The following is a 457,433-nucleotide window of genomic DNA, read 5'->3' as shown; positions in this document are numbered from 1 at the left end:
GCCGGCGGTTAACTCCTTGCAGTCGAGGTTGCCACCCCAGGCCCGGGGCGGGACCGTCGAGTGCAGCCCCGGCTCCGCCGGCGGCATGCCGAGCACGCCCATGAACGGGCGCAGGTCGACGATGTTGCCGTGCTGGTTGCGGCCCGTCATCGCCGCCGGGTCCAGCTCCCAGGCGTGCACCACACCCTTCTCGTCGACGCCGTACCGCTGGTTGAAGCCGCTCGGCCAGCCGCCGGCCACCGTGGTGCCCCAGGTGGCGGGGACGACGGCGTCGATGCGTACCTCGAGGGTCTGTCCGGGGCGGGCGCCGCGGACCGCGACCGGCCCGATCAGCGCGTGGCCGTGGTCGGGCCGGTGTTGCGGGACCCGGGGCCGTTCCCGGTTCGGCCCGCCGGTGTACGGGCCGGCCGACCACCAGCAGTCCAGGGTGCGGTACGTGACGGTGTCGCCGGGCTCGATGGTGAGCACCGGGTGGAAGTCGGGGGAGAAGTGGCCGTGCAGGGTGTCGTCGCCGGGAACGAGGGTGTGTCGCATCTGGGCAGGCTAGTTGCTGCCTCGGGATGCGGGTAGGGGTGCACGCCGACCGCGCGGCCCACCCCGCCGCCGGAGCCGGGGCGGCCCGACAGGTGTCGTAACCAACCAGAACCTCTTCGCTACGGATGGTCATTGACCCGCTCGATCGGCATCGATGAGGCTGTATCGACCATGTGTCTTCGGAGCTGACGGAGGTAGGGACATGGGGTTTGCACGGCGATTGGTAGCCGTCGGAACAGTCCTGGGGGTGACGGTCCTGGGCCCGCCCGTGGCGGCGAGCGCCGCGGCCGATCCGCCCCGGATCGTGATCGGAAACGGTGTCACGCAGCCGGTCTTCTCGTACGCGGACGCGATCCAGGAGGTCGTCTACGTCGAGGCGCCGATGGACAGCGACGCCGACGGCCGGCGGGACCGGATAGCGGTCGACGTCGTCCGGCCGGCGGAGACCGAGGCGGGCATGCGGGTGCCCACCATCATGGAGGCCAGCCCGTACTTCGGTCGGGACGCCGGTGATCCGCTGCCGGACCGGACCCGTGGCTTCCCGGGGTGGTGGGACGAGTACTTCGTCCCGCGGGGCTACGCGGTCGTCCAGGTGGAGATGCAGGGCACCGGCCGGTCGTTCGGATGCCCCACCACGGGCGGCGTCGAGGACACGACCAGCATCCGGGCGGTCGTCGACTGGCTCAACGGGCGGGCGCCCGGCTTCCACGCCGACGGCAGCACGGCGGTCGCCGACTGGAGCAGCGGCAACGTGGGGATGCAGGGCGTCTCGTACGTCGGCACCCTGCCCAACGCGGTCGCCACCGAGGGGGTCCCCGGCCTCCGGACGGTGGTGCCCATCTCCGCGATATCCAGCTGGTACCGGTACGTCAACGACCAGGGAATCCCGTGGTCGACGTGGAGCGAGAACGTCGACTTCCGGTACACCGAGTACCTGGCGGACTACGTCTCCGTCGGTCGGGTGCCGCCGGGATCGGTGTCCGCGCCCGCCTGCGAGTCGGTCATCACCGGGCTCGGCGACGCGGAGGAGGCCAGCGCCTCCGACTTCACGCCGTTCTGGCAGGAGCGGAACTACCTGCCGGACGCCAACAAGATCAAGACGGTGGGCACGTCCGTGTTCATGGTGCACGGTCTGACCGACTACAACGTGAAGACCATGCACGCCGCCGACCTGTGGCGTGAGATCGAGAAGCGCCAGATGCCGCGCAAGATCTGGCTCCACCGCGGCGCGCACGTCAACCCGACCAGCTTCCGGCCCGCCGAGTGGCAGGCCGTCATGCACCGGTGGATGGACTACTGGCTGTACGACATCCCGAACGGGATCATGGACGAGCCGATGGCCGACATCCAGCGGCCCGACGGCAGCTGGGAGACCCACGCGACCTGGCCGGACGCGGACGCCAAGAAGGTCGACCTGCGCCTCGGCCCGGCGACGGCCGGCGCGGCGGGCACCCTGTCGCTCGACGCGCCGACGGGCGACCCCACCCAGAGCTTCGTCGACCAGATCGAGTCGCAGGCCGTGAAGATCGGCAACGCGGAGCAGGCCAGCCCGGGCCGGCTCGCCTACGTGACCCCTCCGCTCACGGCGGACCTGCGCCTCTCCGGCACGCCCGAGGTGGCCGTCCGCATGGACACGACGGCCGGGACGGCGTTGCTGTCGGCGCTCCTCGTCGACTACGGGACGGGCCCGACCGTCAGCGTGGCCGGCAAGGAGCCGCTGGAGGTGGTCCAGGAGTCCTGCGAGCCCGAGGACCTGGCCAACCGGACCGGGTGCGCGGAGCCGATGGAGGCGGACGTCGCGATCACGCCCGAGCGGGTGCTGGCCTGGGGTCACGTCGACGTCAAGAACTCTCCCGACCTCCGGCGGAGCCGGCCGCTGACGCCCGGCGCCGAGTACAACGTGCGGTGGACGACCCTTCCGTCCGAGCACGTGGTTCCGGCGGGGCACCGGATCGGCCTGGTCATCACCGGCAACTACAACGCGAACCCGACGTCGAACCGGCCGGCGCGCGACGCCGAGGCTGTCGGTAGCCGGATCACCGTGCACCTGAACGGGAGCAGGCTCGAGCTTCCGGTCGCCGGGGGCAAGGAGGCCCTGCGCTTCTGACCCTGGGCGCGCGTTCGGGGAAGCGCTGAGCACGGACGAGCGCCAGCCGCCCCACCCGGTCCGGGTGGGGCGGCCGCGCGTCGTCTCTCGCGCGTTCCGCTCGGCCAACACCCTCACCGGGTGTCACCGCGCCCGGCGCGGCCAGCACCCTGCTCACGTCCTTTGCTCTGCACCCTCATATGCACCGGGCACGGTGGGTGACGGTCGCCGTCGCGTCGGCTCGCGCACCTCCCGCATTCCCGCAGCTCATCGCAGTGGTGCATCGGTGGGTGCAGAGCCAAGCGTCCGCAGGGGAGGTGACGAGGTCGGGCGGACGGTGACACGCCGTCACCTCACACGTGGTGACAGTCGGTGACGCCGACGAGACGGCGGGGAGAGGGCCGGAGCCGGAAACGACGTCAGCGCCGGTCGAGTTCCGTCTCCATGCGCTGTACGAGCGTCTTGCGGCCCTTGCCGTCACGCTCGCGTCGCAACGCCGCCTTCAGCTGACCCGTGTCCATGTGCGGAAGCTGTTTAACCGCGTCCGGGACCCGCATGTCCAGCAGCCGCTCGACGGCCGTGGTGTCGCTGCGTGCCCGTTTGGCCGGCCCGGTGTTCGCCACGAACTGCCGCCCGGTGCGCGACTCCCGCTTCTTCTTGGCGTCGGTCGCGCGGCGTTGCTCCTCGGAGAGCTGTTCCCAGGCCCGTTTGGGCAGGTACCGACTGGTCTCGTCGCCCCGGCGTGCCCGCGTGTCGCCCTCCCGGGTCTGCCACTTCTCGGCGCCCCAGCGTTGCAGGGACCGCTGGCGCTCGTCCTTGGGGCCCACGAAGCCCCCGCCGCGCCGTTCGTACTCCTTCGTGAGCAACTGCGCCTTGCGTGCCGACCACTGCCCCGGTCTGCCGCCCCGGTCGGAGGACTGGATCTCGTCCTTGATCTTCTGCCTCAGCTCCGGGTCCGTGTAGCGCGCCATGGGCACCGGCTACCCGGGGCGGCGGAGCGTATGCGTCAGGCGGATCCCACGAACTGGCTCACGTGGTAGGCGGTGCTGCGACCGTCCGGGGTCCTCGTCCACTTCGAGACCATCAGATGGAGGTCGTTGGCGGCACGGGTGGACCACGGGTGGATGAAGCCGCCGTACAGCCCCGGCTCCTGCCACGAGGTGACCTGGACCTTCTCCGCGGTCCAGACCTGGTCGGGCCCGGCCGCCGTACGGGTGACGACGCATCCCGTGGCGGCGTTGAGGTACGACATCACCCAGGTGCCGTCGCCGAGCCGGCGTACCGACGGTTCGCCGAAACGGCCCGTGAGGATCGGGGTGCAGGGCCGTCCCCACCCCCAGTTGCTGCCGTTCCAGCCCCAACCCTCGTACGACTCGGGGTAGAACAGCCGGTCCCACCGGACCCGGCGGAGCATCATGGGCCCGTCCTGCCGCCCGGCGCGCACGGAGAACACGTACACCCAGTCACCGTCGCGCTGCATCGTCCACATCTGGAACGGGTCGGTGTTGGTGCCGTTGTTCCACCACTTCAGCGGCGTCCGGACGAAGTCGTTGCCGTTGTCGCTGTACGCGAGCCCGGCGTAGCGGGACCTCCAGTGCGGCCCCGCGGGGCCGGCGGAGTTCCAGTTCTCGATGCTCATGTAGGACACGACCTGCCGGCCGGTCTCCGGGAAGCTGACGCCGTCGTTGGGGATGACGGTCACCTCCCAGAGACCGTCGATGCCGATCCCGTTGTGGCCGTTGTGCATGAGTTCGGGCGCGCGGCCGTTGCCGGCGACGCGGGCCGCGCTGTCGAAGACCACCCCACCGGGGGCGCCCGGGTGGACGTTCGAACGCAGCATCACCGGTGAGCGCCAGTCGTTGGGCAGCGGCGGGCCCTCCGGCCACGGCGTGTCGAAGGTGTCGCCGAACAGGTAGCCGATCGAGCCGTTCTCCAGCACGTAGGGGATGCCGAGGTCGGTGCCGGCGACCCGCCAGTGCTGGTTGGTGTCCAGGTCGGCGCCCGTGAGGCGCTTGCGCCACGTGGCGGCCCGGGCGGGCGCGGCAGCCACGTGCGGGGCGAGCGCCGTGGCGACACCGGCCGCGGCGACCGTACCGAGGAACATCCGGCGGTTGAGGGTCATGTCTGGTCCTTGTCGGGCGAGCGGCCCCGTGTCAACGAAGCCCGTCTATGGCTGTGCCGCAACGTACGGCCGCCCGCCCCACGCGGTCAAGGCTTCCGGTCGCCCGTCAGCGGACGTCCTTACGGTGGAAGTTCCGCTTGCACGGGGTCAGGTCGACCTCGACGCGGTCACCCAGGTCCACGTTGACCGGGGTGGTCTGCAACACCGTGCCGTCGCGGCGCTCGCAGGTGAGGATCCACGGCTCGGTGTAGAAGCCGTGGTGGTCACCGTGCACGCCGTCGGCCTGGTAGGCCGGCACCGGGCGGTACGACGGGTTGACCGCCCAGCGGAACTTTCCGTTCGGTCGCACGACGTCCAGGTCCGAGGTCAGCGTGGTGGTGAACGACGAGGGCCGGACGCCACCGTCGGGCTGGGCGTACGGGTTCGTGTACAGGGGGAACGACTTGGTGACGCGCAGCACCGCGCCCTTCGGCGCCTTGCCCTCGATGATCGCGTGCTCCGCCGGGTCGGCGGCGGTCCCGAGCGCCTCCAGCATGGCCGCGCGGTGCGCGGCGTACGTGTCGAGGACCTGCGTCTGGTACGTCCGGGCCATACCCGGGTTCGGGCAGGTCTCGCTGGTCACCGACAGGCCCCGGGTGGCGTAGTACGCCCAGTCGATGGCCTCGCCGGTCGTCTCGTAGTCCTCGGCCGACGGCAACGCCCGGTACGTGGGCCCGTAGTGCCCCGCGATGGCGGACGCGAGCCGGTGCAGACGCGACGCGTCCTGCGCCGGCCCGGCCGCGAGCTGCAGCGGCGGATAGAGCACCACCTGGATGCAGGTGTGCTGGGTGTTGAACACGGTCGCCTGCCGGGTGGACAGCAACCACGCGATGTTCCGGCTCTCCGGCTCCGACCAGGCGGCGGAACCGGCGGACGGCAGGGGCAGCCAGCCCAGCCCGTAGTTACGGTTCATGTCCGTGTCGGTGTCGGTCTGCCGGCGGTTGCGGACGAAGCCGTCCACGTTCACGACCGGTACGACCACGACCCGGGCCCGGTCGAGCAGTTCGGCGACGTGCCCCCTGCGGGCGTTCTTCACGAGGTCGATGGCGAACTCCATGGTCAGCTCGCCGCTGGGCCACTCGTTGCCGTGGTGCATGCCCACGGTCACGAAGACCGGCTTGCCGTCGTCCACCCCCACGTTGTCGCTGATCTCGATGCCGCGCACGACGCGTCCCGAGGTCGTGCGGTAGGGCAGCGTGATCGGCTTGACCAGCGTGGGGTGCGTGGCGGCCAGCGTGGCCATGTCGCGCTCGTAGTCGGCGAGGGTCCGGTACGCGGTGTTGCCGCTCGGCAGGGTGGACTCCGCGGCGGTGGCGCCGGTCGAGGGCGCGACCGCCGCCGTGAGGCCGAGCGCGAACGCCGTACCGATCGCTGCCAGTCGGCGTCTCCACGGAAAGTGCCGGTTGTCGGTCACGGATGGGCTCCCTTCGTCGTGGCTGGTCGAGTCACACGGCCGGACCGGGCGGCGGTCAGGACACCTGACCGCCTTGACGCGGACGCGATGCTGTCACTTCCGATTCCGTCCGCGCCCGTCCGCCGTTCATCGACGGTCCCGAAAGTATCCGCCATGACAAGGCTGAGCCGTCGCATATTCGTCCTGGGTGGACTGTCCGCCGCCGGCGCCGCGCTGGTTCCCTGGCAGAGTGCCCGGGCCGCGGTGCCGTACCCCTTCAAGCTCGGTGTGGCGTCCGGTGATCCGGCGCCCGACAGCGTCGTCCTCTGGACGCGGCTGGCCCCCTCACCCCTCAACGCCGACGGGCAGGGCGGCATGGCCAACGCGGACGTGACCGTCGAGTGGCAGGTGTCGACCAGCGCGACCTTCTCCTCGCTGGTCGCCTCCGGCTCGGTGGTGGCGCGCTACGCCGACGCGCACTCGGTGCACGTCGTGGCCGGCGGGCTGGCCGCCGACGCCGACTACTACTACCGGTTCCGGGCGCAGGGCCACATCTCGCCGGTCGGGCGCACGCGCACCGCCCCCGCGCCCGGCACCTTCGGCCGCGACCTGGTGATGGCCTTCGCCTCCTGCGCCCACTACGAGACGGGCTACTACACCGCCTACCGCCGCATGGCCGAGGACAACCCCGGCCTCATCCTGCACCTCGGCGACTACATCTACGAGGGCGGCGTCAACACCTCCGCGGTGCGGCAGCACGTCGGCAGCGAGATCGTGTCGCTGGCCGACTACCGCCGGCGGTACGCGCTCTACAAGTCCGACCCCGACCTGCAGGCGGCGCACGCGGCGGCGCCCTGGCTCGTGGTGCCCGACGACCACGAGGTGGAGAACAACTACGCGAACATGGTCCGCGCCGACAGCAGCCCGGCGCTGACCGCCGCCCAGTGGACCGCCCGGCGCACGGCTGCGTACAAGGCGTACTACGAGAACATGCCGCTACGGCCCACGTCCGCGCCCAACGGCAACAGCATCGCCCTGTACCGCCGTATCCGGTGGGGGCAGCTCGCCACGTTCCACATGCTCGACACCCGGCAGTTCCGCGACGACCAGGCGTGCGGCGACGGCTGGAAGGTCTGCGCGGACGCCGACCTGGCCTCGCGGTCGCTCACCGGCGCCGCGCAGGAGGCCTGGCTGCTCGACGGGCTGGCGCAGCACTACGGCACCTGGGACATCATCGGCCAGCAGGTCTTCTTCGCCCGGCAGTTCGACGCCAGCGGCGCTGCCAGCATGGACGCCTGGGACGGCTACCGCGCCTCCCGCAGCCGCATCCAGACGGGCTGGCAGCAGCGTGCCGTGCGTAACCCGCTGGTGCTCACCGGCGACGTGCACAAGTCGTGGGCCAACGAGCTCAAGGCCGACTACGCCAACCCGGCCTCCGCCACGATCGGCACCGAGCTGGTCTGCACCTCGATCACCTCCGGCGGCAACGGCAGCGGCAGCACCACCATCCCGAACGTGGCCACCAACCCGCACCTGAAGTTCCACTCGGACCGGCGCGGCTACGTCCGTACCACGATCGGCCGCAGCCAGGTCCGCGCGGACTTCCGCGCGGTCAGCACGGTGACCGAGCACGGCGCTGCGGCGTCGACGGTGCGTTCGTTCGTGATTCTCGACGGCCAGCCCGGCCTCCAGGCCGCGTAGGAGGACAGCGACCCATGACACCCATCACGTCACTGCTCGCCGCGTCCCTGCTGGTGCCGAGCGTCGTCCCGGCGGCCGCGCCGATCGCCGTGACCGCCGCGGCGGTCACCTGGACCACGGCGAACAGCAACTCCAGCGGAGACCAGGACCGGCCGGCCATCGCCATGAACCGTAACGGCCACGTGGCCGTGGTGTGGGAGGACGACCGGGACGGCACCGCGCCCGAGGACGACACCCACAGCGAGATCTTCCTACGCCTGTTCCGCGACGGCACGCCCGCCTACGAGCTGAAGCTGTCCGGCGGCGGCACCAGTGGCGTCGCGTGGCGGCACATCAGCCCGGACGTCGGGCTCGACGACCGGGGCAACGCCGTGGTGGTCTGGGCCGCCGACGGCGACGGCAACGGCGTCTACAACATCGAGTACCGGGTGGTGTCACCGGCCGGGGCGGTGGTCGGCTCGGGCCAGGCCAACGCCAGCGCCGCCGGGCAGCAGATCGCGCCCGCGGTGGCCGTGGACCCCGACGGCGCGCCCACCACGGCGGCGGTCGGCTTCACCGTCGCCTGGGAGGACGTGCAGGGCACCGCGCCGGCCACCGTGAAGGCCGCCGGCTTCACGGCTCCCGCCACGAAGGCGTACGAGGTGACGGCCTCGCAGACGACGGGAGCGCACCACCGGCCCGACGTGGCGGTGTCCGCGTCCGGGGAGGCGCTGGTCGTCTGGGACGAGGACGCCGACGCGAACGGCGCGTACAACGTCGGGCTGACCCGCCTGGCGCGGGCCAACGGCGCGGTGGTGCTGTCGCGGCGTACCGCCAACGTCCAGAGCGGCGGGCAGCAGCAGAACGCCTCGGTCGCCGCGAACGCCGGCGGGGACTTCACCGTCGCGTGGGAGTCCGACCACACCGGCGCCCGGGGCGTCTGGGCGCGTTCGTTCACGGCCGCCGGCACCCCACGCCACGACGAGGTCGAGGTCTCCACGGGCGCGGGAGCGACGGTCCCCGACGCTGGCATCGACGACCAGGGCAACGTGGTGGTCGGGTGGACGGTGGGTGGCGCCAACCCCGACGTGTGGGCCCGGGGCCTCAACCCCGACGGCACGACCGCCGGCCGGCTGGCGGCGCAGGCGCTGAGCCAGACCACCACGGGCCGGCAGGACGAGATGGCGGTGGCCGCGTCCCCGTGGGGCGAGGTGAGCGTCTGCTACACCGACGACAACGACGGCAACGCGTTCGACCAGGTGCTCCTCGGCCTGGGCGCGTCGAACTCCACCTGGCTGATGACCGCGGAGGAGCTGCGCCGGCTCAAGGCGCGGGCCGCCGCGGCGGGCTGAGCCGGCGGCAGGGAAGAGGTGACGGCCCCGCCGACCCGGCGGGGCCGTCACGGGTCGGCGGCGGGTCGACCCGGCGGGGCCGTCACGCGTCGGTGGCGGGTCGACCCGGCGGGGCCGTCGCGCGTCGGCGGCGGGCCGGCTCGGCGTTCCGGACGGCTGCGCGACCACCGGGCGACCCGACCGCGCCGCGACAGGCGTAGGACCCATCCATCGACAAATTTCGCCACTCGTCGGATGCCCGGCGGCGGGTCCCCCCGTAGCGTCGATGCACTTCACCTCGTGCCGGGGCGACCACGCGCTGTGATCGTTCCGGGTGGGCGCCGCGGCATCCGCGCGGCGGGCCGCTGCGGCGGCCGTGAGATCTGCCGCGCTCGGAGCTGACTTTCCCCATTCCCGAAGGGAGCAGCGGTGCCCCTACACTTCCGCCCGCCCCGTGGTCGACGCAACGCCGCGGTGTTGCTGGCCACGATGCTCGTCGCATCCCTCACCACGGTGAGCGCGGGCCCTGCCTGGGCCGAGACGGCCCCGCCGGGCTCGCCGAAGCCGACGTTCCTCAGTGGTCCCCGCGCCGGCGCGCCGAACGAGATCGCCGTCGACTACCTGCGGGCGCATCCCGCCGAGTACGGTGTCGCGGCTGCGGACCTCGCCGACCTCACGGTGGCCTCCAGTTACACGAGCCGCCACAACGGGGTCACCCACGTCAACCTCGCGCAACGCCACAAGGGCCTCGAGGTCTTCGGCGCCATCGCGACGGTCACCGTGGCCCGTGACGGCAGCGTCGTCTTCGTGGGGGACTCCCTGGTCCCCGGGGTGTCCGACGCCTCCGGCGCCACCTCCCTCGACGCCGTGGAGGCCGTCGGCGCCGCGGCCGACGCGCTCGACCTCGCCGAGCCGGCGAACGCCCGGGTCATGAGCCGCGCCGGCGGGACGGCCCAGCGCACGGTGGTCTCCGGCAGCGGCATCTCCGACCAGCCCATCCCCGCCCGCCTCGGCTGGCAGCCGACCGCTGACGGGCTGCGCCTGGCCTGGCAGCTCGTCATCGACGACACCTCCGACGTCCACCTGTGGAACGCCACCGTCGACGCCGAGACCGGCGACCTGCTGGGCGCCGACGACTGGACCCACCAGGACAGCCCGGAGGACCTGGCCAGCACGCTGGGCCGCCGGGAGGCCCCGGCCACGACCATCGCCACCGAGAGCGTCCCCGCCACGCGGGTGCGCCCGCCGAACCCGGTCGACGACGGGTCGAGCTACACCGTCTTCGAGTTCCCGAAGGGGGACCCGAACGACGGCCCGCGCAGCGTCGTCACCAACCCGGCCGACGGGACCGCCTCGCCGTACGGCTGGCAGGACACCGACGGCGCTCCGGGCGCCGAGCACACCACCACGAGGGGCAACAACGCCCACGCGTACACCGACCGGGACGCCAACAACCAGATCGACCCGGGCAGCCCGGCCGACGGGGGAGCCAGGCTCGACTTCAACTTCCCGGCGGACCTGAACGAGCACCCGCAGACGTACGCGCAGGCCGCCGTGGTGAACCAGTTCTACTGGTGCAACATGGTCCACGACATCACCTACCGGTACGGCTTCGACGAGGCGTCCGGCAACTTCCAGGTCAACAACTACGGGCGCGGTGGCGCGGGCGGCGACGACGTGCAGTGCGAGGCGCACGACGGCTCCGGCCAGAACAACGCCAACTTCTCCACGCCGGCCATGGACGGCGGTCGCCCCCGCATGCAGATGTTCCTCTGGCCGGGCAACCAGTTCGGCCTGCCGAACGCCGTGACGGTCGGCGCGGGCCCGGCCGCCCGCACCTACGAGGCGGAGTACGCCCGGTTCACCCCGGCCCCGACCAGCGCCGGGTTCGCCGGCCAGCTGGTGGTGGTCGACGACGGCGTGGACGCGGGCGGCGACGGCTGCACCGCCTACAGCCTGCCCGACGGCGCGATCGCGGTGGTCGACCGGACCAGCGGCTGCAACTACCACACCCAGGTGGTCAACGCCGAGGCGGCGGGCGCGACCGCGGTGGTGGTCGTCAACAACGCCGAGGGCGCACCGGTGGTCATGAACGGCTCGATGAGCCCGAAGGTCGGCATCCCGGCGGTCATGGTGAGCCAGGCCGACGGGACCGCCATCAAGGCGGGTTCGCCGGCGCCCGGTCGCGTCCACCGTAACCTCGCCCGGCCGCCCATGCGGGACGCCTCGTTCCGGTCCGAGACGATCTTCCACGAGTACGGCCACGGGGTCTCCAACCGGCTGACCGGCGGCGCGACCGTCAACTGCCTCACCGGCGAGGAGCAGATGGGTGAGGGCTGGAGCGACTTCCTCGCGATCGTCTCGCTGCTCAACCCCGCCATCGACGATCCGGAGCAGGCCCGCGGCTACGGCCAGTACGCCCTGTTCCAGGACAGCCGGGTGGGTCCGGGGATCCGGCCGCGGCCGTACTCGCGCAACATGGAGATCCAGCCGTTCACGTACGACAGCATCAAGACCGGTGGCTGGCTGGACGGCACCTCCCTGGCCGCACCGCACGGGATCGGCCACGGCTGGGCCTCCGTCCTGTGGGACATGACCTGGGACCTCGTCGACCGGCACGGGTTCAACCCCAACGTCTACGAGTCGTGGAACACCGGCGGCAACAACCTCGCCCTCCAGCTCGTCATCGACGGCCTCAAGATGCAGGGCTGCGGCCCCGGTTTCGTCACCGGTCGCAACGCCATCATCGCCGCCGACGCCGCGCTCACCGGCGGTGAGAACGCCTGCACCCTGTGGGCCTCCTTCGCCCGCCGCGGCCTCGGCTACAGCGCCGTCCAGGGCACCACCGGGCGCAACGACAACAGCGAGGCGTTCGACACCCACCCGTCCTGCCGCGCCGACTTCGTCGGCCGGGCCGCGCAACCCGCCCTCAACACCGTCTCGGCCGGTGCCGCCGTGCCGATGAAGTTCCAGCTCGCCGGTAACCGTGGCCTGGACATCCTCGCGAGCGGCTCGCCCTACTCCCGGCTGGTCGACTGCGAGACACTCCGGACCGTCGGTCCGGACGGCGCCACGACGCCGCGACCCCTTCCGGTCGCCGCCCGCAACCCGGGCGGGTCGAAGCTGTCGGCGAACGCCAAGGGCCAGTACAACTACCCGTGGAAGACCGACCCCGCCTGGGCCGGCACCTGCCGCGAGTTCGTCCTCACCCTGGACGACGGTTTCCAGTACCGCGCCTACTTCCGGTTCACGGACTGACCGCAGGCGCGCGGAGTCCGGAGGGAGCGTCCGTCCTGGACGCTCCCTCCGGCGCGTACGCCCCGCGCAGGTCAGGCGGCGGCGGTGAGGAAGGCGGCGAAGGGATCCACCAGTCGGGCCGGCGCCCGGTTGATGCCGTCGTGCCCGCAGCGCGGGATGGGCAGGACGCGCATGCGGGGTAGGACGGGTGCCAGCGCGGCAGCGATGTCGGGGTAGAACGGCGGTCCGTCCTGCCCGTAGGAGAACAGGACCTCCGCGGCGATCGGCGCGTACTGCTCGGGCGCGCCGGCGTGCGCCGCGATCTCGTCGTCCTCGTCGAGCGTGACGTCGAGCAGCTCGCCCATCTGGCGCCCGACGCCGGTGCGCAGGAACAGCCGGCAGATCGCCGTCTGCACGCCGAGAGGCAGCCGGGACCCCGGGAGTTGCGGGTTGATGGCGGCCCCGACGATCGCCATGGCGCGGGCGGTCTGACCGGCACGCAGGGCCGCCCGCGCCGGCGGGAGGAAATCCAGGCTGAACGCGCCGCCGACGGCCACGGCCGGGTCGTAGAGCGCGAGGCGCGCGATGGGCAGCACGAGCGCCGCGCGCAGCGCGATGAACCCGCCGGAGCTGTGGCCGACCACGGCCCGCGCTCCGGTGTGCTCCAGCACGGCGCCGAGGTCCTCGATGTCCTGCTCCACCGTGTACGGCTCGCGTCGGGCCGGGGCGTCCGCCCGACCCCGGCGGTTGTAGAGGTGCACGGTGCAACGGTCGCCGAGGGCGGCGGCCAGCCTCCGGTACGGCTCGATGGTGACCCCGCCGCCGTGGACCACGACCACGTCGGGGCCGGCGCCGGTCGAGTGCAGGGTGATCTTCTCGCCGTCGGGTGCGGTGATGAGGGCCATGGCGCGCGACCTCCCGGTTGTCCTAGAAACTGCGAACGGTGTTTGCAGTTTACAGTGAATCAGTGAGCGACGCAGCATCCGAAACCGGTCATTCGCAGCGGGACTCGATCTGGCGGCGACCGGAGCGCGGGACGCGGGGGCCGACCCCCGCCCACAGCCGGGACGACATCGTGGCGGCGGCCGTCGCCATCGCCGACGCCGAGGGCCTGGCCGCGGTGTCGATGCGGGCGGTGGCCGCGCGGCTGGAGACCGGCGCCGCCTCGCTCTACCGGTACCTCTCCTCCCGCGAGGACCTGCTCGACCTGATGGCCGACCGGGTGGCGGCCGAGCTGCGTCCGTACCCCGAACCGCACGGCGACTGGATGGACGCGCTGCTGCGGATGGCCCGCGCGCAGCGCGAGGTGCACGAGCGCCACCCCTGGCTGTGGGAGCTGAGTCAACGCGCGTCGGCCATCGGCCCCGAGGCGCTGGCGTTCTTCGACGCCGCCCTCGGGATCATGGCGGCGGTCCCGGCGACGCTCACCGCGAAGTTCGAGGCGATCGCCATGATTAACGGCATCGCCATCCTGTTCGCCCGCCGCACGACGGCCGGTGCCGGGTTCACGTTCGCCGGGATCGACCTCACCCCGTACCCGCACCTCGTGGCGGCGTTCCGCCAGCCGCCCGCCGCGCCTCCCGCCACGGACCTGTTCGACCGCGCCCTGCGCGGCCTGCTGCGGGCTCTCCTCACCCCCGACCCGTCCTGAGCCCCGACCACCGACCCCCGGCCCGCCGGCCGATCGCCGACCCCGGTCCGCCGGCCGACCCCCGGCCCGAGGCGCCCGGCGCGGCGGCGGTTGTGGCCCGGCCCACGACCGTGGGCAGGTGGTGGGCGGCCGACCTATGATCCGACGGTGTTCGACTCGCGCCACATCCGGACCTTCCACGAGGTGGTCCGGACGCGCTCGTACTCCGCGGCGGCGCAGGCCCTGGGATACACCCAGCCGGCGATCACGCAGCAGATGAAGGCGCTGGAGCGTGAGGTCGGCACCCCGCTGTTCACCCGGGTGGGACGGCGGCTGCGCCTGACCGAGGCGGGGGAGACGCTGGCCCGCCACACGGAGACCATCCTCGGCAGCATGTCGGTCGCGCGGCAGCAGATGGCCGCCATCGCACGGCTGCGAACCGGCCGGGTACGCGTGTGCGCGTTCCCGAGCGCCAACGCCACGCTCGTGCCGGAGGCCATGGCGCTGCTCTCGACGGAGCATCCGGGGATCCGCGTGGAGCTGCTCGAGGACGAGCCCCCCGACTCGCTGCGGCGGGTCGTGGACGGCGAGAGCGACGTGACGCTGGCCTTCACCTACCCGGGTCTGCGGGAGGAGGTGCCGGACGAGCTGGTGGAGATCCCGCTGCTGGAGGACCAGCTCACCGTGCTGCTGCCCGTCGGGCACCCGCTGGCCCGGCGCCGGGCCGTCCAGCTCACCGATCTCGCCGAGGAGCGCTGGATCGCCGGGTGCCTGCGGTGCCGTACGAACTTCCTGCACGAGTGCGCGCAGCTCGGGTTCGCGCCCGACATCGTGTTCACCACCGACGACAACCTCGCGGTGCAGGCGCTCGTCGCGCAGGGCCTCGGCGTGGCCATGATGCCCGGGCTCACGCTCTCCTTCCTGCGCCGCGACAAGGTCCGGGGCCGGCCCCTGTCGCCCGCCTCGCGGCGTCAGGTGTCCGCGTACGTCCTGCGGGAGCACCTGCGCATCCCGGCGACCGCCCGGGTGCTGGAGGCGCTCGCGTCGGTGGCCGGACGGCGGGCCGATCAGTCGGAGTGAGGGGCCTTCGATAAGCGCTCCTTATGCTCGGCCAAGAAACTGTTGTTGGACGTGATGGGAGTCAGCGGTCAGGCTGGGGTCATGAGCACTTCGGCCGCCGTTCCCCTGGTCACCGCCCCCACTGCGCGCCTCGCCCGGCTCGTCGAGGAGGTCCGGGACGTGGTGGACCGGGGCCTTCCCCCGGACCTCACCGCGTACCTGGTGGGGGAGCGGCTCGCCCCGCACCTGGGCGCGTCCGACCTGCTCACGCCGGAGCAGTACGAGGGTGACCCCGAGCGCTACCGCCAGCACCTCCTGCACGCGGAGCGCGACGGCGGTTTCTCGATCGTGGCCCTGGTCTGGCTGCCCGGTCAGCGGACGGCCATCCACGACCACGTCGCCTGGTGCGTCACGGGGGTGCACCAGGGCGAGGAGCACGAGCGGCGCTACCGCCTCGTGTCCGACGGCGCCACGGCGCGGCTCGTCGCCACGCAGGACGTCGTGAACCGGCAGGGCGAGGTGTGCGGCTTCGCGCCGCCCGGCGACATCCACCGGGTGTGGAACGGCGGGACCGGCAAGGCCGTCTCGCTGCACATCTACGGAGCGGACATCTCCCGCCTCGGGTCGAGCGTCCGCCGGGTGTACGAGCACCCGGCCGACGACGCGTGACCGGGACACGGGTGCCGGCATGACACTGACCGGGACGGCCGGACACACACCGGGCCCGGCGGCGTCTCCGCGTGCCGGTGGCCGGCGCGGCCACGACGATTCCGACGCCGCCGGACGGCCGGCGGGCGCGCGCGGCGGCGGCATCGTCCCCGGGCTGGTCGCCGCGGCCGTCGGGGCGGCCGTGGCCTGGGCGGTGCACTGGGCGGTGCCCGCCGTGCCGACGCTGACGGCGGCCGTCGTGCTGGGCATCGCGGCCGCTCACCTTCCCGCCGTGCGCGATCGGGTGCGCGGCGTCGCCCGGCCGGGTCTGAGCGTCGCCGGCAAGCGCCTCATGCGCATCGGCATCGTGCTGCTCGGGCTGAAGCTCAGCGTGCAGGACGTCCGCGCGCTCGGCTGGCCGACCATCGTGATGGTGGTCGCCGTGGTGGCGGCCACGTTCGCCGGCACGTGGTGGTTGGGCCGGCGCATCGGCCTGCCCGGCGACCAGCCGCTGCTCATCGCCTCGGGCTACGCCATCTGTGGCGCCTCGGCGATCGGCGCGGTCAGCGCGGCGAGCGGCAGCGACGAGGAGGACGCCGCCGCGTCGGTCGCCCTCGTGACGCTGTGCGGCACGCTGGCCATCGCCGTGCTCCCGCTGCTGCAACATCCGCTGGGGCTCGACGCCGCCCAGTTCGGGCGCTGGGTCGGGGCCAGCGTGCACGACGTGGGGCAGGTGGTCGCCACCGCCCAGACGGCCGACCCGGCGGCCCTCACCGACGCCGTCCTCGTGAAGCTGATGCGGGTGGCCATGCTCGCGCCGCTGGTCGCCGTGGTGGCGCTCGGACTGCGGCGACGCCGGGCGCACCGCGACGGCGCGGACGGCTCCGCGCCGGCCGCGAAGCCGTCGATCGTGCCCCTGTTCGTGGTCGGCTTCCTCGCCATGATCGGGCTGCGCAGCACGGGCTGGCTGCCGGCGGGCGGGCTCGACGGCGCCGCCGTGGCGCAGGAGATCCTGCTCTCCGCCGCGCTGTTCGGGCTCGGCAGCGCCGTGCACCTGCCGACGCTCGCCCGCACCGGCGCGCGGGCCGCCGCGCTGGGGTTGAGCGCGTGGGTGGTGGTCGCCGGCGTGTCGTACGCGGGCGTCCTGCTCACGGCCTGAACCGCGCGGGACGGTCCCGACGCCGGATCAGACGTCGGCGCCCGGGTCGCGGCCCTGGTAGACGTCCGGTACGCCGTCGGCATCGCTGTCGCGCTCCTCGACCCAGCGGAGCCGCCGGTAGTGGCGGTTGCGGGCACGCAGGACGACGGTCGCCAGCAGGGCCGACAGCAGCGACCCGAGCAGCACGCCGATCTTGGTGTGGTCGTCGCGTTCGCTGCCCGCCCCGAAGGCCAGCTCGCCGATGAGCAGCGACACGGTGAAACCGACGCCGGCCAGCAGCGCCAGCCCGAAGACGTCCCACCAGCCGAGCCCCTCGGCCAACCGGGCCCGGCTGAACCGCTGCACCAGCCAGGTCGCGCCGAAGACGCCGGTCGCCTTGCCGACGACCAGCCCGACGACCACGCCCAGGGCGACCGTGTCACCCAGGGTGGCGGCGAGGCCTCCCGCACCCGCGAGCGACACCCCGGCCGCGAAGAACGCGAACACCGGCACGGCCACCCCCGCCGACAGGGGACGCAACCGGTGCTCGAAGTGCTCCGCGAGCCCCGGGCCGGGCCCCGGCGTGCGCCGCAGCACCGGAACGGTGAAGGCGAGGGCCACCCCGGCGACCGTGGCGTGCACACCGGAGGCGTGCACGAGGGCCCACGTCACCGCGGCGAGCGGCAGCAGCAGCCACCAGGACCGCACGCGGCGTTGCACGAGCACGCCGAACAGCGCGAGCGGCGCCAGCGCCAGCAGCAGCGGCCCGAAGTGCAGCGAGCCCGTGTAGAACACCGCGATGATCACGATCGCCAGCAGGTCGTCGACCACCGCGAGGGTCAGCAGGAACGTCCGCAGCGCGGCGGGCAGATGGGTGTTGATGACCCCGAGGACCGCGAGGGCGAACGCGATGTCGGTGGCCGTCGGGATGGCCCAGCCCGCCAACGCCCCGTCACCGGCGCGGGCGTTGAAGGCCGCGTAGATCAACGCCGGGACTGTCATGCCGCCGAGCGCGGCGGCCACCGGCAGCAGGGCGCGGCGCGGTTCGCGCAGGTCGCCCGCCACGAACTCGCGTTTCAGCTCGAGACCCGCCACGAAGAAGAAGATCGCCAGCAGGCCGTCGGCGGCCCACTGCGCCGAGGTGAGGTCCAGGTGCAGCGCCGCGGGGCCGAACGTCTGCTGGCCGATCCGCCGGTACGCCTCCGACCAGGGCGAATTGGCCCAGACGAGGGCGAACACCGCGGCGGCGAGCAGGAGCATCCCGCCCACGGTCTCGGTGCGCAGGATGTCGCCGATGCGTCGCACCTCCGGCCAGCTGCCGCGGCCGAGCAGCGTCGTGCGGTCGGGGGGCGGCATGGCCATCGGAAGCTCCTCCGGGGGTCGGTGAACGTCACCGCCGACCAGACTTCCCGGCACACCACCCGTCATCCTACCCGGCCGATGATCACCAACCCCGTCGGCGCGCGCCCGTTCCGCCGGGCGGCGCCCCGTGACCACGCCGCCCGACTACGCGATCTCGACGAAGTCGATCTCGGCCCAGCGGTCACGGTGAGTCAGCCGGATGGTGTTGAAGCCGGCGTTCAACGTGACATCGGCCCGTACCTGCCGCCAGGTCTCCCAGCCGGAGTTGGGGTAGGTCACCACCTGGGGTGAGCCGCCGTTGACCGTCAGGGTGTGCTGCGCGTCGCCGTAGCCGGCGGCGTACGCGATGTGCGCGCTGTAGCCGCCCGCGCGGGGGGCGAAGACGGTGACGTCGACCCAGCTGTCGGCGTAGTCGAGGTAGGCCACCACCTGTCCCTGCGAGGCGGTCGGCGTGCTGCGCGCGGCACAGCGGTTGAGGACGCCGCGCTCCGCCTCGTACCGGACGCGGCTGCCCCGCACCACCGGGTACTCGCCGGCCCAGCCGAGCGCCGCCACGTACATCCCGCGCGCGCCGTAGTTGTTGATCCAGCCGTGGAACACGATGTGGTCACCGCCGGCCTCCCGGACGACGTCGGCGCCGCCGGGGCCCCGAACGGCGCCGTCGGTCGAGGCGGTCGTCAGCAGGGAGCGGTACGCCTTCGTGTAGGGGCCGGTCAGCGACGTGGCGGTGGCGTAGCTGGTCTGGTAGCCGTCGCCCCCGTATCCGCCCAGGGAGTAGAACAGCACGTAGCGGGCGCCGACCCTGGTGAGCACCGGTGCCTCGATGATGCCCGCCTCCTCCGGCCGGTCGTTGCGCAGGAGTTCGACTCGGCCGCCCTGGAGCGTCACGCCGTCGGCGGCCACACCCTGCAACCACAGGCTCGTGGGTTGACCGATGGCGTTGCCGTCGTCCTTGTAGAGCAGGTAGCGCCGACCGTCGCCGTCGACGAAGCTCGACGCGTCGATGTCGCCGCCCTCGGCGCCGTTACAGACGAGCGGGCCCGTTCCCACCGGCGTGAAGGGGCCCAGCGGCGAGGTGGCCACCGCGGCGCCCAGGCACTGCCGGCCGACGGCCCGGCTGCGCGCGGTGTAGTACAGCAGGTACCGCCCGTCGGCCCGGGCGGACACGTCCGGCGCCCAGGTGAGGCCGCCGTTGGCCCACGCGCCCAGGGTGGGCAGGGCGTCCGGCCGCCGCGTCCACGGCCCGGTCAACGACGTCGCCGTCGCCACGGGCACGTTTCCGTGGCCGTTGTTGGTCGAGTAGGCGTAGTACGTGCCACCGACCTTGATGACGTCGGGGTCGGGGAAGTCGTCGGCGATGACGAGCGCCGCGGGCGTGGTCGCCGCCGTGGCGGCGACGGGGGTGAGGACGAGGGAACCGGCCACCAGCGCGGCGGACAGGCAGGCGAGGGCTCGACGCATGACCGAGTCTAACCACAGATATCGATGGCTGTGCGCGTGCCGGGGCGCCCGATGTGACGAGATATTGCATCAACGCCTCGATGAGTGAAGGATATTGACGAATCGTTGCCGATCCTCCCGGAGGTCGACGTGCGTACCATCGTCCGCGCCGCCCTGCTCGCCGCGGCCGCCGGCGTGCTCGCCGTCGGCCCGGCGGTCCCGGCTCCCGCCGCCGGCCACGCCGACGGCTCCACCGGTCCCGAGCTGGCCGTCGGCGACACGGCCTACGTCGACGTCGCGGTCGCCACGGCCTGGGTACGCCCGGGGGAGGACCGGCCGGTGGACGCGCCCGCCGTCGGCGACCCCGTCGACATCCGCGCCTGGACCGCGGCGATGACGCTGCCCGAGCGGGCCTGGCTGATCGGGCGGCTGGAGACGCAGGCGACCTACGGCACGCCGGTCACCGTCCTGGCCCGGTCCGGCGACTGGTTGCAGGTCGCCATCCACGGGCAGCCCACCCCGCGCAACGAGGCCGGCTACCCCGGCTGGGTCCCGGCGGCCCAGGTGCGTGCCGCGGCGCGGTTCGGAACGCTCGTACGCTCCCGGCCGGTCGTGCAGGTGACCGCCCGTACGGCGTGGTTGTCGGCCGACCCCCTCGGCAGGCGGCACCTCGCGGAGCTGTCGCTGAACACCCGCCTGCCGTTGCTGGCCCGCGCTGGCGCGGCCGTGCGGGTCGCCACGCCCGCGGGCGCCGGCTGGCTGCCGGCCGACGCCGTGGCGACGTACCCCACGGCGGGCGACATCCCGGCTCCCACCGGCGCCGACCTGGTGGCCACCGCCCGCCAGTTCGTCGGCCTGCCCTACCTGTGGGCCGGCACCTCGGCATTCGGGTTCGACTGCTCCGGCTTCACCCACACCGTCTACGGCCTGCACGGCGTGACGATCCCGCGCGACGCGGCGCCCCAGTACGCGGCGGGCACGCCCGTGCCGGACGACCAGCTCCAGCCCGGCGACCTGGTGTTCTACGGGCGTCCCGGTCGCATCCACCACGTCGGGATGTACGCCGGCGACGGCTATGTGATCGACGCGCCGGCGAACTCGTCCACCACGGAGAGCCTGCTGGAGTACGTGCCGATGGCCGAGCACCGGTACGCGTTCGAGTACGCCGGAGCCCGCCGGTTCCTCCCGTGACGGACCGGGGATCGTCCCGGTCGCGGCGACGGCCGGACGGCTGTCGCCACGTACGCCGATTTCGGTTACGGTGATCGAACCGTGTTCTCCTCTCGTCGCCGCATCCTGATCGCCGTCGTGGCCGCCGTCGCCGCCCTCGGCGCGTCCGCGTTCGCCGTCGTCCAGCTCACCGGGGACGACGGGCCCGACGGGCCGGCCGCGGCTCCCCACGTCGTCCAGCCCGGCGCCCCCGGTCAGGCCGGCCGGGCGCTGTCCCCGTCCGAGCAGTCGCAGCTCCCGCCACCACCGGCACACAACGCGGCCGACACGCAGTTCATGCAGCGGATGATCGGGCACCACGCCCAGGCGCTGGAGATGACGGCGCTCGTGGCCGACCGCGCGGAGAGCCGCGACGTGTCGCTGCTGGCCAAGCGGATCGAGACGTCGCAGCGCGACGAGATCGCGCAGATGCAGCGGTGGCTCACCGAGCGCGGCGAGCAGCTCCCCGGCCCGCACGAGCACCACGCCGCACACGACGCCGTGATGCCGGGCATGCTCACCCCGGAGCAGATGAGCCAGCTCGCGGCCGCCCGGGGCGCGCAGTTCGACAGGCTCTTCGTCGACTTCATGATCCGTCACCACGAGGGCGCGCTGACCATGGTGCAGCAGCTCTACGGTGCCGGCGGCGGCCTCGAGCCGGCGAGCGACCGGTTCGCCCGTGAGGTCAACGCCGACCAGGGCATCGAGATCCGCAGCCTGCGAGAGCTTCAGGGCCGCCTCGCAAGCTGACGCCCACGCCCCCGCCCCCGCGCGGTCCGCCCACCCACCGCGCACCACATCACATCACACCGTGCCGCGCCGCCGCAGCCGCAGGGTCGATCATGCAGTTGTGGTGCCTGCCAAAAGGGGCGTATCAGGGTTCGTCGGGCACCACAAGTGCATGATCGACAGCGGAGGTGGGCCCCGCACGGGCGAGGGCCGCGCCCTGCCGGAGCAGGACGCGGCCCTCGGGATGGACCGTCGGTGACGTCAGTCCAAATTGGCGCACTGGCCGGTGGCCGGGCCGGAAACCCGGTTGGCCGCGCCGAGGTTGATCGGCGCCGGCGCGTTGCCGCTGCACGACAGCGGGCCCCGCACCGTGCTGTCCGCCACGATCGGCTCGACCGAGCCGGTGCCGCTGCCGGTCAACACGACCGGGCCGCTGACCTCGCTCTTCACGATGGCCGCGCTGCCCCGCGTGCCGGTGATGCTCACCGGGCCGCGGACGGTGCTCCCGTACAGGTGCACCGCCGCCGCGTTCGCCGCCGACACCGGGCCGGAGATCGACGAGTCGATGGCGAGCAGCGACCCGCCCGGACGCACGGTGACCGGGCCGGAGACGGTGGCCCCGTCGAGGCAGGTGACACCGCTGACCGTCAGGGGGCCGTTGTGCCGGTTCGTGATGCTCGTCGTGCACGTCCGCGCGAGCTGGTCGAAGCGGGCCCGGGCCACCGCGAAGCTCGGCGCCCAGTCGATCTTCGTCTGGCTCTGGGCGTTGAGCTGCGGCACCTGCACCTCACGGGCCGCCTGGATCTCGGCGGCGGTCAGGTGCTCGCTCGGCTTGAGCCCGAGGACGTCGAAGCCGCGGGCGATCTCGCTGCCGTAGACCTGGCCGTTGTACCAGTACGCCGACCAGAAGCCACCCAGGACGCTCGCGGCCGGGTTGATCGGGCCACGGTCGAAGTAGCCGATCTCCCGCGGGTGGGCCGAGTCGGTGAAGTCCATGAGCGAGATGCCGCCCTGGTACCACGCCTGGACGAGGATGTCCCGGCCCGGTACGGGGATCAGCGAGCCGTTGTGCGCGACGCAGTTCTCCTGGAGCGTCTGCGGGACCGGCAGCTTGTAGTAGCTGGCGAAGTGCATCTTCCGGTCCACGATGTCGAAGATCGCGTTGGCGCCCCACTGCGGCTGGTCCGTCTCCCGGCAGCGGGGGCCGGTGCCGCCGCCCCACTCGTCGGTGAAGACGACCTTCTTGCCGTCGTTGCTGATCGTGGCCGAGTGCCAGTACGCGAAGTTCGGGTCGGACACCTCGTCGATCCGCACCGGGTTCGCCGGGTCGGAGATGTCGATCAGGATGCCGTTGCCCTCGCAGGCACCCGCCGCCAACCCCAGCTCCGGGTAGGCGGTGATGTCGTGGCAGGCGTCCGTGACCGGGGACGGGCTCCACGAACCGCCCGACGGGTGGGTCGGCGCGGGCGGGGTGTTCTGCAGGCCGTCGACAGCGCCGGTCTGCGGGTCCGCGAACAGCCGCGGGTTGTTGACGACCGCGGCCTGCTGCGGGGCCGCGAGCGGAACCTTGATGACGTCGATGCGCCACCGCGCCGGGTTGTCACCGGCGGCCGGGGTGTTGTTGCAGCCGGCCATCGTGGTGGCCGGACGCACGCCCGCGGTACCGGAGACGTACACGTAGACGTTCGCCTTGTCGTCCGGGTCCGTCACCAGCGTGTGGGTGTGCGAGCCGCGGCAGGTCTGGACGGCGGCCACCTGCACCGGCTTCGTCACGTCGCTGATGTCGAAGACGCGTACGCCCTGGAAGCGCGTGCCGGTGGTCACGTCCGTCCCGCAGTCGAGCCGGCCGCGGGTCTCCTCGACCGACATGAAGAGCAGGTTGCCGAAGACCGAGACGTCACCCTGCCCACCCGGGCACACCACGCTGGTGACCAGGGTCGGGTTCGCCGGCTGCGAGATGTCGTAGATGTTGAAGCCGTTGTAGTTGCCCACGAAGGCGTGGTTGCCGCCGAAGGCCAGGTCGGACGAGACGAAGCCGAAGTCACCCGGGTTCGCCGGGTTCACCATGCCGGCCGGCTTGTCCCGGTGGGCCAGCAGGTCGAGGTTGCCGCTCGCGCTCTGCGCGTCGAGCCAGCCTCCGCCGAGACCGATCCGGGGGTCCGGGTCGGACGTCTGGCCCGACGCCGTGCCCGGTAACAGGGCGATGAGGAGCGCCGCGGTGGCCGCGGCGCCGAGGAGGCGGCGTTTGCCGCCCGAGGTGCGATGTGATCGTTGCATGCGTGTTCCTCCGCGCACGGTGCCCCGAGGTGGTGGCGGCGCGCATCGGGGCGCGTGCGCGCCGCGGTAGTAAGGACCGTACCGCCTACCCGCCGGTTAGGGATCATGGATGTATTCGCGAAGGACGAAAAAACCGGTGTGAATGCCGGGCGCGTCAGAGTCCTTCCCAGACCGCCTTGGCGCCGGAGTCACCCGTGCGGACGACGTAGTAGACGCTCACACCCGCGGCGACCACGGTGAGGATCCGCACCGGCCACGTCAGCGCACGGTTGGCCGGCCCGGGGCCGCTCGACGCGGGGACCACCAGATAGACCAGCGCCAGCGTCACGACCGCCAGCCCGATCGTCGTGTAGAGCGTCAGGTTGCCGAGCTGCTGGTGCGCCTCCAGCTTCGGCACGTACTCGGGGCTGACCCGGTTGGCCGTCCGCAGCCGGTGGAAGAACGCGTCACCGGTGAGTTTCGCGACCAGCGCGGCGAGCGGCGCGCCGACGGCCAGCAGCCCCAGCACCCAGCGGGTGTGGGAGCGGATCGGTGGGACGAGGGCGTAGCCGATGGCGAGCAGGGCGAGCAGCGGCACGAACACGACGGCGGCGTGGAGCACGAGAGGATGGGCGGGGATGCCCATGAACTCCTCGAACAACGGCCTCTCCTGTACGTGAGGGGGAGGGATCAGCCAGATCAGGCAGCGAACGCTATCCGCAGACGCCCGGCCTGTCATCCCCGGGCACACGACGGGCCAGGTAGACGACGTCCGGCTCGCCCCGCGGCACCTCGACGCGCCGGGTGGTGACCGGGCCGACGGTCGCCGCGAGGCGGGCCGCGTACGCCGGCGACGCCGACGCGCTCCACGCGGCGAGCACACCCCCGCGGGCGAGCCGGTCGCGGAGCAGGGCCGTGCCGTCGTCGTCGTACAGGGCGGCGTTCTGCGGGAACACCGTCCAGTCGGGACCGTTGTCCGTGTCGAGGCAGATCGCGTCGAAGACCTCGTCGGTGGCGCGCAGCCAGGCGACGAGGTCGGCCGTGACGACCCGGACCCGAGGGTCGGCGAGGGCGTGCGCGCTGTACGGGGCCAGCCGCGACCGGTGCCAGGCGACGAGCGCCTCCTCGATCTCGACGACCACGATCTCGGCCGGTACCGGGGACGCCGCGGCCTCGGCCAGGGAGAAGCCCACCCCCAGGCCGCCGATCAGGATCCGGGCCCCCGGCCGTACGAGGGTCAGCGCCTCCCGTACGAGCAGCCGCTCCGAGGCGCCGGCCCGGGTGTCCATGAGGAACACCCCGTTGCTGATGATCTCGTAGTGCCCGGCCCGGTGGCGGAGCACCAGCTCACCGCGCTCGGTCACCACCCGGTCGATCACCGTCGCCGCCTCGCCCACCGGGCCAATCTAGGCCAGCGGCCGGGCCGTGCCAGCCGATTTCCCGGCGGCTCAGAGGCCGAGCGGACCCGGGTCGGTGGCCAGGTCGCGGAACCTCTCGCGCGGGTTGGGGACCAGCCGGCGGGCGGACAGGTCGAGCAGACCGCCCACACCGGTCAGCGTGGCCACGGGGCTGCCGTCGGGGCGCGTGTAGTCCTGGTCGATGTGGAACGTCTTGCGGTCGCCCCAGCGGAACGCGCAGGACACGTCCACCTGGTCGCCGCCGCGCAGCTCGCTGAGGAAGCGCAGGGTGAGTTCCAGCGCGACGGGCCCCACGCCGGTGGCGAGGAGCCGGTCCTGCCGGATGCCGGCGGCACGCAGGCACTCCCACCGGGCGTGCTCCCCGTACTGCAGGTAGACGGCCTGGTTGAGGTGGCCCTGGGTGTCGAGCTCGTAGCCGCGCACGGTGACGCGGACCCGGAACGGATCTCCCACGAGTCCGAGCCTACCGAGGGGTACGACAGTCCCGGCCGGGCGCCGCCGTCACGGCAGCGCCCGGCCGGGAGGCTCACAGGGAGCCGCCCCAGTTGTCGAGGCCGAGTTGGCCGTTGGCGTCGTTGTGGAAGCGGTGTTCGAGGGTGCCGTTGGTGGTGCGGTAGAAGATGTGGTGTTGGCCGGGGGTGGACAGGCCGATGGGGTCGCCGGCCACGACGCCGAGCGCGTTCCAGGTGTCGTTGGCGGGGTTCGTTCCCGGCCACCAGTACCAGTGGGCGAGGTCGCCGTTGGCGCGGCGGCCCACGATGTGCTGCTGGTCGCCGTGGACGAAGGCGTGGGGGTTGCCGACGAAGGTGCCGCCGGCCCAGACGCCGCCGTTGAGGGTTCCGGAGGGGTCGTCGAAGAACCGGTGGGCGAGGTTGCCGTCGGTGTTGCGCCAGAAGACGTGGTGCTGGTTCCCGGCGTACGAGAAGCCGGTGGGGTCAGAGGCGACGCCGGAGGTGATGCCCCAGTTGTCGACGGACGGGTTGATGCCGGGCCACCAGAACCAGTGGATGAGCGCTCCCGCCGCGGTACGGCCGAAGATGTGTTGCTGGTCGCGGTGGACGAAGGCGTGGGGGTTGCCGACGAACGCGCCGCCGGGCCAGACGCCGCCGGAGACCTGGCCGTTGACCGTGTCGTAGAAGCGGTGTTCGAGGTTGCCCTCGGGGTTGCGGAAGAAGACGTGCTGCTGGTTGCCGTACGCGAAGCCGGTCGGGTTCGAGACCACCCGGCCCGTGGTGTTCCAGCTGTCCAGGCCCGGTGGGTTGGTGCCGGACTGGTACCAGTGCCGCAACGTGTTGTCGGTGCCGCGGGCGAAGACGTGCTGCAGGCCGTCGTGCACGTACCCGACGGTCTTGCCCGTCAACGGTCCGCCGCCCCAGTCGGGGCGGACGATCCCCGTCGACGGTGACCACGACAGGTTGATCAGGGTGCCGCCGGTGTTGACGACGGCGACATGTTGCTGGTCGCCGTAGGCGTACGCCTGTCCGGCCACACCGGCGCCGAGCCCGCCGCCCGCGAGGGCCCGGGCGACGTCGGCGCGCATCGCGTCGAGGTCGATGAAGGACGGGTCGATCTTGCCGGTGGTGCTGGTCTCGCGGTGCCCGCGGGCGTAGCTCGCGTCGCGGCCCAGGCGGCGCAGCACCGCGGCGGTCGCCCGCACCGAGTTGGTGTACTGCGCGGCGGTCATCCGTTGGTCGGTGGCCTGGTCCCCGCCGTAGTCGATCTCCCACCCGACCAGCAGGGTGTTGCCGTCGCCGGCGGGGATCGGCCCGCTGCCGCGGCTGGCGCCCGCGTGGTTGCAGCGGCCCGCGGAGATGAGGTGGAACACGCCGTTGTAGTCGACCAGCGCCTGGCACAGCGGGCCCTGGAGGTCGGGCCGGCCGTAGATGCAGGTGTTCAGCGCGGGGTGCGGGTTGCTCGGGCTGGAGAAGGCGGCGGTGTGGTGCCACAGCACGCCGATCGGGTTGAACGACCCCGACACCATCCGGTTGCGCCAGTCGCCCTCCTCCACGACCGGGATGCCCTCCGCGCGCAGGACGTCGGCGAGCCACGGGATGGTGGCCATCAGGATTGCCCCATCAGGTCGGCGACGCACTCGGCGGGCCGGGGCGCCGCCTGCGCCGGGCGGGCCACCAGGGCGACGGCGGCGGCCACGACGGCCGGTAGGCCGAGCAGCGTCCGGCGGCGGAGCCGGGAACGGGTGCGGGTCATGACGCTCCTTCGGGGTACGAGGTCGAGGCGGGTCAGCCGGCGAGCGCGCCGCCCCAGTTGTCGAGGCCGAGTTGGCCGGTGGCGTCGTTGTGGAAGCGGTGTTCGAGGGTGCCGTTGGTGGTGCGGTAGAAGATGTGGTGTTGGCCGGGGGTGGACAGGCCGATGGGGTCGCCGGCGACGACGCCGAGCGCGTTCCAGGTGTCGTTGGCGGGGTTCGTTCCCGGCCACCAGTACCAGTGGATGAGGTCGCCGTTGGCGCGGCGGCCGACGATGTGCTGCTGGTCGCCGTGGACGAAGGCGTGGGGGTTGCCGACGAAGGTGCCGCCGGCCCAGACGCCGCCGTTGAGGGTTCCGGAGGGGTCGTCGAAGAACCGGTGGGCGAGGTTGCCGTCGGTGTTGCGCCAGAAGACGTGGTGCTGGTTCCCGGCGTACGAGAAGCCGGTGGGGTCAGAGGCGACGCCGGAGGTGATGCCCCAGTTGTCGACGGACGGGTTGATGCCGGGCCACCAGAACCAGTGGATGAGCGCTCCCGCCGCGGTACGGCCGAAGATGTGTTGCTGGTCGCGGTGGACGAAGGCGTGGGGGTTGCCGACGAAGGTGCCGCCGGGCCAGACGCCGCCGGAGACCTGGCCGTTGACCGTGTCGTAGAAGCGGTGTTCGAGGTTGCCCTCGGGGTTGCGGAAGAAGACGTGCTGCTGGTTGCCGTAGGCGAAGCCGGTGGGGTCGGACATGACGCGGCCGGTGGTGTTCCAGCTGTCCAGGCCGGGTGGGTTGGTGCCGGACTGGTACCAGTGGCGCAGGGTGTTGTCGGTGCCGCGGGCGAAGACGTGTTGCAGGCCGTCGTGCACGTACCCGACCGTCTTGCCCGTCAACGGTCCGCCGCCCCAGTCGGGGCGGACGATCCCCGTCGACGGTGACCACGAGAAGTTCGTGAGCGTCCCACCGGTGTTCACCATCGTCACATGCTGCTGATCCCCGAACGAGAACGCCCGCCCGGCGACCGCACCGCCGGCGCTCGCCCGCGCCTCGGCCAGCAGGGCGCGGGCCTTCGGCTCGCTCTGGTCGTACCGGTCGGGGAACGCCGACCGCTGCACCCGCTGGGCGATCTGACCGGCCGTGCAGGCCGGGCAGCGCCCGTCCTCCACCTGGGCGCGGCTGAAGAACTGGGTCGAGGCGTAGGTGACGTCGAGGATCTGCTCCGGGGTGCCCCAGCCCTGGCTCGGCCGCTGCTGGAACACACCGAGTGAGTCCTTGTCGCCGCACGGCAGGTTGTTCATGTGCGACTCGACCCACCCGGCCTCGAAACCGGCCAGCAGCACGCGGTCGGAGACCGCACGGGCCACCCCGACCTGGTGGACGATCCGGATGACGTTCGGGTCGTGGTTCGGCGGGATGTAGTCGCAGGCCGCGGCCGCCGGGGCGGTGGTCGCGACGACCGCCGCGGTCGCCGTGAGCACCGCGGCCGCGAGCACCGCGCCCAGCTGGCGGAGGCTTCTTCGGGTACGCACGGAACGCTCCTCCATCCGACGGGGCGATCGACATGGACGGGAATCGATTGCTCAGAGTGTGGGGACGGGTGCGATGGATGTCAATGCCCGGCCGGGTGGCCGGCCGGGCTCGGGTGCAGGGGCGCGATCCGTAAATAACCTTCACGGTGGCGATCCGGGCGGGCAGGCATTGACATCCGTCGAGGTTGGGGGTGTACTCGTCGGCAATCGATTTCCGTCACGGCGCCCGCCGGAGGGACGACCATGAGGCTCCGCATCCGCCGCTGGCTCGGTGCCGCCACCGGAGCACTGCTCATCCTGACCGCACCCACCGCGGCGACGGCCGCCGCACCGGACCGGGACACCGCGGAGGCTCCCGGGCTTCCCGGCGCCCTCGCCGTCGCCGACGACAAGGGGCCGACCGGCTGGGACGCGTACCGCCGTCTCGACCGGCTCCCCGAACTCGCGGCCGGCGCCCGGACGCAGCAGTTCTCCAGCTTCGGCCGCGACGGCTCGAACGACGACGGCTTCGTCGGCACCTACTCGTGCCTGCGCCAGTCCGGCGGCTGCGTCATCGCCGAGGATCGCGGCGCCGGCGAGATCCAGTCGATCTGGTTCACCCGCGACGGCGGCAACGTGAGCGCCACCGGCTGGATCCGCATCGAGCTGGACGGCGTGACCGTCGTCGACACGGGCCTTCCGAACCTGGTCGACGGCGGTCTCGGCAGCCCCTTCGTCGCCCCGCTGGTCAGCAACGCGGACCAGACCTCCGGCGGGGTCACCGTCAAGGTCCCGATGCCGTACCGCACGTCCATGCGGATCACCACGCAGAACAACCCGCTCTTCCACCACGTCACGTACCGCCGGTTCGCCGACGCGACCGGCGTCTCCCGGTTCGACCCCACCGACCGGGCCACCGACGTCGTCGACACGCTGCGCGCCGCCGGCACCCGCGACCCCAAGCCCGCGCAGCCGGGTGCCACCACCGCCGCCGCCACGGTCACCGTCGCCGCTGGCGGTCAGGCCACCGTCGCCACCCTGACCGGTCCCCGGGCGGTCACCGCCCTGCGGCTGCGGATCCCCGACGCCGTGGCCACCGAGCCCACGCTCTCCGGGCTCCGGTTGCGGATGACCTTCGACGGCCGGACCACCGTGGACAGTCCGGTGGGGGAGTTCTTCGGCAGCGGTCTGGGCGAGCGCACGGTCCGCTCGCTGATGTTCGCCATGGACGCGGCACCCGGCGGCTGGTACAGCGCGTGGTGGCCGATGCCGTTCCGGTCCAGCGCCACCCTTGCGCTCGTGAACACCACCGGCGCGGCTGTCGGCGGTGTCCAGGCGGAGGTCACCTCCGCGCCGGGCACCCAGTGGACGAGCGCGCTCGCCGCCGACGGCGTGGCCGGCTACTTCACCACGCAGTCCCGCCGCGCCGATGCGGTCGGCGGCAGCGACTGGACGGTGGCCGACCAGACCGGCCGCGGCCGGTTCGTGGGCGTATCGCACACGATGCGGGGCCACATCGGGGCGGGCAACACCCGCAACTACCTCGAAGGCGACGAGCGGGTGCACGTCGACGGCTCACCCACCCCGCAGATCCACGGCACCGGCACCGAGGACTTCTACGAGTCGGGCTGGTACTTCAATCGGGGCGAGTTCAGCGGCGCCTTCACCGGCAACACGGCGCACCTGCTCCGCAACGGCGGATGCGCCGACGAGTGCGACGCCGCGTACCGCCTCATGATCGGCGACGCCGTGCCGTACGCCAGCGCCCTGCGGTTCGGCATCGAGCACGGGCCCGCCAACGACATGCCGGCCACGTACGCCTCCACCGCCTTCCTCTACACGCAGCCCACGGTCGCGCTGAGGCGCACCGACACCGTCGTCGTGGGCGATGCCGCAAGCCGCACGGCACACGCCTACGCCGACGGGGCGGCGAGCCAGTACGCGCTCACGGCGCCGTTCGAGGGCGACGACGACAACCGACCCCTCACCGACCAGGTGCGCGCCACCACGGCGGCGATCACCTTCCGCGTCGCCGTCGACCCGGGCAACCAGGGCGTACGCCTGCGCCGCCAGGGCGACCAGGCCAACAGCCACCAGCAGGTCGCGGTGACGGTGGACGGCGTACCCGCCGGCGTGTGGCTCCAGCCCCTCGGCAACGCCCGGCAGCGCCGTCTCGCCGACGAGTTCGTGCTGCCGGCGTCGCTCACGGGCGGCCGGTCCGCGATCACCGTCACGCTCACCCCGGCCGGCGGGGCGCCGGCGTGGACCGCCGCGCGCTACACCGCCGACAGCATGGTCACACCGTTCACCGACACCGCCGCACCGGCCGCCCCGGCCGGCGTCACCCTGGCCGGCGGGCGGGTGCACGCGCTCGGCCTGTCGTGGGCCGAGCCGTCCGACAACGTCGGTGTCGCCGCCTACCGGCTCTACTCCTCGACCGCGCCGGGCGTCGCCGTCACACCCGCCAACCTGGTCGGCACCACCCGCGCCACCGAGTTCCGGCACGGCCCGCTGCCGGCCAACCAGACCCGCTACTACCGCGTCGTCGCGGTCGACGGCGCCGGCAACGCGGGCCCGCCGTCGGGCGAGGTGTCGGCGACCACCCGCGCCCGCAACGTCAGCGACGCCGACGGGGACCGCCGCGACGACGCCGTCGTCTTCACGCGGGGCACCGCCGCGGACGTCTTCACCTCGCTCTCCGACGGCGGCCGGTTCGTGCAGGACGGCTGGCTGTGGAACGACTTCTTCGCCCTCGACGGCGAGATTCCACTGACCGGGGACGTGAACGGGGACGGCCGCTCGGACGTCATCACCTTCACCCGCGGCGACCTGGCCGACGTCTACGTCGGCCTGTCCACCGGCTCCGGTTTCACCGGCGGCGCCAAGTGGCACGACTTCTTCGCCGCCGGCACGGAGATCCCGGCGGTCGGCGACGTCAACGGCGACGGTCGCTCGGACATCATCACGTTCACCCGTGGGGACAGCGCCGACGTCTACGTGGCCCTGTCGACCGGCTCCGGCTTCGGGCCCGGCGTCAAGTGGCACGACCACTTCGCCCTGGGCACCGAGCTGCCCGCCGTCGGCGACTTCGACGGCGACGGCCGCGACGACATCGTGACGTTCACCCGCGGCACCCACGAGCAGGCCGACGTGTACGTCTCCCGCTCCGACGGCACCCGCTTCGCCGAGGACGGCTGGAAGTGGCACGACCACTTCGCCGTCGGCACCGAGCTGCCGGCCGTCGGTGACGTCGACGGCGACGGCCGCGACGACATCCTGTCGTTCACGCGCGGCACGGCGGCGGACGTGTTCGTGTCGCTGTCCGACGGCGGCCGGTTCGTGCAGGACAACTGGAAGTGGCACGACCTGTTCGCGGTCGGCGCCGAGGCGCCGGGTGTCGGCGACTTCGACGGCGACGGCCGCGCCGACATCGTGACCTTCACCCGCGGCACCGCGGCGGACGCCTTCGTGTCGCTCTCCGACGGCGGCCGGTTCGTCCAGACCACCTGGAAGTGGCACGACCACCTGGCCGTCGGTGGTGAGCTGCCCCGGCCGAGCGTCCTGTGACGGGCCGGGGGAGGCGCGCACGACGTTCAGAGCCGCCGCTTGTGCCCGTCCCGCGCGACGATGCCGTCGAGGCGTACGCCGGGAGGGACGGCCTTCGGGTCGAACCAGAAGATCACCACCTGCGGGTCCCCGCTCCACCGGGCCAGCCGGGCGACGACCTGCCGGCCCCGGACGGTCCCGACGATCGTCGCGGCCGGCCCCACGAAGTATCCGAAGACGGGCGCGGCGGGTCGGCCCGCGCCCGGCTCGTCGTAGCCGATCTCGTGGAACCCGGGCCGGCGGTCGCTGCCCGTGACGTCGTTGAGCAGATAGTCCGGGACGAGCTGACCGGTGGCGGTACGGCGGCCGGCGACGAGCCCGATCCGCACCCTGGGGGCGCCCGGCACGTCGACGGGGACCATGTAGAAGACGCGCTCCTCGGCGTCGTACCGGATCCCGCTGCGTACCACCGTGCCGACCGGCCGCGTGCCGGGCTGCCCGGGAGTCGTCGTGACGGCCGGGGTGGGCGCCGGCGCGGCACGGTCGGCGGACGCCGCGGGAACCGGAGCCGGCGCCGCCGGGCGCGACGGGGCCGGGCCGGCGGAGCGCAGTCCCACCGGGACGCCCACCGCCACCGCCAGCGCGAGCACGGCGGCACCCGCGCCGGCCAGCCGACGCCGCCGGCGGATCCGGCGACCGGTACGCATGACGGCGTCGAGGTCGACGGCGGTCTCGCCCGTCCACTCGGTCGCCCGCATGGCCTCGCGAAGCTGCTCCACCTCGTTCATCGGCACGTCCCGTGGACCTCCGGCGCCCGCAGACCGCTGCTGCGGAGCTTGCCCAGGGCGCGGGAGCCGGTGCTCTTGACGGTCCCCACCGAGATGCCCAGCTCGCGGGCCACCTGTGTCTCGGGCAGGTCGAAGTAGTAGCGCAGGACGACGATGGCGCGCTCGCGGGGGCTCAGCTCGCCGAGGATGGCCAGCAGCCAGCGGCGGGTGGCGACACCGTCGGCGATGTCGTCGGCGCGCTGCTCGGGCAGGTCCTCGGTGGCGTACTCGCGGATCGGCCGCCGCCAGCGGTCGACGAGGTGGTTGACCAGCACCGACCGGGCGTACGCGTAGGCGTCGTTGTCGCGGATCCGGGACCAGGAGGCGTAGGTGCGGGCCAGGGCCGTCTGCGCCGCGTCCTCGGCCTGGTGGTGGTCACCGGTCATCAGGAAGGCGGCGTGCACCAGACGGCCGGAGGCGGCCCGGGCGAACTCGACGAACTCCGCGTCACCGCGCGCCATGCCCGCCCTCCCCACACGTCACGCCGATCAAGACGGCCGAGACGGGCGAAAGGTTGCGTCCCCGCCTGATCAACTTTTCGGGCCGGCCGACCGTCCTCCTTCCTGCGCACCGGCCGTCCGTCGTGCGCGCCGAGGGGAGACGCATGACACCGCAGAGTTCGAGCCGCGCCCGCGCGGCCGCCGGTCGGGCGCTGCCGCTGGCCGCCCTGCTGCTGACCGTGCTGGCCGCCTGCGCGGCACCGGCGGCGGGCCGGCCACCGGCCGGCCCACCCGTCGGGTTCGTCGCCCCGTCGACACCCGTGGCCGCGCCGCCCCGGCCCACGCGGTCGGCGCCCGAGCCCGTCACCTATCCCGCCGACGGCGGAAACCGGTGGCAGGTCGCGGCCGCCGAGCCGCCCGGCAGCCCGCACGGGACCGGTCAACTCCTGCGCTACCGGGTGGCCGTGGAGCGCGACATCCGCGGGCTGTCGGTGCCCGGGTTCGCCTCCGACATCACCCGGATCCTCGACGGGCCGGGCGGATGGACCGCGGGCGGGACGCTGAGCCTGCGTCGGGTGGGGCCCGGTCAGTCCGCCGACTTCACCATCTACCTGGCGACCCCCGGCACGCGGGACCTGCTGTGTCAGGACGTGCCGGACGGCTACACCTCCTGTCGCAACGGCGATCGGGTCGTGCTCAACGTCGCCCGCTGGGTGAAGGGTGTGCCCCGGTACGGCGCGAGCCTCGCCACCTACCGCACGTACATGGTCAACCACGAGGTCGGGCACCGGCTCGGCCACGGGCACGAGCGCTGCCCGGGCCGGGGTCGACCGGCGCCCGTGATGCAGCAGCAGACGCTGGGCCTGCACGGGTGCACGGCGAACGCCCTGCCCTACCTTCATGGCGAGCGGTACACCGGGTCGTCCGGCGCGTACGACGACCCGATCCCGGCCCGCGAGGGCGGCCGGGCCCACTGAGGTGACCTGCGGCGGACCCGTCGCGTGCGCGGGGTCGACCGGCCCGGCCAGCTCGCGGGCTCGCGGGGGAGCGGCGGAGACGCCTCAGCGCAGCGGACCGTCACCCGCGCCGAACGGGTCGTCGACCAGGTGGACGGCCGCCTCCTCGGCGCTGGCACCACCGGCGTCGATCCCGACGTCCCAGGCCACGGAGTCGGCCTGCTCGTCCTCGCCGAGGCCCTCGTCGTCGGCGACGAGCCGACCGGCCCGCGCCTCCCGCTCGTAGCCGCGCCGGGTCAGCTCGTCCTCGTCGTCGGCCGCGTCGGCGTACGGGTCGATGTCCGGCTCCTCCTCGGCCAGCAGCTGCTCGAGGGACTCACCGGCCCGCTCCTCGGCGGGGGTGGTGCCGAACCGGTTCGCGCCGACCCAGTGGTCGCCGGCGGCGATGCCGGTGTCGAGGGGGTCGGCGACCCGGTCGTCGTCGAGGGTGTCGGAGGCGTCGAGGACGCCGTCGTCCTCGGCGACGTTCCACTCCTCGACGCGGTCGGTGTTGTCGGTCTGGCTCATGGCGGTCTCCCCTCGTCACGCGCTCGCGGGACGGGTGCCAGCCTAGGTCGCGATCCGAGCCCTGTTCAGGCGGGGGATCGGTGGGGTGAGCTGTCTTGCGCCGCCGCGGGCGCGACCGGCTCGCCGCGCCGCCGCAGCCGTGCCGCGCCCATCCCGTTCAGCCCCACCCCCCAGATCAGGAGGACCACCACCCACTGCGCCCAGCGGACGGCGTCCATCTCGCCGGAGAGCAGGTTCTGGACGGTGGCGTACGGGGTGAGCCAGCCCTGGGCCGGCCGCAGGGCGTCGAGGCCGAGCAGCGCGTACAGGCCCAGCGGCAGGACGATGCTGGCCAGGGCCGCCACGACGAACGGGCGCAGCAGCAGGCCGAGCCCGACACCGACCAGCCCCGCCACCACCTGGACCAGGACGCCGCCCACCGCGATCGTCCCCGCGTGCCGCCCCGCGTCGACCGCGGCGCCGCCCGGCGCGACCCCGAGCGCGGCGGCGCAGACCAGGGTGCCGAAGACCCCGACCGCGGCGGCCAGCAGCGCGGCGGCCAGCAGGGTGGGCGCGAGCCGGGCGGCGCCGGGCGCGCGGCGGAGGTCGTGGGCCAGCAGGATGCCGACGAACGGCACGGTGACCGACAGGAAACTCTGCACCGGGTGCGCGAGGCCCGCGAACGTCGGCTCGTCGGGTGGCGTCGCCGCGGTGACCCCGGCCGCGGCCAGGACCCCGAGCAGCAGGGTGATCGCGAGGAGCCACCGTCGCGGACGCGTGGCGACGCTTCGCCGGAGCGCGACGCGGGTCGCGCGGCCGAGGCCGGCGGCAGCAGGATCGTCGTGCAGAGCGTGTGGTCGCACCGCGGGCCCCCGTCCGTCGTCTCCGGACATCGTCCCGTACGCGTGTGCGGCACGTCACCATCGGATTGACGTCACAGTTCAGGACCGTTCGCGTCTGAGAAACGGGACGAACGTCGGCGTACGCGGACGGATGGCCGTTCCGAAGGGCCGGGTCGGTGCCCGTAATCCGGGGCGGTCTGTCGGTGCCGGCCGCTACTCTCCGGTCGAGCGTTCGCCCACCGCACCGCGTCGCGTCGCACCGCACCGGGTCCGTCGCGCGCGGCACCACCCCCGCCGCTCACCTTTCCGCCGACCAATCCGACTTCAGGAGAATTGCGTGACCCAGCAGGCTGTCGCGGCACCCGACAAACTCGATGCCGCGGTTCTCAAGGTGGCGGGGGTCGTCGTTCTCGGCGCGATCATGTCGATCCTCGACGTGACGGTGGTGAGCGTCGCGATCCCGACGTTCCAGCGCGAGTTCGACGCGTCCTACGCCCGTGTGGCGTGGACGATGACGGGCTACACGCTCGCCCTGGCCACGGTGATCCCGCTCGCGGGATGGGCCGCCGACCGGTTCGGCACCAAGCGGCTCTACATGGTGGCGTTGGCTCTGTTCACCATCGGCTCGGGGCTGTGCGCCACGGCCGACTCGATCGGGCAGCTGATCGCCTACCGCGTCCTTCAGGGACTGGGCGGCGGCATGCTCATGCCACTCGGCATGACGATCATGACGCGGGCCGCCGGCCCGAACCGGATCGGTCGGCTCATGGCCGTCCTCGGCATCCCGATGCTGCTCGGCCCCATCGGCGGCCCGATCCTCGGTGGCTGGCTCATCGACACGGCGAGCTGGCACTGGATCTTCCTGATCAACCTGCCGATCGGTGTGATCGCTCTCGTCTACGCCCAGATGGCGCTGCCGAAGGACGCTCCCGAGCCCTCCGAGTCGTTCGACTTCCTCGGCATGCTGATGCTCTCGCCGGGGCTCGCCCTGTTCCTCTACGGCATCTCCTCGCTGCCCGAGGCCGGCACGTTCGCCGACGCCGAGGTGTGGGCGCCCATGCTGGTCGGCGCCGCTCTCGTGGTGGCGTTCGTCCGGCACTCGTTCAAGCCCCGGCACCCGCTGCTCGACCTGCGGCTGTTCGCCAACCGCAACCTGACGGTCGCGTCGGTGACCCTGTTCGTGTTCATCATCGCGTTCATGGGCGCCGGGCTGCTCTTCCCGAGCTACTTCCTCCAGGTGCGCGGCGAGTCGACGCTGACGGCCGGCCTGCTCATGGCACCGCAGGGCATCGGCGCGATGCTCACCATGCCCATCGCCGGCATGCTGGCCGACCGGGTGCCCGTGGGCCGCACCGTGCCGTTCTCGCTGGTGCTGATCGTGGCCGGCTTCTTCGCGTTCACCCAGGTCGACCCCGGCACGTCGTACGTGCTGCTCTGCGGGTCGCTGTTCGTCATGGGCCTTGGCATGGGCGGCACCATGATGCCGATCATGACGTCCGCGCTGAAGACGCTGCACGCCCAGGAGGTGGCCCGCGGCTCGACCCTGGTCAACATCCTCCAGCAGATCGGCGGCTCCGTCGGCGCCGCGGTGATGTCGGTGATCCTCACCAACGAGCTCAACGGCTCCCGGCCCATCCCCGGCGTGACGGACCCGAGCGGCAAGCCGGTCACCGAGGCGGGGCTGGCCATCGCCACACAGCAGCAGCCGGAGCTGCTGGCGCAGTTCCCGGTCGACCCGGGGCTCATCGAGCGCGGCCTCGACTTCGCGGCCCGCTCGTTCTCGGGCACGTTCTGGGTGGCGTTCGCGCTGGTGCTGGTCACGTTCGTCCCGGCCGCGTTCCTGCCGCGCCGGCGCGAGCCCGCGCACCTGCTCGACGGCCAGCAGGGCGACGAGCAGGTCAAGACGCCCGTCGTCATCCACTGACGCGCCGCCACGGGGTCGCCGGGAACACTCCGGCGGCCCCGTTCGCGTGTGCGCGGCAGCGCGCCACCCGCCCGGGCCCGCCCAGTCGCGTCGCCGGCCCGGGCCCGCCCAGGCGCGCCACCGGCCCGGGGCTCGCCGAGGCGCGCCACCGGCCGGCCCGCTCAGGGGCGCAGGGCGGCCACGACGATCCGCGTGGCCCGGGCGATGAGCGCGTCGTCGTACGGGGCGTCCGCCGCGTCGCGACGGGACATCACGGCGAGCACGATGGGTGCGCCCTCGGGCGGCCAGAGCACGGCGATGTCGTTGCGCGCGCCGTAGCCGCCGGAGCCCGTCTTGTCACCCACCACCCAACCCTCGGGTGTTCCGGCCCGGACGAGACCGCCGCCGGTCGTGTTGCGCCGCAGCCACGCGGTGAGCAGGTCGCGGTCCTCCCCGTTCAAGGCGTCGCCCACGGCGTACGCCCGCAGGTCGTTGGCGAAGGCACGGGGCGTGGTGGTGTCCCGCCGGTCGCCCGGCCGGCCCTCGTTGAGGGCCGTCTCGTAGCGGTCGGCCTCGGTGGTCGTGTCCCCGAGGCGGCGCAGCGACTCCTCGAAGCCGGCCGGCCCACCGAGGCGGCGCAGGATCAGGTTGCCGGCCGTGTTGTCGCTGTACCGGATCGCGGCGTCGACCACGTCGCGCAGGGGCATCCCGGTCGCCACGTTCCGCTCGGTGACGGGGGAGTGGGCCACGAGGTCGGCCCGCGTGTAGCGGACCACCCGGTCGAGGTCGGCGGCCGACGTCCGGTCCAGCAGCGCGGCGGCGGCGAGCGCCTTGAACGTCGAGGCGTACGCGAACCGTTCGTCGGCCCGGTACCCGAGGGTGCGGCCGGTGCCCGTGTCGATGGCGTGGACGCCGAGCCGCGCGCCGAACGCCGTCTCGAGCTGGCGGAACTCCTCGGCGACCGCCGGGGTGGGCGAGGTGGTGGCACCGCGAGCGGACGTCGAGCTCACGACGGGCGTGGACGGGAGCCCGGCGGTGGGGTGGTCGTCGGGCCCGCAGGCGGCGAGGCCGGCCAGTGCGGTGAGGGCGGTCACCGCGCCGACGCCGCGCCGTACCACGAAGCCCACCGTTCCTCCTCGGCCGTCCGGTCGCGACGCCGGGTCGTCGTCGCCGTGCCGCCATCATCCCCGCTGCCGCCCCGACGCGGCCGGCGGACGGCCGGCCGCGTGGTGCCGGGTCAGGCTGGGCAGGCGTTGTTCAGCGGGTCCGCGAGCAGGTGCGCGAACGCGAGTTCTGCGGCGCCCACGAGCGCGGCGGTACGTCCCAGCGCCGCCGGCCGCAGCTGCACGTGCTCCCGGGAGGCGGGCAGCGCCAGCTCGGCCAGGCGCCGGTGGACGGTTTCCGCCCCGGCCAGGTAGACCTCGCGCAGCGAGCCGCCGAACACGACGGTGTCGGGGTTGACCACGTTGACGAGGTTGGCCACGCCGAAGCCGAGCCAGTCGGCGACCTGGTCGACGGCGGCCCGCGCCTGCGGCTCGCCGTCGGCCGCGGCGCGCAGCACCTCGTAGACCGCGTCGGGAGACTCCTGGTCGCGGCCGGCGTGCCGCAGCAGCGCGGCCTCGCCGATCTCGGTCTCCCAGCAGCCGTGCGAGCCGCAGCGGCAGGGCAGTCCGTGGGGGTTGACGACCATGTGGCCGACCTTCCCGCTGTGCCCGCCGTGACCGCGGACGAGCCGGCCACCGATGATGATCCCGGCGCTCACGCCGGGCCCGCCGTGCAGGTAGACGAGGTCGTTCACGCCGGCGGCCACGCCCCGGACCTGTTCGGCCAGGGCGGCGATGTCGGCCATGTCGCCCGCCACGACGGCGGGGCCGCCGGGGAACTCCGCGTCGAACGCGGCGCGGAGCGCCTCGTCCGGCCCGCCGATGCGGATCCGGCCGTCACGGCCCTGGGTCGTGTCGGTCACCGCGACCGCGGCGCCCACGCAGACCGCGTCCGGCCCCGCGGAGCGGTCCATGTCGCGCACGAGCCAGGCCAGCGGCCGTACGGCGTCGCAGGGGGACGTTCCGCGGGGGTACTCGATCTCGCGCAGGTCCAGGATGCGGCCGCCGAGGCCGACCCGGGCGGCGCGCAGCCGGTCCGGCTCGATGGTCATGGCGCGGGCGTACACGCGGGTCGACCGGGGGCTCACGACGAGTGAGGGTCGGCCGGCGCGACGGGCGGTGGTGGGAGCGCCCTCGGTCACGAGACCAGCGGCCGCGAGGTCGGCCGCGAGGGCCCGGATGGTGCTGCGGTTGAGGCCGAGCCGCGTGGTCAGCTCGGCGCGGGAGGTGGGGCCGTGCACGTGGACGTGGCGCAGCACGGCACCGAGGTTCTGCCGGCGGATCTCCTCCTGGCTCGCGCCGGGCGCCGGGGATCCGGGGACGTCAGGGGTGCGGTCGGTTGGGGGAAGACCGGACAGTACGGGGTGCACGATTGGGCCTCCTCTCCGTTGACGAGTCCGTCGTGCCCCGGGACGACGAAGGGTCCCGGAAAATGCTCCGGGACCCGACGTCGTCACACGGTGTTACTTGGTCAGCGGCGCGAGCTTCGGGTCGTTCGCGTACGCCTCGGCCGCGTTCGCCTTGGTCACGGCGACCGGCGGCAGCAGGTAGGTGTCGACGACCTTGGAGCCGTTGTTGTACGACTTGGTGTCGTTCACCTGCGGGTCGTTACCGGCCTGCAGGGCCTTGACCATCTCGATGGTCTGCTTGACCAGGTTGCGGGTGTCCTTGTTGATCGTCATGTACTGCTCGCCAGCCATGATCGACTTGACCGACTCGACCTCGGAGTCCTGACCGGAGACCACCGGGACCGGCTTGCCGGCGCCCTTCACCGAGGTGATGATCGCGCGGGCCAGGGTGTCGTTCGGGGAGAGGACGCCGTCCAGCTCCTTGTTGCCGTAGGTCGAGGTCAGCAGCTGGTCCATGCGGGCCTGCGCACCCTCGGCCTTCCAGCCCTGGATGGCGGTCTGCTTGATGTCCTTCTGGCCCGAGGCGACGACGACGTTGCCCTTGTCGATCTCCGGCTTGAGGACGCTCATGGCGCCGTCGAAGAACACCTTCGAGTTGTTGTCGTCCGGCGAGCCGGAGAACAGCTCGATGTTGTACGGGCCGTTCGGCTTCTTGGCCTTCATGCCGTCCAGCAGGGCCTGGCCCTGGAGCTGGCCGACCTTGAAGTTGTCGAACGCGACGTAGTAGTCGAGGTCCGGGGTGTTCACGATCAGCCGGTCGTACGCGATGACCTTGGCGCCGGCCTGGTGGGCGGCGGCGACCTGGGTCGACAGCTGGGCGGCGTCGGTCGCGCCGATGACGATGACCTTGGCGCCCTTGGTGACCATGGCGGTGATCTGGGCCTGCTGGTCGGCGACCGTGGTCGACGCGCCCGCGTACTGCACGTCGCTCTGGAAGCCGGCCTCCTTCAGGCCGTTGGTGAACAGGTCACCGGCGAGGACCCAGTTCTCCGAGGTCTTGGCCGGCAGGGCGACGCCGATCAGCGAGTTGGCCGGAAAGCCCTTGCTGTCGCTGCCCGAGCCGCCCGAGGAGCCCTCGTCGCGGCCGGAGCCGCAGGCGGTGAGGGCCAGCATGGCGATGGCACCGACGGCCACCGTCTTGCCGAGTAGCTTGCGCATGATGAGCCTTTCTTGATCGTTGGGGTGAGGTGCGGTCGGCGTCAGCCGGCCACCGTCGTCCGGGCGGGCTCACGGGTCGCCTCGGACGTCGACGTTGGTGCGGCCGGCTCGTCGCGTCGGAACGATCGGGTGATGCTCCCGATGACCGAGAAGCGCCCCTGCCGCTTGTTGTAGACGTCGAGCGCGACGGCCAGCAGCAGGACCAGGCCCTTGATGATCTGCACGCGGTCGGTGCCGACGCCCATCAGCTGCAGGCCGTTGTTGAGCACGGCCATGACCAGACCGCCGACGATCGAGCCGCTGATGGTGCCGATACCGCCGGAGACGGCCGCGCCACCGATGAAGACCGCGGCGATGGCGTCCAGCTCCCAGCCGTTGCCGTCCTGCGGCCCGGAGGCCGCCGAGCGGGCCACGAAGATCATGCCCGCGAGCGCGGCCAGGACCGACATGTTCAACATGACGTAGAAGTTGACGCGCTTGAGCTTCACACCGGACAGCTCCGCGGCGCGGGAGTTGCCGCCGACCGCGTAGATGTGCCGGCCACCCGCGGTGTTGCGGGTGTAGAAGGAGTACGCGAGCACCAGCGCCACGAGGATGATGCCGGAGATCGGGAAGCTCGTGCCCACGCGGCCGCTGGCGAAGCGCAGCGTCACGAAGACGAGCACACCGACCATGACGACCATGCGCAGGATCGAGATCCACATGGGGATCGGTTCCGCGTTCATCTCCCGGCGGGTCCGCCGGTTCTTGAGCTCCCGCCACACGACCGCGATGCAGCCGGCGAGGCCGAGCAGCAGCGTCAGGTTGTTGTAGCCCGTGTTGGGCCCGGTCTCGGGCAGGAAGCCGGCGCCGATCTCCCGGAAGCCCTCGGGCACCGGGATCGTGTTGGCGTTGCCGATGAACTGGTTGCCACCGCGGAAGAGCAGCATGCCCGCCAGGGTGACGATGAACGCCGGAACGCCGATGTAGGCCACCCAGAAGCCCTGCCAGGCGCCGATCACGGCGCCGATGACGAGGCCGAAGAGGATGGCCGCGGGCCAGGGCAGGTTCCACTCCGCCATCGACTTGGCCACCAGGATGCCGGTGAAGGCCGCGATCGAGCCCACCGACAGGTCGATGTGCCCGGCGACGATCACCATCAGCATGCCGATGGCCAGGATGAGGATGTACGAGTTCTGCTGGAACAGCGCGATCAGGTTGTCCGATCGCAGGGTCAGGCCGTCGGTCAGGATCTGGAACAGGACGACGATCGCCACCAGCGTGAAGATCATCCCGAACTGACGGGCGTTTGAGGTGGTACCTCCGAAGAGGTTCTTCTGAAGGTCCTTCAATCGGCTCATCGTGTCTGCATCTTCTTCGTGGAGGTCATCAGCTTCATGAGGTTCTCCGGGTCCGCGTCCTGCCGGGCGACTTCGCCGGTGATGGTGCCTTCCGACACCGTGTAGATGCGGTCGCAGAGCCCGATCAGCTCAGGCAGTTCCGAGGAGATGACGATGACGCCCTTCCCCTGGTCGGCGAGCCGCTGGATGATGCCGTAGATCTCGTACTTCGCGCCCACGTCGATGCCGCGGGTCGGCTCGTCGAGAATCAGCAGGTCCGGGTCGGTGAACATCCACTTCGCCAGGACGACCTTCTGCTGGTTGCCGCCCGAGAGCTTGGTGACGCCCTCGTCGACCGTCGGAGTCTTGATCCGCAGGTCGCGGCGGTAGGCCTCGGCGGCCTTGTACTCCTCGACCTGGTCGAGGACGCCGTGGTGCCTGATCTTGGACAGCTTGGCGGCCACCGTCGACGTCTTGATGTCGTCGAGCAGGTTGAGACCGATCGCCTTGCGGTCCTCGCTGACGTACGCGAGCCCGTTGGCGATCGCGTCCGCCACCGACTTCAGCACGATCTCCTTGCCGTCCTTGATGATCGTGCCCGACTCGTACACGCCGTAGGAGCGGCCGAAGACGCTCATCGCCAGCTCGGTGCGGCCGGCGCCCATGAGGCCGGCGAAGCCGACGATCTCGCCGCGGCGTACGACGAAGCTCTCGTCCTTGCAGACCTGCCGCTCGGCGGAGATCGGGTGCCGCACGTTCCAGTTCCGGACCTCGAAGAAGACGTCGCCGATCTTCGGCGTGTGGTCCGGGAACCGGCTGTGCAGCTCCCGGCCGACCATGCCCCGCACGATCCGGTCCTCGTCGACGCCGTCGCCCTTGACGTCCAGCGTCTCGATGGTCCGGCCGTCACGGATGATCGTGATCCGGTCGGCGATCGCCTCGATCTCGTTCAGCTTGTGCGAGATGATGATCGAGGTGATGCCGCGCTCGCGGAAGCCCCGCAGCAGGTCGAGCAGGTGCTGCGAGTCGTCCTCGTTCAGTGCCGCGGTCGGCTCGTCGAGGATCAGCAGCTTGACGTCCTTGGCGAACGCCTTGGCGATCTCCACGAGCTGCTGCTTGCCGACGCCGATGTCCTTGATCAGGGTGTCCGGGTCCTCCCGCAGACCGACCCGGGCCATCAGCTCCAGCGCCTGCCGGTTCGCCGCCTTCCAGTCGATCGCGCCCCCCTTGCGGGGTTCGTTCCCGAGGAAGATGTTCTCGGTGATCGACATGTGCGGGATGAGGGCGAGCTCCTGGTGGATGATCACGATGCCGGCCCGCTCGCTGGCTCGGATGTCCGAGAAGCGGGAGACCGCACCCTGGTACAGGATGTCGCCGTCGTAGCTGCCGTACGGGTAGACGCCGCTGAGAACCTTCATGAGCGTGGACTTGCCCGCGCCGTTCTCACCGACGATCGCGTGGATCTCACCGGCGTGGACCGTCAGGTTCACGTCGGACAGGGCCTTGACCCCGGGAAACTCCTTGGTGATGGAGCGCATCTCCAGGAGGATGGGCACGTCGCTCATCGTTCGTACCACCTCGCCAACGTCATGGATGCCTCCGGAATGTTCATGGCCCGGATCTGTGGTTTGTTGCCGACGGCAACGTATTCGGACCAGAGGACCATTCGCAAGTTGGGGGCCCCATCAATTCCGTAACAACCCGGTAATAATGACCCCTCGTTGGCGCTGCCCACCAATGGCGTCTGTGCGATCCGTGCCACACTCGTGACAGAGTGTGACCGCTGCGGCACGTTACTGTGATCCGCGCCGCGGACCGGTCAGCCGCACCCCTCGGCACCGCCTCGCGGCCCCGGGTCGGCGATCGTGATCTTGGGCACGGCGACGGCGGACCTGCCCTGACGGCGCGCCCGGCATCGGGAGCACCCGGTAGGTCCGCTGACCGGGCAACATTACGCGGCGCCCCTCGGCGGGCGGCCGGAGGTATCCGGTCTCGATCCGGCTGCGCGGCCACGGGTCGAGCCGGAAGGCGCGTGATCCACTCCGTTTCGCCGATGTGGCGGTGTCCCGAGCCGCCGGACACCGCCACATCGGCGGAATGGTGTCGACCAAGGGCGCGGGGTGTCACCGCCCCCGGAGTGGGCGAGCGTCAGGCGGGGACGACGTAGGGGAAGGTGCCGGCGCGGGCGGCCCTGCTCACCTCGGGGGTGAGGCCGGAGGTGATGCCGGTGTTCAGCACCAGCGAGAACATCACCTCGGGCGCGTTGTCGGCCATCGTCCGGCCGTTGCGCACGGCGAAGCCGTAGCTGGCCGCCGTGCCGATCTCGTACGACAGGACGTCGGGGTAGACCTGCCGGGCGACGCTCCAGCCGTACGCCAGAGGGTCCGGCGCGGTGCCGTTGGCCGCCACGACGCGGGCGACCGCCGTGGCGATCTCCTCGCCGCCGGCCCGCAGATCGTCGCAGGGGTGGCGGACGTTGGCGGGGTGGGAGAAGTCGGTGTCGGTGGGCCAGAAGATTGGCCACATCATGGGGTGGCCCGCGCGGTTGATCTGCCGCCAGCCGCCGGCGTCCGTGGCGAGCTTGGTGGCGGCCCAGACGCCGATCTTCATGCCGTCGGGCAGCATCGGCTCGTCGCGGGAGACCTCCAGGACGATCGAGTCGACGGTGGTGCCCGCGAACGTGTTCTTCGCCTGCTCCGGCCGCCAGGCCGACCGGTCCAGCGCGGCGCCGTTGGCGAACGCGGCGTTGACGGTGGCCAGTTGGTCCAGGTCGATGTAGAACGGGTCGGTGATCCGGCCCGCCCAGATCCGCAGGTTGGTGGCCTCGACCACCTCGCCGGTGCGGCCCTGGGCGAGCACCGCGCCGGTGGCCGCGTCGTCCCGCGCCTGGCCGTCGGTGAGCGCGGTCAGGGTCAGCTCCTGCCGGCCCTGGCCGTCCAGCTCGCCGAAGGCCACCCGGTAGGTCAGGTCCTCCGTCTCGGCGCCGTTGAAGTGGAGCTTGAACTCGTACCGCGCCTCGGCGTGGAACCCGCGCTTGATGTCGGCCTTCGTCACCGAGCTGTTGACGTCCATCACGAACACGGTGCCGCGCTCGCCGTCGAAGACGAACAGGTCGTCGAGGTAGAGCTGACCGCTCTGCGCGGCGAGCGGGGTGTCGAGGTGGTGCGACATGGACACACTCCGGACGGCGAGGCTGTTCGGGCGACTCCGACCATACCCGCGCAAACTTCTCGTACTTCCCGATCGCGCGAATCTCACGGGCCTGCGGCTTGCGGGTCAGGCCTCGGTGCCGAGTGCGCCGCGAAGGATCCCGACCGCCTGGGTGATGGCAGCCTGCGCCGCGTTCGTCCCGCGGAGGGCGTTGAGCATCACGAAGTCGTGCGTGATGCCCAGGTAGCGCACGGCGGTCACCGGTACGCCGGCCGCGCGGAGCTTGCCCGCGTACGCCTCACCCTCGTCACGCAGCACGTCGGCCTCGGCGGTGATCACCAGCGCGGGCGGAAGGCCCCGGAGCTGCTCGACCGTCGCGCGCAGCGGCGAGGCTGTGATCTCGGCGCGCCGGGCCGGGTCGGGCGCGTACTGGTCCCAGAACCACCGCATCGTGTCCCGGCGGAGGAAGTAGCCGGTGGCGAACCTCTGGTACGAATTCGTGTCGAAGGACGCGTCCGTTGCGGGATAGAACAGCACCTGCTGGGCCAGGCGCGGCCCGCCCCGCTGCTTGACCATCAGGGTGAGCGCGGCCGCCATGGTGCCGCCGGAACTCTCCCCGGCGACCGCGACCCGGGCGGCGTCCAGGCCGTGCTCGGCGCCCCGCGACGCGATCCAGGTGGCCACCGCGTAGCTCTCCTCGATGGCGACGGGATAGCGCGCCTCCGGTGCGAGGCGGTAGTCCGGAAACACCAGGGCGGCCCCGGTGCCGGCCGTGAGCTCGCGGACGAGCCGGTCATGGGTGTGCGGGTTGCCGAACACCCAGCCGGCGCCGTGCAGGTAGATGATCACCGGCAGTGGGCCCGCGGCGCCGGGCGGGCGCATGATCCGGACCCGCACCGGGCCCTCCGGCCCGCCCGGGACCATCCTGTCCTCGACGTCGACGTCCGGCTTGTGGATCGCCCCGGACTGCGCCTCGTCGAGCCGCCGGCGCCCCCGCACCGGCCCCAGGTCGAAGGGGTACGGGGGGTTCGCCGTCGCCTCGACGAACGCCTGCGCCGCCGGCTCGAGCACCACTGGCTGGTCCATCCCGTTCCCACCGCCGTCCGTCCCCGCGTCTGGTCACCGCCGAAACCGCCGCTTTCCCCGCGATCCCGGCCGTAGGCCCGTGCCCCGCCGTCAGGGTGCGGCCGCGACCTCGCGGCCGAGCGGCCAGAAGGCCGCCGGCACGAGCTTGACGTGCGCGACGCCGAACGGGATCCCGATGATCGTGAGGCAGAGCGCCACGCCGGCGACGAGGTGCGAGAGCGCCAGCCACCAGCCGGCCAGCACCACCCACAGGACATTGGCCAGCCCGGACGCGAGGCCGGCGCCCGGCTTCGGCACGACGGTGCGCCCGAAGGGCCACAGCGAGTAGGCAGCGAGGCGCAGTGCGGCGACGCCGAACGGGATCGTGACGACGAGGGCGAAGCAGATGAGCGCGGCGGCGCCGTAGCCGACCGCGAGCACGATGCCGCCGCCGAAGATCAGCCACAGCACGTTCAACACGAAACGAATCACGTCCCCAGCATGAGCGGCGCTCGCCACCGGGCCCGGTTCGCGTCAGACGAGGCGGGCGTCGTGGGCCAGCAGCGCGATCTGCGTACGGTTCGTGAGGTCCAGCTTCGTGAGGATGTGCGAGACGTGGGCCTTCACCGTGGTCACGCTCATGAGCAGGTCGGTGGCGATCTCGGCGTTGGAGCGCCCCTGGGCGACGGCCAGGACCACGTCGCGCTCCCGGGCGGTCAGCGTGGCGAGCCGGCCCCGCGCCCGCTCGTAGGACTCGCCCCCCGAGGCCACCTGCTGCATGAGACGTCGCGTGACGCTCGGCGACAGGATCGGCCGGCCCGCGGCCACGTCGCGGACCGCCTGGCTGATCTGCTCCGGCGGGGTGTCCTTCAGCAGGAAGCCGCTGGCGCCTGCCCGGAGGGCCCGAAGGACGTGCTCGTCGGTGTCGAACGTGGTCAGCACGATGACCTCGGGCGCGCGGGGCCGGCGGCGCAGCCGTTCGGTGGCCGCGATGCCGCTGACGTTCGGCATCCGGATGTCCATGAGCACCACGTCGGGCGCGTGCCGCTCCACGGCGGTCACCGCCTGACCGCCGTCCGCGGCCTCGCCGACCACCGTGATCCCGTCGGCGCCATCGAGCATCAGCGTCAGCATTCCCCGTACGAGCGGGTCGTCGTCGACGACGACCACGCGGATCGGGGCGGTCACGCCGGCCACGGCAGCCACCCGTCCAGGTGGAAGACGCTGTCGTCGTCGACGTGGTGCGTCACGCGCCCGCCGGCGAGCGCCGCCCGCTCGGCGAGCCCGATGAGGCCGCTCCCGGCGTCCCCGCCGTCCACGGCGTCGGAACGCGCCGGATTGCGGACGGCGATGGTCAGGCCCGAGCCGGGCGCGCCCGAGAGGGCCAGCGTCACGGGCTGCCCGTCGGCGTGCTTACGGGCGTTGGTGAGCGCCTCCTGCACAATCCGGTACGCGGTCCGGCCCGTCATCGGCGGGATCTCCAGCGGCGGCGCGAGCGAGTCGTCGACCTCGACGCTCTGGCCGGCCGCCCGTGCCTCGCCGACGAGGCGGGACACGTCGGCGAGCCCCTGGCCGGGTGGCTCGTCCGCCCGCGCGTCGGGATCGTCGCTGCGCAGGACGGCGACCACCTCGCGGAGCTCGCTGAGCGCCTGGCGGGCGCTGGCGCGGATGACACCGGCGGCGGCGCTGAGCCGCTCGGGCGGGGCGTCCGGCCGGTACTCCATCGCGCCGGCGGCCGCGGCCAGCAGTGACAGCCGGTGGGCCAGCACGTCGTGCATCTCCCGTGCGATGCGGTTCCGCTCGGCGGCCCGCGCCTCGGTGACCCGGCGTTCCTGCTCCTGCTCGGCCCGCCGGGCGCGGTCGTGGAGCGCCTCGAACAGGGCGTGGCGGGCCCGGGCCCAGGTGCCCCAGCCCAGCACCGCCCCGAGAGCGGCCGCCATGAGCAGGAGCCACCACCCGTACGGCAGGCCGCGTACCGGCCGCCACATCCCCTGGACGGCCGCACTCGCGATGCTGACCAGGGCCACGGCGGCGGCCCGCCGGAAGGGCCGGTGCTGGGCGGTGAAGAGAACGGCGAAGCCCGCCGCCGGGGTGGCGACCGGGGACAGGGCCATGAGCAGGCTCGCGAGGACGCCGCCGGTGACCGGCCGGAACATGATCAGCGGTACGACGGCCACGGATGCCACCGCGAGAGCCACGTCGACGCGGACGAACGCCGGGCTCGCCGAGCGGGTCGCGGCCCACAGGCTCGACGCGATGATGAGGCCGATCCCCGCGGTCGAGACGGCCGTCGCGACCGTGGCCCGCACCCGCGGCGGGCGGAACCCCCACGTGGCGGAATTCATGGGCGCAGGCTACTGGGCCGTCCGCCGGCCCGACCACCTTCTTTGGTAGGAGCCGCGCTGGCGGCAGGTGTACCCGGCGGAGCGCCGGGATCGATGTGTCCGCCCACCGTGGGCGCCCAGACTCGGCTCATGACGAACCTTCTCGTACGCCGGTCCGCCGTGGCGGCCGGTGCGATCGTGGTGGCGGCGGCCGAGTTCGCGATCCTGCGCTCGGCCGCCGGCGTCGACGTGGCCGCGGGCAGCGGCACGTCGAGCCGGGACGTGACGATGGTGGCGGTCGTGGCGGCCGCCGCGGTGGCGGCGCTGGCCGGTTGGGCTCTCCTCGCGCTGCTGGAGCGCACCACCGCGCGGGCCCGCGTCGTGTGGACCGCGATCGCCGTGGCGGTCCTGCTGGTGTCCCTCACCGGACCGCTCGGCGGGATCGGCGCGGGGGCCAAGGCGACGCTCGTGCTGCTGCACCTGAGCGTCGGCGCCGTGCTCATCGCCGGGCTGCCCCGACGCCCGGCGGGAGCCGACCGGTGACCACCCTGACCGTACGCAAGCGGGGCGGGACCTTCGTCCTCGACGGCGCCGGTGGCGCTTCGGCCCGGCTGCGCACCGGCTGGACCTGGCGGCGCGGCGAGATCGACACGGGCGGCGGGGTGTGGCACGTCGAACCCACGGACCCCCGCATCGGGGTCGCGGCGCGCGCGTCGCACGGCGCCGCCGTGCTGCTCGACCCGCGCCGGTCGGAGCTGCCGGGCCCCGGCGGCGAGGTGCGCTGGCGCCCCGGCCGGCACCACGGCGAGCTGGTCCGCGACGGGAAGCGCCTCACGGTGCGCCTGTCCGCCCGCCCGCGCGGCCCGATCCGCGTCGACGTCACCGGATCCTGGGCCGACCTGGAACTGGTGGCGCTCACCGCGTGCTTCGCGCTGATGACCCGGCGTCGGCGCCGCACCATCATGGCCATGACGGTCGCCGGGGCCATCGGCAACGGCTCGTCCGGCTGACCGCGCCCCCCCCGAGGGCCATGGCGGCCGGTAACCTGCCGTCATGACCCTCGGCGCGGGCGCCGCCCGTCGATCACTGTGGCGGGACCGCACCTTCGGCACCTACTGGATCGCGCAGTCGCTCTCGGCCGCCGGGGACGCGTTCGCCTACCTCGCGGTCCCGCTGTTGATCCTCCACGCCACCGGGTCCGTCGCGCAGATGGGCCTGCTCACCGCCGTGGCCGGTGCCGCGTCCGTGGGCGCGGGGATCTTCGGTGGCGTCCTCGTCGACCGGTACGACCGCCGCACCCTGATGATCGCCGCGGACCTGGCCCGGCTCGTCCTCTACGCCCTCATCCCGCTGGCCTGGCTCGCCGGCCCGCAGGTCTGGCTGCTGTTCGTCGTCCTCCCGGTCTGCGAGGCGGCCGGAATGGTCTTCCAGATCGCCGCGGTTGCCGCCGTCCGCAACCTGGTCGACCGGGACCGGATCACGGAGGCCAACGGACGGTTGCAGGCCACGTACGCGGCGACCGCCGTGGCCGGCCCGCTGCTCGCCGGGGTTGTCTCCGCCCGGTTCGGGCCCTCGGCCGCAGTCGCGATCAACGCGGCCAGCTTCGCGGCGTCGGCCGGCGGGCTGATGCTGATCCGGTTCCGGTCGCGGGTGGACGGTGACGGGGCGGCCGTCCGGCGCGAGGGGCCCGTGGCGGAGTTCCTCGCCGGGGCGCGGTTCCTCTGGCGCGAGCCCGTGCTGCGATCGCTCACCGTCCTGCTGTCGGTCTTCATCTTCCTGACCTACGGCTTCACCGACGTGCTCGTCTACCACGTGAAGCACGACCTCGGCGGCTCCGACGGCACGGTGGGCGGCGTGCTCGGCCTCGCGGCGCTCGGCACCGTCGCCGGCGCGCTGCTGGTGGCGCCGCTGCGACGTCGGCGCGGCTTCGGAGTCGCGTGGATCGGCGCCCTGCTGGTGTCCGGCCTCGCCATCGTGGGCGTCGGGCTCGCCGGCACCGTGCCCGTCGTCACCGCCCTCACGGCGGTGTACCTCTGCGGCGTCAGCGTCGGGGGCATCTCCTCGATGTCGCTGCGCCAGGAGATCACCCCCGACCACCTGCTCGGCCGCGTCACGTCCGCCTTCTGGAGCACGCACTACTCACTGGGGCCGGCCGGGGCCGCGCTGCTGACCTGGGCGGCGGGCCGGTTCGGGGTCATCGCGGTGACCCTCGTGGCGGGGACCGGGTGCGTCCTCGTCGGCATCGCCGGGCTGTTCACGCCGATCCGTCGCGCCGGGACGCCGCCGGCCGTCCACCGCGCCGAGGCCGCGCCGGTCACGGCCTAACCGGTCACGCTCGGTGGCGGCCCGTCCGACCGGACGCCGTGCGGCCGACCCGTCCCCACCATCGGGGCCGGTCAGACCGTAGAGTCTCGCCGTGATTGAGATCGGCGCACAGGTCGACCTGTTCCACCCTGCCGACAGGGTGTGGCACGCACTGACGGACCGGGAACTGCTCGGCCGGTGGTTCACCGACGCGGAGGCCGTCGGGGACACGCCCGGCCGTCTGCGGTTCGCCACGGCGGAACTGCCGGGCTTCGACGCCCCCGTCGAGACGGAGGTGGTCGAGCAGCGGGCACCGGAACTCATCACGTTGCGCTGCCAGGAGGCCGACCGGCGCAGCCGACTGACCTGCACCGTCAAGCCCACCAGCGAGGGCTGCCGGCTGTCTCTCCGCGAGACGCTGGAGCACGGCGAGTGGGCGCCACCGCAGCGCGACGCCCGCGAGCAGTCCTACCAGCAGGCGCTGAACAACCGCCTGCCCGCACTCCTCGACTGGTTCGCCTTCCAACAGGTCGACCTGAGCCGCGGCGACACCGGGACGATTCAGCTGCCGGCGGTCGAACTGCCGGCGGGGGAGGGGCCGGCGGGGGAGCGGGCCGGCGGCCCGTCGGGGCGGCGCAGCCACTGGGTGCTGCTCGGCGCGGCGGGGGTCGGCATGCTCCTGGCCGGCGGGGTCGCCGTGTGGGCACTGCGGCCCGATTCGGCTCCGCCGGCCGCCGCCGAGGCCCCGCCGACGCAGGCGTCGCCGAGCGCGTCCGATGCCGCGAGCCCGTCGACCCGCCCCGCCGTGGCCGCCTCCGCGGCCCACGCCAGCCGTACGCCCAGCGCCACCACCAGCCCCAGCCGGAGACCCCCGGCGGCCCCCTCCCGTACGCCCTCCTCGGCCCCGCAGACGTCGGCCTCGGCGACGGTGCCGGCCATGGCGGCCCGGTACGAGACGGTCTCCAGCCGACTGCTGGGCTACAGCGGCGAGGTGGTGGTCAGCAACCCGGGCGGCGCCCCGGGTGCACAGTGGACGCTCGTGGTGACGTTCGCCGACGACAGCGAGGTGACCGAGGTCAGCGGCGCGGAGTGGCGGCAGGACGGCCGGACCGTCACGTTCACCGGCTCGCCCCTGCCGGCGGGACAGTCGCAGAAGATCCGGTTCGACGTCCGGGACAGCGCTCCCTTCGCGAAGGGCCCCGAGAGCTGCGCCATCGGGGATAACCCCTGCGAGGGTGTGTGATCCGGGCCGTGCTTGCGGCTCGGCGGGGTGAGGGCGGGTCGGATGGTCGCGGACCGGACTTTGTCGACCGGCGTCCGCCTCGTCCGGCGTCGGCGTCGGCCTCGGCCTCGGTCCGGGCGTGATCGACTCCGTTTCGCCGATGTGGCGGGGTCGCGGCGGGTTGGTCACCGCCGTTTCGCCGATCCGGTGTGGATCAGGCGCGGTCGGTGGCGATGATCGACTCGGCTTCCTGGAAGTCGCGGTGTCGACGCCGCGGGAACAGCGCGATTTCCAGGAGCCGGAGTGGATCACGGTCCCGCGGCGTTCCGGGGGTTGATCGACTCTGTTTCGCCGATGTGGCGGGGTCGCGGCGGGTTGGTCACCGCCGTTTCGGCGATCCGGTGTGGATCACGCGCGAGGTGGATCACGCGCGAGGTGGATCACGCGCGGGGTGGATCACGCGCGGGGTGGATCACGCGCGGGGTGGATCAGGCGCGGGGTGGATCATGCGTGTGGGTCGCGCGTGGTGTGGACGCGACGACGGGCTCAGCGGCCGAGGATCAGGTCGGCGGCCCGCCAGGCCAGCGCCATCACGGGAGCGTTGAGGTAGCCCGACACCAGCACGGGCAGCACCGAGGCGTCCACCACGCGCAGGTTCGCCACACCGCGGACCCGCAGGCGCGCGTCCACCACGGCGTCGTCGTCGGGGCCCATGGCGCAGGTGCCCACCGCGTGGTAGCCGCAGTAGCCGTTGGCGAGGGCCGCCTCGATGATCTCGTCGTCGTCCTGCACGGCCGGGCCGGGCATCGTCTCGGCCGAGATCCGCTTCGCGATGGGACCGGTGGCGAAGAGTTCCCGCATCCGGCGGAACGCGCCCACGGCCACCTGACGGTCGTACGCGGCCTGGAAGTAGTTGGCGACGATCCGCGGCGGCGCGCCGGGGTCGGCGGAGGTGATGGCGAGGCTGCCCTCGCTCTCCGGGCGGGTCACCGTCATGAGGCCCATGAGACCCGGCTCGTGCTCCAACTCCAGCGCGTGCCCGGGGCGGCGCGGCGCCGCGGAGAACGGCGCGATCAGCAGCTGCGCGTCGGGACGGTCGACCTCGGGCGCGGAGCGGATGTACGCCCCCACGTCGGACACCGGCAGGGCGAGCGGCCCACGGTGGGTGGCGAGGTAGCGCACGGTGGCCCGCGCCTGGCCGAGCGCCGTGCTGAGCGTCGGGTTGTAGCCGCCCCGGGCGGCCAGCCGGTACTGCACGGGCACCGAGCGGTGCTCGCGCAGCCCGGCGCCCACCCGGGGGCGGTCGACGAGGACGGGCACGCCCGCGCGGCGCAGCGTGTCGGCCGGGCCGATGCCGGAGACCTGCAACAGTTGCGGGCTGGCGAGCGCCCCGGCGGCGAGGATGACCTCCCCACGGGCGCGGTAGTCGACGGTCCGCCCCTCCTGCCGGGTGCGTACGCCCAGGGCACGACCGTTGTTGAGCAGCAGCCGGAGCACGACGGCCCGGACGACGACGGTCAGGTTGGGCCGGTCGCGGACGGGGTGCAGGAAGGCGTCGGCGGCGCTCGTGCGGCGACCGTCGCGGATGGTCGCCATGAGGTAGCCGATGCGTTCGCCGTCGTCGGCGTTGAGGTCGTCGACCCGCCGCCAGCCCAGTTCCTGCCCGGCGGCGATGACCTCCTCGCAGAGCTCGTCGGTGCCGGTGGCGGTGGACAGGCGCAGCGGGCCGCCGGCGCCGCGCAGCTCCGACGCGCCGAGCGGATTGTCCTCCAGCCGCCGGTAGATCGGCAGCATGGTGTCCCAGCCCCAGCCGGGGTTGCCGAGGCGCTCCAGGGCGTCGTAGTCGAGCCGGTCGCCCCGGCCGTAGACCATCCCGTTGATGGAGCTGGACCCGCCGACGAGTCGTCCGCGCTGCCAGATCTCCTGCCGCCCGGGCGTCACCTCGGCGGTGTAGTGCCACGCGGTGCGCCGGTCGTCCATGAGGCGGCTGAAGCCCTTGGGGATGCGTACGAAGGGGCTGCGGTCCCAGCCGCCGGCCTCCACGAGCAGCACCCGGGTGCCCGGGTCCTTGGTGAGCCGGTTGGCCAGCACGCATCCCGCCGCGCCCGCACCGACCACGATGTAGTCGAACTCCTCCACGAGGCACCCCCGTCCCGCCAGCACCGGCCACACATACGGTAGGGCCTTGATCACCCAACGGGAAGGCCCGCCCGGTCAGAGGACGCGGCGGAGCCACTCCTCCACGCCGGCCACGTGCACGGTCGCCCAGGAGCGGGCCAGGTCCGCCTGCCGGGCGGCGACCGCGTCGAGGATGGCGGTGTGCTGCTCCCGGGTCCGGGCCACCGCGCCCTCCTGCGTGAGGCCACGCCACACGCGGGCGCGGGTGGTGGGCCCGGAGAGGCTGTCGAGCAGCGACGACAGCACGTTGTTGCCCGCGCAGGCGGCGATGAGCCGGTGGAACTCCAGGTCGTTGGCGACCAGCTCGTCGATCGTCGGGTCGTCGCCGAGGTCCTCCAGGACGGCACGCAGCGCCGCGACGTCCTCCTCGGTCGCCCGCAGCGCGGCGAGCGCGGTCGCCCCCGGCTCGAGGATCCGCCGGACCTCGAGGAACTCCAGCACGGTGTCGTCGCGGTGGAAGTCGACCACGAAGCTCAGGGCGTCGAGCAGCAGCGCCGGGTCGAGGCTCGTGACGTACGTGCCGTCGCCCTGGCGTACGTCGAGCACCCGGATCAGGGACAGCGCCCGGACCGCCTCGCGCAGCGAGTTGCGGGACAGGCCGAGCCGTTCGGCCAGGTCGGGCTCCCGGGGCAGGCGGTCGCCCGGGCGCAACTCGCCGGCGAGGATCATCTGCTTGATCTTGTCGATCGCCTCGTCCGTGACAGCCACGTTCTCCTCCGCCCTCTTCGGTACGGCAGCGTAGGCGGACCGCTCACCGGGCGAGCCGGTAGGTCCGCACGGCCGTGTCGCCGAGCACCGCGGCCCGCTCCGGCGCGGACAGCGGCGGCAGGGCCTCGGTCAGCGCGGACAGCACCCGCCCGTAGCTCGCGGCCAGCCGGCACACGGGCCAGTCGGAGCCGAACATCAGCCGCTGCGGGCCGAACCGCTCGACGGCCTCGGTCACGAACGGCCGCAGGTCCGCCACGGTCCACCGGTCCCAGGCCGCCTCGGTGACCAGCCCGGAGAGCTTCGCCGTGACGTTCGGCTCGGCCGCGACGGCCGCGAGCGGGCCGGTCCACGCGGCGAGGCCGGCGGCCCCGTCGCGGATCCGCGGCTTGCCCAGGTGGTCGAGGACGAACCGCAGCTCCGGCACGGCGCGGGCGGCCCCGGCGACCGCGGCGAGCTGGTCGACGCGGACCACCACGTCGAGCGCCAGGCCGGAATCGGCGATCGTACGCAGGCCGCGCCGGACCTGCGGGCGCTCCAGGTACCCGGGGTCCGACTCGGCCTGGAGCTGCGGCCGGACACCGACGAGCAGGTCGCCGCCGGGCGCCTGTCGGTAGGCGGCGATGGTGTCGGCGAGCGCCGGGTCGGCGGGATCGGCCCAGGCCACCACCCCGCCGATCACCGTCGAGGCGCGGGCGTACGCGAGCAGGAGGGCCGCCTCCTCGGTGTCGCAGCGGCCCCCCTCCACGAGGACCGTCCGGTCGACGCCGGCGGCGACCAGCTCCGGCTGGAGGTCGCCGGGACCGAAGGAGCGCCGGATCGGGGCGAGGTCGGGGGCGTCCAGCCACGCGTAGCCGTCCTCGATCCGCCACAGGTGGTGGTGGGCGTCGACGATCACGTCTAGTCCTGGGCCTTGCCGGAGGTGAGCCGCGCCAGGACGAGCGCGACCAGGATGATGCCGCCGTAGATGGCCTGGATCCACTGGGCGGAGACCCCGGCGAGGGTCAGGATGTTGTTGATGAGGCCGAGGACGACGACGCCGCAGAGCGCGCCGAAGAGGGTCCCCTTGCCGCCGTCGAGGCTGATGCCGCCGATCACCGCCGCCGCGAACACGGTGAAGATCATGCCGTCGCCCTGGGCCGCCGCCACCGACCCGAGCCGGCCGGTCATGAGGAGCCCGGCGAGCGCCGCGAGCACACCACCGATCATCAGGACCACCCACACCACCCGGTCGGTGCGGATGCCGGCCGCCCGGGCGGCGTCGGTGTTCCCGCCGATCGCGTAGACGGAGCGGCCGTGCCGGAAGAAGCCGAGCGCCACGATGCCCACCGCGAAGAGCGTGCCGCTGATCCAGATCGAGGCCGGTACGCCGAGCCAGAGGGCGCTGCCCAGGTAGAGCACGGACGGCGGGATGTCGAAGAGGTTCTGCCCGCCGGTGATGCCGATCTGGAGGCCGCGCAGCACGATGAGCATGCCGAGGGTCACGATGAACGCGGAGAGCTTGAACCGCAGGATCAGCAGGCCGTTGAACGCCCCGATCAGCAGGCCGGTGAGCAGGCAGAGCGCGATGGCGAGGCTGGCCGGCAGCTCGGTGCCGAGGCCGTTGCTGGCCGCGGGGATGACCAGGGCCACGGCCAGCGCCGGCGCCAGCCCGATCGTCGACTCCAGCGACAGGTCGAACTTCCCGGCGATCAGGATGATCGCCTCGGCGAGCACCAGCAGCGCCAGCTCGGTCTGCTGTTGCAGCACGTTGGTGATGTTGGCGGTGCTCAGGAACACCGGGTCGATGAGCGCGCCCACCACGACGAGGAGGAGGATCGCGGGGACCAGCGCGAAGTCCCGTAGCCGGGCCAGCGGGACCCGGCCGGCGCCCGGCCGGGGGCGGCTGGTCGTCGGCGGCTTGTCGATCGTCCGGGTGCCGGTCACGGCTGCTCCACTCCCTCCACCGCGGACACCAGCTCGGCGTCCGTCCAACCCCGGGGTACGTCCCGGATGACCTGTCCGTGGAACATCACCAGCACCCGGTCGCACGCGCGCAGGTCGTCCAGTTCGTCGGAGACGACCAGCACCCCGGTGCCCCCGGCGGCGGCGTCGGCGACGGCGCCCAGCAGGGACGCCTTCGACCGGACGTCCACCCCGGCCGTGGGGCTCACCATGACGAGGGCCTTCGGCTCGTTGGCGAGCGCGCGCGCCAGGACCACCTTCTGGGCGTTGCCGCCGGAGAGGTCGCCGACCGGCTGGTGCGGCCCGTCGGTCTTGATGTCGTACGCCCGGATCATGCGCTCGGCGGCGGCCCGCCGCCGGGCGGGGGCGATGACCCCGGCGCGCCCGAGGCGGTCGGCGATCGGCAGCGTGGCGTTCTCCGCCACCGACAGCAGCGGCACGAGTCCCTCCCGGTGCCGGTCCTGCGGCAGGTAGCCGAGGCCGGCCGCGAGCGCGGCGGGCACGCTTCCCGGCTTGGGCGTGGCGCCGGCGATCGTCACGGTGCCGGCGTCCGCGCGGCGCAGTCCGGCGATCGTCTCGGCGAGGGCGACCTTGCCGCTGCTGCCCGAGCCGATGAGCCCGACCATCTCCCCGGCCCGGACGGTGAGGTCGACGCCCTCGTAGGAACCGGACAGCCGCAGGCCGCGCACGTCGAGCACCGGGGGAGCGCCCGCGGGCGCCGGCGGCCGGTCGGTGGCGGCGAGCGCGGGGCCCGTGTCGCCGGTCATGGCGGCGACCAGGTCGTCGCGGGTGAGCGACCCGACCGGCTCGGTGAGGATGTGCCGGGCGTCGCGCAGCACGGTCACCGTCTGGCACACCTCGTACACCTCCTGGAGGTGGTGCGAGATGAACAGGAAGGTGACCCCGCCCGCCTGGAGTTCGCGCATCCGGTGGAAGAGACGGTCGATGGCCGCCGCGTCGAGCTGCGCGGTCGGCTCGTCCAGGATGATGAACCGGGCGCCGAACGACAGTGCCCGGGCGATCTCCACGAGCTGCCGCTGCTCGACGGTGAGCGAGCCGGCGAGCGCCGCCGGGTCGACGTCGACGCCGTACCCGCCCAGCAGGTCGGCGGCGCGGCGCCGCAGCCCGCGCCAGTCGATCGGCCCGCGACCGGCCTGGCGGTTGAGGAAGAGGTTCTCCGCGACGGTCAGGGTGGGGATGATCGTGGACTTCTGGTACACGCAGGCGACCCGCTGCCGCCAGGCGTCCCGGTCGGCGAGCGCCGGGGCGGCCGCGCCGTCGAAGCGGACCTCCCCGCTGTCCGGCCGCTGCAACCCGGTGAGGATCGACACCAGTGTGGACTTGCCGGCGCCGTTGCGCCCGACCAGCGCGTGCGTCTCCCCGGCCGCCACGACGACGCCCGCGGAGTCCAGCGCCACGGTCGGCCCGTACCGCTTCGATACGCCGCGCGCCTCCGCGGCCGGGGGCGGCGCCCCGACCGCGGTGTCCGCGGCCTGCTCGTGACTGGTCATCACTTGCCGATCTGGTTTCCCCAGAGCGCCGGGTCGTCGACGTTCTCCTTGGTGACCAGCGGCGCCGCGAGCTGGTCCTCGAGCCCGTTGTCGATGGAGACGATGGTGCTGTCGTGGTCGGTGGGGCCGGCCTGGAAGGTCTTGCCCTCGGCGGCCGCCTTGGCGTAGTAGAGCGCCCACTTGGCGTAGAGGTCGGCGGGCTGGGACACGGTCGCGTCGATCTCGCCCTTGCGGATGGCCTCGAACTCCTGCGGGATGCCGTCGTTGGAGACCACGACGACGTGCTTCGGGTCGGTCGGCGGGACCAGCAGGTTCTTCGACTTGAGCACCTGCAGAGTCGGGGCCAGGAAGACGCCGCCGGCCTGCATGTAGATGCCGTTGATGTCGGGGTGTTGGGCCAGGCGGGTCTGGAGCGCGGCCGCCGCCTTGGCGCCCTCCCAGTCGGTCGGCTCCTCGAAGATCGTGATGCCGGGGAACTTCGTCCGCATGCACTCGGCGAAGGCCTCCGAACGGTCCCGGCCGTTGATCGAGGACAGGGATCCCTGGAACTCGATCACCTTGCCCTTGCCGCCCAGCTTCTCGCCCAGGAACTCGCACGCCTTCTGCCCGTACGCCCGGTTGTCGGCCCGGACGACCATGAAGACCTTGCCCTTGTCGGGTCGGGTGTCGACGGAGACGACCGGGATCTTGCGGGACTCGAGGGTGTTCAGGGTGGAGGCGATGGCGCCGGTGTCCTGCGGCGCCATGACGACGGCCTTCGCGCCCTGGCTGACCATCGCCTGCACGTTGGCCACGAGCTTCGCGACGTCGTTCTGCGAGTTCGTCGGGGACATGAGGTTGACGTCGTACTCGTCGGCGAACCGGGGGACGTACTTGGCGTAGGAGTTCCAGAAGTCGGAGTCGGCGCGGGGCAGGTCGATGCCGATCTGTGGGCTCGCCCCGGCCGGGCCGCCCGCTCCACCCGACGAGGAGTCACCACAGGCGACGGTGCCGAGGGCGAGGACCGCGGCCAGCGCGATCCCGAGGGGGGTCTTGGCGGTATGTCTCACGGTGGTCCTCCAGCGGTGCGGGTGAGGTGGGCGTTCTCGGAGGCGCGGGTGACACGGGTTTGATACATCGGGTGTCTATCAATGAATCCGGGTGGCTACAAGACCTTTGTGGAGCACTGGGCGCCTGGTCGTCGGATGACCTGGCCGGCGTGACGGATCAGCCTCCCGCCGACCAGACGGGGCCGTCCGGGTACGCGTACTCGGCGCGGGTCCGGGGTTCGATCGTGGCGCTGAAGCCCGGCGCCGTCGGCGCGACGTACCGGCCCTGGCGGATCACCACCGGGTCGACGAAGTGCTCGTGCAGGTGGTCGACGTACTCGATGACGCGGTCGGTCATGTCGCCGGCGACCGCCACGTAGTCGAACATCGACAGGTGCTGCACCAGCTCGCAGAGCCCCACCCCGCCCGCGTGCGGGCAGACCGGCACGCCGAACTTCGCGGCCAGCAGCAGGATCGCGATGTTCTCGTTGACCCCGGCGACGCGTGTCGCGTCGATCTGCACGTACGAGACCGCGCCGAGCTGGAGCAGCTGCTTGAACACCACGCGGTTGGCGACGTGCTCACCGGTCGCGACCCGCATCGGCGCGAGTTCCCGGGCGATCGTCGCGTGCCCGACCACGTCGTCGGGGCTCGTCGGCTCCTCGATCCAGTACGGGTCGAAACGCGCCAGCTCCCGCATCCAGGCGATGGCCGTCGGCACGTCCCAGCGCTGGTTGGCGTCCACGGCGATGGGGAAGTCCGGCCCGCAGGTCTGCCGGGCGATGCCCAACCGGCGCACGTCGTCTGCGAGGTCGGCCCCGACCTTCAGCTTGATCTGGCCGAACCCGTCGGCCAGCGCCTCCTTGCAGAGCCGGCGCAGCTTGTCGTCGTCGTAACCCAGCCAACCGGGCGAGGTCGTGTACGCGGGGAAGCCGTCGCGCAGCAGGTGCGCCTCGCGTTCGGCGCGACCCGGCCGCGCCTTCCGCAGGATCCCGAGCGCCTCGTCCCGGGTCAACGCGTCGCCCAGGTAGCGGAAGTCCACGAGGTCGACCAGGTCCTCCGGGCTCAGCCGGCTCAGCAGCTGCCACAGCGGCAGCCCCTCGCGCTTCGCCCGCAGGTCCCACAGCGCGTTGACGACGGCCGCGACCGCCATGTGCATGACGCCCTTCTCGGGGCCGAGCCAGCGCAGCTGGGAGTCGTGCACGAGGTCGCGCCAGAATCCCCCGAGGTCGGCCAGGACCGGCGCCACGGGCCGGCCCACCACGTACGGGCGCAGCGACGCGATGGCCGCCGCCTGGACGTCGTTGCCGCGGCCGATGGTGAAGGCGAAGCCGTGCCCCTCGTGGCCGTCCCCGGCGTCGGTGCGGAGCACCACGTACGCGGCGGAGTAGTCCGGATCGGGGTTCATGGCGTCGGATCCGTCCAGCTCCCGCGAGGTGGGGAAGCGGATGTCGGAGATCTCCAGGTCCGTGAAGATCATGCTCCCGCCACCTCCGGGCGCGGCCGGCCGCCCTCGTTCCGCGGCCCCGTGGTCTCCCGACCCGGCGCGCCCGCCCCCAACATCCTCACCCGTCGCCCCCAGATCGATGTCGCAACCGGCAATACATCCGATGTCTATCAGTGCGCAGGGCGCTCCACAAGGCCGTGACGTCGAGAGCCTTCGAAGCGTGCCCCGCCGGACGTCGCGTCGAACAGCGAGTTCCACCAGTTCACCGCGGAAATTCGGACCCGACGACGGAAAACCCGCCTTGTCGTCGGGCCGTGTCCTTTGTAGCCTCATCGTCAAACATCCGAGGCGTGCCGCACGTGCTCGGCTCCGCCGAGCGCATGCCTGCCTCCCCCCGGCCCTCGGACGATCCGGAGACCCCCATGGATGACTCCCGCCGCTGGCGGAGCCCGCGACGGTGGACGGCGGCCGTGGTCGTGGCGACGCTGGCCGCAGCGCTTCCCGTCTGGTCCGCGCCCACCCCGGCCGCCGCCACCACGAGCGCCGCCCCTGCCGCCCGGGACCCCCTCACCCTCTGGTACGACGAACCGGCCACCGACTGGGAAACCCAGGCGCTGCCCATCGGCAACGGCGCCCTCGGCGGCATGGTCTTCGGCCGGGTGGCGACCGAGACGGTGCAGTTCAACGAAAAGACACTGTGGACCGGCGGTCCCGGCTCGGCCGCCGGCTACGACTTCGGCAACTGGACCTCGCCCCGGCCGGGCGCCATCGAGGAGGTGCAACGCCTCATCGCCGAGCGCGGCCGGCTGGCCCCGGAGGAGGTGGCGAGGCGGCTCGGTCAGCCGAAGAGCGGGTTCGGCTCGTACAACACGTTCGGCGACCTGACGCTGCGGCTCACGCAGGACCCGGGCGCCGTGCAGGAGTACCGGCGCGGGCTCGACATCGGCCGGGCCGTTGCCACGGTCTCCTACGTCGACGACGGGGTGCGCTACACCCGCGAGTACTTCGCGAGCTACCCGGACCACGTCCTCGTGGTGCGGCTCAGCGCCGACCAGCCGGGCCGGATCGGGTTCACGGCCGGCGTCACCGCGCCGGGCAACCGGTCGAGGACGGCCACCGCGCGCGACGGGCGCATCACCGTGGCCGGCGCGCTCACCGACAACAAGCTGCGGTACGAGTCCCAGATCCAGGTGAACGCGGACGGCGGGGCCGTGACCTCCGGCGCCGACGGCACGGTGACCGTGGCCGACGCCGACGCCGCCACGCTGGTCCTCGCCGCCGGCACCGACTACGCGCCCCGTTACCCCACCTACCGGGGCGCCGACCCGCACGCCGCCGTGACGGCGGCGGTGGACGCCGCGGCCGGCAAGACGTACGCCGACCTCCTGGCCGCGCACACCGCCGACCACCAGGCCCTCTTCGACCGCGTCCGGCTCGACATCGGCCAGGAGATGCCCGACATCCCCACCGACGACCTGCTCCGCCGCTACACCGGCGGCGCCTCGCCCGCCGACCGGGCGCTGGAGGCGCTCTTCTTCCAGTACGGGCGCTACCTGTTGATCGCGTCGTCGCGGGCCGGCTCGCTGCCGGCGAACCTCCAGGGCGTCTGGAACAACTCGACGAGCCCGCCCTGGGACGCCGACTACCACGTCAACATCAACCTGCAGATGAACTACTGGCCCGCCGAGATCACGAACCTCTCCGAGACGACCGCCCCGCTGTTCGACTACGTCGACGCGATGGTCCCGCCCGGCCAGGTGACCGCGCGGGAGATCTACGGCAACCGGGGCTGGGTGGTGAACAACGAGACCAACCCGTACGGCTTCACCGGCCTGCACAACTGGGCCACCTCGTTCTGGTTCCCCGAGGCGGGCGCCTGGCTCGCCCAGCACTACTACCAGCACTACCAGTTCACCCGTGACCAGCGCTTCCTGCGGGAGCGGGCCTACCCGGTCATGAAGCAGCTCGCCCAGTTCTGGCTCGACGAGCTGGTCGTCGACCCGCGCGACGGCACGCTCGTCGTCTCCCCGAGCTACTCGCCCGAGCAGGGCGACTTCACGGCCGGCGCCTCGATGTCGCAGCAGATCGTCTGGGAGCTGTTCACCAACACCATCGAGGCGGCCGGCATCCTCGGCGGCGACAACGCGTTCCGCAAGGAGGTGCGGGCGGCGCTCGACCGGCTCGACCCCGGTGTCCGGGTCGGTTCGTGGGGCCAGTTGCAGGAGTGGAAGGAGGACCTGGACGACCCGGACAACGAGCACCGCCACGTGTCGCACCTGTTCGCCGTCCACCCCGGCGCCCAGATCTCCGCGCTGAAGGACCCCGAGCTGGCCGCCGCGGCGAAGGTCTCCCTCACCGCACGCGGCGACGGCGGCACCGGCTGGAGCAAGGCCTGGAAAATCAACTTCTGGGCCCGCCTCCTCGACGGCGACCACGCGCACAAGATGCTCACCGAGCAGTTGCGGCAGAGCACCCTCGCCAACCTGTGGGACACCCACCCGCCGTTCCAGATCGACGGCAACTTCGGCGCCACCTCCGGGGTCGCCGAGATGCTGCTCCAGAGCCAGAGCGGGGACGTCCACGTGCTCCCCGCCCTACCCGGCGCCTGGCGCGACGGCTCGGTCAGCGGGCTGCGCGCCCGCGGCGACCTCACCGTGGACACCACCTGGTCGGCCGGCGCCGCCACCGAGATCGCCGTGACCGCGGGGCGCACCGGCGACGTGTCGCTGCGCAGCCCGCTCTTCGCCGGGCCGTTCCGGCTCGTGGACACCACGACCGGCAAGCGGGTCGCCGCCGAGCCGCAGGGCGAGCGTCTCCGCTTCCGAGCGCAGGCCGGCCACCGCTACGTCGCCACCGCCGGGGTCCGCTTCAGCATCGACGCGCCGGAGTCGTTGGAGGCCGGTCGGTCGGGGACCGTCGCGGTGACCGTCGACGCCACCGACGCGGTGCCACCGTCGCGGCTCACGCTGGCACTGCCGGCGGGGTGGAGCGCGCGGCCCGCCCGGTTCGAGGTGCCGCGCCTGCACGCCGGCGACTCCCAGACGTACCGGTTCACCGTCACACCGAGCCGGGAGGCCGCGCCGGGCCCGAACCGGATCGAAACCCGGCTGGTCAACGACCGGTGGCGGGCGTCCGCGTGGACGGCCATCGCGCTGCCCATACCGCCACCCTGCGACCGGCCCGACCCCGATCACCCCCTCGTCGCCTGGGACCCGACCGGCGGGGACACCGTTGCCGACCGCTCGCCCCACGGACGCACCGCGACCGTGCAGACCGGGGCGGCGTACGTCGCGGACGGGCCCACGGGCAGCGCCCTGGCGCTCGACGGCAACCGGTACCTGCGCACCGCTCCCACCAGCCTGGGCTTCGTGGAGACCGCCACGTTCGCCGCCGAGGTCAAGGTGACCACGAGCGGCAGCTACCGCCGGCTCTTCGACTTCCAGCCCGGCGGCGACCCGGGCACCGACGGGGTGCTCGTCGACCTCACGCCGAGCAACCAGGTGCGGTTCATCGGCGCCGGCACCGGGGTCACCACCAGCGCCACGCTGCCCGTCGGCCGGTACGTCGACCTGGTCGTCACCATAAACGACGGCGGCAACATCGTCGTGTACGTCGACGGTCAGCAGGCCGGCACGGCCAAGGTTCCCGACGGCGGCATCGTCGGATGCGCCACCCGGGAACTGCGGTTCGCCGCCGACCAGGACGGCGGGCAGCGGCTCACCGGCGAGGTGGACCGCATCGCGATCCTCCCCGAGGCGCTCCCGGCCGACCAGGTGCGCACCTGGCAGTCCCGTGCCTTCGGCTGAGCGCCGCCCGGTGCCGTACGGCGGCCCTCCGCGCCGTTGCGGGCCCCGGGGCGATCTGGTCGAATGGCCGCCGAGTACGGAGATGGGCAGGTGACATGCGGGTCGCGCTCTTCGTGACGTGCCTGGCCGACACGCTGTTCCCGGCGGCGGCCACGGCCACCGTACGGCTGCTGGAGCGGCTCGGGCACGAGGTGGTCTTCCCCGAGGCGCAGACCTGCTGCGGGCAGATGCACGTCAACACCGGCTACCTCGGCGACGCGTTGCCGCTGGTGCGCCGTCACGTCCGCGCCTTCGAGCCGTACGACGTCGTGGTCGCTCCCTCCGGCTCCTGCGTGGGTTCGGTGCGCCACCAGCACGCCATGGTGGCCCGGCGGGCAGGTGACGAGCGGCTGGCCGCGCGGGCGGAGGAGGTCGCGGGGCGCACGTACGAGCTGTCGGAGTTCCTCGTCGACGTGCTCGGTGTGACCGACGTGGGCGCGTACTACCCGCACCGGGTGACGTACCACCCGACGTGCCACTCGCTGCGGGTGCTGCGGGTGGGTGACCGGCCGCTGCGGCTGCTGCGGGAGGTCCGCGGTCTGGACCTGGTGGAGTTGCCGCAGGCGGAGCAGTGCTGCGGCTTCGGCGGCACGTTCGCGGTGAAGAACGCCGACACCTCGACCGCCATGCTCGCCGACAAGCTGCGCCACGTCCTGTCGACCGGCGCCGACGTGTGCACGGCGGGGGACTCCTCGTGCCTCATGCACATCGGGGGAGGGCTGTCCCGGTTGCGCACCGGGGTCCGCACCGTGCACCTCGCGGAGATTCTCGCCGCGACCGAGCAGACCGGCGCGGCCGGTCACGCCACCCGGACCGGCGCCGCCGGACGGGCGAACCGGAGGGGGACGTGGCCGTGACCCGGACCTTCCTCGGCATGCCCGCGACCGCGCCGCGCGGTGTCGGTCACCTGCGTGGTGACGAGCCCTTCCCGGCCGCCGCCCGGAGGGCGCTGGCCGATCCGCAGCTTCGCCGCAACCTCGGGCACGCCACCACGACGATCCGCGCGAAGTCCGGCGCCGTCATCGGTGAGCTGCCGGACTGGGAGGAGCTGCGCGCGGCCGGGTCGGCGATCAAGGCGGACGTGCTGGCCCGCCTGCCGGAGCTCCTCGAGCAACTGGAGGCGGCGGTCACCGCCGCGGGTGGGACCGTGCACTGGGCCGCCGACGCGGTGGAGGCCAACCGCATCGTGACCGGCCTGGTGGCGGCGACCGGCAGCGACCGGGTCATCAAGGTCAAGTCGATGGCGACGCAGGAGATCGGCCTCAACGAGGCGTTGGAGGCTGCCGGGATCACCGCCGTGGAGACCGACCTCGCCGAGCTGATCGTGCAGCTCGGCGAGGACCGGCCCAGCCACATCCTGGTGCCGGCCATCCATCGCAACCGGGCCGAGATCCGGGAGATCTTCCTGCGCGCGATGCCCGGCGCGGATCCGGCGCTCACCGACGATCCGGCGGCGCTCGCGGCCGCCGCGCGCCGCTACCTGCGCCAGACGTTCCTGACCACCCGGGTGGCGGTCTCCGGCGCGAACTTCGCCGTCGCCGAGACCGGCACCCTCGCCGTCGTGGAGTCCGAGGGCAACGGGCGGATGTGTCTCACCCTGCCGGAGACGCTGATCACCGTGATGGGCGTGGAGAAGGTGGTGCCCACCTGGCGGGACCTGGAGGTGTTCCTGCAACTGCTGCCCCGGGCGTCCACGGGGGAGCGGATGAACCCGTACACCTCGATGTGGACCGGCATCGTCCCGGGCGACGGGCCGCAGGCGTTCCACCTGGTGCTGCTCGACAACGGGCGCAGCGCCGTCCTCGCCGACGAGGTGGGCCGGCAGGCGTTGCACTGCATCCGCTGCTCCGCCTGCCTCAACGTCTGCCCCGTCTACGAGCGCACCGGCGGGCACGCGTACGGGTCGGTGTATCCCGGGCCGATCGGCGCGGTGCTCTCCCCGCAGCTCACCGGCGTCGCCGACAACGCCTCCCTGCCGTACGCCTCGACGCTCTGCGGCGCCTGCTACGACGCCTGCCCGGTGAAGATCAACATCCCGGAGGTGCTGGTGCACCTTCGCGACCGGGCGCCCCACCCACGGGCCGAGGCCGCCGCGATGGCGGCGGCCGCGTACACCATGGACCACCCCGCCCTGTACGCGGCCGCGCAGCGCGCCGCCCGGCTCGGCCGCCTCGCCGGCCGCCGCGGTCGCGGCCTCCCGCCACCGCTGTCCGGCTGGACCATCAGCCGCGACCTGCCGCAGCCGCCCCGGCGGACGTTCCGTGACTGGTGGGCGCAGCGGTGAGCGGGCGGGAGGAGGTCCTCGCCCGGCTGCGGGCCGCACGCGGCGTCGCGCCGGCCGCGCCCGCCGAGGCGCCGCGCCACTACCGGCCGGCCGGCGCCACCGCCGACCTCGACCTGCTGGTGCACCGGCTCACCGACTACCGGGCCACCGTGCACCGGTGCGCCGAGCACGAGGTCGCGGCGGTCGTGGACGGCGTCCTCGGCGGCCAGCGGATCGTCGTGCCGCCCGGACTGCCCCGCCGCTGGCTGCCCGCCACCGTCGCGACGGTGACCGACTACGGCCTCACCGCGGAACAGCTCGCGGCCCTGGACGGGGTCGTCACCGCGGCGGCCGTGGCCGTCGCCGAGACCGGCACGATCGTCCTCGACGGCGCTCCCGACCAGGGCCGGCGGGTCATCACGCTGCTGCCCGACGTCCACGTCTGCGTGCTGCGCGCCGACCAGGTCGTCGCCGGGGTGCCGGACGCGGTGGCGCGGCTCGACCCGCGGCGCCCGCTGACCTGGATCAGCGGGCCGTCGGCCACCAGCGACATCGAGCTGAACCGGGTCGAGGGCGTGCACGGCCCCCGGAACCTGCACGTCGTCGTCCTGTCCTGACCACGGGCGCGGCGCCCTTCCCGGTCAGCGGGCGGCCGCGTCGCCCGTGACGAGGTCGAACGCCGCGATCAGCTCCGGGTCGGCCACCGCCTCGATGCCGACGATCCGGTCGGTGACCACGAAGGTGAGCACGATCCGGACCTGCCCGCCGAGCACCACGACGGCGCCGGGAGCGGCGTCCACGTACGCGGGCACGGCGGCCTGCGCCCGGCCGTTGAAGAAGCCGGCGACGGCGGCCGACCCGCGGGTCTCCGGCGTCGATCCCAGGCCGACCGCCACCGGATCGGCGCGCAGCACGACGTGCGGATCCAGGAGGGTGACGAGGTCGTCGAACCGGCCCTCGCGGGAGGCCGCGAGGAACGCCTCGACGATCCGCCGCTGGCGCGCCGGGTCCGCCTCCGGAACGGTGCCGCCCAACTGGACCCGGCGGCGGGCCCGGCTGGCGATCTGCCGCACGGCCGCAGGGCTGCGGTCGACGACGGCCGCGATCTCGTCGAACGAGACCGCGAACATGTCGTGCAGCACGAACACGAAGCGTTCGGTGGGCGCGAGGGTGTCGAGGACGACCAGGAGCGCCCGGCCGACCGATTCGGTGAGCACCGCCTCGCGCTCGGGGTCGGCGGGCTCGGCGTCGGCCGGAGCGGGCGCACGCTCGCCCGCCTCCCACGGCTGCTCGGGCCGGGCGGTCCGGGCGCGCAGCCGGTCGAGGCAGACCCGGCCGACCGTCGTCGTCAGCCAGCCGGCGAGGTTGTCGACACCGGCCGCGTCGGCCCGGCTCAGCCGCAGCCAGGTGTCCTGCACGGCGTCCTCGGCCTCGGCGCCGGAGCCCAGCATCCGGTGGGCGACCGCACGCAGGCGTGGCCGGTGCTCCTCGAAGCGTGTGGCCAGCAGATCCGCGTCGTGCATGGTCTTCCCACCCCGTCCGTCGTGCGAGTGCCGATGTGACCGTGGCCACGTCTGTCACGCCGCGGGGCCGGCCCTCGACATACGGGTGAAGCACCGGGAGGTCGCCGCGACGGACCCGGCAAGCCTAGAGGACAGGACGGACAGCTCATGACCATCGAACCCCGCATCGCCAACCCCGCCGGGCTGCTGCCGGACGCCGTGAAGGCCGTCAACCTGCTGTACAAGGCGGCCCACTCGGCCGGCGTCCCCCAGAGCACCCTGGAACTGGTGCACCTGCGAGCCAGCCAGATCAACGGGTGCAGCGCCTGCGTCGACTCGGGCGCCCGGGCCATGCGCAAGGCGGGCGAGACCGACGACCGGTTGTTCGCGGTGGCCGTCTGGCGGGAGACGCCGTACTTCACCGACGCCGAGCGGGCCGCGCTCGCGCTCGCGGAGGCCGCCACCCGGCTCGCCGACAGGGCCGACGCCGTGCCGGACGACATCTGGGCGGAGGCCGCCCGCCACTTCGGCGAGAAGGAGCTGGCGGCCATCGTGCTCTGGATCGCCACCACCAACTTCTTCAACCGGATCAACGCCACCACCCGTCAGCCGGCCCCGCAGAACTGGGGCTGACCGTCCCGAGGGACCGGGACGCGGGCGGTGGCTCCGGCCGCCGCCCGCCCGGCCCGTCCGGAACCGGCCGTCCGCAGGGGCCCTGCGCCGCGCCGGAGAAACCTATGCTGGCATCGTGCGGGATCGGCGGACGGCACTGCTGTGGGCGGGGTTCGGCGTGGTCGCGCTGGTGTCCACCGTGCTCGTTCTGCGGCGCGAGGACCGGCTCTCCGACCTGCACATCTACTACGGAGCGTTGACCGACCTGCGGGCGGGGCGCCCGCTGTACGCGTACGTCGCCGAGAACGGCGGCCCGTTCACCTATCCGCCGTTCGCGGCGCTCGTGCTCTGGCCGATCACGCTCGTGCCCGAGCCGGTGGCGCAGGTCGCGTGGCTGCTCGCGACCTGCGCGGCCGTCGTCGCCGTCGCCGTGCCGGTGGGCGCCACACTGGCCCGCGCACGGTGCCGACGTTCGACGGCGGTCGCCGGCGTGGCCCTGGTGCTCATGCTCTCCGCACCGGTGCAGAGCAACCTGCGCTTCGGCCAGGTCAGCATCTTCGTCGTGCTCCTGGCGCTGCTCGACGGCATGGCCGTGGTGCCGCCGCGCTGGCGGGGCGTGCTCGTCGGCGTGGCGGCGGCCGTCAAGCTCACCCCGCTGCTGTTCGTCGTCTACTTCGTCGTGGCGGGCCGCTACCGGGACGCCGCCCGCGCCACCGCGTCGTTCGTGGCCTGCGCCGGGCTGGCCGCCGTGGTCCTGCCGAAGGAGAGCTGGACGTACTGGGCCGGGACGATGGTGGAGACCGACCGGATTGGCAACCTCGCCTCGCTGGGCAACCAGTCCCTGCACGGAATGCTGCTGCGGGTGGGCGTCGAGGAGGCGTCCCTGCCGCTGCTCTGGGCCGGCCTCGTGGCGGTGATCTGCGCGGTGGCGCTGTTGCGCGCGCGGCGGTTGGCGGCGCAGGGTCATCCCGGGCACGCCGCCGTGCTCGTGGGCTGCGCCACCGTGGTCGCGTCACCGGTCTCCTGGACCCACCACCAGGTCTGGCCGGTGCTGGCCGCCATGCTGCTGATCGGCACGGTGGGGGTGGCCCGACGGGTGGCCGGGGCGGCGCTGCTGACCGCCATGGTCGTGTCGCTGGGCGCCGCCCTGAGCGCCGTGTCCCTGCGACCCGGCGTGCAGTTCCTGTTGGAGAACGCCCGTGCGCTCGGTGTCGGCGCGCTCTGCCTGACCGGCTTCGGCGGGGTGGCGGTGGCCGCGGCCCGGACCCGGCGCTCCCGACCGGCCGGTCGCGGTTGGCTGCGGGTGGGGGTCGCGGCCACGGCGGCCGTCGCGTTCTTCGCGGTGCAGCCGCTGCCCGCGGGGGCCGATCCCACGTTCAAGGCGTACGCGCTCGACGACGTGCCCAATCCGCGCTACTTCTTCGTGTGCCGCGGCGCGACCGAGTGCGCGGCCTACGGCACGAGCTCGCCCGTCACCTTCGGCACCCGGACCGAGAAGACCAAGGTGCGGGTGAACGGCGTCGTGTCGGCGCGGGTGGCGCGGTTGGAGTACTACTCCGCCCCCGGCGGCGCGCCGCGCGTCATCCCGCTCCTGTCACCGGACGCGGGCCCCCGGGTCTTCTCGTTCCGGTCCGCCACGATGGCGCACGGCCGGCTCGTGGCGTACGACGCCGGCGGCCATCCGATCGCCGTGGTCGACGACGAACTCGCCGCGGCGTTCCGCTAGCCGGCCGTGCCGCGCCGGCTCAACCCCCGGCGGCGGTGAGGGCCTGCAGGGCGGCGGCCAGGTCCGCCCCGGACGGGGCGTGGTCCGGGTCGAGCAGCCACTGGATGGTGAGACCGCTGATCAGCATGAGGACCAGGGAACCGACGGCCCGTGCGGTGTCGGGGGACGGACCGTCCGGTGCGACGCCCAGCATGGCGGCGAATCCCGGCCGGCCCGCCTCGAACGCGTCGGCGATCCGCGCGCGCAGCTCCGGTTGGTGGTCGGTCTGCGTGAACACGTCGACGCTGGCCGCCCAGAGCGCGCGGTGCTCGCGGATCGAGGCGACGACCCCGTCGCAGACGCTTTGCAGGCGTTCCAGCGGCGGAAGGCTCTCGTCGACGTCGAGGGTCCGCTGCAGCGTCTCGCCCCACTCGTTCATGGCCTCGATCATGGCGGCCGTGAGCAGCGCGTCCTTCGATCCGAAGTGGTAGCCGATGGAGGCCAGGTTGGTGCCGGAGGCGGCCACGATGTCGCGGGCGGTCGTCCGGGCGTAGCCGCGCTCGTACAGGCAGCGCTTCGCGCCGGCGAGGAGCTGTTCTCGATGTCCCACGCGGTCAGCCTAGCTCCCGGCTGGTCGTTTGTATAAGACGCCCGTCTTATACATCTGTCATAGACAAACGTATAGAAGCGTCCTACAGTGACGGACATGACGAGCCCGACGCACCCCTTTCCGACGGGAACCGCCGAGTCCCCCGCCCCCGCAACCGGTCCCGCGGCCCCCTCCCGGCTGCGTGACGTCGACGCTCTGCGCGGCTTCGCGCTCTTCGGCATCCTCGTGGTGAACATCGCCTTCTTCGCCACGGCGTTCCCCTGGCACGGCATCGACGACCCGGCGTACGCGTCGGCAGCGGACGACGCGGTGCGTCAGACGGTGGCGCTGCTCTTCGAGCTGAAGTTCTACCTGCTCTTCTCGTTCCTCTTCGGATACAGCTTCACGCTCCAGCTGGAGTCCGCGCGGCGTCGCGGCGCCGCATTCGTCCCGCGCTTCCTGCGCCGGCTGGCCGGGCTGTTCCTGCTCGGCGCGGCGCACGCCGTGCTGTTCTTCCACGGCGACATCCTCACCACGTACGCGCTGCTCGGCCTGGTGCTGCTCGCGGCCCGCCGGATGCGGCCGCGCACCGCGATGATCTGGGCCGGCGTCCTTCTCGGACTGGTGGCCCTCCAGATGGTGGGCGCGGCCGTCACCGGGGCGTCCCTCGCGACCGACCCGGCCGTGGCCCTCGCCGAGGGTCGGGCCTCCACCGAGGCGCTGGCCGGCAGCCCGGCCACCGTGATCGCCGAGCACCTCCGGGCCATGCCGCAGATGCTGCTGGGCCTCGCCTCCCTGCAGGCGCCGGCCGCGCTGGCCGCCTTCTTCGTGGGGCTCGCGGCCGGCAAGCGGGGCGTCCTCGCCCACCCGGAGCGGCATACCCGGCTGTGGCGGACGCTGTGCTGGGCCGGCTACCCGCTCGGCCTCGCCGGGGCGGTCCTGTTCGCCACCACCGGGGGGACCACCGGGCTCGACCCGGTGGCGCTCGCCCTCACCGTCGTGACGGCGCCGCTGTTGGCCGCCGCGTACGTCGCCACGCTGTTCCAGATCTTCCCGACCCGGATCGGCGACGTCCTTTCGCGCACGCTGGCGCCCGCCGGGCGGATGGCCCTGTCGAACTACCTCGGCCAGTCCGTGATCTGCGCGGTCGTCTTCACCGGCTGGGGCTTCGGGCTCGTCGGCCAGGTGTCCCCGCTGGCCGCCGTCCTCGTGGCCGTGGCGGTCTTCGCCGCCCAGGTGGCCGCGAGCGCCTGGTGGATGCGCGGGCACCACTACGGGCCGGTCGAGTGGCTGCTGCGGGCGCTCACCAACGCGACCGTGCCGCCGTGGCGGCGCGCGGCGGCGTAGGTCGCGTGGCCGAGTGCGGGAGCGCCGCCCGGGCCGACCGGCCCGGGCGGCGCCTCACGCCGTCGGCATTCCCGCGTGGTGGAGGTCGAGCACGACGCGGAAGGCATGGCCGTCGTCGTGGAGCAGGAAGGACGACGCGAGTCGCAGCGGCTCGTCGCCTCCGGCGCGCGGGGCGTCCCAGTCGCCGCGGGCCGGCGCGCTCGTCCATGCCTGTCCGTTCGGGGCGATCCCACCTGCTGTGGCGGGCTCGCGGACCAGTGCCGACGGTGGTTTGCCGGCCGGCCTGCCCGGGGCCCGTCACTCGCTGTCGAGCTGCCCCAGAAATGGGGCGCCCGCCGTCGCTCTACCTCTACCTCCCGCCGCGCCCCGGAAGGCCGCCGGGCTCGTCAACCTCGACCTCCCGCCGCGCCCCGGAATGCCGCCGGTCCCGTCAACCTCGACCCCTGCCGGCTGAACTGGCACGTCCCGCCGCCCTTCCACCTCGACCTCCCCCGGCGCCCCAGATATGGGGCAGCTCGACAGGACCCGCGGCGGGCATGCCGCCCGCAGCCGGCACGGCCGCGGCAGCCGGGACCCGAGCCCGCCCGGGGAACATGCCGCCCGGAGGACATGCCGTCCGAGACGAACATGCCGCCCGTGGCGGGCACGGGCCGTGGTCCTCACGCTGCCGGGTGTACCGGTGACGGCGCGGGGTAAATGGGCGCAGGACTGCCGACAGGAGGCTTGCGATGGAGAGTCGAGCCAGGGCGATGGGCCACGGGATCCATCCCATGCTGATCGTGTTTCCGCTGGGCCTGCTCGCCACGTCGGTCATCTTCGACATCCTCTACCTGATCACGGACCGGACCGGTTTCCAGATCTCGGCCGCGTACACGATCGCGGCGGGCGTCATCGGCGGTCTCGTGGCCGCCGTGTTCGGGCTCGTCGACTGGCGGGCCATCCCGTCGGGCACCCGGGCCAAGCGGGTCGGCGCCCTGCACGGCGTCGGCAACGTCGTCGTCGTGGCGCTGTTCGCCGCGAGCTGGCTGATCCGCCTCTCGGCCGACAACTGGGAGCCGAACGCGGGCGCACTGGCGTGCAGCTTCCTCGGGATCGTGCTGTCCGGGGCGACGGCCTGGCTCGGGGGCGAGCTGGTCGAGCGGCTGGGGATGAGCGTGAGCGACAACGCGAACGTGAACGCGCCCAGCTCCCTGCGCCGCGCGCCCGCCCGCGAAGCCTGAACGGGCGTCGCGGCGACCCGACCTCACGCCGACCGAAACTCCCGTCCCACAGCCGGTGGGACGGGAGTTTCGGCGTTCCGGCCGCCACGGTGGGCGTACGCCGGCATCATCTCCTGTCATGAGACGAACGCCCGCCGTGGCGGCGCTGCTCACCGCCGTCCTGGCGGCGGGCTGCGACGCCCCAGAGCCGCCGCCGGTTCCCGGGCGGACGGCGCCGACCACCGCCGTGACCACCCCCGCCGCGCCGCCCGACACGATCACCGTGGTGGCGGCCGGCGACCTGCTCGTGCACCCGGCGCTCAGCGAGCAGGCGGCCGCCGACGCCCGCCAGGCGGGCCGACCCGGCCACGACTTCACCCGGGTGCTGGCCGCCGTCCGCGCCCGGGCGAGCGCCGCCGACCTGGCCATCTGTCACATGGAGACGCCACTGGCGGAGCCGGGCGGGCCGTTCACCGGCTGGCCGACCTTCAGCGTCCCGCCGCAACTGGCCGACGCCGCCGCGTGGGCCGGCTTCGACACCTGCTCCACCGCGTCCAACCACTCCCTGGACACCGGCGTCGAGGGGATCGCCCGTACGCTCGACAACCTGGACCGGGTGGGCCTGCGGCACGCCGGGACGGCCCGCACCCCGGCGGAGGCACGTCGCCCCACCGTGCTCGACGTCAAGGGCGTCAAGGTGGGGCACCTGTCGTACGCGTTGAGCTTCAACGACATCCCGCTGCCCGAAGGGCGGCCGTGGGCGGCCAACCTCATCGACGCCGACGCCATCCGCGCCGAAGCCCGCCGGGCCCGGGCGGCCGGCGCGGAGATCGTCGTCCTGTCGATGCACTGGGGCACCGAGTACCAGCACGAGCCGAACGCCGACCAGCTGGACCTGGCCCGGGAGCTGCTCGCGTCGCCGGACATCGACCTGATCGTCGGCCACCACGTGCACGTGGTGCAGCCGTTCGAGAAGGTGGGCGACAAGTGGGTCGCCTACGGCATGGGCAACCTGACGGCGCGGTTCGCCGACGGGTCGCCGGAGGAGACCCAGGACGCGGTCGTCCCCGAGTTCACCTTCACGCGTAGGCCCGCGGGCGGGTGGGCGGTCACCTCGGTGACGGTGATGCCGACCTGGATGGAGTACCGGCCACTGGCCCGCGTGGTCGACGTGACCGCCGCCGCGGCCAACCCGGCGCTGCCCACCTGGCAGCGCGCGCGGTACGCCGCGATCGTCCGCCGCATCGGGGGTTACGTCGACCTGCGGGGCGCCGTCGCGGCGGGCCTGCGGACCCCGCACTGAGCAGACGAAGGCGCCGGGTTCACCGCGGCCCGCCGCCGGCGTCGACGAGGCTCAGGTGCAGCTCGACGGCGGCGGTCGTCCGGTCGACGTCGCCGGTGGCGAGCAGGTCCAGCAGGGCGCCGCGGAGAACCGCCAGGGCGAGGGTCCGCCCGACGAGGTCGCTGTCGGCGTGCGGACGGGCCGGCGGGCCGGCGAGGACGGCGAGCCAGTCGTCGACCGTCTGGCGGGCGAAGTCGGCCCACGGGCCGGCCGGGTCGACGAGGGACCGCGCGTACGCCTCCAGCCAGAGTGTCAACAGGGGACGGTGCGCCGGGGCGACCAGCCAGTGCCAGGTGGCCCGCACGACGGTGGCCGGGTCGCTTCCCGCGACATCGGATCGCACCCGGTCGAGCAGTGCCAGCTCCTCCCGGCGCGCTCGCGCGAGCAGTTCCCGGATGAGGCCGTCCTTCGACCCGAACAGGAACAGCAGCACGCGTGGGCTGGATCCGACGGCGGTGGCCAGGGGGCGTAGCGACAGGTCGGCCAGGCCGGACCGCAGGGCGTACCGGTAGGCGCTCTCTAGCAGCTCCTCGCGGCGCGCGGAGGGGGCTCGTGTCGGGTCGCTCATGGCGCTACTCTGCCACTGAAACAGTCGTTTCAGTGCGGTGGGAGTGGTGATGGACGAGCGAATCGAGATCCGTCCGCTGGGTCGTCCCGGCGACCTCGGCTGGGTGGTCATGGCGCACGGTGAGCTGTACGCGGCGGAGTTCGGCTGGGACGCGACCTTCGAGGCGCTGGTGGCCCGGATCGTGGCCGACTACGCCGGCGATCACGACCCGCGCCGGGAGGCCGCCTGGATCGCCGAGCGGGACGGGCGGCGGGTCGGCTGCGTCTTCTGCGTCGCGGCCGACGGGTCCGTCGCGCAACTGCGGATCCTCCTCGTGGATCCGTCCGCCCGCGGTCACGGCCTCGGTGGCCGCCTGGTGGACGAGTGCCTGGCCTTCGCCCGGCGCGCCGGCTACACGCGCATGCGACTGTGGACCAACGACCCGCTGGTCGCCGCGCGCCGCGTGTACCTGTCGCGGGGTTTCACCCTGACCGGGCAGGAGCCGCACCACAGCTTCGGCGTGGATCTCGTGGGTCAGGTGTACGAGGTGGACCTGCGACCCGCGACCGGGGCGGCGCGACCGCTGGCGCCCGCGCGGTCCTAGGCCGGCTCCGGCGCCCGGACGGTCCTAGGCCGGCTCGGGTGCCCCCGACTGCTCCCACAGCGACTTCATCTCGTCGAACGCCTGCTCCATGAGCTGCACCATGGCGCGGCGGGCGCGCTCGCCGTCGTGCCGCTGGATCGCCTGGGCCACCTCGGCGTGCAGGTGGAGCGCCTGCTCGTGCGGGTGGTGCGGCATGAGGTGGTGCTTGTGCCGGCCGGTGAGCACCTCCGCCACCAGATCCTGGAGGCGGAGGAACATCTCGTTGCCGGAGGCGAGCAGCACCCGGCGGTGGAACTCGATGTCGAGGCGCAGGAAGCGGTCCTCGTCGCCGGCCTTGCCGGCGGCCCACATCTTGGCGGCGAGACCCACAAGGTCGCTCGCCTCGTCGTGACTCGCCCGGGTCGCGGCCAGCAGGGCGGCGTGCGGCTCGACGGCGGTGCGCAGCTCGGTGATCGACCGGAGTTGGGCGACGCGCCCGGCCGAGGCGAGACGCCAGCGGATGACCTGCGGGTCGAAGACGTTCCAGGCGGTCGCCGGGCGGATGAGCACGCCGACGCGGCGGCGGGTCTCGATGAACCCGATCGACGCGAGGACCCGCAGCACCTCGCGGACGACCGAGCGGGACACGGCGTACCGGTCCACCAGGTCGTCGATGTTGAGAACCGCGCCGGGCGCCAGCTCCCCGCCGCAGATCGCGGTGCCGAGGTGCTCGAGGACGCGCGCGTGCAGCCCGGACTCGACAGGGGCGGTCTCGGCGGCTGCAACCCCTGAGGAGGTCCGTTCCACGCCAAGGATCATATCAGTTAGATCAACCCCTTGAATAAGTCAGCTTTTTCGGCCTAGCATCCCGTCGTTAAGCAGATGTAAACAGCGAGGTAGCGCCTCCGCCGAGGCAGCGACCACGACAGAAGGAGAGACAAGCGTGCGACGTCGATCGATACTCGGCACTTCTCTTGCCGTGGTCGTCGCCATGGGCCTGTCCGCCTGCGGCGGTGGGGACGGCGGCGACGGCGGGTCCAGCACCCTCCGGGTGACCCTCGTCAACCACGTGTGGACGGAGAACCTCAAGAAGGCCCTGCCGGAGTTCGAGAAGCAGTCGGGTCTCAAGGTCGAGGTCACCCAGCTCGGCGAGGACCAGCTCTCCGACCAGTACAACGTCAAGCTGAACGCCGGGTCCAGCGACATCGACGTGATGATGTACCGGCCGCTGCAGGAGGGGAAGCTGTTCGCGAAGAACCGGTACCTCGCCGACCTCACCGACAAGGCCAAGTCGGACGGCGCCTTCGAGTTCGCGGACTTCCAGCCCGGGCCGGTGCAGGCCACGACCTACGAGGACAAGGTGGTCGGCGTGCCGATCATCACCGAGCAGGAGGTCCTGTACTACCGCAAGGACCTGCTGCAGAAGTCGGGCTTCACGGCGCCGCCCAAGACCCTCGACGAGCTGAAGACGCAGGCGGCCAAGGTCGAGGCCGACAACCCGGGCGTGGCCGGCTTCGTGGCCCGCACCGGCAAGGCGGCCGCCGTCACCCAGTTCTCCAGCTTCCTCTACAGCTTCGGCGGCGACTTCGTCGACGGCAGCGGGAAGGCCAGCGTCAACACCGCGCAGGCCAAGCAGGCGTACGCCTTCTACGGCGGGCTCCTGCGTGACCACGGCCCGGACAACATCAGCACCGACATGAGCTGGTCCGAGGCGATGGCCATCTTCACCCAGGGCAAGGCGGCCTTCTACACCGAGGCGAACTCGCTCTACAAGAACGCCACCGACCCGGCCAAGTCGAAGGTGTCCGACACCGTCGGCTTCACCGCCTTCCCGGCCGGCCCGGCCGGCTCGAAGCCGTACAACATCCCCTCCTGGGCGCTCGGCGTCAACGACACGTCGAAGAACAAGGACAACGCCTGGAAGTTCATCCAGTGGGCCGCCGGCAAGGAGCAGGCCCTGGCGCAGCAGAAGGCCGGCGTCCCCGGCGCCCGCGCCTCCGTCTGGGCGAACCCCGAGGCCGCCTCGACCTACCCGAAGGACCTCGCCGAGGCCACCACGGTGAGCACCGCCAACGGCATCGGCCACGACCGGCCGCTGGTCGAGAAGGTCGCCGAGGCGCGGGAGATCGTCGGCCAGCCGATCGTCGACGCGATCACGGGCAAGGACCCGGCCGCCTCGGCGGACGCGGCCAACGAGGCGTTCCAGAAGTTCCTCGACGACGAGTCGAAGTAGACCGACCGCGGGCGGTGGCGGGCCGACGGCCCCGTCACCGCCCGCGACCCTCGCCCTGCGAACCCGGAGTCCCCATGTCCACCGTCACCACCCCCGCCACCAGATCACCCGAAGCCCGGCCGGCGCTCACCGACGGGTCGGCCTGGTCGCGCTGGGCCAACGCGCACCGCAAGTGGCTCTTCGCGGCGCCCGCCATGGTGTTCGTCGCCGTGCTGATCATCTTTCCGGTGGCCTGGACCGGCTACCTCAGCCTCACCGACGCCGAGGGGTCGGTGCGCGCCGAGAGCGAGTTCATCGGCTTCCAGAACTACCTCGACGTGCTCGCCGACACCGACCGGTTCTGGCCGGCCGTCCTGCGTACGGTGGCGTTCACCGGCGTCGTGCTGCTCTTCGAGGTCGTCCTCGGCATGGCGGTCGCCCTGCTCCTGTGGCGGCCGTTCCGCGGCGAGCGCTGGGTCCGCGTCGCGATCCTCCTGCCGCTCGTGGCCACCCCGGTCGCCGTCGGCATGATGTGGCGCCTGATCTTCGACCCGAACATCGGGATGGCGAACCAGGTGCTGGGCTGGGTCGGCATCGGCCCCCAACCCTGGCTGTCCGGCCAGCACTCGGCGCTGCCCACCACGATGTTCATCGACATCTGGCAGTGGACGCCGATGGTCGTCCTCATCCTGCTCGCCGGGCTCACGTCGCTGTCCGACGAGCCGCAGGAGGCGGCCCTCATCGACGGCGCCAGCACCTGGCAGCGGTTCCGCCACGTCACCCTGCCGCTGCTCATGCCCACCGTGATCGTCGCGATCCTGCTGCGCGGCATCGACGCGCTGAAGACCTTCGACATCCTCTACGCCACCAAGGGCCGCGGCGGCGGGTCGTTCCACGAGGTGGAGACGCTCAACGTGTACGCGTACGGGCTCAGCTTCGACTACAACGACTACGGCGTCTCGTCGACGGTCCTCATCATCTTCTTCCTGATCATCATCGGGGTGATGTGGGCCCTGACCTACCGCAAGAAGGGGCTGGAGCGATGAGACCGAGCCGGCCGTACCAGATCTTCCGGGCGCTGGCCCTCGCCGTCGTCGTGCTCGCGCTGCTCGCGCCGCTGCTCTGGATGATCGCGGCGTCGTTCAAGACGAACGTCGACATCTACGACAGCGGCAAGGCGTTCGCCTTCTCGCCTACCCTGGACAACTACGCCAACGTCCTCCAGCGGGCGAACTACGTCGAGTTCATCGGCAACAGTCTCTGGGTGGCGTTCGCGGCCACCGTGCTGTCGCTGATCCTGGGCGTGCCCGCCGCGTACTCGATGAGCCGCTTCACCATGCGGCGGTCGGCGGTCGTGGTGCTCATGGCCCGGGTGATCCCCGGCGTCTCGCTGCTGGTGCCGTGGTACTACGTCTTCTCGAACCTGCAGATGGTCGGCGGGTACACGGTGCTCATCCTGAGCCACATGTTCGTGTCGCTGCCGCTGATCGTCTACATCATGATGGGCTACTTCGACGGCCTGCCCACCGAACTCGAGGAGGCGGCGCTCGTCGACGGGCTGACCCACATCGGCGCGTTCCGGCGCATCTCGCTGCCGCTGTCGCTGCCCGGCATCGCCACCGCCGGGATCCTCTCCTTCATCTTCTCGTGGAACAACTTCATGTTCGCCCTGGTGCTCTCCGACGCCGACACCAAGACGCTCCCCGTGGCGATCTTCGACTTCGTCGGGTACGCGAGCATCGACTGGGGTGGCCTCATGGCCGCGGCCACCGTGGTCACCCTGCCGATCATGGTGATCGCCCTGTTCGTGCAGAAGTACGTCGTCTCCGGCCTCACCGCCGGCGCCACGAAGGGTTGAGGACGCCATGACCACGATCGCACGGGTGGAGACCTTCCTCGTGGCGCCCCGATGGCTGTTCGTCCGCGTCGAGACCACCTCCGGCCTGGTCGGCTGGGGCGAGGCGACCTGCGAGGGCCGGTCGGAGACCGTGCGCACCGCCGTCGAGCAGCTCGGCGAGCTGCTCGTCGGTCGGGACGCACTGCGCATCGAGGACCACTGGCAGGTGCTGACCAAGGGCGCGTTCTACCGGGGTGGCCCGATCCTGGCCAGCGCGGTGGCCGGCCTCGACCAGGCCCTGTGGGACATCGCGGGCAAGCACTTCGGCGCACCCGTACACCAGCTGCTGGGCGGCCCGGTCCGGGACCGGATCCGGGTCTACGGCTGGGTGGGCGGCGACGAGCCCGCCGAGGTCCGCGACCACATCGCCGCCGCCGTCGAGACGGGCCTCACCGCGGTGAAGATGAACGCGTCCGGGCGGATGAGCGCGGTGGCCTCGGTCGCCGAACTCGACGCGGTGGTGCGGCGGGTGGCCGCCGCGCGTGAGGTGCTCGGCGACGAGCGGGACGTGGCAGTCGACTTCCACGGGCGGTTCACCCTCGCCAACGCCCGCCGCGTCGCCCCGCTGCTCGAACCCTTCCGGCCGTTCTTCCTCGAGGAGCCGGTGGTCCCCGAGAACTCCCACCTCATCGGGGAGTTCGTCCGCTCGACCACCACACCGGTGTCCACGGGGGAGCGGCTCTACAACCGGCAGGAGTTCCTGCCGGTGCTGCAGGCCGGCATCGCGATCGCCCAGCCGGACCTCTCCCACGCCGGCGGCATCACCGAGGTGCGCAAGATCGCCGCCCTTGCGGAGGTGTACGACGCGCAGCTCGCCCCGCACTGCCCGCTCGGACCGATCGCCCTGGCGGCCTGCCTCCAGGTCGGCTTCGCCACCCCCAACTACCTGATCCAGGAACAGAGCATCGGCATCCACTACAACCTCGGCGCTGAGGTGCTCGACTACTGCCTCGACAAGACGCCGCTCACCTTCGTGGACGGCTACGTGGAACGGCTCACGGCGCCGGGCCTCGGCATCGAGATCGACGAACACGCCGTACGCACGGCGGACAAGCGCGGGCACGCCTGGCGCAGCCCGACCTGGCGACACCTCGACGGCTCCTACGCGGAATGGTGAAACACATGACCCTCGACCTCGTATCCGAACTCACCGACGCCCGCATCCTCGCGGTCATTCGCGGCACCTCCACCGCCGGCGCGATCGCCGCCGGCGCGGCCCTGCTGGAGGAGGGCGTCCGCGTCGTCGAGGTGGCCCTCACCACGCCCGACGCCCCGAAGGCGATCGCCGCGCTGCGCGAGGTGGCGCCCGCCGGCTCCCTGGTCGGCGCCGGCACCGTGCTCACCGCCGCCGACGTCGCGGACGTGGCCGCCGCGGGAGCGCAGTTCGTGGTGACGCCCGCCGTCGTCGAGTCGATCGCCGAGGCCGCCCGCGTCGGCCTGCCCGTCGCCGCCGGAGCGTTCACTCCGACCGAGGCGTACACCGCGATGCGGATGGGCGCCTCCGTGGTCAAGCTGTTCCCGGCGTCGGTGGGCGGCCCCGGCTACCTCAAGGCGGTGCGCGACCCGTTCCCGAACATCCCGTTCGTGGCCGTCGGCGGCGTCGGCCTGGACGACGTGCCCGGCTACCTGGCCGCGGGCGCGATCGCCGTGGGCGTCGGCGGACCGCTGGTGGGCGACGCCGCGTCCGGCGGAGACGTGGACGCCCTGCGGCAGCGGGCGCGCACCTACCTGACGGCCGTGTCGGGGCGGCTCGCGTGAGCGCACCGGACCTGCTCACCTTCGGCGAGGCGATGGTGTCGCTGCGCTCCGCCGGTCCGCTCGCCGGCGGCGGGACGCTGAGCATGCACCTGGCCGGCGCCGAGTCCAACGTGGCCGTGGGGGTGGCCCGGCTGGGCCACCGGGCCGCCTGGGTCAGCCGGGTGAGCACCGACGAGTTCGGCGAGTACGTGCTGCGCCAACTGCGCGCCGAGGGCGTCGGCGTCGACGGGGTGACCCGGGACGCCGACCGGCAGACCGGCCTCATGTTCCTCGAGCAGCGCAGCGCCGACCTCACGCGGGTGCAGTACTACCGGGCCGGGTCGGCCGGGTCGGCGCTGCGCGTCGACGACCTCAAGGAGCCGCTGGCCGCCGGCGCGCGGATGCTGCACCTGACCGGCATCACCCCGGCCCTGTCGGACACGGCGCGGGAGGCCACCCGGTGGGCGGCCGAGACGGCCGCCGCGGCCGGGATCCCCGTCTGCCTCGACGTCAACTACCGCGCCCGGCTCTGGAGCCGGGACGCCGCCCGCGCGGCGCTCACCCCGCTTGCGGCGTACGCCTCGACCGTCATCGCGTCCGCCGACGAGCTGGACCTCGTGGGCGACCCGGGCGCCGACGAGGCCACCGTGGCGGCCGACCTGCTCGGGCGCGGTGTGGAGACCGTGCTCGTGAAGCTCGGCGCGGACGGCGCCCGGGCGCACACCGCCGACGGGGTCGCGCACGCCGGCGCGGTGACGGTGACCGCCGTCGACACCGTCGGGGCCGGCGACGCGTTCACCGCGGGCTACCTGTCGGCCTGGTTCGACGGGCTGGACCTCGCGGCGCGCCTGCGCCGCGCCGCCACCCTCGGTGCCTTCGCCGTCTCCACCCGCGGCGACTGCGAAGGGCTGCCGCGCCGCGCCGAACTCTCCCTTCTCGACGGTCACGAGGCGGGCAGCGTCCTGCGCTAGCCGCCGCACCGGATTGTTAGAAAGGCACACACCTCTCGTGAAGATCGCCGCCGCCGACGTCATCGTCACCAGCCCGGACCGGAACTTCGTCACCCTGAAGATCACCACCGACGACGGGCTCACCGGCCTGGGAGACGGCACCCTGAACGGTCGGGAACTGGCCGTCGCGTCGTACCTGCGCGACCACATCGTCCCGCTGCTCATCGGCCGGGACCCGCACCGGATCGAGGACACCTGGCAGTTCCTCTACCGCTCGGCGTACTGGCGGCGGGGGCCCGTCACCATGGCGGCCATCGCCGCCGTGGACGTGGCGCTGTGGGACATCAAGGCCAAGGCCGCCGGGATGCCGCTCTACCAACTGCTGGGCGGCGCGTCGCGCACCGGCATCATGGCGTACGGCCACGCGTCCGGCCGCGACCTGCCGGAGCTGTTCGACTCGATCCGCCGGCACCTCGACGAGGGCTTCCGGTCGATCCGCGTGCAGACCTCCGTGCCCGGCATCAACGCCGTCTACGGCGTCGCCACCCAGCCCAGCGTCGACGGCAGGCGGTACGACTACGAGCCGGCGCAGCGCACCCCGCTGCCCGCCGAGGAGGACTGGGACACCCGGGCCTACCTGCGCCACCTGCCCGCCGTCTTCGAGGCGGTGCGCAGCGAGTTCGGGCCCGAACTGCCGCTGCTGCACGACGGGCACCACCGGATGACACCCATCCAGGCCGCGAAGCTCGGCAAGGCGCTCGAACCGTACGACCTGTTCTGGCTGGAGGACTGCACCCCGGCGGAGAACCAGGAGGCGCTGCGCCTGGTCCGCCAGCACACCACCACCCCGCTGGCCATCGGCGAGGTCTTCAACACGGTCTGGGACTACCAGACCCTGATCCGCGAGCAGCTCATCGACTACGTCCGGTCCGCGGTGACCCACACGGGCGGCATCACGGCCATGCGCAAGCTGCTCGACTTCGCCGCCCAGTACCAGATCAAGTCCGGCATCCACGGGCCCACCGACATCTCGCCGGTCGGCATGGCCGCCGCGCTGCACCTGGACCTCGCGATCCACAACTTCGGCATCCAGGAGTACATGAAGCACGGTCCGCTCACCGACGAGGTGTTCCGGCAGTCGTTCACGTTCGCCGACGGCTACCTGCACCCCGGCGAGCAGCCGGGCCTCGGCGTCGAACTCGACGAGGCCGCCGCCGCGTCGTTCCCGTACGTGCCGGCCTACCTGCCGTTCAACCGCCTCGCGGACGGGACGGTCCATGACTGGTGAGCTCCGCTCCACCCGGCACGTCGTCGTGATGGGGGTCTCCGGCGCGGGCAAGAGCACGGTGGCGCGGGGGATCAGCGAGGCCACCGGGCTGCTCCTCGCCGAGGCGGACGAGTTCCACACGCCGGAGAACGTGGCGCGCATGCGCGCCGGCGTACCGCTCGACGACGCGGCCCGGTGGCCCTGGCTGCGGGAGTTGGCCGGGTGGATGGCCGCGCGCGGTGCCGAGGGCCGGTCGACGGTGCTGGCCTGCTCGGCGCTGCGGCGCTCGTACCGGGACGTGCTGCGCCAGGGACCGCCCTCGGTGGACTTCGTGCACCTGGACGGGTCGGCCGAGGTCATCCGGGAGCGGATGTCCCGCCGCACCGGTCACTTCATGCCGGCCAGCCTGCTCGAGTCGCAGCTCGCCACCCTCGAACCGCCGCAGCCGGACGAGTCCGTGCTGGTGCTCGACGTGGCGCTCGACCCGGGCGAACTGGTGGCGCGGGCGGTGGAGGGCCTGGGCCTGCCCGCCGCGAGCCGCGTGGGGGACGGCTGACCCCGGTCCGGCCGGAAGTGTCGGTGACGGTCGCTACGGTTCCCGTATGGTGACCGTCGCCGACGTCCGGGCCCTGGCCCGCACGCTGCCGCGCAGCAGCGAGCACCTGATCCGTGACCGGGTGAAGTTCCGGGTCGGGTCGATCGTCTACGTGGCGTTCAGCCGCGACGAGGCGACGATGGGCTTCGGCTTTCCGAAGGAGGAGCGGGACGCGCTCATCGCCAGCGAGCCGGACCTGTTCTTCCTGCCCCGCCCGTCCGACCTGCGGTTCCACTGGGTCTGCTGCCACACGGCCCGCCTCGACCACGCGCACATGACCGAGCTGGTGACCGAGGCGTGGCGGATGTGCGTGCCGAAGTTCCTCGCCCGGCAGCGGCTCGGCGACTGAAACGCCGCCGACCCGACGGGTGTGCCGTCAGGCCGGGCGCGGCGCGATCGCGCCGTCGACCGTACGCAGGATCAGTCGCAGCACCTCGTGCCGCGACGCGCCCGTCTCCGTCTGGTACGACCACCCGGCGTAGAGCTGGGACCAGATGAGGCTCTGCACCCAGTCGACCGGCAGGTCCGGGTCGATGGTGCCGTCCCGGTGGCCGCGCTCGACCATGGCGGCGAACGCCGGATCGCACCCGCCCGATCCGCTCCAACCGCCCTCGGCCGACAGCAACGACTCGTTGAACAGGACCGACAGCACGGCGCCGAGGTCGAAGTACTCCTGACACAGCCGGCGTACGGCGGAGGCTCCGGTGCCCTCGACCATCCGCGCCTGGGTCGTGGCCCGCGTCAGCCGGGCGGACGCCTCGGCGCTCACGGCGCGCAGCAGGTCGGCGCGGTCGGCGAAGTAGCGGTGCAGAGTGGTGCGGCCCACCTCGGCGGCGACGGCGATGTCCGCGAGCGACGCGGCGGGATTGCGCCCGAGCAGGTCGATCGCCGCCTCGACGATGGCCTGCCGGGTGCGGGCCCGGCTGCCGGACACCTGTGCCTCGGTCACCGGACGAGGATAGCAACGGGCTACTTCGGTGAAGTCATTGCCTGAAACGGAACACGAGTGTTCCAATAAGGGAATGCCACCATCCATCGCGCACGCCCTGCCCCGCTTACGCCTGCTCCTGTCGTTCGTGGCCCCGCACCGGGCGACGCTGCTCCTCGGCCTAGTGCTGGGCCTCGCGGCCAACGCCGCCGGGCTGGCGACCCCGATGGTGACCAAGTGGGTCCTCGACAGCCTCGGCGCCGGGGCGTCGATGACCCGCCCCATCGGTGTGCTCCTGGCCCTCGTCCTCGTCGGCGCCGCCATCACCCTGTGGCAGTGGCGGCTGCTCGGCGCCCTGGCCGAGCACATCGTGCTGGACGCCCGCACCGCCATCGTCGGCCGCTACCTCCGGGCCCGCCTCGGCGAGCTGCAACGCCGTCCGACGGGTGAGCTCGTCACCCGGGTCACCTCCGACCCCGCGCTGCTGCACCAGGCGTCGAGCAGCATCGTCGGCCTCGTCAACAGCGCCATCGCCCTGGTCGGCACGCTCGTGCTCATGGGACTGCTGGATCTGTTCCTGCTCGGCTGCACCATCGCGGCGGTCGTCGTCGTCGCGGCGGTCATGGGGGCGCTCCTGCCCGCCATCGGCAAGGCCACCACGGCCGCCCAGGAGTCGGTGGGGCGTCTCGGCGGCACGCTGGAAGGAGCGCTGCGCGCCATCCGGACCGTCAAGGCCAGCCGCGCGGAGGCGCGGCTGGCGAACGGGTCGTGGCCGACGCGCGGGACGTCGCGGCGCACAGCGTACGGGCGGCGCGGATCAGCGCCTCCGTCTGGACGGTCGCGTGGACGGGGATCCAGCTCGCCGTCATCGCCATCCTCGGCATCGGCGCGTGGCGAGCCCAGCGGGATCTGCTGGAGATCTCCAGCCTCATCGCCTTCCTGCTCTACACCTTCCAGCTCATGGGCCCGATCACCGAGCTGACCCAGAACGTCACCGCGCTGCAGGCGGGCGTGGCCGCGGCCGGCCGCATCCGCGAGGTCGAGGCCATCGGCGTCGAGCCGTCCGCCCCCACGGTGGCACCGAGAGAGGACCCCGCGCGAGAGACACGACCCGCCCCGGTCCTCGCGTTCCGGGGCGTCACCGCCCGGTACGGCCCGGACGAGCCGCCCGCGGTGCGCGGCATCGACCTGGACATCCCCCGCCGGGGCCACACCGCCGTCGTCGGGCCGTCCGGGGCCGGCAAGACCACCCTCTTCTCGCTCATCCTGCGGTTCCTCGAGCCGGAGCACGGCGAGCTGCTGCTCGACGGTCGTCCCTACCGCGCCTGGAGCCACGAGCAGGTGCGCGCCCGGCTGGCGTACGTCGAGCAGGAGACCCCGGTGGTGCCCGGCACGATCCGCGACAACCTGCGGTTCGCGCACCCGGACGCCACCGAGGCGGAACTCCGGGAGGTCCTGACGGCCGTCCAGCTCGACGAAAAGGTCGACTCGTTGCCGGACGGGCTCGACACACCGCTCTCGTCCACCGAGGTGTCCGGGGGCCAGCGGCAACGCATCGCGCTCGCCCGGGCCATGCTGCGGACGCCCGAGGTCCTCCTGCTGGACGAGGCGACCGCCCAGCTCGACGGCCTCACCGAGGCGGCCCTGCACGAGTGCATCCGGCAGCGCGCCGCCGTGGGCGCCGTGGTCACCATCGCCCACCGGCTCTCCACCGTGCTCGACGCGGACCGGATCGTCGTCCTCGACGGCGGCCGGATCAGGGCGCAGGGCACCCACCGCGAGCTGCTCGCCGCCGACGACCTCTACCGCCGGCTCGTCGAGGCGTTGCGCATCGCCGCGGACCGGGACGTGGCGTCGGTGGCCACCGTGTAGCGGGACGATGGCCAGGAGCGGTCGTCGTCGTACCGGCGGGTGACGCCGGAAACCGGTACGGTGCCGGCGTGGAGATCGGATTCGCCGTGCCCGTCTCCGGCTCGTGGGCGACGCCGGAGCACATGGTCCACATCGCCCGCCGCGCCGAGCAGCTCGGCTACCACTCGCTGTGGACGTTCCAGCGCCTGCTCGTCCCCGCCGACCTCGGCTGGAGCGAGACGTACCACAGCGTCCAGGACCCGCTCACCACGCTGGCCTTCCTCGCCGCACACACCACGCGGATCCGGCTCGGCGTGGCGGTGCTCAACATGCCGTTCGTCTCGCCGGTGCTGCTCGCCAAGCAGACGGCGACGCTCGACATCCTCACCGACGGGCGCCTCGACGTGGGGTTGGGGCTGGGCTGGTCGGCCGAGGAGTACGAGGCCACCGGCGCCAGCCGGCAGGGTCGCGGCCGGCGGGCCGCGGAGTTCCTCACCGTCCTGCGCAGCCTGTGGCAGGACGACGTGACCGAGCACCGCGGCGAGTTCTACCGGGTGCCGCCGACCCGGATGGACCCGAAGCCGGTGCAGCGGCCACACCCACCGATCCTGCTCGGCGGGCAGGCGCCCGAGGCGCTGCGCCGGGCCGGCCGGCTCGCCGACGGCTGGATCAGCGGCAGCCAGACCGACCTGACCGGCATCGGCAGTTCCGTCGCTGCCGTGCGGGACGCCGCGCGGAAGGCGGGCCGCGACCCCGACGCCCTCCGGTTCGTCTGCCGGGGCGCCGTCCGGGTGCGGTCCGAGGGCGGCGCCGACCGGGAGCCCCTCACCGGGCCCCTCGACCAGATCCGGGCCGACCTCGGGCGGCTCGCCGAGGCCGGCATCACCGAACTCTTCGTCGACCTCAACTTCGATCCGGAGATCGGCTCGCCCCGCGCGGACGCGCAGGCGTCGCGGCGACGCGCCGACGAGGTGCTCGACGCGCTCGCGCCGACCCGCTGACACGGCCCCGGCCGGCGTCGGTCCGCCACCGCCGGCCCGCCTCGTCAGGCGCCGATGCGGGGGACGACCGGACGGACCTCGACGGGAGCGCCGGGCCGGCCACCGGGGCGCGACGTGTAGTCGGGGACGCCCACGCAGGTGAACAGCAGCGCCGCGAGGTCGTCCGACGCGCCGAGCAGGCCCGGGACCTCCGAGTCCAGGAAGGTCATCCCGGAGGCGCTCGCGCCCAGCGCGTACGCCGCGAGGTGCAGCCGTCCCTCGACCAGCCCGGCCGTGAGCTGGGCGTCCCGGTAGGTGCGGTCGTCGAGCGTGGACGCCGGCGTGGCCGCGACGACGACGTACGCCGCGTCGGCGGCGAGCGCCTGGTCGAGGCAGATACGCAGCAGCTCGTCGCGTAGCTCCGCGGCCCGGGCCGGCCGGGTCAGGTCGGGCCAGCGGTAGACCCCGGGCGTCACCCCGTCGACGCCGTGCACGACGACCCAGTGCGGCACGGCCACGCCACGCAGGGCGGCGGCCAGGGGCCACTCCAGGAGGTCACGCGGAAGCGTCCGGGTCCGGTCCATGCGGCGCTGCGACCCGCGCCGGCGGACGACCTCGTCGAGCGGGTCGGACACCGGGGCGTCCGGCAGGGCGGGCGCGTCGGGCCAGGGCTCCCCGAGGACGTCCCGTTCGCCGGCCCGCTGCGCGGCCGTGCAGAGCGGCAGCTCGACCGGCGGCAGGGTGCCCGGCGCGGCCGGCGCGTCCGGTTCGATCGCCGGCTCGCCGTCGCCCAGCGTGAGCAGGGCGAGGGGGTACTCGTGCACCCCGTCGGCGCCGACGAGCCGCCGCACCGTGGCGTCCGGGAAGAGCGTCCGCAGCCTCGGCGGGATGCCGGCGCTGGCCGCCGCCGCGCTGAGCTGGGACAGCAGCGTGCCGGCGTCCCAGTAGAGGTGCCGCCAGCCGCGTTCGGCGTAGCGCCACCCGGTCCGCCACGGCACGCCCGTCACGACGAGCGTGGTGGCCGCGCCGGCGGCGGCCGGAGCGAGCCGGACCAGCGCGTGCCGGACGGGGTCGTACCAGTACACCCCGTCGGGCACCCCCGTGACGCCGCGGGTGCTCGCGTAGACCTCCAGCGGGAAGCGGGCCCCGGCCGACCCGGCGGCGCGGTAGAGGACCGGCCGGCCGTTGCGGACGGCGGTGCGCACCACCCCGGCGCCGAGGAAGAGCACCCGGCCGAGCTGCGCGGCGTCGAGGGGCCGCGCCGGGCCGGCGACGCCCGCGAGGACGGTCGTGGCGGGGACGCCGGGCTCGGGCAGGTCGCGGGGCAGCTCGACGACGGGCAGCCCGTCCGGGTAGGCCTTCAGCGGCGGCGGCAGCGTGGCGGGGTCGTTCGGGACGAGGTCGTGGCGGACGCGCGGGTCGTCCACGGGCACGTCCCACTCGCGGGCCGGGGCGTACGACGTGAGGCGGTGCAGCAGCCCGGCACCGGAGTCGAGATCCACCCGACCATCCTGCCAGCGCCCGTCACCGGGCGCGCGTCCGCGCGCCCGGCGGCCTGTGAGCTGGCTTACCTTCGCTCTCCCGGGGAATGCCACGCGCCGCCGGCGATTTGGTGGCAGGTGTGATCACTACGTGGATACCGGCCCCGGTCCGTCGCGCGCACCCGGGGGCGGGTGCGTGACCGCCCCCGTACGCCCGCCGGACCCTGCCCCGACTTCCGGCGACCTCATGGGCGCCGGCCAGCGGCTGCGTCTCGTCCTGGTGCTCGGTTCGCTGATCGCCATCGGACCGCTCACCATCGACATGTACCTGCCCGCGCTCCCGGACATCGCCGCGGACCTCGACACGACGTCCGCGGCCGTCCAGTTGACGCTCACGGGCACGCTGGCGGGGCTCGCCTTCGGCCAGTTGCTGGTCGGCCCGCTCTCCGACGCGGTGGGCCGGCGCACGCCCCTGCTCGCGGGCATCGGGCTGCACGTCGTCGCGTCGGTGCTGTGCGTCGTGGCGCCCAGCATCGAGGTCGTCGGCGCGCTGCGGCTGCTGCAGGGCCTGGGCGTGGCGGCCGCGTCGGTGGTGGCGATGGCCGTCGTGCGCGACCTGTTCGACGGCGCCGCCTTCGCGCGGCTGTTCTCGCGCCTCATGCTGGTCATGGGTGTGGCGCCGATCCTGGCCCCGACGCTGGGCAGCGGACTGCTGCGCTGGTCGGACTGGCGGGGCGTGTTCGTGGCCCTCGCCGCGTTCGGCGTGCTGCTGCTCACCGTCGCGGCGGTCGGGCTGCGGGAGACCCTTCCGCCCGCGGCACGCCGGCGCGGCGGGGTCGCGGCCACGGCACGGGTGTACGGGTCGCTGCTGCGCGACCGCACCTTCGTCGGTCTCGTCCTGGTGACGGGCCTCGCCATGGCGGCGCTGTTCGCGTACGTGGCCGGCTCGTCGTTCGTCTTCCAGGAGCAGTACGGCCTGGACGAGCAGGAGTTCGGGCTGGCGTTCGGTGCGGGCGCCGTCGGCCTCATCGCGGCGACCCAGCTCAACGTGCGGCTGCTGCGCCGCTACCCGCCACAGCGGATCCTGGTCACGGCCCTGGCCGTGGGCACGGTCGCCGGCCTCGCGCTGCTCGCCATCGCGGCCAGCGGCTTCGGCGGGCTGCCGGCCGTCCTGGCGTCGCTGTGGGTGGTCCTCGCCGCGGCCGGCCTCGCCATGCCGAACGCTCCCGCCCTGGCGCTGTCCCGGCACGGCGAGGCGGCCGGCACGGCGGCGGCGCTGCTCGGCGCGGTGCAGTTCGGCGTGGGCGCGCTGGCGGCGCCCCTCGTGGGGGTGCTCGGCACGGGGATCGTGGCGATGGCCGTGGTCGTGGCCGGCGGCATGGTGGCCGCGCTGGGCGTCCTCGTCGCGGTCGTCCGGCCGGCGCGGCTCGGCGAGGTCACGCAGCCGGCGGTGGCCGTGGCCGTGCACTGACCGCCGCCCGGGGGCGAGGGTGCGCCGGTCACGCCGGACCGGGAACCGGTCACCGATCGCGGGGCTGCCGGGCGGGGGTGGGGATCCTCTAGGCTGCGCACGTCCGGACGGACGATCGAGGGGAGACGATCGTGTCGAACAGCGCCGCCGACACCGCGGGCCAGGAGATTCCACCGTCCGGTGTGGACGCGTCCGTGCCGCACTCCGCCCGGGTCTACGACTGGTGGCTCGGCGGCAAGGACAACTTCGCGGTCGACCGGGCGATGGGGGCCGCCCTCGTCGAGGCGATCCCGACCCTGCGCACCATGGCCAGGGAGAACCGGCGGTTCGTGCACCGGGTGGCCCGCTACCTGGTGGGGGAGGCCGGCATCCGGCAGTTCGTCGACATCGGCACCGGCATCCCGACCCGGCCCAACCTGCACGAGGTGGCCCAGGCAGTCGCACCGGACACCCGCGTGGTGTACGTCGACAACGACCCCATCGTGCTGGCGCACGCCCGAGCCCTGATGGTCAGCACCGACGAGGGGCGCAGCGAGTACATCCACGCCGACCTGCGCGAGCCGGAGAAGATCCTCGCCGACGAGCGCCTCACCGGCACGCTGGACCTGGACCGGCCGGTGGCGCTCACCCTCATCGCCGTGCTCATGCTGCTGCGCGACAGCGAGGATCCCGCCGGGAAGCTGCGTACGCTCGCGGACGCCCTGCCCTCGGGCAGCTACCTGGCGATCACCCACCCGACTCAGGACTTCAACCCGGCGCAGATGAGCGCCGCGGTCGCCGCGGCCACACAGGGCCACATGACCCTGGTGCCGCGCACCCGCGCGGAGGTGGAGCGGTTCTTCGACGGATGGGAGCTGGTCGAGCCGGGCATCGCCCCGGTCATGGCCTGGCGGCCGGAGGACGGCGAGCCGGACGACCCGTACGCCGCGTACTACTGGGCGGGTCTCGCCCGCAAACCGTGAGGTGTGCCGACGTCGCCGACGGGTACCCGCGCCCGGACGACACCCGGGGGAGGCGCGCATGGCGATCGAGGCTCCGGACTACTTCCGGCCCGAGAACGGGATGGTGCTCACCCACCTGCTGATCGTGCGGGACGTCGACCGCTCGCGCGAGTTCTACCGGCGGGTGCTGGGCGCCACGGTGGTGCGCGAACGGCACCCGGCCATCCTGCGGTTCCACAACAGCTACATCGTGATCAACGACGAGGGTGGTCCCACCGACGACAAGCCGGGCGTACGCGCGCAGGCCCCGTCGGATCCGGACGCCCTGAGCGGCGCGCTGAACGTCCGCGTCACCGACGTCCGGGCGGTCTACGAGCAGTGGCGTTCCCGGGGTGGGGAGTTCCTGACCGAGCCGAAGGACCACGGCGTCGAGATCCGGTGCTACCTGCGGGACCCGGACGGCTACCTGATCGAGCTCGGCCAGGGCACCGGGATCCTGGCCGAGGTCGGGGAAGCGGCCTCGGCCTGACCGCCTCGGGGCGGAGCCGGGGCGTACGGAATCCCCGGCTCGCCGACCCGCTCGCCCTGTTTTGGGCTATTTTCGCACTGTTGGGCCGGATGCTTCCCGGCGGCAGAGCGGAGAGGGACCATGCCAGCGGGGAGACCGTCGCGACGCCGCCCGCCCCGGCCGCTCGGCGTGCCCGTGCTGCGGCCGGTGCCGGCCGGTTGGTGGCTCGACGGCGTGTCGCTCGCCGCGCTGGTGGCGCTCACCGCCGGTCTCATCTGGTGGCAGCCCCTGCTGCGCCTGGACATCGTCGTCCGTGACTGGTGCGACCAGCACCGCCCGGGGCCGGTGTCGACGATGATGTGGTTCTTCGACCACCTCGGTCAGGGCGGCATCCTCACCGCCGTGACCGTGGGCGTCTCCTTCTGGCTGGCCTGGCGGCACCGGACGGTACGGCCGATCATCCCGGCGGGACTGGCGCCCATCGTCAGCACCGTGCTCATCGTGGGACTCAAGCGGTGGACCTCGCGGGGCGCTCCGCACCACGGGTCCGTCGAGATGTTCAGCGACGGCTGGGAGGAGTACTACCCCTCCGGGCACGTGAGCAACGGCATCGTCTACTACGGCGTGCTCGCGATGCTGCTCGCGCCCTACCTGTCGGTGCTCGCCCGCCGCCTGCTGATGTGGGTGCCGGGCGTGCTGACCTTCATCGGCACCACCTACCTCGGCTACCACTGGCTCACCGACAGCGTCGGCGGATACCTGCTCGGACTGCTCGTCGTGCGGCTGCTCCTGCGGGTGCCGTGGCGGACGCTGCCGCTGCCCCGGCTGCTCGACCGCCGCAGGTGAGCGGACGCGCGACGGGCGGAACCTCGTCGGTGCGGTCCGCTTAACGCTTGTCATCCTTTCCCCGGCGCCGTCACCCGGGTTCGTCGGGCGTCGTTTTCCGGAGCGTGGAATTCATGCGCCCGGCCCCCATTCCGGCGACCCCCACCGACCGGAATCAACGCGTCTGCCGACTGCCCAGGGCCGGCGCCGTATAACGGGCCGAAACCTACTTTGGTAGGCGCCGGCCGTCACCATGGGCTCTTCGACGTGCCCTTTGCCGGGTGCCCCGGGCAAGGAACGTGCCGCAACTTGCACTCGTCGATGTCGACGCAATCCACCTGACGCGCAATTCCCGGTCACATTTCCATTGACGAGGGCAAATCTTGACTTGCGTGTGAAATTGGCGCACCGTGAAGTCCTTCGCTGACCCACGGGGCGCGATTTCCGGGCACGGTGGCCGGTCGGACGAGTGTGTCCGTCCGGCGTCGAAGAACTGGAGGCGTCATGCGGTTGCACCCCTTCGACGAGCCCTACCTCACCGATCCGGCGCCCGTGTGGCGGCGCCTGCTGGACGAGCCGGACGGCGTCGTCCACGATCCGGATCTCGGGCTGTGGCTGATCGGCGGCCACACGCACGTACGGCGGGCGCTCGCCGACCCGTCGGCGTTCGGCAACGCGCTCACCCTCGCCCCGATCTACGACGTCTGCCCCGAGGCGTTGGAGATCATCATGCGGATCGACGCGCCGCCCACGACGGCCGCGGCGGACCCGCCGGTGCACCCCCGGACCCGCCGCGCGCTGCGTGCCACGTTCGCCAACACGCCGGACCGGGTCGAGCAGCGGTACGGCCCGATCGTCCGCCGCCGGGTGGACGAGCTGGTGTCCCGGCTGGTGGCCCGGAGCGGCCAACGGGTGGACCTCGTCGCGGAGTTCACCACCGAACTGCCGCTGCTGGTCCTGCTGGACCTGCTGGGCGTTCCCGAGCGGGACATCGGGCGGGTGCGCGCCTGGGCCGACGGGCAGATCGCGTTGATCTGGGGCCGGCCGGACCCCGCCGAGCAGGTACGGCTGGCGCAGAGCCTGCTGGAGTTCTGGCACTACTGCCAGCACCTCGTCCAGGCCCGCCTCGACGGCGGTCGCCCCGGAGACGACTACGTGGGTCTCGCGCTCGCCTACCGCGACGGCGACGACGGGGTGCTGACCGTCACCGAGGTGGCGAGCATCGTGTTCAACCTCCTGGTGGCCGGGCACGAGACCACCGCCGGCCTGCTGGCGCACGCCCTCGACCAGGCGCTGTCGGTCCCGGCGCGGTGGCGGGCCATGGTCGAGGATCCCGCGCGCATCCCCGCGTTCCTGACCGAGACGCTGCGCGTCGCGCCGGCCATCGACGGCTGGCTGCGGGTCACCCGCCGGCCGGTGGCCCTCGGCGACGTCACGATCCCGTCCGGCGAGCGGTGCCTCCTGCTGATCGGCGCGGCCAACCGGGATCCGGCCGTGTTCGGCGACCCCGACCGCTTCGACCCGGGACGGGCCGACGGGGCCGATCACCTGTCGTTCGGTCACGGGCCGCATTTCTGCATTGGCGCGGCATTGGCGCGACTGGAGGCCGGCGTCGCCCTCGCGCGCCTCACCTCGGCGATTCCCGGTCTCCGGGTAACACCCGAGTACCGCCGTTCATACAAGCCGAATGTTGCATTTCGCGCCCACCGTGAGTTGCCGGCGACCGTCGATACCGCACCGCCACCCGGCCAACGGCCGGCGCCGGAGGCGGCCGTTGCCGAATCACCCGCGGCCGGGCTCCGGCCCTGATCCCGTCCACATGAGCTGCCATTTCCCGGCAACCGGCCGGGTCCCGGAGGCGCGTCACCGGTGCGCCGCGCGTCGGTCCCGTCCGCCCCGGGGGAAGTGTCTCGCCAGCGCGACAATCGGCGCGTCACAAAGGACTGCGGGCCGGTGCACGTCTTCACACCTGTCGGTCCGTGGGTTAAGAATTGTTCTCTGCGAATGACGTCTCATTGCCCGACCTCGATCTGACGTCGCGTCCCGACCGCCGGCGTCGTGAAGGTGAGCACATGGATCGCGCATCCCCGTCGAGCGCCGCGCAAACCGGTGCCAGCCAGCGCTTCCGGGTCGAGTTGCGGGCCTGGCGCACACGGCAGGGGCTGACCCAGCGGGCGCTGGCGGAGCGGGTGCGGTTCAGCCGGGAGACGGTCGCCGCGGTCGAGTCCGGCCGGCGCTTCGGCAGCCACGAGTTCGCCGTCCGGTGCGACGAGGTGCTCGGCACCGGCGGGCGCCTCGGCGCGCTGTGGCCACAGGTCGCCGCCGAGCAGATGGCCGCCGACGGCCGGCGGGGTCCCCGGTTCGTGGAGACCGCGGTGGCCCCGCCGGCCCCGCGCCGTGACGCCCGCGACCCGGGAGCGGTGGTGGCGGCCATCGACGAGTTGCGCGAGCTCATCGGCCAGGTGCTCAGCGGCCCGCCGGAACCGGTGGACAACCTCGCCCGGCCCGGTCGGGATCGATCCGCCGGTGGCGGCGACTCCTGACCGCACCGGCCTTCGGGCCGTCCCCGTCCGTCCCGCCGAAGGCGCCCGGCCCCGCCCTGTGACCTCGGCGGATACTCCCGGCGCGCCGGCGGTACGCCGCGGTAAGGGGCCTGCCCGCCGGCGATGCTGACTCTGGGTACAGATGCTGGTACGGGCAGTTTGTACCACGGCCGGGTCTGGTCTCAGGCCACGCGTTCCGGCGCAATGAAACGTGCAAACGGCAACGTGCACATAGGCCGCAGTCGATGAGTCGCGGGAGTCAGTCTTGGCGTCGAGCACAAGGTCCCACGCGGCCCGACCCTACCCGACCCGTCGCCGGCGGTGGAGGATCGCCGCGCGGATGCGGCTCATCGTGGCGGCCCCGCTGGTCGCCGTCATCGGGTTCGCCGGTCTCGCGCTCACCGAGAGCGCCCGCCAGACGAGCCGCGCCAGCGAGCTCGGCGAGCTGGCCCGACTGGGCGCCGAGGCGGGCGACCTCGCCCACCGGCTGCAGCGCGAACGGGTCGCCGCGGCCGACCTCCTGAGCCGGGGCGGCCCGGAGCAGCAGGACGCGTTCGCCGACGCCACCACCGCCACCGACGCCGTGACGGCCGGCTACCGCTCGCGGCGCGCCGGCGTGTCCGCGGGTCCGGCCGGGACGCGCGAGGTGCTGGCCCGGATCGACGCCACGCTCGACGCCCTGCCGCCGCTGCGCGCGCAGGTCCGGACCGCGGCGCACGCCTCGGTCTCCGCGATGACCTTCAGCTACCGCATCGCCATCGCCGATCTGCTCACCCTGCGCGAGAGCGTCACGCTCGGCGTGGTCAACGCCCGCATCGCCGACGGCATCCGGGCGTCGGCGGCGCTGTCGAAGACCGCCGAGGCGGTCGGTCAGCAGCAGGTCGCCGTGCTCCGGGCGGTGGCCACCGGAGAACTGACGCCCGCCCTGCAACAGGACATCACCGCGGCCCGCACCAGCTTCACCGAGTCGAGCCTGTCGTTCCTGGCGCTCGCCCGGCCCGACTGGAGCGTCGGGTGGGAGCAGGCCGGCAGCGGCGAGACGGCGCTGCTGCTGCAGCGGATGCAGGACGAGGTGTCCCGCACCCGGTCCGGCAGCCGCCTGCGGCTCGACGTGGACGCCTGGATCAGCGCGACCCAGCAGTGGTCCGGCCGCCTCTCGGACCTGCGGCAACGGGTCGACGCGGCGGTGCTCGACGACGTCCGGGCCGCGCACGCCGAGCAGCGGCGGAGGGCGGCCGCCGAGGCCACGGCGGTCGTCCTGGCGCTCATCCTCACCGCCCTGGTGACCTGGGCCGTGGCCCGCCAGATCACCCGGCGGCTGCGCCGGCTCCGCGACGCCGCGAACGCCGTGGCGTTCCAGCGGCTGCCGGAGGTGGTGGCCCGGTTGCAGCAGCCGGACGGCGGCACCATGGACCCGGACGACCTCGCCCGGCGGCAGAGCGCCGACGCGTTGGAGCCCTCCAGCGACGACGAGATCGGGGAGCTGGGCCAGGCGTTCGCCGCCGTGCACCGGGCCGCCGTACGCACCGCCGCCGAACAGGCCGTCATGCGGGCCAACACCGCCGACATCTTCATCCACCTCAGCCGGCGCGAGCAGCGGCTGGTCGACGCGGTGCTGGCCCAGGTCGACAAGGTGGAGCGGGACGAGACCGACCCCGAGCGCCTCGACCAGCTGTACACGCTCGACAACCTCGCCACCCGGATGGGCCGGATCAACGCGAGCCTGCTGGTGCTCGGCGGGGTCGGCGTCGGCCGGGTACGCCAGGACGACGTCGCGTTGCAGAGGGTCCTGCAGGCCGCCCAGTCCCAGATCGAGCACTACGCGCGGATCCGGCTCGGCATGGTCGACGGGGACGTGGCCGTGGCCGCCGACGCGGTCGACGAGGTGGTGCACCTGCTCGCCGAACTGATGGACAACGCCACCGTCTACTCACCGCCGGGCACGGAGGCGTGGGTGACCGGCCGCAGCCTCGGCGACCGGGTGATCGTCCAGATCAGCGACGAGGGCGTCGGGCTCAATCCGCAGCGGCTGCACCAGCTCAACGACCTGCTGGCCCGCCCACCGGCCATCGACGTGGCCGCCGTCCGGGCGATGGGCCTCGTCGTCGTGGGGCAGCTCGCCGCCCGGCTGGGCGTGACCGTGCAGCTGCGCCCCGGGCCCCGGCTCGGCACCATCGCCGAGGCGTCGCTGCCCGCCACGATGATCCGCCCGCTGCCGCCGGAGGAGTACGTGCTCAGCTCCGCCCGGCCGTCCCGGCGGGCCGCGCGCACCAGCGCGCCGCCACCGCCGTACGCGCCCGGTGACGCGCCGACGGAGGAACTCGTCATCTACCAGCAGGTCAACCACTGGTTCCGCAACGGCCAGGCGAACGGCCACGACGGCAACGGCTGGGCCAGCCCCGCGGACGACGCGTGGCGCACCGCCGCCCAGGTGGCCGCGCCGGAGGCCACCGGCACCACCACCTCGGGACTGCCCAAGCGCCAGCCGCAACGGCATCTCGTTCCGGGCGCGGTCACCACCCCCGCGCCCGGGCAGCGGTCCGAGTACCGCGATCCCACCCAGGTGGCCACCGCCATGGCCGCGTACGCGCGCGGGGTCGCCGCCCGCCGTCCCACCCTGACCAACCTCGGCAACCACTGAACGCGACAGGGAGACCCCGTGACCGACCATCAGGACCTCGGCTGGCTGCTGGACACCTTCGCCGAACGCGCGACCGAGGTCAGCCACGCGATCGCCATCTCCAGCGACGGCCTCATGGTCGCCGCCACCCGGGACCTGCCACCCGACCGCGCCGACCAGCTCGCCGCGACCGGCAGCGGGCTCGTGAGCCTGCTCCGGGGCGCCGCCGCGTTCTTCGACGCCGGCGCGGTGATCTCCAACGTCACCCAGCTCGAGGGCGGCTTTATGTTCTCGATGGCGTTCAACGACGGGGCCTCCCTGCTGGTGCTCGCCTCGCCCCAGTGCGACGTCGGCAAGGTCTCGTACGAAATGACCGAGCTGGCCAACCGGATCGGCGACGCGCTCACGCCGGCCGCCCGCGCGGCGCTCAGCCGCAGCCGCTGACACCCCGGCGCGCACCCCTCCGCGCGCCGGGCTTCCACCCCTCTGGAGAGAAGTCATGTCTGTCACCACCCCCCGGCGCCGCCGTGTTCGCACGGCCGCGCTGCTCGCCCTCGTCCTGGCCGCCGCCAGCGCCTGCAACGCCGACGGCGCCGGCGGGGGTGAGCCCGGAACTGTCAAGATCGGCCTGCTGGCCTCCCTGTCGGGCACCTACCAGGCGATCGGGAAGGAGCTGCGCGACGGCTTCGAGCTCTACCTGGAGACCCACGACGGCAAACTCGGCGGGCACAAGGTGGACCTCGTCGTGGCCGACGAGGGCAACGGAGCCCCGACCGCCGTACCGGCCGCCACCAAGCTGCTCAAGCAGGACCGCGTCGTGGCGCTCACCGGCATCGTCGGCGGCGGGTCGATGGCCGCGGTCTACCCGCTGCTCAACGAGACCAAGGTGCCCTTCGTCGGCTCGAACGGGCGACCGGAGCTCAAGGACGTCTCCCGCGTCTGGCACACCTCCTACCTCTCCGACGAGCCGGGGGCGGCGATCGCCCAGCACGTGCGCGACACCGTGAAGGGGCCCGTGTACGCGATCGGCCCGGACTACCAGGGCGGGTGGGACGAGCTGCGCGGCTTCACCGACGCCTTCGCCAAGGCCGGCGGCACCCTCGCCAACCCCGACGGCAAGACCACGTTCACGCCGTTCCCGGCCACCACCAACTTCACCCCGTACTTCGCCCGGATCAAGGCGTCCGGCGCGGCCGCCGTCTACACGTTCTACGCCGGCAGCGCCGCCGTCGACTTCGTGAAGCAGTACGCCCAGTCGGAGATCCGGGACGTGCCGCTCTACGCCGCCGGCTTCCTCACCGAGGGTGGGGTTCTCGACGCGCAGGGGGACGCGGCCCGCGACATCTACTCGGTGCTCAACTACTCGCCCGACCTCGACAACGCCGAGAACCGCGAGTTCGTGGCGGCCTGGAAGACCAAGCACGACGGCTCGCCCACGACGTACGCCATGGCGTCGTACGACGCCGCGGCCGTGCTCGACCGGGCCATCGGCGCCGCCGGGGACGCCCTGACGCCGGAGAGCATCAACCAGGCGATCGGCAAGCTCGGCCAGATCTCGAGCCCGCGCGGCACCTGGCAGTTCTCCGCCACGACCCACTCGCCCGTGCAGAAGTGGTACCTGCGTCAGGTGCGCCAGGACGGTCGTGCGCTCTCCAACACCGTCGTCGGTGATCTCGCGACCGTCGGCCGATGAACGCCGTGGCCGCGGGCACGGGCCGGATCGACCCGTACCTCATCCCGGCGCTGGACGGCGTCGCGTACGGTCTGCTGGTCTTCGTGGCCGCGGCCGGGCTGGTCTTCTGCTTCGGCGTCGCCGGCATCCTCAACCTCGCACACGGCACCCTGTACGCCATCGGCGGGTACACGGCGGCCGCCCTGCTCGACGGCGGGTGGCCGAGCCTGGCGCTCGCGTTTGGGGTCGGCGTCGCCGCGGCCACGGCCGCCGGGGTGGTGCTCGCCGGGCTGCTCACCCGCGCCGCGTCCCGCAACCACCTCACCCAGGCGCTGCTCACCTTCGGGGTGGCGCTGGCCGGCGGGAGCCTCCTCGTGTCGGCGTTCGGCCCCGACGATCGGCCGGTCCGGTTGCCCGCCGCGCTGGAGGGTTCGGTGGTGCTCGCGGGTCACCGGTACGGGGCGTACCGCCTGGTCTTCATCGCGGTGGCCGGGCTGCTCGCCGTCCTGCTCTACCTCACGGTGCGCCGCACCCGGGCCGGGATGCTGGTCCGCGCGGCCGTCGACGACGCCGAGATGGTCGCCTGTCTCGGCGTGAGCCCGACCTGGATCCGGGTCGGGGTGCTCGCCGCGGCCGGCGCGCTGGCCGGCGCCGCGGGTGTCCTCGGCGCGCCCATCATCGGCCCCGGCCCGGCCACGGCCGACACCGTGCTGCTGCTGTCCCTGGTGGTCGTGGTCCTCGGCGGCCTCGGTTCGCTCACCGGCACCCTGGTCGCCGCGCTCGTGGTGGGGGAGATCCAGACCCTGGGCGTGGCGCTGGCCCCGTCGGCGGCGCCCTTCCTGCTCTTCGCCGCCATGGCCGTCGTGCTCGCGCTGCGCGCCCGCGGCCTGGCTGCCGCGGCGAGGACGACGTGAGACGTGACCTGCTGACGCCGCTGCGCCGCACCGTGGGGATCGTCGTGCTCGCCGGCCTGGTCGTGGCGCCCTGGCTCGTCGACGACTACACGGTGGCGCTCCTCGGCCGCACACTGGCCCTCGGCCTGGTCGGGGTGAGCGTCGCGCTGCTCACCGGGGTGGCCGGCCTGCCCACGCTCGGGCAGACCGCCCCGTACGCGGCCGGCGCGTACGCCTGCGCGGTGGTCGGCGGCAGCGTCTCCGACGTGGGCGTCGTGCAGCTCGTCGTGGCGGCGGCGGCCGGGGCGGCGCTCGCGGCGCTGACCGTCCCGCTCGTGGTGTCCGCTCGCGGGGTGGTCGTACTGATGATCACCCTGGCGATCGGCGAGCTCACCGTCACCGCCCTGGGCCGCTGGAAGTCGGTGACCGGCGGCACCGACGGGCTCGCCGGCATCTCCCCGGCCCGACCGTTCTGGGGGCTGCCGGTGCTCGCCACCGACCGGGCGCGCTACCTCTACACGCTGATCGTCGTCGCGGTGGCGGTCGGCGTCCTGCTGCTGGTGCTGCGGTCCCGCCTCGGCCTCGTGCTGCGGGCCGGCCGTGACGACGAGGCACGGCTGCGGGCCAGCGGCCACCGGGTGGCCGCCCACGTCGCGGGCGCGCACATCGCCGCGGGAGCGCTCGCGGGCGCCGCGGGATCGCTGCTCGTGGTGGCCCAGCAGTACGTCTCGCCGGCCGACTTCGGGTTCGAGACCTCCGCCCTGCTGCTGCTCGGCGTGGTGATCGGCGGCACGGCGTCGGTCGGCGGCGCCCTGGTCGGCGCGGTGCTCGTGATCGCCGCGCGGGACTGGCTCCTCGGCGTGCTTCCCGGCCAGGCGCCCCTCGTGCTCGGCGCGCTCTTCGTGGTGACCGTCTACCTGCTGCCCGGCGACGCGCACCGGCGGCTGGGCCGGTGGCACCGGCCGGCCCGGCGGCTCCCGGCCCGCCGGCCGGAATCCCGCGACCACCCCACACCGACGGAGGTGCGGGCATGACTCCGCTGCTCTCGGCCCGGGGGATAACCGTGCGGTACGGCTCGCTGGCCGCCCTGGACGGGGTGGACCTGCGCGTCGACCACGGCCAACGGCACGCCCTCATCGGGCCCAACGGGGCGGGCAAGACCACCCTGCTCGACGTGGTCGCCGGCGCCACCCGCGCCCGCGCCGGCCGGGTCTGGCTCGCCGGGCGGGAGGTGACCCGGCGCGGCCCGGCCGCCCGGGCCCGTCGGGGCATCGGCCGCATCCACCAGCGCCCCGCCGTCTGGTCCACGCTCACGGTGAGCGAGAACGTGCAGGTCGCCGCGTTGCCGCACGTGCTGCGTCCGGGCCGGTGGCGGCCCGGTGGCGGCCGCTCCGCCGCCCGGCGTACGGCCGACACACTGCTGGCCCGGTTCGGGCTCGCCGACCTCGGCGGGTCGCCCGCCGGCCAGCTCGCCCACGGCCAACGCCGGCAGCTCGAGATCGCCATGGCGCTGGCCGGCCGCCCCCGCCTGCTGCTGCTCGACGAGCCCGCCGCCGGGCTCTCCGCCACCGAGGTCGGCCGGCTCGTCGAGTTCCTCCGGGACCTGCCCCGGGCGGTCGGCGTGCTGCTGGTGGAGCACCGGCTCGACCTGGTGTACGCGCTGTCCGACACGGTCACCGTGCTGCGCGACGGGCGCACGCTCGCCGCCGGCACGCCGGCCGAGATCCGCGCCTCGGCCGAGGTGCGCCGGGCCTACGCCGAGGGGGTGGCCTGATGCTGCGACTGGACCGGGTCCGCGCCGGTTACGCCGGCGGGACGGTGCTGCACGACGTGTCCCTCGAGGTGCCGGCGGGTGGCGTCCTGGCGGTGGTGGGCCGCAACGGCGCGGGCAAGAGCACGCTCGTGCACACGATCGCCGGGCTGGTCCGGCCGTACCAGGGACACATCGAGATCGCCGGGGTGCCGGTCGCCGGCCGCCAGCCGCACCGGATCGCCCGGGCCGGCGTCGGTCTGGTGCCCCAGGGCCACCGGGTCTTCTCCCGGCTCACCGTGGCCGAGCACCTCGTCCTGGCCGCGGCGCCGTGGCGCGCCGCGACGCCCGGCGGCGACGGCTGGACCGTGGCCCGGGTCCTGGACCTGCTGCCCCGGCTGGCGGCGCGCCTGCGCCACCGCGGCGACCAGCTCTCCGGGGGCGAGCAGCAGATGCTGGCGATCGCCCGGGCGCTGCTCGGCCAGCCACGGGTGCTGCTGCTCGACGAGCCGTGCGAGGGGCTCTCTCCCGCCCTCGCGGCCCGGGTCCGCCACCTGGTCAGCGAGCTGGCCGGCACCGGGCTGACCGTGCTCCTCGTCGAACAGCAGCTCCCGCACGCCATCGAGGTCGCCGACCGCGTGGCGGTGCTGGAATACGGCCGGCTCGTGTACGACCGGCCCGCCGCCGAGGCGCGCGCCGACCCCGCCACGCTGGCGTCGATGCTGAGCATCGCCTCCGTCGCGGCGCCACCGGACGCCCGGCCCGTGCCCGGGCTCTGGGCCGACACCCCGCAGGTTCCACGACCATCCACCGAAGGGTGACCACGATGCCGACCGACACCGTCGACACCGAGTACGCGTTCGAGAACGCCGCCGCCGACGCGGTGCCCCAGCTCCGCGCGCTGGAGGCTTTCCTCGATCCGATCACCATGCGCCGACTGGCGCCGCCCGTGCTCGTTCCGTCCGCGACCTGCTGGGAGATCGGCGCCGGCGGCGGGTCGGTGGCGCGGGGCATGGCCTGGGCGGTCGGCCCCGACGGCCGGGTGCTCGCCACCGACATCGACACCGCGCGCCTCGTGCCGGCCGCGAACCTCGGGGTGCGCCGGCACGACGTGCGCGCCGAGCCGCCGGGGGAGGACTTCGACCTCATCCACGCCCGGCTGGTGCTGCTGCACCTGCCCGAACGCCGGCGCGTCCTGCGAACCCTGGTCGACGCGCTGGCGCCGGACGGCTGGCTCGTGGTGGAGGAGTTCGACTGCACGGCGCCGCTGCGGGTGCTGACCGCACCGAACGACGACGCCGGGAAGCTGTTCGGCCAGGTCACCGACGCCATGCTCGGCATCCTGCAGGGGCACGGCGCCGACCTGGGCTGGGCGCAGGACGTGCACGCCGAGATGATGGCCGCCGGCCTCGCGGACGTCGACACCGTGACCCACGCGGAGAGTTGGGCCGGCGGGTCGACGGGGGCGTCTCTCTACGCGACGAACTCCCGACAGCTCCAGCCCGAGCTGCTGGAGGCGGGCTTCTCGGCCGGCCAGTTGGAGGCGTTCCGCACGCTCCTGAGCAACCCGGACTTCGTCGTGATGTCGTACCAGTTCGTCTCCACCCGGGGGCGGCGCCCGGGCGACCGGGGGGCATGACCTGCTCGAGGCTTCCGGCGGGGGCGGGGCGGCGATTGCGGCTCGCGCCCGCCTCCGGTGTGCCAGACTCGGGAGGCGGCGGCCCCGCCTCCCACCGTTCCCTCCGGTGCGGGTTTCACCGACCCACCCTCAGGAAGGGACATGCCGTGAAGCACCACGAGTTCGTCGCCGCCGTACGCCAGCGCGGTGAGTACGGCAGCGCCGCCGAGGCCGAGGACGTCATCCGCGCCGTGCTCGGCGTGCTCGCCGAGCGCCTGACCCCCGACGAGGCGCACGACCTCGCGGCTCAGCTGCCGCAGGGCATCGCCGAGATGCTCGAGGAGCCGAGCCAGACCCTGCGGCTCTCGGTGCAGGAGTTCCTCCAGCGCATCGCCGCCGGGACCGGCGCGACCACCCGGACCGCCGAGTGGGACGCGGGGGCCGTGTTGTCCACCGTGGCCGACGCGATCACCGAAGGCGAGCTCAACGACCTGATGACGCAGTTGCCGTCGGGCTACGCCGCCCTGTTCGGCAACCCGGCCTGAGATGTGAGCGTGGTGTCGGCCGAGGCTTGCTGCCTCAGATCCCAAAGAGCGTGATGCCTCAGAGTCATAAATATGCCTCTGAGGCATCACGCCTTCCGCGTCACGTGCCTCCGGCGCCGCGGAGGAGCACCGCGAGAACCACCACGAGAACACCGCAAGGTCCACCCCGGCCCCGGATCGCCCGGACGGGCCGTCAGGCCCGCTCGGGGACGGCCACCTCCTCGACGCGCGCCTCGCCAGCGTCCCCGGCCGGCGGCGCTGACGCCGTCTCGCGCTCCGTCCCCGTCGCCGTCTCCCGCCCGGTCTCCCGCCCGGTCTCCCGCTCGGTCTCCCGCGCCGTCTCCGGCTCCGGCTTCGCGTGCGCCGGTTCGCCCGCCGCCCGCGGCCGGGCCGGCTCCCGCGAGGCCACCATCGGATACTCGGCCGTCTCGGCGCCGCCCGCGGCGGCGGCCATCACGGCGGCCGCCGCGAGGTCGGCCACCCGCTTCGCCTCGCGCTGCACCCGGGCGCGTACGTCCTTGGCGTGCCGCTCGGCCGAGTCGGCCGCCCGGCGTGCCTCCTCGAGCCGCTCAGCCTCACCGGCGAGCTCCTGGTGGACCTGCTCCAGACGCCGCTGCGCCTCGTCCAGCTGCTGCTGCGCCGCCTCCTGCTGTTGGCGTGACTCGACGAGCTGCGTACGGGCGGCCTCCAGATCGGACTGCGTCTGGGCGAGCGCCTGCTGGCCCGCCGCGATCTCCTGCTGGAGCCGGGTGAGCTGCTCCTGGTGCCCCGTGGTCTGCTCGTCGGCCCGCTGCCGGACGTCGGTCGCGTACTGCTGCGCCTCCCCGATGAGCGAGCCGATCGTCTGCTCGGCGGCGGTGCGCTGGCCCGCAATCTCCCGCTCGGCGGCGGCCCGCTGCTCGGCGATCTCCTGCTCGGCGGCGGCCCGCCGCTCGGCGATGTCGCGCTCGATGTTGGCCTGCCACTGCGCCAGCTCCTGCTGGCTCTTGCTCCGGGCGGCCTGCAGCTCCTGCTGGATCTGCGTCCGCGCCGCCCGCGTCAGCGCCTCCGACGCGGCCCGCGCCTGCTCGATCTGCTGGGCGCTCTGCTCGGTGATCCGCTTCGCCTCCTGCCGGGCCCGGTCGTGGGCCGCCTCGCCGTCGGCGCGCAGCTTCTCGGCCGCCTCGCGGATCTCGGCGAGCTCGGTCTCGGCGGCGGTGCGGCGCTCCTCGTACGCCTTCTCCTGCTCGGCGCGGCGCGCCGACAGCTCCTCCTCGAGGTCGTGCAGCGCCCGGGCGGCCCGCTCCCGGGCGTCGACAAGCGTCCGCTCCGCCTCGGCGTGCAGCTCACCGGCACGCTGCGCGGCCGCCTCCGTGATCGCCGCGGCCTGCTTCTCGGCGAGGGCGAGGATCTGGTCGACCATCGGGCCGAGGTCGCGGAAGGACGCCCGGTCCGGTTGCGTAGGCCGCTGGCGCAGCTCGGTCAGCTCGGCGTGCAGCTGCTGCACCTGCCCGGTCAACTCCCGGACCTGGCCGGCCACCCGGTCGCGCTCCGCCGTGCGGGCCGCGAGCTGGCCGTCGAGCTGGTCGACGTACCTGTCGACCTGCCGCTTGTCGTAGCCGCGCAGCGTCAGCTCGAACGTGGGTCGCGAGCTGCTGTCGCGTACCGCGAACGGCTCTTCGCCGTTGGACATCCGCCATCCTCCGTACGATCCTGCCGCCCCACGCGCCATGGGGTCGCGCAACGCTACCCCGGGCCGGTGGCGCCCGTCGCCGGCCCGTCCGGCATCCGGCCGGCTGCCGTCGGCGCCCCCGCGAGACCCACCGCGCCGCGTCGTGTGTGTGAAGGCGTCGAGAGTAGAGCATGGCGATAGGCGCGGAGCGGCACGGGCGGCCGACGGCGCGCGGCATGATGGTGGGCGGCGCCGAGCACCGAAGAGTTCCGCAGGCCGCGGGGCGCGGCGGCGCCGAGCAGTCGACAGGAGAGACATGTCTTCGATCGCGGACCAGACGATAGCCGCCCTGCGCGGCGGGCACGACGCGCTCGCCGCCTTCGTGGGGAAGCTCGGCCCGGACGACCTGACCCGGCCGTCCGGCGCCAGCGACTGGCAGGTGTCCCAGGTGCTCAGTCACCTCGGCAGCGGCGCGGAGATCAACCTGGCGGCGCTGCGTGCCGCGCAGGCCGGCGACCCGCCGCCCGGGGGCGACTTCAACCCGTCGGTCTGGGCTCGGTGGGACGCAATGCCACCCGCCGAGCACGCGAGCGGCTTCCTGGAGGCCAACGAGCGGCTCGTCGAGGCGTACGAGGCGCTCGATCCGTCGGCCCGGGCGGACCTGCGCATCGACCTGGGTTTCCTGCCGGAGCCGGTGGACGTCGCCACCGCGGGCCGGCTGCGCCTCAGCGAGTTCGCCCTGCACCGGTGGGACGTCGAGGTCGGCTTCGACCCGGCCGCGACCGTGTCGGCCGACGCGGTGCCGCTGCTGCTCGACCAGGTCGGGTCGATGCTCGCGTGGACCGGCCGCCCCGACGTCCTCGCGGGGCGGCAGGCCCTGCTCGCGGTGCGGGTGTACGACCCGGACCGGACGTTCGGGCTGCGGCTGGGCGAGCGGGTGGAGCTCACCGAGGCCCCGGACCGGCCGGACGGTGAGCTGGTGGCGCCGGCCGAGGCGTGGCTGCGCCTCACGGTCGGGCGGCTGGGGCCGCAGTACACGCCGGAGGACGTCCGGGTGACGGGACCGGTGAGCCTGGACGACCTGAGGGCCGTCTTCCCGGGTTTCTGACCGAGAGCGCGTCGAGGCCGCCCGGCGCCCCGAACATCGCCAAACCTATTGACTTTCGATAGGTAACGAGTGATAGTCGATGCATGTTCGCTGAGCACCGGGCGGTCTCCGCTCTCCGGGTCTTCCTCGTCCTGCTGTTCGGGATCCTGGTCGTGTTCCAGACCCTCTCGCTGCCCGGGCAGTTCGCACACATGGCCAGGGAGGCGCCGGAGCAGGCGTACCTGAGGTGGCCGTTGACCGCCGTGTCGATCTTCTGGGTGCTGTGCGTCCAGGTGGTGATCGTGGCGACCTGGAAGCTGCTCACCATGGTCAAGAACGACCGCATCTTCAGCCCGGCCTCCCTGGCCTGGGTCGACGCGATCGTCGGGGCCATCGCCGCCGGATGGCTGGTGCTCGTCGGGGTGTTCCTCTACGTCGGCTTCCGGGCCGACGACCCCGGCCTGCCGCTCCTGCTGTTCCTGCTGGTGGTGGGCGTCGCCGTCGTGGGGCTCCTCATGGTGGTGATGCGCGCGCTGCTGCGGCAGGCCACCACGCTGCGCACCGACATGGAAGCGGTGATCTGATGCCCATCGTCGTGCGCATCGACGTCGAGTTGGCCAAGCGCAAGATGAGCGTCGGTGAGTTCGCCGAACGGGTGGGGCTCACGCCCGCGAACATCGCGGTGCTGAAGAACGGCCGCGCCAAGGCCGTTCGGTTCAGCACGCTGGAAGCCATGTGCCGGGTGCTCGACTGCCAGCCCGGCGACCTGCTCGAGTGGGTCGACGAATGAACCGACACGGCACTGCCCGGGAGGGAACCCGATGAAGTACGTCCTCGCCGTCCTCGCGCTCGTGGCCGTCGCGATCGGCGTCGCCGGCATCGTCTACGGGGAGGCCGACGACTCGCCGGGCCTCCAGCTCCTGGGCGCCCTGTTCGTCATCGGCGCGGTCGGGTGCGGTGTGCGGGTGGTCCGCCGCAGCAGGTGAGCGGCGGGACGAGGGGTGTACTGGCCACCGGCCGCGGCCGTACGCCTCAGGCTCGTGCCGGCCCGGTCGAGTCGCGGACCACGAGCGTGTGCCCGGTGGCGCGTCGGCGCGGCCGGGCCGAGCGCGGCCGGAGCGCCAGGGCGAGCGCCGTCCGCCCCATGTCGGTCACCGGGAGCCGGACGGTGGTGAGACTCGGCGCCAGGTCGGCGGCCACGGAGACGTCGTCGAAGCCGACCACGGACATCCGCTCCGGCACGGCTACGCGGTGCGCGCGGAGCACGGCGAGCACACCCATCGCCATGGCGTCGTTGAGCGCCACGACGGCGGTCGTCTCCGGATGCTCGCCGAGGATGCGCTCCGCCGCCAGCCGGCCGCCCTCCCGGGTGAAGTCGGTGTGCACCACGGGCAGGTCGGCGAGGTCCAACCCGTGGTCCCGCAGCGCCGAGGAGACCCCGGCGAGCCGGTCGGCGACGGTCGTGAGTCCCGCCGTGCCGGCGGCTACCGCGATCCGGCGGTGGCCCAGCGCCAGCAGGTGCTCGGTGAGCGCCCGCCCGCCGGCCTCGTTGTCGGGCAGCACGGCGTCGACGCCGAGCGAGTGGCGGCCGATGACGGCGACCCGCCCGCCGAGGTTCTGGTAGGCCGACAGCTCGGCCCTCGTCTCGGCCTCCACACCCGGCCCGGTGTAGCCCGAGCCGGCGATGAGGATGATGCCGACCCGCTGGGCGATGAGGTGGCGGATCTGGCGCAGTTCGACGTGGGGGTCGCGGCCCGAGTGGCAGATCTGCACGAGCAGTCCCCGCTCGGCGGCGACCTCGATGACCCCGGCCGCGATCTCGGCGAAGTACGGGTCGTCCACCTGGTGCACCACGAGGCCCACCGTGGAACTGGCGCCGCCGGCGAGGGTGCGAGCGTACGGGTTGGCGACGTAGCCGAGTTCCCGTGAGACCCGCCGCACCCGGTCGGCCACCTCCTCGCTGACCCCGTCGCGACCGGAGAGGGCCCGTGAGGCGGTCGCCAGCGAGACGCCGGCCCGCTCGGCCACGTCGACGAGGCGCAACCGCGAGCCGGGCTTGGGCATCAGGACTCTCCCGAAACATCGATGCCGATGCGTCTGGCCATTGCCAGTGACGTAGCGCACAGCCTAGAGTACGTAAGCGCTTCCGTAAGCGCTTCCAGCCCGCGCGGCCGTTCTGGCAAGCGCTTCCCCCGACTGCCGGAGCGGCGCGGTTCGTGGCACAGAGAGGTGTACGCGATGTCGAGAGCACGACGCGTCGCCGCCGCCACCGCCGCCGTCCTGGCGGCCGGTGCGCTGGCGGGGCTCGCGCCACCCGCGTCGGCCGGCGGGTCCGGCCCGCGCGACGTCCACCCGTCCCTACGAGACAACCTGGTCGCCTTCTACGACTTCGACCATCCGGTGCCCGGCGACGCGGCACTCGAACGGGACCAGGGCCGTTCCGGCACCGAGATCGAACTCGTCAACGGCGGCGCCGCCATGCGTGTGGCCGACCGGGCGTACGCCGGAAGCGGCCGCGCCCTGCAGACCCGGCAGGTCGAGCCGACGGTCGCCGGGAACGACGACTGGAAGGCCGGCACCTGGTCGGCCAGCGGTGTGCGGACGCTGCGGGCGTTCAACGCCGTGGCCGGCACCACCGTGATGGGCTGGTTCAAGGCCGGGATGACGGCCCCACGGCCCAACTCCACCACCGCCGACCCGGACGACCTGTTCAACGCCATCGGTCTGGCCGGTGTGCTCACCGGCGACTCCGACGGGCACGGCGTGCGGGCGTTGCTCGAACTCATCGACGTCGAGGGCGAGCTGCGGCTGGTCGCGCTCGGCCGGCGGCTCGACGGCGGCAACTCCCAGACGTTCGCGGCAGCCCAGGACTGGCACACGCTCCTGCCGGTGGGGCAGTGGGTGCACCTCGCCGCCACGTTCGACTTCTCGACCGGCACGATGGCCCTCTACCGCAACGGTCGGCCGCTGGCGGGCTTCTACACCCGCACCGACGACCCCTGGCTGGTCGACGGCCCCGGCCCGCACGTCACCACCGCCTCCGACCCGCGTGGCATCAAGATCGGCGGCAGCTACCCACAGGACACCCGCGAGCAGAACCCGTGCGACTGCCGCATGGACTCGCTGATGTTCCTCGACCGCGCGCTGTCCGCGCGTGACGTCGAGCGGCAGTACCGGCACATGACCCGCGGGCGCTGACCCGTACCACCTCCCGTTCCCGAGAATGGAGTGACCGTGCGCATCTCCACCCGTGGCCTGCGCAGACCGGTGACCACCGCTCTGCTCGCGACCGCCGCGCTCACGCTGTCGCTGGTGGCCGCGCCACCCGCCCAGGCCGCCGACGCGATCTACGACCCGATCCCGGAGGCCCAGACCCAGAGCCGTCTCGGGCTCGTCCTCACCGAGTACGCCTCGTTCCCGAAGTCCGAGCCGACGCCGGCCCCGACCGACGCCCGCCTCATGCGGCACGCCCGGATCAACACGATCATGGAGATCCCCGACGGCTCCGGCCGCCGGGCCGTGCCCGACCTCAACGGCAAGCTGTACGTCGTCGAGAACGGCGTGCCACACGTCTACCTCGACGTCGCCGCGACGTTCGCCCCGAAGTTCTTCTCCGGCCGTGGTCTCGGGCAGGGCTTCGGCTACGTCGCCTTCCACCCCGACTTCAAGCGCACCGGCAAGTTCTACACCGTCCACACCGAACAGGCGTCCCTCGCCACCGAGCAGCCGGACTGGTCGCAGGACGGCACCATCTACCACGGCATCATCACCGAGTGGACGGCCAGCGACCCCGCCGCCGACACGTTCGCCGGCACCCGGCGCGAGGTGCTCCGCATCGGCTTCGGCGGCCAGGTCCACGGCATCCAGGAGATCAACTTCAACCCGACGGCGAAGAGGCACGACCCGGACTACGGGATGCTCTACATCGCCGCCGGTGACGGTGGTCTGGGCGTACGCAACGGCGACCCGCAGAACCTCGCCCTGCCGCACGGCAAGCTGCTGCGGATCGACCCGCTCGGCACGAACGCCGCGAGCCGGCGGTACGGCATCCCGCCGTCGAACCCCTTCGTGGGCCGGCCCGGGGCGCTCGGCGAGATCTACGCCGTCGGGTTCCGCGACCCGCACCGGTTCAGCTGGGACCGGCAGACCGGGAAGATGTACCTCGGCCACATCGGCGAGCACGCCATCGAGGCGATCTACGAGGTGCGGGCGGGCGACAACTTCGGCTGGAGCGAGCGCGAGGGCAGGTTCGTCTTCGACAAGGCGTCGACCGCGCCCTGCGACAAGCTCTTCCCGCTGCCCGCCGACGACGCGCGCTACGGCTACACCTACCCCGTGGCCGCGTACGACCACGACCCGGCGCCGGGCTGGAACTGCACCTCCGACGTCGGGGTGGCAGTGGCGGGTGGCTTCGTCTACCGGGGTCGGGACGTGCCGGCCCTGCGCGGCAAGTACGTCTTCGGCGACCTGGTCGACGGCCGGGTCCTCTACACCGAGACCAGTCAGATGCGGCGCGGCGCGGAGCGGGCGCCGATCCACCGGCTGGCGCTCTTCGACGCGACCGGCACCCCCGTCCGGATGCAGGATCTCTCCGGCCCGGGCGCCCCGGGCGACCCGAACCGGGTCGACCTGCGCTTCGGCACCGACGCCCAGGGCGAGCTGTACCTGTTGGCCAAGGCGAACGGGAAGATCTGGAAGGTGACCGGCACCCGCGAGTTCGCCAGCGCGAAGCCCGGCGACACCCGGGTCCGGGACACGATGCGGCCGACCAACTGGGCGCCGGTCACCCCGTCGAAGTGGCAGTTCACCGGTGACGAGGTCATCCTCGCCGAGGCGGGCGTGCAGCGTCCCGGCCCGCGCCGACCGTTCGAGTACGCCGTGCTCACGGCCGGGCCGGAGTTCGGGGCCGTGGACGTCACCGCCCAGGTGCGGCTCGACACCCCCGTCGAGGTGACCAACCGGGACGTGATCATCGTATTCGGCTACCGCTCGGACACGGAGTTCTACTACGCCCACCTGTCCACGGACAACACGATCCTGCCGCACAACGGAATCTTCAAGGTCAACAACGCGGACCGGGAGAGGATCGACTACCAGTGGAACGGGCGGTCGCGCGGCGCCGCACCGGCCATCGTGGACGCGGACTGGCACACCGTCCGGGTCCGGCACCTGCCGGCGACCGGGGAGATCGCGGTCTACGTCGACGGGGCCAAGGATCCGCTCATGACCGCCCGCGACACCACATTCGGCTCGGGCCGGGTGGGCTTCGGCTCGTTCGACAACGTGGGCCGGCTGCGTGACCTCACGGTGCGCGGCACCCCGGTGGCCTGATCCCGGGCCGGGGAGCGGCGGCCACGGGGCCGCCGCTCCCCGGCGCCGCTTCGCCGGGCCGTCGGACCCAAGCCGGGGCGTTCAGGCGGGCCGGCGGGGGGTGCTGGCCCGGACCACCACCTCGCCGCCGACCCGGCGCAGTCGGGGGCGCTCGACGTCGTCGTCCAACGCCAGGCGTACGGCCAGCGCGCCGATCTCCTCGAGCGGAATCCGCACTGTTGTCAGCCCGGGGCTCACGTCGCGCAGGGTCGCGATGTCGTCGAACCCGGCGACGGCCATGCCGGCGGGCAGCTCGACGCCGCGGTCGCGCAACGCGGCCATGGCGCCCACCGCCATGACGTCGTTGACCGCGAAGACGCAGGTGACGTCGGGCTGGCGGTCGAGCAGTCGTCGCATGGCCTCGTAGCCACCGTCGCGGGTGAACGGCCCGGGCACCACGTGCTCCGCCGCGAGCCGCCCACCGCGCTGCGCCACCGCGTCCCGGAAGCCGGCCACCCGCTCGCTGGCGGTCAGCAGGTCGGGAGGCCCGGACAGCACCGCGAACCGTCGGTGCCCGAGGTCGTGCAGGGCGTGGCCGAGGTCGCGCGCGCCGGCCTGGTTGTCGATCGAGACGGTGTCCACGGGCAGTCGCGGCTGGCTGACGGCCACCGCCCGGCCACCCTCGGCCTCGAACGCGGCCAGCTCCTCGGCGAGCTGGTCGGTGGCCGCGCGGTCGTCGGTGCGGCTGCCCACCACGATCACCACGCTGGCCCAGTGACGCCGGAACGCGCCCACGTAGTCGGTCTCCGCTCCGGGCCGGCGCTCGGTGCTCGCCATGGTGACCAGCAGGCCGTGCGCCGCGGCCTCGCGCATCACGCCGGCCGCGACGGCCGAGAAGTACGGGTCGGCGATGTCGTGCAGGGAGAGGCCGACGATGTTGGTCCGCCCCCGGGCCATGGCCTGCGCGTGGGCGTTGGGGGAGTAGCGCAGCTCGGCGGCGGCGCGCAGCACCCGTTCACGCAGCTTCTCGCCGACGACCCGGTTGGGGCTGCCGTTGAGCGCGCGGGAGGCGGTGGCCAGCGAGACGCCGGCGCGGCGTGCCACGTCGTGCAGGGTGACGGAACCGGTCACGACACCGTCCTTCCCGGACGCGGGTGGAAACCGTTTGCCGCCAGCGTAGGAAGCCGCCGATCACGGCGTCAAACCCCGTACCGGCCCGATGACCTGCGCCTCCGCCGGCCGGCGGACCGGCCCCGCCGTCGGGCGACCGACCGCTGTGGACAGGGCTTGCACCCGTGCGGCGCTCTGGCCTACCGTTCCCGGTAAGCGCTTTCCAAGGGGAGGTCCGTCGATGGCCGGTCGCAAACTCGGTGTGGTGATGAACGGGGTGACCGGCCGCATGGGCTACCGGCAGCACCTCTTGCGGTCCGTCCTCGCCATCCGCGAACAGGGCGGCGTGGCGCTGTCCGACGGCTCCCGCGTGCAGCTCGAACCCCTGCTCGTGGGGCGCAACGCCACGAAGCTGCGGGAGATCGCGGAACGGCACGGCCTCGACCGCTGGACCACCGATCTCGACGCCGCGCTCGCCGACGACGACTGTCCCCTCTACTTCGACGCCCAGCTCACGCAGGTCCGCGAGAAGTCGCTGATCAAGGCCATGGACGCCGGCCGGCACATCTACACCGAGAAGCCCAGCGCGGAGTCCCTCACCGGCGCCCTCGAGCTCGCCCGGCACGCCCGCCGGGTCGGGGTGAAGAACGGCGTGGTGCACGACAAGCTCTTCCTGCCCGGCCTGTTGAAGCTCAAGCGGCTCGTCGAGGGCGGGTTCTTCGGCCGCATCCTGTCGGTGCGTGGCGAGTTCGGCTACTGGGTCTTCGAGGGCGACTGGCAGCCGGCCCAGCGGCCGAGCTGGAACTACCGGGCACAGGACGGCGGCGGCATCGCGCTGGACATGTTCCCGCACTGGAACTACGTGCTGGAGAACCTCTTCGGTCACGTCCGCGCCGTCACGGCGCGCGTCGTCACCCACATCCCGCACCGCTGGGACGAGCAGGGCACGCGCTACGACGCGACCGCCGACGACGCGGCGTACGCCATCTTCGAGCTCGACGGCGGCGTCGTCGCCCAGGTCAACTCGTCCTGGGCCGTGCGTGTGAACCGCGATGAGCTGGTGGAGTTCCAGGTCGACGGCACCGACGGCAGCGCCGTGGCGGGGCTGCACCACTGCCGGGTGCAGCACCGGGCCGCCACGCCGAAACCGGTCTGGAACCCGGACCTCGTGGAGACCCAGCGGTTCCGCGACCAGTGGCAGGAGGTGCCCGACAACGGCGTCTTCGACAACGGCTTCAAGGCCCAGTGGGAGCAGTTCGTCCGGCACGTCGTGGAGGACGCGCCGAACCCGTACGACCTGCTCTCCGGCGCGCGCGGCGTGCAACTCGCCGACGCTGGCCTGCGCTCGTCGCGGGAGGGCCGCCGCATCGAGTTGCCGGAGCTGACGGCGTGAGCGCGACCGTGCGCCTGCCCCGCCCCGACGGTTCGCTGGAGGAGCGACGGCTCGCCGAGCCGGCCCGGTGGGAGCGGCCCTCCGCACCGCTCACCGCCCGCGTCGCCTTCGCGGCGGCGCACGTGGTGGCCGACCCGCTCGGCGACAACACGCCCGGCGCGCCCGCCGCCGTCGACTGGGAGTCCACCCTGGCGTTCCGCCGGCACCTGTGGTCGTACGGCCTCGGGGTGGCCGAGGCGATGGACACCGCGCAGCGCGGCATGGGCCTCGACTGGGCCACCACCCGGGAACTGATCGACCGCAGCGCCGCGGCCGCGCGCGAGGTGGGCGGCCGGATCGCGGCCGGCGCCGGCACCGACCACGCCCCGGCCGACCTCGGTTCCCTCGACGACGTGACGGCCGCGTACGCCGAGCAGATCGAGGTCGTGGAGGCCAGCGGCGCGCAGGTGATCCTCATGGCCAGCCGCCAACTGGCCCGGCTCGCCCGCGGGCCCGAGGACTATGCGAAGGTCTACGGCGCCCTGCTCGACCAGGTCTCCCGGCCGGTGATCCTGCACTGGCTCGGCCCCATGTTCGACCCGGCCCTGCACGGCTACTGGGGCTCGCCGGACGTCCCGGCCGCCACCGCCGCGTTCCTGGACCTCGTCGGGCGGCACGCCGCCAAGGTGGACGGGGTGAAGGTGTCCCTGCTCGACGCCGAGCACGAACGGGGGCTGCGGGCCGCCCTGCCGGCCGGCGTACGCCTCTACACCGGCGACGACTTCCACTACCCGGAGCTGATCCGCGGCGACGGCACCCACCACAGCGACGCCCTGCTCGGTGTGTTCGCCGCGATCGCGCCGGCCGCGTCGGCCGCTCTCCAGGCCCTCGACGCCGGCGACCTGACCCGGTACGACGCGGCCCTCGCGCCCACCCTGCCGCTCGCCCGGCACGTCTTCGCGACGCCGACCTGGTACTACAAGACCGGCATCGCCTTCCTCGCCTGGCTCGGCGGCCACCAGCCCGGCTTCACGATGGTCGGTGGCCTCCAGAGCGCCCGGTCCGTCGTTCACCTCGCCGAGCTGGCCCGGCTCGCCGACGACGCCCGGCTGCTGCCCGATCCCGACCTCGCGGCCGCGCGGCTGCGGGCGTTCCTCGACGTGGCGGGAGTGCCCCGATGACCGGGGTGTGGGCGTCCACGGTGGACGCCCTCGACGTCCCCTCGGGCCGGCCGGCGGCCGTGCCGACGCCGGCGCCGGGCGATCCCCGGCTGGGCCGGCTGTCGCTCAACCAGCGCACGACCGACCGGTGGTCGGTCGCCGAGGCCGTGGCCGGCTGCGTACGGGCCGGCCTGCCGGCCATCGGCCTGTGGCGCGAGCCCGTCCAGGCGATCGGCGTGCCCGCCGCGGCCCGCCTCGTGGCCGACGCCGGGCTGCGGGTCTCCTCGCTGTGCCGGGGCGGGTTCCTCACCGCCGCCGATCCGGGCGCTCGCCGCCGGGCGCTCGACGACAACCGCCGCGCCGTCGACGAGGCCGCCGAGCTGGGCGCGGCCTGCCTCGTCATGGTGGTCGGCGGGCTGCCCGAGGGATCCCGGGACCTCGCGGGCGCCCGGGAACGCATGGCGGAGGGCATCGCCGAGCTGGCGCCGTACGCGGGACGGCACGGCGTCCGGCTGGCCCTGGAGCCCATGCACCCGATCTTCTGCGCCGACCGCGGGGTGCTCTCCACGCTGGGCCAGGCGCTCGACCTCGCCGAGCGGTTCCCCGCCGAGCAGGTGGGTGTCGTGGTGGACACGTTCCACGTCTGGTGGGATCCGGACGTGCTGGCCCAGATCCGCCGGGCGTCCGGCCGGATCGCGAGCTTCCAGGTCTGCGACTGGATCACGCCGCTGCCACCGGACGCCCTGCTCTCGCGCGGCATGATGGGCGACGGCCACATCGACTTCCCGCTGCTGCGCCGCGCCGTCGAGGCGGCCGGCTACGACGGCGACGTCGAGGTGGAGATCTTCAACGCCGACGTGTGGGCGGCCGACCCCGACGCCGTCGTCGCCACGCTGGCCCGCCGCTACGTGGCGCACGTCCTGCCCGACGGGCCGGACTGACCGGCGGCGCGGGCCGGGCCGCCGGTCACAGCACCTCGGCGAGGAACCGGCGCAGCCGCGGGTGTTCCGCCGCCTCGAAGATCGCGGCCGGCGCGCCGGACTCCAGCACCACGCCGCGGTCCATGAAGGCCACCGTGTCGGCGACCTCGCGGGCGAAACCCATCTCGTGGGTGACCACCACCATGGTCATCCCGCCGGCCGCGAGGTCGGCCATCACCGCGAGCACGCCCTTGACCAGCTCGGGGTCGAGCGCGCTGGTGGCCTCGTCGAACAGCATCACCTGCGGCCGCATGGCCAGGGCCCGGGCGATGGCGACCCGCTGCTGCTGCCCGCCGGACAGGTGCGCGGGCCGGGCGTCCGCCTTGCCGGCCAGCCCCACGAGGTCCAGCTGGGCGCGGGCGACCGCCACCGCCTCGTCCTCGGTCAGCCGCCGGATCCGCCGCAGCGCGAGGGTGACGTTGCGCAGCACGCTCATGTGCGGAAACAGGTTGAACTGCTGGAACACCATGCCGACCCGCTGGCGCAGGGCGTCCGGGTCGTCCCGCAGCACGCTGCGCCCGTCGAGCAGCACGTCGCCGCGGTCCGGTTCGAGAAGCCGGTTGATGGTGCGCAGCAGGGTGGACTTGCCGGAGCCGGACGGCCCGATGACGCAGGCCGTCTCGCCCCGGGCCACGTCCAGATCGACCCCGCGGAGCACCCGGTTGGCGCCGAAGGCCAGGTGGACGTCGCGGAGGCCGAGGCTCACCGAGGTGCTGGTGTCGACGCTCATCGCTGGTTCCCTCCCGCCGCGCCCGGCAGCGCCAGGTCGGCGTCCTCGATCTCGTCGGCCGGCTCGCCGGCGGGCCGGCCGTGCCGCAGCCGGCGGTCGATGGCGTTCACCACGTGGGTCAGCGGCACGGTCAGCGCCAGGTAGAACAGCCCGGCCAGCAGCAGCGCCGACTCGTTGCCCGTGGTGGCCGCGTAGTCCTGCCCGATCCGGAACAGCTCCCGCTGGCTCGCCACGAGCCCGAGGAAGTAGACCAGGCTGGAGTCCTTGATGAGCGCGATGAGCTGGTTGACCCAGGCCGGCAGGACGCGGCGTACGCCCTGCGGGATGATCACCACTCGCATCGCCTCACCCCAGGAGAAGCCGAGGGCGCGGGCGCCCTCCATCTGGGCCGCCTCCACCGACTGGATGCCCGAGCGGAAGATCTCCCCGATGTAGGCGGCGGCGATCAGCGAGAGCGCGAGGATGCCCAGCGGGTACGGGTCGGGGCCCCACACCCGCATGCCGAGCGGCGCGAGGCCCACGCCGATCAGCAGGATCGTGGCGGCGGCCGGCAGACCGCGGAACACGTCCGTGTAGACCCGCGCCGGCCAGCGCAGCCACCGGCTGCGGGAGATGCCGGCCACCGCCAGGAGCATGCCGAGCACCGAGCCGAGCAGCGCGGCGGAGACCGCCAGGATCAGCGTGTTGGGCAGCCCGACGGTCAGCATCTCGGGCAGCGCCTCGCGCATCGAGTCCCAGTCGAAGAAGGTCTCCCACAGGGTGCGCAACGGATCCATCTGTCTCGCCTCCTACCGCACTGCTCGCTCGTGGACCCGTACCGTCAGGACGCGGCCGACGCCGACGCGGCCGGCGCCGACGGGACCGCCACCGTGCCGCTGCCCGGCTTGAAGTCCGCCGGGATCGGTCGGCCCGGGTAGTACTGCGCCTGCAACCGGCTCCACGTGCCGTCGGCGATGACCTCGTCCAGTCCCTTGTCCAGCGCCTCGCGCAACGCGTCGTTCCCCTTCGCCACCGCGTACGCCGTCGGCGCGGGACTGAGCAGCTTCGCGGCCACGGTGATCTTGCCGCCGCTGTCCGCGGCCGACGTCTCGCCGATCTCGGCCGGTGCGATCCACGCGTCCGCGGTGCCGGCCTTGAGCTGGTTGATCGCGCCGTTGTAGTCCGGCACCCGGACCGGGTTCAGCCCCTTGCCGGTGGCGTAGTCGTCCTGGACGGTGCCCTGCACGACGACGACCCGCTTGCCGGTGAGCTCGTCGAAGCTCCGGATCGGCGAGCCGGCGGGGACGTCGAGTCCGAAGTAGCCGAAGTCGTAGCCGTTGCCGAAGTCGACGGTCTTCTTGCGCGCCTCGGTGATGGTGATCGAGGAGCTGCCGACGTCGAACTTGCGGTTGTTGACCTGGGAGAGCAGGGCGGAGAAGTCGGTGCCCACGAACTCCACTTTCAGGCCGGCCTTGCCGGCGACCGCGCGGAGCAGGTCGTTGTCGAAGCCGGTGAACTCACCGTCCTTCAGGTACACGTTCGGCGGGGCGTCGGTCAGCGTGCCGGCGCGCAGCACGCCGGGCTGGAGCAGGTGGTAGGGGTTGTCGGCCGCGTTCGACGACGCGTCGCCGCCGCAGGCGGTGAGGGTGGCGGCGCCGACGAACAGGGCCGCGCCGAGAGCGGCCACCCGGGTCAGGGCAGGAAGGAATCGCACAGGTGTCTCCGGAGTCTTCGCGACGGCGGCGCGCGGGCGCACGCCACCGACGGTGCGCCTCGGGGCGCACCGCTGGACGGATCGGTGGAAAAGGGCGGGAGAGGCCGCGCTCAGCGCGGGGCGCCGGGCCGACAGGCGGCGCTGCAGACCCACATCATGTCGACGTGCCGGCGTCGCGTCAGGGCCGGCGGCGTGGGCCGGTGCGACGACGGGTCGACGAGCGGGGTGGTGTCACGGGACGACATCGGCTCTCCTGGGTCGTTGCTGACCTGGGAACCAGGCCACGCTTGCACCGGAGGTCGCTCCGGTGCCCGGTCCTCACCCGGGGCACCCCACCGCGGAGGAGGGTTGCCGGCCAGCGAGCCGGGGCTTCGCGCTGGCGCTCATGACCTGGGCAGAATCTAGCAGTCCGTGACCGGTTGCCGTCCAGCCGTTATGACCACCCTCACGCGGGCCCGCGGCCCACGGCCCCCGGGTCCGGGCGTAGCGGGCCCGTGGCGGGGTATCCGCCGGGCGCGGTCCGTCCCAGGGAGGTGCGCCGTGACCGACAAGCACGAGCAGGCCGAGCGGATGCGTCCCGAGGTGCCCTCGACCGTCGCGCGCTCGGACGACAAGGCGGTACGGACGTACGAGAAGACGCTCGAGTCCGCCGAGGAGACCTACGGCGACGGCGAGCGGGCCCACCGCACCGCGTACGCCTCGCTGAAGCACACCCACGAGAAGGTCGGCGACCACTGGGAGCCCAAGGAGCGGCCCGGACCCTCCGACCCGCAGGCGGCGCTGGGCACCCCCGCCTCCCGGGACCGCCCGCGCGAGACCGCCCAGGGCGTGGACGCGAACGCGAGCAAGGGCCACCTCGACGAGGTGGCCCGCCGGGTCGGCGTCCCGCATCCGGAGGAGATGGCCAAGGACGACCTGGTCCGGGCGATCGAGAAGGCCAACGCGCGCGCCACGGCCCGCGCCCGGCGACGGCGGTGACGGCACGCCCGGGTCTCGCGAGCGTGACCGCGGTGGGTGATGTCGGCTGACGCGTCATTCGGCGGGGCGCACCTCGCCGTGGCGACCCTCGGCGTGCACGTCCCAGCGCCGGCCGAACGCCGACACCCCGCGCAACCGGATCCGGCCGATCGACTCGGGGAGGTGCGGATCCACGACCAGCCGCCCTCCGACCGGGTGCAGCCCGAGCAGCGTGCGCAGGAACAGCAGCGGCGCCCCGCTGGCCCAGGCCTGCGGGTTGCACGCCGTCGGGTACGGGACGGGCCGGCGGCCGAACGTGCGGTCGTAGCCGGAGAACGCCTCCGGCAGCCGGTGCTCCGAGTAGGAGGACGCCTCCAGCATCGCCTCGACAATCCGGAACGCGTCGTCGTGCCGGCCGTACCGGGCGAGGCCGGCGGCGATGAGGGCGTTGTCGTGCGGCCAGACCGTGCCGAGGTGGTAGCCGATGGGGTTGTAGCCGCGGTCGACGGTGGAGAGCGTGCGTACGCCCCAGCCGGAGAACATCTCCCCGGACATCAGCTGGTCGGCCACCAGCTCCGCGCGCTCCGGCGGCGCGATGCCGCTCCACAGCAGGTGCCCCATGTTCGACGTCATCGAGTCGATCGGCCGTCCGTCGCCGTCCAGGCCGATCGCGTAGTAGCCGCCCCGCTCGGGCACCCAGAAGTCACGGTTGAAGCGCTCCCGCAGGGCCTCCGCCTCGGCGCGCAGCCGGCGCGCCAGCGCCGGGTCCCGCCACGGCCCGTCGGCGAGTTCCGCGATGCGCAGCTTCGCGTCGTACGTGTAGCCCTGCGTCTCGCAGGTGGCGATGGGAAGCGTCGGGATCGTGCCGTCGGCGAACTGCACGCCGTCGCCCGAGTCGCGCCAGCACTGGTTGCCCAGCCCCTCCCGGGAGCGGGTGGCGTAGCCGACGTAGCCGCGGCCGTGCAGGTCGCCGAACTCGTCGATCCACCGCAGCGCCGCCTCGGCGTTCGGCCGCAGCTCGCCCACCAGGTCGTCGTCGCCGGTCCACCGCCAGTACTCCGAGAGCAGGACCAGCCAGAGCGGCGTGGTGTCGGCGCCGCCGTAGTAGGGCTGGTAGGGCTTCATCCCGAGCTGTGTCAGCTCACCCGACCGGAACTCGTGGAAGATCTTCCCCGGCTCGCGGTCGGTGAAGTCGTCATGGTCCCGGGCCTGGTGCTTGGCGAGCACGAGAAGCGCGCCGCGGGCCATGTCGGCGCCCAGGGCGATGGTCTGGTAGGCGGTGACCAGCGTGTCCCGCCCGAAGATCGTCATGAACCAGGGGAGCCCGGCCGCGAGCAGGGCCACCGGCTTGCCGCGGATCCGCTTCTCGATGCGCATCGACACGAGGTCGGCCGCGGACTTCCGGTACACGGCGACGAGCCGGTCCGAGCCTGCATGAAGGACCGGCTTCGACGCGAGCCAGCGACTCGACGGGTCCTCGGTGTCCCGCTCGAAGATGTCGCCGAAGCTGCGCGGGACCGGCTCGAAGTCCTCGTCGCCGCAGTGCAGGGGCACCCGCAGCTCGCAGCGCCAGGCCTGGCCGCGGGCCAGCCGCAGCCGCCAGACCAGCGAGTCGCCGTCCACCTCGTGCGCGGCCGGGTCGGCCTGGACGCGGACCATGGCCGAGTAGTTGCCGTTGCGGTACCCGAAGCCGAGCGCGGAGCCGTCCGGCTCGTGATGGCGGACGATCTCCGCCGACCGGTCCCGCCCGGACTCCTTGATCTCGAAGAGGTCCGCGAAGTCGGTGCCGACGGCGAGGCGGAGGCGGAACTCGGCCGGCTCGAGACCGAAGTAGCGCAGCTCGATGCGCTCGTACATGCCGTCGCCCACGAACCGTTGCCGCCGTACCCCCAACCGGTTGGCCGGCAGGTCCGGCAGCGTGGCGTTGGCGAGGAAGAACGCGGCCGAGAACGGGTCGACGGTCCCGGAGCCGAGCACCAGCAGCGGCAGGTCGTCGATGGTGAGTTCCCACCGGTCGAGGAAACGGGTGTCGTCGTGGACCAGGCCGCCGATCGAGCCCTTCGGCACGTCGCCCGCCACGTTGGAGAACATGAACGTGCGGCCCTCCAGCACGCTCACGGCGTCCGGCCCCAGCTCCGGCGGCAGGTCCCGGCAGGCTCCGCTGCTCGTGATCTGTTCCCCGGTGCCGTCCGGCCACGGCTGCGCCGGTGTGCGCCGTCGCCCCGCAGCCGTCACGTACACCCCCCGACGACGAGCCGGACCTGCCGTCACCGTGAGCCTATGCGGCGGCGGGCGGGTGGTGCCGCGCCATCGACGAACACGAGGAGGCAGGTCCAAGGCACCCTCGGGAACGGCGCCTGGATGGGCACGCTCTACCGGGGCCAGACCTTCCTCGTCGAGGGGCCGCGCAGCGGCGGCTACGTCTACGGCTTCGCGTACGGGCACATCAACCGGCGGGGCTGGGTCCAGGACGACTGGTTCTGCTGACCCACCCCGTTCCGCCCCGCGCTGACCCCGTTCCGCCTCCGCGACCCGCCGGCAACCGCGACAGTGGAGACCGGAGGGTCACCGCGGTGACGGCGGGGGGTGCGACGTGGGCGGGCTTCTGCTGCTCGTGGTCCTGGGCAGCACCGTGCTGGTCGGCACCACGCTCGGCGGTCGCTACCGCGTCGCCCCGCCGGTGCTGCTCATCGGCATGGGCGGCCTGCTGGCCCTCCTCCCCCCGCTGTCGCACGTCGTGCTCGAGCCCGAGGTGGTGCTGCTGCTCTTCCTGCCGGCGATCCTCTACCGGGAGGCCCTCACCACGAGCCTGCGCGAGATCCGGGCCAACCTGCTGGTGATCGGGCTGCTCGCGGTGGTGCTCGTGGGGCTCACGATGGTCACCGTGTCGGTGGCCGCCCAGACCCTCGGCGTCAACCCGGCGGCGGCCTGGGTGCTCGGCGCCGTGCTCGCGCCGACCGACGCCGCCGCCGTCTCCGGCCTCGCGAAGCGGATGCCCCGCCGGCTGCTCACCACCCTGCACGCGGAGAGCCTGATCAACGACGGCACCGCGCTGGTGCTGTTCTCGGTCACGGTCGGTCTGCTCGCCGGTGGGGCCGTGCCGAGCGCCCTGGGCCTCACCGGCCAGATCACCCTCTCGTTCGTCGGTGGCATCGCGGCCGGACTGGCCGTCAGCATCCTCGTGGTGTACGTGCGCAAGCGCGTCGACGACCCGATGCGCGAGGGGGCGCTCAGCGTCCTCACGCCCTTCGCGGGTTTCCTGATCGCCGAGGCCATCCACGCCAGCGGCGTGCTCGCGGTGGTGGTGGCCGGTCTGGTCCTGTCCTACGCGGGCCCGCGGGTGATCCGGGCCCGCTCCCGGGTGGTGGCGTTCGCGTTCTGGGACCTCTCCACGTTCCTGATCAACGGCGGGCTGTTCGTGCTGCTCGGGATGCAGATTCCCCGGGCGGTGCGCAGCGTCACCAGCGTCTCGACGGGCCGGGCGCTGGTCATCGCGCTGGTGATCACCCTCGTGGTGGTGGTGACCCGGATGGCCTGGATCTTCGTGGCCACGGTAGGCATCAGGGCGATCGACCGGCGGGAGGTGCAGCGTACGGCCCGGGTGTCGGCGCGGATCCGCACCGTCGCGGGGTGGGCGGGCTTCCGTGGCGCGGTGTCGCTCGCCGCGGCGCTGGCGGTGCCGCTGACGGCCTCGAACGGCCAGCCCGTCCGGGAGCGCGACCTCATCATCTTCTGCACGGCGGTGGCGATCCTGTCGATCATGCTGGTCCAGGGCACCACGCTGCCGCTGGTCGTGCGCTGGGCGGGCCTCATGGGCGATCCGCAGCGCGCCGACGAGGTCCGTCAGGCGCGGGTACGCGCCGGGCAGGCCGGTCTCGCGGCGCTGCCGGACATCGCCGCCGAGGTCGGCGCCGACGACGACGTCATGAGCCGGGTCCGCACCGACTACGAGGCACTCATCGACGACATCCGCGCGGCGGAGCGCGAGGAGGGGGCGCCGCGGGCGCGCGAGATCGAACGTCAGCTGCGGCTCGGCGTCCTCGAACGCAAGCGCCGGGAGATCACCCGCATGCGCGACGCCAACGAGATCGATGACGTCGTGCTGCGCGAGTTGCAGGCGACGATGGACATCGAGGAGCTCCGGCTGCTCGGGCCGACCCCGTCGGACTAGCGCGGGGGCGGAGGGGAGATCAGGTGGGTGGAGGAACGGACCGACTGGACGGACGGATCGCCGTGGTCACCGGGGCGGCACGGGGGATCGAGGCGGGCGGCGGCCGTCGCGCTGGCCCGTGCCGGCGCCGACGTCGTCGGCGTCGACATCGCGGCGCCCGTGAGCGGAATCCTCGAGTATCCGCCGGCGAGCGGGGCGGATCTGGACGAGACCGGCCGGCAGGTCGTGGCGCAGGGGCGGCGTTGGCTCGGCGCGACCGCCGACCAGCGGGACATCGGCCAGGTGCGGGCGGTCGCCGAGCGGGTCCGGGACGACTGGGGCGGGGTGGACGTCGTCTTCGCCAACGCCGGCATCCAGGGGCTCCGGCCGCTGCTAAAGATGTCCGACGCGGACTGGCACGACCAGATCGACGTGAACCTGACCGGCACCGCCAACGTGCTGCGGGTCTTCGCGCCGCTGCTGGTGAGCCGGGGCGGCGGCCGGATCATCGTCACCTCCTCGACACAGGGCCAGCACGGCATGAAGGCCGGCGCGGCGTACTCGGCGTCGAAGTGGGGGATCATCGGGCTCATGAAGTCGGCGGCGCTGGAGCTGGGCGCGCACGGCATCACCGTGAACGCCGTGATCCCGGGGCTGGTCGACACGGCGCTGACCCGGCACCGCGACCGCTACGCGCAGGCGCTCGGCGAGGCCGGCCGCACCCCGACCGGGGACGTGACCCGGGACGAGCCGGCCGCCGTCGAGGCGCTGCGGGCGCGTACGCCGCTCGGGGTGCCGTGGCTCGCGCCGGAGGACGTCGCCCCGTTGGTGGTCTTCCTCGCCTCGGACGCCGCCCGGATGGTCAGCGGCACGGCGTTCGCCGCCACCGGCGGCGACAGCGCCCACGTGACGGCCTGACCTCACCGCCCACCCGCCGGCCTTTGGTGATCATGAGGTTGACGGCGGAGTGGATCTCCGAACCCGCCGTCAACCTCATGATCAGCGTTAAGGTGGGTTACCAGGTTGTGGGTGGGGGTGGTGGGACCACCGGCGGGCGGTCGTCGCAGGTGATCGTGTTCGGCAACTGCCAGTCGGCCAGCCAGCCGCCGTCGTTGCCGCCGAGGTCGGTGAGGGCGAACTCGGAGCCGGCCGGCGTGAAGTGGAAGGACCCGCAGTTGTTCACCCCGACCGCGCCCACGTGCCGCGCGTCCACGTTCTGGAAGGACGCCGAGCCGGCCGTGCGGGCGCTGACGACCGAGGTGCCGGTGCCGTCGACCCGGATGTCCCGGAAGCGCACGTCGTCGATCGAGTAGAGGTCCTTCACGCCCCACTCGCTCACCAGCATGATCGCGTTGTAGGTGTTGTCCAGGTACGCGTCACCGACCACCTCGATCCGCGCGTCGATGCTGCGGTCGAGGGCGTAGAACCAGATGGCGCCGAGCCCGATCTTCCAGTTCAGCTCCCAGGTGCCGCGCGCGGGCCGTGGTGTTTCCGCTGATACGCAGGAATCCCGTGAAGGGTTCGGCGCCGAACCGGGACCCGACCTGGATGGCGCTGCCCTCACGCACCGGGTCGGCCACGAGGTTGTTCGAGACGGTGGTGTCGGTTCCCCCGTAGATGGCGATCCCGTTGGCCAGCACCGGTGACTGCACGGTGTTGTGGTCGAAGGTGTTGCGCGCGTTCGCCGTCGCCTCCGACCACATGGCGAGGCCGTCGTCGCCGGTGTTGCGGACGAAGGTGTGGGCCACGAGGGAGTCGGTGACCCCGGTGTGGAAGTTCACGGCGTCGGCGATCTGGTCGACGATCATGGTGTTGGTGATCCGGACGTTGCGCATCGGCCCGTCCAGCCAGATGCCCACCTTCGTGTGGCGGATGTGCAGCCCGTCGATCGTCGAGTCGCTGAGCGCCCCGCCGATCCCGTTGACCTGGTCGGTGTCGATCCGCTCCCGCACGTCGCCCTCGATGGCGAAGCCGGAGAGGTGGACGTCGCGGCTGCCGCCGACGGCGGCGTCCCGGCCGTAGAAGCCAACGCCGGTGTGCACCGAGCCGTCCGGCGTCGGGGTGGGAAGGGCGACCTCGCGACCCCGGACGATCGTGTACCAGTTGCCGGCGCCCTCGATCGTCACGTCGTCGACGACGATGTGCCGGTTCACCTGGTAGGTGCCCGGCGGCAGGTAGACCGGCAGCCCCGTGCGCCGGGCGACCGTGATGGCACGCTCGATGGCGGGGGCCGAGTCCCGGGCGCCGGTCGGGTCGGCGCCGAAGGCCAGCACGTTCGCGGCGAGCAGCCGGACGCGCGGCGGGGCCACCAGCTCGGAGTCGAGCAGGTCCACGATCGTCCAGGCGGCGTTCGTCCGGGCCGGCGCGGTGAGCCGGATCCGGTCCCCGGCCCGGTACGTGCGGCCGAGCAGCAGCCGCTGCTCGTCGTAGAAGTGGCTGGGCCGGAAGGGCTTCGCGATCGTGGGGTACGGGGTGGTGGCCGCGGGCACGCACGAGCACTCGGTGATCCACCAGTCCGGGTGCAGCAGGTCGGCGCCCGGGTCGTTGCTGAACGGGTACTGGTTGTAGAGCCACGCGTACTGCGAGGTCAGCGTCATGGTGCGGATCCGCTTGCCGTTCACCGCGACGTCGAGCGGCGCGCTGATGCCGCCGCCCGTGGGCGCGTCGGGGATGCTGTAGCGCACGGTGATGGCGTTGGCCGTGGCCGGAAGGGTGAACTCGACGTGCTGCCCCGGGGTGAGCCGGACGGCCCGCCGGCCGGAGGCCTCCGACGGCAGGGTGTAGGCGTCGCGGTCGGGCCCGATCACCTCGCCGTCGGTGACGGCGTTCTCCGCCTCCTGTTCGAGGAACCCGACGCGGGCGCCCCGGCCCGCGACCAGCGCGGGGTCGAGGGCCGCCCGGGTCACCACCGGGCGGGCGGCGGCGGTCTCGCGGGCCGTGGCGGCGTCGTGGGCGGCGGCGGCGGCCGGGGCGCCGGCCAGGACGCCGAGCGCGGTGGCCAGCGCCGTCAGTGCGGCGACCACGGCGGGCGGGCGGCGCCGTGGTCGCGTACGCGGCAGGGCCGCGCGGGTGGTCGACGTCATGGGTCAGCTCGTCTCTACTCGGTGGCGGGTGGTGCGGGGCTCAGGCGGTGTAGACCTCGAGCTGGGAGAGCTGCCCGGCGGGCCAGCCGGTGTTGCCGGTGACGTGGACCCGCACGTACCGCACCGGGACGGCGCCCACGGTGAGCGTCACCTGGTTGCCGCTCGCCGGGTCGAACACCCGGCCCGCGGACGCCACGAGCGTGCTCCAGCCGGCCCCGTCGGTGCTGCCCAGCACCGCGAGGGTCTGGGTACGGGTCGACCAGGCCGGCGACGGGGGCAACCGGAGGACGACCCGCCGGACCGCGGTGGGCGCGCCGAGGTCGACCTGCACCCACTGCGGGAACGCGTGGTTGGCGCTCTCCCAGTAGCTGTCCGGGTTGCCGTCGACCACGTTTCCGCTGCCGTACACCTGGGTGTGGCTGCTCTCCGCGGTGGGTCGGCCGCGGGCCAGGTCGGTCTGGGCGGCGGGGGCGGTGGTCGCCGTGACCGCGTTCGACGGCGGCGACACCGTGCCGGCGGTGTCCAGCGCTACCACGGTGAAGGTGTACGCGGTGGCCGGGCTCAGCCCGGTGACGGTGGCCGAGGTGCCGGTGACCGAGGCGGCCGTCCGGCCGCCCTCGCGGACCTGGTAGCCGGCCACGCCGTCGGCGTCGCTGGAGGCGTTCCAGGCCAGCGAGACGCTGGTGGCGGTGCGGCCGGTGACGGTCAGGTTGCCCGGGGGCGTCGGCGGGGTCGGCGTGCCGCCGGCCACGGGTGGCGTCGGGCGGACCGGCGTGAGCGCGAGCTGTCCCTTGAGCATCCGGCCGCCGTCCGCGGTGAGGCGCAGGTAGTAGTCGGCCGAGCAGAACGTCCCGTCCTCGTCGAGCGCCCGGATGCCGGCACCGGCCGGTGTGGTGGCCGCCGTCTCGCTGGTCTTGGCGATCTGGTTGCCCTCGTTGAACTCGTCGAACATCGAGACGTAGAGCCCCTGCGCGCCGAGCCGGACCATGTTGTAGAGGTGCCGCCAGTAGAAGTCGCCGTGCCGGCGGTGCCCGGCCGACAGGTCGCCAGGCATCACGCAGGGCTGGTAGTCGATGCCGTTCGCGGCGCAGTCGGCGAGGTCGGGCACGTTGACGTTGGTGTGGAACCAGTCGAGTCCGTCGAGGGTGCCGGTGCGCCCGACCATCCACGGCGAGATCATGTGGAAGGCCCGGTAGACCGCGCCGAAGCCGGGCCGGGAGTCGTTGATGCCCTGCCGCCAGTAGGTGGGCACGCCGCCGATGACGTAGCAGCCCTGCGCCTTGAACCACTGGACCACCTCGAGGCAGGGCTCGGGCGCGAAGGGCCGGCCGTCGTCGTTGAAGCCGAACCCCCAGATGCACACCACCGGCCGGCCGTTCTGCCGGGCGTACGCGGGAGACGCCGTGTGGGCCGACATCTTGCTCGTCCAGTCCTGCTTGAGCTGCGACTGCATGGCCGTCCAGCCGGTGACGTCGTACGTGATGTAGAACTTGCGCCCGAACCGCTCGGCCGCGCCGCGGACCTTGACCGCCATGGCGTCGCGGGTCGGCCCCTCGTCACCGAACGGGTTGAACCGCTGCAGCGCCGCGGTGTCGCAGCCGTGCTCCTGCATCCAGCGGAAGTGGGTGTCGACGGTCTGCTGGTCGTACGAGGAGAACAGCTGGGCCGGCTGTCCGTTGCCGAGGTTGGGGTACGCCGTCGGGTAGCCGCGGGCGTACTCGCGCATGTCGGGCCAGGAGACGATCGTGGTGTTGGCCGGTGACGGCGGCTGGAAGCGGTCGCGGCTCCAGTGCCACCAGCCGCCGATCGGCGCGCCGTCACCGGGGCAGCTGAACCAGCCCTGGTAACCGACGGTGATCTTGCCTACCACGTCGCCGGGCGGGCTGGCCGCCGCGGCCGGCGCCGGCGCGGGGTCGGGGAGGGCGGCGAGCGCGGATCCCGCCGCGACGGAGCCGATGAGCGTGCGGCGGGTGAGTGCCATGGCAACCGCTCCTTGGTCGAGGAATTGACGGACATCATGCCAGTCGTCGACGTGGGGCAGCAATAGTCAGACTGGAGAATGAAAGATTGCGGCGACAGCACTGTAAGAAATGGATGATGCGACCGCGGCCACCGTGGGGCCCGTAGTGTCGTCCCGGCGGGAACGGTACGGCGGGCCGGGGTGACGCGCGATGGCGATGGCGGCGGAGGGCGGTGCCGAAGCGGCCCGGGCGGCGCGCCGGGATCCCGGCCGCCCCGCCTCCCTGGAACTCCTCTTCGACCTGGTCTACGTCTTCGCGCTGGTCTCGCTCACCAGGGCGTTGGCCGACGACGTGACCTGGACGGGTCTCGCCGGGACGGTGGTGCTGCTCCTCGCCTTCACGCTGATCTGGTCGCTGACCACGTGGTCGGCGGACACGCTCGACACGGGACGCCGGATCGTCCGGTGGCAGCTGCTCGGCGTGGCGATGGCCAGCCTGCTGCTCGCCGCCGCCGCGCCCGACGCGTACGAAGACCGCGGGTTGCTCTTCGCGGTCACCTACCTCGTCCTCCATCTCGGCTCGGGCGCCGCCTACCTGGTCGCCAACCTGCTGGGCGGCCACGACCCCGCCGAACCGCGCCGCAGCGGCCGGATCGTCGCCTGGGAGGCCGTCGCCGGCATCGGCTGGATCGGCGGCGCGCTGGTGGAAGGCCACACCCGGCTGGCGTTCTGGGGGTGCGCGGTCGCCGTCGAGTACACGGCGGCGGTGCTCGGCTGGCCGCTGCCCCGGATCGGGCGCTCCCGGGCGCGGGAGTGGCGACTCACCGGCGAGCGGATGGCCGAGCGGTACCGGCAGTTCGTCATCATCGCGCTCGGTGTGGCGATCCTCGTGACCGGCACGACGTTCAGCCAGCAGCCGTACACGCCGGGCCGGGCCGCCGCGCTGGTGGTGGTGTTCACCACCGTGGTCCTCATGTGGCGGATCTACATCTACCGTGCCGGCGAGCTGCTGACCGAGGCGATCGCCCGGTCGACGAACCCGCCACGGCTCACCCAGTCGGCGGCCTTCACCCACCTCACGATGGTGGCCGGCATCGCGGGCTCGGCGGTCACCAGCCACCTCGTGGTGCTCCGGCCGTTCGGCGACACGCCGCCCCGCTGGGCGGCGCTCATCCTCGGCGCCCCAGCGCTGTTCCTGGTCGGCCGCGGATTGCTCGACTACACCGTCTTCGGTCGGATCTCCCGCTCCCGGGCGGCCGGCGTCGTGCTGCTGGCCGGCGCCGCGCCGGCCTCGTCGCTGCTGCCGCCGGTCCTGCTGGCGCTGCTCGCCATGGCCGTCCTGTTCCTGATCGCCGCCGCGAACCTCGTGAGCACCCGGCTGCACACCCGCGAACCGAGACCTCCGGCGCTGGGCTGACGTGCGCGACCGGAGGCCGACGCGCCTCGCCGCCCGCCGCGCCGCGCGGCCTCAGCGGCTCGGGGCGGGCGCGCGCACCAGCCGCGAGCGGAAGGTCACCGTCTCCCCGACCAGGACGAGCAGCAGTACCGCGTTCGCCACCGCCAGCACCGCCAGCGGCGGAAGCAGGACCATGGCCGGCGCGAGGGCGCCGAGCAGCACGATGCCCAGCACCCGGGACCACAGGACCCGGCCGGTCAGGACGCCGTCGAGCAGGCAGCCACCCAGGAGGTAGAGCGCGGGGCCGCCGAGGATGGCGATCGCCACGGCCGGCGGGGTGGCGCCGAGCGGCGTCTCGATGACCAGGGTGCTGCCCGTCGAGACGAGCAGCACCCCGGCCACCAGGACGAGATGGCTGTACGAGGTCGAGGTGCCGGGACGTACCCGCTCCACCGTCATGAACCCCGCCGACGCCAGGAGCTGCTCCACCCGGTGGAAGTAGAGCCAGAAGAGCAGCACCACGCTGCCGAACGCGACGGCCGAGGCGGCCACCCGGGCCGCCTCGAAGCCGCTGCCGGCCAACCCCGTGCCGACGGACAGGACCAGCTCGCCGAGCGCGATGACGAAAATCTCCCGGTGCCGCTCGGACAGGTGGGGTCCGGTGAAGATCTGGCTGGCCAGCTCGGTGCGTCCCCACCGGGGCGTCGGCCAGCCGACCCGGGCCGAGCCGAGGTCGACCGTCACCGCGAGAGCCCACAGGGCGAGCCGGGCCGTCCCGTCCACGAACACCCCGGCCGCCCACGGGGCCGCGCTGACCACGAACCAGAAGAACACCCGGATGCTGCGCGCCTGGATCGGACGGTTCACGCGGGTGCCGGGGATGAGCACCGCGTCGCGGACGACGTGGATGCCGAAGTACGCGGTGACGAACAGCCAGCCGTAGCCGTCGAACGCCTCGGGCACCGCGATGGCCATGACCAGGGTGCCGAACATGACCGTGAGGACGGTCGCCTGGATGACCGGCAGCCGCGGGTTGAACAGGTCCGTGAGCCAGGCGGTGAGCACCCAGACCCACCAGGCCGCCATCAGCAGGACGGCGGTCTGGCCGGCGCCTCGGAGCGTGAGGTCCTCGGCCAGTCCCGCGGCGAGCCGGGAGAGCATGAAGACGTAGACGAGATCGAAGAACAGCTCCAGGAACGTCGGATGCTCGGGCTCGCCGCGGCGGCGGAGGATGCGGGGGAGCGGACTCGACGTCACCGCGTCTGCCTCCTCTGGTGCGCGGGCGCCGCGACCGGTTCCGGGCCAGCCGCCACACTATCGAGCACCCCGGCGGCGGTGGGCCCGAACCAGCCGGGCCCACCCGGGCGTGGCCCGACACATCGACACGCCGGCGCCTGGCCCGACACGCCGACACGCCGGCGCGCGGGCCGGCCCGCCGGCCGCACGCCGGGCGACAATGCCGGCATGGACGCCGAGGCGGTGACCGCGGAGGCCACCCGGCCGCTGCGCCACCCGGTGCTGGTCCAGCGCTGGCACGACCTCGCCTTCCTGCACTGGGCGGTGGACCCGGCCGACGTGGCGCCGCTGCTGCCGCCCGGCACCCGCCCCGACGTCCTGGGCGGCCGCACGTACGTGGGACTCGTCGCGTTCCGCATGGTGCGGCTCGGGCTGCTCGCCGGCCCGGGCCTGCCCTACCTGGGCTCGTTCGGCGAGACCAACGTCCGCGTGTACAGCGTGGACACGGCCGGCCGACGCGCCGTGGTGTTCCTCTCGCTGGACGCCGCCCGGCTGCTGCCGGTCCTCGCGGCCCGGGTGAGCCTGCGCCTGCCGTACCTGTGGTCGCGGATGCGGGTGCGCCGCGACGGTGACCTGCTCACCTACACCTGCCGCCGGCGCTGGCCCGGCCCGGCGGGGACACGCAGCACCCTGCGCGTGCGGGTGGGTCCCGCGATCGCCGAGCCCAGCCCGCTCGAGCACTTCCTCACGGCCCGCTGGGGCCTGCACACCCGCGCGTACGGGCGCACGCTGCACATGCCCAACGTCCACCCGCGCTGGCCGCTGCACCGGGCCGAGCTCGTGCACCTCGACGACGAGCTGGTCGGGGCGGCCGGGCTCACCCCGCCGGAGTCGGCGCCGGTGAGCGTCCTCTGGTCCCCGGGCGTCGCGGTACGGTTCGGCGCCCCGGTCGCGGTCCACTGATCCGGCGGCCTGCGGGCCGCCGCCGCCGTGCCCGTCGCGGGACCGGTGATTTCGCCGATGCGAGGGCCGGCCGGCACGCCGAAGACTGACGCACGTCGATACATCCCCCACCGCTAGGGAGTGCCCGACGTGTCATCACCGACCGACACCCGTCCCCGTTCCGCCCTCGCCCGCGCCGCCCGCGCGGCGATGGCCGCCGCGCTCGTCGCCGGTGGCCTCCTGGCCGCGCCCGCCGGTGCGGCACAGGCCGCGGACAACCCGTACGAGCGGGGCCCCGCCCCCACCGTCGCGCTGCTGGAAGCCAGCCGCGGCCCGTTCGCCACCGCGTCGCAGAGCGTTTCCTCGCTGAGCGTCACCGGTTTCGGCGGCGGCGTCATCTACTACCCGACCGACACGAGCCAGGGCACCTTCGGTGCCATCGCCATCTCGCCCGGCTACACCGCCGCCTGGTCCAGCATCAGTTGGCTCGGCCCGCGTATCGCCTCGCACGGTTTCGTGGTGATCGGCATCGAGACCAACAGCCGGCTCGACCAGCCCGACAGCCGCGGGCGGCAGCTTCTCGCCGCCCTCGACTACCTCGTCCAGCGCAGCTCGGTGCGTACCCGGATCGACGGCACCCGGCTCGCCGTGGCCGGCCACTCGATGGGCGGCGGCGGCAGCCTGGAGGCGGCCGCGTCCCGGCCGTCGTTGCAGGCGGCCGTGCCACTGGCCCCGTGGAACCTGGACAAGACCTGGAACACGATCCAGGTGCCGACGCTGATCATCGGCGGCGAGTCCGACACCGTGGCGCCGGTCGCCAGCCACTCGGAGCCGTTCTACAACAGCATCCCGGCCTCGGCCGAGAAGGCGTACCTGGAACTCAACGGGGCGAGCCACTTCTTCCCGCAGACGGTCAACACGCCGACCGCGCGGCAGATGGTCGCCTGGCTGAAGCGGTTCGTGGACAACGACACCCGCTACGAGCCGTTCCTCTGCCCGGGGCCGAGCGGCCTCGCCATCGAGGAGTACCGCAACACCTGCCCGAGCGCCTGACGTCAGGGGGCGGGGCGGCCGCGGTGGCGGCCGCCCCGCCCGCGTGCGCGCCGTCGTGGCGTGCCCCGACGGGCCCGCTCCGGCCGTTGCGGGGGGTGGCCGGATCGAAACATTGAAGGTATTGACGGGGAAACCGAGAAACGTACACTGCGAGTGTAAATAACACCCGCCACTACCGAGGGATGGGTGAATGGAGCAAGGGCTCGCGCTGCACCACATCGGGGTGCGCTTCGGAGGCCTCACCGCCCTCGACGACGTCTCGTTGCGGGTGCCACCCGGCCGGGTGGTCGGGGTGATCGGCCCCAACGGCGCCGGCAAGACCACGCTGTTCAACGTCGTCTGCGGCTTCGTCCCGCCGGAGTCCGGCTCGCTCACGCTGGACGGTCGCCCACTGCGCCCGCGCCCGCACCGGCTCACCCGGCTCGGCATCGCCCGCACGCTGCAGGGGACCGGGCTCTTCGCCGGGCTGACCGTGCTGGAGAACGTCATGGCGGGCGCCACGCACACCGCCCGGGCCGGCTTCCTCCCGGCGCTGCTCGGGCTGCCCCGCAGCGACCGCGACGAGGCCCGGTTGCGCCGGCACGCCCTCGACGTCCTCGACAGCCTGGGCATCGCGGCGCATGCCGGCGCCGCGCCCGGCACGCTTCCCTTCGCCGTACGCCAGCGGGTCGCCCTCGCCCGCGCGCTCGCCGCCCGGCCGCGACTGCTCCTGCTCGACGAGCCCGCCGGCGGCCTGGGGGCCGAGGACATCGCCGAACTGGCGGAGCTGATCCGGCAGTTGCCCCGCCGCGACGCCGACCCGTGCGCGGTGCTGCTCGTCGAACACCACATGGACCTCGTGATGGCGGTCTGCGACGAGATCGTCGTGCTCGACTTCGGCCGAGTGATCGCCGCCGGCACCCCGGACGAGGTCCGCGACGACCCGGCGGTCACCGACGCGTACCTCGGCGCCGCCGTCGACGAGGCGGCGGCATGAGCGAGCGCAGCGAGCGAATCGTTCGGCGCAGTGCGGTGGAGCCTCATGTCGTCGCCGACCGGAGGGAGGCGGCGGCATGAGCGAGCGCAGCGAGCGTACCGGCGAGGGGGACCTGCTCGTGGTGCGCGGGCTGGTGGCGGGCTACGGCGCCGCGCCGGTGCTGCACGCCGTCGACCTCACCGTCCCGGCCGGCACGATCGCCGCGGTGGTCGGCGCCAACGGCGCGGGCAAGACCACGCTGCTGCGCGCGATCTCCGGGATGCTGCGCCCCCTGTCCGGCGGGATCCAGCTCGCCGGCGAGGACCTGCGCGGCACGCCGGTGGAGCAGCTCGTGCGGCGCGGCATGGCGCACGTGCCGGAGGGGCGCGGTGTCATCGGTGAGCTGACCGTCGACGAGAACCTGCGCCTCGGCGGGCTGTGGCGGCGGGACCGGGCCGACGCAGCCCGCGCTCTCGACGAGGTCTACGAGCTCTTCGAACCCCTCGCGCGGCGCCGGCGGAACCTCGGCCACCAGCTCTCCGGTGGCGAGCGGCAGATGCTCGCGCTCGGCCGCGCGCTTGTCGGCCGGCCGCGCCTGCTGCTGCTCGACGAGCCGTCGCTCGGCCTGGCGCCGCGGGTGGTCGCCCGCACCATGGCGCTGCTGCGGCAGTTGCGCGACCGCACCGGCCTCACCGTCCTGCTGGTCGAGCAGAACGTCCGCAGCGCGCTCTCGGTCGCCGACCAGGGCGTGGTGATGGCTCTCGGGCGGGTGGTCACCACCGCCCCGGCGGGCGAGCTGCGCGACGACGTCGACCTGCGCCACGCCTACCTCGGTTTCTGACCATCCCGGAGGGAGAACCTTTGGACCGCTTCGTCTTCCTCACCCTGGACGGCCTGTCCCGGGGAGCGGTCTACGCCGCGTTCGCGCTCGCCCTGGTGCTGATCTGGCGGGCCGCGCGCGTCGTCAACTTCGCCCAGGGGGCGATGGCCGTCGCGGCCGCGTACGTTGCGTACAGCGTCTCGGCCGCCACCGGCTCCTACTGGCTGGGCTTCGTGGCCGCCCTCGCGGCCGGGCTCCTGCTGGGCGCGGTGGTCGACCGGGCCGTGATGCGCTACGTCGACCACGCGTCGCCGCTCAACCCGGTGATCGTCGCGCTGGGGCTGGTGCTGCTGATCCAGGCCGTGCTCGGCATGGTCTACGGCAGCGAGTTCCGGCCCGCCGGCACACCGTTCTCCCGGGGCGCGTTCGACGTGGGCGGGCTCGCACTGCTCTCGCCGTACGACCTGTTCGTCTTCGCCACCGTCGGTGTGGTGGTCGTGGCGCTGGCCTGGATCTTCGCCCGCACCGCGGTCGGCCTGCGGATGCGGGCGGCCGCGTTCGCTCCCGAGGTGTCCCGCCTGCTCGGTGTGAACGTCGGCGGCATGCTCACCCTCGGCTGGGCGCTCGCCTCCGGCGTCGGCGCGCTGGCCGCCATGCTGGTCATCCCCACTGAACTCGGGCTGCACCCCAACGCCATGGACCTGGTGTTCGTCTCGTCGTTCACGGGAGCCGTCGTGGGCGGGCTGGACAGTCCACCGGGCGCGGTGGTCGGTGGGCTCGTGGTCGGTCTGCTGCTGTCCTACGTCAGTGGCTACGCCGGCAGCGACCTCACGCCGCTCGCGGTGCTGGTCCTGCTGCTGGCGGTGCTGCTCGTCCGTCCCGGTGGGCTGTTCGCCCCGGTCACGGCGAGGCGGGTGTGAGCGCCACCCGGGCGGCCGCGCCGCCGCAGGACCCCGCCGCCGAGGCGGGTGCGCGACGCCGGATGCCGCGCCTTCGTGGCTTCACCCTGCTGCGACACCTCGCCGTGGTGGCGGTCGCGGGGCTCCTGCTGTTCGGGGTGAGCTACGCCGTCGAGCCGTTCCGCAACTTCCAGCTCGCCACCGTGGCGGCGTACCTCTGCGCGACCGCGGGCCTGACCGTGCTCACCGGGCTCAACGGTCAGCTCTCGCTGGGGCACGGCGCGCTCATGGCGACCGGGGCGTACACCGTGGCCTTCTGCCAGACCGCGTTCTCCGACCGCGGGATCACCGGGCTGTGGCTGCTGCCGGTCTCGCTGGCCGCCGCGGTGATCGCGACGGTGGCGGTCGGCGCGGTCGTCGGCGTGGCCGCGGCCCGGCTACGCGGTCCGTACCTGGCCGGCGTGACCCTGGCGGTCGCCGTCGTGGTGCCGGCGCTGACCGTCACGTTCGACGACGTGTTCAACGGCGAGCAGGGGCTGTCGGTGCCGGTCGAGCCGCCGCCGCTGGCGCTCGGCCCGTACTTCCCGTACGAGCGGTGGCAGCTCTGGGTCGCCGGCGCGGCCACCCTGCTCGCCCTGCTGCTGCTGGCCAACCTGGTCCGCAGCCGGTACGGCCGTACGTTCCGGGCGGTCCGCGACGACGAGGTGGCCGCCCGCCTGGCCGGCATCCACGTCGCCCGCACCCAGGTCCTCGCGTTCGTGGTGAGCGCCGCCACCGCCGGGCTCGGTGGCGCGCTGCTCGCGGTGCTGGCGCAGAGCGTGTCGCCCGGCGCGTTCTCGCTGACCCTGTCGCTCTTCCTGCTCATGGCCGTGGTGATCGGGGGTCTGGGGCGGCTCGCCGGCGCGGTGTGGGGCGCCGTCCTGCTCGTCGTCCTGCCCGACCTCAGTCACTCCGTGACCGAGCAGCTCACCCTGTCGCCGGCGGCGGCGCAGCGGCTGGAGGGCAACCTTCCGCTGGCGATCTTCGGGATCACGCTGATCGTCGTGATGCTCGCCGCGCCCGGCGGCGTGCAGGGCCTGCTGTCCCGGCTCGGCCGTCCGCTGCTCGCCCGGTGGCGGGCCCGCCGGTCCTGAGCCCCGGTCCGGCCTTCCCCCGGGCCGGGCGCCCCACCCCACGAAAACCCCCACCGAGGAAAGGTCGGTGTTTCCCATGCACCGTTCGGCACGACGCGGTCTCGTGATCGCCAGCACCATCGCTCTGCTCATCGGCGCCGCCGCGTGCAGCGGCGACGGCGGTTCCGGCTCCGGCCCCGGGCGCGGGTCCGTGCCCGGTGTCACCGACACCGAGATCGTGGTCGGCACCCACATGCCGCTCACCGGCCCCGCCTCGGCCGGCTACTCGAAGATCGCGCCGGCCACGAAGGCGTACTTCGACTACGTCAACGCCAACGGCGGAGTGCACGGCCGCAAGATCACATACAAGATCATGGACGACGGGTACAACCCGGCCAACACGCAGCAGGTGGTCCGCCAGCTGGTCCTTCAGGACAAGGTGTTCGCGATCCTCAACGGGCTGGGGACGCCCACCCACACCGGCGTGCTGGACTTCCTCAAGACCAACCGCGTGCCCGACCTCTTCGTGGCCTCCGGCAGCCGCAGCTGGGACCAGCCCGACAAGTATCCCGGGACGTTCGGGTTCAACCCGGACTACACGGTGGAGGGCAAGATCCTGGCGAACCACATCAAGACCGCCATGCCCGGGCGCAAGGTCTGCTTCCTCGGGCAGGACGACGACTTCGGCCGGGACAGCCTGGCCGGTGTGGAGAAGGTGCTCGGCGCGGGCGGGGTGGCCGTCAAGCAGACGTACGTCACCAGCAACACCAACGTCGCGCCGCAGATCGGCGCGTTCAAGGCGGCCGGTTGCCAGGTGGTCGTCCTCGCCACGGTGCCCGGGTTCACGGCCCTGTCCATCGGCACGGCGGCCCGGCTCGGCTTCCGTCCCCAGTGGATGGTGTCGAACGTGGGCGCCGACCACCCGACCCTCGCGAAGCAGCTCGGCGACGCCGCGCCGCTGCTGGAGGGCATGATCGGCGCCAACTACCTGCCCATGCAGAACGACAAGGCGAACCCGTGGATCCAGCTCTACACCCGGATCAACAAGGAGTACAACGGGGACGCGCCGTTCGACGGCAACACCGTCTACGGCATGTCGGTCGGCTACCTGTTCGTGCAGGCGCTGCTCGCCGCCGGTAAGGACCTCACCCGGGAGTCGGTCATCGAGGCGGTCAACAAGGGCGGGTTCCAGGGGCCCGGCCTCGCCCCGCTGCGCTTCTCCAAGAGCGACCACTCCGGCTACGGCGGTGAGCGGCTGACCAAGGTGACCGGGGGCGTGCAGAACTACTTCGGCCCGACGTACGAGACCGACGAGGCGGACGCGCCGGTGGCCGAGTACACGGCCGCGCCGGTCCAGCCGCCGGCCAACGGCGTGCCGACCGTCTCCTGACAACCCAACCACCCCCGCCCGCTCCGCCCCCGCGATCGTGCACGTCCTGCCCTGGCACGCCGGTTGGACCGGCACAGACCAAGGGTCACAGGTGCACGATCGTGGATGGGTCGGAGCGGGCGGTGCGTTGACCGGCGTGCGTGGCGCTTCTAGTATCTGCACCGTGAATGCAGATTCTGGGCGGCTCGCGGGCCGGGTCGCACTCGTCACCGGAGCCAGTCGCGGGATCGGGCTGGGCATCGCCCGGCGGCTCGTCGCCGAGGGCGCGCGGGTCGGCCTGACCGCCCGGCGTCCGGAGGCGCTCGCCGAGGCGGTCGCCGCGCTGGGCGGGCCGGCGTCGGCCGTGGCGGTGGCCGGCCGGGCCGACGACGCCGCGCACCGGGCCGAGGCGGTCGGGCGGCTCACTGAGGCGTTCGGCCCGGTCGACGTCCTGGTCAACAACGCCGGCATCAACCCGGCCTACGGCCCGCTGGCCACCCTGGACCTGGCGGCCGCGCGCAAGATCCTCGACGTGAACCTGGTCGGCGCGCTCGGCTGGGTGCAGGAGGTCCACGCGACCGGCATGGCCGAGCGCGGCGGGTGCGTCGTCAACGTGTCCTCGGTCGCCGGCCTCGCCCCGCCGGCGGGCATCGCGTTCTACGGCGTGAGCAAGGCCGCCCTCAACCACCTCACCGCCTGCCTCGCCGTCGAGCTGGCGCCGGCGATCCGCGTCAACGCCGTCGCGCCGGGCGTGGTGAAGACCCGCTTCGCGGCGGCCCTGTACGAGGGGCGGGAGGCCGAGGTGGCCGCCGCGTACCCGCTGGGGCGGCTCGGCGTACCCCAGGACGTGGCCGGCGCGGTGGCGTTCCTCGCCTCGCCCGACGCCGACTGGATCACGGGCCAGACCATCGTCTGCGACGGTGGCGCCACGCTCACCGGCCGGGCCGTCGAATGACGGCCGACGGCCCGCCGCGCGGGTTGGCGCTGGCGGGGGCCGCCGTGGTGGTCACGGGCGGAGGGTCGGGGATCGGGGCCGCGCTCGCCGCCCGGTTCGCGGCCGGCGGCGCCCGCGTGGTGGTCAACGACCTCGACGAGGGCGCGGCGCGAGCCGTGGCCGAGCGCGTCGGCGGGTACGCCTGCCCGGGCGACGCGGCCGACCCGGACGCCGTGGCCGACCTGGTCGCCCGGGCACGCCACCACCTCGGGGGAATCGACCTGTTCTGCGCCAACGCCGGGGTGGCCCCCGGCGGCGGCCCGGACGCCGGCGACGAGGCGTGGGCGCTCGCCTGGCGGGTGAACGTGATGTCGCACGTCCACGCCGTGCGCGAGCTGCTGCCCGACTGGTTGGCGCGCGGGCGCGGCCGGCTCCTGGTGACCGTCTCGGCGGCGGGCCTGCTGACCATGCTCGGCCGGGCACCCTATCCGGTCACCAAGCACGCGGCGCTGGCGCACGCCGAGTGGCTGCGCGCGACCTACGCCCACCGCGGCGTCACCGTCCAGGCGCTCTGCCCGCAGGGGGTCCGCACGCCCATGCTGGCCGGCGCCGACGGGCCCGCCCGGGAGCTGCTCGACGCCACGGCCGTCACCCCCGAGCAGGTGGCCGACAGCGTCGTCGAGGCGCTGGCCGACGACCGGTTCCTGGTGCTGCCCCATCCCGAGGTGGCCACCTGGTACGCCCGCCGCGCCGCCGACCCGGACCGCTGGCTGCGGGCGATGAACCGCATGCAGCGTGAGGTCGAGCGGGGCCGGGATGGGTGAACCGCCCGCCGTCGCGATCCCGCTGATCAGGGCGCGTCTAGACTCGCCGGTGCCGCCGGGTGGGGCGTGGCGGTCGTGAGGGGGCGGAAGCAGATGGGCAGCACCGCGGCGCCGGGCCGCGTCGACGGGCGGACGCTGCGCTCCGAACGCACCCGCGCGGCGATCGTCGAGGCGCACCTCGCGCTCATCTCCGAGGGCGACCTGCGCCCCACCGGGGAGCGGATCGCCGAGCGTGCCGGCGTCTCCCTGCGGACGCTGTGGACGAACTTCAAGGACATGGAGACCCTGTTCGAGGCCAGCGGCGCGGAGGTGCTCCGCCAGCAGGACGCCGCCTACCGGCCGATCTCCCCGGCGTTGCCACTCGGCAGGCGGGTCGACGCGTACTGCCGGCAGCGTGCCCGGCTGCTCCAGCTCATCGCCCCGTCGGCCCGGGCCGCGCAGATGCGCGAGCCGGTCTCCGACCAGCTGCACCGCAACCGGCTCAAGCACATCGACCGGGTGCGCGACGAGGTCGAGGCGCTCTTCGCCGCCGAGCTGGCACACGCCGGGCGGGGCCGCAAGCAGGTGGTCGACGCGATCGTGGCGGCGAGCATGTGGCCGGCCTGGTCGATGCTGCGCGACGGGCTGGGGCTCGGGGTGGACGCGGCCCGTGCCGTGATGGCCCGCACGGTCGGAGCCCTGCTGGCCCAGGTCGCCGAGGGCTGAGCCCGGCGCCCGGTGCGGCGCCAGCAGGGGCCGGAACGGCGGTGGCGGCCGCCTCTTTCCAACGGGTTACCGATAGGTGACACTGAATGCATGGTTACTGCATCAACAGTGCAAATAACCGTGCTGCGGGGCCGGGACGAGGAGTGCCGCGCGATCCGCCGGCTGCTCGCCGACGTGACCGAAAGCGGGGGCGCGCTCGTCCTCCACGGCGAGCCGGGCTCCGGCCGCAGCGCCCTGGTCGCGTACGCCCACCGGCACGCCGGCGAGTGCGCCGTCCTCGCCTCGACCGGCCTCGCTGAGGAGGCGGCGTTGCCGTACGCCGGGCCGCAACGGCTCCTCGACCCGGTGCTGGACCGGACCGGCGAGCTTCCCGGCCCGGAGGCGCGCCTGCTGCGCCGCGCCCTGGCCGGCGACGGCTGCCCCGAGCAGCGCCGGCTGGCGCTCGGCCTGGCCGTGCTGCGGCTGCTCGCCGTGGCCGCGCGTGACCGCCCCCTGCTCTGCACCATGGACGACGTTGACCGGGGCGACCCGCCCACGGCGCAGACGCTCGCGTTCGTCGCCCGGCGGCTGCGCCGGCTGCCCGTGGCCGTGGTGCTGACCGCGGCCACGGCACCCCCCGGCGGGCTGCCGAGTCACCGGCTGCGCCCCCTCGGCGAGTCCGACGGCGCCGCGCTCCTCGCCGACCGGCTCCCGGAGCGGCCCGTCCCGCCGGTGGCCGTGGCGGTGTGCGCCGCCGCCGGCGGCAACCCGCAGGCGCTGGTGGACCTCGCCGCGGTGCTCACCCCCGCCCAGTGCCGCGGGGACGAGCCGCCGCCGGACGCGCCGCCGGCCGACGGCGCGCTGGGACGGGCGTACCGGGCCCGGCTGGAGCAGTTGCCGGCCGACACCCGCCGCGTGCTGCTGCTCGCCGCGCTCGACGAGGACGGGGGACCGGAGCCGCTGATCCGGGCCGCCCGGGCCGATGGGGCCTCGGTCGCGGCGCTCGCCCCGGCCGAGGTGGCCGGGCTGCTCCGGGTCGAGGCACACCGGGTCGCCTTTCCCCATCCGGTCGCCCGGGCCGTGGTCGTCGCGGCCGCGCCGCTCGCCGAGCGCCGGGCCGCGCACCTGCGCCTCGCCGGCGTGCTCGACGGGCCCGACCACCGGCTGGGCCGGGCGCTGCACCTCGCGGCCGCCGCGGCCGGCCCCGATCCGGCGCTCGCCACCGAGCTGGAACGGGCGGCGGTCGCCACCGGCGGCCTCCGCGCCCCGGACGCCCTGGAACGGGCGGCCGAGCTGAGCGACGACCCCGCCCGCGCCGCCGGGAGGCGGGTGGACGCCGCGGCGTACGCCTGGTCCGCCGGCGCGGTGGGGCGGGCCCGGCTGCTCCTCGCCGGCCTGGCCACCGGCCCCGTCCCGGGACCGGCGGCCGGCCGGGCCGAGCTGCTCCGCGGTGAGATCGAGCTGCGCTGCGGCCGGACCGCGGCGGCCGTGCCGGCGCTCCTGGCCGCGGCGGACGGGTTGGCCGGCGCCGACCGGCCGCTGGCCCTCACGGCGCTGGCCCGCGCCGTCGAGGCGCTCTGCTTCTGCGGCGAGCAGTACCGCCACGCCGACCTCGGCCGGCGGGCCCGGGCGCTCGCCCGCCCCGGTGATCCGCCGGCGACCGAGCTGACCAGCGCCTACCTCGCCGGAGTGGCGGCCACCCTGAGTGGCCACCTCGAACAGGCCGGTCCGGCGCTGCGCCGGGCCGTGGTGCTCGGCGGCCAGCTCGCCGGGCCGGCGGCCACACCGGCCGCGCTCTCCTGGGCGGCGTCGGCGGCCCTGCTCGTGGCCGTGGACGGGGCGGCGCACCGGCTCGCCGAGCGCGCCGTCGAGTTGGCCCGCGCCCGGGGTGAGCTGTCCGCGCTGCCCCGGGCACTCGAGCTGCGGGCCATGGCCGAGTACTGGCTGGGGCGGCACGAGGCCGCCGCGGAGAGCTCACGGGAGGGCCTGCGCGTCGCCCGGGCGACCGGCCAGGCCAACGCCGCCGCCGTCCACCTCGGCCTGCTGGCCGTGCTCGCCGCGGTCCGCGCCGACCGGGAGACGTGCCTGGGCCGGCTGCGCGAGATCGGGGAGGGGCCGGCGCCGCAGAGCCGGCCCCGTGCGCTGGCCCAGTGGGCGCTCGCGGTCCTCGACCTGACCGACGGCCGGCACGCCGCCGCCGCGGCGCGGCTGGCCGCCCTGGCCCGGCCCGGCACCGGGCGCGGGCAGGTCCTCGTCCAGGTGATGGCCACCCCGTACCTCGTGGAGGCCGCCGCGCACCTGCCGCACCGGCCGGCGGCGACCGCCGCGCTCGTGGTCTTCGACCGCTGGGCCAGCAGCACGGCCAGCCCGTCGCGGCGCGCCCTGTCGGCCCGCTGCCACGCCCTGCTGGCACCGCGCGGCAGCGCCGAGGCCGAGGAGCGGTTCCGGGTCGCGCTGCGCCTGCACCCGGCGGACGCCGGGTTCGAACGGGCCCGCACGGCGCTGCTCTTCGGCCGGGAGCTGCGCCGGGCGCGCCGACCCCGCGACGCCCGCGCGCACCTGCACGACGCGTGGGAGGCGTTCACCCTGCTGGGCGTGGCCACCTGGGCCGACCAGGCGACCGCCGAGTTGCGGGCGGCCGGCGAGTCGGTGGCCGCCCCCGTCCCGGCCGCCGCGCGTCTGCTCACCGGACAGCAGCTACGGATCGCCCAACTCGTCGCCGAGGGCGCCACCAACCGGGAGGTCGCCGCGCGGATGTTCCTGTCCACCCGGACGGTCGACCACCACCTGCGCAACATCTTCCACCGGCTCGGCATCCGGTCGCGGACCGAGCTGGCCCGCGCGCTCACGTAGTACTCCGGCCGTGGGTGGGAACCGTGCCGACCGCGGGCGCGCGGCCGTGTCGGCCTCCGACGTCCACCGCGGCTTGGAGGCCCCGCGCGGCACATCCTCTACCCGAGCATGAGCATCGCCTCGGTCACCTCGTCGATCGCCGCGTCGGGGATCGCAGTGGCAGCCTCCTCGAGGACGAGCAGCCGCGCCCCGGGGATCTCGCGCGCGATCGCCTCGCCGTTGCCGACGGGGAAGAACCGGTCGCGGCGGCCCTGGACGACGAGCGTGGGGACCTCGATCTCGGGCAGGCGCTCACGCCAGCGTGGTCTGCAGTCGAGCCTGGAGAACACCACGCCCATCTGGTTGGCCATCTGGACCGGTGGCGCGGTGCCGGGCGTACGGTCCCAGATGCGGGCAGCGGTCGCGCACGCGGCGACGGGATCGTCGCCGAGGATCTCCGCGCTGCCGGCGGCGAACCCCGCGACAGCCTCCCGGTCGGTCCAGTCGGGCATCGGCCGCGCGAACAGGCGGCTCATCGTCGCCTGGTCATGGTCGGGGAGGTCGTCGTCGGGCGGGCCAGGGGCAACCGCGCGGGTGCCGACCAGGGTGAGCGCCGAGAACGCGCCCGGATGGTCGAGCACGGCGACCTGGGCGACCATCCCGCCGACGCCGATCCCCGCGAGGTGCGCAGGCCCACCGCCGAGCGCGTCAGCAAGGGCCGCCGCGTCGGCGGCGAGGTCGCGCAACGTGTACGTGGGCGCCTGCGGATCCGTCGTCGTCGACTCCCCGCTGTCGCGCAGGTCGTAGCGCACCACACGGCGCCCGCCGGCGGCGAGGCGCTCGCAGAGCGCGTCGGGCCAGGAGAGCATCGTCGTCCCGCCCGCGAGCAGGACGAGTGGCGCGTCGTCGGCACCGAACGACTCGATGCCCAAGGCGATCCCATTGGCGTTGACAGTGGTCATCGGATCACCGGGAGACGTCGTAGGTCAGGTGCGTCGCGGTCGATGCCGAGATCACGCTCCGCCGCGCCATCGTGCGCGGCGCTCCGCCGGCCGGTTCCCCGAGCGTTGTCCGGCTGTTGTCGGGCCCGGTGACGAAGCCGTCGAGAGAGACCGAGATATCGGCGATGATTCGTGTCATGCCACGGCAGACCCGATCCGCCGCCCAAACTCATCGCTCACATGACGGCGGCTGCGCGGGTCCGGCGGTCAGACCGGCGAACATGACGGCCAGCGTCCGTTGCCGCAGTTCGGGACTCCAGCCACCGATCAGGGCACCTTGACAGGCGCTGACCAGGAGTGCCATCACCTCGTCGACCCGGATGTCCGGACGGATCCCACCCGCGCGTTGACCGCGGCGGAGCAACTCCTGCACGACGCCGGTGAGCGACCCGAGAGCGCCGGTGAGCGGGACCTCGATCCCCTCCGCCGCGAGAAGCCCCACGACGCTCCGGTTGGCCGTGGTCCGCTCCACCAACCGCGTGAAGAACTCCAACAGCGCGGTTCGCGGGTCGCCCTGGGCGACCAGGGCATCGGCGTCGTCGGTGACCTGTTGCAGCAGGCGCTTCATGAGTGCCCGCAGCAGTTCCGCCTTGGTGGGGAAGTGGCGGAACACCGTGCCGATCGCCACGCCCGCCCGCCGGGCCACCTCCTCGGTGGTCCCCTGTGGCCCGTGCTCGGCGAACACCTCGTCGGCGGCCTCCAGAATGCGCCGACGGTTGCGTTGCGCGTCGGCGCGCAAGGGTCGTTCACTGGACAAGATGAGTCACCACTCACTATCGTTCTTCATGAGTCGTAACTCATTTTAAGGAGACGGGTGCCATGGACACCACACCGCGCGAGCTGTTCCAGCGGGTGCAGCACGAGTGGTTCGGCCGAACGGATGCGCTCACGGGCGAACTCCTGGCCGACGACGTCGTCATCGAGGTGCCCTTCGCGCCGCCCGGCCGCCCGAACCGGTTCGACGGCAAGCAGCAGTTCCTCGACTTCGCCAACCCGCAGCGCGCCGCCTTCCCGGTTCGCTTCGACGCCTGTCGCACCATCGCCATCCACGACACGACCGATCCGAACACCATCGTGGTCGAGTACGAGTTGACCGGCACGTCCACCCGGACGCAGCGGCAGGCGACCGCCGCCTTCGTCGTGATCCTGACCGTCCGCGATGGCAGGATCGCCGTCTGGCGCGAGTACCAGAACGCGCTGGCCATCCAGCAGGCTCTGGCCTAGGCACCGGGAAGCGGCTCCTCGCCCGCTCGACCGGCGGCGGACGCGTGCGGATGGGCGGGACACCCGAGCAGGCCGAGCAGCAGCTTACGGGCCGGGCTCGGCGTCGCGGCGCTCATGCCCGCGAACCTCCAACCGGTCATGGCCTGCCACGACGTCGACGCGCTGCCCACCCGGCCGGACGTCGAGTTCGGTCTCGCACGGCACCCACGGACCGGCGGTGACTCGCTCGTCGATGCCGTGGTGACCGCGCTACGACGCATGGTCCGAGCGAGGTCCGCGTACCCGGTAGTGGTAGGCGGCCAGCTGCCGGAAGCCGGCCCGCCCGTACAACCGCAGCGCCGGGTCGTTGCCGCGCTCCACCTGGAGGTACATCCGGTCGGCGCGCTGCCCGGCCGCCCAGCGGGCCAGCGCGGCGAGCACCGCGCGAGCCGCGCCGCGCCCGCGTGCCCCGGGCAGCGTGGCCATCCCGAACACCCCGACCCAGCCGCCGTCGGCCACCGCCCGGCCCACCGCGACGACGTCGTCCCCGAGCACCCCGCGGGCGTACGCGGTCGGCAGCGTCACCCGGTCGAGCATGGCCCGCTCGGCCACCGGGTCCGCGCCGTCGCCGTGCACGGCGCGCCAGACCTCGAACCAGTCCGCGGTCGGACGGTCGTCCACCCGCACCGGCAGGGCTCCCGACGGGGTGCCGCCCGCGACGTCTGCTGTCGCCGCCACCTGCAACGACATGGGGCTATCCCGTCGGTAGCCGCGCGCCGCGAGGAACCCGTCGAGCCCGTCGGGGCACGCGCCCGGGCAGATCTGGAACCGGGCGACCGCGCCCCGGTCGGCGTAGAAGCGCTCCGCCGTGACCACCCGGTGGGGCAGGTGGGCCGGGTCGGCGGGACCGTGCGGCAGCACCGACCCCACCCACCAGGAACAGCGCGGCGCGTCGCGCAGCCACCACCCGTCGACCCACGTCACGTGCTCGGCCGGCAGCGCGCGGGCGGCCCGCTCCTGGAGGTCGCGCGGCACGGCCGGGTTCAGGGGACGACGACCGTGCGCGCGCCCTCGCCCCGGGCCATCCGCGCGAACGCCGCCGCCGCGCCGTCGAGCCCGGTGCGGTCGCTGATCAGCGGGGCCAGGTCCAGCGTGCCGTCGAGCACCGACCGGGCCAGCTCGGGCACGTCCCGGTCCGGGTCCGAGGACCCGTAGACCGAGGAGCGCAGGGTCCGGGCCGAGTGGAAGATCTCCAGCGCGCCGAGAGGGACCACGTCGTCCTTCGCCCCCATGCCCACCACGGTCACCTTCCCGCCCCGGCGGGTGGCCCGCCAGGCCGTACGGATGGTGCTGCCCCGGCCCACGCACTCGAAGGCGTGGTCGACGCCCCGGCCACCGGTCCGCTCCCGGACGGCCCGGCTCAGCGAGTCGTCGGCGACCAGGAACGCCGTGGCGCCGGCCGCCCGCGCGAGTTCCGCCTTGGTGGGGGACACGTCGATCGCCAGCACCGGGTCGGCGCCGGCCGCCCGGGCGGCGCCCACCACCGAGAGCCCGACCCCGCCGAGGCCGATCACGGCGACCGACTCGCCGGCGGCCACCGCAGCGGTGCGCCGGACCGCGCCGACGCCGGTGAGCACGGCGCAGCCGAGCAGCGCCGCGGCCTCGAAGGGCAGCTCGTCGGGGACCGGGATGACCGCCTCCTCCGGCACCACCACCTCCTCGGCGAGGGCGCCGAGGCCGAGCGTGACGTGCAGGGGCTCCCCGGCCGCCGTACGGCCCCGGGCGCTCGCCGGTGTGCCGCCGCGCTCGCAGAGCCACGGCTCGCCGTGCCCGCAGTGCCAGCACCGCCGGCAGGGCGGCGCCCAGTTCAGCACCACGTGCGCGCCGGGCGTCACGCGGGACACACCCGTGCCGACCTCGGTCACCACGCCGGCGGCCTCGTGACCGAGCGCCAGCGGGTACGGCGCCGCGATCGTGCCGTTGACCATGGACAGATCCGAGTGGCAGACGCCGGCGGCCCGGACGCTCACGCGTACCTCGCCCGGTCCGGGGGCGGGCAGCTCCACCTCCTCGACCCGCGGCGTCTCCCCGACGCCCCGCACGACGAGCGCCCTCACCGCTGGATCGCCTTGGTCTGGAGGAACTCGGCGAGCCCGTGGCGGCCCAGCTCCCGGCCGATGCCGGACTGCTTGTAGCCGCCGAACGGGGCGAGCGGGTTGAACGGCGCGCCGTTGACGTCGACGGCGCCGGTCCGCATCCGCCGGGCCACCCGCACCGCCCGCTCCTCGTCGGCGGACCAGACCGCGCCGGCCAGGCCGTACCGGGAGTTGTTGGCCACCGCGACGGCGTGGTCGTCGTCGTCCACCGGGACCACCGCGAGCACCGGGCCGAAGACCTCCTCCTGGGCCAGCGCGCTGTCCGGGTCGACGTCGGCGATCACGGTGGGCGCCACGAACCAGCCGCGGTCGGGCACCGGGGCGTCCGGGCCACCCGCGACGAGCCGGCCTCCGTCGGCCAGACCGCGGGTGACGTGGCCGAGCACCCGCTCCCGCTGGGCGGCCGAGACGAGCGGCCCGAGCCGGGTGGCCGGGTCGAAGGGATCGCCGAGCCGGTAGCCCTCGGCGGCCCTGCCGGCCAGCTCCACCGCCTCGTCGTAGCGGGACCGGTGCACGAGCATCCGCGTCCAGGCCGTGCAGGTCTGCCCGGAGTTGAGGAAGGCGTTGCCGACGCCGACCTTCACGGCGGTGGGCAGGTCGGCGTCGTCGAGGATCACGTTGGCGGACTTGCCGCCCAGCTCCAGTGCCACGCGGGCGATCCGGTCCGCCGCGAGGTGGGAGATCCGCCGGCCGGTCGCCGTCGAGCCGGTGAACGACACCATGTCCACGTCCGGGTGGGCGGCGATGGCCTCGCCGACCACCGGGCCGGTGCCGGGCACCAGGTTGACCACGCCGGGCGGGAGGCCGGCCTCGTGGACCGCGTCGAAGAGGAGGTACGACACGAGCGGGGTCAGCTCGCTCGGCTTGAGCACCACCGTGCAGCCCGCGGCGAGCGCCGGGGCGAGCTTCGCCACCACCTGGTGCAGGGGGTAGTTCCACGGCGTGATGGCACCCACCACCCCGACCGGTTCGCGGACCACCGTGGAGTTGCCGACCGTCTCCTCGGCGGGCGGCCGGGCGGCCAGGTCGACGTAGCTGCGCAGCACCGTGAGCGGCAGGCCGGCCTGGACCCGGGTGGCGAGCTTCAGCGGCGTGCCCAGCTCCAGGGCCACGGTGCGGGCGATCTCGTCGGCGCGCGCCGAGAGGGCGGCGTGTAGCCGGTCCAGGTGCGCGGCGCGCTCGGCCGGCGTCGTGGCGGCCCAGCCGTCGAACGCGGCCCGGGCGGCGGCCACGGCGCGGTCCACGTCGGCGGCCGTGCCGGCCGGCACGGCCGCGACGACCTCCTCGGTGGCCGGGTTGTGCACGGGGAGCGTCGCGCCGTCGGAGGGGGTGACCCACCGGCCGTCGAGGTAGATGTCGGTCCGTCCGAGATCCATCGCGCCCCTCACGTACGTCGCCAAAACTAGCGGTGCAAGTTTGGACCCTAGTACGCGCCGGACGCCGACGGGAGGGGTGGCAACGGCCCGACGTGCCGCTCGTACGTGCGCGACAGCCCGTCGATGAGCGCGTCCAGGCCCAGCGCGAACGCGCCCTCGTCCACCTGCTGCTGGTGCTCGGCGAGCCGGTGCGCCTGGGTGAGGTGCGGGTACTGCTCGGCGTAGAGGCCGGGATCCTCGACGAAGCCGCGGGCGAACGAGCCCAGCGCCGAACCGGCCACGAAGTAGCGCATCAACGCGCCGATGTGGGTGGCCCGGGCCGGCGGCCACCCGGCGTCGACGAGCCCGCCGTAGACCGCGTCGGCCATGGCGAGCGCGGCCGGCCGTCGCCCCGGGCCGCGGGCCAGGTACGGCACGATGTTCGGGTGCGCGGCGAGCGCGGCCCGGTACGAGTGCCCCCACCGCCGCAGCGCCTCCCGCCAGTCGAGGTGGCCGAAGAAGGACACGTCGACCTGCCCGGTGATGCTGTCCGCGACGGCGTCGAGGATCTCGTCCTTGGTGGCGAAGTGGTTGTAGAGCGACGGCCCGCGTACGCCCAGTTCCGCCGCGAGCCGCCGGGTGGAGAAGGCCTCCAGACCCTCGGCGTCGATCAGCGCGGCGGCGGCCTCGACGATCCGCTGCCGGCTGAGCAGCGCCTGTCGCGGCCGGGGCATCGGGTCCTCCTTCGGGCGAGTGGGCGACGGGTGCGTGGCGCGTCGCCCGGCGGGGCGGGTCCGTCCGGAAACTCTGCCACAGCGGGTCTGGACGGACTTAAACTTGCACCGCTAGTTTATGCGAATGGACCTGCACCTCTCCGCCGAACAGGCGGCGGTCCGCCAACTCGCCGCCGAGTTCGTCGACCGCGAGGTGCGGCCGCACGCGGCCGAGTGGGACCGGCGCGAGGCCGTCGACCCGACCGTCGTGGGCAAACTCGGCGCGCTCGGCTTCCTCGGCCTGACCATCCCCGAGGCCGACGGCGGCTCCGGTGGCGACCACCTGTCGTACTGTCTGGTGCTCGAGGAGCTGGGGCGGGGCGACTCCGCCGTCCGGGGCATCGTGTCGGTGTCGCTGGGCCTCGTCGCGAAGGCGATCGCCGCGTACGGCTCGGCCGAGCAGCGGGCGCGGTGGTTGCCCCCTCTCTGCTCCGGCGCCGCCCTGGGCTGCTTCGGGCTCACCGAACCGGACAGCGGCTCCGACGCGGCGGCGCTCACCACCCGCGCGGTACGCGACGGGGGCGACTGGCTGCTCACCGGCACGAAGACGTTCATCACCAACGGCACCACGGCCGACGTCGCGCTGGTCTTCGCCCGAAGCGGCGGCGCGGGGCACCGGGGGATCACCGCGTTCCTCGTGCCCACCGACAGCCCCGGGCTGACCCGACGGGAGATCCACGGCAAGCTCGGCCTGCGCGGGCAGGCCACCGGCGAGCTGCGCCTCGACGGCGTACGCGTGCCCGACGCGGCCCGCATCGGCGACGAGGGCGCCGGCTTCCGGCTGGCCCTCGCCACCCTCGCCAAGGGACGGATGTCGGTGGCGGCCGGCTGCGTGGGCATCGCCCAGGGCTGCCTGGACGCCGCCGTCGGCTACGCCGGGCAGCGCACCCAGTTCGGCAAGCCGATCGCCGGCCACCAGCTCGTGCAGCAGCTGCTCGCGGCCATCGCCGTGGACACGTCGGCGGCGCGCCTGCTGGTCTGGCAGGTGGCCGACCTCATCGACCGCGGTCAGCCGTTCGCCACCGAGGCGTCCATGGCCAAGCTGTTCGCCAGCGAGGCCGCCGTGCGCGCCGCCAACAACGCGGTGCAGGTCTTCGGCGGCTACGGCTACATCGACGAGTACCCGGTCGGCAAGTACCTGCGCGACGCCCGCGTCGCCACCCTCTACGAGGGCACGAGCCAGATCCAGCAACTCCTCATCGGCCGCGCGCTCACCGGTGTGAACGCGTTCTGACCCCAGGGAGCAACCGTGACCAGATTCGCCGACCGGGTCGCCGTCGTCACCGGCGCCGCGCGGGGCATCGGGGCCGCCACGGCCCACCGGCTCGCCGCCGAGGGCGCGGCCGTGGCCGTCGTCGACCTCGACGCCGGGGCCAGCAAGGCCGTCGCCGACGAGATCACCGACGCCGGCGGCCGGGCCGTCGGCATCGGCTGCGACGTGACCGACGCCGAGGCCGTCACCGCCATGACCGAGCGGGTGGCGCAGACGTACGGCGGGCTGCACGTCCTCGTCAACAACGCCGGCATCACCCGCGACGACCTGCTGTTCAAGATGCCGCTCGCGAGCTGGGACGCGGTGCTCACCACCAACCTCACCAGCATGTTCCTCTGCTGCCAGGCCGCCCAGCAGCACATGGTCAAAGCCCGCTACGGCCGGATCGTCAACCTCAGCAGCCGCTCCGCCCTCGGCAACCGCGGCCAGGTCAACTACGCCGCCGCGAAGGCCGGGGTCCAGGGGCTCACCGCCACGCTCGCCATCGAGCTGGGGCCGTTCAACGTCACGGTGAACGCCGTGGCGCCGGGCTACGTGGCCACCGCGATGACCGCCGCCACCGCGCAGCGGGTCGGGAGCACCCCCGAGGAGCACCAGCGGATGGTCGCCGAACACACCCCGCTGCGCCGGGTCGCCCAACCGTCCGAGATCGCCTCGGTCATCGCCTTCCTGGCCAGCGACGACGCCTCGTACGTCAGCGGCCAGACCCTGTACGTCAACGGCGGCGCGCGCTGAAGGCACGCGTACCCACCCCACCACCCGGAGGAACCATGGACTTCGCGCTATCCGACGAGCAGCGGGCCATCCGCGACACGGCCCGCGACTTCATCACCCGGGAGGTCGTGCCGCTGGAGCAGGAGCTGCTGCGGCGGGAACGGGCGCACCGGCCCGGCCTGGAGCGCGGCGAGCTGCGCGAGCTCCAGCTCAAGGCGCGCAAGTTCGGCTTCTGGGGCCTCGCGACACCCGAGGAGTACGGCGGCATGAACCTGCCGGCCGTCACCCAGTCGCTGATCTGGACCGAGATCGGCCGCTCCTTCGTGCCGTTCCGCTTCGGCGGGGAGGCCGACAACATCCTGTTCTACTGCAACGAGGAGCAGAAGCGGGAGTTCCTCCTCCCGACCATCGAGGGCGAGCGGCTGAGCTGCTTCGCCATCACCGAGCCGGGCGCCGGATCGGACGCGGCCAACATCAAGCTCAGCGCCCGCCGCGACGGCGGCGACTGGGTGCTCAACGGCGAGAAGACGTTCATCACGGGTGGCAACGAGGCCGACTTCGCCATCGTCATCGCGGTGACCGACCCCGCGAAGGGCGCCCGCCGCGGCGGTGCCACCGCGTTCCTCGTGGACCGGGAGATGGGCTGGCGGTCGGAGTTCATCCAGACGATGGGGGAGGGGGGTCCGGCGTCGCTGGTCTTCGACGACGTGCGGGTGCCCGAGCGCAACATCCTCGGCGAGCTGGGGCAGGGCTTCACGCTCGGCATGGAGTGGATCGGCAAGGGCCGCTACACGATCCCGTCGCACGCCGTGGGCATCGCCGAGCGGGCGCTGGGAATGGCCATCGCGTACGCGAACACCCGGGAGACGTTCGGCCGGCCGATCGGGGAGAACCAGGCGATCCAGTGGATGATCGCCGACTCGGAGACGGAGCTGGAGGCGGCCCGCCTGCTCATCCTGCGGGCCGCGTGGACGGTCGACCAGGGCATGGACCCGCGGCACGCCTCGTCGATGGCGAAGCTGTACGGCGCCGGCATGGTCAACCGGGTCGTGGACCGGGTCCTGCAGATCCACGGCGGCATGGGCTACACCCGCGAGCTGCCCATCGAACGCTGGTACCGGCAGGTGCGGCTCTACCGGATCTTCGAGGGCACCGACGAGATGCAGCGGCTCATCATCTCCCGCGACCTGCTGCGCGGCTACACGAAGCTCGGAGGGCACCTGGCATGAGGACGTTCGCCTCCATCGACGAACTGGCCGCGGCGACCGGCGAGACGCTCGGCCCCGGCCCGTGGCAGCGCATCGAGCAGAAGCGCGTCGACCTGTTCGCCGACGCGACCGACGACCACCAGTGGATCCACGTCGACCCGGAGCGGGCCGCGGCCGGTCCGTTCGGGGCGACCGTGGCCCACGGCTACCTGACGCTGTCCCTCCTGCCGGCGCTGGTCGGCGCGCTCTACCGGGTCGAGGGCGTGGGGATGGGCGTCAACTACGGCCTCAACCGGGTGCGCTTCCCCGCACCGGTGCGGGTCGGCAGCGCCGTACGCGCCAGCGCCACCATCGCCGACGTGTCACCCGTCGACGGTGGCGTGCAGGTCGTCACCGCGGTCACCGTCGACAGCGACGCGGGCGGCAAACCCGTGTGCGTGGCCGAGACGGTCAGCCGCCTCTACCGGGCGGTGGCGCGGTGACCGCGCTCTCGCTGGCCATGGTGCTGGCCGAGTCCGCCCGCCGGCACGCCGACACCGTGGCCGTGGTCGACGGCGAGGCCCGCGTCACGTACGCCGAACTGTGGCTGGAGGCGCGCAGCTACGCCGCCGGGCTCCGGGGGTTCGGCATCGCGCCGGGGGACCCGGTGGCCCTGCTGGCCCCCAACGTCGTCGACTTCCCGCGCGTGTACTACGGCGCCCTCGCGGCCGGCGCGGTGCTCGTGCCGGTGCACCTGCTGCTCACCCCGGACGAGGCCGTGCACGTGCTGCGCGACAGCGGCGCGAAGGCGCTCGTCTGTCACACCTCGCAGATCGCCCTGGGGGCCGCCGCCGCGGCCGCCGCCGGCGTGCCGCTCGTGACGGTCGGACCGGCCGTCGCCGACGCTCTCGCGCCGCGACTCGAGGACCTCAGCGAGGCCGTGCCGCCGCTGCCGTCGTACGTCACCCGGTCGGCCGAGGACCCGGCCGTGGTGCTGTACACCAGCGGCACCACGGGGGTGCCGAAGGGCGCCGTGCTCACGCACCTCAACCTCGTCATGAACGCCACCGTCAACGTGTTCGACGCCAACGAGGCGCGCAGCAGCGACGTGGTGCTCGGCTGCCTGCCGCTGTTCCACAGCTTCGGCCAGACCGTGGCGATGAACGGCACCTTCCGCATCGGGGCCACGCTCGTGCTGCTGAGCCGCTTCACCGGGCCGGCCGCGATCGACCTCATGCTGCGCGAGGGGGTGGACGTCTTCCACGGCGTCCCCACCATGTACGTGGCGCTGCTGGAGGCGGCGCGGGGCCGGACCGACCTGCCCCGCCTGCGGCTGTGCATCTCCGGCGGGGCGTCCCTGCCGGTGGCCGTCCTGGAACGCTTCCACGCCGTGTTCGACACGACCGTCTTCGAGGGGTACGGGCTGTCGGAGACCTCGCCCACGGCCACCACCAACCAGCCGCACTTCGGCACGCGCGCCGGCACCGTCGGCCACCCCCTGTGGGGCGTCGAGGTGGAGATCGCCCGCGCCGACCTCGACGACCGGATCGAGCTGCTCCCCACCGGCGAGCTCGGCGAGATCGTCATCCGCGGCCACAACGTCTTCGCCGGCTATCTCGGGCGTCCCGAGGCCACCGCCGAGGCCGTGGTCGACGGCTGGTTCCGCAGCGGCGACCTGGGCCACAAGGACGCCCACGGGTTCATCACCATCGTCGACCGGAAGAAGGACATGATCATCCGGGGCGGCTTCAACGTGTACCCCCGCGAGGTCGAGGAGGCCCTGGCCCGGCACCCGGCGGTCGGGCAGGTCGCGGTGATCGGTCTGCCCGACCCGCGCCACGGCGAGGAGATCTGCGCCGTGGTGGTGCCCGACCCGGGCGGGCCGGGGGCGCCGGCTGAGCAGGAGCTGATCGACTGGGCGCGCGAGCACCTCGGCCGGCACAAGTACCCGCGCCAGATCCGGTACGTCGACTCGCTGCCCATCGGCCCCAGCCACAAGGTCCTGAAGCGAGAACTCCGCCGAACCCTGTCCCCGCCCGCCTAACCCCCGGTCGGCCCCACCCCCGCCCCGCCCGCACTGTCCTCGCCCCCGCCCCGCCCTGTCCCCGCCCCGTCCCCGCCCCGTCCCGCCCCGTCCCCGCCCCCGGCGTCGATCATGCAGTTCTGGTGCCTGAGTGGTGATGTATCGCCGCTTTTGTCTGGCACCACAACTGCATGATCGACGGAGGCGGAGGCGGAGGCGGAGCACGGAGCGGCGACGAGGGCGCGGGCGGCGGAGCGCGGGGCGCGGAGCACGGGGCGCGGGGCGCGGAGCACGGGGCGCGGCGGGCGCGCGGGGTGAGGGGTTAGCCGTCGCGGTGGTCCTCGTCGGGCGGGATGATCGACTCGCGTTGTTCGAGGGCGTCCGCCGGATTGGCGTCCTCGGGCAGGGCGGTGAGCGAGTCCTGCTCGCCGGCGGGCGGGGACCCCTGCTCGGCCACGTCCGCCTCGGTCGCGTCGCCCCCGGCGGTGGTGGGCGTGACGTCCTGCTCCGAGTCGTCCACCACCGGCTGCCGTTGCTCCACGGCGTCGGCCTCCGGCGCCTCGGCCAGCGGGTCGTCCGGGTTGACGGTCATGTCGCCTCCTCACCGAGCGCGCCGGACGGCACGTTCGCCCCCTAACTTCCCCGGGTATCCGCCGGCATGCCCGAGGGTCACCTCATCCACCGGTACGCGCGGGAACAGCACGCCGCGCTCGCGGGCAGCGTTCCGGCGCTGTCCAGTCCGCAGGGCCGCTTCGACCCGGCCCCCTACGCCGGGCGGACGCTGCGGGCCGTCGAGGCGTACGGCAAGCACCTGCTCTACCACTTCGACGACACTCCCACCCTGCACGTGCACCTCGGGATGCGCGGGCTCTTCCTGCGGTACGACGACCCGACCGTGGCGCCCCGCGCGGGGGTGCGGCTGCGGCTCGCGGGCGCCGCCGTCGCGTACGACCTCATCGCGCCCATCCGGTGCGAGCCGCTCCCGGACGACGGCGAGCGTGCCCTGCGCGCCTCGCTCGGCCCGGACCCGCTCCGCGCCGACGCCGACGGCGCCGACGCGGTGCGCCGGCTCGCCGCGGCGGGTGGCGCGGTCGGCGCCGCGGTGCTCGACCAGTCGGTGTGGGCGGGCATCGGCAACGCCTGGCGCGCCGAGCTGCTCTTCCTCGCCGGCCTCGACCCGGACACCCGGGAAATCGGGCCGGAGACGGCACTGCGGCTGTGGGACCTCGCGGTCCGGTACCTGGCGTTGGGCCGCGACGCGGGGCAGGTGGTCAGCGACCCGACGGCACCGGACGAGCGGTGGGTCTACAAGCGCGAGCGGTGCCGTCGCTGTGGCGCCGAGGTACGCCGCTGGACCCTGGGCGCCCGCACCGCCTACGCCTGCCCCGTAGACCAACCCCCACGCTGACGCCCCCCACGCCGCCCCCGCCGCGCCCCCGCCCCGACCCCCGCGCCGCCCCCGCCGCGCCCCCGCCCCGACCCCGCCCCAGCCCCCGCCCCCGCCCCCGCGATCTTGCACTTTCTGCCCCGATATAACGAGCACAAGCCGCGAAACGGGGGCCGAAACTGCAAGATTGCGGTGCCGTGGCGGGATCGCGGCGCCGGGGCGGCGTGGCGGCGTGGCGGCGCGGCGGGGCGGCACGGCGCGGCGTGGCGGGACCGCGGCGGCGGCGGGGCATCGCTGCGGTCCGGGTAGGTTGTTGCGCTATCTAGATGGTGTGGCTAGGGTCTTGCGCGTGATCTTTCGAGCGGCGCCTGGCGGCTAGGGGGCGGGGTGGACCTGGAACGGCGGGCGCAGTGGCTGCGCGGAGTGCTCGACCTCTGCGTCCTCGCGCTGGTCAGCCGCGGCGAGTCGTACGGCTACGAGCTGTCCCAGGCGCTGCGGGCCCACGGCCTGGGCGCCGTGCAGGGCGGCACCCTCTACCCGGTGCTGCTGCGGTTGCAGCGCTCCGGCCTGCTCACCGCGCACTGGCGCGAGGGCGCCACGGGCCCGGCCCGCAAGTACTACCGGATCAGCCCGGCGGGCAGCGCGGCACTGCGCGCGGCCGCCACCGACTGGACCGCCTTCGCCGCGAGCGTGGGCGCGATACTGAGCGAGGAGCCGAAGCGGTGAACCACAACGCCTGGCTCGCCGCCCTCACCGGCGAGCTGCGCCGGCACGGGGTGGGGCCCGACCTGACCGGACACGTGGTCGCCGAGGCGGCCACCCACCTGAGCGAGAGCGGGGAACACCCGCTGCGGGTCTTCGGCCCGCCGGAGGCGTACGCCCGGGCCGTCGCCGACAGCCTCGGGGGGCCCGACCAGCGGCCGCCCCGCCGGCAGCCCGGCCCGGTGCGGCTCGCCGCGCGGGGCATCACGAAGCGCTACCGGGGACGCACGGTCCTGGGCGGCGTGGACCTGACCGTACGCGCGGGGCAGATCGCCGCGGTGGTCGGCGCCAACGGGGCCGGCAAGAGCACCTTCCTGCGGATCTGCGCGGGCCTGCTGAGCCCGGACGCGGGCAGCGTCCAGGTGCACGGCGCGCTGGGCTACTGCCCGCAGGACGGGGGCACCGCCGAGTTCCTCGACACCGACGAGCATTTCGTGCTGGTCGGCGCGGGCCGTGGTCTCGACCGCGGGGCGGCCCGCCGGGCCGGTCGTGCCGGGGCCACGGCGCTGGACTGGACGCCGCCGGCGGGCACGCAGGCGCGGCACCTCTCCGGCGGCACCCGGCAGAAGCTGAACCTGGTGCTGGCCCGCCTCGGAGAGCCGGACGTGCTGCTGCTCGACGAGCCCTACCAGGGCTTCGACCGCGGCACCTACCTCGACTTCTGGCACGAGGTGTGGCGGTGGCGCGACGCCGGCAAGGCCATCGTGGTCGTCACCCACCTGCTCAACCAGCTCGACCGCGTCGACCTCGTGCTCGACCTGACCACCCCTCGGGAGCGCGCCGCATGACCAGGACCCTCGTGGTGGCCGAGACCGCCCTGCGCGAGCTGGTGCGCCGCCGTTCCGTGCTCGTCATCCTGCTGCTGTTGCCGCTGGCCTTCTACCTGAGCCGCCGCGGCGACCACCTCGGCCAGTCGATCCGCTTCGTGTGCCTGGGTGTGGGCTGGGCGTTGAGCACGGCGGCCCTCTTCGCCGGCAGCGCCGCGCGCGGCATGGAGCCCCGGCTGCGGCTCTCCGGCTACCGCAGCCTGCACCTGGTGCTCGGGCGGCTGCTCGCCCTGTGGACGGTGGGGGTGCTGCTGTCCGTGCCGTACTTCGTGCTCATCCTCGTCGACCAGCACGACGTCCGCTACGGCGCGATCGCCCTCATCATGGCGCTCATGGTGCTGGTGGCCGCCCCGTTCGGCCTGCTGCTCAGCGCCGTGCTGCCCCGCGAGCTGGAGGGGACGCTCGTGCTGCTCACGGTGGTCGGGCTCCAGATGGTGATGGACCCGGCGGACACCGCCTCCCGGGCGCTGCCGTTCTGGTTCAGCCGGGAGATCGGCACGTACGCCATCGACCACACCGACGGCGGCTACCTGACGCGGGGGCTCATGCAGGGCGTCGCGTTCGCGGTCGTCCTCACCCTGTTGGTCGTGGTGGCCGCCGCCGTGCGGCTCCGCCAGCGCCGGCACCTGCGCTTCGTCGAGGCGTAGCGGGCGGCGGCGGACGACCGCCCGGCACCGGGCGAGCGCCCGGCGAGCGGTCAGTGCCGGCCGTCCGCCAGCTCGTCGGCCCGGTCGGCGAGCGCCCGGCGCTCCGCCGGCCCGTCGCTCAGGTCGGCGGCCGCCCGGAACAGCGCCACGGCCCGGGGCCGGTCGCCCTGGCGGGCGGTCAGCTCCGCCTCGACGGCGAGTGCCGCGGGGTAGCCGTCCAGCGCGCCCCCGGCCCGGGCCACGTCGAGGAGCGCCAGGCCGGCCGCCGGGCCGTACGCGTAGCCGTGCGCCACGGCACGGTTGAGCTGCACCACGGGTGACGGCTGCCGCGCGGCCAGCCGGTCGTACCAGCCGGCGATCGCCCGCCAGTCCGTGTCCGCGCTGCCGCGGGCCGTGGCGTGGCAGGCGGCGATGCGGGCCTGGAGGGCGTACGGGCCGTCCTCGCCGGCCCGCGCCAGCACCTCGACCGCCTCGGCGATGGCGGCGTGGTCCCAGCGGGACCGGTCCTGCCGGTCGAGGGTGAGCAGTCGGCCGTCGGCGTCGCGGCGGGCGGCCCGGCGGGAGTGCTGGAACAGGAAGAGCGCGAGCAGTCCGGCCACCTCCGGCTGGCCGGGCAGCAGCCGCTCGACGAGCCGGGCCAGCCGGATGGCCTCCTCGGCGAAGGCCGGCTCGCCGTCCGCGTCGTGGCCGCGGGTGAAGAGCAGGTAGAGCACGGCCAGCACGCCGGGCAGCCGTTCCACCAGCGCCGGCCCGGCCGGCACCCGGTAGGGGATGCCGGCCTGGGCGATCTTCGCCTTGGCCCGGGTCAGCCGCCGGGTCATCGTCGACTCGCTGACGAGGAAGGCGCGCGCGATCTCGGCGGTGGGCACACCGCAGACGGTCCGCAGGGTGAGCGCCACCCGCGCCTCCATGGCGAGCGCCGGGTGGCAGCAGGTGAAGACGAGCCGCAGCCGGTCGTCCACCACGTCCCCCTCCCCGGCGTCGGACGGTGCCGCCGCCTGCTCGCTGAGCAGTGCCAACTCGCGCAGCTTGCGCCGTTCCACGTCGGCCCGGCGCAGCACGTCGACGGCCCGGTTCCGGGCGACCGTCATGAGCCAGCCGCCCGGATTCGCGGGGACGCCGTCGCGGGGCCAGAGCTCGACCGCGAGGGCCAGCGCCTCCTGGGCGCAGTCCTCGGCCAGCGTCCAGTCGCCGGTGACCCGGATGAGCGCGGCCACGATCCGCGCGAACGACTCCTGACCGGCGGCGGCCACCGCCTGGGACGCGTCCGGCACGGGCTCAGGCGTCCGGGTTCCAGAACGGGCGCAGCTCGATGCGGCCCGCGTACGCCATGGGGTGGTTGCGGGCCACGTCGATCGCCTCGTCGAGGTCGGCGCACTCGAGCAGGTCGAAGCCCACGATCACCTCCTTGGTCTCGGTGAACGGCCCGTCGCTCAGGAGCAGTTCGCCGTTGCGGACGCGGACCGTGGTCGCCGCGGTCGGCGGGGCCAGCCGGTCGCCGGCGAGCCGCTGGCCGCGGGCGTCGCGCTCGGCCACCCACTTCTCGATGTCGGGCGCGGCGGTCGGGTCGGTGTCCGGCTCGCTGTCGGTGCAGACGAACATCAGGTACTTCATGTCCACTCCTCGGTGTCGTGACTCACCAGGGTGACGAACGGGCGGACCCGATCCGGACCGCCTCCGGAAAAAATCAACGACGGGCCAGCAGCTCGACGATCTCCGCGGTGGTGCCGGTCTCGCCGAGCCGGGGGAAGATCCGCTCGACGCTGGCACGGTGGCCCTCGGCGTCGAGATCGGTCATCGCGTCGGTGGCCAGCGTGACGTGGTAGCCGTGCTCGTACGCGGCCCGGGCGGTCGACTCGACGCCGATGCTGGTGGCGATGCCGCCCAGCACGATCTGGGTCACGCCGCGGCGGCGCAGCTGGAGGTCCAGGTCCGTGCCGTAGAAGGCGCCCCAGTTGCGCTTGGTCACGACGATGTCGCCCGGGTGCCCGGCAAGCTCGTCGACGAGCACGTCCCACCCCTCGGGCCGGACGCCGCCGGCCGCGCCGCGGTCGGTGCGACCCGGCACCGCGTCGGACCCGTCGGGGGCGAAGGTGACCCGGACGAGCACCACGGGGAGCCCCTGGGCGCGGAAGGCGTCGGCGAGCTGGACGCCGCGGGCCACCACCTCGGCCGCCGGGTAGGGGGCGGTGGGGGCGCCGACGATGCCGCGCTGGAGGTCGATGAGCACGAGGGCGCTACGCGGGTCGAGCGTGGTGAGGGCCATGAGGTGTCCTTTCGGTGGGTGACAGGGGCGGCGTCCGGTCAGTCGGAGGCCGCCCCGGCGAGCGCGCCGATCCGGCGCAGCGAGCGGTCCAGGAGGACGACGACCAGCAGCAACGCGGCGCTCGCGAGCATGACGAGTGCCAGCGCGTGCAGGCCCGCCGTGTCGGCGCCGGGGCCGAAGGCGGCGGCGCTCGCGGCGGCGGCCACCATGGCGCCCAGGTAGGTGAACGTGCGCAGCAGCCCCGCGGAGGAGCCGATGCGGGCCGGGTCGGCCTGGTGGTAGAGCGCGTTCTGATTGGCCAGCCCGAGCAGCCCCTGCGGTACGCCGGCCAGCACCGCCACGGTCACCAGCAGCCAGGTGCCGGTGCCGGGGTGGACGACGAGCAGCAGGGCGCAGGCGGCGATCTGCGTGCCGGCGCCCACGAGCAGCTTGCCGCGTACGCCGCGACGGCGTCCGGTCAGGGCCGAGACGGCGATGGCGGTCACGAACAGCGGCAGCAGGACGAGCCCGGCCGCCGAGGCGGACAGCCCCCGGCTCTCCTCCAGCCACTGCGTGTACCCGTAGAGCCAGGCGTAGGACACGGTGAAGGTCAGCAGGTTGCGCCCGTACGTGGCGATGAGCGGCAGGTTGCCCCCGAGCACCCGCAGGTCGAGGAAGGGATCGGTGGCGCGCAGCTCGCGGACGACCAGCCCGGCCCCGGCGGCCGCGGCGACCGGGAGCAGGTAGAGGTCGCCCACCCGGGGGCTCATGAGGAACAGCAGCACGGCGGTCAGCAGGGCGGTGAACAGCGCCATACCCGGCAAATCGAGCCCGCCGGTCGTCGTGCCGGCGGCGGTCCGCGGCATGCGCCGGACGCCGAGGACGAGGCAGGCGACGGAGAGCGGGACGTTGACCGCGAAGATGGTGTGCCAGCCGCCGAAGCCGATGAGGAGGCCACCGAGGGTCGGCCCCACCGCGGCGACGGTCTGCGCGGAGATGGCCAGAGCGGTGAGCACGCCGCCCGGGTTGTCCTGGCCGGTGCGTCTCGACTCGTGCCGGAGCAGGGACATGGCTGCCGGGTAGCCGGCGCAGGTGCCCAGCCCGAGCAGCACCCGGGCGACGACCAGCACGCCCAGCGAGGGCGCGACCATGCCGATGAGCCCGGCCACGCCGGTCAGCGCCGTGCCCACGAGGTAGAGCCGGCGCGGCCCGTACCGGTCGACGAGTCGTCCCACGACGGGCTGCCCGACCGCGGTGGCCAGGTAGAGCGCCGAGACCAGCCAGGCCGTACGCGACGGCGGCGCGCCGAACGCCTTGCCGATGGGCACCAGCGCCACGGCGATCATGGACGAGTTGATCGGGTTCAGCACCGCGCCCAGGATCATCGGGGCGATGAGCCGGCGGTCGAAGCCGGCCCTCTCCGGCGCGCGGTCCGGCGCGACCGGGTTGGTGCGGGCGGTCACGACGCGGTGAGCCGGTCCAGCAGGGCCAGCGCTTCGACGATGGTGCGGCGCTCCGCCTCCGTGTAGCGCTCCTCGAGGGCGCGGGCCAGCCACTCCTCGCGGGCCTGCCGGTCGCCGTGCACGAGCGCCCAGCCGCCCGGGGTCAGCGAGACGAGCTGGCGACGGCCGTCGGTCGGGTCGGGTGCCCGCGCGACGAGCCCCTGCTCGCCCAGGGCGGCGAGGATCGCGGCCATCGACTGCGGCCGGACCCGCTCGGCGGCGGCGAGGTCGCTCGCGGACGCCGGCCCGGTCGTGGCGAGGCGGCTGAGGACGGAGGTCTGCGACGCGGTGAGGCCGTCGCGGTCGGCGACCTCGCGCAGCCGGCGCCGGAGCCGGCTGAAGACCACCCGCAGGTCGTGCGCCGCGCGCACGGCCCCCACGGAGATCTGGAGATCGGGCATGCCACCAGGCTATACCGTCAGTTCAGACTGAACAGTTCAGGCTGCCTATTGTGAGGCGAGGAACAGCACGGCCGCCTACCGCACCGGCCGGGCCGCCGCCACGTGCGTCGTCGGTCCGAACGCCGTGAGGAACCGGTCCCGGAAGGCGTCCATCGGCCAGACCGGCGCGTCGTGCCCGGGGCGCAGGCCCTCCTGCCAGTCCCAGCCCGCGATCCGGTCGAACACGTCCGGGTCGCGCGCCACGATGGTGATCGGCACGTCCCGGCTGGCGCCCGGCCCGGTCACCACCGGCGCCGGCTGGTGGTCGCCGAGGAAGACGAGCACGAGGTCGTCGTCGCCGTACGTCTCGACGTACGAGACGAGGCTCTCCAGCGAGTACGCGATCGCCTGCCGATACCCGGCGCGCGCCTGGGCGGCGCCGTGCCCCGCCCCGTCCGTGCCCTCGGCGCTGGCGGCGGGGCTCGCGTAGACGGAGCCGTCGCCCACCTCGTCCCAGCCGATCATCCGGGGCACCTCGGTCCAGGGGGAGTGGCTGGAGATGAGCGGAATCTCGGCCATCAACGGCGGCCGGTCGGCGATGGCGCGTTCGGTGCGCTCGAAGGTGGCGAGGGTGTACTGGTCGGGCATCGGGGCGTAGGCGAACTTGGGGCCGCGGTAGCCGAGCGCGGCCGCGTCGTAGTAGCGGTCGTAGCCGAAGAACACCCCCTCCGGCCAGGGCTGCGTGGCGGCCGGGAGCACCCCCACGGTGCGCCAGTCGGCCCGCCGGAACGCGCCGTTGAGCGTGAGCCGGTCGCTGGCCAGGAGGGCCCGGTGGCGCTGCTCGTTGTCGACCCACAGGCCGGACAGCAGGGTGTCGTGCGCGAGCCAGCTGCCGCCGCCGAACGTGGGGGAGGTGAGGAAGCCGCTGCGGGCCGCGTACCCCTTGGCCCGCAGCCGCGCGTAGCCCTCGTCGAGCACCGGGTTGACGCCGGCGGCGAGCCCCGGGTCCTCGATGGCGCTGCGCCCGTAGCTCTCCACGAACGTGAGGACCACGTCCTTGCCGCGCAGGGCGGTCAGCAGCTGGTCGCCGGGGGTGTCCCGGAACCGGTCGACGGCGATCTCCCCGCCGAACGTGCCGCGGTCACGCAGCCGCTCCCGCACGGCGGCGGCGTGCGCGTGGACCAGGCCGGTCGTGCCGTCGTCGGCCACCGGCACGCCGAACGCGGCGCACGCCACCCAGGCGACGGCCAGCGCGGCGGTCACCCGGGTGGCGACGCGGTCGTGCCGCGCCACGAGCCGGGCGACCCGTCGCACGGCGAGCGTCATGAGCAGCAGCGCCGCCGCGGCGACCAGCAGCGCGCCGGCAGCCGCCCCGACCGCGCCGGCCCGGCCGGCCGCGTCGCGGACGAAGCCGTACGCGTCGTCGAGCAGCGTCCAGTCGAGCACCGGATCGAACGGCCGGTCCAGAGTGGTCCGGAAGCCCAGGTCGGCGAGGCGCAGCACGGCGAGCAGGCCCAGCGCGGGGCCGGCCACCAGCACCACCACCCGCCGCCCCCGGCGCGGCAGGGCGACGAGGAGGGCGAGGCCGAGCAGCCCCTCCAGGGGGATCCGCAGGAACGCGCCGGGGGTGAGCCGGTCGGGCCGGTCCGGCGCCACCAGGGCGGCCACGACCAGCAGCCCGGCGAGCACGGTGAGCACCGCGGAGGCCACCCGCCGGCTTCCGCGCCGCCCGCCGGCCGCCGCACCGACGGGCGTACGTTCCGCCGCCCCCGGCCGTCCGTCCGGTCCGACGTCGCCGGTCGGGGCCGGACGGTCGGCGCGCGCCCCCATCAGTGCCCCCAGCGCTCGACGCGGGCGCCACTGCCGGCCAGCGCCGGAGGCCGGTCGGGCGTGCCGGCCGCCGGCGGTACGGGCCGGACCGGCGACCCCGTCGGACGGGTCCGGGGGCGCAGCGGGCGGTGCCGCCACAGCCAGAGCACGTCCCGGCCGAACGACTCGACGAGCAGGGCCAGCGCGACGCCGAGCAGCAGCGTGGCCGGCGCCGCGGGCAGCACGACGGCCGCGGCGAGGACGACGCCCTGGGTCGCCGCGACCACCTTGCGCCACAGCCGCGGCGGCAGCGTCCCGCGCATCCACGGCAGCGCCCAGCCGGCGGCCACGAACGCGTACCGCATCCCGCCGATGGCCAGCACCCACGCCCCGGCGGCCGGCGCGACCCGCGCGCTGAGCACGAGCAGGAGGAACGCGTCGACCTCCATGTCGAAGCGGGCGCCGAGAGCGCTCGCGGTGCCGGTCCGGCGCGCGACCCGGCCGTCGACGGCGTCCAGCGCGAGCGCCACCGCGGCGAGCGTCACCAGCAGCGCGACCGGCGCGGGCCGGCCCGCGAGCCCGTCCGCGACGAGGGCGGCCACGGCGCCCACGAGGACCGACCGGCCGAGGGTCACCCGGTCGGCCGGGCCGAGCCGCCGGCTCCCCGCCCGGCGCAGCCCCCGGGCGAGCGCCACGCCGCTCACCACGCCGTAGCCGGCGCCCGCCAGCCACCCCGCGCCGCCGACGCCGACGGTGCCGGCCAGCACGGCGAGCAGGACGACCTGGGCGGCGAGCCCGACCCACGGACCAGTTCGAACCGTTCCCACCGTGCCTCCGTGTTTATGATCGACGACTCTGTGAGGGAACACGGATGGCGCGGCCGTTCGGTTCGGTCTGGACGCGAGTGGAAGGAGCTGCCGGTGACCCGTGAGGCGTACGCCTTCTGGCTCGACTCGCCCGGTCGGGGCGCGATCCGTCCGGTGCGGGTGGCCGACCCCGGCGCCGACGAGGTGCGCGTCCGCACCTGCTACACGGGGGTGAGCCGCGGTACGGAGACGCTGGTCTTCGGTGGCCGAGTGCCGCCCGACCAGTACGCCGCGATGCGCGCGCCCTTCCAGGAGGGCGACTTCCCGGCGCCCGTGAAGTACGGCTACCTCAACGTGGGCGTGGTCGAGGAGGGCCCGGAGGACCTGCTCGGTCGAAGCGTCTTCTGCCTGTACCCCCACCAGACCGAGTACGTGGTGCCGGCGTCTGCCGTGGTCCCGGTGCCCGACGGGGTGCCGCCCGCGCGGGCGGTGCTGGCCGGCACCGTGGAAACCGCCGTGAACGCGCTGTGGGACGCCGCCCCGCTGGTCGGGGACCGGGTCACCGTGGTGGGCGCCGGCATGGTCGGCTGCTGCGTGGCGGCCCTGCTCGCCCGCTTCCCCGGCGTGCACGTCCAACTCGTGGACACCGACCCGGGCCGGGCCGGCATCGCGGGGGCGCTCGGGGTCGAGTTCGCGGCGCCCGACGACGCGGCCGGCGGCCGGGATCTCGTGGTGCACGCCAGCGCCACCGCCGGAGGCCTGCAACGCTCGCTGGAGCTGCTCGTGCCCGAGGGCACGGTCGTGGAGCTGAGCTGGTACGGCGACCGCCCCGTGGAGCTGTCGCTGGGCGGGTCGTTCCACAGTGGCCGGCTGACCATCCGCGGCAGCCAGGTGGGGATGGTCGCGCCGGCACGGCGGGGGAGCCGCACGTACGCCGACCGGCTGGCGCTCGCCCTGGACCTGCTCGACGACCCCGCATTCGACGCGCTCATCACCGGTGAGTCCCGCTTCGCGGAACTGCCCGACGTCATGAGCCGCCTCACCTCGGGCGATCTGCCCGCCCTCTGCCACCTCATCACCTACGACGGGGAGTGATCCGTGTTCAGTGTGACCGTCCGTGACCACATGATGATCGCCCACAGCTTCCGCGGGGACGTCTTCGGGCCCGCGCAGCGCCTGCACGGCGCGACGTTCGTCGTGGACGCGACGTTCCGCCGCGCCGAGCTGGACGACGACGGCATCGTCGTGGACATCGGCCTGGCCACCGAGCAACTCAAGGACGTCCTGGGCGCGCTCACCTACCGCAACCTGGACGACGAGCCCGCGTTCGCCGGCGTCAACACGACCACCGAGGTGCTCGCCCGTACCGTCGCCGACCGGCTCGTCGAGCGGGTGCACGCCGGCAGCCTCGGCGAGGGCGCCCGTGGTCTCGCGGGCGTCACCGTCACCCTGCACGAGTCGCACGTGGCCTGGGCCAGCTACGAACGGGCGCTGTGAGTTGTCGCGCCGCCTCCGCGCCGGAGGTCGGAAAGGCCGTCGGCGTCGGCGAGGTGCACGTGGTGCTGCCAAACGACATCGACGACCCGGCCTCGCCGAGCGGCGGCAACCACTACGACCGGCGGGTCTGCCGTGGGCTGGCCGAGCTGGGCTGGACGGTGCACGAGCACGCCGTTGCCGGTGACTGGCCCCGGCCCGACCGGGCCGCCCGCGCCGGCCTCGCCGGGGTTCTCGCGGCGCTGCCCGACGGCGCGCTCGTGCTGCTCGACGGGCTGGTCGCCTCGGCGACGCCGGAGGTGCTGGCGCCGCAGGCCGGCCGGCTGCGGCTGGTCGTCCTCGTGCACATGCCGCTCGGCGACGACGCGGAGGCCCGGGCGTTGGCGGCGGCGCGGGCGGTGGTGGCCACGAGCGCCTGGACGCGGGCACGGCTGCTCGACCGGTACGCCCTGCCGCCCGGCCGGGTGCACGTGGCCGCACCGGGGGTGGATCCGGCGTCCCCGGCGGCGGGCACCGGCACGGGAGGAGAGCTGCTCTGCGTCGCCGCGGTTACACCCACGAAGGGGCACGACGTGCTGGCCCGGGCGTTGACGCTGGTCGCGGACCTGCCGTGGACGTGCGTCTGCGTCGGTGCGCTCACCCGGGAGCCCGAGTTCGTGGCCGAGCTGCGGGCGCGACTGGCCGCCGCGGGGCTCGCCGAGCGGGTCCGGCTGGTCGGGCCGTGGACGGGCGCCGAGCTGGCGGCCGCGTACGCCGGGGCCGACCTGCTGGTGCTCCCGTCGCGCGCCGAGACGTACGGCATGGTGGTCGTCGAGGCCCTGGCGCGTGCCGTGCCGGTGCTCGGCACGGCGGTGGGCGGTCTGCCGGAGGCGCTGGGCCGGGCGCCCGACGGTGCGACGCCGGGGCTGCTCGTGCCGCCGGAGGATCCGGAGGCGCTGGCCGCGGCCCTGCGGCGCTGGCTGGGGGACGCCGACCTGCGCGACGAGCTGCGGCGCGCGGCCGCGGGGCGGCGCGGGACGCTCACCGGCTGGTCCGACACGGCGGCGCGGGTCGCCGCGGCGCTCGCGGGGGCGGCGGCGTGAGCACCGGGGTCCTGTTGCCGTTCGCGGCGTGGCTCGGCCTCCGGGAGGCGGCCGACGCGGCGGCCCGCGCCGCCGACCTCGTCGACGCGGTCCGCGACCGGCTGCCGGCCGCCGGACCCCTGACGATCCACGACCTGGGCAGCGGCACGGGATCGATGCTCCGCTGGCTGGCCCCGCGGTTGCCGGGCCCGCAGCACTGGGTCCTGTACGACCGCGACCCGGAGCTGCTGGCCCACGCCGCCGTCGACGCGGTCCGCGCGGCCGACGGCGCGCCGGTCACCGTGGCCACCCGCCGCGCCGACCTCACCCGGCTCACGGCCGCCGACCTCGCGGTCGCCGACCTGGTGACCGCCTCCGCGCTGCTGGACATGTTCACCGCCGACGAGGTCGAGCGGGTCGTGGCCACCTGCGCCGGCGCGGGACGCCCCACCCTGTTCATGATCTCGGTGACCGGCGGCGTCCGGCTCACCCCCGCCGACCCGTGGGACGCGGAGTTCGCGGCCGCGTTCAACGACCACCAGCGCCGCGCCGTCGACGGCCGGCGCCTGCTCGGCCCGGACGCGGTCGACGCCACGGCGGCGGCGTTCGCCCGGCACGGCGTGCCCGTCCAGGCGCGGCCCAGCCCGTGGCTGCTCGGCCCCGAGCAGGCCGAGCTGACGGCCGAGTGGCTGCGTGGCTGGCTGGGCGCGGCCTGCGAGCAGCGGCCGGACCTGGCCGTCCGGGCGGCCGGATACGTGCGCCGCCGGCTGGCCGAGGCCGCCGCCGGCCGGCTCGCCGTCGTCGTGGAGCACCGGGACCTGCTCGCCGGATGAACCGTTCGGGCCCGCCGCCCGTGCCTTAGAGAGAGAACGATCTTTCGATGGGAGGCCGGCGCGGATGGTCTGGGCATGGGCGCGCGCGCTCGGCGGCCTCGGGCTGCTCGGCGCGCTGCTGTGGCAGGTGGGCGGCGGGCCCTTTCTGGCCGGGCTGGCCCTGATCGACGGCCCGGCGCTCGGCGCGGCCCTCGCGATCGGCGCGCTGACCACGGTCTGCGGGGCCTGGCGGTGGAGTCTGGTCGCCGACGGGCTCGGGGTGCGGCTGCCGTTGCGTACGGCGGTGGCGCACTGCTACCGCGCGGTGTTCCTCAACGCGACGCTGCCCGGCGGGGTGCTCGGCGACGTGCACCGGGCGGTCCGACACGGGCGGGACGCCGGCGACGTGGGCCAGGGCGTCCGGGCGGTGGTGTGGGAGCGTACGGCCGGCCAGGTCGTGCAGGCCGGCCTCGCGCTCGTGGTCCTCGCGGCCTTCCCCTCGCCGGTGCGCGCCTACCTGCCGGCGGCGGCCGCGCTGCTGGCGGCCGGCGGCCTCGTCGTGGTGCTGCTCGCCCGCGTGGTGCCGCACGCCGGGCCGTCCCGCTGGGCGCGGGCCCTGCGGGCGGCCGTCACCGACGTCCGGGCCGGACTGCTGGCCGGGCGGACCTGGCTGGGCGTGCTGCTCGCGTCCGCGGTGATGGTCGGCGGCCACCTCGCGACGTTCCTGCTCGCGGCCCGGGTCGCGGGCGCCACCGCGCCGCTGTCGCGGCTTCTGCCGCTGACCCTGCTCGCCCTGCTGGCCATGGGCCTGCCGCTCAACGTCGCCGGTTTCGGCCCTCGCGAGGGCGTGGCCGCGTGGGCGTTCGGCGCCGCCGGCCTCACCGCGGCGCAGGGCGTGGCGACCGCGACGGTGTACGGCGCGCTCGTGCTCGTGGCGAGTCTGCCCGGCGCCGCCGTCCTGCTCGGTCGGCGGATCCGCGCTCCGCTAGGGCGGCGGGAAACACCCGTGCGTGGTTGAGTGTTCACACGGTGCCGGTACGCGCGGTCGGGTGGGGCCGCGCCGGACGAAGGAGACACATGCCAGACGCACTCCCTGTCGCCACGGTACGCACCCAGGTCACCGTGCCACTGCGGTTCCCCGACGGGTACGCCACGACCGCCCGTCTCTTCACCTTCAAGGGGCTGGTCGACGACCGGGAGCACCTGGCGTTCGGCCTCGGAGACTGGGCGGGGGCGCTCGACCGGTACGCCGCCGGCGGCCCCGCGCCGCTGGTGCGCCCGCACAGCGAGTGCCTGACCGGGGACGTGTTCGGCAGTCAGCGCTGCGACTGCGGTCCGCAGCTGCGGGAGGCGGTGGAGCGGATCGCCGGGGCCGGCGGGTTCCTGCTCTACCTGCGCCAGGAGGGCCGGGGCATCGGCCTGTACGCGAAGCTCGACGCGTACGCCCTCCAGGACGCCGGGCTCGACACCTACGAGGCGAACGTGGCGCTGGGCCACGGCGAGGACGAGCGCGACTACAGCGCCGCCGCACAGATGCTGGCCACCCTCGGCGTACCGGCCATCACCCTGCTGAGCAGCAACCCGGAGAAGGCGATCCAGCTCGACCGGCTGGGCGTGACGGTGACCGAGCGGGTGCCGACCGGGCTGTACCTGTCCCCGGCCAACGCCGACTACCTGGCGGCCAAGGCCAGCCGGGCGGCCCGTACCCCCGACCTTCCCGCCCTCCGGTGACGCCGCGGCCGGCGCGGCCGTACGTGCTGCTGAGCTGCGCCACCTCGATCGACGGCTACATCGACGACGCCACCGAGCAGCGGCTGCTGCTCTCCAACGACGACGACCTCGACCGGGTCGACGCCGTCCGGGCGAGCTGCGACGCGATCCTCGTCGGCGCGGGCACCGTACGCCGGGACGACCCGCGGCTGCTGGTCCGCTCGCCGCGCCGGCGCGACGAGCGGGTGGCGCGCGGTCTGCCGGCCTCGCCCGTCAAGGTGACCGTCACCGCCCGGGGCGACCTCGACCCGGCGGCCCGGTTCTTCACGGCGGGGGACGCGCAGCGGGTCGTGTACTGCGCGTCCGGCGTGCTGGAGAAGACCCGGGAGCGGGTCGGCCGGCTGGCCGACGTGGTGGACGCGGGCGAGCCGGTGGAGCTGGGGCACGTGCTCGCCGACCTGGCGACGCGCGGCGTAGGCCGGCTCATGGTGGAGGGTGGCGGGACGGTGCACGCGCAGTTCCTCGCGGCCGGCCTCGCCGACGAGCTGCACCTGGTGGTCGCGCCGTTCTTCGTGGGCGACTGCCGGGCGCCGCGGTTCGTGACCGACGGGCGGTACCCGTGGCACCCGGGCCGGCGGGCCACCGTGGCCGAGGTCCGCCAGATCGGTGACGTGGTGCTGGTCCGGTACGCCCTCTCCGACCGCTGCGCGTCCTGAGGGGGCCGCCACCGGCGTTGACGTCGCGCAGCGGATCTGACGTTCCGTCAGCATCACGAAGGGTGACGCGGGCGCGGGCCCGCCGTGCTCGCCGCGGACGCTTTGCTCTGCACCCTTATAGGCACCAGGTGGCCTGGCCTGCGAAGCCGCGCCGAGGGCGGGACCGCGGGCCACCACCGAGCGTGACTGGTGCATCGGTGGGTGCAGAGCAAAGCGTCGGAGGCGTGGGGCGGAGCCGGCTGCGGAAGTCACCCTCCGTGGCCGGGGCCGCGGCGGTCCGGCCGGTCTCGCGAACCGGCCGCCGCGCAGGTCGGGGAACAGTAGCGTGATGACGGGGACCCGCCTCTGACGCCATGATCCAGTTCCAGGGAGGCCGCGTGGGCATCGCCGACATCGACATGAAGCTCGAGGTGGTCGTCATTCCCGTCTCCGACGTCGACCGGGCGAAGGAGTTCTACGGGCACCTCGGATGGCGGCTCGACAAGACACCGCCCGGCATCGTCCAGTACACGCCGCACGGCTCCGGCTGCTCGGTGCAGTTCGGGCCGAACCTCACGACGGCCGCGCCCGGGTCGGCCAAGGAGTACCTCATCGTGTCCGACATCGAGGCCGCGCGGAACGCGCTGGTGGCCGCGGGTGTCGAGATCAGCGAGATCTTCCACACCGCACCGAACGGCACGGTCAGCGGCATGGACCCGGAACGCCGCAGCTACTTCTCGCGCGCCTCGTTCCAGGACCCGGACGGCAACATCTGGCTGCTGCAGGAGGTCACGACCCGGCTGCCCGGCCGCCTCGAGCCCGGCGAGACGTCGTTCAGCTCGGTGAGCGACCTGGCGAGCGCGCTCCGGCGCGCGGAGGCCGCCCACGGCGAGCACGAGAAGCGCACCGGCAAGCCGGACGAGGACTGGCCCGGGTGGTACGCGCAGTACATGGTGAACGAGCAGAGCGGCGAAGAGCTGCCCACGTGAGCGGCCGGTAGAACGCCTGCGCGATGTCGCACGCTCAGCGCAGCAGCACCGGTCCCGCGTCGATGGGCGTCCGGAACAGGGCGTACGGCTTGCGCCGCCGGTCCTGCCCGCCCTGGTACTGCGGCTGCCGGTGCAGCTGGTTGGCGGTGACGTAGAGGTGCCGGTCGACGGCGACCGACATGGTGTCGGGCCAGAGCAGCCGCGGGTCGTGCACCAGCGTCTCGAACTGCTTGTCCGGCAGGCGCCGGAAGACCGCGTTGTGCTCGTACGACGTGAAGTAGAGCCGCCCCGCGTCGTCGCTCTCCAGCCCGTCGGAGCCGGTGCCCTTGTCGCCCTCGTCGATCACCGCGTCGGTCATCTCCTCGTCCGGCAGCGAGGCGTCCGCGAGCGCGTCGGTGGAGACGCTGAACAGGCGGCGGGACACGAGCGGGCAGTAGTACAGCCGCGTCCCGTCGGCGCTGATGGCGATGCCGTCCGAGCCCATCGTGAGCTGCTTCGGCGGCCCGTCCGCCGGCCGTTCCAGCAGCGGCCGGCCCTCGACCATCAGCCGGTACCCGTGCAGGGACTGCGCCTTGGTGCTCGGGTGGTCGTGCAGCCGCCGCCAGGAACGGCCGGTGGCCAGGTCCACCACGATGATGCCGTTCGGGCCCGACGAGGCCGAGTCCGTGATGTACGCGAGCCCGCCCGGCCCGCGCCGCAGGTCGAAGCGGACATCGTTGAGGTACGTGCTGGGCAGCGCCACGTCGGCAGGGAACGTGATGACCTGCGCGACGCTGTTCGTGTCCAGGTCGATCCGCACCAGCTTCGGCCCGCCGGGCCTGGTGGGCTGGAACATGGGGCTGCCGGTGTCCAGCGCCCAGAGCCGGTCGGCCGGGTCGACCACCACGGACTGCACGGACACGAACGCCTGCCTGTCGTCGTTGGCCTGGGGCGAGTTCCAGCGTTCGTCGGGGAAGGGCACCTCCTTCCCGTCGCGCAGCTCGACCACCGTGGCCGGGGGGTTGTCGCCCCACTGGGGGAAGTTCACGAAGATCCGCCCGCGGTGCGAGACGGTGACCCCGGTCGGCATGGGGCCGGTGAACGTGTGCACCAGCTCCAGCTCGCCGACCGGCTCGTCGCCCACCGGCCCGTTCACGCGACGCCTCCGGTGCGCCGGTCCGTGTCGCGGGTCGTGGCCGGGTTCAGGCTTGCCATGGACGTACCCCCTCGGTGGTGGCGCGCGCCGGTCCCGCGAGGGACCGCCCCCGTGCTTCCCGTCGAGGCGCGCCTGAAACCGGGCCGTCGCAGCAGGGTGTCCCTCGACGTCCGGCACCGGCGCGGTCACCGCGGCGGGTTCCGCCGCCCGGCCCGGCTGCGCCACCGGGCCCACCGGATCGCCCACCACCCCAGGCTGACCAGGAACAGCGCCCCGCTGAGCGCCAGCCAGCGGGCCAGGAACGGGACCCGTTCCTCGGCCGTCGCGGCCCGGTAGGTGTCCGCGCCCCATCCGAACAGGCCGGGCAGGAACACCAGGAACAGCAGCCCGGCGGCGAGCGCCGGCGCCCGCAGGTGGTTGAGCAGGGCGAGCCGTACGCCGTCCGGTGCCGGCCGGTGCGGGGCGCCGCGCGACGGGTCACCGGTCGGCCGGCGGCCCACGCCGAGCGCGCCGCGCAGCGCGCGGTCGACCGACGCGTACACCGGGAAGAGCACCAGATCGTGGAAGACCACCGCGCCGACGAACCAGAGCAGCGTGTGCCACGCCGCCACCTCGCCGGACAGGCGCAGCGCCACCCAGCCGGTGACCGCGAAGCAGAGCAGCAGGACGACCACGTGCCGGGGGCCCGCGCCGTACGTGGCCCGCAGGCGCGCGATCGGGTCAGCCATCGCCGCGGAAGTCGATGCTGGCCACCCACTTGGTGCAGTGCACACCGGGCAGCGCCGGGACGATGATCCGGGCGGGGAAGCCGTGGTCGGCGCTCAGGTCCGCCCCGTTGACCCGCAGCGCCAACAGCGAGTCCGGGTCGAGCACCTGATTGGACTGGAGGGTGGCCTGCCGGAACAGCCCCGCGCGTTCGAGCGATGCGACGTGCGCCGACGCCGGCTCCGGCACCCCGGCGAGAGCGGCCAGCTCGCGCAGGCGTACGCCGGTCCAGGTCTGCACGGTCGACCAGCCCTCGACGCAGGAGATCGGCAGGCGGGCGGTGTGCTGGGCCATCGCGAGCAGCGCGGCGCGGTCGAGGGTCGTGGTGCGCCCCGCTCCCCGAAGCGTCAGTCGCCACCCGGGGCCGGTGTCGGCGGTCCGGATGCCCGCCGCCGCGGCGCTCCGGTTGACCTGGAAGCCGTTCGGGTCGCCGCCCGGGTCCTGCCCACGCGGCCACAGCCAGGCCGTGCGGCGCAGCGGACCGTCCACGCTCTGCCCGACGGTCAGCGCGGCCAGCAGCAGGGAACCGCCGCCGACCAGCGCGATCGCGCCGCGCCGGCTCACGGTGGGCACGGCGGGCCGGGCCGGCACGAGGCGGTCCGGGTCGGCGGGCTCGGGCCGGGTGGCGGCGCGGGGCGTACGCAGCTCGGCGCGTACGGAGCGGGAGCGTAGCGCGGTCACCATCCGGGGGAGCTTCAGCGTCACGTGTGCGACGAGCGCCGCCGTGAACACCCAGGCGCCGAAGTAGTGCGCCGTGTAGAAGTCGAACCCGAACACGTACGCGTACTGGATGTCGAGCAGGCCGGTGGCGATCTGGAAGAGGATCCCCCCGACGAGCAGGAGCAGGGTGAGCCGTTCGAGCACCTGGGCCACCGAGCGGGCCGGCGGCCAGTCGAACAGCTTCGGGATCACCGACCAGAGCTTGGCCAGCACCACCGGGATGATCACGATCCCGAGGCCCACGTGCAGGCCCTGCGTGAGCCGGAACAGCCAGGCCGGCCGCGTCGGCCAGTCGAAGTACGGCAGCCGCAGCCAGCCCACGTCGGTGGGGAAGGCCTGCCCGAAGCGGGGGGCGTACGCGGCGTAGTCCAGCAGCCCGGTGACGATGACCAGTGGCAGCGTGGCGAGCAGCACCGCCCCGAACACCGACGTGAGCCACGGCCCGCGCAGCGGGCTGCGCCACCCCCGGGTCATGGCGTCGGTGCCGGGTGGCCGGCGTCGGTCGAGGGCCCGCCACAGCCGCCGGGGCGCGCCGTAGCCGTCCGCCGGGTCGTCCCGCTCCTCGACCGGGGGCCCGGGATCGCTCCGCGGCACCGTGCCTCCTCCGCTGCTCGGCTGGCCGACCCTCCCCGGTCATGGTGGCCGACCGCCGTGCCCCGATGGCCCGCTTTACGGCAACCCACCCGCACCCACCCCGCTGATCATGAGGTCTGCGGCGGGCGGGTCGGGGGACCCGGACGGGGGGTGTTCTGTTGCCGACTTCTTAACGGAGGTGCCGTACCGGCCCGTCCGGTCGGGGGACGGCCTACGGTCACCGGTCATGCGGGTACTGGTCACCGGCGCGGCCGGGTTCATCGGATCGCAGGTCGCCGACCTGCTCGCCGACGAGGGGCACGAGGTGGTGGCGCTGGACGCGCTGCTGCCGCAGGCGCACGGCGCGCCGCCGGTGGAGGCCGACCGGCACGACCTGGTACGCGGGGACGTCCGCGACGGCCGGCTACTGGACCGGCTCCTGCCCGGGGTCGACGCGGTCTGCCACCAGGCGGCCATGGTCGGGCACGGCCTCGACCCGTCCGACGCCCCGGAGTACGCGAGCCACAACGACCTGGGCACCGCCGTCCTGCTCGCCGCCATGCACCGGGCCGGCGTGACCCGCCTCGTGCTGGCCAGCTCGATGGTGGTCTACGGCGAGGGGCGGTACGTCTGCCCCGACCACGCGTCGGTGCGCCCGTCGCCCCGCCGGCCCGAGGACCTGGCGGCGGGCCGGTACGACCCCACCTGCCCCCACTGCCGGCAGCCGCTCGCGTCGGTGCTCGTGCCCGAGGACGCGCCGCTCGAGCCGAGGAGCACGTACGCGGCCACGAAACTCGCCCAGGAGCACCTCGCGGCGGCGTGGGCCCGGCAGACCGGCGGCGGTGTGTGGGCGCTGCGGTACCACAACGTCTACGGCCCACGCATGCCCCGCGACACCCCGTACGCCGGGGTCGCCTCGATCTTCCGCTCGGCCCTCGCCGCCGGGCGGCCGCCCCGGGTGCTGGAGGACGGTCGGCAACGCCGCGACTTCGTGCACGTCACCGACGTGGCCCGGGCGAACCTGCTCGCCCTCACGGCGTCGCCGCCGGTCGCGGCGCTGCTGCCGGTGAACGTCTGCTCGGGCGAGCCGCACACCGTGGGCGAACTGGCGCGGGCGCTGGCCGACGCCATGGGCGGGCCGGAGCCGGTGGTGGTCGGCGGCGCCCGGGCGGCCGACGTCCGGCACGTGGTGGCCGACCCCCGTCGCGCCGCCGAGCTGCTCGGCTACACGGCCCGGGTGCGCTTCGCCGAGGGCGTGGCGAGCTTCGCCACCGACCCGCTGCGCGAGCCGGCCGCGCTCCCGGCCTGACCGCCCGGCCCGCAGCCGTCGCGCTCCCGCCGGACCGGGGCGGCCGGACCGCCCGCCACGGGGCGACCGCCGGACGGTGCTCAGGAGACGGTCCACAGCAGGTGGTTGACGGCCAGGGCGGTGGCCCCCTGCCCGGCCAGCCACCACCGGCTGCTGCCCGCCGGCAGCCGCGCGGCGGCCACCAGCAGCCAGACGGCGAACGGCAGCCAGATCCGCTCCACCTCGGCCTTGCTCAGGCCGGACAGGTCCGCGCCCGCGACCGCGACGGCCGCGGCGAGCGGCAGCAGGACGGTGGGACCTGTGCCGCGTACCGCCGTGGTGAGCCCGGCCCGCCGCCAGCCGGTGCGCGTCGCGGCGGCCGACGCCGCGACGGCGCCGCGCAGCGCCGGCCCGAGCACCGGGCCGGCGCACAGCAGCAGCGCCGCCAGGTTGGCCCAGACCCAGTAGGCGTACGGGCGCTCGGCGCCCCACCCCTGGTAGTAGCGCTCGACGACGAGCCGGTAGCCCTCCCACCACGGAAAGCCGGCCAGCGTGAACGCCGTCGCCACGGCGGCGAGCCCGGCCCCCGCGGCGACCAGCGCGCGTAGCCGGCCCGCCGGGCGCAGCGCGAGCACCACGATCGCCAGCAGGCCGACCAGCACGAAGCCGTACGACAGGTAGAGCGTGAAGCCGAGCACCGCGCCGCCCAGCAGGGCGGTGCCCGGGCCGCGGGCCGCGAGCAGGGCCAGCCCCGCCGCCACCACACCCGCGAAGATGCCGTCGGCGGACGCGCCCACCCAGATCGCGCCCGGCAGCAGCGCCAGGAAGGGCACCACGGCCCGGGCCGCGTCCGGGGCGCCGAGCGCGCGCAGCGTGACCGGCACGGTGACCGTCACCGTGGCCCCCACCAGCACGCAGGCCAGCGCCGCGGCGGTGCCGCCGCCGAGGCCCACCCGGTCCAGCCAGACGAAGAGCAGCAGCGCGCCGGGCGGGTGCCCGGCCGTGTGGGTGGACCAGGACTCCGGCTGGAAGTCGAGGATCCGGGCGGAGAAACCCGCCAGCGTCGCCGGGATGTCGGTGACGGCCGGCACCTCGTGCAGGTACTCCGCCTGCCCGGTGAGCCGCCGGGTGAGCCCCGCCGACCAGCCGTCCACGAGGGCCAGTGACAGCGTCCAGGCGACCGCCGCGAGCCAGCCGGCGGCCAGCACGACGCCCCACCGGGCGGCGCGGGCGACGCGCGGCCCCCACCACGCCACCGCCACGGCGACGAGCAACGCGACCGGGGTGCCCCAGCCGACGTGCGGGCGCCAGGTGGCGTAGAGCGGCGCGGCGTCCGCGTACAGCCCGGCGTCGCGCGCGTTGAGCAGGAGCCCGACGAGGACCGCGGCGGTGAGCAGGGCGGCCTCGACGGCGAGCACCACGAGGTCGGCCCGGCGCGGGCGGGCCGGGGCCCGTTCCGGTGCGGTGGCGAGTGCGGGTGCGGAGGCCATGACCCCCGGACGGTACGGCGGCGGGGCGGCGCGTGGCGGCCGAACCGCCGACCCGTCACCGTCCGGTGCGAATCGCCCGTGCGGCGGGCCTCCGGTACGCACGTTCCGGCCACGGACGTCCTGGTAGCGCCCTAGCGTCGGCCGTATGCCGACCCGGACCCACCGCGACCCCGCCATCGACGTGGTGCTGCCCTGCCTGGACGAGGCCGCCGCGCTGCCGGGCGTGCTGGCCGCCCTGCCGCCCGGTTACCGGGCCGTCGTGGTCGACAACGGCTCGCGCGACGGCTCCCCGGAGATCGCCGCCCGGCTCGGCGCCCGGGTCGTCCACGAGCCGCGCCGCGGGTACGGCGCCGCCGTGCACACCGGGCTCGAGGCCGCCGACACCGAGCTGGTGTGTGTGCTCGACGCCGACGGATCGTTCGACCCCGGCGAGCTGCCCGCCCTCGTGGCCCCGGTGGCGGACGGCTCGGCGGACCTCGCGGTCGGGCGTCGCCGTCCGGTGGGCGCGGGCGTCTGGCCGTGGCACGCCCGCGCCGGCACGGCCCTGGTCGCGGCGCTGCTGCGCCGCCGTGGCGTGCCGCTGCGCGACCTCAGCCCGATCCGGGTGGCCCGCCGCGAGGGGCTGCTCGCCCTCGGCGTCACCGACCGGGCCTTCGGCTATCCCCTCGAACTGATGATCCGGGCGGCCGCCGCCGGCTGGCGGATCCGCGAACTCGACGTCCGGTACGCGCCGCGAGCCGCCGGAACCCGGTCGAAGGTCTCCGGGTCGGTCCGCGGCACGCTGCGGGCCACCCGCGACTTCGCCGGGGTGCTGCGCACGGTGGGCGCGGACCGGTGACCGTCCTGCTGGTGGTGGCGAAGGCGCCCCTGCCGGGCGCCGTGAAGACCCGCCTCTGCCCGCCGGCGAGCCCCCTCCAGGCCGCCCGGATCGCCGCCGCCGCGCTGCGGGACACCATCGACGCCGTCCGGGCCACCCCCAGGGTGGTCCCCGTGCTCTCCTGCGCCGGCCGGCTGACCGACGCGGAGGACGCCGCCGGACTCGTCACCGCGCTGCACGGCTGGACGGTCCTGGCGCAGCGGGGGAGCGACCTCGGTGACCGCCTCGCCAACGCGTACGCCGAGGTGGCCGCCGCCTGGCCGGACCGGCCGGTGCTCCAGATCGGCATGGACACCCCCCACCTGACAGCGGCCACGCTGGACGCGGCGGCACGGCGCCTCACGGTCGAGGACGCGGTGCTGGGCGCGGCGGTCGACGGCGGCTGGTGGGCGCTGGGCCTGCGCGACCCGCGACACGCGGAACTGCTGCGTACGGTGCCGATGTCCACCCCCGCGACCGGCCGGCACACCTGGGCGGCCCTGGCCGACCGCGGCCTGCGTCGGGCGCTGCTGCCCCTGGTGCGCGACGTCGACGAGTGGCCGGACGCGCTCGCGGTGGCCGCCGAGGCGCCGGACGGCCGGTTCGCGGCCCAGGTGCGCGCGGTCCGCCGGGCGCTGGTCCCCGAGGGGCGCGGGTGACGGCCGACGGGTTCGCCGCCGCGTTGCGGGACCGGGCGGCCGGCGGGCACTGGCTGGTGCACGGCGACGGCGCGCGGCAGCGGCTGCCGGTGCGCCGCTGGCACGGCGCGCCCGAGCCGGCCACGGCCGTGGTGGTGGCCCGCTGCGCCGGCCCCACACTGGACCTCGGCTGCGGCCCGGGCCGGCTCACGTTGGCGCTCGCCCGCGCCGGGACGACCGCCGTGGGCGTCGACATCTGCGCGTACGCGGTGGCCGCCGCCCGCGCCCGCGGGGTCGTGGCGCTGCGCCGCGACCTGTTCGACCCGCTGCCCGGCGAGGGCCGGTGGGCGCACGCGGTCCTGCTCGACGGGAACATCGGGATCGGCGGCGACCCGGTCGCCCTGCTGGCCCGCTGCCGCGGCCTGCTCGACGCGGCCGGCACCGTCCTCGTCGAGCTGGAGCCGCCCGGGACCGGGCTGTGGCAGGGGCACGCCCGGGTCACCTCGCCGCCCCGCCCGGGTCGGGCGGCCCTCGGTCCGGTGTTCCGCTGGGCGCGGCTGGACATCCGGGCGGTCCACGGGGTCGCGGCCCGCGCGGGGCTCGCGGTGCGCGACCTGTTCCGCGCCCGCGGGCGCTGGTTCGGCGAGCTGGGCCCGTCCGGGCGCTAGGCTGGCCGCGTGGATCAAGAGGACCGCATCGCCCTGTTCCTCGACTACGAGAACCTCGCTCTGGGTTTCCGCGACCACCACGGCGGGCTGCCGTTCGACTTCCGGCCCGTCGCCGACGCCCTCGCCGAGCGCGGGCGCGTGGTGGTGCGCCGGGCCTACGCGGACTGGTCGTACTTCGACGAGGACCGGCGGATGCTCACCCGCAACCATGTCGAGCTCATCGAGATCCCCCAGCGGATGGGGGCGTCCCGCAAGAACGCCGCCGACATCAAGATGGCCGTGGACGCCGTGGAGCTGGCCTTCGAGCGGGACTACATCTCGACGTTCGTGATCTGCACGGGCGACAGCGACTTCACCCCGCTCGTCCACAAGCTCCGGGAACTCAACAAGCGTGTCGTCGGCGTGGGGGTGGAGAAGTCCACCTCGGCGCTGCTGCCGCCCGCCTGCGACGAGTTCCTCTTCTACGACCGTCTCGAGGGCGTCGACATCCCCCCGCCCCGGGCCCGCGCGAACCGCCCGGCCCGGCAGCCGGAGCCGCGGCAGGCGTTGCCGGAGCCCGAGCCGCAACCGGAGGCGGAGGAGCCCACCCGCGACGTCGACACCCTCGCCGCGTTCGTGGCGCAGACCGTGGCCGGTCTCCAGGGCAGCTCCGGCGGCGAAGTCACGGCGTCCCGGCTGAAGCGGACGCTGCTGCGCAAAGACCCCACCTTCAGCGAGTCCGACTACGGTTTCCGCACGTTCGGCGAACTCCTGCGGCACCTCGCCGAGACCACGGTGATCGAGCTGGCCGAGGGGCCCGCGAAGGGCGACCCCGAGGTGTCCCTGCCCGAGCACGGTGACCGGGAGGTCGCGTTCGGGCTGCTCCGGTCGGTGGTCGTCGACCTCGCCGGTGGTGACGGCGCCGTGGCGCTCTCCGGCCTCAAGGACCAGCTCCGCCGGGCCCGGCCGGACTTCAGCGAGAAGAAGCTCGGCTACCGCGGCTTCCTGCAGTTCTGCCGGGCGGCCGCCACGGCCGGCGCCGTCGACCTGCGGTGGAGCCCGGACGCCGAGGACTACCTGCTCACGCCCAAGGGCGCGTGACGGCGCGGCGCGCGGTGTCAGCGCCGGGGAGTCCCCGGTCGACCAGCTCGGTGGGGATGAGCAGGCTGCGGGGAGCGGACGGGTCGCCCGCGATCCGCCGGAACAGCAGCTCGGCGGCCGTACGCGCGAGCGCACGGGTGTCGTACGCGACCACGGTGAACGGGTACGGCAGCAGCCGGGCCAGGTCGAAGTCGTCGAACCCGAGCAGGGCGGCGTCGCTGCCCCGGCGGTGGAGCTCCTCGACGGCGCCCAGCGAGATGCGGTTGTTGAGGCTGAAGAAGGCGGTGGGCGGGTCGGGCTCGTCGAGCAGGTCGCCGACGACCCGGGCGGCGGTGGCCGGGTCCCGGATGCCGTGGCGGACCAGCCCGTCCTCGGCCGCCGCGCCGGCCGCGGCCAGGGCCTCCCGGGCGCCGGCCAGCCGCTCCCGCATGGTGTAGACGCTCGTCGAGTCGAGGAGGATGCCGACGCGGCGGTGCCCTGCCTCCACCAGTCTCCGGACGCCGGCGCGTGCTCCGCCCCGGTTGTCGAGCAGCACGGTGTCGGCGTGCAGCTCGCCGGCCGGCCGGTCGAGGAACACGGCCGGTGTGCCGAGCTCCACCTCGCTCTGCAGGAACGAGTGGTCCTCGCCGGCGGGGACGACGAGCAGCCCGTCCACCCGCCGGGCGCACAGGTCGCGCAGCAGCTGCTGCTCCCGCGCCGGGTCCTCCTCGGAGCTGGCGATGAGCAGCATCGTGTCGTGATCGGACGCGACCTCCGCCACCGCTCCGGCGATGGTGGCGTAGAACGGGTTGGCGATCTCCTCGATGAGCAGCCCGATGGTGGCGGTGGCCTGGCCGGACCGCAGGGAACGGGCGAGGTGGTTGCGGCGGAAACCCAGCTCGGCGACGGCGGCGAGGACCCGCTGTGCCAGCTCGGGCTGCACGTAGGGCGCGTTGTTGACGACCCGGGAGACGGTCTTCACGCTCACGCCGGCCCGCGCGGCCACATCCACCATGGTGGGTCGCCTCGTGCGGCTGGGCGTGCTGGTCACGCGGGGAACCCTACCGTCCCCGCGTGACAGGAAGATCACGACTGTGGCGGAGCCTTGACATCGCTTGTCGCCGATCGCGAGGATCTGACAACGTTGTCAGGCCCCTGGGAGGCATGATGTCCGACTCGTCGTCCCTGTCGCGGCGATCCTTCCTGTCCGCCGGAGCCACGCTGCTCGCCTCTTTCGGCGCCACGGCGCTCCTGCCGGACCTCGCGCACGCCGCGCCCGCCGCGACCGCCGCGACGCCTCCGGGAACCGACCTGGCCCGGTACCGGCCGGTCACGGTCTCGTCGACGGACTACGCGCCGACGCCGGCCTCGTTCGCCGTCGACGGGCTGCCGCAGGTAGGGGTACGCGGCAGCGGCTGGCGCGCCGCCCCCGGCGATCCGCAGTGGATCTGCGTCGACCTGCAGGCCCCGTGCCGCGTGGAGGCCGTGACGCTGGTCTTCGAGGCCACACTCGCCGACGGCCCGTTCGACGGCAACTACACGGACACCGACGGGAACGAGATCCTCTCCAGCGTCGCCGTCGCCTACCGGCTCGAGGTCTCCTCGGACGGGCAGACCTGGCGGACCGCGTACGAGACCACCGACGGCCAGGGCGGAGCCCAGGCGATCCGGCTGCCCGAGGCGGTCACCGCCCGATGGGTCCGGATGACCGCCACCGAGCGGTCGAACAGCAACCCCGTCGGCCTCAACGGCTTCCAGGTCTACGGCACCGCCGTCAGCCCGCAGCCGCGCGCCACGGGCTGGACGGACTGGGCGGGCGGCAACACCCACCCGGCGCCCGCCCTCACCGTCGCCGCCGACGGCACCGTGCCGCTGGAGTCCGGCTGGTCCCTCACCATGGACGACTTCGCCGGCACTACCGACGGCGTCGCGCTCTCCGCCGCCGGCGTCGACGTGCGGGACTGGCTGCCCGCGACCGTGCCGGGGACGGTTCTCGGCACCCTCGTCGAGCGCGGACACCTGCCCGATCCGGTCACCGGCCTCAACAACCTGCGCATCCCCGAGGCGCTGTCCCGCCACTCGTGGTGGTACCGCCGCGCGTTGCGGCTGCCGCGCGGGCTCGACGCGTCGCCCGGCCGGCGGATCTGGCTCGAGTTCGACGGCGTCAACCACGAGGCCACCGCCTGGGTCAACGGCGTGCAGGTCGGCAACGTGCGGCACCCGTTCGCCCGGGCGGCCTTCGACATCACCGCCGCGCTGGCCGGTCACACCGAGCACGCGGTGGCCGTCCGCGTCACCCCGATGCCGCACCCCGGCACCCCCGGCGACAAGGGCGTCGACGGTCGTACGTTTCTCCAGTCCGCCCACCACTACCTCGACGCGCCCACGTACCTCGCCGTGTCGGGGTGGGACTGGATGCCCGCCGTCCGCGACCGTGTCGCCGGGCTCTGGGACCACGTCCGGCTGCGCAGCACCGGCGTGGTGGTCCTCGGCGACCCGCACGTCACGACCACCCTGCCCGACCTGCCGGACACCGGCGCCGCCGAGGTCACCATCGCCGTGCCCGTGCGCAACGTGGCCGGCACGGCCACCACGGTGACCGTCCGCGCCGAGTTCGACGGGGTCCGCGTCGAGACGACGGTGACCGTGCCGGCCGGCGGCGACACCACGGTCACCTTCACGCCCGAGCGCTTCCGCGCGCTGCGCCTGCGCGCACCCCGACTGTGGTGGCCCAACGGGTACGGCGAGCCCCACCTGTACGACCTGACGCTCACCGCCACCGTGGGTCGCGAGGTCAGCGACCGGCGCGGCGTCCGGTTCGGCGTCCGGCAGTTCGGCTACGACTGGCACCAGCCGATCCAGATCTCGCCGCCCGGCACGCCGCCGCTGGAGTTCGTGGGCGGCGCCGCGACCCAGACGGTCACCTTCGCCCGGCAGCACGCCCGGCACGTCCGCATCCAGACCGGGCAGCGGGCGACCGGCTGGGGCGTCTCCATGTGGTCGCTGTCGGTGGCCGACGGCGACGGACCCGACCTGGCCCGGGGCCGCACCGCCACCGCCCTCTCGGCGGAGAACGACACCAACGTGGCCGGCAACGCCGTCGACGGCGACCCCACGACCCGCTGGGCCTCGGCGTACGAGGACGACCAGTGGATCCAGGTCGACCTCGGCGCGGCCGTCGACTTCGACCGGGTGACGATCGTCTGGGAGCAGGCGTACGCGCTCGACTACCGCGTGCAGGTCTCCCCGGACGGGGACGCCTGGACCGACGTCGCGTCGGTGAGCAACGAGACCCCGCTCGGCAACCGGGCCACCCAGGTCGAGACCTTCCCGGCGCAGACCGCCCAGCACGTCCGCATCCAGGCCGGCGCCCGGGCGACGTCGTGGGGCGTGTCGATGTGGACGCTGTCGGTGCAGCGGCAGGCCGAACCGGACGTCGACCTGGCCCTGCACGCCCTCGCCACCGCGTCGTCGGCCGACGGCGACGGGAACGGCCCCGAGCGCGCCGTCGACGGCAACCCGCGCACCCGTTGGGCGTCGGAGTTCCAGGACGACCAGTGGATCGCGGTCGACCTGGGGCGCCCGGTCACCTTCGACCAGGTCACGATCGTCTGGGAGCAGGCGTACGCCCGCGACTTCGTCATCCAGGTCTCCGACGACGGGCAGCGGTGGACCGACGTGAAGCCGGTCAGCAACGCGGTGACCCAGCTCAAGATCAGCGTCAACGGCGTGCCGGTGTTCGTCCGGGGCGGCAACTGGGGCTGGGACGAGCTGCTGCGCCGGGTGCTGCCCGACCGGCTCGCCGACACGGTCGAGATGCACCGCGACATGAACTTCACGATGATCCGCAACTGGCTCGGCAGCAGCAACCGCGAGGAGCTGTACCGGGCCTGCGACGAGCAGGGCATCCTGGTCTGGAACGACTTCTGGCAGGCCGGGCAGTTCCTGCCCAACCCGCCCGGCTACGTCGACATCGCCGCCGACACGATCCGGCGGTACCGCCACCACCCGAGCATCGTGGTCTGGTGCGGCGCCAACGAGGGCGACCCGCCGCCGATCGTGGACGCCGGGCTCAAGCAGGCGGTCGCCACCGAGCACCCGGAGATCCTCTACATCCCCAACTCCGCCGGCGGGATCGTGAGCGGGCACGGGCCGTACCACTGGGTCGACCCCGCGTCGTACAACGACCGGAACACGTACGACACGGGCGCGTTCGGCTTCCACACCGAGATCGGCATGCCGGTCGTGCCGGTCGTCGAGAGCATGCGCAACCTCGTCGGCGACGAGCCGGAGTGGCCGCCGAGCGTGGTGTGGAACCACCACGACTGGTCGAGCATCGGCAACCAGCACGTCGACACCTACCACGCCGCCATCGACGCGCGGCTCGGCGCGTCGGGCTCCCTGGAGGAGTTCGCCAGCCGGGCGCAGTTCGTCAACTACGAGAGCCACCGCGCGATGTTCGAGGCGTGGAACGCCAACCTGTGGGCCGACGCCACCGCCCTGCTGCTGTGGATGTCGCACCCGGCCTGGCACAGCACGGTCTGGCAGACGTACGACTACGACCTGGACGTGAACGGCGCCTACTTCGGCGCCCGCAAGGGCTGCGAGCCGCTGCACGTCCAGGCCGACCCCGGCACCTGGCAGGTCCGGGCGGTCAACCACACCACGGTCGCGGTCACCGGTGCCACCGTCACCGCCCGCCGCTACGACCTGCGCGGCCGGGCGCTCGGCGCCCCGCAGAGCGGGCGGGTGGACGTCGGGCCCTCGTCGACGGCCCCCGCGTTCGCGCTGCCCGCCCCGGACGGCGCCGGGCTGCACCTCGTCCGGCTCGAGCTGCGGGACCGCGGTGGCCGGCTGCTGTCGGAGAACACCTACTGGCGGTACGGGCGGGCCGAGGAGATGCGGGCACTCAACGACCTGCCGCGCACCACGCTGTCGACGACGACCACCGGCGTACGCACCGTCGGTGGCCGGTCGACGGTCACCACGACCGTGCGCAACTCCGGTGACGTGGTCGCGGCGCTGGTGCGGCTGGCCGTACGCGACGTGCACGGCGCGCGCGTGCTCCCGTCCCGGTACGACGACAACTACTTCTGGCTGCTGCCGGGGGAGACGCGCGAGGTGTCCGTCTCCTGGCCGGCGCGGCTGGACGTCCGGGGCCGCGTCCGGGTGTCCGCGACCGCGTACAACTCGGTCGGCGCGTAGCCGCCACCCGGAGATCCCGGCGCGGCCCGGCGCCGGGATCTCCGGGTGGCACGAGCGTCACCGGTCCTCGGTTCTTCTCGCTGCCGCGGGCCGGGACACGGCCGCGAGGGCCAGCCCGCCCAGCACGGCGGCGAGCAGACCGGTCACCGCGAGATTGACCGGCGTGGCGAGCCACCCCACCGTGGGGTCCTGCACGACGGCGACCCCTGCCGCGTGCGTGAACATCGGCACGACGGACACCGGGAGGACGTTCCGGTGGCCCGCGCACGACACGAGGGCGAACGTGCCCAGGTAGTACGCGAGGCCCAGCGCCGCGCCGAGCGCGACCCGCCGGAGCAGCACGCCGACGCCGACGCCGACGACGGCCCAGAGCGGGAAACCGAGGAGCCCGACCAGCACGGCGCGCCGGACCCCCGCGTGCACCTCGGCGGGCGGCAGCGCGTCCGGGTAGCGCTCGGGGTGGGCCAGGACCTCGGCCTCGAGCGCGGCCGTCGCGACGGGCTCGCCCCGCATGAGCACGGCGGTCACCGTGAGGGCGGTCGCGGCCAGCGCGAGCGAGATGAGCACGGCGGCGAGCATCCGCCCGGCCAGGACCGTACGCGGCGGCGCGGCCGGACCGGCGGCGTCGCCGTGCCGCCGGAACGCCCCGACCGCGAGCCCCGCACCGACCACCAGCGCCAGGAGCTGGCCGATCGAGTGCCCGGAGGTCCACCGCTGCCCGGCGAGCACCCCCACCTGCGCGAGGACCTGGTCGTCACCCTGCGCGTCGTAGTTGCCGAACAGCTCCGCGGCCTCGCGGTTCCACCCGAACGCCACGACGGTGCACGCCGCCAGCAGCGGCAGCGTCGACCACCAGCCCCACACGCCGAGTGCCCGCCGCAGCTCGGCCGTCACCGTTACCGTCACGCCGACCCCCCACCGACCGGTCCACCGTCCACCGTGGCAGGAGACCGCGCCGATGACCAGCCGGACGTCCGTTCAATCCCGGTCGAGGATCACCAGCTCGGCGTCGTGGGTCGGGGTCCACCGCACGGGCAGCCCCACGGACGTGAGGTGGCTGCCGGAGTAGCGCTGGTCGCCGTGGCGGTACGTCGTACCCGGGTCGAGGCCGCGCAGCGGCAGCCGTACCGGGCGGGCCGGCAGCAGCCCGTTGCCGTCCGAGCGGCCGGTGTGCCAGGCCAGGACGACCACGCGCCGCCCGTCGGCCGAGGTGTACTGCATCGCGCAGCGGGCCTGGTCCGGCCCGCCGATCAGGTGCACCTCGCCCGACGTCACGACGTCCCGGATCTCCTTGTACCGGGCGATCCAGCCCGCCGCCTCGGCACGCTCGGCGGGCGTCCACTGCCGGATGTCCGCCCCGACGCCGAGCACGCCGGCCATGGCCAGCACGAACCGGAACGCCAGCGACCGGGGGCGCGGGTCGAACAGCCCGGGCGCGTCGGTCACCCACGAGCTGAGCAGGTGCGGCGCGTTGGCGTGCAGGAAGCCGTGCTGGATGGCGAGCCGGTCGAGCGGACCGGTGTTGTCGCTGGGCCAGAAGATGTCGGCCCGGGCCGCCATCGCGAGGTCGGTGCGCGCCCCGCCACCGGCGCAGGACTCGACGAGCACGTGCGGGTGGTCCCGGCGCAGCCGCTCGTAGATCCGGTGCAGGTTGGAAACGTGAGCGCCGTCGAGGTCGAGCGGGCCGTCCGCACCGGCCCGCCCCGGCTCGGTCCGCGGCCGGTTGAAGTCCCACTTGAGGTACGAGATGTCGTACGTGCGCAGCAGCCCGTCCAGCGTGGAGTGCACGAACTCGGCGACCTCGGGTCGACCCACGTCCAGCAGGTACTGGTTGCGGATCGGGGTGAGCGGCCGCCCGTCGAGGCGGTACACCCAGTCGGGGTGTTCGGCGTAGAGCCGCGAGCGCGGGTTGACGCACTCCGGCTCCACCCACAGCCCGAACCGCAGGCCCAGCGCGCGTACGTCGGCGATGAACGCGTCGAAGCCGTCGGGGAAGGCGGCCGGGTCGGGCGTCCAGTCGCCCAGGCCGGCTGTGTCGTCGTGGCGGCCCAGGAACCAGCCGTCGTCCACGACGAACGTCTCCACACCGATGTCGGCGGCGATCCGGGCAAGGTCGAGCTGGCTCTTCGCGTCCACCGCGAAGTACGTGGCCTCCCAGGAGTTGTAGAGCACCGGCCGCGGCGTCAGCCGGTCACCCGCGAGGTTGCGCTGGTAGCGGTGCCAGACGCGGGCCAGCCCGGCCAACCCGTCCGCGCTGTACGCCCCGACCACCTCGGGCAGCGTCAGCTCGCCACCGGCCGGCAATTCCAGCGGCCCGTCCGGCAGCCGGCGCCCGGCCCGGATCCGGGTGAGCCCGCCGGTGTCCCGCTCCGCGCTGATCTCCCATGATCCGGTCCAGGCGACCGCCACGGCCCAGGCCGGGCCGTCCGGCTCGGCCCGGTCCCGCACGGTCAGCCACGGCACGTGCAGGTGACCGGGTACGCCCTGGCTGCTGCCGATGGTGAACGCACCGTGGCCGAGGTCGACGTGTTCGAGCTGGAACTCCTGCGCCCACTGGCCCCACTGGTGGCTGAGCAGCGCCCCGTGCGGCGTCGGCACGCAGAACCCGGCCGAGCCGGCGCGGGCCAGCAGCAGCGGCTCGGCGCCGGTGTTGGTGAGCTCCACCCACCGGCGTACGACGTCGGTGCCCGCCGGCACCGCGTAGCGCAGCACGGCGCGCAGGCCGGTGACCGGGTCGGCGAACGTGACGGCGAGCGTCCCGGCGGCCGGGTCGTGCGCGGCCTCCACGAAGCCGAAGCCCACCCGCCGGTGCCCGGTGGCGGTCTCCACCACGAGGTCGGCGCCCGTGAACGGGCGGTCGGCGTCGGTGGCGTACTCGACGGGGGCCGCGTCGCCCGCCGTGAGGAACGGCACGGGCCCGTCGTACGCGACCGGTGAGGGACCGTCGCCGACGCCGTGCGGCCCCCACGCCGCCAGCTCCAGCCAGCGGCCGTGCCCGGGCACGGTCACCGTGTACTCGGTGTGCGCGCCGCGCAGCGTCCAGCGGCGCGGGCCGTCGGGATGCGTGTCGCTCACTTGACCGCCCCGATCGCCAGCCCGGAGATGAAGTGCCGCTGGAAGCGCAGGAAGACCGCCACGGTGGGGACCGCCGCGATGACGGTGCCGGCGGCGATCACGTTCCACGAGGAGACGAACTGGCCCTGCAATGCGAGCAGCGCCGGGGTGACCGGCATCCGGTCGTCGGTGCGCAGCACGGTGATCGACCAGAGCAGGTCGTTGAAGATCCAGGTGAACGAGAGCGCGCCGAGCGCGGCCAGCGCCGGCCGGGTGAGCGGCAGCATCACCCGGGCGAAGATCTGCCCGGGGCCCGCGCCATCGATGGTGGCCGCCTCCTGGATCTCGCCGGGCAGGTCGCGCATGAACCCGTGCAGCACGAACGTGTAGAACCCGAGCCCGAAGCCGACCTGCACGGCGATCAGCGCCCAGAGCGTGTCGTACAGGCCGGTCAGCTCGCTGAACTTCTGCACCGGGATCAGCAGGATCTGCGGCGGCAGCAGGTTTCCGGCGAGCATCAGCAGGAGGATCGTCCGCCGGCCGGGGATCCGGTAGCGGCTCAGCGCGAACGCGGCGATCGCGGCCAGCACGAGGCTCAGCGCCACCGACGGGACGGTGACCAGCAGGCTGTTCACGAGCGCACGCAGCTCGCCGCCGTCGCTCCACGCCTGCCGGTAGGTGTCGAGGGTGAACGAGTGCGGCAGGCTGCCCACGCCGTTGGCCGCGATGTCGTCGAAGCTGCGGGTGGACATCACCACCACCCAGATCACCGGCGCGAGCCAGAGCAGGGACAGCAGGATCATCCCGGTGTGGAAGGTGCCGGTGCGGAGCTTGTGGATCACGCTTCCTCCCGGAACGCGCGGACGAGGTAGCCGAGGATGACGGCCAGCGCGAGCACGAAGATCACCACGGCGATCGCCGAGGCGTACCCGAGGCGCAGGCTCTGGAAGGCGGCCGAGTACATGTAGGTGCTGAGCAGCTCGGAGGAGTGGTACGGCCCGCCGCGGGTCAGCGACCACACGATGTCGAACGAGCGCAGCGAGTCGATGACGATGACCGACAGCACGACCGCGTTGACGCCCTTGAGCTGGGGGATCACCACGTACCAGAGGCGCTGCCACGCGTTCGCGCCGTCCATCCGGGCGGCCTCGTGCAGCGCGGGGTCGATCGCCTTGAGCCCGGCCAGGAACAGCACCATGACGTAGCCGATCTGCCGCCACAGCGCCGGCAGGATCACCGCGTACAGGGCGGTCTCCGGGTCGGCCAGCCAGGGCCGGATCAGCTGCTCCAGCCCGACCGCGCGCAGGATCGTGTCGGCCACCCCGTCGGGCTGGTAGAAGACCCGCCAGACCAGCGCGGTCACCACGAGGGAGAAGACCACGGGGGTGAACAGCGCCGCCCGGTAGAAGCCGACGCCGCGACGGTCCCGTTGCAGCAGCAGCGCCATCCCGAAGCCGCCCACGACGGAGAGCCCGCCGAAGAGGACGAGCCAGATGACGGTGTTGACGAGGGCGCCGCGGAACGTGGCGTCGCCGGCCAGCTCGACGTAGTTGTCGACGCCGATGATCTGGGGCGGCGTCTGGCCGTCCCACCGGGTCAGCGAGAACCAGAAGCCCTGCAACGCGGGCCAGAACACCCAGATGCTCTCGATGGCGAACGGCACGAGCACGAACGCCACCAGCAGCGGCGACAGTCGAGCCGACCGTCGCCGCCGCCGGGGTGCGCCGGCCACCGTGGACGGAGCCGTCCGGGGTGTCTCGGCAATGGTGGACACGTCTGTCACGTCAGCCCTTGAATACCTTCTCGGCGGAGGCCTGCCACTCGCGCAGGATGGCGTCGATCTGGTCCGGCCTGTCGATGAACTTCGTGAGCGCGGTGTCGGCCGTGGGCTGGAGCGCGTCGGTGGAGTCGCGGTTGAAGAACTGCGTCAGCTCGGCGGCGCTGTCCAGCATGGCCTTGCCCTTCGCGACGAGCGGCGAGTCGGCGGCCTTGGCCTTGGGGTGCACCGGCAGCACGATGCCGGAGCTGGACTTCACGTACTCCTCCTGCGCCTCGACGGAGGCGAAGTAGCGCAGCAGGTCCTTGGTGCCGGCCTGGTTGCGGGTCTTGGCGCTCGCGAAGAAGCCGTCGGTCGGGGCCTCCTCGGCCACCGGCACGGCCGGGTCGATGATCGGGAACCGGAAGAAGTCCAGGTCGCCGAGGGCGTCCTTCGGGGCGGCGTCGGCGAAGAACGTGCCGATGAGGAACATCCCCGTCTTGCCGGCCAGCAGCGCGGTGGTCGCCTCCTGGAACGGGTACGCCTTGCCCTTCGGGTCGAAGTAGGGCAGGGCCTCGCGCCAGCGCGTGAGGACGGCCTTCACCTTCGGGTCGTCGAAGCGCTGCTTGCCGGCGAGCAGTTCGCGGTGGAACGGGGCGCCGTTGATGCGGATGTTGAGGTAGTCGAACCAGGCGGAGGCCACCCAGGGGGTGTCGCCGAGCCCGATGCCGATCGGCGGGATGCCCTTGCCCTTGAGGGTTTCGCAGACCGCCAGGAACTCCGTCCAGGTCTTCGGCTCCTGCACGCCCCACTTCGCGAAGTTGCTCTTGCGGTAGAAGAAGCCCCACCAGTAGTTGGTCATGGGCACGAAGACCTGCTTGCCGCTGGCGTCGGTGGAGAGCGTCTTCACCGACTGCGGGTACTCCGTGAGCCCCTGCCAGACGTCGGAGACGTCGAGCAGCAGGCCCTTGCTGGCGTAGTCGTTGGCCACCGAGCCCGCGTACCACGTGTAGAGGTCCGGCGGGTTCGCCGACGTCAGGTAGGTCGGCAGCTGGGTGCGGAAGGTCTCCGAGGCGATCGTGTTGACCGTCGCGGTGCCCTTGCCCTGCTTGTTGAAGCTCTCCACGAGCTTCTCGATCGCCGTCTTGGCCTGCGGCGAGGACAGGTTGGACTGGATCGTCACGGCGCCGGATGCGTCGCCCTTGGACGGCCCGCTCGCGGAGCTGGCGCAGGCGGACAGCAACGAACCGGCGCCGAGCGCGCCGAGGCCGGCGAGCCCGAGGTTGCCGAGGAATCGGCGGCGACCGGGATCGAAGTCGGTCACGGGAGGTCCCTTCCTCATCGACACGCTGCGTCACGGCGCTCGGTGTCGGTCTCGTTAACGGTGTGACCAGAAGGTTGCATCCGGCCCGCTCCGACTGTCAAGATGTATTCGTAATTAATGGTTAAACGGCTTGCGCTGGGGTGGTCGATGGGTCCGGGCACGCGTCGGTTGGACGGTAGAACAGCGGTGGTGACCGGCGCCTCCGGGGGCATCGGCGCGGCGACGGCCCGGCGGCTCGCCGCCGAGGGCGCGCGCGTCGCGCTCCTCGACATCCGCGACTCCGCCCCGGTCGTCGAGGAGTTGACGGCCGCCGGCGCGCAGGCACTCTCCGTGGTGACCGACGTGTCCGACGAGGGCGCCTGGGCCGCCGCCGTCGAGACGGTGCGGGCCGCGCTCGGCCCCGTGGACATCCTCGTCAACAACGCGTACGCCGTGGAGGTCGCCCCCGCCCACCGCACCAGCCGCGCGTCCTGGGACCACCAGCTCGGTGTCAGCCTCACGGGCGCCTTCCTGGGCGTCCGGGCCTGCCTCGACGACCTGCTCGCCGGCGGCGGCGCGGTGGTCCTGGTGTCCTCGGTGCACGCGCTCGTGGGGCTGCCCGGCCGGCCCGCGTACGCCGCAGCCAAGGGCGCTCTCGTCGCGCTCGGCCGTCAACTGGCCGTCGAGTACGGGCCGCGGGTGCGGGTCAACAGCGTGCTGCCCGGCCCCATCCTCACCGGCGCCTGGGACGGCATCGGTGAGGAGGACCGTCGCCACAGCGTCGCGGAGACGGTCGCCAAGCGGTTCGGCACGCCCGAGGAGGTCGCCGCCGCGGTGGCGTTCCTCGCCTCGCCGGACGCCGCCTTCGTCACCGGCACGAGCCTGGTGGTGGACGGCGGCTGGACCGCGGTGAAAGCCTCGGCCTGAGAGATCGAGACCGACGAGCGAAGAAGGCGCGAAGAGCATTGGCACAGTACGCAGGCCGTGGCGTCCACGGACAGACCGTCGAGGTGATCGCCCGGCGCATCCTCACCGGGGAGATCGCCGAGGGCGCCACCCTGAACATCGCCGCGCTCCAGGAGGAGCTGGACGTCAGCCTCACCGCGCTGCGCGAGGCGCTCAAGGTCCTGTCCGCCAAGGGCATCGTGGACGCCCGGCAGAAGCGCGGCACCTTCGTCCGGCCCCGGGCCGACTGGAACCTGCTCGACGGTGACGTGATCCGCTGGCAGTTCGCCGACGGCGCCGACCCCCGCCTGCTCGACAAGTTGCAGGAGGTCCGCGCCATCATCGAGCCGGCCGCCGCGCGGCTGGCCGCCGCCCGCGCCACCGCCGAGGACCTGGCCGCGCTCGACGCCGCGCTGGCCGGGATGGCGGACGCGCACGGCGACCCCGGGGCGGCCGTGGCGGCCGACCTCGCCTTCCACCGTGCCCTGCTCGCCGCCACCCACAACGAGCTGCTGGTCCGGATGGAGGTCGTCATGAAGACCGGCCTCGCCGAACGGGACCGGCTCGTGCACGGCCGGGACGCCGACGACGACCCCGTCCCCAGCCACCGCGCCGTGGTCGACGCGATCCGTACGGGCGACGAGACCGCCGCCGAGACGGCCATGCGTGAGCTGCTCGCCAAGGCCGTGCGGGACGTGGAGAAGGTCCGCCGCGGAAAGGGAGACCATTGAAGATCGAACGGATCGAGACCTTCCTCGTTCCCCCGCGGTGGCTGTTCTGCCGTGTGGAGACCGACAGCGGGCTGGTCGGGTGGGGCGAGCCGGTCGTGGAGGGGCGGGCCGAGGTGGTCCGCGCCGCTGTCGAGGTCCTCGCCGAGTACCTCGTCGGTGAGGATCCGCTGCGCGTCGAGCAGCACTGGCAGGTGCTCACGAAGGGCGGCTTCTACCGGGGCGGGCCGGTGCTCTCCAGCGCGGTGGCCGGTCTCGACCAGGCGCTGTGGGACATCACCGGGCAGGCGTACGGCGTGCCCGTGCACGCCCTGCTGGGCGGCCCGGTCCGCGACCGGGTGCGGGTGTACTCCTGGATCGGCGGCGACGAGCCGGGCGAGATCGCCGACGCCGCCGCGGCGCAGGTCGCGGCGGGGCTCACCGGACTGAAGATGAACGCCTGCGGGCAGCTGTCCCCGATCCCCACCCCGGCCGAGGTCGACGAGGTGGTCTCCCGGGTCGCCGCGGCCCGGGAGGTGCTCGGCGACGAGCGGGACATCGCGTTGGACTTCCACGGCCGCGCCGGGCTCGCCGCGGTGCGCCGCATCCTGCCGGAGCTGGCGCCGCTGCGACCGTTCTTCGTGGAGGAGCCACTGCTTCCGGACCAGGCCCACCACCTGCGCGACGTCGTGGCCGCGTCGCCCGTCCCGGTCGCCACGGGGGAGCGGCTGTACGGGCGTACGGAGTTCCTCGCGCCGTTGCAGGCCGGGGTGTCGGTGGTGCAGCCCGATCTCTCGCACGCCGGGGGCATCTCCGAGGTCCGCCGCATCGCCGCGCTCGCCGAGACGTACGGCGCGCTGCTCGCCCCGCACTGCCCGCTCGGCCCGATCGCGCTCGCGGCCAGTCTCCAGGTGGCGTTCGCGACGCCGAACTTCCTCATCCAGGAGCAGAGCATCGGCATCCACTACAACGAGGGCTCGGAGCTGTTGGACTACGTGCTCGATCCGGAGCCGTTCCGGTTCTCCGAGGGGCACATCCTCCGCTTCGACGGGCCCGGCCTCGGCATCACGGTGGACGAGGGGGCGGTCCGTCGGGCGGCGAAGAGCCCGCACGCCTGGCGCAACCCGGTCTGGCGGCACCCCGACGGCTCGTTCGCCGAATGGTGACCACGGGCGCGGCGCCGCCGTCCGCACCGGACGGTCCGGTGGCCCCGGTGCCGCTGCGCGCCGACGTGGACCTCGCGCTGGGCGGCCGTTGGACGAGCCTGCGCGGCGGCGGCCGCGAGTGGCTGTGGCGGGGGCCGGAGCCGGGCCGGGCGGCGGTCGCGCCGGGCGCGGCGTTCGTGGACGCCGGCGGTCTGGAGGAGTGCCTGCCCACCGTGCGGGGCCGCCCCGACCACGGCGACGTCTGGTCGCGCCGCTGGCGGGCGACCGCCGGCGGGGACGCCGTCGTCGAGTGCCCCGACTTCACCCTCACCCGGCGACTCGCCGAGCGTTCCGGCGTGCTCGTGGTCGACTACCGGCTCACCGCCGATCCCGGTTACCGCTTCCTGTGGGCGGCCCACGCCCTGCTCGACCTGTCGCCGGGGGCCCGGTTGGAGGCGCCGGCCGGCACGCCGACCCGGCTGCATCCGGAGGCCGCCGCGCTGCTGCCGGCGGGCGCCTTCCCGGCCGGTCGGCCCTGGCTGAGCGGTGGCTGGCCGGCGCCGGCCGGGCTGGCGCTGGACGCCCTCGGCCCGGACGACGGCACCGCCGTCGGCGCGGTCCTGGTCGGCTGTCCCCGCGTCCGGGTCGTCGACGGGGCCGACCTGCTGACCTTCGAGCTTGAGGCTGACGGTCAGCCCCGCGGCGTCGGTCTCTGGCGCAACCTGCGCGGCTGGCCCGAGGGCCGCCCCTACCGCAGTCTCGGTGTGGAGCCGATGCTGGGCGCCGCCTTCGACCTGGCCGACGCCGGCCCGGACGACGCGGCGGTCGTGCCGTCCGCCGGGGAGGTCACCTGGCGACTGACCGTCTCCGCTCACCGCCGCACCGGCACCCGATGACACGAACCGCCGAGGAGGACACATGGAGCTGACCGAGCCGACCGCGTGGAGCGCCGACCGGCTGGAGCTGGGCGAGGGCGCCCGCTGGGTGGACGGCCGGCTGGTCCTCGTCGACCTGCTCGCCGGCCGGCTGCTGGCCACCGGCGGCGACGAGCCGGGACCGCTGGAGGAGCTGCGCCGGCTGGACGTGCCGCTGGGCGCCGTGGCGCCGGTGGCCGGGCGGCCGGGGGAGTGGCTCGCGGCGGCCGGCACCGGCGTCGTCCGGCTCCCCGCCGACGGGGCGCCCCGGCCGGTTGCCGACCTGGAGGGCGGCCGCGCCGAGCCCGCCCGGATGAACGACGCGGTGGCCGACCCGCACGGCCGGTTCTGGGCCGGCAGCATGACGTACGCGGGGGTGCCCGGCGGCGGCTCGCTGTACCGGACGGATCCCGGCGGGGTGCCGGTGCCGGTCGTCACCGGGCTGACCATCGCGAACGGGCCGGCCTTCGACGGCGCCGGCACCACCATGTACCTGGCCGACACCCCGCGCGGGCACGTCGACCGCTTCGCCGTGGACGCGGCCACCGGCGCGCTCGACGCCCGTGAGCCGTTCCTGCGGCTGGACCCCGACGAGGGCGCCCCGGACGGGATGACCGTGGACGCCGACGACCACCTGTGGGTGGCGCTCTGGGGCGGCTCGGCGGTGCGACGCTACCGGCCGGACGGCACGCTCGACCGGGAGATCCGCCTGCCGGCGTCCCAGCCGACGAGCGTCTGCTTCGGGGGGCCGGGCCTGCGCCGGCTGTTCGTGACCACGGCCCGGCACGGGCTCGCCGACCCGGCGCCGCTCGACGGCGCGCTGCTCGCCGTGGACCTGCCGGTCGCCGGTCGGCCGGCCGTACCGGCCACGGCCGGCTGACCGCGGCGCGCGCGGCGGCGCGCACCGGACACACAGGACGATTGCGGGCCCGGCGACTTCGCCGGGCCCGTACCCGTCGGGGCGACCCGCGACGAAGGGTTGCGATTACGTGATCTTCGACGGGTCGACAGGCGGCCGGTGATCCACAAGCATTACCCACCGGGCCGAGGTTTTCGCACTGACGATGCGGAAACCGGCCCGGATCCCATTCGGACACGGCGCCTCGCCCGTCTCGCTGACCCGGAACCGGTGGCGCGCCCTGTCGCCATGCAAAGGAGCACGCATGCGACAACGCCGTCCCATCCCGTACGGCGCGCTCGCCCTCGTCACCGCCGTCGGCCTGCTGGTCGGGCCTGCCGGCCCGGCCAACGCCGGCCCGACGCCGGCGGCGCCGTCCCGCGCGGCCGCCCCGACCGCGCCGCCGGCCCCGGCCGAGCCGGCCGCGCCACCGACCCGCACCCTGACCCTCATCACCGGCGACCGGATCGTGTCCTCGGCCGGCCGGATCGCCGTCACCCCCCGCCGCGGCGTCCAGTTCCTGCGCTACCGCCACGGCGACGACCAGTACGTCGTACCGTCGGACGCGCTCGCGCTGCTGCGGCAGGACCGGCTCGACGAGCGGTTGTTCAACGTGACCCGGCTCCTCGCGGACGGGTTCGACCGGCGCGCCGACCTGCCGCTCATCGCGTCCGACCTGACCGGGGCCCGCGGGCTGACCGCCCAACGGCGCCTGGCCTCGGTCGACGGCTTCGCCACCGGGATCCCCGTCCCCGACCTCGCCCGGAACTGGCCGACGCTGCGGGACTCGCTGCGCGGCGGCAAGCTCTGGCTCGACGGCATCCGCCGGCCCGCTCTCGACGTCAGCGTGCCGGCCAGCGGCGCCCCCGCCGTCTGGGCGGCCGGCTACGACGGTTCCGGGGTACGGGTGGCCGTGCTGGACAGCGGGCTCGACACCACCCATCCCGACTTCGCGGGCCGGGTGGCCGCCGAGCGCAACTTCGTCACCGACTACGAGACGACCGACGACGACCTCGCCGGCCACGGCACCCACGTCGCCTCCATCGTGGCCGGCAGCGGGGCGGCCTCGGGCGGCCGGTACCGCGGCATGGCCCCCGGGGCGAGCCTGCTCGTCGGCAAGGTCTGCTTCAGCTACGCCGGTCTCGGCGCGGCCTGCCCCGACTCGGCCATCCTCGAAGGGCTGCACTGGGCGGCCGAGTCCGGCGCGCGGGTGGTCAACCTCAGCCTCGGCGCCGACGACCAGCCCGGCGTCGACCCCATCGAGGCGGCCGTCAACGACCTCACGGCCCGGTACGGCACCCTCTTCGTGGCGGCCGCCGGCAACAGCGGCTGGGTTCCGCAGTCGGTCGGCTCCCCGGCCTCGGCCGACGCCGCCCTCGCGGTCGGCAACGTCGACAAGACCGGCGCGCGCAGCTGGGACTCCGGCCAGGGCCCACGGCTCGGGGACTACGCCGTCAAGCCCGAGATCACCGCGCCCGGCACGGCGATCACCGCGGCCCGCTCCGCCACCGCCGACGTCGCCCCGCCCGGCGAGCAGTACGTCTCGTTCAGCGGCACCTCGATGGCGAGCCCGCACGTCGCGGGCGCGGCGGCGCTGCTCGCCCAGGCGCACCCCGCCTGGCGCGCCGAGCAGCTCAAGTCGGCGTTGATGGGCGCCGCCCGGCCCAATCCCGCGATCGACCTGTTCGGCCAGGGCGCCGGCCAGCTCGACGTGGCCCGGGCGCTCGCACAGCCGGTCTCCGCGAACCCGCCGGCCGTGACCTTCGGGTTCCGGGCGTACCCGCACGACGCGGAGGACGTGGTCACGCGGACCGTCACGTACCGCAACGACGGCACGGCGCCGGTCACCCTGGCGCTCACCGTGACCGGTGCCGCGCCCGCGGGTGTGATCACGGTGGACCGGAACACGGTCACCGTGCCGGCCGGAGGGGAGGCGTCGGTCCGGCTCACCGCCGACACCCGAGCCGGCGGCACCGCGTACGGCACGTTCGGCGGGCGGCTCGTCGCCACCGCGGACGGTGTGAGCGTGCAGACGCCGTTCAGCGTCTTCCGGGAGCAGCCGTCCGCCGACGTCCACCTGCGGGTCACCGCCCGGACCGACGCCCCGCAGGAGGTGGTCACCCAGCTCGGCAACCTCGCCACCGGCGAGTTCGTGGTGAGCTACGACAGTGCCGACACCCTCCGCGTGCCGATGGGCGACTACGTGGTGCTGAGCATGGGCATCAGCGCGGACGGCACGGGCACCGTCCTGGCCAACGGCCGGTTGACCATCGACGGGGCGACCGACCTGGCGTTGGACGGCCGCCGGGCCCGGCCGGTGGACATCCGGCTCCCCGACCGGGACGCCGCGCCCGTCGTCGGGGAGGTGGAGGTCCTGCACACGGGCGCACCGCAGCTGTTCGGCATGAGCCTCACCGGCGACCCGAGCGACATCTACACGGCCGACCTGGGCCCGAAGAACGTGCCGGGTGTCATCACCAGCGTGACCGCGGCGTTCGCCCGCCCCGACCGCGACGGCGACTTCACGGCCAGCCCGTACACCTACCAGACCGGCTGGTACCAGACCGGCTCGTTCGTCACCGGCTTCACCCGCCACCTCGCCCGCCGCGACGTCGCCCGGGTCCGGGTCGGCTACGCGTCGGCGGCGGACGACGGGGTGGGGACCCGGGTCAACTACCCGGTGATCCCCGGGGTCGAGTACCCAGACGGCCTCGTCCTGCCGCGTACCCCGCTGCCGGCGGAGCGCACCGAGTACTACGCCGGCAACATCGGCTGGACGTCGACGTTCGAGGAGGGCGCCGGCGCGGGAGCCGACTACCGGCGGCTCGCGACGTTCGAGGCGGCGCGGTCGGACTACCGGGCCGGTAGGGACTACACCGAGCGGTGGAACCAGGCCGTGTTCACCACGCCGATGACGCCGGCGTTCCCCGAGTACCCGGCCGTCGAGCGGCGGGGCAACGAGTTCCTCCTCCGGCTCGACGGCTACGCCGACGCCGCCGGCCACCGGGGCTCGGCCGACGCGGCCGGCCTCAGCGCCGAACTCGCGTTGTACCGGGATGGCGCCCTCGTGGAGAAGCGCGCCGGCGCGTACGCGGGGATCGACGTCGGCGAACCCGGCCGGTCCCGGTACCGGCTGTCGTACGGCTTCACGCAACCGGCGCCGACGCGACTCTCGACGCGGGTGCAGACCGAGTGGGAGTTCGACTCGGCGTACACCGACAGCGGAACGGCGCTGCCGCTGACAGCCGTCGGATTCGCGCCCCGGCTCGACGCCACCAACGCGGCGAAGCGCCACGCCCTCATGGCCGTGCCGCTGACCTTCACGCGACAGGCCGGCGCGGGCCGGGTCGCCCGGGCCGAGGTGGAGGTGTCGTTCGACGACGGCGCCCACTGGAGTCCGACGCCGGTGCTCGCACTCCCGGGCAGCCACACCGCGCTGTTCGGCAACCCCGGCAAGGCGGGATTCGTGTCGCTGCGCGCGCACGTCGTCGACACGGCCGGAGCGGCCGTGACCACGACCGTGATCCGGGCGTACGAGGTTCGCTGACCCCGGTCACCGGTGGAGCCGCCCGACGCCGGGCGGCTCCACCGCCGTTCCCGGCCGACGGGTGACCGGGGTTACCGCCCGCCGGTCCGTCGGCCCGGCCGGCCGACGCGGTCCGTACGATTCCGCGCGTGACTCTTCGGGGCGAGATCCGGGCCGACGCGCCGCTGCTCGTGTTGGCCGTACAGGAGGAGGCCGCGCACCTCGGCACCGACCTGCCGGTGCTGCTCACCGGGATGGGAAAGGTCAACGCGGCGGCCGCCGTGGCGGCAGCGCTGGCCACCGGGCCGAGGCCGAGCCTCGTGCTCAACCTGGGCACGGCCGGGGCTCTGCGCCCGGGCTGGGCCGGCATCCACGAGATCGGCACGGTGCTCCAGCACGACCTCGACACCGAGCTGCTGCGCACGCTCACCGGGCAGACGTACGGCGCGCCGCTCACCCTCGGCGCGCAGACCGCGGTGCTCGCCACCGGCGACACGTTCGTGGCCGAGGAGGCCGCCCGTGCCCGGCTCGCCCGGCGGGCCGACCTCGTCGACATGGAGGGGTACGCGGTGGCGTGGGCCGCGGCCCGGGCCGGTGTGCCGTGCCGGATGGTCAAGCGGGTCAGCGACGAGGCGGGCGAGGGCGCCGACCGGGCCTGGCGGGACGCCGTCGACGACTGCGCCCGCGACCTCGCCGACTGGGTGCGCCGCGAGTTCGTCTGAGCCCACGCCTCCCGGGGACGGTTCGGTCCGGACGCCGTAGTCTGGTCGGACGACCGGCGGAGGGGGCGACGTGCGGCTTCTCGCGGTCAGCGACCTGCACGTCCGGTACGCCGAGAACCGGGCGGTGGTCGACCGGCTGCGGCCCGGCTCGGCCGACGACTGGCTCGTCGTCGCCGGTGACGTGGCCGAGCGCGTGGCCGACGTCCGGTCCACCCTGGCCCTGCTGCGTGACCGGTTCGCCACGGTGATCTGGGCGCCGGGCAACCACGAGCTGTGGACGCCGCCCGACGACCCGGTCCGGTTGCGCGGCGAGCCGCGCTACCGGGCGCTGGTCGCGATGTGCCGCGAGCTGGGCGTGCTCACCCCCGAGGACGAGTATCCGCTCTGGTCCGGCCCGGGCGGCCCGGCGATCGTGGCGCCGCTGTTCCTGCTGTACGACTACTCGTTCCACGCCCCCGGCACCGTCACGAAGGAGGAGTCGCTGCGGCGGGCGTACGAGGCCGGGGTGGTGTGCACCGACGAGATGCTGCTGCACCCGGACCCGTATCCGGGCCGGGACGCCTGGTGCGCGGTGCGCGTCGCGGAGACCGAGCGGCGGCTCGCCGCCACCGATCCCGACCTGCCGACCGTGCTGGTCAACCACTTCCCGCTGGTCCGCGAGCCCACCCGGTTGCTGCGCCACCCGGAGTTCGCCCAGTGGTGCGGCACGACCCGCACCGCCGACTGGCACCTGCGGTTCCGGGCCGCGGCCGTGGTCTACGGCCACCTGCACATCCCGCGCACCACCTGGCACGACGGGGTCCGCTTCGAGGAGGTGTCGCTGGGCTATCCGCGGGAGTGGCGCCCGCGCGGGGTGCCGGCGCTGCCCCGGGTGGTGCTCCCCGCGCCGGAGGCGGCCGGGCCGGCGGCCGGACCGGTGGGCGTGGCCGGGGCTTGAACCCGGCCGGGCGTGGGCGGATGCTGGACCTCGCATCGACCAACACCGATCTACTCGGAGGCCCGGATGCGCCGTTCCCCGCTCGTCGCCCTCGTCCTCACCGCCCTGCTCCTCGGCAGCCCCGGAGTCGCCCACGCCCGCCCCGACCCGGCCGGCCAGTCCCGCACGGACCCGACCGCCGTGCTCGCGCAGGTGCGGACCGCCGGCACCGCCTGGGGCTTCGACCCGGCCACCGGCCGGATGACCCTCACCGCCGACGACACCGTGACCGGTCCCGAGCTGGCCGCGTTGCGGGACACCGCGACCCGTGCCGGCGTGCTCCTGCGCCGGGAGCCCGGCCGGCTGCGCACCCTGATCGCCGGCGGCCAGGCCGTCTACGGCGGGGGCGGGCGCTGCTCGCTCGGCGCCAACGTCCGCAGCGGCACCACGTCGTACCTCGTGACGGCCGGGCACTGCACGAGCGTGGCCACCACCTGGTACGCCGACAGCGCGCAGACCACCGTCCTGGGCACCCGCACCGGCAGCAGCTTCCCCGGCAACGACTACGGCGTGGTGCGCTACACGGGCACGATCGCCCGCCCCAGCGCCGTGTACACGTACCCGGGCCTGCTTCCGATCAACGGCACCGCCGCCGCCGTCATCGGCATGGCGGTCTGCCGCAGCGGCGCCACGACGGGCGTCCGGTGCGGCACCGTGACCGGCCTGAACCAGACGGTCAACTACGCGACCGGCGTCGTGTACGGGCTGATCCGCACCAACATCTGCGCCGAGCCCGGCGACAGCGGCGGGCCGCTCTACGTGGCGGCGACCGGCCGCATCGTCGGCATCCTCTCCGGCGGCAGCGGCAACTGCACCACCGGCGGCACGACCTACTACCAGCCCATTCAGGAGATCCTGGCCGCGTACGGCCTCACCATCCCCTGACGCCCGGTCGCCGGCCGGCGGCTCAGCGGTCGCCGGCCGGCGACCCGCCGTCGGTCGGCGGCCGGTCGAGGAAGAGCAGCCGCGCCCTCTTCTCCGGTTTGTCGACGAGCGGCCCCAACCGGAACCCGGTACGCCGCAGCCGGGCGATGGCGCGCTCGTTGCGCGCGTCCGGCTCCGCCACGAGCCGCCGCCGGCCGGGGTCGGCCCACACGAAGTCGAGCAGGACGCCGAGCAGCCTCCCCGTGAACCCCGGCTCGGTCCCGGCCGGGGGCCCGAGGAGCAGGTGCAGGCCGTAGTCGCCGGGCTGGACGGGGTAGCACTCGCCGACCGGGTCGGCGTCCGGCTCGTACGTCTGCAGCAGCGCCACCGCCCGCCCGTCCCGATGCACGAGGTAGGCGTGGTGCGTCGTCAGCGAGTCGAGGTACGCGTAGATCTCGTGGACCCGTTCGCGGCTGGCGTCGCGCATGCCCCAGAACCGGGCCCGCTCCTGCGTCACCCAGCCGTGCAGCAGGTCGGCGTCCCGGTCGGGTTCGACCGGGCGGATGGTGACCCGCCCGAACCCGGCGACGTCCCGGTCGTAGCGGTGCGGGTCGGCGAGGCCGCGGGGCGGCGCCGTGCTCTCGTCAGTGGTCATCTCGTTCCTCGGTGAGCTGGTCCCAGTCGGTGGTCACGGGCAGCAGGTCGCCGGCCAGCCAGGCCGGCCACTGGTCGCCGTGGTGCGGGTCGCCCGGCACCCCGCAGGAGCCGAACGGCACCACCCAGCGGCTGCGGGCACGGTCGCCGAGGTCCCACACGTAACGGGCCGCCGGCCCCCGCGCGCAGTCGTGCGTGACACCGGGGACGCTGGACGTGGCGAGCACGCAGTCGTGGTCACCGGCGAGCCCCGGCAGCGGGCGGGCGTCCGCCGCCGGAAGGGCCCGCCACGGCGTGAGGCGGTGCAGCTCGCCCCAGCGCGGCGGCTCACCCGCCGGCGCCGTGTCGCCCGTCCCGGCGTCGGCCACCTCGTCCACGGCGGCGCGCAGCAGCGCGTCGGGTTCGCCGTCGCCCAGCAGCCCGCTGGCCAGGACCGCCTCCAGCGCGTGGGCCACCCGCGGCGCGAGGGCGAGCCAGGGCCGGAACAGCGCCGGGTACGGCGGCGCGTCGGCGAGCGGGGCCAGCGCCGCGTGGCCGGCGACCCGCCGCACCAGCGCCGCCCGCACCAGCGCGAACGCGGCCGCGTCGCGGCTGTCGGCGGCCATCCGGCGGTCCCAGCGCAGCAGTCGGTCGCGCAGCGCCGCGGCGGCCGGCTCCAGCCCGACCAGCCCGGCGAGCCGGGCGAGCAGCGGCTCCGCCGAGCCGAGCAGCGTGTCCGTGTGCACAAGGGTCATGTCCTCGGCCGTCCAGTCGCGGCCGGCGTCCAGCAACTCGCGGATCCGGTCGGCCCGGTGCGGCGGGGCGAACTCGACGCCGAGCGGCGCGGCGATCCCGCGGGCGTTGGCCATCACCGCGCAGCCGTCCACCGCGGCGCGCGGCATCGGCGCGTACCAGCCCCGCCATTTGTGCTCCTCGACCCAGGCCGGCACCACCCGCAGCCGGTTCGCCGGGTGCCGCACCGGCACCGCTCCGGCCACCCGGTGCAGCAGGCCGCCCTCGGTGTCCGCCGCCTGGAGCACGTTGACCGGCTCGATCCAGCGGTCGGCCGCCGCGTCGACGTCGGCCACCGTCCGGGCGCGCAGCAGCGCCGGAAGCGCGGCGAAGCCGAGTTCCGCGCGTACCCGGGGCGGATAGCGGAGGCTGATCGCCGCCTCGGAGTCCGGGCCGCCCACGACCACCGGGCCACGGTCGGTCTCGACGACCTCCACCTCGACCGGATCGGCGCCCGCCACCTCGATCGTCTCGGTGTGCGCCGCCGCCGGCCGCCACCCGTCCGGACCGTACGCCTCCACCCGCCCGTTCCGGCGGCGCAGCCGCTCGGCGTAGAGATCCTGGTAGTCGGCCAGCGCGTTGGTGATCGCCCAGGCCACCCCGCCCGTGTGTCCGAAGTGGGCCACGCCGGGCACCCCCGGCACCGCCAGGCCCACCACGTCGTACTCCGGGCAGGCCAACCGGATCTGCTGGTACACCCCCGGGTCCTCGACGAACCGGTGCGGGTCGCCGGCCAGCAGGGCGGCGCCGGTGGCCGTCCGGTCGCCGGCCAGCAGCCAGCCGTTGCTGCCGGCCGTGGCCGGAGCGTCGGCGGCGAACAGCGTGATGGCCGACTCGCCGAGGCGGTGCGCCACATGCTCGCGCCACAGCTTCGTGGGGACGTTGGCGAACAGGATGTGGTGGGACAGCCACACCGCCAGCGGTGTCCACGGCTCCCAGCGGCCGGGCGCCAACCCGACCGCGGCGAACTCCGGCGCGCGGGCCGCGCCGGCGGCCAGGCCCGCGTTGACCCCGTCGACGTAACCGCCCACCCAGGCCGCGGTGACCGGGTCGAGGGCGGCGTGACAGCGGCGGGCCGTGTCCTCGATCCGCGCCTGCCGGGCGAACCGGTCCCAGCCCACCGCGTCGCGGCCCAGGAAGGAAGCGGTGCGGCCCGCGGCCCGGTGCCGCTCCACCTCCAGCTGCCACGCCCGGTCGTACGCGGTCACCCGCCCCTGCGCCACGACGAGCGCCCGCGGGTCGGCGGCGCGCAGGTGCGGGACGCCCCACGGGTCGCGGAAGACCCGCGCGGTCACGCCGGCTCCGGGGCGAGCCCGGCCGCCCGGCGGCGGGCGGCCGGAACGACCAGCGGCGTGCCCGTCTCCGGGTCCTCGATCACCCGGCACGGCAGCCCGAACACCTCCGCCACCAGGTCGGCGGTGACCACCTCGGCGGGCGGGCCCGCCGCCACCACACGCCCGTCGCGCATCGCGATGAGATGGGTGGCGTACCGGGCCGCGTGGTTCAGGTCGTGCAGCACCGCCACCAGCGTGCGGCCCTGCTCCTCGTGCAGCCGCGCGCACAGGTCGAGGATCTCGATCTGGTGGGCGATGTCCAGGTACGTGGTCGGCTCGTCGAGCAGCAGCAGCGGCGTCTGCTGGGCCAGCGCCATGGCGATCCACACCCGCTGGCGCTGCCCGCCGGACAGCTCGTCCACGGGCCGGTCGGCCAGGTCGCCCACGCCCGTCGCCGCCATGGACTCCTCGACGACCCGCTCGTCCTCGCGTGACCACTGCCGCAGCAGCCCCTGGTGCGGATAGCGGCCCCGCGCCACCAGCTCCGCCACCGTGATGGCGTCCGGCGCGATCGACGACTGCGGCAGCAGCCCGAGCGTACGAGCCACCTGGCGGGGCGGGCGACGGTGGATGTCCTCCCCGTCCAGCAGCACCGCGCCCGCGGCCGGCTTGAGCATCCGCGACAGCGCGCGCAGCAGCGTCGACTTCCCGCACGCGTTCGGCCCGATGACCACCGTGAACGACCGGTCCGGAACGGCGACGCTCAGCTCCTCGGCGATGACGCGCCGGTCGTACGCGAGAGTCATGCCGGTGCCGCTCAGCCGCGCGGTGCCCGCCGGCATCACCGGTGCGCCGTTCTCCCCAGGGGCAGCCGCCCTCATAGCCGTCCTTTCGTTCGCGACTGCGGGGCTCGCAAGCTCACTCCTCGCGCTCACAGCCGCCCCGCCTTTCGTTCCATCGCCAGCAACCAGACCAGGTACGCCCCGCCGATCGCGCCGGTGACCGCGCCGGCCGGCAGCTGGTGGACGAACGCCCGTTGCGCCAGCAGGTCGGCGCCCACCAGCAGCGTCGCACCGACGCACATCGCCGGGAGCAGGTTCGGCCCGGGGGAGCGGGTGAGCCGGCGGGCCACGTGCGGCGCGGTCAGCGCGACGAACGACACGGGGCCGGCGGCCGCCGCCGCGAAGGACACCAGCAGGACCGCCGCGCCGAGCAGCACGACGCGCAGCCGGCCCACGGGAACGCCGAGCGCCGCGGCGGTGTCGTCGCCCATCTCCAGCATCCGCAGCGCCGGCCCGCAGGCGAGCAGCACCACCGGGGCGAGCACCCCGAGCACGACCAGCAGCGGCAGGGCCTCGGACCAGCCGCGCCCGTCGAGGCTGCCGGTGAGCCAGAGGACGGCCCGGGCGGCGTCCATCAGCGGCGCCCGCGTGAGCAGGTAGCCGTTGACGCCGGTGAGGATGGCCGTCACGCCGATGCCGACGAGGACCAGCCGGTAGCCGTGCACGCCACCGCGCCACGTGAGCGCGTAGACGAACAGGCCCGTCGCGAGGCCGCTCGCCACCGCGGCGCCGGAGAGCGCGAGGCTGCTGCCGCCGAGCACGACCACCACGAGCGCGCCGGTCGACGCGCCCTGGGTGAAACCGAGGAGGTCCGGGCTGCCCAGCGGGTTGCGGACGAGCGACTGGAAGACCGCCCCGGCCAGCCCGAGGGCCGCGCCCACCAGCAGGGCCGTGACCAGCCGGGGAAGCCGCAGCTCCCGGATGATGAACTCCTCGGCCGGGCTGCCGCCGCCGGTGAGCGTACGCAGCACGTCGGCCGGGGACATCGGGTAGTCGCCGCCGGCGATCGCGAGCACGCCGAGGCCCGCGGCCAGCAGGGCGCAGCCGGCGCCGACGGCCAGGGCGCGGGGGCGGAACCGCAGCGAGAGACCACCCGGGGTGCGCAGCACGGTCACGGCCGGGCCTCCCGGCGGCGCAGCACCAACCACAGGAAGAGCGGCCCGCCGAGCACCGCCGTCACCATGCCGACCTGGAGTTCACCGGGCCGGCCGAGCACCCGGCCGACCACGTCGGCGCCGAGCAGCAGCACCGGCGAGAGCACCGCGCAGTACGGCAGCAGCCAGCGCAAGTCGGGCCCGGTGAGAGCGCGGACGAGGTGCGGCACGAGCAGGCCCACGAAGACGATCGGCCCGCAGGCCGCGGTGGCCGCGCCGCAGAGCAGGGTGACCGCCACGATGACGCCGCCCCGGATGAGCGCGGGACGCGCGCCGAGCGCCCGGGCCGCGTCGTCGCCGAGCGCGAGCGCGTTGAGCGGGCGGGCGGTGGCCAGCGCCACCAGCAGCCCGACCGCGAGGAACGGCAGTACGCGCAGGACCGTCGCGGAGTCCGCGCTGGCCAGCGAGCCGACGGTCCAGAACCGCAGGCGGTCCAGCGAGGCGGCGCTCACCAGCATCGCGGCGCTCACGTACGAGTAGAGGGTGGCGTTCAGCGCCGCGCCGGCCAGCGCGAGCCGCGCCGGCGTGGCCCCACGGCCACCGCCGACGGCGTAGACGAGGGCGGTGACCACGGCCGCGCCCAGCAGCGCGAACCACACGTAGCCGTTCAGCGCGGTCACACCGAGCAGGGCGGCGGTGGCCACCGCGGCGGACGCCCCCGCGTTGATGCCGAGCAGGCCGGGGTCGGCCAGCGGGTTGCGGGTGAGTGCCTGCATCACCGCGCCGGCGACGCCGAGCGCCGCGCCCGCGAGCAGGCCGAGCAGCGTACGCGGAAGCCGCATCCGGTGCACCACCGCGTACTCGGCGGAGGCGGGATCCAGCAGGCCCGACCAGACGTCGGCGAGCGGAAGCTGTTTCGCCCCCACCGCGATGCTGAGCACGGTGATGGTGACGAGCAGCAGCACGGCGGCGAGCAGGCCCGCGGCGCGGAACGCGGGTCGGCCGCGACGGCTCGTGGGGGCGGGTGCGGACGCCGCGGACCCGGCGGGGTGCGCGGGCGACTGGAGGACGGACAGTGTGGGCTCCGGTGGGGGAAACGCCGAACATGACTTGACAGCGATTTAGGTTAGGTTAACCTAACCGCGCTGTCCACGGTCACTGCCCGACCCTGATCGAAAGACGACGCCATGTCTGATCCCGTCCTCACCCGTCGCCTCTCCCGCCGTGGCCTTCTGGCCGGCGGGGCCGCCACCGTCGCGCTCCTCATGGCCGGCTGCGGAAAGGACGGTGACTCCACCGCACCGGCGGCCAACAGCAGCGGTGGCCCCTGGTCGTTCACCGACGACCGCAACGAGAAGGTGAGTGCCGGCAACCGGCCCACCCGCGTGGTGGCGTTCACCGGCACGGCCGCCGCACTGGTCGATTTCGGACTCGACAAGCAGATCGTCGGCGTGTTCGGCGAGACGAAGCGGGCCGACGGCACGGCCGACCCGCAGGCCGGCGACCTGAACGTGGAGAGCGTCGAGATCCTCGGCAACGTCTGGGGCGAGTTCAGCGTCGAGAAGTACGCGGCCCTGCGCCCCGACCTCCTCGTCACCCACATGTACGACCCGGGGGCACTCTGGTACGTGCCGGACGAAAGCAAGAACAAGATCCTGCCGCTCGCGCCGAGCGTCGCGGTCACCACCGCCCGGGTGCCCATGACCAAGCCGATCGAGCGCTACGCCCAGCTCGCCGAGTCCCTCGGCGCCGATCTGTCGGCGAAGAAGGTCACCGACGCGAAGGCCCGGTTCGAGGCCGCCGCGGAGTCGGTCCGCCAGGCGGTCAAGGCGAACCCCGGCATCAGGGTGATGGCCGCCTCCGGAAGCCCCGACCTGTTCTACGTCTCGAACCCGAAGGTCAGCACCGACCTCATGTACTTCGCCGAACTCGGCGTCGACATCGTGGTGCCCACCAAGCTCGAAGCCGGCGACTACTTCGAGGCGCTGAGCTGGGAGAACACCGGCAAGTTCCCGGCCGACCTCATCCTGCTCGACAACCGCGGCACCGCGCTGCAGCCGAAGGACCTCGCGGCGAAGCCCACCTGGACGCAGCTGCCCGCCGTCAAGGCCGACCAGGTCACCCCGTGGGACGCGGTCCCGCGCTTCTCGTACGCCGGCGCGGCGCCGCTGCTGGAGAACCTGGCCACGGCGATCCGGTCCGCGAAGAAGGTGAGTTGATGGCCGGCACCGCCCTCGCCGTCCAGTACCGCTTCTACGCGGCGCAGGTCGTCGGAGCCCGGCGCGTCGGCACGAGCACCATCCGGGTCACCTTCGGCGGCGACGACCTGGCCGCGTTCGCCGGCGGCGGCCGGGACCAGAGCGTCTCCCTCTTCCTGCCGCACCCGGGGCAGCCCGAGCCGGTGCTCCCCACCGCCGAGGGGGAGGACTGGTTCGGGGCGTACCGTGCGCTCGACCCGGCGATCCGGGCCGTCATGCGTTCGTACACGATCCGGGAGCAGCGGCCCGAGCGCGCCGAGGTGGACATCGACTTCGTGAGCCACGGCGACACCGGGCCGGCCTCCCGCTGGGCCAACCGGGCCGTGGCCGGGGACCGTGTGGTGCTGCTCGGCCCGGCGGTCGCCGACAACCGCAGCGTCTGCTTCCAGCCGCCGGACGACACCGAGCTGGTCCTGCTCGTCGCCGACGAGACCGCGCTCCCGGCGGTCGGCGGGATCCTCGACTGGCTGCCCGCCGGCACGCGCGTCCGCGCCTGGATCGAGGTGCCCGACGCCGGCGACATCCAGCCGCTGCCCGGCGACGCGCGGGCCGAGGTGCGGTGGATCGTCCGCGGCGCGACCCCGCCCGGCAGCGCGCCGCTGGTCGACGCGGTCCGCGCCGCCCGGCTCCCCTCCGGCACCCCGTACGCCTGGGTCGCCGGGGAGTCCTCGATGGTCCGGGGCGTACGCCGGCACCTGGTGAACGAGCGCGGCATCGACAGGCGGCGCGTCACCTTCGCCGGCTACTGGCGCCGGGGCGCCTCCGAGGACGCCCTCCGCGCCGAGAGGTAGCGCCCGCACCCCGCACGTCGCGGCGCCACCCCGTCGCCCGTTCACCCCGCCGTCCTGCCGCCGTCCCCCCAGCGGCGGGTTCCGGCTGCCCGAGAACCACATTCGCCCGCAACCGAGCGTGGAGGACCCGCACATGAACCTGCCCGGACACCGGTTCGAGGCCACCGCGGCCCGGCCCGGGCCACCCGACGCCCGGGGTCACCTGTTCAACGGCGGCACGATCGCCCGGTACCGGACGGCGCTGGCCGACGGCGTCGACCGGGTCGCCAAGCGGGTGGCCGACGCCGACCGCCCCTTCACCGGGGTGACCCCGGCCGCGCTGGCCCCGCGGGTCGACGAGATCGACCTCGACCGGCCGCTCGGCGACGCCGGCGCCGCCCTCGACGAACTCGACGCCGTCTACCTGCGCGACGCCGTCTGGTTCCACCACCCGCGCTACCTGGCGCACCTGAACTGCCCCGTCGTCATCCCGGCGCTGCTCGGCGAGGCGGTGCTCAGCGCCGTCAACTCCTCCCTCGACACCTGGGACCAGAGCGTCGGGGCGACCCTCGTCGAGCGCCGGCTCGTCGACTGGACGGCGGCGCGGATCGGCCTCGGCCCGGCCGCCGACGGTGTCTTCACCAGCGGCGGCAGCCAGTCCAACCTGCAGGCGCTGCTGCTGGCCCGGGAGGAGGCGTGCCGGGACGCGCTCGCTCCCGAGGCGCGCCGGGAGCTGCTGCCCCGGCTGCGGATTATCACCTCGGCGGCCGGCCACTTCAGCGTCCAGAAGTCGGCGAAGCTGCTCGGCTTGGCCCCGGACGCGGTGCTCACCGTGCCGACCGACGGTCAGCGGCGGATGATCCCCGCCGCCGTGCGGCGGCAGGTCGACCGGTGCCGCCGCGAGGGCCTCGTCGTGATGGCGGTGGTCGCCACCGCCGGCACCACCGACTTCGGCTCGATCGACCCGCTCGGCGACATCGCCACGCTCTGCGCCACGGCCGGGGTGTGGCTGCACGTCGACGCCGCGTACGGCTGCGGTCTGCTGGTGTCGCCGACCCGCCGGCACCTGCTCGACGGCATCGAGCGGGCCGACTCGGTGACCGTCGACTACCACAAGTCGTTCTTCCAGCCGGTCAGCTCCAGCGCGGTGCTGGTCCGCGACCGGCGGACGCTGCGGCACGCCACCTACCACGCCGACTACCTGAACCCTGCCCGGATGGTCGAGCAGCGCATCCCCAACCAGGTGGACAAGAGCCTACAGACCACCCGCCGCTTCGACGCCCTCAAGCTGTGGCTCACCCTGCGCGTCATGGGCCCGGACGCGGTCGGCGCGCTCTTCGACGAGGTGGTCGACCGCGCCGCCGGGGCCTGGGAGCTGATCAGCGAGGACCCCCGGTTCGAGGTGGTGACCCGCTCGCCGCTGAGCACCGTCGTGTTCCGGTACCTGCCCACCGGGCCGAACCGGCACCACGCCGACGCCGCGAACCTGCACGCGCGGGAGGCGCTCGCCGCGTCCGGCGCCGCGCTGGTCGCGAGCACCACCGTGGACGGCCGCCACTTCCTCAAGTTCACCCTGCTCAACCCCGAGACCACCCTCGACGACGTCGGGCACGTGCTGGAGCTCGTGGCCGCGCACGCCGGTCGGTACGTGCACGAGCGGACCACCCCCGACCTGGCCTGCCGGGTCGGCTGACCACCGTAGGCTGCGAACCCGCCCCGGAGGGCCGGATGACCACGCACGACTTCATCGCCATCGGACTCGGCCCGTACAACCTGGGCCTGGCCTGCCTCACCGCGCCGATCCCCGAGCTGGACGGGCTGTTCCTCGAAGCCCGCCCCGGCGTCGACTGGCACCCGGGCATGCTGCTCGAGTCGGCCCGCCTCCAGACGCCGTTCCTGGCCGACCTCGTGACCCTCGCCGACCCCACCTCGCCGTTCTCCTTCCTGAGCTACCTGAAGGAGACCGGCCGCCTCTACCCGTTCTACATCCGGGAGAGCTTCTACCCGCTGCGCAGCGAGTACAGCGCCTACTGCCGCTGGACGGCCGCGAAGCTGCCGAACCTGCGCTTCGGGCACGAGGTCACGGCCGTCGAGTACGACCCCGCGGACGAGCGGTACGTGGTCCACGCCCGACTGTCCGACGGCGCGACCGTGACCCACCGTGCCCGGCACCTGGTGCTCGGCACGGGCACCCCGCCGTACGTGCCGGACGCCGTGGCCGGGCTGGGCGGCGACGTCGTCCACACCTCCCGCTACCTGGAGCACCGGGCGGCGCTGCGGGCCAGGCGGAGCGTCACCGTGGTCGGCAGCGGCCAGAGCGCGGCGGAGATCTACCACGACCTGCTCACCGACATCGACACGTACGGCTACCAGCTCACCTGGGTGACCCGCTCGCCCCGGTTCTTCCCCCTCGAATACACCAAGCTCACGCTGGAGATGACCTCACCGGACTACGTGGACTACTTCCACGCGCTGCCCGAGGCCACCCGCTACCGGCTCGAATCCGAGCAGCACGGCCTGTTCAAGGGGATCAGCGCCGACCTCGTCGACGGCATCTTCGACCTGCTCTACGAGCGCAGCGTTCCCGGGCCCGTGAACACGCGCCTGCTCACCAACACCGAACTGGTGACGGCCACGCACGACCCGGCCGCCGGCGCGTACACCCTCGGGCTGCGCCACGTGGAGCAGGAGCGCGACTTCACCCTCCGCACCGAGGGTCTCGTGCTGGCCACCGGCTACCGCTACCGGACGCCGGCGTTCCTCGAACCGGTGCGCGACCGGATCCGGTGGGACGCGCACGGCCGCTTCGACGTGGCGCGCAACTACAGCATCGACCACACCGGACGCGGGATCTTCCTCCAGAACGGCGGCACCCACACGCACAGCATCACCTCGCCCGACCTGGGCATGGGCCCGTACCGCAACTCGTGGATCATTCGGGAGCTGCTCGGCCGCGAGCACTACCCGATCGAGAAAAGCATCACGTTCCAGGAGTTCGGCGCGCCCGCCGGGATGCCGTCGTGACGGCGTACGCGAGGGTGGACCCGCGGCTGGGCGAGTTCACGCTCCGGCCCGTCGACCCGGAGGCCGACGCCCCGCTCCTGCACCGCTGGGTCACCCACCCGAAGGCCGTGTTCTGGCTCATGCAGGACGCCGACGTGGCCCGGGTCGCCGAGGAGTACCGGCGCATCGCCGCGTCCCCGTACCACGACGCCTACCTCGGGCACTGGCGGGGGCGGCCCGCCTTCCTGGCCGAACGCTACGACCCGGCGCACGTCGAACTGGTCGGCCTGCACGACGCCCGCCCCGGCGACGTCGGCATGCACTTCCTCTGCGCGCCCACCGACACACCCGTCCACGGATTCACCCACGCCGTGATCACCACGGTCCTGGCCTGGCTCTTCGCCGACCCGGCCACCCACCGGGTCGTCGTCGAGCCGGACGTCCGCAACACCGCGGTCCACGCCCTGAACGCCGCCGTCGGCTTCGAGGTCGTCGGCACCGTCCCGAAACCCGAGAAGGACGCCCTGTTGAGCATCTGCACCCGCGCCCGCTTCCACGCCGCCACCGGCGTGCCCGCCGAGGGAGTTCCCGCGTGACGGCGTACGACTTCGTGGCCCACCTCACCCCGGCGCACTGGGTCCGCGCCAACCGGCTGCTGGTCCGCAAGGCGCTCGCCGAGTTCGCCCACGAACGGCTGCTCACCCCGGCGCCGTCCGCCCCGCCCGCCGGTGCCGCCCCGCCCGCCGACGGCCTCTCGTGGTACGCGGTGAGCAGCGACGACGCCACCGTCACGTACCGGTTCGCGGCCCGCGTCCGCACCCTCGAGCACTGGCAGATCGACGCCGCGAGCATGGTGCGGCACCGCGGCGACGAGGAACTGCCCCCGGACGCCGTCGACCTGGTCCTCGAGCTGCGCGACACACTCGGGATCTCCGACCGGGTCCTCCCCGTCTACCTCGAGGAGATCACCTCCACGCTGGCCGGCCTCGCGTACAAACTCGACCGGCCGCCGGTCACCGCCAAGGAACTCGCCACCGCCGATTTCCAGACCATCGAGACCTCGATGACCGAGGGCCATCCCTGCTTCGTGGCCAACAACGGCCGGCTCGGCTTCGGCATCGACGAGTACCACCGGTTCGCCCCGGAGGCAGCGCGGCCGGTCCGCCTGGTGTGGCTCGCCGCGCACCGCGACCACGCGACGTTCAGCTGCGCCGCCGACCTCGACTACGACACGCTGGTCCGGGCCGAACTCGGCGCCGACACGCTGTCGCGGTTCGCGGACGTCATGGCCGGGCTCGGCCTCGACCTGGCCGACTACCTGCTCATCCCGGTCCACCCCTGGCAGTGGCGGCACCGGATCGCGGTAACGTTCGCCGGCGAGGTGGCCGAGCGTCGGCTCGTCCACCTCGGACCCGGCCCCGACGAGCACCTCGCCCAGCAGTCCATCCGCACCTTCTTCAACCTCACCGAGCCGGGCCGCCACTACGTCAAGACGGCGCTGTCGGTGCTCAACATGGGCTTCCTGCGCGGCCTGTCGGCCGCCTACATGGCGGGCACGCCGGCCATCAACGACTGGCTCGCCGATCTGATCGCCCGCGACGAGACGTTCGCCGCCACCGGGGTCACGATCATCCGGGAACGGGCCGCGGTCGGCTACCGGCACCGACAGTACGAGGCGGCCACCGACCGGTACTCGCCGTACCGGAAGATGCTCGCCGCGCTGTGGCGGGAGAGCCCCGTGCCCGGCCTCGCGCCCGGCCGGCGGCTCGCCACCATGGCCGCGCTGCTGCACGTCGACCGCGACGGCGGCTCCCTCGCGGCCGCGCTCGTCGACCGGTCCGGGCTGGCGCCGGAGGCGTGGCTGCGCCGCTACCTGGACGCCTACCTCACCCCGCTCCTGCACGCCTTCTACGCCCACGACCTGGCGTTCATGCCGCACGGCGAGAACGTGATCCTGGTCCTCGACGAGCGGGACACGGTCGAGCGGGTGATCCTCAAGGACATCGCCGAGGAGATCGTCGTGATGAGCGCCGACCGGCCGCTCCCGCCCGAGGTCGAGCGGATCCGGGCCGACGTCCCGGAGGAGATGAGACTGCTCTCCATCTTCACCGACGTGGTGGACTGCTTCCTGCGCCAGCTCGGCGCCGTCCTCGCCGAGGCCGGGACGCTGCCCGAGGAGGCGTTCTGGCGTACGGTGGCGGCCTGCGCCGCCGACTACCTGGCGGGCGTCCCGCAGCTGGCCGACCGGGCCCGCCGGTACGACCTGTTCGCACCGGAGTTCGCCCTGTCCTGCCTCAACCGGCTCCAGCTGCGCGACAACCAGCAGATGGTCGACCTCGCCGACCCGTCGGCCGCGCTGCAACTCGTCGGCACGCTGCCCAACCCGCTGGCACCGTACGCGCCGAAGCGGTGACCCGGGAGCGGGGCGCCGGGGCATGGCCCGCGCGCCCCGCGCCGCGTTGAATATGCCGCATGACCGCACTGCGCACCCTGAGCCTGCTCGCCGCGACGGTGACCACGGGCCTGATGGCCGGCCTCTTCGCGGCCTTCGCCTACTCGGTGATGCCCGGGCTGAGCCGGGCCGACGACCGGACACTCGTGATCGCGATGCAGCGGATCAACGAGGCCATCCTCAACGGATGGTTCTTCGCCTGCTTCTTCGGAGCGCTCCTGTTCACCGGCGCGGCGGCGGCCCTGCACCTGGCCGCCGGGTGGCGTGACGCGCTGCCGTGGATCGCGGGCGCCCTGCTGCTCTACCTGGTGGTCATGGTGGTCACGATGGCCGCCAACGTGCCGCTGAACAACGCGCTGGCCCGGGCCGGCGACCCGGACCGGCGCACCGACGTGGCGGCCGTGCGGGAGCGGTTCGTCCCGGCCTGGATCCGGTGGAACCTGCTGCGGGCGGTCGCCTCGACCGGCGCGCTGGGTCTGCTCGCCTGGGCCCTCGTGGTGCACGGCCGGCTCACCGCCTGAGCGTCCGCGGCCCGGCCGGCAGCTCGGGATGCCCGATGGTCAGAACTCCTGGTACATGACGTGCAGGCCGACCCGGCCGAGGACCGGGTGACGGAACGCCCCGGGCACCGTGCCGACCACCGCGAACCCCTCCCGTCGGTACAGCTCGACGGCCGCGCGGTTCGACTCCACCACCGCGTTGAACTGCATGCCCGCGTAACCGTGCTGGCGTGCCCAGTCCAGCGCGTCCCGGCACAGGGCGGTGCCCACACCCCGCCCGCGTGCGTCCGCCGCGACCATGAAACTCGCCGTGGCGACGTGCGATCCGGGCCCGGGCCGGTTCGTGCCCATCTTCGCCGTGCCCAGAACGCGACCCCCGTCGGCGGCCACCGTCGTGCGGCCCGGCGGCATCTCCACCCACGTGCCGTACGCCTCGTCGGCGGTCAACGCCGGGTCGTACGGGAACGTCTCCTGCGCCCGCACGACGTCCTCGATGATCGCCCACACCTGCGCCCAGTCCTCGGGCGCGAACCCCCGGATCCGCACGCGGGGGAGGCTAGGCAGGCTCGGGGTGGGCCGGCAACCCGGTTTCCGGGTCAGGTGCCGGCGAGCGCGTGGAGTTCCGCGGCCAGCAGGTCGACGAGGCGGGCGTGCCGCTCCGGATGGCTCGCCGGGGTCATCCCACGGCTCGGCATCTCCACCACCATGAGCAGGTACAGGTACATCCGGTAGAGGCCGAGCCGGCGGCGCGCGCCGGTGTCCAGGTTGAACGGCTCGTCGGTGGCGTCTCGGTAGCCGCGTACCGTCGGGTGGTCCGGCTCGTCCTCCGCCCGCTTGAACAGCAGCGGGGACACCAGGTCCATCAGCCGGTCGGCGTAGAGGAACCGCTCGCCGTCGACCAGCCCGGTCAGCCGCAGCCGGCCGTCCGGGCCGGCCGCGGCGAGCACGTTGCCGTCCCACCCGTCGAAGTGCACCAGCGCCGGGCGGCGGACCGCGTCCAACGCCGGAGCGTGCCCCCGCACCAGCGCGCGGATGCGGTCCGGCAGAACTGGCAACGACACGTCCCAGTCGGCCGCGTCGTCGAGCGCCGCGTCCACCATCGCCGCGAAGGCGTCGCGCCACGTCGCGCCGGAGGGCCGCCCGTCGTCGTGGCCGAACCGGTCGCCCGTGACGCGGTGCAGCGCGGCGAGCGCCACCCCCAGGTCGTAGCGCGCCGGACCGTCGTCGTCCGGCCCGTCACCGCCCGCACCGTCGGCCGCCAGGTCCGCCAGCGAGCGGCCGCGCAGCAGGCCGGTCACCAGCCATTCCCCGTACGTCGGGTCGCTGCCGTGGTGCAGCAGCGGCGGCACGGGCACGTCCGGGGCGTGGGCCGCCACCAGCCGGAGGTAGCGGGCCTCCGCGGCGCACACACCGTGTTCGTACCGCAGGAGCGGCACCCCGTCGGGCGGCGCGACCTTCAGCACCAGCCGGGCGCCGTCGTCGAGGTGTACCCACCAGACGGTGGCGAAGCTGCCGCCGTGCAGCGGCCCGCAGTCGGCGACCCGTGCGGCCGCGCCCAACGAGGCGCCGATCAGCCGGGCGACGTCGGCCCGGGTGAGCGGGCGTTGGGTGGGGCTGGGCGCGGTCACCGGGCGCCCGCCGGTCGTGCCGGCACCAGCCGGCGCACCACGGTCCGCGACACGCGGGCCAGGCTAGCCCTCCGGCGACTCGCGCGCAGCCCCGCGCACGCTGCCGGCCGGCACCCGCTCCGGGTGGGCGCTCAGACGAGCGGCGCCGGGGCCGGTGGCTCCGTGCCGGTCCGGCCACCGTCGCGCGCGGCGGTCGTCCCCCGGATGGTGCGGCTCGGCATGACCGGCGCGTCCCGGCCGGTCCCGTGACCGGACCCGGTGGGCCGGTGCTGCTCGTGGTAGTCCTGCTCCACGTTGACCGACCACACGTCGTGGGCGGCGCCGTCGACGATGTTCTCGACCGTCAGCATGGCGGTGAGCATCGAGTGGTCCTGGTTGTTGTACCGGTGCATGCCGTTGCGCCCCACGGGGTGCACGTTCGGCACCTCGCGGGCCAGCCAGCGACGGACCACCTCGACGTTGTGCTGGTACCCCTCGTCGTACACGGGGTAGGCCTTCGGCATCCGCACCACGTAGCCGGCCTCCACGGCGCCGGGCCGGGCCAGTCCCAGCCGCTCCAACTCGGCGGTCGCGAGCGACACCAGGTCGTCGTCGCTGCGGCGCCACATGTCGTCGCCCTCGAACACGAAGTACTCCAGGCCCAGGCACGTGCGGCCGTCCTTCACGAGGTACGGCGACCACGAGCCGAAGTTCTGGATCCGGCCGACCCGCACCGTCGGGTCGTGGATGTAGATCCAGTTGTCCGGGAAGGAGAACTCGGCCGGCAGCACGAGCGCCACGGTGAGGAAGTCGCGGTGCCGCAGGGCGGCGGCGCAGGCCCGCACCTCCGGCGGTGCGGGCGGACGCAGCACGGCCACCAGCTCGGGCAGCGGCATGGACGAGATCACGTGGTCCGCCGGAACGGACCGCTCCCCGGCCACCCCGTTCACGGTGACCGCGACGGCCCGCCGTCGTGCCGGGTCCCGGTGCACCGTCGTCACCCACGCGCCGGTGTCGAGCTGGCCTCCGCGGGCGCGCACCTCCTCCGCGCACCGCTCCCACATCATCCCCGGGCCGTACTTCGGATACTGGAACTCCTCGATGAGACTGGTCACGTCGGTGCGGCGGCGGCGCGGCAGCAGCGCGTTGCGCACGGCCCCGGCCAGCGACAGGTTCTTGATCCGCTGCGCGGCCCAGTCCGCACCGAGCCGGTCGGCGGGCATTCCCCAGACCTTCTCGGTGTACGTCTTGAAGAACATCGAGTACAACCGCCAGCCGAACCGCGCCGACACCCAGCCCTCGAAGTGCGACTGGTCCTTCGGCGGCCGCAGGCGCGCCCGCGCGTACGAGCCCAGGCAGCGGGCCGCCTCCCAGACACCCAGGTTGCGCAGGGCGTTGGGCGCGCTGAGCGGGTACCGGTACAGCGCCCCGCGGTAGAGGATCCGGCTCATCCGCGGCCGGAGCAGGAAGTCCTCGTCCGGCAGGATCTCCCGCCAGAACGCCTCCACCCGGCGCACCTTCGTGAAGAAGCGGTGCCCGCCGATGTCGAAGCGCCAGCCGTCGCGCTCGACCGTACGGCTGATCCCGCCCACCACCTCGTCGGCCTCGAACACCCGCACCGGCTGGTCCCGACGGAGCAGCTCGTACGCGGCCGTGAGCCCCGCAGGGCCCGCCCCGATGACCACCGTTTCCTGCCGCTCGCCCATCTGCCGCGCTCCCTGTCCCGGGGCTGCCGTGAGCGCGCCGCGTACCCCTTATCCGGCCGATCTCACCGGGCGGCCGGCGGATCCCGCCGGCCGCCGGCGCGAATCACCGGGTCGGGTGAGGTTCGGCGGTGCGGTGGCGGGGAAACGCCCGCGTTCGCGGCCCCAGAGTCGGCTGCGGGCCGCGGGGAGCACCGGAGATGGTCGACCAGTGGCGGGACACCACGGACGCGCGGCGTCCCGTGGCGCGCCGACGCGCCCGGCTCGCGGTGGCCGGCGCCCGGGTCGCGCGCATCGGCCGCCGGGTGCCGGCGCCCTGGCCGTACGTCCTCGCGCTCTTCGTGGGATCCAAGCTGCTGCTCACCCTCGTCGCGGTCGTGGTGCGGCACGCCTGGGATGGCGTCCCCGGCATCCCACCGGCCGACGAGGCCCTCATGTGGGAGCAGCAGCGGGACATCTCCGGGCACCGGTGGATCTCGTCCTGGTTCGCCTGGGACTCGATCCTCTACCTGCGGCTCAGCGAGGCGCCGCTGACGCAGCCGTGGCACGACTTCGGTTTCCCGCTGCTCTATCCGTTCCTGGCCCGCCCCGTCGGCGCCGTGCTCGGCGGGAACAACGCCCTCGCCCTGCTGCTGATCAGCAACGTCGCGTTCCTGCTGCTGCTGTGGTACGCGTACCGGCTGGGCGAGCGGCTGCTCGGCGACGACGCGGCCGCCCGCCGGTTCCTGCGGTACCTCGTGCTGATGCCCGCCGCGTTCCTGTTCCACGCCGCGCTGACCGAGGCGCTCTTCCTCTGCCTGGCGGTCGCCGCCTTCTACCACGCGGAGCGCCGGCGGTGGCTGGTCGTCGGCGTCGTCGGGTTCTTCCTGGCGCTCAGCCGGTCGGTGGGCATGTTCGTGGCGGTGCCGCTCGCCGTGCTCCTCGTACAGCAGCACGGCTGGCGGCTGCGCCCCCGCGCCTGGGCGACGTACGCGCGCACCGGCTGGCCGTTGCTGCTGCTCCCCGCCGGCTGGTTCACCTTCATGGCGTTCTGCCGCTGGCAGGGCGGCGACTGGTTCGCCTACCAGCACGCCCAGGAGACGGGCTGGGGGATCCGGGTGCAGAATCCCTTCGCGGTGCTGGTGGGCGGCCTCGCCGGGCCGCCCCTGGACGCGGTCCGGGCGGGGTTCGCGACCGCCGCGCTCGTGGTCCTCGCGGTGGGGCTGCGCCGCCGGAACCCGGCGTACCTCGTCTACGGCCTGCTCATGGTGCTGGTGCCACTGTCGATGGGACCACCGGTCTTCAAGAGCCTGCTGCGGTACCTCCTCGCCGCGTTCCCGGTCTGCCTGGTGCTGGCCCGGTGGACCCGCAACGCCGCCGTCGACGTCTGGGTGACCGCCGCCCTCGCCCTGGTCCAGGGCACCCTGTTCGTGCTCTGGCTCAGCTACTGGACGCACGTGATCATCTGAGCGGCCGGCGGCGTCCTGCGGCACGATGGGCGGATGACCGACCGGCGCGTACGCCTCGCCGACCTCGGCGCGTGGCTCGTCAAGGGCAACGCCGACACGACCGACCTGGCGGCCCGGTTCGCGCGGGAGCCGCGGGTAAGCGGGTGGTGCGTGCGCCCCGGCTACCGGGCGCGCCTCATGCGGGCCGGGCAGCCGGTCGTGCTGTGGGCCAGTGGGAGCCGCGGGCGCCTGCCGTACGGGGTGTGGGGGACCGGCCGGGTGACCGGGCCGGCGCAGCCGGGCGAGCCGGGCGGCCCCTGGTCCGTCCCTCTGGACCTCGTGGTCCTCGACGAGCCGCTGCGGGTGCGCAGGGAGCGGCTGCGCGCCGACTCCCGACTCGCCGGGCTCGAGGTGTTCCGACAGCCGCAGGCGGCCAACCCGTCGTACCTGACCGTGGCCCAGTTCGCCGCCCTGCGCGATCACCTGCCGCACGGTTGAGCCGACCGGCCGCCCCCGCGACGGCGCGGCGCGCGGCAGGATGAGGGCCTCCCGTCGCCGCGCCGCCCCCGGAGTCGCCCGTGTTCTCGCTTCCCCTCGCGCCCGACGTCGAGATGCGCCCACTCGAGCCCTGGCGGGCCGAGGAGTTCCTCGCCCACCTCGACCGCGCCCGCGACCACATCGCGCCCTGGGTGTCACCGTCCTTCGTGACCACGGACCTCGAGTCGGCCCGGGCCACGCTCCAGCGGTACGCCGACCGGTGGGCCCGCGACGCCGGCGGCCTCTGGGGGCTGTGGTGGCAGGACACCCTCGTCGGCGGGATCGTGCTGGTCTCGTTCGACGTCACGCTCGGGCTGTGCGAGGTGGGCTGCTGGCTCGAACCGGCCGCGCAGGGACACAACATCGTCTTCCCGGCGGCGAGCCGGCTCATCGACTGGGCGGTGCGGGAACGCGGCATCCACCGGGTGGAGTGGCGCACCAACGCCGAGAACCGGCGCAGCATCGCCCTGGCGCGCCGGCTCGGCCTGCGTCACGACGGCACGCTCCGCGAGGTCTACCCCGACCCGGTCGGCCCGGGCCGGATCGACCTCGAGGTCTGGTCGGTGCTCGCGCACGAGTGGGCGCCGGCGTCGCCCACGGCGACGCCGGCGCCGGACGGTGGGGTCAGGGGAGCGCCCTGAGGAAGGGGCCGTGGTTGAGGCGGAACTCCCAGTCGTAGTAGCGGTCCCAGTTGATCGACCAGGTCATCAGCCCGCGGAAGGCCGGGTTGGTGCCGCTGCGCGGTGCGTAGGCGCCACAGCCCTGGCCGCGTACGAGGCAGGTCACCGCCGCCTGCACACCGGCCGGGGCCAGGTAGCCGTTGCCGGCGCTGACCGAGGACGGGGCGCCGAACGCCACCTGGTCCTCGCGCAGCGGCGGGAAGACCGCGGACGCGTTGCCGGCCACCGGGAACCCGGCCAGCAGCATGTCGGTCATCGCGACGTGGAAGTCGGCGCTGCCCATCGTGTGGTACTGGTTGTCGAGCCCCATGATCGGCCCGGAGTTGTAGTCCTGCACGTGCAGCACGGTGAGGTCGTCGCGCAGCGCGTGGATCACCGGCAGGTAGGACCCGGCGCGCGGGTCCTGCCCGCCCCACGGGCCGGGCCCGTAGAACTGGTAGCCGAGCTGCACGAAGAACGTCTCCGGCGCCATGGTCAGCACGAAACCCGCGCCGTAGCGCTGCTTGAGCGTGCGCAGCGCCGCGATCAGGTTGACGACCACGGGGGTGGTCGGGTTGCGGAAGTCGGTGTCCCCGGGGTTCAGGTAGAGCGAGTGCCCCTCGAAGTCGACGTCCAGCCCGTCCAGTCCGTACCGGTCGATGATCGCCGAGACCGAGCGGACGAACGTGTCCCGGGCCGCGGTCGTGGTGAGCTGCACCTGCCCGTTCTGGCCGCCGATGGAGAGCAGCACCTTCTTGCCCTGCTGCTGTTTGGCCCGGATCGCGGCCACGAACTCGGCCTCGGTGTCCACCCCCGGGCACTCGCCGGCCGGGCAGAGCTGGAACCGGATGTCGCCGGACGTCGCCGATGTGGGCTCGCCGAACGCGAGGTTGATGATGTCCCAGTCGGCCGGGACGTCGGCCATCCGCAGATAGCCCGAGCCGTTGGCGAAACTCGCGTGCAGGTATCCGATGAGCGCGTGGCGGGGGATGCCCGTCGCCGGCGGGGTCGTGGGCGGGGGCGTCGTGGGTGGCGGCGTCGTGGGTGGGGGCGTGGTCGGCGGGGGAGTGGGTGTCCCTCCGCCGCACGGCGCGCCGTCGAGCGTGCAGTCGGTGGGCGTGCCGGAGCCGGTGGCGAGGAAGCCGAACGAGACCGACGCCCCCGGTGCGATGGCGCCGTTCCAGGACCGGTTGGTGAAGGTGTGCCGTTGGCCGGAGCTGGTCACCGTGGCGTCCCAGGAGGAACCGAGCGTGGTCCCGGCCGGCAGCGTGAAGGCGACCTGCCAGCCGGTCATGGTGCCGGCGCCGCCGTTCGTGATCGTGTACTTCCCCTCCCACCCGCCGCCCCAGTCGGAGGTCTTCGCGAACGTCGCGGTGGGGCCGGCGGCCCGCGCCGGGGCGGCCGGGACGAGTGTGGCGGCGGCCGCCGTGGCGAGCGCGGCCACGACGGCGAGCAGTGGGACACGGGCGTGACGAGGCATCCGGACCTCCCGGTACGAGAGCCGTCGATCGACGGATGCACAATTATTAGGATTGTTAACTGTAGATGTCCAGGGCCGGTTGTGTCGTACCCGGAAGGCAGCATGCATCCATGGCTGTCCCCGCGCTGACCCCCTCCTCCGACCAGCCACGTTCCCTGCCGCTGCGCGAGGTGCGCACCCGGCTCACGCAGCTCGTCGCCCTCGCCGAGCTGACCGACAGCGTCACGGTGGTGACGCGCGACGGCGATCCGCGGCCGGTCGCCGCCATCGTGCCGGCCGGCGCCGCGCGCACGCTGGCGCAGACCCGCGCCGACGCCGACCGGCTGACCGCGGTCACCACCGGCTGGGCGCGCCGCCTCGACGAGCTGCGCGAGCAGAGCGGCCGCCGGCACGCCGCCGAGCTGCGTGCGGTCCGGGCCGCGCTGGCACAGGCGTGGGCCGAGCTCGACCGGCGCGCCGCGCCGGGCGGTGACCCGGCCCTGGCCCGGCTCCGCGCCGCCCACGCCGACCTCCTCGCCGACTGAGCCGCCGCCGGCCGGTGACCGCCGGGTCAGCCGCGGCGGTGCCCGCCGGGTCAGCCGCGGCGGGGCCGGCCCTTGAGGTGGCGCCCCATCTCCCGGGCGATCTCCCGGTTGGCGTCGCGTTCGGCGAGGGCCTGCCGCTTGTCGTACGACCGGCGGCCGCGGGCCAGCGCGAGCTCGACCTTGGCCCACCCGTTCTCGAAGTACATGGAGAGCGGCACGAGGGTGATGCCGCCCTCCCGGGTCTTCGCGAGGATGCGCTCGATCTCCACCCGGTGCAGCAGCAGTTTGCGGGTGCGCCGCGGCTGGTGGTTGGTCCAGCTGCCGAAGCCGTACTCGGCGATGTGCAGCCCGTACAGCATGATCTCGCCGTCGCGCTCCTGGGCGAACGCGTCGACCAGCGACGCCCGCCCCTCGCGCAGGGACTTGACCTCGGTGCCGACCAGGACGATCCCGGCCTCGTACGTCTTGAGCACCGTGTAGTCGTGCCGCGCCTTCTTGTTCGACGCGATCAGTCGGCGCTCGGGCTGCCGGGAGGCGTTCACCGGCCGAGGATATCCGGCCGGACCGGCCTGGTCAGAGACCGCCGGCCACCTCGGCGAGGACGGGGAGCAGCCCGGCCGCGGCCGGTGAGCGGTGCCGGTGGGCGACCGTGGCCGCGTACACCCGGCGCGCCGGCGCGTCGTCGGGGTGCAGCCGGAGCAGGGCGAGGTCGGCCGGGGTGGCCCGGACGGCCAGCGCGGGCACCAGGGCGACGCCGAGGCCGGCGGCCACGCAGCCCAGCTTGCCGGTCCAGTCGGCCGCCACGATGTCGATCCGGGGCCGGAAGCCCGGCGGCATGGCGGCCCGCATGAACGGGTCGGCCCCGTCGGCCGACCCGGCGATGAAGGAGTCCCCGGCCAGCTCGGCCAGGCGTACGGTGCGGCGCCGGGCCAGCGGATGCCGCCGGGGCACCGCCACGAGCAGCCGCTCGTCGAGCAGGTGGCGCAGGGCGAACCGCTCGGCGTCCAGCGGCTGGTCGGGTGGCGCGCTCACGACGGCGAGGTCCGCGTCGCCGGCCAGCAGCCGCTCCAGCAGGGCCGGAGTGCGTCCCTCGACCAGCGTCAGGGTCACCCCGGGGTGCGCGTCCCGGAACGTGGCCAGGGCGCGGGGCACGAGCGCGGCCATTGCGGTGGGGAAGGCGCCCACCCGCAGCCGGCCGCCACCCAGGCCGCGTAGCGCGTCCAGCTCGCGGCGCGCGGTGGTGAGCCGGTCGAGCACCGCCTCCGCGTGGGGCAGCAGCCGGTGTCCCTCCTCGGTCAGCGTCACCCCCCGCGGCAGGCGGTCGAAGAGCACCACCCCGAACTCCGCCTCGAGGGCGGCGATCTGTCGGGACACGGCCGACTGCGTGTAGCGCAGTTCCCGCGCCGCCGCCGTGATCGACCCGTGCCGCACCACCGTCCGCAGCACGTCCAACGCCTCGATCTGCATCCGCACACCGTAGCTCGCCATGCGGCCGGCGCATGGCAGCCATGAGGATCATTCGTTGGCCGCATCAGTCTCCGCCCCCTACGGTTGCCGGCATGACGAAGATCGCCGTACTCGGCACCGGGCGGATGGGCGGGGCCATCGCCCACCGCCTGCTCGCCTGCGGCCACCCCGTGACGGTCTGGAACCGCACGCCCTCCCGCACAGAGGCGGTGCGTCGCGCCGGTGCGCACGTGGCCGCGTCGCCCGCCGAGGCGGTCGCCGGCGTCGAGGTCGCCGTCACGATGCTCGCCGACCCGGCCGCCGTCGATGCCGTCCTGTTCGGGCCGGACGGTGCCGCAGCGGCCCTCGCGCCGGGCACCTGCCTCGTCGAGATGTCCACCATCGGACCGGCCGCCGTCCGCGCCCTCGCCGGGCGCCTGCCGGAGGGCGTACACCTCGTGGACGCCCCGGTCGGCGGTAGCGTGACCGCCGCGGCGGCCGGCCGGCTCCGGGTGCTCGCCGGCGGCCCGACCGCGGCCGTCGAGCGGGTCGCCCCGGTGCTGGCGGCGCTCGGCGCCGTACGCCATCTGGGGGCCACCGGCAGCGGCGCGGCCGCCAAGCTGGTGCTCAACGCGGCCCTCCTCGTCGGCGTGGTCGGCGTCGCCGACGCGCTCACCGTGGCCCGCGCCGTCGGGGTCGACCGGGACACCGCCCTGGACCTGCTGGACGCCGGTCCGCTCGGCGCAGCCGTGCCCCGGGCCACCGCCGCCGACGCGGACTTCCCGGTCACGTTGGCCCACAAGGACCTCGGGCTCGTCCTCGACGAGCTGGCCGGCGTGGACGCCCCGGTGGTCCGGGCGGCCCGCGCGGCGCTGGCCGCCGCCTCCGACCCGACCGCCGACATCGCCACCCTCACCACTCCGGAGCAGCCATGAAACTCACCCTCGACAACCCCGACCGCGTGGCCGCGCCCTTCGGGGACCGGTACGCGCACGTGGCCCGCGTCGACCTCGACGGCGGCGCCCTGCTGGTCCTCGCGGGGCAGGTCGGCGTCGACGACGACGGCCGAGTGATCGCCCCGGGCGACATCACCGCACAGTCCGAGCGGATCTTCGACATCGTCGCCGGGGTGCTCGCCGCGCACGGCGCCGGCCTGGCCGACGTGCTGCACATCCGCAGCTTCCTCACCGACCTGGACGACCTGCCCGGCTACGCGGCCGTCCGGCGCCGGCTCTTTCCCCGCACCCCGCCTCCGGCCAGCACCACGGTCGAGGTGAGCCGTCTCTTCCTGCCCGGCGCGGTCATCGAGGTCGAGATCACGGCGGCCGTCCCGGCCCGCCCGCCCCGCTGACACGGCCGGGGACGCTCACCGCGCCGGCGCGGCCGGGGACGCTCACCACGCCGGCGTGGCCGGGACCCACCGCCTCGCGGCGCGGCGGGGGCGCCGGCCCGGCGCGTCGGCCTCGGGTCGGCCATGGCCGCTGAGCGTGATGCCTCTCAGTCATATTTATGCCTCTGCGGCATCACGCTCGTCGCGACCATCAACGCCCCGCGGGCAGCGCCGGACGGCACGGCGGCAGCGTCGGTGACGAGGCGCCGTCAAGGCCGGTCGGCGCGGAGGCGGTCGGACAGCTCGCGGACGGCGGCGGCGAACCGGTCGTCCGACTCGCACGGCAGGTGCCCGGCGATGGGCGGCGGCACGCTGTCACTGGGCGGCGGGAGGAGACCGCGCGGGTCCCGCTGCCGCCGGTCCACCCGCGTGGCCGGGTCGCCGGCGGGCACCGGGTCACCCGGGTGGTGCGGTGAGAACACCCAGCTGCCGATCTGGTCGGTGTCCCGCCAGATGTTGATCCACCGCCAGCCCACCCGCCGCCCCACCTCCCGGAGCGCCTCCTCATCGACGTACGCCGGAAAGAGGCGTCCGTAGAGCCGGCGCAACGGCGTGCCGGAGGTGAGCAGGGCGATCCGGCCGCACACCGAGTCGGGCAGTTGCAGGAGGGTCGCCGCGAGCAGCACCGAGCCGTGGCTGTGCCCGGACAGCAGCACCCGGTGGCCGCGCCCGACGAGGTAGGTGATCCGGCGGGTGAGTTCGGGCACGGCCCGTTCCGCGTAGCACGGCGGGGCGAACGGGTGGGCCGAGCGGGGCCAGAACGTGCCCAGGTCCCAGATCACGCCGACGTACCGGCGGAACTCGGCCGTGCGGTAGGCGAAGATCCCGCCGATGACCAGGCCGACCAGCAGGCCGGCGATCAGCCAGGCGCCCACCACCATGAAGAAGTTCACCAGCTCGCCCGGTATCCCGACGAACTGCTCCACGACGTCGGCCGGGTAACGCCCCATGAGCCCGACGACGCTGGTGACGAGGCCCAGCCCGACGAGGCAGGCGTACACCAGGGTGAAGCCCTCCAGCCGGTCGGTGAACCGCGCCCGGGCGATCGTCCGCCGGACCTGCCGCAGGCGCGGCTCGGCCTCCGGCGGCGCGTCGGGGAAGTCGCGGGCGACGATCTCGGCGGCCTCCCGCTGGCGGCCCCGGCCGGAGACGAGGGTGTCCAGACCGCCCACCACCAGCGTGCCGACGATCGCCAGGAAGAACCCGAAGATCGCCCACTTGTACGCGAGCGGTGGGCTGATGATCACGTCCGTGGCGGTCGACTGGTTCCGGTTGAGGTAGTCGCCGACCCGGTAGACCAGTTCGGCGGAGAACGCCACGGCGAGTCCGGTGGCGACCGCCGAGACCGCCGGCGAGCCCCATCCGCGCAGCGATCCGCCCCGTGCGGGCGGTGACGTGCCCTGCCTGGCCGTGCGCTGGCGCAGCACGACCAGTCCGATGGCGGCCAGCAGCGCCGTCTGGGCCACGAAGATCAGGGTCACGGTCGCCCCGTACCGTGGCAGCCCGATGTCCCGCGGCCAGGGCGCCGGGTCGACGAGGACGACCACCACGACCAGGATCGTCAGCCCGCAGGCCACGGTGCGCAGGCCACGGGTCAGCCCGTCGATCCCGTGCCCGGCTTCCGGCCGGTCGATGCCCGGGTGGGCGCAGACCAGCGCCACACAGGCGACCAGCAGCGCGCCGACCGCCACCATCAACCCCAGCGACGCGCCGGACGCTCCCGGCCCGGCCCGGGCCACGAGCAGGCTCGCGTCGAGCGTGGCGAACGCCGTGGCGACGTGGATGGAGCGGAGCCGTCCGACGAGCGGCGCCGAGTCCCACTGACCCACCCCGCTGAGCGCGTGCGCGCTCGTTCCTCCCTCCCGCGGCGGGCGGAACGCCGTGAACGGCCGGCCCGGGCGCGCGCCGAGCCACCAGACCAGGCCGATGGCCGCCGCCGGGACCAGCGCGAGGACCGCCAGCCGCAGGCCGGTCGGACGCCCGCCCAGCCAGGAGAGCCAGTCGCGGCCGCCGAGGCAGCGGGGGTGGGACATGCACCGCCAGGCGACCAGGTCCAGGGCGACGCCGACGATGGAGAGCACGTAGAGCGCCGTCAGGGTGAGCCCCAGCACCCGGCACAGCGACATCATCCCGGCGTGTGAGCCCGCCGTCTTCGGGCGCATCCAGACGGCGACGTTGCAGAGCATGAACGGCAGCAGGAACACCAGCGACAACGTGCGTACGGCGGTGCCGGAGGGCAGGTCGCTCCAGCGGTACGCCTCGAGCGTCACCCCCGCGGGGCCGGCGCTGTCCGGGTAGCCGGGGCGCGGCCGGTAGAACCCGCCGTTGCTGTCCCCGGCGACCTGGTACGCGTGCGGCCGGTCCAGCACCTGCTCGGCGCCCGCACCGGAGACCCCGTGCACCCGCAGCTCCACGATCTCCCCGGGCGTGGCCGGCCCGCTCGACGACGCCGGCGTCTCCACCATCGCCCTCCCGAGGTGTCCGCGCAGCCCGGTCCGGGCGTCCGCCCAGGGCGGGCGCCCGGCCCCGGTTACCCGCCCCGGGGCCGGCCAACCGTCGGCTCCGCCGCCCGTGCCCCGGCCCGCGGCGTAGCACGCGCCGCCCGGCGCCGAAGCCGGGGACGGACGTGACCGCCGCAGGCCGGAGGTGGTTTCATGGGCGCCATGGCGAACCCGGTGATCCTGACCGTCGACGACGACCCGGTGGTCTCCCGGGCAGTGGCCCGTGACCTCCGCCGGCGGTACAGCGAGCGCTACCGGGTGATCCGGGCCGGGTCCGGCCCGGAGGCGCTGGACGCGCTGCGCGAGATCAAACTCCGCGGTGAGCAGGTGGCGCTGCTGCTCGCCGACCACCGGATGCCCGAGATGACCGGCATCGAGTTCCTCGAGGCCGCGATGGATCTCTTCCCCGCCGCCCGTCGGGTGCTGCTCACCGCGTACGCCGACACGGAGGCCGCCATCGAGGCGATCAACGTGGTCGACCTCGACCACTACCTGCTCAAGCCGTGGCACCCGCCGGAGGAGAAGCTCTACCCCGTGGTGGACGGCCTGCTGGAGGCGTGGGCGGCCACCCCCGACGCGGCGCTCACCGAGATCCGCGTCGTGGGGCACCGCTGGAGCGCCCCCTCGTTCACGGTCCGCGACTTCCTGGCCCGCAACCTCATCCCGTACCGCTGGCTGCTCGCCGACGAGCCGGAGGGGGCCCGGCTGCTCGCCGCCGCGGGCGCCACCGAGGCGGACGTGCCGCTGGTCGTCACGGCGGAGGGCAAGACGCTCGTCACCCCGACCGTGGCCGAGCTGGCCAGCGTCGTGGGGCTCACCGTCGAGCCGACGACCGACTTCTACGACGTGGTGGTGGTCGGCGGCGGCCCGGCCGGCCTCGGCTCGGCCGTGTACGCGGCGTCGGAGGGGCTTCGGACGATCCTCGTGGAGCGCCGGGCCACCGGCGGCCAGGCCGGGCAGAGCAGCCGGATCGAGAACTACCTGGGCTTCCCGGACGGCGTCTCCGGCGCGCAGCTCACCGACCGGGCGCGGCGGCAGGCGCTGAAGTTCGGCGCCGAGCTGCTGAGCACCCGCGAGGTGGTGGGGCTCACCGAGGCCGGCGGCGCCCGCCTGCTGCGCTTCGACGACGGCAGCGAGATCGCCGCGCACACCGTGGTGCTGGCCACCGGGGTCTCCTACCGGGTGCTCGCCGCCCCCGGGGTGGCCGACTTCACCGGCCGGGGCGTCTTCTACGGGGCCGTCTCGACCGAGGCGCCGAGCTGCGTCGACCAGGAGGTCTACATCGTCGGTGGGGCGAACTCCGCCGGCCAGGCCGCCGTCTACTTCTCCCGGTACGCGGCCAGGGTCCACCTGCTGGTCCGCGGCGCCGACCTCACGGCCTCGATGTCCCGCTACCTCATCGACCAGATCGAGCGCACCGACCGGATCGTCGTGCACACGCACACCGAGGTGGTCGGCGCGGCGGGCGGGGAGCACCTGGAGCAGTTGACCCTCTGCAACGCCCGCACCGGCGAGCGGCGCACCGTCGACACCTCCTGGCTGTTCGTCTTCATCGGCGCCGAGCCCCGCACCGAATGGCTCGACGGGGTGCTGGCGCGCGACGCCCGGGGTTTCGTGGTCACCGGGCCCGACCTCGTCACCGACGGGAAGCGCCCGCCCGGCTGGTCGCTGTCGCGCGACCCGTACCACCTGGAGACCAGCCTGCCCGGAGTGTTCGCGGCCGGCGACGTGCGCTCGCAGTCGGTGAAGCGGGTGGCCTCCGCCGTGGGCGAGGGCGCCATGGCCGTCTCGCTGGTGCACCGCTACCTGGAGGCTCAGTGAGCGCCCCGACCGACCGGCTCACGCCGGACGAGCTCCGCACGCTGTTCCTCTTCGAGGCGCTCGACGCCGACCAGCTCGGCTGGCTGGCCGAGTACGGCCGGGTGGAGCAGCGGGCCGCCGGCACCGTCGTCTTCGGTGAGGGCGAGCCGGCGACCTGCTTCTTCGTCCTGCTCTCCGGCACCGTGACGCTGAGCCGCCGGGTGCAGGACGACGAGGTGGAGATCAACCGGACCTCCCAGCGCGGCGTGTACGGCGGGGCCACCCAGGCGTACATCGAGGGCGCGAACGAGCAGGTCTACCGCAACACGATGCGGGCGGTGACCGACGCCGACCTCTTCGTGCTGCCCGCCGCGGACTTCGCGAGGGCCGTCCGCTCCTGGTTCCCGATGGCGATGCACCTGCTGGAGGGGCTGTTCATCGGGATGCGGAACACCCAGAACATCGTGGGCGAACGGGAACGCCTGCTCGCCCTCGGCTCGCTCTCGGCCGGGCTCACCCACGAGCTGAACAACCCGGCCGCCGCGGCGGTCCGGGCGACCTCGGTGCTCCGGGACCGGGTGGCCGCCATGCGCAGCAAGCTCGCGATGATCGCCGACGGCCGGCTCGACGGCAGCGCCCTGCACCAGCTCGTGGAGTTGCAGGAGGAGGCGGTGGCGCGGGTGTCCGGCGCGCCGAAGCTCAGCCCCATGGCCGTCTCCGACGCCGAGGACGCGCTCACCGACTGGCTGGACGAGCGCGGGGTCAGCGGCGCCTGGGACCTGGCGCCGATCCTGGTCAGCGGCGGCGCCGACACCGACTGGCTCGACCGGGTGCGGACGTCCGTGGGTCCCGCCGACCTGGAGACCGCGATCCGCTGGCTCACGTACACCATCGAGACCGAGCTGCTGATGCGTGAGATCGGCGAGGCCGTCACCCGGATCTCCGGCCTGGTCGGCGCGGCCAAGCAGTACTCCCAACTGGACCGGGCGCCGTTCCAGGTCGTCGACGTGCACGACCTGCTCGACGCCACGCTCGTCATGTTCAAGGCGAAGATCCCCGCCGGGGTGAAGCTCGTCAGGGAGTACGACCGTAGCCTGCCGCACGTCCCGGCGTACGCGGCGGAGCTGAACCAGGTGTGGACGAACCTCATCGACAACGCGCTCGCCGCCATGGGGGAGAAGGGCACCCTCACCGTCCGCACCGGACGGTCGGACGACCTGCTCACCGTGGAGATCGTCGACACGGGTCCGGGGATCCCCCCGGAGGTGCGCCCGCGCATCTTCGAGCCGTTCTTCACCACGAAACCCGTGGGCAGCGGCACGGGGCTCGGGTTGGACATCTCGTACCGGATCGTGGTGCACAAGCACCGCGGCGACATCCGGGTGCAGAGCGCGCCGGGCAACACCGTGTTCCGGGTGCTGCTGCCGCTCACCGCCGAGCGGCGTTGACCTCCAGAGCACTCGAACTCCTAGCGTGAGGCGCACGCCGGCGGGCCTGCCGGCGTGTGACCCACAGCAGGGAGCACAGGCATGCGTTACCGCGTCCTCGGCGGCACGGGCATCGAGGTGAGCGTCCACGCGCTCGGGGCCATGATGTTCGGCGCCGTCGGCAATCCGGACCACGACGAGTGCGTCCGGATCGTCCACGCCGCCCTCGACCGCGGCGTCAACCTCGTCGACACGGCCGACATGTACTCGGCCGGCGAGTCCGAGGTCATCGTGGGCAAGGCGCTGCGCGGCCGCCGGGACGACGTCGTGCTCGCCACGAAGGTGCACTTCCCCATGGGGGAGGGGCGCAATCGGGGCGGCAACTCGCGGCGCTGGATCACCAAGGCCGTCCAGGACAGCCTCCGGCGGCTGGGCACCGACTGGATCGACCTCTACCAGGTGCACCGCCCGGACCACACGACCGACGTCGAGGAGACCCTGGGCGTCCTCACCGACCTGGTCCGCGCCGGGACCATCCGGGCCTTCGGCTGCTCGACCTTCCCGGCGGAGGAGATCGTGGCGGCGCAGCACGTCTCCGAACGGCGGGCGCTCGGGCGGTTCCGCACCGAGCAGCCGCCGTACTCGCTGCTCGCGCGGGGCATCGAGGCCGACGTGCTGCCGGTCTGCCAGCGGTACGGCATGGGCGTGCTCACCTGGAGCCCGCTCGCCTCGGGCTTCCTCTCGGGGCGGTACCGCGACGGCCGTCCGGCGGACCTGACCAGCGGGCGGGCCGCCCTCACGCCGGCCCGCTTCGACCCGACGCTCCCCGGGAACGCCGCCAAGTACGCCGCCGTCGAGGACCTCGTGGCGCTCGCCGGCGAGTTGGGTCGTACGCTGCCGGAACTGGCCGTGGCCTTCCCGGCCGCGCACCCGGCGGTAACCTCCGTCATCATCGGACCGCGCACGATGGCGCAGCTCGACGGGCTGCTGGCCGGCGCGACGCTCAGCCTCGACGACACGGTGCTCGACCGGATCGACGAGATCGTGCCGCCCGGCGCCAACCTGTACGCCCCGGACGGCGCCTGGCGCCCGCCGGCGCTGACCGACCCGGCGCTCCGCCGCCGCCCGCTGGCCGACCGCCCCGCCGCCTGACCCGCGGCGACCTCACGTTGCTCGGTCGGTGACGGCTCAGCGACTCGTGGCCCGGCGTGCCGAGTCGCTGAGCCGTCATCGATCGGCGGTGCTGGCGAGGAAGTCGGCGAGGACGCGGGTGTGCGTGTCGAACGCCAGCTCGACCGGTTCGGTGAGCACGAGCCACTCGGTGGCCTCCTCGGTGGGCGCCGAGGGCGGCAGGTCCTCGACACGCCGCTCGGGCAGGACGCCGAAGACCATCATGGTGCCGCCGGCCGGTGCGCTGTGCACCGCGAGGAGCGTCGCGTCCCCGGCGGCCGCGACCAGGCCGGTCTCCTCGCGAAGTTCGCGGACGAGCGCCTCGTCCCACTCCTCGCCGTACTCGATGAAACCGCCGGGCAGGGCGAGCAGCCCCCGGGCCGGCTCGATGTCGCGGCGGACCACGACCACGCCGAGGCCGGCCGGCGTGCGCACCGGCAGCACCGCCACCGCGACCGGCAGCGGGTTGCGCCACACGGTCTGGCCGCAGACCGGGCAGACGCGCGGCCAGCCGGCCGCCGCCGGGTAGGCGGACCCGCAGAACGAGCAGTGGGAGTACGGCGCACCGGTCATGCCGCAGGAGGTTACCCGCGCGCCGTCGGGAGAGCCGCCGGCCCGGGTCAGGCCGGGGCGCCCGTGTAGAAGGCGGTCACCCGGTCGGCCGCGGCGCGGGCGGTTTCGGGATCGGTGCCGGCGGCGACGCTCGCCTCGTACCAGCGCTCGCTCGCCAGGGTCATGTACGCGCGGCCCTCGTCGGAGGCCGACCAGGCCTCGGCGTCCTCGGGACGGACGGCCGCGCCCGGCTGGCCGAAGTACGACGCGAGGCCGAGCAGGGCGAGGTCCCAGCCGATGCCGACGGCGCCGGGGCCGAACTGCGCCGCCCGGTCGTCGTCGACATGTGCGATGTGGTCCAGCTCGAAACGGGTGCGGTCCTCGCCCTCCGGGGTGAGCCGGACCTCGATCCAGCTGACCTCACCGCCGTACTCCCAGGTCGCCGCGAAGCTGGTCGGCGGGTCGCAGCTCTCGACGGTGCCGCCCGCGTTCCCCTCCAGCTGGTAGCGGCCGCCCAGGCGCAGCTCCCCGGAGATCGGGAGGAACCAGCGGGGGATGCGCTCGGCGTTCGTGCAGGCGTCCCAGACGTCCTCGATGGGCGCGTCGTACGTCTGGCTGATCGTTATCACGCTCGCCTCGCCGGCCTCCAGCGTGCGGCTTCCCACCTGCCGCCGGACGGCGTTGATCTGCTCGGTCGCGTCGATCATCGTTCTTTCCTCTCGTCGGAAGCCGTGCTGGATTGGTCGCCGGACTGCTCGCCACCGCCGGACTGCTCGCGCAGCCGCCGTTCGCGCCTGCCGCGGGCCAGCTCGGTGGCGAGCGCCGCGAGGGGCGGGGTCCAGAACCTACGGAACGTGGCGAGCCACTGGTCCACGTCGCGCAGGGGCCGCGGGTCGACCGCGTAGAGCCGTCGCGCCCCCTCGGGCCGGACCGTGGCGAAGCCGTTGTCCCGCAGCACCTTCAGGTGTTGGGAGACGGCCGGCTGGGAGATCCCGAACTCGCGCTGGATCACCGCGCCGACGGCGCCGGCAGTCGCCTCGCCCTCGGCGAGCAGTTCGAGGATCCGGCGCCGGACCGGGTCGCCCAGCACATCGAAGGCGTGCACGGGCACATTTATATCAGCTCGGCCTTATTTAAGCGACCCCTGAAACGCCGATCAGTTTGTCGAGGCGGATCGGCAGGTCCCGCACCCGTACGCCGGTGGCGTGCCGCACGGCGCTCGCGATCGCGGCGGCCGTGCCCACGATGCCGATCTCGCCGAGGCCCTTCACGCCGGCCGGGTTGAGGTCGGGGTCCTCCTCCGGCACCCAGTACGCCTCGACGCGCTCGACGTCCGCGCACGCCGGGATGTGGTAGGTGGCGAGGTCGTGGTTGACCCAGTCGCCGTACCGCTCGTCGAGCACGCCCTCCTCGTGCAGGGCCATCGACATGCCCATGGTCATGCCGCCGATGAGCTGGCTGCGCGCCGTCGTGGGGTTGACCACCCGCCCGACGGCGAACACGCCGAGCAGCCGGCTCACCCGCACCTCGCCGGTGTCCGCGTCCACGCGCACCTCGGCGAACTGCGCCCCGTACGCGTAGCGGGCCATCGGCCGCTGGGCCCGGATCTCGTCCGCGGTGTGCGCCTCGACGGTCAGCCCCTCGGCCGGCAGCGCCCCGCTGTGGTGGCTGAGCTGGTCCCGCAGCTCCTGACAGGCCCGCATGACGGCCCAGCTCCACGAGGAGGTGCCCATCGAGCCACCCGCCACGCCGGCCGGTGGCAGGTCGCTGTCGCCGATCAGGATGCGTACGCGCTCCGGCGGTGTGTCCAGCGCGTCGGCGGCCACCTGCCACAACGCGGTCCGGGCCCCGGTGCCGATGTCGGTCGCGTTGATCCGCACCAGGTAGCCGCCGTCGGGAAAAGCGGTGGCCGTGGCGGCGGAGGCCCGCGCCCGGGCGGGGTAGCTGGAACCGGCGACCCCCGTGCCGATCATCCACCGGCCCTCCCGGCGGGCGCAGGGGCGCGGGTTGCGGTCGGCCCAGCCGAAGCGGCGCGCGCCCTCGGTGAGGCAGGCCACGAGGTTGCGACTCGTGAACGGATGCCCCTGGTCCGGGTCGATGTCCGGCTCGTTGCGGATGCGCAGCTCGACGGGGTCGATCCCGCACGCGGCCGCCAGCTCGTCCATCGCCGATTCGAGGGCGTACGCGCCGGGGCACTCGCCGGGCGCCCGCATCCAGAACGGCGTCGGCACGTCGAGCCGGACCAGCCGGTGCGTGGTGCGCCGGTGCGGCGCCGCGTACATGCTGCGGGTGTAGACGGCCGTCTGCTCGGCGAACTCGGTGAGCCGGGACGTCTGGCTGATCGCGTCGTGGCAGACCGCGGCGATCCGCCCGTCGGCGTCGGCGCCGAGCCGCACCCGCTGGATCGTCGGGGTGCGGTAGCCGACGGGGCCGAAGATCTGCTGACGGGTGAGGGCGAGCCGGACGGGCCGGCCGACCTGCCGGGCGGCCAGCGCGGCGAGCACCACGGCGGCCTTCGGGTAGCCCTTGCTGCCGAACCCGCCCCCCACGTGCTCGCTGACCACCCGGACCGCGTCCCGGGGCAGCCCGAAGAGTTCGGCGAGCGCCGCCTGCACCGCCGTCGAACCCTGGTTGGAGTCGTGCACGAGCAGCCGTCCGTCCCGCCACTGTGCCGTGGTGGCGTGCGGCTCCATCGGGTTGTTGTGGTACGCGGGCGTCCGGTAGGTGACGTCCACGCGCACCTCGGACGCGGCGAACGCCGCGTCGAAGTCGCCCTCGGCGGTGTCCGTCGGATAGCCGGGGTTCACCTTCTCCGGCCGGTAGAGACCCGGATGGTCGGCGGTGAGCACGGTGCTGTGCGGCTCGGTGTCGTAGTCGATCCGGACGTGCCGGGCCCCCTCCCGGGCGGCCTCGATGCTCTCCGCCACGACCAGCGCCACGAACTGGCCGCGGTAGTGCACGGCGGGCTCCTGGAGCAGGTACAGCTCCGGATCCACGTCGGGGGAGAGCCGCGGCGCGTTCCCGTGGTGCAGCACGGCGACCACGCCCGGCACCGCGAGCGCCGGCTCGGAGTCGAGGCGGGTGATCCGGCCGCGCACCGCCGCCGTGGGCACGGCCCAGCCGTACGTCACGTCGTCGAGCGGGTACTCGACCGCGTACCGGGCGGTGCCGCTCACCTTCTCCGGCCCCTCCAGCCGGGTGTGCGCCCGGCCCACGGCGCCCGCGCTCATGCCGCCACCCCCGCGAGTTCGCTCAGCGCGCGCACGGTGATGGCGCGGAGGAGCGGCACCTTGAACGCGTTGTGCCGCAGCGGCCGGGCCGCGTCGAGTTCGGCGTCGGCGGCCCGCCCCGCCAGGTCCGGCGTGAACGGCCGCCCCCGCAGCTCCGCCTCGGCCCGCAGGGCCCGCCAGGGCCGGTGCGCCACCGCGCCGTAGGCGAGCCGGACGTCGCGGACGACGCCGGCGTCCAGGTCGAGCACCGCGGCCACCGAGCCGACCGCGAAGGCGAACGACGCCCGGTCGCGCACCTTGAGGTACGCCGAGCGCCGCGCGGCCGGCAGCGGCGGAAGCCGTACGGCGGTGACCAGCGCGCCGCGGGGAAGCGTGGTCTCCCGCTCCGGGTGCTCGCCCGGCGACCGGTAGAACTCGGCGACGGGAAGCTCGCGCGGCCCGCCGGGCTCGGTCACCTCGACCACGGCGTCGAGCGCGGCGAGCGCCACCGCGAGGTCGGACGGGTGCGTGGCCACGCACTGCTCGGACCAGTCCAGGATGGCGAGGTCGCGGTTCTGCCCGTGCCGGGCCGCGCAGCCGGTGCCCGGTTCCCGCTTGTTGCACGCCTTGCCGGTGTCCTGGAAGTAGACGCACCTCGTGCGCTGCAACAGGTTGCCGCCGGTGGTCGCCATGTTGCGCAGCTGGCCGGACGCGGCGGCGAGCAGCGCCCGGGCGAGCACCGGGTAGTCCCGCCGCACCACGGGGTGCGCGGCGAGGTCGCCGTTGCGGACCGTCGCCCCGATCCGCAGGCCCCCGTCGGGAAGCTGCTCGACCCCGCCGAGCGGCAGCCGGGTGACGTCCACCAGCAGGTCCGGCCGCTGCACACCGAGCTTCATGAGGTCGACCAGGTTGGTGCCGCCGGCCAGGTACGCGGCCTCCGGGTCGGCGCCGAGCAGCGCGACGGCCTCCGCGACGTCGGCGGGGCGCCGGTAGCGGAAGGGCCTCACCGGTCACCCGCCGTCTCGCGGATCGCGGCCACGATGTGGGGGTACGCGGCGCAGCGGCACAGGTTGCCGCTCATCCGTTCCCGGATCTCGGCGTCGGTGAGCGGCGCCGGCTGAGTGAGGTCCTCGGTGACGGCGCTCGGCCAGCCGGCCGCGGTCTCGTCGAGCATTCCGCGGGCGGAGCAGATCTGTCCCGGCGTGCAGTAGCCGCACTGGAAGGCGTCGTGGGCGATGAACGCCTCCTGGAGGGGCGAGAGCGCGTCCGGGCCGCCGAGGCCCTCCACGGTGACCACCTCGCACGCGTCGAGGCTGACCGCGAAGATCAGGCAGCTCTTGACCCGCCGGCCGTCCAGCAGCACGGTGCAGGAGCCGCACTGACCGTGGTCACAGCCCTTCTTGGCGCCGATCAGGCCGAGGTGTTCGCGCAGCGCGTCGAGCAGCGTGGTGCGGTTGTCGAGCGTCAGCTCGCGGCGCTCGCCGTTCACGGTGACGGCGACCGGGGACGACCACTCGTCGCCCGCCGTCGTGGCGCTACCGGAGCCGCTTCGCACACGGTCATAGTAGCTTTGACAGGGCTAATGCGAAGAAAACGGGCGTTTCGTCAACCGGTCGAGGGGGCGAGTGGGATGCGGGACGAGACCGTGGCCGGCCTGCTGCTCGCCGCCGGTGCGGGCCGCCGGTTCGGCCGTCCCAAGGCGCTCGTCGAGTTCGACGGCGAGCCCCTCGTGCGCCGCGCGCTGCGGCTGCTGCACGCCGGCGGCTGCGCGCCCGTGCACGTGGTGGTGGGCGCCGGCGCGGACGACCTGCCCCCACTGCCCGGGGCGGTGCTCGTCCACAATCCCGACTGGCGGCGGGGGATGGGCCTCTCGTTGCGCCTCGGGCTGGCGTCCCTGCCCCGACACGTGGCCGCCGCCGTCGTCGTCCTCGTCGACCAGCCGCTGCTCGCCCCCGCGGCCGTACGCCGGATCCGCGCCGCCCACGCGGCGGGCGCGGCCATCGCGACGGCCACGTACGCCGGGCGACCCGGGCATCCCGTGCTGCTCGGGCGGGCGGCCTGGCCGCTGCTCGACCGGCACGCCACGGGCGACCGGGGCGCACGGGACCTGCTGCGAGCCCGACCGGACCTGGTGACCCGGGTGCCCTGCGACGGCCTGGGCGCCCCCGTAGACGTGGACACCCCGAAGAACCTGGCCCACGCCCACGCCCACGCCCATGCCCATGCCGGCGCGGGCCCGGCCGGGCGCGGTCGATCATGCAGTTGTGGTGGGTGACGAAGGTCGCGAACCGGGGCGGGCCGGGCACCACGACTGCATGATCGGCGAAGCGTTGTCGGACGCTCGTCAGCGTGGTGGGGTCGTGTCGAACCGGCGTCGGTAGGAGCTGGGATTCAACCCCGTGTGGCGCAGCATCTGGGCACGCAGGTTGGTGGCCGTGCCCAGTCCGCTGGCACGGGCGACCACCGGGAGGCGCTCCTCGCCCGCCTCGAGCAGGCGGCAGGCGTGGGCGACGCGCTGGGTGGTCAGCCAGGCCAGGGGCGTGGTGGCGAGCTCGGCCCGGAAGCGGCGGTGCAGGGTGGCGGGACTGACCCCGGCGTGGGCGGCCAGGTCGGTGACGGTCAGCGGGCGGTCCAACCGCTGGCGTGCCCACTCCAGCAGCGGCCCGAGGGAGGAGTCGACGACGGGTGGGACGGGTTGGGGGATGAACTGGCGTTGCCCGCCCGTGCGGTGGCCGGCGAAGACCAGCCGCCGGCCGACGATGTTGGCGACCTCGGCGCCGTGGTCCCGGCGGATGATGTGCAGCCCCAGGTCGAGCGCCGCGGCGCTCCCGGCGGCGGTGAGCACGTCGCCGTCGTCGACGAACAGCACGTCGGGTTGCAGCAGCACGGCGGGGTGGCGGGCCGCGAACAAGGCGGTCCAGCGCCAGTGGGTGGTCGCGCGCCGGCCGTCGAGCACGCCGGCGGCGGCCAGGGTGAAGGCTCCCGTGCAGAAGCTGACCAGCCGGGCGCCCCGGTCGGCGGCGCGCCGGACCGCGTCCAGCACCGCCGGGCTCGGCGGGACCTCCGGGTCCGGCCGGTTGGGCACGATGAGGGTGTCCGCGTGCTCGGCGGCGTCCGGACCGGCCACGCCGGTGAGCGTGAAGAACCCGGCGTGCAGTTCGACGGCGGGCTCGGCCGCGCACACCGCGAAGTCGTACCACTGCCGGTCCACCTCGGGCCGGCGGAGCCCGAACAACTCGGTGGCCACGCCCATCTCGAAGGGGTTCGACCCGGCGTCCACGAGCAGCACCACCCGGTGCGCCCCGGCCGCGCCGGTCGATTGAGAGGATTTTTGCGACACGTGCAATTTCTAGCACTCACCGGCCCCCCGGCCACACGGGCAGGATGGCGGCATGAGCACTGGACCGATCGACCTCGCCGACGCGCTGGCCTCGTTCGAGGCGCTGTGGAGCCCGCGCATCGTGACCCGGGTCAACGACTACGACGTGCGGATCGCCAAGGTGGCCGGCGAGCACGTCTGGCACCGCCACGACGACACCGACGAGTTCTTCCTCGTGCTGGCCGGGGAGCTGCGCATCGCCCTGCGCGAGCAGCCGGAGGGAGCAGAGGGCGCGGCGGTCCGGGAACGGGTGGTCGTCCTGCCGCGGGGATCGGTATTCGTGGTGCCACGGGGCACCGAGCACAAGCCGTCCTCCGCCGGAGGCGCCTCGATCCTGATGTTCGAGCCCACCGGCACGTCCTCGGTCGGCGACCGGCACGACGCCGTCCCCGAGCACGTCGACGCCACGACGGGCCACGAGCTGGGCTGACCGCGCCCCATCTCCGGGGCAGCTCGACAGCGGGCGGGGCCACCACGGTCGAGCACGGCCGAAGGGCCGCCGCGGCGAGCGCCGCGACGGCCCTCCGGTGTGTGAACGGTCAGCGGCGCCACTTCTGGTTGGCGCCGCCCGTGCAGTCCCAGATCTGCAGGCGGGTGCCGTCGGCCGAGCTGACGCCGGTCGCGTCGAGGCATCTGTTGGCCTGCGGGTTGACGATGTCCCCGGCGGCCGTGAAGGTCCAGCGCTGCGCGCCGCTGCCGTTGCAGTCCCAGAGCTGGACCTTGGCGCCGTTGGCGGTGCTCCCGCCGCTGACGTCGAGGCACTTGCCGAGCGCCCGCACCGAGCCGTCGCCGGCCCAGGTCCAGCGCTGGGCGGCGCTGCCGTTGCACGTCCAGAGCTGCACGGCGGTGCCGTTGGCCGTGCTGGCGCCCGCCACGTCGACGCACTTGTTGCCGTAGCCGACGATCGGCGCGCCGCTGCCGCCGCCCCCGCCGCCGGTGTCCCACGCCTGCACCCGGACGTAGTCGACGACCATCTGCTGCGGGAACACCGTGCTGGCGTCGGGCGAGCCGGGCCAGTTCCCGCCGACCGCCACGTTCATGATCATGAAGAACGGGTGGTCGAACACCCACCGGTTGCCGCGCAGGTCGGCGGGGGTCTTGCGGGAGTACTGCACGCCGTCGAGATACCAGGTCACCGAGTCGGGCGCCCAGTCGACCGTGTACGTGTGGAAGGCGTCGGCGAGCGCCTGCCCGCCGGGCAGCGAGGTCTGGCCGGTGACGGCGTTGCCGCCGGAGTAGCCGGGGCCGTGCAGCGTGCCGTGGACGGTGGACGGCTCGCGCCCGACGTTCTCCATGATGTCGATCTCGCCGCTGTTGGGCCACGGGTTCGTGGCGATGTCGTTGCCGAGCATCCAGAAGGCGGGCCAGAGCCCCTGACCGCGCGGGATCTTGATGCGGGCCTCGAACCGCCCGTACGCCTGGGCGAACGTGCCGTTCGTCAGCAGCCGGGCCGACGTGTACTGGCAGCTGCCGTACCAGCAGCCGTAGTTGGCCGGGTTCTCCCGGCGGGCGGTGATGACGAGGTTGCCGTTGCCGTCCAGCGCCGCGTTGCGGGTGCTGTTCGTGTAGTACTGCAACTCGCTGTTGCCCCAGCCGCCGCCACCGATGTCGTAGCGCCACTTGCTGGCGTCCGGTGGCGAGCCGGCGGGGCCGTTGAAGTCGTCGGACCAGGTCACGGCGCCGGGCGCCGCCGTGGCGGGGGCCGCGGTGGTCGCGGTGAGCGCCACGCTGAGGCCCACGCCGGCGAGGGCGAGCGCGGCGATGGCACGAAGTCTGCGCACGGGAAGCCTCCCTGCGGTCTCGGGACTGCCGGCCCTCGGGCCCACCCGGCGAATGGCCACCGGTCGGGAATCTACGAGGAAACCGGGAAATAGATTGGTAACAATCTATTGAGACACGTCGATGCTGTCAAGAGAGCGCTCTCCTGCTTCCCGCCCGGGATGCCGGGGGAGCCGGCCCTGGGTGCCGCCCGGCGCGGCACCCAGGGATCCCGGACCCCGTCGGCCCGCTCTCAGGCCACCGGCGTGGCGGCACCGGCCGCACCGGCGAGCCGCTGGTGGGCGCGGATCAGCTCGGCGTAGCGGTGCCCGCTCGCCTTCACCGTCCGCCGCTGGGTGGTGTAGTCCACGTGCACCAGGCCGAAGCGCTTGTCGTAGCCGTACGCCCACTCGAAGTTGTCGAGCAGCGACCAGACGAAGTAGCCGGCCAGCGGCACGCCCCGGGAGACCGCCGAGGTGCACGCCGCGAGGTGCTGCTCCAGGTGGTCGGTGCGCTCCTTGTCCTCCACGGTCCCGTCGGGGGTGACGTCGTCCACCCACGCCGAGCCGCTCTCGGTGACGATGATCTTCTTCGGGCGGTACTCCTCGTTCACCGCGACGAGCAGCTGCTCCAGGCCGGGCGCGTACATCTCCCAGCCCATCGCCGTCTCCACCGCGCCGGGCACCGGCACCTGCCGGGCGTACGGCGGCGGCCCGTCCGGGTCGTCCACGACGAGCTGCCGGAAGTAGTAGTTCACCCCGAGGAAGTCGGTCGGGGTGGCGATGACGTCCAGGTCGTCGCCGCGCACGGGCGGCTCGACGCCGTACGTGGCGACCATGTCGGCCGGGTAGCCGCGCCCGTGCACCGGGTCGAGCCACCAGCGGTTGACGTGCCCGTCCATCCGGCGGGCCGCCTCGACGTCCTCCGGCCGGTCACTGGCCGGCTCGATGGGGCTGAGGTTGAGCACCAGCCCGATCGAGGCCGGCAGGGCGGCGTTGGCCCGGACGGCGCGGGTGGCCAGCCCGTGCCCGAGCAGCGTGTGGTGCGAGGTGCGCACCGCGCGGGTGAGGTCCCGCTCGCCGGGGGCCATCTTGCCCTCCAGGTGCCCGATCCAGGACACGCAGAGCGGCTCGTTGACGGTGCTCCAGTCGCTCACCCGGTCACCGAGCCGGGCGGCCACGATCGCCGCGTAGTCGGCGAACGCCTCGGCGGTGGAGCGCTCCGGCCAGCCGCCCCGGTCCTGGAGGGCCTGCGGCAGATCCCAGTGGTAGAGCGTGACGAACGGCCGGATGCCCTCGGCGAGCAGGCGGTCGACCAGCCGGTCGTAGAAGTCGAGCCCGGCGGCGTTGACCTGCCCCACGCCCTCCGGCAGCACCCGCGGCCAGGCCACCGAGAACCGGTACGCGTCGACGCCGAGCTGGCGCATCAGCCCCACGTCCTCCGGCCAGCGGTGGTAGTGGTCGCAGGCGACCGCGCCGGTGTCGCCGTTGTCGACGTTGCCCGGGGTCGCCGAGAAGGTGTCCCAGATGGACGGAGCCCGGCCGTCGACGTCGACGGCCCCCTCGATCTGGTACGCCGCGGTGGCGACACCCCAGACGAAGTCGGGCGGCAGCTTGGACAGGTCCGGCACGGGTCGGTTCTCCTCTGCGATGGTTGTGCTCACTTGACCGCGCCGGCTGTCAAACCGGCGACGAAGTAGCGCTGGAGCGCCAGGAAGCCGGCGACGACGGGCACGCTCACCACCAGCGAGGCGGCCATCACCTGGTTCCAGTAGACGTTGAACTGGGTGGAGTAGCCCTGGAGACCGACCGCCAGCGTCCGGCTGCCCTCGTCGGTCATGACCGAGGCGAAGAGCACCTCGCCCCAGGCGGTCATGAAGGCGTACACGGTGACCGCCACGACGCCCGGCACGGCGGCCGGCAGGATCACCTTGAACAGGGTGCGCAGCGGGCCGGCGCCGTCGACCTGGGCCGCCTCGTCGAGCCCGCGCGGGATCGAGTCGAAGTAGCCCACGAGCATCCAGATCGAGAACGGCAGCGAGAAGGTCAGGTAGGTGATGACCAGGCCGAGGCGGCTCGCGTACAGCTCGATGCCCGTGGCGTTGCCGAGGTTGACGTAGATGAGGAACAGCGGCAGCAGGAACAGGATGCCGGGGAACATCTGCGTCGAGAGCACGGTCACCGAGAAGACGCCGCGGCCGCGGAAGCGGTACCGGCTGACCGCGAACGCGGCGAAGATGGCGACGGCCACCGAGCACACCGCGGCGATGCTCGACACCACGAGGCTGTTCACCAGGTACCGGGCCAGCGGCACGGTGCTCCACATGTCGATGAACGGCTGAAGCGTGGGCCGGGACGGCCACCACGTGAAGTTGTTCTGCACGTCCTGCAGCGGCTTCGCCGCCGAGGTGACCATCACGTACAGCGGAATGACGACGAACAGGGTGAGCAGGGTCAGCACGATCCGCCGGCCCCAGCGCTCACCGGCGGTCTCACGCATGGTCCCTCCGGCGGTTGGTGATCAGCAGGTAGCCGGCCGAGACGACCAGCAGGAAGAGCAGCAGCGCCACCGACATGGCCGAACCCGAGCCGAAGTCCCACGTCTTGAAGGAGCTGCGGTAGATGTGGATGGAGATGAGGTCGGCCTGCTGCGGGGCGGAGCCGCCGAAGAGCACGTACGGGGTGTTGAAGTCGTTGAACGTCCACAGGAACAGCACCAGCAGCAGGACCAGGTTCACCGGCCGCAGCATGGGCAGGGTGACCGACCGCAGCCGCCGCCAGAACCCGGCGCCGTCGATGGCGGAGGCCTCGTACAGCTCGCCCGGGACGTTCTGCAGGCCGGCCATCAGGCAGAGGAACGCGAACGGCCAGTTCCGCCAGACCGACACCACGAGCAGCGCCCAGAAGCTGTTGTCGCCGATCAGCCAGAACGGCCTCTCGTCCAGCAGCCCGAGCTGGTCGACCAGCACGTGGTTGACCAGGCCGGTGTCCCGCTGGAGCAGGAAGCTCCAGGTGATCACGGCGGTGTAGACGGGCAGCGCGTACGGGGTGAGGAAGAGCGCCCGCAGGATCGCCCGGCCCCGGAACGGCCGTTGCAGCACGACGGCGCCGGCCATGCCGAGCAGCCACGCCAGCCCCACCGACAGGATGGTGTAGGCGAGGGTGACCCAGAACGAGTGCAGCAGCTCGCGGCCCGCGGCGGAGTGGATGTCCAGCGTGGCCTTGTAGTTGTCCAGCCCGATGAAGGGGGCGGTCGACCAGTCCCGGATGTGGAACTGGGTCAGCTCCAGCAGGCTCATCCAGACCCCGACGACCATCGGGATCACGTGGATCGCCAGCTCCAGCACGATGGCCGGGACGAGCAGCAGGTACGGCAGGAGCGAGCGCCGTGGCCGGCGGGCCCGCCGGGCGGGTCCCGACGCCGGCGCTCCGGCCCGGGGGTCACGCCGGTCGGGGCGGGCCGGGCCCGGCGCGGTGGTGCTGGTTGCCATCAGGGTCCTCTCGCCAGGTGGTGGCCGTGGCAGGGCGGGTAGGGCGCCCTGCCACGGCCACCGGTGACGCCGGGGTCAGCGCATCTTCTGCTGCGCGTCGGTCAGCTTCTTCTTCACCGAGTCCTCGGTGACCGGGCGGCCGCTGGCCGCGTCGGCGAACAGCTCCTTGATGGCGGTGCCGACCAGCGTCTCGAAGGTGCTCTCGTCGGGCACCTGCGGCAGCGGGGCCGCCGTGGTGGACAGCGTCTCCTGGAGCACCTTCTGCTCCGGGGCGCTGAACGCCGGGTCGGAGCCGGCGGTCTTCACGGCCGGCAGCGAACCGTACGTCTTGTTGAGGATCGTCTGCTCCTCGTCGCTGGTCATGAACTTCACGAAGCTCAGCGCGCCGTCACGGTTCTTGGTGTGCTTGAAGACCGCCATGTTGATGCCGGCGACCATGCTGTTGACCTTCTTGCCGCCGGCGGGCGGGGTGCCCAGGAACGGCACCGGGGCGACACCGTACGCGTCGGCCGGCATGTTCTGCGTCTTCAGGTTCGAGCCGGCGGCCTGCCAGAGCAGCATGGCGGCCTTGCCGTTGGCGAAGTCCGAGACGGACTGGTTCTGCGCGTACTCGGCGTTGCTCGGGTTCGCGATCTTGTCGGCGGCCATGAAGTCCACGTACCGCTTGACGGCCGAGACGTTCTGCGGCGTGTCGAACGTCGGCTTGCCCGACGAGTCGAACCACTCGCCGCCGTACTGCTGGCTGAACGCGAAGGCGTGGTGGGCGTTCTCGTTCGGGTTGGCGCCCTCGATCGCGAGGCCCCACTTGCCGCCGGTGCTGAGCTTCTTGCCGTACTCGGCGAGCTGCTCCCAGGTGGTCGGGGGAGCAGTGATGCCCGCGTCGGCGAACGCCTTCTTGTTGTAGTAGAGGGCGTACGCGAGGCTGTAGATCGGCACCGCGGCCGGCGGCTTGCCGGGCGCGCCGGCGGCGGCGAGCGCGGCCGGCACGAAGCGGTCCTTGCCGCCCACGGCCTGCAGGGTGGCGTCGTCGAACTCGACCAGCGCGCCGGTGGCCTGCAGCGACGCCGACCAGGTGTTGCCGATGTTCACCACGTCCGGGCCCTTGCCCGAGGTGGCCGCGGCGAGCAGCCGGTTGAGCAGGTCGGACCAGGGCACGACCTCGACGTTGACCTTGATGCCGGTCTGCTTCTCGAACTTGTCCAGCTCCGGCTGGAGGATGGTCTTGTCGGCCTCCAGGCTGGCGCCCTGGTTGCTGGCCCAGTACGTGAGGGTCTTGGTCGACCCGCCGGAGTCGTCGGCGGAGCCGCCGCAGGCGGTCAGCGAGGCGGCCGCCAGGACGGCGGCGGCGAATATCCCGAGGTGTCGTCTCGTCGACACGTTCAGCCCTTCCGGTGCAGTGGTTGGGGGCCCGTCGGCCGTCCGTCTTGAGCTGTGTGGGGGCGACGGGGGCCGGCCGGTGCGGCCGGGGTCTTCGGGCGGCGCCGGCGGGGTTCCGACGGCGTTTCCCGACAGTTACATCAAGGCTTAATTAATGTCGTCATTAAAGTGGTTGTCCAGTGGGTCGTCAAGCACGGGGGCCGTACAGTCGCTCCGGACGACCGACGGGATCGAGGTGACCAGTGGAGCTGGCGCGAGCCACCAACCGGAGCGTGCGGCTGCGCAACCGGTCCGCCCTGCTGACCAAGCTCTTCCTCGACGGTCCGCTGACCCGGCAGGACCTCGTCCGCAGCACCGGCCTCAGCCAGCCGGCGGTCAGCAACGTGGTCAGCGACCTGATCGAGGAGGGCCTCGTGGCCGAGGCCGGCGCCGCCGAGTCCGACGGCGGGCGGCCCAGCATGATGCTCCGGATCGCGCCCCGGTACGCCTTCCTCGTGGGGGTCGACGTCGGCGAGACCCGCGTGCGGGTCGAGCTGTTCGACTTCGCGATGACCCTGCTCGCGAGCGCCGAGTACCCACTCGACCCGGCGCGCACGGAGCCCGAGGCGGTCGCCGGGCACGTGCTCGCCGGGATCGACGCGGTGACCGGCGCGGCCGGCGTCGCACCCGCCGACGTGCTCGGTGTCGGTATCGGTGTCTCCGGCGTGGTCAGCCAGGGCGAGCACGCCGTGGTGCACGCGCAGGCCCTCGGCTGGGACCGGGTGCCGCTGGAGCGCCTGATCGCCGCGGGCACCGACCTGCCGCTGCACATCGACAACGGCGCCAAGACCCTCGGCCAGGCGGAGATGTGGTTCGGCGCCGGCCGGGGCGCGCGGCACGCCGTCTTCGCCCTGGTCGGCTCGGGCGTCGGCGCGGCCGTGGTGACCGGCGGCGTCACCTACCGCGGGGCGTCCAGCAGCGCGGGGGAGTGGGGGCACACCACCCTGGTGTACGGGGGGCGGCCGTGCCGCTGCGGCGCCCGGGGCTGCCTCGAGGCGTACGTCGGCGCGGAGGCGATCATCGACCGCTACCGGGAGGCGCGCCGGGGCCGCCCGGTGCCCGGTGACGACGAGGAGTCCCAGCTCAACGCCCTGCTCGACGCGGCGGCCGACTCGGCCACCGCGCGCCGGGTGCTCGACGAGACGGCCGCCTACCTCGGCGCCGGCGTGGCGAACCTCATCAACCTGTTCAACCCCGAGCGGGTCGTCCTGGGCGGTTGGGCCGCCATGGCCCTCGGTGACCTGCTGCCGGCGGTCCGCGAGGCGGCGGGCCGCCAGGCGCTGCGCCAGCCGTACGAGCAGGCCTCGATCGAGCTGTGCCGCCTCGGCGTGGACGCGGTGGCGCTCGGCGCGGCCACGCTGCCCATCGCCCGCTTCCTCGCCGACGGCGGCGTACGCCGCTGACAGCTCGACAGGCGCCGGGGAGGCGTCCTCGGCGTGGTGCGACGCCGGCCGGGGCGGGGCGTGGCTCCCGACAAAAGCTCCGGAGTGGACTTTCAGGATAAATAACAGTGTTATAGATCGATGTCTTGACGACGTCGCAACCCCGCCGTAACACTCCAACGAGAGCGCTCTCGCGACCCTCGGCGTCGTCCCGGCGGCACCACCCCGGCGCTCGGTCGCGCTCGTCCCTCCCGTCTGCCCGGCGTCCCCCAGCCCCCTATCGACAGGCACAGTCATGACATCTCGCGCTTTATCCGTACGCCGGGCTCCGCACCGGCGCCGGCGGCTGCTCCTCGGGCTCGCCGTGGCCCTGGTCGCGGCGCTCAGCCCCGCGGGCGTCGCGCCGCCCGCGCAGGCCGCACCCACCCTGCTGTCGCAGGGCCGCCCGGCCACCGCGTCCTCCTCGGAGAGCGCCGGCACGCCGGCCGCCGCGGCGGTCGACGGAAACACGGGCACACGGTGGTCCAGCGCGTTCAGCGATCCCCAGTGGATCCAGGTGGACCTGGGCGCCCGGGCCACCATCAGCCAGGTGACCCTCGCCTGGGAGGGCGCCTACGCCCGCGCGTTCCAGCTGCAGACCTCCGACGACGGCGCCACCTGGACGACCGTCCACAGCACCACCACCGGCACCGGCGGCACCCAGACCATCGCCGTCACCGGCGCGGGCCGCTACGTGCGGATGTACGGCACGGCGCGGGGCAGCGCCTACGGGTACTCGCTCTGGGAGTTGCAGGTCTATGGCGAGACCGGCGGCAGCACGCCGGCCTGCGGCAGCGCCAACGCCGCCCAGGGCCGGCCGGCCACCGCGTCCTCGACCGAGAACGCCGGGCTGCCCGCGTCCGCGGCGGTCGACGGCGACACCGGCACCCGCTGGGCCAGCGTCGCGAGTGACCCGCAGTGGCTGCGGGTGGACCTGGGCAGCACCCAGACGATCTGCCGGGTGGTGCTCACCTGGGAGGCCGCGTACGCCCGGGCCTTCCAGATCCAGACGTCCGCCGACGGCAACACCTGGACCACCGTCTACAGCACCACGACGGGCGCCGGCGGCACGCAGAGCCTGACCGTCACCGGCAGCGGCCGCTACATCCGGATGTACGGCACGGCACGGGCCACCACCTACGGCTACTCGCTGTGGGAGTTCCAGGTGAACACCACGGGCGGCGGGAGCGGCGACCCGTCCATCCCGCCGACCGACCCGCGCAACCCGAACCTCGGGCCGAACACGTACGTCTTCGACCCGAGCACCCCGACCAGCACCATCCAGAGCCGGCTGAACACCCTGTTCACCCAGCAGGAGATGAACCAGTTCGGCCCGCAGCGGTACGCCGTGCTGTTCAAGCCCGGCACCTACACGGCCGACGTGAACCTCGGCTTCTTCACCCAGGTCGCCGGCCTCGGCCTGAGCCCCGACGACGTCAACCTCAACGGGCACGTCCGCGTCGAGGCGTTCTGGATGGGCGGCAACGCCACCCAGAACTTCTGGCGGTCGGCGGAGAACCTCTCGGTGACCCTGCCCGCCGGCGTGACCGTGGAGCGCTGGGCGGTCTCCCAGGCCGCCCCGTACCGCCGCATGCACCTGCGCGGCGGGCAGAACCAGATCCAGCTCTGGAACGGCGGCGACGGCTGGTCCAGCGGCGGCCTCATGGCCGACACCCGGATCGACGGCCTCGTCGTCTCCGGCTCCCAGCAGCAGTGGTACTCGCGCAACAGCGAGTTCGGCAACGGCTGGACCGGTTCGGTGTGGAACATGGTCTTCCAGGGCGTCGTGGGCGCGCCGCCGCCGCACTTCCCGAACCCGTCGCACACCGTCGTCGCGCAGACGCCGGTCGTACGGGAGAAGCCGTTCCTCTACGTCGACGGCACCGGCGAGTACCGGGTCTTCGTGCCGGCGCTGCGCACCAACTCGACGGGCACCAGCTGGTACGGCAAGACCCCGGCCGGCTCGTCGATCTCGCTGTCGCAGTTCTTCGTCGTCCAGCCCGGCACCAGCGCGGCCACGATCAACGCCGCGCTGGCCCAGGGCAGGCACCTGCTCTTCACCCCGGGCGTGCACCACGTCACCGAGCCGATCCAGGTCAACCGACCCGACACGGTGATCCTCGGCCTCGGCCTGGCCACCATCCAGGCGGACAACGGCACGGTGGGCATGCGGGTGGCCGACGTGGACGGTGTGAAGGTGGCCGGCATCATGTTCGAGGCCGGCACCACGAACTCGCCCGTGCTCATGGAGGTCGGGCCGGCCGGCTCGTCGGCCAGCCACGCCGCCAACCCGACCTCGCTGCACGACGTGTTCTTCCGCATCGGCGGACCCCACGTCGGCAAGGCCACCAACACGCTCACCGTCAACAGCGACAACGTGATCGGCGACCACATGTGGCTGTGGCGGGCCGACCACGCGGCCTCGGGCGTGCCCACCGGGTGGACGCTGAACACCGCCGACACCGGCCTCACCGTCAACGGCGACAACGTCACCATGTACGGCCTCTTCGTGGAGCACTACCAGAAGTACCAGACCGTCTGGAACGGCAACGGCGGGCGGACCTACTTCTACCAGAACGAGATGCCGTACGACCCGCCCAACCAGGCCGCCTGGATGAACGGGTCGACCCGGGGCTACGCCGCGTACAAGGTGGGCGACGGCGTGACCAGCCACCAGGGGTGGGGCATGGGCAGCTACTGCTACTTCAACGTGAACCCCGCGGTGGTCGCCGACCGGGCCTTCGAGGTGCCGAACAACCCGAACGTGCGGTTCACCAACCTGGTGACCGTCTCCCTCGGTGGCGTCGGCACCATCAACCGGGTGATCAACAACTCGGGTGGCACCGCGAACGCGGCCAACCAGCAGGTGTACGTCACCGCGTACCCGTAGGCGATTCGAACCCCGCGGGCCCGGCCGGAACCCCCTCCCGGCCGGGCCCGTGCGCGTGAACCTCAAAGCTGCCACAAGCGATCCGCCCGGCCACCTGCGGACTGGCTGATCGGTTCGACGCTCTGTCACCAAGTGGACACACTCATTGCGAGCGATATCCGTGATCGGTGTGCTGGCGTACGCGCCGTCGGAGACGGCCATCCCCCGAGACGAGGTGGCTCATGGTGGCTCTACGGCGTCTGACCGCTGCCGCGGTCGCGACCCTGCTCGCGGCGACGTTCGCTCTGGTGTGGACGGCGGCGCCCGCGCACGCCGACGAGGCGTGGGAGACCGCCCTCAAGGGACTGATGAACCGCACGGCCACCTGGGCCGAGGGTGGTCTGTCCCGGGTGGGGGCGCTCGCCCAGCCCCTGCCGTTGCTCGGCGCCAGCCCCGGCGCGCTCGTCGAGACGGACAAGCTGGCCCGGACGGCCGCCGACGCGCTGGCCGGCGGGCTGACGCGGGACGTCGACCTGGGTGGCGGCACCCGGTTGACCAGCGCGGTCACCGAGAGCGGCGGCGACCATCTGCTCGACGTCGTGCTCACCACCAAGCGGGAGATCGCCGAGGAGGATCTCGCCGTCTCCGGGGTGACCGTCGCCGACGCGGTCACCGTCACCGGCTGGGCCACGCTGCACCTGCGGGCCCGGCACACCGCCTCCGGCGAGACCTACCTGGTGCGCGACGGCGACACGCCGCGGATCGACATCGACGCGGTGGCCCGACTCCGCACCGACCTCGACGAGGCCACCGCCTCGGTGGGCATCCTCGGCGTCACTCTGACGGCGGGCAGCACCCTGGAGGCGCGTACCCACCTGAAGGTGACCCTCACCGACCCCAACGGCGACGGACGCCTCGCCTTCGACACCCCGGCGGGCGCCGGCACCGGCGAACTCGGGGCCGCCGGCTCGCTCGCGGGCCTGGTCCAGGTCGCGTTGGACAACTCCGGCGGCGGCCGGGTCTCCGACACGGAGGTCGAGCCCGGCCCCGGCTCCGTGCACGGCGTGATCAAGCTCGGGGCGGCCACTGCCGGCGCGCCGGTAGCGCTGCCGCCGATCGCCGCCACGGTCACGATCGACTGGAACGACATCTCGGTCGGCACGCCGACCGTCACCACGACCGGCTTCGACGAGACGATCGGCCGGTTCCGCGCCATGAGCCCCGTCGACCTGGCCGCCGGTCTGGCCCAACTCGCGACCCTGATCGGCGGCGTGCAGCAGAGCGGGCCCGCGGGCAACCTGGACCTGCCGTTCCTGCGCGGGACCTTCGCCGACGCCGTGAAGGTGAACGAGAAGATCACCGCCTTCCTCCAGGAACACGTCCACCCGCGCCCCGAGGACCCGCAGTTCCAACCCGGTGTCGACGACCCGGCCAAGGCCGGGCAGCCGAAGTTCACCTCGATCCAGCAACTGCTCGCCCTGCTCGCCGAGGCGGAGATGCCCGTGGACGGGCTCTCCTTCGCCGACGACAAGCTGGTGTTCCGGGTGAAGCTCGAGCACGAGTCCACCGTCGAGGTGCCGCTCGACCCCGGTGCACCCTCGGTCTCCGGTCGCGGCGCCGCCTTCAGCGCCGACGGCTTCACCGTCGAGGGCAACCGCTTCGCCCCCGGTGGGCTGGTCGGCCAGCGGGTGGTCGCGGGCACCTCGGCCGGCACGGTGCTGAGCAACACGGCCAACGCGGTCACGCTGAAGGAGAACTGGATCGGCGGGCAGCCGGCCGCGGACAGCGCCTGGGTGGTCAGCGGCTCCAGCCCGCACACCGGCGCGGTCGAGCTGGGCGGCGCCCTCACCAGGAGCGTCGGTGGCAAGCAGGTCGGCCTGCGGGCGGCGAACGCCCAGGCCAGCTTCGCCACGGTGAAGCCCCGCTACACGGGGAGCGTCACCCTCGTGCTCGACCTTTCCGAGGACCGGGGCAGCCCCGCCGCGAACGCGGACCGGGTGCTGCTGCGCACCGACCCGGCCACCCCGCTGTTCGCCGCCGACTTCCCGATCAGCACCGCGGTCGACTTCCACGCCACCGCCGGGTTCCTCAAGGTGAAGCTGGGCGGCAACCTCGCCGTCGGGCCGGCCGCCGCCGGGCAGCGCATGATCGAGGTGCGGTTCAAGCAGGCGCAGGACATCAGCCTCGGCACCCTCTTCACCGAGCTCAAACAGAACCCGACCGCGCTGCTCGGCGTCACCCACTCGGTGAAGACCGCCGGCCGGGTCGACCTCAGCGTGCCCGGCGCCGCCGGGGCGTTGGGCACCGGCGTCGGCGTCGACGTGAGCTGGACCGCCGGCGGCCAACCCACCGTCGACACGTCGAGCCTGGACGGGCTCTTCGCGCTCGACTTCAACCCCGACGATCCCAAGGCGCTCTTCGCCCTCGTGGTGCAGGCGCTCCAACTCGTCGACGCGGCGCTCGGCGCGCCAGCCGTCGGCTCGGGCCCGCTGGACACCGAGATCCCGCTGCTCGGCCGATCGGCACGGGAACTGCTCGGCAGCGACGAGAGCGGTGTGGGCGCCGGGGTCAGCTACGTCACCGACGGCACCAGCTTCCTGCTCAAGGACACCACCCGGGACACGGCCAGCGGGTTCGACCCGAGGCTGACCGACCGGGCCGTGGTGATCGGCAGCAAGGCGTACCGGGTGCTGGAGCGGGTCGACGGGCAGACCCTGCGGATCGACCCGGCTGGCACACCCACCCCCGCGAACGGCACGGCCTACGCGTTGCGTCCCGAGCTGGCCGACGCGGTGGACCGGCTGCTCGCGGCGCCGCCGGACACGCTCCAGGACGCGCTCGACGTGCTCAACAAGGCGATCGGCGAGGGCAGCGGGGTCGCGTTCACCCTCGACGAGCGGGCCGGGGGGCCGTACCTGCGGCTCGGGCTGGACTGGAAGCGCGGCTTCCAGACCGGCGGCCCGCTGACCTTCGGCTGGGACGGCGCTCGCGAGCTGGTGAGCCTGGAGACATCCGGCGCCTACACGGTCGACGTCGACGCCCGGGCGCAGCTCGGCCTGCTGCTGCCGCTGCGCGCGGACGGCGTTCCCCTGCTGGACCGGAGCTCGTCGGCCAGTGTGACGGTGACCGGCGGCGTCACCGACCTGGCGGTGGCCGCCCGGGTCGGTCCGCTCGCGGTCGACCTCGGCAAGGCGCCCGATCACGGAACGGTACGCACCAACCTCAGCTTCGGCCTCGGCGGCCTGGCCGCGGACGGCCCGATCACCGGCCTGCTCGCCGTCACACCCAGCGTCACCACCGCCGGCACCGACTGCGGCGACGGCGTCGGCGGCGCGGACAAGCCGATCTGCGCCCGCGCCCCGGTCGTCGTCAACGGGTGCGATCCCGGTGGCGCGAGCAACGTGCTCTCCCTCGAACTGGGACTGGACCTCGCGGCCCAGACGACCACGCCGGACCTCACGACCTGCTTCGAGAACCTCGCGCTCAAACTCACGGACTTCAACGTCGGCATCGACGGCTACCTCGCGAAGGTCGAGGAGGCCCTGCGACTGGCCAGCTTCGACGGCAAGCTGCCGCTCGTCGGTGACGACCTGCAACAGGGCGAGCGGTTCATCGCCGACCTGCGGGAGGACGTGAAGGCCGCGATCGGGCCCGTGTTGGCCGACACCACCGCGGACCGGGCCGGCGTGCAGGCCGCCCTGGACGAGGTGCTGGGCGAGCTGGCGCCCGGCGCCAGCAGCACGGTGACCTGCCGCAACGACGCCGACACGTGCGGTGTGGAGGACTTCCAGTCGGTGCGGATCACCCTCACCGCGGGCCAGGGCGACCCGTCGCCGCAGCAGGGCTGCGCCGGTGATGGCTGTCTCGGCGCCGACGTGCCGCTGGACCTGGGCGTGCCCGGCCTGTCGCTGAAGGCGGCGAAGGGCGCCACCGACGGCATCGAGGCCCGGCTCGGCTGGAAGCTGCGGCTGGACCTGGTGCTCGACCGCGACGAGGGCTTCTACGTGGCCACCCACTCCGGCGACGGTGCGCCGGAACTCCAGGTCGGCGCATCCTTCGACATGCCCTCGGACTTGGCCGCGCAGCTCGCGTTCATCCGCGTCAACGCTCAGAAGCAGGGCACCGACCCGTTGGTCAGCGCGTACTTCGCGATCGACCTCAAGGGCTCGGCGGGGGAGCAGAGCTGCTTCGGCGACACCCCGGCCGGGGAATGCGCGGACGATCCGGACGCCAAGCTGACCCTGGCCGAGCTCGGTGACCTGGGCTCGCTGATCGCCACCGACCTCACCGCCAAGGTCAGGATCGACTGGAAGCTGGCGGCCACGGTCGACGCGGGTGGTGGGGCCGCCTCGGCGCTGCCCGGCATCAGCGCGCGGTTCGGGCTGAGCTGGCAGCTCGCCCACCAACGGGGCGCGCTCACCGCGGCCGGGGACGGCCCCGACAACGGCCTGCGGATCACGTTCACCGACATCGCCCTGGACGCGGGAGCGTTCTTCGACAAGATCCTCAAGCCGGTGGTGGAGCAGCTCAAGGCGGTCACCGGGCCGTTGCAGCCGGTCGTCGACACGCTGTACGCCCCGATACCCGTCCTCTCCGACCTGTCCAAGGCGACCGGGGGACCGGACATCACCCTGGTCTGGCTGGCCAAGCAGTTCAGCACCCTCAACGACGGACCGGATCTGTCCTTCGTGGACACCGTGCGGGCCGTCGTCACGTTCATCAACCGGATCCCGGACTGCGACGCCGGCTGCTCGATCCCGCTCGGCCAGTTCCTCGTCAACCCGGACAAGGCCCTCACCACCGAGGTCTCGCCGGCGTCCGCGGAGAGCCTCATCGACCGGGCCGACGCGTTCACCAAGGCGAAGTCCGCCGACGAGGTGAAGGCCGCCGTCGACACCGCCGCCGGCGACGACGGCGAGAAGATCTTCGCCAAGGGCGCGGGCGGGAAGTCCACCGCCGACAAGATCGGCTTCACCTTCCCGGTCTTCGACAACCCCGGTTCCCTGTTCGGCCTGCTCATGGGGCAGGACGTCGAGCTCATCGGCTTCGACTCCGGGCCACTCACGCTCGGCTTCAGCTGGCGGCAGTCCTTCGGCCCGGTCTACGCGCCGCCGCCGGTCCTCATCACGCTGGCCGGCAGCGCGTCGGTGACCGCCCGGTTCATCGCCGGCCTGGACACCGCCGGCATCCGGCACGCCATCGAGGCTGCCTCCGACGGCACCGACGTCGACGCGGTCAAGCTGCTCGACGGTCTCTACTTCAAGACCACCGACAGCACCGGCACGGCCGTCCCGGTGGTCACCCTGCGTGGCGAGATCGCCGCAGGCGCCCAGGTGTCCGTGCTGTTCCTCAAGGCCGGCATCGAAGGTGGGATCCGACTCACCATCGGCTTCAGCTGGAACGACCCGAACAACGACGGCAAGTTCCGCACCGGAGAGTTCCTCCAGGCGCTGCTGGTCAACCCGATCTGTCTGTTCACCACCAGCGGGCAGCTCTCGGTGTTCCTCAAGGTCTACATCACCATCGACCTCGTCCTCTTCTCCAAGACCTTCGACTTCACCCTGGTCGACGCGGTCCTGCTAAACTTCCGGGCGCAACCCGACTGCACACCGCCGCCACCGGAACTCGGCGGCACGACCGGGGACACCCTGGTGGTCTTCGCCGGCAAGTTCGGCACGGCGGACCAGCGTGGCCACGCCGCCTGGGACAACGGCGGCGCCACCTACGCCGGCGACGTGGTCAAGGTGTACGCGCTGCACTACGCCGACGCCGGCCAGGAGGACGCGAGCGACGACTTCGACGGCTTCGCGGTCGAGGCGCTCGGGCGCCGGCAGGAGTTCCTCGACCCCGGACTGACCCGCGTGGTCGTCGACGGCCGGGGCTACGAGCCGCCCGACGAGACCAAGGCGGCGATGTCGGTGCTGCTGCTGGGCGACGGCGACAGCAGCGGCGACGGCACGAGGACGTCGGCCTTCGACCGGGCGGCCGTGGTTCTCGGCTCCGACGGCCGGGACCAGATCCGGACCGGCACCGGGCCGGCATATGTCGACGGGCGGGGCGGCGACGACGTCATCGTCACGGCGGAGGGGCCCGGCGTGGTCAGCCGGGTGGCCGGCGGCCCCGGCGCGGACACCGTCACGACCGGCGACGGCGACAACGTGGTGGCCGGCGACAGCGGCCTCGGCGGCACCGACCGCGCACCGACCACGGTGCACACGTCGGTCGGCGACGAGTCCCTCAGCGGTCTGGTCGACTGGACGACGCTGAGCGACCCCACCGCCTCGGCCGCCGGCGCGACCGACCATGTCACCGTCGGGCACGGCGCCAACACGGTGTACGGCAACGGCGGCGACGACGTGCTCGGCGTCATAGCCGACGACCGGCCCAGTGGCGACAACCTGCTGGTCGGCGGTCCCGGCGGCGACACGGTCAACGGCGGCCGCGGGAACGACACCATCCACACCTTCGACACCACCATCCCCGCCGACGTGGACGACGACGGCTCCGGTGACGCCGGCCTCACCAACCAGGTCGACACCGGCAGCGGCCAGGACACCGTGTACGGCAGCGCCGGCACCGACCTCGTCGTCTCCCACTCGGCCAACGGACAGACCGGCCGGCTCCACGGCTACGGCGCCGACGACGTGTTGATCGGCGGGTACGGCACCGACGAGGTGTTCGGCGGCCCCGGCGACGACCACGTGCTCGCCGAGCCGTCCGAGGTCGGCCCGGCCGGCGACGACGACGGGTACGGCCGGTTCCGGGAGGTGGCGCACACGCCGCTGCCGACCGGGGTGCAGGCGCAAACCAAGCTGCTGGTCGGCGGCCCGGGCCGGGACCACGTGATCGGCGGCGACGGCGGCTCGGTCGTCTTCGGTGACCGGCACCTGCCGGCGGAGACGTGCGCCGACGCGACGGTCGCCGACGGCCAGCCGAGCCCGGCCGACCAGGGCGACCGGGACCTGATCCTCGGCGGCGCCGGGATGGAGCGGGTCGCGGCCGGCGGCGGCGACGACCGGGCCGACCTGGGCGGCGGCGACGACCGGGCCTGCGGCCAGCTCGGCAACGACACCCTGCACCTGGGCGCGGGCGCCGACCGGGCCTGGGGCGCGGCCGGCGTCGACCAACTGCACGGCGACGGCGACGACGACCTGCTCTTCGGCAACGTCGACGACGACGGGCTCTACGGCGGCGACGGCGTGGACACCGCCGAGGGGAACGCCGGCGACGACCAGATCTTCGGTGGGCCGGCCGGCGACGTGCTGCACGGCGGCTCCCGCGTCGCGGGGGCGGCCGACGGGCAGGACCGGATCTACGGCGAGGCCGGTACGGACCGCATCGTCGGTGACAACGGCACGCCGCGCGTCGGCGACGTCGGGCCGTACCCGTTGGACCTCGCCGGCGATGTGCCGGGAGCGGGCGCCGGTGACGTGATCTCCGGCGGCGCGGACGCCGACCTCGCGTACGGCGGCCTCGGCGCCGACCGGGTCGACGGCGACGGCGGCGACGACCAGCTGGAGGGGAACAACGGCGCCGACGTGGTGCACGGCAACGCCGGGCAGGACGAGATCGCCGGCGGTTCCAGCCAGGAGCCCGTCGCCGGCGTCGGCCGGCCCGACACCGGTGACCAGCTCTTCGGTGATGCCGACAGCGACCTGATGGCCGGCGACAACGCCCGCTTCACCGTGGCCGGCGCCGACGCGACTCGGGTCACCCAGGGCCGAGCCGGGCCGTCCCGCCGGGTCACCCTGCTCGACCTCGGATTCACGCCAGCCGCCGGAACCAGCGGCGGGGACCTGATCTCCGGGGGCGACGCGGGCGACGTGATCTTCGGCCAGGGCGGCGCCGACCGGGTGCACGCCGACGGCGGGGCGGACTTCGCCGAGGGCGGCCCGGGCTCGGACTGGGTCGAGGGCAACCACGGCGACGACGACCTGGTCGGTGGATCCAGCACCGCGTACGACGGGTCCGGTGCGGCCACGACCGGCCAACCGGACGCCGCGGACGTGTTGTTCGGTGGCCCCGACTCGGACGCGATGATCGGTGACAACGGCGCGGTGCTGCGACCGCTGCCGGGCGAGGCGCCGAGCGCGGTGACCGTCCGGATGGGTGACGGCGGCGTGCCGTTCGGCCCGCGGATCGTGGTGCTGCTGGACCGGGCGGCGGCCGACGCCAACCGGCACGGCGGGGACCGGATCAGCGGCGGTGACGGCGTCGACACGCTGTGGGGCCAGGACGGCGACGACGCCCTCACCGGCGACGGCGGCGGCGACTACCTGGAGGGCAACGGCGGCGCGGACCTGCTGCGCGGGGACGCCGCCCTCACCGGGACCGGCCACGGCACGGTGACGCCGCTGCCCGACGCCGGCTGGCCGGGCGAGCCCTCGGCGCCAGCCGCGCTGGTCGGGCCCGGTGGGCCCGACGGCCAGGACGACCTCCTGGGCGGTAGCGCGGCCAGCGGCTTCCGGGACGCCGGCGACCTCATCGAGGGCGACGGGGGCGCGGACGTGCTGCTCGGCGACAACGGCTCGCTGCTGCGCACGGTGGTCGCCGCGAACGGCCAGCAGACCGAGCGGGTCTACACCGAGCGCTACCCGACCGGCGCGGTGCCGGCGGACGCCACGGTGGCCCGGACGCACGACCCGGCGCTGCCGGGGCCGTCGACCCGCTTCTGCACGACGGCCCAGGCCACCTGCGAGCCGGCCGGGGCGTACGGGGCCGACCAGCTGTTCGGCGACGCCGGGGACGACGGGATCTGGGGGCAGGACGGCGACGACACGATCCGGGGCGGTGACGGCGACGACGACGTCCTCGGCGAGTTGGGTGCCGACACGCTGTACGGCGAGGCGGGCCGGGACGCCATCCTGGGCGACCGGGGTGGCATCGTCAACCAGCACCTGAACGCCGACGACGTGGCGGCGCTCGGCTTCACGGTCACGCTGTCCTCGCCGCCGCAGGAGACGTACACCGGGTTCCGGCCGGGCGACTACGACCGCCGAATCGACCTGCTGCACGACACCGACGGCGACGCCTGGATCGGCGCCTCCACCTCCGCGCCCATGCCGCACTCCGGCCTCACGGCTGGCGGTGACGACCGGATCCGGGGCGGATCCGGGGCGGACAACATCCACGCCGGTTTCGGCGACGACGTCGCGAACGGTGACAGCGGCGGCGACCAGCTCTTCGGCTCCGAGGGGTCGGACGTCCTGTGGGGCGGCAAGGGCTGTGACCCGGCGCTCGACGCGGCCGAGCCGCAGTGCCAGGTGGACGGGGCGTTCAGCGCCGCGGCCCGCGGTGACCACGACCAGTACGTGGACCATCTCTTCGGTGGCGCCGGCGCGACCAGCGGTCCGGCGGTGAGCGCCGTGCTCGGCTCCGACCTGCTGGACTTCCGTCCGCGCGGCTCGTACCCGAACGGCTGCGCGGCCGGGGCCTGGCCGGTGACCACGGCCACGGGCACTGTCGACCCCTGCCTGTGGTTCGAGATGACCGGGCTGGACAACGGTGAGGTGGCGGACAACCAGCACCACCACGGTACGGACTGGATCTACGGCGGTTGGGACCGGGACGTGCTGCAGGGTGACGTCACGGCGAACGGGCCGAACAACGGCGACCGGCTCTTCGACTGGAACGGCGCCTACAACCTGTTCACCCACTGCAACTCGGCGTACGGCGGGTTCAACGACGTCCGCCAGCACAGCCCGGCCATGCAGGACTTCCTGACCCGGCTGGCGTGGGGCACCGGCGCCGGGCGCAGCCCGTCCGACGTGACAACGGCGGGCACCTCAGCCTTCCTCGAACTGTCCTACGTGTACCCGCGGGACAACAAGGATCAGGGGGCCGGGGCGGCGTACCCGAGCACACCGGGCCACTTCGACGAACCGTCCTGCACCGACTGAGGCCACGCGGCTCGCGGCCCGACCCCGCTCGGGGGCTGGGCCGCGAGCCGCACGGGTGCCGGCTGGGGCGGGCGGGGAACACCCTCGACGGCGCTGGTGCGGGGACCGTCGTCAGGCGTCCGCCCGGAGTTGGGCCACCAGGCCGGCCCGGTCGATCTGCATCCAGTACTCCGTGATGAGCCCGTGCTCGACGTGGTAGACGACGGAGTTGATCTGGCGGACGGTCCGGCCGGTCGGCGGGATCCCGTCGACTGGCGCGAGGTGACGCCCCGTCTGGGCCAGCCGGACGTACGCCCGTGCGCCGTCCACCAGGAACTCCTCGACGGTGAGGTCGAAGCTTCCCCAGGTGACGGTCATCTCCCGCACGTGGTCGGCGTAGTCGTCCGGTGTCCGTTCCACGGTGGCCAGGTCCTCGGCCCGCACCTGGTGGGCGCGCACCACCGGCGCCATGAACTCCGACGCCCGCTGCGGCGCCGCGCCAGAGCGGACGAAACGGAGGAAGTCGGCGACGACACGACGTGTCACCTGAGAGTCGATCACGGCCTCACCCTGGCAGTTCGGGCCGGGACGGGGAAGGGTGCCGGCCGGTGGCCTCGCTCACCCGGTCGGCGTCCCGGGCGCGGCCCGTCGGCCTGTCCCGCCGGCGATCGGCCGAGGCATGCACGCACCCCGGGGTAGCGATTCCGGTGGGTGCGCGGTGGCGTTTGCCGGTGCGGGCGGCGGGAACGCCGGTTACGCCCGCAGCGCGGCGCCCGCCGCGCGCCCGACGAAACGGACGCCGAACGCATGACGTACCGTCCGACAGTCGCCACGGCGGTACCCGACCTCACCACGCTGACGCTCGGGGTGGAGGAGGAGTACCTGCTGCTGGACCCGGAGACGGGGGAGAACCTGCCGGTCGCCCAGCGCGTGCTCGACGCGCTGCCCGGCTCGGCGCGCGACCAGAGCCGGCAGGAGTTCCGGCACAGCATGGTGGAGATGGTCACCCCCGTCACCGCCGACCTCGCGCAGCTGCGCGCGCACCTGGTGGACCTGCGGCGTTCCGCCGCGGAGGCGGCCGCGGCGGCCGGGGCGCGGCTCGTCGCGGTCGGCGCCACGCCGATGCACGAGCCGCACCGGACGGTGCCGGACAAACCCCGCTACCACGCCATGTCCCGACGGTACGGGCCGGTGGCGCACGACCCCGCGGTCTGCGGCTGCCACGTGCACGTCGGGGTGCCCGACCGCGAACTGGCCGTGCAGGTCTGCAACCACCTGCGCCCGTGGCTGCCGGTCGTGCACGCGATCGCCACCAACTCGCCGCTGCACGACGGCCGCGACACCGGGCACGCCAGTTGGCGCTCCATGCAGCTCGAACGCTGGCCGAGCCTCGGGCCCACCCCGTACTTCGCGTCGGCGGCCGACTACGACCGCACCGTCGACGAGCTGACCGCGGCCGGCGTCATGCTCGACGCCGCGATGGTCTACTGGTACGCCCGCCCGTCCGCCAGCTACCCCACCGTCGAGATCCGGGTCGGCGACGTCTGCCCCACCGTGGACGACGCGGTCGTGGTCGCCGCGCTGCTGCGGGCGCTCGTCGCCACGGTGGTCGACGAGGCGCGGGCCGGGGTGCCGGCGTCGCCGATCCGGGACTGCCTCGTTTCGGCGGCGCACTGGCGGGCCGCCCACGACGGCCTGGACGGCGAGCTCATCGACCTGCGCGCGGGCGGCGCCCGCCCGGCGTGGGCGCTGGTGGACGAGCTGTTCGCCACGGTCACGCCCGCCCTGGTCCGCCACGGCGACCTTCCGTACGTGGTGGACCAGTTGTCCCGGCTGCGCCGGGAGGGTACCGGGGCGACCCGGCAGCGCCGGATCCTCGACGACACCGGGGACCTCCGCGCGGTCCTCGACCACCTCGCCACCTGGACCACCGCCGCCTGACGTCCCCGGCGCGCCGCCGGGTCAGGTCACGCCGTGGGACTGGAGCCACAGCTCCAGCAGGCCGAGCTGCCACAGCTTGTTGCTGCCCGCCGCCGCCTCGGCCCGGTCCGGTTCGGCGAGCAGCGTCGCCACGTACTCGGAGCGGAACAGGCCCCGCTCGCGGGCGGCGGGCGCCTGCAACGCCTCGGCGACCAGCTCGCGCACCGGGCCGTCCACGTTGCGCAGGGCCGGCACCGGGAAGTAGCCCTTCGGCCGGTCGATCACCTCGGCGGGCAGCACCTCCCGGGCCACCGCCTTGAGCACCCCCTTGCCACCCTCGGCCAGCTTGTGCTCGGGCGGGCAGTGCGCCGCGAGGGTGACCAGATCCTGGTCGAGGAAGGGCGTACGCACCTCCAGCCCCCACGCCATGCTCATGCTGTCGACCCGTTTCACCGGGTCGTCGGGGAGCATCAGGTGGGTGTCCAGCCGCAGGACGGCGTCCACGGCGGTCTGCGCGCCGGGCGCCGCGAGGTGCTCCTCGACGAGGTCACGGCTCACGTCGCGGTCCAGCGCGTACGCCGGGCCGACCACCCGGTTCAGCTCGGCGTGGTCCCGGTCGAAGAACGCGGCGGTGAACTCCGCGGCGGCGGCCTCACGCGGGACGTCGGCCAGGGGCCGGTGGTAGCCGTACCCGGCGAACACCTCGTCGGCGCCCTGCCCCGACTGCGCCACCTTGACGTGCCGCGCCACCTGTTCGGAGAGCAGGTGGAAGGCGACGACGTCGTGGCTGCCCATCGGCTCGGTCATGGCCAGCACGGTCCGGCGTACGGCCGGCACCAGGTCCTCGTCGGGAAGCCGGATCCGCTGGTGGTCGGTGTCGAAGGCGCGGGCCACCAGGTCCGAGTAGTGGAACTCGTCGCCCGACTCGTCGCCCCGGCTGTCGAAGCCGATGCTGAACGTCCGCAGGTGCTCCTGCCCGGCCTCGGCGAGCAGCGCCACGATGAGGCTGGAGTCGAGCCCGCCGGAGAGCAGCACGCCGACCGGGACGTCGGACACCAGCCGGCGGCGTACGGCGGTGCGCAGCGCGTCCCCGACGGCGGCCTGCCAGTCGCGGGCGTCCATGCCGGCGTCGGCCGGCTCCCGCACGTAGTCCGGCCGCCAGTACACCTCGTCGCGGCTGCGCCCGTCGGCCTCCACGATCCGCAGCGTGGCCGGCGGCAGCTTGCGCACGCCGCGCAGGACGGTCCGGGGCGCCGGCACGATCGAGTGCCAGGAGAGGTAGTGGTGCAACGCGACCGGGTCGATGCTCGTGTCGACGTCCCCGGCCCGCAGCAGCGCCGGCAGGCTGGAGGCGAAGCGCAGCCGCCCCGGCGTCTCGGCGAGGTAGAGCGGCTTGATGCCGAGGCGGTCGCGGGCCAGCACGAGCCGCCGCCGTGCCCGGTCCACGAGCCCGAAGGCGAACATGCCCACGAGGTGGTCGACGAACCGTTCGCCCCAGTGGGCGTACGCCACCAGGATGACCTCGGTGTCGCTGGTGGAGTGGAAGGTGTAGCCGGCGTTGCGCAGTTCCTCGCGCAGCTCGGGGTAGTTGTAGATGCAGCCGTTGAAGACGAGGGCCAGCCCGAGGTCCTCGCGGACCATCGGCTGGCCGCCGGCGTCGGACAGGTCGATGATGGTCAGGCGGCGGTGTCCGAGGGTCACCCATCCGTCGTTCCAGAGTCCCTCGCCGTCCGGGCCGCGGAAGCGCAGCGCCTCCGTCATCCGGGTCACGGCCTCGGCGTCGGGCGGCGATCCGTCGAAGCGGGCCTCCCCGGTGATCCCGCACATCAGCGCGGACCTTCGGTCTCACGGCTTCGCAGGCGTGCCACGAGCCCCCTCCCGTCACCGGGACACGGTCCCGTCCGTCGGACGGGAGCGGCTACCCGGTCGGGGGGTGGGCAAACGCGCGCCGGGCCGCGCCAGCGGTCAGCCGCGGAGCGTACGCAGGATGCGGGTGAGCTGCTCCCGGTCGTCCGGGTCGAGGTCGGCGAAGAACCGGTCCGTCTCGGCCTGCCGGGCGGCCCGGATGGCGGCCCCGGCGCGTACGCCGTCGTCGGTCAACGCCACGAGGGTGGCCCGCCGGTCGTGCGGGTCGGGCCGGCGTTCCACGAGGCCGCGCCGTTGCAGGTCGTCGACGACCTCGGTGGCCGAGCGGGGGGCGATGCGCAGGTGCTCGGCGAGCGCCCCGGGGCGCAGAACCCCGTGCCGGGCCAGGACGCCGAGCGCACGCGCCTGGCTGGGGGTGACGTCCCACGGCGCGAGGGCCTCCCGGGTGCGGTGGCGCAGCAGGCGCGCCACCCTCCAGAACGCCTCGGGCAGGGTCTCGTCGTCGCCGTCCGGCTCGATCACGCGGAATACGGTAGCAGTATGTATGGTTGTTCCCTCATGATGAGGCAACCTCAGTAACATCCCCCGACGGAAGGCGCTCCTCTTGGATCCCACCCCCCTCGGCCGCGAGCGCGGCCCCCGCACCGTCAGCGCCACCGAGAAGGCGCAGGCCCAGCAGGTGTCGCTGCGGCGCATCGCCGGCCTCTTCCGCCCGCACCGGACGCCGCTCGCGGTCGTGACCGCGATCATCGTGGCGTCCTCGGTCATCTCGATGGCCTCGCCGTTCCTGCTGCGGCACGTGATCGACCGTGCCCTGCCCCAACGCGACCTGACCCTGCTCGCCTGGCTGGTCCTCGGCATGGTCGCGGTGGCGGCCGTCACCGCCGTCCTCGGCGTCGTGCAGACCTGGATCTCCACCCGCGTCGGGCAGGAGGTCATGCACCGGCTGCGCGCCGACGTCTTCACCCACCTGCAACGCCAGTCACTCGGGTTCTTCACCCGTACCCGTACCGGCGAGGTGCAGTCCCGCATCACCAACGACATCGGCGGCATGCAGTCGGTGGTCACGTCCACCGCGACCGCCGTCGCGGCCAACCTCACGACCGTGGTCGCCACGGCGGCGGCCATGGTGGCGCTCTCCTGGCGGCTCTCGCTGATCTCGCTGATCATCCTGCCGCCGGCCGTCTGGCTGACCCGCCGGGTCGCCCGGCTGCGCCGGGAGATCACGGCCGAGCGCCAGCGCGAGCTCGCCGACCTCAACGTCACCATCGAGGAGGGCCTGTCGGTCAGCGGCATCCAGCTCGCCAAGACCCTCGGCACCGGGCCGGCGCTGGTCGAGCGGTTCCGCGGCTCGTCCGCCCGCCTCGTCGACCTGGAGCTGCGCAGCGAGCTCGCCGGCCGCTGGCGGATGGCCTCGATGACCATCGTCTTCGCCGCCGTCCCGGCGCTCATCTACCTCGCAGCCGGCCTGCCCGGCACCGCCGGCACGCTGAGCATCGGCACGGTCGTGGCCTTCACGGCGCTCCAGAACAGCCTGTTCCGCCCGCTCATGGGCCTGCTCAACGTGGGCGTCTCGCTGACCTCGTCGCTGGCGCTCTTCGCGCGGATCTTCGAGTACCTCGACCTGCCCGTCGAGGTGGCCGACCCGGTCGACCCCGTCCCGGTCGACCCGCGCCGCGTCCGGGGCCACCTCCGCCTGGAGGAGGTCACGTTCAGCTACCCGGGCAGCGACACGGCCGCCGTCGCCGGCGTCACCCTCGACGTGCCGGCCGGCACCGGCCTCGCGCTGGTCGGCGAGACCGGCTCCGGCAAGAGCACCCTCGCCGCGCTGGTGAGCCGGCTGCACGACCCCACCAACGGCCGGGTCACCATCGACGGCGTCGACCTGCGGGACCTGCGCCTCGACGATCTCGCCGCGATCGTCGGGGTGGTGAGCCAGGAGACGTACCTGCTGCACACCACCGTGCGGGAGAACCTGCGCTACGCCCGGCCGGACGCCACCGACGCCGAGATCGAGGCCGCCGCCCGCGCCGCCCAGATCCACGAGCTGATCGCGGGCCTGCCCGACGGGTACGACACGGTGGTCGGCTCCCGGGGGCACCGTTTCTCCGGCGGCGAGAAGCAGCGGCTGGCCATCGCCCGTACGCTGCTGCGCGACCCCCGCGTACTGATCCTCGACGAGGCCACCAGCGCTCTCGACACCGAGACCGAACGGGCCGTCCAGCGGGCGTTCGACGCCCTGGCCGAGGGCCGTACGACGATCACCATCGCGCACCGGCTCTCCACCGTCCGCCACGCCGACCAGATCGCGGTGCTCGACCACGGCCGCATCGTCGAGAGCGGCACCCACGACAGCCTCATGGACCGTAACGGCCGCTACGCCACCCTGGCCGCCTGAGCCGTCCGGATGCGCGACGGTGGCCGCGGGGGCGTCCCGCGGCCACCGTCTCGTTCGGTTCTGGCGCTCTGTTCAGTTCTGGCGCAGGTGGGCGAGCGCGGTGCTCCAGGCCACGACCTGGTCGAGCATGGTGGTGAGTGCCGGCACGTGGACCGGGTTGGGCTTGAAGACGCTGTAGTTCTCGAAGTCCGAGTGCAGCGACAGCGCCACCTGGGACCGTACGTCGGCCATCTGCAGCTCGGCCGCGATGAGGCGCAGGTGCTCGACGGCCCGGGCGCCGCCCACCGAGCCGTAGCTCACGAAGCCGACGGCCTTGTTGTTCCACTCGGCGTAGAGGAAGTCGATGGCGTTCTTGAGAGCGCCCGAGGTCGAGTGGTTGTACTCCGGGGTCACGATCACGAACCCGTCGTACGAGGCGATCGTCTCGGCCCAGCGCTTGGTGTGCGGCTGGGTGTACTGGCCCATCGACGGCGGGATGGCCTCGTCGAGGTGCGGCAGCGGGTGGTCGAGCAGGTCGATGAGCTCGAACTGCGCGTCCGAGCGCTGCTTGGCGAGCTCGAGGACCCAGCGGGCCACGGCCTCGCCGTTACGCCCGGGGCGGGTGCTGCCGAGGATGATGCCGATCCTGGTCATGTGCGTGGTGCCCTCTCCAGAAGTCTTGCCTGACGACCACACGCTAGACACCGCTTGCTTGGTCAAGCAAATATCGACCGTATGTCTACCGTCACACAAGTTGCTCGCTCAAGCAATTACAGTGGGTGTATGACCACCGGTGACGCCGTGGAACAGCCCAGACCCCTCGACCCCGACGAGGAGGCGCTGGTGCGCGCCCTGGGCCGGGTGATGCACGTCCTGCCCCGGGCGATCGACGCCGACATGATGGCCGAACGCCAGTTGCCCGTCACCGAGTACACGGCCCTCATGCACCTCTCCGAGGCGCCCGGACGGCGGCTGCGGATGAGCGACCTGGCGAGCGCCTGCCACCTCTCCCTGAGCGGGATGACCCGCACCATCAGCCGGCTGGAGGGCCAGGGCCTCGTCGAGCGGGTCCGCTGCGCGGAGGACGCCCGCGGGTGGAACGCCGTGCTCACCGACGCCGGCTTCGCCCGCCTGGAGGCGGCCTGGCCGAGCCACCTGGCTGCCGTCCGCCGGCGCTTCCTCGACCACTTCGAGGGCCTCGACCTCGCCTCAGTGGCCCGGGCCTTCGAGAAGGTGGGCACCGCCGACTGAGGCGGGCCGCCCGCCAAGATCCGCGCGGTTGACGCGGGTCCGAGCGCCGAGATCCGCGCAACATCAGGCAAGTAGCGGCCTCCGAGCCCGGTAGAGGGGACACCTTCCCTGAAGTTGCGAGGCCGTACTGATGAACACAGGTAGCCGCGGATCAGGCCAGGAGGACGGTGACGCCGGCCGACCGCAGCTCCGCCACCACCGTCTCGTCGGCCGCGTCGTCGGTGACGAGGGTGTCCACGGCCGACGCGTCGCAGATCTTCGCGAACGAGTGGCGTCCCAGCTTCTCCGACCCGGCGACGACGACCACCCGGCGGCCGCGGCTGACCATGAGCGCGTCGATGCCCGCCTCGCTCTCGTCGTGGCACGACGTCCCGTCGGCCGAGAAGCCGTCGACGCCGAGGACGAGCACGTCCAGCCACAGGGACTGCATGACCATGGTGGTCAGCGGCCCGGTCAGCTCGTACGACTGCGGCAGCGCGACCCCGCCGAGGATGACGGTGCGCAGGGACGGCCGCAGCACCATCTCGGTGGCGATGTTCAGCGCGTTCGTCACCACGGTGAGGGCCGGCCGGTGGGTGGCCTGGGCCAGGTCGGGCCGCGCCGCGAGGTGCCGGGCCGTGGCGGACGTGGTGGTGCCGCCGTTCAGCCCCACGACGCTGCCCGGCTCGACGAGCCCGGCGGCGGTCGCCGCGATGCGTTCCTTGGTGCTGCGGTCACCGCGGTGGCGGTAGCGGACCGGCAGGTCGTACGCGACCGAGCTGGCCACGATGCCGCCGTGGGTGCGCGTGACGAGCTGCTGCGCAGCGAGCGCGGTGAAGTCGCGACGGACGGTCGCCTCGGAGACGCCCAGGGCGTTGGCCGCCTCGCCGACGGACAGCCGCCCGCCCCGGGCGGCGAGCAGTTCCAGCAGCGCCTGCAACCGCCGGGCCCGGTCGGCCATGGCCCCCGGCGCGGGATCTCCCGTCGTGGTCCGGGTGGCGGTCACCTGGCGGCTCCGGCCGGCGCGGCGGCGAACGGACGTGTCACGACTCGGCCACCGTGACGGCGAGGCCGGCGTCGACCCGGCCGGAGCTGTCGTCGCCGGCCACGACCCGGCCGGACGTGTCGTCCTCGCCGGCCACGACCCGGCAGAAGTGGGCGACCGTCTCGCTCATCGCGTCGCGGGCGGGCGCGAGGTAGCGACGCGGGTCGACCAGTTCCGGCCGCGCGGCGAGGGCGTGCCGCGTCGCGGCCGTGAAGGCCACGTTGAGCGCCGTGCCGATGTTCACCTTCACGATGCCGCCGACCACGGCCCGGCGCAGCTCCTCGTCGGGCACCCCGGACGACCCGTGCAGCACCAGAGGCACCGGCACGGCGGCCCGCAGCCGCTCGACGAGGGCGTGGTCGAGCGCCGCGCTGCGCGTGGTCATGGCGTGCGTCGAGCCGACGGCGACGGCGAGGGCGTCCACACCGGTCGCCGCCACGTACGACGCCGCCTCGGCCGGTTCGGTGCGGGCGCCGGGGGCGTGCGGGTCGACCGGCGGTTCGCCGTCCTTGCCGCCGACCGTGCCCAGCTCGGCCTCCACCCACAGGCCGCGGGCGTGGGCGAAGTCGGCCGCCGCCCGCGTCGCCGCGACGTTCTCGGCGTACGGCAGGCGGGACGCGTCGACCATCACCGAGCCGAAGCCGTGCTCCGGCGCCTGACGCCACAACTCGGGGGAGACGACGTGGTCGAGGTGCAGCGCCACGTCGACCGTGGCCGCCGCGGCGACGGCGCGCGTCGCGGCGGCGATCGGCGCGAGCCGGCCGTGGAACCGGACGGCGTTCTCGCTGATCTGCAGGATCACGGCCCGCCCGGCGGCCTCCGCGCCCGCGACGATCGCCTCGGCGTGCTCCAGGGTGATCACGTTGAACGCGCAGGCGGGACCCGCGGCGACGACCTGGCCGGTCGGTACGAGTGGCATCACAACTCCTTGACGATCACGTCCCGGCGCAGCCGCCGGTGCTCGGACAGGTCGACGCTTCCCGCGACCGGGGCGCGGACCGCCGCCGACGACAGCGCCACCGCGTCGGCGAGCCGTTCGGGCCAGGGCTGGCGACGCACCATCCCGAGGGCCAGCGCGGCGACGCAGGCGTCCCCCGCGCCGGTCGGGTTGCCGGCCACGGGATGCGGCGTGTACGCGTGCCAGGCGTCCTCGGCGGTCACGGCGAGCAGCCCGTCGGGGCCGAACGAGGCCACGACCGTACGCGCGCCGAGCCCGCGTACCGCCTCGACGGCGTCGGCCGGCCGGGGCAGCGGGCGGCCCACGAGGCCGGCCAGCTCCTCGGCGTTGGGCTTCACGAGGTCGGGGTCGCCGTCGAGGCCGTGGCGCAGCGGCTCGCCGCTGCTGTCGAGCACGGTGGCGGCGCCGGCGTCCCGGGCCACCGCGATCAGCGTCCGGTAGGCGTCGACGGGCACGCCCGGCGGCAGGGAGCCGGAGAGCGCGACCACCTCGCTGCCGCGCGCCAGAGCGGTGAACCGGGCGAGGAAGGCCGACCACTCGTCCGGTGTGACCGTCGGCCCCGGCTCCCAGAGCCCGGTAGCCGTCGCCGGTTCGGCCACCACCACGGTGCGCCGGGACTCGGCCGCGAGCGGGGCGAACTCCTCGCGTACCCCCTCCTCGGCCAGCAGGGCGCGGATGCGGGCGCCGCACGCTCCACCGGCGAGCCCCGTGGCGACGACCGGAACGCCGAGGGTGCGCAGCACGCGCGCGACGTTGACACCCTTGCCGCCGGCCCGCTCGGACACCTCGGTGACCCGGTGGGTGGCGCCGCGCGTGAGGGCGGGGACGTGGTACGTCACGTCGAGCGCGGCGTTCAGCGTGACGGTGAGGATCACGCCGAGCCGCCCGCCGACGAGGCGAGGCGCGGCAGCCGCCCGCCGAGCGAGCCGGCCGGGGCGATCGCGTCTCGCCAGCCTTGCGGCCGACGGGCGGTGTCCTGCTCGACGTGGGTCATGACGCTCCGACTCGCAACGCACGGGGGTCGACCGCGCGAAACCGCGCGAATCGACGGCGACCCGAGCGTAAATCGACCACGGCCCGTTCGGCAATGTCGGCTGCTCACGCCCGCACACCCGCTCGCGGTGCCCGAGAACAGGCCCTTGCCATCGATGGACGTTTGATTGACACTGCTCAACATCTAATGCATTCAGGCATGTTCGATCAACCTCCGTCGTCGAAGGAGTGATCACTGTGGCCCCGCCAGCCGATTTCCGTCCGTCCCGTCGAGACCTTCTCCGGTCCGGTGCCGTGCTCGGCGCCGCCGCCGGCCTGACCGGCGCCGTCAACGCACCCGCGGCGGCCGCCCCGGGCGCCGCCGAACCCGAGCGGGGCCGCGACGAGAAGAGCATGACCAACGTGCCCTTCGAGGGCTTCGACCAGGTCCGCGTGGGGCTCATCGGGCTCGGCAACCGCGGCGGCGACCAGGATCGGCGCTTCGGCGCCGTGGCCACCGTGACCGCCGTCTGCGACATCCGGCCCGAGCGGGTCGAACGGACCATCAGCCGGATCATGCAGCAGGGTTTCCAGGACACCCCGCCGGCCGGCTACTCGGGCGGCGAGGAGGACTACCTCAATCTCGTCCGCCGGGACGACATCGACCTCGTCTACATCGCCACCCCGTGGGAGTGGCACCACCCGATGGCCAAGGCCGCGATGGAGCACGGCAAGCACGTCGCCGTGGAACTGCCGATCGCGCCGTACCTCGACCAGATCTGGGACCTCGTCCGCACCTCGGAGCGGACCAGGAAGCACTGCATGCTGCTCGAGAACGTGAACTACTTCCGGCCCGAGCTGGCCATGTTCACCATGGCCCGGCAGGGGCTCTTCGGCGACCTGCAGCACGCCTCCGGCGGCTACGTGCACGACCTGCGCTGGCCGTACCTGTTCGGCGGCGCCTACCACCCCGAGCACTGGCGTCGCCGCTGGCAGACCAGGATGAACGCCTCCCACTACCCGACCCACGGCCTCGGGCCGGTGGCGGCCACCCTCGACATCAACCGCGGCGACCGGTTCGACGAGCTGATCTCCGTGGCGTCCCTGCCCAAGGCGTTGGCCCTCTTCCGGTCCGAGGACCCGCGGGTGGGCGACGACCACTCCTCCTGGGACGACCGGCCCTACATCTCCGGCGACCGCCACACCTGCTTCGTCACGACCGCGAACGGCCGCTTCATCCGCGTCGAGCACGACGTGAACTCGCCGCACCCGTACAGCCGGGAGACGACGCTGACCGGCACCCGGGGGTCGATCGAACTGGACAACAGCCGCGTCTACCTCGAGTCGCTCGGGCACGACAACCACACCTGGCGGACGGGCAACGACTACAACGCCATCCTGCGGGATCACGACCACTGGCTGTGGCCGACGCTGGAGGGCCTCGCCGACCAGTACGGCGGCCACGGAGGCGGCGACTTCGTCTCCATCTGGCGGCTCGTGCAGCTCATGCGGCTGGGCATGACGCCCGACATCGACGTCTACGACTCGGCGGCGTGGTGCTCGGTGATCCCGCTGAGCCACGAGTCGCTCAAGAGTGGCCGGATGCGCCCGGTCCGGGTGCCCGACTTCACCCGGGGGCACTGGAAGCAGGCGCGGCCCACGTTCGACCGGCCCAAGCCCGAGGACCCGTGGCTGCAGGCGAACGCGCGGCGCTGACGCCGACCGGCGGCGCGGGGTAGGACGACACGAGCGTCGTCGATCACAATCGTGCCGTGCGGCGTCGGGCGTGGAAGTGGGTGCTGCTGGCCGTCGTCGCCGTTCTCGCGGCGGCCGGCACCGCCTGGGTCTGGCTCCGGTACGACTTCGAGAAGGTCAACTGGGCGTGGGGTGTCGTCGCCGGGGTCATCGCCGTCTACGTCGTCCTCGACCAGGTCCTCGGCGCCGGTACGGGCGGCACGGCAGCGGTCGCGGCGCACCGGCGCGCGGTCGCCGACGAGCTCGTCGAGCTGATCCGTCGCGACCCGACCGACGAGGGGCTGCTGCGCGCCGTCGACGAGCCCTACCCGCTGCCGGTGCGCTGGCGCAACGCCCCGCAGCGCTTCCTGCCCTCCTGGCGGGCGATCGGGCGGTCCAGCGACGCCGGCCCGCTGGACCTCGCCGGCCGCGACGGGACACTGTGGAGCCGTTACCGGGCCGTACCGTCCGGGCGGCTGTTGCTGCTCGGCCCGGCCGGCGCCGGCAAGTCGGTGATCGCGTTGCGGATGGCCCGGGAACTGCCCGCGCACCGCGAGCCGTGCCACGCGCTGGTCGGGCACCCGACACTCGGGCCGCTCGCGGTCGCTGCCAGCCGTCGGCTGAGCGCCACGCTCGCCGACCCCGCCATCGTCGTCCGAACGACCAACCGCAGCGCTCCCATGTGGCACGGCGGCTGAGGCCACGATCGGTGGCGGCTCAGCGAGTTGACACGCCGGGAGGCGGCCCGTTGAGCCGTCACCGATCGGCGCGGCCCGCCTAGCACATCGGGCGGGGGTGCGGTGCGGCGTCCACAGGTGGGCCGGTGTCCACAGAGCATTAAACGCGCGTTTGCGCGTGGGCCCGGCGGCCCGACATCGTCGCCGTCGTGGATCCGGTGCTGCGGGAACTCGTCGAGCGCGGCGGAGGGCTCGTGACCCGTACGCTCGCCGGGCAGGTCGTGCCCGAGTGGACGCTGCGGCGGGCGTGCGCCCGCGGCGACCTCGTCCGCGTGCTGCCGGAGGTGTACGCGGCCGCGAATCTGCTGCTCCCGGCCACGCCGGAGGTGCCCCTCGTGAGCCGGCTCGACCCGGTCGTCGGCCACCGGGCGGCACTGGCCTGGGCGCGCGGACGCGCGGTCCTCAGTCACCTGAGCGCCCTCGACGCGTGGGGACTGCACCGACAGACCGTGGGCGCGCCGCTGCACCTGGCGGCACCCGTCGCGGCGGGCATCCGGACGCGACCCGGAGTGGTCGTCCACCGGCTGCGCGGCCTCACGCGGGAACCGGGTGAGGTGCGCCGGCGCGGGGGATTAAGTGTCCTGCGCCTGGAACGGACCCTCGTCGACTCGTGGCCGCTGCTGCCGGCCGCCGACCGTCGCGCACCCGTGATCCGGGCGGTGAACGACCGGATGACCACGCCGGAGCGGCTCGTGACCGCGCTGGCGGATGCGCCGAGGATCGCCCACCGCGCCGACCTCCGTACGCTGCTCAGGCGGCTCGCCGAGGGGTGCCGCAGCCCGCTGGAGATCTGGGGTCACGAGCGGGTCTTCACCGCCCCCGGCATGCCGCGCTTCCGCCGGCAGGCACGGGTACGCGTCGGGCGCCGGACGATGTACCTCGACCTCTTCGCCGAGCGCGAGCGGGTCGACGTGGAACTCGACGGCGCCGCGAGCCACGGCGATCCTCGGCAGCGCGAGGTGGACCTGCGTCGCGACGCGCTGCTGGCCACCGTCGGCATCCTGGTGGTCCGCTTCTCCCACCGCCGGCTGGTCCACGAGTCCGACGCCGTCCGCCGGGAAACGCTGGCCATTCTCGCGACACGGCGCGACGCTCCGCGGCGGGACCCGATCGCTGACGGCTGAGCGCGTCGCCGCCCGGCCGCCGCACACGAGACCCGAACAGTGACGCCTGAGCGCGGCCCCTCCCGGCGTGTCGGGTCGCCCAACCGTCATCGATCGTGGAGCCCCAGACCAATCAGGGGCGGCGCTGCTGCGGCGGGGGATCGGTCGTGTGGCGTGTGCGGGGGCGCTGGGCGAGCAGGTCGTCGATCCACTCGGCGGCCGCCTCGTGCGCGGCGAGCATGTGCCGGCGGGCGTCGGCGAAGTCCGGGTCGGCGCCGGTGGCGTCGAGGTGCGCGCTCAGGAGCGCGATCCACCGCCGGCTGAGCCGCTCCGCGTACTGAACCTGCCGCAGGTGCTCCTCCCACTCGCACTCGAGCTCCACCAGCCGGTCGACGTGCGGCTGGAGCGCTTCCCGGACGCGGTCGTCGAGCCGTACCGACACGTCGGGCTGGCAGGTGATGGCGCCCCGCCGGTACGGCCACGGGCCCTGCCGGCGCAGGTCGCGTATGAGCTGCGCCTCCAGGGCGGCCGCGCGGTGCGGCGCGAGGTCCCGGGCCGCGTCGGTGGCGAGGCGGGTCAGCCGCTGGACGGCGTGCGGGGTGAAGTAGCGGGCGTACCAGCTCAGCGCCTCGGCGCGCACGCTCGTCGTCGTCGACGACCAGGCGAAGGTGACGTGGAGGTGGAAGCTGTACACGTAGCCGCGGGCGGGGACCGAGATCACCGTGGGCGCGTCGCGGTGTTCGACGAGCGGACCGGGCGGGGGCTGAGTGGGGTCGGGCCGCGCCGGCGCCTCGTCGCCGAGCGAAGCGACGAGGCGCTCCCACGCTCGGTGCGCCCAGCGGCCGGTCTGAACGCCCGCGTTCCGCGCCTTGGTCAGGCCCCGGGAGCCCCACTGTTGCCAGCGCGCCGTGGACGTCGGTCGCGGATCGGGGGCGTCCGTCATGCCACCCCTCCTCGTCACGGATCCGCGTCCTCACGCTAACAACGGGTAGCCGATCCGCCCGTCGCCACGCCGACGCGACACCGGCCCGTCGTCTGGTGATCGTCGGTCGGCCGCGTACCGGTCAGCTCGCGCCGACATCCTGCCCGGGTGCGGAAACGGCCGACCGTCGTCGGGTACCGGCTGCTCGGCGGTGTGGGCGCCACGCTGCTGGCCGGTGCCGGCATGGCCGTGGGCGCCCTCCCGGTAGGCGCCGAGGCGTCCTGGTGGAGCGCCCTGCGACAGCTCGCCGGTCCGGCGCTGCTCGGCGGGTACGCCGGACTGACCCTGCTCGCGGCCGCCTGGTGGTGGGCGGGGCGGGCGCAGCGCGCCGGCGCCCCGGGCGCGGCGCTCGACCGGCGCTCGGCCGCGATCACGCTGGCCTGCTGGGCCGGCCCGCTGCTCGTGTGCCCGCCGCTGTTCAGCCGCGACGCGTACAGCTACCTCGCGCAGGGCGCCATGGTGCTCGCCGACATCGACGTCTACCGGCACGGCGTCGCGGCGCTCGGCGGTGGGCTCGCCGGCGAGGTGCCGCAGATGTGGCAGCACACCCCGGCGCCGTACGGGCCGGTGTTCCTCGTCCTCGCCGCCGCGGTGTCCGCCGCGACCGGCGGCAAGCTGGTGCTCGGCGTGCTCGCGCTGCGGCTGGTGGCGCTGGCGGGGGTCGCCGTGCTGGTCGCGTACCTGCCCCGGCTCGCCCGGCACTGCGGCGTGGACCCGGCCGCCGCGCTCTGGCTCGGCGTGCTGAACCCCCTCGTGCCCCTGCACCTGGTCGCCGGGGCGCACAACGAGGCCGTGATGCTGGGACTGCTCGTGGTGGGGATCTGCCTGGCCTTCGAGCGCCGGTTCGGCGCCGCCGCCGCGCTGGTCACGCTCGCGGCGCTGGTGAAGGCGCCGGCCGCAGTGGGCCTGCTGGTCGTCGCGTCCCTCGCGGCGCGACACACCGGACGCCGGGCCGCGGTGGCCCGCACGGCCGGCGTCGCGGTCGGCACCGCGGCCGCCGTCACCTGGGCCACCGGCATCGGGTACGGCTGGGTCGGCGCGCTCGGCACACCGGCGTACCGGCACAGCTGGTCGATCTCCAGCGCCCTCGGCCGGTGCGCCATGCGGTTGGCCGGCTCGCTGGGAACGGACCTCGGGGACGCGCCGATGCGGCTCTGCCTCGGCCTCGGGCTGCTCGCCGCGCTGGCCGCCGCGGGCGCCGCGTGGTGGCAGCGCCGCCGGCTCGGCCCGGCGTACGCCGTGGGGCTGGTCCTCGCGGCGGTGGCGCTGCTCGGCCCCGCCACCCGGCCCTGGTACGCGCTCTGGGGGCTGGTCCTCATCGCGGCGGCCGCGCCAGACGGGCGGGCCCGACCGGTGGCGGCGCTCGGCGCCGTGGTGCTGGCGTTCGTGGCCCTGCCCAGCGGCTTCGGGCCGGACGGGGCGCAGGCCGCCCTCGCCGCGGCGGGCGTCGTCGCGGGGCTCGTCACGGTCGGCTCGCTGCGGCTGCTCACCGTCCCGGGCCGGTTCGCCGAGGCGGTGGCGCGGTGACCGCCACCCCGGCCCGGGCCGACCGCACCGGCTGCCGCGTGCTCCTCGTGGGCGGCCTGGCGACGGTGATCGGGGTCCTCGTCGCCGTGCTGCCGGGGCACCGCGGCTGGTTCGACGTGGGCGTCTACCACGGGGCGATCGGGCACTGGGTGCACGGCGGCGCGCTCTACGACTGGACCACCGCGAACGGGTACGGCTTCACCTACCCGCCGTTCGCGGCCGTGAGCATGCTGCCCATGGCCGCGCTGGCCTGGTACCCGACGATCGCCGTGAACCTGCTGCTCACGGTGGTGGCGACCGCCTTCCTGCTGGCGCTGCTCGTCGACCCGCTGGCCCGCCGGGAGGGTTGGAGCCGCTGGTACGCGTTCGGGCTGGCCGCCTGCCTGCTCGCGGGGCTCAACCCGGTGCGCGACACGATCAGCTTCGGGCAGGTCAACCTGCTGCTCGTCGCGCTCGTCTACGCCGATCTGTGGCTGCTCGAACGGGGTCACCGGGCCGCCGGCATCGGCATCGGACTGGCGGCGGCCATCAAACTCACCCCGGCCGTCTTCGTCGGCTACCTGCTCGTGACGCGGCGCTGGCGGGCCGCCGCCACGGCCGCCGGCGCCTTCGTCGCCGCCACGGTGCTGGCGGCCGCCGCGGCGCCGGGCGCCTCGCGCACCTTCTTCACGGAGGCGCTCTGGGACACCGACCGGGTCGGTCAGCTCGCGTACGTGTCGAACCAGTCCCTGCTCGGGCTGGTGGCCCGGCTCCACCCGGAGCACCCCGACCGGCCGCTCTGGCTGGCCCTCGTGGCCGCCACGCTCGCCGTGTGGATCGTCCGCGCCCGGCGGGCCGCGCGGGCGGGGGACGAGCGGGCCGGGTTCGCGCTGACCGGCGTCGTCGCGTGCCTGGTGAGCCCGGTCACCTGGGTGCACCACCTGGTGTGGCTGGTGCCCGGGCTCGTGGTGGTCGCGGCGGCCGCGCTGCCGAGGTCCCCCACCCACCCGACCGCGCCGACCGACCTGGCCGACCCGACCGCGCCGACCGACCCGACCGACCCGGCCGCCCGCCGCCGGCTCCGGGCGGGCGTCGCCGGGTACGTGGTGCTCTCCAGCGGCGTGGTCTGGGTCTTCGCGAACAACTCCACCGGGCCGCTGGGGTTCCTCGGCGGCAACGCGTACCTCTGGGTCGCCGTCGGGATGCTGCTCGCGCTGCCGATCCGGACGCCCGGCCCCCGGGCGGATCATCCACCGTTCACCGGACATTGTGGAGCGATTACCTCCGGATCACTGTCCGGACCGACCGGTCAGCGGCCAGAATGAGGCGGTCCGCCAGCGAAGCGGATCTATGGCTGAACCGTCTGGAGGCAGTATGCCCACCCCCGCGTCCCCGGTCACGACGCCCGGCGTGACCCGCCGGCTCCCCGCCACGCTCGCCCTGCTCGTCGCGATGGTCGCCGCCGCCCTCGTCGGCCCCTCGGTCGTGTCGCCGACGCTGACCGACTCCGCGTCCGCCGCGGTCTACGGCTCCTGCACGATGACGCGCTGCGCGGACGCCCGCACGGCCCGCTCCGGCTGGGCCGCCAAGGGCTTCCCGACCACCCGCGGCTGGTACTCGTGGAGCGGCGGCCTGTCCAACTTCGCGGGCGGGCGGTACTACAACTACGAGGGCGAGCTGCCCGCCAACGCCACCTACTACGAGTACGACGTCTACCCGCGCCAGCAGGGCGCGGCGCGCGACGCGTACCGGATCATCGTGAACAAGAGCACCGGGGCCACGTGGTTCTCGCCGAACCACTACGGGGACTTCTACCGGCTCTGAACCGCTGACGTCCGCCGGGGCGAGCCGGGGTGCCGGCCCGCCCCGGCGGCCGAACCCGCCGCCGGCCGCCCCGACGGCCGAACCCGCCCGCGCCCGCCGCGCCCGCTCGACGAGGAGACCCGATGCCCGACCAGGACGGTGCGCGGTCGCCGGCATGGCTGACCGTGGCCGGGAACGACGCGACCGCCGATCCCGCGGCGGTCGTGGTGCCCGGCTCGGCCAGCCGCACCCGCGGCGGCCTCTTCGCGGCGCTCGCCGACGCGCTCGCGTTCCCGCGCCACTTCGGCCGCAACTGGGACGCGCTCTCGGACGTGCTGCGCGACCGGTTGGCCGCCGGGCCGCTCACCCTGCTCGTCGACGACGCCGGCCAGCTGCTCGCCGACGAGCCGGCCGAGCAGTACGACCGCTTCGTCGCCGTGTTCGGTGACGTCGCGGCCGACGCGCCCCACCCGCTGCGGGTCGTGCTCCGGCGGGGGCCGTCGGCCTGACCAGCGGGCCTCAGGAATCCCTGGTCAACCGCCGGACCTGCTCCACCAGCACGCTCCTCGATCCCGCACGGCACGACCGTCCGGCGCGGCGGCCCGACCGCCGGTCAGTGCTGGTGGGCGGGCTGGTCAAGGATGGCGCTGAACCGCTCCTCGGCCAGGTCGAGCTGGGCGAAGATGTGCCGTTTCACGGGATCCGACAGCGGGGTGTCGGGCCGGCCGATCAGCTCCCGGAAGACCGGCACCAGCGGCCGGTACTTGGTCGCCGAGGTGACCACCTTCGGCCCGACGGTGTGGATCACACCCACCCCGTTGTCCGTGAAGTCGGAGACCTTGATGACCCGCGCCCACGGCTCCCGGTCCAGGCTCGCGGCCACGTGCTCCCGGTACTGCGTGTTCCGGTCGCGCCCCGGCTCGTACGGCGGGTTCGTGACCGCGGCGACCAGGCGGGCGACCCGCGGGCCGAACCGCGCCGCCACGGTGGCCAGCGCCGCCGCCGTCGGGTCGGCGGCCGCGGCGTCGCCGGCCAGCTCGACCGGGTGGTCCTCCACGGCGTCGTGCAGCAGCCCCGCGACGATCACGTCCACGTCGCGGACCTGGTAGTGGTGCATCATCCGGATCGCCACCCGGAGCAGGTGGTTGAGGTACGGCTCGCGGACCCGGCGGTCGTCGCGGTGCAGGTCGGCGGCGAGGTCCAGCGCGGCGGTGAGGCGTTCCCGGCCCGGCTCGTCGAAGGCCTGGATCTCCAACCGGAAACGTGCCAGCAGGCCCGGTTCACCGTGGATCTCGGTGATCGCGTGCATCGGCATGGTGGCCAGGTACGGCGGGAACTCCATGCGTCACTTATAGCCGATCTTCACCACGGCCCCGGCCCGCGCGCCGCCGGTGTGGCCCGGTGGGCCGGGCCGCCGGCCGATGCTAGACGATCGTGAGGGATCCGGGAGACGGCGAGGAGGTGGCGATGATCCGGTGGGGCTGGTTGCGGGACGCCGCGTCCCGCCTGCGGCGGGGTTGGCGGCCCGTGCTGGAGGCGACGGTCGCCGCGACCGTCGCCTGGATCCTCGCCACCCGGCTGGTCGGGCACCCGCAGCCGTTCTTCGCGCCCGCCGCCGCGTTGATCGTTCTCGGCCAGGCGCGCGGGCAGCGCCTGCGCCGGGCGGTCGAGGTGGTGCTCGGGGTGGCCGGCGGCGTCCTCGTGGCCGACCTGGTGATCCAGGGGCTCGGCCCCGGCACCACCTGGACCGTCTTCACCGTCATCCTGCTCACCGTCGCCCTCGCCGCGGCGGTCGGCGCGACCGGGGTGACCCTCGTCCAGGCCGCCGTCTCCGCGCTCTACCTCGTGGTCGTCGCGCCGCCCACCGAGGGGCTCGTGCCGTTCCGGTTCGTCGACGCGCTCGTCGGCGGCGCGGTGGCGCTCGCCGTGAGCCAGCTGGTCGACGCCCGGCGCCCCCTCGCCCCGCTGGTCGCCGAGGTCCGCGGCACGTTCGACGAGATGGCCGGGCTGCTCACCGACATCGCGGGCGCGCTGGACCGGCACGACGAACCGGGGGCGCTCGCCGCGCTGCGGAAGGCCCGCGGAATGGACGCCCGGGTCGACCGGCTGCGCGACGAGGTGCTGGCCGCCGGCGAGGCGCTCTGGCTCAACCTGCGCCGGCGGCGGCACCTGGGCCGCCTGCGGTCGGTGGACAGCTCCATCCGCCAGATCGACTACGCCGTACGTAACGTCCGGGTGCTCGCCCGGGCCGGGGTGACGCTCAGCCGGCTGTCGTCGCCGGTGCCGGGGGACCTGTGCGTGGCGCTGCGCTCGCTGGCCGAGGCGGTGGGTGCGGCCGGGGAGGCGCTCGCGGCCGACCTGGAGGGGCGCGACGAGGTCGCCGAGCGGCACGCGGAGCGGGCGGACGCGGCCGCGCTGGCCGCCGTACGGACCGCCGGCGGGCTCTTCACCCCGGGCCAGACCCTGCCGCTCATGATGATCATCGGTCAGGTGCGGGCGACCGCCATCGACCTGCTCCGGGGCGTCGGCGCCGAGGACGACGCCGTGGTGCTGAGCCGTGTCGACCAGGCCCTCGGCCTCCCCCCGGTCTGAGCCACCCCGCCCGCCGTGAGCGGGTGGCGCGCGGCGGGGTCAGGGGAGGGTTTCGAGCCAGTCGGCGGCGGCGTCGCGGATCTCCGCAGGGATCTCGTGGCCGCCCGGGAACTCGCGGTAGGCCACGTCGTAGCCGAGGCCGTGCAGCCGGGGCACCAGCCGGCGGCTGCACACGTCCACCGGCAGGACCCGGTCGTCGACGCCGTGCGAGACGAAGACCCGCGGCCGGCCGTGGGTGACGAGCGGCGCCGCGAAGCCGGGGGAGAAGGCCACCACGCCGGAGACCAGGTCGCCGTTGGTCAGGCCCAGCGACAGGGCGTACGACGCGCCGTCGGAGAAACCGCCGAGCACCACGTCACGGACCGGGTAACCGGCGAAGACCGACTCCAGCAGCGCGTCGATGCGGCGTACGTCGACCCCGAACCCCTCGACGATCAGGTCCCAGGTGCTCGTTGACGCCTGCGGCGCGACCAGCAGCAGATGGTGCGCGTCGGCCACGGGGAGCAGCAGGTCCAGCCCCTGGCGCGCCGAGCCGCCCGCCCCGTGCAGCAGCACCACCAGCCGGTACGGACGGTCCGCGGCCGGCGCCGGCGCGTACAGCAGGGCGAGCAGCCCGCCGTCGGCGTCGGTCAGCGGCACCAGGCCCGCCGTGGATGGACCGACGGGCGGGCCGGGTCGGGCCGTGAGCCGGCCGTGCCGGGGGTTCTCCTCCGGCTGCCGGTGCGGCGGCGCGGGTTCGGACACGGGTCACCGCTCCTCGCTGTCGGCGGGTGTGCGCGGCGGTTACCCGGCCGGTCGACGCTTAACCGCCCGCCCCGCCCCGGCGCTCGACGGTCAGGCGCTGTCGCGTGGCACGAGGGCGGACGGGAAGAAGGTCGCCGGTGGGTGCGGGCGCCGGTCGAGCACCGCCTGCGCGGCGGCCGCGGCGATGCGCCCGACCGGGTGGCTCGCCGTGGTGAGCGCGGGCGTGCTCAACTCGGCGAGCGGGATGTCGTCGAAGCCCGCCACCGCCACGTCGCCGGGCACGCGGACGCCGCGCCGGCGCAGGCCGGCGATGACGCCGAGCGCCGTCGGGTCGCTGGCCGCGAAGATCGCGTCGGTGTCCGGCCAGCGGTCGAGCACCTCCCGGGCCGCGGCCCGCCCCCGGGTGGCCGTGAAGTCGCCGCGCACCAGGCGTACGGGCAGGCCGGCGTCGCGCACCAGATGGCGGTACGCGCGCACCGACCGCCCCGCGCAGCGCAGCCACCGGGGGCCGGTGACCATGGCGATCCGCCGCCGGCCGGTGGCGTAGAGGTGGCGCAGCACGGCCGTGGCGCCACCGCCGTTGTCGACGTCGAACGAGGGCACCGCGGCCGAGCCGATGCCGATCGACACGACCCGCCCGCGCAGTGACCGGGGCACGGCGTCGAGGACCGGCTCGGTGGTGTTGACCAGCACGATCCCGCAGACCCCGCGGTCGAACGCGAGCTGGCGCAGCGCCTGCGGGGCGCGCCGCGGCAGCCAGTGCAGGGCCACGCCGAGCCCGTGCGGCGTGCCCACCCGGGCGGCGGCGGCCACCACCCGGTCGACGTACGGGTCGTCGAGGACCGCCGAGGTGGTGCCCGTGACGGCCACGGCCAGCCGGACGCCGGCACCGTGGACCAGCGCCCGGGCGGCCGCGTTGGGGACGTAGCCGAGCCGATCGACGGCCCTCACCACCCGGTCGCGTGCCTCCGTCGAGGCGAAGCCGGTGCCCGCGATGACCCGGGACGCGGTCGAGCGGGACACCCCGGCGGCCCGGGCGACGTCCTCCAGCGTGGCCGGGCGCTCTCCCGCTGCGGTCATGGCGGACCTCCGTACGTGCTCGTCGTGCCTCTCCGCGCATCATCCCCCGTGGGTGTGACGAGCGGTACGGCCGGAACCGGGTTGTGGTGAGAGCGTTCTCAGGTGTCCGATCGAGCCGAGCACCCGTCCGAGGAAGGGACCGAGACCTTCGTGAGCGCCGCCACCGCATCCTCCGCCGACCCGGCGACCGCGCCGTCCGCGCCCCGGGCGGTCCGGGTCGCCCGCAACGGGGTGGCCATCGTGTTCACGCTCAACGGCCTCGCCGTGGCCACCTGGTTCTCCCGGGTGCCGGCCGCCCGGGAGGCGCTGGACCTCAGCGCCGGTCGGCTCGGGCTGCTCCTGCTCGCCGTGTCGGCCGGCGCGCTGCTCGCGATGCCCACCGCCGGCCTGCTCAGCCAGCGCCTCGGCGCGGTCCGTACGGTCGCGCTCTCCACGGCGGTCGTCGCGCTCGGCCTCACCGCGGCCGGGCTGGTCGCGGGCATCGGCGGCCCGGTGCTCGGGGTCGCGGCCGGCCTGTTCGCCTTCGGCTACGGCTCGGGCACGTGCGACGTGGCGATGAACGTCGAGGGCGCCGCCGTCGAGCGGAGGCTGGGCCGCACGATCATGCCCCGCTTCCACGCCGCCTGGAGCCTCGGCTCGGTGGCCGGGGCGGGCCTCGGCGCCGGCGCCGCCCGGCTCGACGTGCCGATGGGCGCGCACCTCACGGCCGTCGCGGTGGTGGTCCTGGCCGGGACGCTCCTCGGCGTCCGGCTCTTCCTGCCGCCGGCCGAGACCGGACTCGGCGCGTCCGCGCAGGCCAGCCCCGCCGGCCGGCGGCGCGCCCTGCTCGCCGCCTGGCGGGAGCCGCGCACCCTCCTCATCGGCCTGCTGGTGCTCGTCATGGCGTTCACCGAGGGCAGCGCCAACGACTGGCTGGCGGTCGCCTTCGTCGACGGTCACGACCTCAGCGAGGCGGCCGGCGCCGCAGTGTTCGGCGTCTTCGTGGCGGGCATGACGCTCGGGCGTACGGCCGGCACGATCGCCCTGGACCGCTGGGGCCGCGTGCGGGTGCTGGCCGTCACGATCGTGGTCGCGGCGGCGGGCGCCGCCCTCGCGGTCCTGGCCGGCTCGGGGCCGGTGGCCATCGTGGGCGTCGCGCTGTGGGGACTCGGCGCGTCGCTGGGCTTCCCGGTGGGCATGAGCGCCGCGGCGGACGAGGAGGACAGGGCGCCCGCGCGGGTCAGCGTCGTCGCGGTGATCGGTTACACCGCGTTCCTCGGCGGCCCGCCCCTGCTCGGCATGCTGGGTGACCGGGTCGGCACCCTTCAGGCGCTGCTCGTGGTGCCGCTGCTGCTGGTGCCGACGCTCGCGCTGGTGCCCGTGATGCGCCCGATCCGCCCCGCCGACCCGGCTGGGGCGGGCCAGGGGCGCCCAGGAGATCAACAGTAGCCGCCGCCGGCGACGGCCGGTATCGGGCGCGCGGCCGACTGCGCGGCGCCCGGCCGCTGGCTAGGGTCGCCGGATGCCTACCGACGAGATCACCGCCGCCGCCGCGGGCACCTGGACACTCGGGGACCGCACCGTCAACCGGATGGGCTTCGGCTCCATGCGGATCACCGCCGACCCGGACCCCGTCCGGGCCGTCGCCGTCCTGCGTCGGGCCGTCGAGCTGGGCGTGAACCACATCGACACGGCCGCCTTCTACGTCTCGCCCGGCGGCACCCTGGGCGTCGGGACGGGGCCGGCCCGTTACGCGACCGAACTGATCCGCGCGGCGCTCGCCCCGTACCCCGAGGATCTGCTGATCGCCACGAAGGTCGGCCCGGGGTACGACCCGGACAGCGGCTTCACCGAGGCGCTCACGCCGGCGCGGCTGCGCGCCCAGGTCGAGGAGAACCTGCGCCGGCTCGGGCGCGACCACCTCGACCTCGTGAACCTGCGCCTCTACCGCCGCCCCGGCCCCGTTCCGGTGGCCGACCGCTTCGGCGCCCTGGCGGAGTTGCGGGACGCCGGCCTCATCCGGCACCTCGGGCTCGCCAACGCGCGTCCGGAGCACCTCGACGAGGTCCGCGACATCGCGCCGGTCGTGTGCGTGCAGAACGCGTACGGTGTCGACGCCTACCGGGAGGAGGACGACTTCGTCCGGCTCTGCGGCGAGCGGGGGATCGCGTACGTGCCGTTCTTCTCGCTGGCCGGCGCCCGCCGGGAGGCGGGGGCGGCGGCCGAGGGCAGCGCGGCGGTGGAGGCCGTGGCCCGCGCCCACGGCGCCACCCCGCACCAGGTGCGGCTCGCGTGGACCCTGCACCAGGGGCCGCACGTGCTCGCGATTCCCGGCACGGGCGACCCGGAACACCTCGTGGCGAACGTCGCCGCCGGCGGGCTGCGGCTCACGCCGGAGGACCTGACCCGGCTCGGCTGACCCCTGGCCCGGTGCGGCGGCGTGGACCGGCGCTGGCAGCCTGAGCCGGCGCTGTCGGCTTGGACCCGGCACTGCCAGCGTGACCGGCGCTGTCGGCGCAGCCCCGGCCCGCCGCCGGCGAGCCTGATGCCTCAGAGGCATAAATATGACTCTGAGGCATCACGCTCGCGGGGAGACCGGCCCGGCCGAGAGGGCCGTCGGCCGGGCACCGCGCCCGGGAACGACCGCCGACCGCGTCAGTCGCGTAACCACACGGCGGTGGTCAGCCTGCTCCCATCCCGCTCGCAGCGTTCTGCCAGGTAACGGTGCTGAACTGGGGGTGGAAGGCTGAGGAGAGGAGCTGGGCATGGGCTTGTTCAACCGGCGCTCCCGCGCCGCCGACGGTACCCCGACGAAGCTCGACCGGGAGGCGACCCGGGACGACCTCGCCGCGTTGGAGGCGTTCATCGCGAGCCGCCGCGGCGTCGAGTTCTACCTGGAGCCGGAGACCACCGCGACCGACACGACCGTCGTGGCGATCGCCGACGACGGCGAGTGGATCCGGCGCCGCACCGGCTCGCCCCGGGCGGCGGCCGCCATCGCGCGGCGGCACGCCGTACCGCTGTACGAGGCCGCCCGCACCGGGTACCCCGACCGGATGCGCGCCTGGAACCGGGCCCACCCCGAGCGCCGAGCGCGCTGACCGCGGACCCGCCCCGAGGCCGCGTTGACCGGCGCGGACGGGTGTGGCAGCATTCGCGGCCTGACGGCAGTGAAGGAAGCCGGTGCGATTCCGGCGCGGTCCCGCCACTGTCACCGGGGAGCGATCCCCCCTCGTGAGCCACGGCCGCGCGTGCGCGGTTGGAAGGCCGGGGGTGAGCGTCGATCCGGGAGCCAGGATACTTCGGCCGTCGGGACGTGACCCCAGGGCGTGGACACCCGAGGAGGACCCGATGACGCACCGCGTCCCGCGTGCCGCCGGCGATCGCCGGCCCCGGCCCGCATCCCACGGCACCCGCCGGCCCGACCGCGCCCTCCGCTGATCCGCGCGCCCCGTCGCCCCGCCCCGCCCGGTGGCGGGCGAACCGTCGCCGCCGAGCCGGCCCGTCGAGCCGCGACCCGCTGACCCCCGTTCTCCGCCCGGCCGCCCGTACGGCGATCCGGTCGCCACTCCCCGGAGCCACCCGTGCGTACCCTGCTGCTCTCCACGTCCGACACCGACCTGCTGGCCGCCCGCGCCAGCGGCGCCGACTACCGGCTGGCCAACCCGGCGCGGATCGACGCCGACGCCGTGCCCGCCCTGCTCGACGGCGTCGACCTCGCCGTCGTACGGCTGCTCGGCGGCCGGCCCGCGTGGCCGGACGGTCTCGCCGCGGTGCTCGCCTCCGGCGTGCCGACGGTCGTGCTCAGCGGCGAGTCGGCGCCCGACGCGGAGCTGATGGCCGCGTCCACCGTGCCGGCCGGCGTGGCCACCCAGGCGCTCGCCTACCTCGTGGAGGGCGGTCCGGAGAACCTCGCCCAGCTGGCCGCGTTCCTCTCCGACACGGTCCTGCTCACCGGCGAGGGGTTCGCGCCGCCCGCGCCGACCCCGGCGTACGGCGTGCACGGCGACCGGGCCGCCGATCCCGACCGGCCCACGGTCGGGATCGTCTTCTACCGGGCGCACGCCCTGGCCGGCAACACCGCCTTCGTCGACACCCTGGCCGACGCCGTCGAGGCGGCCGGCGCGAACCCGCTGTCGGTCTACTGTGGATCGCTGCGCGGGCTGACGGCCGGCGCCGGCCCGCTGGAACTGCTCGCCCGCTGCGACGCGCTGCTCGTCACCGTGCTCGCGGCCGGTGGGGCGGTCGCCGCGGACGCCTCGGCCGGCGGCGACGAGGACGCCTGGGACGTCGGCGCCCTCGCCGCACTCGACGTGCCGGTCATCCAGGCGCTCTGCCTGACCAGCACCCGCGAGCAGTGGGCCGGCTCGGACGCCGGGCTGACCCCGTTGGACGCCGCCATGCAGGTGGCCGTGCCGGAGTTCGACGGCCGGATCATCACCGTGCCGTTCTCGTTCAAGCGCATCGACGCCGACGGCCTGTCCGTGTACGCCGCCGACGCCGAACGCGCGGCCCGCGTGGCCGGCATCGCGGTGCGTCACGCGCGGCTGCGGCGGCTGCCGAACGCGGACAAGCGGCTGGCCGTCGTGCTCAGCTCCTACCCGACGAAGCACTCCCGGGTCGGCAACGCCGTCGGGCTCGACACCCCCGCCTCGGCGGTGCGGCTGCTCGGTGCGCTCGCCGAGGCCGGCTACGACCTGGGCGACGCCCCGCCGCCCGACGACGGGGACGCGCTGATCCACGCGCTGATCGCGGCGGGCGGGCACGACGTCGAGTGGCTGACGCCGGAGCAGTTGGCCGCGGCCGAGGCGCGCGTGCCCGGCGAGGTGTACCGGCGCTGGTTCGCGCAGGTGCCCGCGGACCTGCGGGAGTGGATGCGCGCGCACTGGGGCGAGCCGCCCGGCGAGCTGTACACCGACGGCGGTGACATCGTGCTGGCCGGGCTGCGCTTCGGCAACGTGGTGCTGCTCATCCAGCCGCCGCGCGGCTTCGGCGAGAACCCCATCGCCATCTACCACGACCCGGACCTGCCGCCCAGCCACCACTACCTGGCCGCGTACCGATGGCTCGCGGCGCCCTCGGCCGACGGCGGCTTCGGCGCCGACGCCGTCGTGCACCTCGGCAAGCACGGCACCCTGGAGTGGCTGCCCGGCAAGGGCCTCGGGCTCGCCGCCGACTGCGCCCCGGACGCCGTCCTCGGTGACCTGCCGCTGGTCTACCCGTTCATCGTCAACGACCCGGGTGAGGGCACCCAGGCCAAGCGCCGCGCCCACGCCGTGGTGGTCGACCACCTGGTGCCGCCGATGGCCCGCGCCGAGACATATGGCGAGCTGGCCAAGCTGGAGCAGCTGCTCGACGAGTACGCCACCGTGCAGGCCCTCGACCCGGCCAAGGTGCCCACCGTGCGGGCGCAGATCTGGGACCTCGTCCGCGCCGCGGAGCTGCACCACGACCTGCACACCGAGGCGATGCCCGACGCCGAGGACTTCGACGACTTCGTGCTGCACCTCGACGGGTACCTGTGCGAGGTCAAGGACGTGCAGATCCGCGACGGCCTGCACGTCCTCGCGGCGGCGCCCACCGGCGAGGCGCGGGTCAACCTCGTGCTCGCCGTGCTGCGCGCCCCGCAGGTGTGGGGCGGCAACCGCGCCCTGCCGGGCCTGCGGCAGTCGCTGGCCGCGAGCTACGGGCTCGACGAGGCGGCGCTGCTCGCCACGCCCGGCGCGCGCATCGACGTCCCCGCGGCGCTCACCGACACGGTGGACGGCCCGGCCGCCACGGCCGCCGACGCGGTCGACCTCGTCGAGGCCCTGGCCCGCCGCCTGGTCGTCGGCATGGAGACCCTTGACTGGGACGCCGGCCAGGTCGACACGGTCGTCGCCGAGGTGACCGGCCGGGACGTCCCGGAGGCCGCCGCGGTGCTCCGCTTCGCCGCCACCGAACTGGTGCCGCGGCTCGCGGGCACCACCGACGAGCTGGCGCACACGCTGGCCGCCCTGGACGGCCGGTTCGTCCCGCCCGGGCCGTCCGGCTCACCCACCCGGGGCCTCGTCAACGTGCTGCCCACGGGCCGCAACTTCTACTCCGTCGACCCGAAGGCGATCCCCAGCCGCAACGCGTGGGACGTGGGCGTGGCTCTGGCCGACTCGTTGCTGGCCCGGCACCTCGCCGACACGGGCGAGTATCCGCGCTCGGTCGGCCTCACCGTGTGGGGCACCAGCGCCATGCGTACCCAGGGCGACGACATCGCCGAGATCCTCGCGCTGATCGGCTGCCGCCCCACCTGGGACGACCGGTCCCGCCGGGTCACCGGCGTGGAGGTCGTGCCGCTCGCCGAGCTGGGCCGGCCCCGCGTCGACGTCACCGTCCGCATCTCCGGCTTCTTCCGCGACGCGTTCCCTCACGTCGTGGCCCTGCTCGACGACGCGGTCCGGCAGGTCGCCGCGCTCGACGAGCCGCACGAGCGGAACTTCGTCCGCGCCCACGTGGCCGCCGACGTGGCCGAGCACGGCGACGAGCGGCGGGCCACCGCGCGCATCTTCGGGTCGAAGCCGGGGGCGTACGGCGCGGGGCTGCTGCCGCTGATCGACGCCCGCAACTGGCGCAGCGACGCCGACCTCGCCGAGGTGTACGCCGTCTGGGGCGGCTACGCCTACGGCCGCGGGCTGGACGGGCGGGAGGCGCGGTCGGACATGGAGCGCTCCTTCGCCCGGATCGCGGTGGCCGTGAAGAACCAGGACACCCGCGAGCACGACATCGTCGACTCAGACGACTACTTCCAGTACCACGGCGGGATGGTGGCGATGGTCCGCCACCTCACGGGCGACGCGCCGGCCGCGTACGTGGGCGACTCGGCGATGCCGCACGACGTGCGCACGCGGACGCTGGGCGAGGAGACCCGGCGGGTGTTCCGCGCCCGGGTGGTGAACCCCAAGTGGATCGCCGCGATGCGCCGCCACGGCTACAAGGGCGCGTTTGAGCTGGCCGCCACCGTGGACTACCTGTTCGGCTACGACGCCACGGCCGGTGTGGTCGACGACTGGATGTACGAGCAGCTCGCCGCCGCGTACGTCTTCGACCCGACGACGCAGGCGTTCCTGTCCGAGTCGAACCCGTGGGCGCTGCGCGGCATCACCGAACGGCTGCTGGAGGCGGCCGACCGGGGGCTCTGGGCCGAACCCGACCCGAGCACGCTGGAGCGGCTGCGCGAGACGTACCTGACGAGCGAGGGTGACCTGGAGGACCGGGCGTGAGCAGCTTCCCCTTCAGCGCCGTGCTCGGCATGGACGACATGCGCCTCGCCCTGCTGCTCAACGCGGTCAGCCCGGCGATCGGCGGCGTGCTCGTCCGGGGCGAGAAGGGCACCGCCAAGTCGACGGCGGTCCGCGCGCTCGCCGCCCTGCTGCCCCCGGTGGACCACGTGCCGGGCTGCCGGTTCGCCTGTGATCCCCTCGCCCCCGATCCGGGCTGTCCCGACGGCCCGCACCCGGTCGGCGGGCCCGGCGAGCGGCGCCCGGCGCGGCTCGTGGAGCTGCCGGTGGGCGCCGCCGAGGACCGGGTGGTCGGGTCGCTGGACCTGGAGAAGGCCCTCGGGGAGGGCGTCCGCGCCTTCGAGCCGGGTCTGCTCGCGGCGGCCCACCGCGGGGTGCTCTACGTGGACGAGGTCAACCTGCTCCACGACCACCTCGTCGACTTGCTGCTCGACGCCGCCGCCATGGGCCGCAGCCACGTCGAGCGGGAGGGTGTCTCGGTCAGCCACGCGTCCCGGTTCCTGCTGGTCGGCACCATGAACCCGGAGGAGGGGGAGCTGCGTCCGCAGTTGCTCGACCGGTTCGGGCTCACCGTCGAGGTGGGCGCGAGCCGGGACCCCGCGGTCCGGGCGGAGGTCGTCCGCCGCCGGCTCGCCGCGGACGCGGACCCGGCCGGCTTCGCCGCCCGCTGGGCGGACGCCGACGCGGAGGTGGCCCGCCGGGTCGCCGCGGCCCGGGACCGCCTCGGCGGGGTGCTGCTGCCGGACGCCGCGCTGCGGCAGATCGCCGAGGTCTGCGCGGCGTTCGACGTGGACGGCATGCGGGCCGACATCGTGACCGCCCGCACCGCCCTGGCGCACGCCGCCTGGCACGGCCGGGACCGGGTGGGCGTCGAGGACGTCCGGGTGGCCGCCCGGCTGGCCCTGCCGCACCGGCGGCGCCGCGACCCGTTCGACACCCCGGGGCTGGACGAGAAGCGCCTCGACGAGGCCCTCGACCGGGCCGGCGACGACGACCCCGACGACGACCCGCCCGGCGGCCCGTCGGGCGGCCCCGACGGTGGTGACCCGCAGGGCGGTGGGCCCGGCGGCGACCCGCACGGCGGTGGCCCGACGGGCGGCGGCGCCGGTCCACACGGTGGCGGCCAGCCGCCGGCCGGGCACGACGGCACCGGCCCGGATCCCGGCGACCCCGACCTTCGCGCCAGCGGCGGACCCGGCCCGAACCCCGCTGCCGACGCGGGGCCCGGTGGGTCGGGCGGCACCGACCCCACCCGCGACGCCGAGGGCGCCGAGGACGGACGGGGACACGCCGACGTCCCCGTACCGGCGGGCGCCCGGGCCGGTTCCGCCCAGCCGGTCGCCGCGCCCGTCGGCGGGCTGACGGCCCGCCTGCTCACCGCCCCCGGCGTGGGCGACGGGGTGCCGGGCCGGCGTTCCCGGGCACGCACCGGACGCGGCCGTACCACCGGCGCACGGGTGCCGGCCGGCGCACGCGTGGGCGCGCTGCACCTGCCGGCCACCGTCCGCGCCGCCGCCCCGCACCAGTCCGGGCGGGGCCGGCGTGGCGGGCCGCTGCGGCTGCGTCCCGCGGACCTGCGCGAGGCGGTGCGTGAGGGGAGGGAGGGCAACCTCGTCCTCTTCGTGGTCGATGCCAGCGGGTCGATGGGGGCCCGGCAACGGATGTCGGCCGTGAAGGGCGCGGTGCTGGCGCTGCTCACGGACGCGTACCAGCGGCGGGACAAGGTGGCCGTGGTCTCCTTCCGGGCCGCCGGCGCACAGACCCTCCTGCCGGCCACCTCGTCGGTGCTGGCCGCCTCGGCCCGGCTCACCGAGCTGCCCACGGGCGGGCGCACCCCGCTCGCCGAGGGGCTGCTCGCCGCCGCGGACCTGCTCCGCGTCGAGCGGCTGCGCGATCCGAAACGAAGGCCGCTCGTGCTGGTCCTCACCGACGGGCGGGCCACCGCCGGTGAGCGCCCGCTGGACCGGGCGGCCCGCGCCGCGGCCGTGCTCGCCGCCACCGGCGCCCCGTGCGTCGTCGTCGACTGCGAGGCCGGGCCCGTACGCCTCCACCTGGCCGCGCGCCTGGCCACCCAGCTCGACGCTCCGCTCCACCCCCTCACCTCGCTCACCCACCTTCCGCGATCCCGCACCCCCGGCCTCGCGGAGGCCGGAGCCCGACCCGACAGGAGCGCCGCCTGATGCCGCAGGGGAAGCCGTCTCACGTGCCCGCCGACGGGCTCACCACCCGACAGCGCCGCAACCGCCCGCTGCTGGTCGTCCACACCGGACAGATGAAGGGCAAGTCGACGGCGGCGTTCGGCCTGGCGCTGCGGGCCTGGACCGCCGGGTTGCCCGTCGGGGTGTTCCAGTTCGTGAAGAGCGCCAAGTGGCGGGTGGGGGAGGAGAATGCCTTCCGCGCGCTGGGCGAGGTGCACGAGCGCACCGGGCAGGGCGCGCCGGTGACCTGGCACAAGATGGGCGAGGGCTGGTCCTGGATCCAGCGTGGCGACGGCGCCGACCACGCGGCCGACGCCCTCGAGGGGTGGCGACAGATCCAACGCGACCTGGCCGCGCAGCGCTACGGGATGTACGTGCTCGACGAGTTCACGTACCCGATGAAGTGGGGCTGGGTGGACGTCGACGAGGTGGTCGGCACCCTGGCCAACCGACCCGGCTTCCAGCACGTCGTGATCACCGGCCGGGACGCGGACCCGCGGCTGGTCGAGGCGGCCGACCTCGTGGCCGAGCTCACCAAGGTGAAGCATCCAATGGACGCCGGACAGAAGGGCCAGAAGGGCATCGAGTGGTGAACCCCCGGCCCGGGCCGCCGACGGACCGGGCCGCGCCCTGGGCGCTTCCCCGGGTGGTGATCGCGGCCCCGGCCAGCGGGCACGGCAAGACGACGGTGACCACCGGCCTGCTCGCCGCGCTGCGCCGTCGCGGCCTCGCGGTGAGCCCGCACAAGGTCGGCCCCGACTACATCGACCCGGGCTACCACGCGCTCGCGGCAGGCCGGCCGGGCCGCAACCTGGACCCGTGGCTCGTCGGCCAGGAGCGGATCGCGCCCTTGCTGCGCCACGGGGCCGGCACACCGACGCCCGCCGACATCGCGGTCGTCGAGGGCGTGATGGGGCTGCACGACGGGGCCGTCGGGCGGGGCGAACTCGCCTCCACGGCGCACGTTGCCCGGCTCGTCGGCGCGCCGGTGCTGCTGGTGCTCGACACGACGGCCCAGGGCCGTTCGGCCGCCGCGCTGGCGCTGGGCATGGCCGCGTTCGACAGCCGGGTACGCCTCGGCGGCGTGATCCTCAACCGGGTCGGCTCGCCCCGGCACGAGCGGCTGCTGCGCGACGCGCTCGCCGAGGTCGGCGTGCCGGTGCTCGGCGCGCTGGCTCGCGCCACCGAGGTCGCCGCGCCGTCGCGCCACCTCGGGCTGGTGCCGGTCGCCGAGCGCGCGCCCGAGTCGGTCGCCGTGGTCGCCGCGTTGGCCGATCTCGTGGAGTCGAGCGTGGACGTCGACGCGGTGCTCGCCCTGGCGGCCACCGCCCCGCCGCTGACCGCACCGGCCTGGGACCCGGTCGCCGCCGTCGGCGGTCCGGCCAGCACCACCGGTCCCGTGGTCGCGGTGGCCGGGGGTGAGGCGTTCACGTTCTCGTACGCGGAGACGGCCGAGCTGCTCACCGCGGCCGGCGCCCGCGTCGTGACGGTCGACCCGCTGCGCGACCCCGCGCTGCCCGCCGGCACCCGGGCCGTGGTGATCGGCGGCGGCTTCCCGAGGCGTACGCCGAGCGGCTCGCCGCCAACACGGCGCTCCGCGCCGAACTAGCCGATTTTCCCGGGCCGGTGGTGGCCGAGTGCGCGGGGCTGCTCTACCTCGGCCGTGCCCTCGACGGCGTACCCATGTGCGGCCGGCTCGACCTCACGGGCCGGATGACCGGCACGCTCACCCTCGGTTACCGGTCGGCGGTCGCGGCCACCGACTCCGCGGTGGCCCGTTCCGGCGATCAGGTACGCGGACACGAGTTCCACCGCACCGCCACCGACCCGGGGCACGGCGATCGGCCCGCGTGGCGCTGGGACGGCGTCGCGCACGGCTTCGTGACCGGGTCGGTGCACGCGTCGTACCTGCACACCCACTGGGCCGGACACCCGCGGGCCGCCCGTCGGCTGGTGGAGGCGGCGGCCGGTTGACCGGGCGCGCGACGCTGCCCGCTGACCAGGGCCGTCGCCCTTGGCGGCCCGGGGCGGGTCAGGTGGCCGGTGCGAAGCCCGCGGCCGCCGCCGCGAGGCCGGCGGCGCGGTTCAGGCGGCCAGTGCCCGGGCCAGCGCGAAGCCGGCGGCGGCCGCCGCGAGGCCGGCGGCCACGCTGCCCAGCACGTTGGCCAGGGCGGGGAGCCGCCGCCCGGCACCGGCCAGCCGCAGCGTCTCGTAGCTGAGCGTGGACCAGGTGGTGAGCGCGCCGCAGAAGCCGGTGCCGAGCAGCGCGTTCACCGCGGGCCCGACCGGCAGTCCGACCAGGACGCCGAGCAGCAGCGAGCCGGCCACGTTGACGGTGAGCGTGCCCCACGGGAACGCCGAGCCGAACCGGGCCTGCACGGCCCGGTCGGCGAGGTAGCGCAGCGGGGCGCCGACGGCGGCGCCGAGCGCCACGAGCAGCACGGTCATCGGGCGGCCCGCCGGAGCAGGCGGCCGGCGAGGGCGTCGCCGGCCCAGACGGCGAGCAGCGCGCCCACCACGGTCGCCGCCAGGTACGCGAGCGCGGTGCCCGGCGCCCCGGCGTCGAGGGCCGCAAAAATGTCGACGGCGTACGTGGAGAAGGTCGTGTAGCCGCCCAGCACTCCGACGCCGAGGAACGGCCGGGCCAGGGGCGGCCCGCCGTCGTGCGCCCGCAGCACGGCCATGAGTGCGCCGATCAGCAGGCACCCGGTGACGTTGACGCCGAAGGTCGCCCACGCGAAGGCGGCCGGACCGTGCGGGAACGCGGCCTGGAGGCCGGCGCGGGCCAGCGCCCCGAGCACCCCGCCGGCGGCGACGACAGCGAGAACCGCCGCCGGGCGCGTGTGGAGCTCCCGCCGATCCCGGAGCGTTCCGAGATCGACGTCGGGATCGACCCGCCCCGGCCCCGCGCCCTCGCTCACGCGTCCCCTCCCGCCGCAGCCCGCCGATCTTGCGCTTTCGGCCCGCGGTCCGGGTGGAATGCCCAGGAACGCCGGGGCGGAAAGTGCAAGATCGCGGAGCTCAGGATACGCCGGGAGTCAGCGTACGGCGGCGACGGCGGCGTCCGCTCCACCGCGCCAGAGGGTGCCCACCTCCGTGTAGCCGGCGTCGGCGAGGGCCGCCAGGTGCCACGAGACCGGAGGGTTCCACTCCGGGCTGTGCCCGGTCGGATAGATGGCCTGCCGCCGCCGCACCAGCGGGGCGAGGGCCGGGTCGGCGCCGGCCCGCACCCACCAGTCCGACCAGGAGAGCACGGCGCCGGCCGCGTACCGGGCGGCGCGGCGCGCCTGGGCGCGGGCGGTGAGCCGCTTGGTCAGCTCCGGCAGGGCGTCGTCGGGCATGTGGTCGGCGTTGAGGAGGATCCCGCCGGGGCGCAGCACCTCCCGGATCTCCGCGTACAGCCGGGTGAGCCGCTCGGCCGGCAGCCAGTGCAGGGCCGTGGCGGTGAGCACGGCGTCGTACTCCCGGTGGGGCAGCGCGGCGACCCAGTCGGGCCGGCCCAGGTCGGCGGTGACCACGGTGGCCCGCCCGGCCAGCGAGGCCTCGGCGACGGCCAGCAGCGCCGGGTCGAGGTCGACCAGGGTCACCTCGGCGCCCGGAAACCGGGCCAGGGTGCGCAGCGAGATGGTGCCGGTTCCGCCGGCCAGGTCGAGCAGGCGCGGCGGCGCCCCGTCGGTGACCGCCTCGACCGCGTCGAGCATCGCGGCGAACCGGTGCTCGCGATCGGGCAGGTACGCCTCCTGCTGTCGGTCCCAGCTCTCCTGCCAGGCCGCGGGATCGGTGATGTAAGGAGTCATGGCGATCAGGCTAGTTACGCCCAGGGTCGGCGTCCAGACCTTCTTGCCAAGAGTTTGCAATAACGGAAGAATGGCGGGTGCGATGATCGCCCGTGGGGCCGGGTCCGCCCGACCCCGCGGGGCCCTTCCGCCCGATCGAAGCGGCCGGGCCGTGCTCACGCGACGGTCGCGGGCGCCTTCGGCGCCGGCGCGGTCTGCTCTCCGGCGTCGCGCCGCGCCAGCCGCAGGGCGACGAGCAGGACGCCGAGCCCGACCAGGGTGAGCGCGGCGCCCGCCCAGATCGGCGCGGTGTAGCCGAGCCCGGCCGCGATCGTCACGCCGCCGACCCACGCGCCGAGCGCGTTGCCGACGTTGAACGCGGCGATGTTCGCGCCGGAGGCCAGGGTGGGCGCCTCGTGGGCGTACCGCATGATGCGCATCTGGAGCGGGGGGACCGTGGCGAAGCCGAAGCCGCCCATCAGCACGAGCGAGGCGATCGTCAGCGGCTGACTTCCGGCCGTCAGCGCGAACGCCGCGAGCACCGCGGTGAGCGCCGCGAGCACGACGACAAGGGTGCGCGACAGCGAGACGTCCGCCGCCCGCCCGCCCAGCAGGTTGCCGGCGAACAGGCCCACACCGAAGAGCACGAGCAGCCACGGCACGGTGCTCGTCGCGAAGCCGCTCACCTCGGTGAGGGTGAACGCGATGTAGGTGAACGCGCCGAACATCCCGCCGAAGCCCAGGATGGTGATCGCGAGCGAGAGCCAGACCTGCGGATGGGTGAAGGCCCGCAGTTCGCCCCGGAGCCCGGCGGTCGGGGTCTCGTCGCCCGCGGCCGCCCTGCCTGGCACGAGCAGGGCGACGCCGACCAGCGCGACCAGGCCGACCCCGGTGATCGCCCAGAACGTCGAGCGCCAGCCGAAGTGCTGCCCGAGGAACGTGCCGAACGGCACGCCGAGGACGTTGGCGATGGTCAGCCCGGCGAACATGAGCGCGATCGCCCCGGCTCGCCGGGCCGGCGCGACCAGCCCGGCCGCGACCACCGCGCCGATGCCGAAGAACGCGCCGTGGCAGAGCGCGGCGACGACGCGACCGACCATCATGACGCCGTAGCTGCCGGCGACGGCCGAGAGCAGGTTGCCCACGATGAACAGCACCATGAGGCCGAGCAGCACCTGTTTGCGGGGCAGGCGCGTGACGGCGGCGGTCAGGGCGACCCCGCCGATCGCCACGCTCAGCGCGTAGCCGGAGATCAGCCAGCCGGCCACCGGCTCGGTGACCGCGAAGTCGGCGGCCACGTCGGGCAGCAGGCCCATGATCACGAATTCGGTGAGCCCGATGCCGAACGCGCCGATGGCCAGCGCGAGCAGGCCGGCGGGGAGGGACGGGGAGCGTGTGGACATGGTCCTTCCCGGGTGGAGAGGGGGCAGATAGCAGGCGCGTGCAACTACGCGCGCCAACAACGAGATAGTTGCACACGCCTCATACCCGCGCAAGCGTGCTAGCCTGGGGAGCGATCCGGATCACGGGAGGAGACCGGGATGGGCATCGCCGACGACGCCGTCGAGATCCGCGCGCAGGGCTGGCGCACGCTCGCCGCGCTGCACGGGCTCATCGAGACCGCCCTGGAGCGGGCGTTGCAGGCCGACCACGACCTGTCCGTGGTGGAGTACACGGTGCTCGACGCGCTCTCCCGCCAGGACGGCTGGCACATGCGCATGCGGCAGCTTGCCCGGGCCGCCGCGCTCTCCGGCAGCGCCACGACCCGGCTCGTCACCCGGCTAGAGGAACGCGGCCTGCTCGCCCGGATCCTCTGCGCCGACGACCGGCGCGGCATCTACACCGAGCTCACCCCGGCCGGCTCCGAGCTGCTCGCCCGGGCCCGGCCCACGCACGACCGGGTGCTCGCCGACGCGCTCGCCGAGGCCGAGGCCACCCCCGAGCTCGCCCCGCTGGTCGACGCGCTGCACCGGCTGCCGCCGGCGCGCTGACGCTGCAGCCGCCCGCGCACTGACACGGCTTTCGCCCCACCGCTTGACCTCAAGTCCACTTCAGCCTCGACCCTGGTCGTACCGGCGAGCGAGACGGAGGACGACGTGCGGGTGGTGGAGGTGGCCGCGTTCGGCGGCCCGGAGGTGCTCACGCCCGTCGAGGCGCCCGGCCCGTCGCCCGGGCCCGGCGAGATCCTCGTCGAGGTGGCCGTCGCCGACGTGCTCTGGGTGGAGACGGCCATCCGGCGGGGGACCGCGGGCGAGCACTTCCCGGTCGTCCCGCCCTACCGTCCTGGCGTGGGGGTGGCCGGCACCGTGGGAGCGGTGGGCGCCGGCGTCGACCCGGCCTGGGTCGGGCGACGGGTCGTGACCCGCACCGACGAACGCGGCGGATACGTCGAACGCGCGGTGGTCGCCCTCGACGGTGTGCTCCCCGTCCCCGACGCCGTCTCCCTGCCGGACGCCGCCGCGCTCCTGCACGACGGGGTGACCGCGTTCGGGCTGCTCGACCGCGTGCCGGTGCGCGACGGCGACCGGGTGCTCGTCACCGCGGCCGCCGGTGGGCTGGGCGCGCTGCTGGTGCAGCGGGTCCGTGCGGCCGGCGCGTACGTCGTCGCGGCGGCCCGGGGCGCGGCCAAGCGCGACGCCCTCCACCGGATCGGTGCGGACCTCGTGGTCGACTACGGCGACCCCGACTGGACCGACCAGGTCCGGACGGCGACCGGCGGGCTGGACGTCGTCCTCGACGGCGCCGGCGGCGCGTACGGGCGGGCGGCGTTCACCCTGGTCCGCGACGGCGGCTGGTTCTCCGCGCACGGCACGCCGGCCGGCGGGTTCGCCGTGCCCGACCGCGAGGCCGCCCGGTCCCGGGGCATCGCGGTGCTCGGCATCGCCGACGTGCAGTTCACGCCGGAGCGACGGCTCCACCACCTGCGGGCCGCGCTCGCCGCCGCGGCGGCCGGCCGGGTCCGGCCGCTGATCGGGCAGACGTTCCCGCTGCACCGGGCCGCCGACGCGCACCGGGCGATCGAGGACCGCTCGGCCATCGGCAAGACGTTGCTGACCGTGTGATCCGACCGGCCGGGGCGGGTGCCCCCGCGCCGCCCACCCGGCGGTGCCGGGTGGCCCGAACCGGCGTACGGTACGCGGATCGGCAGGCGCGGAGCCGGCTCGGGCGTCCCCACGGCGGCCGCACCCGTGCGGCCCGGCCCGCCGGTCGCGCCACCGTCGCCGTGCAGGAGGAACCGATGCAGGAGCGCACCCCTCGCCCCGAGGAGCTGGAGCCGATCGAGCGGGCCGGCGTGGACGAGCTGCGGGCGCGGCAACTGGAGCGGCTGCGCTGGTCGCTGCGGCACGCGTACGACAACGTGCCGCACTACCGGCGGGCGTTCGAGGCGGCCGGGGTGCACCCCGACGACTGCCGGGACCTGGCCGACCTGGCCCGGTTCCCGTTCACCGGCAAGGCGGAGCTGCGGGAGAACTACCCGTTCGGCATGTTCGCCGTACCCCGCGAGCGGATCGCCCGCCTGCACGCCTCGTCCGGCACCACGGGGCGGCCCACCGTGGTCGGCTACACCCGCGCCGACCTCACCACCTGGGCCCGGCTCATGGCCCGGTCCATCCGCGCGTCCGGCGGCCGGCCCGGGGACCGGGTGCACGTGGCGTACGGCTACGGCCTGTTCACCGGCGGCCTCGGCGCGCACTACGGGGCCGAGGAGCTGGGCTGCACCGTCATCCCGGTCTCCGGCGGCATGACCGAACGCCAGGTGATGCTGATCCGCGACTTCGAGCCCGAGGTCATCATGGTGACGCCCACCTACATGCTCGCCATCCTCGACGAGATGCAGCGGCAGGGGATCGACCCGCGGACGACCTCGTTGCAGGTCGGCATCTTCGGGGCCGAACCCTGGACCGAGGACATGCGCCGGGAGATGGAGCAGCGCCTCGACATGCACGCCGTGGACATCTACGGGCTGTCCGAGGTGATGGGGCCCGGGGTGGCCACCGAGTGCGTCGAGACCAAGGACGGCCTGCACCTCTGGGAGGACCACTTCTACCCGGAGATCATCGACCCCGTCACCGGAGCGGTCCTGCCCGACGGCGAGCGGGGTGAGCTGGTGCTCACCTCGCTCACCAAGGAGGCCATGCCGGTCGTCCGCTACCGCACCCGCGACCTCACCCGGCTGCTGCCCGGCACCGCGCGGCCGATGCGCCGGATCGAGAAGATCACCGGACGGACCGACGACATGATGATCGTCCGTGGCGTGAACGTCTTCCCGACCCAGATCGAGGAGCTGATCCTGCGTACCCCCGAGCTGTCGCCGCACTTCCAGTGCGTCCTCGACCGGCAGGGGCGGATGGACACCCTGACCGTACGCGTCGAGCGCCGCTCCGGCGTGGCCATCGACGCGGCCGACCGGGCCGGCGCCGCGCTGGTGGAGCTCGTCAAGAACACCATCGGGGTGAGCGTGGCGGTCGAGGTGATCGCCCCGGACGGGGTGGAGCGGTCCATGGGCAAGATGCGGCGCATCGTCGACCAGCGGCGGGCGGGCTGACGTGGGGCGGGAACGCAACGCCGCGTACGACATGTTCGACGCCGACGTGGCCTCGCGCGGCCTCGGCATCGAGCTGGTGGAGGCCGCCGACGGCGCCGCGGTGGCCCGGATGCCGGTGACCGACGCGATGCTCAACGGCCACGCCATCGCTCACGGTGGCTTCGTCTTCCTGCTGGCCGACACCGCCTTCGCGTTGGCCTGCAACAGCTGGGGGCCGGCCACCGTGGCGGCCGGCGGCGACATCACGTTCGTCCGGCCGGTGCGGGCCGGCGACCTGTTGACCGCCCGGGCCGTCGAACGCACCCGGTACGGCCGCAGCGGCATCTACGACGTCACGGTCACCCGGGACGACGGCGCGGTGGTGGCCGAGTTCCGCGGACGCAGCCGCACGCTCCCGGGTGGCGACCGGTCCGGAGGCGACCCCACGGCGGATGGGTCGACCCGCTGAGGTCGTGGCCCGCTCAGGTCGTGGCCCGCTCAGCTCGCGGGGCCGCGGGCCGTCGACGTCGCGGGTCGCCGGAGGTCGCGGACCGTTGACGCCGCGGGTCGGTGACGTCGCGGGTCGGTGACGTCGCGGGTCGCGGGGGCCGCCGCGCCCGGGACCGTCCGCCTAGGATCGGCGCATGCGGGTTCTGGTCGTCTCCGCGCCCCTCGTCGGCCACGTGTTCCCGATGGTGCCGCTCGCGCTCGCGCTGCGCGACGCCGGGCACGACGTGCTCGTCGCCACGGGCGGTGGCGGCCTGTCGGTCGAGGGCTCCGGGCTGCCGGTGCGCGACGTGGCGCCCGGGTTCGACTTCGGTCGTCTCGCCCGCGGTCTGCTGCTGCGCCACCCGGTGGTGGCGAGGGCCGAGCTGGCCGGCACGGCCGGCACCCGCGGCGCCGGTCTCCTGTTCGGTGGGCTCAACGACCGGATCGCCGACGCGGTGGTCACGCTGGCCGACGAGTGGCGGCCCCACCTCGTGCTGCACGAGCCGTTCGCCGTGGCCGGCGCGCTCGCCGCGGCGCGGCTCGGCGTGCCGGCCGTCCGTCAGGAGAACACGCTCTTCGACGGTCGGGAGCTGGTGCGCGCCACCACCGCCCGACTGGCCCGCACGCTGCGCCGGCACGGCCTCGCCGAGCTGCCCGCACCGGCGGCCGCCGTCGCCGTCGCCCCGCCCAGCGTGCTGCGGCAGGACGGCTGGCCGATGCGCTACGACGCCCACGTCGGCGGCGGCGAGCTGCCGGAGTGGTTGCGCGAGCCGGGCGACCGTCCCCGGGTGCTGGTCAGTCGCAGCACGCTGGGCGGGCCGGGCAGCGGCGGGCCGATGCGCGCCGTGGTGGCCGCCGCCGCCGCGGTCGACGCCGAGTTCGTACTGGTCCGGCCCGACGAGCGGCTGGCCGGCGCCGCGCTGCCCCGCAACGTCCGCGCGGTCGGCTGGATCCCGCTGGCCGCCGCGCTGCCGGCGAGCGCCGCGCTCGTGCACCACGGCGGGGCGGGCAGCAGTTACCACGCCCTGGTCGCCGGCGTTCCTCAGCTGGCCACTCCCGGGGCCGGCGACCGGCGGCACAACGCCGGGCTGGTGGCCCGGCGCGGCGCGGGCCTCGCGGTCGGCGCGCGCGACATCAGCGCCGAGACGCTGACCCGCCTGATCACCGATCCGGCGCTGCGTACGGCGGCCCGCGAGGTCGCCGAGGAGATCGCCGCCATGCCGGCTCCGGGCGAGCTCGTGGCCCGCCTCGAAGCGTTGCGCTGATCCGGCCGGAGCGGTGGCCGGCGCCGGTGCGGCACCGGCCGGCGGCACGCGCGCGACCTGCCCGGCCGTGCCGGCGGCATGCGGCAGGATGGATCGGATGCGACACGTCGTGCTGTTCCACTCCGTGTACGGGCTGCGCCCCGCCGTGCTGGCCGCCGCCGAGCGGCTGCGCGCGGCCGGTCACCGGGTCGCCACGCCCGACCTCTACGGCGTGCCGCCCGCCGACACCGTCGAGGAGGGCTTCGCCCTGCTCGACAAGACCGGCCGGGAGGTGGTGCTCGACCGCGCCCGGGCCGCCGTGGCCGGGCTGCCGCCGGAGACGGTGCTGGCCGGACTCTCGATGGGTGCCGGGGTGGCCGGCGCCGTGCTCGCGGACCGGCCGGAGGCGGCGGGCCTGCTGCTCCTGCACGGCACGGGCGGCTCGCCGGCCGACGTCCGGCCGGGGCTGCCCGTGCACCTGCACCTCGCCGACCCGGATCCGTACGAGCCGCCGGACGAGATGGACGAGTGGCGGCGGGCGATGACCGGGGCCGGGGCGCGACTCGAGGTGTTCCGCTACCCGGGGGCCGGGCACCTCTTCACCGACCCCGACGTGCCCGACCACGACCCGGTGGCGGCCGGCGTCGCCTGGGCCCGCGTGCTGGCCTTCCTCGACGCGGAGTGACCCGGCCCGTCACCTCGTCCCGGTCCGGCGGGCGCGGTGGCGGTCGGCCGCCGACGCTGACCGCTCCCCGGAACGCGCCGGCGGACGGGCTTGGATCGACTCGGTTTCGCCGACCTGGCGGTGACCGAGCGCTCCGGAGCCCGCCACATCGCCGAACCGGTGTCGATCGTGCGCGCAGGGTGTCCACGATGGCGCAGGTGGCGACCCGATGGCCCGGCTTCGTCCACCGGGCTCCCGGGGCCGGGCACCGGTCGGTGGCGGCCGCTCAGGCGGCGGAGCGCTCCACCCGTGACGGCGGTGCCGCCTCCCCGCGGCCCGACCCGGACGCGGACGGCACGGCGATCCCGACACCGGCCGGCACGACCGGGATCGGCCCGGGCGACCCGCCCGCTCCCAGGGCCCGGACCGGTCGGAGCCGGGACAGCGGCACCGGTCGGGTGCTCGGCGCCGACGGCAGCACGCGGGTCGCCGCCGCCGGGGGCTCGGCTCCGGACGACGCCGTCGCCGGGGGCGCGACCTGAGGTGTGGCCACCGGCACGGCGACCGTCCCGGCCGGGTGGACGGGCGGGGCCTGCCAGGCGGCGGCGGGCCGGTGCGGTCCCGGCGCGGCGGACGTGCCGGCCGGGTCGGTGCGGCGGAGGCGGTGGCACATCACGACGTCGACGGCGCGCCGGGCGTACCCGGCCCGTAGGCGGCGCGGCAGCCGGTCCGTGGCGACGCGGCGCAGCGCGGGGGAGGCGAGCGCGTGCCCGCCTGGAGGATGCGGGATCAGGAGACCGGCGGCGGCCGCGGTGGTCAGGGCGGGCCGCACGCGCCCCGGCGACCAGCCGAGCACCCGCTCCACCTCCTCGGCGGTGAAGCCGGCGGGCAGGACGGCGGCGGCCATCAGGACGGCCCGTCCCGTGCCGTCGAGCCGGTCCAGCTCCGCGCCGACCGCGCGGCGCAGCGCCTCCGGCAGCGGCGGAGCCGCGCACCCGCCGCCCTCGGCCAGCTCGTGGACGTACGCGGCGGCGTGGCCGGGGGTGCCGCCGACCAGCGGGAGCAGCGAGGCGACCAGGCTCACCGGCCGGTCGGCCCGGATCAGCAAGTGGCGCAGCAGCCGGCCGGTCTGCATGGGGGTGAGCGGGCGCAGCGGAACCCGGCTGCTCGCGTCCGTCGAGCCGGCCGGCCCGGTCGGCGGGGGCAGCGCGCCGGCCCGGTCCGGGCGGTGCAGCGCGACGACCGCGAGCGGCAGCTCCCGCGCGGCGGCCGTCGTGAACAGGGCGTGCAGGAAGCGGTCCACCGCCGGGGCGGCGCGGTCCAGGTCGTCGATGGCGACCACGAGCGGCCGGCCGGCCGCGAGGCGCAGCAGCACCTCCTGGCACCACCCCGCGCCCTCGGCGGCGGCGGGGGTGGCGTCCGGCGCCGTGAGCAACCGGTCCAGCGCGGGCAGCGCCGCCGCGAGCCGGCTCGGCGCGAGCAGCCCCACGAGCACGGCGGCCAGCCGCGTTCGGGCCACCGACGCGGGTTCGTCCGCGCCGAGACCGACGGCGACGCGCAGCAGCCGGGCCACCGGCGCGAGCGGCTGGTCCGGGTACGGCGGACAGGCCGCGACGCACCAGCGCACCGGCGTTCCGTCGACCGTGGCGACCGCGCCCGCCAGCTCGTGCAGCAGCCGGCTGCGGCCACTGCCGGAGGCGCCCACCACCGACACCCAGCGGGGGCGGCGCTCGCGTACCGCCTGGGTGATCCGGTCCCGGACGGTGGCCAGCTCGCGCCGCCTGCCGACCAGCGGGCCGTCGTGCCGCCCGGCTGGCGGCAGGCCCGGGCCCAGGGCCTGCCAGACGCCCGTGACGGGCGCCCGGTGCGGCACCGTCACCGGCGTGAGGCGCCGCTGCGCCACGAGCCCGGCGGTGGCGCGGTGGGTGGCCGCACAGCACACGACGCCGCCCGGTGGGGCGTGCTCCTGCAACCGGGCCGCCGTGGTCATGACCGCGCCGCTGGCCGCCCCGTGCAAACCGTCGCGGGCGGCCGCGAGGTCCACCACGGCCTCACCCGTGGCCACGCCGACCCGGACCCGGATGGCGACGCCGCCTGGAAGGGGCCGCCCGTCGAGCTCCCGCTGGATCTCCAGGCCCGCCCGGACCGCCCGGTACGCGTCGAACCCGTCCGAGGCCCGGGCCCCGAAGAGCGCCATGACGGCGTCGCCGATGTACTTCTCCACCGCGCCCTGCCACCGGCGCAGCACCGCGGCCACCGTGTCGAAGTAGGCGAGCTGCAGCGCCCGCACGTCCTCCGGGTCCAGCCGGTTCACGAGCGCTGTCGAGCCGACGATGTCGACGAACAGCACGGTGACCGTCCGTCGTTCCTGCGGCACGGGCCAACGCGGCGGAACCCGCGGCGCGGCGGCGACGACCGTGCACATGCCTCCCACCTGCCCTTTCCCCCCGGTTGACGGCTGACGACCCCAGGAGACTCGCACCGGGTGACCTGCGGCGGATCCGTAGGACGACGTATGTCGGCCGCCCGCAACCTTCGGTCGCATTGCCGACGGGACGAGTACCGGATGGCCGTAACGGCCGTAGAACGGTGCGGGGGCCTGTGACTAGGCTTCGTCCCATGGCCAGCGATGTGGACACGGCACCGCTCGTCGGCCGGGCCGACCTGGTGAAGTCGGTCCGGTCGGCGCTGCTCGACGACGTCGCTCAGGGGCACACCGCGGCCGTCTTCCTCACCGGCGAGAGCGGGGTGGGCAAGACGCGGCTGCTGCGCGAGGTCGGCGCGCAGCTGCGCGACGCGGGGGCCCTGGTGCTCACCGGGTCCTGCCTGGACATCGGCGACGCCTCGCCGCTGCATCCGCTGCTGCAGGCCCTGCGCCGTTTCGACGCCGAGCTGTCCACCTCGCACAGCCGCACCTCGTCCGCCGTGCGCGCCCTGCTGCGGATGTTCGCCGAGGAGACCGCGGGGCCCGACGGCGCCGGCGCGTTGCTGGAGCGGGTCTCCCGGGGCCTGCACCTGATCGCCGAGGGCCGGCCGCTGGTGCTGGTCCTCGACGACCTCCAGTGGGTCGACCGCAGCACCCGGCAGCTCCTGCTCTACCTGCTCGCCGGTCTCGGCGACCTCCAGCTCTCGGTGCTGGCCGCGGTGCGCGCCGAGTCGTTGCAGGGCGCGCACCCGCTGCGCCGGGTGCTCACGGAGCTGCGCCGCCTGCGCTCCGTTCGGGTCCTCGACCTCGCCCCGTTGGACCGGCAGGCCACCGACGAGCTGACGGCCGCCGTGGTCGGCCGGGCGCTGCCGCCGGAGGCGGCCGAGCAGGTCTGGCGGCGCAGCGGCGGAAACCCGTTCGTCGTCGAGGAACTGGCGCGCGACCTGCGCGACGGGCGTGACGGGCTCAGCGACACCCTCCGGGAGATCTTCCTGGCGCGCGTCGACGCGCTGCCGCAGCACGCGCACACCGTGGTGCACGCGGTGGCGGCCGGTGTGGAGCCGGTCGAGCACTGGCTGCTGGCCCGCGTGGTGGGGCTGCCCGAGCAGGACCTCATCGAGGCCGTCCGGGCGGCCGTCGCGCACCGGCTGCTGGTCGGCGCGGACGACGGCTACCGCCTGCGGCACCGGCTGGTGGCCGAGGTGCTCGAGCACGAGCTACTGCCGGCCGAGCGCGCGGTCCTGCACCGCCGCTACGCCGAGGCGCTCACGTCGGCGGAGGCCGAGTTGCACCAGGCCCGGCTCGCGCACCACTGGCGCCTGGCCGGTGAGCCGGCCCGGGCGCTGCCGGCCGCGGTGGCCGCCGCGCAGGAGGCCGAGCGGCTGCACGGCTTCGCGGAGGCGCACCGCCACTGGTCGGTGGCGTTGCAGCTGGCCGAGGCCCCGGCCGTGGGGCCGCGCGCGGTCGACCGGGCGGACCTGCTGGGGCACGCCGCGGAGGCGGCCCACCACTGCGGCGAGCACGCCCGGGCGCTGGCGCTGCTGGAGGAGCTGGCCGGCGCGGGCGGGATGTCGTCCTGCGCGCTGCACATCCGCCGGGCCCGCTACCTGGCGGCGGCCGGCCGGTCCGCGCTCGCCGAGGAGGAGTACCGCCGGGCGCTGGAGGCCGCCGACTGCACCCCGCGGGAGCGGGCCACCGCCGCCGCGCACCTGGCCGAGCTGCTGCTGCACCTCGGCCGGTACGCCGACGCGGGCCGGCGGGCCCGGGAGGCGCTGGAGCTGGCCGCGACGGTGGACGGCTCCACCTCGGAGGTGGTGCTCGCGAGCGCGGCGCTGGGGTTCAGCGAGGCGTACCTGGAGGACCCGGACGCCGGCCTCGCCGTGATGCGCCGCGCGCTGGAGATCGCCGAGCGGGCCGGTCGGCCCGAGGACGTGGCGTGCGCGTACCTGCACTTGGCCGAGCTGCTCACCGGGCCGCTCAACATCCTCGAGGAGGGTGTGGTGGTGGCCCGCCGGGGCGCCGAGCGGGTGGCCGAGCTGGGGCTGGGCCGCACGTACGAGACGCGGCTGTTGGCGATCGCCACCAACGGCCTGTTCCGGGTGGGCCAGTGGGCGGAGGCGGAGAAGGTCGTCGCCGCGGCGCTGCGGCACCGCCCGTCCGGCGCCGACGCCGTCGAGCTGCTGCTGGCCCGGTGCCGGCTGTCGGTGGGGTACGGCGACATCGAGGCGGCCGACCGGGATCTGGACTCGGTGGCGACCGTGCTCGCCGGCGGCGGGGCCCGGCACGTCATCCCGCTGCTCACCCTGCGCGCGGGGCTGGCGATGTGGCAGGGGCGGCACGACCTCGCCCGGCAGGCCGTGCAGCGCGGCCTCACCGAGATCCGCTCCGACGACGTGGGTATCCTCGCCGCGCTGGTGTGGCACGGCCTGCGCGCCGAGGCCGAGGCGCACGCCAGCCGCACCGTGGCCGTCGACCGGACGGCCGTGCGGCGGCTGCGTGACGTGGCGCAGCGGGTGGCGCGCAAGAGCGAGAAGGCGGCGCGGCCGGTGCGTGACGTGGTCGACGGGTTCCTCGCGCTGTGCGACGCCGAGGTGGGCCGGCTCGACGGCAACGACCCGGAGCTGTGGGCCCGCTCGGTGGCCGAGTGGGACCGGCGCAACCACCCCTACCCGGCCGCGTACTCCCGTCTGCGGCAGGCGGAGGCGTTGCTGGCCCGGCGCAGCCGCGTCGCGACGGCCGGCAAGCTGCTGCGGGAGTCGTACCGGACGGCGCAGGGCCTGGGCGCGGTCCCGCTGACCTCGGAGATCACGACGCTCGCCGCACGGGCGCGGGTGTCGCTGGAGGAGCGGGAGCCGGCCCGCGGCGCGCGGGACGCGGCACCGGGCACGGGCGACGAGTTGGCGGCGCTCACCGCGCGGGAGCGCGAGGTGCTCGCCGCGGTGGCCGAGGGGTTGACCAACAAGGAGATCGGCCAGCGGCTGTTCATCAGCGAGCGCACCATCGGCGTGCACGTCTCGCACATCTTCGACAAGCTCCAGGTCCGCACCCGCGTCCAGGCCAGCGCCATCTTCCTGCGCAACCGCCGAGGGTGACGTACGTACGGCGCGCGGCGCGCCGTATACGTCGTTCTACTGATCCGGGGGACAGCCGCGCCTGACAGGCTGTGCCCTGTCGCGAGCGGCGCGCAGGTGCCACGCACCACTGTGGAGGAGAGATGACGGAACCGGTCTGGGGGCCCGTGCACCGGGACATCGTCGACCTGCTCGCCGACCACCCCGCGGACGTCCCGGCGGTCGTCGACCACCTCACGAAGCTCCAGGACATGCTGGTGCGGCTGCCCCCGCTGCTCGACAGTTGCCCGCTGGCCGACTTCAACAAGCTCTACCTGACCATCACGTCGACCGTGCTGGACGGGCTCTACGACGACCGCTTCGTCGACCCGGTCTTCCTGTCCCGGCTCGACGTCGAGTTCGCGGCCCGCTACTTCGACGCGCTGCGGCTGTGGACCGACTCGAGCCCGGGCACGCCCCAGGCGTGGTCGTGCCTGTTCGAGCGGATGCGCGGCCCGGACGCCCGCCCGTTGCCCTCGGCGGCGGCCGGCGTGAACGCGCACATCAACTTCGACCTGCCGTTCGCGCTGGTCACCACGTTCGACCACCTCGAGTCCGAGCCGGTGGACGGCACCGACCAGCACCACGACTACCTCGAGATCAACAACATCTTCGCGGAGAAGATCCCGGGCCTGCGCCGCGGCTACCTGGAGCGGTGGCAGCTGCTCATCGACATGCTCAACGGCGACATCGACGACTGGTACCAGGGGGAACTGGTCGAGTACACGCGCGACGTCGCCTGGCGCAACGCGCAGAAGATCTGGCGGTGCCGGCACGATCCGACCGCCCACGAGTGCGAGCGCAGCCGGCTGGATTCGACGGCCGCCGCGCTCGGTCGGCTGCTGCTGTCGCCCCTCGGGGCCTTCCTGCAGTAGCCGGGACGGGGGGTCCCCGCGTTCCGTCCGGGGGGCGGAACGCGGGGACGTGTCCCACGGGGAAGAAGCACGGGGGAGAAGCACGGGGGCGCGTCCGCGCGAGGGGGGACGAGCGGGGACGCGTCGGGCGCCGGGGGCGGGGGGAGCGCGCCCCCGGCGCCCGGCATGATGGGCCGGTGGGCCCGCAGGAGCAACCGCTGACCGGAAACGTGACCACCGGCGTGGTCCGGGTCGGCGACACCGTCCGCCGCCCGGCCGGCCCGTGGACCGACGCCGTGGACGCGCTGCTGCGGCACCTGCACGACGTCGGCTTTCCGGGGGCGCCGCGCCCGCTCGGCCGCGACGCGCAGGGCCGGCAGGTGCTGGAGTACGTCCCGGGGGAGGCCGGCGCGGTCGAGGGCACGTACCCGCTCGCCGAGCTCGCCGGTATCGGCGCGCTCCTGGCCGACCTGCACCGGGCGACCGCGGCGTTCGTGCCGCCGGCCGCCGCCGCGTGGCAGCGCGTGATCCCGCCCGACCGGGAGGACCTCGTCTGCCACCACGACGCCGCCCCGTGGAACCTGGTCCGGTCGCCGCGGGGGTGGGTGCTCATCGACTGGGACGGGGCCGGTCCGGGCTCGCGGCTCTGGGAGCTGGCGTACGCGGCGCAGAGCATGGCCGGGATGCGACCGGAACGGCCACCCCGCGAGTCGGCCGTGCGGCTGCGCGCCGTGGTCGACGGCTACGGGCTGCCGGAGGTCGACCGCCCGGCGCTCGCGGTGATGCTGGGTCGGCGGACCGCCGCGATGGTCGGAATGCTGCGTCGGGGCGCCACGGAGGGGCGGGAGCCGTGGGCCCGGATCTGGACCGAGGACGGGCCGTACTGGCGGGCCACCACCCGGTACCTGGCAGCTCACGTGGCGCTGTGGGAGCGGGCGCTGCTCGACTGACGGCCGCCGCTCGGGACGCCGGCCGGGGCCGTGCGGCCCGACCGGGGAACCGGCCGTGCGGGTGCGCGGGCACCCCGGCGGGGTGGATCGGCGGGCCGGGGGGTGTCGGCCGCCACGCATCGGGTACGTCGGCGCCATGACGCTCCCCACCCGGCGGCGACCCGCCGCCCGACCCCGGCCCGCACGGCCCGCGCCGGCACGGCCGGGAGGCGCGGCACCGCACCCGACCGGCGGTACGCGGTGAGCGCCCGACGCTTCCCGTTCCGTTTCGACCCGCCGTTCCGTCCGGTGCTGGCGCTGTTCGGCGTCCGGCCGGACTCGGCCTGGGTCGAGGTGGACGAGGCGCGGCTGCGGGTGCGGTTCGGGCCCTGGCACCTGGACACCGCCCGGGACAACGTCGTCGGGGTGACGCGCGGCGGGCCGTACCGGTGGTGGCGGGTGGTCGGCGCGCACCTGTCGCTGGTCGACCGCGGCCTGACCCTGGGCAGCAGCACGGGTGCGGGGTTGTGCGTCCGCTTCGGCGCGCCGGTGCCCGCGCTGGCGCCCGGCCCCTGGCTGCGCCACCCCGCGGTGACGGTCACCGTCGCCGACCCGGACGCCCTCGCCGCAGCGCTGTCCGGGAGCGACCGGTAGGCCCACCTTCCCCGGTTTGCCCGGATGGGGGCGGGGGCCACCACCTACGGTCGGGTCAGGAGCCGGCGAGTTCGGGACGGGGACATGGCTGACGAGCACGGGGGCAGGCCACGGCGGGCGCACGGGCGCCGGCACCCGTCGGGGCGCGAGCCGGGGCAGCGGGCCGCGCGCGACCCGACCCGCCCCGAGCCGTCGGGCCGCCGGGTCGTCGTGCCCGAGCACGTGAAGAGCCCGGTCCGGCCCGGGCCGCCGCCCGGGCCGCTGCGCGCGTGGCTCTTCCGCCACCGGGTGCAGCCGGTCGGCCCCGAGGCGGTGGAGGGCCGGACCCGAGCGCACCCGTGGTGGCAGGTGATGTGCCTGACCGGGGTCGACTACTTCTCCACGCTGTCCTATCTGCCGGGCATCGCGGCGGTGGCCGCCGGTGCCCTGTCGCCGTTGGCCACGCTGCTCATCGTCGTCCTCACCCTGTTCGGCATGCTGCCGATGTACCGGAAGGTGGCCGGGGAGAGCCCGCACGGGCAGGGGTCCGTCGCCATGCTGGAGCGGCTGCTCCCGTTCTGGCGGGGCAAGATCTTCGTCCTGGTCCTGCTCGGCTTCGTGGCCACGTCGTGGATCATCACGATCACGCTCTCGGCGGCCGACGCGACCGTTCACCTGCTCGAGAACCCGAAGCTGCCCGACAGCCTCACCGGCCAGGGGGTCGCCGTCGCGGTGACCGTGGCGCTGCTGCTCGTCCTCGGCGGGGTGTTCCTGCTCGGGTTCCGGGAGGCGGTCGCGGTGGCCATTCCGCTGGTGGCCGTGTTCCTGGCGCTCAACGGGGTGATCGTGGCGGTGACCCTGGCCCGCATCGTGGGCGACCCGGGGACGCTCTCGCAGTGGAGGGACGCGCTCATGGCCGGCGCCAGCGGTCCCGGCGACGTGCTGGTGACCGCCGTGCTCGCCTTCCCGCTGCTGGTGCTCGGGTTGTCCGGGTTCGAGACCGGGGTGAGCATGATGCCGCTGGTGTCCGGCCGGGGCGCCGACCGCGAGGCGCGGCTGGCCGCCCGCATCCGCAACACCCGGCGCCTGCTCGCCACGGCCGCGCTCGTCATGTCGGTCTACCTGCTGCTGACCACGTTCGTCACGACCGTGCTCATCCCGCCCGAGGAGTTCCGGCCGGGCGGCGACGCGAGCGGGCGCGCGCTCGCCTTCCTCGCCCACGCCCACCTGGGCGAGGGCTTCGGCACGATCTACGACATCAGCAGCGTGCTCATCCTCTGGTTCGCCGGCGCGTCGGCGATGGCCGGGCTCATCAACATCGTGCCGCGCTACCTTCCGTCGTACGGCATGGCGCCCGAGTGGGGGCGGGCGGTGCGGCCGGTCGTGCTCGTCTACACCGTGGTCAGCATCGCCATCACCCTGGCCTTCCGGGCCGACGTCAACGCGCAGGCCGGCGCGTACGCCACCGGGATCCTGGCCATGATGGTCTCCGGCGCCGTTGCGGTGACCATCTCCACGCTCCGCCGGGGGCGGCGGGCCGCGACCGCCGGCTTCACGGTGCTCACCCTCGTGCTGCTGTACGCGCTGGGCGACAACATCGTGGAGCACCCGGACGGCATCGCCATCTCGGGCCTGTTCATCCTCGGCATCATCGTCGTCTCGCTGGTGTCCCGGGTCAGCCGCACCACCGAGCTGCGGGCCGAGCGGATCGAGTTCGACGAGCCGGCCCGGCGGTTCGTCGCCGAGTCGCTCGCGCACGACGGCCGGCTGCACCTGATCGCCAACAAGCGCGACAGCGGGGCGGTGAAGGAGTACACGCTCAAGGAGCGCGCGCAGCGGGCCATGAACCCGGTGCCCGGCGCCGCGGACGTGCTCTTCCTGGAGATCGATGTGATCGACCCGTCGGAGTTCAGCCACGTGCTGCGGGTGCACGGGGTGGAGGTCGGCGGGTTCCGCGTCCTGCGCGCCAGCAGCCCGGCCGCCCCGAACGCCATCGCGGCGATCCTGCTGGCGCTGCGCGACGTGACCGGCGTACGCCCGCACGCCCACTTCGAGTGGTCGGAGGGCAGTCCCGTCGCGCACCTGCTGCGCTACCTCATCCTGGGGCGCGGCGACACCCCGCCCGTGGTTCGGGAGATCATCCGCCGCAGCGAGCCGGATCCCGCCCGCCGGCCCGGGATCCACGTGGGCGGCTGACCGCCCGTCCGGATATGAATGGCAGGGTTATTCACGTTCACGCCTGACTGTCCGTAATGCGCCCGTATCGTGATTTTTGGTGGGCGGCGGCCTGTCGCTCACCCCGCGCCCGGTTCCGGCGCGGCAGTGATCACGCAGTCACGAGAGGCGGAGACGGATGTCCACGTACCGAGCGGGCCGGCGGGCAGGACGACCCAGACGACGGTCGCGATGGTTCTTAGCCGGTGGGTTGCTGGCGGGCAGCCTCGTGGTGGGCGCGGCGGGCGCCAGCGGCGTCGGCGCCATGGCGGCCGGGCGGGAGCTGCCCTTCCTCGATCCCGGCGGCGCCGCGAGCGTCCTACGCGGGGACGACGGCCAGCGGGAGGCCGGCGCCGACCCGGCGAAGCGCGAGCCGGCGGGCGACGGCGCCGGCCGCCCGGACGGGCGTACCGGGGACGGTCGGGACACCGGCGCGCGCGACCCCGGCGGCGAGCGCCGGGACGGTCCCGGCACGGGCCGTCACCCGGTGGTGTCGGTGCCCTGTGACGGCGCTCGGCTGGTGGCGGCCCTCGTCCAGGCCAATGCCGAGGGCGGCGGGTCGCTGCGCCTCGCGTCGAACTGCACGTACACCCTCACCGAGGCGTTCCACCAGCCCGACGAGTACGACGGCGGGATCCGCGACGCCCGGGAAGCGGCCGACGCCGCCGAGACCCCCGGCGACGCGGATGCGCCACCGCACAAGCCGGAGGACGACAAGGCCGGCCTGCCGGTGATCTACCAGGGGATCACGATCGACGGGGCCGGTGCCACCATCGAGCGGGACGTGCACGCCGAGGACTTCCGGTTCTTCACGGTGCGCGACGGCGGCGAGCTGACCCTGCGCAACGTCGCGCTCCGCAACGGCCGCTCCAAGATCGAGGGCGGCAGCATCCACGTCGTGCACGGCGCGACCGCCGTCGTCGAGCGCGTGACGGTCACCGGAAGCACCTCGCTCTCGCCGGAGGGCGGCGGCGGCGGGATCTTCAACGACGGCAACATGGTCGTCACCGACAGCACCTTCGTCGGCAACAGCGCGGCCGGCGCCGCGGGCAAGGGCGGGGGCCTGCTCAACGGCGGGGTGCTGACGCTGCGCGGCTCGCAGTTCCACCACAACAGCGCCAACGGGTACGGCGGCGGGCTCGGCAACTACCGGGGCGCGGCCGACGTGGACACCACCACGTTGTCCGAGAACAGCGCGGCCCAGGGCGGCGGCATCGCCAGCTTCTCGGCCCGCACCAAGGTCTTCGACACCAAGGTGCTCGGGAACACCGCGCAGGTCGGCGGCGGCATCGCGAACTCCGACGCCGTGATCGTGATGCGCGGCATGACGATCCGCGACAACACCTCGACCCTCAAGGGCGGCGGAATCTCGACGGTGAAGGGGCTGCTCCCGCTGGACGACAGCGTGGTCGCCGGCAACACCACCCACGGTGTCGGCGGGGGTATCCACGCCGACAAGTCGAACGTGCTCGTCCGGGGCAGCGATGTCACCGGCAACGAGGCGGTCGGCGCCACCTCGAAGGGCGGCGGGATCTACGCGACCGCCGGCCAGGTGTCCGTCTACACCAGCAAGATCGTCGGCAACAGCGCGTCCCTGGCGCCGGGCGGTCTCTTCGCCGAACACGCCCGGGTCCGCATCGACGACGAGAGTGTGGTCGTCGGTAACGAGCCCACCAACTGCGCGGGAAACACCGCGCCGGTCGCGACCTGCTTCCGCTGACGGCTGACGTATCACGGGGGGCGCACCCGCCCGTCCGCGGCGATCCGGGATCGCCGTGGGCGTGGCCGGGTGCGCCCCCCGCGCGTGCCGCGAGGCCGCCGCGCCGGACGCGCTCAGCCGAGCGAGCGCAGCCGCCCGGCGAGGTCGCCCGCGAAGAAGTCGAGGAAGCCGTCCGGGTCGGGGCCGGCGTTCTGCAGGACGATGTGGTCGAATCCCGCCTCGACGTAGCCGCGGACCTTCGCCACGTGCACCTCCGGGTCCGGCCCGATCGAGACGAACTGCCGGATGTGCTTCTCCTCCACGTACGCGCTGGCCGCGTCGAAGTTCACGGGGTTGGGCAGCTCGCTCATCACCTTCCAGCCGGTGACCAGCCACCGGCTGGTCTCCAGCACCGACTGCACCGCCTGCTGCTCGTCGGCCGCCCAGGACATCGGCGCCTCGGCGTAGCGCGGGCCCCGCCCGCCCGCGTTCCGGTACCGCTCGACGATGGCGCTCTCCGCCTCGGTGGCGAACAGACCGTCGCCGAGTTCCGCGGCCAGGGTCGCCGACTCTGATCCGCTCGCGGCCACGGCGATCACCGGCAGCGTCTCCGGCAGGTCGAACACCCGGGCGTCCTCCAGTTGCAGGTGCCGGCCCTCGTACGACTGGTAGCCGCCACTCCAGAGCAGCCGGATGATCTCCAACGCCTCCCGTAGCCGCTCGTGCCGTCCCCGGACGCTGGGGAAGCCCTGCCCGACGACGTGCTCGTTGAGCCGCTCGCCCGCGCCGACGCCGAGCGTGAAACGCCCGTCGGAGATCAGCGCCATGGTCGCGGCGGCCTGCGCGATGATCGCCGGGTGGTACCGGATGCTCGGGCAGGTCACCCCGGTCACCAGGCCGATGGTGCTGGTCTGCGCGGCGATCGAGCCCAGCATGCTCCAGGTGAAGCCGGAGTGCCCCTGGGTGTCGAGCCAGGGGTGGTAGTGGTCGCTCATCTCCACGAAGTCGAACCCGGCCTGCTCCGCGCGGACGGCCTGGCGAATGATCTCCTTCGGTGCGAAGCCCTCGGTGGAAAGCTTGTAGCCGATCTGCATGCCGGTGCTCCCCGTCCGGTCCGATGCTGGGCGACAGCCCTTCCCGCCGCCGCAGCCCACAAACACGACCCAGTCTCCTAGGACGGAGTAGGCGGTGTGACGGGTGCGGGGGGAACGGCCGTGCGGGGGCCGGCCGTGCGGGGCCGCGGCCGTGCGGGGCCGCTCGGGCCTGCTTGATCCACACCACCTCGGCGATCTGGCGGCATCCGGCGCGTCCGGATGCCGCCACATCGGCGATACGAAGTCGATCAAGCAGGCCGGCCGCGCGGGCCGTCGCGCGGTGGCCGTCGCGACGACGCCCCGGGAACGCCGGCCTGACATGGTGCGGCCCGCGCCGGGGAGGGGGCGCGGGCCGAGGTGATGGTCGGTCTGCCCGCGACCGTGCGGACGCGGACCGGCATCCGTCCTACTTGGACGGCTCGGGAAGCTCGCAGTCGATTCTCGGGTTCGCGCCGATGTAGTTCAGCGGCCCCGCCACGATGGTGACCAGAATCGTGCCGGCCTCCGCGCAGTTGGTGTCGTCGCCGCTGTAGTAGCCCCGCTGGCCGGCGGCGATGGCGCCGATGATCAGCCAGATGACGACGATGACTCCGAGTATCGACGAGCCACGCATGGCGTTCCTCCGAGGGGTCGTGGTGGTTTTCGAGGTGCAGGCGTTGTACCCAGTCGGCTCGAACGGCTAACGGTGTGGGCGACGGGGCCGGCGGATCGGCCGCCCGGACGGCCGCCGGGACCCGGTGGTACGACGGGGGATCGGCCGACGGCACCACGTCGCGTGCGGCAACTATCGGATCGAGGACCGATCTCGGCGCGGAGCGCGGTGGCGGACGTAGAACTGGCCTCAGGGCACCCGCCGAGGAGGAACCATGCCCGATCCGACACCGACCCGGTACATCGACCGTCCGGCCGACGTCGCCCACGCGGCCCGTGCGCTCGCCGACGGCGCGGTCGTCGCGGCGGCCTTCGGGAACTTCTACGCCCTCGTGACGCGCCCGGACGCGGAGACGGTGCGTCGCCTCAACCGGGCCAAGGGTCGGCCCCTCGACCAGGTGGGCAGCGTGACGGCGGCGGCGCAGCGGATACCCTCCATGTTCGACTGGTCGCGGATCTCGCCCCGGCTGCCCGAGCGGCGCGTACGCCAGCTCATGGACGCCCTCTACGGCGCCGGGCCGTTCGGCTTCCGCGGACCCGCCGCCGACCGGCTGCCGGCCCACCTCACCCGGGACGACCGGGGGATCCGTACGACCCAGGTGATCGCGCCGGGGTCGGGCTGCCTGTCGAACGCGTTCCTCGAGCGCGCGGCCGCCGAGGCGGGCGTGGACCACCTCTGCATCACCTCGGCCAACCGCTCCCACCACCTGACCGGCGCGGGGGAGGAGCCGGCGCACTGGAGGGCCGACGGGATCGCCGGGGACTTCGCGCACCTGCCCGACCTCGTCGTGCTCGCGCACCGCGACGAGGCCGCCGCGCGGGCCGCGTACCCCGGCTACCTGCCGACCTCCGTCACGCTGCTCTCCTTCCACCTGCCCGAGGGCGAGTGGGAGGAGCCCCCGGTGCTCATCGTGGACCGGCACGGCTCGCTGCACGTCGACGAGGTGCGCCGGGCCGCCGCGCCGCTCGGGCTCCAGGTGCGCCTGGGCGCGTCCGCCGGGCAGCGGCTGCGGGTCCGCGCGTACGACGGCGCGCTGGTGTGAGCGGGTACGCGCGCCACGTCGACGGTCAAGTGTGGCGGCAGAGGCGCCTCGGGTGGGCGGCCCCAGCTGCGGCGGGCGTCGGCGAGGGCCACGCCGGCCAGCACCAGCCGGATCCCTGCCCGGTATGCCGGTCTTCCGTGGGTTGTCCGCGAGGTGCCCGCCCGCCGCGTCGAGCCGTGCCGTGCCGAGGTGATCGACCCGGGTTCCCGGACGTCGTGGTGTCGCGACACCACGAACCGAGTCGATCACCTCTGCCGAGGGCGCCCGGCCCGGACCGGTCAGGCCGGGTCGGCGCCGTTCGGCCCGGACAGCGCCGTGGCGGCCTCGTCCGGCGCGCCCGCCAGCACCTTCGCCTGCTGCGGCCAGGTCGCCAGGCCGGGCGCCGCACGCAGCCCCGCGCCGCGGATGAGGTCGCGCAGCGCGGTCTCGTCCAGGTCGGCCAGCTGCCGGTACGTCCGGACGCCGGCGGCCTGCAGGGCGGCGGCCATCTTCGGCCCGACACCCTGGATGCGGCGGAAGTCGTCCACCTCCACCGCCGCCGGGGCCACCGGGCGGACCGGCGGGGTCGCCACCCCAGGGCGCCGTGGCGGGGCGGCCGGCAGGGTCCGGTCGTCGCCGGCCGGCTCTGCGGGCTGGTCCACGCCGGCCGGCGCGCCGGGCTGGTCCACGCCGGTCGGCGCGCTCGCGGCCCGCTCGTCGGCCTGTTCCGCGACGACCGGCCCGTCGGCTGCCTGGCCGCCGGCCGACGGCTCGTCGTCGAGCCGCCCGCCGCCAACCGGCTCCTCGTCGACGCGTGGGTCACCGGCCCGCTCGTCCGCCACCGGCGCCGCGTCCGCGGCCACCGGCACGGGTTCCGGGTCCACCGTTCCCCCGGCCGGCCGAGCGGCGGCCGCGTCGGGCTCCTGCTCGGTCTCGACCGGACCCGACGCCGTGCCGGCCGACGTTTCGAGGGGGGTCGTGTCGGGCTCCACCTCGGTCTCGACCGGTGCCGACGCCGTGGCGGCCGGCTCCCCGGCGGCGATGACGTCAGGCTCCACCGCGGCGCGGGCGTCCCGCTCGTCCGCCACGGGCTCGACCGGCGCCGCGACCGTGGTGGCCGGGGCCGTCTCGTCGGTCCGCTCGGCCGCCGGCACGGGTCGGGGCCCGACCACGGCGGCGGGCTCCGCCGCGTCCGCCGGCGCGGGGACCGGGTCGCCGGTCAGCGCCATGTCGGCGGGGTCGACGTCGGACGCGGGCGCCGCGTCACCGACCGGTACGGGCGCGGCGGAGCCCGCTCCGACCGGTGCGGCGCCGGGCCCGGCGGTGTCCACGGGTGCGGGCTCGTCGGCGACCGCGGTCGGCGCCGGGTCGATGGTGGCCGGTGCCGCCGCCGGCTCCGCCACGGCCTCGGGAGCCGGTGTGGCGAGCACGGCCGGCCCGGCCGGGTCGCCGTCCACGATGGACGTGCCGCCCCGGGTGCGCGCGTCACGCCAGCCGCGCAGCGCCCAACCGGAGGCCAGGCCGAACAGCAGGACCAGTATCACTGTGAGCGAGTGCCCGAAGGACCACGACATGGCAGACCCTCCCTCTCACCTCGTCGGAAAAATCAGTCACGTGAGAAAAACCCGCCGCAGCTTCGCATACGCGCGGCGGGTCCGTGAGGGAGGCTCGGCCGCCCGGCCCGGGCGTGGGACGCGGCGGCACCGGCGGTGCGCGGCGGGCGACGGAGCGTGGCCGGGAAGATGGCGACGACCCCGGCGCCGCACCGGCGCCGGGGTCGTACGGGAACTGGTCAGTCCTCCTCGCCCCGGTAGGTGTAGAAGTCGTCGACGAACTTGCGCCGCAGCCGGGGCACCCGGCTGGTGACGCCGAAGTAGCCGCGGGCGCCGAGTAGCGCGAGCCGGCCGACGACCGGCTTGTACATCCCGTCGTCCCCGTTGGTGCCGCTGCGGTTGAGCGAGTCGGCCACGCGGGCGAACCCGTACGGCACCATCGCCGCCTCGTAGTCGGCGACGGCCTGCACCAGCGTCTTCTCGCCGGCGGCCGCGAGCCGCAGCTGCCGGCAGAGCAGCGCGGCGTCGCGCAGCGCCGTGTTCGCGCCCACGCCGCGTCCCGGCGTCATGGTGTGGATCGCGTCGCCGAGCAGCGTGACCGTGCTGGCCTTCCACGGCGGCACCGGCTCGGAGGTGGTGACGCGGATGGGCAGGGCGCTGGCCGGGTCGCTGCGCATCAGGAGCTCACGCAGGTGCGGATGCCAGTTGCCCGTGAGGTCGAGCGCGACCTGCACCAGGTCGTCGCCGCGGCGCTGCAGCACGTCCGGCGGGAAGCGGCGGGCGGTGCTCCACACGACGAGGTTGATGTTGTCCCGGGTGGGATCGTGGGCGAGCCCGGGCCAGCGGGACAGCAGGGCGGCGTCGGCCTCGCTGACGCCCGGCTTGAGCCGGCCGTCGGCGTCCCACTTGAAGTCCATGACGTGGAGGACGCCCATCATCCCGCCGGTGCCGAAGATCAGCGAGATGCCGCGCTGGAGCCGCTCGGGCAGGAGCGAGCGGGTGTGCGGGGTGAGCGGGATGCGGGTGGCGATGTTGACGGTGCCGGCGTCGCGGGTGACGGCGTGCGGCAGGTACTGCCGGCGGACGGCGGAGTGGGTGCCGTCCGCGGCGACGAGCAGGTCACCCGTGGCGCTGCTGCCGTCGGCGAAGTGGGCGGTGACGGTGCCGTCGTCACGCTGCTCGTAGTGGGTGAACGTCCGGTCGAAGTGGACCACGTCCTCCATGCCCGTGAGCAGGACCTGCCGCAGGGTCATCCGGGCCACCGACCGCTCGGTGTCGACGGGGTGGGTGTCGGGGCGCAGCTCGAACGACGCCGTCTGGCGCAGGCCCTGGGTGAGGACGTTGAACCAGCGCGGGGAGCGGGCGCAGGTGGCCAGGTAGACGGCGAACAGTTCGGGTGGGAGGCACTCCCGCAGCGCCCGGCTGCCGGTGGGGCCGATGCCCACCCGGTAGCCGAGCAGGCCCTCCCCGCGGGTCCGGTACCGCTCGTAGACGTCGACGCCGATCCCGGCGCGGCGCAGCCCGTGCGCCAGGCACATCCCGCCGGTGCCGGCGCCGATGACGAGCACGTGCGGCGCTGTGGCGGACACGGCGGCCTCAGCCGGCGGCGCGGGGCGCGGGGACGCCGGCGTCCCACCGGTAGAAGCAGCTCGCGATCGCGTCGCGCGGGGAGCGCCAGGTCGGCAGGTACGGCGAGGTGTGCGCGGAGAGGCGCTCGTTGACCTGCCGGTAGAGCGGGTGCGTACGGGCGGAGGCAAGCGTCTCCGGGTCGATGTCCGCGGTCTCCATGAGGTGGACGCAGACGTCGTGCAGGCAGTACAGCGACCGGTGGGTGACCCCGGTGAGGCCGGGCAGCTCGGTCGCGTCGGACTCGGCGAAGATCTGGGCGACCCGGCCCTCCGCGCCGGGGACGATCCTGCTCACGATCAGAAGACGGCTCATCCGGACCCCTTCCAGCGGTGACCCCCACCGGGCCACGGGACTGCTGTGCCGCCCACCGTGCCCGCCCGCCTGTCACCTGCCCGTCACGCGTTGCGGCGGGACGGTGACGCCGGCCGGGCCGGGCCTCCCGGGGCCCGCGCGGGATGCCCCGGAGCGCGGCGCGGGGTGGCCGCGCCGTCCCGGCTGGCCCGGCGGATCGGGGCGAGCGTGTCGTCGAGCAGCGCGCACATGGCCGGCGACGGTTCCAGCCGCAGCTCGCGCCGGAGCAGGTCCCGGTAGACGTAGAAGGCGTGCACCGCCTCGAAGGCGTTGCCCTCGGCCAGGTGGATGCGCACCACGAGCCGGTGGGGCGTCTCACGCAGCGGCTCGGCGGCCATCGCCTCCAGCGCGGCCTCCAGGGCCTCACCGTGCCGGCCCGCCGCCAGGTGCTGGCCGGCGACCTGTTCCAGCATGTGCAGGCGCAGTTGCCGCAGCCGTTCCCGCTCCAGCAGCACCCAGTCGTCGTACCAGCCGGGCAGCAAATCGTGCCGCCCCGCGGCGAGCGCCCCGGCCGCGGCGCGCGGGCAGACGCCGTCACGTACCCGACCGGCCGTGCCCACCAGCTCGTCCACGTCGAGCCGGACCGCCGGGTCGAGCCGTACGGTGTCGGTGCTGACCTCCAGGGGGCAGCACGGGTCCTGCCGCAGCCGCCACAGGGCCGTACGCAGTGACGACAGCGCCCGCTCCTCGGGCGCGTCGGGCCACAGCAGCCCGGCCAGCTCGCAGCGGGTGGCGCCGGGGCGGAGCCCGATCAGCGCGATCACCCGTTGCAGGCCGCGGGGCACCACCACCGGCGTGTCGTCGTGCAGCAACCGGAACCCACCGAGTAGATGGAGTGAGACGCCGGCGCCGGGACACGACCCGGTCGGCGCGGACGGATCAGCGGCCACGGCGGCACCCCCTGCGGAACGCTCGTCCCGACTGTCTGCTGTGTCCCCGGCGCGGCTGCCCGTGACGCCGCTGTCGTCGCTCGCCGAGGGCGCGGCGTCGCGCCGGGGCCGCCGGGCTGACCGTGACGAAGATTATCAATGATGGTCACTCTGGGTCAACAGTCGGGTGTGCTGGCGGTCGACCCGCAGGAAACCGTGAGAGCGGCTCTGAACTGCCCATTGTGCTCGTCGGGACGGCTCCGAACGCGCGTGACTCATAGCCGGTACACAGCTTGCGTCAACGCAGCGTCACCACCTGCCGTCGCCGGGCCATCGGCCGCGGTGACGCCCGCGTGACGAGCGACGACCCATCGTGGCAGTCGTCCGGCTTGCCCGGCTCCGCCCGCCCACGGCCGGCGGACGTCCTGTGAGGAGGCCCGTTGCATGGACCGATCGCTGATCGTCGCGAAGGTGGTCCCGAGCGCCGAGGCGCAGGTCGCCGAGATCTTCGCCGACTCCGACGCCACCGAGCTGCCGCACCTGGCCGGGGTGCGGCACCGGTCGCTGTACCGGCTGCACGACCTGTACGTGCACCTGTTGGAGACCGAGCTGCCGGGTGACGAGGCGGTGCGGGCCGCCCGGGAGCATCCCGAGTTCGACCGGGTCAGCGCCCGGCTGCGGCCGTACATCTCGCCGTACTCGCCGACGTGGCGCTCGCCCCGCGACGCCATGGCGCGCTGCTTCTACCGCTACGACGCCCCCGCGCCCGTGGGACGGCGGCCGTGACCGCCACCGCGCCCCGCGAGGAGCAGCTCTGGTCGCGCTGCACAGGCTGCGCGACCCTGCTCTACCGCAAGCGGCTGCGCCGCAACCTCGACGTGTGTCCCGAGTGCGGGGTCCACGCCCGGCTCAGCGCGCCGGACCGGGTGCGCCAGCTGGCCGACCCGGGGTCGTTCCGGCCGCTGCCCGACAGCCCCGCCGACGTGGACCCCATCGGGTTCGTCGACGTGGTGCCGTACCCGCACCGGATCACCGCGGCCCGCGCGGGCACCGGGCTCGCCGAGGCCGTCCTCTGCGGCACCGCCACCCTCGGCGGCCACCCGGCCGCCCTCGCGGTGATGGACTTCCGCTTCCTCGGGGGCAGCCTTGGCTGCGCGGTCGGCGAGCTCATCACCCGCGCCGCCGAGCGCGCGCTGGACGACCGGGTGCCGCTGGTCCTCGTGACCGCCTCCGGCGGGGCGCGGATGCAGGAGGGCGTGCTGTCGCTGATGCAGATGGCCACCGTGAGCCAGGCGATCGCCGCGCTGCGCGAGGTGGGACTGCTCACGGTGAGCGTGCTCACCGACCCCACGTACGGCGGGGTGGCCGCCTCGTTCGCCACCAACACCGACGTGGTGCTCGCCGAGAGCGGCGCCCGGATGGGTTTCGCCGGCCCCCGCGTGATCCGCCAGGTCACCGGCCGGGCACTGCCCGAGGGCTTCCAGACCGCCGACTTCCTGCTGCGGCACGGCCAGGTCGACATGGTGGTGCCGCGGCGCGCCCTGCGCGGGCGGCTGGTCGCGCTGCTCGCCGCCGCTCGGGCCGGACGCGCGTCGGCCACCGCGCCGCCCCGCGTTCCCACGGCGGCGGCCCGTCCCGTCGTACCCCGGCAGCAGACTCCGCCGGCGGCGGAGGCGGACCCGGCGGCGTCGACCGGGGCGGACCCCTGGACGACCGTACGACTGGCCCGGCACCCCGGCCGGCCCACGACGCTGGACTACCTCGACTCGGCCTTCGACGGCTTCGTCGAGATGCACGGCGACCGGCTCGGCGGCGACTGCCCGGCCGTGGTCGGCGGGTTGGCCCGGCTCGACGGCCGGCCGGTCATGGTGATCGGCCACCAGAAGGGGCACACCACCGCCGAACTCGTCTCCCGCAACTTCGGCATGGCGAGTCCGGCCGGGCACCGCAAGGCCCTGCGGCTCATGCGCCTCGCCGCCCGGCTCGGCCTGCCGGTCGTCACCCTCGTGGACACCCCCGGCGCGGACCCCGGCGTCGACGCCGAGGAGCAGGGCCAGGCCGCGGCCATCGCGGAGAACATCCTCGCCCTCACCGTGCTGCCCACCCCGGTCGTCACCGTCATCACCGGCGAGGGCGGCAGCGGCGGCGCCCTCGCGCTGGCCGTCGCCGACCGCGTGCTCATGCTCGAGCACGCCGTCTACTCGGTGATCAGCCCGGAGGGGTGCGCCGCGATCCTCTGGCCGGACCGCTCGGCGGCGCCGGAGGCGGCGCGGGCGTTGCGGCTGACCGCGCCGGACCTGCACCGGCTCGGCGTGGTGGACGAGATCGTCCCGGAGCCCCCGGGCGCCGCGCACGGCGACCCGGAGGCCGCCGCGCGGGCGCTGGGGGAGGCGGTGCGGGCCAACCTGCTGCCGCTGCTCGACATGTCGGCGGCCACCCTGGTGCGGCGACGCCGGCAACGGTTCCGGCGGTTCGGCGCGGCCCGGGCCGGCATCCGGTCGGGTGCCCGGTGACCGCCGGGACGGCCCGCTTCGACGTGGCGCCACCGGCGCGCGACCGGAGCGCCGACGGAGCGGGCGGGCGGAGCGCCGACGGGGCGGTCGGACGGGGCGGCGCCGACGCCGTGCTGGCCGGCCTGCGCCGGCACGCCCGGCAGGTGGTCGCCGAACTGCCCGGCCCGGTGCGCCGGCTGCGACTGAGCAGCGGTGACACCGTGCTCGAGGTCGAGTGGCACGACCCGGGGGCCATGGCCGCCGTGCCGGAGCCGGCGGCGCCGCCCGAGCCGCGCCCGGCCGCGGCGCCCCCGGTCGAGCAGGCCGCCGACGCCATGGTGGTCCGCTCGCCGATCGTCGGGACCTTCTACCGGGCCCCGGAGCCCGGCGCCGCGCCGTTCGTGGCCGTGGGCGACGTGGTCCGGCCCGGGCAGGTGATCGGGATCGTCGAGGCCATGAAGCTCATGAACGAGGTCACCGCGGACCGGGCCGGCCGCGTGGCCGCCGTGCTGGCCGACGACGGCCAGCCGGTGGAGTACGACCAGCCGCTGGTCGCCCTGGATCCGGCCTGAGGTGGTGCGGGATGTTCGAGAAGGTGCTGATCGCCAACCGGGGTGAGATCGCCCTGCGGGTGCTGCGCGCCTGCCGCGAGCTGGGCGTACGGACGGCGGTGGTGTACTCGGCCGCGGACGCCGACTCGGCGGCCGTACGCCTCGCCGACGAGGCCGTCCGGATCGGTCCGGCGGCCAGCCGGCGCAGCTACCTCAACGCGGCGGCGATCGTGGAGGCGGCGCGGCAGGTCGGCGCCCAGGCCGTGCATCCCGGGTACGGCTTCCTCTCCGAGGACGCCGACTTCGCCGAAATCTGCGCCGGAAACGGGCTGACCTTCATCGGCCCGCGCCCCGCCGTGATGGCGGCGCTCGCCGACAAGTCATCGGCCCGGGCCCTCATGAGCCGCGCCGGGTTGCCGCTGCCGGCCGGCAGCGTCGAGCCGGTGCCCACCGCGGAGGCCGCCGTCGAGGTGGCCGCGGAGATCGGCTACCCGGTCATCGTCAAGGCGGCCGCCGGCGGCGGCGGTCGGGGCATGACCGTGGTGGAGTCGCCCGCCGACCTGCCCCGGGCGTACGCGAGGACCCGGGCCGCGGCACAGGCGGTGTTCGGCGACGACCGGGTGTACGTCGAGCGGTACCTCACCGACGCCCGGCACGTCGAGGTCCAGGTGCTCTGCGACGCGCACGGCAACGGCGTGCACCTGGGCACCCGGGACTGCTCGGTGCAGCGGCGGCACCAGAAGCTCGTCGAGGAGGCGCCTGCTCCGGCGCTGTCCGCCGGCACGCTCGACGCGATCGCGGCGACCGCCCTGCGGGGCGCGCTCGAGGTCGGGTTCACCGGGGCCGGCACGCTGGAGTTCCTGGTCGACGCCGCGGAGCGGTTCCACTTCCTGGAGATCAACTGCCGGATCCAGGTGGAACACCCCGTCACCGAGATGATCACGGGGATCGACCTGGTGCACGAGCAGCTGCACATCGCCGCGGGAGTGCCGCTGCGCTGGCGGCAGGACGAGATCCGCCCGCACGGCGTGGCCGTGGAGTGCCGGGTCAACGTGGAGGACCCGGACCGCGGCTTCGCGCCGACGCCGGGGCGCCTGGAGCGCTTCGTCCCGCCCGGCGGCCCCTTCACCCGGGTGGACACCCACGGCCGGCCCGGCTACGTGGTCGGCCCGCACTACGACTCGCTGCTGGCCAAGGTGGCGGTCTGGGCGCCGGACCGCGAGCTGGCGCTCGGTCGGCTCGAACGTGCCCTCGACGAGTTCGACGTGGCCGGGCCGGGCGTGCGGACGACCATCCCGTTCGTACGGCGGGTGCTCGACGACGCCGAGTTCCGCAAGGGCCGCCACACCACGGGCCTCGTCGACCGGCTCCTCGCCGCCTCGGCGCCCGGCCCCGACCAGGCCGCTTCCGCACCGGCCGCCTCCGCATCGGCCGACCAGGCCGTTCCCGCACCGGCCGAGCCGGTCGCTTCCGCACCGGCCGACCCGGCTCCGTCCGCGCCCCGCCCACCGGCCACCGCCGCCCAGCCCGACGCCCACTGAGGAGGACTTCATGACCGTCACGCGAGGACACCCGCTGGCCGCCGAGATCACCGACATCCTGGTGGCGCACTGCGGGCTGGACGCCGACACCGCCGCCCGTGCCCCCGCCGCCTCCCTCGAGGAACTCGGCCTGGACTCCCTCGCTCTACTCGAACTGTCCGCGGTCGTCGCCGACCGGTACCGGGTGCAGATCCCCGAACAGGCCGCGCAGCTCAGCATCCCGGCGGTGGCCGACCTGGTGGCCCGGCGCAGCGAGCAACCGGGGCACACCGAGAACAGCGTGGTGATCGCCGCGCCGCTGCCGCTGGTCTGGGACGTCACCAACGACGTGGCGAACTGGACGGAGCTGTTCACCGAGTACGCGGTCGTGGAGATCCTGCACCGGGAGGGGGACACGGTGCGCTTCCGCCTCACCATGCACCCCGACGAGAACGGGACGGTGTGGAGCTGGGTCAGCGAGCGCACCGCCGACCCGGCCACGCGGGAGGTGCACGCCCACCGGGTGGAGACCGGGCCGTTCGAGTACATGCGCATCCACTGGCGCTACGCCGAGGAACGGGAGGGCACCCGGATGACCTGGGTGCAGGACTTCGCCATGAAGCCGACCGCGCCCGTGGACAACGCCGGCATGACCGAGCGGATCAACGCCAACAGCGCCGTGCAGCTCGCCGTCATCAAGGAACGGATCGAGCGGCGGGTGCAGACCCAAGCGGCGGGAGGCGGCGATGACTGAGCGGACGCTGGGACCGGTCGCCGCCCGGGACGTGCCGGCCGACCGGCGCCGTGGCGGCGAGCTGAGGGTCCTGCTCGGCCCGCGTACGGTCGGGAGCACGTCGGGCTTCCTGGGGGTGGCCGCGCTGGCGCCGGGGGAGCGGATCGCCGAGCACTACCACCCGTACAGCGAGGAGTTCCTGTACGTGGCCCGCGGCGCGATCACCGTGGACCTGGACGACCGGCCGGTGCCGTTGGGCGCGGGCGAGGCGTTGTTCGTGCCGGTGAACGTCCGGCACCGGTTGCGCAACACCGGCGACGAGCCGGCCGAGGTGGTCTTCCACCTGGGGCCGCTCGCGCCCCGGCCGGAACTCGGCCACGTCGACACCGAGATGCCCGAGCAGCGGGGCGCGTCGTGACCGGGCGCCGCACGGTGGTGACCGGGATCGGCGTGGTCGCACCGGGCGGCGCCACCCGGGACCGGTTCTGGAAGTCGATCACCGAGGGGCGGACGGCGACCCGGCGGATCACCTTCTTCGACCCGTCGCCGTTCCGGTCCCGGATCGCCGCCGAGTGCGACTTCGACCCGGTCGCCGCCGGCCTCGCGGAGGCCGAGCTGCGGCGGGCCGACCGGTACGTCCAGTTCGCGCTGGCCTGCGCCGACGAGGCGGTCGCCGACGCGGGCCTGACACTCAGCGACGCCGAGCGCGAGCGCGCCGGCGTGGTGCTCGGCACGGCGGTGGGCGGCACCATGGCCCTGGAGCAGGAGTACGTGGCCGTGAGCGACGGTGGCCGTCACTGGCTCGTCGACCCCGCCCACGCCGGCCCGCACCTGTACCAGGCGCTCGTGCCCAGCAGCCTGGCCGCCGACGTGGCCGTCCGGCACCGGCTGCACGGGCCGGCCCAGGTGGTCTCGACCGGCTGCACCTCCGGCATCGACGCCATCGGGTACGGCCACCAGCTCATCGCCGACGGCGAGGCCGACGTGGTCCTCGCGGGCGCCGCCGACTCGCCGATATCACCGGTCACCGTCGCCTCGTTCGACGCCATCAAGGCGACCAGCCCGGACAACGACGACCCCGCGCACGCCTCCCGCCCGTTCGACGCCGACCGGCGCGGCTTCGTGCTGGCCGAGGGGGCGGCGGTGCTGGTGCTGGAGGAGGCCGGGCACGCCCGGCGGCGCGGCGCGCACGTCTACTGCGAGGTCGCCGGGTACGCGAGCCACAGCAACGGCTACCACATGACCGGGCTGCGGCCCGACGGCGTGGAGATGGCGCTCGCCGTCACGGCCGCCCTGCGACAGGCCCGGCTCGCCCCCGAGCAGGTCTCCTACATCAGCGCGCACGGCTCCGGGACCCGGCAGAACGACCGGCACGAGACGGCCGCGTTTAAGCGGGCGCTCGGCGACGTCGCCTACCGGGTGCCGATCAGCTCCATCAAGTCCATGGTCGGGCACTCGCTGGGCGCCATCGGCTCGATCGAGATGGCCGCCTGCGCCCTCGCCATCGAGTTCGGCGTGGTCCCGCCCACGGCCAACTGGACGACCCGGGACCCGGAGTGCGACCTGGACTACGTGCCGAACGAGGCGCGTGAGCTGCCCGTGGACGTGGCGCTCTCGGTGGGCAGCGGGTTCGGCGGCTTCCAGTCGGCGATGATCTTCCGGCGCCTCGCGAAGGCCGCGGCGTGACCGCCCGGGCGGTGGTCACCGGCATCGGGGTGGTGGCCCCGAGCGGGATCGGCGCGGCGGCGCACTGGCGTACGGTGCTGACCGGCGCCCGGCGCACCGGACCGATCACGCTGTTCGACCCGGCCGGCTACCCGACCCGCCTCGCCGGCGAGGTGCCCGGTTTCGACGCGACGGCGTACGCGGAGAGCCGCCAGCTCGTGCAGACCGACCGGTGGACGCACCTGGCGTTCGCCGCCACCCGGTTGGCCCTCGCCGACGCGGGGCTCCCGCAGAGCTCGCCCGACCCGTACGGCTACGCCGTCACCCTCGCCAGCTCCTCGGGGGGCAACCTGTTCGGGCAGCGGGAGCTGCAGCGGCTGTGGGGCGGCCCGTCGCGCACCGTCGGGGCGTACCAGTCGATCGCGTGGTTCTACGCGGCCAGCGTGGGGCAACTGTCGATCCACCACCAGTTCAAGGGGCCGTGCGGGGTGCTCGTGAGCGAGGCCGCCGGTGGCCTCGACAGCCTCGCCCACGCGGTCCGGTCGATCCGCCGGGGCACCCCCGTGGTGATCGCGGGCGGCACCGAGTGCCCCCTGAGCCCGTACGCCCTCACCTGTCAGCTCGCGAACGGTCTGCTCAGCGACGTTGCCGACCCGGAGCGGGCCTACCGGCCGTTCGACGCCGCGGCCAGCGGCTACCTGCCGGCCGAGGGCGGCGCGGTCTTCGTGGTGGAGGAACTGGGACACGCGCTGGCCCGGGGCGCGCGGATCCACGGCGAGCTGACCGGGTGGGGCGCCACCCACGACGCCGCGCACACCGGCCCGACGAGCGCCGGCGACCCGGCCCAGTACGCGCGGGCCATGCGGCTGGCCCTGGACCGGGCCGGCGTCGGGCCCGACGAGGTGGACGTGGTCCTGCCCGACGCGCTCGGCGTGCCGCGCTACGACCGGGCCGAGGCCACCGCGCTGCGCGCCGTGTTCGGCGACCGGCCGCCGCCGGTGAGCACGGCCAAGCCGCTGACCGGCCGGGCGCACCAGGGCGGCGCGGCGCTGGACGTGGCCACCGCGCTGCTCGCCTTCCGGCACGACACGCTGCCGGCCTCGGCCGCGCCGGACGAGGTGGCACAAGGCTGCGAACTCGACTTCCTGCGCGAGCACCGGACACCCCGCGGCCGGGTGGCACTGGTCTGCGCGCGGGGCTTCGACGGGTACAACAGCGCGCTGGTCCTGCGCGGGGCGGCGCCGGCGAGGGAGGGCGACGGATGAGTGGACAGCGGGCCCGGGTGGTGTTCCTGGTGCGGGTGCCGACCGAGCGGACCGCGGCGTTCCTGGCCGCGTACGAGGCGATCCGACACCAGGTGGCGGGCGGGGTGGCGGGGCACCTCGTCGACCAGGTGTGCCGCTCGTCGGCCGACCCGGAGCAGTGGCTCATCACCAGCGAGTGGGCGAGCCTCGCCGACTTCGAGACCTGGGAACGCAGCCCCGAGCACCGCGATCTGGTGCGACCGATGCGCGAGTGCTTCACCGACGCCCGCTCGCTGCGGTTCCACATCCACGCGCAGACACCGGCGCCGGCCTGAACGCCCGGGCGTCAGCCGGCTTCGAGCGCCACCTCGGCCACGTAGACGCAGGTGCGTCCCTCGTGGGACGAGTAGTAGCTGACGTGCAGCACGCCGTCGTGCCAGACCAGACCGGGGTAGCTGGTGTCGCCGCCGGAGGGGAGGGCGACCAGCTCGGTCAGCTCGGCTCGCTCGGCGTCGACCGCGCAGATCGCGGTGCGGACGCGGCCGTCCAGCAGGCGTACGCCGGCCAACAGTCGGCCGTCCGGCAGCCGCAGCAGGGCCGGCCCGCCCACCCGGACGCCGAGGTCCGTCCACTCCCAGTCCCGGTACGGCGGCCGGGCCCGGCCGAGCTGCGCGGTGGCCGGTTCCCCGTCGCGGCGCAGCAGGCAGACCGCCGTGCCGTCGGGCTCGAAGACCAGGCCCGACTCGTTGGGGTAGCCGCCCGTGAACAGCGTCGGCACCAGGGGCCGGAGGTCGACGCCGTCGGCGCTGGCGTAGAGCCGGGCGAACCACGGCTCCCGGGTGGCGTAGCCGACGCCGTACAGGTGACCGTCGTGCCAGGCGGCCCGCCACATCCAGACGTCCGGCTCGCCGACCGGGGTCGGGTCGCCCCAGGTGCGACCGTCCGGCGAGAGCCAGGCGACGGTCTGGAAGGTCTTCGTGACCTCGCCGGTCACGGCGGCCGCGTACAGGTGCAGCCGCCCGTCCGGACGGGACACGAAGCGGGGGTCGCGCAGGTCGACGCCGTCACGCCGCAGCAGCGCCACGGGCGTCCAGCCGCGGCCGTCGGTCGAGGTGAGCACCCGGATCGCGCCGTCGCCCGAGACGTGCGAGCTGCCCTCGCGGAACGCGCAGAGCCAGCGGTCGCCGTGGCGCACCAGATCCGTGAAGGCGCTGTGCGGCGCGGTGTCGCCGATGCGGCGTACCGCCGTGACCGTGGCGTCCGTGGTGCGGCCGATCGGTGGCGGGGTCATGCGCGGCGGCCTCCTGGCGTCCGGTCCGACCGGACGAGACTAGGGCGCGCGGCCGACGCCCGGGCGGCCCGGCGGCGAACGGCCGGCGAACAGTTCCCGCGCCACGAGCGCGTAGCCGGCGATGATCGTCGTCCGAGCCGCGGCTATCCGGCCGGTGGGGGATCGGCCTGCGCCCGGTACGCGGCGGCCAGCCGTTTCGGCGCGCGGGCGTACCACGCCTCGACCATCAGCTCGGTCAGCTCCGCCAGCCCGATCCGGTCCAGCCGGACCAGGACGGCCGGGTAGCCGTCGAAGTGCGGGATGGTGAAGTAGACGGCGGGGTCGTCGGCGAGCAGCGCCTCCCGGGCGCCCAGGTCCGGCACCCGGGCGCCGAGGACCGGCCCGTCGGGCGCGTCGTCGCCGAGCGCCGCCAGGTCGGCCCGGCGCAGCGGCCGTTCCCAGACGAACGCCTTGTCCCGCACCCGCCAGGCCGGCAGGCCGTCGTACGACGGGTGTTCGGCCGTCTCGGGCAGGGTGGCGGCGATCCTGCGAACGTCCTCCCAGGTGGCCATCGTCCCAGCCTAGGGTGTCCGGCGTCGGCGGCGCGTCGTCCAGGCGTCCCGCACCTCGCCGAGAGTGCGCCGCGGCGCGATTGACGGCCCGGTCGGGCGACGGCTAGTTTCCGGCATCCGATCGAGCCCGGGGGAGTGAGCGATGGCCGAGCCGACCGACCTGCCGAGCGACGGGCCGCCGGCCTGCCTGGCCGCCTTCGGGGAGCTGGCCCGGGCCGTGCTGCCGCCGGACGTGTGGGACTACGTCGATGGGGGCAGCGGCGACGAGGTCACGCTCGCCGCGAACCGGGCCGCCCTCGACCGGGTGGCGGTCGTGCCCCGGGCGCTGCGGGCCGTGGAGTCGCCGGACCTCGCGACGCGGCTGCTCGGCCACCGGTACGCGATGCCGGTGGGTGTGGCCCCGATGGCGTACCAGCGGCTCGTGCACCCCGACGGCGAGCGGGGGATGGCGTCGGCGGCGGCCGCCGCGGGGGTGCCCTACGTCGCGAGCACCCTCGGCAGCACCCCGCTGGAGGAGGTCGCCGCGACCGGCGCGGAGGTCTGGTTCCAGCTCTACTGGCTGCGCGAGAGGGCGCTGGTGCGGGACCTGCTGGCCCGGGTGCGCGACGCCGGGTGCCGGGTGCTCGTGGTGACCGTCGACGTACCCGTGCTGGGCCGGCGCCTGCGGGACCTGCGCAACGCCTTCCGGCTACCGGCCGAGGTGGGGGCCGTGAACCTGCCGCACGGCCGTGACGACCTGGCGCACGCGGGCACACCCGGGGTCTCCACGGTCGCCCCGGACGCGCCCTTCGCGCCGGCGCTGGGCTGGGACGACCTGGCCTGGCTACGCGACCAGACCGACCTGCCGCTGGTGGTCAAGGGGGTGCTCGACCCGCGGGACGCGCGGGAGGCCGTCCGGGTCGGGGCGGCCGGCGTCGTGGTCTCCAACCACGGCGGGCGGCAGCTCGACGGGGCGCCGGCCAGCGTCACGATGCTGCCCGAGGTGGTCGACGCGGTCGGCGACCGGTGCGCGGTGCTGCTGGACAGCGGGATCCGCAGCGGCGCCGACGTGCTGCGGGCGCTGGCGCTCGGCGCCGCCGGGGTGCTGGTCGGCCGGCCCCTGCTCTGGGCCCTCGCGGCGGGCGGTGGCGCGGGCGTCGAGGCGGCCCTGGCCCTGCTCGCCGCCGAGCTGCGCGACGCGCTGGCCCTCGCCGGTTGCCCCGACCCGGCGGCGGCCCGCGAACTGCGGACCGTGCCGATTCGTTGACACACCGTGTTCACACGGTGGCAAAGTGCGACCACCACCGCGCGGCCGTCCTGCGTGGACGGTCATAATGGGCCCCATGGTTGCCTGGGAGTACGCGTTGCTGGTCCGCCGTTACCAGGGGCAGGGCCGCAATTTCCACGTGTCGTTCGTCTGGTACGGCCCGGACGGGTCGCGCAAGGACATCACGCCCTACGGCGACACCGCGATCGCGCACCTCAACCGGGTCGGCCGTGAGGGTTGGGAGCTGGTGTCCGCGGCCGAGGACGTCAACAACGTGCAGGGCAGCACCGAGGTGCACCGCTACCACCTGAAGCGACCGATCGCCTGACCCGCCCCTGTTTCCGTCGATCATGCAGTCGTGGTGGGGGACGTACTCCCCGAACCGGGGTGATCCGGGCACCACAACTGCATGATCGGCCGGCGAGGGTGGGTCAGGTCAGGTCGACGTTCGGGTACAGGGGGAAGCCGGTCAGGAGTTCGCTGGCCTGGCGGCTGACCTTGTCGGCGACGGCCGGGTCGAGCGCGTACTTGGCCTTCGAGGCGGTGCCGTCGGGGTTGGCGCCCGCCGTCGTCCGGCTCAGCACGGTGTGGATCAGCTCGGCGATCGTGTCCATCTCCCCGGTGCCGAGACCGCGGGTGGTCAGCGCGGGCGTGCCGATCCGGATGCCCGACGTGTACCAGGCGCCGTTGGGGTCCTGCGGGACCGAGTTGCGGTTGGTCACGATGCCCGAGTCGAGCAGCGCCTGCTCGGCCTGCCGGCCGGTCAGCCCGTACGACGTGACGTCGATGATCGCCAGGTGGTTGTCGGTGCCGCCGGTCACCAGGCGGGCGCCGCGGCGGACCAGCCCCTCGGCGAGCGCCTGAGCGTTGGCCACGATCCGCTGGGCGTAGTCCGCGAAGTCGGGCCGGCGGGCCTCGGCGAGCGCGACCGCCTTGGCCGCCATGACGTGCGGCAGCGGGCCGCCCAGCACCATGGGGCAGCCCCGGTCGACCTGCTCGGCCAGCTCCGGCTGGCACAGCACCATGCCGCCGCGCGGCCCACGGAGCGACTTGTGGGTGGTCGTGGTGACGATGTGCGCGTGCGGCACCGGGTCGAAGTCGCCGGTGAAGACCTTGCCGGCGACCAGCCCGGCGAAGTGCGCCATGTCGACCATGAAGGTGGCGCCCACGGAGTCGGCGATCTCCCGCAGGATCCGGAAGTTGACCTTCCGCGGGTACGCCGAGTAGCCGCCCACCAGGATCAGCGGCTTGAACTCGCGGGCGATCTCCGCCACCTTGTCGTAGTCGATGAGGCCGGTCACCGGGTCGGTGCCGTAGCTGCGCTGGTCGAACATCTTGCCCGAGATGTTCGGGCGGAAGCCGTGGGTGAGGTGCCCGCCGGCGTCCAGCGACATGCCGAGCATCCGCTGGTTGCCCAGCTCCCGGCGCAGCGCGAACCAGTCCGCCTCGGTGAGGTCGTTGACCTGGCGGGCCTGCGCCCTGCGCAGCGCCGGCGCCTCCACCCGGTCGGCCAGCACCGCCCAGAACGCCACGAGGTTCGCGTCGATGCCCGAGTGCGGCTGCACGTACGCGTGCGCGGCGCCGAACAGCTCCCGCGCGTGCTCGGCGGCGAGCGCCTCCACGGTGTCGACGTTCTGGCAACCGGCGTAGAAGCGGCGGCCCACGGTGCCCTCGGCGTACTTGTCGCTGAACCAGTTGCCCATGGCCAGCAGGGTGGCCGGGGAGGCGTAGTTCTCGCTGGCGATCAACTTCAGCGACTCGCGCTGGTCGGCCAGCTCGGCGGCGATGGCGCCGGCCACCCGGGGCTCGACGGCGCGGATCACCTCGAGCGCGCTGCGGAAGGCGGTGGATTCGGCGTTCGGCGACGACATGCGACCTCCTACTGACGTACGGAAGGCCCAGGCGCTCGGCATGCGTCCTCGTGACGGGGCCGCTCCCCGATGGTTCTCCATCCCCAACGCGCCAGTAACGGCCCGGGCAGATCCTACCCAACGGCGTGCCGGTGACCTCGACCGCGGCCGGTGTGGTTGGCCGGGCCGTGACGGGGCACACCGGTACGGGCGGGCCGTGACACCGGTGCGGGTCCGGCCGCACGCGACGAGAGGAGCAGGACCATGACCACACCGACCGGCGAGCGACCGCTCGCCGTGGTGACCGGCGCGTCCAGCGGCATCGGGTACGAGCTGGCCGCGCAGTTCGCCGAACACGGCTTCGACCTGGTGGTCGCGGCCGAGGACGACGGCATCGAGACGGCCGCCGCGAAGCTGCGCCGCGACGGCGGGCCGCAGGTGCGGCCGGTCCGCGTCGACCTGGCCCGCGCCGACGGGGTGGAGGAGCTGGCGGCGGCGGTCGCCGCCACGGGGCGCCCGGTCGACGCGCTGGCGCTCAACGCCGGGCGGGGCGCCGGCGGCGCCTTCGTCGGCGGCACCGACCTGGCCGACGAGCTGAACATCGTCGACCTCAACGTGCGGTCGACCGTGCACCTGGCCAAGCGCATCCTGCCGGGCATGGTGCGGCGGGGCGCCGGGCGGGTGCTGTTCACCTCGTCGATCGCCTCGACCATGCCGGGCCCGTTCCAGGCCGTCTACAACGGGTCGAAGTCCTTCGTCCAGTCGTTCGCCGAGGCGCTGCGCACCGAGCTGAAGGACACCGGGGTGACGGTGACCTCGTTGATGCCCGGGCCGACCGACACCGAGTTCTTCGCGCGCGCCGACATGGAGGACACCAAGATCGGCGCGGGGCACAAGGACGACCCCCGCACGGTGGCGGAGCAGGGCTTCGCGGCCATGATGCGCGGCGACCAGACGGTGTCGGCCGGGTCGCTGCGGAACAAGGTGCAGACCGCGGTCGGCAAGATCGTGCCGGACAAGCTGAAGTCGGAGCAGCACAGCCGGATGGCCGAGCCCGGCTCGGCGAGCTGACCTCCGCGCACGGCGACGGGCCCGGCGTGCGCCGGGCCCGTCGCGTTGCCGGTGTGCCGCCCGCTCAGGCCGTCACGGCGTCGAGGGACTTCTTGACCGCCTTGGGGTCGGTCGGCTTGCGCGGCGCGTCCGCCCGCAGGTCGATCATCCGCTGGCCGATCTCCTGGAGCTGCTTGCGGCCGAGCGCGTCACGCACCTTGGGGAACCACTCCTGCTCCTCCTCCTCGACGTGGTGCAGCACGTTCTCGATGAGCACCGTCGTCTTGGCGTTGAAGTGCTCGTCCTCGGCGTCCATGGCGAACAGCTCGGCGCAGAGCACGTCGGCCACGTGGTGCTCCTCGTACGACTCGAGGATGTCGTCCTCCAGGTCCGGCAGGAGCTTGCGGACCTCCGGGTACATCACCTCGTTCTCGAGATAGGTGTGGACGGTGAGCGCCTCCAGGATCTGACCCACCAGTTTCTGCCGCTCGGCGGCCGGGCCCTCCTGGGCGTCCTGGAACGCCTTGAAGAGACGGCGCATCTCCTTGTGGTCCTCTTTGAGCACGACGATCGCATCGGTGGACACCGGCTGACCTCCTCGGTTGTGGTCGGGGTGATCGTCCGGTACCCCGGCGATGATCTGCGGAAACACGGTGCGGCCCGGCGCCTGCGCGCCGGGCCGCACGGTCATCCGTCCGGGGTGGTCAGCGCACCACGTTGTACGCGTTCACCATGCCCGCGCCGTAGAACCCGTTGCGGGCCCCGCCGGTGCAGGTGGCGTCGTACGCGCTGCCGAGCGCCGGCACCGGGTTGTAGACCCCGGTCGGGCAGGGCTTGGCCACCGCCGTGTTCTCGAGGAACGCGGCGAGCTGGCCCGGGTTCATGCCGGGGTGGGCGGAGACCGCCAGGGCGGCGACGCCGGTCGCGTGCGGACCGGACATCGAGGTGCCCTGCTTGTAACCCCACCCGTTGGTCCGGGTGACGGTGTTGAAGGTGGTGGACAGGATCTGGTCGGTGGTCGTCGACCGGGCACCCTGGGTGCGGAACCGGCTGTCACCACCGGGAGCGGTGACGTCCACGACGCCCTGACCGTACGAGGAGTAGTAGCTCTTCTCCCCGGTCGGGCCGACCGCCGAGACGGTCAGGACACCCGGCGCCTCGGCCGGCAGGTCGAGGCAGGCGCTGTTGATCTCGCGGGTCTCCGGGGTGCCGTTGTTCGGGCTCCCCGTGTCGACCGTCTTGTGCTGCAGGTCGACGTTCGAGTTGCCGGCGGAGGCGATGTTGAGCACGCCCTTGTTCGCCGAGTAGCGGATGGCCCGCTGGACGGCCTGCCACACCGGGCGCTGGCGCGCGTCGTTGCGGCAGTTGAACTCCCACGGGTCGATGTAGTAGCTGTTGTTGGTCACCTGCATGCCGTGGTCGGCGGCCCAGACGAAGCCGCAGACCGCGGCCTCGGGGTAGATGAAGCCGTCGTCGTTGACGACCTTGACGGCGGCCACCTTGACGCCGGGGGCGATGCCGGTGACGCCGACGCCGTTGACGGCGGCGGCGATCGTGCCGGCCACGTGCGTGCCGTGGTCCGAGGTGGTCGGGTTCCAGGCCGCCTCGGTGGTGTCGACGACGCCGCCGACGCAGGACGTGCTCTTGTCCCTGGCGATCTGGCTGGCCAGGTCGGGGTGGGTGCTGGAGATGCCGCTGTCCAGCACGCCCACCACCACGTCGGGGCTGCCGGCGTTGACGGCGTGGGCCTGCGGGACGTCGATCATCGGCATGTCCCACTGCTGGCCGTAGAGCGGTTCGGCGGTCGGGTCGGCGGTGACGTTCGCGACGGCCGGCGCGGAGACCTCCACGGTCTCGCCCTCGTCCAGGGCGCTGCCGAGGCCGGCGGTGGACGCGACCGACTCGACCCCGGCGCCGGCCACCGCGGTGGCGAAGTCGGGGTTGGTCGAGCGGACGACGAGCACGCCGATCTGGTCGTAGCGGGCCACCACCGTGCCCCGCGCGGCGGTCACCCGGGCCGCCGCCTTGTCCGCCTTCGCGCCCTGCGGGGCGAGGACGAGGAACGTGGACTCGGCGCCGGCGGCCGAGGCCGCCGGCGCCGACCCTCCGGCCACGGCGAGACCGATGCCCAGCGTCAGCGCGGACGCCGCGGCGAGTGTCTTGCGACGAATTTCCTTCACACGGACTCCCAGGGGCGGTTCCCCGCCGGGCGGCGCACACGCGGTGCGGCCCGGCGGAAGGCGGACGGGCTGCCGCCTCCGCCCGTACAGCGCGCAAGGTGAATGTGGCGTTACACACATCCGTCGTGCGGGCGAAGCCCTGTCAGACGGTGGCGAGGGTGTGCGGGATCTCGTCCAGCAGCTCACGGGCCAGGAAGCCGATGCGCCCGTACTGCGGAACGAGCCGCTGGCCGCTCACCGCGTGGGCGTACGCCGCCCAGCAGGCGGCCTGCGCCGGCCCGGCGCCGCGGGACAGCAGGCCGGCGAGGAGCCCCGACCGCACGTCGCCGCTGCCCGAGGTGCCCAAGCCGGCGTCGCCGCTCTCCTCCCGCCAGCCGCGCCCGTCCGGGGTGGCGATGTGCCCGTGGAGGGACACCACGGCGTCGTACCGGCCGGCCAGCTCGGCCGCGTCGGCGTCCAGGTCGTCGCCGGGGTCCCGACCCAGCAGGTGCCCGGCCTCGGTGAGGTTGGGGGTGAGCACCACCGGCCGCCCGGAGCCGACCAGCAGGTCCGGTTCGTGGCTGAGGGCGCCGAGGGCGTACGCGTCGAGCACCAGCGCGGTCTCCTGCCGCGCCGCGTCGAGCACGAGGTGCAGCAGCCGCCGGGTCTCGTCGATCTCCTTGAGGCCCGGGCCGACGGCCACGACGTCCGCGTCCGCGACCAGGTCGGCGAGCTGGTCACCGGGTGCGCCGTCGACCGCCCCGCTGCCCGTCTCCGGCAGCCCCACCACCAGCGCCTCGGGCACCTGGATGCTGAGCGCGGCGGCGGTGGACTCGGCGGCCGCCAGTTGCAGCACCCCGGCGCCGGCCCGCAGCGCGGCCACCCCGGCCAGCAGCACCGCTCCGGGGGTGAAGCGGGACCCGCCGACCACGAGCACGGTGCCGCGGTTCTCCTTTCCGCCGCTCGGGACGGGCAGCGCCCAGTCGCGCAACAGCGCCGGGGTGATCACCTGCGGGTCAGACCGGTTTGGCATGGACCTCGTCCTCTCTGGTGCGCCGCGTGGCCTGCCGGTGCAGGTGGCCGACGTCGTTGAAGCAGTCGAGCGCCAGCCGTCCCGAGGCGTCGGCCGACCAGCCGGTGACCGCGCAGTTCATGATCAGCTGTTGGCGGGTCAGCGCCATGAGTTGCGCCTCGGTCAACCCCTCGACGAGGTAGCGGAGCACGAAGACGAGCGCGTCGTGGCCGACGAGCAACACCCGCTGGCCCTCGTGGTCCCGGCGCAGGTCGCCGAGGAGCGTACGCAGGCGCAGCGCGACGTCGGCCCAGCTCTCGCCGCCCGGCGGGCGGTAGTAGAACTTGCCGAGCCGGGTGCGCCGCTCCGCCTCCTCCGGATAGCGGGCGCGTACGCCGTGCGGGGTCAACCCGTCGAGGATCCCCAGCTCCCGGTCCCGCAGCCGCTCGTCCCGGCTCAGCGGGATCCCGGTGCCGTCCAGGGCCAGCTCGGCGGTGCGGACCGCGCGCAGGTACGGCGACGCCACGGCGACGTCCGGCCGTCGGTGCGCCGGCAGCCCGGCGATCCAGCGTCCGGTGGCCCGGGCCTGCTTCTCGCCGGTGGGGGAGAGCGGCACGTCGGCGTCCCGGTGGGTCAGATCGATCAGCTCGGCCCCGGACGACTCCGCCCGCGCGGCGGCCACGTTCGCCGTGCTCTCGCCGTGTCGGATGATCTGAAGTGACGCCAGTTCCGCCATGCGGCAACCCCTACCCGACGACCGGCCCGGGTAACCGCGCCGCAGCGCCGGTCGCGTCCGTCGCGCGGCGTACGGGCGCGGGCGTGAAGCCGGTGAGGCCGGGTAAGCGCCGGGTCCACGAGAGCCGACAGGGGAGGTGCGCGCCGTGGCGACCATGACGAAGGAACAGAAGAGCCCGGTGAAGGACAAGAACTACGACCTGATCCGGACGTTGCAGATGTCGCTGGAGCACGTCTACCGCATGGAGACGTACATCCAGGACGCCGAGCAGCGCGGCGACAGCGAGCTCGTCAACTGGTTCCGCATGATCCAGGAGAACAACCGCAAGGCGGGCGACCAGGGCAAGCAGATGCTCATGGCCCGCATGCAGCAGGAACAGCGCTGACCGGGGTGTCGATGGGCCGGGTGGACCCCAGGGGGCACCCGGCCGCCGCCGTGGGTTGCCCGGCGGACGAGGCCCCGGCGCTCAGGGGCGCCGTTGCAGCAGGGCGACCGTCATCCTGCGCGGGTGCTCGACGCGGACCACGTCGTACCGCTCGGTCAGCGCGGCCGACTGCTTGCGCGGCAGGCCGGTCAACGGCGCGTCGGTGACCTCGGCCAGCACGACCCAGATCCGCGGCTCGTCCCGCAGACAGCGCGCCGGCTCCGGGCAGTCCGCGCCGAACAGCTCCCCGCGGTCCGCCGCCGACTGCGCCTCGAAGACGTTGCGGAGCGTGACGTCCTTCGGCAGGTAGTAGCGCACCCCCGGGCCGTGCATCCACCACCAGGGACCGCCGGCCACCATGCCGTCGCCGGGCTGGTAGTCCGCCGCGACGAGTCGGGCCGCCTCCGAGTAGGCGAGCGGCTGGAACGCCCGGGCCTGCGGGTAGGTGTACCAGCTGTGCGAGAACTCGGCCCGTAGCGCCTGCTGGCCGGGGACGGCCAGGGCCGCGACCAGCACCAGTGCCGCCGCCACCAGCGGGACGCGCCGGAGCGCGCCGATGCCGGCGCCGGCGAGCACCGCCCAGGCGGGCAGGAGGAAGAGCAGGTACTTGGAGAAGAAGTAGTTGATGTCGCCGGTCGAGGCGACGAGGATCACCGGCACGGGCAGCGCGGCGACCACCGCGGCGGTGACGGCCCGGGGCACGACGCCGGCACGGCCCCGGAGGTTCGCGAGCAGACCCAGCCCGGCCAGCGCGGTCACCGCGGCGGCGACCTGCGGCGAGCCGAAGGTCTGCTCCCACACCGTCCAGGGCGGGCTGTCCGGGATCCAGCTGATCTGCCGCCCGGCCTGCCGCATCCCGCGCAGGACCACCGGCAGGGCGAGAGCGACCCCGGCGGCCGCGGCCAGCGCGAACCGGACCAGCAGCCACCGGCTGCGCTGCCGCCACCAGTGGATCAGGACGGCCGCCCCGTGGCCGAGCAGCAGGGTGAGCGACACGACGTTGAGCACGCCGAGAGCCGCCACCGCCAGCGTGTACACGGCCCAACGCCCCAGACGGGGCCGTTCCAGCGCCCGGAGCAGGAGGAGGGTGGCCAGCGCCGCCCCGAGCACGACGAGCGCGTACGAGCGGGCCTCCTGACCGAACCGGGTGACGGTGGGTACCAGGGCGAAGAGGAAGCCGGCCGCGACGCCGGCCGTCCGACCGAAGAGCCGCTGGCCGGCCAGCGCGACGCACGCGGTGGCCGCCGTCATGGCCAGCGCGGAGGGCAGCCGCACCGCGGCCGGCCCCGCGCCGACGAGCGTCGTCCAGGCGTGCATGAAGAGGTAGTACGCACCGTGCACGGCGTCGACCTTCTCCAGCAGCCGCAGGATCTGGCCGGTGCTGCGGGTGGCCACGTCCACCGTCACCAGCTCGTCGTGCCACATCTCCGGTCGGCCGACGTGCCAGGTGACGACGAGCGCGGCGAAGACGGTGGGCGCGAACCACGCGGTGCCCGCCACCCGGCGAACCCGTTCCCGGAACCCACCGGGCTGTGGTTCGACGGCCTCCGGCTGCCTGCCGCCGGGGCGGGGGGTGTCCGTGGCGACGGCGCTGTCTGGCATCGGCGTCCGATCGATGCGTGCGGTCTTGGCGCCGGAATGATAGCCCCCGGATTGCCGCGGCGCCCCGGCGGGACCGCGCTTCCCGTCGCGACCCGGGCACCCATGATCGCCGACGCCCGTACGGCGGCGCGGCCTGATAATGTGGCCGGCGCCTTGGCCACCCGACACGCATAGTTAGGCCCTCATTGGTCATGATCTTCGACATCATGCTGCCCTACTACGGGAGCGTGGCGCTCATGCAGGCGGCCGTACGGAGCGTGATGGCCCAGACGGACCCGGGCTGGCGGCTCACGGTGGTCGACGACGGCCGGGAGCCGGGGGTGCCCGAGTGGTTCGCCGCCATCACCGACGAGCGTGTGCGCTACCAGCGCAACGAGCGCAACCTCGGGGTCACGGGCAACTACCGCAAGTGCGTGGGCCTGGCCGAGCACGAGTACCTGGTCATGATGGGCACCGACGACATCATGCACCCGAACTACCTGGCCACCGTCCGGTCGGTGATCGAGGAGTACCCCGGCGTCTGCATGATCCAGCCCGGCGTGGAGGTCATCGACGCCGACGGCGTCGTGGTCAACACCATGGTCGACGAGGCGAAGCGCCGCTTGTACGCCCCCAAGGTCGACAAGCGCCGGCTCATGGGCGGCGAGGACCTGGCGGCCAGCCTGCTGCGCGGCTGCTGGTTCTACTTCCCGTCGATCTGCTGGCGCACCGACGCGCTGAAGGCGGTGGACTTCCGCGACGAGTACCAGGTCATCCAGGATCTCGCTCTCGTCATCGACCTGATCCAGCGGGGCGAGCAGATGGCCGTCGACACCACGGTCTGCTTCCAGTACCGCCGGCACGCGGTCAGCAAGTCCGCCGCGGACGCGGTCAACGGCTCGCGCTTCACCGAGGCGCGGGCCTACTTCCTGGAGGCGGCCGCGCAGATGGAGGCGCAGAACTGGCCGCGGGCCGCGCGCGCCGCCCGCCGGTACACCTCTTCCCGGCTGCACGCCATCACTCTGCTGCCGGCGGCGCTCCGGTCCGGGCAGATGTCCGGCATCGCGAGCCTGTCGCGGCACGCGTTCGGCCCGGCCAGCGGCAGCCGATGATCGAGCAGGGGGACGACATGGTCATCAAGCAGCGGAGTCAGGACGAGGACGGCGACCGCCGGCTGCGGGTGATGGTGCTGGGCGGCACCGGATTCCTCGGCCAGCCGGTCTGCCGGCGTCTGGCCGACCACGGCCACGACGTGGTGGCCGTGGCCCGGCACGCCCGGCACCTGGGCAGCGGCGTCGCGGTCCGGGCGCTGGATCTCGCCGAGGCCCAGGTCGACGACGTCGCCGCGCTGCTCGCCGAGGTCGACCCGGACGTGGTGGTGAACGCCGCCGGCGGCATGTGGGGCCTCACCGAGGAGCAGATGGTGGCCGTCAACGTCACCCTGGTCGAGCGGCTGGTCGCCGCTGCCGGCCGGCTGCCGCGTCGGATCCGGCTCGTGCAGCTCGGCAGTGTGCACGAGTACGGCCTGGTCCCGATCGGCGCCTCGATGCCGGAGACGATGACCCCCGCGCCGGTCATGCCCTACGGCGAGTTCAAGGTGCGGTGCGCCGAGGTGATCGCCGAGGCGCACCGGCAGGGCGCGCTCGAGGGTGTCACGCTGCGGATCGGCAACGTCATCGGCGCCGGCCAGCCCCGGCACAGCCTGCTCGGCGTCGTCGCCGGGAAACTCCGGGAGGCCCAGCTGGCCGGTGGACGGGCGCGGCTCGAGCTCGCGCCCCTCGGCTCGCAGCGCGACTTCGTGGGCCTCGGCGAGGTGGTGGCGGCGATCGTGCTGGCCGTGACCCGGCCCGGCGTGGGCGGCCATGTGATCAACATCGGTCGTGGAGTGGCCGCCAGCGCCCGTGATATGGTGCAGCTTCTCATCGATGCCAGCGAGGTCCCGACCGACCTGGTCGAGGCCGAGCGGACCGGTCCGGCCGAGACGACCTGGCAACGACTGGACATCGCACTCGCCGCCGAGCTCCTCGGCTGGTCGCCGAGCGACGATCTGTACGCGGAGATGAAGCAGTTGTGGGAGCACTCCGTCGCTCGGGTGCCCGCCTGATGGGTCGAGAGGTACCTGGCCGCATGACGACTACCGCCGCCTTCGTCCGGTCCCGCGGCACGCTCGCCGAGCTGCTCTCGGGGCGCAGCAACGGCATCGGCCTGATCCGGCTCTGTCTGGCCCTGGGTGTGGTCATGTCGCACTCCAAGCCGCTCGGCTTCGGCGCGAACGACCTCGGTTACCACCTCTTCGACCGGCAGACCAACGTGGGCACGATGGCGGTCTACGGCTTCTTCGTCCTCTCCGGGCTGCTGATCACCCGCAGCGCCCGCCGGACCGGACTGATCCGCTACGCCTGGCACCGCTGTCTGCGGATCCTTCCGGGCCTCTGGGTCTGCCTCCTGATCACCGCGCTGGTGGTCGCGCCCCTGGTGGCGCTCCGGGAGTGGGGCAGCATCGACGGATACTTCAGCGACCCGTGGGCCCCGGGCGGCCCGTTCGCCTACCTCCAGGCGAACTGGTGGACAGGCGTGCGCCAGTACGGCATCGAGGGCCTGTTCGCCAAGACCACGCCGTGGGGACGGGAGGGCAACGGCAGCGTCTTCAACGGGGCGCTCTGGTCGCTGAAGTACGAGATGTTCTGCTACGTGGTGGTCGGCGTGCTGGCGGCCACGGCGGTGCTGCGTCAGGCCCGGCGCTTCCTGCTGTTCCTGACCGTCGCCCTGTACCTGAGCATCTTCTCGGACTGGTGGAGCTCCGGCCAGTTCAGTGGCCCGGCGTCGACGGCCGCCTGGACGTTCGACGCGCCCCTGCTGGGCGTCATGAGCTTCCACTGGATCGTCTACCTCGGCTTCCTGTTCGCCTTCGGCGCCACCCTCGACCTCTACCGGGAGCGCGTGCCGATCAACGACGCGCTGGGCGTCGGCTCCGCCGTGGCGCTCGGGCTGTCGCTGCTCTTCGGCGGCTTCTTCGTGATCGGCCTGCCCGCCTTCGCGTACCTGCTGATCTGGCTGTCGGTGCGGATGCCGCGCCGGCTGCACTGGGTCGGCCGCAAGAACGACTACTCGTACGGCATCTACATCTACGGCTTCGTGTTCCAGCAGGTGATGGCGAGCCTGGGCTGGAGCCGGTGGGGCTACGTGCCGTTCGTGCTGATGTCGATCGCGGCGGCCTGGACGGCGGCGTTCCTGTCCTGGAAGCTGGTCGAGCGGCCCGCCCTGCGGCTCAAGGACTGGACGCCGGGCTTCGTCGCCCGCCGGTCGCGGCAGGCGCTGCCGGTCGAGCAGCAGAGCGCTGCCGCCGAGGAACCGACCGTACCGGCGCCGCGCGTGGACGCACCGACGGAGGAGATCCCGCAGCAGACCGGCACGCTGGTCCCGGGCCGGTAGCCCGCGGGAACGGGCGGGACGCCGTACCCTCGGGGACGTGGCGGGCGCGGCCGAGGAGATCCGGGTCGGGGAGCGGGTGGTCCGCGTCTCCAGCCCCGACAAGCCGTACTTCCCGGAGCGCGGGCTGACCAAGCTCGACGTCGTCCGCTACTTCCTGGCCGTCGGCGACGGCATCCTGCGCGCGCTGCGCGACCGGCCGACCATGCTGGAGCGCTGGCCGCGCGGCGTGTTCGAGGGGGCGAAGATCGCCACCCGGCAGGACAACCGCGGTGACGCCTTCTACCAGAAGCGGCTGCCGGCCGGCGCGCCCGAGTGGGTGCGGACCGCGCACATCACCTTCCCGAGCGGGCGTACCGCCGACGAGGTCGCGCCCAGCGAGCTGGCCGTGGTGATCTGGGCGGTCAACCTCGGGACGCTGCGCTTCCACCCGTGGCCGGTCTCGGCCTCCGACGTGGAGCGTCCGGACCAGCTCCGCATCGACCTCGACCCGATGCCGGGCGTCGACTTCGCCCAGGTGGTCCCCGTCGCCCACGAGGTGCGGGCGTTCCTCGACGAGCTGGGTCTCACCGGCTACCCGAAGACGACCGGCGGGCGCGGCCTGCACATCTACCTGTCGATCGAGCCGCGGTGGAGCTTCGGCGACTGCCGGCGGGCCGTGCTCGCCCTCGGCCGGGAGATGCAGCGCCGCCTGCCGGACCTGGTGACCACCACCTGGTGGCGCGAGCAGCGTGACCGGCCGGTCTTCGTGGACTACAACCAGATGTCGCGTGACCACACGATGGCCTCGGCGTACTCGATCCGGCCCACGCCCCGGGCCCTGGTCTCCGCGCCGCTGGACTGGGCCGACCTCGACGACGCGCGACCGGAGGACTTCGACGTGGTCTCCCTGCCGGCCCGGTTCGCCGAGCGCGGTGACCCGCACGCCGGCCTGGACGAGCGGCGGTTCTCACTGGACCCGCTGCTGGAGCTGGCCGACCGGGAGGGGCTGGAGGCGCCGCCCGAGCGGTGAGCCGTCACGCCCAGCCGCTGCGTGCCCCGTCGAACTCCTCGAAGACCAGCCAGGTGCGGGTCGACAGCACGCCGGGGATGCTCTGGATCCGATTCAGCACCACGTCGCGCAGCGCCGCGTTGTCCGGCGCGCGGACGAGCGCCAGCACGTCGTGGTCGCCGCCGAGCAGCGCCGCGTGCTCGATGTAGCGCACCTGGGCGAGCTGCGCGGACACCTCCCGCCAGGTGTTCTGCTCGATGGTCAACGCCACGTACGCCGACGTGCCGAGCCCGGCCGCCTCGGGCGCCACCTGGGCGCGGAAGCCGGTGATCACACCGTCGCGCAGCAGCCGGTCCACCCGCGCGTACGCGTTGGTGCGCGAGATGTGGATTCGCTCGGCGAGGGTGCGCAGTGAGGTGCGCCCGTCCCGGACCAGCTCGTCGAGGATCCGTCGGTCGACCTCGTCGAGCGGCCGGGACGATCGTCCTCCCGCGGCGGCCGGCGGCACCTCCGGCCCGGTCTCCTGGCTCACCGGCAGCCCTCCTGTGTGGCAAACGTCCCACGTTCGTGGTGGTTCTTGAGCAGATGATCCGACAGCAGGAGCATAGGGCCACCACACGTCCAGGAGGTCCCCGCCGTGACGACCACACCCCAGGCGGTCCGCAGGGCATCCCCGCGCAGCCGTCGGTCGGCCACCGCCGCCGATCCGGCACGCCCGCTGATGCCGGCCGCCGAGCCGGTGCGCCTGCTCGACCCGAGCGGCACGCCGCTGCCGGCCCACCCCGACTACCCCGAGCCACCCGCCGACGTCCTGCGCGAGCTGTACCGCCGCATGGTCGTCGGTCGCCGCTTCGACGCCCAGTCCACCGCGCTCACCAAGCAGGGCCGGCTCGCCGTCTACCCGTCCTCGCGCGGCCAGGAGGCCTGTCAGGTGGGGGCCGTGCTCGCCGTACGGGACACCGACTGGGTCTTCCCCACCTACCGGGAGTCGATGGCGCTCGTCGCCCGCGGGCTCGACCCGGTCGAGGTGCTGACCCTGCTGCGCGGCGACTGGCACTGCGGGTACGACCCGGCCGCCCGGCGCACCGCGCCGCAGTGCACGCCGCTCGCCACCCAGTGCGTGCACGCCGCCGGCCTGGCCTACGGCGAGTCGCACCAGGGGCGCGACACGGTCGCCCTGGCGTTCATCGGTGACGGCGCCACCAGCGAGGGCGACTTCCACGAGGGGATCAACTTCGCGGCCGTCTTCAAGGCGCCGGTGGTCTACTTCGTGCAGAACAACCGGTACGCCATCAGCGTCCCGCTGTCCCGGCAGACCGCCGCGCCGAGCCTCGCGTACAAGGGGGTCGGCTACGGCGTGCCCAGCGAGCAGGTCGACGGCAACGACCCCGTCGCCGTGCTGGCCGTGCTCACCCGCGCGGTGGCGCACGCCCGGGCCGGCAACGGGCCGTTCCTCGTCGAGGCGCACACCTACCGGATGGAGCCGCACACCAACGCCGACGACGCCACCCGCTACCGCGACGGCGCCGAGGTCGAAGCGTGGCGGGACCGGGACCCGATCAGCCGGCTGGAGACGTACCTGCGCGCCCGGGGCGAGCTGGACGACGACGCGGTCGCCGCGGTGGCCGCCGAGGCCGAGGCGTACGCGGCCGAGCTGCGCGAGCGGATGAACGCCCAGCCCACCGTCGACCCGCTCAGCCTCTTCGACCACGTGTACGCCGAGCCGACGCCGCAGCTCGTCGAGCAGCGCGAGCTGGTCCGCGCCGAGCTGGCCGCCGAGCAGGAGGGGGACGCCTGATGGCCACCACCATGGCGAAGGCGCTCAACGCCGCGCTCGCCGACGCGATGGCCGACGACGACCGGGTGGTCGTCTTCGGCGAGGACGTCGGGCAGCTCGGTGGTGTCTTCCGGATCACCGACGGCCTCCAGGCCCGGTTCGGCGACAAGCGCTGTTTCGACACCCCCCTCGCCGAGGCGGGCATCGTGGGCTTCGCGGTCGGCCTGGCCATGTCCGGGCTGCGGCCGGTGGTCGAGATGCAGTTCGACGCGTTCGCGTACCCGGCGTTCGAGCAGATCGCCTCGCACGTGGCCAAGCTGCGCAACCGCACCCGCGGGGCACTCAGCGTGCCCATCGTGATCCGGGTGCCGTTCGCCGGTGGCATCGGCGGGGTCGAGCACCACTGCGACTCCAGCGAGGCGTACTACGCGCACACCCCGGGCCTCAAGGTGGTCACGCCGGCCACGGTCGCCGACGCGTACTCGCTGCTGCGCGAGGCCATCGCCGACCCCGACCCGGTGGTCTTTATGGAGCCGAAGAAGCTTTACTTCTCCAGCGCCGAGGCGGACCTGCCGGCCCGCACCGAGCCGTTCGGCCGGGCGGTCGTGCGCCGGCCCGGCCGGGACGCCACCCTCGTGGCGTACGGGCCCGCCGTGCCCGTCGCGTTGGAGGCCGCCGAGGCCGCCCGCGCCGAGGGCTGGGACCTCGAGGTCGTCGACGTCCGCACCATCGTGCCGTTCGACGACGAGACGGTGACCGCGTCCGTCCGCCGCACCGGCCGCTGCGTGGTCATCCAGGAGGCGCAGGGCTTCGCCGGAGTGGGCGCCGAGATCGCCGCCCGGGTGCAGGAGCGCTGTTTCCACGCCCTGCACGCCCCCGTGCTGCGGGTGTCCGGGCTGGACATCCCGTACCCGGCGCCGATGCTGGAGCACACCCACCTGCCCGGGGTGGACCGGGTGCTCGACACGGTGGCCCGCCTCCAGTGGGACGACCAGCCCGACGCGCGTTTCCTCCCCGCGGCCCAGGGCAGCGCGGCATGACCGAGCGCGTGTTCCTGCTGCCCGACCTGGGGGAGGGGCTCACCGAGGCGGAGATCGTCGAGTGGCGGGTCGCCGTCGGCGACACGGTGACCGTGGACCAGAGCGTCGTCGAGGTGGAGACGGCCAAGGCCGTCGTCGACGTGCCCTGCCCGTACGCGGGAACGGTCGTCGCGCTGCACGGCGCGCCCGGCGAGGTCCGCCCCGTCGGCCAGCCGCTCATCACGATCGCGGCGGCCGACGCCGCCGCCGGGCCGCGGCCGGGCGGCGCGCCGGAGCCCGCCGGCCACGCGACCTACCGGGAGGAGGAGCGCGCCGGCTCGGGCAACGTCCTCATCGGGTACGGGACCGGGCACGGCGCGGGCCGTCGCCGTCGCCGGCCCCGGCTGGTGGTGACCCCCGAGCCGGTCGGTGCGCCGGCGGCCGCCGTCGCCACGGTGCCGGCAGGCGCGGCGCCGGCGGCGCCCGCCGCCACGGCGCCCCTGGTGATCTCGCCGATCGTCCGGCGGCTGGCCCGCGAGCACGGGCTCGACCTCGCCGCCCTCGCGGGCACCGGCCCCGGTGGCGTGGTCCGCCGGGCGGACGTGGAGGCCGCCGTCGCCGCCGCCACCCCGGCGCGGTTGACGGCCGTGCCGGACGGCTCCACCGCCGACGCCGACGACGTCGTCATTCCGTTGACGGGGGTCCGCAAGGCGATCGCCGACAAGCTCTCCCGCAGCCGGCGGGAGATCCCCGAGGTGACGATCTGGGTCGACGTCGACGCCACCGCCCTGCTGGAGACCCGCGCCGCGATCAACGCGGCCCGGCCCGGTCAGCCGGTGAGCATCCTGGCGCTGCTCGCCCGGATCTGCCTGTCCGGGCTGCGCCGCTACCCGCAGCTCAACGCCCGCGTCGACACCGAGGGGCAGCGGATCGTCCAGTCCGCAGGGGTGCACCTGGGTATCGCCGCGCAGACCGACCGGGGCCTGCTCGTGCCGGTGGTACGCGACGCGCAGCGGCTCACCACCGCCGAACTCGCCGCGGTGCTCGCCGAGACCACCACGGAGGCCCGGGCCGGAACCCTGCCGCCGGCCCGGCTCACGGGCGGCACCTTCACGCTGAACAACTACGGGGTGTTCGGTGTGGACGGCTCCACGCCGATCATCAACCACCCGGAGGCCGCGCTGCTCGGGGTGGGGCGGATCGTGGACAAGCCGTGGGTGGTCGACGGCCAGCTCGCCGTCCGCAAGGTGACCCAGCTCAGCCTCACCTTCGACCACCGCGTCTGCGACGGTGGGGTCGCCGGTGGGTTCCTGCGGCACGTCGCCGACTGCGTGGAGCAGCCCGCGCTGCTGATCGCCGCGGTCTGAACCGACACGAACGGGCTCCCGGCGCGCGCCGGGAGCCCGTTCGTGTCCGCCGGTCGGTGGCGGCCCGGTGTCCCGGGCCGCCACCGTGGCGGGTCAGCCGTCGCTGCCGCCCGTCGGCGTGAGCACGACCTCAGCGCTGCCGGTCTGCGGCGGTACGCCCGGCTCCGTCGGCGCGTCGGTGTACTCCGCCACGAAGACCGCCCGGAGGTTGTCGGCGCCGCTGTGCCCGCCGTCCAGGAACGTGGTGATGGTGCCGCTGCAGCCCGACGCCGTGGAGAGCGGGTGTCCGTGCTCGTCGTGGCCGAGGATGTAGGTCACCCGCACCCGCGAGCAGTCCACCGGCCGGTCGTCGGTCACCCGTACCTCGAACGCGACGGTCTGGCCGAACTGGAAGGGCTGCCCGGCCACCGGGCTCACGAACTCGACGACCGGCGCCCGCGGGCCGATCAGCAGCGGCAGCGTGGCCGCGGCCGACCGTCCGGTGCTGTCGGTCACCTTCACCGTGGGCTGGTAGAGGCCGTTCTGCTGGTAGGTCCACGTCGGGTTCGGGTCGGTCGAGTCGACCGATCCGTCGGCGTTGAAGTCCCACGCGTAGCGCAGCCGGTCACCGTCCGGGTCCACGGTGCCCGCGCTGGAGAACCGCACCGTCAACGGCGCCTGCCCGGCCGTGGGGTCGGCGCTGATCTGCGGGATCGGCGTGCGGTTGCCCCGGACGAAGTCGATCCGGGACAGCTGCGCGTCCGGGTTCTCCGCGAAGTACCCGTCGCCGTACTCCAGTACGTAGAGCGCGCCGTCCGGGCCGAACTCCATGTCCATCGGGTTGTCGACCACGAGTGACGGCACCACCGACCGGATGTCGCGCACCTCGCCGCGGTCGTCGAGGCGGAACTCCTTGATGTAGTCGCGGGTCCACTCGTAGAACAGCGGCACGCCGTCGTAGTAGGCGGGCCACCGGGTCCGCGAGGTGCTCTGCCCGTTGTAGTCGTACGCCGGCCCGCCCATCGGGCCGATGCCGCCGGTGCCGAGCTGGGGGAACTCGCCGGACGCGGCGGACGGGTACCACACCTGCGGCGCCTCGACGGGCGGCAGGCGGCGCTTCCCGGTGTTGTGCGGCGAGTCGTTGACCGGCTGCTGGCAGTTGAAGTAGCGACCGGGCGTGCCGGTCGCGAAGTCGTAGTCGCGGTACGGCATGGTCGGGGTGACGCAGTACGGCCACCCGTAGTTGGCCGGCTTGTCGATGAGCATCCAACGGCCGTGACCCGCCGGCCCCCGGTCCGGGTTCGACGACCCGGCGTCGGGGGAGTAGTCGGCCAGGTAGACGTCGTCGGTGCGGCGGTCGACGGCGAACCGGAACGGGTTGCGCAGCCCCATCGCGTAGATCTCCGGGCGCGTCTGCGGCGTGCCCGGCTTGAACAGGTTGCCCTGCGGGATCGAGTAGCCACCCCGCGGCTTGACCTTGATCCGCAGCAGCTTGCCCCGGAGGTCGTTCGTGTTGGCCGAGGTGCGCTGCGCGTCGAACGCCGGGTTGCGGTCGGCGCGCTCGTCGATCGGCACGTAGCCGTCGGAGAAGAACGGGTTGGTGTCGTCCCCGGTGGAGAGATAGAGGTTGCCCTGGCTGTCGAAGTCGATCTGCCCGCCGACGTGGCAGCAGATGCCCCGGTCGACGGGGACGTCGATGATGTGCTGCTCGGTGCGCAGGTCGAGCTTCATCCCGTCGAGCTTGAACCGGCTCAGCCGCAGCGCGCCGCGGAAGCGCTGCCAGTCGGCCTCGGTGCCGACGAACGGCGCGTCACCCTCGTTGACGTCGGGCGTCGTCGGGTCGTCGGCCGGCGTGTCCATGGGCGGCGAGTAGTAGAGGTAGACCCACTTGTTGTTGGCGAAGTCGGGGTCGATGGCCACCCCCTGCAGGCCCTCCTCGTCGTGTTCGTAGACGGGGACGTCGGCGGCGAGGGTGTTCAGGCCGGTACGCGGGTCGTGGATGCGGACCTCGCCGGTGCGCGAGGTGTGCAGGACGCGCAGGTCGGGCAGGACGGCGAGGCTCATCGGCTCGCCGGGGAAGTCGTTGAGCGTCACCTTCTGGAAGCTGGAGTCCGGTGGCGCGGCGGCCGGTGCGGGCGCCGCGGCCGACGGGGCGGCCGGCGCGGCGAGCCCGGCCGTGACCAGCGCCAGGGCGGACAGGATCGCGGTTCTCTTCTTCACGGTGGTCCCCCGGGTGTCGTGTCAGTAGCGGAGCGACGCGAGGTAGTCGAAGCCGACGCGGGCGGTCTCGAGCGCGTCGGCGGGCGCGCGCGGCGGGGTGCCGGCGTCGTCGCGCTCGACGATGTACTCCTCGATGCCGGCCTCCCGCTCGTGCGCGAAGATCCGGCCGAAGTCGATGAGGCCGTCGCCGAGGTCGGCGAAGCTGGCGTTGGTGTCCATGTCCTTGACGTGCACCTGCTTGATCCGGCCCCGGTGGGCGCGGATGAGGTCGACCGGATCCCGGGCGCCGCGCCAGGCCCAGAAGAGGTCGAGCTCGAAGTGGACGAGGCGGTGGTCGGTCTCGCCGGTGAGGATCTCGAAGCCGGTCCGCCCGTCGGTCAGCGGCACGAACTCGAGCTGGTGGTTGTGGTAGCCGAACTCCAGGCCGGCGCGTTCGGCCATCCGGCCCGCCCGGTTGAGGTCGCGGGCGAGGGCCCGGTAGACCTGCGGGTCGCGGATCGGTTGGCCCGCGGCGTCCAGGCCGAACCACGGGTGCACGATCTTCCGGGAGCCCACCGTGTTGGCGTCGGCGAGGGCGCGCTCCCAGGCGTCCGCGTCGAACGGCTGGGGGATGCCCGTGTGCCCGGACGTGGCCCGCAGGCCGGCCTCGTCGAGCGCGGCCCGGAACTGCGCGGCCGTACGGCCCACGAAGCCCGCGTGCTCGACCCGCCGGTATCCGATGCGGCGCAGGGCGGTGAGCGTGCCCGGCAGGTCGGCGGCGAGCTGGTCGCGCAGGGTGTAGAGCTGGATGCTGATCCGGTCCACGGGCACCCGCCGTCGGCCGCCGCCGTGGCTCGTGCCGGCGGAGGCGGACGCGGCCGGCGCGCCGACCAGACCGATGGTGCCGACCGCGGCGGCGGAGGCGGTCGCGGCGCGGAGGAGCCCGCGTCTGCTGACCGGGTCGGATGGGGGCTCCGACCGCCGTGTGCTCTGCTCCATGGTGGTGTTCCCTCCCTGCCGGAACCGTGAGGTCCGGCGGTTCGGGGTCGACCAGCCACCGCGCCCGGGCACGCCGGACCGGCCGGAGCGGCGCTCCGGCGGAGCTGTCGGGTGGCGTGCGGTGCGGCACGGGCCCAGGGCGGGCGCGCCGCTGGCGGCAGGCGGGCAACGGATCGACCGATGGGCAACTTTCTATCTGGCACGTCACCGTACCCTTGCCGACGGGTGATGGCAAAGGTTCGGCGCGATGAGCGGAACTTTCGCTGGCGCGGACAAAAGTGGCTTCCCGTGCTGGTCCCGGCGTCCGGGGCCCCTGGGGCCGGAATCCCGCCGGTCCACGCGGTAGGGCGCGGACGGGACGCCGCCGTCCCGTCCGGTCGCGGCGCGCCCGGACCGCGCGAGGGCGGCCAACCGCACCGGGCAGGGACGAGTCCCCACCGTTCGGCGCACTTCGGCGAAATGCCGCCCATAATTGCGCGGGCATTTATTCGAGAATTGCGTGGGGACTCGTACGGGGATGTAGAGAATGGGGCCGAGGGAAGCGGAAAACGGGGGGACGCATCATGACGTTGAGGCGGCGTTTGACGCTGTTGGGGGTGACTGTCGCGGTCGCTCCACTCGTTCTGGTCGGCTGTACCGCCGACTCGGAACGCGGGACCGGACACCACGCAAAGAAGGCCGCACCACCGGAGCTCACCGTCACGCCCGGCGACCAGGCCCGGGACGTGCCCGTGAGCGCCGAGGTCGGCACCCGTGTCGCCGGTGGCCGCGTCACCGCGGTGCGGATCGTCGACGACAAGGGCAAGGAGATCAAGGCGGAGCCGCGGGAGGACGGCAGCGGCTGGGTGCCGAGCAGCCCGCTGCAACCGAAACGGACCTACACCGCGGAGGTGACGGCGACCGGCGATTCCGGAAAGACGACCACGCGCAAGACCACCTTCACCACGATGCCGAAATCGTCCAAACCGGCGATCACCAGCACGCTCTATTTCGCCGGCAATCAGACGTACGGCACCGCGATGCCGGTGACCGTGGCATTCGACCCGCCCGTTCCGAAGGAGGCGCGGGCGGATGTGCAGCGGCGGCTGTTCGTGAAGACCGATCCGCCGCAGCCGGGCGTCTGGTCATGGGTGGGCGACGGTAGCCAGGTCTATTACCGTGCGCCCGATTTCTGGAAGCCCGGCACCACCATCAGTGTCCGGGCCGGGCTCGAGGGGCTGCCCATTGGCAAGGACCTCGTGGGTGACGCCGACCGGAAGGCCACCTCCAAGATCGGGAAGCAGGTCTCGCTGGAGATCGACAACGCCACCAAGCAGATGTCGGTGCTGCGCGACGGCAAGCTGCTGCGCAAGATCCCGGTGAGCCTCGGCAAGCCGAGCACGCCGACGTCCAGCGGCAAGATGGTGATCATGGAGAAGCACCAGCAGACGACGTTCGACACCACGGGTTCGGCAGACCCGTACGTGGTGGACGTCGAGGACGCGCAGCGGCTCACCTGGGGTGGCGAGTTCATCCACGGCGCGCCGTGGTCCGAGGGCGAGCAGGGCAACACCAACACCTCCCACGGCTGCACCAACGTCTCCGCCGCGGCGGCGGACTGGCTGATGGGCGTGACGCAGGTCGGTGACCTGGTGACCGTGAAGGGCACCGAGGTGCCGCTCACCGAGGGCAACGGTTGGACGGCCTGGAACGTCAGCTGGGCCGAGTACGTCAAGGGCAGCGCCCTGCCGGTGCCGCCCGGGCTCGGCCCGGCGCCGGCCCACCAGGGGCACCCGGGCGCCGTCGCCGGTGGCTCGCCGGCCCCGCAGCCCTCGGTGACCGGAGGCTGACGGACACGCCGCACATCTGAGAACGGGGGCCGGCCCGCCCACTCCGCGGGCCGGCCCTCTCCGCGCCCGCTACCCCCGCGATCTTGCACTTTCCGCCCCCACATCCCGGACATCATGGGCGTGTCGAGGGCCGAAACCGCAAGATCGGCGGTGGGTGGGGCGTGGGTCAGGTCAGGGGAACTCGGGCGACGCCGGGGCCGATCAGGCTGCCGAGCCAGAGCTGGTCGCCGTGCTGGCGTACACCGGTGATCATCCAGTAGTCGCCGCGTGGGCCGTGCAGGGTCCGGAGGACCGTGCCCTCGCCGTCGACCAGGGCGACCAGCCCGTAGTGGCGGGGCTGGGGTTGCAGGGCGTCCGGCAGCAGCGCCGCGACCTGGCGCAGCCGGGGGTGCGGCAGCAGCCGTTCGGCGACCGGCACCCGGGGGCTGGGCAGCGCGACCCAGTAGGTGCCGTCGCCCACGGCGGAGAGATTGTCCGGGTACGCCGGCAGGTCGGCCAGGACGCGCACCGTGCCCTGCGGCAGCTCGACCCGGAGCAGCCGGTGCGTGGTGGTCTCCACCAGCATCAGCGCCGACTCGTCCGGCGTCAGCGCGACGCCGTTGGGGAAGTAGAGCCCCTCGACCACCACCTCGACGCCCCGGCCCCCCGGCCGGTACGCGAGCACGCGGCCGTTCGGCCGGTGCTCCAGCAGGTCCCGCTTCCAGTGGGAGAGCGGGAACCGGTCCGAGCTGTCCGTGAAGTAGACCGTCCCGTCGCGGGCCACCGCCGCGTTGTTGGCCAGGTGGACCGGCCCGGCCGTGCCGGTGAGCTCGTGCACCGACCCGTCCGGCGTGACCCGGAGCAGCCCCCGGTACGCGTCGCACACCACCAGCCCGCCGCCGGTCGGGTCGACCTCGATGCCGAGCGGCCGGCCGCCGGTCTCGGCGAGCAGGTGCGGGCGGGTGCCCGCCGGCGCGTCGGTCGTCCACCACCAGAGCCGCCCGTCCTCGTCGCCGCTGACGACGCGACCGGCCGGGTCGACGAGCACGTCCTCGGGACCGGCCGCGCCGTCCGGCAGCGGCAGCAGCTCGATCGCGTCGAGCCGCCGGTCGGTGGGGGACCACGGGCCGGTCAGCGGGGGCGGGACGGTGGCCGGCTCGCGGACCGGCCGGATCAGCCGGGGCGGCCGGGGACGGGGGACGACCATCCGTCCATTGTCACCCGCCGATGCCGGGAGGGAAGCCGGGTCGACCACCGGCGCGCCGTCCGCCGCTCCCCGGAAGCCCTCCCCGGGGCGGGTCGGGGTCCCCTCGGGGTACGACCCTGGGCGTACCCGGAATCACTCCCGCGGACGGATGGAACTGTCGGTGGTGGGGGCTAGATTTCTCGGCATGGGACAGCACAGCGACCGGTTCCACGTGCAGGTGGCCGTGGGTGAGCACGGCGTGGACGTGCGCGCGGTCGGCGAGGTCGACATCGCCACCGTCGCGGCGCTGCGCTCGGCGCTGTGGGCTGCCCCCGCCCGCGCGGTGCTGCGGCTCGACCTCTCCGGCGTCCGGCTGCTCTCCGCGGCCGGGGTCCGCGCGCTCGTCGCCGCGCACGTGCGCCTGCGCGCGCAGGGCGGGCAGCTCGTGCTGGTCGATCCGGATCCGGTGGTGGCCCGGGTGCTTCGCGTCACGGGCCTGCACCGCGTCGTCCCGATCGTCCAGTCGGCCAATTCATCGGGTTCGCAGGCACCGGCCCTGCCGGCGGCGGGCCCGGCGGTGGTCGCCCCGGCCGTGGCCGCCGAGAAGCCCCGCCCGACGCCGGTGCCCGGTCCGGTGGCGCCGGCCCGGCGACCCGTGCTCATGGCGGCCTGACCGCCACCCCGACACCCCGCCACCCGCCGCCCCGCCACCCGCCGCCCCGCGGCTCGGGAGCCGCGTGACCACGGTCCCGCGCACACGCACACCCGTCCGTCGATCATGCACTTGTGGTGCCTGGTGGATGGCGGTTTGCGCCTTTCATCCGGCACCACAACTGCATGATCGACCCTGGTGAGGGCTTACGGGCCCGGGTCGGGTCAGCGGACGCCGAGCAGGTCCACCACGAAGATCAGCGTCTCGCCCGGCCGGATGACGCCGGCCGCGCCCCGGTCGCCGTACCCCAGGTGCGGCGGGATGACGAGCCGGCGGCGGCCGCCGACCCGCATTCCCACCACGCCCTGGTCCCAGCCCGCGATGACCTGCCCGCCACCCAGCGGAAACTCGAAGGGCTCACCCCGGTTCCAGGACGAGTCGAACTCCCGCCCGGTCGAGTGGCCGACGCCCACGTAGTGCACGGTGGCCAGCTGCCCCGGCTGGGCCTGCGGGCCCTCGCCGACGGTGATGTCCTCGATCACGAGGTCGGCGGGGGGCGCTCCCTCGATCGGGGCGACCTCGGGCTTGCCGGAGCCTGCGCCTGCTGCCTGGTTCATCCGGGAATCTCCTGCCGTAATCCGGTGATGTGTCCGGTCATCGACGATCCTGCCGGATAGCGGGTGGCCGATGTGCGGCAGCCCGGCCCTCACCACGTCGGCGTCGCGGGCGGCGTCCAGCAGCGCGGGCCTTCGCCGTCCGGCCGGTCCGTGCGGCGGTCCTCCCCGGTGTCTTTCCGACGAGTGGCGTTCGCCAAGCCGGGCGCTCGCCTAGGCTCGGAAACGCCCCCGCGTCGGATCCGTCGTGAGCGGCGGCAGCAGCACCCCGGTGAGGCGGTGGGATGCGGAGGGCGCCGGGTGGGCGAGGCGACGTTCGCGGCCCCGTTCTGGGCGTGGGCGGCGGTCACCGTGGTCATCGCGGTGATGCTCGCCGTGGACGTGTTCTCGCACCGGGACAACCACGTCATCGAGCTGCGCGAGGCGCTTGTCTGGAGCGCCGTCTGGGTCGGCGCCGGTGTCCTCTTCGGCCTCCTCGTCTGGGCGTGGCGCGGCGGCGAGCCGGCCATCGCCTACTTCTCCGGCTACCTGCTGGAGAAGGCGCTGTCGGTTGACAACGTCTTCGTCTTCGCCCTGCTCTTCGGCTACTTCCGGGTGCCCTCCCAGTACCAGCACAAGGTGTTGTTCTGGGGTGTGCTCGGCGCGCTGGTGTTCCGGCTGCTCTTCATCCTCGCCGGTGCCCAACTGCTGAACCGGCTCGCCTGGGCCGGTGCGGTGCTGGGCGGCTTCCTGATCTGGACCGGCTGGCGGCTCGCCGTACGCGGGGAACCGGACGTGGACCCCGAGCGCAACGTGGTGGTGCGCCTGTTCCGCCGGGTGGCGCCGACCGACCCGAACTACCACGGGGACCGGTTCACCGCACGCGTCGCCGGTCGCCGCCGGGCCACCCTGCTGTTGGTGGCGCTGGTCGCCATCGAGGCGACCGACGTGGTCTTCGCCATCGACTCGGTCGCCGCGATCCTCGCCATCACCACGAACACCTTCCTCGTGTGGACGGCCAACGCCTTCGCCGTACTCGGCCTGCGCAGCCTGTACTTCTGCCTGGCCGGGCTGCTCCGGCACTTCGGCCACCTGCGGTACGGGCTGGCCGTGCTGCTGGCCTTCGCCGGGCTGAAGCTGATCCTGGCCGAGACGCCCGTGGGCAAGCTGCCGCTCTGGTTGACCTTCGCGGTGGTGGTGCTGACCCTGTCGGTGTCGATCGGGTGGAGCGTGCTGGCCGCCCGCCGCCGGCGCAGCCGGGCCAGCGGCCGGTCCGCCCGCCGGCGCCCGGACGGTGGGCCGCACTGAGCCGGTGAGCCCGGCCCGGCGGTCGGCCGAGGAGGGTCCGCGCCGGGCCAGCGTCGGTCCGCGCCGGGCGCGGTCAGAGGAGGTCCGCGCCCGGCCAGCGTCTCAGTCCGCGCCGGGCGCGGTCACCGGCCTTGCCAGCTGCGCGGCGAGCACCGCCGGCGCCTCCGCGAGGGACGGGCCGTACCAGGTCAGATGCCGGCCGGAGACGAGCGCGCAGGGCGTCCCGGGGAACGCCTCCGGGCCGTCCGCGGCCGTGAAGCGGTACGGCTCGTCGGGGAGCACCACGAGGTCCGCGCCTCGGCCACGGAGCTCGGCGAGGTCCGGCCGGGGATAGCGCTCGGCGTCCTCGCCGTAGAGGTTGTCCACACCGAGGCGCCGCAGCACGTCCCCGGCGAAGGTGTCGGAGCCGAGCACCACCCAGGGCCGACGCCATACCGGCACCACCGCCCGGCGTACCGGCGTCGGCCGCGGCGGGTCGGCCCAGGCCCGGCGGGCGGCGACCAGCCACGCGGGCTCCTCCGCCGCGCCGCGCGCGGCGAGCAGGTCGGCCAGTTCGGCCAGCGCGGCCGGCACCGTGCGGGGGTACGTCACCCGCACCGCGATGCCGGCCGCCTCAAGCGCCTCGGCGTCGGCGCGGCGGTTCTCCTCGACGTTGAGCAGCACGAGGTCCGGCCGCAGGGCACGTACCCGGTCCAGGTCGGGGTACTTGCTGCCACCCACCCGCGGCACGTCCAGGCCGGCCGGGTGGGTGCACCAGTCCGTGGCGCCCACCAGCACGCCGGGCAGTGTGACCGCCACCGCCTCGGTGAGCGACGGCACCAGCGACACCACCCGCACGACCCGCACCTCCCCGTCCGGCGGACACCGCCCGAGCCGGGTGCGCCGATGCACCATCATGCCCGCCGCCCCTGGTGAGCCCGACCAGCCGCGGTTGGTCGAAGGGCCGTCAGGTGGCCCGGCCGGCGTCCACGCGCGCCGTCACGTCCAGGTGGGCCGGGGGGCAGCCCATCGTGTCGGCCCAGCGCCGGACGGCGGTGTCCACGTGCTCCCGCAGCCCGGTGGTGCGGGCGCCCGCGGCGATGTCCACCCGGATCCACAGGTCGGGCCGGGGCGGCTCGCCGGTCAGCACCACGCGTGCCCGGTGGACCCGCGGGTCGCCGGTGAGGTCCCGCTCGAGTGCCCGTGCCAGGGCCGGGGCGGCCAGGCGCGTCCTCCCGCGTCGACCGGGATGGGCGAGCGTGTCGTACCAGACCCGCCGGGTGGCCCGCAGCTCCCGCCGGAGCAGCCACAGGCCGCCGAGGCCGGCGAGCCCACCGGCCGCCGCCGCGGCGACGGTGCCCCAGGGCGCGGCGAGCCGGAAGGCGCGGCGCAGCCCGGCGCCGACGAGCACGCCGTCGCCACCGGGCAGCCGGCCGGCGTTGAGTGCCAGCGCGACGCCGCCGAGCGCGACGAGCAACAGCGCGACGATGGTCCACAGCAGGCGGTGCGCGGCGTTCGTCACGGCGCCCGCCGCACGGGAAGCAGGCGTACCTCGATCCGGTCGGGACGGGACGCGGCCAGCCGGTGCAGCTCCTGGCGCACCGCGAACTCGACCTCGCGCCGTGCCGCCGGGTCGCCGGTGGCCACCACCCGGGGGCGCCAGCCGGCGCCCCGCCGCCGCACCCGCACCCGCGCCCGCCGTACGCCGGGAACGGACCCGGCGGCGACCGCCAGCCGGCGCTCCACCGAGCGACGGTGCAGGTGCCAGCCGTTCCCCGCGTCGACGCGGGCCGGGCGCCACCGTCGCAGTTGGGCGACGAGGATGGCGAGGCCGGCCACGAGCGCGGCCACGGCCACCGCGCGCACCTCCGGGGCGTCCCACCGGGTGCGGCCCAGCGCCGCGGCCCCGGCCGCCGGGTCGACGAGCAACGGGGGACGGTTCGTGGCGGCCAGCAGGGCCTCGGCCGCCAGGAGCGCGCCGCCGGCGAGCAGGGCGGTGGCCAGCAGCAGCGTCGCGAGGCGGTTGGCGGTACGCATCTCACCTCCCGGCCGTCACGTCCGTACCGGCACGTCCACGCCCGGGACGACCATGTCCTCCACCGTCACGGTGACCTCGCGTACGGCGAGCCCGGTCGACGCCCGCACCTGCTCGATCACGGCGTCGCGGATCGCGTCGGCGACGTCCAGCACGTTGTGGCCGTACCGGGTGACGACGTCGACGTCGACGCTCGCGGCCCGGTCGTCGAGGCGGACGGCCACGCCGTACGGCCGGGCCGGCACGGTCACCAGCGCGTGCACCCCGGGTGCCTGGCGGGCCGCGTGGGCGCTGATCCGGGCGACCGCCTCCGCGCTGATCCGGGTCGCCCCCCGGTCGTGCGCCGGCGCGCCCGCCTCGTCGGTCACCGTCGGCGGGCGCCGGCGCGGTCGCCGAGCCCGGTGACGGCGAGGTCGCCGTCGAGCACCCGGACGACCAGCCAGCCGGCGAGTCCGGCGAGGACCGCGAGCCCGGCGGCGCCGGCGCCGGCCGCCGCCCAGACGGCCACCACGAGGAACCCCGCGAGGAAGCCGAACTGCTGTCGTGACATGGCACCTCCCACCGGTCGACGACCGGGCGGATCTGGATACACGCTCCCGGCGCGCCGGAACGTCCCAGCGATGTGATCCATGTCACACGGCTTGTCGCCGCTCTTCGCCGTCGCGACGAACCGTCGCGGCGATCGCCATGATCGACCCCCTAGACTCGGCCCCGTCGACCGATCGGCGGATGGATCAGGCAGATGACGAGCACCGGCACCGGCGTGGGCTCCCGGCCGCGGGAGCTGCCCGCGACCGGCGGAAAGACGCCGCTCCTCACCCGCGCCGGCCACGCCGTGTACGGGGCGCACCGGCTCGCCGAACTCGTGCCGGGACGCCCGCCGGGCATCACCGGCCACCAGTGGAGCACGGCGAGCCGCGAGGGGTACGACTTCGTGGTCCGCGCCGTCGACTCCGGTGTCCCGGTGGTCACCGTGGAGGTGGCCCCGGCCGCGCCCGCCGGGTCGGCGGCCCAGCGCGCCGAGCGCATGAAGACGGCGGTCGCCGCGGCGGCCGGTCTGCCGGTGCTGCGGGTCGAGTCGGCCACGCTGCGGCCCGCCGAGCACGGCCGCCGCCTCGTGGAGTACGTGCTGGAGGCGCGCGCGTACGCCGCCGCCACCGCGTCCACCGACCCGGAGGAACCCGCGCCGGTCGGATTCCGCGAGATCCTCGGCCGACTGCCCGACGGGCGCACCGGGCACGTCAACGACCTGGGGGCCCTCGCCCGGGCGGCGGCGGTCGAGGCGTACGTCTCCCGGCGGCTCGCCGACCCCATCGTGCGCGGCCTGCACGTGCGGTGGGCCGGTGGCGCCGCGGAGGGGTGGAGCTGGGTGGAGGTGCGCCCCGGGGCCTGCCTCGTCGAGCGGGTGCGGGTGGGGGAGCACCGTTTCTCCTGCGGCATCGACCCCGGGCAGCTGGCCGAGGACCTGGCCACCGTCGCGGTGGGGGAGCGGCTGCGCGACCCGGACGGCGGCGGGGCGGAGCTGGTCGCCCGGGACGTCCTCCGCGCCGACATTCTGGCCCTGGCCGCCCGCCGCGACGAGTTCGTGGACGGCTTCGCGTTCGACCACCTCTGCGCCGACTGATCCCGCTCGGCGAATTCGTCGGGCGGACCACCGCCGCCGTCTACCGGCGGGCAGGTTCGCGGCGTCGCGGACCGGCGGACGGCTCGAACATTTTTCCGGCGGCCGGTTGAACCCTCGCGCCGAGCGTTCCGTACTCCAGCGGGAATGGACAGGATCTCCCCGTCCGCGGCACCGGAGGCGGGAGGCGGTGCGGAAAAGGCATCGTCGGTCATCGACGTGCCGCGGTCCGTCGCGGCTGCCGCAGTCGTGACGTGCCCGTGCAATTCCGCCGGTCCGCCGAGGGCACGGATCCACCACCGGATCGCGAAGGAGAACAATTCGATGCGCAGGTCCACACGGGCGCGCCGGTCGTCCGGTAACGCGCGGAGCAAGCGTCTGCTGGCCGTGGTCGGCACGCTGGCGGTCTTCGGCGGGATCGTCGCCGTGACCCAGATCTCGTCGGCGGAGGACCGGCGATCCGGCAACACGCGCCCCGCCGCGGGTGCCTGCGTGCAACCGAGCCCCGGCGCGACGGCCCCCGGTGAGGGTGGCTCCACCACCCGCACCTGGCAGGACGGGCGGTGGGTACGCAACCACTGGGGCGACGGGCAGCAGTCGATGCAGGAGTGCCAGCAGGGGTCCGGCGGTGGCAACGGCTCCGGCGGGTCCGCGATCGCCTGCCCGGACGTGGCCGATCAACTGCCGGAGGTGCCGCGGCGGGCGCGCGCCGAGGTCGACCGGAACGTCAGCCAGTTGCAGGCCCAGATCGCCGAGGCGGACCGCCGGTTGGCCGCCGAGGGGAACAAGGGCGCGCAGTTCGTCCGGGACTCGATCCTGCGCCCGCTGGCGGACAGGCGCCGGGCCACGCTGGCCCGCATCACGACCGCGATCGACCGGTTCGGTCCGCGTCCGCAGAACCTCGCGCAGCTCGCCGAGTGCCAGGTGAAGCCGGTCGACAACGGCGGTGGCAACAACGGTGGCGGCAACACCGGCGGCGGCAACAACGGCGGCGGCAACACCGGGGGCGGCAACACCGGGGGCGGCAACACCGGGGGTGGCAACACCGGTGGTGGCAACAACGGCGGTGGCAGCACCGGCGGGCCGGGCGCCGGTCTGGGCGTGCTCGCCAACAACTGCGACGAGAGCCGGTTGCAGCCGCACGACGGTTTCCAGAACGGCAACCGCTGCGTCAGCACCGCGTTCGGCGAGGTCGGCGCCGCGGCCAACAACCCCTCGCTGCTGATCACCGACTTCCCGGACGAGGTCGGCGCCAACCAGCCCTTCACGATGCGGGTGAGCACCCGCAACCTGATCCGGGACCGCTTCCTGGCCGCCGGGCAGGGCGGTTACTACGTGGAGAGTTCGCTGCTCAACGCCGACGGGCTCGTGCGCGGCCACTTCCACACGGCGTGCCGCATGCTGGACAGCCTCGACGCGCCACCGGAGCCGCAGGAGGTGCCCGCGTTCTTCGTGGCCACCGAGGACGGCGGGGGCGGCCGGGAGCCCGACGAGGTGACCATCCAGATCCCGGGCCTGCCGGAGTCGGGCACCGCGCAGTGCGCGGTCTGGGCCGGTGACGGGTCGCACCGCCTGCCCATGATGGAGCGGGCCAACCAGACGCCCGCCTTCGACGCGGTGCGCATCCGGGTCAACTGAGAACGGCCGCGGCCGGGCCGCCGGGGACAGCTGTCCCGGCGGCCCGGCCACCGTCCGTCGACGCCGCACACGAGTTCGGCCGGCCCGTACGGGCCGGCCGACGGTGGTGCCGGCGCCGTCCCCCGCCGCGCCGGCGCGGGACGGGTCAGCGGTTCTTGTACGCCTCGATGACCTCGACCGGGATCCGGCCCCGCTCGGAAATCTTGTAGCCGTTCTGGACGGCCCATTCCCGGATGGCCCGGTTCTGCTCCCGGTCCATTACCGCACCACCCGAGCGCGTCGGGCGCCGGGGGGTCCGGGCGCTTTCCACGGGGCCGCGCCCGATGCGCCGCCCGGCGCTGATGTACGGGTCGAGCGCCTTGCGCAGCACGCCCGCATTCTCGTCCGACACGTCGATGGTGTAGGCGACGCCGTCGAGGCTGAACTCGACCGTCCGGTCGGCCTTTCCGCCATCGAGGTCGTCGGTCAACACCGTGATTACTTTCCTGGCCATCGCCGATTACTCCCTGTTCTGGGGCGGGGTGTGGCCCAAAGTTTGGCGCACCATCCCGGTAAGCCGCAAGAATACGGCCGATTCTCATTTCGGCGGGTCGCGTTTCCCGATTCATTCACCGAGCAGTCCGGCGACCCCGGCGAGGGCCGCCGCCTCGGCCCGGGTGGAGACCCGCAGCTTTCGCAGCAGGGCCGCCGTCATCCGTTTCACGGTGCGTTCCGAGACGTGCAGGTGGTCGGCGATCTCGACGGTGCTCTTCCCGGCCGCGATGGCCCGGAGGAGGCCGCGCTCCTCGGCGTCCAGGTCGACCGAGGCGGTGCGGGGTGGGCGCAGCAGCGCGCGCAGCAGCGCCGAGGGCAGCACCGCCCAGCCGTCGAGGACGGCCAGCAGCGGTGGCAGCAGTTCCTCGGGCTCGCTGGTCTTCGGCAGGTAGCCCTCGGCGCCGGCGCGCAGCGCCTCGAGCGCGGGCGCGGGGTCGTCCCCGCCGGACATCGCCACGACCCGCACCCGCGGGGTCGTACGCCGGATGGCGCCCACCGCGCGGATGCCACCGGGCGGCGGCATGTGCAGGTCCACCAGGGCGAGATCCGGCATGCACCGGCTGACGAGTGCCGCCGCGGCGGAGGCGTCCTGGGTCGAGCCCACCACCTCGGCCCGCTTGTCCGTCGTGGCGGGGAGCAGGAGTTCGAGGCCGCGGACGAAGAGCGGATGGTCGTCCACGACGACGATCCGGATGGTGGGCGCGCGCATGTCTGGTCCCTTCCCGAGCGGGTACCGATCATGCGGAAATGCACCATGCGAGGGGAGTCGGGTCGGATGCGTGGACGGCACGGGTTGCGGGGGCTGCTGCGGGGTTTCCGGCGCGCGCATCCGAAGCGGGGGGAGGACGGCGCGTCTGCGCCCACCGACCCGGAACTGCTGCTGCGCGTGCTCTGCCACGAGTTCCGTACCCCCGTCAGCACGCTCACGTCGCTGACCCGGGCCCTCGCCGACGACCGGCGCGAGCTGACCGGCGCGGACCGGCGCGAGATCACCCGTCTGGCTCGCGACCAGGCCGTACACCTGCAGGCGCTGCTCCGGCACGCCACCGCCGGCACCCGCGCGCTTGTCGTGCCCGGAGCGCCGGAGGAGGCCGCGCCGCTCGCCGGCATCCTCCGGGAGGTCGCCGCCCTGGTGCCCGCCCACCGGCGGCGGGCGCGGGCCACCCGGCGGGCGGCCGCGTGCCCCGTGCCGGCGGGGCGTACCCGGCAGGTGCTCGTCAACCTCGTGGAGAACGCGCTGCGGCACGGTCCCGCCGACGGCCAGATCGGGCTGTACGCGTCGGTGCGCCGGACAGGCCTCAGCCTGCTGGTGACCGACGAGGGGCGGGTCGACGGGGCGCTGCTCGAGGCGCTGCGGCGGCCGGAGCCGGCCGCCGGGATGTCCGGTCTCGGCCTGTGGATCGTGCGCCAGCTCGTGGCGGCCGACGGTGGAACGGTCCACGTGCACCGGCTCCGCCCGCGCGGCGTGGCGCTCGAGGTGCGGCTGCCGGTGCTGTCGCCCGCGTGCTGACCCGTCGGGGTCAGCGGTTGGCACGGCTGGGCCACGGACGCGGGAAGTGTCCTCGGTGCCAGCTTCCGCGCCATCGAGGAGGACACGTGTTCACACACATGAAGGATCTGCAGTTCGAGGCGAAGCCGGACGGCCCCGACGCCGCGTTCGCCCGCCGGCTCCAGGAGGTCCTGGGCGGCAAGTGGGGCGAGATGACCGTCGCCAACCAGTACCTCTACCAGGGGTGGAACTGCCGGCTGCCCGGCAAGTACAAGGACCTGTTCCTCGACGTCGGCACGGAGGAGATGGGCCACGTCGAAATGATCTCCACGATGATCACCCGGCTGCTGGAGAACGCCCCGCTGTCGTTGCAGGAGGCCGCCGAGGACAACCCGATGGTGGGGGCCATCTACGGGGGTAGCAACCCCGCCCACTTCATCCACGGCGGTGGCGGCGCGCTGCCGGTGGACAGCGCCGGGGTGCCGTGGAACGGCTCGTACATCACGGCGAGCGGCAACCTGATGGCCGACTTCCAGCTCAACGTCACGGCGGAGGCGCAGGGTCGGCTCCAGGTGGCCCGGCTGTTCAACATGACCGACGACCCCGGGGTCAAGCAGATGCTCCGCTTCCTGCTGGCGCGGGACACCATGCACCAGAACATGTGGATGGCGGCCATCGAGCAGCTCAAGGAGGACGGCCTGGAGGAGATGCCGGTGCCGGACGCCTTCCCCGACTCGAAGGAGTTCACCGAGCAGTTCGGCTACACGTACCTGGACTTTTCGCCCGGCACGGACGCCTCCGAGGGGCGCTGGGCCTCCGGGCCGTCCCCGGACGGCAAGGGCGAGTTCCAGTACGACAACAGCCCGCGCGCGCACGCGCCGGAGCCGGTCCTGCCGCCCGGCGACCCGCGCCTGTACGGCACCAACCCGGGCATGGCCGGCAAGGTCGCCACCAAGGTCAAGAGCAAGCTCACCTGACGCGCCGCGCGCCGGGTCGTCCGCGCCGGCGGACGACCCGGCGGCCGGGCCGCCACTCCCGCTCTGACCGCTCTCGCACGAGGAGAACACCGATGTCGTATCCGCAGGTTCCCATCGCCCGTACGCGGGTGAAGCTGGTCGTCTGCGCCGCGCTCACCGCCGTGGCGGCGACCGCCGGGCTGCCCGTCTGGACGGTGGCCGCGCTGGCCCTCACGAGCCTCGCGATCCCCCTCGCGGTGGGGCTGGCGGGCGGCGGCCCGTTGCTGCGGGAGCTGTTGCTTCCCGCCTCCGGGCCGGCCGTCGGAGGTGGTCTGGGTCACACCCCGGAAGAAAGGGAACGCTTTGTTACTTGAGTCAGACACGCTCAAGTCAACGCGATAGCAGGTGTTCGATGGCAACTCTTCCGGTACTTCCTCTGACCGACGCCGTGCTGCTGCCCGGCATGGTCATCCCGGTGACCCTCGACCCGACCACCCAGGCCGCCGTCGACGCGGCCCGCGCCACCGGCGACCGCAAGCTGCTGGCCGTGCCCCGCATCGACGGCGAGTACGGCCCGGTCGGCGCGGTGGCCACCATCGAGAAGGTCGGCCGGCTGCCCAGCGGCGAGCCGGCCGCCGTGATCCGCGGCCTGGCCCGTGCCCGCATCGGCTCCGGCGTTCCCGGCCCGGGTGCCGCGCTCTGGGTCGAGGCGACCGAACTGTCCGAGCCCGCCCCCGCCGGCCGGGCGCGTGAGCTCGCCCGCGAGTATCGCGCCCTCATGACCTCCGTGCTCCAGCAGCGGGGCGCCTGGCAGGTCATCGACGCCATGGAGCGGATGACCGACCTCTCCGAACTCGCCGACTCCGCCGGGTACGCGCCCTGGCTGGACCTGGACCAGAAGAACGAGCTGCTCGCCGCGCCGGACGTCACCGCCCGGCTGGAGCTGCTGGTCGGCTGGGTGAAGGAACACCTGGCCGAGCAGGAGGTCACCGAGCAGATCCACAACGACGTGCGCGAGGGGCTGGAGAAGTCCCAGCGGGAGTTCCTGCTGCGCCAGCAGCTCGCCGCGATCCGCAAGGAACTCGGCGAGGAGGAGCCGGACGGCTCGGCCGACTACCGGTCCCGCGTCGAGGCCGCCGACCTGCCCGAGAAGGTGCGCGAGGCGGCGCTGCGCGAGGTCGGCAAGCTCGAGCGGGCGAGCGACGCCTCCCCGGAGGCGGGCTGGATCCGCACCTGGCTGGACACGGTCCTCGAGATGCCGTGGAACACGCGTACCCAGGACAACACCGACCTGGCTGCGGCCCGCGCGGTGCTCGACGCCGACCACGCGGGGCTGCCCGACGTGAAGGACCGCATCCTCGAGTACCTCGCCGTGCGCAACCGTCGCGCCGAGCGCAACCTCGGCGTGGTCGGCGGTCGTGGCTCCGGCGCGGTCCTCGCCCTCGCCGGCCCGCCCGGTGTCGGCAAGACCAGCCTCGGCGAGTCGGTCGCCCGGGCCCTCGGCCGCAACTTCGTCCGGGTCTCCCTCGGCGGCGTGCGCGACGAGGCGGAGATCCGCGGCCACCGGCGCACCTACGTGGGCGCGCTGCCCGGCCGGATCGTCCGCGCCCTGCGCGAGGCCGGCTCGATGAACCCGGTCGTGCTCCTCGACGAGGTGGACAAGCTGGCCGCCGGCTACTCCGGCGACCCGGCCGCCGCGCTGCTGGAGGTGCTCGACCCGGCGCAGAACCACACCTTCCGGGACCACTACCTGGAGGTCGACCTCGACCTGTCCGACGTGCTGTTCCTGGCCACCGCGAACGTGGTGGAGGCCATCCCCGGCCCGCTGCTGGACCGGATGGAGCTGGTCACGCTCGACGGCTACACCGAGGACGAGAAGGTGGCCATCGCCCGGGACCACCTGCTGCCGCGGCAGCGGGAGCGGGCCGGGCTCACCGCCGACGAGGTGACCGTGGCCGACGACGCCCTCGCCCGGATCGCGGGGGAGTACACGCGGGAGGCCGGTGTCCGGCAGCTCGAACGCTCCCTCGCCAAGATCCTGCGCAAGGTGACGGTCGCCCTGGCCGACGACCCGACCCCGGTCCGGGTCGACACCGACAACCTGGTCCGCTACCTGGGCCGCCCGAAGTTCACGCCCGAGTCGGCGGAGCGGACGGCCGTGCCCGGCGTGGCGACCGGTCTGGCGGTCACCGGCGCCGGCGGCGACGTGCTCTTCATCGAGGCGACCAGCATGGAGGGCGAGCCGGGGTTGACCCTGACCGGCCAGCTCGGCGACGTGATGAAGGAGTCCGCGCACATCGCGCTGTCGTACCTGCGGTCCAACGGGCGACGCCTCGGCATCGACCCGAACGCGCTGGCCGGACGCCGGATCCACGTGCACTTCCCGGCGGGCGCGGTGCCCAAGGACGGCCCGAGCGCCGGCATCACCATGGTGACCGCGCTGGCCTCCCTGGTGACCGGGCGGCCGGTCCGTCCCGAGTTCGGGATGACCGGCGAGGTGACCCTCTCCGGGCGGGTGCTGCCCATCGGCGGCGTGAAGCAGAAGCTGCTCGCCGCGCACCGGGCCGGCCTCACCGAGGTGATCATCCCGAAGCGCAACGAGCCGGACCTGGACGACCTGCCCACCGAGGTCCGCGAGGCGCTGACCATCCACACCCTCGCCGACGTCGCCGACGTGCTCGCCCTGGCGCTGCGCCCGGCCGACATCGACACGGAGTCGCTGGACGGCCCGGCGCTCGCCGCGGCCTGACCGAGCGACGGAAAGGGGCCCCTGCCCGGGGGCCCCTTTCCGCGTCCGCCATCCCCGTCAGGGGCGGTCCCGGCCGTCGCGCCGGTCACGCCGGTCGCCGCCGTCGCGGTACTCGCCGCGGCCGTCGCGATCCCGCCGGTCACGGCGGTCGGCGCCGTACGACCGCTCGCGCCGATCGTGGTCGTCTCCGTCACGGTCCCGACGTACCGTCGCCTTGCGGCCCTTGATGGTCGTGGCCCGCAGCCCCGCGATCACCTCGTCGACGACGCCGTACGGCACCTCCACCAGCGAGAACCGGTCGGCGATCTCGATCGAGCCGATGTCCCGGCCACCGACCCCCGTCTCCCCGGTGATCGCGCCGACCAGATCCTGCGGGCGCACGCCGGCCCGCCGGCCGAGCCCGATGAAGACCTGAGCGCTCCCGCCCGGGCGGGGCCGCCCGCCGCCGCGCCGCTCACCGCGGCCGGCCTCACGCGGGCCGCGCAGCGGCACCTGCGGGATCTCCTCCTCGTCGTCCGCGCCCGGCGAGGTCGCCTCGTGCGCGAGCCGTACCGCCGCGAGAGCCACCTCCATGAGGTCGAACTCGTCGGTCAGCGACTCGACGATCACCCGGAACGGCTCCAGGTCGTCCTCGAGCAGGCTCTCCCGCAGCGCCGCCTGGGTGAGCTCCAGCCGCCGGGTGCGCAGGTCCGCCACCGTGGGGATGGTGTCGATGGTGATCCGCTGGCCGGTGACCCGCTCGATCGTCTTGAGCATCCGGTGCTCGCGGGGCTCGGCCAGGGTGATGGCCACCCCCTCCCGACCGGCCCGGCCCACCCGGCCGATCCGGTGCACGTACGACTCGGGGGCCGACGGGACGTCGTAGTTCACCACGTGGCTGAGCTGCTCGACGTCCAGGCCGCGAGCGGCCACGTCGGTGGCGACCAGCAGGTCGGCGGTGCCCGACCGCAGCCGCCCCATCACCCGGTCCCGCTGCTCCTGGCTCATCCCGCCGTGCAGCGCCTCGGCCCGGTAGCCCCGCCCGTTCATCGTCTCGGTGAGGCGGTCCACCTCCTCGCGACTGCGGCAGAACACGATGGCGGCAGTGGGCGACTCCACGTCCAGCACGCGGCCCAGCGCGGCCGGCTTGTGCGCGCGGGCGACCAGGTAGGCGCTCTGGCGTACCCGCGGCGCCTCCCCGGCCACCGGCTGCTCCCGCTCGATCTGGATCCGCACCGGGTCGGTCAGGTGCTGCCGCGCCATCCCGTCGATCCGGGACGGCATGGTGGCGGAGAAGAGGACCGTCTGCCGCTCCTGCGGCGCGTGCTCCAGGATCGCCTCGATGTCCTCCGCGAAACCCATGTCGAGCATCTCGTCGGCCTCGTCGAGCACCACGGTGGCCAGGGCGCCCAGCCGCAGCGTGTCCCGGGCGATGTGGTCCAGCGCCCGGCCCGGCGTGGCCACCACCACGTCCACGCCGGCGTCGAGGGCGCGCAACTGCCGGCCGATCGGCTGGCCGCCGTAGATCGGCAGCACGCGCGTGCCGAGTTCCCGCCCGTACCGGTGGAACGCCTCGGAGACCTGCACCGCGAGCTCCCGCGTCGGCACGAGCACCAGCGCCACGGGGTCGCCGCCGTCCCGACGCTCGGGCATCCGCTGCAGCAGCGGCAGCGCGAAGGCGGCCGTCTTGCCGGTGCCGGTGGCGGCCTGGCCGAGGAGGTCCCGGCCGCCCAGCAGCGGTGGGATCGCCTCCCGCTGGATGGGCGTCGGCTCCTCGTAGCCGAGGGTGGACAGCGCTCCCAGCAGCTCGTCGCGGAGGCCCAGCTCCGCGAAGCCGGTCGCCTCCTCGGGGCCGGGGTCGGTCGGGTGGGTCTGTGCGGGTGCCGAACTCATGTGGCAAGCCTTTCATCACCGCCGCCGGCCCGCCGCGCCGACCGGCACAACGCGCTCCCACACTGCCCGCCCACCGCCCCCGGGGCGGGCGGGTCAGGTCGTGGTCAGGAGGGCCAGGATCATCGTGACGCCGAGGACGGCGTCGAGGACGCCGCACCATTCGGCGTACGCGCGGGGCACCACCTCGTCACGGCGGTGGTGCACGGCGTCCCAGGCCGCGTGGGCGAGCCAGCCGAGCGCGACCAGCCAGGCGGCGGCCCGCCCGCCGGCCAGCGCGGCGGTCACCGCGAGCGCCGACCAGGCGACCAGCCCGGCGAGCTGCCGGGCCAGCACGCCCGGCCCCCCGAGCCGACGGCGGTACGCCCCGACGAGCAGGTAGCCGCCCGGCAGCACGAGCAGCGTCCACGGGGCGAGCACGCCGGGCGAGCCCCAGCTGTCGACGCTCACGAGCAGGGCCAGCCCGGTCGGCCAGCGGCGGACCAGCGCGGTGACCAGCGGCCCGCGGCGCGGCAGCGGCGCGGGCGCGTCGTGCCGGTGCCGCAGCGCCGCGACCACCATGGCGGGCACCATCAGCAGGTGCCCGCCGAGCAGCACGGCGTCGCCGGGAAGCAGTCCCGTCCAGTACGGCACGAGCAGCAGCAGGAACGGCACGTACATGGCGGCCGCCATCTCGGCGCACGCCGCCGTCGGATGCCGGCGGTGCCGCATCCACACGGTCATGCCGACGGTCATGTCGGTGGCCATCACGAGCGCGGCCACGTCCGGCCGGTCGAGCGTGGCGGCGCGGCCCGAAGCGCCGGCGACGATCGACCACACCGGGTCGAGCAGCAGCATCCCGGCGATCATCGCGAGGGCCATCTCGCCGAGGTGGCGCAGCAGGGGAGTGACGCCACCCGCGGCGCGCGGAGCGGGCCGGGCGGTCTGGTGCGTACGGGTCGTCATGCCGTCGACCCTGCCGGCAGAGGCGGTCGGCCCGGCAGGGGCCGACGTCACCGTTTCACCGTGCGATGTGCACGGCCGGCCCGTGACATTCCACAGGGGTCGGTCGTGCGGCGTCGGCCCTACGATCGGACCGTGGCGCAGGACGCGGCGGGACCCCGGGCGGACCGGCGGCTGCGGCGCGCGCGCACGGTCACCCTCCTGTCGCTGGCCACCGCTGTCTGGGCCAGCCTGCTGCTGCCCCTGGTCGGCGTGGTCCGGGAGCCGGACGCCATCCGGGCAACGCTGGGCGCGGTCGGCGTCGTGGCCTTCGCGGCCGGCCAGGTCGCCGTGCTGTACGCGGCCGTGACCCCCTGGCTGGCGTCCCGGTGGCGCCGCCGGTCCCAGGCGGCCCTCGTGGTCGTGGCGCTGCTGAGCGTCCCGCTCGTCGGTCCGGTGGCCGCCGGCTCGTGGCCGACGTGGGGGTGGCTGGGCGCCGCTCTGATCGGCATCGCGCCGCTGCTCGTACTCCCGCCGGTCGCGGCCGGCGTCGCCGCCGTGACCCTCGCCGTGTCGGCCGCAGTGGGCGCGTGGACGGGCGGTAGCGTCTGGCGCTTCCTCGTGGTGACCGGCACGGTCGGTGTGGGCACGGCCGTGGTGAGCTGGCTTCAGGTCTGGTTCTGGGACCTGCTCGTCGAGGCGCGGGAGGGGCAGGTGGCGCAGGCCCGGCTGGCCGCCGCCGAGGAGCGGCTGCGGTTCGCGCGGGACGTGCACGACGTGCTGGGCAACCACCTCACGGTCATCGCGTTGAAGGCCGAACTGGCGGCCCGCCTCGCCGAGGTGGACGCCGGGCGGGCCGGCCGGGAGGCCGCCGAGGTGCAGCGGCTGGCCACGTCGGCGCTGGGCGAGGTGCGGGAGACCGTGCACGGCTACCGCGCCGTCGACCTGGGCGACCAGGTCGCGGCCGTGGCGGGGGTGCTGCGCTCCTGCGGCGTACGGTGCACGGTCGTGCCTGCCGTGCACGACCTGCCGCCGGCCGCGGCGGGCGACCTGGCCGCGGTGCTGCGGGAGGCCGGTACGAACGTGCTGCGGCACAGCCGCGCGGGGGTGGTGCCGCATCGAGATCGCGCGCGACGGCGACGTGGCGCGGATGACGATGACCAACGACGGCGCCGCGGGCGCCGGTCCGGACGAGCACAGCAGCGGGCTGCGCGGCCTCGCCGACCGGCTCGCCGCGGCGGGCGGCCGGCTGCGGGTGCGGTGCGAGGAGAACGTGTTCACCCTCGAGGCGACCGTTCCGGTGCGCGCATGATCCGGGTCCTGCTCGCCGACGACGAGGAGCTGATCCGCGCGGCGCTGGCCGCGCTGCTCGGCCTGGAACCCGACGTCGAGGTGGTGGCGGAGGCGGCCGACGGCCCGTCGGCCGTCACCGCGGCGCGGGCCCACCGGCCGGACGTGGCGGTGGTCGACCTGGAGATGCCGGGGCTGACCGGCATCCAGGTCGCCGCCGAGCTGTCCCGGGCCGTGCCCGGGTGCGCGGTGGTCCTGCTCACGGGGCACGGCCGTCCCGCGCACCCGCGGCAGGCGTTGACCGCCGGCGCACGCGGCTTCCTGCGCAAGGGCGCGCCCGGCGGGGCCCTCGCCGACGTGATCCGCCGGGTGCACGGCGGCGAGCGGTACGTCGACCCGGCGCTCGCCGCGGACGCGCTGACCCTGCCCGACTGCCCGCTCACACCTCGGGAACTGGAGACGCTGCGGCTCGCCGAGGTGGGCGCGCCCGTCGCCGTCATCGCCCGGCGGGCGCACCTGTCCGCCGGCACGGTGCGGAACTACCTCGCGGCGGCCGTGCAGAAGCTCGGGGTGGCCGGCCGGGCGGAGGCGATCCGGACGGCGCGCGAGAACGGCTGGCTCTGAGCCGGCCGCCCCGCCGGATCCGCTGCGGGCCACTAGCGTGAGCGGGTGCGTACGGTCGAACTGCTCTGCTCGGCGGACCTGGACGCCACGGTGCGGGCGGCGTGGGACCGCCTGGCCGCCGCCGGGCTGCCCAGCCTGGCCCGCAACGTCCACCCCACCAACCGGCCGCACCTGACAATGGCCGCCGTGGACGCCTTCCCGGCCGGCGCCGACGACCGTCTCGCCGACCTGCTCGACGCGGCGCTGCCGCTGGCCGTCCGCGTGGACCAGGTGGCGGTGCTCGACGGCAGCGCCCCGCTGGTGTGGCTGCTGCGCCCCACGCCCGAGCTCATGGCGCTGCATGGCGCGGTCTGGGACGTGCTCGGCGAGGCGCCGGGCGCGCACCCGTGGCACCAGCCCGGGCGGTGGGTGCCGCACCTGAGCCTCGCGCTGCGGTTCCGCGACGCCGACCGTCGCGCAGCCCGGGCCGTCGTCGGTGGTGACCGCCCGGCCGGGAGTCTCGTGGCGGCGCGCAGCTACGACGGGGTGACCCGGACGGTCCGACCGCTCGGCGCGGGCTGAGCGGGCCGGGCGGCCGGGCCCCGGCGTGTCGACGCGAGGGCCCGGCCGCGGCCGCTCAGCGGTAGAAGCGCAGGTAGTCGAACTCGGCGGTCACCGGAGGCTCGGCGCCGCCGTGCGCGACCAGACCGATCCGGGGTGTGGTGCCGGCTGGGAACGTCCACACGCCGCCCCACGTCCAGTGCCGGCCGTCCCGGCTGGAGCCGGCCCGGAACTCGTGCTCGCCGGTGGCCGGGTCGACGTGGTGCGCGAGCCGCAGCCAGGTGGTGGTGGCCGGCGTGCCGACGATCGTGCCGCCGTACACGGGCTGGCCGGCGAAGGGCAGCTCGTAGCCGTACTCCACCTGCCGGGTGTTCCAGATCGCCACCTGGGCCAGCCGGGCGAACCGGTCGTCGTCGACGTACGCGACCAGGCCGGCCTGCTGGTAGTTGCGGACGCTCTCCTCGCCGAGGTCGAGCGTCACCTTCGTCTCGACCACGTAGTCGCCCGACGGCGCGTCGCGCAGCAGCACGCCCGCCGTGTTGCCGGTGCCCGTGAGGTCCGCGGCCTGCGTGGGCCAGCGCAGCGCGCCACCGGCGACGGTCGCCGCCGGGTCGGGGCGCACCCAGCTCCACGCCGAACCGAGGCCGCCCGTGAACTCGTCGGAGTACGCCGTCAGCACGCGTCCCACCCGGGGCTCCGGGACGGCGGCCCGCGCCGGGGCGTACAGCCGGGTCGCGCTCACGTTGTCGAACTCGGCGGGCCCGTCGGAGGCGCGCAACGTGACCCGACCGGCCACCGGACGGTCCATCCGCAGCGTGACCACGGCCAGCTGGTCGCCGAGCCGGGCCGGGCTCAGCTCGGCGACGAGCTGCCGGCCGCGTACCTCGACGGCCAGGTTGTGGCGGTCGGCCGGGACGAAGCCGGCTGGCAGCGGGGCGGTGGCCGTCCGGTCGCCGTCGCGGGCGACGAGCCGCCCGGCCGCCGCGTCGACGTGTACCTCGACCCGGTCGGCCAGGCCGATCCCGGCGCTGCGCGCGCCGGTCAGCCGCAGGTCGGCCTCCGCCCGCACGTCGCCACCGACGGTGGTACGGCTGGTCAGCGCGCCGCCGCCGGTGAGCCGGCCGTCCGCGACCCGCCAGTCACCGGCGACCCGCCGCCAGCCGGACAGGCCGCTGTCGAAACGCTCGTCGAGGGGGCCGGTGGTGACCGGGGCCCGGCGGTCGCCGTCCGACGGGCCGGCGCCCGCGTTCACGGTCGGCCAGCCGTCGATCCAGTCCAGCCGGTCCAGCAGCATGGGCCGCTCGTTGATGCCGAACGGCTCGTCCAGGTAGGGGTCGGACCGGTCGATGGCGTGGTAGACGATCCAGTCCTGCCCGGACAGGTCGGTGAGGAACCCGTTGTGGCCGGTGCCGATCCACCGGTTGCCGTTCTGGGTGAGCACCGGGGTGCCGCCGGCGCGGGACGCGGTGAGCGGGGTCCCGTCGCGGTCCAGGAACGGCCCGCGCGGGTCCCGGGCGCGTCCCACCTGGACGGAGTAGCCGGTGGCGGGGCCGGCGCAGCAGTTCGCCGTGGAGGCGAAGAGGTAGTACCAGCCGTCGTGGCGCAGCACGTAGCTGCCCTCGAACTTGTTGTCGACGGCGACGAGCGTGGGGGCGCCCACCGCGCGCAGCCCGTCGGGGGAGAGTTCGGTGACCGAGATGCCGCCGTAGTAGCTGCCGTAGTAGAGGTAGTTCGTCCCGTCGGTGTCGGTGAACTGGCTCGGGTCGATGGTCCACAGCCAACCCCCGCCGCCACCGGGACGCGGCGCGACCACGGGCTGGTCGGCGAAGGTCCACGGGCCCGTCGGGGTGGGCGCCGTGGCCGCGCCGACGGCGTAGTCGCTGCCCTCCGGCGAGACGGTGGTGTCGGTGACCGTCACGTACATGACGTAGCGGTCGCCGATCCGCCGGACGTCGGGCGCCCAGAACGCCGCGCCGGGCGCCGCGTACGGCGGGCGCTGGTCGGGCCCGAAGGCGTCGCCCACGTACGTCCAGTCGACCAGGTCGGCGGACCGGGCGGTGGGCACCCGGTGCGGCTGTCGCTCGCCCTCGCGCAGCGGGTCGGTGGTGCCGTAGGCGTACCAGTAGCCGTCGTCACCGCGGACGACGACCGGGTCGGCGAAGGTGTCGCCGACCCCGGCGGACACCGGGTTGCGGTAGCGGGCGGGGGGTTGCGGGTCGGCGACTGCCGGTGCGGGGGAGGCCGCCAGCAGCAGACCGAGTACGGCGGCGAGCGTGCCGCCGCGACGGAGATGTCCCATCAGACCTGCCTTGGGTGCAGTGGATGTCGGTGCGACTCGCGTCCCTTCCTACAACGTTGGATACAACGTTGTAAAGAGTGTCGGCCGGGACCGAAGCGTCCCCGTGCCAGCATGGGCGGGTGCAGCCCACCACCGCCGACGCTCCCGCGCTGGCCCAGCTCGCCGCACTGCTGGCCGACACGAGCCGGGCCCGGATCTGCCTCGCCCTGCTCGACGGGCGGGCGTGGACGGCCGGCGAGCTGGCCCGGGCCGCCGGCATCGCGCCGTCCACCGCGAGCGACCACCTGAGCCGCCTCGTCGACGGCGGGCTGCTCACCGAGGAACGGCAGGGGCGGCACCGCTACCTGCGGCTCGCCGACCCGAACGTCGCGCAGCTCCTCGAGGACCTCGCCGGCCGCGCGGCCCCGGCGCCGGAGCCCGCCCGCACGTTGCGGGCCGCGCGGGCCGGTGCCGCGCTGGCGTACGCCCGGACCTGCTACGACCACCTCGCCGGCCGCCTCGGGGTGCTCGTGCACGACACGCTGCTCGACCGCGCGCTGCTGGACCGTACCGGCGGCCTCGCCCTCACCGCCGCCGGGCTGGAGTGGTGCGCCGACCTCGGGCTGCCCGTCGCCCCGCTGCGCGCCGCCCGGCGGCCGCTGCTGCGCGACTGCCTGGACTGGACCGAACGGCGCCCGCACCTCTCCGGCGCCCTCGGCGCGGCGCTCTGCGCCCGCCTGCTCGACCTCGGGTGGCTGACCCGGGGGCCCGGCCGCAGCGTCCGGCTCACCCCGGCCGGCGCCCCGGCGCTCGCCGCCGCGCTGGGCCTGACCCCGGCCGACCTCGCCCCGCCCGCCAGCACCGACGCCGGCGGCGGTCGCGCCTGAGAAACGGGGGTCGCCGACGTCCCTGGCCGGCCGGGAACGGCCGGAGTCGGTGGGTGCTGTCGCGGGGGCCAGGGGTGGGAAGTCGCCAGTCCCGGACGGGGGTGACGCTTCGGCGGGGACCGCAGCCTTTCGCGCCTAGTGTCGGCGCGTGACCGCGACCTGGCCGATCCTCGCTCCCGCTCCCGACACCCCACCGTGCGGCCCGCCTCGTGGGCACCCGCACGCCGGCTGGACACTCACGCGCTACGCGGACGTCCGGGCCGCGCTCGCCGACCGGGCCTGCCGGGTGCCCGTCGCCAGCCCGGGCTCCGCGTACACGCTCGCCTGGCTGCGCGGCCTCGTGAGCCGGTTCAGCGCGCCGGAGCGCCATGCCGCTCGCCGTGCCGCCGGCGTCGCCGCCCTCGCGTACCTGGATCGCGACGAGTTGCGCGTGGCGGCGGCCGGCGCGACCGCCGCCGCCCTGGACGACGCGGGCGGACGCCTGGACGTGCCGACCGTGCTGGCGCGGCGCGTACCGGTGCGGGTGCTCGCCGACCGGCTCGGCTTGGCCGACCCGGAGGCCGCCGTGGCGGCGGTGGCCGCCGTCGCCGCGGCCTACCAACCCGGTGCGGACGCGGCGACGGTCTGGCGCGCCGACGGGGCGGTGGCGGTGCTGGTGGCGATGGCCCCGCCGGCGCCGCCCGAGGAGCTGGCCAACCGGATCGGCCTGCTCGTCCAGGCCTGCGACGCGACCGCCGGCCTGATCGGCGCGGGCGCCCGCCACCTCCTGCCCCCGCCGGTGGCGCCGCCGTCGGAGGCGTCGCTGGCGGGCGACACCGGCGTCCTGCTGGCCGAGGTGCTCCGGCTCGACCCGCCGGTACGCGGCACCCGCCGGATCACGGCCGGCGTCGTCCGCATCGGCGGTGTCGAGCTGCCGCCGGGCAGCCCGCTGCTGCTGCGCTTCGACGCCGCCAACCGGGATCCGGCGGTCTTCGCCGAGCCGGACGCGTTCCAGCCCGGGCGGCCCGTGCCGGCGCTGACGTTCGGCGCGGGCGCCCGGGCGTGCCCGGGTCAGGCCCACGCCCTGGCGCTCGCCACCGGTGTGCTCGACGTCCTCCGCGACCGGTGCCGCCGGACGCCGGATCCCGTGCGGTACGAACCGCATCCGCTGCTGCGTGTTCCCACCCGGCTGGAGGTGGCACCCCGACGAGCGGGACGCGCTCCACCGAAGGTGGCACCCCGGTGACCGGACGTCCCGCCGCGCTCTGTTCCCGACCTCGATGCGCTCGGGCCCCGGTGTGCGTGCGCGTCTCGCACGAGCGCCCATCGCGCTCGGTGACGCAGCGTGCTGGCACTCTGCGTAACGGCAGCCGAGGAGCCCACCGGTCCCATCCTCCACGCTTTGCTCTGCACCCACCGAGGCACCACCCACTTGACCTGCACGGTTCTTCCTGTCGAACCACAGTGAGCACTGGCGCGTGGCGACGCAGGGTAATCGTTGCCTATAGGGGTGCAGAGCAAAGGTGCGAAGGGGGTGTTCGCCAAGGCAGCGGGATGGTCACGCTGGGTGTCGCGATGCCAGACCGCATATGTGGCGTACCGCCAGACCGTCGTCAGACCCGGGCACCGGCAGAACGGCGGCGACAAGCGGGCCGGGAGCGACCCGGACCCACTCAACCTCACGGAGGTGCCCGATGACGACACGTCACGCCGACCGGTGCGCCGCGTTCCGCGCGCTGCACCGCGCCGGCCGGCCGCTGCTGCTGCCCAACGCGTGGGACCACGCGTCGGCGGCCGCGTTCGCCGCCCGCGGCTTTCCGGCCGTGGGCACCACGAGTCTCGGCGTCGCCGCGGCGGCCGGCCTTCCGGACGGCGCGGGCGCGACCCGCGCCGAGACGCTGCGGCTGGCCCGGCGGCTGTGCCGGCTGCCGGTCCTGCTGACCGTGGACGTCGAGGGCGGTTTCAGCGACGAACCGGCGGCGGTGGCCGCGCTCGCCGTGGAGCTGGCCGGGCTCGGCGTCGTCGGGATCAACCTGGAGGACGGCCGTTCGGACGGAAGCCTCGCTCCGGCGGCCGCCACGGCGGCGGCGGTGGCGGCGGTCAAGGCCGTGACGCCGGACCTGTTCGTCAACGCCCGCACCGACGCGTGGTGGCTCGGCGTCCCCGACCCGCTCGACCAGGCGCTGGACCGTGTCCGCGCCTACCGGGCCGCCGGCGCGGACGGCGTCTTCGCGCCCGGCGTTCCGGACGCGGCCACGATCGGCGTGCTGGCGGCCGCCGTCGACGCCCCGCTCAACGTGCTGCACCGGCCCGGCGGGCCGGACGTGGCCGAGCTGGCCCGGCTCGGGGTGGCCCGGATCAGCACCGGCTCGCTGCCGTTCCGCGCCGCGCTCGGGGCCGCACTGGCGACCGTCGACGCCCTGCGGGCCGGCTCCGCCGACGCCGGGCCGTACCCCGAACCGCCGTCGTACGCCGACGTGCAGCGGCTCGTGCCGTAGCGACGCCATTCGGGGGTAGATAGGAGGATTGTTCGGGCTCCTCCCGATCCGGCCGATTACCGTGTGTGCAGGGCAGCGACCCAGGTGTCGTGACCGGAGAGAGGACCGATCATGCGAGTGCCCAGCCGAAGCCCCGGGCCCCAGCCCGGTCCGCCCGTCACCTCCGCCGCCTCGCCCCGTCGCCTGCCCGCCGCCCCGCCGACCCGGCCCACGCCCCCCGGGCCGGACCTCGCGGCGTACCGCGCGGCCGTGGCCGATCTTCTCGTCGAGCTGGGCGCGCTGGCCGACGCCCCCAGCACCGCCGCCCGGCAGATCCTCATCGACCAGCGCCTCCGCGAGCCGGCGCTCGCCGCCGTGCTCGACGCCACCCCGCAGGGGTTCCTCGGCGCGCGGGAGACGCTGCTGCTGGAGATGGCCCGGTACCAGCCCCACGAGCGCAATTCCGCCCGCGACCTCGCCGCCCTCGTGCGGATCTACCTGCTCTCCCGCATCGACGTGATGTGGTGGCGGGACACGCCGGCCTTCGTCACCGACACTCAGGTCCAGGGCAGCACCGAACTGGTCGACCTCGAGTGGCTGCGCCGGCGGGACCTGCTGCGTTTCCGCTACCGCGAACAGCCCACCGGGCTGCTGGGACGCGGCTGGCAGGCCGCCCGCCGCCGGCTGCGTCCCGACGCGAGCCCGCGCACCGCGGGCCTGCTCGCCCGCCGCGCCCGCCGGGAGGTCGTGGCGCTGCTTAACGACGTCGGCCGGGAGTTCGCGGCGGCCACCCCGCCGGGCACCCCGCCCCTGTGGGTCACGTCGCTGACCCGCAGCACCGAACACCAGTACCGGCTGCGCCGACTCGGGTATGCCGCCATGCTGCCCAGCGGCCACTGCGTCGGCTACGCCGTCGACCTGGAGATGGCCTGGTTCGCCCGCTTCGGCGTGCGGGACACGCTCGCCGAGCTTCTGCTCGCCCGGCAGGAGGCCGGTGAGGTGAACGTCGTCGACGAGGGCCAGGCCTGGCACCTCTGCCTCGCGCCGGCGGCCCGGCAGCGGCTGCGCCGGGCGTACGAAGCCGAGATGGGGCTCTGAGCCGATGTGCGGCATCGCGCTGAGCATCGGCCCCGAGGCCGACCCGGCGATCTTCCGGCGGATGCTCGCCGTCCTCGCGCCGCGCGGCGAGGTCACCGAGGCGCGGTACGAGACCGGGCTGCTGGCCGGCACCCGGCGGCTACGCGTGGTGGACCGGGAGCGGGCCGTGCAGCCGTGGACCTCCGCCGACGAGCGCTGGCTGCTCTGCTTCAACGGCGAGGTCTACAACCACCGGGAGCTGCGCGCGGAGCTGGCCGCCCTCGGTCACGCGTTCCGCGGCGACAGTGACACCGAGGTGCTGCTCGCCGCGTTCGAGCGCTGGGGTGCGAACGCGGTCCACCGGCTGCGCGGCGAGTACGCGTTCGCGGTGGTCGAGCGGGCCACCGGCCGGGTCTACCTGGCCCGCGACCCGCTCGGTGTGAAACCCCTCTACTGGACGCGCAAGCCCGGCTGCCTGCACCTCGCCTCAGAGGTGAAGGCGCTGGTGGGCCACGGCGCGCCGATCGGCGAGGTGCCACCCGGGCACCACGGCTGGGCGGATGCCGGCGGCCACGTCCGGCTGCGTCCGTACCTGGACCTGCTCACCCTCGGCGCGGGACTGCCCCTGATCGACGACCCGGACGAGGCCGCCCTGCTCGTCCGTGCCGCGCTCCGGGACAGCATCCGCGTACGGGTCGACACCGACCTGAGGGTCGGGGTGGTCCTGTCCGGCGGGCTGGACAGCTCACTGGTCCTGCGGCACGTACGCGAGCTGCACCCGGACTGCGTGGCCGTCACCGTGGGTGTGCCGGGCAGCCCGGACGTCGCGTACGCCCGGCGGGTCGCGGCCGACCTCGGCGTGCCGCACGAGGTGGTCGAGCTGCGCCCGCGCGACATCCGGCTGGCCGACATCCGGGAGGCCATCCGGATCTCCGAGCTCACCGAGTACGGCGACATCATCAACGCCGTGGTCTCCGTGCCGCTGTTCCGGCGGCTGCGGCAACTCGGTGTGAAGGTGGCGCTCACCGGCGACGGCTCGGACGAGCTGTTCGGCGGGTACCCGATGTACCACGAGGTCGGGCCCGTGGCGTCCCGCCGGCTCTTCCTGCACAAGATCCGGAACCTGGGCCGGACGGAGCTGCAGCGGGTCGACCGGACCAGCATGGACCACGGGGTCGAGGCCCGGGTGCCCTTCCTCGACCTCAGCGTGGTCGAGCTGGCCATGCGGTTGCCGCTCGAGTTGAAGATGCGCGACGGGCAGGAGAAGTGGATCGTCCGGCGGGCGTTCGCGGACGCGCTGCCGGACTACGTGCGCCGGCGGCCGAAGGACCCGATGTCGTACTCCTCGGGGCTGCACGAGCGGGCCCGGCTCTACAAGCCGTTCTTCGCCCGGCTGCACCGCTCGTTCGGCTACCACCTGCTCGAACCGGTGCGGCGCGACTTCGACAGCGTGCTCACCCGGTGCGGCAACGACCTGGACCGGGCCATCGCGGACGGGCTGGCCCGCCCCGACTACACCGTGCTGGAGCACGCCCGGGACCTGGTGGGCGCGGCGACGTGGAACGCGGCGCCGATGGTGCGCCGGCTGGTGGGCCCGCGCCGGACCCGCGGTGACGAGGCCCCGCTGCCCGGCTGAGCCGCTGCCCACCCGCGCCGGGGCGCGAGGTCCGATCCCCGCCAGCATCCGCGCCGCCGTCGCGCGACGCTGGGCCCATGATCCCTTTCGTCGTACGTCCGCTGCTGCCCGCCGCCCTCGACCTGGTCCGCCGTACCGGCCGCGACGCCGCCGACAGGCCCGTCGAGGAGCTCGCGGCCGAGGGCGGTGAGCCGCTGCGCTGCTGCCTGCGGGACGCGGCGCCGGGGGAGGAGCTGCTGCTGTTCGGGTACGCGCCGCCGGTGGCCGCCGGACCGTACCGGGAGATCGGCCCGGTCTTCGCGCACGCGGCCGCCTGCCCCGGCCCCGACCCGGACGGCGGCTACCCGGCCGCGTGGCGCGGCCGGTCCCAGGTCCTCCGGGCGTACGACCACCGGGGCCGGATCCACGGTGGCCGGCGGCACGACGGCGGCGACCCGGAGGCGGTGATCGCCGAGCTGTTCGCCGACCCGGCCGTGCGCCAGCTGCACAGCCGCAACGTCGTCCACGGCTGCTTCATGTTCACCGTCGACCGGTCGGAGGGATGACCCGGCGGTGGCGTGGCCGCACCGGTGCGGGGTACCAGTCCGGGCATGGTGGACCTTGATGTGCTGGTGATCGGGCAGGTGGCCCGGGACCTCGTGCTGCTGGTGGACGACGTTCCGGAGGCGGGCGACAGCGCGCCGGTGCGCCGCCGGCGGGAGCTGCTCGGCGGCAAGGGCGCGAACCAGGCGGTCGGCGTGGCCCAGCTCGGCGCCCGCGTCGGCCTGCTCGGTGTGGTGGGCGACGACGAGGTGGGCGACCGGCTGCTCGCGCAGGCCCGGGACGACGGCGTGGACGTCGGCCCGGTCGTACGCCGCTCCGGCACCCGGACCGGCCTGATCGTCGACCTGCTCGACGCCCGGGGCCACTGGCGCTACCTCGAGGACCTGCCGGAGGCGACCCTGCTCACCGCGGCCGACGTGGCCGACGCGGAGGCCGCGCTGCGCGCCGCGCGCGCGGTGCTCGTCCAGCTCCAGCAGCCGGCCGAGGCGGCGCTCCGCGCGGCCCGGACCGCGCACGCGGCGGGGCGGCTCGTGGTGCTCGACGGGGCGCCGGCCGACCCGGCGAGCGCCGGCGAGCTGCTCGCGGCGGCCGACGTGCTGCGGGCCGACGCGCGGGAGGCGGGCATCGTCACCGGGGAGATCCCGCGCGACCCGGACGCTGCGCTGGCCGCCGGCCGGGCGCTGCGGCGCCGCGGACCGGGACTGGTCGCCGTCGAGGTGGCCGGCGCTGGCAACGCGTTCGTCTGGCCGGACGGCGAGCTGTTCCTGCCCCTCAGCGACACGCCGACGGTGGACACCACGGGCGCCGGGGACGCCTTCGTGGCGGCGCTCACCGTCGCGCTGCTCGACGGCGAGCCGCGCGAGCAGGCCGCCCGGTACGCGGTGGCCGCGGCCGGCGCGACGGTGGGCCACCCGGGTGGCCGGCCGTCGCTGACCCGGGCGGCGATCGAGGAGCAACTCGACCGGATGCCGGTCGGCTGACCGCCCGCGCCTCCGCGCCCGCGAGCCGGGCTCAGCCGGTCAGCAGCAGTGCGCTGGCGGCGGCGTGGTCGTCGGGCGACGGTGGACAACCGTGGAGGGCCCGCATAGCGTCCTGTGGATATGCGTAGGACTCTGCCGGCCGCCACCGTGGCCCTGCTGCTCGCGCTCACCTCCTGCTCGGTTCCCCGCTCGTCGGGAAACCCGCCGCCCGGCGCGGCACCCACCGGCACCCCGACCGCGTCCCGGCAGGACGCGGCGCAGGTACGCCAGACCCTGGCCAGCCTGCGCCGGGTCGACGACCTGCCGCTGTACGAGATGACCTACGTGGGGCGGTACGACGCCACGGTCGGCACGGACGCGAGCCCGGCGAGCCCGTTCGGCTGCTCGCTCTTCGTGGCGGCCGGGGACCGGCACCGGCCGCTGTTCGCCCGCAACTTCGACTGGGACGCCAACCCCGCCATGGTGCTGCGCACCGACCCGCCGCAGGGGTACGCGTCGATCTCGCTGGTGGACCTGTCGTACCTCGGCGTCGGCGACGACCCGGCCGGTGACCAGCGGCTGCTGAACGCGCCGCTGCTGCCCTTCGACGGGATGAACGAGCGCGGCCTCGCGGTGGGCCTCGCGGCCGACGACGGCGCCCGGGCCGAGCCGCGACCGGGCCGGCCCACCGTCGGGTCCGTGCGCATCCTGCGCCTGGTGCTCGACCGGGCGGCCACCGTCGACGAGGCGGTGGCCGTGTTCACGGCGCACAACCTCGACTTCTCCGGCGGGCCGGCGCTGCACTACCTGGTGGCCGACGCCACGGGGGCCTCGGCCGTGGTCGAGTTCGTCGACGGCGAGATGCGCGTCGAGCGGGGCCGGGGATCGTGGCAGGCGCTCACGAACGTGCCCGTCGCCGGGATCGCGGAGAGCCGGCGTCGCGAGGACCGCCGGTACGACCTGATCGCCCGGGCCATGACCGAGACCGGCGGGGTCCTGGACGCCGCCGCGGCGCACCGGGTGCTGACCGCCGTCCGGCAGGCGCACACCCGCTGGTCCGTGACGTACGGCCTGCGCAGCGGCGAGGTTCGGCTCGTGACCGCCGGCGGCGCGCAGCGGCGCTACGAGCTGCCGATGGGCTGACCGGCGCTCCGGCGGCGCGAGCCGTCGGGTGTGGAACGTGGCCGGGCCCGGCCCCCGAGGTGAGGGGACCGGGCCCGGCCTTCGTGCGTGGGTGAACTACCGCGTCGCGGTGGTCACCGGCCCAGGTAGCGGGGCTGAGTCTGGACGTTGAGCTCCTTGTACCGGGTCAGCTCCGCGGTCCAGGTGCGCCAGTCGTTGAGCTTCAGGACGTCGAAGCCCTTGGCGATGTCGTTCGAGTAGATGTAGCCGTTGTAGTAGTACGCCGACCAGCTACCACCGCTGACCATCTGCTCGGTCGAGATCGGACCGCGCTCCCAGTAGGCGATCTCCTTCGGGTTGGCCGAGTCGGTGAAGTCCCAGACCGAGATGCCGCCCTGGTACCACGCCTGGACCATGATGTCCCGCCCGAGCACCGGGAGCAGCGAGCCGTTGTGCGCCACGCAGTTCTCGGTGTCCGCGTTCGTCCGCGGGATCTTGTAGTAGCTGCGGAAGTTCAGCTTCCGGGCGTCACCGCGGCCGGTGATGTCGTAGATGGCGTCCGCGCCGCGGTTCGGGCCGACCGTGTCGTTGCAGGTCGCCGCGCCGCCGCCGCCCAGCTCGTCGGTAAAGACGACCTTGGTGCCGGCGTTGTTGAACGTGGCCGAGTGCCAGAACGCGAAGTTGGTCGTGTCCCGCACCTGGTTGATGATCCGCGGGTTCTCCCGGTCGCGGATGTCCATGAGGACGCCGTCACCCATGCACGCGCCGGCCGCCAGGTCCTTCGACGGGTAGGCGGTGATGTCGTGGCAGCCGGACGTCGCCGAGCCGGTCTCGCTGCCGGGGAAGCCGCCGTCCGGGAAGAGGTTCGGCGTGGCCACCACGGCCGCGTTGGTGGGCTTCTTCACCGGCACCTTGATGATGGAGATCGAGTCGTGCGGCGGCGGGCAGCCGACGTAGGTCTCCCGCGGCCCGTACGACGAGACGTACAGGTAGACGGACTTGTTGTCCTTGGCGGGCACCAGCGTGTGCGTGTGCGAGCCGCAGGCCGTCTGCACGCTCTTGAGGTAGCGCGGGTTGGCCTTGTCGCTGATGTCGAAGATCTTCATGCCCTCCCACTTCGTCTCCGTGGGCAGCACCTGCGTGCTGGAGCAGGACTCGTCGCTACGCGGCGAGTCCGTGGAGAGGAAGAGCAGGTCACCGTAGACGGAGACGTCGTTCTGCGAGCCCGGGCAGAGCACCCGCGACACGACCTTCGGGGAGCTGGGCCGCGAGATGTCGTAGACGACGAAGCCGTTGTAGTTGCCCGCGAAGGCGTACTTGCCCTGGAAGGCGAGGTCGCTGTTGGTGGCGTCCAGCGGGGCGACCTTCGGCAGGTTGGTGACGAGCTTCAGGTTGGGGCTGCTGACGATCTCGTCGACGCCGGGAATGGTGTTCGTGGCCGCGGCGGGAGCCGGAGCGGCCTGCGGTGCGACGTCGGCGTGGCCCGGCGGGGCCACGAAGACGCCGGCGACGAGGAGGCCGGCCGCGGCGACGCTCACGATGCGTAGCTGCCGTAACCGTGGCATGGGTGTTCTGAACATCGGCGAGGACCCTTCGCAAGGGGGTGACGGTTGTCGACACCTTACCGTCCTCTGAGGATCATCGATGTGAGCTGGGTCACATCTAATGTGGTTCCTCAATGGATAGCATCGCGGTGACCTCGATATCAGGGAGTGGCTCATGACCAGCAGGCGCGCGCGTGTCCTGGCGATCGTCACACTGGCGATCGTCCTGCCGCTGGTGGTCGTGGTGGTGCTCCGCGCCCGTGGCGGGTCGGACGCCACGACCGCCCGGCCGGCCGCCGCGCCCGCCGCCAGCGCGACCCCGGCCACGCCCGAGCCGACCGACGTGACCGTCATCGTGCCCGGCCGGCCCGGCGAGCCGGCGGCCACCAAGAACGCGGGCGAGGTCCGCGGGGCCGGCGCCACGACGCACAACTCGATGGACGAGTGGTTCGTCCGGATGATGATCCCGCACCACTCGCAGGCGCTCGAGATGGCCGAGCTGGCGCCCGACCGGGCCGCCGACCCGTCCGTCCGGGCGGTCGCCGACCGCATCCGGGCCAGCCAGGGCCCGGAGATCGGCATGATGCGCGCCTGGCTCCAGAACCGCGGCCTCTCCGCCGAGGTGGCCGGCCACGACCACGGCACCATGCGCGGCATGCAGTCGCCCGAGGCGATGCGGCAGTTGGCGGCGGCCCGCGGCGCCGACTTCGACCGGCTCTTCGTGCAGATGATGACCGCGCACCACGAGGGCGCCATCGAGATGGCCACCAACCTGCTCAAGGTCGGCTCCGACCAGATGCTCAACGAGTTCGCCAACTCGGTGGCCACCGAGCAGGCCGTGGAGATCGACCGGATGCGCGACCTCCACGTCCGCTGACCCCGACGCCGGCCGCCCGGCGCGTCGCGGAAGGCCCCGACGTGACCGGCGCCTGTCGATCCGTCCGCCGGCACGTACGCTGGGTGACCGTGACCCGCACGATCCTCGGCCGCCCGCTGCGCCACGTCGCCTTCGACGTCTTCGTCTCCGGCGCCGTGCTGTTCTTCGGCCTCGTCGGGGCGGCCAACCAGCCGGGCGGCTGGAGGGCCACCCTCGTCGGCGTGGGGATGGCTGTCGCGCTGCTGTTCCGCCGTTCGTACCCGGTGGCCGTGGCGGCGGTCGTCGGGGCGCTGGGCCTCGTCCAGGTGTTCGCCGGCTGGGGCCCGCTCGGCTTCGACGTGGGCGTGCTCATCGCCGTCTACAGCGTCGTCAAGTACGCCGACCGGCTCCGCTACGGCGTCCTCGCCGGGATCGGCGCGCTCGTCGGCGCGGTGCTCGCCGCGCTCCAGACCCACGGAGTGGCCCCCTGGTGGGGCACGGCCATCTCCTTCAGCCTCATCTGCGGCGCGGTGTGGCTCGTCGGCCTGAACGTGCGCACCCGCCGGCTCTACGTGCTGAGCCTCGAGGAACGGGCCACCACGCTGGAACGGGAGCGGGAGGCCGAGGCGCGCGCCGCCGTGGCGAGCGAACGCACCCGCATCGCCCGTGAGCTGCACGACGTGGTGGCACACAGCATGGCCGTCATGATCGTGCAGGCGGACGGCGCCCGCTACATGCTCGACCGCGACCCGGAGACGGCGCGCCAGGCCGTGAAGGTGGTGGCCGACACCGGGCGGCAGGCGCTGGAGGAGATGCGCCGGCTGGTCGACGTCCTGCGGGAGCCGAGCCGGCCCGAGACGGCGCCCGCGCCGGCACCCGCGGCCGTACCGGACGGCGCCGGGCCGGCGGCCGGCGACGACCCGGAGCGGCGGCGGCTCGCGCTCACCGAGCTCCCCACCCTGCTCGACCGGTTCCGCGCCGCCGGCCTGCGGGTGCGGCACACCGTCACGGGTCAGGCGGCGCCGCTGCCACCCGGGCTGGAACTGACCGTCTACCGGGTGACGCAGGAGGCGTTGACCAACGCGCTCAAGCACGCCGGCGTGGGCGCCGCGGTGGAGCTGACCCTCGAGTACGCGGCCGACGCCGTCGTGGTCCGGGTGACCGACGACGGTCGCGGCCGGCCGGTCGTCGGCTCCGCGCCGACCGGGGGCCACGGCCTGGTCGGCATGCGCGAACGCGTCGGGGTGTACGACGGCACGCTCACGGCCGGGGCACGGCTCGCCGGCGGCTGGCAGGTGGAGGCGCGGCTGCCGCTGCCGTCGGGCACCGCGACGACGGAGGTGATCGCGGCATGACCGTGCGGGTGGTGATCGTCGACGACCAGGCGCTGGTCCGCGCCGGGTTCCGCATGGTGCTCGAATCGCAGCCGGACCTGGAGGTCGTCGGCGAGGCGATCGACGGCGCGGACGCGCTGCGGGTGCTGGCCCGCGTCGAGGCCGACGTGGTGGTGATGGACATCCGGATGCCGACGATGGACGGGGTCGAGGCGACCCGCCGGCTCTGCGCCGGCCGGCCCGCCGGCCCGCCGCGGGTCCTCGTGCTCACCACGTTCGACACCGAGGCCGACGCCTTCGCCGCGTTGCAGGCCGGGGCGAGCGGCTTCCTGCTCAAGAACGTGCCGCCGGAGGAACTGCTCGCCGCGATCCGGGTGGTGGCCCAGGGCGACTCGGTGGTCGCCCCCTCCATCACCCGGCGGCTGCTCGACCGGTTCGCGGGCCACCTCGGCCCCGGCCCCACCGAGGACCCGCGGCTGGCCCAGCTCACCGAGCGGGAACGGGAGATCCTGCTGCTGGTGGCGCAGGGCCTGTCCAACGCGGAGATCGCCGCCCGGGTGCACGTCGCGGAGGCGACCGTGAAGACCCACGTGGGGCGGATCCTGGCCAAGCTCCGGCTCCGCGACCGGGTGCAGGCCGTGGTGCTGGCGTACGAGAGCGGCCTCGTCGTCCCGGGTACGACCTGAGTCGTACGGGTGGGGCCGGTCAGGGGCGACCTGGGGCGTACCGGGGTCGAGCGCCCAGGTGGAGATCGACAGGGCGGTTCCGCCCATAGCGTCGGAGACGTCAGATCGTCCGTCTCCACGGGGAGCAGCACGTGCCCTTTCCACCTTCCGCGCCCGTCCCGGACGGCGCGTCCGCCACGCACGGTGGCGTCGCGGTCAGCGCCCGAGGTCTCCGCAAGCAGTACGGCAGCGGCCCGGCCGCCGTCGTCGCCCTCGACGCCGTCGACCTGGACTTCGCGGCCGGCCGGTTCACGGCCATCATGGGCCCGTCCGGCTCGGGGAAGTCCACCCTGCTGCACTGCCTCGCCGGCCTGGACCGGCCGAGCGCCGGCTCGGTCCGCATCGGTGACGCCGAGCTGGGCCGGCTCGACGACCGCCGGCTCACCCTGCTGCGCCGCGACCGCGTCGGCTTCGTCTTCCAGAAGTTCAACCTGCTGCCCGCGCTGACCGCCGAGGAGAACATCGTCCTCCCGCTGGCCATCGCCGGCCGGCGACCCGACCCCGCCTGGCTGCGACAGGTGGTGGCCGCCGTGGGGCTCGGCGACCGCCTGCGGCACCGGCCCGCCGAGCTCTCCGGCGGCCAGCAGCAGCGCGTCGCGTTCGCGCGTGCCCTCATCACCCGCCCGTGGGTGATCTTCGCCGACGAACCGACCGGCAACCTCGACTCCCGGTCCGGCGCCGAGGTGCTGCGCCTGCTGCGGGAGGCGGTCGACACCCTCGGCCAGAGCGTGATCATGGTGACGCACGACCCGGTCGCCGCCGCGCACGCCGACCGGGCGGTCCTGCTCGCCGACGGGCGGCCGGTCCTCGACATCACGGCGCCCACCGCCGAGCAGGTGCTCGACGCGCTCGCCGGCCTCGACGCCGGCGCCGGCCGTACGCGAGCCGGCGCGGCGCCGGGACGGTGAGCGGCATGCTGAAACTCACCCTCCGCTCGCTGCGCGCCGAGGCGCTGCGAATGCTGCTCTCCGCGCTCGCCGTGGTCCTCGGTGTCGCGTTCGTCGCCGGGACGCTGATCCTCAACGACGCCATGACCGCCGGCGCGTACGACCGGGCCGGCACCTTCGACCGGCACACCGACGCCGCCGTGTACGCGGAGAAGGAACACCTTCCCGCCGCCCTGGTCGACCGGATCCGCGCGGTCGACGGGGTGGCCGCCGCCGAGGGCGAACTGATCGGCACCGGCGGGATCGTCGGCTCCGACGGCCGGCCCGTGCTCGGCTACGCCGTCCTCGCCGCCATCCCCACCGACCCGGCCCTGCGCTCGTACGACGTGGCGGCCGGCCGCCTGCCGGACCGCCCCGGCGAGGTCGTGCTCGACGCGCCGACGGTGGCGCGGGAGGGCTTCCCCATCGGCGCGCCGGTACGCATCGGCGGCAGCGGTGGCGCGGCCCGCCCGTACACCCTCGTCGGCACGGTCGACGTGGCCCGCACCACCCGCGACGTCGGCGGGCCGTTCATCGGCCTGGTCGGCCCGGACGCGCTCGCCGTGACCGGCATGCAGGGCTACGGACGGATCATGGTGGCTGCCCGTCCCGGGACGGACGAGGAGGCACTGGCCAGCGGCCTCGCCGCGGTCGCCGGCCCGGGCGCCACCGTGAAGACCCGCCAGCAGGTCCTCGACGACGCGGTCGCCGACGGGGTACGCGACGTCCGGCAGTTCACCATGGCGCTGCTCACCTTCGCCGCGGTCGCCGTCGTGGTGGCCGGCTTCGTCATCGCGAACACCTTCGCGATCGTGCTGGCCCAGCGCACCCGCCGGACGGCGCTGCTGCGGGTGGTCGGCGCCACCCGCCGGCAGGTCTTCCTCGCGGCCGTGCTCGAGTCGGCGGTGGTCGGGGTGGTGGCGTCCGCCCTCGGCGTGCTGCTCGGCGCCGGCCTGGCCGCGGGGATGGGTGCGCTGCTGTCCCGGACGACCGCCCCGATCGGCGGGGAGGTCACGCTCGCACCGGGAACCGTGCTGGTCAGCATGCTGCTCGGCGTGGTGCTGACCGTCGGCGCGGCACTGCTGCCGGCCTGGCACGGCACGCGCGTCGCCCCGGTCGCCGCGCTGACCGACGCCGCCGTGCAACCCACCCGGCGGGCCGGTCGGTTCCGGCTCGCCGCCGGCGCGCTCGTCCTCGTCGCGGGGATCGCCGCGCTGGTCGGCGCGGCGGCCCTCGGTCAGATCGTCCTGGTCGCGGCGGGCGGGATCCTGGCCTTCTTCGGCATCGTCCTCTTCGGCCCGGTGCTCGTCCCCGCGCTGGCGCGGGTCGTGGGCTGGCCCCTGCGCCGGTTGGTCGGGGCGACCGCCGGACTGGCCGTGGCCAACGCCGTCCGCAATCCGCGCCGGATCGCGGCGACCAGCACCGCACTGGTGATCGGCATCGGCCTGGTGTCGGCGTTCGTCGTGGGCGCCCACAGCACCAAGGAGGGCATCGAGCGCAGCGTGGACGCCCAGGTGGGCGTGGACTTCATGGTCACCGGCATCGGGTCGGACCTGCCCCCGGCGCTCGCCGCGGAGCTGGCGGCCCGGCCGGAACTCGGCGTCGTCCACGAACAGCGGGCCGCCGTCACCGACGCGGTCGAGGTACGCGCCGCCCACCCGGCGCTCGTCGGCCGGACGCTCACCGTGACGGCCGGGGACCTGGGCCGCTTCGGCCCGGGCACCGTGCTCGTGCACCGGGACCTGGCCGCGGCGCGCGGCTGGAACGTGGGCGCTCCGGTCACCGTCAAGAACCGGACGTTCCGCGTCGCGGCCGTGGTGGACGACGAGACCCGGCCCGGGCCCGGCGACGGGGTGCCGGAGGGCCACGTCCTCGACATGACCGACGCCGACTTCACCGCGCTGTTCCCCGCCGAGCGTGGCTACCTGGCGGAGGTCGACCCGGCCGCCGGCGTGGACGCCGGGCGGGCGCGGGCCGCCATCGAGTCGGTGCTCACCCGCTATCCCACGGTCAACCTGATGGACCAGGCCGCGTACAAGAAGATGCTGACCGGCACCGTCGACATGGTGCTCGCGCTCGTCACGGGGCTGCTCGGCCTGGCCGTGGTGATCGCGCTGGTCGGCGTGGCGAACACGCTGAGCCTCTCGGTCCTGGAGCGCACCCGGGAGAACGCCGTCCTGCGCGCGGTCGGGCTGACCCGCGGGCGGATGCGGGTCATGCTGGCCGTCGAGGCGGTGCTCATGGCGGTGGTCGGCGCGCTGCTCGGGGTGGCCCTCGGCGCGGGGGTGAGCGCGTCGGCGATGGCCATGCTGACCCGTCTCGGCGGCGACTTCCACGTCGTGCTGCCGGTCGGTCAGCTCGGGCTGATCCTGGGCGTCGCGGCGGTGGCGGCGCTGCTCGCCTCGGTGCTGCCGGCCCGCCGGGCGCTGGCCCGGCCGGTGGTGGAGGCGCTCGCCGACCAGTGACGGGGAGCGGCGACCTCGCCGGCCGGTCCCGCCGCCAGGGCGGGACCGGCCGGCGGTGCCGGGCCTACAGCCGCTCGACCACGGGGCCAGAGCAGCGGTTACGGGTGTCGAAGACGTAGCGGGCGTGCCGCGCCACGAGGTCGTAGTCGAAGGCGTCGTGGTCGGTCACGACGACCACCGCGTCCGCCGCGCGGACCTCCTGCTCGGTCAGGTCCACCACCGTCACCCCGCCGGGAATGTGGTGCGCCTCGGCGTGCGGCTCGACCGCGCGGATCTCGGCGCCCAGCGCCTGCAACCGCCGGGCCACGTCGACGGCGGGGGAGTCGCGCATGTCGCCGGTGTTCCTCTTGTACGCGAGCCCCAGCAGCAGCAGGCGGGCGCCGGAGACGGACCGGCCCCCGCGGTTCAGCCCGGCCATCACCCGCTGCGCCACGTGCTCCGGCATCTCGTGGTTGACGTCGTTGGCCAGCTCGATGAAGCGGAACTGGCGGCCCAGGCGACGCTTGACCTGCCAGGACAGGTAGCACGGGTCGATCGGCAGGCAGTGACCGCCCACGCCCGGCCCGGGCCGGAACGGCAGGAAGCCGAACGGCTTCGTCTCCGCCGCGTCGATCGCCTGCCAGACGTCGATGTCGAGGTGGTGGGAGAGCATGGTCAGCTCGTTGATCAACGCGATGTTGACCTGGCGGAACGTGTTCTCGATGAGCTTCGTCAGCTCGGCCACCCGGGTCGAGTCGACCGGCACCGTCCGCTCGACGATGCGCCGGTAGAACCCGTCGACCCGGTCGAGGGACGCGCCGTCCACGCCGGAGACCACCTTCGGGGTGTTCTCCAGCCGCCAGGCCGGGTTCCCCGGGTCGATCCGCTCCGGGCTGTAGCCCAGGTGGAAGTCACCGGGGCTGCGCAGGCCGCTCGCCGACTCGAGCAGCGGCCGCAGCAGCTCCTCCGTGGTGCCCGGATAGGTGGTGGACTCCAGGATCACCGTGCAGCCCCGCCGCACGTACGGGCCGATGCCGATGCCCGCCTGCTCCACGTAGCTGAGGTCCGGGGTGCCGTCGCGCAGTGGCGTCGGCACGGTGATCACGCAGATGTCGAAGTCCTCGGCGTCGGTGTACTCGGTGCTCGGCCGGTACCGTCCGCTGCCCAGCGCCCGGCCCAGCCGGTCGGCCGGGATGTCCTCCACGAACGACTCGCCAGAGGAGAGCCGCTTGACGCGGTCACCGTCGACGTCCAGGCCGACCACGTCCAGGCCCGCCTCGACGGCACGCATGGCGAGCGGCAGTCCGACGTACCCCTGGCCGATCACGACCAACTTCTCAACGCTCACCCGGGCTCCCGCGGCAGACGGTGGAAACGACCTGCTTGGAGCGTAGGGCGATGTTCGAGGCCGTACGTCCGTTTTGGGGATATCGGGACTGGTGGGGCCTGTCGGGCATCCGGCGGCCGGCGCCCGTCACCGCCGGGCGCTGGTCGGCCGGGTCAGACCGACCCGGCCGGGGTGGTGGCGGTCGGTTCGGGCTCGCCCGTCGGACCACCGGTGGTCGGCGGCGGCGTGTCGGGGGTCGTGGGCGTGTCGCTCGGCGGCGGCGCCGTGGTGGCCGACGGGGTGGGCGAGCCCGTGGTGGGCGACCCGGTCGGCTCGACGGTCGCGCTGGGGCTCGTGGGCACCCTGCTCGTCCGTGGCGTGGTGGGCCGCTGCGGTCGGGTGGGACCGCTGCTGACGTCCTCGTTGACCGCCGGCAGGTCGACGTCCTCGCTCGGCGCGACGGCCGGGGCGGTCGTGGGCAGGTTGACCGCGGGGGCGTCCGCGTACTTGGCCGCGCCGAGTGCCGCGGCCAGGCCGACGATCGCGACCAGCACGGCCCCGCCGGCGCCCAGGAGGGCCCGTCGACCCCGCGGCGCGCCCCGGCGGGCCGCGGCCACCGCGTCGACCGCGAGGTCGGCCTGCGTGTCGGGCCCCGCGTCGCGCAGCGGGGTCGACGGCACCAGCGCGGTGGGCGCCGCGCCGTCGCTCACCGCGGCGCGGGCCGCGTCGGCCATGGCCGCCCCGCTGCTGAACCGGTCGGCCGGGTCCTTGGCGAGAGCGCGTGCCACCAGCGCCCGGACCGCCTCGGGAATCTCGTGCGGCAGCTCCGGCGGCTCGTCGTCGAGGTGCTTCACGGCGACCTGGAGCGGGTTCTCGCCGGTGAACGGCGGGGTGCCGGTCAGGCAGCAGTAGGCCACGGCGCCGAGGGCGTAGATGTCGGTCGCTCCGCTCACCGGCCGCCCGGCGGCCTGCTCGGGAGCCATGTAGAGCGCCGTGCCCGGCACCGCGTTGGTGCTCGTGATGCTCGTGACGTTCGTCGACCGGGCCACCCCGAAGTCGACCAGGACGACCGTGCCGTCCTCCTGGACCAGCAGGTTGCTCGGCTTGACGTCACGGTGCACGATGCCCCGGCGGTGCGCCGCGTGCAGCGCCTGCGCGACCTGCGCGACGATCGACATGGTCTCGGCCACGTCCAGCCGGCCGGCGGCCTCGATGCGCTTCGAGACGGGCTCGCCCTCGACGAACTCCATGACCAGGTAGTCGGCCCGCCCGCCGTCGGGCAGGTCGTCCTCGCCGCAGTCGAACACCTGCACGATGCCCGGGTGCCGCAGGGCGGCCATGATGCGCGCCTCGGCCCGGAACCGGGCGATGAAGTCGGGGTCGGAGACCAGCGTCGGCAGCAGGACCTTGACCGCGACCTGCCGGCCGAGGACCAGGTCCGTGCCCCGCCAGACGTCGCCCATGCCGCCGGTGGCGACACGTTCGTCCAGGCGGTAACGACCGCTGAGTACGACCTCCGATGACAACACAGGTTCACCGTACCCACAGGGTTCCCGGGGCGCGCACCGCGCGGTGCCGTGTGGACGTGCCGTGCCGACCGCGCCGCCACCCCCGAGGCGGCGGGGTCGGGTCGGAGCGTCACGCGCCGACTCCACTGTGTGACGGAGGGTGAGGCGGGACCGCGTACGCTGGGCGGGCGCGCCCCGACGGGTGGGCGCCCCGGTCGGGCGTAGCGTCCCAGGTCCCGAGCGCGTTACGGGGAAACGCCGTCCGAGCGGGTTGACATTTGTCACTCTTTCGTGACGTGGTGCGCACTTGTCGCTGCAGAGGTCCCCTCCTAGCGTTAGCCGGGCTCGGGCCGCCGCATGGCGCCGGTGTGGCGTAGCGTCGACTCGCCCGCGGTTGGGGGTGTCCAGGCGTGCCGCCGGCCCGCCGGCCCGCGGGTGCGATCAGGTCTGCGGGGGGCTGGAAGAGGTGCGGGAACGTTTCCGGTCGACGGGCCGGACGAGCGTCGCGTGCGCCGGATCCGACGCGCCGCGCCGCCGCGCGACCGGTTCTCGGGAACGGGCATGACCGGCGAGCTGAGCGAGGCGGTCGCGGCGGCCCAGTCCGGCGACGAGGAGGCGTTCCGCTTCCTCTACCGAACCCTCCAGCCCGGCCTGCTGCGCTACCTGACGGCCCTGGTCGGCGCCGACGCGGAGGACGTGGCGTCGGAGACCTGGCTGCAGATCTCGCGTGACCTGCCCAGCTTCACGGGCGGCGAGTTCCGCGCCTGGACCGTCACGATCGCCCGCAACCGGGCCATGGACCACCTGCGCCGGCAACGCCGCCGCCCGTCGCTCCCCGTGCCGGTGCAGGCGCTCAGCGACCTGGCCGCCGACACCGACACCGCCGAGCGGGCGGGCGAGACCATCGGCACCGAGGCGGCGCTCGCACTCATCGCCACGCTGCCGCCCCGGGAGGCGGAGGCCGTCCTGCTCCGTGCGGTGATCGGTCTGGACGCCGAGACGGCCGGGCGGGTCCTCGGCCGCCGCGCGGGGGCCGTGCGTACCGCGGCGCACCGCGGGCTCCGCCGCCTCGCGGCGCTCATGGAGCGCGACGACAGCGAGGCGCCGGCAGCGAGCGAAGGCGCGTCGCCGCCCCGCCCCCGGGGTGACCGGCCCCGGCAGGCGCCGCGCGCCGAACCGGCGGATGGTTGACGTGAAGGGATTCAGGATGAGTGTCCGCCGCCGGCCCGACCGGCCCGCCGACCGCGCCGAGGCCGACCGGCTGCTCGACGCGGCCCGGACCGGCGCGCCCCCGAGCGCGGACGCCGCCCCCGCCGAGCCGCTCGCACGGCTGCTCGCCGCCGCGTCGGCACCGGCCCGCCCACACGAACTCGCCGGGGAGGAAGCCGCCCTGGCGGCGTTCCGGGCCGCGCGCACCCTGCCCGCGCCCCGACCCGCCCGGCGCCGCCGGTTCACGGCGAGCGCCCTGGCCTGGGCCGTCGGTGTCGTCGCCACCGCCTCGGCCGGTGCCGCCTTCGCCGCCGTGACGCTGGACCGCCCGCCGGCCCCGGCGCCGACGCCCGCCCCGGCGACCTCGACGCCTTCCACCGCCCCTCCGGACGGCACCCCGAGCGCCGGCACGCCCTCGACGGGGCACGGGGAATCCCCGGCGCCGGGCGCGGGCACCACCTCGGCCCCGCCGACGGGCGACCCCGAGCGGACGGGCCAGCTGGCCGGCCTCTGCCGCGCGTACCTGGCGAAGAAGCCCGCCCAGCGCGACAAGGCGCTCGCGACGCCGGGCTTCCAGCCGCTGGTCACCGCCGCCGGTGGCGCGGCACGGGTCGAGGCGTACTGCGGGAGCGCGGGCGCGAGCCCGAGCCCGTCGGGCAGCACGGCCGAGGGCAAGGACAAGGGTGCCGGCAATGGCAATGGCAGCGGGAACGGCAGCGGGAACGGGAACGGCAGCGGGAACGGGAACGGGAACGGCAGCGGTAACGGGAACGGGAACGGCAGCGGGAACGGCAGCGGGAACGGCAACGGGAACGCTGCCCGCCGGGCGGACGGCGACGGCAACGGCAGCGGCAGCGGCAAGGGTGCCGGCGGGGGCCGCGATGCGGCGACCGTGAGCCCGGCCGCCGCGGGCGGTGGCGTCGGCAACGGTGTGCGGACGGGCGCCAGGCCCGGACCCGGCGGGCCGGTGAGACCCGAGCCGCTGCCCGGGCCGAAGAGACCGTCCGGGACGGCCACGCCGACCGCCTGAGGGCACCGTGCGGGCCGCCCGGGTGCCCGGAGGCCCGGTCGCCCGGGTGCCCGGCCGTCCGGGTGCCGGAGCCCGTCGTTTCCGCCGGCCACCGAAAGTTCCTCTGCTAGACAGAGGTTGGTGGGCTTCCGACACCGGCGAGAGTGTCGGTGCCCGGCGTTACGGTGACGCGGTGTCCGGGAGCCGGTGCGGGAGGGGGGCCATCCGGTGGTGACGTCACCCGGGATCGAGCGCGGCACCATCCTGCGCGAGTCCGCGGCCGCGGCCCGGCACCTCGCGCGGATCTGCTTCAAGACCGGCCCGCCCACCCGCACGGGTGTCGAGCTGGAATGGACCGTGCACGACGCCGCCGACCCCGCCCGCCCGGTCGACGGCGCGCGCCTGCGGGCGGCGCTGGGCCCGCACAGCCCCACCACCCTCGACGACGCGAGCCCCGCCGAGCCGCTGCGTCACGGCGGCGTGGTGAGCCTGGAACCGGGTGGGCAGATCGAGATCTCCACCCCGCCACGGTCGTCGGTCGCCGCGCTCGTCCGCGCCACCGAGGCCGACATCGCCCAGGTCGCCGACCTGCTCCGGCCCGCCGGGCTGGCCCTCGGCGGCAGCGGCATCGACCCCCACCGGGGTCCACACGCCGTCCTGCACACTCCGCGCTACCGCGCCATGCGCCACGCTTTCGACGAGCGGGGGCCCGCGGGACGGACGATGATGTACTGCACCGCCGGCCTCCAGATCTGCCTCGACGCCGGCGACCCGCACGACGTGCCCCTGCGGTGGGCCGTCGCCCACTCCGTCGGCCCGCCGCTGCTCGCCGCGTTCGCCACGGCGGCCCGCCACGCCGGCCGCCCCACCGGCTGGGCGTCGGCCCGCATGGCCGCGTGGCTGGCCATCGACCCGGCCCGCACCGGGCCGGTCTGGCCGCCCGTACGACCGGGCGACGACCCCGTCACGGCCTGGACCCGGTACGTCCTCGCGGCACCGCTGCTCTGCCTGCGTACGGCCGGTTCCGACTGGACGCCGCCGCCCGGCGTGACGTTCGCCGACTGGCTGGCCGGAGCCCTGCCCCGGCCGCCCACCACTGACGACCTGGATTACCACGTGAGCACGCTGTTCCCGCCGGTGCGCCCACGCGGCTACCTGGAGCTGCGCTACCTGGACGCGCAGCCCGGCCGCGAGTGGCGGATCCCGCTGGCGGTGCTGGCCGCGCTGTTCGCCGATTCGGACACGCTGCGCGCCGCGTACGAGGTGAGCGCCCCGGTGACGCACCGCTGGCACGTGGCGGCCCGGCGCGGGCTCGCCGACCGGGCGCTCGCCACCGCCGCCGCACGGCTGTTCGACCTGGCCGTCGCGGCGCTGCCCCGGCTCGACCTGCCACCCGACCTGCACGACGAGATCCACCGAGGCGTACGGCGGCGGCGGGCCGTCGCGGAGAGGGGAGACCGGTGACCGACACGAGGACCGAGGGGCTCGGCGCCGAGCGGTTGCGGGAGCGGATCGCGGAAGAGCTGAGCCGCACCCGGGCCCGTACGGCCCTGCTGACCGACGTGGTCGACGACGCCGACCTCGTGCGCCAGCACTCGCCGCTGATGTCCCCGTTGGTGTGGGATCTCGCCCACGTCGGCAACCAGGAGGAGCTGTGGCTGGTGCGTGACGTGGGCGGGCGGGCGCCCGTCCGGCAGGACATCGACGACCTCTACGACGCCTTCAAGCAGCCCCGCAAGGACCGCCCGTCCCTGCCGCTGCTGCCGCCCGGCGAGGCCCGGGCCTACGTGTCGACCGTCCGGCAGAAGGTCTACGACCTGCTCGACCGGATCCGGTTCACCGAGCGGCCGCTGGTGAGCGACGGTTTCGCCTTCGGGATGATCGTGCAGCACGAGCAGCAGCACGACGAGACCATGCTCGCCACCCACCAGCTGCGCTCCGGGCCCGCCGTGCTGACCACCCCGCCGCCGCCCGAGCCACGGGTGCGCGTCGCCGGCGAGGTGCTGGTCCCGGCCGGCCCGTTCACGATGGGCACCGACACCGACCCGTGGGCGCTGGACAACGAGCGTCCCGCCCACCGGGTGGACCTGCCGGCGTACGCGATCGACGCCGCGCCCGTGACCAACGGTCAGTACCGGCAGTTCATCGCCGAGGGCGGCTACGACGACCCCCGCTGGTGGAGCACGGCCGGGTGGGCGCACCGCGTGGAGGCGCGGCTGACGGCGCCGATGCACTGGCGGCGCGACGGCGACGGCTGGGCGTACCGGCGGTTCGGCCGGTGGGCCCCGGTGCGTGACGACGAACCGGTGGTGCACGTCTGCTGGCACGAGGCGCAGGCGTACGCGACCTGGGCCGGCAAGCGGCTGCCCACCGAGGCCGAGTGGGAGAAGGCCGCCCGGTGGGACCCGGCCACCGGCCGGTCCCGCCGCTACCCGTGGGGTGACGACGACCCCACCTCCGCGCACGCCAACCTGGGCCAGCGCCACCTGTGGCCGGCGCCGGTCGGCGCGTACCCCGACGGGGCGTCGCCGCTCGGGGTGCACCAGCTGATCGGCGACGTCTGGGAGTGGACGTCGAGCACGTTCCGGGGGTATCCGGGCTTCACCGCGTTCCCCTACCGCGAGTACTCCGAGGTGTTCTTCGGCGACGACTACCGGGTGCTGCGTGGCGGCTCGTTCGGCACCGACCGGGCCGCCTGCCGGGGCACGTTCCGCAACTGGGACTTCCCGATCCGTCGGCAGATCTTCAGCGGCTTCCGCTGCGCCCGGGACGCCTCGCCGGAGGAGTCGCGGCCGTGACCCCGTACGCCCGACGCGCACCGGCGACCGCCGGGCCGCTCACCGGCGGCCCGGTCACCGGCGGTGCCGGCTGATGTGCCGTCACCTGGCCTACCTCGGGCCGCCGGTCACCCTGGCCGAGCTGCTGTTCGACCCGCCGTACTCGCTGTTCCGGCAGTCCTGGGCGCCACGGGACATGCGCGGCGGCGGCACCATCAACGCCGACGGGTTCGGTGTCGGCTGGTACCCCGACGACGCTGGAGAGCCCGTCCGTTACCGGCGCGCCCAACCGATCTGGAGCGACCCGACGATCGCGGAGCTGGCCGGCGTGACCCGGGCCGGCGCGGTGCTGGCCGCCGTCCGGTCGGCCACCGTCGGCATGGCGGTGCTCGACAACGCCGCCGCGCCGTTCGCGGAGGGCCGGTGGTTGTTCAGCCACAACGGTGTGATCCGCGGCTGGCCGGACGCCGTGGTGCCGATCGCCGCCGAGCTACCCGTGCGTGACCTGCTCACCCTCGACGCCGCCACCGACTCGGCGCTGCTGTGGGCGCTCGTACGGCACCGGCTGCGGTCCGGGGCCGACCCCGGGGAGGCGCTGGCCGAGGTGGCGCGGGCGGTGACGGCCGCGGCGCCCGACTCTCGGCTCAACATGCTCCTCACGGACGGCCGCGCCGTGGCGGCCACGGTGCTCGGCCACGCGCTGTCCCTGCGCGAGACCCCGTCCGGGCTGCTGCTCGCCTCCGAGCCGCACGACGACGACCCCGGCTGGCGGTCGGTGCCGGACGCGCACCTGGTGACCGCCACCGTCGGGCGGGCGCGGCTACGCCCGCTCTGGTGACCCCCGGTGCCGACGACGCTCCATCCGATCCGAAGGGAAGTGCCTCATGAGCGCCGAGCCGCTGGAGATCCACCTCGAGGAGCAGGACCTGGCCCGGGAGCTGCGCGACGACGCCCGCGCCGGTCTCACGGCCGAGCCGAAGTGGCTGCCGCCCAGGTGGTTCTACGACGCGCGGGGGAGCGCGCTCTTCGAGGAGATCACCCGCCTGCCCGAGTACTACCCGACCCGGGCGGAGCGGGCGGTGCTGGCCGCCCGTGCGCCGGAGGTCGCCGAGCTGACCCGGGCCAAGACCCTCATCGAGCTGGGGTCGGGCTCCTCGGAGAAGACGCGACTGCTGCTGGACGCCCTCACCCGGCGCGGCGGTCTCGGCACCTTCGTGCCGCTGGACGTCTCGGTGAGCGCGCTGCTCGGCTCGACCGCGCAGATCGCCGCCGACTATCCGGGGCTGCGGGTGCGGGGCATCGTGGGCGACTTCACCCGCCACCTCGACCGGCTGCCCGCGGGTGGGCGGCGGCTGGTGCTCTTCCTCGGCGGCACGATCGGCAACCTGCTCCCGGCCGAGCGGGCCGGGTTCCTGACCGCCATGCGGGCCGCGCTCGAGGCGGGGGACTGGCTGCTGATCGGCACCGACCTGGTCAAGGACCCGTCGATCATCGTGCCCGCGTACGACGACGCGGCGGGTGTGACCGCCGAGTTCAACCGCAACGTGCTCCGGGTCGTCGACCGGGAACTCGGGGCGGACTTCGACCCGGACGCCTTCACCCACGTCGCGCGGTGGGATCCCACCAACGAGTGGATCGAGATGCGGCTGCGCGCCGACCGGCCGATGCGCGTCCGCGTTCCCGCCCTCGACCTCGAGGTGGCGTTCGCCGCGGGCGAGGAGCTGCGCACCGAGATCTCCGCCAAGTTCCGTCCGGAGGGGGTGACGGCCGAACTCGCCGCGGCCGGCTTCGCCGACCGGGCGTTCTGGACCGACCCCGACGAGCTGTTCGGCGTCACGCTCGCCCGCGCCGTCTGAGGGGCACCCATCGGGCCGGTGCGCGTACCCGGTCCCCGAACGCCGGTGGTGATCGGATAGGCTCGGTCACGCGAAGGGGAGTAGCCCCCAATGTCGTGGTCGACACACTGGTGCGTTCCGCATCCGGCCACGCGGCCCCGCCTCGGCGGGGCGGGCGAGACCTTCGGCTCAGGCTGTCACACAGCCGGGTCGAGGGCGCCCCACACCTCTTCCCGGCCGAAATCGGGAAGGGTGTCATGGAAGGATTCCTCGCCGCGCTGGTGATCAGCTTCGGCGTCATCTTCGTCGCCGAGCTCGGTGACAAGAGCCAGCTGATGGCGCTGGCGTTCGCCACACGGTACAGACCGCTGCCCGTCCTGATCGGCATCACCGTCGCGACGACGGTGGTCCACCTGGCGTCGGTGGCCATCGGCTCGGGTCTCGGCGCGGTGCTGCCCACCGGATGGATCTCGCTGGTCGCGGGCGTCGCCTTCCTCGGCTTCGGGGCCTGGACCCTGCGCGGGGACACCCTCACGGAGGAGGAGCGGCGCAAGGCCGAGCGGGCCAGCAGGTCGGCGATCGTCACCGTCGGCGTGGCCTTCTTCCTCGCCGAACTGGGCGACAAGACGATGCTCGCCACCATCACGCTGGCCACCCAGCACGGCTGGGTCGGCACCTGGATCGGTTCGACCATCGGCATGGTGGCCGCCGACGCGCTGGCCATCCTGATCGGCCGGCTGCTCGGCCGCCGGCTGCCCGAGAAGACGATCAAGTACGGCGCGTCCGTGCTCTTCGCGATCTCCGGCCTCTGGCTGATCTTCGAGGGCATCGCCGAACTCACCTGAGACGACTAGCGCGCCCCGCGTCGGGTAACGGCGGCCCGTGAGCGTCGGCGAGGTGCTGCGCCACGGCGACGAGGTGCTGGTCGCCGTGGTCGAGGTGGCGGGGGCGCTCATCATCTTCGTCGGCGCGGTGCTGGCGGCGGTGCGGTTCGTGGTCGAGGGACTGCGACACCGCACCGCCGCCGTGTTCACTCCGATCCGGCTCTTCCTCGGCCGGTACCTCGCCCTCGGCCTGGAGTTCCAGCTCGCGGCGGACATTCTGCGTACGGCCGTGTCGCCGACGTTCAACCAGATCGGCCAACTGGCCGCGATCGCCACCATCCGGACGGCCCTCAACTACTTCCTCAGCCGCGAGCAGCGCCAGGAGGAACAGCGGGTGAGCGAGGCGAAGCCGTCGCCGTGATCGCCGCCCTGGTCACCACCGTCACCGCCGCGGCGTTCGTCGCCGCGGCGGTCGTGCTGCTCTGCACCGGGCGGGCGCTGCTCGCCGTACGCATCCTGCTGGACCTGCTGACCGCCGCCGGGGTGCTCCGCCTCGCCGGCAACCGGACCTGGAGCGCCCTCGGCGCCGCCGTGATGATCATCGTGCTGCGTCAGCTGCTCTGGGCCGCGCTGAGCGAACACGGGCGAGGGTCCCGCCGACAATCGCCGCCGCGCTGCGGGAAAGACGATCACCACCTACCGTTGGCGGTACGAGGCGAAGCGGGAGATACCGGGAGGATGACCACATGAGCAGACACGACGAGCCCAACGAGTACGGCTTCGCCGGCGGCGCCACCGCCCCCGAGCCGCCGCCGGGCGGGCGGGTCGACGAGCAGGACCGGGTCGAGGAGATCGCGGTGCCGGGCGACGACCTCACCGAGCCGGCCAGCGAGGCGCTCTACGAGGAGACCGACGACGAACACGCGGCGGACAAGAACCGCTGACCGCCCGGGGCGCTTCGAGGCACCCCGGCCGCGCCCGGCCGTCGCTCCCGGGACCGTTCCCCGGAAGCGGGCCGGGCGCAACATTGGGCCCCGGTCCGTGTGTCCTCGACCCCGTCGTCTGTCCTGGGTCCGGTCCGTCTGGTGGGCCCGGTCCGTCTGTGTTGGGCCCGGCCCGTCTGAGTCCTGGGCCCGGCCCGTCTGGCATGGGCCGGTCGCTCGGCCGTCTTTCGGATTGATCGACACCGGGTCGCCGATATGGCGGTATCCGGTGCAGCGGGATCCCGCCACATCGCCGGAGTGGAGCCGATCAAGGCTGGGCGAGGAGAGCGTCGTTCGTCGTACCCCCGAGAAGGTGTCGCGCCCGCGCGGTCGGCCGCCGGGGGTGGTGGGCGCCCATGATCCACTCGACTTCCGTGAAGTCGCGCTGTCGGGAGCCCGGGACACCCCGACTTCAGCAAAGTGGAGTCGATCTCTCTTCGGGCGGAGGTTGATCGACACCAGGTCGCCGATATGGCGGTATCCGGTGCAGCGGGACCGACCCATATCGCCGGAATGAAGTCGGTCACGGGTCAGGGTGCGGGATCGATCACCAACGTCGGGTGGTCCGACGTCAGGAAAGCGGTGCCGCGTGCCGATCGAGGCACCAGAACGTGACGACAGCCGTCTCGAATGGTGGCCAGCAGCAGGCCTCGGCCCGTCCCGCGTAGCGCCGGCGCCGGCGCCGGCTCGCCACGAGCGCGGCCATCCCCACGTGGCGGCCGCCCGGCAGGTAGCCATCCACGCAAAGCCGCCGGGCAAGTATGGCCGTCTTACAGCCTCGTCCATGCGTCAGGTCACTCCGTGATGCGGTAACGCCGGGCGCTTCCCACGCGTGCCGCTGGGCGGTGCCCGTCTTGCGCGGTGCCGCCGGGGGACATCCCACGCGTGCCGCCGGGCGGGTCGCCGTCTTAGGCGGTGTCGCCGGGGGACATCCCACGCGGTGCTGCCCGGCGCGGACCGCGCGCTCTCCCGGATGACGATCCTCGTGGGGAAAGGAGCCCCGGCCGCAAGATCCGCGCAGATTCGGGGATGTTGCTGCCTCCGGGGCGTCGGACGCCGCAGCCTCCGGGTAGTTGCGCGGATCTTGACCGCTTCCCGGATCCTTGCTCCGCGTCCGGTCGGCCGGCACGGTCCGTCCGGCACACGCCCGGTCCGCTCGGGACCTCCGCCCGGCACGCTCGCGTCGGCAGTTCGGCGCGGTCAGCTCGGCACGTTCCGTGCGCGGCCACCCGCGCCCGGACCACGAGGCAACGCCTCGCGCCCGGGTCGCCGCCGCCGGGGCCACGCGCGCCCGGGCCACCCGCGCCCGGGCCACCCGCGCCCGGGCCACGCGGCACGCCTCGCGCCCGGGCCACCCGCGCCCGAGCGATCCGGCACGCTCGGCGTCCTGGGGCCGCCGGCACGCTCCGCGCCCGGGGCCAGCCCGTCACGGTCGCCCGTCACGCTCCGCCTGCGGCCGCGCCCTCGTCCGGGCGGTGTCGGCCACCCGGCTCGACACCCCGACCCCGCGGGAGCCGCCGTGGCAGGGCCGGGCGGATCCGGGCCGCCGGGTGGTGCCGCCGTCCGCCCGTCACTTTCCCGCCAGTCAGCCCGATGCCGAACGGGTCGTTCCCGGGTTGGTATTTCGGGCACACGCGTCCGTCACCGAAAATACATAACTCCGGACATAAGCCGTAAGAGCCGCTTTAATGGTTCACGAGTTGAAGACGACCTTGGGGGTTTTTCGTGAAGTTCTTTGGCGTTACCGGACCGGTACGGAGGCGTGCCTGATGGACCTGCTCCGTCAACTCCGCCACGTGCGTCGGCACTGGTGGGTCGTGCTGGTCACCGTCATGGTGGCCCTGGGTGTCAGCGCGTTCCTCACGGTCCGGGCCCAGCCCCGGTACGTCGCCTCGGTGACCTTCTTCGTCACCACCCCCAACCAGGGGGTCACGGACGCCTACCAGGGCGGCCTCTTCCTCCAGCAGCGCGTCAAGTCGTACGCGGACCTGCTGACCAGCGACCGGCTCGCGCAGAGCGTGGTCGCCGAGTCCCCGCTCGGCCTCACGGCCGACCAGGTGCAGAGCCGGGTCAGCACCTCCACCGAGGCGGGCACGGTCCTGCTGCGGGCGTCGGTGACCGACACGGACCAGACCCGGGCTCTCAAGGTGACCGAGACGCTGTCGGCGAAGTTCGTCGAACTCGTACAAAAGGTCGAGACGCCGCCGGAGGGCAAGGCGCCCATCAAGATCGAGGTGGTGAGCGGCCCCCGGGTCAGCTCCAGCCCCGTGTCGCCGCAGCCGGTGCGCAACCTGACGCTCGGCGGGCTCATCGGCCTCGTCCTCGGCGTCGGCCTGGCCATCCTGCGCGGTGTCGCCGACGTCCGGCTGCGGGACTCGGCCGGTCTCCAGCGCGCCACCGGCAGCCCGCTGCTCGGCGAGATCCCGTACGAGAGCGGCGCGCGTTCCGCCCCGTTGATCGTGGGCGACGCCGCCACCTCGTCCCGCGCCGAGGCGATCCGCAAGCTGCGGACGAACCTGCGCTTCGTCGACGTGCACGAGCCGGCCCGCGTCATCGCGGTGACCAGCGCCCTGCAGGGGGAGGGGAAGACGACTCTCTCCTGCAACCTGGCCATCACCCTGGCCGAGGCGGGCTGGCGGGTCCTCCTCGTCGACGCGGACCTGCGCCGCCCGAAGGTCGACGAGTACCTGGGCATCGACGCCGGCGTCGGCCTCACCGACGTGCTCGTGGGTGACGTCCAGGTCGGCGACGTGGTGCAGCGCTGGGGCGACAAGTCGCTGCTCGTGCTGCCCAGCGGTTCGGCGCCGCCCAACCCGAGCGAGCTGCTCGGTTCGAAGGCGATGTCCGACCTGCTGCTGGCCCTGCGCGAGTCCGCGGACATCGTGATCATCGACACCGCGCCGCTGCTCGCCGTGACCGACGGCGTCGTGGTGGCGGTCCAGGCCGACGGCGCGCTGATGGTGAGCCAGCAGGGGCGGACCTCGCGTACGCAGGTGGCCGCCGCGGCCCGCTCGTTGCACGCGGTCTCGGTGCGGCTGCTCGGGTGCGTGCTCAACATGGCCAAGATGCCCAAGGCCGAGGCGTACCAGTACGAGGCCTACCGCGTGGTGGCCGCCGAGACCCCGGCCGCTCCGGAGGAGCGGGCCGCCGCGGCGCCGCGCCACGCCGGTGAGGGTGTGAGCGACCGTACGCAGGAACTCACCCGGCTGCCACGATGAGCGCCGCGAGGGGTCGTATGGACCGTTCGATCTCCTCGGCGCAGCGTCGGAAGTCGGCGGCGGTGCCGCCGATCGGGTCCCGGAGGTCGTCCGTGCCGGGTGCGGCGGGTTGCAGCCGTCCCCGGGCACGGGCGGCCGCCTCGACGGCGGCGCGCAGCGGGTCGCCGGCCGGCTCCTCGGGCGGTTCCGCCGCCGCGGCGAGCCGGCCGAACTGGCGCAGCGTGAACGTCCGGTGCAGCACCGACGGCGCCAGCGAGGTGCAGACCGAGCGCTGCCGCCGGGTGGCGGTGAGCACCAGCGTCGCGCCCACGAGGTACTCGGCCCGCAGCGGCCGACTGCGGAAGTCGGTGGGGTCGTCGCCGGTCTCGGCCGCGATGTCCGCGGCGTACGGGTGCATCGGCAGTCCCTCGACCGCGTCGGTCCCGGCGCTGGCCACGGTCACCGGCCGCCCGGCCAGCAGGCGACGGGCCAGGTACTCGGCCATCGGGGACCGGCACAGGTTGGCGTGGCAGACGAACAGCACCCGGTCGGTCATGTGGACCCCTCTCGTCGGTGCCGTCGCGGGCGGGTCGGCCACGACGGCGCAGCGCCGGCGGTCGCGGCCGGACGCGGAGGGGTTGACCGCATCGTACGCGGGCGGCCCGCCGACGCGCCGCGCAGCCGCGCCGGGGCGGACGATCCGGGCGGCGGTGACGACCGGATGAGGATCGGGATCCTGTCGTACCACTTCCCGCCGGAGCCGGCCTTCATCCCGGGCAGTCTCGCCGAGGAACTCGCGACCCGGGGGCACGAGGTCCGGGTGCTGACCGGCTTCCCGGACTATCCGGGAGGGCAGGTCTACCCGGGCTGGCGGCAACGCTGGCGGTACGAGAGCCGCAGCGACCGGCTCCGGGTGCGCCGCGTGCCCCGGTACCCCGTGGGTGACGGCTCGACGGGCGCGCGGATGGCGAGTTACCTCTCGTTCGCGGGCAGCGCCGCCGTGGTCGCCCGGCGGTTCCTGGCCGGTGTCGACGCGCTGTACGTCTTCCAGCTCCCGGCCACCAGCTTCGCGGCGGCCACGGTGCTGCGGTTGCTGGGCCGGGTGCCGACCGTCCTGCACGTGCAGGACGTCTGGCCGGAGGACGACCCGGGCGGCGACGGCCGGTGGGGCGCCCGGCTCGCGGCCGCCATGAGCCGCACGTTCCGGGCGGCCGACCGGGTCGCCGTCGTGGCGCCGTCCATGCGGGACCTGGTGGTCGCCGCGGGCGCGGACCCGGCTCGCGTCTCGGTGGTGCTCAACTGGACCGACGAGCGGATCTTCCATCCGGCGCGGCCGAGCGCGGAGGCCCGCCGGCTGGTGCGCCGTGAGGGGCGGTGCGTCGTGATGCACGCCGGCACGATCGGGGCCCGGCAGGGCCTCGAGACGGCGGTACGGGCGGCCGCCGCCCTGGACCGGACCATGGACCTCGTCCTGGTCGGGTCGGGCGCCGACGAGCGGCGGGTGCGGGGGCTCGCCGCCGAGCTGCGCGCCGAGAACGTCCGGTTCCTGGAGCGGCGCTCCCCGGTCGACATGCCGGATCTCTACGCCGCCGCCGACTACCAGCTGGTGATGCTGCGGGACGTGCCCGAGCTGCGCGGCACCGTCCCCGGCAAGCTCCAGGCCGCCCTGTCGTGCGCGGCGCCCGTGGTCGCGTCGGCCGGCGGGGACACCGCCGACCTGGTGGAGCGCGCGCGGGCCGGGCTCTCCTGCCCGCCGGAGGACTGGGCGAGCCTCGCCGATCGCTTCTGGCTGGCCGCGACGATCCCGCCGCCGGCGCGCACCGACATGGGCCGGCGGGGCCGGGAGGCGTACCTGCGGGAGATGTCGCTGCCGGCGGGGGTCGACCGCATCGAGCGGCTGCTCTACGACGCGGCGGGCGTCCGGGCGACGGCCTGAGGACCGCGCGAACCAATTTCGCAAATCGGCGGAGAAGCGCCATAACGTCACGAATTCGCGTGGCAGGTGTTAGGAACAGCGGAGGAAAGGACCTTTGTGTCCGATTCCAGAAGCGGGAGAGTGGTGTGACGGAGAGCGAACGACCCCGGCGACGCGGCCGGTCCCGGCGCCGCAGGCGCGCCCGCCTGCGGCGGGCCCTGCTCGCCGGGCTGGTGGTCGTCTCCCTGCTGCTGCTGAGCGGCGGCTGGATCGGGTTCCGTGGCTGGCAGGCCCGGGCCCACCTGCTCAACGCGGCCGGTCTGGCCCGGGAGCTCAGCGCCCAGGTCGTGGGCGGCGACACCGAGCGCGCCCAGCGCACCCTGGCCGCGTTGCAGGACCAGGCCGGGGCGGCCCGGGACGCGACGGCCGATCCGGGCTGGTGGGTCGGCCGGCACACCCCGTTCGCCGGGGACGACCTGGGCGCCGTACGGCAGATCGCGGTGGCCGTCGACGACCTGGCGCGTCGGGCCTTCCCGACGCTGCTCCGCGCCGATCTGGCGAGCCTCGTGCCGACCGAGGGCCGCATCGACCTGGGCCGGCTGCGGACGGTCTCCGCCGACCTGACGTCCGTCAACGAGACCGTGCAGCAGACCCGCCACGACCTGGCCGGGGTGTCCGGCAGCGGCCTCGTGGGCCAGGTGCGCCAGGCCCTCGTCGACCTGCGCGAGGAGATCGACCGGCTCGGCTCGCTGACGGCCGCCGCCGACATGGGCGCCCGCCTGCTGCCGCCGGTGCTCGGCGCCGACGGTCCCCGCCGCTACCTGCTGGTGTCGCAGAACCTCGCGGAACTGCGCGCCACCGGTGGCATGTTCGGCTCGTACGCCGTCATCGAGGCCGCGGACGGCCGGGTCCGGATGGGACGGCAGGGGAGCACCTCGTCGCTCGGCCGGTTCGTGCCGGCGCTGAAGGTGCCGAAGGAGACCCGGGCGGTCTGGGCCGATCTGCCCGGCACCTATCCGGCCGACGTGAACCTCACTCCGCACTTCCCGACCGCCGCCGCGCTCTACCGCGAGATGTTCCGGCGTAAGACCGGCACGACGGTCGACGGGGTGCTGGCCGTGGACCCGGTGGTGCTCTCGTACCTGCTGAAGGCGACCGGACCCGTACTGATCCCCGGCGGGGCGCCGTTGGCCAGCGACTCGGTGGTGCGGACACTGCTCAACGAGACCTACCAGCGGCTGGAACCCGAGGAGCAGGACGCCTACTTCGCGGGCGCCGCGGCGGCGGTCTTCGACGCCTTCTTCACGAAGAATGTGGACCCGAAGGCGTTATTGTCCGCATTTGACCGTGCTATCACCGAACGCCGGATATTGTTCTGGAGTGCCCGCCCGGAGGAGCAACGGACGTTCGGCGACAGCCGACTGGCCGGGGCGCTTCCGGAACAGGACACCGTGCCGACGGTCGGCGTGTTCCTCAACGACGGCAGCGGCGCGAAGCTCGGCTACTACCTGCGGCCGACGGCGACGTTGACGGTCGGCGACTGCCGGCCCGACAGCCGCCGCGAACTCCGGCTGCAGGTGACGCTCCGTTCGACGGCGCCGAAGTCGGGACTCAGCGAGTCGATCGTCGGCCTCGGCATGGCGGGTGACCCGTACACCATGCGCACGTTGGTGTCGGTCTTCACCCCGCCGGGCGGGTCGGTGCTCGACGCCCGGCTCGACGGCGCCGAGATGGCGATGGGCAACGGCACCGAACGCCGCCGGCGGGTCGCCACGGCGAACGTCGAGATCCGCCCCGGCGCCAGCCGGACGTTGGAACTCACCGTCCTGACCGGAGAGAAGACCGGCACCGGCGAGGCGGAGCTGTGGCTCACGCCGACCGCCACCCCATGGACCACCCAAGTTCACACCGCACCAAGCTGTGACCAGTAGGAGGGAACCAAACATGCGGCTATCCCGCATCATCATGGCGCTCACGGTCGGCCTGGCCGTGGTGGCCGTGCCGACGGCAGCGGGGGCGGCACAGCCGCAGCCGGCGCCGACGATCACCGACACACCACAACCACCGCCGTCGTCGTACGTGCCACCGTTGCTGACCGTCGACCGTGACCCCATCAACCTGGGCGAGACGGTCATCCTCACCGGCGTGGGCTTCGGTCCGAACGAGACGGTGAACATCGTGGTGACGGTCCGCCCGCTCGCGGCTCCGGCCGCGAACCAGGCGCCCGCCCGCCGCAGCGACGGCAGCACCGTCGCCATGGCTCCGGTCGCCCACCAGGCGAGCGCGCCGCTGAGCTTCACGGCGCGTACGGACGGGAACGGCGAGTTCCACCGGAGCTACAAGCCGTCGGTGACCGGTCTGCTGACCTTCACGGCGACCGGTCAGGAGTCCCGCCGGGTCGCCAGCACCGACCTGCGGGTGCTCGACCGGCGGCAGCCGCCGCCCCTGCCCGTCACCGGTGACAGCCTCGGCACGCCGATGAAGGTCGGCGGCGGCCTGGTCGGCGCGGGCGCCGTGCTGCTGCTGCTCAGCCTCGCCTGGCGGCACCGTCAGCGCCTCGGCCTGAGGTCCTTCTGATCCACCGAGGCACCGGGCAGCGCCCGGGCACGTAACGGGGCTGGCGCCCGCCGGATCTGCCTCCGGCGGGCGCCAGCCTTTCCGCGTCCCCCATCACCCGCCCGTCGCTGTCGGTAGCTCCGGACGCGGCGGAAACCACGAGGTCAGGGATGCCGGGTAGCGGCTCGGCGTCGCGGCGGCGGGGCGTACATTCGGGCGGTGGAACGTACCGAATCCCTGCCGGCGCAGACCCGGCCACCCGGTGTGGCGGCGGTCGATCCCGGCAGTGTCCTGCTGCCCGGCCACGACGTACCGCTCGGGCGGTACACGACCGTGCGGCGACTGCTGCCGCAGCGCCAGCGCCGGATGGTCGGCGCGTGGTGCTTCGTCGACCACTTCGGGCCGGACGACGTCGCCCACCGGCCCGGCATGGAGGTCCCGCCGCACCCGCACACCGGGCTCCAGACGGTGACGTGGCTGCTGGAGGGAGAGATCCTCCACCGCGACAGCCTCGGCAGCGTCCAGCCCATCCGGCCGGGCCAGCTGAACGTCATGACGTCCGGGCACGGCATCGCACACTCCGAGCGCTCGCCCGAGACCCACCCGCCGGTCATGCACGGCGTGCAGCTCTGGGTGGCCCTGCCCGATCCGGCCCGCGCCGGCGCGGCCGACTTCGCCCACCACGCCGACCTTCCCCACTGGCAGGACGGCGGGATCGACGTGACGCTGCTGGTCGGCGAGATCGCCGGCGAGCGGTCCCCGGCGGTGGTGCACACCCCGCTGGTCGGCGCGCAACTGGAACTGTCCGGGCCGGCACCGGTCGACCTGCCGCTGCGGCCCGATTTCGAGTACGGGCTGCTGGCCATGTCCGGTTCCGCCGAGGTCGACGGGGTGTCGTTCGCCCCGGGCGCGCTGCTCTACCTCGGCACCGGCCGCGACCGGCTCACCCTGCGGGGCGAGGCCGGCAGCCGGCTGCTGCTGCTCGGCGGTACGCCCTTCGAGGAGCCGCTGGTGATGTGGTGGAACTTCGTCGGCCGCTCGCACGAGGAGGTCGCCGCCGCGCGGGAGGACTGGATGGCGGGACGCCGGTTCGGCGTGGTGGCCGACGACCCGGCGCCGCCGCTGCCCGCGCCGGCGCTGCCCACCACCCGCCTCAAGGCCCGCGACCGCGTCGGCGGCACGCACTGACCCACGCCGTCCGCACGCCGCCGCCGGGGCACCCCGCCCGCGTGTGACCGGCGGCGGCGCGGGTAGTCGCGGGCATGCCGATCTCCAGCACCGAGGACAAGAAGCGCCTGGTACGCCGGCTCGCCGGCAGCGGACGCGGCTTCGCCGAGCAGTACGGATTCCAGGTCACCAACAACCCGTCCAGCCTGTTCCAGCTGTTGTACCTGTCGCTGCTGCTGGCGCGCCGGGGCGACTTCCGGCGGGCCGTGGACAGCGCGCAGGCGCTGCGGAACGCCGGCTGGGACAGCGCCGCGCGCCTGGCCCGCTCGCTGCACGAGTCCCGGGTACGCGTGCTGCGCGAGGCCGGCCAGCGCGGCGACGTCGAGGCGCTCGCCAACGTGCTGGGCGATCTCGGCCAGACGGTCGTCGACCGCTACCGCGGTGACCTGCGCCGGCTGCGCGCCAAGGCGCACTACGACCCGCGCCTGGAGCGGGAGTTGCTCGCCGAGCTGCCTGGGGTGGACGGTCAGGTGGTCGAGTTGTTCCTGCGGGAGGCGCAGGCGCTGTGGCGGGAGGTGGCCCCGGTGGCCGACCGGCGGGCGCTGGCCGCCGCGCGCCGGCTCGGGCTGGGCCGCTCGGCCGGCGACCTGGCCGGGCTGGCCGGCAGCGGCGAGTCGGAGCAGCTCGCGTGGCTCGTGGGCGCGCTCGCCCGGGTCGACCTGGAGAAGCGGTACGCCGAGGTGATGAGTTGATCCACAACGTGCCCTGGCCCACAGTCTTGGATTTCTTGACCGTTCGGGTGATGCGGCAGGCTATGGTGATCTCGGCAGTCATGCCCGCCCGGTTCGGGCGTACGTGACCGCCTGGTGGCCGGGGCCCGGTTCGGGCCCGGGCGGCCGTCAGGACGGGTTCTGTGTGGCGCCCCGGTCGCGGTTCGCGGCCCGGGGCGCCCGCCCGTCCCTGAGGTCCGCGCCCGCCGGTGCGCGCGTCACGCCAACCCGGCCAGCAGGTTCACCGTCACGGCGATGACGAACGCCCCGAACAGGTACGACAGCATCGAGTGCATGAGGACGGTCTTGCGCATCTCCATGCTGGTCAGAGTCGTGTCGGACACCTGGAACGTCGCGCCAACGGTGAAGGCCAGGTACGCGAAGTCCACATAGCACGGCGGCTCCGCCTGGTGGAAGTTCACGCCTCCGTCCGGCCCCGTGTAGTAGATCCTGGCGTACCGCGCCGCGAACACGGTGTGCACGACCAGCCAGGACAGCAGCACGGTGAACACACCGGCGCCGCCGAACACGTCACGCTGCACCCCCCGCGCCGCCATGTCGGCGGCGCCGATCACCATGAGCACCGCGAGCAGGCTGGCCGTGCCGGCGCCCACCAGCACGATGTCGCGAACGGCACGGTTCGGGTCCTCCAACACCGCCAGCCGTGCGGTCTGGGCGGCGTCCAGCGGCCAGATCTTGCGCCACACGATGACCAGCCAGGTCGCCGCGGCGACGTCCCAGCCGGCCAGTGGGGCGAGCACGGGCGAGTAGAGCAGGCCGAAGCCGACCCCCACGCCGATCCCGACCAGCCCCACGATGACGATCTGTACGGCGGCGGGGGTGCGTCCCTCCGGCGGGCGGACCCGGGCGTCGGCGGCGGTCACCCGCTCCGGGTCGTGCCCGCTGCCGCCGTTCGCGGGCCGGTCGTGCCCGCTGCCGTCGATCGCGGGCACCGCCGGTCAGATGCCGCGCAGGTGCTGGGAGACCCGCGTGTGCGGTTCACGGGCCTGCGCGGCCCGCTGCGACCGGCTGAGCTCCGGCGCGGCCTCGATGCCCGCGGAGCGGGCGACCTCGGTGCCGTTGGCGTAGTCCACCGGCGGCAGCGCCCGCAGCGCGCGCAGCACGTCCGGCGGCGCCCCCTCGCGTTCGGCCTCCCGGATCACGTCGTCCTTGCCCGCCGGGTAGTCCAGGCTCGACAGGTACTGCAGGACGTCGGCGTAGCTCGCCATGGCGTCGGCTCCTCGCGGCATCGATCCGGTCACGACCGGCGGCGGTTACCCGCCTGCCGTCCCGTCACGCCGGGACGGGCGGAAAATCCCCGTCGTTTCCGCCGGTGGCGCGCGGGTACCCGCAGGCGCCCGAGCGCCGAGCGAGGAGTACGCGGTGGACTACCACACCTTCATCGACCGGGTGGCCCAGCGGACCAGGACGTCCCCGGAGCGGGCCGCCACGCTGGCGGCGGCCACCCTGGAGACCCTCGCCGAGCGGCTGACCGGCGGCGAGGTGCTGGACCTGGCGGCCCAGTTGCCCAGGCCGCTGCAGGCGGTGCTGAAGCCGAGCCCGCGGACGGAGTCGGCGGACCGGTTCGGCGCCGCGGAGTTCGTGGCACGGGTGGGGCAGCGCGCGAGCGTGGACGAGAACGCCGCGCGCGACGCCGCCCGGGCGGTCTTCACCACCCTGCGGGAGGCGGTCACCGCCGGCGAGTTCGACGACGTGGTCACCCAACTCCCGCGCGACTACCGGGGCATGGTCGAGCCGGCCATGGCACCCGGCGCCGCCCTCCGCGCCAACCCCTGACCCCGCCCCGCGCCCCCGCCCCCGCCCTTTCCCGCGATCTTGCACTTTCGGCCCCCCGTTCGCGGCCTTCACCCCGAATGCCCGGGCACAAAGTTCAAGATCGCGGGGGTGGGAGGGCGGGCGCGGGCGCGGGGCGCGGTGTTTTGGCGCGGTGTCGTGGGGAAAGCGCGCGGGGACGCGGGGAGGTGGCGTTGGTTGGGGACCGGATCAGGGTGGCCATGGTGCACGGTCCCGGCCGCCCGGACGCCGACGGGGTCAGCGACTACGTGGTGAACCTGGGCCGGGCGCTCGACGAGGTGGGCGTGGACGTCACTCCGGTGCCCGTACGCCCCGACGGCGCCGCCGGGTGGCGGGCTGCCACGGCCGACGCGGCCCGGACCGTACGCCGCCTGCGGCCGGACCTCGTGCACGTGCAGTTCGCGCCGTCGGCGTACCGGTTCTCCGGGCATCCCGGCCTGCTGCCGCTGCGGCTGCCCCGGAACGTCCCGCTCGTCACGACGGTGCACGAGTACGGCTGGTGGGCCGTGCCGCGCTGGCTGCCCGGCGCGCTCTGGTCCCTCGTGGAACGGACCCGGCTCTGGGACCGGGAGACCGGCCGGCTCGTGCCGGCGAGCGCCGCCGTGATCGTGACCAACGACGGGCACCGGACGCTGGTCGCCGCGCGCAGCGGCCGCGGGCCGGCCCACATCCCGATCGCACCCAACGTCGCCGACCACGTCGGAGCGGCCACGGCCGGGCGGCGACTGCGGGCCGACCTGGGCCTTCCCGAGGGCGCCCCGCTGCTGGCCTTCTTCGGTTTCGTGCATCCGGTCAAGGGTCTGCGTCACCTCATCGAGGCGCTGCCCGACCTACGCCGCTCACACCCCGACCTGCGGCTGCTGGTGGTCGGCGGATTCACCTCGCAGGCGCTGCCCGAGCCCGAGGCCCGCGCGTTCCGCGCCGAACTGGACGCGCTGGCGCGGCGGGCCGGCGTCGCCGACGCGATCACCGTCACCGGGCACGTCCCGGTCGAGGAGGTGTCCGCCGCGCTGCACGCCGCCGACGTGGTGGTGCTGCCGTTCACGGCCGGGGCGAGCACGAAGAGCGGGGCGCTGCTGGCCGCGCTCGCGCACGGCGTACCGACCGCGGTGACGGTGCCGGACGACGACACCGAGCTGCGCGCCAGCGGGGCGGTGGCCGTGATCGGGGCGCGGCGCGACAGCGCGGCGATCGTACGGGCGGTCGGCAGGCTGCTCACCGATCCGGTGCTGCGACGCCGGCTCGCCGAGCGGGGCCGCGCGTTCGCGTCCGCGTACTCCTGGCCGCGGGTCGCCGCCGCGCACCGCGACCTGTACGTGCGGACGCTGGACCGGGCCGGTGCCTGACCGGTACGCCGAGATCCTGGTCGTCGACCTGCTCGGCGGGATCGGGGACCTGGTGATGCTGCTGCCCGCCGTGCACGGCCTGGCCCGCCGCAACCCCGGCGCCCGGATGCGGGTGGTGACGCACGAGCCGGGCGCGGAGCTGGTCCGCGTCGATCCGGCGGTCATTGAGGTGCGTACCCCGCGGCACGGCCGGCCCGGCGCGGAGCGGGCCGCGGTCGCCGAGGCCCTGGCGGCGCGCCGGCCCGACCTGGCGGTCACCACCACCCGCTACGACGACATCCCGGAGCTGCTGGAGGCCGCCGCCGCACGCGCCGTGACGAACCTCTGGCGGAACCCGCCACCCGACCAGTCGGTGGGCGGGCGGTACCTGGAGATCCTGCACGCCGAGGGGCTGCTCAGTGACACGGATCGGCTCGCCCGGCCGCGGGTGCACGTCGACGAGGGCGCGCGGCGGGCCGGGGAGCGGGTGCTCGCCCGGCTGGCCGGTGCGTCCCCGGCGCCGCCCGTGGTCCTGGTGACCGGCGCGGGGATGGCGGTGAAGCACTGGCCGCGCGGGCACTGGCGACGGCTGGCCGGGGCGCTCGCGCGGCGCGGGCACCCGTTGCTCACCGTGGGTCCGGTCGACCCGGCGCGCCCGCTCGGGACGCCTCTGCCCCCTGGCGACCTGCCCACGCTCGCCGGGCAGTTCGCGGCGGTCGCCCGTCGCGGCGGGGTGGTGGTCGGGCCCGACACGGGACCGGTCCGGCTCGCCGCGGCGGCCGGCGCGGCCACCGTGGCGCTCTTCGGGCCCACCGACGCTCGTCGGTACGGCATGGGCGACGTCGACCTGCAGGGGCTGCCGGACTGCCCGCACCGCCTGCCCACCGCGATCACCGAACAGCCCTGCTGGTGGCAGGCACGCTGCCCGCTGGACCCGACGGGCCCGGCGTGCATGGCCGACCTCGCCCCGGACGCCGTGCGCGACGCGGTCGCGGCGGTGTCCGGCCGTGCCCGCAGGTGAGCCGACCGGAGCCGCGCCGGAGGCCCGGTCGGACCCGCGCCGTGGCCGCCACCAGGCCGTTGACCTGGGCAACCATCGACACGCGACAACGCCCCGGGCTGGCGCACCGAATGAGCCTGACCTAACCTTGACCCCGGCGAGGGGAGTACTTCCCACGAACCATTCCGGTCAGTACGGCGTGCCCGGCACGCCTCGGGTGGTTGCCCACGGAAGTGGGTGAAGGAGACCTCGAACATGGCACGGTGTTCGAGGAGGCCCCCATGAGCGACCCGTCGTACCTGTCCGCCGCCGAGCTGTCGTCCGTCGGCACACCCACCCTGTGGGGAGTGACGATCGCCGGTGTGCTGGCGCTGCTGGTGCTGGACTTTCTCGTCACCCGCCGGCCGCACGAGGTCTCGATGCGCGAGGCCATCGGCTGGTCGGCGTTCTACATCGCACTGCCACTGGCCTTCGGCGCCTGGGTGTGGAACCGCTACGACTCCGAGCTCGGCGTGCAGTACCTCACCGGTTACCTCGTCGAGAAGTCGCTCTCCGTCGACAACCTCTTCGTCTTCATGCTGCTGCTGGCCGCGTTCGCCGTGCCGGCGGTGCTCGCCCAGCGGGTGCTGCTCTACGGCATCGCGGGCGCGCTGGTGCTGCGGGCCGTCTTCATCGCCCTCGGCGCGGCCGCGCTGGAGACGCTGGACTTCGCCTTCCTGCTCTTCGCGATCATCCTCGTCGCCACCGCGGTGAAGCTGCTCCGCGACGCCCTCACGGGACACCAGCAGGAGGTGGACATCAACCGCATGCGGTCGGTCCGCCTGCTGCGCCGGTTCATGCCCGTCACCGACGAGTACCAGGGCACCCGGATGACCGTGCGGCAGGGCGGCCGGCGTGCCCTCACCCCGCTGGCTCTCGTGGTGGTTGCCGTGCTCGCCACCGACGTGGTCTTCGCGGTCGACTCGGTGCCCGCCGTGTACGGCATCACCGAGGACCCGTACCTGGTCTTCGCCACCAACGCGTTCGCCCTGCTCGGCCTGCGCGCGCTCTACTTCGTGCTGCACGCGGCGCTCAGCCGCCTCGTCCACCTCAGCTACGGCCTCGCGATCATCCTGGCGTTCATCGGGCTCAAGCTCGGCCTGCACTGGGCGCACGGCATCTGGAAGGGCGTACCGGAGATTCCCACGCTGGCGTCGCTCGGCGTCATCATCGGCATCCTCGTGGTCGTCACGCTCACCAGCCTGCGCGCGACCAAGCAGGGGCAGCCCCGGGAACGCGAGACGGTCGCCGAGCGAGCCTGACCATCGCGCCCGGCGCCCCGCCCGTAGCACACCCCATCCAGCGGGCGGTACGGCGGAACCCTCCCGGCCCGGGCCGGGAGGGTGGTACGACTGACGGGTGGGAATCGTGTCACCAGGCTTCGAGGGCCGGCCCCGCTCGTCGGAGCCGGCCCTGCCACCGGGGCAGTACCTGACCCAGGACTTCCCGGTGCTCTCCGCCGGCCCGACGCCGAGGGTCCCGCTGGACACCTGGGAGTTCGTCATCACCACCGAGACCGGCGCTGAATACCGCTGGTCCTGGTCGGAGCTGATGTCCCTGCCCCAGGAGACGCCCAGGGTGGACATCCACTGCGTCACCCGCTGGTCCAAGCTCGGCACCACCTGGCAGGGCGTCTCGCTGGACACGCTCCTCGACGGGATCGACACCGACGCCCACTACGCGCTCGCCCACTCGTACGGCGGCTACACCACCAACCTGCCGCTCGACGACCTGCGGGGCGGGCGTGCCTGGGTGGCCCACACGTTCGAGGGCGGCGACCTTCCCGCCGAGCACGGCGGGCCGGCCCGGCTGCTCGTGCCCCACCTCTACTTCTGGAAGTCCGCGAAGTGGGTGCGCGGCCTCCGGCTCATGGAAGCGGACCAGCCCGGCTTCTGGGAGACCGCCGGCTACCACGACTACGGTGACCCGTGGCGCGAACAGCGGTACCAGGGTGACTGAGCGCGTGACCGCGGTGAGCCCACCGGCCCGCGCGCCCCTCACGTGGCGGGTGGGTCGGCTGGTCGAACGCCGCGTGGAGACCCCGACCGCCCACACCCTCGTGCTGGAGGTTCCCGGTTGGCCGGGGCACCTGCCCGGCCAGCACCTTGACGTCCGGCTCACGGCCGCCGACGGCTACCAGACCGCGCGGTCGTACTCGATCGCCGGGCCCACGGTGGACGGCCCGGGCGGTCCCCGGATCGAGCTGACCGTCCAGCGGGTGCACGACGGCGAGGTGTCGCCGTACCTCATCGACGTGTACGGCGAGGGTGACCCCGTCGAGGTACGCGGCCCGGTCGGCGGGTGGTTCATCTGGCGCGCCGAGGAGACCGCTCCCGTCCTGCTCGTCGCCGGCGGGTCGGGGATCGTGCCGCTCATGGCCATGCTGCGGGCCCGGCGCGCGGCCGGCAGCCGGGCGCCGTTCCGGCTGCTCTACTCGGTACGCACCCCCGACGACGTCATCTACGCCGACGAGCTGCGCCGTCGTGGCCGCGACGACCTCGGCCTCGACGTGGCGTACCTCTACACCCGGCAGGCGCCCGACGGGTGGCGCGGCGAGCCGCACCGGATCGCGCTCGCCGACGTCAACAACCACGGCTGGCCGCCGGACCTGGAGCCGGTCAACTACGTCTGTGGTCCCACCGGTTTCGTGGAGACCGTTGCCGACCTGCTCGTGGGGCTGGGCCACCCGCCCCGGCGGGTGAAGACCGAACGTTTCGGCCCCACCGGCTGACCGGCGAGGAGAACGCCATGACGGACATGTCCTACCTGGACGGCAACATGCTCGACGGCCCCCTCCGGGAGGTGTTCGCCGTCGACCTGAGCGCGGCGACCGGGCGGTGTGAACACTGCGGCGCGACCGGGCCGATGGCCGCGCTGCGGGTCTACCCGCACGCGCCCGGCCTGGTCGGGCGCTGCCCGAACTGCGCCGAGGTCATGCTGCGGCTCGTCCGCTCGCCCGGCTGGGCGCGGCTCGACCTGCGCGGCGCCACCTACCTCCAGGTGCCCATGCCGCTGGACCAGCCCCAGCCCGGGCCGCTCTGACCGTCGCGTACGTTGCCGCCGGTTCCGCCGGAAGCCGGGCGCCCGGTCAACCGGCTGGACGTAGACGTCCCGGGCGACGACAGTGGTCCGCCGTGAGATATCTGCGTTCCAGCGGCCCGGCCGCCATCCGCCGGCCGAGGCCCACCGACGAGGCCGAGTTCCTGGCCGCGGCCCGCCGCAGCCGCGACCTGCACCATCCCTGGCTCGCCGCCCCGAACGACCCGGAGAAGTACGCGGCGTACCTCGCCAAGATCCGCCGGCGGGACCACGCCGGCTACCTGATCTGCGACAGGGCCAGCGGGGCCATCGCCGGCTACGTCAACATCAGCGGGATCCTGTACGGCGCCCTGCGCGGCGGGTACCTCGGCTACGCGGCGTTCCTGCCGTACAGCGGTACGGGGCACGCGTCCACGGGGATCCGGCTGGTGATCGAGCACGCGTTCGCCGTGCTCGGGCTGCACCGGCTCGAGGCGAACATCCAGCCCGGCAACGAGCCGTCGCGCCGGGTGGCCCAGAAGCTCGGCTTCCGGCTGGAGGGCTACTCGCCGGACTACCTGTTCATCGACGGCGCGTGGCGCGACCACGAGCGCTGGGCCATCACGGCGCCGGCCGGCTAGGGGCACCTCGGCCTCGCCACGCGCGCGGCCGGCGATCATACAGTTGTGCAGGTGGACGAAGGCCCCGAACCACAACGAGCCGGGCACCACGACTGCGTGATCGCGGGACGCTGCGGCGGCGGCCGCCCCCGGGGAGGCGGCCGCCGTACGTCAGCGGCCGGGACCGCGCGCGTCGCTGCGCTGCAGGGTCAGCCGCTCGTACCGGCCCTGCTTCTGCTCCACCCGCCGCCGCTGCCGCGCGGTGAGTCGCGGGCGGCCGCTCTGGCGCAGGTAGATCGGCTGCCGCTGGTCGTTGGACATCGGCATGGTCATGACGTCGCCCTCCCTTGGCCTACCGGCAGCCACCATCGTCGACCGGAACGGGGTGAGCGGACCCCACCCGGTCCGGGTGAGCCGGGCCCGGCCGTGGTGGCCGGGCCCGGCCCGCCGTCGGTCAGCTGCCCGGTCGGGGGAAGGCCACGGGGCTGCGCAGGCCGCCGCGGCCCACCGCACGGACGCCGAAGAACACGTTGTCCTTGGACAGGTCGATGGTCACCTGCGTCACGTCCCCCACGGGGATCACCTTCTGCCATTCGGCGGCCGTCGTCTCCCGCCAGACGATCTCGTAACCGGCCAGGTCGGGCTCGTCGCCGCGCTGCCAGCGCAGCGTGGTGTTGTTGGTGAGATCGGTCGTCACGATGACCGCGCCCTTCGGCGTGCCGGGGGCCTGCGCGAGCGACCAGAGGGCCGCGCCGTTCACCCGGGCCACCCGGGTGATGTACGCGAAGTCGCAGAACTCCGGAAGGTCGCCGTACTGCTGCCCGTCGACCACCCGCACGTCCTGGTGCTGGTGGGCGAAGTCCTCGTTCGGCTCGGTGAACCGGCCCGCCGGCCACCCCTGCTCCAGGAACGAGATGTGGTCGCTGCCCCGCAGGTAGCGGTCCCGGCGGTAGATGACCCGGACGCCCATGCCGGTCGCGCTGTTTTCGGCCACGTCCTGGACGAACCGCGCGAGCTGCCGCGACGGGGAGTCGTTCTCGCCGCCGACGGACCGGCGGGTGTTCGCCTCGGCCGGGGTCTCCGCCGTCGGCACGCCCTCGGCGAAGAGGCGCACCGTCCGCGGGTCGCGGGTGCCGTCGTCGGCCGTGCTGCTGCCCACGATGTCGTCGCTGAACATGCCCTGCACGTCGGCGCCCGCCGCCTTGAGCTGCCGGGCCAGGTGCGCCGAGCCGTAGAGGCCCTGCTCCTCGGCGGCCACCGCCGCGAAGACGATGGTCGCGGCCGTGCGCCGGGTGGCCATGAGGCGGGCCAGCTCCATGACGACCGCCACGCCGGACGCGTCGTCGTCGGCGCCCGGCGCGTCGCTCGTCGCGTCCATGACGTCCGTGGCACGGGAGTCGTAGTGGCCGGTCACCACGTACGTCCGGTTGGGCGACGTCTCGCCCCGCAGGGTCGCCACCACGTTGGTGATGACGGTCGGCACGGGGATCCGCGACGCCGGCTGCTGGACGTACGACTGCAGTTCGACGGTCATGCGGCCGCCGGAGGCGGCGGCGTACTCCCGCATCCGGTCGTAGATCCAGTCCCGGGCCGCGCCGATGCCGCGCTCGGGGTCGTCCTGGCTGGAGAGGGTGTGCCGGGTGCCGAACGCCGCCAGCCGGCGGACGATCGCCTCGATCCGGCGCTGGTCGACCGCACGGAGCAGGTCGCGCAGCTCGCGGTCGGGCGCCTGCGGGCGGGTGGGGCGGCCGGGGCCGGGCGGGGCGTCGCCGCCGGCCGCGGCCGGCTCGGCGAGGGCGGGCGCGGCCACGGTGGCGGCGGTGGCGGCCGTGGCTGCGGTGGCGGCGGTCAGGAAGGTGCGGCGGGTGGGCCTCGTGGGCCGGGCGTCGCTGTCGTCAGTTCCCATGACCGCATCCTCGCCATCGACGACGGTGTCTGTCTATATCGCCGGGCGTGGATGACGGCGGTCATTTTTCTCACCCGGCCGGGCGTTGGCGACCGGCACCCCGGGTACGTACGGCCTGCCGGCGGGTGAGCCGACGTTTGTCGTGCGTTTCGGCGGGAACGGGTCGCCAATGACGAAGCCTCGTGTGGTGATCGTGGGAGCCGGCTTCGCCGGGTACCACGCGGCGAAGACGTTGAGCCGGTTGGCCCGCGACCGGGCCGAGATCGTCGTGCTGAACTCCACCGACTACTTCCTCTACCTGCCGCTGCTGCCCGAGGTGGCGGCCGGCGTGGTGGAGCCGACCCGGATCGCGGTGCCGCTCAGCGGCACCCTCGACGGGGTGCGGGTGGTGATCGGCGAGGCCGACGAGGTGGACCTGCAGAACCGCTGGGTGGGCTTCACACAGCCGGAGGGCGACCGCAACCGCCTGGCGTACGACCGGCTGGTGCTCGCCGTGGGCAGCGTCAACAAGCTGCTGCCGATCCCCGGGGTCACCGAGTACGCCCACGGCTTCCGCGGCCTGCCCGAGGCGCTCTACCTGCACGACCACGTGGTGCGCCAGATCGAGCTCGCCGAGCAGGCCGAGGACCCGGCCGAGCAGCAGGCGCGCAGCACGTTCGTGGTGGTGGGCGCCGGCTACACCGGCACGGAGGTGGCGGCGCACGGCCAGCTCTTCACGGACGCCCTGCACGCCCAGCGGCCCCGCCTCACCACGCGGCCCCGCTGGATGCTGCTCGACGTGGCGCCGCGCGTGCTGCCGGAGCTGGACAAGCGCATGTCGCAGACGGCGCACCGGGTCCTCGGCCGCCGCGGCGTCGACGTCCGGATGGGCACCTCGGTGGCCGAGGCCACCGCCGACGGGGTGCGCCTCACCGACGGGGAGTACGTGCCGACCTGCACCCTCGTGTGGTGTGTCGGTGTCCGGCCGGATCCCTTCGTCGCCGAGCTGGGCCTGCGCACCGAACGCGGCCGGCTCGTGGTCGACGAGTACCTCAACGTGCCCGGCTTTCCCGAGGTGTTCGCCTGCGGCGACGCCGCCGCGGTGCCCGACGTCACCCGGCCCGGCCAGATCTGCGCGATGACGGCGCAACACGCTCAGCGGCAGGGCAAGCTCGCGGCGCACAACATCGCGGCCTCGTACGGGCACGGCCGCCGCCGGCCGTACAAGCACCACGACCTCGGCTGGGTGGTCGACCTGGGCGGCAAGGACGCGGCCGCGAACCCGTTGCAGGTCAACCTGGCCGGGTTGCCCGCGAAGGCGGTCACCCGTGGCTACCACCTGCTGGCCATGCCGGCCAACCGGACGCGGATCAGCGCGGACTGGGTGCTCGACGCGACGCTGCCCCGCCCGGGCGTGCAGCTCGGCCTGGTGCCGGCCAACGCCGTGCCGCTGGAGAGCACGACCCCCGAGGTGCCCGTCCGCGGCCGCTGACGCCGCGCCGGCCGGGGTCCGATTCGGCGCGTTTCAGGGGGCGGGCGGCGGCGGGCGGTGGACCGGCACGTACTCCCGCAGCAGGATCTGCACGATCCCCGCCGCGGGGATCGCGAGCAGCGCCCCCACGAGGCCGGCCAGCTGCGCCGCGAGCAGGACGCTCACCAGCACGGTGAGCGGGTTCAGCCGCACCGCGCGGGACAGGATGACCGGTTGCAGCAGGTGGTTCTCCACCTGCTGGTACACCACGAAGAAGACGAGCACGACGATGCCCGCCGTGGGGGAGTGCAGGAATCCCGCCCCGGCCGCGATGATCGCGCCGAGGGTGGCCCCGACCAGCGGGATGAGGTCGGCGATCGCGACGAGCAGGGCGATCACCGCGGCGAACGGCACGCCCGTGAGCAGCAGCACGACGAACGTCGCGAGGCCGCAGATCACGCTGATGAGCAGGTTCCCGGTGAGGTAGCCGCTGATGGTACGGGAGACCTCCCGCCCGATGCGCCGCCACCGCTCGCCCCGCCGCGGCCCGGCCACCGCCAGCACCGTCCCGGTGATCCGCGGCGCCTCCAGCACCATGAGGTACGCCAGGACGATCACCGTGATGAGCCCGGCGACGCCCTCCGCCACGCTGCGCAGCACGTTCACGGCCGGTTTCCGCAGCCGCTCACCGTACTGGCGTACCTGGTCGGAGTGGTTCGCCAGGTAGTCCCGCAGTCCCACCCGGTCCAGCAGCCGCCCGACCGGGCCACGCCCCGCGCGGGCCTCCCGCAGCAACTCGGGGGCGCGGTCGACGAAGCGGGCCACCTCGTCGACCAGCGGTACGACGATCACCGCGGCCAGCGCCGCGAGCACCACGAACGTGACGGTGAAGACCAGCAGCGTGGCGAGCGCCCGGTGCCGGATCAGTCGCCGGTTCACCAGGTCGACCAGGGGCTTGAGCGCCACGGCGAAGAACGCCGCCACGACGATCCAGATCAGGATGCGGAGGGTGGCGTACGCGAACGCCAGGCCGAGCAGGGTGGCGAGCAGCAGGCCGATGACGATCAACGCCCGCCGGGCGGTCCTCCGGTCGTCACCGTCCACCCGCCGCGGCTACCCGGGCCGGGGCGCGGGAAACCCCGGCGGTACCCCGATCACGGACGCGGAAACCTGCGGGATGCGCGGCGGCTGGCGGATCAGCGCGCGTGTGTGCGGCGTACGTCGGCGTCGGTGAGGGGCGCGGCGCCGGCCACGAAGGAGTCCAGGGCCGCCGCGTCCAGCACCACACCGGGCAGCGGGTCGCGGGCGGCCACGGCGGCCAGCCGGCCCACCGGCAGGCGGCCGGGACGCGGTGCGGCGGCGAGCACGAGGTTGCCGTACCGCCGGCCGCGCAGCATCCGCCGGTCGGCGATCAGGCAGACGTCGGCGAAGACCTCCCGCAGCGTCGCCACCTGCACCCGGGTGGCGACCAGCGGCGGCAGGTCGGTGAGGTTGACCAGGTAGATGCCGTCGGGTCGCAGCGTGGTGGCGACCTCCGCGGCGAACTCGGCCGTGCGCACGTGCCCCGGCATTCGGGCCGCCCGGTAGATGTCGGCGAGCACCAGGTCGTACGCCCCGGCGGGCGCCTCGGCCACCGCGGTGCGCGCGTCGGCGATCCGGACGCGCACCTCGGCCGGCAGCGGCGGCAGGGACCGGGTCACCAGCTCCACCACGGCGGCGTCCCGCTCGACCACCAGTTGCGCCGACCCGCGGCGGGTCGCGGCGAGGTAGCGGGGGAGGGTGAGGGCGCCGCCGCCCAGGTGGAGGACGGAGAGCGGGGTGCGGGCGGGCGCCGCGAGGTCCGCGACGGCGGCCATCCGGCGCACGTACTCGAAGTGCAGGTGCCGGGGGTCGGCGACGTCGACGTACGACTGCTCCACGCCGCTGGCGAGCAGGAGGCGCCCGGTTCGCCGTACCGGGTCGGTGACCAGCTCCAGCCGGTCGGCCTCGCGGTCCATGTCCGGCACGGTAACCGATCACGGCGGGACCGGGCCCGGCGGGCCGCTGTGCGGCCCGCCGGCCCGCCCGCTCAGCCGGACGCCATCCCGGCGCCCGCCTCCTCGATGGCGGCGTCGATGCTCCGGGCGAGGTCCAGGTCGCGCGCCGTCACGGCGTCGGCCTGCCGGGACCGGACGGTCAGCACGGCCACGGTCGGCCCGGGCCGACCGATCGTCGGCGCCCGCCCGGTCTCCTGCCGGAGCCGCTCGATGCGGTCCAGCACGCGGTCCAGGTTGTCGGCGGGCAGCGCGACGACCCGCTGGAGCGCGCCGCCGTCACCCGACCAGTACGGCATGTCGTCGAGCGCCGCCGCCAGGTCCGCGTCGCTGAGCGGCGGCGTCGACGTGGACGCGCCGACCACACCACCGCCGACCGCCGGCGGTTGCAGCAGCTCCCGCAGGCCGTCGGGCACGTGCAGCGACTCGACGAGGTCGCCGTCGGCCTCGGCGAGCGCGGCGAGTGTGGCCTCCACCTGATAGCGGGCCTGCTCCGGCGTGTTTCCGCTGATCCGGCCCACCTCGGCGAGGAAGCCGGGAAGGTCCTGCCGCCGCTGGATCCCGTCCACCGGAACGACGTCGTGCAGCGACGCCGGCACGGCCTCGAGCAGCCGCTGCCGTTCGGCCTCGCCGAGAGCGAAGGCCAACACCAGCACGGTCGCCTCGGCGCCCACCTTCGCGGTGCGGAAGTCGACGCCGGCCCGGCGCCGTACGTCGTCGACGAGGTCGTGGTAGCCCATCGTCGTCGTCCCGCCCGTGTTCACGCCGGGAGCCATCCGCGGCCGGGGGTTATCCGGCGCGCCGGTCGGCGGCGGAGCCGGCCCGCCGCGCGTGCTGTCCGGCTTGTGCCGGCCGGCCGGCATGGGCCCGGTACGCCTGCCCCGGTCGAGGTGGGTGAGCTGCTTGGAGGCGCTGAGGCTGGCCCCCGTCTCGCTCGGCTGCCGGCCCTGCTCCCGGGCCTGCCGCGCGAGCGCCCGGCGGCGTTGGTTGTCGCCCTCCATCTGCTTGCGCATCGTGGCGCCCCTTCCGCTGGGGATCGTGGTTCCGTCGATCGCCTTCCCGGCGCCCCGGACCCGAAACGGACGCCGCCGGCCCGGCCCGGGCCGCCCCGGCGGCGGCTTCATCCGCGCGGGGTGAGGAGGCGTCACCCGGCGGGACCGCAGGATCGGCTCAGGACCGGAGTTCTTCCGAGGTACGCGGAAGGGAAGGTCGTCATGAAGCGGATCGTCGAGATCGTCCCGGCCCGGCCGGGTTGGTACGCCCGCTGGCAGGTCTCGCCCGAGGCCACCCGCTGCTACCCGGTGAGCCTGTGGGCGCTCCTGGAGGAGGCCGACGGCACGGGCCGGGAGGTCATCGGGGTCGACTGCATCGGCCAGTGGCCGGGCGCGGACGACAACGAGGCGGGTGGGCAGTTCGTCCGCTATCTGTTCCAGACGCCGGACTCCGGTGCACCCGAGGACGCGGAACCGTCGCCGTCGGCCGAGGACCTGCGTCCCGGCGGCCCGAGGCTGCAACCGGTCACGTCCACCTAGACCATCCTCCGGCCCCCCGACCCCCGGTCCCAGGGTCAGGGGGGCCACCCGGCGCGCCGGGCCGCCCCGCCACCGGGGCGGCCCGCGCCCGGGCTTCGATCAGGCGCTGGCCGTGGGGCGCGTGTCCGGCCGGCTCTCCGGCATCGGGCGGGCGAGCAGCCCCGCGAGCCCCGTCAGGTCGAGGATCGCGCCGAGCATGCGCGGGACGTGCCGGAGTTCGAGCGCGGTGCCCGTCCGCTGCCCCTCCCGCCAGGCGTGGACGATCACGGCGAGGCCGGTGCTGTCGATGAAGTGCAGGTCGGCGAAGTCGAGGACCAGCACCGACGGCACGTCCGTGAGCAGCTGGTCGATCTCCTCGCGCAGGGGCGCGGCCGTGGTGTACGCGAGGTCCCCGACCACCCGGATCACCGGCGCCGCCGGGTCCGACCGGTCGACGGACACGCTCAGCGGTGTGGTCTCGGGTGTCCGCCCGTGGGGTAGCACGCTCCCGCCTTTCCGCCGGCTGCCGGAGGGGGCCGGATCCGGGGGATCGTAACAATCGCGCGCCGGGGCCGCCCGCGGCCGTCACCGCCCCCACCAGCGGCGGTGGGGTGGCGGTACGGGTGCACCGGCGTAGGGTTGGCTACGACACTCGCCCGGTGACGTCCGCCCGGGCGAGCCTGCGGGACGACGAGGAGAGTGGGGCTCACCGGGTGACCACCGCCGACGCCAGGGACGTGGACCCGGGCGACGCGGGGGTCCGTGCCCGGCCCCGGCCCGTCGGCGCGCCCGCCCTGCCGCCACGTGACCTCGACCGGGCCCTGCCGCCACCTGACCTCGACCGGGCGTCGGCCGCGGCCGACTGGTCCGAGGTGGCGGCGCACCTGCGGGAGGGCCTGGTCGTCTGCGACGCCGACGGGACCGTCCGCCATGTCAGCCCGGTTGCCCGGCGCCTGCTGCCCGAGATCGCCCCGGGCCGCCGCCTGTCCGCGGCCGGCGTGCCGGCGCTGGCCGACGACCCCGGTCGGGCGGAGTTCGTGCACGGGTCCCGCCGGCTGGCCGCCCGCGTCGTGCCCCTGTCGAACGGACGCCGCTGCTGGTACGTCGAGGACGTCACCGAGAGCGTGAGCCGCGGCGAAGCCCTGGCCGCCGAGCGTGCGCGGGCCGCGTACCTGGCCGTCGTGGGGGAGAAGCTCGGCAACCCGCTGCACCCGGACCGTGCCGCGGCCGCGGTGGCGCGGCTGGCCGTGCCGACCCTGGGCGCGGTGGCCGTGCTGGTGCTCGCGCCCCGCGCCGGCCGGGCCCGCTGGTGGCGGGCCGTACGCGCGGACGACGGGGCGCCGGTGGTCGACAGCGGGGTGCTGCCCGGCGCCGACCTGCCTCCCGCGATCGCCGAGGGCCTCAACGGGGCGCAGCCGCACGCGCTGGACTGGCTGGTCGAGCAGGCGGCCGAGGCGGGCTGGCTGCCGGGCCTCGCCCCGGGGAAGACGGACGCCCGGGTGGTGCCGCTGCCCGGTGTGGAGGCGCCCGCCGGCGTGCTCCTCGTGGCCCGGCCCGCTGGCCGGTGGTACGACGACGCCGACACGGACCTGCTCCGCGGCTTCGCGGCGCGGGCCGGGGCCGCGCTCAGCGCCGCCGCGCTCTACCGGGACCAGGCCGAGGTCGCCGACATGCTCCAGGCCAGCCTGCTCCCGGTCGAGCCGGTGGAGACGCCCGGCGTGCAGTGGGGCACCGCGTACCGGCCGGCCGAGACGGGCCTGCGCATCGGCGGGGACTTCTACGGCTCGCACCGGCTCGCCGACGGGGGTTCGCTCTTCTTCCTCGGTGACGTGTCGGGCAAGGGCGTCGACGCGGCCGTCTTCACCGGGCAGCTGCGCCAGTCGCTGCAGGCGCTGCACCGGGTCGAGTCCCGACCGGGCGCGCTGCTGGGCCTGCTCAACGAGGCGCTGCTGGAGACCACCCAGGCCCACGGGCAGGGGCGGTTCGCCACCCTCGTGCTCGGGGTGGTGCGTCCGCACCGCGACGGCGGGCTGACCCTCGCCATGGCCGGCGGCGGGCACCTGCCGCCGCTGGTGCTGCGCGCGAGCGGGGAGGTGGAGACGGTGGCAGTGCGGGGCATGCTCATCGGCGTGGTGTCGGACCCGCGCGTCGGTGAGGTGACCGTGCGGCTCGCGCCCGGCGAGACGTGCGTCCTCTACAGCGACGGGGTGACCGAGGCGCGCGGCGGCCCGCGCGGCGACCACTTCGGGTCACGGCGCCTGGTCGAGGCGCTGACCGACTGCCACCGCATGCCCGCGCCGGCGCTCGCCGAGCGGATCGAGCAGGTCACCTGCGACTGGCTGACGCACGGCGACCACGACGACATCGCCGTGCTGGCGCTGCGCGCGGTGGGGGCCCGGGGTGGGCGTACGCCGCGGCACCTGCACTCCGTCCCGGACCGGGCGGGCCCGGCGTGACGGGTCCCGCCGCGTACGCCGGCTACCTCGACTCCCTGACCGAGGCCGACGAGTACGCGGCCATCGACATCGCCCTCGACCTGGTCGACAGGGGTGTGCCGGCCGAACGGGTGCTGCTGGATCTCGTGGCGCCCGCGCAGGTCGAGGTGGGGGAGCGGTGGGCGCGCAACGAGTGGAGTGTGGACGCGACGGTGAGCGACCTCGGGTACATGGTGGACTTCCTGGCCGCCGCGCTCTACGTGGACGACGGTTCGCTGTTCACCGAGTTCGTCCAGTGGCTGCTGCCGGTGCTGACCAGCCGGAGGGTGCCGGCCGAGGTGCTCGGGTGGACCCTGGAGCACTACGGGCGCATGCTGCACGACTTCCCGCGCGCGGCCCGCTACCTCGACCGGAGCCGGTCCCTCGTGGGCACGGCGGGCGCACCGACCGGCTGACGCGCCGATGGCGCCGGCGCCGCCCCTGCTTATACTTGCTCCACTGCAAACGTCCGTGGCTGGCGCGGAGGGAGGGGGAGCACGGTGTCGTTCACCGTCACGTACGCCGAACGCGACGGCGGCACGTGCCTGCGCCTCGCCGGCGAGCTGGACATGAGCAGCGCCCCGCAGCTCGACGCCGCGATCGACCGGCTCACCGCGGCCGGTGAGCGCCACCTGCTCGTGGACCTCACCGAGCTGACCTTCTGCGACTCGACCGGCCTGGCCGCGTTCGTCCGCGGCGACAACCGGGCAGCCGCCGACGGTGGGTGGCTGCGGGTCACGGGCGCCCGCGGCCGCGTCGCGCGGGTGCTCCGCCTCACCGGCCTCGACGAGGTCCTGACCTACGAGCCGGAGCCCGTCGACCCGGCGTCGCGGACGGTCCCCTGATCGGCTAGATTTCCCCGCCAGCACGTGGCCGCGAGGTCCCGTGTCCCGCCAACCCGAGGCAGGTAGCTCATGGGCGCACACAGCCCGAACCCGGTTCGCATCCTCGTCGTGGACGACGATCCGGGCGACGTGCTCATGATCGAGGAAGCCCTGGCGGACTCCGACGTCGAGAAGGTCATCGACGTGGTGAGCGACGGCCAGGAGGCGATGGAGTTCCTCCGGCGCGAGGGCCGGCACACCGAGGCGGCGCGGCCCGACGTCATCCTGCTCGACCTGAACATGCCGCGCATGGACGGGCGCCAGGTGCTCGGCGAGGTCAAGCAGGACGAGGACCTGCGCACGATCCCCGTGGTCGTCCTCACCACCTCGAACGCGGACACCGACATCGTGGGCAGCTACACGCTCCAGGCCAACGCGTACGTCACGAAGCCGATCGACCTGGACGACTTCAACGACGTGGTGCACCGGATCGACGAGTTCTTCGGCCGGGTGGTCGTGCTGCCCAAGCGCTCCTGAGCGGGCGCGCCGCCCGGCACACGTCAGGCCGCCCCTCCGCGACGCGCGGATGCCGAGCAATTTTCCCGAACGTCGGCGCCGTCGTGCCCCACGCTCCAGGATTTTAGGCGGGGAAGACTTTCCGGCTGCCTGGGGGCGACAGTATGAGGTTCTCCGTCGTTGACATCGGTTACGACCAACGGCAGGTGGACTCCTGCCTCGATGAGTTGGGGATCCGGTTGATCCGGCTCGCGGCCTGGGCGGAGAGCGCCGCGGGGACGGATCGGGAGTGGGACCGGATCCGGGAGGAGGCCACCGGCCTCTGCGCGCTGTTGCGCCGGTTCGACCCGGACGACGCCGCGGTGGTGGGTCGCAGCGCGGGCGAGGTCGAGCGGGAGGCCGCCGCGATCCTGGCCCGGGCGCGGTTCGAGCTGGACGCGGCCCGGGAGGAGGCCCGGCAGGTCCGCGAGCGGGCGTACGCCGAGGCCGTGCAGGCCCGTCGGGAGTTCGAGTCGGCGCTGCACGCCCGACGGCGTCGCGAGGCCCGGGCGGCCGAGATCCTCGACGGGCTGGGTGTCGAGCCGGTACCGGCCGACACGCCGACCGCCGCCGCGGGGACGACCGCCACCGGCGTGCCCGCGACCCGGGTGGCCGGTGCGACAGCCGGTGACCCGCCGGGCGGACGCGACGGGGCGCCGCTGCGCTGACCGGGAGCCGCGCTCAGGTCAGGGCGTCGACGACGGTGGTGGCCTGGTCCTCGTGCGAGGCGTACGCGTCGGGGAACGCGGAGAGCTGCACGGACTGGGCGGCCACGGTGAGGCTCATGTCCTGCCAGCCGGGCACCTTGAGCAGCGCGAGGTAGAACGCCCGGGCCGCGTACGCGGGGCGCATGAGGTCCCGTACGGTGCCCCAGCCGCTGCTGGGCCGCTGCTGGAAGAGCCCGACGGAGTCGTGGTCCCAGCCGATGGCCTGGTGCGGATACTCCTGCGACTCCGGCAACACGCCACTGGCGTAGTTGTAGAGGTTGCTCTCCTGCATCGCGGTGGCCACCGCGACGACGAGCCCCCGCCGGGGCACGTCCAGCTCGCGGCCGACGTCGACGATGATCTTCGCGTTGTCCATCTGTGCCTGGGTGAGCCCGGCGACGGGGCGCGGCTTGCGGGGCTTCGGCGGCTTCTTCGGCGCCGTCTTCTTCACCGTGGCCGTGGGGCTGGGCGACGCGGTGGGGCTGGGGATCGTCGGCGCGGGGGTGGCCACGGTGCGCTCCAGCGACCGGGACGCACGTTCGTCGGCCAGCGCGGCCCGGTCGGCGACCGCCTCGGCCAGCGGCTCGGTCCGGTCGGGGGTGTCGTCCCGCGTGCCGGCGTACGCCGCGACGCCGAGGCAGCAGGTGACGCCCGTGGCGAGCGCCACCCGGACCGGGGTCGAGGCCAGCAGGGCGCGGGCGCCGCGCCGGGGCGGCTCGGGCTTGCGGTGCCGGCCGATCCTCCGTTCGGTGGAGGGCTGCTCGCCGGTTCGGGTCGCCGGTTGGGAGGTGGCCGGATGCTGCTCGGAGGGGTGGTCGAGGTGCACCCGCCGAGGCTAGAGACTCGATCGTCTTCTGCCGCCCGCCTGGTTGGTGGCATGCGCCACATTTTGCCACGATCCGGGGGGTCATTGCGCCCGGGCAGGCAGCGAATGGAAGAAGCGCGTAAACCGGGTATTACCGCTATGACCGTAACGCTGGGATGAGCAGGGCAGATGGGTGATCTTGGTAGGGCGGCGCGCGACCCGGTCGCACCTCCACCGTACGGCCCAGGTGGTGATCCGCCGTACGACCGACGCGAGAGGCCGCCGTACGGCCGACCCGGCGACGCGCCGGGCCGCCCTTTCGTTTCGTCGGACCGGCCACCCCGACGACGCGGCCGGGTGCTCGCCGCCGCGGCGGTGCTGCTCGCCGCAGTGCTCGCCGGGCACCGCGCGGTGCCCAACGTCCGGGGGCTCGGCAGCCTGCTCGACAGCGCCACGCCGCTGCTCGGCACGGTCGTCCCCCTGCTGGCGCTCGGCGCCCTGCTCCGGCGGTCGCGCCTCGCTCTGGTGGCCGTGCTGCTGCCCGCCAGCGTGTGGGCGACGCTCTACGCCGGCGCCTGGGTGCGGCCGGCCCCGGCGCAGGGCACGGCGGGCCTCCGGGTGGCGAGCCAGAACCTGCGCGCCGGCAACCCCGACCCCGCGGCCACGGTCCGCGGCCTCGCGGCGACCGGCGCCGACCTGATCGGGCTCCAGGAGGTCGCGGAGGACGACCGGGTGGGCGCGGCGCTGCGTGGCGGCTACCCGCACCGGGCGGCGGTCTCCACGGTCGCGCTCTACAGCCGCTACCCGATCCGCGAGCGCGCCGGGGTAGACACCGGTCTCGGGTGGACCCGCGCGCTGCGCGCCGTGGTGGCCACCCCGTCCGGCGACGTGGCCGTGTACGTGGCGCACCTCGGCTCGGCGCGCGCCGGCGACACCGTCACCCGGGACCAGACGGTCGCCGCGCTGGCGGCCACGGTCCGGGCGGATCCCGCCCCGCGGCTCGTCGTGCTCGGCGACCTGAACACGGCCAGCACCGACCGGGTCTTCACTCCGCTCACGCGGCTGCTCGGCGACGCGCAGGCCGACGCCGGTCGCGGCTTCGGGTTCACCTGGCCGGCCGCGGTCCCGGTGACCCGCCCGGACCACGTGCTCTACCGGGGCCTCACGGCCACCTCGGCCGGGGTGCTGCGCACTCCCGCCAGCGACCACCGGGCCGTGACGGCCGGCTTCCGCTGGTAGCCGCCGCGGGACGGGCGCCGGCGAAGCCGGTCGGCTCAGTGCCGGCCGTTCTCCGCGGGCGTCACGGTGAGGCGGTGCCGGGTGTTGTCGCCACTGGAGAACGGCCAGAGCCGGTCGGCGTGCTCGACCAGGTCGGCCAGCTGCTGGCGGGTCAACCCGGCCGAGGCGATGGACGCGTGCACGTCCGCCCGGTACCGGCCGTCGTCGTCGCGGCCGAGCCGCGCCTCGGCCCGCACCTGGACCGTGTGCGCCTCGTCGGTGACGCGGCCCGCCGCCTCCACGGCCGCGTGGTGCAGGCACGACGCGAACGCGGCGGCGAGCAGCTGCTCGGGCCGCAGACCGGTGCAGTGCGCCGCCAGCGGGGACGCCAGGGCGGTGGAGAGGCCACCGTCGTCGGTGCGTACGTGGCCGCCCTCGGCGGTGGCGCTGGCCTCGTGCAACCAGGAACTCGGATCCGGCATCACGTTCCTCCCGTCGCTCACCCGCCCGGCTACCCGGCCGCCGCGGCGTGAAACCGGCCGTGAGCGGGGCCGGGCGGGCTCAGCGCTCCGCGGACCGGTCGAGCACCGCCGCCTCCGTGGGCTCCGCGGCGGCCCGCTCGCTCCACTCCGGCAGGTTCGCCCGGCGCGGCCGGGGCGGCGCCGTGGGCAGCCGCATCGGCACGTACACCCGGGCGTCGACCGCCTCGGCGAGCACCAGCGCGGCCACCAGGCTGCTCGGCCGCTCGGCCGGCTCGTCGGCCAGGCACCGGCGGCACACGTCGGCCACCTCGGGCGGCAGCCCGTCGATCACGGGCAGCGGTCGCGGCGGCTGCCGGAGGCGGGCGCCGAGCAGTTGGGTAGCCGTGCCGGCCTCGTACGGCAGCCGACCGGTCAGGCAGTAGTACAGCAGCACGCCGAGCGCGTACATGTCCGCCGCCGGTGTGGCCGGCTCGCGGTCCAACTGCTCGGGCGCGAGGTACGCGGGCGTGCCCACCAGCAGACCGTCCGGCGCCGGGTCGGGGGCGCCGGACGGCGTGGCGATGCCGAAGTCGAGCACCTTCACCCCGGCGGGGGTGAGGATGACGTTGGCCGGCTTGACGTCGCGGTGCACGATGCCGTGCGCGTGGGCCGCGGCCAGGGCGGCGCTCACCTCCGCGCAGACCCGTACCGCGATCCGCCAGTCCAGCGGGCCCGCCCGCAGGTGCGCGGCGAGGGTCTCGCCCTCGGCCAGCTCCATGACGATGTACGGCGTCTGCTGGCCGGGCAGGGTCGCGCACGTGCCGAAGTCGTGCACGCTGGCCACGTTCGGGTGCACGAGGCGGGCGGCGGCGCGCGCCTCCGTGCGGATCCGCTCCACGGAGGTGTCCTGGCCGTCCTGCGCCGGGGAGATCAGCTTCACGGCCACCGGCCGGTCCAGCACCACGTCGTGTGCCCGCCACACCTCCGACATCCCGCCGATGCCGATGCGCTGTTCGAGCTGGTAACGCCCGTCCAGCGTGCGCATCGGCGGCTCCTCGCCCTCGTCGTGCCCGTGCCCGGGCGGCCGTGGTTCGCGGTACCCGGCCTCCCAACAGGGCAAACCCCCATGATCGTTCCGTGTCCCGAACAGCCGTCCCGGACGGCGCGAGCCGACTGCGACCGTCCCAGGGGTGCGGTAGCTTCCGATCCGGAGGGTCGGCGTCACGCCGGGTGCCGGCACGGACACGGGGGCGGCCATGAGCGAGGTGAGCGTACGGTTCGTCGGCGGGCCCGCGCACGACCTGGTCCGGGCGTTGCCCGCCGGGCCGGACGGCGGCCCGCCCGCGCGCTGGATCATGCGGCACCCACGGGGCGAGGGGCCCACCGGGTCCGGCCCCGACCACCTGTACGAGCGCGACGGGCCCGACGGGACGGGGACGTGGAGCATGCGCTACGTGCGCACCGACCCGCTGGGCGTCACCGAGTAGCGCACAGCCGGCACACAGGTTCCGCAGGGGTGCGGCACAGGGAGGCCGCCCACGATGGGGGCATGGTCATGGACGGGCGGGCGGCCCCGAGCCGCATCGAGCTGCGCCGGCCGGACGGCGAGCCGGTCCGGGTGCTGGTGGTCGACGACGAGCCGACGCTGACCGACCTGCTCGCGATGGCGCTGCGCTACGAGGGCTGGGAGGTCCGCAGCGCGGGCGACGGCACGGCGGCGCTGAGCGCGGCGCGGCAGTTCCAGCCGGACGCCGTGGTGCTCGACGTGATGCTGCCGGACCTCGACGGCTTCCAGGTTCTGCGCCGGCTGCGCGCGCACGCGCCCACCGTGCCGGTGCTCTTCCTCACGGCCCGGGACGCCGTGGAGGAGCGGATCGCGGGACTCACGGTGGGCGGCGACGACTACGTCACCAAGCCGTTCAGCCTCGAGGAGGTGATCGCCCGCCTGCGCGCGTTGCTGCGCCGCTCCGGCCTCGCGGTGGCCGCCCGCGAGGAGGCGGTGCTCACCGTCGGGGATCTCACCCTCGACGAGGACAGCCACGAGGTGCGCCGCGGCGGGCAGCCCGTCACGCTGACCGCCACGGAGTTCGAGCTCCTGCGGTTCCTCATGCGCAACCCGCGCCGGGTCCTCAGCAAGGCGCAGATCCTCGACCGGGTGTGGAACTACGACTTCGGCGGGCAGGCGAACGTCGTGGAGCTGTACATCTCGTACCTGCGGAAGAAGATCGACGCCGGCCGCGAACCCATGATCCACACGCTGCGCGGCGCGGGGTATGTCCTCAAGCCGGCCGAGTGAGGTCGCCCGACGGCTGCGTGACCGGCTCGCCGGCTGGTCGCTGCGCCGCCGGCTCGTGGTGTCCGTGGTGGCGCTGCTCGCCCTCGTGAGCATCGGCATCGGCGCGCTGACCACTCTGGCGCTGCGCCACTTCCTCGTGGTGCAGGTCGACAACCAGCTCACCATGAACGACCGCCGCCCCGGCGCGGTGCCGCCGTGGTTCCGCGAGGGCGGCCAGCCGCCGTGGCCCGGGGAGCCGTCCACCGTGCGACCGCGCACTCCCGAACCGCCGCGCGGGTTTCCCCCGGGATCGATCGCCGTGCACGTGGTCGACGGCACCACGACGGCCGGCATCCGAACGGGGAGCGGGGACGCGGACGCGCTGCCCGCCACCGACGTACGCCCGCTCGCGGGGCTGGCCACCGACGGCCGCCCGCACACCGTCGACCTCCACGACCGGGGCGCGTACCGGGCGGTGGCCCGGGCGGCGTCCGACGGGGACGTGACGGTCGTCGCCATCCCGCTCGCGGGCGTCGCGGAGACGACGATGTGGATGGTCGTCGCCCAGGCGGGTGTGGTCACGGCCGGGCTGCTCATCGCCGGCGGCCTCGGCCTGGTCGTCGTCCGGGCCGCCCTGCGCCCGCTGAACCGCGTCGCGGCCACCGCGACCCGGGTCACCGAGCTGCCGTTGGACCGCGGCGAGGTCGCCCTGTCCGTACGGGTGCCGGAAGCCGACACCGATCCGCGCACCGAGGTGGGTCGGGTGGGCGGCGCGCTCAACCGGATGCTCGGCCACGTCGCGGCGGCCCTCGCGGCCCGCCAGGCCAGCGAGACCCGGGTCCGCCAGTTCGTGGCCGACGCCAGCCACGAGCTGCGCACCCCACTGGCCGCCATCCGGGGGTACGCCGAGGTGGCACGCCGTGGCCGTGACCGCGTCCCGCCGGACGTGGCCCACGCGCTGCGCCGGGTGGAGTCGGAGAGCGCCCGCATGACCAGCCTCGTCGACGACCTCCTGCTGCTCGCCCGGCTCGACTCGGGCCGGCCCCTCGCCGCCGAACCGGTGGACCTCACGGCCCTCGTGGTCGATGCGGTGAGCGACGCGCACGCGGCCGGGCCGGACCACCGCTGGCAGCTCGACCTGCCCGACGAGCCGGTGGGCGTCCCGGGCGACGCCGCCCGGCTGCACCAGGTGGTGGCGAACCTGCTGGCCAACGCCCGGGTGCACACGCCGGCCGGCACGACGGTCACCACCGCGCTGCGCGCCGAACCGGGCGGGGCCCTGCTCTGCGTCGCCGACGACGGGCCCGGCGTGCCGCCCGACCTGCAGGCCGAGGTCTTCGAGCGGTTCGCCCGGGGTGACGGCTCGCGGTCGCGGGCCCACGGCAGCACGGGCCTGGGCCTGGCCATCGTGGCGGCCGTCGTGGAGGCGCACGGGGGCACCGTCACGGTGGCGAGCCGCCCCGGCGCGACCGTGTTCACCGTCCGCCTGCCGAATTCCCCGGCGCGGGCGTAGCCGGGTGGCCGGCCGGCCCGCCCGCGACGGCTCCGTGTCGCAGCAACCAGGCCGTCATGGCGCACGCCGACTGGATCATCGACCTCGGCCCCGGCGCGGGCCACGACGGTGGTCGGGTCGTCTTCGAGGGCACACCCGCCGATTTCGTCGCCGCCCGCTCGACCCTCACCGGGGAACACCTCGCGGCCTACGTCGACGCCTGAGCCACCGAGCGAGGTGAGTGGGCCCGGTGCGCTACCCGCCGGTCCCACTCACCATGGCCGCCCGACCCGGAGACGGATCCGCGAGACGTGGCCTCGCGAAGGATCCAGCTCCGGACCGCACCCGCCGTCAGGCGCGCCGGGGGAGCGGCGGCCCCTTCGGTGCAACCCAACGGGCCTCTGACGCAACCCAACCGGCCCTCCCGGCTCGCCATTGGCCAGGCGCACCGCGACGCTGCGTCTGGCTCATCCGTCCCAGTCTTCATAGCCCCGGCCATACGGGACTTTCCCGAACTATCCTCATCTCACTGCGCATATCGCGCGAGTGCGTGCGTCGTCGTCGGTAACCGACCTCTCAAGCCCTCGAAGGGGACCGCCGACAGCCCCCGGCGCGGCAGGCATTCGAGATCACGGGAGAGGTCACATGAGATCCAACCAGTTGACGAGGTGCGCCCCGACACACCGGCGAGCCCTGATCGGCGTCCTGACGAGTGCGCTCGTCGCCGTCGTGGCATTGCTGCCCGGCACCCGGGCGCTGGCCGACGAACCCGACGGCCACGGCGAGGCGACGGCCCGGGTCATGACCCAGAACATGTACGTGGGCAGCGACTTCCAGCCGCTCCTCGAGGCCCAGACCCCGGAACAGTTCCTGGCGGCGGTGACCCTCACGTACCAGCGGATCCTGGCCTCCGAGCCGCAGGAGCGCGCCGCCGCGGTGGCGCGCGAGATCGCCCGGGACGAGCCTGATCTCGTGGCCCTGCAGGAGGCCGACATCGTACGCACCGGGCAGCCACCCGCCACGGACGTCCAATCGGACCAGCTCAGGGCCCTCCTCGCCGCGCTCGGCCGGCTCGGCCTGCACTACGAGGCGGTCGCGATCATCCCCGAACTCGACATCGAGGTCCCCAGCACGCTCGGCTTCGACGTACGCCTCAGCGAACGCAACGTCATCCTGGCCCGGGTCGCTCACGTGCAGGTGTCGAACATGCAGGTGCAGACGTTCGCGATCAACCAGACGCTTCAGACGCCGGTCGGCGCGATCACCAGCCGCAACGGGTGGGCGTCCGTCGACGCCACCGTCGACCGTCACACGTTCCGGTTCGTCACGACCCACCTGGAACCGACACCGCCGTTCACCATCCAGCAGGCACAGGCGCGGGAACTGGTAGCGAGTGCGGCGGACACGGACCTCCCGGTGGTGTTCGCCGGTGACTTCAACACCACCGCGAACGACCCGCAGGACCCGACCTTCCCGACGTACCGGTTCCTGCTCGACTCGGGCTTCGTCGACGCCTGGAGCGAGAACCGCCCCGACGACCCCGGCTACACCTGCTGCCAGGCGCCCGACCTGCGCAACCCGGTCTCCACGTTGAGCCTGCGCATCGATCTGGTCCTGTTCCGCGGGGACTTCGGCGTGACGGACATCCACCTCGTCGGAAACGAGCCGACGGACCGGACGCCGTCCGGGTTGTGGCCGTCCGACCACGCGGGCGTCGTCGCGACGCTGCGGCTGCCATCGGACGGGTCGAAGGCCGAACCCGCGCAGCTGCCCGAGTAGGCGAGGAGGACCAGGGGACGTCCCACGACCGGATGCCCTCCTCACCGGTTGGCTTCCCGTGACTCATCCCAGGTCACTGACCTGGGATGAGTCACGCGAACGGGCCGAGCGTCAGACTCCGGGTCAGCCGGGGCGGGCCAGCCTTCGAACCGCCGGGAGCTCGGTGGTGTTCGATGACATGCGCGTGCTGCGTGACGCGGTAGGGGAGTACCGCGGCGGCGTCGGCTGGCCCGAGCTGGTCGGACCGCCCGTGGCGCAGCCACCCGACCTGGTCTAGCGGCTCTTCCACACGATGCGCTGAGCGCCCGCGAGGGTGTTCCGCTGACGATTCGCCCCGTACGACGCCCGATCGGTGCCACGATGCAGGCGGGACGTGCCCGCGGTGGCCGTCCCCAGTCGAGAGGGGTCGACGTGCGCAGCGTCCCGCCGGGCACGCCCTGCTGGGCCGACCTGGTCACCACCGACCTCCCCGGCGCGGCACGCTTCTACGCGCCTCTGTTCGGGTGGGCTGTCGCCGAGGCGGACCGGCGACCGGCGGCCGACGGTCACCTCGTGTTCCACCAGCAGGGCAAACCGGTGGCCGGTGCCGGGCTGAGGGCGGGCCCGCAACGGCCGCCGGCCTGGATCCCCTACCTGGCGACCGACGACGCCGAGGGGGTCTGCCGGCGGGTGACCGCCGCCGGCGGCCGGATCCTGACCGAGCCCTTCGACATGCCGGGCTCCCGGCGGACGGCGCTCTTCGCCGACCCGGCCGGGGCGCCGTTCGGGGTGTGGCAGTCGCTCGGCATGCCGGGGGCCGAGGTGTTCGACGTGCCCGGCTCGCTGACCTGGGCCGAGCTGACCACGCGCGAGTGGGACCGGGCGAAGGAGTTCTACGGGTCGGTGTTCGGCTGGACGACGGACGACCAACCGATGGGCCCGATCACCTACACCACCTGGCAGCTGGACGGCCGCCCCGTCGCCGGGATGATGCCCATGATCGGCGAGGACTGGGGTGACCTTCCGTCGCACTGGATGGTCTACTTCGCGGTCACCGACACCGACGCCGTCACCGACGAGGCGCAACGGTTGGACGGGGTGGTGTCCGTGCCGCCCACCGATCTGACGCGGGGCCGGTTCGCGGTGCTCACCGACCCACAGGGGGCGTTCTTCTCGATCCTCGGGGCTACTCCGCCGCCCTGACCGTACGCGGCTCCGGCCGCACTCGGCACGTCGACGACGCGCGGCCGTCTCGGCATGCTCGCGGAGGCGTGCCCGGTCGACGCCCGAGTGGGACCGGTCAGCGGCCGCAGGCCGTGCACGCGCTGCGGGTACGCAGGTGGTAGTCGCTCGACGCGGCGAGCAGGCCGAACCCCAGGACGCAGTACGCCGACATCGCCACCCAGAGGAAGGTGTCGGAGAACTGGCTGACCGACCCCGACGCCACCTGCACGATTCCCATGCCGAAGTAGCCGACGATGCCCGCACCGAGCCCGAAGCCGGGCACCAGCAACAGCAGGCGGGGGATCCGGCGACCGGCGAGCAGCGGCACCCAGCCCGGCCAGATCTCGCCCCAGCGGTGTACCAACGCCAGCGGCAAGAGCACTCCGGCCAGCACCAGGCCGACCTCCAACCCGATCAGCGAGGCGTCCTGCGTCAAGCCGTCGAAGCCCACGACGAACTGGGCCGCGAAGCGGGTGACGAGGCCGGCTACCGCGGCGTACGCGACCCAGCGCGCCCACCGGGCGGGTGCTGACCTTCGCAGACCCGGTCGGCCGGTACGACAGCAGTCCGGGCACTCGCCTCGAGTGCGCCGCTGGTACCGGGCGGTGGCGAGCCCGAGCAGGATCGCCCCGCTGACACAGCCGAGCCGGCTGACGAACGCCACCGGGTCGAAGTGCGGGCCGACCGTGAAGAGCAGGAAGCCCACCAGCTCCGGCAGCAGGATTCCCGCCGCCGCGATCAGCGCCGCGGTGACCGTCCAGGCGGCTCCCGCCAGCACCGGCCGCCAGGTCGCGGCCCGGGCCAGGGCCACCGCCAGAACCCCCGCGGCCACACATAACGCCACCGACGACCAGCCGGTGAAGCCGAGCAGGTCCGACCCGAACGGCCCGAACTCGGGGGCCTCGCCGACGGTCCACAGCAGACGTACGCCCCCGTATGCCACGGCCCAGCCGAGCACTGCGTACGTCAGGCCGTGACCAGTCCTGCGAGCGATCGATGCCGTCGTTGTCATGCATCCGATGCTTCCCGCGCACCGGCGCAGACGGCCCACGCCGGCGGGGGAAAGCGCTCCCTCGCAGGAGGGAGCTGCCGACGCGTCCGCAGCTGCTGGCGACCCCTGGGCCAATCCTGCGCGCCGACGCCGCCCGCTAAGTAGTGCGGCTCGCCGGCCCTGCGTCGCGGGATGCCGCCCTGAGCGGCCGGCTACATCGCCAGCTGTCGCCTGGCCAGCGCGGCAACACCGCGGCGGAGGCCTCGTCTACGGCCGGTACGGCAGCCCTCTCGGCAGGCGTGCTACCTCTGCCTCGACCATGGCGCTTGCGGCTTTGGGGAAGGGTTCGGCGGCCGCCGTGCGGAGGATGCCTTCCTCGGCCATGAGCAGGGCCTAGGTATCCCAGTAGGCGAGGCACTTCTCCTTCCATCGCCGGTCGTCGGAGTCACGGGCGGCCCGGATCTCCTCAAACGGGGCATCGTCGGGGAGTTCGTGCACACGGCGCATCGCCGCGAACATCCGCTGCTGGCGGGCGAGCGCCGCCGGCTCGCTGCCCATGCTTACCTCGCCGAGCAGCTTCCATCGGGCAGCCGGGTCGGTCTCTCCTGGCGGGGGAAGCTCTTCTACGCCAGCGGTGTCAGCGGTGCCGGTCACCGCCGGTTGCTGCTCGACCAGGTGTCGCACTGCCGGCCCATCGACGTCGGCCCAGGTGTCGCCGAGCATGTGGTGCGTCTCGATGATGCCGTTGACGCGGCCCGTCAGCTCGTACCCGCCGCCACCGAGGGGCTTCGGATCCTCGGTCAGGTGCAGTTCCGGGCCCGACCGCCCCCACCGCCGGCCCTCGACCGGGAAGATGACCTTCACGATGTCGCCGGCCCGGACGTCGGCCACCGGCATGCGCCGCGAGTCGCTGGGCTTGAGCCTCAACGGCCGGTCCTCGAATCGCAGGGTCATGGCGTCCAGGCTAGGAACCGGCCCGCCCGGTGTCTTGAACGAAACGGACGGGGGACGAGTGCCCCGTGTGCCCGCACGAAACCGGTGACCGGCGTACGGTGACAGACAAGTCCGGCTTTTCGGTTCAAAAGCCTCAGCGCTGTGTCTTCCGGGACGCCGGTGTCGTGAAACGGCGAGGGGAAGGAGCGGTCGGTGACCCATCTGGCCTACCTGGACGCGGGGTCCGGCAGCCTTATCGTGCAGGCGGTGGTCGGCGGTGTCGCCGGCGCCGCGGTGGCTGCCAAGCTCTACTGGCGGCGGCTGGTGGACCGGTTCCGTCGCCAGCCCACCGACCAGCGCTGATCCGGCCGCGATGGCGATCTCCCCCGCCGGGCTGCGGCCCGAACCCGGCTCGTTCCGCGACCCGGCCAACCGGGTCTTCCACGCCGGTGACGAGGTGCTGCGCGGGCTCGACGCCGAGGCCGCCGCGCACTGGCGCGCGCTGGCCGGCACCGAGTTCTTCGCCACCCTGCTCGCCGACGGCAAGGTCTGCGGCACCGAGGCGATGGAGCCGGCCGCGATTCCCGGCGGCACATCCTGGGCCGCCGTGCTCCGGCACGAGCGCATCCCGTTCGTCTCCCACCCGTACGAGTGGTCGTTCGGCATGCTGCGCGACGCGGCGCTGCTGCACCTGGAGATCCTGCGCGCGGCACTGCCCGCCGGATTCACCACGAAAGACGGCTCGGCCTACAACCTCCAGTGGCGGGGCTCCGAGCCCGTCTTCATCGACGTCGGCTCCTTCGAACCGGTCCGCGACGGCGAGCCGTGGGCCGGGTACCGCCAGTTCTGCCAGACCCTGCTCTACCCGCTGCTGCTCACCGCCCACCTCGGCGTGGACTTCCAGCCCTGGCTGCGCGCCCGGGTGGACGGGATCGAGGCCGACCAGTTGCGGCCCCTCTTCCGCGGCGTCCGCCGGCTGCTGCCGGGCGTGCCGACCCACCTGCACCTGCACGGGGCCATGCAGAGCCGGCACGCCGGCGCCACCACCACCGACGTCCGCGCCCAGCTGCGCGCCGCCGGCTACTCCCGGGAGCTCGCGCTGGCCACCGTGCGGGGCATCGAGAAGCTCGTCCGCCGGCTCGACCGCCCGCCCGCCGCCAGCCACTGGGCCGACTACCAGCGCACCTGCGGCTACTCGGAGCAGGACCGCGCCGGCAAGGAGCGCTTCGTGGCCGTCGCGCTGGCCGACGGGCCCCGTCCCCGTCTGGTGCTCGACCTCGGCGCCAACGACGGCCGGTACGCCCGCCTGGCGGCCCGGCACGCCGACCAGGTCGTCGCCGTCGAGCAGGACCCGGCCGTCGTCGACGCGCTCTACCGGGCGCTGCGCACCGAGGGGGAGCACCGCGTCCTGCCGCTGGTGATGGACCTCGCCGACCCGTCGCCCGGGGGTGGCTGGCGGGGCGTCGAGCGGGCCTCCTTCGCCGACCGGGCCGCCGCCGACCTGGTGCTCGCCCTGGCGGTGGTGCACCACCTGGCGATCGGGCGGAACGTGCCGCTGGCCGAGGTGGTGGCGTGGCTCGCCGACCTGTGCGCGCCCGGGGCGCGGATCGTCGTGGAGTTCGTCCACCCGGAGGACCCGATGGCCCGCCGGTTGCTGGCCAACAAGCCCGAGGGGCTCTTCCCCGACTACCGGCGGGCGGAGTTCGAGCGGCTGCTGGCGGCACGCTGCCGGATCGCGCGACGGGAGGAGCTGCCCTCGGGCACACGGACGCTCTACACGGCGGTCGTGGGTGGCTGAGCCGGCGACCGCCCCGGAGGCGCCGCCGCCCGCGGTGTCGCGGCGAGCCCGCGGGGTGGCGGCCGCGCGCGCCGAACTCGGCCGGCAGCTCGAGATCGTGGCGCTCGTCGGGCTCGTCGTCACCCAGCCGCTGCTGGACGTGCTCGGGCGCAGCCCCGACTTCTTCCTCTTCCACCGGGCCGGCCGCGAGGAGATCCTGCTGCTCGTGGCCCTCGTCGCGGTCGCCCCCACGGTGCCTCCGGCGGTGCTCGGCGCGCTCAGCCGGCTGGCCGGCCGGGCCGCCCGGTCGGTCACGCACACCGTCCTCGTGGGGCTCCTGGTCGCCGCGCTCGCCGTGCAGGTGGGCCGGCACGTCACGCCGCTGCGGGGCGTACCGCTGCTGCTGGTCGCGGTGCTCGCCGGGGTCGCCGGCGCGGCCGCACACCGGCGGTGGCGGGCGCCCGGGCGTGTGCTGCGGGTGGCCGCCGCCGGTCCGCTGGTGTTCGTGGGGCTCTTCCTCGTCGTGTCGCCGACGTCGGTGCTCGTCCTGCCCCGCGCGGCCGGCGGCGCCGCGGGCACGGCCGCGACCGCCGTCCACCCGCCGGTGGTCATGCTGGTCCTCGACGAGCTGCCGCTGGTCTCCCTGCTCGGCCCGGACGGGCAGATCGACGCGGCCCGGTTCCCGCACTTCGCCGAGCTGGCCCGCGGCTCCACCTGGTACCGGGACGCCACGGGCGTCAGCGGCTGGACCCCCAACGCGCTGCCCGCGATGCTCACGGGCCGGTACCCGGCGCGCGGCGTCGCCCCGCACTACTCGCAGTACCCGCAGAACCTCTTCACCGCCTTCGGTGGCCTGTACGACGTCCGCGCCGAGGAGAGCATCACCCGGCTCTGCCCGCCCAGCCGCTGCGAGCAGCCGGTCGCGCCCGAGCAGGGACTCGGCGTGCTCGTGCGGGAGAGCGGTCGGCTGCTGGGCCAGGTGACGTCGCCGCGGGAGAGCCGGATCGACCCGGAGGACTCCTACCGGGAACGGACCCGCGCCGAGGCGGGCCTCGACGCCGCCGAGCCCATCCCGGACGACCCGAAGTTCCGCTGGGACAGCCTCGACGACAACCAGCCCGCCCGGTTCACCAGCTTCCTGGCCGGGCTGAAGCCGGCGCCCCGCCCGACGCTGCACTTCCTGCACCTGCTGATGCCCCACTCGCCGTGGGCGTTCCTGCCCTCTGGAGCCCGCTACGACGCGCCGGACGACCTGCCGAACGACGGCGCCGGCTGGGTCGACCTGGCCCGCCAGCGGCACCTCGCCCAGCTCGGCTACACCGACCGGCTGATCGGGGAGACCCTTCGGACGCTGCGCGCCACGGGCCTCTACGACCAGGCGATGGTGGTGGTCACCGCGGACCACGGGGTGAGCTTCACCCCGGGCTTCCAGGGCCGCGGCATGGACGCCATCAAGGCCGCGCCGAAGGAGGTCGCCTGGGTGCCCATGTTCGTGAAGGAGCCCGGGCAGCGCACCGGCCGCGTCGACGACCGCAACTGGGAACACGTCGACCTGCTGCCCACCGTGGCCGACGAGGCGGGCATCCGACTGCCGTGGCGGGTGGACGGGCGGTCGGCCCGGTCCGAGCCACGGCCGGCGGGGCAGAAGCGCTTCTACGACGTCCCGGGCGAGCCGGTCGTCATCCCGGACGGCGTGCCCACGCCGCCGCCCCTGCCGGCCGTACACCCGCTGGTCGGCACCGCCGTGGGGCAGCGCCCGGCCGGCGGGACGGCCCGGGTGGCCGACCTGGCCGGGTTCCGCTCGACCGACCCCGACACGGGCACCCTGCCGGCGCTGGTCTGGGGCGACGTCCCGGACGCGGTCCCCGACGGCACCCTGCTCGCGGTGGCGGTGAACGGCACGGTCGGCGCCGTGGTGCCCGTGGTGCCGCGCGATCCCGGAGGTCGCCGGTTCGCCGCGCTGGTCGGCGACGACCGTCTCTTCCGCGCGGGCGCGAACCGGCTGGACGTCTACGAGATCGCCACCGACGGCGGCCTACGACACCTCGCCCTGTCCTGACGACCCACGGCACGATCCGGGGTTTTCCGAGCCGGCCGGTCGGGAATCGGGTGACGCATACCTCACCGGGAAACCATGGCGGGCGGTGTCCCGGGAACCGTGATTACGGTAAAAGCGAAGGCAATTCAACGAAGATCTGCCGGCGAAGCGAGGAACCACATGACGGAAGTCAAGCTCGATCACCCCGGTGGGCAGCTGTCGATGCCGGTGCATTCCGCGGTCGAAGGCCCCGCCGGTATCGGGGTGAGCAAGCTGCTGAAGGAAACCGGGATGACGACGTACGACCCCGGTTTCGTCAACACCGCGGCCTGCTCGTCCGCGATCACCTACATCGACGGTGACGCGGGGATCCTGCGTTACCGCGGCTACCCGATCGAGCAGCTGGCCGAGAACTCCTCCTTCCTGGAGGTCTCCTACCTGCTCATCTACGGCGAGCTGCCGACCGAGCAGCAGCTGGCCGAGTTCACCGAGTGGATCCGCCGGCACTCGCTGCTGCACGAGGAGATGCGGCGGTTCTTCGACGGCTTCCCCCGGGACGCCCACCCGATGGCCGTGCTGTCGTCGGCGGTCAGCGCCATCTCGACCTTCTACCAGGACAGCCTCGACCCGTTCGACTCCGAGCACGTGGAGATCTCGACGGTCCGGCTCATGGCGAAGGTTCCCACCATCGCCTCGTACGCCTACAAGAAGTCGATCGGGCAGCCGCTGCTGTACCCGGACAACTCGCTGGGCTACGTGGAGAACTTCCTGCGGCTGACCTTCGGCGTGCCGGCCGAGCCGTACGAGGTCGACCCGGTGATGGCCCGCGTGCTGGACATGCTGTTCATCCTGCACGCCGACCACGAGCAGAACTGCTCGACCTCGACCGTCCGGCTCGTGGGCTCCAGCAACGCGAACCTCTTCGCGTCGGTCTCGGCCGGCGTGAACGCGCTCTTCGGCCCGCTGCACGGCGGCGCCAACCAGGCCGTGCTGGAGATGCTCCAGGGCATCCGCGCCGACGGCGGCGACGTCCGCAGCTTCGTGCAGAAGGTCAAGAACCGCGAGGACGGCGTGAAGCTCATGGGCTTCGGCCACCGGGTCTACAAGAACTACGACCCGCGCGCCGCCATCGTGAAGAAGGCCGCCCAGGACGTGCTCGGCCGGATGGCCAAGCCGGACCCGCTGCTGGACATCGCCATGGAGCTGGAGGAGATCGCGCTCGCCGACGACTTCTTCGTCTCCCGCCGGCTCTACCCGAACGTGGACTTCTACACCGGCCTCATCTACAAGGCCATGGGCTTCCCCACGAAGATGTTCACGGTGCTCTTCGCCCTGGGCCGCCTCCCCGGCTGGATCGCCCAGTGGCGCGAGATGATCAACGACCCGGAGACCAAGATCGGCCGCCCGCGGCAGGTCTACACCGGCTCGCCGGAGCGCTCGTACGTGCCGCTCTCCGACCGCTGAACTCTGCCCGACCGGACAGGCCGCCGCCCCCAGAGGGGACCG

General features: G+C 74.2%; 410 protein-coding genes, 5 pseudogenes and 3 riboswitches (1 of these 418 cut by a window edge). Of the genes and pseudogenes, 251 read left to right on the top strand and 164 right to left on the bottom strand.

Annotation, left to right across the window (positions count from 1 at the left end; genetic code table 11):
• On the bottom strand, positions 1-534 hold the 5' portion of the coding sequence (locus ACSNOA_RS20440) for an acetamidase/formamidase family protein (protein ID WP_436660550.1). Its footprint begins 393 nt before the window's first position; 534 of the gene's 927 nt are visible here — the first part of the coding sequence; it begins with the start codon at positions 532-534; the stop codon falls past the left edge of the window.
• Between the two features lie 247 nt (positions 535-781).
• Here ACSNOA_RS20440 and ACSNOA_RS20435 point away from each other — a divergent pair, with 247 nt between their 5' ends.
• On the top strand, positions 782-2,641 hold the full coding sequence (locus ACSNOA_RS20435; RefSeq protein ID WP_436660548.1) for a CocE/NonD family hydrolase: 1,860 nt from the start codon (positions 782-784) through the stop codon (positions 2,639-2,641).
• Positions 2,642-3,039: 398 nt separating this feature from the next.
• On the opposite strand, the gene ACSNOA_RS20430 is transcribed toward ACSNOA_RS20435, so the two are convergent.
• The 3 genes from ACSNOA_RS20430 to ACSNOA_RS20420 all read right to left on the bottom strand — a co-directional run bounded on the left by ACSNOA_RS20430 (position 3,040) and on the right by ACSNOA_RS20420 (position 6,195).
• The gene (locus ACSNOA_RS20430; RefSeq protein WP_436660547.1) at positions 3,040-3,591 is read right to left on the bottom strand and encodes a hypothetical protein; all 552 of its coding nucleotides are present in this window, start codon (positions 3,589-3,591) and stop codon (positions 3,040-3,042) included.
• A 35-nt stretch (positions 3,592-3,626) separates the two neighbouring features.
• A complete protein-coding gene (locus ACSNOA_RS20425; RefSeq protein ID WP_436660545.1) occupies positions 3,627-4,742 on the bottom strand; it encodes a DUF4185 domain-containing protein in 1,116 nt (371 codons plus the stop codon).
• A gap of 106 nt (positions 4,743-4,848) precedes the next feature.
• Complete coding sequence (locus ACSNOA_RS20420) at positions 4,849-6,195, bottom strand: M14 family zinc carboxypeptidase (protein WP_436660543.1); 1,347 nt, start codon at positions 6,193-6,195, stop codon at positions 4,849-4,851.
• Between the two features lie 153 nt (positions 6,196-6,348).
• On the opposite strand from ACSNOA_RS20420, the gene ACSNOA_RS20415 reads away from it, so the two are divergent.
• From ACSNOA_RS20415 to ACSNOA_RS20405, 3 genes are all read left to right on the top strand, one after another.
• A complete protein-coding gene (locus ACSNOA_RS20415) occupies positions 6,349-7,875 on the top strand; it encodes an alkaline phosphatase D family protein (RefSeq protein WP_436660541.1) in 1,527 nt (508 codons plus the stop codon).
• Between the two features lie 14 nt (positions 7,876-7,889).
• On the top strand, positions 7,890-9,206 hold the full coding sequence (locus ACSNOA_RS20410) for a hypothetical protein (RefSeq protein WP_436660539.1): 1,317 nt from the start codon (positions 7,890-7,892) through the stop codon (positions 9,204-9,206).
• Between the two features lie 408 nt (positions 9,207-9,614).
• On the top strand, positions 9,615-12,443 hold the full coding sequence (locus tag ACSNOA_RS20405) for a M36 family metallopeptidase (protein WP_436660537.1): 2,829 nt from the start codon (positions 9,615-9,617) through the stop codon (positions 12,441-12,443).
• Positions 12,444-12,514: 71 nt separating this feature from the next.
• On the opposite strand, the gene ACSNOA_RS20400 is transcribed toward ACSNOA_RS20405, so the two are convergent.
• Positions 12,515-13,327, bottom strand: a complete 813-nt coding sequence (locus ACSNOA_RS20400) for an alpha/beta fold hydrolase (RefSeq protein WP_436660535.1) — start codon at positions 13,325-13,327, stop codon at positions 12,515-12,517.
• Positions 13,328-13,389: 62 nt separating this feature from the next.
• Between ACSNOA_RS20400 and ACSNOA_RS20395 the strand changes: the two genes are divergently transcribed.
• The 4 genes from ACSNOA_RS20395 (at position 13,390) to ACSNOA_RS20380 (ending at position 16,918) form a co-directional block, all read left to right on the top strand.
• Positions 13,390-14,073 carry a TetR/AcrR family transcriptional regulator gene (locus tag ACSNOA_RS20395; protein ID WP_436660533.1) on the top strand — a complete coding sequence of 228 codons (684 nt, stop codon included), beginning with the start codon at positions 13,390-13,392 and terminating at the stop codon, positions 14,071-14,073.
• Positions 14,074-14,220: 147 nt separating this feature from the next.
• Positions 14,221-15,132, top strand: a complete 912-nt coding sequence (locus ACSNOA_RS20390; RefSeq protein ID WP_436660531.1) for a LysR family transcriptional regulator — start codon at positions 14,221-14,223, stop codon at positions 15,130-15,132.
• Positions 15,133-15,213: 81 nt separating this feature from the next.
• Positions 15,214-15,780 (top strand): hypothetical protein, encoded by a 567-nt coding sequence (locus tag ACSNOA_RS20385; RefSeq protein WP_436660529.1) that lies wholly within the window; start codon positions 15,214-15,216, stop codon positions 15,778-15,780.
• A 19-nt stretch (positions 15,781-15,799) separates the two neighbouring features.
• A complete protein-coding gene (locus ACSNOA_RS20380) occupies positions 15,800-16,918 on the top strand; it encodes a YeiH family protein (RefSeq protein ID WP_436660527.1) in 1,119 nt (372 codons plus the stop codon).
• A 27-nt stretch (positions 16,919-16,945) separates the two neighbouring features.
• On the opposite strand, the gene nhaA is transcribed toward ACSNOA_RS20380, so the two are convergent.
• Both nhaA and ACSNOA_RS20370 read right to left on the bottom strand, forming a co-directional pair.
• Positions 16,946-18,259, bottom strand: coding sequence for a Na+/H+ antiporter NhaA (gene nhaA, locus ACSNOA_RS20375; RefSeq protein ID WP_436660525.1), 1,314 nt, complete (start codon positions 18,257-18,259; stop codon positions 16,946-16,948).
• Between the two features lie 144 nt (positions 18,260-18,403).
• Complete coding sequence (locus ACSNOA_RS20370; protein WP_436660523.1) at positions 18,404-19,720, bottom strand: family 43 glycosylhydrolase; 1,317 nt, start codon at positions 19,718-19,720, stop codon at positions 18,404-18,406.
• 129 nt (positions 19,721-19,849) lie between these two features.
• Here ACSNOA_RS20370 and ACSNOA_RS20365 point away from each other — a divergent pair, with 129 nt between their 5' ends.
• Together ACSNOA_RS20365 and ACSNOA_RS20360 are read left to right on the top strand one after the other, a co-directional pair.
• Entirely contained in the window at positions 19,850-20,890 is a 1,041-nt protein-coding gene (locus tag ACSNOA_RS20365) for an NlpC/P60 family protein (RefSeq protein WP_436660521.1), read from the top strand.
• Positions 20,891-20,971: 81 nt separating this feature from the next.
• Complete coding sequence (locus tag ACSNOA_RS20360) at positions 20,972-21,658, top strand: DUF305 domain-containing protein (RefSeq protein ID WP_436660519.1); 687 nt, start codon at positions 20,972-20,974, stop codon at positions 21,656-21,658.
• A gap of 240 nt (positions 21,659-21,898) precedes the next feature.
• Here ACSNOA_RS20360 and ACSNOA_RS20355 read toward each other — a convergent pair whose 3' ends face one another.
• The 7 genes from ACSNOA_RS20355 to ACSNOA_RS20325 all read right to left on the bottom strand — a co-directional run bounded on the left by ACSNOA_RS20355 (position 21,899) and on the right by ACSNOA_RS20325 (position 29,027).
• On the bottom strand, positions 21,899-23,914 hold the full coding sequence (locus tag ACSNOA_RS20355) for a hypothetical protein (RefSeq protein ID WP_436660517.1): 2,016 nt from the start codon (positions 23,912-23,914) through the stop codon (positions 21,899-21,901).
• A 154-nt stretch (positions 23,915-24,068) separates the two neighbouring features.
• Positions 24,069-24,554 (bottom strand): DUF2231 domain-containing protein, encoded by a 486-nt coding sequence (locus ACSNOA_RS20350; protein ID WP_436660516.1) that lies wholly within the window; start codon positions 24,552-24,554, stop codon positions 24,069-24,071.
• A 52-nt stretch (positions 24,555-24,606) separates the two neighbouring features.
• Positions 24,607-25,299 (bottom strand): spermidine synthase, encoded by a 693-nt coding sequence (locus ACSNOA_RS20345; RefSeq protein WP_436662390.1) that lies wholly within the window; start codon positions 25,297-25,299, stop codon positions 24,607-24,609.
• 42 nt (positions 25,300-25,341) lie between these two features.
• Positions 25,342-25,764 (bottom strand): acyl-CoA thioesterase, encoded by a 423-nt coding sequence (locus ACSNOA_RS20340; RefSeq protein WP_436660514.1) that lies wholly within the window; start codon positions 25,762-25,764, stop codon positions 25,342-25,344.
• Positions 25,765-25,837: 73 nt separating this feature from the next.
• On the bottom strand, positions 25,838-27,373 hold the full coding sequence (locus ACSNOA_RS20335; RefSeq protein ID WP_436660512.1) for an N-acetylmuramoyl-L-alanine amidase: 1,536 nt from the start codon (positions 27,371-27,373) through the stop codon (positions 25,838-25,840).
• The gene (locus ACSNOA_RS20330) at positions 27,373-27,519 is read right to left on the bottom strand and encodes a hypothetical protein (RefSeq protein ID WP_436660511.1); all 147 of its coding nucleotides are present in this window, start codon (positions 27,517-27,519) and stop codon (positions 27,373-27,375) included. The genes ACSNOA_RS20335 and ACSNOA_RS20330 overlap by 1 nt, the downstream gene beginning before the upstream one ends.
• A 32-nt stretch (positions 27,520-27,551) precedes the next feature.
• On the bottom strand, positions 27,552-29,027 hold the full coding sequence (locus tag ACSNOA_RS20325) for a peptidoglycan DD-metalloendopeptidase family protein (protein WP_436660509.1): 1,476 nt from the start codon (positions 29,025-29,027) through the stop codon (positions 27,552-27,554).
• 243 nt (positions 29,028-29,270) lie between these two features.
• On the opposite strand from ACSNOA_RS20325, the gene ACSNOA_RS20320 reads away from it, so the two are divergent.
• The gene (locus ACSNOA_RS20320; protein ID WP_436660508.1) at positions 29,271-32,573 is read left to right on the top strand and encodes a DUF2961 domain-containing protein; all 3,303 of its coding nucleotides are present in this window, start codon (positions 29,271-29,273) and stop codon (positions 32,571-32,573) included.
• Positions 32,574-32,599: 26 nt separating this feature from the next.
• Here the strand turns inward: ACSNOA_RS20320 and ACSNOA_RS20315 are convergent, their stop codons facing one another.
• On the bottom strand, positions 32,600-33,340 hold the full coding sequence (locus tag ACSNOA_RS20315; protein ID WP_436660507.1) for a hypothetical protein: 741 nt from the start codon (positions 33,338-33,340) through the stop codon (positions 32,600-32,602).
• Positions 33,337-33,840: a SigE family RNA polymerase sigma factor gene (locus ACSNOA_RS20310; RefSeq protein WP_436660505.1), complete on the bottom strand. Its 504-nt coding sequence runs from the start codon at positions 33,838-33,840 to the stop codon at positions 33,337-33,339. Before ACSNOA_RS20310 ends, ACSNOA_RS20315 begins: the two co-directional genes overlap by 4 nt.
• Before the next feature lie 143 nt (positions 33,841-33,983).
• Here ACSNOA_RS20310 and ACSNOA_RS20305 point away from each other — a divergent pair, with 143 nt between their 5' ends.
• A complete protein-coding gene (locus ACSNOA_RS20305; protein WP_436660503.1) occupies positions 33,984-34,796 on the top strand; it encodes a DUF3152 domain-containing protein in 813 nt (270 codons plus the stop codon).
• A gap of 84 nt (positions 34,797-34,880) precedes the next feature.
• Here the strand turns inward: ACSNOA_RS20305 and ACSNOA_RS20300 are convergent, their stop codons facing one another.
• Complete coding sequence (locus ACSNOA_RS20300; RefSeq protein ID WP_436660501.1) at positions 34,881-35,342, bottom strand: DUF5709 domain-containing protein; 462 nt, start codon at positions 35,340-35,342, stop codon at positions 34,881-34,883.
• A 65-nt stretch (positions 35,343-35,407) separates the two neighbouring features.
• On the bottom strand, positions 35,408-36,184 hold the full coding sequence (locus tag ACSNOA_RS20295; RefSeq protein ID WP_436660500.1) for a hypothetical protein: 777 nt from the start codon (positions 36,182-36,184) through the stop codon (positions 35,408-35,410).
• Between the two features lie 316 nt (positions 36,185-36,500).
• Between ACSNOA_RS20295 and ACSNOA_RS20290 the strand changes: the two genes are divergently transcribed.
• Positions 36,501-38,087, top strand: coding sequence for a DHA2 family efflux MFS transporter permease subunit (locus ACSNOA_RS20290; protein WP_436660498.1), 1,587 nt, complete (start codon positions 36,501-36,503; stop codon positions 38,085-38,087).
• Between the two features lie 161 nt (positions 38,088-38,248).
• Here ACSNOA_RS20290 and bla read toward each other — a convergent pair whose 3' ends face one another.
• The 10 genes from bla to ACSNOA_RS20240 all read right to left on the bottom strand — a co-directional run bounded on the left by bla (position 38,249) and on the right by ACSNOA_RS20240 (position 49,615).
• A complete protein-coding gene (gene bla / locus ACSNOA_RS20285) occupies positions 38,249-39,193 on the bottom strand; it encodes a class A beta-lactamase (RefSeq protein ID WP_436660496.1) in 945 nt (314 codons plus the stop codon).
• Positions 39,194-39,303: 110 nt separating this feature from the next.
• The gene (locus ACSNOA_RS20280) at positions 39,304-40,527 is read right to left on the bottom strand and encodes an ROK family protein (RefSeq protein WP_436662389.1); all 1,224 of its coding nucleotides are present in this window, start codon (positions 40,525-40,527) and stop codon (positions 39,304-39,306) included.
• Between the two features lie 105 nt (positions 40,528-40,632).
• Positions 40,633-41,736: a substrate-binding domain-containing protein gene (locus ACSNOA_RS20275; RefSeq protein WP_436660495.1), complete on the bottom strand. Its 1,104-nt coding sequence runs from the start codon at positions 41,734-41,736 to the stop codon at positions 40,633-40,635.
• A gap of 41 nt (positions 41,737-41,777) precedes the next feature.
• A complete protein-coding gene (mmsB, locus tag ACSNOA_RS20270; protein ID WP_436660494.1) occupies positions 41,778-43,076 on the bottom strand; it encodes a multiple monosaccharide ABC transporter permease in 1,299 nt (432 codons plus the stop codon).
• The gene (gene mmsA, locus ACSNOA_RS20265) at positions 43,073-44,620 is read right to left on the bottom strand and encodes a multiple monosaccharide ABC transporter ATP-binding protein (protein WP_436660492.1); all 1,548 of its coding nucleotides are present in this window, start codon (positions 44,618-44,620) and stop codon (positions 43,073-43,075) included. Before mmsA ends, mmsB begins: the two co-directional genes overlap by 4 nt.
• A 583-nt stretch (positions 44,621-45,203) precedes the next feature.
• Entirely contained in the window at positions 45,204-46,226 is a 1,023-nt protein-coding gene (locus tag ACSNOA_RS20260; RefSeq protein ID WP_436660490.1) for a DUF4331 family protein, read from the bottom strand.
• Between the two features lie 105 nt (positions 46,227-46,331).
• Positions 46,332-47,291, bottom strand: coding sequence for an alpha/beta hydrolase (locus tag ACSNOA_RS20255; RefSeq protein WP_436660489.1), 960 nt, complete (start codon positions 47,289-47,291; stop codon positions 46,332-46,334).
• 90 nt (positions 47,292-47,381) lie between these two features.
• Complete coding sequence (locus tag ACSNOA_RS20250; RefSeq protein WP_436660487.1) at positions 47,382-47,762, bottom strand: YccF domain-containing protein; 381 nt, start codon at positions 47,760-47,762, stop codon at positions 47,382-47,384.
• Between the two features lie 42 nt (positions 47,763-47,804).
• Positions 47,805-48,467 (bottom strand): response regulator, encoded by a 663-nt coding sequence (locus tag ACSNOA_RS20245; RefSeq protein WP_436660485.1) that lies wholly within the window; start codon positions 48,465-48,467, stop codon positions 47,805-47,807.
• The gene (locus ACSNOA_RS20240; protein ID WP_436660483.1) at positions 48,455-49,615 is read right to left on the bottom strand and encodes a sensor histidine kinase; all 1,161 of its coding nucleotides are present in this window, start codon (positions 49,613-49,615) and stop codon (positions 48,455-48,457) included. The genes ACSNOA_RS20245 and ACSNOA_RS20240 overlap by 13 nt, the downstream gene beginning before the upstream one ends.
• Before the next feature lie 129 nt (positions 49,616-49,744).
• Here ACSNOA_RS20240 and ACSNOA_RS20235 point away from each other — a divergent pair, with 129 nt between their 5' ends.
• The 4 genes from ACSNOA_RS20235 (at position 49,745) to ACSNOA_RS20220 (ending at position 53,141) form a co-directional block, all read left to right on the top strand.
• Positions 49,745-50,137, top strand: a complete 393-nt coding sequence (locus ACSNOA_RS20235; RefSeq protein ID WP_436660481.1) for a DUF6069 family protein — start codon at positions 49,745-49,747, stop codon at positions 50,135-50,137.
• Positions 50,134-50,604, top strand: coding sequence for a hypothetical protein (locus ACSNOA_RS20230; protein ID WP_436660479.1), 471 nt, complete (start codon positions 50,134-50,136; stop codon positions 50,602-50,604). Before ACSNOA_RS20235 ends, ACSNOA_RS20230 begins: the two co-directional genes overlap by 4 nt.
• A gap of 43 nt (positions 50,605-50,647) precedes the next feature.
• The gene (locus ACSNOA_RS20225) at positions 50,648-51,919 is read left to right on the top strand and encodes an MFS transporter (RefSeq protein ID WP_436660478.1); all 1,272 of its coding nucleotides are present in this window, start codon (positions 50,648-50,650) and stop codon (positions 51,917-51,919) included.
• Positions 51,920-52,010: 91 nt separating this feature from the next.
• The gene (locus ACSNOA_RS20220) at positions 52,011-53,141 is read left to right on the top strand and encodes an SRPBCC domain-containing protein (protein ID WP_436660476.1); all 1,131 of its coding nucleotides are present in this window, start codon (positions 52,011-52,013) and stop codon (positions 53,139-53,141) included.
• Between the two features lie 525 nt (positions 53,142-53,666).
• Here the strand turns inward: ACSNOA_RS20220 and ACSNOA_RS20215 are convergent.
• The 7 genes from ACSNOA_RS20215 to ACSNOA_RS20185 form a co-directional block, all read right to left on the bottom strand.
• The gene (locus ACSNOA_RS20215) at positions 53,667-55,259 is read right to left on the bottom strand and encodes a GMC family oxidoreductase (RefSeq protein ID WP_436660474.1); all 1,593 of its coding nucleotides are present in this window, start codon (positions 55,257-55,259) and stop codon (positions 53,667-53,669) included.
• Between the two features lie 75 nt (positions 55,260-55,334).
• Positions 55,335-56,006, bottom strand: coding sequence for a FadR/GntR family transcriptional regulator (locus ACSNOA_RS20210; protein ID WP_436660472.1), 672 nt, complete (start codon positions 56,004-56,006; stop codon positions 55,335-55,337).
• A gap of 43 nt (positions 56,007-56,049) precedes the next feature.
• Entirely contained in the window at positions 56,050-56,901 is an 852-nt protein-coding gene (locus ACSNOA_RS20205) for an amidohydrolase family protein (protein ID WP_436660470.1), read from the bottom strand.
• A 2-nt stretch (positions 56,902-56,903) separates the two neighbouring features.
• Positions 56,904-57,929, bottom strand: coding sequence for an ABC transporter permease (locus ACSNOA_RS20200; RefSeq protein WP_436660469.1), 1,026 nt, complete (start codon positions 57,927-57,929; stop codon positions 56,904-56,906).
• Positions 57,926-59,458, bottom strand: a complete 1,533-nt coding sequence (locus ACSNOA_RS20195) for a sugar ABC transporter ATP-binding protein (RefSeq protein WP_436660467.1) — start codon at positions 59,456-59,458, stop codon at positions 57,926-57,928. The genes ACSNOA_RS20200 and ACSNOA_RS20195 overlap by 4 nt, the downstream gene beginning before the upstream one ends.
• Complete coding sequence (locus ACSNOA_RS20190; RefSeq protein ID WP_436660465.1) at positions 59,458-60,507, bottom strand: sugar ABC transporter substrate-binding protein; 1,050 nt, start codon at positions 60,505-60,507, stop codon at positions 59,458-59,460. The genes ACSNOA_RS20195 and ACSNOA_RS20190 overlap by 1 nt, the downstream gene beginning before the upstream one ends.
• 157 nt (positions 60,508-60,664) lie before the next feature.
• Positions 60,665-61,966, bottom strand: a complete 1,302-nt coding sequence (locus ACSNOA_RS20185) for an L-fuconate dehydratase (protein ID WP_436660463.1) — start codon at positions 61,964-61,966, stop codon at positions 60,665-60,667.
• 389 nt (positions 61,967-62,355) lie between these two features.
• Between ACSNOA_RS20185 and ACSNOA_RS20180 the strand changes: the two genes are divergently transcribed.
• The 4 genes from ACSNOA_RS20180 to ACSNOA_RS20165 all read left to right on the top strand — a co-directional run bounded on the left by ACSNOA_RS20180 (position 62,356) and on the right by ACSNOA_RS20165 (position 68,658).
• A complete protein-coding gene (locus tag ACSNOA_RS20180; protein WP_436660462.1) occupies positions 62,356-65,739 on the top strand; it encodes a glycosyl hydrolase family 95 catalytic domain-containing protein in 3,384 nt (1,127 codons plus the stop codon).
• Positions 65,740-65,834: 95 nt separating this feature from the next.
• The gene (locus tag ACSNOA_RS20175; protein ID WP_436660461.1) at positions 65,835-66,635 is read left to right on the top strand and encodes a (Fe-S)-binding protein; all 801 of its coding nucleotides are present in this window, start codon (positions 65,835-65,837) and stop codon (positions 66,633-66,635) included.
• 17 nt (positions 66,636-66,652) lie between these two features.
• On the top strand, positions 66,653-68,062 hold the full coding sequence (locus tag ACSNOA_RS20170) for a lactate utilization protein B (RefSeq protein WP_436662388.1): 1,410 nt from the start codon (positions 66,653-66,655) through the stop codon (positions 68,060-68,062).
• The gene (locus ACSNOA_RS20165) at positions 68,059-68,658 is read left to right on the top strand and encodes a LutC/YkgG family protein (RefSeq protein ID WP_436660459.1); all 600 of its coding nucleotides are present in this window, start codon (positions 68,059-68,061) and stop codon (positions 68,656-68,658) included. Before ACSNOA_RS20170 ends, ACSNOA_RS20165 begins: the two co-directional genes overlap by 4 nt.
• A 24-nt stretch (positions 68,659-68,682) precedes the next feature.
• Here the strand turns inward: ACSNOA_RS20165 and ACSNOA_RS20160 are convergent, their stop codons facing one another.
• Positions 68,683-69,564: a sigma-70 family RNA polymerase sigma factor gene (locus ACSNOA_RS20160; protein WP_436660458.1), complete on the bottom strand. Its 882-nt coding sequence runs from the start codon at positions 69,562-69,564 to the stop codon at positions 68,683-68,685.
• Positions 69,565-69,711: 147 nt separating this feature from the next.
• Here ACSNOA_RS20160 and ACSNOA_RS20155 point away from each other — a divergent pair, with 147 nt between their 5' ends.
• The gene (locus ACSNOA_RS20155) at positions 69,712-70,176 is read left to right on the top strand and encodes a carboxymuconolactone decarboxylase family protein (RefSeq protein ID WP_436660456.1); all 465 of its coding nucleotides are present in this window, start codon (positions 69,712-69,714) and stop codon (positions 70,174-70,176) included.
• A 115-nt stretch (positions 70,177-70,291) separates the two neighbouring features.
• Positions 70,292-71,881 carry a glycosyltransferase 87 family protein gene (locus tag ACSNOA_RS20150; RefSeq protein WP_436660455.1) on the top strand — a complete coding sequence of 530 codons (1,590 nt, stop codon included), beginning with the start codon at positions 70,292-70,294 and terminating at the stop codon, positions 71,879-71,881.
• A 19-nt stretch (positions 71,882-71,900) separates the two neighbouring features.
• Here the strand turns inward: ACSNOA_RS20150 and ACSNOA_RS20145 are convergent, their stop codons facing one another.
• Positions 71,901-72,470, bottom strand: coding sequence for a TetR/AcrR family transcriptional regulator (locus ACSNOA_RS20145; protein WP_436660453.1), 570 nt, complete (start codon positions 72,468-72,470; stop codon positions 71,901-71,903).
• Between the two features lie 96 nt (positions 72,471-72,566).
• Here ACSNOA_RS20145 and ACSNOA_RS20140 point away from each other — a divergent pair, with 96 nt between their 5' ends.
• The 3 genes from ACSNOA_RS20140 (at position 72,567) to ACSNOA_RS20130 (ending at position 76,298) form a co-directional block, all read left to right on the top strand.
• Positions 72,567-73,796, top strand: a complete 1,230-nt coding sequence (locus ACSNOA_RS20140) for a DUF418 domain-containing protein (RefSeq protein WP_436660452.1) — start codon at positions 72,567-72,569, stop codon at positions 73,794-73,796.
• A 728-nt stretch (positions 73,797-74,524) separates the two neighbouring features.
• Positions 74,525-75,016, top strand: coding sequence for a DUF2231 domain-containing protein (locus ACSNOA_RS20135; RefSeq protein WP_436660450.1), 492 nt, complete (start codon positions 74,525-74,527; stop codon positions 75,014-75,016).
• Between the two features lie 118 nt (positions 75,017-75,134).
• Entirely contained in the window at positions 75,135-76,298 is a 1,164-nt protein-coding gene (locus tag ACSNOA_RS20130) for a CapA family protein (protein ID WP_436660449.1), read from the top strand.
• A gap of 19 nt (positions 76,299-76,317) precedes the next feature.
• On the opposite strand, the gene ACSNOA_RS20125 is transcribed toward ACSNOA_RS20130, so the two are convergent.
• Positions 76,318-76,905, bottom strand: a complete 588-nt coding sequence (locus ACSNOA_RS20125; RefSeq protein ID WP_436660447.1) for a TetR/AcrR family transcriptional regulator — start codon at positions 76,903-76,905, stop codon at positions 76,318-76,320.
• Positions 76,906-76,954: 49 nt separating this feature from the next.
• On the opposite strand from ACSNOA_RS20125, the gene ACSNOA_RS20120 reads away from it, so the two are divergent.
• Positions 76,955-77,488 (top strand): GNAT family N-acetyltransferase, encoded by a 534-nt coding sequence (locus ACSNOA_RS20120; protein ID WP_436660446.1) that lies wholly within the window; start codon positions 76,955-76,957, stop codon positions 77,486-77,488.
• Between the two features lie 24 nt (positions 77,489-77,512).
• On the opposite strand, the gene ACSNOA_RS20115 is transcribed toward ACSNOA_RS20120, so the two are convergent.
• Positions 77,513-78,274, bottom strand: a complete 762-nt coding sequence (locus ACSNOA_RS20115; protein ID WP_436660444.1) for a FadR/GntR family transcriptional regulator — start codon at positions 78,272-78,274, stop codon at positions 77,513-77,515.
• Between the two features lie 136 nt (positions 78,275-78,410).
• Here ACSNOA_RS20115 and ACSNOA_RS20110 point away from each other — a divergent pair, with 136 nt between their 5' ends.
• From ACSNOA_RS20110 to ACSNOA_RS20070, 9 genes are all read left to right on the top strand, one after another.
• On the top strand, positions 78,411-79,700 hold the full coding sequence (locus ACSNOA_RS20110) for an ABC transporter substrate-binding protein (protein WP_436660442.1): 1,290 nt from the start codon (positions 78,411-78,413) through the stop codon (positions 79,698-79,700).
• Between the two features lie 74 nt (positions 79,701-79,774).
• Entirely contained in the window at positions 79,775-80,725 is a 951-nt protein-coding gene (locus ACSNOA_RS20105; RefSeq protein ID WP_436660441.1) for a carbohydrate ABC transporter permease, read from the top strand.
• Positions 80,722-81,537 (top strand): carbohydrate ABC transporter permease, encoded by an 816-nt coding sequence (locus tag ACSNOA_RS20100; RefSeq protein WP_436660439.1) that lies wholly within the window; start codon positions 80,722-80,724, stop codon positions 81,535-81,537. The genes ACSNOA_RS20105 and ACSNOA_RS20100 overlap by 4 nt, the downstream gene beginning before the upstream one ends.
• A 7-nt stretch (positions 81,538-81,544) precedes the next feature.
• Complete coding sequence (gene dgoD, locus ACSNOA_RS20095; RefSeq protein WP_436660437.1) at positions 81,545-82,693, top strand: galactonate dehydratase; 1,149 nt, start codon at positions 81,545-81,547, stop codon at positions 82,691-82,693.
• Positions 82,694-82,698: 5 nt separating this feature from the next.
• Positions 82,699-83,334, top strand: coding sequence for a bifunctional 4-hydroxy-2-oxoglutarate aldolase/2-dehydro-3-deoxy-phosphogluconate aldolase (locus ACSNOA_RS20090; protein WP_436660435.1), 636 nt, complete (start codon positions 82,699-82,701; stop codon positions 83,332-83,334).
• Complete coding sequence (locus ACSNOA_RS20085) at positions 83,331-84,284, top strand: sugar kinase (protein WP_436660434.1); 954 nt, start codon at positions 83,331-83,333, stop codon at positions 84,282-84,284. Before ACSNOA_RS20090 ends, ACSNOA_RS20085 begins: the two co-directional genes overlap by 4 nt.
• A gap of 37 nt (positions 84,285-84,321) precedes the next feature.
• Positions 84,322-85,551 (top strand): D-mannonate dehydratase ManD, encoded by a 1,230-nt coding sequence (gene manD / locus ACSNOA_RS20080; protein WP_436660432.1) that lies wholly within the window; start codon positions 84,322-84,324, stop codon positions 85,549-85,551.
• Positions 85,541-86,086, top strand: coding sequence for a gluconokinase (locus tag ACSNOA_RS20075; RefSeq protein ID WP_436660430.1), 546 nt, complete (start codon positions 85,541-85,543; stop codon positions 86,084-86,086). Before manD ends, ACSNOA_RS20075 begins: the two co-directional genes overlap by 11 nt.
• A 46-nt stretch (positions 86,087-86,132) precedes the next feature.
• Positions 86,133-86,474, top strand: coding sequence for an MmcQ/YjbR family DNA-binding protein (locus ACSNOA_RS20070; RefSeq protein ID WP_436660429.1), 342 nt, complete (start codon positions 86,133-86,135; stop codon positions 86,472-86,474).
• Between the two features lie 27 nt (positions 86,475-86,501).
• Here ACSNOA_RS20070 and ACSNOA_RS20065 read toward each other — a convergent pair whose 3' ends face one another.
• Positions 86,502-87,074: a TetR/AcrR family transcriptional regulator gene (locus tag ACSNOA_RS20065; protein WP_436660427.1), complete on the bottom strand. Its 573-nt coding sequence runs from the start codon at positions 87,072-87,074 to the stop codon at positions 86,502-86,504.
• A gap of 73 nt (positions 87,075-87,147) precedes the next feature.
• On the opposite strand from ACSNOA_RS20065, the gene ACSNOA_RS20060 reads away from it, so the two are divergent.
• The 3 genes from ACSNOA_RS20060 (at position 87,148) to ACSNOA_RS20050 (ending at position 89,905) form a co-directional block, all read left to right on the top strand.
• A complete protein-coding gene (locus tag ACSNOA_RS20060) occupies positions 87,148-88,035 on the top strand; it encodes an ABC transporter transmembrane domain-containing protein (RefSeq protein ID WP_436660425.1) in 888 nt (295 codons plus the stop codon).
• Complete coding sequence (locus ACSNOA_RS20055) at positions 88,014-88,925, top strand: ABC transporter ATP-binding protein (protein ID WP_436662387.1); 912 nt, start codon at positions 88,014-88,016, stop codon at positions 88,923-88,925. Before ACSNOA_RS20060 ends, ACSNOA_RS20055 begins: the two co-directional genes overlap by 22 nt.
• Before the next feature lie 68 nt (positions 88,926-88,993).
• On the top strand, positions 88,994-89,905 hold the full coding sequence (locus tag ACSNOA_RS20050) for a TIGR03619 family F420-dependent LLM class oxidoreductase (protein ID WP_436660423.1): 912 nt from the start codon (positions 88,994-88,996) through the stop codon (positions 89,903-89,905).
• Positions 89,906-89,949: 44 nt separating this feature from the next.
• Here ACSNOA_RS20050 and ACSNOA_RS20045 read toward each other — a convergent pair whose 3' ends face one another.
• A complete protein-coding gene (locus ACSNOA_RS20045) occupies positions 89,950-91,386 on the bottom strand; it encodes a hypothetical protein (RefSeq protein WP_436660422.1) in 1,437 nt (478 codons plus the stop codon).
• 226 nt (positions 91,387-91,612) lie between these two features.
• On the opposite strand from ACSNOA_RS20045, the gene ACSNOA_RS20040 reads away from it, so the two are divergent.
• From ACSNOA_RS20040 to ACSNOA_RS19970, 15 genes are all read left to right on the top strand, one after another.
• Positions 91,613-92,836: a multidrug effflux MFS transporter gene (locus tag ACSNOA_RS20040; RefSeq protein ID WP_436662386.1), complete on the top strand. Its 1,224-nt coding sequence runs from the start codon at positions 91,613-91,615 to the stop codon at positions 92,834-92,836.
• Positions 92,837-93,003: 167 nt separating this feature from the next.
• Positions 93,004-93,798 carry an SAM-dependent methyltransferase gene (locus ACSNOA_RS20035; protein WP_436662385.1) on the top strand — a complete coding sequence of 265 codons (795 nt, stop codon included), beginning with the start codon at positions 93,004-93,006 and terminating at the stop codon, positions 93,796-93,798.
• A 58-nt stretch (positions 93,799-93,856) separates the two neighbouring features.
• Positions 93,857-94,306 (top strand): VOC family protein, encoded by a 450-nt coding sequence (locus ACSNOA_RS20030; RefSeq protein WP_436660421.1) that lies wholly within the window; start codon positions 93,857-93,859, stop codon positions 94,304-94,306.
• A 120-nt stretch (positions 94,307-94,426) separates the two neighbouring features.
• Entirely contained in the window at positions 94,427-95,131 is a 705-nt protein-coding gene (locus ACSNOA_RS20025) for a phosphatase PAP2 family protein (RefSeq protein ID WP_436660419.1), read from the top strand.
• 483 nt (positions 95,132-95,614) lie between these two features.
• A complete protein-coding gene (locus ACSNOA_RS20020) occupies positions 95,615-96,919 on the top strand; it encodes a cytochrome P450 (protein ID WP_436660417.1) in 1,305 nt (434 codons plus the stop codon).
• Positions 96,920-97,182: 263 nt separating this feature from the next.
• Positions 97,183-97,653, top strand: a complete 471-nt coding sequence (locus ACSNOA_RS20015) for a helix-turn-helix transcriptional regulator (protein ID WP_436660416.1) — start codon at positions 97,183-97,185, stop codon at positions 97,651-97,653.
• 340 nt (positions 97,654-97,993) lie between these two features.
• The gene (locus tag ACSNOA_RS20010; protein WP_436660414.1) at positions 97,994-100,294 is read left to right on the top strand and encodes a sensor histidine kinase; all 2,301 of its coding nucleotides are present in this window, start codon (positions 97,994-97,996) and stop codon (positions 100,292-100,294) included.
• Positions 100,295-100,312: 18 nt separating this feature from the next.
• On the top strand, positions 100,313-100,717 hold the full coding sequence (locus ACSNOA_RS20005; RefSeq protein ID WP_436660413.1) for a roadblock/LC7 domain-containing protein: 405 nt from the start codon (positions 100,313-100,315) through the stop codon (positions 100,715-100,717).
• A 55-nt stretch (positions 100,718-100,772) separates the two neighbouring features.
• Positions 100,773-101,966: an ABC transporter substrate-binding protein gene (locus ACSNOA_RS20000; protein ID WP_436660411.1), complete on the top strand. Its 1,194-nt coding sequence runs from the start codon at positions 100,773-100,775 to the stop codon at positions 101,964-101,966.
• Positions 101,963-102,859, top strand: a complete 897-nt coding sequence (locus tag ACSNOA_RS19995) for a branched-chain amino acid ABC transporter permease (protein WP_436660410.1) — start codon at positions 101,963-101,965, stop codon at positions 102,857-102,859. Before ACSNOA_RS20000 ends, ACSNOA_RS19995 begins: the two co-directional genes overlap by 4 nt.
• Positions 102,856-103,872, top strand: coding sequence for a branched-chain amino acid ABC transporter permease (locus ACSNOA_RS19990; RefSeq protein WP_436660408.1), 1,017 nt, complete (start codon positions 102,856-102,858; stop codon positions 103,870-103,872). Before ACSNOA_RS19995 ends, ACSNOA_RS19990 begins: the two co-directional genes overlap by 4 nt.
• Positions 103,869-104,612 (top strand): ABC transporter ATP-binding protein, encoded by a 744-nt coding sequence (locus tag ACSNOA_RS19985; protein WP_436660406.1) that lies wholly within the window; start codon positions 103,869-103,871, stop codon positions 104,610-104,612. The genes ACSNOA_RS19990 and ACSNOA_RS19985 overlap by 4 nt, the downstream gene beginning before the upstream one ends.
• Positions 104,612-105,409: an ABC transporter ATP-binding protein gene (locus ACSNOA_RS19980; protein ID WP_436660404.1), complete on the top strand. Its 798-nt coding sequence runs from the start codon at positions 104,612-104,614 to the stop codon at positions 105,407-105,409. Before ACSNOA_RS19985 ends, ACSNOA_RS19980 begins: the two co-directional genes overlap by 1 nt.
• A 5-nt stretch (positions 105,410-105,414) precedes the next feature.
• Positions 105,415-106,227, top strand: coding sequence for a class I SAM-dependent methyltransferase (locus tag ACSNOA_RS19975; RefSeq protein ID WP_436660402.1), 813 nt, complete (start codon positions 105,415-105,417; stop codon positions 106,225-106,227).
• 146 nt (positions 106,228-106,373) lie between these two features.
• A complete protein-coding gene (locus ACSNOA_RS19970) occupies positions 106,374-106,751 on the top strand; it encodes a DUF2267 domain-containing protein (RefSeq protein ID WP_436660400.1) in 378 nt (125 codons plus the stop codon).
• Positions 106,752-106,944: 193 nt separating this feature from the next.
• On the opposite strand, the gene ACSNOA_RS19965 is transcribed toward ACSNOA_RS19970, so the two are convergent.
• Entirely contained in the window at positions 106,945-108,423 is a 1,479-nt protein-coding gene (locus ACSNOA_RS19965) for a hypothetical protein (RefSeq protein ID WP_436660399.1), read from the bottom strand.
• Between the two features lie 295 nt (positions 108,424-108,718).
• On the opposite strand from ACSNOA_RS19965, the gene ACSNOA_RS19960 reads away from it, so the two are divergent.
• From ACSNOA_RS19960 to ACSNOA_RS19945, 4 genes are all read left to right on the top strand, one after another.
• Positions 108,719-109,510, top strand: a complete 792-nt coding sequence (locus ACSNOA_RS19960; RefSeq protein WP_436660398.1) for a maleylpyruvate isomerase N-terminal domain-containing protein — start codon at positions 108,719-108,721, stop codon at positions 109,508-109,510.
• A gap of 83 nt (positions 109,511-109,593) precedes the next feature.
• On the top strand, positions 109,594-110,073 hold the full coding sequence (locus ACSNOA_RS19955; RefSeq protein ID WP_436660396.1) for a DUF2975 domain-containing protein: 480 nt from the start codon (positions 109,594-109,596) through the stop codon (positions 110,071-110,073).
• Positions 110,073-110,279: a helix-turn-helix domain-containing protein gene (locus ACSNOA_RS19950; protein WP_120729441.1), complete on the top strand. Its 207-nt coding sequence runs from the start codon at positions 110,073-110,075 to the stop codon at positions 110,277-110,279. Before ACSNOA_RS19955 ends, ACSNOA_RS19950 begins: the two co-directional genes overlap by 1 nt.
• Positions 110,280-110,310: 31 nt before the next feature.
• Positions 110,311-110,475: a hypothetical protein gene (locus tag ACSNOA_RS19945; RefSeq protein ID WP_436660395.1), complete on the top strand. Its 165-nt coding sequence runs from the start codon at positions 110,311-110,313 to the stop codon at positions 110,473-110,475.
• Between the two features lie 46 nt (positions 110,476-110,521).
• Here the strand turns inward: ACSNOA_RS19945 and ACSNOA_RS19940 are convergent, their stop codons facing one another.
• Positions 110,522-111,553, bottom strand: coding sequence for a LacI family DNA-binding transcriptional regulator (locus tag ACSNOA_RS19940; protein ID WP_436660393.1), 1,032 nt, complete (start codon positions 111,551-111,553; stop codon positions 110,522-110,524).
• 174 nt (positions 111,554-111,727) lie between these two features.
• Between ACSNOA_RS19940 and ACSNOA_RS19935 the strand changes: the two genes are divergently transcribed.
• Both ACSNOA_RS19935 and ACSNOA_RS19930 read left to right on the top strand, forming a co-directional pair.
• Positions 111,728-112,687 carry a LamG-like jellyroll fold domain-containing protein gene (locus ACSNOA_RS19935; RefSeq protein ID WP_436660392.1) on the top strand — a complete coding sequence of 320 codons (960 nt, stop codon included), beginning with the start codon at positions 111,728-111,730 and terminating at the stop codon, positions 112,685-112,687.
• A gap of 36 nt (positions 112,688-112,723) precedes the next feature.
• On the top strand, positions 112,724-114,820 hold the full coding sequence (locus ACSNOA_RS19930) for a PQQ-dependent sugar dehydrogenase (RefSeq protein WP_436660391.1): 2,097 nt from the start codon (positions 112,724-112,726) through the stop codon (positions 114,818-114,820).
• Between the two features lie 81 nt (positions 114,821-114,901).
• On the opposite strand, the gene ACSNOA_RS19925 is transcribed toward ACSNOA_RS19930, so the two are convergent.
• On the bottom strand, positions 114,902-115,930 hold the full coding sequence (locus tag ACSNOA_RS19925) for a LacI family DNA-binding transcriptional regulator (RefSeq protein ID WP_436660389.1): 1,029 nt from the start codon (positions 115,928-115,930) through the stop codon (positions 114,902-114,904).
• Positions 115,931-116,150: 220 nt separating this feature from the next.
• Here ACSNOA_RS19925 and ACSNOA_RS19920 point away from each other — a divergent pair, with 220 nt between their 5' ends.
• Genes ACSNOA_RS19920 through ACSNOA_RS19910 form a run of 3 tightly spaced genes read left to right on the top strand, consistent with a single transcriptional unit; the run spans position 116,151 to position 119,382 of the window.
• A complete protein-coding gene (locus ACSNOA_RS19920; protein ID WP_436660388.1) occupies positions 116,151-117,302 on the top strand; it encodes a Gfo/Idh/MocA family protein in 1,152 nt (383 codons plus the stop codon).
• On the top strand, positions 117,299-118,462 hold the full coding sequence (locus tag ACSNOA_RS19915) for a dihydrodipicolinate synthase family protein (protein WP_436660386.1): 1,164 nt from the start codon (positions 117,299-117,301) through the stop codon (positions 118,460-118,462). Before ACSNOA_RS19920 ends, ACSNOA_RS19915 begins: the two co-directional genes overlap by 4 nt.
• Positions 118,459-119,382, top strand: a complete 924-nt coding sequence (locus tag ACSNOA_RS19910; protein WP_436660384.1) for a sugar phosphate isomerase/epimerase family protein — start codon at positions 118,459-118,461, stop codon at positions 119,380-119,382. The genes ACSNOA_RS19915 and ACSNOA_RS19910 overlap by 4 nt, the downstream gene beginning before the upstream one ends.
• Positions 119,383-119,407: 25 nt before the next feature.
• Here the strand turns inward: ACSNOA_RS19910 and ACSNOA_RS19905 are convergent, their stop codons facing one another.
• The 4 genes from ACSNOA_RS19905 to ACSNOA_RS19890 form a co-directional block, all read right to left on the bottom strand.
• Positions 119,408-120,151 (bottom strand): amino acid ABC transporter ATP-binding protein, encoded by a 744-nt coding sequence (locus ACSNOA_RS19905; RefSeq protein ID WP_436660382.1) that lies wholly within the window; start codon positions 120,149-120,151, stop codon positions 119,408-119,410.
• Complete coding sequence (locus ACSNOA_RS19900; RefSeq protein WP_436660380.1) at positions 120,148-120,927, bottom strand: amino acid ABC transporter permease; 780 nt, start codon at positions 120,925-120,927, stop codon at positions 120,148-120,150. The genes ACSNOA_RS19905 and ACSNOA_RS19900 overlap by 4 nt, the downstream gene beginning before the upstream one ends.
• Positions 120,928-120,971: 44 nt before the next feature.
• Positions 120,972-121,844, bottom strand: a complete 873-nt coding sequence (locus ACSNOA_RS19895) for an ABC transporter substrate-binding protein (protein WP_436660379.1) — start codon at positions 121,842-121,844, stop codon at positions 120,972-120,974.
• 110 nt (positions 121,845-121,954) lie between these two features.
• Complete coding sequence (locus ACSNOA_RS19890; protein WP_436660377.1) at positions 121,955-122,089, bottom strand: hypothetical protein; 135 nt, start codon at positions 122,087-122,089, stop codon at positions 121,955-121,957.
• Positions 122,090-122,122: 33 nt separating this feature from the next.
• A riboswitch (SAM riboswitch) is annotated at positions 122,123-122,235 on the bottom strand.
• Between the two features lie 179 nt (positions 122,236-122,414).
• Here ACSNOA_RS19890 and ACSNOA_RS19885 point away from each other — a divergent pair.
• Positions 122,415-122,822 (top strand): ChaB family protein, encoded by a 408-nt coding sequence (locus tag ACSNOA_RS19885; protein WP_436662384.1) that lies wholly within the window; start codon positions 122,415-122,417, stop codon positions 122,820-122,822.
• Positions 122,823-122,876: 54 nt separating this feature from the next.
• Here ACSNOA_RS19885 and ACSNOA_RS19880 read toward each other — a convergent pair whose 3' ends face one another.
• Entirely contained in the window at positions 122,877-125,036 is a 2,160-nt protein-coding gene (locus tag ACSNOA_RS19880) for an amylo-alpha-1,6-glucosidase (RefSeq protein ID WP_436660375.1), read from the bottom strand.
• 126 nt (positions 125,037-125,162) lie between these two features.
• On the opposite strand from ACSNOA_RS19880, the gene ACSNOA_RS19875 reads away from it, so the two are divergent.
• The 3 genes from ACSNOA_RS19875 to ACSNOA_RS19865 all read left to right on the top strand — a co-directional run bounded on the left by ACSNOA_RS19875 (position 125,163) and on the right by ACSNOA_RS19865 (position 127,869).
• The gene (locus ACSNOA_RS19875; RefSeq protein WP_436660373.1) at positions 125,163-125,288 is read left to right on the top strand and encodes a hypothetical protein; all 126 of its coding nucleotides are present in this window, start codon (positions 125,163-125,165) and stop codon (positions 125,286-125,288) included.
• Positions 125,289-125,394: 106 nt separating this feature from the next.
• Complete coding sequence (locus ACSNOA_RS19870) at positions 125,395-126,972, top strand: Na+/H+ antiporter (RefSeq protein WP_436660372.1); 1,578 nt, start codon at positions 125,395-125,397, stop codon at positions 126,970-126,972.
• Between the two features lie 27 nt (positions 126,973-126,999).
• Positions 127,000-127,869 (top strand): SDR family NAD(P)-dependent oxidoreductase, encoded by an 870-nt coding sequence (locus tag ACSNOA_RS19865; RefSeq protein WP_436660370.1) that lies wholly within the window; start codon positions 127,000-127,002, stop codon positions 127,867-127,869.
• Positions 127,870-127,966: 97 nt separating this feature from the next.
• On the opposite strand, the pseudogene ACSNOA_RS19860 reads toward ACSNOA_RS19865, so the two are convergent.
• Together ACSNOA_RS19860 and ACSNOA_RS19855 are read right to left on the bottom strand one after the other, a co-directional pair.
• Positions 127,967-130,034: pseudogene (locus ACSNOA_RS19860) on the bottom strand (glycosyl hydrolase family 28-related protein).
• Positions 130,035-130,074: 40 nt separating this feature from the next.
• A complete protein-coding gene (locus tag ACSNOA_RS19855; protein ID WP_436660368.1) occupies positions 130,075-132,015 on the bottom strand; it encodes a galactose-binding domain-containing protein in 1,941 nt (646 codons plus the stop codon).
• A 190-nt stretch (positions 132,016-132,205) separates the two neighbouring features.
• On the opposite strand from ACSNOA_RS19855, the gene ACSNOA_RS19850 reads away from it, so the two are divergent.
• Positions 132,206-133,411, top strand: coding sequence for a low temperature requirement protein A (locus ACSNOA_RS19850; protein ID WP_436660367.1), 1,206 nt, complete (start codon positions 132,206-132,208; stop codon positions 133,409-133,411).
• Between the two features lie 51 nt (positions 133,412-133,462).
• Here the strand turns inward: ACSNOA_RS19850 and ACSNOA_RS19845 are convergent, their stop codons facing one another.
• On the bottom strand, positions 133,463-134,647 hold the full coding sequence (locus tag ACSNOA_RS19845; RefSeq protein WP_436660366.1) for a low temperature requirement protein A: 1,185 nt from the start codon (positions 134,645-134,647) through the stop codon (positions 133,463-133,465).
• Positions 134,648-134,854: 207 nt separating this feature from the next.
• Here ACSNOA_RS19845 and ACSNOA_RS19840 point away from each other — a divergent pair, with 207 nt between their 5' ends.
• The 11 genes from ACSNOA_RS19840 to ACSNOA_RS19790 all read left to right on the top strand — a co-directional run bounded on the left by ACSNOA_RS19840 (position 134,855) and on the right by ACSNOA_RS19790 (position 147,071).
• Positions 134,855-135,589: a YqjF family protein gene (locus ACSNOA_RS19840; protein WP_436660364.1), complete on the top strand. Its 735-nt coding sequence runs from the start codon at positions 134,855-134,857 to the stop codon at positions 135,587-135,589.
• A 189-nt stretch (positions 135,590-135,778) separates the two neighbouring features.
• Positions 135,779-136,621 (top strand): alpha/beta hydrolase family protein, encoded by an 843-nt coding sequence (locus tag ACSNOA_RS19835; protein WP_436662383.1) that lies wholly within the window; start codon positions 135,779-135,781, stop codon positions 136,619-136,621.
• A gap of 190 nt (positions 136,622-136,811) precedes the next feature.
• Positions 136,812-137,597 carry an ABC transporter ATP-binding protein gene (locus ACSNOA_RS19830; RefSeq protein WP_436660362.1) on the top strand — a complete coding sequence of 262 codons (786 nt, stop codon included), beginning with the start codon at positions 136,812-136,814 and terminating at the stop codon, positions 137,595-137,597.
• A 76-nt stretch (positions 137,598-137,673) separates the two neighbouring features.
• Positions 137,674-138,417 carry an ABC transporter ATP-binding protein gene (locus ACSNOA_RS19825; protein ID WP_436660360.1) on the top strand — a complete coding sequence of 248 codons (744 nt, stop codon included), beginning with the start codon at positions 137,674-137,676 and terminating at the stop codon, positions 138,415-138,417.
• Positions 138,418-138,437: 20 nt separating this feature from the next.
• Entirely contained in the window at positions 138,438-139,316 is an 879-nt protein-coding gene (locus ACSNOA_RS19820) for a branched-chain amino acid ABC transporter permease (RefSeq protein ID WP_436660359.1), read from the top strand.
• The gene (locus ACSNOA_RS19815) at positions 139,313-140,428 is read left to right on the top strand and encodes a branched-chain amino acid ABC transporter permease (protein WP_436660357.1); all 1,116 of its coding nucleotides are present in this window, start codon (positions 139,313-139,315) and stop codon (positions 140,426-140,428) included. The genes ACSNOA_RS19820 and ACSNOA_RS19815 overlap by 4 nt, the downstream gene beginning before the upstream one ends.
• Positions 140,429-140,504: 76 nt before the next feature.
• On the top strand, positions 140,505-141,797 hold the full coding sequence (locus ACSNOA_RS19810; RefSeq protein WP_436662382.1) for an ABC transporter substrate-binding protein: 1,293 nt from the start codon (positions 140,505-140,507) through the stop codon (positions 141,795-141,797).
• Positions 141,798-141,960: 163 nt separating this feature from the next.
• Positions 141,961-142,731, top strand: coding sequence for an SDR family oxidoreductase (locus tag ACSNOA_RS19805; RefSeq protein WP_436660356.1), 771 nt, complete (start codon positions 141,961-141,963; stop codon positions 142,729-142,731).
• Between the two features lie 23 nt (positions 142,732-142,754).
• The gene (locus tag ACSNOA_RS19800) at positions 142,755-143,534 is read left to right on the top strand and encodes an SDR family NAD(P)-dependent oxidoreductase (RefSeq protein ID WP_436662381.1); all 780 of its coding nucleotides are present in this window, start codon (positions 142,755-142,757) and stop codon (positions 143,532-143,534) included.
• Positions 143,535-143,627: 93 nt separating this feature from the next.
• Complete coding sequence (locus ACSNOA_RS19795) at positions 143,628-144,239, top strand: TetR/AcrR family transcriptional regulator (protein WP_436662380.1); 612 nt, start codon at positions 143,628-143,630, stop codon at positions 144,237-144,239.
• A gap of 90 nt (positions 144,240-144,329) precedes the next feature.
• Positions 144,330-147,071: an AAA family ATPase gene (locus ACSNOA_RS19790; protein WP_436660354.1), complete on the top strand. Its 2,742-nt coding sequence runs from the start codon at positions 144,330-144,332 to the stop codon at positions 147,069-147,071.
• Positions 147,072-147,169: 98 nt separating this feature from the next.
• Here the strand turns inward: ACSNOA_RS19790 and ACSNOA_RS19785 are convergent, their stop codons facing one another.
• The 3 genes from ACSNOA_RS19785 to ACSNOA_RS19775 are packed head-to-tail and all read right to left on the bottom strand — an operon-like array spanning position 147,170 to position 148,808.
• Entirely contained in the window at positions 147,170-148,012 is an 843-nt protein-coding gene (locus ACSNOA_RS19785) for an alpha/beta fold hydrolase (RefSeq protein ID WP_436660352.1), read from the bottom strand.
• 4 nt (positions 148,013-148,016) lie between these two features.
• Positions 148,017-148,190, bottom strand: coding sequence for a hypothetical protein (locus tag ACSNOA_RS19780; protein WP_436660350.1), 174 nt, complete (start codon positions 148,188-148,190; stop codon positions 148,017-148,019).
• A 30-nt stretch (positions 148,191-148,220) separates the two neighbouring features.
• Positions 148,221-148,808, bottom strand: a complete 588-nt coding sequence (locus tag ACSNOA_RS19775) for a TetR/AcrR family transcriptional regulator (RefSeq protein WP_436660348.1) — start codon at positions 148,806-148,808, stop codon at positions 148,221-148,223.
• A 62-nt stretch (positions 148,809-148,870) separates the two neighbouring features.
• Between ACSNOA_RS19775 and ACSNOA_RS19770 the strand changes: the two genes are divergently transcribed.
• Entirely contained in the window at positions 148,871-149,275 is a 405-nt protein-coding gene (locus tag ACSNOA_RS19770) for a nuclear transport factor 2 family protein (RefSeq protein ID WP_436660346.1), read from the top strand.
• A 249-nt stretch (positions 149,276-149,524) separates the two neighbouring features.
• Here the strand turns inward: ACSNOA_RS19770 and ACSNOA_RS19765 are convergent, their stop codons facing one another.
• Genes ACSNOA_RS19765 through ACSNOA_RS19750 form a run of 4 tightly spaced genes read right to left on the bottom strand, consistent with a single transcriptional unit; the run spans position 149,525 to position 153,499 of the window.
• Positions 149,525-150,289 carry a GNAT family N-acetyltransferase gene (locus ACSNOA_RS19765; protein ID WP_436660344.1) on the bottom strand — a complete coding sequence of 255 codons (765 nt, stop codon included), beginning with the start codon at positions 150,287-150,289 and terminating at the stop codon, positions 149,525-149,527.
• 8 nt (positions 150,290-150,297) lie between these two features.
• Positions 150,298-151,371 (bottom strand): alcohol dehydrogenase catalytic domain-containing protein, encoded by a 1,074-nt coding sequence (locus tag ACSNOA_RS19760; protein ID WP_436660342.1) that lies wholly within the window; start codon positions 151,369-151,371, stop codon positions 150,298-150,300.
• On the bottom strand, positions 151,368-152,786 hold the full coding sequence (locus ACSNOA_RS19755) for an aldehyde dehydrogenase family protein (RefSeq protein ID WP_436660341.1): 1,419 nt from the start codon (positions 152,784-152,786) through the stop codon (positions 151,368-151,370). Before ACSNOA_RS19755 ends, ACSNOA_RS19760 begins: the two co-directional genes overlap by 4 nt.
• 47 nt (positions 152,787-152,833) lie before the next feature.
• Positions 152,834-153,499: a TetR/AcrR family transcriptional regulator gene (locus ACSNOA_RS19750; RefSeq protein ID WP_436660339.1), complete on the bottom strand. Its 666-nt coding sequence runs from the start codon at positions 153,497-153,499 to the stop codon at positions 152,834-152,836.
• A 124-nt stretch (positions 153,500-153,623) separates the two neighbouring features.
• Between ACSNOA_RS19750 and ACSNOA_RS19745 the strand changes: the two genes are divergently transcribed.
• From ACSNOA_RS19745 to ACSNOA_RS19725, 5 genes are read left to right on the top strand one after another with little or no spacing between them, the layout of a single operon-like run.
• Complete coding sequence (locus tag ACSNOA_RS19745) at positions 153,624-154,772, top strand: acyl-CoA dehydrogenase family protein (protein WP_436660337.1); 1,149 nt, start codon at positions 153,624-153,626, stop codon at positions 154,770-154,772.
• A 15-nt stretch (positions 154,773-154,787) separates the two neighbouring features.
• Positions 154,788-155,546 (top strand): 3-oxoacyl-ACP reductase FabG, encoded by a 759-nt coding sequence (gene fabG, locus ACSNOA_RS19740; RefSeq protein WP_436660335.1) that lies wholly within the window; start codon positions 154,788-154,790, stop codon positions 155,544-155,546.
• Positions 155,547-155,581: 35 nt separating this feature from the next.
• Complete coding sequence (locus tag ACSNOA_RS19735) at positions 155,582-156,754, top strand: acyl-CoA dehydrogenase family protein (protein WP_436660333.1); 1,173 nt, start codon at positions 155,582-155,584, stop codon at positions 156,752-156,754.
• Entirely contained in the window at positions 156,751-157,215 is a 465-nt protein-coding gene (locus tag ACSNOA_RS19730; RefSeq protein ID WP_436660331.1) for a MaoC family dehydratase, read from the top strand. The genes ACSNOA_RS19735 and ACSNOA_RS19730 overlap by 4 nt, the downstream gene beginning before the upstream one ends.
• Positions 157,212-158,756 carry a long-chain-fatty-acid--CoA ligase gene (locus tag ACSNOA_RS19725; protein WP_436660329.1) on the top strand — a complete coding sequence of 515 codons (1,545 nt, stop codon included), beginning with the start codon at positions 157,212-157,214 and terminating at the stop codon, positions 158,754-158,756. The genes ACSNOA_RS19730 and ACSNOA_RS19725 overlap by 4 nt, the downstream gene beginning before the upstream one ends.
• A gap of 301 nt (positions 158,757-159,057) precedes the next feature.
• On the opposite strand, the gene ACSNOA_RS19720 is transcribed toward ACSNOA_RS19725, so the two are convergent.
• Positions 159,058-159,327, bottom strand: a complete 270-nt coding sequence (locus ACSNOA_RS19720; RefSeq protein ID WP_436660327.1) for a hypothetical protein — start codon at positions 159,325-159,327, stop codon at positions 159,058-159,060.
• 66 nt (positions 159,328-159,393) lie between these two features.
• Here ACSNOA_RS19720 and ACSNOA_RS19715 point away from each other — a divergent pair, with 66 nt between their 5' ends.
• From ACSNOA_RS19715 to ACSNOA_RS19700, 4 genes are all read left to right on the top strand, one after another.
• On the top strand, positions 159,394-160,143 hold the full coding sequence (locus tag ACSNOA_RS19715; protein ID WP_436660325.1) for a DNA-formamidopyrimidine glycosylase family protein: 750 nt from the start codon (positions 159,394-159,396) through the stop codon (positions 160,141-160,143).
• A gap of 366 nt (positions 160,144-160,509) precedes the next feature.
• Positions 160,510-160,848 (top strand): PadR family transcriptional regulator, encoded by a 339-nt coding sequence (locus tag ACSNOA_RS19710; protein WP_436660323.1) that lies wholly within the window; start codon positions 160,510-160,512, stop codon positions 160,846-160,848.
• On the top strand, positions 160,845-161,672 hold the full coding sequence (locus tag ACSNOA_RS19705; protein WP_436660321.1) for an ATP-binding cassette domain-containing protein: 828 nt from the start codon (positions 160,845-160,847) through the stop codon (positions 161,670-161,672). The genes ACSNOA_RS19710 and ACSNOA_RS19705 overlap by 4 nt, the downstream gene beginning before the upstream one ends.
• Positions 161,669-162,358, top strand: a complete 690-nt coding sequence (locus ACSNOA_RS19700; RefSeq protein ID WP_436660319.1) for a hypothetical protein — start codon at positions 161,669-161,671, stop codon at positions 162,356-162,358. The genes ACSNOA_RS19705 and ACSNOA_RS19700 overlap by 4 nt, the downstream gene beginning before the upstream one ends.
• Positions 162,359-162,408: 50 nt before the next feature.
• Here ACSNOA_RS19700 and ACSNOA_RS19695 read toward each other — a convergent pair whose 3' ends face one another.
• The 7 genes from ACSNOA_RS19695 to ACSNOA_RS19665 form a co-directional block, all read right to left on the bottom strand.
• The gene (locus ACSNOA_RS19695) at positions 162,409-163,632 is read right to left on the bottom strand and encodes an RNA polymerase sigma factor (protein ID WP_436660317.1); all 1,224 of its coding nucleotides are present in this window, start codon (positions 163,630-163,632) and stop codon (positions 162,409-162,411) included.
• A gap of 4 nt (positions 163,633-163,636) precedes the next feature.
• Positions 163,637-163,972: a YciI family protein gene (locus ACSNOA_RS19690; protein WP_436660315.1), complete on the bottom strand. Its 336-nt coding sequence runs from the start codon at positions 163,970-163,972 to the stop codon at positions 163,637-163,639.
• A 73-nt stretch (positions 163,973-164,045) separates the two neighbouring features.
• A complete protein-coding gene (locus ACSNOA_RS19685) occupies positions 164,046-164,624 on the bottom strand; it encodes a hydrolase (RefSeq protein WP_436660313.1) in 579 nt (192 codons plus the stop codon).
• A gap of 38 nt (positions 164,625-164,662) precedes the next feature.
• Positions 164,663-166,066: an MFS transporter gene (locus ACSNOA_RS19680; RefSeq protein WP_436660311.1), complete on the bottom strand. Its 1,404-nt coding sequence runs from the start codon at positions 166,064-166,066 to the stop codon at positions 164,663-164,665.
• The gene (locus ACSNOA_RS19675) at positions 166,063-166,506 is read right to left on the bottom strand and encodes a MarR family winged helix-turn-helix transcriptional regulator (RefSeq protein ID WP_436660309.1); all 444 of its coding nucleotides are present in this window, start codon (positions 166,504-166,506) and stop codon (positions 166,063-166,065) included. Before ACSNOA_RS19675 ends, ACSNOA_RS19680 begins: the two co-directional genes overlap by 4 nt.
• Positions 166,507-166,581: 75 nt before the next feature.
• Positions 166,582-168,315, bottom strand: a complete 1,734-nt coding sequence (locus ACSNOA_RS19670; protein ID WP_436660307.1) for a sulfatase — start codon at positions 168,313-168,315, stop codon at positions 166,582-166,584.
• On the bottom strand, positions 168,315-169,121 hold the full coding sequence (locus ACSNOA_RS19665; RefSeq protein ID WP_436660305.1) for a CDP-alcohol phosphatidyltransferase family protein: 807 nt from the start codon (positions 169,119-169,121) through the stop codon (positions 168,315-168,317). Before ACSNOA_RS19665 ends, ACSNOA_RS19670 begins: the two co-directional genes overlap by 1 nt.
• A 93-nt stretch (positions 169,122-169,214) precedes the next feature.
• On the opposite strand from ACSNOA_RS19665, the gene ACSNOA_RS19660 reads away from it, so the two are divergent.
• The 8 genes from ACSNOA_RS19660 to ACSNOA_RS19625 all read left to right on the top strand — a co-directional run bounded on the left by ACSNOA_RS19660 (position 169,215) and on the right by ACSNOA_RS19625 (position 175,861).
• On the top strand, positions 169,215-170,195 hold the full coding sequence (locus ACSNOA_RS19660; RefSeq protein WP_436660303.1) for a zinc-dependent alcohol dehydrogenase: 981 nt from the start codon (positions 169,215-169,217) through the stop codon (positions 170,193-170,195).
• A 3-nt stretch (positions 170,196-170,198) separates the two neighbouring features.
• Complete coding sequence (locus ACSNOA_RS19655) at positions 170,199-170,597, top strand: 6-pyruvoyl trahydropterin synthase family protein (RefSeq protein ID WP_436660301.1); 399 nt, start codon at positions 170,199-170,201, stop codon at positions 170,595-170,597.
• A complete protein-coding gene (locus tag ACSNOA_RS19650; RefSeq protein WP_436660299.1) occupies positions 170,594-171,676 on the top strand; it encodes a glycosyltransferase family 4 protein in 1,083 nt (360 codons plus the stop codon). The genes ACSNOA_RS19655 and ACSNOA_RS19650 overlap by 4 nt, the downstream gene beginning before the upstream one ends.
• The gene (locus ACSNOA_RS19645; protein WP_436660297.1) at positions 171,673-172,488 is read left to right on the top strand and encodes a class I SAM-dependent methyltransferase; all 816 of its coding nucleotides are present in this window, start codon (positions 171,673-171,675) and stop codon (positions 172,486-172,488) included. The genes ACSNOA_RS19650 and ACSNOA_RS19645 overlap by 4 nt, the downstream gene beginning before the upstream one ends.
• Before the next feature lie 64 nt (positions 172,489-172,552).
• Entirely contained in the window at positions 172,553-173,485 is a 933-nt protein-coding gene (locus ACSNOA_RS19640; protein ID WP_436660295.1) for a lysylphosphatidylglycerol synthase domain-containing protein, read from the top strand.
• A 59-nt stretch (positions 173,486-173,544) separates the two neighbouring features.
• Entirely contained in the window at positions 173,545-174,198 is a 654-nt protein-coding gene (locus ACSNOA_RS19635) for a GTP cyclohydrolase II (protein WP_436660293.1), read from the top strand.
• Entirely contained in the window at positions 174,195-174,893 is a 699-nt protein-coding gene (locus ACSNOA_RS19630) for a RibD family protein (RefSeq protein WP_436660291.1), read from the top strand. Before ACSNOA_RS19635 ends, ACSNOA_RS19630 begins: the two co-directional genes overlap by 4 nt.
• Before the next feature lie 377 nt (positions 174,894-175,270).
• Positions 175,271-175,861, top strand: coding sequence for a VOC family protein (locus ACSNOA_RS19625; protein WP_436660289.1), 591 nt, complete (start codon positions 175,271-175,273; stop codon positions 175,859-175,861).
• Between the two features lie 34 nt (positions 175,862-175,895).
• Here the strand turns inward: ACSNOA_RS19625 and ACSNOA_RS19620 are convergent, their stop codons facing one another.
• The 3 genes from ACSNOA_RS19620 to ACSNOA_RS19610 all read right to left on the bottom strand — a co-directional run bounded on the left by ACSNOA_RS19620 (position 175,896) and on the right by ACSNOA_RS19610 (position 179,075).
• The gene (locus ACSNOA_RS19620; protein ID WP_436660287.1) at positions 175,896-176,996 is read right to left on the bottom strand and encodes an L-dopachrome tautomerase-related protein; all 1,101 of its coding nucleotides are present in this window, start codon (positions 176,994-176,996) and stop codon (positions 175,896-175,898) included.
• 185 nt (positions 176,997-177,181) lie between these two features.
• Positions 177,182-177,724 (bottom strand): hypothetical protein, encoded by a 543-nt coding sequence (locus ACSNOA_RS19615; protein WP_436660285.1) that lies wholly within the window; start codon positions 177,722-177,724, stop codon positions 177,182-177,184.
• Entirely contained in the window at positions 177,717-179,075 is a 1,359-nt protein-coding gene (locus ACSNOA_RS19610; protein ID WP_436660283.1) for a molybdopterin-dependent oxidoreductase, read from the bottom strand. The genes ACSNOA_RS19615 and ACSNOA_RS19610 overlap by 8 nt, the downstream gene beginning before the upstream one ends.
• 226 nt (positions 179,076-179,301) lie before the next feature.
• Here ACSNOA_RS19610 and ACSNOA_RS19605 point away from each other — a divergent pair, with 226 nt between their 5' ends.
• Complete coding sequence (locus tag ACSNOA_RS19605) at positions 179,302-180,363, top strand: NAD-dependent epimerase/dehydratase family protein (protein ID WP_436660281.1); 1,062 nt, start codon at positions 179,302-179,304, stop codon at positions 180,361-180,363.
• An 80-nt stretch (positions 180,364-180,443) separates the two neighbouring features.
• On the opposite strand, the gene ACSNOA_RS19600 is transcribed toward ACSNOA_RS19605, so the two are convergent.
• Entirely contained in the window at positions 180,444-181,832 is a 1,389-nt protein-coding gene (locus tag ACSNOA_RS19600; protein ID WP_436660279.1) for a hypothetical protein, read from the bottom strand.
• A 145-nt stretch (positions 181,833-181,977) separates the two neighbouring features.
• Here ACSNOA_RS19600 and ACSNOA_RS19595 point away from each other — a divergent pair, with 145 nt between their 5' ends.
• From ACSNOA_RS19595 to ACSNOA_RS19580, 4 genes are read left to right on the top strand one after another with little or no spacing between them, the layout of a single operon-like run.
• Positions 181,978-182,670, top strand: a complete 693-nt coding sequence (locus tag ACSNOA_RS19595; RefSeq protein WP_436660277.1) for a glycosyltransferase family 2 protein — start codon at positions 181,978-181,980, stop codon at positions 182,668-182,670.
• Positions 182,667-183,347: a TIGR04282 family arsenosugar biosynthesis glycosyltransferase gene (locus tag ACSNOA_RS19590; protein ID WP_436660275.1), complete on the top strand. Its 681-nt coding sequence runs from the start codon at positions 182,667-182,669 to the stop codon at positions 183,345-183,347. The genes ACSNOA_RS19595 and ACSNOA_RS19590 overlap by 4 nt, the downstream gene beginning before the upstream one ends.
• On the top strand, positions 183,344-183,994 hold the full coding sequence (locus ACSNOA_RS19585) for a methyltransferase domain-containing protein (RefSeq protein ID WP_436660273.1): 651 nt from the start codon (positions 183,344-183,346) through the stop codon (positions 183,992-183,994). The genes ACSNOA_RS19590 and ACSNOA_RS19585 overlap by 4 nt, the downstream gene beginning before the upstream one ends.
• Before the next feature lie 9 nt (positions 183,995-184,003).
• Positions 184,004-185,074: an NYN domain-containing protein gene (locus ACSNOA_RS19580; protein ID WP_436660271.1), complete on the top strand. Its 1,071-nt coding sequence runs from the start codon at positions 184,004-184,006 to the stop codon at positions 185,072-185,074.
• Here the strand turns inward: ACSNOA_RS19580 and ACSNOA_RS19575 are convergent.
• Positions 185,055-186,068: a LacI family DNA-binding transcriptional regulator gene (locus ACSNOA_RS19575; protein ID WP_436662379.1), complete on the bottom strand. Its 1,014-nt coding sequence runs from the start codon at positions 186,066-186,068 to the stop codon at positions 185,055-185,057. The two genes, ACSNOA_RS19580 and ACSNOA_RS19575, sit on opposite strands and share 20 nt — an antisense overlap.
• Positions 186,069-186,220: 152 nt before the next feature.
• On the opposite strand from ACSNOA_RS19575, the gene ACSNOA_RS19570 reads away from it, so the two are divergent.
• Positions 186,221-190,258, top strand: a complete 4,038-nt coding sequence (locus tag ACSNOA_RS19570; RefSeq protein ID WP_436660269.1) for a discoidin domain-containing protein — start codon at positions 186,221-186,223, stop codon at positions 190,256-190,258.
• Between the two features lie 57 nt (positions 190,259-190,315).
• On the opposite strand, the gene ACSNOA_RS19565 is transcribed toward ACSNOA_RS19570, so the two are convergent.
• The 5 genes from ACSNOA_RS19565 to ACSNOA_RS19545 form a co-directional block, all read right to left on the bottom strand.
• Positions 190,316-191,164 carry a hypothetical protein gene (locus tag ACSNOA_RS19565; protein WP_436660267.1) on the bottom strand — a complete coding sequence of 283 codons (849 nt, stop codon included), beginning with the start codon at positions 191,162-191,164 and terminating at the stop codon, positions 190,316-190,318.
• Between the two features lie 72 nt (positions 191,165-191,236).
• Positions 191,237-193,333 (bottom strand): alpha-galactosidase, encoded by a 2,097-nt coding sequence (locus ACSNOA_RS19560; protein WP_436660265.1) that lies wholly within the window; start codon positions 193,331-193,333, stop codon positions 191,237-191,239.
• Positions 193,330-194,154, bottom strand: a complete 825-nt coding sequence (locus ACSNOA_RS19555) for a carbohydrate ABC transporter permease (protein WP_436660263.1) — start codon at positions 194,152-194,154, stop codon at positions 193,330-193,332. The genes ACSNOA_RS19560 and ACSNOA_RS19555 overlap by 4 nt, the downstream gene beginning before the upstream one ends.
• Entirely contained in the window at positions 194,151-195,086 is a 936-nt protein-coding gene (locus ACSNOA_RS19550; RefSeq protein WP_436660261.1) for a carbohydrate ABC transporter permease, read from the bottom strand. The genes ACSNOA_RS19555 and ACSNOA_RS19550 overlap by 4 nt, the downstream gene beginning before the upstream one ends.
• 10 nt (positions 195,087-195,096) lie before the next feature.
• A complete protein-coding gene (locus ACSNOA_RS19545) occupies positions 195,097-196,392 on the bottom strand; it encodes an ABC transporter substrate-binding protein (RefSeq protein ID WP_436660259.1) in 1,296 nt (431 codons plus the stop codon).
• 189 nt (positions 196,393-196,581) lie between these two features.
• Here ACSNOA_RS19545 and ACSNOA_RS19540 point away from each other — a divergent pair, with 189 nt between their 5' ends.
• The 9 genes from ACSNOA_RS19540 to ACSNOA_RS19500 all read left to right on the top strand — a co-directional run bounded on the left by ACSNOA_RS19540 (position 196,582) and on the right by ACSNOA_RS19500 (position 207,089).
• Entirely contained in the window at positions 196,582-197,298 is a 717-nt protein-coding gene (locus ACSNOA_RS19540) for an SDR family NAD(P)-dependent oxidoreductase (protein WP_436660257.1), read from the top strand.
• Between the two features lie 38 nt (positions 197,299-197,336).
• Positions 197,337-198,047: a FadR/GntR family transcriptional regulator gene (locus ACSNOA_RS19535; protein ID WP_436660255.1), complete on the top strand. Its 711-nt coding sequence runs from the start codon at positions 197,337-197,339 to the stop codon at positions 198,045-198,047.
• Positions 198,044-199,189 carry a galactonate dehydratase gene (gene dgoD, locus ACSNOA_RS19530; RefSeq protein ID WP_436660253.1) on the top strand — a complete coding sequence of 382 codons (1,146 nt, stop codon included), beginning with the start codon at positions 198,044-198,046 and terminating at the stop codon, positions 199,187-199,189. The genes ACSNOA_RS19535 and dgoD (ACSNOA_RS19530) overlap by 4 nt, the downstream gene beginning before the upstream one ends.
• Positions 199,183-200,064, top strand: coding sequence for a hypothetical protein (locus tag ACSNOA_RS19525; protein ID WP_436660251.1), 882 nt, complete (start codon positions 199,183-199,185; stop codon positions 200,062-200,064). Before dgoD (ACSNOA_RS19530) ends, ACSNOA_RS19525 begins: the two co-directional genes overlap by 7 nt.
• 22 nt (positions 200,065-200,086) lie before the next feature.
• Entirely contained in the window at positions 200,087-200,962 is an 876-nt protein-coding gene (locus tag ACSNOA_RS19520) for an SMP-30/gluconolactonase/LRE family protein (RefSeq protein WP_436660249.1), read from the top strand.
• 283 nt (positions 200,963-201,245) lie between these two features.
• Complete coding sequence (locus ACSNOA_RS19515) at positions 201,246-204,527, top strand: S8 family peptidase (protein WP_436660247.1); 3,282 nt, start codon at positions 201,246-201,248, stop codon at positions 204,525-204,527.
• Between the two features lie 128 nt (positions 204,528-204,655).
• Positions 204,656-205,228 (top strand): nucleosidase, encoded by a 573-nt coding sequence (locus ACSNOA_RS19510; protein ID WP_436660245.1) that lies wholly within the window; start codon positions 204,656-204,658, stop codon positions 205,226-205,228.
• 70 nt (positions 205,229-205,298) lie between these two features.
• Entirely contained in the window at positions 205,299-206,165 is an 867-nt protein-coding gene (locus tag ACSNOA_RS19505) for a metallophosphoesterase family protein (RefSeq protein ID WP_436660244.1), read from the top strand.
• Between the two features lie 66 nt (positions 206,166-206,231).
• Positions 206,232-207,089 (top strand): S1 family peptidase, encoded by an 858-nt coding sequence (locus ACSNOA_RS19500; protein ID WP_436660242.1) that lies wholly within the window; start codon positions 206,232-206,234, stop codon positions 207,087-207,089.
• Positions 207,090-207,111: 22 nt separating this feature from the next.
• Here the strand turns inward: ACSNOA_RS19500 and ACSNOA_RS19495 are convergent, their stop codons facing one another.
• From ACSNOA_RS19495 to ACSNOA_RS19475, 5 genes are all read right to left on the bottom strand, one after another.
• Positions 207,112-207,723 carry a GNAT family N-acetyltransferase gene (locus ACSNOA_RS19495; protein WP_436660240.1) on the bottom strand — a complete coding sequence of 204 codons (612 nt, stop codon included), beginning with the start codon at positions 207,721-207,723 and terminating at the stop codon, positions 207,112-207,114.
• Positions 207,713-209,788: a penicillin acylase family protein gene (locus ACSNOA_RS19490; protein WP_436660239.1), complete on the bottom strand. Its 2,076-nt coding sequence runs from the start codon at positions 209,786-209,788 to the stop codon at positions 207,713-207,715. Before ACSNOA_RS19490 ends, ACSNOA_RS19495 begins: the two co-directional genes overlap by 11 nt.
• Positions 209,785-210,573 carry an ABC transporter ATP-binding protein gene (locus ACSNOA_RS19485; RefSeq protein ID WP_436662378.1) on the bottom strand — a complete coding sequence of 263 codons (789 nt, stop codon included), beginning with the start codon at positions 210,571-210,573 and terminating at the stop codon, positions 209,785-209,787. The genes ACSNOA_RS19490 and ACSNOA_RS19485 overlap by 4 nt, the downstream gene beginning before the upstream one ends.
• Positions 210,574-210,698: 125 nt before the next feature.
• Positions 210,699-211,724 carry a FecCD family ABC transporter permease gene (locus tag ACSNOA_RS19480; protein WP_436660237.1) on the bottom strand — a complete coding sequence of 342 codons (1,026 nt, stop codon included), beginning with the start codon at positions 211,722-211,724 and terminating at the stop codon, positions 210,699-210,701.
• The gene (locus ACSNOA_RS19475) at positions 211,721-212,824 is read right to left on the bottom strand and encodes a FecCD family ABC transporter permease (protein WP_436662377.1); all 1,104 of its coding nucleotides are present in this window, start codon (positions 212,822-212,824) and stop codon (positions 211,721-211,723) included. Before ACSNOA_RS19475 ends, ACSNOA_RS19480 begins: the two co-directional genes overlap by 4 nt.
• Before the next feature lie 66 nt (positions 212,825-212,890).
• Between ACSNOA_RS19475 and ACSNOA_RS19470 the strand changes: the two genes are divergently transcribed.
• The 7 genes from ACSNOA_RS19470 (at position 212,891) to ACSNOA_RS19440 (ending at position 220,707) form a co-directional block, all read left to right on the top strand.
• A complete protein-coding gene (locus ACSNOA_RS19470) occupies positions 212,891-213,922 on the top strand; it encodes an ABC transporter substrate-binding protein (protein ID WP_436660235.1) in 1,032 nt (343 codons plus the stop codon).
• Positions 213,922-214,752 carry a siderophore-interacting protein gene (locus ACSNOA_RS19465; protein ID WP_436660234.1) on the top strand — a complete coding sequence of 277 codons (831 nt, stop codon included), beginning with the start codon at positions 213,922-213,924 and terminating at the stop codon, positions 214,750-214,752. Before ACSNOA_RS19470 ends, ACSNOA_RS19465 begins: the two co-directional genes overlap by 1 nt.
• A gap of 133 nt (positions 214,753-214,885) precedes the next feature.
• A complete protein-coding gene (locus ACSNOA_RS19460) occupies positions 214,886-216,424 on the top strand; it encodes a pyridoxal phosphate-dependent decarboxylase family protein (RefSeq protein ID WP_436660232.1) in 1,539 nt (512 codons plus the stop codon).
• A 35-nt stretch (positions 216,425-216,459) separates the two neighbouring features.
• On the top strand, positions 216,460-217,755 hold the full coding sequence (locus ACSNOA_RS19455; protein ID WP_436660230.1) for a lysine N(6)-hydroxylase/L-ornithine N(5)-oxygenase family protein: 1,296 nt from the start codon (positions 216,460-216,462) through the stop codon (positions 217,753-217,755).
• A complete protein-coding gene (locus tag ACSNOA_RS19450; RefSeq protein ID WP_436660229.1) occupies positions 217,752-218,330 on the top strand; it encodes a GNAT family N-acetyltransferase in 579 nt (192 codons plus the stop codon). Before ACSNOA_RS19455 ends, ACSNOA_RS19450 begins: the two co-directional genes overlap by 4 nt.
• Positions 218,327-220,147, top strand: coding sequence for an IucA/IucC family protein (locus ACSNOA_RS19445; RefSeq protein ID WP_436660227.1), 1,821 nt, complete (start codon positions 218,327-218,329; stop codon positions 220,145-220,147). The genes ACSNOA_RS19450 and ACSNOA_RS19445 overlap by 4 nt, the downstream gene beginning before the upstream one ends.
• A 59-nt stretch (positions 220,148-220,206) precedes the next feature.
• Positions 220,207-220,707, top strand: coding sequence for a DUF1772 domain-containing protein (locus ACSNOA_RS19440; protein WP_436660225.1), 501 nt, complete (start codon positions 220,207-220,209; stop codon positions 220,705-220,707).
• Between the two features lie 39 nt (positions 220,708-220,746).
• Here the strand turns inward: ACSNOA_RS19440 and ACSNOA_RS19435 are convergent, their stop codons facing one another.
• From ACSNOA_RS19435 to ACSNOA_RS19425, 3 genes are all read right to left on the bottom strand, one after another.
• A complete protein-coding gene (locus ACSNOA_RS19435; RefSeq protein WP_436660223.1) occupies positions 220,747-221,232 on the bottom strand; it encodes an N-acetyltransferase family protein in 486 nt (161 codons plus the stop codon).
• Positions 221,233-221,282: 50 nt separating this feature from the next.
• Complete coding sequence (locus tag ACSNOA_RS19430; RefSeq protein WP_436660221.1) at positions 221,283-222,314, bottom strand: phosphotransferase family protein; 1,032 nt, start codon at positions 222,312-222,314, stop codon at positions 221,283-221,285.
• A gap of 131 nt (positions 222,315-222,445) precedes the next feature.
• A complete protein-coding gene (locus tag ACSNOA_RS19425; protein WP_436660220.1) occupies positions 222,446-223,999 on the bottom strand; it encodes an NAD(P)/FAD-dependent oxidoreductase in 1,554 nt (517 codons plus the stop codon).
• Between the two features lie 197 nt (positions 224,000-224,196).
• Between ACSNOA_RS19425 and ACSNOA_RS19420 the strand changes: the two genes are divergently transcribed.
• From ACSNOA_RS19420 to ACSNOA_RS19410, 3 genes are all read left to right on the top strand, one after another.
• Positions 224,197-225,444: a mannosyltransferase family protein gene (locus tag ACSNOA_RS19420; RefSeq protein ID WP_436660218.1), complete on the top strand. Its 1,248-nt coding sequence runs from the start codon at positions 224,197-224,199 to the stop codon at positions 225,442-225,444.
• A gap of 33 nt (positions 225,445-225,477) precedes the next feature.
• Positions 225,478-225,921, top strand: a complete 444-nt coding sequence (locus ACSNOA_RS19415) for a hypothetical protein (RefSeq protein WP_436660216.1) — start codon at positions 225,478-225,480, stop codon at positions 225,919-225,921.
• A gap of 80 nt (positions 225,922-226,001) precedes the next feature.
• On the top strand, positions 226,002-226,601 hold the full coding sequence (locus tag ACSNOA_RS19410) for a GNAT family N-acetyltransferase (protein WP_436660215.1): 600 nt from the start codon (positions 226,002-226,004) through the stop codon (positions 226,599-226,601).
• On the opposite strand, the gene ACSNOA_RS19405 is transcribed toward ACSNOA_RS19410, so the two are convergent.
• Positions 226,585-228,099, bottom strand: a complete 1,515-nt coding sequence (locus tag ACSNOA_RS19405; protein ID WP_436660213.1) for a chitinase — start codon at positions 228,097-228,099, stop codon at positions 226,585-226,587. The two genes, ACSNOA_RS19410 and ACSNOA_RS19405, sit on opposite strands and share 17 nt — an antisense overlap.
• A gap of 110 nt (positions 228,100-228,209) precedes the next feature.
• Here ACSNOA_RS19405 and ACSNOA_RS19400 point away from each other — a divergent pair, with 110 nt between their 5' ends.
• Positions 228,210-228,623, top strand: a complete 414-nt coding sequence (locus ACSNOA_RS19400; protein ID WP_436660212.1) for a type II toxin-antitoxin system Phd/YefM family antitoxin — start codon at positions 228,210-228,212, stop codon at positions 228,621-228,623.
• A gap of 50 nt (positions 228,624-228,673) precedes the next feature.
• Here the strand turns inward: ACSNOA_RS19400 and smpB are convergent, their stop codons facing one another.
• Positions 228,674-229,165: an SsrA-binding protein SmpB gene (gene smpB, locus ACSNOA_RS19395; RefSeq protein ID WP_436660210.1), complete on the bottom strand. Its 492-nt coding sequence runs from the start codon at positions 229,163-229,165 to the stop codon at positions 228,674-228,676.
• 31 nt (positions 229,166-229,196) lie between these two features.
• On the bottom strand, positions 229,197-230,090 hold the full coding sequence (locus ACSNOA_RS19390; RefSeq protein ID WP_436660208.1) for a LysR family transcriptional regulator: 894 nt from the start codon (positions 230,088-230,090) through the stop codon (positions 229,197-229,199).
• A gap of 92 nt (positions 230,091-230,182) precedes the next feature.
• On the opposite strand from ACSNOA_RS19390, the gene ACSNOA_RS19385 reads away from it, so the two are divergent.
• A complete protein-coding gene (locus ACSNOA_RS19385; protein ID WP_436660207.1) occupies positions 230,183-231,004 on the top strand; it encodes an NAD(P)-dependent oxidoreductase in 822 nt (273 codons plus the stop codon).
• Positions 231,001-231,420 (top strand): RidA family protein, encoded by a 420-nt coding sequence (locus ACSNOA_RS19380; protein WP_436660205.1) that lies wholly within the window; start codon positions 231,001-231,003, stop codon positions 231,418-231,420. Before ACSNOA_RS19385 ends, ACSNOA_RS19380 begins: the two co-directional genes overlap by 4 nt.
• 248 nt (positions 231,421-231,668) lie before the next feature.
• On the opposite strand, the gene ACSNOA_RS19375 is transcribed toward ACSNOA_RS19380, so the two are convergent.
• The gene (locus ACSNOA_RS19375; protein WP_436660204.1) at positions 231,669-233,924 is read right to left on the bottom strand and encodes a hypothetical protein; all 2,256 of its coding nucleotides are present in this window, start codon (positions 233,922-233,924) and stop codon (positions 231,669-231,671) included.
• A 189-nt stretch (positions 233,925-234,113) separates the two neighbouring features.
• On the opposite strand from ACSNOA_RS19375, the gene ACSNOA_RS19370 reads away from it, so the two are divergent.
• From ACSNOA_RS19370 to ACSNOA_RS19360, 3 genes are all read left to right on the top strand, one after another.
• A complete protein-coding gene (locus tag ACSNOA_RS19370) occupies positions 234,114-235,781 on the top strand; it encodes an FAD-dependent oxidoreductase (RefSeq protein WP_436660202.1) in 1,668 nt (555 codons plus the stop codon).
• A complete protein-coding gene (locus ACSNOA_RS19365; RefSeq protein ID WP_436660201.1) occupies positions 235,778-237,208 on the top strand; it encodes an ATP-binding protein in 1,431 nt (476 codons plus the stop codon). Before ACSNOA_RS19370 ends, ACSNOA_RS19365 begins: the two co-directional genes overlap by 4 nt.
• A gap of 81 nt (positions 237,209-237,289) precedes the next feature.
• Positions 237,290-238,339 (top strand): aldo/keto reductase, encoded by a 1,050-nt coding sequence (locus ACSNOA_RS19360; protein WP_436660199.1) that lies wholly within the window; start codon positions 237,290-237,292, stop codon positions 238,337-238,339.
• A 75-nt stretch (positions 238,340-238,414) separates the two neighbouring features.
• Here the strand turns inward: ACSNOA_RS19360 and ACSNOA_RS19355 are convergent, their stop codons facing one another.
• The 6 genes from ACSNOA_RS19355 to ACSNOA_RS19330 are packed head-to-tail and all read right to left on the bottom strand — an operon-like array spanning position 238,415 to position 243,607.
• A complete protein-coding gene (locus ACSNOA_RS19355; protein WP_436660197.1) occupies positions 238,415-238,930 on the bottom strand; it encodes an NUDIX domain-containing protein in 516 nt (171 codons plus the stop codon).
• Between the two features lie 47 nt (positions 238,931-238,977).
• Positions 238,978-239,616 carry an SRPBCC family protein gene (locus ACSNOA_RS19350; RefSeq protein WP_436660195.1) on the bottom strand — a complete coding sequence of 213 codons (639 nt, stop codon included), beginning with the start codon at positions 239,614-239,616 and terminating at the stop codon, positions 238,978-238,980.
• Positions 239,613-240,014 (bottom strand): ArsR/SmtB family transcription factor, encoded by a 402-nt coding sequence (locus tag ACSNOA_RS19345; RefSeq protein ID WP_436660194.1) that lies wholly within the window; start codon positions 240,012-240,014, stop codon positions 239,613-239,615. The genes ACSNOA_RS19350 and ACSNOA_RS19345 overlap by 4 nt, the downstream gene beginning before the upstream one ends.
• Positions 240,015-240,042: 28 nt before the next feature.
• The gene (locus tag ACSNOA_RS19340) at positions 240,043-242,139 is read right to left on the bottom strand and encodes a xanthine dehydrogenase family protein molybdopterin-binding subunit (RefSeq protein WP_436660192.1); all 2,097 of its coding nucleotides are present in this window, start codon (positions 242,137-242,139) and stop codon (positions 240,043-240,045) included.
• The gene (locus ACSNOA_RS19335) at positions 242,136-243,125 is read right to left on the bottom strand and encodes an FAD binding domain-containing protein (RefSeq protein WP_436660191.1); all 990 of its coding nucleotides are present in this window, start codon (positions 243,123-243,125) and stop codon (positions 242,136-242,138) included. The genes ACSNOA_RS19340 and ACSNOA_RS19335 overlap by 4 nt, the downstream gene beginning before the upstream one ends.
• On the bottom strand, positions 243,122-243,607 hold the full coding sequence (locus ACSNOA_RS19330) for a 2Fe-2S iron-sulfur cluster-binding protein (protein WP_436662376.1): 486 nt from the start codon (positions 243,605-243,607) through the stop codon (positions 243,122-243,124). The genes ACSNOA_RS19335 and ACSNOA_RS19330 overlap by 4 nt, the downstream gene beginning before the upstream one ends.
• A 141-nt stretch (positions 243,608-243,748) precedes the next feature.
• Between ACSNOA_RS19330 and ACSNOA_RS19325 the strand changes: the two genes are divergently transcribed.
• On the top strand, positions 243,749-244,393 hold the full coding sequence (locus tag ACSNOA_RS19325; RefSeq protein ID WP_436660190.1) for a nucleotidyltransferase family protein: 645 nt from the start codon (positions 243,749-243,751) through the stop codon (positions 244,391-244,393).
• 69 nt (positions 244,394-244,462) lie between these two features.
• Here ACSNOA_RS19325 and ACSNOA_RS19320 read toward each other — a convergent pair whose 3' ends face one another.
• Positions 244,463-245,458, bottom strand: coding sequence for a helix-turn-helix domain-containing protein (locus ACSNOA_RS19320; RefSeq protein WP_436660188.1), 996 nt, complete (start codon positions 245,456-245,458; stop codon positions 244,463-244,465).
• A gap of 52 nt (positions 245,459-245,510) precedes the next feature.
• On the opposite strand from ACSNOA_RS19320, the gene ACSNOA_RS19315 reads away from it, so the two are divergent.
• Entirely contained in the window at positions 245,511-245,927 is a 417-nt protein-coding gene (locus tag ACSNOA_RS19315) for a cupin domain-containing protein (protein WP_436660186.1), read from the top strand.
• Between the two features lie 109 nt (positions 245,928-246,036).
• Here the strand turns inward: ACSNOA_RS19315 and ACSNOA_RS19310 are convergent, their stop codons facing one another.
• The 5 genes from ACSNOA_RS19310 to ACSNOA_RS19290 form a co-directional block, all read right to left on the bottom strand.
• On the bottom strand, positions 246,037-247,278 hold the full coding sequence (locus ACSNOA_RS19310) for a ricin-type beta-trefoil lectin domain protein (RefSeq protein WP_436660184.1): 1,242 nt from the start codon (positions 247,276-247,278) through the stop codon (positions 246,037-246,039).
• A 230-nt stretch (positions 247,279-247,508) separates the two neighbouring features.
• On the bottom strand, positions 247,509-248,885 hold the full coding sequence (locus ACSNOA_RS19305; RefSeq protein ID WP_436660182.1) for a GH1 family beta-glucosidase: 1,377 nt from the start codon (positions 248,883-248,885) through the stop codon (positions 247,509-247,511).
• A 29-nt stretch (positions 248,886-248,914) separates the two neighbouring features.
• Positions 248,915-249,754, bottom strand: coding sequence for a carbohydrate ABC transporter permease (locus ACSNOA_RS19300; protein WP_436660180.1), 840 nt, complete (start codon positions 249,752-249,754; stop codon positions 248,915-248,917).
• Positions 249,747-250,745, bottom strand: a complete 999-nt coding sequence (locus ACSNOA_RS19295; protein ID WP_436660178.1) for a carbohydrate ABC transporter permease — start codon at positions 250,743-250,745, stop codon at positions 249,747-249,749. Before ACSNOA_RS19295 ends, ACSNOA_RS19300 begins: the two co-directional genes overlap by 8 nt.
• A gap of 75 nt (positions 250,746-250,820) precedes the next feature.
• On the bottom strand, positions 250,821-252,122 hold the full coding sequence (locus ACSNOA_RS19290; RefSeq protein WP_436660177.1) for an ABC transporter substrate-binding protein: 1,302 nt from the start codon (positions 252,120-252,122) through the stop codon (positions 250,821-250,823).
• Positions 252,123-252,364: 242 nt separating this feature from the next.
• Between ACSNOA_RS19290 and ACSNOA_RS19285 the strand changes: the two genes are divergently transcribed.
• The 3 genes from ACSNOA_RS19285 to ACSNOA_RS19275 all read left to right on the top strand — a co-directional run bounded on the left by ACSNOA_RS19285 (position 252,365) and on the right by ACSNOA_RS19275 (position 266,350).
• Entirely contained in the window at positions 252,365-253,564 is a 1,200-nt protein-coding gene (locus tag ACSNOA_RS19285) for an ROK family transcriptional regulator (protein WP_436660175.1), read from the top strand.
• 274 nt (positions 253,565-253,838) lie between these two features.
• Positions 253,839-256,472, top strand: coding sequence for a discoidin domain-containing protein (locus tag ACSNOA_RS19280; RefSeq protein WP_436660173.1), 2,634 nt, complete (start codon positions 253,839-253,841; stop codon positions 256,470-256,472).
• 224 nt (positions 256,473-256,696) lie between these two features.
• On the top strand, positions 256,697-266,350 hold the full coding sequence (locus tag ACSNOA_RS19275; protein WP_436660171.1) for a hypothetical protein: 9,654 nt from the start codon (positions 256,697-256,699) through the stop codon (positions 266,348-266,350).
• A 111-nt stretch (positions 266,351-266,461) separates the two neighbouring features.
• Here the strand turns inward: ACSNOA_RS19275 and ACSNOA_RS19270 are convergent, their stop codons facing one another.
• Positions 266,462-266,890, bottom strand: a complete 429-nt coding sequence (locus ACSNOA_RS19270; protein WP_436660170.1) for an ester cyclase — start codon at positions 266,888-266,890, stop codon at positions 266,462-266,464.
• A 246-nt stretch (positions 266,891-267,136) separates the two neighbouring features.
• Here ACSNOA_RS19270 and ACSNOA_RS19265 point away from each other — a divergent pair, with 246 nt between their 5' ends.
• Positions 267,137-268,270: a carboxylate-amine ligase gene (locus tag ACSNOA_RS19265; protein ID WP_436660169.1), complete on the top strand. Its 1,134-nt coding sequence runs from the start codon at positions 267,137-267,139 to the stop codon at positions 268,268-268,270.
• Between the two features lie 21 nt (positions 268,271-268,291).
• Here ACSNOA_RS19265 and ACSNOA_RS19260 read toward each other — a convergent pair whose 3' ends face one another.
• Complete coding sequence (locus ACSNOA_RS19260) at positions 268,292-270,076, bottom strand: N-acetylglutaminylglutamine amidotransferase (protein WP_436660167.1); 1,785 nt, start codon at positions 270,074-270,076, stop codon at positions 268,292-268,294.
• A gap of 138 nt (positions 270,077-270,214) precedes the next feature.
• Positions 270,215-270,637 carry a MarR family winged helix-turn-helix transcriptional regulator gene (locus tag ACSNOA_RS19255; protein WP_436660166.1) on the bottom strand — a complete coding sequence of 141 codons (423 nt, stop codon included), beginning with the start codon at positions 270,635-270,637 and terminating at the stop codon, positions 270,215-270,217.
• An 82-nt stretch (positions 270,638-270,719) separates the two neighbouring features.
• Here ACSNOA_RS19255 and ACSNOA_RS19250 point away from each other — a divergent pair, with 82 nt between their 5' ends.
• Positions 270,720-272,513 carry an ABC transporter ATP-binding protein gene (locus ACSNOA_RS19250; RefSeq protein ID WP_436660164.1) on the top strand — a complete coding sequence of 598 codons (1,794 nt, stop codon included), beginning with the start codon at positions 270,720-270,722 and terminating at the stop codon, positions 272,511-272,513.
• A 72-nt stretch (positions 272,514-272,585) separates the two neighbouring features.
• Here ACSNOA_RS19250 and ACSNOA_RS19245 read toward each other — a convergent pair whose 3' ends face one another.
• On the bottom strand, positions 272,586-273,146 hold the full coding sequence (locus ACSNOA_RS19245; RefSeq protein ID WP_436660162.1) for an NADPH-dependent FMN reductase: 561 nt from the start codon (positions 273,144-273,146) through the stop codon (positions 272,586-272,588).
• 129 nt (positions 273,147-273,275) lie between these two features.
• Here ACSNOA_RS19245 and ACSNOA_RS19240 point away from each other — a divergent pair, with 129 nt between their 5' ends.
• The gene (locus tag ACSNOA_RS19240) at positions 273,276-273,743 is read left to right on the top strand and encodes a MarR family winged helix-turn-helix transcriptional regulator (RefSeq protein ID WP_436660161.1); all 468 of its coding nucleotides are present in this window, start codon (positions 273,276-273,278) and stop codon (positions 273,741-273,743) included.
• A 151-nt stretch (positions 273,744-273,894) separates the two neighbouring features.
• Here ACSNOA_RS19240 and ACSNOA_RS19235 read toward each other — a convergent pair whose 3' ends face one another.
• The 4 genes from ACSNOA_RS19235 to ACSNOA_RS19220 form a co-directional block, all read right to left on the bottom strand.
• On the bottom strand, positions 273,895-274,683 hold the full coding sequence (locus ACSNOA_RS19235) for a DeoR/GlpR family DNA-binding transcription regulator (RefSeq protein WP_436662375.1): 789 nt from the start codon (positions 274,681-274,683) through the stop codon (positions 273,895-273,897).
• An 82-nt stretch (positions 274,684-274,765) separates the two neighbouring features.
• Positions 274,766-275,686, bottom strand: coding sequence for a class II fructose-bisphosphate aldolase (locus ACSNOA_RS19230; RefSeq protein ID WP_436660159.1), 921 nt, complete (start codon positions 275,684-275,686; stop codon positions 274,766-274,768).
• The gene (locus ACSNOA_RS19225) at positions 275,686-276,600 is read right to left on the bottom strand and encodes a 1-phosphofructokinase family hexose kinase (RefSeq protein WP_436660157.1); all 915 of its coding nucleotides are present in this window, start codon (positions 276,598-276,600) and stop codon (positions 275,686-275,688) included. Before ACSNOA_RS19225 ends, ACSNOA_RS19230 begins: the two co-directional genes overlap by 1 nt.
• On the bottom strand, positions 276,597-276,719 hold the full coding sequence (locus tag ACSNOA_RS19220) for a hypothetical protein (protein ID WP_436660155.1): 123 nt from the start codon (positions 276,717-276,719) through the stop codon (positions 276,597-276,599). The genes ACSNOA_RS19225 and ACSNOA_RS19220 overlap by 4 nt, the downstream gene beginning before the upstream one ends.
• 236 nt (positions 276,720-276,955) lie before the next feature.
• Here ACSNOA_RS19220 and ACSNOA_RS19215 point away from each other — a divergent pair, with 236 nt between their 5' ends.
• The 3 genes from ACSNOA_RS19215 to ACSNOA_RS19205 all read left to right on the top strand — a co-directional run bounded on the left by ACSNOA_RS19215 (position 276,956) and on the right by ACSNOA_RS19205 (position 280,292).
• Positions 276,956-278,413, top strand: coding sequence for a Gfo/Idh/MocA family oxidoreductase (locus tag ACSNOA_RS19215; protein WP_436660154.1), 1,458 nt, complete (start codon positions 276,956-276,958; stop codon positions 278,411-278,413).
• Positions 278,414-278,469: 56 nt separating this feature from the next.
• Complete coding sequence (locus ACSNOA_RS19210) at positions 278,470-279,129, top strand: ATP-binding protein (RefSeq protein WP_436660152.1); 660 nt, start codon at positions 278,470-278,472, stop codon at positions 279,127-279,129.
• A gap of 188 nt (positions 279,130-279,317) precedes the next feature.
• Entirely contained in the window at positions 279,318-280,292 is a 975-nt protein-coding gene (locus ACSNOA_RS19205) for a DUF559 domain-containing protein (RefSeq protein ID WP_436660151.1), read from the top strand.
• Between the two features lie 112 nt (positions 280,293-280,404).
• On the opposite strand, the gene ACSNOA_RS19200 is transcribed toward ACSNOA_RS19205, so the two are convergent.
• Positions 280,405-281,214: a hypothetical protein gene (locus ACSNOA_RS19200; RefSeq protein ID WP_436660149.1), complete on the bottom strand. Its 810-nt coding sequence runs from the start codon at positions 281,212-281,214 to the stop codon at positions 280,405-280,407.
• 147 nt (positions 281,215-281,361) lie between these two features.
• Here ACSNOA_RS19200 and mptB point away from each other — a divergent pair, with 147 nt between their 5' ends.
• The 4 genes from mptB to ACSNOA_RS19180 all read left to right on the top strand — a co-directional run bounded on the left by mptB (position 281,362) and on the right by ACSNOA_RS19180 (position 285,071).
• Entirely contained in the window at positions 281,362-282,780 is a 1,419-nt protein-coding gene (gene mptB, locus ACSNOA_RS19195; protein WP_436660148.1) for a polyprenol phosphomannose-dependent alpha 1,6 mannosyltransferase MptB, read from the top strand.
• The gene (locus ACSNOA_RS19190) at positions 282,777-284,084 is read left to right on the top strand and encodes a glycosyltransferase 87 family protein (RefSeq protein WP_436660146.1); all 1,308 of its coding nucleotides are present in this window, start codon (positions 282,777-282,779) and stop codon (positions 284,082-284,084) included. Before mptB ends, ACSNOA_RS19190 begins: the two co-directional genes overlap by 4 nt.
• A 49-nt stretch (positions 284,085-284,133) precedes the next feature.
• Positions 284,134-284,583, top strand: coding sequence for a ribonuclease domain-containing protein (locus ACSNOA_RS19185; protein ID WP_436660145.1), 450 nt, complete (start codon positions 284,134-284,136; stop codon positions 284,581-284,583).
• Positions 284,584-284,705: 122 nt separating this feature from the next.
• Entirely contained in the window at positions 284,706-285,071 is a 366-nt protein-coding gene (locus ACSNOA_RS19180) for a barstar family protein (RefSeq protein WP_436660143.1), read from the top strand.
• 104 nt (positions 285,072-285,175) lie between these two features.
• On the opposite strand, the gene ACSNOA_RS19175 is transcribed toward ACSNOA_RS19180, so the two are convergent.
• Positions 285,176-285,904 carry an HD domain-containing protein gene (locus ACSNOA_RS19175; protein ID WP_436660141.1) on the bottom strand — a complete coding sequence of 243 codons (729 nt, stop codon included), beginning with the start codon at positions 285,902-285,904 and terminating at the stop codon, positions 285,176-285,178.
• Positions 285,905-285,996: 92 nt separating this feature from the next.
• Here ACSNOA_RS19175 and ACSNOA_RS19170 point away from each other — a divergent pair, with 92 nt between their 5' ends.
• Positions 285,997-287,154, top strand: a complete 1,158-nt coding sequence (locus ACSNOA_RS19170) for an FUSC family protein (RefSeq protein ID WP_436660140.1) — start codon at positions 285,997-285,999, stop codon at positions 287,152-287,154.
• A 39-nt stretch (positions 287,155-287,193) separates the two neighbouring features.
• Here ACSNOA_RS19170 and ACSNOA_RS19165 read toward each other — a convergent pair whose 3' ends face one another.
• Both ACSNOA_RS19165 and ACSNOA_RS19160 read right to left on the bottom strand, forming a co-directional pair.
• A complete protein-coding gene (locus ACSNOA_RS19165) occupies positions 287,194-287,898 on the bottom strand; it encodes an alpha/beta hydrolase (protein WP_436660138.1) in 705 nt (234 codons plus the stop codon).
• A gap of 90 nt (positions 287,899-287,988) precedes the next feature.
• The gene (locus tag ACSNOA_RS19160; RefSeq protein WP_436660136.1) at positions 287,989-288,978 is read right to left on the bottom strand and encodes a LacI family DNA-binding transcriptional regulator; all 990 of its coding nucleotides are present in this window, start codon (positions 288,976-288,978) and stop codon (positions 287,989-287,991) included.
• Between the two features lie 150 nt (positions 288,979-289,128).
• Here ACSNOA_RS19160 and ACSNOA_RS19155 point away from each other — a divergent pair, with 150 nt between their 5' ends.
• The 7 genes and pseudogenes from ACSNOA_RS19155 to ACSNOA_RS19125 all read left to right on the top strand — a co-directional run bounded on the left by ACSNOA_RS19155 (position 289,129) and on the right by ACSNOA_RS19125 (position 300,400).
• The gene (locus ACSNOA_RS19155; RefSeq protein WP_436662374.1) at positions 289,129-290,406 is read left to right on the top strand and encodes an MFS transporter; all 1,278 of its coding nucleotides are present in this window, start codon (positions 289,129-289,131) and stop codon (positions 290,404-290,406) included.
• Positions 290,407-290,479: 73 nt separating this feature from the next.
• The gene (locus ACSNOA_RS19150; protein ID WP_436660134.1) at positions 290,480-291,376 is read left to right on the top strand and encodes an aldo/keto reductase; all 897 of its coding nucleotides are present in this window, start codon (positions 290,480-290,482) and stop codon (positions 291,374-291,376) included.
• Positions 291,377-291,722: 346 nt separating this feature from the next.
• Entirely contained in the window at positions 291,723-292,058 is a 336-nt protein-coding gene (locus ACSNOA_RS19145) for a hypothetical protein (protein ID WP_436660133.1), read from the top strand.
• Positions 292,059-292,105: 47 nt separating this feature from the next.
• A riboswitch (cobalamin riboswitch) is annotated at positions 292,106-292,282 on the top strand.
• A gap of 259 nt (positions 292,283-292,541) precedes the next feature.
• On the top strand, positions 292,542-296,210 hold the full coding sequence (gene cobN / locus ACSNOA_RS19140; RefSeq protein WP_436660131.1) for a cobaltochelatase subunit CobN: 3,669 nt from the start codon (positions 292,542-292,544) through the stop codon (positions 296,208-296,210).
• A 29-nt stretch (positions 296,211-296,239) separates the two neighbouring features.
• On the top strand, positions 296,240-298,408 hold the full coding sequence (locus ACSNOA_RS19135; protein ID WP_436662373.1) for a VWA domain-containing protein: 2,169 nt from the start codon (positions 296,240-296,242) through the stop codon (positions 298,406-298,408).
• A complete protein-coding gene (gene cobO / locus ACSNOA_RS19130; RefSeq protein WP_436660129.1) occupies positions 298,408-299,019 on the top strand; it encodes a cob(I)yrinic acid a,c-diamide adenosyltransferase in 612 nt (203 codons plus the stop codon). Before ACSNOA_RS19135 ends, cobO begins: the two co-directional genes overlap by 1 nt.
• Positions 299,016-300,400 (top strand): annotated as a pseudogene (locus ACSNOA_RS19125) (cobyrinate a,c-diamide synthase). Before cobO ends, ACSNOA_RS19125 begins: the two are co-directional and overlap by 4 nt.
• A gap of 111 nt (positions 300,401-300,511) precedes the next feature.
• On the opposite strand, the gene crcB reads toward ACSNOA_RS19125, so the two are convergent.
• From crcB to ACSNOA_RS19105, 4 genes are all read right to left on the bottom strand, one after another.
• Positions 300,512-300,874 (bottom strand): fluoride efflux transporter CrcB, encoded by a 363-nt coding sequence (gene crcB, locus ACSNOA_RS19120; RefSeq protein ID WP_436660128.1) that lies wholly within the window; start codon positions 300,872-300,874, stop codon positions 300,512-300,514.
• Complete coding sequence (locus ACSNOA_RS19115; RefSeq protein WP_436660127.1) at positions 300,871-301,347, bottom strand: fluoride efflux transporter FluC; 477 nt, start codon at positions 301,345-301,347, stop codon at positions 300,871-300,873. The genes crcB and ACSNOA_RS19115 overlap by 4 nt, the downstream gene beginning before the upstream one ends.
• 117 nt (positions 301,348-301,464) lie before the next feature.
• Entirely contained in the window at positions 301,465-302,223 is a 759-nt protein-coding gene (locus ACSNOA_RS19110) for a class I SAM-dependent methyltransferase (RefSeq protein ID WP_436660125.1), read from the bottom strand.
• 155 nt (positions 302,224-302,378) lie between these two features.
• The gene (locus ACSNOA_RS19105) at positions 302,379-303,605 is read right to left on the bottom strand and encodes an MFS transporter (RefSeq protein ID WP_436660124.1); all 1,227 of its coding nucleotides are present in this window, start codon (positions 303,603-303,605) and stop codon (positions 302,379-302,381) included.
• A 138-nt stretch (positions 303,606-303,743) separates the two neighbouring features.
• On the opposite strand from ACSNOA_RS19105, the gene ACSNOA_RS19100 reads away from it, so the two are divergent.
• From ACSNOA_RS19100 to ACSNOA_RS19075, 6 genes are all read left to right on the top strand, one after another.
• Entirely contained in the window at positions 303,744-304,193 is a 450-nt protein-coding gene (locus tag ACSNOA_RS19100; RefSeq protein ID WP_436660122.1) for a MarR family winged helix-turn-helix transcriptional regulator, read from the top strand.
• A 105-nt stretch (positions 304,194-304,298) separates the two neighbouring features.
• Positions 304,299-305,264, top strand: a complete 966-nt coding sequence (locus ACSNOA_RS19095; RefSeq protein WP_436660120.1) for a zinc-binding dehydrogenase — start codon at positions 304,299-304,301, stop codon at positions 305,262-305,264.
• A gap of 176 nt (positions 305,265-305,440) precedes the next feature.
• Positions 305,441-306,748, top strand: a complete 1,308-nt coding sequence (paaK, locus tag ACSNOA_RS19090) for a phenylacetate--CoA ligase PaaK (protein ID WP_436660118.1) — start codon at positions 305,441-305,443, stop codon at positions 306,746-306,748.
• A 31-nt stretch (positions 306,749-306,779) separates the two neighbouring features.
• Positions 306,780-307,196 (top strand): hydroxyphenylacetyl-CoA thioesterase PaaI, encoded by a 417-nt coding sequence (gene paaI, locus ACSNOA_RS19085; RefSeq protein WP_436662372.1) that lies wholly within the window; start codon positions 306,780-306,782, stop codon positions 307,194-307,196.
• Positions 307,197-307,371: 175 nt separating this feature from the next.
• Complete coding sequence (locus ACSNOA_RS19080; RefSeq protein ID WP_436660116.1) at positions 307,372-308,481, top strand: nucleotide disphospho-sugar-binding domain-containing protein; 1,110 nt, start codon at positions 307,372-307,374, stop codon at positions 308,479-308,481.
• A 97-nt stretch (positions 308,482-308,578) separates the two neighbouring features.
• Positions 308,579-309,145 carry a dienelactone hydrolase family protein gene (locus ACSNOA_RS19075; protein ID WP_436660114.1) on the top strand — a complete coding sequence of 189 codons (567 nt, stop codon included), beginning with the start codon at positions 308,579-308,581 and terminating at the stop codon, positions 309,143-309,145.
• A gap of 265 nt (positions 309,146-309,410) precedes the next feature.
• Here the strand turns inward: ACSNOA_RS19075 and ACSNOA_RS19070 are convergent, their stop codons facing one another.
• The gene (locus ACSNOA_RS19070) at positions 309,411-311,549 is read right to left on the bottom strand and encodes an AAA family ATPase (RefSeq protein WP_436660113.1); all 2,139 of its coding nucleotides are present in this window, start codon (positions 311,547-311,549) and stop codon (positions 309,411-309,413) included.
• Positions 311,550-311,743: 194 nt separating this feature from the next.
• Between ACSNOA_RS19070 and ACSNOA_RS19065 the strand changes: the two genes are divergently transcribed.
• The 6 genes from ACSNOA_RS19065 (at position 311,744) to ACSNOA_RS19040 (ending at position 321,009) form a co-directional block, all read left to right on the top strand.
• Positions 311,744-314,641: a helix-turn-helix transcriptional regulator gene (locus tag ACSNOA_RS19065; protein ID WP_436660111.1), complete on the top strand. Its 2,898-nt coding sequence runs from the start codon at positions 311,744-311,746 to the stop codon at positions 314,639-314,641.
• A 122-nt stretch (positions 314,642-314,763) separates the two neighbouring features.
• Positions 314,764-315,534 (top strand): DUF5995 family protein, encoded by a 771-nt coding sequence (locus tag ACSNOA_RS19060; RefSeq protein WP_436660109.1) that lies wholly within the window; start codon positions 314,764-314,766, stop codon positions 315,532-315,534.
• Between the two features lie 176 nt (positions 315,535-315,710).
• The gene (locus ACSNOA_RS19055) at positions 315,711-316,463 is read left to right on the top strand and encodes a phosphotransferase (RefSeq protein WP_436660108.1); all 753 of its coding nucleotides are present in this window, start codon (positions 315,711-315,713) and stop codon (positions 316,461-316,463) included.
• A gap of 240 nt (positions 316,464-316,703) precedes the next feature.
• The gene (locus ACSNOA_RS19050) at positions 316,704-317,096 is read left to right on the top strand and encodes a hypothetical protein (RefSeq protein WP_436660107.1); all 393 of its coding nucleotides are present in this window, start codon (positions 316,704-316,706) and stop codon (positions 317,094-317,096) included.
• Positions 317,097-317,180: 84 nt separating this feature from the next.
• The gene (locus ACSNOA_RS19045; protein WP_436660106.1) at positions 317,181-319,271 is read left to right on the top strand and encodes an amino acid transporter; all 2,091 of its coding nucleotides are present in this window, start codon (positions 317,181-317,183) and stop codon (positions 319,269-319,271) included.
• A gap of 157 nt (positions 319,272-319,428) precedes the next feature.
• Complete coding sequence (locus tag ACSNOA_RS19040; protein ID WP_436660104.1) at positions 319,429-321,009, top strand: hypothetical protein; 1,581 nt, start codon at positions 319,429-319,431, stop codon at positions 321,007-321,009.
• A gap of 113 nt (positions 321,010-321,122) precedes the next feature.
• On the opposite strand, the gene ACSNOA_RS19035 is transcribed toward ACSNOA_RS19040, so the two are convergent.
• Positions 321,123-322,082 (bottom strand): TIGR03557 family F420-dependent LLM class oxidoreductase, encoded by a 960-nt coding sequence (locus ACSNOA_RS19035; protein ID WP_436660102.1) that lies wholly within the window; start codon positions 322,080-322,082, stop codon positions 321,123-321,125.
• Between the two features lie 406 nt (positions 322,083-322,488).
• Positions 322,489-322,695, bottom strand: coding sequence for a hypothetical protein (locus tag ACSNOA_RS19030; RefSeq protein ID WP_436660101.1), 207 nt, complete (start codon positions 322,693-322,695; stop codon positions 322,489-322,491).
• A 253-nt stretch (positions 322,696-322,948) separates the two neighbouring features.
• Here ACSNOA_RS19030 and ACSNOA_RS19025 point away from each other — a divergent pair, with 253 nt between their 5' ends.
• The gene (locus tag ACSNOA_RS19025; RefSeq protein WP_436660100.1) at positions 322,949-323,776 is read left to right on the top strand and encodes an L-threonylcarbamoyladenylate synthase; all 828 of its coding nucleotides are present in this window, start codon (positions 322,949-322,951) and stop codon (positions 323,774-323,776) included.
• 278 nt (positions 323,777-324,054) lie between these two features.
• Here the strand turns inward: ACSNOA_RS19025 and ACSNOA_RS19020 are convergent, their stop codons facing one another.
• The 4 genes from ACSNOA_RS19020 to ACSNOA_RS19005 form a co-directional block, all read right to left on the bottom strand.
• Positions 324,055-325,329, bottom strand: a complete 1,275-nt coding sequence (locus ACSNOA_RS19020; RefSeq protein WP_436660099.1) for a hypothetical protein — start codon at positions 325,327-325,329, stop codon at positions 324,055-324,057.
• Between the two features lie 218 nt (positions 325,330-325,547).
• Positions 325,548-326,897, bottom strand: coding sequence for an FAD-dependent oxidoreductase (locus tag ACSNOA_RS19015; protein ID WP_436660098.1), 1,350 nt, complete (start codon positions 326,895-326,897; stop codon positions 325,548-325,550).
• A gap of 7 nt (positions 326,898-326,904) precedes the next feature.
• Positions 326,905-327,249, bottom strand: a complete 345-nt coding sequence (locus ACSNOA_RS19010; RefSeq protein WP_436660097.1) for a TcmI family type II polyketide cyclase — start codon at positions 327,247-327,249, stop codon at positions 326,905-326,907.
• Positions 327,250-327,332: 83 nt separating this feature from the next.
• Positions 327,333-328,178, bottom strand: a complete 846-nt coding sequence (locus tag ACSNOA_RS19005) for an AfsR/SARP family transcriptional regulator (protein WP_436660096.1) — start codon at positions 328,176-328,178, stop codon at positions 327,333-327,335.
• 423 nt (positions 328,179-328,601) lie between these two features.
• Between ACSNOA_RS19005 and ACSNOA_RS19000 the strand changes: the two genes are divergently transcribed.
• From ACSNOA_RS19000 to ACSNOA_RS18960, 9 genes are read left to right on the top strand one after another with little or no spacing between them, the layout of a single operon-like run.
• Positions 328,602-328,943: a TcmI family type II polyketide cyclase gene (locus tag ACSNOA_RS19000; protein WP_436660094.1), complete on the top strand. Its 342-nt coding sequence runs from the start codon at positions 328,602-328,604 to the stop codon at positions 328,941-328,943.
• A complete protein-coding gene (locus ACSNOA_RS18995; RefSeq protein ID WP_436660092.1) occupies positions 328,940-330,670 on the top strand; it encodes an acetyl-CoA carboxylase carboxyltransferase subunit alpha in 1,731 nt (576 codons plus the stop codon). The genes ACSNOA_RS19000 and ACSNOA_RS18995 overlap by 4 nt, the downstream gene beginning before the upstream one ends.
• On the top strand, positions 330,667-331,221 hold the full coding sequence (gene accB, locus ACSNOA_RS18990; protein WP_436660090.1) for an acetyl-CoA carboxylase biotin carboxyl carrier protein: 555 nt from the start codon (positions 330,667-330,669) through the stop codon (positions 331,219-331,221). The genes ACSNOA_RS18995 and accB overlap by 4 nt, the downstream gene beginning before the upstream one ends.
• Positions 331,222-331,232: 11 nt before the next feature.
• On the top strand, positions 331,233-332,741 hold the full coding sequence (locus tag ACSNOA_RS18985) for an acetyl-CoA carboxylase biotin carboxylase subunit (RefSeq protein ID WP_436660088.1): 1,509 nt from the start codon (positions 331,233-331,235) through the stop codon (positions 332,739-332,741).
• A 10-nt stretch (positions 332,742-332,751) separates the two neighbouring features.
• On the top strand, positions 332,752-333,474 hold the full coding sequence (locus ACSNOA_RS18980) for an SRPBCC family protein (protein ID WP_436660086.1): 723 nt from the start codon (positions 332,752-332,754) through the stop codon (positions 333,472-333,474).
• Entirely contained in the window at positions 333,467-333,871 is a 405-nt protein-coding gene (locus tag ACSNOA_RS18975) for a cupin domain-containing protein (protein WP_436660084.1), read from the top strand. Before ACSNOA_RS18980 ends, ACSNOA_RS18975 begins: the two co-directional genes overlap by 8 nt.
• Positions 333,868-335,139: a beta-ketoacyl-[acyl-carrier-protein] synthase family protein gene (locus ACSNOA_RS18970; protein WP_436660083.1), complete on the top strand. Its 1,272-nt coding sequence runs from the start codon at positions 333,868-333,870 to the stop codon at positions 335,137-335,139. Before ACSNOA_RS18975 ends, ACSNOA_RS18970 begins: the two co-directional genes overlap by 4 nt.
• A complete protein-coding gene (locus tag ACSNOA_RS18965; protein WP_436660082.1) occupies positions 335,136-336,383 on the top strand; it encodes a beta-ketoacyl synthase N-terminal-like domain-containing protein in 1,248 nt (415 codons plus the stop codon). The genes ACSNOA_RS18970 and ACSNOA_RS18965 overlap by 4 nt, the downstream gene beginning before the upstream one ends.
• A complete protein-coding gene (locus ACSNOA_RS18960; RefSeq protein WP_436660081.1) occupies positions 336,380-336,697 on the top strand; it encodes an antibiotic biosynthesis monooxygenase family protein in 318 nt (105 codons plus the stop codon). The genes ACSNOA_RS18965 and ACSNOA_RS18960 overlap by 4 nt, the downstream gene beginning before the upstream one ends.
• 11 nt (positions 336,698-336,708) lie before the next feature.
• Here ACSNOA_RS18960 and ACSNOA_RS18955 read toward each other — a convergent pair whose 3' ends face one another.
• Positions 336,709-337,653, bottom strand: coding sequence for a sialidase family protein (locus ACSNOA_RS18955; protein WP_436660080.1), 945 nt, complete (start codon positions 337,651-337,653; stop codon positions 336,709-336,711).
• A gap of 143 nt (positions 337,654-337,796) precedes the next feature.
• Positions 337,797-338,204, bottom strand: a complete 408-nt coding sequence (locus ACSNOA_RS18950; RefSeq protein ID WP_436660078.1) for an MmcQ/YjbR family DNA-binding protein — start codon at positions 338,202-338,204, stop codon at positions 337,797-337,799.
• Positions 338,205-338,346: 142 nt separating this feature from the next.
• Between ACSNOA_RS18950 and ACSNOA_RS18945 the strand changes: the two genes are divergently transcribed.
• Together ACSNOA_RS18945 and ACSNOA_RS18940 are read left to right on the top strand one after the other, a co-directional pair.
• Positions 338,347-339,450, top strand: coding sequence for an alpha-hydroxy acid oxidase (locus ACSNOA_RS18945; protein ID WP_436660077.1), 1,104 nt, complete (start codon positions 338,347-338,349; stop codon positions 339,448-339,450).
• Between the two features lie 67 nt (positions 339,451-339,517).
• A complete protein-coding gene (locus ACSNOA_RS18940) occupies positions 339,518-339,778 on the top strand; it encodes a hypothetical protein (protein ID WP_436660075.1) in 261 nt (86 codons plus the stop codon).
• A gap of 103 nt (positions 339,779-339,881) precedes the next feature.
• Here the strand turns inward: ACSNOA_RS18940 and ACSNOA_RS18935 are convergent, their stop codons facing one another.
• On the bottom strand, positions 339,882-341,321 hold the full coding sequence (locus ACSNOA_RS18935; protein ID WP_436660074.1) for a glycine hydroxymethyltransferase: 1,440 nt from the start codon (positions 341,319-341,321) through the stop codon (positions 339,882-339,884).
• An 18-nt stretch (positions 341,322-341,339) separates the two neighbouring features.
• A riboswitch (ZMP/ZTP riboswitch) is annotated at positions 341,340-341,430 on the bottom strand.
• Between the two features lie 134 nt (positions 341,431-341,564).
• Here ACSNOA_RS18935 and ACSNOA_RS18930 point away from each other — a divergent pair.
• On the top strand, positions 341,565-342,371 hold the full coding sequence (locus ACSNOA_RS18930; RefSeq protein ID WP_436660073.1) for an SDR family NAD(P)-dependent oxidoreductase: 807 nt from the start codon (positions 341,565-341,567) through the stop codon (positions 342,369-342,371).
• Positions 342,372-342,435: 64 nt separating this feature from the next.
• Here the strand turns inward: ACSNOA_RS18930 and ACSNOA_RS18925 are convergent, their stop codons facing one another.
• The 4 genes from ACSNOA_RS18925 to ACSNOA_RS18910 form a co-directional block, all read right to left on the bottom strand.
• Positions 342,436-342,936 (bottom strand): hemerythrin domain-containing protein, encoded by a 501-nt coding sequence (locus ACSNOA_RS18925; RefSeq protein WP_436660071.1) that lies wholly within the window; start codon positions 342,934-342,936, stop codon positions 342,436-342,438.
• 118 nt (positions 342,937-343,054) lie between these two features.
• Complete coding sequence (locus ACSNOA_RS18920) at positions 343,055-344,530, bottom strand: S8 family peptidase (protein WP_436660070.1); 1,476 nt, start codon at positions 344,528-344,530, stop codon at positions 343,055-343,057.
• A gap of 142 nt (positions 344,531-344,672) precedes the next feature.
• Positions 344,673-345,542 carry an NAD(P)H-hydrate dehydratase gene (locus ACSNOA_RS18915; protein ID WP_436660068.1) on the bottom strand — a complete coding sequence of 290 codons (870 nt, stop codon included), beginning with the start codon at positions 345,540-345,542 and terminating at the stop codon, positions 344,673-344,675.
• Complete coding sequence (locus ACSNOA_RS18910; protein ID WP_436660066.1) at positions 345,526-346,257, bottom strand: histidine phosphatase family protein; 732 nt, start codon at positions 346,255-346,257, stop codon at positions 345,526-345,528. Before ACSNOA_RS18910 ends, ACSNOA_RS18915 begins: the two co-directional genes overlap by 17 nt.
• A 154-nt stretch (positions 346,258-346,411) precedes the next feature.
• Between ACSNOA_RS18910 and ACSNOA_RS18905 the strand changes: the two genes are divergently transcribed.
• On the top strand, positions 346,412-346,642 hold the full coding sequence (locus ACSNOA_RS18905; protein WP_436662371.1) for a hypothetical protein: 231 nt from the start codon (positions 346,412-346,414) through the stop codon (positions 346,640-346,642).
• 81 nt (positions 346,643-346,723) lie between these two features.
• On the opposite strand, the gene ACSNOA_RS18900 is transcribed toward ACSNOA_RS18905, so the two are convergent.
• Positions 346,724-348,181, bottom strand: a complete 1,458-nt coding sequence (locus tag ACSNOA_RS18900; protein ID WP_436660065.1) for a glycosyltransferase family 39 protein — start codon at positions 348,179-348,181, stop codon at positions 346,724-346,726.
• Between the two features lie 293 nt (positions 348,182-348,474).
• Between ACSNOA_RS18900 and ACSNOA_RS18895 the strand changes: the two genes are divergently transcribed.
• Genes ACSNOA_RS18895 through ACSNOA_RS18880 form a run of 4 tightly spaced genes read left to right on the top strand, consistent with a single transcriptional unit; the run spans position 348,475 to position 352,703 of the window.
• Positions 348,475-349,374, top strand: a complete 900-nt coding sequence (locus tag ACSNOA_RS18895) for a glycosyltransferase family 2 protein (protein WP_436660063.1) — start codon at positions 348,475-348,477, stop codon at positions 349,372-349,374.
• Positions 349,371-350,366, top strand: a complete 996-nt coding sequence (locus ACSNOA_RS18890; protein WP_436660061.1) for an NAD-dependent epimerase/dehydratase family protein — start codon at positions 349,371-349,373, stop codon at positions 350,364-350,366. The genes ACSNOA_RS18895 and ACSNOA_RS18890 overlap by 4 nt, the downstream gene beginning before the upstream one ends.
• A gap of 23 nt (positions 350,367-350,389) precedes the next feature.
• A complete protein-coding gene (locus tag ACSNOA_RS18885; protein WP_436660059.1) occupies positions 350,390-351,694 on the top strand; it encodes an acyltransferase family protein in 1,305 nt (434 codons plus the stop codon).
• Between the two features lie 37 nt (positions 351,695-351,731).
• Complete coding sequence (locus ACSNOA_RS18880; protein WP_436660058.1) at positions 351,732-352,703, top strand: DNA polymerase domain-containing protein; 972 nt, start codon at positions 351,732-351,734, stop codon at positions 352,701-352,703.
• A gap of 4 nt (positions 352,704-352,707) precedes the next feature.
• Here the strand turns inward: ACSNOA_RS18880 and ACSNOA_RS18875 are convergent, their stop codons facing one another.
• Positions 352,708-353,214 carry an Lrp/AsnC family transcriptional regulator gene (locus ACSNOA_RS18875; protein WP_436660057.1) on the bottom strand — a complete coding sequence of 169 codons (507 nt, stop codon included), beginning with the start codon at positions 353,212-353,214 and terminating at the stop codon, positions 352,708-352,710.
• 72 nt (positions 353,215-353,286) lie between these two features.
• Here ACSNOA_RS18875 and pdhA point away from each other — a divergent pair, with 72 nt between their 5' ends.
• From pdhA to ACSNOA_RS18860, 3 genes are read left to right on the top strand one after another with little or no spacing between them, the layout of a single operon-like run.
• Positions 353,287-354,480 carry a pyruvate dehydrogenase (acetyl-transferring) E1 component subunit alpha gene (gene pdhA / locus ACSNOA_RS18870; RefSeq protein ID WP_436662370.1) on the top strand — a complete coding sequence of 398 codons (1,194 nt, stop codon included), beginning with the start codon at positions 353,287-353,289 and terminating at the stop codon, positions 354,478-354,480.
• Positions 354,477-355,499: an alpha-ketoacid dehydrogenase subunit beta gene (locus ACSNOA_RS18865; RefSeq protein ID WP_436662369.1), complete on the top strand. Its 1,023-nt coding sequence runs from the start codon at positions 354,477-354,479 to the stop codon at positions 355,497-355,499. The genes pdhA and ACSNOA_RS18865 overlap by 4 nt, the downstream gene beginning before the upstream one ends.
• Positions 355,496-356,845, top strand: a complete 1,350-nt coding sequence (locus ACSNOA_RS18860; RefSeq protein WP_436660055.1) for a dihydrolipoamide acetyltransferase family protein — start codon at positions 355,496-355,498, stop codon at positions 356,843-356,845. The genes ACSNOA_RS18865 and ACSNOA_RS18860 overlap by 4 nt, the downstream gene beginning before the upstream one ends.
• Before the next feature lie 93 nt (positions 356,846-356,938).
• Here the strand turns inward: ACSNOA_RS18860 and ACSNOA_RS18855 are convergent, their stop codons facing one another.
• Together ACSNOA_RS18855 and ACSNOA_RS18850 are read right to left on the bottom strand one after the other, a co-directional pair.
• Complete coding sequence (locus ACSNOA_RS18855; RefSeq protein ID WP_436660053.1) at positions 356,939-359,044, bottom strand: PQQ-dependent sugar dehydrogenase; 2,106 nt, start codon at positions 359,042-359,044, stop codon at positions 356,939-356,941.
• Positions 359,045-359,065: 21 nt separating this feature from the next.
• Entirely contained in the window at positions 359,066-360,022 is a 957-nt protein-coding gene (locus ACSNOA_RS18850; RefSeq protein ID WP_436660052.1) for a sugar phosphate isomerase/epimerase family protein, read from the bottom strand.
• Between the two features lie 563 nt (positions 360,023-360,585).
• Here ACSNOA_RS18850 and ACSNOA_RS18845 point away from each other — a divergent pair.
• The gene (locus ACSNOA_RS18845) at positions 360,586-361,851 is read left to right on the top strand and encodes an Ig-like domain-containing protein (RefSeq protein WP_436660050.1); all 1,266 of its coding nucleotides are present in this window, start codon (positions 360,586-360,588) and stop codon (positions 361,849-361,851) included.
• A 166-nt stretch (positions 361,852-362,017) separates the two neighbouring features.
• Here the strand turns inward: ACSNOA_RS18845 and ACSNOA_RS18840 are convergent, their stop codons facing one another.
• The gene (locus ACSNOA_RS18840) at positions 362,018-363,037 is read right to left on the bottom strand and encodes an SMP-30/gluconolactonase/LRE family protein (protein WP_436660048.1); all 1,020 of its coding nucleotides are present in this window, start codon (positions 363,035-363,037) and stop codon (positions 362,018-362,020) included.
• Between the two features lie 184 nt (positions 363,038-363,221).
• On the opposite strand from ACSNOA_RS18840, the gene ACSNOA_RS18835 reads away from it, so the two are divergent.
• Positions 363,222-363,689, top strand: coding sequence for an STAS domain-containing protein (locus tag ACSNOA_RS18835; RefSeq protein ID WP_436660047.1), 468 nt, complete (start codon positions 363,222-363,224; stop codon positions 363,687-363,689).
• Positions 363,690-363,892: 203 nt separating this feature from the next.
• Here ACSNOA_RS18835 and ACSNOA_RS18830 read toward each other — a convergent pair whose 3' ends face one another.
• Entirely contained in the window at positions 363,893-364,285 is a 393-nt protein-coding gene (locus tag ACSNOA_RS18830) for an FKBP-type peptidyl-prolyl cis-trans isomerase (RefSeq protein WP_436660045.1), read from the bottom strand.
• Positions 364,286-364,648: 363 nt separating this feature from the next.
• Between ACSNOA_RS18830 and ACSNOA_RS18825 the strand changes: the two genes are divergently transcribed.
• Positions 364,649-365,569 (top strand): TerC family protein, encoded by a 921-nt coding sequence (locus ACSNOA_RS18825; RefSeq protein ID WP_436662368.1) that lies wholly within the window; start codon positions 364,649-364,651, stop codon positions 365,567-365,569.
• Positions 365,570-365,671: 102 nt separating this feature from the next.
• Here ACSNOA_RS18825 and ACSNOA_RS18820 read toward each other — a convergent pair whose 3' ends face one another.
• From ACSNOA_RS18820 to ACSNOA_RS18800, 5 genes are all read right to left on the bottom strand, one after another.
• Positions 365,672-366,406 carry a helical backbone metal receptor gene (locus tag ACSNOA_RS18820; protein WP_436660043.1) on the bottom strand — a complete coding sequence of 245 codons (735 nt, stop codon included), beginning with the start codon at positions 366,404-366,406 and terminating at the stop codon, positions 365,672-365,674.
• Positions 366,407-366,515: 109 nt separating this feature from the next.
• Positions 366,516-367,070, bottom strand: a complete 555-nt coding sequence (locus ACSNOA_RS18815; protein WP_436660041.1) for a hypothetical protein — start codon at positions 367,068-367,070, stop codon at positions 366,516-366,518.
• Complete coding sequence (locus ACSNOA_RS18810; RefSeq protein ID WP_436660040.1) at positions 367,067-367,585, bottom strand: DUF6286 domain-containing protein; 519 nt, start codon at positions 367,583-367,585, stop codon at positions 367,067-367,069. Before ACSNOA_RS18810 ends, ACSNOA_RS18815 begins: the two co-directional genes overlap by 4 nt.
• A gap of 15 nt (positions 367,586-367,600) precedes the next feature.
• On the bottom strand, positions 367,601-367,951 hold the full coding sequence (locus tag ACSNOA_RS18805; RefSeq protein ID WP_436660039.1) for an Asp23/Gls24 family envelope stress response protein: 351 nt from the start codon (positions 367,949-367,951) through the stop codon (positions 367,601-367,603).
• Entirely contained in the window at positions 367,948-368,133 is a 186-nt protein-coding gene (locus ACSNOA_RS18800) for a hypothetical protein (RefSeq protein WP_436660037.1), read from the bottom strand. Before ACSNOA_RS18800 ends, ACSNOA_RS18805 begins: the two co-directional genes overlap by 4 nt.
• A 192-nt stretch (positions 368,134-368,325) precedes the next feature.
• Here ACSNOA_RS18800 and ACSNOA_RS18795 point away from each other — a divergent pair, with 192 nt between their 5' ends.
• Together ACSNOA_RS18795 and ACSNOA_RS18790 are read left to right on the top strand one after the other, a co-directional pair.
• Complete coding sequence (locus ACSNOA_RS18795; RefSeq protein WP_436660035.1) at positions 368,326-369,207, top strand: hypothetical protein; 882 nt, start codon at positions 368,326-368,328, stop codon at positions 369,205-369,207.
• A 321-nt stretch (positions 369,208-369,528) separates the two neighbouring features.
• Complete coding sequence (locus tag ACSNOA_RS18790) at positions 369,529-370,842, top strand: hypothetical protein (protein WP_436660033.1); 1,314 nt, start codon at positions 369,529-369,531, stop codon at positions 370,840-370,842.
• 145 nt (positions 370,843-370,987) lie between these two features.
• Here ACSNOA_RS18790 and ACSNOA_RS18785 read toward each other — a convergent pair whose 3' ends face one another.
• A complete protein-coding gene (locus ACSNOA_RS18785; protein WP_436660031.1) occupies positions 370,988-371,335 on the bottom strand; it encodes a histone-like nucleoid-structuring protein Lsr2 in 348 nt (115 codons plus the stop codon).
• Between the two features lie 111 nt (positions 371,336-371,446).
• Positions 371,447-372,085 carry a response regulator gene (locus ACSNOA_RS18780; RefSeq protein ID WP_436660029.1) on the bottom strand — a complete coding sequence of 213 codons (639 nt, stop codon included), beginning with the start codon at positions 372,083-372,085 and terminating at the stop codon, positions 371,447-371,449.
• 66 nt (positions 372,086-372,151) lie between these two features.
• On the opposite strand from ACSNOA_RS18780, the gene ACSNOA_RS18775 reads away from it, so the two are divergent.
• From ACSNOA_RS18775 to lon, 4 genes are all read left to right on the top strand, one after another.
• Positions 372,152-372,886, top strand: coding sequence for a sensor histidine kinase (locus ACSNOA_RS18775; protein WP_436660028.1), 735 nt, complete (start codon positions 372,152-372,154; stop codon positions 372,884-372,886).
• A gap of 86 nt (positions 372,887-372,972) precedes the next feature.
• On the top strand, positions 372,973-373,842 hold the full coding sequence (locus ACSNOA_RS18770) for a manganese catalase family protein (RefSeq protein ID WP_436660026.1): 870 nt from the start codon (positions 372,973-372,975) through the stop codon (positions 373,840-373,842).
• A 92-nt stretch (positions 373,843-373,934) separates the two neighbouring features.
• The gene (locus ACSNOA_RS18765; protein ID WP_436660024.1) at positions 373,935-374,195 is read left to right on the top strand and encodes a hypothetical protein; all 261 of its coding nucleotides are present in this window, start codon (positions 373,935-373,937) and stop codon (positions 374,193-374,195) included.
• Positions 374,196-374,233: 38 nt separating this feature from the next.
• Positions 374,234-376,570 (top strand): endopeptidase La, encoded by a 2,337-nt coding sequence (gene lon, locus ACSNOA_RS18760; protein WP_436660022.1) that lies wholly within the window; start codon positions 374,234-374,236, stop codon positions 376,568-376,570.
• A gap of 162 nt (positions 376,571-376,732) precedes the next feature.
• Here lon and ACSNOA_RS18755 read toward each other — a convergent pair.
• Positions 376,733-378,442, bottom strand: a pseudogene (locus tag ACSNOA_RS18755) (DEAD/DEAH box helicase); the annotation flags it as partial.
• Positions 378,443-378,535: 93 nt separating this feature from the next.
• Complete coding sequence (locus ACSNOA_RS18750; RefSeq protein WP_436660020.1) at positions 378,536-379,384, bottom strand: hypothetical protein; 849 nt, start codon at positions 379,382-379,384, stop codon at positions 378,536-378,538.
• On the opposite strand from ACSNOA_RS18750, the pseudogene ACSNOA_RS18745 reads away from it, so the two are divergent.
• The 3 genes and pseudogenes from ACSNOA_RS18745 to ACSNOA_RS18735 form a co-directional block, all read left to right on the top strand.
• Positions 379,310-380,245 (top strand): annotated as a pseudogene (locus tag ACSNOA_RS18745) (histidine kinase); the annotation flags it as partial. The gene ACSNOA_RS18750 and the pseudogene ACSNOA_RS18745 overlap by 75 nt on opposite strands.
• Positions 380,246-380,668: 423 nt before the next feature.
• Positions 380,669-381,274 carry a response regulator transcription factor gene (locus ACSNOA_RS18740; protein ID WP_436662367.1) on the top strand — a complete coding sequence of 202 codons (606 nt, stop codon included), beginning with the start codon at positions 380,669-380,671 and terminating at the stop codon, positions 381,272-381,274.
• A 45-nt stretch (positions 381,275-381,319) separates the two neighbouring features.
• Positions 381,320-381,835, top strand: coding sequence for a 2'-5' RNA ligase family protein (locus tag ACSNOA_RS18735; protein ID WP_436660018.1), 516 nt, complete (start codon positions 381,320-381,322; stop codon positions 381,833-381,835).
• 55 nt (positions 381,836-381,890) lie between these two features.
• Here ACSNOA_RS18735 and ACSNOA_RS18730 read toward each other — a convergent pair whose 3' ends face one another.
• Positions 381,891-384,113 (bottom strand): family 43 glycosylhydrolase, encoded by a 2,223-nt coding sequence (locus ACSNOA_RS18730; RefSeq protein WP_436660016.1) that lies wholly within the window; start codon positions 384,111-384,113, stop codon positions 381,891-381,893.
• A gap of 119 nt (positions 384,114-384,232) precedes the next feature.
• On the opposite strand from ACSNOA_RS18730, the gene ACSNOA_RS18725 reads away from it, so the two are divergent.
• From ACSNOA_RS18725 to ACSNOA_RS18690, 8 genes are all read left to right on the top strand, one after another.
• The gene (locus tag ACSNOA_RS18725; protein WP_436660015.1) at positions 384,233-384,979 is read left to right on the top strand and encodes an ArsR/SmtB family transcription factor; all 747 of its coding nucleotides are present in this window, start codon (positions 384,233-384,235) and stop codon (positions 384,977-384,979) included.
• 148 nt (positions 384,980-385,127) lie between these two features.
• A complete protein-coding gene (locus ACSNOA_RS18720) occupies positions 385,128-386,204 on the top strand; it encodes a cytochrome P450 (protein WP_436660014.1) in 1,077 nt (358 codons plus the stop codon).
• A gap of 448 nt (positions 386,205-386,652) precedes the next feature.
• Complete coding sequence (locus ACSNOA_RS18715; protein WP_436660013.1) at positions 386,653-387,456, top strand: isocitrate lyase/PEP mutase family protein; 804 nt, start codon at positions 386,653-386,655, stop codon at positions 387,454-387,456.
• A 111-nt stretch (positions 387,457-387,567) separates the two neighbouring features.
• A complete protein-coding gene (locus ACSNOA_RS18710) occupies positions 387,568-388,533 on the top strand; it encodes a DUF5715 family protein (RefSeq protein ID WP_436660011.1) in 966 nt (321 codons plus the stop codon).
• Between the two features lie 4 nt (positions 388,534-388,537).
• Positions 388,538-390,148, top strand: coding sequence for an asparagine synthetase B family protein (locus tag ACSNOA_RS18705; RefSeq protein ID WP_436660009.1), 1,611 nt, complete (start codon positions 388,538-388,540; stop codon positions 390,146-390,148).
• A 77-nt stretch (positions 390,149-390,225) separates the two neighbouring features.
• Entirely contained in the window at positions 390,226-390,693 is a 468-nt protein-coding gene (locus tag ACSNOA_RS18700; RefSeq protein ID WP_436660007.1) for a DUF1203 domain-containing protein, read from the top strand.
• Between the two features lie 45 nt (positions 390,694-390,738).
• Entirely contained in the window at positions 390,739-391,671 is a 933-nt protein-coding gene (locus ACSNOA_RS18695) for a PfkB family carbohydrate kinase (RefSeq protein WP_436660006.1), read from the top strand.
• A gap of 120 nt (positions 391,672-391,791) precedes the next feature.
• Positions 391,792-392,793, top strand: a complete 1,002-nt coding sequence (locus ACSNOA_RS18690) for a linear amide C-N hydrolase (RefSeq protein WP_436660005.1) — start codon at positions 391,792-391,794, stop codon at positions 392,791-392,793.
• A gap of 113 nt (positions 392,794-392,906) precedes the next feature.
• On the opposite strand, the gene ACSNOA_RS18685 is transcribed toward ACSNOA_RS18690, so the two are convergent.
• Positions 392,907-394,352, bottom strand: a complete 1,446-nt coding sequence (locus tag ACSNOA_RS18685) for an LVIVD repeat-containing protein (RefSeq protein ID WP_436660003.1) — start codon at positions 394,350-394,352, stop codon at positions 392,907-392,909.
• A gap of 139 nt (positions 394,353-394,491) precedes the next feature.
• Between ACSNOA_RS18685 and ACSNOA_RS18680 the strand changes: the two genes are divergently transcribed.
• The 5 genes from ACSNOA_RS18680 to ACSNOA_RS18660 all read left to right on the top strand — a co-directional run bounded on the left by ACSNOA_RS18680 (position 394,492) and on the right by ACSNOA_RS18660 (position 400,622).
• Positions 394,492-395,193, top strand: a complete 702-nt coding sequence (locus ACSNOA_RS18680) for a DUF305 domain-containing protein (protein ID WP_436660001.1) — start codon at positions 394,492-394,494, stop codon at positions 395,191-395,193.
• 83 nt (positions 395,194-395,276) lie between these two features.
• On the top strand, positions 395,277-396,527 hold the full coding sequence (locus ACSNOA_RS18675; RefSeq protein ID WP_436659999.1) for a sensor histidine kinase: 1,251 nt from the start codon (positions 395,277-395,279) through the stop codon (positions 396,525-396,527).
• Positions 396,524-397,192, top strand: coding sequence for a response regulator (locus tag ACSNOA_RS18670; RefSeq protein WP_436659998.1), 669 nt, complete (start codon positions 396,524-396,526; stop codon positions 397,190-397,192). Before ACSNOA_RS18675 ends, ACSNOA_RS18670 begins: the two co-directional genes overlap by 4 nt.
• A gap of 131 nt (positions 397,193-397,323) precedes the next feature.
• A complete protein-coding gene (locus ACSNOA_RS18665; RefSeq protein WP_436659997.1) occupies positions 397,324-398,139 on the top strand; it encodes an ABC transporter ATP-binding protein in 816 nt (271 codons plus the stop codon).
• Positions 398,140-398,144: 5 nt separating this feature from the next.
• Positions 398,145-400,622: an ABC transporter permease gene (locus ACSNOA_RS18660; RefSeq protein ID WP_436659996.1), complete on the top strand. Its 2,478-nt coding sequence runs from the start codon at positions 398,145-398,147 to the stop codon at positions 400,620-400,622.
• 64 nt (positions 400,623-400,686) lie between these two features.
• Here the strand turns inward: ACSNOA_RS18660 and ACSNOA_RS18655 are convergent, their stop codons facing one another.
• Together ACSNOA_RS18655 and ACSNOA_RS18650 are read right to left on the bottom strand one after the other, a co-directional pair.
• On the bottom strand, positions 400,687-401,949 hold the full coding sequence (locus tag ACSNOA_RS18655) for a nucleotide sugar dehydrogenase (protein ID WP_436659995.1): 1,263 nt from the start codon (positions 401,947-401,949) through the stop codon (positions 400,687-400,689).
• A 152-nt stretch (positions 401,950-402,101) separates the two neighbouring features.
• A complete protein-coding gene (locus ACSNOA_RS18650) occupies positions 402,102-403,457 on the bottom strand; it encodes a serine/threonine-protein kinase (RefSeq protein WP_436659993.1) in 1,356 nt (451 codons plus the stop codon).
• 540 nt (positions 403,458-403,997) lie between these two features.
• Between ACSNOA_RS18650 and ACSNOA_RS18645 the strand changes: the two genes are divergently transcribed.
• The 11 genes from ACSNOA_RS18645 to ACSNOA_RS18595 all read left to right on the top strand — a co-directional run bounded on the left by ACSNOA_RS18645 (position 403,998) and on the right by ACSNOA_RS18595 (position 415,291).
• Positions 403,998-404,627 (top strand): RNA polymerase sigma factor, encoded by a 630-nt coding sequence (locus tag ACSNOA_RS18645; RefSeq protein WP_436662366.1) that lies wholly within the window; start codon positions 403,998-404,000, stop codon positions 404,625-404,627.
• Between the two features lie 16 nt (positions 404,628-404,643).
• On the top strand, positions 404,644-405,675 hold the full coding sequence (locus ACSNOA_RS18640; protein ID WP_436659991.1) for a hypothetical protein: 1,032 nt from the start codon (positions 404,644-404,646) through the stop codon (positions 405,673-405,675).
• Between the two features lie 207 nt (positions 405,676-405,882).
• On the top strand, positions 405,883-407,118 hold the full coding sequence (gene egtA, locus ACSNOA_RS18635) for an ergothioneine biosynthesis glutamate--cysteine ligase EgtA (RefSeq protein ID WP_436659990.1): 1,236 nt from the start codon (positions 405,883-405,885) through the stop codon (positions 407,116-407,118).
• Positions 407,115-408,452: an ergothioneine biosynthesis protein EgtB gene (egtB, locus tag ACSNOA_RS18630; RefSeq protein WP_436659988.1), complete on the top strand. Its 1,338-nt coding sequence runs from the start codon at positions 407,115-407,117 to the stop codon at positions 408,450-408,452. The genes egtA and egtB overlap by 4 nt, the downstream gene beginning before the upstream one ends.
• A gap of 73 nt (positions 408,453-408,525) precedes the next feature.
• The gene (egtC, locus tag ACSNOA_RS18625; protein ID WP_436659987.1) at positions 408,526-409,269 is read left to right on the top strand and encodes an ergothioneine biosynthesis protein EgtC; all 744 of its coding nucleotides are present in this window, start codon (positions 408,526-408,528) and stop codon (positions 409,267-409,269) included.
• A gap of 46 nt (positions 409,270-409,315) precedes the next feature.
• Positions 409,316-410,287: an L-histidine N(alpha)-methyltransferase gene (gene egtD, locus ACSNOA_RS18620; protein ID WP_436659986.1), complete on the top strand. Its 972-nt coding sequence runs from the start codon at positions 409,316-409,318 to the stop codon at positions 410,285-410,287.
• 236 nt (positions 410,288-410,523) lie between these two features.
• Positions 410,524-411,111 carry a TMEM165/GDT1 family protein gene (locus ACSNOA_RS18615; RefSeq protein WP_436659984.1) on the top strand — a complete coding sequence of 196 codons (588 nt, stop codon included), beginning with the start codon at positions 410,524-410,526 and terminating at the stop codon, positions 411,109-411,111.
• A gap of 37 nt (positions 411,112-411,148) precedes the next feature.
• Positions 411,149-411,511 carry a DUF1622 domain-containing protein gene (locus ACSNOA_RS18610; protein ID WP_436659982.1) on the top strand — a complete coding sequence of 121 codons (363 nt, stop codon included), beginning with the start codon at positions 411,149-411,151 and terminating at the stop codon, positions 411,509-411,511.
• Entirely contained in the window at positions 411,508-411,840 is a 333-nt protein-coding gene (locus ACSNOA_RS18605) for a hypothetical protein (protein ID WP_436659980.1), read from the top strand. The genes ACSNOA_RS18610 and ACSNOA_RS18605 overlap by 4 nt, the downstream gene beginning before the upstream one ends.
• A complete protein-coding gene (locus ACSNOA_RS18600) occupies positions 411,837-412,034 on the top strand; it encodes a hypothetical protein (protein ID WP_436659979.1) in 198 nt (65 codons plus the stop codon). The genes ACSNOA_RS18605 and ACSNOA_RS18600 overlap by 4 nt, the downstream gene beginning before the upstream one ends.
• A 1,808-nt stretch (positions 412,035-413,842) precedes the next feature.
• Positions 413,843-415,291 carry a polysaccharide biosynthesis tyrosine autokinase gene (locus ACSNOA_RS18595; protein WP_436659977.1) on the top strand — a complete coding sequence of 483 codons (1,449 nt, stop codon included), beginning with the start codon at positions 413,843-413,845 and terminating at the stop codon, positions 415,289-415,291.
• Here the strand turns inward: ACSNOA_RS18595 and ACSNOA_RS18590 are convergent.
• Positions 415,272-415,826 carry a low molecular weight phosphatase family protein gene (locus ACSNOA_RS18590; protein ID WP_436659976.1) on the bottom strand — a complete coding sequence of 185 codons (555 nt, stop codon included), beginning with the start codon at positions 415,824-415,826 and terminating at the stop codon, positions 415,272-415,274. The genes ACSNOA_RS18595 and ACSNOA_RS18590 overlap by 20 nt on opposite strands.
• Before the next feature lie 165 nt (positions 415,827-415,991).
• Between ACSNOA_RS18590 and ACSNOA_RS18585 the strand changes: the two genes are divergently transcribed.
• From ACSNOA_RS18585 to ACSNOA_RS18565, 5 genes are all read left to right on the top strand, one after another.
• Positions 415,992-417,206, top strand: coding sequence for a glycosyltransferase family 4 protein (locus ACSNOA_RS18585; protein WP_436659974.1), 1,215 nt, complete (start codon positions 415,992-415,994; stop codon positions 417,204-417,206).
• A 125-nt stretch (positions 417,207-417,331) separates the two neighbouring features.
• Positions 417,332-419,116 (top strand): DUF4012 domain-containing protein, encoded by a 1,785-nt coding sequence (locus tag ACSNOA_RS18580; RefSeq protein ID WP_436659972.1) that lies wholly within the window; start codon positions 417,332-417,334, stop codon positions 419,114-419,116.
• Between the two features lie 13 nt (positions 419,117-419,129).
• Positions 419,130-419,762, top strand: a complete 633-nt coding sequence (locus ACSNOA_RS18575) for a hypothetical protein (protein ID WP_436659970.1) — start codon at positions 419,130-419,132, stop codon at positions 419,760-419,762.
• A 198-nt stretch (positions 419,763-419,960) separates the two neighbouring features.
• A complete protein-coding gene (locus ACSNOA_RS18570) occupies positions 419,961-420,929 on the top strand; it encodes a pirin family protein (protein ID WP_436659969.1) in 969 nt (322 codons plus the stop codon).
• Between the two features lie 74 nt (positions 420,930-421,003).
• Complete coding sequence (locus tag ACSNOA_RS18565) at positions 421,004-421,660, top strand: hypothetical protein (protein WP_436659967.1); 657 nt, start codon at positions 421,004-421,006, stop codon at positions 421,658-421,660.
• Between the two features lie 236 nt (positions 421,661-421,896).
• Here the strand turns inward: ACSNOA_RS18565 and ACSNOA_RS18560 are convergent, their stop codons facing one another.
• Together ACSNOA_RS18560 and ACSNOA_RS18555 are read right to left on the bottom strand one after the other, a co-directional pair.
• The gene (locus tag ACSNOA_RS18560; RefSeq protein WP_436659966.1) at positions 421,897-422,631 is read right to left on the bottom strand and encodes a DUF1345 domain-containing protein; all 735 of its coding nucleotides are present in this window, start codon (positions 422,629-422,631) and stop codon (positions 421,897-421,899) included.
• A 6-nt stretch (positions 422,632-422,637) separates the two neighbouring features.
• Complete coding sequence (locus tag ACSNOA_RS18555) at positions 422,638-422,907, bottom strand: DUF2795 domain-containing protein (RefSeq protein WP_436659964.1); 270 nt, start codon at positions 422,905-422,907, stop codon at positions 422,638-422,640.
• 154 nt (positions 422,908-423,061) lie between these two features.
• Between ACSNOA_RS18555 and ACSNOA_RS18550 the strand changes: the two genes are divergently transcribed.
• The 8 genes from ACSNOA_RS18550 (at position 423,062) to ACSNOA_RS18515 (ending at position 429,516) form a co-directional block, all read left to right on the top strand.
• Positions 423,062-423,475: a DUF2267 domain-containing protein gene (locus ACSNOA_RS18550; RefSeq protein ID WP_436659962.1), complete on the top strand. Its 414-nt coding sequence runs from the start codon at positions 423,062-423,064 to the stop codon at positions 423,473-423,475.
• A gap of 221 nt (positions 423,476-423,696) precedes the next feature.
• Positions 423,697-424,839, top strand: coding sequence for a glycosyltransferase (locus tag ACSNOA_RS18545; protein ID WP_436659960.1), 1,143 nt, complete (start codon positions 423,697-423,699; stop codon positions 424,837-424,839).
• A complete protein-coding gene (locus tag ACSNOA_RS18540; RefSeq protein ID WP_436659959.1) occupies positions 424,832-425,839 on the top strand; it encodes a glycosyltransferase family 9 protein in 1,008 nt (335 codons plus the stop codon). Before ACSNOA_RS18545 ends, ACSNOA_RS18540 begins: the two co-directional genes overlap by 8 nt.
• 260 nt (positions 425,840-426,099) lie before the next feature.
• Positions 426,100-427,119 carry a TerC/Alx family metal homeostasis membrane protein gene (locus tag ACSNOA_RS18535; RefSeq protein ID WP_436659958.1) on the top strand — a complete coding sequence of 340 codons (1,020 nt, stop codon included), beginning with the start codon at positions 426,100-426,102 and terminating at the stop codon, positions 427,117-427,119.
• A 106-nt stretch (positions 427,120-427,225) separates the two neighbouring features.
• A complete protein-coding gene (locus ACSNOA_RS18530; RefSeq protein WP_436659957.1) occupies positions 427,226-427,816 on the top strand; it encodes a sulfite oxidase-like oxidoreductase in 591 nt (196 codons plus the stop codon).
• Positions 427,817-427,820: 4 nt separating this feature from the next.
• The gene (locus ACSNOA_RS18525; protein WP_436662365.1) at positions 427,821-428,588 is read left to right on the top strand and encodes a ferredoxin reductase; all 768 of its coding nucleotides are present in this window, start codon (positions 427,821-427,823) and stop codon (positions 428,586-428,588) included.
• A gap of 17 nt (positions 428,589-428,605) precedes the next feature.
• Positions 428,606-428,899, top strand: coding sequence for a DUF6510 family protein (locus ACSNOA_RS18520; protein ID WP_436659955.1), 294 nt, complete (start codon positions 428,606-428,608; stop codon positions 428,897-428,899).
• 92 nt (positions 428,900-428,991) lie between these two features.
• Positions 428,992-429,516 carry a GNAT family N-acetyltransferase gene (locus tag ACSNOA_RS18515; RefSeq protein ID WP_436659953.1) on the top strand — a complete coding sequence of 175 codons (525 nt, stop codon included), beginning with the start codon at positions 428,992-428,994 and terminating at the stop codon, positions 429,514-429,516.
• A gap of 150 nt (positions 429,517-429,666) precedes the next feature.
• On the opposite strand, the gene ACSNOA_RS18510 is transcribed toward ACSNOA_RS18515, so the two are convergent.
• Together ACSNOA_RS18510 and ACSNOA_RS18505 are read right to left on the bottom strand one after the other, a co-directional pair.
• Positions 429,667-429,828, bottom strand: coding sequence for a hypothetical protein (locus ACSNOA_RS18510; protein ID WP_436659951.1), 162 nt, complete (start codon positions 429,826-429,828; stop codon positions 429,667-429,669).
• Between the two features lie 121 nt (positions 429,829-429,949).
• Complete coding sequence (locus ACSNOA_RS18505; RefSeq protein ID WP_436659949.1) at positions 429,950-431,401, bottom strand: M20/M25/M40 family metallo-hydrolase; 1,452 nt, start codon at positions 431,399-431,401, stop codon at positions 429,950-429,952.
• A 169-nt stretch (positions 431,402-431,570) separates the two neighbouring features.
• On the opposite strand from ACSNOA_RS18505, the gene ACSNOA_RS18500 reads away from it, so the two are divergent.
• Positions 431,571-432,872 carry an NAD(P)/FAD-dependent oxidoreductase gene (locus tag ACSNOA_RS18500; RefSeq protein WP_436659947.1) on the top strand — a complete coding sequence of 434 codons (1,302 nt, stop codon included), beginning with the start codon at positions 431,571-431,573 and terminating at the stop codon, positions 432,870-432,872.
• A gap of 33 nt (positions 432,873-432,905) precedes the next feature.
• On the opposite strand, the gene ACSNOA_RS18495 is transcribed toward ACSNOA_RS18500, so the two are convergent.
• The 3 genes from ACSNOA_RS18495 to ACSNOA_RS18485 form a co-directional block, all read right to left on the bottom strand.
• A complete protein-coding gene (locus ACSNOA_RS18495) occupies positions 432,906-433,955 on the bottom strand; it encodes an AI-2E family transporter (RefSeq protein WP_436659945.1) in 1,050 nt (349 codons plus the stop codon).
• Between the two features lie 92 nt (positions 433,956-434,047).
• On the bottom strand, positions 434,048-434,848 hold the full coding sequence (locus ACSNOA_RS18490; RefSeq protein ID WP_436659944.1) for a spermidine synthase: 801 nt from the start codon (positions 434,846-434,848) through the stop codon (positions 434,048-434,050).
• A 71-nt stretch (positions 434,849-434,919) separates the two neighbouring features.
• Positions 434,920-435,897: a DUF2267 domain-containing protein gene (locus ACSNOA_RS18485; RefSeq protein ID WP_436659943.1), complete on the bottom strand. Its 978-nt coding sequence runs from the start codon at positions 435,895-435,897 to the stop codon at positions 434,920-434,922.
• Positions 435,898-436,098: 201 nt separating this feature from the next.
• Between ACSNOA_RS18485 and ACSNOA_RS18480 the strand changes: the two genes are divergently transcribed.
• Positions 436,099-436,416, top strand: coding sequence for a hypothetical protein (locus tag ACSNOA_RS18480; protein ID WP_436659941.1), 318 nt, complete (start codon positions 436,099-436,101; stop codon positions 436,414-436,416).
• A gap of 99 nt (positions 436,417-436,515) precedes the next feature.
• Here ACSNOA_RS18480 and ACSNOA_RS18475 read toward each other — a convergent pair whose 3' ends face one another.
• Positions 436,516-436,857, bottom strand: coding sequence for an STAS domain-containing protein (locus tag ACSNOA_RS18475; protein WP_436659939.1), 342 nt, complete (start codon positions 436,855-436,857; stop codon positions 436,516-436,518).
• Between the two features lie 197 nt (positions 436,858-437,054).
• Between ACSNOA_RS18475 and ACSNOA_RS18470 the strand changes: the two genes are divergently transcribed.
• The 5 genes from ACSNOA_RS18470 to ACSNOA_RS18450 all read left to right on the top strand — a co-directional run bounded on the left by ACSNOA_RS18470 (position 437,055) and on the right by ACSNOA_RS18450 (position 440,916).
• Positions 437,055-438,851 carry a SpoIIE family protein phosphatase gene (locus ACSNOA_RS18470; RefSeq protein ID WP_436659938.1) on the top strand — a complete coding sequence of 599 codons (1,797 nt, stop codon included), beginning with the start codon at positions 437,055-437,057 and terminating at the stop codon, positions 438,849-438,851.
• Positions 438,848-439,285, top strand: coding sequence for a B12-binding domain-containing protein (locus tag ACSNOA_RS18465; RefSeq protein ID WP_436659937.1), 438 nt, complete (start codon positions 438,848-438,850; stop codon positions 439,283-439,285). The genes ACSNOA_RS18470 and ACSNOA_RS18465 overlap by 4 nt, the downstream gene beginning before the upstream one ends.
• An 84-nt stretch (positions 439,286-439,369) precedes the next feature.
• Complete coding sequence (locus tag ACSNOA_RS18460) at positions 439,370-439,714, top strand: STAS domain-containing protein (RefSeq protein ID WP_436659935.1); 345 nt, start codon at positions 439,370-439,372, stop codon at positions 439,712-439,714.
• Between the two features lie 69 nt (positions 439,715-439,783).
• On the top strand, positions 439,784-440,230 hold the full coding sequence (locus tag ACSNOA_RS18455; RefSeq protein ID WP_436659934.1) for a response regulator: 447 nt from the start codon (positions 439,784-439,786) through the stop codon (positions 440,228-440,230).
• A gap of 143 nt (positions 440,231-440,373) precedes the next feature.
• A complete protein-coding gene (locus ACSNOA_RS18450) occupies positions 440,374-440,916 on the top strand; it encodes an ATPase (RefSeq protein ID WP_436659933.1) in 543 nt (180 codons plus the stop codon).
• 13 nt (positions 440,917-440,929) lie between these two features.
• Here ACSNOA_RS18450 and ACSNOA_RS18445 read toward each other — a convergent pair whose 3' ends face one another.
• On the bottom strand, positions 440,930-441,781 hold the full coding sequence (locus tag ACSNOA_RS18445) for a hypothetical protein (RefSeq protein ID WP_436659932.1): 852 nt from the start codon (positions 441,779-441,781) through the stop codon (positions 440,930-440,932).
• A gap of 336 nt (positions 441,782-442,117) precedes the next feature.
• Here ACSNOA_RS18445 and ACSNOA_RS18440 point away from each other — a divergent pair, with 336 nt between their 5' ends.
• On the top strand, positions 442,118-442,999 hold the full coding sequence (locus ACSNOA_RS18440) for an endonuclease/exonuclease/phosphatase family protein (protein ID WP_436659931.1): 882 nt from the start codon (positions 442,118-442,120) through the stop codon (positions 442,997-442,999).
• Positions 443,000-443,034: 35 nt separating this feature from the next.
• On the opposite strand, the gene ACSNOA_RS18435 is transcribed toward ACSNOA_RS18440, so the two are convergent.
• Together ACSNOA_RS18435 and ACSNOA_RS18430 are read right to left on the bottom strand one after the other, a co-directional pair.
• On the bottom strand, positions 443,035-443,460 hold the full coding sequence (locus ACSNOA_RS18435; RefSeq protein ID WP_436659929.1) for an OsmC family protein: 426 nt from the start codon (positions 443,458-443,460) through the stop codon (positions 443,035-443,037).
• A 79-nt stretch (positions 443,461-443,539) separates the two neighbouring features.
• Positions 443,540-444,484 (bottom strand): serine/threonine-protein kinase, encoded by a 945-nt coding sequence (locus ACSNOA_RS18430; RefSeq protein ID WP_436659928.1) that lies wholly within the window; start codon positions 444,482-444,484, stop codon positions 443,540-443,542.
• A gap of 211 nt (positions 444,485-444,695) precedes the next feature.
• Between ACSNOA_RS18430 and ACSNOA_RS18425 the strand changes: the two genes are divergently transcribed.
• From ACSNOA_RS18425 to ACSNOA_RS18400, 6 genes and pseudogenes are all read left to right on the top strand, one after another.
• Complete coding sequence (locus ACSNOA_RS18425; RefSeq protein WP_436659926.1) at positions 444,696-444,926, top strand: hypothetical protein; 231 nt, start codon at positions 444,696-444,698, stop codon at positions 444,924-444,926.
• 62 nt (positions 444,927-444,988) lie between these two features.
• Positions 444,989-445,735 carry a response regulator transcription factor gene (locus ACSNOA_RS18420; RefSeq protein WP_436659924.1) on the top strand — a complete coding sequence of 249 codons (747 nt, stop codon included), beginning with the start codon at positions 444,989-444,991 and terminating at the stop codon, positions 445,733-445,735.
• On the top strand, positions 445,713-447,227 hold the full coding sequence (locus ACSNOA_RS18415; RefSeq protein ID WP_436659922.1) for a HAMP domain-containing sensor histidine kinase: 1,515 nt from the start codon (positions 445,713-445,715) through the stop codon (positions 447,225-447,227). The genes ACSNOA_RS18420 and ACSNOA_RS18415 overlap by 23 nt, the downstream gene beginning before the upstream one ends.
• A 44-nt stretch (positions 447,228-447,271) precedes the next feature.
• Positions 447,272-447,430: pseudogene (locus ACSNOA_RS18410) on the top strand (ATP-binding cassette domain-containing protein); the annotation flags it as partial.
• A gap of 421 nt (positions 447,431-447,851) precedes the next feature.
• Positions 447,852-448,985, top strand: a complete 1,134-nt coding sequence (locus ACSNOA_RS18405; RefSeq protein WP_436659920.1) for an endonuclease/exonuclease/phosphatase family protein — start codon at positions 447,852-447,854, stop codon at positions 448,983-448,985.
• Between the two features lie 411 nt (positions 448,986-449,396).
• A complete protein-coding gene (locus tag ACSNOA_RS18400) occupies positions 449,397-450,167 on the top strand; it encodes a VOC family protein (protein ID WP_436659917.1) in 771 nt (256 codons plus the stop codon).
• Positions 450,168-450,264: 97 nt separating this feature from the next.
• Here the strand turns inward: ACSNOA_RS18400 and ACSNOA_RS18395 are convergent, their stop codons facing one another.
• Positions 450,265-451,200, bottom strand: coding sequence for a hypothetical protein (locus ACSNOA_RS18395; protein WP_436659915.1), 936 nt, complete (start codon positions 451,198-451,200; stop codon positions 450,265-450,267).
• 372 nt (positions 451,201-451,572) lie between these two features.
• Positions 451,573-452,133: a hypothetical protein gene (locus ACSNOA_RS18390; protein WP_436659914.1), complete on the bottom strand. Its 561-nt coding sequence runs from the start codon at positions 452,131-452,133 to the stop codon at positions 451,573-451,575.
• Between the two features lie 192 nt (positions 452,134-452,325).
• Between ACSNOA_RS18390 and ACSNOA_RS18385 the strand changes: the two genes are divergently transcribed.
• The 4 genes from ACSNOA_RS18385 (at position 452,326) to ACSNOA_RS18370 (ending at position 457,391) form a co-directional block, all read left to right on the top strand.
• Complete coding sequence (locus ACSNOA_RS18385; protein WP_436659912.1) at positions 452,326-452,475, top strand: hypothetical protein; 150 nt, start codon at positions 452,326-452,328, stop codon at positions 452,473-452,475.
• Between the two features lie 10 nt (positions 452,476-452,485).
• Positions 452,486-453,910 (top strand): methyltransferase domain-containing protein, encoded by a 1,425-nt coding sequence (locus tag ACSNOA_RS18380; protein ID WP_436659910.1) that lies wholly within the window; start codon positions 452,486-452,488, stop codon positions 453,908-453,910.
• Complete coding sequence (locus ACSNOA_RS18375; RefSeq protein ID WP_436659908.1) at positions 453,903-455,948, top strand: sulfatase-like hydrolase/transferase; 2,046 nt, start codon at positions 453,903-453,905, stop codon at positions 455,946-455,948. The genes ACSNOA_RS18380 and ACSNOA_RS18375 overlap by 8 nt, the downstream gene beginning before the upstream one ends.
• A 159-nt stretch (positions 455,949-456,107) precedes the next feature.
• Positions 456,108-457,391, top strand: coding sequence for a citrate synthase (locus ACSNOA_RS18370; protein WP_436659907.1), 1,284 nt, complete (start codon positions 456,108-456,110; stop codon positions 457,389-457,391).
• Positions 457,392-457,433: the final 42 nt, after the last annotated feature.

It is taken from the genome of Micromonospora sp. URMC 103 (assembly GCF_051386435.1).
Taxonomy (GTDB): domain Bacteria; phylum Actinomycetota; class Actinomycetes; order Mycobacteriales; family Micromonosporaceae; genus Micromonospora.
This window is presented reverse-complemented; position numbering and strand designations above follow the sequence as displayed.

Coding starts and splice junctions, on each gene's coding strand:
- ACSNOA_RS20430 (WP_436660547.1), bottom strand. CDS start 3,591: ATGGCGCGCTACACGGACCCGGAGCTGAGGCAGAAGATCAAGGACGAG.
- ACSNOA_RS20425 (WP_436660545.1), bottom strand. CDS start 4,742: ATGACCCTCAACCGCCGGATGTTCCTCGGTACGGTCGCCGCGGCCGGT.
- ACSNOA_RS20415 (WP_436660541.1), top strand. CDS start 6,349: ATGACAAGGCTGAGCCGTCGCATATTCGTCCTGGGTGGACTGTCCGCC.
- ACSNOA_RS20410 (WP_436660539.1), top strand. CDS start 7,890: ATGACACCCATCACGTCACTGCTCGCCGCGTCCCTGCTGGTGCCGAGC.
- ACSNOA_RS20400 (WP_436660535.1), bottom strand. CDS start 13,327: ATGGCCCTCATCACCGCACCCGACGGCGAGAAGATCACCCTGCACTCG.
- ACSNOA_RS20385 (WP_436660529.1), top strand. CDS start 15,214: ATGAGCACTTCGGCCGCCGTTCCCCTGGTCACCGCCCCCACTGCGCGC.
- ACSNOA_RS20380 (WP_436660527.1), top strand. CDS start 15,800: ATGACACTGACCGGGACGGCCGGACACACACCGGGCCCGGCGGCGTCT.
- nhaA (WP_436660525.1), bottom strand. CDS start 18,259: ATGGCCATGCCGCCCCCCGACCGCACGACGCTGCTCGGCCGCGGCAGC.
- ACSNOA_RS20370 (WP_436660523.1), bottom strand. CDS start 19,720: ATGCGTCGAGCCCTCGCCTGCCTGTCCGCCGCGCTGGTGGCCGGTTCC.
- ACSNOA_RS20355 (WP_436660517.1), bottom strand. CDS start 23,914: ATGCAACGATCACATCGCACCTCGGGCGGCAAACGCCGCCTCCTCGGC.
- ACSNOA_RS20335 (WP_436660512.1), bottom strand. CDS start 27,373: ATGGCCACCATCCCGTGGCTCGCCGACGTCCTGCGCGCGGAGGGCATC.
- ACSNOA_RS20330 (WP_436660511.1), bottom strand. CDS start 27,519: ATGACCCGCACCCGTTCCCGGCTCCGCCGCCGGACGCTGCTCGGCCTA.
- ACSNOA_RS20320 (WP_436660508.1), top strand. CDS start 29,271: ATGAGGCTCCGCATCCGCCGCTGGCTCGGTGCCGCCACCGGAGCACTG.
- ACSNOA_RS20315 (WP_436660507.1), bottom strand. CDS start 33,340: ATGAACGAGGTGGAGCAGCTTCGCGAGGCCATGCGGGCGACCGAGTGG.
- ACSNOA_RS20310 (WP_436660505.1), bottom strand. CDS start 33,840: ATGGCGCGCGGTGACGCGGAGTTCGTCGAGTTCGCCCGGGCCGCCTCC.
- ACSNOA_RS20305 (WP_436660503.1), top strand. CDS start 33,984: ATGACACCGCAGAGTTCGAGCCGCGCCCGCGCGGCCGCCGGTCGGGCG.
- ACSNOA_RS20300 (WP_436660501.1), bottom strand. CDS start 35,342: ATGAGCCAGACCGACAACACCGACCGCGTCGAGGAGTGGAACGTCGCC.
- ACSNOA_RS20275 (WP_436660495.1), bottom strand. CDS start 41,736: ATGCGCAAGCTACTCGGCAAGACGGTGGCCGTCGGTGCCATCGCCATG.
- mmsB (WP_436660494.1), bottom strand. CDS start 43,076: ATGAGCCGATTGAAGGACCTTCAGAAGAACCTCTTCGGAGGTACCACC.
- mmsA (WP_436660492.1), bottom strand. CDS start 44,620: ATGAGCGACGTGCCCATCCTCCTGGAGATGCGCTCCATCACCAAGGAG.
- ACSNOA_RS20260 (WP_436660490.1), bottom strand. CDS start 46,226: ATGTCGCACCACCTCGACACCCCGCTCGCCGCGCAGAGCGGTCAGCTC.
- ACSNOA_RS20255 (WP_436660489.1), bottom strand. CDS start 47,291: ATGGACCAGCCAGTGGTGCTCGAGCCGGCGGCGCAGGCGTTCGTCGAG.
- ACSNOA_RS20240 (WP_436660483.1), bottom strand. CDS start 49,615: ATGAATTCCGCCACGTGGGGGTTCCGCCCGCCGCGGGTGCGGGCCACG.
- ACSNOA_RS20235 (WP_436660481.1), top strand. CDS start 49,745: ATGACGAACCTTCTCGTACGCCGGTCCGCCGTGGCGGCCGGTGCGATC.
- ACSNOA_RS20225 (WP_436660478.1), top strand. CDS start 50,648: ATGACCCTCGGCGCGGGCGCCGCCCGTCGATCACTGTGGCGGGACCGC.
- ACSNOA_RS20195 (WP_436660467.1), bottom strand. CDS start 59,458: ATGACCAGTCACGAGCAGGCCGCGGACACCGCGGTCGGGGCGCCGCCC.
- ACSNOA_RS20185 (WP_436660463.1), bottom strand. CDS start 61,966: ATGATCTTCACGGACCTGGAGATCTCCGACATCCGCTTCCCCACCTCG.
- ACSNOA_RS20180 (WP_436660462.1), top strand. CDS start 62,356: ATGGATGACTCCCGCCGCTGGCGGAGCCCGCGACGGTGGACGGCGGCC.
- ACSNOA_RS20175 (WP_436660461.1), top strand. CDS start 65,835: ATGCGGGTCGCGCTCTTCGTGACGTGCCTGGCCGACACGCTGTTCCCG.
- ACSNOA_RS20170 (WP_436662388.1), top strand. CDS start 66,653: ATGCCCGCGACCGCGCCGCGCGGTGTCGGTCACCTGCGTGGTGACGAG.
- ACSNOA_RS20160 (WP_436660458.1), bottom strand. CDS start 69,564: ATGCACGACGCGGATCTGCTGGCCACACGCTTCGAGGAGCACCGGCCA.
- ACSNOA_RS20155 (WP_436660456.1), top strand. CDS start 69,712: ATGACCATCGAACCCCGCATCGCCAACCCCGCCGGGCTGCTGCCGGAC.
- ACSNOA_RS20140 (WP_436660452.1), top strand. CDS start 72,567: ATGACGAGCCCGACGCACCCCTTTCCGACGGGAACCGCCGAGTCCCCC.
- ACSNOA_RS20135 (WP_436660450.1), top strand. CDS start 74,525: ATGGAGAGTCGAGCCAGGGCGATGGGCCACGGGATCCATCCCATGCTG.
- ACSNOA_RS20130 (WP_436660449.1), top strand. CDS start 75,135: ATGAGACGAACGCCCGCCGTGGCGGCGCTGCTCACCGCCGTCCTGGCG.
- ACSNOA_RS20125 (WP_436660447.1), bottom strand. CDS start 76,905: ATGAGCGACCCGACACGAGCCCCCTCCGCGCGCCGCGAGGAGCTGCTA.
- ACSNOA_RS20120 (WP_436660446.1), top strand. CDS start 76,955: ATGGACGAGCGAATCGAGATCCGTCCGCTGGGTCGTCCCGGCGACCTC.
- ACSNOA_RS20105 (WP_436660441.1), top strand. CDS start 79,775: ATGTCCACCGTCACCACCCCCGCCACCAGATCACCCGAAGCCCGGCCG.
- ACSNOA_RS20100 (WP_436660439.1), top strand. CDS start 80,722: ATGAGACCGAGCCGGCCGTACCAGATCTTCCGGGCGCTGGCCCTCGCC.
- dgoD (WP_436660437.1), top strand. CDS start 81,545: ATGACCACGATCGCACGGGTGGAGACCTTCCTCGTGGCGCCCCGATGG.
- ACSNOA_RS20090 (WP_436660435.1), top strand. CDS start 82,699: ATGACCCTCGACCTCGTATCCGAACTCACCGACGCCCGCATCCTCGCG.
- ACSNOA_RS20075 (WP_436660430.1), top strand. CDS start 85,541: ATGACTGGTGAGCTCCGCTCCACCCGGCACGTCGTCGTGATGGGGGTC.
- ACSNOA_RS20070 (WP_436660429.1), top strand. CDS start 86,133: ATGGTGACCGTCGCCGACGTCCGGGCCCTGGCCCGCACGCTGCCGCGC.
- ACSNOA_RS20060 (WP_436660425.1), top strand. CDS start 87,148: ATGCCACCATCCATCGCGCACGCCCTGCCCCGCTTACGCCTGCTCCTG.
- ACSNOA_RS20055 (WP_436662387.1), top strand. CDS start 88,014: ATGGGCCCGATCACCGAGCTGACCCAGAACGTCACCGCGCTGCAGGCG.
- ACSNOA_RS20040 (WP_436662386.1), top strand. CDS start 91,613: ATGGGCGCCGGCCAGCGGCTGCGTCTCGTCCTGGTGCTCGGTTCGCTG.
- ACSNOA_RS20030 (WP_436660421.1), top strand. CDS start 93,857: ATGGCGATCGAGGCTCCGGACTACTTCCGGCCCGAGAACGGGATGGTG.
- ACSNOA_RS20025 (WP_436660419.1), top strand. CDS start 94,427: ATGCCAGCGGGGAGACCGTCGCGACGCCGCCCGCCCCGGCCGCTCGGC.
- ACSNOA_RS20020 (WP_436660417.1), top strand. CDS start 95,615: ATGCGGTTGCACCCCTTCGACGAGCCCTACCTCACCGATCCGGCGCCC.
- ACSNOA_RS20015 (WP_436660416.1), top strand. CDS start 97,183: ATGGATCGCGCATCCCCGTCGAGCGCCGCGCAAACCGGTGCCAGCCAG.
- ACSNOA_RS20010 (WP_436660414.1), top strand. CDS start 97,994: ATGCGGCTCATCGTGGCGGCCCCGCTGGTCGCCGTCATCGGGTTCGCC.
- ACSNOA_RS20000 (WP_436660411.1), top strand. CDS start 100,773: ATGTCTGTCACCACCCCCCGGCGCCGCCGTGTTCGCACGGCCGCGCTG.
- ACSNOA_RS19995 (WP_436660410.1), top strand. CDS start 101,963: ATGAACGCCGTGGCCGCGGGCACGGGCCGGATCGACCCGTACCTCATC.
- ACSNOA_RS19985 (WP_436660406.1), top strand. CDS start 103,869: ATGACTCCGCTGCTCTCGGCCCGGGGGATAACCGTGCGGTACGGCTCG.
- ACSNOA_RS19980 (WP_436660404.1), top strand. CDS start 104,612: ATGCTGCGACTGGACCGGGTCCGCGCCGGTTACGCCGGCGGGACGGTG.
- ACSNOA_RS19975 (WP_436660402.1), top strand. CDS start 105,415: ATGCCGACCGACACCGTCGACACCGAGTACGCGTTCGAGAACGCCGCC.
- ACSNOA_RS19965 (WP_436660399.1), bottom strand. CDS start 108,423: ATGTCCAACGGCGAAGAGCCGTTCGCGGTACGCGACAGCAGCTCGCGA.
- ACSNOA_RS19960 (WP_436660398.1), top strand. CDS start 108,719: ATGTCTTCGATCGCGGACCAGACGATAGCCGCCCTGCGCGGCGGGCAC.
- ACSNOA_RS19955 (WP_436660396.1), top strand. CDS start 109,594: ATGTTCGCTGAGCACCGGGCGGTCTCCGCTCTCCGGGTCTTCCTCGTC.
- ACSNOA_RS19950 (WP_120729441.1), top strand. CDS start 110,073: ATGCCCATCGTCGTGCGCATCGACGTCGAGTTGGCCAAGCGCAAGATG.
- ACSNOA_RS19945 (WP_436660395.1), top strand. CDS start 110,311: ATGAAGTACGTCCTCGCCGTCCTCGCGCTCGTGGCCGTCGCGATCGGC.
- ACSNOA_RS19940 (WP_436660393.1), bottom strand. CDS start 111,553: ATGCCCAAGCCCGGCTCGCGGTTGCGCCTCGTCGACGTGGCCGAGCGG.
- ACSNOA_RS19935 (WP_436660392.1), top strand. CDS start 111,728: ATGTCGAGAGCACGACGCGTCGCCGCCGCCACCGCCGCCGTCCTGGCG.
- ACSNOA_RS19920 (WP_436660388.1), top strand. CDS start 116,151: ATGGCCGGTCGCAAACTCGGTGTGGTGATGAACGGGGTGACCGGCCGC.
- ACSNOA_RS19910 (WP_436660384.1), top strand. CDS start 118,459: ATGACCGGGGTGTGGGCGTCCACGGTGGACGCCCTCGACGTCCCCTCG.
- ACSNOA_RS19905 (WP_436660382.1), bottom strand. CDS start 120,151: ATGAGCGTCGACACCAGCACCTCGGTGAGCCTCGGCCTCCGCGACGTC.
- ACSNOA_RS19900 (WP_436660380.1), bottom strand. CDS start 120,927: ATGGATCCGTTGCGCACCCTGTGGGAGACCTTCTTCGACTGGGACTCG.
- ACSNOA_RS19890 (WP_436660377.1), bottom strand. CDS start 122,089: ATGTCGTCCCGTGACACCACCCCGCTCGTCGACCCGTCGTCGCACCGG.
- ACSNOA_RS19885 (WP_436662384.1), top strand. CDS start 122,415: ATGCGTCCCGAGGTGCCCTCGACCGTCGCGCGCTCGGACGACAAGGCG.
- ACSNOA_RS19875 (WP_436660373.1), top strand. CDS start 125,163: ATGGGCACGCTCTACCGGGGCCAGACCTTCCTCGTCGAGGGGCCGCGC.
- ACSNOA_RS19855 (WP_436660368.1), bottom strand. CDS start 132,015: ATGGCACTCACCCGCCGCACGCTCATCGGCTCCGTCGCGGCGGGATCC.
- ACSNOA_RS19850 (WP_436660367.1), top strand. CDS start 132,206: ATGGCGATGGCGGCGGAGGGCGGTGCCGAAGCGGCCCGGGCGGCGCGC.
- ACSNOA_RS19840 (WP_436660364.1), top strand. CDS start 134,855: ATGGACGCCGAGGCGGTGACCGCGGAGGCCACCCGGCCGCTGCGCCAC.
- ACSNOA_RS19835 (WP_436662383.1), top strand. CDS start 135,779: ATGGCCGCCGCGCTCGTCGCCGGTGGCCTCCTGGCCGCGCCCGCCGGT.
- ACSNOA_RS19830 (WP_436660362.1), top strand. CDS start 136,812: ATGGAGCAAGGGCTCGCGCTGCACCACATCGGGGTGCGCTTCGGAGGC.
- ACSNOA_RS19825 (WP_436660360.1), top strand. CDS start 137,674: ATGAGCGAGCGCAGCGAGCGTACCGGCGAGGGGGACCTGCTCGTGGTG.
- ACSNOA_RS19810 (WP_436662382.1), top strand. CDS start 140,505: ATGCACCGTTCGGCACGACGCGGTCTCGTGATCGCCAGCACCATCGCT.
- ACSNOA_RS19795 (WP_436662380.1), top strand. CDS start 143,628: ATGGGCAGCACCGCGGCGCCGGGCCGCGTCGACGGGCGGACGCTGCGC.
- ACSNOA_RS19790 (WP_436660354.1), top strand. CDS start 144,330: ATGGTTACTGCATCAACAGTGCAAATAACCGTGCTGCGGGGCCGGGAC.
- ACSNOA_RS19785 (WP_436660352.1), bottom strand. CDS start 148,012: ATGACCACTGTCAACGCCAATGGGATCGCCTTGGGCATCGAGTCGTTC.
- ACSNOA_RS19780 (WP_436660350.1), bottom strand. CDS start 148,190: ATGACACGAATCATCGCCGATATCTCGGTCTCTCTCGACGGCTTCGTC.
- ACSNOA_RS19770 (WP_436660346.1), top strand. CDS start 148,871: ATGGACACCACACCGCGCGAGCTGTTCCAGCGGGTGCAGCACGAGTGG.
- ACSNOA_RS19755 (WP_436660341.1), bottom strand. CDS start 152,786: ATGGATCTCGGACGGACCGACATCTACCTCGACGGCCGGTGGGTCACC.
- ACSNOA_RS19750 (WP_436660339.1), bottom strand. CDS start 153,499: ATGCCCCGGCCGCGACAGGCGCTGCTCAGCCGGCAGCGGATCGTCGAG.
- ACSNOA_RS19745 (WP_436660337.1), top strand. CDS start 153,624: ATGGACCTGCACCTCTCCGCCGAACAGGCGGCGGTCCGCCAACTCGCC.
- ACSNOA_RS19735 (WP_436660333.1), top strand. CDS start 155,582: ATGGACTTCGCGCTATCCGACGAGCAGCGGGCCATCCGCGACACGGCC.
- ACSNOA_RS19730 (WP_436660331.1), top strand. CDS start 156,751: ATGAGGACGTTCGCCTCCATCGACGAACTGGCCGCGGCGACCGGCGAG.
- ACSNOA_RS19720 (WP_436660327.1), bottom strand. CDS start 159,327: ATGACCGTCAACCCGGACGACCCGCTGGCCGAGGCGCCGGAGGCCGAC.
- ACSNOA_RS19715 (WP_436660325.1), top strand. CDS start 159,394: ATGCCCGAGGGTCACCTCATCCACCGGTACGCGCGGGAACAGCACGCC.
- ACSNOA_RS19700 (WP_436660319.1), top strand. CDS start 161,669: ATGACCAGGACCCTCGTGGTGGCCGAGACCGCCCTGCGCGAGCTGGTG.
- ACSNOA_RS19690 (WP_436660315.1), bottom strand. CDS start 163,972: ATGAAGTACCTGATGTTCGTCTGCACCGACAGCGAGCCGGACACCGAC.
- ACSNOA_RS19685 (WP_436660313.1), bottom strand. CDS start 164,624: ATGGCCCTCACCACGCTCGACCCGCGTAGCGCCCTCGTGCTCATCGAC.
- ACSNOA_RS19675 (WP_436660309.1), bottom strand. CDS start 166,506: ATGCCCGATCTCCAGATCTCCGTGGGGGCCGTGCGCGCGGCGCACGAC.
- ACSNOA_RS19670 (WP_436660307.1), bottom strand. CDS start 168,315: ATGGGGGCGCGCGCCGACCGTCCGGCCCCGACCGGCGACGTCGGACCG.
- ACSNOA_RS19640 (WP_436660295.1), top strand. CDS start 172,553: ATGGTCTGGGCATGGGCGCGCGCGCTCGGCGGCCTCGGGCTGCTCGGC.
- ACSNOA_RS19635 (WP_436660293.1), top strand. CDS start 173,545: ATGCCAGACGCACTCCCTGTCGCCACGGTACGCACCCAGGTCACCGTG.
- ACSNOA_RS19615 (WP_436660285.1), bottom strand. CDS start 177,724: ATGGCTGACCCGATCGCGCGCCTGCGGGCCACGTACGGCGCGGGCCCC.
- ACSNOA_RS19605 (WP_436660281.1), top strand. CDS start 179,302: ATGCGGGTACTGGTCACCGGCGCGGCCGGGTTCATCGGATCGCAGGTC.
- ACSNOA_RS19600 (WP_436660279.1), bottom strand. CDS start 181,832: ATGGCCTCCGCACCCGCACTCGCCACCGCACCGGAACGGGCCCCGGCC.
- ACSNOA_RS19595 (WP_436660277.1), top strand. CDS start 181,978: ATGCCGACCCGGACCCACCGCGACCCCGCCATCGACGTGGTGCTGCCC.
- ACSNOA_RS19575 (WP_436662379.1), bottom strand. CDS start 186,068: ATGGTGGATGTGGCCGCGCGGGCCGGCGTGAGCGTGAAGACCGTCTCC.
- ACSNOA_RS19570 (WP_436660269.1), top strand. CDS start 186,221: ATGTCCGACTCGTCGTCCCTGTCGCGGCGATCCTTCCTGTCCGCCGGA.
- ACSNOA_RS19525 (WP_436660251.1), top strand. CDS start 199,183: ATGGTGACCACGGGCGCGGCGCCGCCGTCCGCACCGGACGGTCCGGTG.
- ACSNOA_RS19520 (WP_436660249.1), top strand. CDS start 200,087: ATGGAGCTGACCGAGCCGACCGCGTGGAGCGCCGACCGGCTGGAGCTG.
- ACSNOA_RS19515 (WP_436660247.1), top strand. CDS start 201,246: ATGCGACAACGCCGTCCCATCCCGTACGGCGCGCTCGCCCTCGTCACC.
- ACSNOA_RS19500 (WP_436660242.1), top strand. CDS start 206,232: ATGCGCCGTTCCCCGCTCGTCGCCCTCGTCCTCACCGCCCTGCTCCTC.
- ACSNOA_RS19495 (WP_436660240.1), bottom strand. CDS start 207,723: ATGACCACTGACGAGAGCACGGCGCCGCCCCGCGGCCTCGCCGACCCG.
- ACSNOA_RS19485 (WP_436662378.1), bottom strand. CDS start 210,573: ATGACTCTCGCGTACGACCGGCGCGTCATCGCCGAGGAGCTGAGCGTC.
- ACSNOA_RS19470 (WP_436660235.1), top strand. CDS start 212,891: ATGTCTGATCCCGTCCTCACCCGTCGCCTCTCCCGCCGTGGCCTTCTG.
- ACSNOA_RS19465 (WP_436660234.1), top strand. CDS start 213,922: ATGGCCGGCACCGCCCTCGCCGTCCAGTACCGCTTCTACGCGGCGCAG.
- ACSNOA_RS19460 (WP_436660232.1), top strand. CDS start 214,886: ATGAACCTGCCCGGACACCGGTTCGAGGCCACCGCGGCCCGGCCCGGG.
- ACSNOA_RS19455 (WP_436660230.1), top strand. CDS start 216,460: ATGACCACGCACGACTTCATCGCCATCGGACTCGGCCCGTACAACCTG.
- ACSNOA_RS19440 (WP_436660225.1), top strand. CDS start 220,207: ATGACCGCACTGCGCACCCTGAGCCTGCTCGCCGCGACGGTGACCACG.
- ACSNOA_RS19425 (WP_436660220.1), bottom strand. CDS start 223,999: ATGGGCGAGCGGCAGGAAACGGTGGTCATCGGGGCGGGCCCTGCGGGG.
- ACSNOA_RS19420 (WP_436660218.1), top strand. CDS start 224,197: ATGGTCGACCAGTGGCGGGACACCACGGACGCGCGGCGTCCCGTGGCG.
- ACSNOA_RS19415 (WP_436660216.1), top strand. CDS start 225,478: ATGACCGACCGGCGCGTACGCCTCGCCGACCTCGGCGCGTGGCTCGTC.
- ACSNOA_RS19405 (WP_436660213.1), bottom strand. CDS start 228,099: ATGCCTCGTCACGCCCGTGTCCCACTGCTCGCCGTCGTGGCCGCGCTC.
- ACSNOA_RS19400 (WP_436660212.1), top strand. CDS start 228,210: ATGGCTGTCCCCGCGCTGACCCCCTCCTCCGACCAGCCACGTTCCCTG.
- ACSNOA_RS19390 (WP_436660208.1), bottom strand. CDS start 230,090: ATGCAGATCGAGGCGTTGGACGTGCTGCGGACGGTGGTGCGGCACGGG.
- ACSNOA_RS19385 (WP_436660207.1), top strand. CDS start 230,183: ATGACGAAGATCGCCGTACTCGGCACCGGGCGGATGGGCGGGGCCATC.
- ACSNOA_RS19380 (WP_436660205.1), top strand. CDS start 231,001: ATGAAACTCACCCTCGACAACCCCGACCGCGTGGCCGCGCCCTTCGGG.
- ACSNOA_RS19375 (WP_436660204.1), bottom strand. CDS start 233,924: ATGGTGGAGACGCCGGCGTCGTCGAGCGGGCCGGCCACGCCCGGGGAG.
- ACSNOA_RS19370 (WP_436660202.1), top strand. CDS start 234,114: ATGGGCGCCATGGCGAACCCGGTGATCCTGACCGTCGACGACGACCCG.
- ACSNOA_RS19360 (WP_436660199.1), top strand. CDS start 237,290: ATGCGTTACCGCGTCCTCGGCGGCACGGGCATCGAGGTGAGCGTCCAC.
- ACSNOA_RS19355 (WP_436660197.1), bottom strand. CDS start 238,930: ATGACCGGTGCGCCGTACTCCCACTGCTCGTTCTGCGGGTCCGCCTAC.
- ACSNOA_RS19350 (WP_436660195.1), bottom strand. CDS start 239,616: ATGATCGACGCGACCGAGCAGATCAACGCCGTCCGGCGGCAGGTGGGA.
- ACSNOA_RS19340 (WP_436660192.1), bottom strand. CDS start 242,139: ATGAGCGCGGGCGCCGTGGGCCGGGCGCACACCCGGCTGGAGGGGCCG.
- ACSNOA_RS19325 (WP_436660190.1), top strand. CDS start 243,749: ATGCGGGACGAGACCGTGGCCGGCCTGCTGCTCGCCGCCGGTGCGGGC.
- ACSNOA_RS19315 (WP_436660186.1), top strand. CDS start 245,511: ATGAGCACTGGACCGATCGACCTCGCCGACGCGCTGGCCTCGTTCGAG.
- ACSNOA_RS19300 (WP_436660180.1), bottom strand. CDS start 249,754: ATGCGTGAGACCGCCGGTGAGCGCTGGGGCCGGCGGATCGTGCTGACC.
- ACSNOA_RS19295 (WP_436660178.1), bottom strand. CDS start 250,745: ATGGCAACCAGCACCACCGCGCCGGGCCCGGCCCGCCCCGACCGGCGT.
- ACSNOA_RS19280 (WP_436660173.1), top strand. CDS start 253,839: ATGACATCTCGCGCTTTATCCGTACGCCGGGCTCCGCACCGGCGCCGG.
- ACSNOA_RS19265 (WP_436660169.1), top strand. CDS start 267,137: ATGACGTACCGTCCGACAGTCGCCACGGCGGTACCCGACCTCACCACG.
- ACSNOA_RS19260 (WP_436660167.1), bottom strand. CDS start 270,076: ATGTGCGGGATCACCGGGGAGGCCCGCTTCGACGGATCGCCGCCCGAC.
- ACSNOA_RS19245 (WP_436660162.1), bottom strand. CDS start 273,146: ATGACCAGGATCGGCATCATCCTCGGCAGCACCCGCCCCGGGCGTAAC.
- ACSNOA_RS19240 (WP_436660161.1), top strand. CDS start 273,276: ATGACCACCGGTGACGCCGTGGAACAGCCCAGACCCCTCGACCCCGAC.
- ACSNOA_RS19235 (WP_436662375.1), bottom strand. CDS start 274,683: ATGGCCGACCGGGCCCGGCGGTTGCAGGCGCTGCTGGAACTGCTCGCC.
- ACSNOA_RS19230 (WP_436660159.1), bottom strand. CDS start 275,686: ATGCCACTCGTACCGACCGGCCAGGTCGTCGCCGCGGGTCCCGCCTGC.
- ACSNOA_RS19220 (WP_436660155.1), bottom strand. CDS start 276,719: ATGACCCACGTCGAGCAGGACACCGCCCGTCGGCCGCAAGGCTGGCGA.
- ACSNOA_RS19200 (WP_436660149.1), bottom strand. CDS start 281,214: ATGACGGACGCCCCCGATCCGCGACCGACGTCCACGGCGCGCTGGCAA.
- ACSNOA_RS19185 (WP_436660145.1), top strand. CDS start 284,134: ATGCCCACCCCCGCGTCCCCGGTCACGACGCCCGGCGTGACCCGCCGG.
- ACSNOA_RS19180 (WP_436660143.1), top strand. CDS start 284,706: ATGCCCGACCAGGACGGTGCGCGGTCGCCGGCATGGCTGACCGTGGCC.
- ACSNOA_RS19175 (WP_436660141.1), bottom strand. CDS start 285,904: ATGGAGTTCCCGCCGTACCTGGCCACCATGCCGATGCACGCGATCACC.
- ACSNOA_RS19160 (WP_436660136.1), bottom strand. CDS start 288,978: ATGACCGCAGCGGGAGAGCGCCCGGCCACGCTGGAGGACGTCGCCCGG.
- ACSNOA_RS19150 (WP_436660134.1), top strand. CDS start 290,480: ATGCCTACCGACGAGATCACCGCCGCCGCCGCGGGCACCTGGACACTC.
- ACSNOA_RS19145 (WP_436660133.1), top strand. CDS start 291,723: ATGGGCTTGTTCAACCGGCGCTCCCGCGCCGCCGACGGTACCCCGACG.
- ACSNOA_RS19135 (WP_436662373.1), top strand. CDS start 296,240: ATGGACGACATGCGCCTCGCCCTGCTGCTCAACGCGGTCAGCCCGGCG.
- cobO (WP_436660129.1), top strand. CDS start 298,408: ATGCCGCAGGGGAAGCCGTCTCACGTGCCCGCCGACGGGCTCACCACC.
- crcB (WP_436660128.1), bottom strand. CDS start 300,874: ATGACCGTGCTGCTCGTGGCGCTCGGCGCCGCCGTCGGCGCCCCGCTG.
- ACSNOA_RS19110 (WP_436660125.1), bottom strand. CDS start 302,223: ATGACTCCTTACATCACCGATCCCGCGGCCTGGCAGGAGAGCTGGGAC.
- ACSNOA_RS19105 (WP_436660124.1), bottom strand. CDS start 303,605: ATGTCCACACGCTCCCCGTCCCTCCCCGCCGGCCTGCTCGCGCTGGCC.
- ACSNOA_RS19100 (WP_436660122.1), top strand. CDS start 303,744: ATGGGCATCGCCGACGACGCCGTCGAGATCCGCGCGCAGGGCTGGCGC.
- paaK (WP_436660118.1), top strand. CDS start 305,441: ATGCAGGAGCGCACCCCTCGCCCCGAGGAGCTGGAGCCGATCGAGCGG.
- paaI (WP_436662372.1), top strand. CDS start 306,780: ATGTTCGACGCCGACGTGGCCTCGCGCGGCCTCGGCATCGAGCTGGTG.
- ACSNOA_RS19080 (WP_436660116.1), top strand. CDS start 307,372: ATGCGGGTTCTGGTCGTCTCCGCGCCCCTCGTCGGCCACGTGTTCCCG.
- ACSNOA_RS19075 (WP_436660114.1), top strand. CDS start 308,579: ATGCGACACGTCGTGCTGTTCCACTCCGTGTACGGGCTGCGCCCCGCC.
- ACSNOA_RS19070 (WP_436660113.1), bottom strand. CDS start 311,549: ATGTGCACGGTCGTCGCCGCCGCGCCGCGGGTTCCGCCGCGTTGGCCC.
- ACSNOA_RS19065 (WP_436660111.1), top strand. CDS start 311,744: ATGGCCAGCGATGTGGACACGGCACCGCTCGTCGGCCGGGCCGACCTG.
- ACSNOA_RS19060 (WP_436660109.1), top strand. CDS start 314,764: ATGACGGAACCGGTCTGGGGGCCCGTGCACCGGGACATCGTCGACCTG.
- ACSNOA_RS19045 (WP_436660106.1), top strand. CDS start 317,181: ATGGCTGACGAGCACGGGGGCAGGCCACGGCGGGCGCACGGGCGCCGG.
- ACSNOA_RS19040 (WP_436660104.1), top strand. CDS start 319,429: ATGTCCACGTACCGAGCGGGCCGGCGGGCAGGACGACCCAGACGACGG.
- ACSNOA_RS19035 (WP_436660102.1), bottom strand. CDS start 322,082: ATGCAGATCGGCTACAAGCTTTCCACCGAGGGCTTCGCACCGAAGGAG.
- ACSNOA_RS19030 (WP_436660101.1), bottom strand. CDS start 322,695: ATGCGTGGCTCGTCGATACTCGGAGTCATCGTCGTCATCTGGCTGATC.
- ACSNOA_RS19025 (WP_436660100.1), top strand. CDS start 322,949: ATGCCCGATCCGACACCGACCCGGTACATCGACCGTCCGGCCGACGTC.
- ACSNOA_RS19020 (WP_436660099.1), bottom strand. CDS start 325,329: ATGTCGTGGTCCTTCGGGCACTCGCTCACAGTGATACTGGTCCTGCTG.
- ACSNOA_RS19010 (WP_436660097.1), bottom strand. CDS start 327,249: ATGAGCCGTCTTCTGATCGTGAGCAGGATCGTCCCCGGCGCGGAGGGC.
- ACSNOA_RS19000 (WP_436660094.1), top strand. CDS start 328,602: ATGGACCGATCGCTGATCGTCGCGAAGGTGGTCCCGAGCGCCGAGGCG.
- ACSNOA_RS18985 (WP_436660088.1), top strand. CDS start 331,233: ATGTTCGAGAAGGTGCTGATCGCCAACCGGGGTGAGATCGCCCTGCGG.
- ACSNOA_RS18980 (WP_436660086.1), top strand. CDS start 332,752: ATGACCGTCACGCGAGGACACCCGCTGGCCGCCGAGATCACCGACATC.
- ACSNOA_RS18975 (WP_436660084.1), top strand. CDS start 333,467: ATGACTGAGCGGACGCTGGGACCGGTCGCCGCCCGGGACGTGCCGGCC.
- ACSNOA_RS18960 (WP_436660081.1), top strand. CDS start 336,380: ATGAGTGGACAGCGGGCCCGGGTGGTGTTCCTGGTGCGGGTGCCGACC.
- ACSNOA_RS18955 (WP_436660080.1), bottom strand. CDS start 337,653: ATGACCCCGCCACCGATCGGCCGCACCACGGACGCCACGGTCACGGCG.
- ACSNOA_RS18950 (WP_436660078.1), bottom strand. CDS start 338,204: ATGGCCACCTGGGAGGACGTTCGCAGGATCGCCGCCACCCTGCCCGAG.
- ACSNOA_RS18945 (WP_436660077.1), top strand. CDS start 338,347: ATGGCCGAGCCGACCGACCTGCCGAGCGACGGGCCGCCGGCCTGCCTG.
- ACSNOA_RS18940 (WP_436660075.1), top strand. CDS start 339,518: ATGGGCCCCATGGTTGCCTGGGAGTACGCGTTGCTGGTCCGCCGTTAC.
- ACSNOA_RS18935 (WP_436660074.1), bottom strand. CDS start 341,321: ATGTCGTCGCCGAACGCCGAATCCACCGCCTTCCGCAGCGCGCTCGAG.
- ACSNOA_RS18930 (WP_436660073.1), top strand. CDS start 341,565: ATGACCACACCGACCGGCGAGCGACCGCTCGCCGTGGTGACCGGCGCG.
- ACSNOA_RS18915 (WP_436660068.1), bottom strand. CDS start 345,542: ATGCCAAACCGGTCTGACCCGCAGGTGATCACCCCGGCGCTGTTGCGC.
- ACSNOA_RS18910 (WP_436660066.1), bottom strand. CDS start 346,257: ATGGCGGAACTGGCGTCACTTCAGATCATCCGACACGGCGAGAGCACG.
- ACSNOA_RS18905 (WP_436662371.1), top strand. CDS start 346,412: ATGACGAAGGAACAGAAGAGCCCGGTGAAGGACAAGAACTACGACCTG.
- ACSNOA_RS18895 (WP_436660063.1), top strand. CDS start 348,475: ATGATCTTCGACATCATGCTGCCCTACTACGGGAGCGTGGCGCTCATG.
- ACSNOA_RS18890 (WP_436660061.1), top strand. CDS start 349,371: ATGATCGAGCAGGGGGACGACATGGTCATCAAGCAGCGGAGTCAGGAC.
- ACSNOA_RS18885 (WP_436660059.1), top strand. CDS start 350,390: ATGACGACTACCGCCGCCTTCGTCCGGTCCCGCGGCACGCTCGCCGAG.
- ACSNOA_RS18860 (WP_436660055.1), top strand. CDS start 355,496: ATGACCGAGCGCGTGTTCCTGCTGCCCGACCTGGGGGAGGGGCTCACC.
- ACSNOA_RS18850 (WP_436660052.1), bottom strand. CDS start 360,022: ATGGAGCAGAGCACACGGCGGTCGGAGCCCCCATCCGACCCGGTCAGC.
- ACSNOA_RS18845 (WP_436660050.1), top strand. CDS start 360,586: ATGACGTTGAGGCGGCGTTTGACGCTGTTGGGGGTGACTGTCGCGGTC.
- ACSNOA_RS18840 (WP_436660048.1), bottom strand. CDS start 363,037: ATGGTCGTCCCCCGTCCCCGGCCGCCCCGGCTGATCCGGCCGGTCCGC.
- ACSNOA_RS18835 (WP_436660047.1), top strand. CDS start 363,222: ATGGGACAGCACAGCGACCGGTTCCACGTGCAGGTGGCCGTGGGTGAG.
- ACSNOA_RS18830 (WP_436660045.1), bottom strand. CDS start 364,285: ATGAACCAGGCAGCAGGCGCAGGCTCCGGCAAGCCCGAGGTCGCCCCG.
- ACSNOA_RS18825 (WP_436662368.1), top strand. CDS start 364,649: ATGCTCGCCGTGGACGTGTTCTCGCACCGGGACAACCACGTCATCGAG.
- ACSNOA_RS18810 (WP_436660040.1), bottom strand. CDS start 367,585: ATGCGTACCGCCAACCGCCTCGCGACGCTGCTGCTGGCCACCGCCCTG.
- ACSNOA_RS18800 (WP_436660037.1), bottom strand. CDS start 368,133: ATGTCACGACAGCAGTTCGGCTTCCTCGCGGGGTTCCTCGTGGTGGCC.
- ACSNOA_RS18795 (WP_436660035.1), top strand. CDS start 368,326: ATGACGAGCACCGGCACCGGCGTGGGCTCCCGGCCGCGGGAGCTGCCC.
- ACSNOA_RS18790 (WP_436660033.1), top strand. CDS start 369,529: ATGCGCAGGTCCACACGGGCGCGCCGGTCGTCCGGTAACGCGCGGAGC.
- ACSNOA_RS18785 (WP_436660031.1), bottom strand. CDS start 371,335: ATGGCCAGGAAAGTAATCACGGTGTTGACCGACGACCTCGATGGCGGA.
- ACSNOA_RS18780 (WP_436660029.1), bottom strand. CDS start 372,085: ATGCGCGCGCCCACCATCCGGATCGTCGTCGTGGACGACCATCCGCTC.
- ACSNOA_RS18775 (WP_436660028.1), top strand. CDS start 372,152: ATGCGTGGACGGCACGGGTTGCGGGGGCTGCTGCGGGGTTTCCGGCGC.
- ACSNOA_RS18765 (WP_436660024.1), top strand. CDS start 373,935: ATGTCGTATCCGCAGGTTCCCATCGCCCGTACGCGGGTGAAGCTGGTC.
- lon (WP_436660022.1), top strand. CDS start 374,234: ATGGCAACTCTTCCGGTACTTCCTCTGACCGACGCCGTGCTGCTGCCC.
- ACSNOA_RS18750 (WP_436660020.1), bottom strand. CDS start 379,384: ATGACGACCCGTACGCACCAGACCGCCCGGCCCGCTCCGCGCGCCGCG.
- ACSNOA_RS18740 (WP_436662367.1), top strand. CDS start 380,669: ATGATCCGGGTCCTGCTCGCCGACGACGAGGAGCTGATCCGCGCGGCG.
- ACSNOA_RS18730 (WP_436660016.1), bottom strand. CDS start 384,113: ATGGGACATCTCCGTCGCGGCGGCACGCTCGCCGCCGTACTCGGTCTG.
- ACSNOA_RS18715 (WP_436660013.1), top strand. CDS start 386,653: ATGACGACACGTCACGCCGACCGGTGCGCCGCGTTCCGCGCGCTGCAC.
- ACSNOA_RS18710 (WP_436660011.1), top strand. CDS start 387,568: ATGCGAGTGCCCAGCCGAAGCCCCGGGCCCCAGCCCGGTCCGCCCGTC.
- ACSNOA_RS18705 (WP_436660009.1), top strand. CDS start 388,538: ATGTGCGGCATCGCGCTGAGCATCGGCCCCGAGGCCGACCCGGCGATC.
- ACSNOA_RS18700 (WP_436660007.1), top strand. CDS start 390,226: ATGATCCCTTTCGTCGTACGTCCGCTGCTGCCCGCCGCCCTCGACCTG.
- ACSNOA_RS18695 (WP_436660006.1), top strand. CDS start 390,739: ATGGTGGACCTTGATGTGCTGGTGATCGGGCAGGTGGCCCGGGACCTC.
- ACSNOA_RS18690 (WP_436660005.1), top strand. CDS start 391,792: ATGCGTAGGACTCTGCCGGCCGCCACCGTGGCCCTGCTGCTCGCGCTC.
- ACSNOA_RS18685 (WP_436660003.1), bottom strand. CDS start 394,352: ATGTTCAGAACACCCATGCCACGGTTACGGCAGCTACGCATCGTGAGC.
- ACSNOA_RS18680 (WP_436660001.1), top strand. CDS start 394,492: ATGACCAGCAGGCGCGCGCGTGTCCTGGCGATCGTCACACTGGCGATC.
- ACSNOA_RS18670 (WP_436659998.1), top strand. CDS start 396,524: ATGACCGTGCGGGTGGTGATCGTCGACGACCAGGCGCTGGTCCGCGCC.
- ACSNOA_RS18660 (WP_436659996.1), top strand. CDS start 398,145: ATGCTGAAACTCACCCTCCGCTCGCTGCGCGCCGAGGCGCTGCGAATG.
- ACSNOA_RS18645 (WP_436662366.1), top strand. CDS start 403,998: ATGACCGGCGAGCTGAGCGAGGCGGTCGCGGCGGCCCAGTCCGGCGAC.
- ACSNOA_RS18640 (WP_436659991.1), top strand. CDS start 404,644: ATGAGTGTCCGCCGCCGGCCCGACCGGCCCGCCGACCGCGCCGAGGCC.
- egtC (WP_436659987.1), top strand. CDS start 408,526: ATGTGCCGTCACCTGGCCTACCTCGGGCCGCCGGTCACCCTGGCCGAG.
- egtD (WP_436659986.1), top strand. CDS start 409,316: ATGAGCGCCGAGCCGCTGGAGATCCACCTCGAGGAGCAGGACCTGGCC.
- ACSNOA_RS18615 (WP_436659984.1), top strand. CDS start 410,524: ATGGAAGGATTCCTCGCCGCGCTGGTGATCAGCTTCGGCGTCATCTTC.
- ACSNOA_RS18600 (WP_436659979.1), top strand. CDS start 411,837: ATGAGCAGACACGACGAGCCCAACGAGTACGGCTTCGCCGGCGGCGCC.
- ACSNOA_RS18595 (WP_436659977.1), top strand. CDS start 413,843: ATGGACCTGCTCCGTCAACTCCGCCACGTGCGTCGGCACTGGTGGGTC.
- ACSNOA_RS18590 (WP_436659976.1), bottom strand. CDS start 415,826: ATGACCGACCGGGTGCTGTTCGTCTGCCACGCCAACCTGTGCCGGTCC.
- ACSNOA_RS18585 (WP_436659974.1), top strand. CDS start 415,992: ATGAGGATCGGGATCCTGTCGTACCACTTCCCGCCGGAGCCGGCCTTC.
- ACSNOA_RS18575 (WP_436659970.1), top strand. CDS start 419,130: ATGCGGCTATCCCGCATCATCATGGCGCTCACGGTCGGCCTGGCCGTG.
- ACSNOA_RS18565 (WP_436659967.1), top strand. CDS start 421,004: ATGCCGATCTCCAGCACCGAGGACAAGAAGCGCCTGGTACGCCGGCTC.
- ACSNOA_RS18555 (WP_436659964.1), bottom strand. CDS start 422,907: ATGGCGAGCTACGCCGACGTCCTGCAGTACCTGTCGAGCCTGGACTAC.
- ACSNOA_RS18535 (WP_436659958.1), top strand. CDS start 426,100: ATGAGCGACCCGTCGTACCTGTCCGCCGCCGAGCTGTCGTCCGTCGGC.
- ACSNOA_RS18520 (WP_436659955.1), top strand. CDS start 428,606: ATGACGGACATGTCCTACCTGGACGGCAACATGCTCGACGGCCCCCTC.
- ACSNOA_RS18510 (WP_436659951.1), bottom strand. CDS start 429,828: ATGACCATGCCGATGTCCAACGACCAGCGGCAGCCGATCTACCTGCGC.
- ACSNOA_RS18505 (WP_436659949.1), bottom strand. CDS start 431,401: ATGGGAACTGACGACAGCGACGCCCGGCCCACGAGGCCCACCCGCCGC.
- ACSNOA_RS18500 (WP_436659947.1), top strand. CDS start 431,571: ATGACGAAGCCTCGTGTGGTGATCGTGGGAGCCGGCTTCGCCGGGTAC.
- ACSNOA_RS18490 (WP_436659944.1), bottom strand. CDS start 434,848: ATGGACCGCGAGGCCGACCGGCTGGAGCTGGTCACCGACCCGGTACGG.
- ACSNOA_RS18485 (WP_436659943.1), bottom strand. CDS start 435,897: ATGCGCAAGCAGATGGAGGGCGACAACCAACGCCGCCGGGCGCTCGCG.
- ACSNOA_RS18480 (WP_436659941.1), top strand. CDS start 436,099: ATGAAGCGGATCGTCGAGATCGTCCCGGCCCGGCCGGGTTGGTACGCC.
- ACSNOA_RS18455 (WP_436659934.1), top strand. CDS start 439,784: ATGGGCGCACACAGCCCGAACCCGGTTCGCATCCTCGTCGTGGACGAC.
- ACSNOA_RS18450 (WP_436659933.1), top strand. CDS start 440,374: ATGAGGTTCTCCGTCGTTGACATCGGTTACGACCAACGGCAGGTGGAC.
- ACSNOA_RS18435 (WP_436659929.1), bottom strand. CDS start 443,460: ATGCCGGATCCGAGTTCCTGGTTGCACGAGGCCAGCGCCACCGCCGAG.
- ACSNOA_RS18430 (WP_436659928.1), bottom strand. CDS start 444,484: ATGCGCACGCTGGACGGGCGTTACCAGCTCGAACAGCGCATCGGCATC.
- ACSNOA_RS18425 (WP_436659926.1), top strand. CDS start 444,696: ATGAGCGAGGTGAGCGTACGGTTCGTCGGCGGGCCCGCGCACGACCTG.
- ACSNOA_RS18420 (WP_436659924.1), top strand. CDS start 444,989: ATGGTCATGGACGGGCGGGCGGCCCCGAGCCGCATCGAGCTGCGCCGG.
- ACSNOA_RS18415 (WP_436659922.1), top strand. CDS start 445,713: ATGTCCTCAAGCCGGCCGAGTGAGGTCGCCCGACGGCTGCGTGACCGG.
- ACSNOA_RS18405 (WP_436659920.1), top strand. CDS start 447,852: ATGAGATCCAACCAGTTGACGAGGTGCGCCCCGACACACCGGCGAGCC.
- ACSNOA_RS18395 (WP_436659915.1), bottom strand. CDS start 451,200: ATGACAACGACGGCATCGATCGCTCGCAGGACTGGTCACGGCCTGACG.
- ACSNOA_RS18390 (WP_436659914.1), bottom strand. CDS start 452,133: ATGACCCTGCGATTCGAGGACCGGCCGTTGAGGCTCAAGCCCAGCGAC.
- ACSNOA_RS18380 (WP_436659910.1), top strand. CDS start 452,486: ATGGCGATCTCCCCCGCCGGGCTGCGGCCCGAACCCGGCTCGTTCCGC.
- ACSNOA_RS18370 (WP_436659907.1), top strand. CDS start 456,108: ATGACGGAAGTCAAGCTCGATCACCCCGGTGGGCAGCTGTCGATGCCG.